Origin of the sequence: Streptomyces sp. 891-h (genome assembly GCF_022760275.1) — a bacterium.
GTDB classification, from domain to species: Bacteria; Actinomycetota; Actinomycetes; order Streptomycetales; family Streptomycetaceae; genus Streptomyces; species Streptomyces spirodelae.
Genome location: NZ_CP050693.1, coordinates 1,142,874 through 1,604,246, shown reverse-complemented (window position 1 = coordinate 1,604,246; position 461,373 = coordinate 1,142,874). Strand labels below are relative to the sequence as shown.

At 71.3% G+C, this 461,373-nt stretch carries 322 protein-coding genes, 1 tRNA gene and 6 pseudogenes (2 of these 329 running past the window's edge); 195 read left to right on the top strand and 134 right to left on the bottom strand.

Annotated elements, in window-relative coordinates; genetic code table 11:
* A protein-coding gene (locus tag HC362_RS06745) for a TIM barrel protein (protein ID WP_243083014.1) crosses the window boundary here: on the bottom strand, positions 1-351 show its beginning. Its footprint begins 465 nt before the window's first position; 351 of the gene's 816 nt are visible here — the first part of the coding sequence; the start codon lies at positions 349-351; its stop codon lies beyond the left edge, outside the window.
* Positions 352-949: 598 nt separating this feature from the next.
* Between HC362_RS06745 and HC362_RS06740 the strand changes: the two genes are divergently transcribed.
* The 9 genes from HC362_RS06740 to HC362_RS06700 all read left to right on the top strand — a co-directional run bounded on the left by HC362_RS06740 (position 950) and on the right by HC362_RS06700 (position 8,694).
* Positions 950-1,855 carry a helix-turn-helix transcriptional regulator gene (locus tag HC362_RS06740; RefSeq protein WP_243083013.1) on the top strand — a complete coding sequence of 302 codons (906 nt, stop codon included), beginning with the start codon at positions 950-952 and terminating at the stop codon, positions 1,853-1,855.
* 59 nt (positions 1,856-1,914) lie between these two features.
* Positions 1,915-2,169: a hypothetical protein gene (locus HC362_RS06735; RefSeq protein ID WP_243083012.1), complete on the top strand. Its 255-nt coding sequence runs from the start codon at positions 1,915-1,917 to the stop codon at positions 2,167-2,169.
* Positions 2,170-2,216: 47 nt separating this feature from the next.
* A complete protein-coding gene (locus tag HC362_RS06730; protein WP_243088397.1) occupies positions 2,217-2,615 on the top strand; it encodes a helix-turn-helix domain-containing protein in 399 nt (132 codons plus the stop codon).
* A gap of 199 nt (positions 2,616-2,814) precedes the next feature.
* The gene (gene uraD, locus HC362_RS06725; RefSeq protein ID WP_243083011.1) at positions 2,815-3,330 is read left to right on the top strand and encodes a 2-oxo-4-hydroxy-4-carboxy-5-ureidoimidazoline decarboxylase; all 516 of its coding nucleotides are present in this window, start codon (positions 2,815-2,817) and stop codon (positions 3,328-3,330) included.
* Entirely contained in the window at positions 3,327-3,770 is a 444-nt protein-coding gene (gene uraH / locus HC362_RS06720; RefSeq protein WP_243083010.1) for a hydroxyisourate hydrolase, read from the top strand. Before uraD ends, uraH begins: the two co-directional genes overlap by 4 nt.
* A gap of 4 nt (positions 3,771-3,774) precedes the next feature.
* Positions 3,775-4,710 (top strand): factor-independent urate hydroxylase, encoded by a 936-nt coding sequence (gene pucL / locus HC362_RS06715; RefSeq protein ID WP_243083009.1) that lies wholly within the window; start codon positions 3,775-3,777, stop codon positions 4,708-4,710.
* Positions 4,711-4,800: 90 nt separating this feature from the next.
* On the top strand, positions 4,801-6,195 hold the full coding sequence (locus HC362_RS06710; RefSeq protein WP_243083008.1) for an 8-oxoguanine deaminase: 1,395 nt from the start codon (positions 4,801-4,803) through the stop codon (positions 6,193-6,195).
* 365 nt (positions 6,196-6,560) lie between these two features.
* Positions 6,561-7,916, top strand: a complete 1,356-nt coding sequence (locus tag HC362_RS06705) for a nucleobase:cation symporter-2 family protein (protein ID WP_243088396.1) — start codon at positions 6,561-6,563, stop codon at positions 7,914-7,916.
* A 238-nt stretch (positions 7,917-8,154) separates the two neighbouring features.
* Entirely contained in the window at positions 8,155-8,694 is a 540-nt protein-coding gene (locus HC362_RS06700; RefSeq protein ID WP_243083007.1) for an RICIN domain-containing protein, read from the top strand.
* 44 nt (positions 8,695-8,738) lie between these two features.
* Here the strand turns inward: HC362_RS06700 and HC362_RS06695 are convergent, their stop codons facing one another.
* The 3 genes from HC362_RS06695 to HC362_RS06685 form a co-directional block, all read right to left on the bottom strand.
* Positions 8,739-10,040 (bottom strand): hydroxymethylglutaryl-CoA reductase, encoded by a 1,302-nt coding sequence (locus tag HC362_RS06695; protein WP_243083006.1) that lies wholly within the window; start codon positions 10,038-10,040, stop codon positions 8,739-8,741.
* Between the two features lie 179 nt (positions 10,041-10,219).
* A complete protein-coding gene (locus HC362_RS06690; RefSeq protein WP_243083005.1) occupies positions 10,220-10,915 on the bottom strand; it encodes a helix-turn-helix transcriptional regulator in 696 nt (231 codons plus the stop codon).
* Positions 10,916-11,005: 90 nt separating this feature from the next.
* Complete coding sequence (locus HC362_RS06685; RefSeq protein ID WP_243083004.1) at positions 11,006-11,893, bottom strand: NAD(P)-binding domain-containing protein; 888 nt, start codon at positions 11,891-11,893, stop codon at positions 11,006-11,008.
* 104 nt (positions 11,894-11,997) lie between these two features.
* On the opposite strand from HC362_RS06685, the gene HC362_RS06680 reads away from it, so the two are divergent.
* On the top strand, positions 11,998-12,330 hold the full coding sequence (locus HC362_RS06680) for a helix-turn-helix domain-containing protein (protein WP_243083003.1): 333 nt from the start codon (positions 11,998-12,000) through the stop codon (positions 12,328-12,330).
* Between the two features lie 98 nt (positions 12,331-12,428).
* Here HC362_RS06680 and HC362_RS06675 read toward each other — a convergent pair whose 3' ends face one another.
* Positions 12,429-12,899, bottom strand: coding sequence for a GNAT family N-acetyltransferase (locus HC362_RS06675; RefSeq protein WP_243083002.1), 471 nt, complete (start codon positions 12,897-12,899; stop codon positions 12,429-12,431).
* Between the two features lie 119 nt (positions 12,900-13,018).
* Here HC362_RS06675 and HC362_RS06670 point away from each other — a divergent pair, with 119 nt between their 5' ends.
* Together HC362_RS06670 and HC362_RS06665 are read left to right on the top strand one after the other, a co-directional pair.
* Entirely contained in the window at positions 13,019-14,542 is a 1,524-nt protein-coding gene (locus tag HC362_RS06670; protein ID WP_243088395.1) for a Na+/H+ antiporter NhaC family protein, read from the top strand.
* Positions 14,543-14,628: 86 nt separating this feature from the next.
* Positions 14,629-15,300 (top strand): GPP34 family phosphoprotein, encoded by a 672-nt coding sequence (locus HC362_RS06665; RefSeq protein WP_243083001.1) that lies wholly within the window; start codon positions 14,629-14,631, stop codon positions 15,298-15,300.
* A 123-nt stretch (positions 15,301-15,423) separates the two neighbouring features.
* Here HC362_RS06665 and aceB read toward each other — a convergent pair whose 3' ends face one another.
* Complete coding sequence (aceB, locus tag HC362_RS06660; protein WP_243083000.1) at positions 15,424-17,052, bottom strand: malate synthase A; 1,629 nt, start codon at positions 17,050-17,052, stop codon at positions 15,424-15,426.
* A 208-nt stretch (positions 17,053-17,260) separates the two neighbouring features.
* Positions 17,261-17,944 carry a nucleotidyltransferase family protein gene (locus tag HC362_RS06655; protein ID WP_243082999.1) on the bottom strand — a complete coding sequence of 228 codons (684 nt, stop codon included), beginning with the start codon at positions 17,942-17,944 and terminating at the stop codon, positions 17,261-17,263.
* A gap of 196 nt (positions 17,945-18,140) precedes the next feature.
* Here HC362_RS06655 and HC362_RS06650 point away from each other — a divergent pair, with 196 nt between their 5' ends.
* Entirely contained in the window at positions 18,141-18,497 is a 357-nt protein-coding gene (locus HC362_RS06650) for a DUF5955 family protein (RefSeq protein WP_243082998.1), read from the top strand.
* 67 nt (positions 18,498-18,564) lie between these two features.
* Here HC362_RS06650 and HC362_RS06645 read toward each other — a convergent pair whose 3' ends face one another.
* Positions 18,565-19,374, bottom strand: coding sequence for an IclR family transcriptional regulator (locus HC362_RS06645; RefSeq protein WP_209264177.1), 810 nt, complete (start codon positions 19,372-19,374; stop codon positions 18,565-18,567).
* Positions 19,375-19,655: 281 nt separating this feature from the next.
* Here HC362_RS06645 and allB point away from each other — a divergent pair, with 281 nt between their 5' ends.
* From allB to HC362_RS06610, 7 genes are all read left to right on the top strand, one after another.
* Positions 19,656-20,999: an allantoinase AllB gene (allB, locus tag HC362_RS06640; RefSeq protein WP_243082997.1), complete on the top strand. Its 1,344-nt coding sequence runs from the start codon at positions 19,656-19,658 to the stop codon at positions 20,997-20,999.
* Positions 20,996-22,129: an allantoicase gene (gene alc, locus HC362_RS06635; RefSeq protein ID WP_243082996.1), complete on the top strand. Its 1,134-nt coding sequence runs from the start codon at positions 20,996-20,998 to the stop codon at positions 22,127-22,129. Before allB ends, alc begins: the two co-directional genes overlap by 4 nt.
* 153 nt (positions 22,130-22,282) lie before the next feature.
* Complete coding sequence (locus HC362_RS06630) at positions 22,283-22,714, top strand: ribonuclease (RefSeq protein ID WP_243082995.1); 432 nt, start codon at positions 22,283-22,285, stop codon at positions 22,712-22,714.
* A 389-nt stretch (positions 22,715-23,103) separates the two neighbouring features.
* On the top strand, positions 23,104-24,033 hold the full coding sequence (locus HC362_RS06625; protein WP_209264347.1) for a sugar kinase: 930 nt from the start codon (positions 23,104-23,106) through the stop codon (positions 24,031-24,033).
* Between the two features lie 180 nt (positions 24,034-24,213).
* On the top strand, positions 24,214-24,867 hold the full coding sequence (gene eda / locus HC362_RS06620; protein WP_243082994.1) for a bifunctional 4-hydroxy-2-oxoglutarate aldolase/2-dehydro-3-deoxy-phosphogluconate aldolase: 654 nt from the start codon (positions 24,214-24,216) through the stop codon (positions 24,865-24,867).
* Positions 24,868-24,927: 60 nt separating this feature from the next.
* Positions 24,928-26,157, top strand: a complete 1,230-nt coding sequence (locus HC362_RS06615) for a cytochrome P450 (protein ID WP_243082993.1) — start codon at positions 24,928-24,930, stop codon at positions 26,155-26,157.
* Between the two features lie 114 nt (positions 26,158-26,271).
* Positions 26,272-26,766 carry a GNAT family N-acetyltransferase gene (locus HC362_RS06610; RefSeq protein ID WP_243082992.1) on the top strand — a complete coding sequence of 165 codons (495 nt, stop codon included), beginning with the start codon at positions 26,272-26,274 and terminating at the stop codon, positions 26,764-26,766.
* Positions 26,767-26,857: 91 nt separating this feature from the next.
* Here the strand turns inward: HC362_RS06610 and HC362_RS06605 are convergent, their stop codons facing one another.
* Entirely contained in the window at positions 26,858-27,883 is a 1,026-nt protein-coding gene (locus tag HC362_RS06605; protein ID WP_243082991.1) for a Gfo/Idh/MocA family oxidoreductase, read from the bottom strand.
* Positions 27,884-28,026: 143 nt separating this feature from the next.
* Between HC362_RS06605 and HC362_RS06600 the strand changes: the two genes are divergently transcribed.
* The 9 genes from HC362_RS06600 (at position 28,027) to HC362_RS06560 (ending at position 37,343) form a co-directional block, all read left to right on the top strand.
* Positions 28,027-28,746: a GntR family transcriptional regulator gene (locus HC362_RS06600; RefSeq protein ID WP_279240175.1), complete on the top strand. Its 720-nt coding sequence runs from the start codon at positions 28,027-28,029 to the stop codon at positions 28,744-28,746.
* 259 nt (positions 28,747-29,005) lie between these two features.
* Positions 29,006-29,992, top strand: a complete 987-nt coding sequence (locus HC362_RS06595) for a sugar ABC transporter substrate-binding protein (RefSeq protein ID WP_243088393.1) — start codon at positions 29,006-29,008, stop codon at positions 29,990-29,992.
* The gene (locus tag HC362_RS06590) at positions 29,989-31,080 is read left to right on the top strand and encodes an ABC transporter permease (RefSeq protein WP_243082990.1); all 1,092 of its coding nucleotides are present in this window, start codon (positions 29,989-29,991) and stop codon (positions 31,078-31,080) included. The genes HC362_RS06595 and HC362_RS06590 overlap by 4 nt, the downstream gene beginning before the upstream one ends.
* On the top strand, positions 31,077-31,901 hold the full coding sequence (locus tag HC362_RS06585; protein ID WP_243082989.1) for an ATP-binding cassette domain-containing protein: 825 nt from the start codon (positions 31,077-31,079) through the stop codon (positions 31,899-31,901). The genes HC362_RS06590 and HC362_RS06585 overlap by 4 nt, the downstream gene beginning before the upstream one ends.
* A gap of 702 nt (positions 31,902-32,603) precedes the next feature.
* Entirely contained in the window at positions 32,604-33,695 is a 1,092-nt protein-coding gene (locus HC362_RS06580; protein ID WP_209264344.1) for an ROK family glucokinase, read from the top strand.
* A 57-nt stretch (positions 33,696-33,752) separates the two neighbouring features.
* Positions 33,753-34,355 carry a hypothetical protein gene (locus HC362_RS06575; protein WP_243082988.1) on the top strand — a complete coding sequence of 201 codons (603 nt, stop codon included), beginning with the start codon at positions 33,753-33,755 and terminating at the stop codon, positions 34,353-34,355.
* Positions 34,356-34,549: 194 nt separating this feature from the next.
* Positions 34,550-35,848, top strand: coding sequence for a 3-oxoadipate enol-lactonase (gene pcaD, locus HC362_RS06570; protein WP_243082987.1), 1,299 nt, complete (start codon positions 34,550-34,552; stop codon positions 35,846-35,848).
* Positions 35,838-36,515: an MBL fold metallo-hydrolase gene (locus HC362_RS06565; RefSeq protein ID WP_243082986.1), complete on the top strand. Its 678-nt coding sequence runs from the start codon at positions 35,838-35,840 to the stop codon at positions 36,513-36,515. Before pcaD ends, HC362_RS06565 begins: the two co-directional genes overlap by 11 nt.
* Positions 36,516-36,563: 48 nt before the next feature.
* On the top strand, positions 36,564-37,343 hold the full coding sequence (locus HC362_RS06560; protein ID WP_243082985.1) for an exodeoxyribonuclease III: 780 nt from the start codon (positions 36,564-36,566) through the stop codon (positions 37,341-37,343).
* 65 nt (positions 37,344-37,408) lie between these two features.
* Here the strand turns inward: HC362_RS06560 and HC362_RS06555 are convergent, their stop codons facing one another.
* Positions 37,409-39,280, bottom strand: coding sequence for an SGNH/GDSL hydrolase family protein (locus tag HC362_RS06555; protein WP_243082984.1), 1,872 nt, complete (start codon positions 39,278-39,280; stop codon positions 37,409-37,411).
* Between the two features lie 177 nt (positions 39,281-39,457).
* Here HC362_RS06555 and HC362_RS06550 point away from each other — a divergent pair, with 177 nt between their 5' ends.
* The 5 genes from HC362_RS06550 to HC362_RS06530 all read left to right on the top strand — a co-directional run bounded on the left by HC362_RS06550 (position 39,458) and on the right by HC362_RS06530 (position 43,300).
* Positions 39,458-39,901 carry a DUF6278 family protein gene (locus tag HC362_RS06550; RefSeq protein ID WP_243082983.1) on the top strand — a complete coding sequence of 148 codons (444 nt, stop codon included), beginning with the start codon at positions 39,458-39,460 and terminating at the stop codon, positions 39,899-39,901.
* A 77-nt stretch (positions 39,902-39,978) separates the two neighbouring features.
* Positions 39,979-40,761, top strand: coding sequence for an amino acid ABC transporter ATP-binding protein (locus tag HC362_RS06545; RefSeq protein ID WP_243082982.1), 783 nt, complete (start codon positions 39,979-39,981; stop codon positions 40,759-40,761).
* A gap of 13 nt (positions 40,762-40,774) precedes the next feature.
* A complete protein-coding gene (locus HC362_RS06540) occupies positions 40,775-41,710 on the top strand; it encodes a glutamate ABC transporter substrate-binding protein (protein WP_243082981.1) in 936 nt (311 codons plus the stop codon).
* A gap of 43 nt (positions 41,711-41,753) precedes the next feature.
* The gene (locus tag HC362_RS06535; RefSeq protein WP_243082980.1) at positions 41,754-42,398 is read left to right on the top strand and encodes an amino acid ABC transporter permease; all 645 of its coding nucleotides are present in this window, start codon (positions 41,754-41,756) and stop codon (positions 42,396-42,398) included.
* A complete protein-coding gene (locus tag HC362_RS06530) occupies positions 42,395-43,300 on the top strand; it encodes an amino acid ABC transporter permease (protein ID WP_243082979.1) in 906 nt (301 codons plus the stop codon). The genes HC362_RS06535 and HC362_RS06530 overlap by 4 nt, the downstream gene beginning before the upstream one ends.
* A gap of 22 nt (positions 43,301-43,322) precedes the next feature.
* Here the strand turns inward: HC362_RS06530 and HC362_RS06525 are convergent, their stop codons facing one another.
* Positions 43,323-44,045: a hypothetical protein gene (locus tag HC362_RS06525; protein WP_243082978.1), complete on the bottom strand. Its 723-nt coding sequence runs from the start codon at positions 44,043-44,045 to the stop codon at positions 43,323-43,325.
* Positions 44,046-44,155: 110 nt separating this feature from the next.
* Between HC362_RS06525 and ggt the strand changes: the two genes are divergently transcribed.
* Both ggt and HC362_RS06515 read left to right on the top strand, forming a co-directional pair.
* Complete coding sequence (gene ggt / locus HC362_RS06520) at positions 44,156-46,144, top strand: gamma-glutamyltransferase (protein ID WP_243082977.1); 1,989 nt, start codon at positions 44,156-44,158, stop codon at positions 46,142-46,144.
* Between the two features lie 289 nt (positions 46,145-46,433).
* Positions 46,434-48,794, top strand: a complete 2,361-nt coding sequence (locus tag HC362_RS06515; protein WP_243082976.1) for a serine/threonine-protein kinase — start codon at positions 46,434-46,436, stop codon at positions 48,792-48,794.
* A 127-nt stretch (positions 48,795-48,921) separates the two neighbouring features.
* Here HC362_RS06515 and HC362_RS06510 read toward each other — a convergent pair whose 3' ends face one another.
* A complete protein-coding gene (locus HC362_RS06510) occupies positions 48,922-50,517 on the bottom strand; it encodes an alpha/beta fold hydrolase (protein ID WP_243082975.1) in 1,596 nt (531 codons plus the stop codon).
* A 245-nt stretch (positions 50,518-50,762) separates the two neighbouring features.
* On the opposite strand from HC362_RS06510, the gene HC362_RS06505 reads away from it, so the two are divergent.
* From HC362_RS06505 to HC362_RS06490, 4 genes are all read left to right on the top strand, one after another.
* Entirely contained in the window at positions 50,763-51,605 is an 843-nt protein-coding gene (locus tag HC362_RS06505; RefSeq protein ID WP_243082974.1) for a nitrilase-related carbon-nitrogen hydrolase, read from the top strand.
* On the top strand, positions 51,602-52,936 hold the full coding sequence (locus HC362_RS06500; protein ID WP_243082973.1) for an aspartate aminotransferase family protein: 1,335 nt from the start codon (positions 51,602-51,604) through the stop codon (positions 52,934-52,936). The genes HC362_RS06505 and HC362_RS06500 overlap by 4 nt, the downstream gene beginning before the upstream one ends.
* A gap of 123 nt (positions 52,937-53,059) precedes the next feature.
* Positions 53,060-54,463, top strand: a complete 1,404-nt coding sequence (gene hydA, locus HC362_RS06495) for a dihydropyrimidinase (RefSeq protein WP_243082972.1) — start codon at positions 53,060-53,062, stop codon at positions 54,461-54,463.
* A 30-nt stretch (positions 54,464-54,493) separates the two neighbouring features.
* Entirely contained in the window at positions 54,494-55,513 is a 1,020-nt protein-coding gene (locus HC362_RS06490) for a TIGR03842 family LLM class F420-dependent oxidoreductase (RefSeq protein WP_243082971.1), read from the top strand.
* 20 nt (positions 55,514-55,533) lie between these two features.
* Here the strand turns inward: HC362_RS06490 and HC362_RS06485 are convergent, their stop codons facing one another.
* The gene (locus tag HC362_RS06485; protein WP_243082970.1) at positions 55,534-55,839 is read right to left on the bottom strand and encodes a GNAT family N-acetyltransferase; all 306 of its coding nucleotides are present in this window, start codon (positions 55,837-55,839) and stop codon (positions 55,534-55,536) included.
* Between the two features lie 308 nt (positions 55,840-56,147).
* Here HC362_RS06485 and HC362_RS06480 point away from each other — a divergent pair, with 308 nt between their 5' ends.
* Complete coding sequence (locus tag HC362_RS06480; protein ID WP_243082969.1) at positions 56,148-57,002, top strand: NAD(P)H-binding protein; 855 nt, start codon at positions 56,148-56,150, stop codon at positions 57,000-57,002.
* A gap of 28 nt (positions 57,003-57,030) precedes the next feature.
* On the opposite strand, the gene HC362_RS06475 is transcribed toward HC362_RS06480, so the two are convergent.
* The 4 genes from HC362_RS06475 to HC362_RS06460 all read right to left on the bottom strand — a co-directional run bounded on the left by HC362_RS06475 (position 57,031) and on the right by HC362_RS06460 (position 60,143).
* On the bottom strand, positions 57,031-58,086 hold the full coding sequence (locus tag HC362_RS06475) for a biotin/lipoate A/B protein ligase family protein (RefSeq protein WP_243082968.1): 1,056 nt from the start codon (positions 58,084-58,086) through the stop codon (positions 57,031-57,033).
* 64 nt (positions 58,087-58,150) lie between these two features.
* On the bottom strand, positions 58,151-58,627 hold the full coding sequence (locus HC362_RS06470; protein ID WP_243082967.1) for a hypothetical protein: 477 nt from the start codon (positions 58,625-58,627) through the stop codon (positions 58,151-58,153).
* Positions 58,628-58,668: 41 nt separating this feature from the next.
* A complete protein-coding gene (locus tag HC362_RS06465; protein WP_243082966.1) occupies positions 58,669-59,235 on the bottom strand; it encodes a hypothetical protein in 567 nt (188 codons plus the stop codon).
* A gap of 143 nt (positions 59,236-59,378) precedes the next feature.
* Positions 59,379-60,143, bottom strand: coding sequence for a 3-oxoacyl-ACP reductase family protein (locus HC362_RS06460; RefSeq protein WP_243082965.1), 765 nt, complete (start codon positions 60,141-60,143; stop codon positions 59,379-59,381).
* Between the two features lie 184 nt (positions 60,144-60,327).
* Here HC362_RS06460 and HC362_RS06455 point away from each other — a divergent pair, with 184 nt between their 5' ends.
* The 4 genes from HC362_RS06455 to HC362_RS06440 all read left to right on the top strand — a co-directional run bounded on the left by HC362_RS06455 (position 60,328) and on the right by HC362_RS06440 (position 64,655).
* On the top strand, positions 60,328-61,017 hold the full coding sequence (locus tag HC362_RS06455; RefSeq protein WP_243082964.1) for a phenylalanine--tRNA ligase beta subunit-related protein: 690 nt from the start codon (positions 60,328-60,330) through the stop codon (positions 61,015-61,017).
* A 59-nt stretch (positions 61,018-61,076) separates the two neighbouring features.
* Positions 61,077-61,946: an inositol monophosphatase gene (locus HC362_RS06450; RefSeq protein ID WP_243082963.1), complete on the top strand. Its 870-nt coding sequence runs from the start codon at positions 61,077-61,079 to the stop codon at positions 61,944-61,946.
* Positions 61,947-61,980: 34 nt separating this feature from the next.
* Entirely contained in the window at positions 61,981-63,411 is a 1,431-nt protein-coding gene (locus HC362_RS06445; RefSeq protein WP_243082962.1) for an NAD(P)/FAD-dependent oxidoreductase, read from the top strand.
* 110 nt (positions 63,412-63,521) lie between these two features.
* The gene (locus HC362_RS06440) at positions 63,522-64,655 is read left to right on the top strand and encodes a glycerate kinase (protein ID WP_243082961.1); all 1,134 of its coding nucleotides are present in this window, start codon (positions 63,522-63,524) and stop codon (positions 64,653-64,655) included.
* A 620-nt stretch (positions 64,656-65,275) separates the two neighbouring features.
* On the opposite strand, the gene HC362_RS06435 is transcribed toward HC362_RS06440, so the two are convergent.
* From HC362_RS06435 to HC362_RS06390, 10 genes are all read right to left on the bottom strand, one after another.
* Positions 65,276-66,193 carry a CDP-alcohol phosphatidyltransferase family protein gene (locus HC362_RS06435; RefSeq protein WP_243082960.1) on the bottom strand — a complete coding sequence of 306 codons (918 nt, stop codon included), beginning with the start codon at positions 66,191-66,193 and terminating at the stop codon, positions 65,276-65,278.
* The gene (locus tag HC362_RS06430) at positions 66,180-66,878 is read right to left on the bottom strand and encodes a phosphatidylserine decarboxylase (RefSeq protein ID WP_243082959.1); all 699 of its coding nucleotides are present in this window, start codon (positions 66,876-66,878) and stop codon (positions 66,180-66,182) included. The genes HC362_RS06435 and HC362_RS06430 overlap by 14 nt, the downstream gene beginning before the upstream one ends.
* 170 nt (positions 66,879-67,048) lie before the next feature.
* Positions 67,049-68,263: an acyl-CoA dehydrogenase family protein gene (locus HC362_RS06425; protein ID WP_243082958.1), complete on the bottom strand. Its 1,215-nt coding sequence runs from the start codon at positions 68,261-68,263 to the stop codon at positions 67,049-67,051.
* Between the two features lies 1 nt (position 68,264).
* Positions 68,265-68,789 carry a MaoC family dehydratase gene (locus HC362_RS06420; protein ID WP_243082957.1) on the bottom strand — a complete coding sequence of 175 codons (525 nt, stop codon included), beginning with the start codon at positions 68,787-68,789 and terminating at the stop codon, positions 68,265-68,267.
* Positions 68,790-68,926: 137 nt separating this feature from the next.
* Positions 68,927-69,898 (bottom strand): CoA ester lyase, encoded by a 972-nt coding sequence (locus HC362_RS06415; protein WP_243082956.1) that lies wholly within the window; start codon positions 69,896-69,898, stop codon positions 68,927-68,929.
* Entirely contained in the window at positions 69,895-71,982 is a 2,088-nt protein-coding gene (locus tag HC362_RS06410) for a protein meaA (RefSeq protein WP_243082955.1), read from the bottom strand. Before HC362_RS06410 ends, HC362_RS06415 begins: the two co-directional genes overlap by 4 nt.
* A gap of 9 nt (positions 71,983-71,991) precedes the next feature.
* Complete coding sequence (gene ccrA, locus HC362_RS06405) at positions 71,992-73,365, bottom strand: crotonyl-CoA carboxylase/reductase (protein ID WP_243082954.1); 1,374 nt, start codon at positions 73,363-73,365, stop codon at positions 71,992-71,994.
* A gap of 550 nt (positions 73,366-73,915) precedes the next feature.
* The gene (locus HC362_RS06400) at positions 73,916-75,403 is read right to left on the bottom strand and encodes an amino acid permease (RefSeq protein ID WP_243082953.1); all 1,488 of its coding nucleotides are present in this window, start codon (positions 75,401-75,403) and stop codon (positions 73,916-73,918) included.
* A gap of 175 nt (positions 75,404-75,578) precedes the next feature.
* On the bottom strand, positions 75,579-76,370 hold the full coding sequence (locus tag HC362_RS06395; RefSeq protein WP_209265841.1) for a TetR family transcriptional regulator: 792 nt from the start codon (positions 76,368-76,370) through the stop codon (positions 75,579-75,581).
* A 101-nt stretch (positions 76,371-76,471) separates the two neighbouring features.
* A complete protein-coding gene (locus HC362_RS06390) occupies positions 76,472-78,256 on the bottom strand; it encodes a 3-hydroxybutyryl-CoA dehydrogenase (protein WP_243082952.1) in 1,785 nt (594 codons plus the stop codon).
* 361 nt (positions 78,257-78,617) lie between these two features.
* Here HC362_RS06390 and HC362_RS06385 point away from each other — a divergent pair, with 361 nt between their 5' ends.
* Positions 78,618-79,265 (top strand): HEAT repeat domain-containing protein, encoded by a 648-nt coding sequence (locus HC362_RS06385; RefSeq protein WP_243082951.1) that lies wholly within the window; start codon positions 78,618-78,620, stop codon positions 79,263-79,265.
* A 17-nt stretch (positions 79,266-79,282) separates the two neighbouring features.
* The gene (locus HC362_RS06380) at positions 79,283-79,825 is read left to right on the top strand and encodes a pyridoxamine 5'-phosphate oxidase family protein (protein WP_243082950.1); all 543 of its coding nucleotides are present in this window, start codon (positions 79,283-79,285) and stop codon (positions 79,823-79,825) included.
* A 3-nt stretch (positions 79,826-79,828) separates the two neighbouring features.
* Here HC362_RS06380 and hpnR read toward each other — a convergent pair whose 3' ends face one another.
* The 3 genes from hpnR to HC362_RS06365 all read right to left on the bottom strand — a co-directional run bounded on the left by hpnR (position 79,829) and on the right by HC362_RS06365 (position 83,131).
* Positions 79,829-81,379 (bottom strand): hopanoid C-3 methylase HpnR, encoded by a 1,551-nt coding sequence (hpnR, locus tag HC362_RS06375; protein ID WP_243088392.1) that lies wholly within the window; start codon positions 81,377-81,379, stop codon positions 79,829-79,831.
* A 146-nt stretch (positions 81,380-81,525) separates the two neighbouring features.
* Positions 81,526-81,945 carry a RidA family protein gene (locus HC362_RS06370; RefSeq protein ID WP_243082949.1) on the bottom strand — a complete coding sequence of 140 codons (420 nt, stop codon included), beginning with the start codon at positions 81,943-81,945 and terminating at the stop codon, positions 81,526-81,528.
* Positions 81,946-81,958: 13 nt separating this feature from the next.
* Positions 81,959-83,131 (bottom strand): Rv2578c family radical SAM protein, encoded by a 1,173-nt coding sequence (locus tag HC362_RS06365; protein ID WP_243082948.1) that lies wholly within the window; start codon positions 83,129-83,131, stop codon positions 81,959-81,961.
* A gap of 172 nt (positions 83,132-83,303) precedes the next feature.
* Here HC362_RS06365 and HC362_RS06360 point away from each other — a divergent pair, with 172 nt between their 5' ends.
* The 8 genes from HC362_RS06360 (at position 83,304) to HC362_RS06325 (ending at position 93,647) form a co-directional block, all read left to right on the top strand.
* Positions 83,304-83,756 carry an SRPBCC family protein gene (locus tag HC362_RS06360; RefSeq protein WP_243082947.1) on the top strand — a complete coding sequence of 151 codons (453 nt, stop codon included), beginning with the start codon at positions 83,304-83,306 and terminating at the stop codon, positions 83,754-83,756.
* Between the two features lie 812 nt (positions 83,757-84,568).
* Entirely contained in the window at positions 84,569-86,935 is a 2,367-nt protein-coding gene (locus HC362_RS06355) for an MFS transporter (RefSeq protein ID WP_243088391.1), read from the top strand.
* A gap of 304 nt (positions 86,936-87,239) precedes the next feature.
* The gene (locus HC362_RS06350; RefSeq protein WP_243082946.1) at positions 87,240-88,001 is read left to right on the top strand and encodes a PAS domain-containing protein; all 762 of its coding nucleotides are present in this window, start codon (positions 87,240-87,242) and stop codon (positions 87,999-88,001) included.
* A 74-nt stretch (positions 88,002-88,075) separates the two neighbouring features.
* Positions 88,076-88,909: a M55 family metallopeptidase gene (locus HC362_RS06345; RefSeq protein WP_243082945.1), complete on the top strand. Its 834-nt coding sequence runs from the start codon at positions 88,076-88,078 to the stop codon at positions 88,907-88,909.
* A gap of 61 nt (positions 88,910-88,970) precedes the next feature.
* Positions 88,971-90,368 carry a M20/M25/M40 family metallo-hydrolase gene (locus HC362_RS06340; RefSeq protein WP_243082944.1) on the top strand — a complete coding sequence of 466 codons (1,398 nt, stop codon included), beginning with the start codon at positions 88,971-88,973 and terminating at the stop codon, positions 90,366-90,368.
* 6 nt (positions 90,369-90,374) lie between these two features.
* Positions 90,375-92,420 carry a prolyl oligopeptidase family serine peptidase gene (locus tag HC362_RS06335; protein WP_243082943.1) on the top strand — a complete coding sequence of 682 codons (2,046 nt, stop codon included), beginning with the start codon at positions 90,375-90,377 and terminating at the stop codon, positions 92,418-92,420.
* Positions 92,417-92,950, top strand: a complete 534-nt coding sequence (locus HC362_RS06330; protein ID WP_243082942.1) for a DinB family protein — start codon at positions 92,417-92,419, stop codon at positions 92,948-92,950. The genes HC362_RS06335 and HC362_RS06330 overlap by 4 nt, the downstream gene beginning before the upstream one ends.
* Positions 92,951-93,113: 163 nt before the next feature.
* Positions 93,114-93,647: a hypothetical protein gene (locus tag HC362_RS06325; RefSeq protein ID WP_243082941.1), complete on the top strand. Its 534-nt coding sequence runs from the start codon at positions 93,114-93,116 to the stop codon at positions 93,645-93,647.
* A gap of 116 nt (positions 93,648-93,763) precedes the next feature.
* On the opposite strand, the gene HC362_RS06320 is transcribed toward HC362_RS06325, so the two are convergent.
* The gene (locus HC362_RS06320) at positions 93,764-94,753 is read right to left on the bottom strand and encodes an aminoglycoside phosphotransferase family protein (RefSeq protein ID WP_243082940.1); all 990 of its coding nucleotides are present in this window, start codon (positions 94,751-94,753) and stop codon (positions 93,764-93,766) included.
* A gap of 248 nt (positions 94,754-95,001) precedes the next feature.
* Here HC362_RS06320 and HC362_RS06315 point away from each other — a divergent pair, with 248 nt between their 5' ends.
* The 4 genes from HC362_RS06315 to HC362_RS06300 all read left to right on the top strand — a co-directional run bounded on the left by HC362_RS06315 (position 95,002) and on the right by HC362_RS06300 (position 98,495).
* Positions 95,002-95,700 (top strand): 4'-phosphopantetheinyl transferase superfamily protein, encoded by a 699-nt coding sequence (locus tag HC362_RS06315; protein WP_243082939.1) that lies wholly within the window; start codon positions 95,002-95,004, stop codon positions 95,698-95,700.
* A 184-nt stretch (positions 95,701-95,884) separates the two neighbouring features.
* Complete coding sequence (locus HC362_RS06310) at positions 95,885-96,565, top strand: DedA family protein (RefSeq protein WP_243082938.1); 681 nt, start codon at positions 95,885-95,887, stop codon at positions 96,563-96,565.
* 122 nt (positions 96,566-96,687) lie between these two features.
* Complete coding sequence (locus HC362_RS06305) at positions 96,688-97,863, top strand: sensor histidine kinase (RefSeq protein ID WP_243088390.1); 1,176 nt, start codon at positions 96,688-96,690, stop codon at positions 97,861-97,863.
* Complete coding sequence (locus HC362_RS06300; RefSeq protein WP_243082937.1) at positions 97,851-98,495, top strand: response regulator transcription factor; 645 nt, start codon at positions 97,851-97,853, stop codon at positions 98,493-98,495. The genes HC362_RS06305 and HC362_RS06300 overlap by 13 nt, the downstream gene beginning before the upstream one ends.
* A 69-nt stretch (positions 98,496-98,564) precedes the next feature.
* Here HC362_RS06300 and HC362_RS06295 read toward each other — a convergent pair whose 3' ends face one another.
* From HC362_RS06295 to HC362_RS06285, 3 genes are all read right to left on the bottom strand, one after another.
* The gene (locus HC362_RS06295) at positions 98,565-98,930 is read right to left on the bottom strand and encodes a VOC family protein (RefSeq protein ID WP_243082936.1); all 366 of its coding nucleotides are present in this window, start codon (positions 98,928-98,930) and stop codon (positions 98,565-98,567) included.
* A gap of 107 nt (positions 98,931-99,037) precedes the next feature.
* A complete protein-coding gene (locus tag HC362_RS06290; protein ID WP_243082935.1) occupies positions 99,038-99,847 on the bottom strand; it encodes a methyltransferase domain-containing protein in 810 nt (269 codons plus the stop codon).
* Positions 99,848-99,974: 127 nt separating this feature from the next.
* The gene (locus tag HC362_RS06285; protein ID WP_243082934.1) at positions 99,975-100,424 is read right to left on the bottom strand and encodes a CBS domain-containing protein; all 450 of its coding nucleotides are present in this window, start codon (positions 100,422-100,424) and stop codon (positions 99,975-99,977) included.
* Between the two features lie 351 nt (positions 100,425-100,775).
* On the opposite strand from HC362_RS06285, the gene HC362_RS06280 reads away from it, so the two are divergent.
* The 3 genes from HC362_RS06280 (at position 100,776) to HC362_RS06270 (ending at position 104,432) form a co-directional block, all read left to right on the top strand.
* Entirely contained in the window at positions 100,776-101,729 is a 954-nt protein-coding gene (locus tag HC362_RS06280) for a SigB/SigF/SigG family RNA polymerase sigma factor (protein WP_243082933.1), read from the top strand.
* A gap of 144 nt (positions 101,730-101,873) precedes the next feature.
* Complete coding sequence (locus HC362_RS06275) at positions 101,874-103,142, top strand: aminotransferase class I/II-fold pyridoxal phosphate-dependent enzyme (protein ID WP_243082932.1); 1,269 nt, start codon at positions 101,874-101,876, stop codon at positions 103,140-103,142.
* Entirely contained in the window at positions 103,143-104,432 is a 1,290-nt protein-coding gene (locus tag HC362_RS06270) for an MBL fold metallo-hydrolase (protein WP_243082931.1), read from the top strand.
* A gap of 6 nt (positions 104,433-104,438) precedes the next feature.
* Here the strand turns inward: HC362_RS06270 and HC362_RS06265 are convergent, their stop codons facing one another.
* Positions 104,439-105,083 (bottom strand): VTT domain-containing protein, encoded by a 645-nt coding sequence (locus HC362_RS06265; protein ID WP_243088389.1) that lies wholly within the window; start codon positions 105,081-105,083, stop codon positions 104,439-104,441.
* 20 nt (positions 105,084-105,103) lie between these two features.
* The gene (locus tag HC362_RS06260; protein WP_243082930.1) at positions 105,104-105,880 is read right to left on the bottom strand and encodes an MBL fold metallo-hydrolase; all 777 of its coding nucleotides are present in this window, start codon (positions 105,878-105,880) and stop codon (positions 105,104-105,106) included.
* Positions 105,881-106,116: 236 nt separating this feature from the next.
* Between HC362_RS06260 and HC362_RS06255 the strand changes: the two genes are divergently transcribed.
* The gene (locus HC362_RS06255; protein ID WP_243088388.1) at positions 106,117-108,288 is read left to right on the top strand and encodes a phage holin family protein; all 2,172 of its coding nucleotides are present in this window, start codon (positions 106,117-106,119) and stop codon (positions 108,286-108,288) included.
* 8 nt (positions 108,289-108,296) lie between these two features.
* On the opposite strand, the gene HC362_RS06250 is transcribed toward HC362_RS06255, so the two are convergent.
* From HC362_RS06250 to HC362_RS06240, 3 genes are all read right to left on the bottom strand, one after another.
* Positions 108,297-109,373: an acyl-CoA desaturase gene (locus HC362_RS06250; RefSeq protein ID WP_243082929.1), complete on the bottom strand. Its 1,077-nt coding sequence runs from the start codon at positions 109,371-109,373 to the stop codon at positions 108,297-108,299.
* Positions 109,374-109,525: 152 nt separating this feature from the next.
* On the bottom strand, positions 109,526-109,837 hold the full coding sequence (locus HC362_RS06245; protein WP_243082928.1) for a YrhK family protein: 312 nt from the start codon (positions 109,835-109,837) through the stop codon (positions 109,526-109,528).
* A gap of 19 nt (positions 109,838-109,856) precedes the next feature.
* Positions 109,857-110,666, bottom strand: a complete 810-nt coding sequence (locus HC362_RS06240; protein ID WP_243082927.1) for a helix-turn-helix transcriptional regulator — start codon at positions 110,664-110,666, stop codon at positions 109,857-109,859.
* A gap of 68 nt (positions 110,667-110,734) precedes the next feature.
* Between HC362_RS06240 and HC362_RS06235 the strand changes: the two genes are divergently transcribed.
* Positions 110,735-111,040 (top strand): 4a-hydroxytetrahydrobiopterin dehydratase, encoded by a 306-nt coding sequence (locus HC362_RS06235; protein WP_243082926.1) that lies wholly within the window; start codon positions 110,735-110,737, stop codon positions 111,038-111,040.
* A 61-nt stretch (positions 111,041-111,101) separates the two neighbouring features.
* Here HC362_RS06235 and HC362_RS06230 read toward each other — a convergent pair whose 3' ends face one another.
* The 3 genes from HC362_RS06230 to fdhD form a co-directional block, all read right to left on the bottom strand.
* Complete coding sequence (locus HC362_RS06230; RefSeq protein ID WP_279240071.1) at positions 111,102-111,941, bottom strand: aldo/keto reductase; 840 nt, start codon at positions 111,939-111,941, stop codon at positions 111,102-111,104.
* Positions 111,942-112,095: 154 nt separating this feature from the next.
* Positions 112,096-113,922 (bottom strand): AMP-dependent synthetase/ligase, encoded by a 1,827-nt coding sequence (locus HC362_RS06225; RefSeq protein WP_243082925.1) that lies wholly within the window; start codon positions 113,920-113,922, stop codon positions 112,096-112,098.
* A 273-nt stretch (positions 113,923-114,195) separates the two neighbouring features.
* A complete protein-coding gene (gene fdhD, locus HC362_RS06220) occupies positions 114,196-115,038 on the bottom strand; it encodes a formate dehydrogenase accessory sulfurtransferase FdhD (protein ID WP_243082924.1) in 843 nt (280 codons plus the stop codon).
* 196 nt (positions 115,039-115,234) lie between these two features.
* On the opposite strand from fdhD, the gene HC362_RS06215 reads away from it, so the two are divergent.
* From HC362_RS06215 to eccCa, 23 genes are all read left to right on the top strand, one after another.
* The gene (locus HC362_RS06215; RefSeq protein WP_243082923.1) at positions 115,235-116,416 is read left to right on the top strand and encodes an ROK family transcriptional regulator; all 1,182 of its coding nucleotides are present in this window, start codon (positions 115,235-115,237) and stop codon (positions 116,414-116,416) included.
* 184 nt (positions 116,417-116,600) lie between these two features.
* A complete protein-coding gene (locus tag HC362_RS06210; RefSeq protein WP_243088386.1) occupies positions 116,601-118,085 on the top strand; it encodes a sugar ABC transporter ATP-binding protein in 1,485 nt (494 codons plus the stop codon).
* Positions 118,086-118,135: 50 nt separating this feature from the next.
* Positions 118,136-119,140, top strand: a complete 1,005-nt coding sequence (locus tag HC362_RS06205) for an ABC transporter permease (protein ID WP_243082922.1) — start codon at positions 118,136-118,138, stop codon at positions 119,138-119,140.
* Positions 119,137-120,201: a substrate-binding domain-containing protein gene (locus tag HC362_RS06200; protein ID WP_243082921.1), complete on the top strand. Its 1,065-nt coding sequence runs from the start codon at positions 119,137-119,139 to the stop codon at positions 120,199-120,201. The genes HC362_RS06205 and HC362_RS06200 overlap by 4 nt, the downstream gene beginning before the upstream one ends.
* An 83-nt stretch (positions 120,202-120,284) precedes the next feature.
* Positions 120,285-121,475 carry a Gfo/Idh/MocA family oxidoreductase gene (locus HC362_RS06195; protein ID WP_243082920.1) on the top strand — a complete coding sequence of 397 codons (1,191 nt, stop codon included), beginning with the start codon at positions 120,285-120,287 and terminating at the stop codon, positions 121,473-121,475.
* Between the two features lie 99 nt (positions 121,476-121,574).
* Positions 121,575-122,573: a sugar phosphate isomerase/epimerase family protein gene (locus HC362_RS06190; protein WP_243082919.1), complete on the top strand. Its 999-nt coding sequence runs from the start codon at positions 121,575-121,577 to the stop codon at positions 122,571-122,573.
* A 250-nt stretch (positions 122,574-122,823) separates the two neighbouring features.
* Positions 122,824-125,274 (top strand): PQQ-dependent sugar dehydrogenase, encoded by a 2,451-nt coding sequence (locus tag HC362_RS06185; RefSeq protein ID WP_243082918.1) that lies wholly within the window; start codon positions 122,824-122,826, stop codon positions 125,272-125,274.
* Positions 125,275-125,285: 11 nt separating this feature from the next.
* Positions 125,286-126,647 carry a ThuA domain-containing protein gene (locus HC362_RS06180; RefSeq protein ID WP_243082917.1) on the top strand — a complete coding sequence of 454 codons (1,362 nt, stop codon included), beginning with the start codon at positions 125,286-125,288 and terminating at the stop codon, positions 126,645-126,647.
* Between the two features lie 226 nt (positions 126,648-126,873).
* Positions 126,874-128,028 (top strand): inositol-3-phosphate synthase, encoded by a 1,155-nt coding sequence (locus tag HC362_RS06175; RefSeq protein WP_243082916.1) that lies wholly within the window; start codon positions 126,874-126,876, stop codon positions 128,026-128,028.
* A complete protein-coding gene (locus HC362_RS06170) occupies positions 128,025-128,993 on the top strand; it encodes an SCO3242 family prenyltransferase (RefSeq protein ID WP_243082915.1) in 969 nt (322 codons plus the stop codon). Before HC362_RS06175 ends, HC362_RS06170 begins: the two co-directional genes overlap by 4 nt.
* Positions 128,990-129,886, top strand: a complete 897-nt coding sequence (locus HC362_RS06165) for a sugar phosphate isomerase/epimerase family protein (protein WP_243082914.1) — start codon at positions 128,990-128,992, stop codon at positions 129,884-129,886. The genes HC362_RS06170 and HC362_RS06165 overlap by 4 nt, the downstream gene beginning before the upstream one ends.
* The gene (locus HC362_RS06160; RefSeq protein ID WP_243082913.1) at positions 129,880-130,593 is read left to right on the top strand and encodes an EboA domain-containing protein; all 714 of its coding nucleotides are present in this window, start codon (positions 129,880-129,882) and stop codon (positions 130,591-130,593) included. Before HC362_RS06165 ends, HC362_RS06160 begins: the two co-directional genes overlap by 7 nt.
* Positions 130,590-131,483, top strand: a complete 894-nt coding sequence (locus HC362_RS06155; RefSeq protein ID WP_243082912.1) for a TatD family hydrolase — start codon at positions 130,590-130,592, stop codon at positions 131,481-131,483. Before HC362_RS06160 ends, HC362_RS06155 begins: the two co-directional genes overlap by 4 nt.
* A gap of 13 nt (positions 131,484-131,496) precedes the next feature.
* Positions 131,497-132,678: a metabolite traffic protein EboE gene (gene eboE, locus HC362_RS06150; protein ID WP_243082911.1), complete on the top strand. Its 1,182-nt coding sequence runs from the start codon at positions 131,497-131,499 to the stop codon at positions 132,676-132,678.
* On the top strand, positions 132,675-134,078 hold the full coding sequence (locus HC362_RS06145) for a nucleotide pyrophosphatase/phosphodiesterase family protein (protein WP_279240070.1): 1,404 nt from the start codon (positions 132,675-132,677) through the stop codon (positions 134,076-134,078). Before eboE ends, HC362_RS06145 begins: the two co-directional genes overlap by 4 nt.
* A complete protein-coding gene (locus tag HC362_RS06140) occupies positions 134,075-135,139 on the top strand; it encodes a sugar phosphate isomerase/epimerase (protein WP_243082910.1) in 1,065 nt (354 codons plus the stop codon). The genes HC362_RS06145 and HC362_RS06140 overlap by 4 nt, the downstream gene beginning before the upstream one ends.
* Positions 135,140-135,274: 135 nt before the next feature.
* A tRNA-Leu gene (locus HC362_RS06135) sits at positions 135,275-135,359 on the top strand.
* A 256-nt stretch (positions 135,360-135,615) separates the two neighbouring features.
* Positions 135,616-135,876 (top strand): hypothetical protein, encoded by a 261-nt coding sequence (locus HC362_RS06130; RefSeq protein WP_243082909.1) that lies wholly within the window; start codon positions 135,616-135,618, stop codon positions 135,874-135,876.
* Between the two features lie 759 nt (positions 135,877-136,635).
* Positions 136,636-136,998: a WXG100 family type VII secretion target gene (locus HC362_RS06125; protein WP_243082908.1), complete on the top strand. Its 363-nt coding sequence runs from the start codon at positions 136,636-136,638 to the stop codon at positions 136,996-136,998.
* A gap of 33 nt (positions 136,999-137,031) precedes the next feature.
* Complete coding sequence (locus HC362_RS06120; protein ID WP_243082907.1) at positions 137,032-137,346, top strand: WXG100 family type VII secretion target; 315 nt, start codon at positions 137,032-137,034, stop codon at positions 137,344-137,346.
* Positions 137,347-137,455: 109 nt separating this feature from the next.
* Positions 137,456-138,802: an EsaB/YukD family protein gene (locus HC362_RS06115; protein ID WP_243082906.1), complete on the top strand. Its 1,347-nt coding sequence runs from the start codon at positions 137,456-137,458 to the stop codon at positions 138,800-138,802.
* Positions 138,803-138,857: 55 nt separating this feature from the next.
* Positions 138,858-141,647 (top strand): right-handed parallel beta-helix repeat-containing protein, encoded by a 2,790-nt coding sequence (locus tag HC362_RS06110; protein WP_243082905.1) that lies wholly within the window; start codon positions 138,858-138,860, stop codon positions 141,645-141,647.
* A gap of 84 nt (positions 141,648-141,731) precedes the next feature.
* Complete coding sequence (eccCa, locus tag HC362_RS06105) at positions 141,732-145,841, top strand: type VII secretion protein EccCa (RefSeq protein WP_243082904.1); 4,110 nt, start codon at positions 141,732-141,734, stop codon at positions 145,839-145,841.
* A gap of 43 nt (positions 145,842-145,884) precedes the next feature.
* Here the strand turns inward: eccCa and HC362_RS06100 are convergent, their stop codons facing one another.
* A complete protein-coding gene (locus HC362_RS06100) occupies positions 145,885-146,130 on the bottom strand; it encodes a Smr/MutS family protein (protein ID WP_243082903.1) in 246 nt (81 codons plus the stop codon).
* Positions 146,131-146,762: 632 nt separating this feature from the next.
* Between HC362_RS06100 and HC362_RS06095 the strand changes: the two genes are divergently transcribed.
* Both HC362_RS06095 and HC362_RS06090 read left to right on the top strand, forming a co-directional pair.
* Positions 146,763-147,683: an RICIN domain-containing protein gene (locus tag HC362_RS06095; protein WP_243082902.1), complete on the top strand. Its 921-nt coding sequence runs from the start codon at positions 146,763-146,765 to the stop codon at positions 147,681-147,683.
* Positions 147,684-148,501: 818 nt separating this feature from the next.
* Entirely contained in the window at positions 148,502-149,545 is a 1,044-nt protein-coding gene (locus HC362_RS06090; protein WP_243082901.1) for a WXG100 family type VII secretion target, read from the top strand.
* A 137-nt stretch (positions 149,546-149,682) separates the two neighbouring features.
* On the opposite strand, the gene HC362_RS06085 is transcribed toward HC362_RS06090, so the two are convergent.
* A complete protein-coding gene (locus HC362_RS06085) occupies positions 149,683-150,321 on the bottom strand; it encodes a hypothetical protein (protein ID WP_243082900.1) in 639 nt (212 codons plus the stop codon).
* 252 nt (positions 150,322-150,573) lie between these two features.
* Between HC362_RS06085 and HC362_RS06080 the strand changes: the two genes are divergently transcribed.
* The 5 genes from HC362_RS06080 (at position 150,574) to HC362_RS34885 (ending at position 232,744) form a co-directional block, all read left to right on the top strand.
* Positions 150,574-151,188 carry a hypothetical protein gene (locus HC362_RS06080; RefSeq protein ID WP_243082898.1) on the top strand — a complete coding sequence of 205 codons (615 nt, stop codon included), beginning with the start codon at positions 150,574-150,576 and terminating at the stop codon, positions 151,186-151,188.
* 385 nt (positions 151,189-151,573) lie between these two features.
* Entirely contained in the window at positions 151,574-229,834 is a 78,261-nt protein-coding gene (locus HC362_RS06075; RefSeq protein ID WP_243082897.1) for a hypothetical protein, read from the top strand.
* Positions 229,835-230,187: 353 nt separating this feature from the next.
* Positions 230,188-231,129: a type VII secretion system-associated protein gene (locus HC362_RS35035; protein ID WP_347568422.1), complete on the top strand. Its 942-nt coding sequence runs from the start codon at positions 230,188-230,190 to the stop codon at positions 231,127-231,129.
* A 223-nt stretch (positions 231,130-231,352) separates the two neighbouring features.
* Positions 231,353-232,381, top strand: a complete 1,029-nt coding sequence (locus HC362_RS06065) for a type VII secretion system-associated protein (protein ID WP_243082895.1) — start codon at positions 231,353-231,355, stop codon at positions 232,379-232,381.
* Between the two features lie 240 nt (positions 232,382-232,621).
* Positions 232,622-232,744: a hypothetical protein gene (locus HC362_RS34885; protein ID WP_279240069.1), complete on the top strand. Its 123-nt coding sequence runs from the start codon at positions 232,622-232,624 to the stop codon at positions 232,742-232,744.
* Positions 232,745-232,812: 68 nt separating this feature from the next.
* Here the strand turns inward: HC362_RS34885 and HC362_RS06060 are convergent, their stop codons facing one another.
* A complete protein-coding gene (locus HC362_RS06060; RefSeq protein WP_243082893.1) occupies positions 232,813-233,424 on the bottom strand; it encodes a SigE family RNA polymerase sigma factor in 612 nt (203 codons plus the stop codon).
* A 339-nt stretch (positions 233,425-233,763) separates the two neighbouring features.
* Here HC362_RS06060 and HC362_RS06055 point away from each other — a divergent pair, with 339 nt between their 5' ends.
* Both HC362_RS06055 and HC362_RS06050 read left to right on the top strand, forming a co-directional pair.
* Positions 233,764-234,675 carry an alpha/beta fold hydrolase gene (locus HC362_RS06055; protein ID WP_243082892.1) on the top strand — a complete coding sequence of 304 codons (912 nt, stop codon included), beginning with the start codon at positions 233,764-233,766 and terminating at the stop codon, positions 234,673-234,675.
* 62 nt (positions 234,676-234,737) lie between these two features.
* Positions 234,738-235,961 (top strand): alpha/beta hydrolase, encoded by a 1,224-nt coding sequence (locus HC362_RS06050; RefSeq protein ID WP_347568421.1) that lies wholly within the window; start codon positions 234,738-234,740, stop codon positions 235,959-235,961.
* A gap of 127 nt (positions 235,962-236,088) precedes the next feature.
* Here the strand turns inward: HC362_RS06050 and HC362_RS06045 are convergent.
* A pseudogene (locus HC362_RS06045) lies at positions 236,089-238,080 on the bottom strand (collagenase); the annotation flags it as partial.
* Between the two features lie 174 nt (positions 238,081-238,254).
* On the opposite strand from HC362_RS06045, the gene HC362_RS06040 reads away from it, so the two are divergent.
* From HC362_RS06040 to HC362_RS05990, 11 genes are all read left to right on the top strand, one after another.
* Entirely contained in the window at positions 238,255-238,938 is a 684-nt protein-coding gene (locus tag HC362_RS06040) for a GntR family transcriptional regulator (protein ID WP_243082890.1), read from the top strand.
* 50 nt (positions 238,939-238,988) lie between these two features.
* The gene (locus HC362_RS06035) at positions 238,989-239,183 is read left to right on the top strand and encodes a hypothetical protein (RefSeq protein WP_243082888.1); all 195 of its coding nucleotides are present in this window, start codon (positions 238,989-238,991) and stop codon (positions 239,181-239,183) included.
* Between the two features lie 81 nt (positions 239,184-239,264).
* On the top strand, positions 239,265-240,527 hold the full coding sequence (locus HC362_RS06030) for a DUF5933 domain-containing protein (RefSeq protein ID WP_243082887.1): 1,263 nt from the start codon (positions 239,265-239,267) through the stop codon (positions 240,525-240,527).
* 92 nt (positions 240,528-240,619) lie between these two features.
* Complete coding sequence (locus HC362_RS06025) at positions 240,620-241,198, top strand: GNAT family N-acetyltransferase (protein WP_347568420.1); 579 nt, start codon at positions 240,620-240,622, stop codon at positions 241,196-241,198.
* A 250-nt stretch (positions 241,199-241,448) separates the two neighbouring features.
* Positions 241,449-241,853, top strand: coding sequence for a hypothetical protein (locus tag HC362_RS06020; protein WP_243082885.1), 405 nt, complete (start codon positions 241,449-241,451; stop codon positions 241,851-241,853).
* 343 nt (positions 241,854-242,196) lie between these two features.
* Positions 242,197-242,346, top strand: coding sequence for a hypothetical protein (locus HC362_RS06015; RefSeq protein WP_243082883.1), 150 nt, complete (start codon positions 242,197-242,199; stop codon positions 242,344-242,346).
* 126 nt (positions 242,347-242,472) lie between these two features.
* Positions 242,473-243,948: a lanthionine synthetase C family protein gene (locus HC362_RS06010; RefSeq protein WP_243082882.1), complete on the top strand. Its 1,476-nt coding sequence runs from the start codon at positions 242,473-242,475 to the stop codon at positions 243,946-243,948.
* Entirely contained in the window at positions 243,945-247,289 is a 3,345-nt protein-coding gene (locus tag HC362_RS06005) for a lantibiotic dehydratase (protein ID WP_243082880.1), read from the top strand. Before HC362_RS06010 ends, HC362_RS06005 begins: the two co-directional genes overlap by 4 nt.
* A 481-nt stretch (positions 247,290-247,770) precedes the next feature.
* Positions 247,771-252,030, top strand: coding sequence for a LamG domain-containing protein (locus tag HC362_RS06000; RefSeq protein WP_243082878.1), 4,260 nt, complete (start codon positions 247,771-247,773; stop codon positions 252,028-252,030).
* 399 nt (positions 252,031-252,429) lie between these two features.
* A complete protein-coding gene (locus HC362_RS05995; protein ID WP_347568419.1) occupies positions 252,430-259,113 on the top strand; it encodes an RHS repeat-associated core domain-containing protein in 6,684 nt (2,227 codons plus the stop codon).
* Complete coding sequence (locus tag HC362_RS05990; RefSeq protein ID WP_243082876.1) at positions 259,085-259,627, top strand: DUF4265 domain-containing protein; 543 nt, start codon at positions 259,085-259,087, stop codon at positions 259,625-259,627. Before HC362_RS05995 ends, HC362_RS05990 begins: the two co-directional genes overlap by 29 nt.
* A 78-nt stretch (positions 259,628-259,705) precedes the next feature.
* Here the strand turns inward: HC362_RS05990 and HC362_RS05985 are convergent, their stop codons facing one another.
* From HC362_RS05985 to HC362_RS05970, 4 genes are all read right to left on the bottom strand, one after another.
* A complete protein-coding gene (locus HC362_RS05985; protein ID WP_243082874.1) occupies positions 259,706-260,974 on the bottom strand; it encodes a site-specific integrase in 1,269 nt (422 codons plus the stop codon).
* Positions 260,971-261,156, bottom strand: coding sequence for a helix-turn-helix domain-containing protein (locus tag HC362_RS05980; protein ID WP_243082873.1), 186 nt, complete (start codon positions 261,154-261,156; stop codon positions 260,971-260,973). The genes HC362_RS05985 and HC362_RS05980 overlap by 4 nt, the downstream gene beginning before the upstream one ends.
* Positions 261,149-262,489, bottom strand: a complete 1,341-nt coding sequence (locus tag HC362_RS05975) for a replication initiator (protein ID WP_243082870.1) — start codon at positions 262,487-262,489, stop codon at positions 261,149-261,151. Before HC362_RS05975 ends, HC362_RS05980 begins: the two co-directional genes overlap by 8 nt.
* Before the next feature lie 136 nt (positions 262,490-262,625).
* Positions 262,626-262,826, bottom strand: coding sequence for a hypothetical protein (locus tag HC362_RS05970; protein WP_243082869.1), 201 nt, complete (start codon positions 262,824-262,826; stop codon positions 262,626-262,628).
* A 1,051-nt stretch (positions 262,827-263,877) separates the two neighbouring features.
* Between HC362_RS05970 and HC362_RS05965 the strand changes: the two genes are divergently transcribed.
* Positions 263,878-264,552 (top strand): hypothetical protein, encoded by a 675-nt coding sequence (locus HC362_RS05965; protein ID WP_243082867.1) that lies wholly within the window; start codon positions 263,878-263,880, stop codon positions 264,550-264,552.
* 102 nt (positions 264,553-264,654) lie between these two features.
* Here the strand turns inward: HC362_RS05965 and HC362_RS05960 are convergent.
* Positions 264,655-264,949: pseudogene (locus HC362_RS05960) on the bottom strand (tyrosine-type recombinase/integrase); the annotation flags it as partial.
* Positions 264,950-264,956: 7 nt separating this feature from the next.
* Between HC362_RS05960 and HC362_RS05955 the strand changes: the two are divergent.
* The 3 pseudogenes from HC362_RS05955 to HC362_RS05945 form a co-directional block, all read left to right on the top strand.
* Positions 264,957-265,255: pseudogene (locus HC362_RS05955) on the top strand (winged helix-turn-helix domain-containing protein); the annotation flags it as partial.
* Positions 265,252-265,434, top strand: a pseudogene (locus HC362_RS05950) (DDE endonuclease); the annotation flags it as partial. The pseudogenes HC362_RS05955 and HC362_RS05950, both read left to right, overlap by 4 nt.
* Positions 265,435-265,533: 99 nt before the next feature.
* Positions 265,534-265,798: pseudogene (locus tag HC362_RS05945) on the top strand (IS5/IS1182 family transposase); the annotation flags it as partial.
* On the opposite strand, the gene HC362_RS05940 reads toward HC362_RS05945, so the two are convergent.
* From HC362_RS05940 to HC362_RS05925, 4 genes are all read right to left on the bottom strand, one after another.
* Positions 265,795-266,475: a DUF899 family protein gene (locus HC362_RS05940; RefSeq protein ID WP_243082865.1), complete on the bottom strand. Its 681-nt coding sequence runs from the start codon at positions 266,473-266,475 to the stop codon at positions 265,795-265,797. The pseudogene HC362_RS05945 and the gene HC362_RS05940 overlap by 4 nt on opposite strands.
* A gap of 112 nt (positions 266,476-266,587) precedes the next feature.
* The gene (locus tag HC362_RS05935) at positions 266,588-267,505 is read right to left on the bottom strand and encodes a DUF5996 family protein (protein ID WP_243088381.1); all 918 of its coding nucleotides are present in this window, start codon (positions 267,503-267,505) and stop codon (positions 266,588-266,590) included.
* Positions 267,506-267,629: 124 nt separating this feature from the next.
* On the bottom strand, positions 267,630-268,292 hold the full coding sequence (locus tag HC362_RS05930) for an NAD(P)H-binding protein (RefSeq protein WP_243082864.1): 663 nt from the start codon (positions 268,290-268,292) through the stop codon (positions 267,630-267,632).
* Between the two features lie 8 nt (positions 268,293-268,300).
* On the bottom strand, positions 268,301-269,314 hold the full coding sequence (locus HC362_RS05925) for an EamA family transporter (protein ID WP_243082862.1): 1,014 nt from the start codon (positions 269,312-269,314) through the stop codon (positions 268,301-268,303).
* Between the two features lie 77 nt (positions 269,315-269,391).
* Between HC362_RS05925 and HC362_RS05920 the strand changes: the two genes are divergently transcribed.
* A complete protein-coding gene (locus HC362_RS05920; RefSeq protein WP_243088380.1) occupies positions 269,392-270,300 on the top strand; it encodes a LysR family transcriptional regulator in 909 nt (302 codons plus the stop codon).
* 6 nt (positions 270,301-270,306) lie between these two features.
* On the opposite strand, the gene HC362_RS05915 is transcribed toward HC362_RS05920, so the two are convergent.
* A complete protein-coding gene (locus HC362_RS05915; RefSeq protein ID WP_279240068.1) occupies positions 270,307-270,945 on the bottom strand; it encodes a response regulator in 639 nt (212 codons plus the stop codon).
* A complete protein-coding gene (locus HC362_RS05910) occupies positions 270,942-275,228 on the bottom strand; it encodes a HAMP domain-containing protein (protein WP_243082861.1) in 4,287 nt (1,428 codons plus the stop codon). Before HC362_RS05910 ends, HC362_RS05915 begins: the two co-directional genes overlap by 4 nt.
* Positions 275,229-275,396: 168 nt before the next feature.
* Here HC362_RS05910 and HC362_RS05905 point away from each other — a divergent pair, with 168 nt between their 5' ends.
* The gene (locus HC362_RS05905; protein WP_243082859.1) at positions 275,397-277,463 is read left to right on the top strand and encodes a PP2C family protein-serine/threonine phosphatase; all 2,067 of its coding nucleotides are present in this window, start codon (positions 275,397-275,399) and stop codon (positions 277,461-277,463) included.
* Positions 277,464-277,596: 133 nt separating this feature from the next.
* Here the strand turns inward: HC362_RS05905 and HC362_RS05900 are convergent, their stop codons facing one another.
* The 4 genes from HC362_RS05900 to HC362_RS05885 all read right to left on the bottom strand — a co-directional run bounded on the left by HC362_RS05900 (position 277,597) and on the right by HC362_RS05885 (position 282,143).
* Entirely contained in the window at positions 277,597-279,030 is a 1,434-nt protein-coding gene (locus HC362_RS05900) for an FG-GAP-like repeat-containing protein (protein ID WP_243082857.1), read from the bottom strand.
* A 68-nt stretch (positions 279,031-279,098) separates the two neighbouring features.
* Positions 279,099-279,860 (bottom strand): CPBP family intramembrane glutamic endopeptidase, encoded by a 762-nt coding sequence (locus HC362_RS05895; protein WP_243082856.1) that lies wholly within the window; start codon positions 279,858-279,860, stop codon positions 279,099-279,101.
* 226 nt (positions 279,861-280,086) lie between these two features.
* Positions 280,087-281,673, bottom strand: a complete 1,587-nt coding sequence (locus HC362_RS05890) for a hypothetical protein (RefSeq protein ID WP_243082855.1) — start codon at positions 281,671-281,673, stop codon at positions 280,087-280,089.
* Positions 281,670-282,143, bottom strand: a complete 474-nt coding sequence (locus HC362_RS05885; protein WP_243082853.1) for a hypothetical protein — start codon at positions 282,141-282,143, stop codon at positions 281,670-281,672. The genes HC362_RS05890 and HC362_RS05885 overlap by 4 nt, the downstream gene beginning before the upstream one ends.
* Before the next feature lie 101 nt (positions 282,144-282,244).
* On the opposite strand from HC362_RS05885, the gene HC362_RS05880 reads away from it, so the two are divergent.
* Together HC362_RS05880 and HC362_RS05875 are read left to right on the top strand one after the other, a co-directional pair.
* Positions 282,245-283,483 (top strand): histidine kinase, encoded by a 1,239-nt coding sequence (locus HC362_RS05880; RefSeq protein WP_243082851.1) that lies wholly within the window; start codon positions 282,245-282,247, stop codon positions 283,481-283,483.
* A complete protein-coding gene (locus HC362_RS05875) occupies positions 283,480-284,184 on the top strand; it encodes a response regulator transcription factor (RefSeq protein ID WP_243082850.1) in 705 nt (234 codons plus the stop codon). Before HC362_RS05880 ends, HC362_RS05875 begins: the two co-directional genes overlap by 4 nt.
* A gap of 144 nt (positions 284,185-284,328) precedes the next feature.
* Here the strand turns inward: HC362_RS05875 and HC362_RS05870 are convergent, their stop codons facing one another.
* From HC362_RS05870 to HC362_RS05855, 4 genes are all read right to left on the bottom strand, one after another.
* On the bottom strand, positions 284,329-285,300 hold the full coding sequence (locus HC362_RS05870; protein WP_243082848.1) for an MBL fold metallo-hydrolase: 972 nt from the start codon (positions 285,298-285,300) through the stop codon (positions 284,329-284,331).
* 120 nt (positions 285,301-285,420) lie between these two features.
* Positions 285,421-286,323, bottom strand: coding sequence for a LysR family transcriptional regulator (locus tag HC362_RS05865; protein ID WP_243082847.1), 903 nt, complete (start codon positions 286,321-286,323; stop codon positions 285,421-285,423).
* Between the two features lie 83 nt (positions 286,324-286,406).
* Positions 286,407-287,096: a response regulator gene (locus HC362_RS05860; RefSeq protein ID WP_243082845.1), complete on the bottom strand. Its 690-nt coding sequence runs from the start codon at positions 287,094-287,096 to the stop codon at positions 286,407-286,409.
* Positions 287,093-288,790: a sensor histidine kinase gene (locus HC362_RS05855; protein WP_243082844.1), complete on the bottom strand. Its 1,698-nt coding sequence runs from the start codon at positions 288,788-288,790 to the stop codon at positions 287,093-287,095. Before HC362_RS05855 ends, HC362_RS05860 begins: the two co-directional genes overlap by 4 nt.
* Positions 288,791-289,093: 303 nt before the next feature.
* On the opposite strand from HC362_RS05855, the gene HC362_RS05850 reads away from it, so the two are divergent.
* The 3 genes from HC362_RS05850 to HC362_RS05840 all read left to right on the top strand — a co-directional run bounded on the left by HC362_RS05850 (position 289,094) and on the right by HC362_RS05840 (position 291,887).
* Entirely contained in the window at positions 289,094-289,909 is an 816-nt protein-coding gene (locus HC362_RS05850) for an ABC transporter ATP-binding protein (protein ID WP_243082842.1), read from the top strand.
* Complete coding sequence (locus HC362_RS05845) at positions 289,899-290,777, top strand: ABC transporter permease (RefSeq protein ID WP_243082840.1); 879 nt, start codon at positions 289,899-289,901, stop codon at positions 290,775-290,777. Before HC362_RS05850 ends, HC362_RS05845 begins: the two co-directional genes overlap by 11 nt.
* A 72-nt stretch (positions 290,778-290,849) precedes the next feature.
* A complete protein-coding gene (locus tag HC362_RS05840) occupies positions 290,850-291,887 on the top strand; it encodes an ABC transporter substrate-binding protein (RefSeq protein ID WP_243082838.1) in 1,038 nt (345 codons plus the stop codon).
* A 70-nt stretch (positions 291,888-291,957) separates the two neighbouring features.
* Here HC362_RS05840 and HC362_RS05835 read toward each other — a convergent pair whose 3' ends face one another.
* The gene (locus HC362_RS05835; RefSeq protein ID WP_243082837.1) at positions 291,958-293,469 is read right to left on the bottom strand and encodes a hypothetical protein; all 1,512 of its coding nucleotides are present in this window, start codon (positions 293,467-293,469) and stop codon (positions 291,958-291,960) included.
* An 890-nt stretch (positions 293,470-294,359) separates the two neighbouring features.
* Here HC362_RS05835 and HC362_RS05830 point away from each other — a divergent pair.
* From HC362_RS05830 to HC362_RS05810, 5 genes are all read left to right on the top strand, one after another.
* Complete coding sequence (locus HC362_RS05830) at positions 294,360-296,171, top strand: ATP-binding protein (RefSeq protein ID WP_243082835.1); 1,812 nt, start codon at positions 294,360-294,362, stop codon at positions 296,169-296,171.
* Between the two features lie 4 nt (positions 296,172-296,175).
* On the top strand, positions 296,176-296,580 hold the full coding sequence (locus HC362_RS05825) for a roadblock/LC7 domain-containing protein (RefSeq protein ID WP_243082833.1): 405 nt from the start codon (positions 296,176-296,178) through the stop codon (positions 296,578-296,580).
* Positions 296,577-296,945: a DUF742 domain-containing protein gene (locus HC362_RS05820; RefSeq protein ID WP_243082831.1), complete on the top strand. Its 369-nt coding sequence runs from the start codon at positions 296,577-296,579 to the stop codon at positions 296,943-296,945. Before HC362_RS05825 ends, HC362_RS05820 begins: the two co-directional genes overlap by 4 nt.
* A 61-nt stretch (positions 296,946-297,006) precedes the next feature.
* Entirely contained in the window at positions 297,007-297,546 is a 540-nt protein-coding gene (locus tag HC362_RS05815; protein WP_209265986.1) for an ATP/GTP-binding protein, read from the top strand.
* Complete coding sequence (locus HC362_RS05810) at positions 297,543-298,805, top strand: cytochrome P450 (RefSeq protein WP_243082829.1); 1,263 nt, start codon at positions 297,543-297,545, stop codon at positions 298,803-298,805. The genes HC362_RS05815 and HC362_RS05810 overlap by 4 nt, the downstream gene beginning before the upstream one ends.
* A gap of 50 nt (positions 298,806-298,855) precedes the next feature.
* Here the strand turns inward: HC362_RS05810 and HC362_RS05805 are convergent, their stop codons facing one another.
* Positions 298,856-299,440 carry a DUF4232 domain-containing protein gene (locus HC362_RS05805; RefSeq protein WP_347568418.1) on the bottom strand — a complete coding sequence of 195 codons (585 nt, stop codon included), beginning with the start codon at positions 299,438-299,440 and terminating at the stop codon, positions 298,856-298,858.
* Positions 299,441-300,373: 933 nt separating this feature from the next.
* Between HC362_RS05805 and HC362_RS05800 the strand changes: the two genes are divergently transcribed.
* Both HC362_RS05800 and HC362_RS05795 read left to right on the top strand, forming a co-directional pair.
* The gene (locus tag HC362_RS05800) at positions 300,374-301,249 is read left to right on the top strand and encodes a hypothetical protein (protein WP_243082827.1); all 876 of its coding nucleotides are present in this window, start codon (positions 300,374-300,376) and stop codon (positions 301,247-301,249) included.
* Between the two features lie 87 nt (positions 301,250-301,336).
* On the top strand, positions 301,337-302,035 hold the full coding sequence (locus tag HC362_RS05795; RefSeq protein ID WP_243082825.1) for a Clp protease N-terminal domain-containing protein: 699 nt from the start codon (positions 301,337-301,339) through the stop codon (positions 302,033-302,035).
* Between the two features lie 8 nt (positions 302,036-302,043).
* Here the strand turns inward: HC362_RS05795 and HC362_RS05790 are convergent, their stop codons facing one another.
* Together HC362_RS05790 and HC362_RS05785 are read right to left on the bottom strand one after the other, a co-directional pair.
* On the bottom strand, positions 302,044-302,211 hold the full coding sequence (locus tag HC362_RS05790; RefSeq protein WP_243082824.1) for a hypothetical protein: 168 nt from the start codon (positions 302,209-302,211) through the stop codon (positions 302,044-302,046).
* Positions 302,212-302,359: 148 nt separating this feature from the next.
* The gene (locus HC362_RS05785; RefSeq protein ID WP_243082822.1) at positions 302,360-304,939 is read right to left on the bottom strand and encodes a polysaccharide lyase family 8 super-sandwich domain-containing protein; all 2,580 of its coding nucleotides are present in this window, start codon (positions 304,937-304,939) and stop codon (positions 302,360-302,362) included.
* A 292-nt stretch (positions 304,940-305,231) separates the two neighbouring features.
* On the opposite strand from HC362_RS05785, the gene HC362_RS05780 reads away from it, so the two are divergent.
* From HC362_RS05780 to HC362_RS05745, 8 genes are all read left to right on the top strand, one after another.
* Positions 305,232-305,582 carry an NADH-quinone oxidoreductase subunit A gene (locus tag HC362_RS05780; RefSeq protein ID WP_243082820.1) on the top strand — a complete coding sequence of 117 codons (351 nt, stop codon included), beginning with the start codon at positions 305,232-305,234 and terminating at the stop codon, positions 305,580-305,582.
* Positions 305,573-306,814, top strand: a complete 1,242-nt coding sequence (locus tag HC362_RS05775) for a hypothetical protein (protein ID WP_243082819.1) — start codon at positions 305,573-305,575, stop codon at positions 306,812-306,814. The genes HC362_RS05780 and HC362_RS05775 overlap by 10 nt, the downstream gene beginning before the upstream one ends.
* A complete protein-coding gene (locus HC362_RS05770) occupies positions 306,807-307,736 on the top strand; it encodes a complex I subunit 1 family protein (RefSeq protein ID WP_243082817.1) in 930 nt (309 codons plus the stop codon). Before HC362_RS05775 ends, HC362_RS05770 begins: the two co-directional genes overlap by 8 nt.
* Before the next feature lie 90 nt (positions 307,737-307,826).
* Complete coding sequence (locus HC362_RS05765) at positions 307,827-308,387, top strand: NADH-quinone oxidoreductase subunit J (RefSeq protein ID WP_243088377.1); 561 nt, start codon at positions 307,827-307,829, stop codon at positions 308,385-308,387.
* Positions 308,384-308,689 carry an NADH-quinone oxidoreductase subunit K gene (locus HC362_RS05760; RefSeq protein ID WP_243082815.1) on the top strand — a complete coding sequence of 102 codons (306 nt, stop codon included), beginning with the start codon at positions 308,384-308,386 and terminating at the stop codon, positions 308,687-308,689. Before HC362_RS05765 ends, HC362_RS05760 begins: the two co-directional genes overlap by 4 nt.
* Positions 308,686-310,563: a proton-conducting transporter membrane subunit gene (locus tag HC362_RS05755; RefSeq protein WP_243082814.1), complete on the top strand. Its 1,878-nt coding sequence runs from the start codon at positions 308,686-308,688 to the stop codon at positions 310,561-310,563. The genes HC362_RS05760 and HC362_RS05755 overlap by 4 nt, the downstream gene beginning before the upstream one ends.
* Positions 310,564-310,570: 7 nt before the next feature.
* Positions 310,571-312,076 carry an NADH-quinone oxidoreductase subunit M gene (locus HC362_RS05750; protein ID WP_243082812.1) on the top strand — a complete coding sequence of 502 codons (1,506 nt, stop codon included), beginning with the start codon at positions 310,571-310,573 and terminating at the stop codon, positions 312,074-312,076.
* The gene (locus HC362_RS05745) at positions 312,073-313,485 is read left to right on the top strand and encodes an NADH-quinone oxidoreductase subunit N (protein WP_243082811.1); all 1,413 of its coding nucleotides are present in this window, start codon (positions 312,073-312,075) and stop codon (positions 313,483-313,485) included. The genes HC362_RS05750 and HC362_RS05745 overlap by 4 nt, the downstream gene beginning before the upstream one ends.
* 1 nt (position 313,486) lies before the next feature.
* Here the strand turns inward: HC362_RS05745 and HC362_RS05740 are convergent, their stop codons facing one another.
* Together HC362_RS05740 and HC362_RS05735 are read right to left on the bottom strand one after the other, a co-directional pair.
* Positions 313,487-313,705, bottom strand: coding sequence for a DUF397 domain-containing protein (locus tag HC362_RS05740; RefSeq protein WP_243082809.1), 219 nt, complete (start codon positions 313,703-313,705; stop codon positions 313,487-313,489).
* On the bottom strand, positions 313,702-314,535 hold the full coding sequence (locus tag HC362_RS05735) for a helix-turn-helix transcriptional regulator (RefSeq protein ID WP_243082808.1): 834 nt from the start codon (positions 314,533-314,535) through the stop codon (positions 313,702-313,704). The genes HC362_RS05740 and HC362_RS05735 overlap by 4 nt, the downstream gene beginning before the upstream one ends.
* A 118-nt stretch (positions 314,536-314,653) precedes the next feature.
* On the opposite strand from HC362_RS05735, the gene HC362_RS05730 reads away from it, so the two are divergent.
* A complete protein-coding gene (locus HC362_RS05730; RefSeq protein WP_243082806.1) occupies positions 314,654-314,872 on the top strand; it encodes a hypothetical protein in 219 nt (72 codons plus the stop codon).
* Positions 314,869-315,087, top strand: a complete 219-nt coding sequence (locus tag HC362_RS05725; protein ID WP_243082804.1) for a hypothetical protein — start codon at positions 314,869-314,871, stop codon at positions 315,085-315,087. The genes HC362_RS05730 and HC362_RS05725 overlap by 4 nt, the downstream gene beginning before the upstream one ends.
* Before the next feature lie 19 nt (positions 315,088-315,106).
* Here HC362_RS05725 and HC362_RS34880 read toward each other — a convergent pair whose 3' ends face one another.
* The gene (locus tag HC362_RS34880; RefSeq protein WP_267878024.1) at positions 315,107-315,238 is read right to left on the bottom strand and encodes a hypothetical protein; all 132 of its coding nucleotides are present in this window, start codon (positions 315,236-315,238) and stop codon (positions 315,107-315,109) included.
* Positions 315,239-315,394: 156 nt separating this feature from the next.
* Between HC362_RS34880 and HC362_RS05720 the strand changes: the two genes are divergently transcribed.
* Positions 315,395-315,631 carry a hypothetical protein gene (locus tag HC362_RS05720; protein ID WP_243082803.1) on the top strand — a complete coding sequence of 79 codons (237 nt, stop codon included), beginning with the start codon at positions 315,395-315,397 and terminating at the stop codon, positions 315,629-315,631.
* A 43-nt stretch (positions 315,632-315,674) separates the two neighbouring features.
* Here the strand turns inward: HC362_RS05720 and efeU are convergent, their stop codons facing one another.
* From efeU to HC362_RS05700, 4 genes are all read right to left on the bottom strand, one after another.
* The gene (gene efeU / locus HC362_RS05715) at positions 315,675-316,511 is read right to left on the bottom strand and encodes an iron uptake transporter permease EfeU (protein WP_243082801.1); all 837 of its coding nucleotides are present in this window, start codon (positions 316,509-316,511) and stop codon (positions 315,675-315,677) included.
* A gap of 48 nt (positions 316,512-316,559) precedes the next feature.
* A complete protein-coding gene (gene efeB, locus HC362_RS05710; protein WP_243088376.1) occupies positions 316,560-317,777 on the bottom strand; it encodes an iron uptake transporter deferrochelatase/peroxidase subunit in 1,218 nt (405 codons plus the stop codon).
* 224 nt (positions 317,778-318,001) lie between these two features.
* Entirely contained in the window at positions 318,002-319,165 is a 1,164-nt protein-coding gene (gene efeO, locus HC362_RS05705) for an iron uptake system protein EfeO (RefSeq protein ID WP_243082800.1), read from the bottom strand.
* A 178-nt stretch (positions 319,166-319,343) separates the two neighbouring features.
* Positions 319,344-320,516: an aldose epimerase family protein gene (locus HC362_RS05700; RefSeq protein WP_243082798.1), complete on the bottom strand. Its 1,173-nt coding sequence runs from the start codon at positions 320,514-320,516 to the stop codon at positions 319,344-319,346.
* 296 nt (positions 320,517-320,812) lie between these two features.
* Here HC362_RS05700 and HC362_RS05695 point away from each other — a divergent pair, with 296 nt between their 5' ends.
* Positions 320,813-321,646: an SAM-dependent methyltransferase gene (locus HC362_RS05695; protein ID WP_243082797.1), complete on the top strand. Its 834-nt coding sequence runs from the start codon at positions 320,813-320,815 to the stop codon at positions 321,644-321,646.
* A 40-nt stretch (positions 321,647-321,686) separates the two neighbouring features.
* Here HC362_RS05695 and HC362_RS05690 read toward each other — a convergent pair whose 3' ends face one another.
* On the bottom strand, positions 321,687-322,043 hold the full coding sequence (locus HC362_RS05690) for a hypothetical protein (RefSeq protein WP_243082795.1): 357 nt from the start codon (positions 322,041-322,043) through the stop codon (positions 321,687-321,689).
* Positions 322,044-322,143: 100 nt separating this feature from the next.
* A complete protein-coding gene (locus tag HC362_RS05685) occupies positions 322,144-323,949 on the bottom strand; it encodes a thiamine pyrophosphate-requiring protein (protein ID WP_243082794.1) in 1,806 nt (601 codons plus the stop codon).
* A gap of 237 nt (positions 323,950-324,186) precedes the next feature.
* Here HC362_RS05685 and HC362_RS05680 point away from each other — a divergent pair, with 237 nt between their 5' ends.
* The 4 genes from HC362_RS05680 (at position 324,187) to HC362_RS05665 (ending at position 330,800) form a co-directional block, all read left to right on the top strand.
* Positions 324,187-325,338 carry an enolase C-terminal domain-like protein gene (locus HC362_RS05680; RefSeq protein ID WP_243088375.1) on the top strand — a complete coding sequence of 384 codons (1,152 nt, stop codon included), beginning with the start codon at positions 324,187-324,189 and terminating at the stop codon, positions 325,336-325,338.
* A gap of 80 nt (positions 325,339-325,418) precedes the next feature.
* Positions 325,419-328,604, top strand: a complete 3,186-nt coding sequence (locus tag HC362_RS05675) for an FAD-binding and (Fe-S)-binding domain-containing protein (protein WP_243082793.1) — start codon at positions 325,419-325,421, stop codon at positions 328,602-328,604.
* 91 nt (positions 328,605-328,695) lie between these two features.
* Complete coding sequence (gene ctaD, locus HC362_RS05670) at positions 328,696-330,411, top strand: cytochrome c oxidase subunit I (protein WP_243082791.1); 1,716 nt, start codon at positions 328,696-328,698, stop codon at positions 330,409-330,411.
* Positions 330,411-330,800: a cytochrome c oxidase subunit 4 gene (locus tag HC362_RS05665; protein ID WP_243082789.1), complete on the top strand. Its 390-nt coding sequence runs from the start codon at positions 330,411-330,413 to the stop codon at positions 330,798-330,800. Before ctaD ends, HC362_RS05665 begins: the two co-directional genes overlap by 1 nt.
* Here the strand turns inward: HC362_RS05665 and HC362_RS05660 are convergent.
* Both HC362_RS05660 and HC362_RS05655 read right to left on the bottom strand, forming a co-directional pair.
* Complete coding sequence (locus tag HC362_RS05660) at positions 330,745-332,442, bottom strand: ubiquinol-cytochrome c reductase cytochrome b subunit (protein ID WP_243082787.1); 1,698 nt, start codon at positions 332,440-332,442, stop codon at positions 330,745-330,747. The genes HC362_RS05665 and HC362_RS05660 overlap by 56 nt on opposite strands.
* Positions 332,443-332,634: 192 nt before the next feature.
* Positions 332,635-333,051 carry a CBS domain-containing protein gene (locus tag HC362_RS05655; RefSeq protein ID WP_243082786.1) on the bottom strand — a complete coding sequence of 139 codons (417 nt, stop codon included), beginning with the start codon at positions 333,049-333,051 and terminating at the stop codon, positions 332,635-332,637.
* 166 nt (positions 333,052-333,217) lie between these two features.
* Here HC362_RS05655 and HC362_RS05650 point away from each other — a divergent pair, with 166 nt between their 5' ends.
* The 3 genes from HC362_RS05650 to HC362_RS05640 all read left to right on the top strand — a co-directional run bounded on the left by HC362_RS05650 (position 333,218) and on the right by HC362_RS05640 (position 337,502).
* Positions 333,218-334,153, top strand: coding sequence for a Rieske 2Fe-2S domain-containing protein (locus tag HC362_RS05650; RefSeq protein ID WP_243082784.1), 936 nt, complete (start codon positions 333,218-333,220; stop codon positions 334,151-334,153).
* A gap of 123 nt (positions 334,154-334,276) precedes the next feature.
* Complete coding sequence (locus HC362_RS05645; RefSeq protein WP_243082782.1) at positions 334,277-336,526, top strand: catalase; 2,250 nt, start codon at positions 334,277-334,279, stop codon at positions 336,524-336,526.
* A 61-nt stretch (positions 336,527-336,587) separates the two neighbouring features.
* Complete coding sequence (locus tag HC362_RS05640) at positions 336,588-337,502, top strand: SDR family oxidoreductase (RefSeq protein ID WP_243082781.1); 915 nt, start codon at positions 336,588-336,590, stop codon at positions 337,500-337,502.
* Between the two features lie 31 nt (positions 337,503-337,533).
* On the opposite strand, the gene HC362_RS05635 is transcribed toward HC362_RS05640, so the two are convergent.
* Both HC362_RS05635 and HC362_RS05630 read right to left on the bottom strand, forming a co-directional pair.
* Positions 337,534-337,761, bottom strand: a complete 228-nt coding sequence (locus HC362_RS05635; RefSeq protein WP_243088374.1) for a CDGSH iron-sulfur domain-containing protein — start codon at positions 337,759-337,761, stop codon at positions 337,534-337,536.
* 70 nt (positions 337,762-337,831) lie between these two features.
* Positions 337,832-338,461, bottom strand: coding sequence for a HemK2/MTQ2 family protein methyltransferase (locus HC362_RS05630; RefSeq protein ID WP_243082780.1), 630 nt, complete (start codon positions 338,459-338,461; stop codon positions 337,832-337,834).
* 212 nt (positions 338,462-338,673) lie between these two features.
* On the opposite strand from HC362_RS05630, the gene HC362_RS05625 reads away from it, so the two are divergent.
* From HC362_RS05625 to HC362_RS05585, 9 genes are all read left to right on the top strand, one after another.
* Positions 338,674-339,240 (top strand): hemerythrin domain-containing protein, encoded by a 567-nt coding sequence (locus HC362_RS05625; protein ID WP_243082778.1) that lies wholly within the window; start codon positions 338,674-338,676, stop codon positions 339,238-339,240.
* Between the two features lie 173 nt (positions 339,241-339,413).
* Positions 339,414-340,922 (top strand): hypothetical protein, encoded by a 1,509-nt coding sequence (locus HC362_RS05620; RefSeq protein ID WP_243082776.1) that lies wholly within the window; start codon positions 339,414-339,416, stop codon positions 340,920-340,922.
* The gene (locus HC362_RS05615) at positions 340,894-341,499 is read left to right on the top strand and encodes a hemerythrin domain-containing protein (protein ID WP_243082774.1); all 606 of its coding nucleotides are present in this window, start codon (positions 340,894-340,896) and stop codon (positions 341,497-341,499) included. The genes HC362_RS05620 and HC362_RS05615 overlap by 29 nt, the downstream gene beginning before the upstream one ends.
* Positions 341,496-342,587, top strand: a complete 1,092-nt coding sequence (locus tag HC362_RS05610; RefSeq protein WP_243082772.1) for a hydrogenase expression protein HypE — start codon at positions 341,496-341,498, stop codon at positions 342,585-342,587. Before HC362_RS05615 ends, HC362_RS05610 begins: the two co-directional genes overlap by 4 nt.
* An 85-nt stretch (positions 342,588-342,672) precedes the next feature.
* The gene (locus HC362_RS05605) at positions 342,673-344,499 is read left to right on the top strand and encodes a nickel-dependent hydrogenase large subunit (protein ID WP_243082770.1); all 1,827 of its coding nucleotides are present in this window, start codon (positions 342,673-342,675) and stop codon (positions 344,497-344,499) included.
* The gene (locus HC362_RS05600; RefSeq protein ID WP_243082769.1) at positions 344,492-345,037 is read left to right on the top strand and encodes a NifU family protein; all 546 of its coding nucleotides are present in this window, start codon (positions 344,492-344,494) and stop codon (positions 345,035-345,037) included. The genes HC362_RS05605 and HC362_RS05600 overlap by 8 nt, the downstream gene beginning before the upstream one ends.
* A complete protein-coding gene (locus HC362_RS05595) occupies positions 345,034-345,636 on the top strand; it encodes a DUF5947 family protein (protein WP_243082767.1) in 603 nt (200 codons plus the stop codon). Before HC362_RS05600 ends, HC362_RS05595 begins: the two co-directional genes overlap by 4 nt.
* A gap of 26 nt (positions 345,637-345,662) precedes the next feature.
* On the top strand, positions 345,663-345,869 hold the full coding sequence (locus HC362_RS05590; protein WP_243082765.1) for a hypothetical protein: 207 nt from the start codon (positions 345,663-345,665) through the stop codon (positions 345,867-345,869).
* Positions 345,870-346,170: 301 nt separating this feature from the next.
* A complete protein-coding gene (locus tag HC362_RS05585) occupies positions 346,171-346,605 on the top strand; it encodes a hypothetical protein (RefSeq protein ID WP_243082763.1) in 435 nt (144 codons plus the stop codon).
* Positions 346,606-346,621: 16 nt separating this feature from the next.
* Here the strand turns inward: HC362_RS05585 and HC362_RS05580 are convergent, their stop codons facing one another.
* Positions 346,622-347,725 (bottom strand): YihY/virulence factor BrkB family protein, encoded by a 1,104-nt coding sequence (locus tag HC362_RS05580; protein WP_243082761.1) that lies wholly within the window; start codon positions 347,723-347,725, stop codon positions 346,622-346,624.
* A gap of 271 nt (positions 347,726-347,996) precedes the next feature.
* Positions 347,997-348,434 carry an SPW repeat protein gene (locus HC362_RS05575; protein ID WP_243082759.1) on the bottom strand — a complete coding sequence of 146 codons (438 nt, stop codon included), beginning with the start codon at positions 348,432-348,434 and terminating at the stop codon, positions 347,997-347,999.
* Positions 348,435-348,638: 204 nt separating this feature from the next.
* On the opposite strand from HC362_RS05575, the gene HC362_RS34875 reads away from it, so the two are divergent.
* The 5 genes from HC362_RS34875 to HC362_RS05550 all read left to right on the top strand — a co-directional run bounded on the left by HC362_RS34875 (position 348,639) and on the right by HC362_RS05550 (position 358,148).
* Complete coding sequence (locus HC362_RS34875; protein ID WP_279240067.1) at positions 348,639-351,161, top strand: PQQ-binding-like beta-propeller repeat protein; 2,523 nt, start codon at positions 348,639-348,641, stop codon at positions 351,159-351,161.
* A gap of 62 nt (positions 351,162-351,223) precedes the next feature.
* On the top strand, positions 351,224-353,419 hold the full coding sequence (locus HC362_RS05565; RefSeq protein WP_243082758.1) for a PQQ-binding-like beta-propeller repeat protein: 2,196 nt from the start codon (positions 351,224-351,226) through the stop codon (positions 353,417-353,419).
* 4 nt (positions 353,420-353,423) lie between these two features.
* Positions 353,424-355,601 carry a serine/threonine-protein kinase gene (locus HC362_RS05560; protein ID WP_243082756.1) on the top strand — a complete coding sequence of 726 codons (2,178 nt, stop codon included), beginning with the start codon at positions 353,424-353,426 and terminating at the stop codon, positions 355,599-355,601.
* 33 nt (positions 355,602-355,634) lie between these two features.
* Entirely contained in the window at positions 355,635-357,716 is a 2,082-nt protein-coding gene (locus HC362_RS05555) for a PQQ-binding-like beta-propeller repeat protein (RefSeq protein ID WP_243082755.1), read from the top strand.
* Between the two features lie 165 nt (positions 357,717-357,881).
* A complete protein-coding gene (locus HC362_RS05550) occupies positions 357,882-358,148 on the top strand; it encodes a WXG100 family type VII secretion target (RefSeq protein ID WP_209265974.1) in 267 nt (88 codons plus the stop codon).
* Positions 358,149-358,258: 110 nt separating this feature from the next.
* Here HC362_RS05550 and HC362_RS05545 read toward each other — a convergent pair whose 3' ends face one another.
* The 8 genes from HC362_RS05545 to HC362_RS05510 all read right to left on the bottom strand — a co-directional run bounded on the left by HC362_RS05545 (position 358,259) and on the right by HC362_RS05510 (position 374,007).
* The gene (locus HC362_RS05545; protein WP_243082754.1) at positions 358,259-362,659 is read right to left on the bottom strand and encodes an FtsK/SpoIIIE domain-containing protein; all 4,401 of its coding nucleotides are present in this window, start codon (positions 362,657-362,659) and stop codon (positions 358,259-358,261) included.
* Positions 362,660-362,735: 76 nt separating this feature from the next.
* Entirely contained in the window at positions 362,736-362,978 is a 243-nt protein-coding gene (locus tag HC362_RS05540; protein ID WP_209267429.1) for a hypothetical protein, read from the bottom strand.
* Between the two features lie 67 nt (positions 362,979-363,045).
* Entirely contained in the window at positions 363,046-365,061 is a 2,016-nt protein-coding gene (locus HC362_RS05535) for a hypothetical protein (RefSeq protein ID WP_243082753.1), read from the bottom strand.
* A 199-nt stretch (positions 365,062-365,260) separates the two neighbouring features.
* Positions 365,261-366,799, bottom strand: coding sequence for a serine/threonine-protein kinase (locus HC362_RS05530; protein ID WP_243082751.1), 1,539 nt, complete (start codon positions 366,797-366,799; stop codon positions 365,261-365,263).
* The gene (locus HC362_RS05525) at positions 366,796-369,435 is read right to left on the bottom strand and encodes a transglutaminase domain-containing protein (protein WP_243082750.1); all 2,640 of its coding nucleotides are present in this window, start codon (positions 369,433-369,435) and stop codon (positions 366,796-366,798) included. Before HC362_RS05525 ends, HC362_RS05530 begins: the two co-directional genes overlap by 4 nt.
* Positions 369,432-370,610 (bottom strand): DUF58 domain-containing protein, encoded by a 1,179-nt coding sequence (locus HC362_RS05520; protein WP_243082749.1) that lies wholly within the window; start codon positions 370,608-370,610, stop codon positions 369,432-369,434. The genes HC362_RS05525 and HC362_RS05520 overlap by 4 nt, the downstream gene beginning before the upstream one ends.
* On the bottom strand, positions 370,610-371,626 hold the full coding sequence (locus HC362_RS05515) for a MoxR family ATPase (RefSeq protein ID WP_243082748.1): 1,017 nt from the start codon (positions 371,624-371,626) through the stop codon (positions 370,610-370,612). The genes HC362_RS05520 and HC362_RS05515 overlap by 1 nt, the downstream gene beginning before the upstream one ends.
* Positions 371,617-374,007 carry a hypothetical protein gene (locus HC362_RS05510; protein ID WP_243082746.1) on the bottom strand — a complete coding sequence of 797 codons (2,391 nt, stop codon included), beginning with the start codon at positions 374,005-374,007 and terminating at the stop codon, positions 371,617-371,619. The genes HC362_RS05515 and HC362_RS05510 overlap by 10 nt, the downstream gene beginning before the upstream one ends.
* Positions 374,008-374,293: 286 nt before the next feature.
* On the opposite strand from HC362_RS05510, the gene HC362_RS05505 reads away from it, so the two are divergent.
* Genes HC362_RS05505 through HC362_RS05495 form a run of 3 tightly spaced genes read left to right on the top strand, consistent with a single transcriptional unit; the run spans position 374,294 to position 377,297 of the window.
* The gene (locus tag HC362_RS05505; protein ID WP_243082744.1) at positions 374,294-374,863 is read left to right on the top strand and encodes a GNAT family N-acetyltransferase; all 570 of its coding nucleotides are present in this window, start codon (positions 374,294-374,296) and stop codon (positions 374,861-374,863) included.
* A complete protein-coding gene (locus HC362_RS05500; RefSeq protein ID WP_243082743.1) occupies positions 374,860-375,579 on the top strand; it encodes an ABC transporter ATP-binding protein in 720 nt (239 codons plus the stop codon). The genes HC362_RS05505 and HC362_RS05500 overlap by 4 nt, the downstream gene beginning before the upstream one ends.
* Positions 375,576-377,297: a hypothetical protein gene (locus HC362_RS05495; RefSeq protein WP_243082741.1), complete on the top strand. Its 1,722-nt coding sequence runs from the start codon at positions 375,576-375,578 to the stop codon at positions 377,295-377,297. Before HC362_RS05500 ends, HC362_RS05495 begins: the two co-directional genes overlap by 4 nt.
* A gap of 32 nt (positions 377,298-377,329) precedes the next feature.
* Here the strand turns inward: HC362_RS05495 and HC362_RS05490 are convergent, their stop codons facing one another.
* The 3 genes from HC362_RS05490 to HC362_RS05480 all read right to left on the bottom strand — a co-directional run bounded on the left by HC362_RS05490 (position 377,330) and on the right by HC362_RS05480 (position 380,176).
* Positions 377,330-378,178, bottom strand: coding sequence for a metallophosphoesterase (locus tag HC362_RS05490; protein WP_243082739.1), 849 nt, complete (start codon positions 378,176-378,178; stop codon positions 377,330-377,332).
* A 121-nt stretch (positions 378,179-378,299) separates the two neighbouring features.
* Positions 378,300-379,520 (bottom strand): PP2C family protein-serine/threonine phosphatase, encoded by a 1,221-nt coding sequence (locus HC362_RS05485; protein ID WP_243082738.1) that lies wholly within the window; start codon positions 379,518-379,520, stop codon positions 378,300-378,302.
* A gap of 155 nt (positions 379,521-379,675) precedes the next feature.
* Complete coding sequence (locus HC362_RS05480) at positions 379,676-380,176, bottom strand: STAS domain-containing protein (protein WP_243082736.1); 501 nt, start codon at positions 380,174-380,176, stop codon at positions 379,676-379,678.
* Between the two features lie 467 nt (positions 380,177-380,643).
* On the opposite strand from HC362_RS05480, the gene HC362_RS05475 reads away from it, so the two are divergent.
* Both HC362_RS05475 and HC362_RS05470 read left to right on the top strand, forming a co-directional pair.
* Positions 380,644-381,066 (top strand): ATP-binding protein, encoded by a 423-nt coding sequence (locus tag HC362_RS05475; protein ID WP_243082734.1) that lies wholly within the window; start codon positions 380,644-380,646, stop codon positions 381,064-381,066.
* Positions 381,067-381,165: 99 nt separating this feature from the next.
* On the top strand, positions 381,166-381,681 hold the full coding sequence (locus HC362_RS05470; RefSeq protein ID WP_243088372.1) for a VOC family protein: 516 nt from the start codon (positions 381,166-381,168) through the stop codon (positions 381,679-381,681).
* A gap of 60 nt (positions 381,682-381,741) precedes the next feature.
* On the opposite strand, the gene HC362_RS05465 is transcribed toward HC362_RS05470, so the two are convergent.
* A complete protein-coding gene (locus HC362_RS05465; RefSeq protein ID WP_243082733.1) occupies positions 381,742-382,758 on the bottom strand; it encodes a Ku protein in 1,017 nt (338 codons plus the stop codon).
* A 442-nt stretch (positions 382,759-383,200) separates the two neighbouring features.
* Here HC362_RS05465 and HC362_RS05460 point away from each other — a divergent pair, with 442 nt between their 5' ends.
* The gene (locus HC362_RS05460; protein ID WP_243082731.1) at positions 383,201-384,322 is read left to right on the top strand and encodes a polyprenyl synthetase family protein; all 1,122 of its coding nucleotides are present in this window, start codon (positions 383,201-383,203) and stop codon (positions 384,320-384,322) included.
* A gap of 210 nt (positions 384,323-384,532) precedes the next feature.
* Positions 384,533-385,852 (top strand): CapA family protein, encoded by a 1,320-nt coding sequence (locus tag HC362_RS05455; protein ID WP_243082729.1) that lies wholly within the window; start codon positions 384,533-384,535, stop codon positions 385,850-385,852.
* 40 nt (positions 385,853-385,892) lie between these two features.
* Here HC362_RS05455 and HC362_RS05450 read toward each other — a convergent pair whose 3' ends face one another.
* The 9 genes from HC362_RS05450 to HC362_RS05410 form a co-directional block, all read right to left on the bottom strand.
* The gene (locus HC362_RS05450; RefSeq protein WP_243082727.1) at positions 385,893-387,059 is read right to left on the bottom strand and encodes a S8 family serine peptidase; all 1,167 of its coding nucleotides are present in this window, start codon (positions 387,057-387,059) and stop codon (positions 385,893-385,895) included.
* A complete protein-coding gene (locus HC362_RS05445) occupies positions 387,056-387,925 on the bottom strand; it encodes a hypothetical protein (RefSeq protein WP_243082725.1) in 870 nt (289 codons plus the stop codon). The genes HC362_RS05450 and HC362_RS05445 overlap by 4 nt, the downstream gene beginning before the upstream one ends.
* Before the next feature lie 455 nt (positions 387,926-388,380).
* Positions 388,381-389,790 (bottom strand): APC family permease, encoded by a 1,410-nt coding sequence (locus HC362_RS05440; protein ID WP_243082723.1) that lies wholly within the window; start codon positions 389,788-389,790, stop codon positions 388,381-388,383.
* A 283-nt stretch (positions 389,791-390,073) separates the two neighbouring features.
* Positions 390,074-391,486: an SLC13 family permease gene (locus HC362_RS05435; RefSeq protein ID WP_243082721.1), complete on the bottom strand. Its 1,413-nt coding sequence runs from the start codon at positions 391,484-391,486 to the stop codon at positions 390,074-390,076.
* Between the two features lie 274 nt (positions 391,487-391,760).
* On the bottom strand, positions 391,761-392,747 hold the full coding sequence (meaB, locus tag HC362_RS05430; protein ID WP_243088371.1) for a methylmalonyl Co-A mutase-associated GTPase MeaB: 987 nt from the start codon (positions 392,745-392,747) through the stop codon (positions 391,761-391,763).
* Between the two features lie 4 nt (positions 392,748-392,751).
* Positions 392,752-394,992 (bottom strand): methylmalonyl-CoA mutase, encoded by a 2,241-nt coding sequence (scpA, locus tag HC362_RS05425; protein WP_243082720.1) that lies wholly within the window; start codon positions 394,990-394,992, stop codon positions 392,752-392,754.
* Positions 394,989-396,890 (bottom strand): methylmalonyl-CoA mutase family protein, encoded by a 1,902-nt coding sequence (locus HC362_RS05420; protein WP_243082718.1) that lies wholly within the window; start codon positions 396,888-396,890, stop codon positions 394,989-394,991. The genes scpA and HC362_RS05420 overlap by 4 nt, the downstream gene beginning before the upstream one ends.
* Positions 396,891-396,925: 35 nt before the next feature.
* Positions 396,926-397,678 (bottom strand): endonuclease V, encoded by a 753-nt coding sequence (locus tag HC362_RS05415; RefSeq protein WP_243082716.1) that lies wholly within the window; start codon positions 397,676-397,678, stop codon positions 396,926-396,928.
* Positions 397,679-397,700: 22 nt separating this feature from the next.
* Positions 397,701-398,222 carry a hypothetical protein gene (locus HC362_RS05410; RefSeq protein ID WP_243082715.1) on the bottom strand — a complete coding sequence of 174 codons (522 nt, stop codon included), beginning with the start codon at positions 398,220-398,222 and terminating at the stop codon, positions 397,701-397,703.
* Positions 398,223-398,466: 244 nt separating this feature from the next.
* Between HC362_RS05410 and HC362_RS05405 the strand changes: the two genes are divergently transcribed.
* The 4 genes from HC362_RS05405 to HC362_RS05390 are packed head-to-tail and all read left to right on the top strand — an operon-like array spanning position 398,467 to position 402,096.
* A complete protein-coding gene (locus HC362_RS05405; RefSeq protein WP_243082714.1) occupies positions 398,467-399,237 on the top strand; it encodes a MerR family transcriptional regulator in 771 nt (256 codons plus the stop codon).
* 45 nt (positions 399,238-399,282) lie between these two features.
* Complete coding sequence (locus HC362_RS05400) at positions 399,283-399,987, top strand: hypothetical protein (RefSeq protein ID WP_243082713.1); 705 nt, start codon at positions 399,283-399,285, stop codon at positions 399,985-399,987.
* The gene (locus HC362_RS05395; protein ID WP_243082711.1) at positions 399,984-401,333 is read left to right on the top strand and encodes a nucleotidyl transferase AbiEii/AbiGii toxin family protein; all 1,350 of its coding nucleotides are present in this window, start codon (positions 399,984-399,986) and stop codon (positions 401,331-401,333) included. The genes HC362_RS05400 and HC362_RS05395 overlap by 4 nt, the downstream gene beginning before the upstream one ends.
* A 43-nt stretch (positions 401,334-401,376) precedes the next feature.
* Positions 401,377-402,096, top strand: a complete 720-nt coding sequence (locus tag HC362_RS05390) for a hypothetical protein (RefSeq protein ID WP_243082709.1) — start codon at positions 401,377-401,379, stop codon at positions 402,094-402,096.
* A gap of 40 nt (positions 402,097-402,136) precedes the next feature.
* On the opposite strand, the gene HC362_RS05385 is transcribed toward HC362_RS05390, so the two are convergent.
* A complete protein-coding gene (locus HC362_RS05385; protein ID WP_243082708.1) occupies positions 402,137-402,664 on the bottom strand; it encodes a copper chaperone PCu(A)C in 528 nt (175 codons plus the stop codon).
* Positions 402,665-402,888: 224 nt separating this feature from the next.
* Positions 402,889-403,290, bottom strand: coding sequence for an ATP-binding protein (locus HC362_RS05380; RefSeq protein ID WP_243082706.1), 402 nt, complete (start codon positions 403,288-403,290; stop codon positions 402,889-402,891).
* 204 nt (positions 403,291-403,494) lie between these two features.
* Here HC362_RS05380 and HC362_RS05375 point away from each other — a divergent pair, with 204 nt between their 5' ends.
* Positions 403,495-404,355, top strand: coding sequence for a helix-turn-helix transcriptional regulator (locus HC362_RS05375; protein WP_243082704.1), 861 nt, complete (start codon positions 403,495-403,497; stop codon positions 404,353-404,355).
* Positions 404,352-404,621 (top strand): DUF397 domain-containing protein, encoded by a 270-nt coding sequence (locus tag HC362_RS05370; protein ID WP_243082703.1) that lies wholly within the window; start codon positions 404,352-404,354, stop codon positions 404,619-404,621. The genes HC362_RS05375 and HC362_RS05370 overlap by 4 nt, the downstream gene beginning before the upstream one ends.
* A gap of 13 nt (positions 404,622-404,634) precedes the next feature.
* Here HC362_RS05370 and HC362_RS05365 read toward each other — a convergent pair whose 3' ends face one another.
* Entirely contained in the window at positions 404,635-404,946 is a 312-nt protein-coding gene (locus HC362_RS05365) for a hypothetical protein (protein ID WP_243082701.1), read from the bottom strand.
* Positions 404,947-405,134: 188 nt separating this feature from the next.
* Between HC362_RS05365 and paaI the strand changes: the two genes are divergently transcribed.
* Together paaI and paaK are read left to right on the top strand one after the other, a co-directional pair.
* Positions 405,135-405,509 (top strand): hydroxyphenylacetyl-CoA thioesterase PaaI, encoded by a 375-nt coding sequence (gene paaI / locus HC362_RS05360; protein WP_243088370.1) that lies wholly within the window; start codon positions 405,135-405,137, stop codon positions 405,507-405,509.
* A gap of 13 nt (positions 405,510-405,522) precedes the next feature.
* Positions 405,523-406,806: a phenylacetate--CoA ligase PaaK gene (gene paaK, locus HC362_RS05355; RefSeq protein WP_243082699.1), complete on the top strand. Its 1,284-nt coding sequence runs from the start codon at positions 405,523-405,525 to the stop codon at positions 406,804-406,806.
* Positions 406,807-406,935: 129 nt separating this feature from the next.
* On the opposite strand, the gene HC362_RS05350 is transcribed toward paaK, so the two are convergent.
* A complete protein-coding gene (locus HC362_RS05350; protein ID WP_243082697.1) occupies positions 406,936-408,126 on the bottom strand; it encodes a zinc-dependent alcohol dehydrogenase in 1,191 nt (396 codons plus the stop codon).
* 29 nt (positions 408,127-408,155) lie between these two features.
* Entirely contained in the window at positions 408,156-409,082 is a 927-nt protein-coding gene (locus tag HC362_RS05345) for an SDR family NAD(P)-dependent oxidoreductase (protein WP_243082696.1), read from the bottom strand.
* Between the two features lie 146 nt (positions 409,083-409,228).
* Here HC362_RS05345 and HC362_RS05340 point away from each other — a divergent pair, with 146 nt between their 5' ends.
* Both HC362_RS05340 and HC362_RS05335 read left to right on the top strand, forming a co-directional pair.
* Positions 409,229-410,194: a TIGR03557 family F420-dependent LLM class oxidoreductase gene (locus HC362_RS05340; RefSeq protein ID WP_243082695.1), complete on the top strand. Its 966-nt coding sequence runs from the start codon at positions 409,229-409,231 to the stop codon at positions 410,192-410,194.
* Between the two features lie 94 nt (positions 410,195-410,288).
* Positions 410,289-410,696: a RidA family protein gene (locus HC362_RS05335; protein ID WP_243082694.1), complete on the top strand. Its 408-nt coding sequence runs from the start codon at positions 410,289-410,291 to the stop codon at positions 410,694-410,696.
* A 51-nt stretch (positions 410,697-410,747) separates the two neighbouring features.
* On the opposite strand, the gene HC362_RS05330 is transcribed toward HC362_RS05335, so the two are convergent.
* Positions 410,748-411,176: a hypothetical protein gene (locus tag HC362_RS05330; RefSeq protein ID WP_243082693.1), complete on the bottom strand. Its 429-nt coding sequence runs from the start codon at positions 411,174-411,176 to the stop codon at positions 410,748-410,750.
* 176 nt (positions 411,177-411,352) lie between these two features.
* On the opposite strand from HC362_RS05330, the gene HC362_RS05325 reads away from it, so the two are divergent.
* The 4 genes from HC362_RS05325 (at position 411,353) to HC362_RS05310 (ending at position 415,802) form a co-directional block, all read left to right on the top strand.
* On the top strand, positions 411,353-412,519 hold the full coding sequence (locus tag HC362_RS05325; protein ID WP_243082692.1) for a histidine kinase: 1,167 nt from the start codon (positions 411,353-411,355) through the stop codon (positions 412,517-412,519).
* Between the two features lie 48 nt (positions 412,520-412,567).
* On the top strand, positions 412,568-413,236 hold the full coding sequence (locus HC362_RS05320) for a response regulator (RefSeq protein ID WP_243082690.1): 669 nt from the start codon (positions 412,568-412,570) through the stop codon (positions 413,234-413,236).
* Between the two features lie 131 nt (positions 413,237-413,367).
* Positions 413,368-413,622: a hypothetical protein gene (locus HC362_RS05315; protein ID WP_243082688.1), complete on the top strand. Its 255-nt coding sequence runs from the start codon at positions 413,368-413,370 to the stop codon at positions 413,620-413,622.
* Positions 413,623-413,624: 2 nt separating this feature from the next.
* On the top strand, positions 413,625-415,802 hold the full coding sequence (locus tag HC362_RS05310) for an MMPL family transporter (RefSeq protein WP_243082686.1): 2,178 nt from the start codon (positions 413,625-413,627) through the stop codon (positions 415,800-415,802).
* 51 nt (positions 415,803-415,853) lie between these two features.
* On the opposite strand, the gene HC362_RS05305 is transcribed toward HC362_RS05310, so the two are convergent.
* Positions 415,854-417,122: a DUF1266 domain-containing protein gene (locus HC362_RS05305; RefSeq protein WP_243082684.1), complete on the bottom strand. Its 1,269-nt coding sequence runs from the start codon at positions 417,120-417,122 to the stop codon at positions 415,854-415,856.
* Positions 417,123-417,299: 177 nt separating this feature from the next.
* Here HC362_RS05305 and HC362_RS05300 point away from each other — a divergent pair, with 177 nt between their 5' ends.
* Complete coding sequence (locus tag HC362_RS05300; protein ID WP_243082683.1) at positions 417,300-417,839, top strand: TerD family protein; 540 nt, start codon at positions 417,300-417,302, stop codon at positions 417,837-417,839.
* Between the two features lie 122 nt (positions 417,840-417,961).
* Here the strand turns inward: HC362_RS05300 and HC362_RS05295 are convergent, their stop codons facing one another.
* Both HC362_RS05295 and HC362_RS05290 read right to left on the bottom strand, forming a co-directional pair.
* The gene (locus tag HC362_RS05295) at positions 417,962-419,938 is read right to left on the bottom strand and encodes a family 16 glycoside hydrolase (protein WP_243082681.1); all 1,977 of its coding nucleotides are present in this window, start codon (positions 419,936-419,938) and stop codon (positions 417,962-417,964) included.
* Complete coding sequence (locus HC362_RS05290) at positions 419,935-422,433, bottom strand: ThuA domain-containing protein (protein WP_243082679.1); 2,499 nt, start codon at positions 422,431-422,433, stop codon at positions 419,935-419,937. The genes HC362_RS05295 and HC362_RS05290 overlap by 4 nt, the downstream gene beginning before the upstream one ends.
* A 251-nt stretch (positions 422,434-422,684) precedes the next feature.
* Here HC362_RS05290 and HC362_RS05285 point away from each other — a divergent pair, with 251 nt between their 5' ends.
* The 3 genes from HC362_RS05285 to HC362_RS05275 all read left to right on the top strand — a co-directional run bounded on the left by HC362_RS05285 (position 422,685) and on the right by HC362_RS05275 (position 424,625).
* Complete coding sequence (locus HC362_RS05285; RefSeq protein WP_243082678.1) at positions 422,685-423,668, top strand: multicopper oxidase domain-containing protein; 984 nt, start codon at positions 422,685-422,687, stop codon at positions 423,666-423,668.
* A 186-nt stretch (positions 423,669-423,854) separates the two neighbouring features.
* A complete protein-coding gene (locus HC362_RS05280; RefSeq protein WP_030405997.1) occupies positions 423,855-424,058 on the top strand; it encodes a cold-shock protein in 204 nt (67 codons plus the stop codon).
* 117 nt (positions 424,059-424,175) lie between these two features.
* Entirely contained in the window at positions 424,176-424,625 is a 450-nt protein-coding gene (locus HC362_RS05275) for a YchJ family metal-binding protein (RefSeq protein ID WP_243082676.1), read from the top strand.
* Positions 424,626-424,673: 48 nt separating this feature from the next.
* Here HC362_RS05275 and HC362_RS05270 read toward each other — a convergent pair whose 3' ends face one another.
* From HC362_RS05270 to HC362_RS05255, 4 genes are all read right to left on the bottom strand, one after another.
* Entirely contained in the window at positions 424,674-425,063 is a 390-nt protein-coding gene (locus HC362_RS05270) for a VOC family protein (protein ID WP_243082675.1), read from the bottom strand.
* A gap of 73 nt (positions 425,064-425,136) precedes the next feature.
* Positions 425,137-426,354, bottom strand: a complete 1,218-nt coding sequence (locus tag HC362_RS05265) for a saccharopine dehydrogenase NADP-binding domain-containing protein (RefSeq protein ID WP_243082673.1) — start codon at positions 426,352-426,354, stop codon at positions 425,137-425,139.
* A gap of 55 nt (positions 426,355-426,409) precedes the next feature.
* Positions 426,410-427,318 carry a DNA-formamidopyrimidine glycosylase family protein gene (locus HC362_RS05260; RefSeq protein WP_243082671.1) on the bottom strand — a complete coding sequence of 303 codons (909 nt, stop codon included), beginning with the start codon at positions 427,316-427,318 and terminating at the stop codon, positions 426,410-426,412.
* Positions 427,319-427,472: 154 nt separating this feature from the next.
* Positions 427,473-427,898, bottom strand: a complete 426-nt coding sequence (locus HC362_RS05255) for an OsmC family protein (protein WP_243082669.1) — start codon at positions 427,896-427,898, stop codon at positions 427,473-427,475.
* Positions 427,899-428,179: 281 nt separating this feature from the next.
* On the opposite strand from HC362_RS05255, the gene HC362_RS05250 reads away from it, so the two are divergent.
* On the top strand, positions 428,180-428,749 hold the full coding sequence (locus tag HC362_RS05250) for a glycoside hydrolase family 25 protein (protein WP_243082668.1): 570 nt from the start codon (positions 428,180-428,182) through the stop codon (positions 428,747-428,749).
* A 95-nt stretch (positions 428,750-428,844) separates the two neighbouring features.
* Positions 428,845-429,423, top strand: coding sequence for a hypothetical protein (locus HC362_RS05245; protein ID WP_243082667.1), 579 nt, complete (start codon positions 428,845-428,847; stop codon positions 429,421-429,423).
* 33 nt (positions 429,424-429,456) lie between these two features.
* Here HC362_RS05245 and HC362_RS05240 read toward each other — a convergent pair whose 3' ends face one another.
* Both HC362_RS05240 and HC362_RS05235 read right to left on the bottom strand, forming a co-directional pair.
* Complete coding sequence (locus HC362_RS05240; protein ID WP_243082666.1) at positions 429,457-431,220, bottom strand: CoA transferase; 1,764 nt, start codon at positions 431,218-431,220, stop codon at positions 429,457-429,459.
* Positions 431,221-431,267: 47 nt separating this feature from the next.
* Positions 431,268-432,833, bottom strand: coding sequence for an acyl-CoA synthetase (locus HC362_RS05235; protein ID WP_243082665.1), 1,566 nt, complete (start codon positions 432,831-432,833; stop codon positions 431,268-431,270).
* A gap of 159 nt (positions 432,834-432,992) precedes the next feature.
* Here HC362_RS05235 and HC362_RS05230 point away from each other — a divergent pair, with 159 nt between their 5' ends.
* The 3 genes and pseudogenes from HC362_RS05230 to HC362_RS35030 form a co-directional block, all read left to right on the top strand.
* Entirely contained in the window at positions 432,993-433,361 is a 369-nt protein-coding gene (locus HC362_RS05230; RefSeq protein WP_243082664.1) for a VOC family protein, read from the top strand.
* Between the two features lie 329 nt (positions 433,362-433,690).
* Positions 433,691-433,897 carry a hypothetical protein gene (locus HC362_RS05225; RefSeq protein ID WP_209267484.1) on the top strand — a complete coding sequence of 69 codons (207 nt, stop codon included), beginning with the start codon at positions 433,691-433,693 and terminating at the stop codon, positions 433,895-433,897.
* A 1,921-nt stretch (positions 433,898-435,818) separates the two neighbouring features.
* Positions 435,819-437,522 (top strand): annotated as a pseudogene (locus HC362_RS35030) (ATP-binding SpoIIE family protein phosphatase); the annotation flags it as partial.
* Positions 437,523-437,753: 231 nt separating this feature from the next.
* Here the strand turns inward: HC362_RS35030 and HC362_RS05215 are convergent.
* The 4 genes from HC362_RS05215 to HC362_RS05200 all read right to left on the bottom strand — a co-directional run bounded on the left by HC362_RS05215 (position 437,754) and on the right by HC362_RS05200 (position 441,092).
* Complete coding sequence (locus HC362_RS05215) at positions 437,754-438,557, bottom strand: DeoR/GlpR family DNA-binding transcription regulator (protein WP_243082660.1); 804 nt, start codon at positions 438,555-438,557, stop codon at positions 437,754-437,756.
* Positions 438,544-439,416, bottom strand: a complete 873-nt coding sequence (locus HC362_RS05210; protein WP_243082659.1) for a class II fructose-bisphosphate aldolase — start codon at positions 439,414-439,416, stop codon at positions 438,544-438,546. The genes HC362_RS05215 and HC362_RS05210 overlap by 14 nt, the downstream gene beginning before the upstream one ends.
* Positions 439,417-439,544: 128 nt before the next feature.
* Positions 439,545-440,438 (bottom strand): SIS domain-containing protein, encoded by an 894-nt coding sequence (locus HC362_RS05205; RefSeq protein ID WP_243082657.1) that lies wholly within the window; start codon positions 440,436-440,438, stop codon positions 439,545-439,547.
* Between the two features lie 138 nt (positions 440,439-440,576).
* Positions 440,577-441,092 (bottom strand): DUF1203 domain-containing protein, encoded by a 516-nt coding sequence (locus HC362_RS05200; RefSeq protein ID WP_243082655.1) that lies wholly within the window; start codon positions 441,090-441,092, stop codon positions 440,577-440,579.
* Between the two features lie 248 nt (positions 441,093-441,340).
* Here HC362_RS05200 and HC362_RS05195 point away from each other — a divergent pair, with 248 nt between their 5' ends.
* The 4 genes from HC362_RS05195 (at position 441,341) to HC362_RS05180 (ending at position 447,287) form a co-directional block, all read left to right on the top strand.
* Positions 441,341-442,570: a CaiB/BaiF CoA-transferase family protein gene (locus HC362_RS05195; RefSeq protein ID WP_243082653.1), complete on the top strand. Its 1,230-nt coding sequence runs from the start codon at positions 441,341-441,343 to the stop codon at positions 442,568-442,570.
* 8 nt (positions 442,571-442,578) lie between these two features.
* Complete coding sequence (locus HC362_RS05190; RefSeq protein ID WP_243088369.1) at positions 442,579-443,721, top strand: acyl-CoA dehydrogenase family protein; 1,143 nt, start codon at positions 442,579-442,581, stop codon at positions 443,719-443,721.
* 74 nt (positions 443,722-443,795) lie between these two features.
* The gene (locus HC362_RS05185; protein ID WP_243082652.1) at positions 443,796-445,010 is read left to right on the top strand and encodes an acetyl-CoA C-acetyltransferase; all 1,215 of its coding nucleotides are present in this window, start codon (positions 443,796-443,798) and stop codon (positions 445,008-445,010) included.
* A 72-nt stretch (positions 445,011-445,082) separates the two neighbouring features.
* Positions 445,083-447,287, top strand: coding sequence for a 3-hydroxyacyl-CoA dehydrogenase NAD-binding domain-containing protein (locus tag HC362_RS05180; protein WP_243082650.1), 2,205 nt, complete (start codon positions 445,083-445,085; stop codon positions 447,285-447,287).
* Here HC362_RS05180 and HC362_RS05175 read toward each other — a convergent pair whose 3' ends face one another.
* Positions 447,288-448,178, bottom strand: coding sequence for a MerR family transcriptional regulator (locus HC362_RS05175; protein WP_243082648.1), 891 nt, complete (start codon positions 448,176-448,178; stop codon positions 447,288-447,290).
* 121 nt (positions 448,179-448,299) lie between these two features.
* Between HC362_RS05175 and HC362_RS05170 the strand changes: the two genes are divergently transcribed.
* Positions 448,300-450,159 carry an AMP-dependent synthetase/ligase gene (locus HC362_RS05170; RefSeq protein WP_243082646.1) on the top strand — a complete coding sequence of 620 codons (1,860 nt, stop codon included), beginning with the start codon at positions 448,300-448,302 and terminating at the stop codon, positions 450,157-450,159.
* 47 nt (positions 450,160-450,206) lie between these two features.
* Here the strand turns inward: HC362_RS05170 and HC362_RS05165 are convergent, their stop codons facing one another.
* From HC362_RS05165 to HC362_RS05140, 6 genes are all read right to left on the bottom strand, one after another.
* Positions 450,207-451,469, bottom strand: coding sequence for a cytochrome P450 (locus HC362_RS05165; protein WP_243082644.1), 1,263 nt, complete (start codon positions 451,467-451,469; stop codon positions 450,207-450,209).
* Positions 451,466-452,674, bottom strand: a complete 1,209-nt coding sequence (locus HC362_RS05160; RefSeq protein ID WP_243088368.1) for a cytochrome P450 — start codon at positions 452,672-452,674, stop codon at positions 451,466-451,468. The genes HC362_RS05165 and HC362_RS05160 overlap by 4 nt, the downstream gene beginning before the upstream one ends.
* Before the next feature lie 80 nt (positions 452,675-452,754).
* Positions 452,755-453,366: an ATP/GTP-binding protein gene (locus HC362_RS05155; protein ID WP_243082642.1), complete on the bottom strand. Its 612-nt coding sequence runs from the start codon at positions 453,364-453,366 to the stop codon at positions 452,755-452,757.
* A 10-nt stretch (positions 453,367-453,376) separates the two neighbouring features.
* A complete protein-coding gene (locus tag HC362_RS05150; protein WP_209267495.1) occupies positions 453,377-453,739 on the bottom strand; it encodes a DUF742 domain-containing protein in 363 nt (120 codons plus the stop codon).
* Positions 453,736-454,179, bottom strand: coding sequence for a roadblock/LC7 domain-containing protein (locus tag HC362_RS05145; protein WP_209267496.1), 444 nt, complete (start codon positions 454,177-454,179; stop codon positions 453,736-453,738). The genes HC362_RS05150 and HC362_RS05145 overlap by 4 nt, the downstream gene beginning before the upstream one ends.
* Entirely contained in the window at positions 454,176-456,092 is a 1,917-nt protein-coding gene (locus tag HC362_RS05140) for an ATP-binding protein (RefSeq protein ID WP_243082641.1), read from the bottom strand. Before HC362_RS05140 ends, HC362_RS05145 begins: the two co-directional genes overlap by 4 nt.
* A 210-nt stretch (positions 456,093-456,302) precedes the next feature.
* On the opposite strand from HC362_RS05140, the gene HC362_RS05135 reads away from it, so the two are divergent.
* Complete coding sequence (locus HC362_RS05135; RefSeq protein WP_243082639.1) at positions 456,303-457,181, top strand: oxygenase MpaB family protein; 879 nt, start codon at positions 456,303-456,305, stop codon at positions 457,179-457,181.
* A gap of 55 nt (positions 457,182-457,236) precedes the next feature.
* Here the strand turns inward: HC362_RS05135 and HC362_RS05130 are convergent, their stop codons facing one another.
* Complete coding sequence (locus HC362_RS05130; protein ID WP_243082637.1) at positions 457,237-458,727, bottom strand: M1 family metallopeptidase; 1,491 nt, start codon at positions 458,725-458,727, stop codon at positions 457,237-457,239.
* Between the two features lie 157 nt (positions 458,728-458,884).
* On the opposite strand from HC362_RS05130, the gene HC362_RS05125 reads away from it, so the two are divergent.
* Positions 458,885-460,255, top strand: coding sequence for a M14 family metallocarboxypeptidase (locus HC362_RS05125; RefSeq protein WP_243082635.1), 1,371 nt, complete (start codon positions 458,885-458,887; stop codon positions 460,253-460,255).
* A gap of 51 nt (positions 460,256-460,306) precedes the next feature.
* Here the strand turns inward: HC362_RS05125 and HC362_RS05120 are convergent, their stop codons facing one another.
* Positions 460,307-461,239, bottom strand: coding sequence for an FAD-dependent oxidoreductase (locus HC362_RS05120; protein WP_243082633.1), 933 nt, complete (start codon positions 461,237-461,239; stop codon positions 460,307-460,309).
* Positions 461,240-461,293: 54 nt separating this feature from the next.
* On the bottom strand, positions 461,294-461,373 hold the final stretch of the coding sequence (locus tag HC362_RS05115) for a hypothetical protein (RefSeq protein WP_243088367.1). Its footprint extends 1,363 nt past the window's final position; only the last 80 of its 1,443 coding nucleotides appear in the window; its start codon lies beyond the right edge, outside the window; it ends in the stop codon at positions 461,294-461,296.

The window sequence follows — 461,373 nt, the reverse complement described above, 5'->3', positions numbered from 1 at the left end:
GTAGAGGGCGTTGAGCGCCTTGCACCCCACGGAGCGGGCGAATTCGGCGGTGACCTCGAGGTTGGCGCGGAACTTCTCCGACTCCCCGCCGGGTACGGACAGGGCGCCGCGGTCGGGACCCGGCAGCTGCCCGGCGTAGAAGTTCAGCCCGGTGAGCTGGACCTGAGCGTCCTCCAGCGCGCTGCGCAGCGCGTCGAGCTCGGCGCGCGCGGGCACGGGTGCGTCGACCCAGGGCCACCACAGTTCGATCTTGTCGAAGCCCGCGGCGGCGGCGGCCGCCGGGCGCTCCAGCAGAGGCAGCTCGGTGAAGAGGATCGAGGCGTTGACGGTGAACCGGTCCGAGGAGACCACAGCGACCGCCCTCCCTTCCTTCGGAGATCCGTAAGCCAGAAGCTTTAATTTTCGTATCGTGAAACTCGTATTCTGCTCACTGGAAGATTGCTCTGTAGTCGGCAGTCCTGTCAAGGGCCGACTTCCGGGCCCCGGCGCGCCAGCGCCGCCCGCGGGTAGGCAGGCAGAAGCCCCGGGTCCCGTCTCGGCGACGGGACCCGGGGCGGGGTGTCCGAAATGGCCGATGCTGTGCCGGGCGAGCCGGGCGAGCGGAAGCGGAAAGGAGCCAAGGCGCCCCTCAGTGCTTCAATCCGACCCCTGCGCCCCGATCAGCGGGGCGTGGGGGTGGGCAGGTGCAATTGCAAGGGCACGGGCATCCGCACAGGCAGGTGCAAGGGCAAGTGCAGGCGCCCGTAGTTGCCCTCCGGGGCCGGGGCGCCTACATTCTCGTCTTCAACTACTGTGCCCGGGAGGCTGGTTGCCGGGTTGGCGTTGGGGGAGTATGGGAAGCTCCGCGCGGAACGGCCGTGCGGTGCCCGCGTATTCTCCCGGTACCTGTACCGGACCGGTACACCGGTGCCACACTGTTGTGACCGCCCAATAACCCTTGGGAGTCGGAATGCCCGCCATGATGCAGCCGTCCGGTGAACCGTCGCTCCGCTCCGCCCAGGAGCAGTCGAACGGGCCAACCGCGCTGCGGATCATCCTGGGCGTCAAGCTGCGCAGGCTGCGCCAGTCACTCGACATCTCCCGGGAGGCAGCGGGCCGGGCCATCCGCGGCTCGCACGCGAAGATCACCCGGCTGGAGCGCGGACAGGTCGGCGCCAAGGAGCACGATCTGCGGGACCTGCTGACGCTCTACGGCGTCCACGGCACGGACGAGCGCGAGGAATTCTTCGATCTGGCCCGGCAGGCCAACTCGCCCGGCTGGTGGTGCCAGTACTCGGACGTACTGGAGGACTGGTTCGAGCTGCATCTCGGACTGGAGGACGCGGCTTCGCTGATCAGGACGTACGAGGTCCAGTTCCTGCCCGGCCTGCTCCAGACCGAGGACTACGCGTTCGCCGTCAGCCGGCTCGGCTACCCGACCACCGAACCGCGCAAGGTCGCCCGGATCGTCGAACTGCGCATGGCCAGGCAGAAGCTGCTGGAACGGGCCGATCCGCCGCGCCTGTGGGCCGTCGTGGACGAGGCGGTGCTGCGGCGTCCCTTCGGCGGCCCCGAGGTGATGCGCGAGCAGCTCGAACATCTGCTGAAGGTGATCAAGCTGCCGCATGTGACGCTGCAGGTCGCGCCGTTCGAGGTGACGGCGGCCGCTGCCGGCACGCCCGTGACCCTGCTCCGCTTCGCCGACCCCGACCTGGGCGACAAGGTGTATCTGGAGCATCTGACCAACGCGGTCTACCTCGACAAGCCCTCCGAGGTCGACCAGTACACGCTGATCATGGACCGGCTGTGCGCCGAGGCCCGGCAGCCCGCGGAGACCGCCGCCTTCATCGAGGGCATCCTCGACGGGCTGGGCTGACCCCCGAGCCGCCCGCGCTGACCTGCGGCGCAAGGCGGCGTTCTCGGTACTGTGGCTCCATGAGGCGATTGCGAGTGGAGTTCACGACGGAGCCCTTCGATCTGGACGAGGCCCCCAGGCACGCGGTCGTGGCCCGCGAGGTCGTCCAGTCGGCGGCACTGGATGCCGTGGATGTCGGTCCGTTCGGCAACACCGCCGAGGGCTCGGCCGACGAGGTGCTGGACGCCGTGGCCGCGCTGCTGCGCAGTTCGCTGGAGGCCGGGGCGACCCGGGTCTCCCTCCAGGTGAATGTGATCGGGGAGGGCGAGGGCTGATGGGCCAGGACGAACACGCCTCGGGGCCCACGGCAGGCGGCGGATCCATGGCAGACGGCGGACCCGTAGCGGGCGGGGCCGCGTCCGGGCATCCGTTCGTCGTCGCGATCAAGCCGCTGGTGGACGCCATGGGCGGCGCGATGGTGGCCCCGCAGGAGGCGCAGGGCGACGATGTGGTGCTCGCCTGGGAGGGCGAGGACGTGGTGGCCGTACAGCTGCCGCACCTGTCCGACTCCCTCGACCACATCCTCGCGGAGCTGGAGCGGCGGCACGGGGTGCCGCTCGCGGAGCTCGACCGTAAGACGAAGCAGTCGGTGGTGCGGATCCTGGAGACGCGGGGCGCCTTCTCGGTGCGGCACGGCGTGGAGACGGTGGCCAGCGCGCTGGGCGTCTCCCGCTTCACGGTCTACAACTACCTCAACAGGGAGAACGGCCGGACAAGCTGAGCGCTCCCGCCCTTGGAGGGCGCCTCCGGGGGCACGCTGAAGGCGTCTCCGGGGCGCCCCGAAGGCGCCCTCGGACGGCTTCCGCATCGCGGGCTTCGTTTTCCGGAAAGTCGAAAGACCTTCAACAAACTGTTGACGTGCTGTGCGCTGAGGACTTAGCTGTTCCCAGCCCGAACAGCACCACGGCCACGGAGGTCCCGTGACTTCGCGCTCGACGCCAGGCCTCGCCTGGTTCAACTCCGCAGCGGACGCCGAGGCGCGCGCCGCGCTCCACGAGGTGTGCGCCGCCCGGGACTGGGGGAGCGCGCTGCTCGCCCAGCGTCCCTACGACAGTGCCGATGCCCTCTTCGCCGCGAGTGACGAGGCCACCGCAGCCCTCACCGACGAGGGGCTGGACGAGGCCATGGCCGGGCACCCACCCATCGGCCGCCCGAAGCCCGGCGACCCGACCTCGTCCCGCGAGCAGCGGGGCATGGCCGGCGCCTCCGAGGAGCTGAAGGCCGAAATGCTCGAACTGAACCTGGCATACCAGGACAAATTCGGGCATGTGTTTCTCATCTGTGCCACCGGCAGAAGTGCCGAGGAGATGAGGGACGCCGTTCGTCACCGGATCGACAACACACCGCAACAGGAGCGGGAGATCGTGCGGCGGGAGCTGGCGAAGATCAACCGCCTTCGGCTCACCCGGCTCGCGGAGGAAGGACCCACGGCATGAGCGACGGGACGAGCACCTCGGTGTCGACGAGCACTTCGGTGTCCACGCACATCCTGGACACCAGCCGCGGCCGCCCGGCCGCCGGGGTCGGCGTACGGCTGTCCGTACGCCAGGGAGACGAGCAGGCCGCATGGGTCGCGCACGGGGCGTCGAAGACCGACGCCGACGGGCGCTGCAAGGACTTTCCGGCGCTGCCGGAAGGCGCCACCCACGTACGGTTCGAATTCGAGACCGAGCCGTACTTCGTGGAAGAGCACAGTTCGAATCCGCGCAGCCAGCGCGAAGCCGCGGAACAGCAGGACGCCCCCCGCGTAAGGGACAGCGCACCAGGCAGCTTCTTTCCCGAGGTCACCATCGTCTTCGCGGTGAACCCGGGTGAGCACTACCACGTGCCGCTGCTGCTCAACCCGTTCGGCTACTCCGTGTACCGAGGGAGCTGACACCATGCCCACGATTCTCGGCCAGAACCAGTACGGCAAGGCAGAGAACCGCGTCGTCAAGATCACGCGGGACGGCGACACCCACCACATCAAGGATCTGAACGTCTCCGTCGCCCTCAGCGGCGACCTGGACGACGTCCACTACTCCGGCTCCAACGCCCATGTGCTGCCGACCGACACCACGAAGAACACCGTCTTCGCCTTCGCCAAGGAGCACGGCATCGAGTCGGCCGAGGCGTTCGGTGTCCTGCTCGCCCGGCACTTCGTGGAGAACACCGGGCCGATCCACCAGGCGCGCATCCGCATCGAGGAGTACGACTGGGAGCGCATCGAGACCTCCGACGCCAACTCCAGGTTCATCGGCGCCGACGAGGTCAAGCACTCCTTCGTACGCAAGGGCCAGGAGATACGCACCGCGCAGATCACCTTCGACGGTGCGAGCGTCGAGGTGCTGTCCGGACTCAAGGGGCTGACGGTCCTCAACTCCACGAACTCGGAGTTCTGGGGCTACATCAAGGACCGCTACACCACCCTCAAGGAGGACTACGACCGCATCCTCGCCACCGAGGTGGCCGCCGTATGGCGGCACAACTGGACCGGCGCGGAGGGGGAGCGGACGCCCAACTGGGACAAGTCCTACGCCCAGACGAAGAAGCACATGCTGCACGCCTTCGCCGAGACGTACTCGCTCTCGCTCCAGCAGACGCTGTACCAGATGGGTTCGCGCGTCATCAACAGCCGGCCCGAGATCGACGAGATCCGGTTCTCGATGCCGAACAAGCACCACTTCAAGGTCGACCTGTCGCCGTTCGACATCAAGAACGAGGCAGCCGACGGTGCCGTCTACTACGCGGCTGACCGGCCGTACGGCCTCATCGAGGCCACCGTCCTGCGCGATGGGGCGACCCCTCGCATACCCGTGGACATGACGAACCTGTAGTTCCTTCTCTCCTCACCCCGCCCCCACCGGGACAGACTTGAGCCCCGGTGGGGGCGGGGGAGGGGGCACACCCCCAAGCGAGGACACCCCATGGCCTATCCGGAACAGACCACAGGCCGCATCGTCATCGAGAAGTGCGCCATCGCGACCGTCGACGCTCACGACACCGAGTACGCGACCGGCCACCTGGTCATCAACGGCAACCGGATCGAGTCCCTCGGTCCTGGCGACGCGCCCGAGGCCCTGGGGAACGTCACGCGCCGTATCGACGGCACGGGCCACCTGTTGACCCCGGGCCTGATCAACACCCACCACCACTTCTACCAGTGGATCACCCGCGGCCTGGCCCAGGACGCCAACCTCTTCAACTGGCTCGTCGCCCTCTATCCGACCTGGGCGCGGATCGACGAGGAGATGGTCTACGCGGCGGCCCGGGGCTCCCTCGGGATGATGGCGCGCGGCGGGGTGACCACCGCGATGGACCACCACTACGTCTTCCCGCGCGGGGCCGGCGACCTGCTCGGCGCCGAGATCCGCGCCGCAGCCGAGCTGGGGGTCAGGTTCACCGCGGCGCGGGGCTCCATGGACCGCGGGGAGTCGGACGGCGGCCTCCCGCCGGACTTCGCCGTCGAGACTCTCGACGGCGCCCTCACCGAGACCGAGCGGGCCATCGACACCTACCACGACGCCTCGTTCGGCTCGATGCTGCACATCGCCGCCGCACCCTGTTCGCCGTTCTCCGTCTCGACCGAACTGATGCGCGAAGCAGCCGAGTTGGCCCGTCGCAAGGGCGTGCGGCTGCACACGCACGGCTCGGAGACGGCGGAGGAGGAGAAGTTCTGTCACGAGCTGTTCGGCATGGGCCCGACCGACTACTTCGAGTCCGTCGGCTGGCTCGGCGAGGACGTGTGGATGGCGCACTGCGTCCATATGACCGATGAGGACATCGCCGCCTTCGCCCGCACCAGGACGGGCGCCGCGCACTGCCCCTCGTCCAATGCCAGGCTCGGGGCGGGCATCGCCCGGGTACCCGACATGCTCGCCGCGGGCGTACCTGTCGGCCTCGGTGTGGACGGCACGGCGTCCAACGAGTCGGGCGAGCTGCACACCGAACTGCGGAACGCGCTGCTCGTCAACCGCCTCGGCCCGCACAGGCAGGACGCGCTGACCGTGCGCCAGGCCCTGCGGCTCGGCACCTACGGCGGCGCCCAGGTGCTGGGCCGTGCCCAGGAGACGGGCTCGCTGGAGGCGGGGAAGCTCGCCGACGCCGTGCTGTGGAAGCTGGACGGCATCGGACACTCCTCCATCGCCGACCCGGTCGCCGCGCTGGTCCTGGGCGCCGCGGCGCCGGTCACCCTCTCCCTGGTGGGCGGCAGGCCGATCGTCGAGGACGGTCATCTGCTGCGGGCCGACGAGGAGGAGATCGCCCGCGACGCACGGGACGAGGCACGTCGTCTCGCCCGGATCGCGGCGGACGCGGGCTGACCGCCGGCACCGCCTGCACCGCCGGCTGAGGCGCCGCCGCGCAGCGCGGCGCGGCTTCGGCCGGCCCCTTGGACACCGGCCGGGAGGGACGGCTCCCGGCCGGTTCGCCCCACCTCCATCCGGACTCCTGTCATGTTCCGGACATTCGTGGGCGCACTCGCACCACAAATTCATCACCAGTACCACCTTGCACACCGCACCACCTCCGGAAACCGTGTGCCGCACGGCGCCGAAAACGACAGGAGGACCCCGTGGCCAAGACGCCCAGGTTCACCAAGCAAGGAAAGACGGCAGACGGCAGTGGGGGCGAACGGGGCCGGGAGCCGCGCGGGACCGCGCAGCCCAAGCACCCGGTCGACCAGGGCATGCCACCGCTGAAACTGTTCACCACCGGCCTCCAGCACGTCGCCGCGATGTACGCGGGGGTGGTCGCACCGCCGCTCGTCATCGGCGCAGCCGTGGGCCTCTCGCCGACCGAACTGACGTTCCTGACCGGCGCCAGCCTCTTCATGGCCGGTATCGCCACCCTGCTGCAGACCCTCGGGGTCTGGAGGATCGGCGCCCGGCTGCCGTTCGTCAACGGGGTCACCTTCGCCACCGTCGCGCCCATGCTGGCCATCAACAAGGCCGAGGGGCCCGCCGACGCACTGCCCGTCATCTTCGGCGCCACGATGGTCGCCGCCGCGCTCGGCTTCCTCATCGCCCCGTTCTTCAGCAAGCTCGTCCGCTTCTTCCCGCCGGTCGTCACCGGCAGCGTCATCACCCTCATCGGTGTCTCGCTGATGCCCGTCGCCTTCAACTGGGCGCAGGGCGGCAACGCCGAGGACCCGCACTACGGGGACTTCTCCAACATCGGCATGGCCGGCGCCACCCTGCTGATCGTGCTGCTGCTGCGCCGTTTCACCAGCGGGTTCCTCAAGCAGATAGCCGTGCTGATCGGGCTCGTCGTCGGCACCCTGATAGCGATACCCGTCGGCATCACGGACTTCACCGCGATCAGGGAAGCCGACATCGTCGGCTTCCCCACCCCCTTCCACTTCGGCGCTCCGCAGTTCGCCCTCGCCGCGATCATCTCCATGTGCGTGGTGATGCTCGTCTCGATGACCGAGTCCACCGCCGACATGCTGGCGCTGGGCGAGGTCGTGGAGCGCCCCTCCGACGAGAAGACCATCGCGGCCGGGCTGCGCGCCGATACGCTCGGCTCCTTCGTCAGTCCCTTCTTCAACGGCTTCATGTGCAGCGCGTTCGCACAGAACATCGGCCTGGTGGCGATGACGCGCATCCGCAGCCGGTTCGTGGTCGCCACCGGAGGCGGCATCCTCATCCTCATGGGCCTGTGCCCGCTCGCCGCCGGCCTGGTGGCGGCCGTACCGCAGCCGGTCCTCGGCGGGGCCGGAGTGGTGCTGTTCGGCTCCGTCGCCGCGAGCGGCATCCAGACCCTGCTCAAGGCGGACCTCGGCAAGGACAACAACGTACTGATCGTCGGCACCGCGCTGGCCGTCGGCATCATCCCCATCGCGGCGCCGGACTTCTACCACGCGTTCCCCGAGAGCGCGAAGATCATCCTCGACTCCGGGATCTCCACCGGGTGTCTCACCGCCGTCGTCCTCAACCTGGTCTTCAACCACCTCGGCCGCTCCCGCCGCGACGAGGAAGTGGTCGCCCACCCGATGGAACCGGGCGAAGGCATCCCGCACCCCCGTGAGACCACCCCGGCCTGAGCGCAGCTCTCCACCGCTTCGCCGCCGCGCCGCCATGACCCATGACGGCGCGGCGGCTCGATGACGACGCGCGCGACGGCGCGCGGGGAGCATGGCCGCTCGCGATGGATGTTCGAGCAACCAAATCACTCTTACGGTCAGTTCAGCGGAGAAGAAGGCTAAATGGTGTAAACACGGGCCAGTTATGCAGGTGTCTCGGCCAGGCGGAAGTTCTGGCCCACCTGAAAGGGTTGGTGAAGTGCCCAAGAAGCGACGCGTACTGCTCAGCGCCACCGCACTGCTCGGCCTCGCCGCGACGGGACTGGCCACGTCGGTGCCCGGCGCCTCCGCTGACGACCGGGCGGCGGCTGCGGACACAGTGATCGTCCACTCGGCGAAGAACTCCCGCCTCGTCATGGATGTCCAGGGTGCATCCAAGGCGAACGGCGCCCGGATCATCCTCTATCCGCGGCACGGCGCCGCCAACCAGCGCTGGCAGATCGTCCCCGGCCAGGGCGACTGGTTCCAGCTGCGCAGCGTCAACAGCGGCAGGTGCCTGGTCAACGCCTACCACAGTGTGCAGAACGGTCATGGCCTGACGCAGATGGGCTGCAACTCCAGCTATGAGGACCAGTTCTGGGCCCGGGTCCCGGTCGGCAACGGTGACAAGTTCACCCTCGTCAACAAGTACAGCGGCAAGTGTGCCGACCAGACGCTCGATGGCAGGCCGCGCACGCAGGTGATCCAGTGGACCTGCCACGGCCTCTCGCACCAGCTCTGGACGGCAGAGAAGGCGTAGCTCCACTGAAGGGTCCGCGGCGCCCCCGGTCGTCCGGCGGTGCCCTATCCGCCCCGGAACCGCCCAGGCCCCGTCGGGGCGGCGGTGCCGGGGCGTCCGCCTGGACCGGGCACAGGAGTCTCCGTGCGGGCGGGGGCCGATGCCGGTGGGCGATTGCGGCCCAGGCGTTCATGCGCGGCCACGAACTCGTCGGCGCTGACGGCGGACAGCGTGGACAGGTCGAGCGCCAGCGCGAACCCGGCGATGATCTCGGCGAGGCGGGGTGCTCCTCCGGGCCCGGCGCAGCCGAGCATGTCCAGGAGGGCGTGCTGTGCGGGAAGCCGGGTACCGCCGCCGACCGTGCCCACGATGAGGGCTGGGAGCACCATCGTCGCCCGTACGCCGTCGCCTGCGGCCTCCAACTCCAGGTGGCCCAGGCTGGATTCGTGCACCGAAGCGATGTCCTGGCCCAGGGCCGTGAACATCCCGCCGATGACATTGGCGATGCAGATGTCGTTGCCGACCATCCCGCCGTGCACAGCGCCGCCGCGCTGGAAGCGGTGCGTCTCCAGCAGCCTGTCCCGGGTGGTCTTGAGTACGCCGCCGAGGACGTCGGCGGACACCTCGGCCTCCGCGACCACGCGGGTGCCGCGGCCGTTGAGGAAGCTGTGGTACGTGACCTTCTTGTCGCCGCTCAGGTTCCCCTCCACCCGGAACCGGACGATGTCCGTCGCCGTTTCCGCCGGGAAACGGGTGAGAATCCACTGACAGGCGTGCCAGGTGCACGCCGAGGTCATGTTCTGCCCGGCTGCATCGCCGGTCTCATAGGAGAAGACCACGTGCACGGTGCGGCCCGTCATGACCGGACGGATGTTCACGAGCACGGCATGCCCGGAGATCTGGGCCGCCTGGGCACGCAGCTGAGCGACGCGTTCGCTGATCCACTCCGCGAACGCGGCGGCCCGGTCGAGTGAGCCGAGTTGGAAGACAGGGGCCCGGGTCATGACCTGGGCGACCGCGTGCGTACGCACACCACCGGACTGCGAGAGGGCGGTGGCCCCACGGGAGGCCGACGCGACAAGCGCGCCCTCAGTGGTGGCCAGCGGGGCGTACAGACAGCCGGAGACGTGCGTCCCCGAGAAGGCCAGCGGCCCGGCCAGGCCGACCGGGACCTCCACCGCCCCGATGAGGTTCTCCACGTTGCCGACCAGGTCTTCCGCGCGTGTCCGCATGTACTGCACAGGCGTCAGCGGCGCTCCCGCCTGGGTGCGCAGCCAGTCCAGCCGCCGTCGCCGTGCGGCCTCTGTGTGGCTGTCGCGCTCGGGGATGGCGGACATGTCGCCGGGATCGGGCTCGGTGGGGCACATGGGGACTCCACGTCCTGTCACTCGCTCTGCTCTGCAACAGCCCCTCGCCGAACGGAAACGGGGAGCGGCCTGTTCCCACCGCTCTCATATGCGGAAGCCCCAACGGGAGTCTTTCCGGGCGTCAGTGCGTGAACGCGTTGAACGCGCCCGTTGAGAACTGCAGGAGGGCTCCTCCGCCCTCAGCCCTCGACGGCCTGCCAGAAGTGGGTGAGGATCTCCTCCAGGAAGGCCCGCCCCGCGTCCCGGGACGAGGCCGAGGCGGGCTGTCCCCAGCCCAGCGAGGCGGCGGTCGTGGAGTGGTAGGCGCCGTGCAGGCCACGCAGCCCCTCCTCGACGTACTCGCGCGGCAGCGGAACCAGTTCACGGACGGCACCGACATACGCCTGCCACCGGGTGGTGGCGGCCTTGCGCAGGAGCTGCGCCAGTTCCTCGTCCCGTCCGGTGAACTCGATCAGCGCGGGTACCGGCAGCCGCAGCACCTCGGCCAGTGCTTCGGCCTGCCGCGCGCTGCCGGTCCACGCACCGGTTTCCTCGACCTGTGCGTACTCCTGAGGTGCCATACCGATCTCACGGGCGACGTCGGTGGCCGAGGCGCCGCGTGCCAGCCGGTACTCCCGCAGGGTTCCGGGCCGGCCCATCAGGTCGGCCGCCGAGCACCACAGGGCACCGGCGAGCGCGGTCAGCTGCCCTTCGTCGGGTGCGGCGTCGCCCGCCTCCCACGCCGCGACCGTCCGCGCGTCGATCTCCAAGCCGTACGCGGCACGCATCCCGTACGCGACATCCTCCGGTGACAGTCGCAGCCCTTCGCGCAGTCGCCGCGCGGCCGAGCCGTCGAACGAACTGCCTGCCTGCCCCCGTGACGTGCCGTAGTGCATCGGCACACCGTAGGGAGCGGGGCGACCGGCTGCCTACCGTGCGTTCAGCCGAAGCCCGAGATCGTAGGAACCTCCGTCGCCGGGGCCACCTCAGCGCTGTCGCAACATGTCCACCAGCCCGGCCAGTCCCTCGTCGCCGTAGCCCCTCGCGTCCCGCTCCCGCATGGACGCCATGAAGGGGCCCAGCAGTTCCCGGCTCACACCCTGTTCCTCCGCGGTGGCCTCGAGGGTGGCGTTGCCGGCGGCCATCATGGCCAGGTTGGAGGTGACCCCCTCGGTGTAGTCGCCGCTCTCCAGCTGCTGGGCCATGGACTCGGCCATCCCGAGCATGGCGCGCAGCCACTCCGTCAGCAGTGGGGCGAAAGCCGTCGGCTTCACCTCCTGCTCGGGCCGCATCAGGGCGAAGGCGTGGGTGATGCCCGCGAACATGCCTGTCATCGCGCTCAGCAGCGCCACATCGTGGAGCGCGGCGTGCCCGGGGTCGGAGCCGACGTAGCGGGTGGCCGCCGGAACGGCCAGCGTGTCGCGGTGCTGCTCGAACAGCGCGTGGTCGCCGCTGTAGAAGATGTAGCCGCCCGCCTGCGGTGTGCCGATCATCGGGGGTACGGCCATGATGCCGCCGTCCAGGAAGCGGGCTCCGCGCTGCCGGGCCCACGAAGCACGCTCCCTGGCCTGCGCCGGGGTGCCGGTGGTGAGGTTGACGATGTCCTTGCCGGTCAGCTCGGCCGCCGCGAGGGCCTCGCCGACGGAGGCGTCGTCCAGCAGGCAGACGACGACGAGGTCGGCTGCCGACACCGCGTCGGCGGCGCTCGCCGCGACCCGAGCGCCCTCCGCGGCCAGGGGTTCGGCCTTGGCGGCTGTGCGGTTCCAGACGGTGAGGGAGTGGCCGGCGGCGAGCCAGGTGTGGGCCAGTGCGGTGCCCATGTCGCCGAGTCCGAGCAGGGCGAGCGGGGTTGCGGGGGTGTTGTCCGTCGTCATGCTCTACAGGCTCGTGCCGGCTCGGACCATGATCAAGTACGCACTTCTCAGTGCGTGGTTACCGTAAAGTGAGTGCCCGGCGAGGACCGGGGGAGGCAGCAGCCATGACCAGGCGCGGCACATATGTGTGCGGCATCGACGCCGCGATCGATGTGGTCGGCGGCAAGTGGAAGGTCCTCATCCTCTGGGCGCTGGCCCAGCAGCCGTGCCGCTTCGGCGAGCTGCGGCGGGGCATCCCCGGGGTCACCGAGAAGGTCCTCGCCTCGCATCTGCGCGAGTTGGAGGCGGACGGGATCGTCTGTCGCGAGGAGTCCTACGAGGGGGCGGTGCGCAGGGTGACATACGAGCTGACCGAGCTGGGGACCTCCCTCAACGAGGCGCTGGCACCCCTTGGCGCGTGGGGGAGAGAACATTTGCTGAGTGAGGGCGCCTTGTAAGGGGCGCGGGAACGGCGCGCGCGACCACCACCGGAGCCGCAGCCCGCATGCCTCGGACAGGGGCACCCCCTCGCCGGCCCGAGAGCGCCGGGCAAGCGCTACGCGCCCAGCGCTTTCAGCGCGTCGTCCGTCAGCCGGTAGACCGTCCACTCGCTCTGCGGCCGCGCGCCCAGCGCCTCGTAGAAGGCGATGGAGGGGGCGTTCCAGTTGAGGACCGACCATTCCAGGCGCTCGTAGCCGCGCTCGACGCACAACCGCGCGAGCTCGGTCAGCAGCGCCTTGCCGTGGCCGCCGCCGCGCGCCGCGGGGCGGACGTACAGGTCCTCCAGATAGATGCCGTGCACGCCGCGCCAGGTGGAGAAGTTGAGGAACCACAGGGCGAAGCCCACGGGGTTGCCCTCCGCGTCCTCGGCCAGATGCGCGTACGCGGCCGGGTGCTCGCCGAACAGCGCCTCGCGCAGCTGCTCCTCGCTCGCCCTCGCCTCCTCCAGCGCCCGCTCGTACTCGGCGAGCTCGCGGATCATGGTGTGGATGGCGGGGACGTCGGCGGGGACTGCGCTGCGAATCATGCCCACAGCGTATGCGGCGCGGCCGACGGGGGCGCGGGCATTATGCATGCCCGGCATGCAGCGCATTGCCCGTTATGCTGCGGTTTGCCCTGCAGGTGACCGAGGAAGGGGCGCGCGGCATGCCGACCGAGGCCGAGTCCCGAGAGGCTGAGCAGCAGCGCGGGTTCACCTTCCCGAGCGCGCTCACGGTGCTGGCGATCGTCACGCTGGCCGTCTGGGTGCTGGCGTTCTTCGTGCCCTCCGGCAGCTATGAGCGCGGGCCCGACGGCGCGCCCAAGCAGGGCACCTACCATCGCGAGCCGGCCGGACTCGGTGTGCTGGGCCGGTTCGACGAGCTGTTCCTCTCCCCGGTCAATGGCCTCTACGGCGTACAGGACCAGCGGACCGGGCAGGTGGGCCCGGACCTCACCGGCGAACTCTACGGAGCCGCCGGGGTGTTCTTCTTCGTACTGGCCATCGGCGCCTTCATCACCGTCGTCTTCGCGACCGGCGCCATGGACCGGGGCATCGGCCGCCTCGCGCACCGGCTGCGGAACCGGGGCGCGCTGCTGATCGTCGCCGTGATGCTGGTCTTCTCGCTGCTGGGCACCGTGGAGGGGTTCGCCGAGGAGACCTTGGGCTTCTACGGGCTGCTCGTCCCGCTGGTGCTCGCGCTGGGATACGACCGGATGGTGGCGACCGGCACCATCATCCTCGGCGCCGGGATCGGCGTGCTGTGCTCGACCGTCAACCCCTTCGCGACGGGGGTGGCCTCCTCGGCGGCGGACATCTCGCTCGGCGACGGAATCGCACTGCGGGCGCTGATGTGGCTGGTGCTGACGGCGGTCACCATCGGCTATGTCGTCCGGTACGCACGCCGGGTGCGCGACCACCCCGAACGCTCGCTGTCCGGCCACCGCCCCGGTGACCTGGACCTGTCCGCTGTACGCGACGACACCCACGAACCGCCGCCGCTCACCGGGCTGCACAAGGTCGTCCTGGTGACGGTCGCGCTGGTGTTCGCCTTCATGATCTTCTCGGTGATCCCCTGGGCGAGCGCGCTCAGCGGGGAGGCGGACGCGGCACCGTACAGCTGGGAACTGGGCTGGTCCTTCCCGCGGTTGGCGGCGCTGTTCATCTGCGCGGCGATCCTGGTGGGCCTGCTGACCCGGATGGGAGAGCAGCGCTTCACCAGTACCTTTGTGCGGGGGGTCGGCGAGTTCGCCTCACCCGCGCTGGTGATCGTCCTGGCCCGGGGGGTGACGACGATCATGAACAACGCGAAGATCACCGACACCCTGCTGCACTCCATCGAGGGGGCGGTCACCGGAGTACCCTCCGCGCTTTTCACCGTCATGATCTTCATCGTCAACCTCCCCCTCGCCTTCCTCATCCCCTCCACCTCCGGCCACGCCACGCTGGCCATGCCGATCCTGGCGCCGCTCGCCGACTTCGCCGGCGTCTCCCGCGCGGTCGTCGTCACGGCCTGGCAGGCGGCCAGCGGCTGGATGAACCTGTGGGTGCCCACCACCGCCGTCATCATGGGCGGCATCTCCCTCGCCAAGGTCCGCTACGACCGGTACCTGCGCTTCGCCGCTCCGCTGCTGGGTCTCCTCGCCCTGCTGATCACGGGCTTCGTCGCGCTGGGCGCGGTGCTGACGTAAGGGCGAGGGCCGAACGGCCACGTTTGCCCCGCCCGAACGTGGGCAGCGGAATCCGGATGAGTACGGGGACGGGCGAAGGGGGACTCATGACGGTCACACTCGGTGAGGAAGTCACGCTGCTGGCGCTGGAGGACGACACCGGCGCCGCGAAGAGCCGTTCCGCCGCCGGGTGGGCCGTCGCCGGCGGCATCCTGCTGGACCTGAGACTGGCCGGGCGGCTGGCCGTCACCGACGGGCGGCTCACCGTGAGCGACCACACGCCGACGGGCGACGACCTGCTGGACGGCCGCCTGGAGAAGATCGCCGAATGGACCGCGCGTGACGCCAAGGGCGCGGTCGGCGACTGGCTCGCCAAGGACCAGCCCAAGGCGCTCGACGCCGCCGTGGAACGGCTCTGCGCCCGGGGCATCGTCACCGAGCACAAGCGCCGCACGCTGGGAATCTTCACCACTCGCCGCTATCCGGAGGTGGACGGCTCGGCCGAACGCGAGCTGCGCCACCGGCTGGAGGACGTGGTGCGCTACGGCGCGGAGCCCGACGAGCGCACCACCGGGCTGATCGCCCTGCTGCACGCGGCGCGGCTGTACGAGGTGGCCTTCCCCGGCGTCCCCCGCAAACAGGTGGCCCCGCGGATGGAGGCCATCGCCGAGGGGCAGTGGGTCACCGAGGACATCCGCGAGGCCATCAAGGAGATGGAAGGGGTCCTGGTGGCCGTCATGGTGGCCACCACGGCCGCGACGACCGTGGCAGTGATGTAGGAAGCGTCCACAAGACGCAGTTCCCCGCGCCCCCCGGAAGGGGCGCGGGGAACTGCGCGACCCGCCACGACGCACGCGCAGCCTGCGACGGCGGAACAGGGGCAACCCTTCAGCAGCCCTGGTTCAGCCCCGCAGCATCTGGTACGCGGGAGTGGTCAGGAAGTCCTCGTACTGCTCGTCGAGGGCGACCCGCAGCAGCAGGTCGTGGGCCTCCTGCCAGCGGCCCGTGGCGAAGGACTCCTCGCCGATCTCCGCCCGGATGGCGGCGAGTTCGTCCGCGGCGACCTGCCGCGCCAGCTCGGCGGTGACTTCCTGGCCGGTGTCCAGAACGACCCCCGCGTTGATCCACTGCCAGATCTGGGAGCGGGAGATCTCCGCCGTCGCCGCGTCCTCCATCAGATTGAAGATGGCCACCGCGCCCAGTCCGCGCAGCCACGCCTCGATGTAGCGGATGCCCACCTGCACGGCGTTGCGCAGCCCCTCGGACGTCGGGCGGGCCTCCAGCGAGTCGACGGCGATCAGGTCGGCGGCCTTGACGTCGACGTCCTCACGCAGCCGGTCCTTCTGGTGCGGCCGCTCTCCCAGCACGGCGTCGAACGACGCCTTGGCCACCGGCACCAGGTCGGGGTGCGCCACCCAGGAGCCGTCGAAGCCGTCGCCGGCCTCCCGGTCCTTGTCGGCCCGGACCTTCTCGAAGGCGACCTCGTTGACCTCGGCGTCCTTGCGGGAGGGGATGAAAGCGGCCATGCCGCCGATGGCGTGCGCGCCGCGCTTGTGGCAGGTGCGCACCAGCAGTTCGGTGTACGCGCGCATGAACGGCGCCGTCATCGTCACCGCGTTGCGGTCGGGCAGCACGAAGCGCGAGCCCGCGTCCCGGAAGTTCTTGACGATGGAGAAGAGGTAGTCCCAGCGGCCCGCGTTCAGCCCGGCGGCGTGGTCGCGCAGCTCGTAGAGGATCTCCTCCATTTCGTAGGCCGCGGTGATCGTCTCGATCAGGACCGTGGCGCGGATGGTGCCCTGCGGGATGCCGCAGTAGTCCTGCGCGAAGACGAAGACCTCGTTCCACAGCCGCGCTTCGAGGTGCGACTCGGTCTTGGGCAGGTAGAAGTAGGGGCCCTTGCCCAGGTCGAGCAGCCGCTGCGCGTTGTGGAAGAAGTAGAGCCCGAAGTCGACCAGTGCGCCGGGCACCGGCTTCCCGTCGCAGACCAGGTGCCGCTCGTCCATGTGCCAGCCGCGCGGCCGCACCACGACCGTGGCCAGTTCCTCGGCGGGGCGCAGCGCGTAGCTCTTGCCGGTGCGCTCGTCGGTGAAGTCGATGCGCCGCTCGTAGGCGTCGGTCAGATTGAGCTGGCCGCCGATCACGTTCTCCCAGGTGGGTGCCGAGGCGTCCTCGAAGTCGGCGAGCCACACCCGCGCGCCGGAGTTGAGCGCGTTGATCGTCATCTTGCGGTCGGTGGGGCCGGTGATCTCGACCCTGCGGTCCAGGAGCGCGGGCGGGCAGTCGGCCACCTGCCAGTCGCCCTCGCGCACATGCGCGGTCTCCGGGAGGAAGTCCAGGGTGCTCGTACGTGCGATCTCGGCGCGCTTCTCGGCGCGGCGCGTGAGCAGTTCGTCGCGGCGCCCGGCGAACTTGCGGTGCAGCGCTGCCACGAACTCCAGCGCGGCGCCGGTCAGAACCTCGTCCTGCCTGGCGGGCCGCTGCCCGGGGTCGACGCCGACGATTTCCAGCGGGGAGGGCGCTGGTGCGGACATGGTGGGTCACTCCTTCGACGAGCGGTGAACTGCGGCCGCCGGGCGATGTGCGGCGCGAGGCGGCGCGGTGTGGCACGGGGTGTCGCGCCCCGCGCCGGGCACGCGGGACACGTTCAGGGCACCTTCGGGACAGGAAGGTGCTTCTGATCAGTGGAGATTAGTTTCCTCATAGTGGAACTTCAAGAGTTTGTTGACGTCGAGATATCCCTCACGCCGATTCGCCCCCGGAACCGGCCCCTCCCTGGCCCCGGGTGCCACCCCCCGGCCCGCGCAGTCGGTGCAGGTCCTGCGGGGTGTCGATATCGGCGGGGTCGGCGATGTCGGCGCACTCGACCAGCGTCAACTCGCTCTCCCGCGCGCGCAGATAGCCGCGTGCCCCCGCGTCCGCCGACGCGCCGCGGGCGATCCCGTCCCAGTGCGCGGCGCCCAGCAGCACGGGGTGGCCGCGGCGGCCGTCGTACGCGGCCGAGGCGAGAGTGGCCGGGGAGCGGTAGGCGGCCCGCACCCGTGCCACCGCTCGGGCACCGATACCGGGCTGGTCCACCAGCAGGACCAGCACCGCGTCCGCTCCGGAGACCGCCGTCAGCCCGGCCCGCAGCGAGCCGCCCATCCCCTCCGCCCACCCCGGGTTGTCGACCAGGACGCAGCCGGACAGCTCCGCCGTCTCCCGCACCTGCTCGGCGGCCGCGCCCACCACCACGTACACCGGAGCGCAGCCGCCCTCCCGCAGTACCCGCACCGCGTGCTCCACCAGCGGCCGGCCGCCGTGCCGCAGCAGCGCCTTCGGGCGGCCGCCCAGCCGCCGCCCGCCACCGGCGGCCAGCAGCAGCCCGGCCACGCGCGGCTGTGCACCGACCCCCCGGTCATCCGATGTCTGTTCCCGCTGCGTCATGTGTTCATGGATATCGCACGTGAGGGGGACCTCGGCCGTCATCCTTGGGGACGATCATCCGAAAAGGCACCCTGAAATCTCGCGTTCCGTGTGGCGCCACACGCGTAGAGTGGCGTTTACTGTCGGAATCTCCGGCAGGAGGGGCCAACTCCTTGGAGGAAAGCGGTACTCGCGCTTCACGGGCGCGGGACATCCCATGTGGGGGGAGAACGTGCGAAGCGAGACTGTGGGGAAACGGCGGGTGGTGGCCGCCGGGCACGACGCCGGCGCCGACCCGCGTATCGAGGCGCTGAGCCGGGCCGTGCACCGGATGCGGCGCGCGTTGGACGGGCATCCCGCTGAGCTGCGTGACCGTCGGGAGGCCGAACGGGAGCTGGAGGCCCTCGCCGCAGCGGTCCGTTCCGGAGCACCGGTCGCGGAGGAGCTGAGGCACTCGCTGCTGCTGCTCGCGGCCGCTGTCGGCTCGGTGAGCGCCCTCGCGCGCCCGCTGGTCGCGGTCCGTGAGGCCGTCGAACTCTTCGGCACCGGCCGACGCCCGACGGGCACCGGCTGACCGCCCGACGGGCACCGGCTGACGGAGCCGGCGGGCGCCGGGCACGAAGGCCGAGGGCCCCTGTTGGTTATTGGCTCCCCGCGGAGCTGGCCAGCGCGGCCGAGAGGTCGGCGGCGACCTCGTGCAGCAGAGGGACGAACTTGTCGGTGGCCGCCTCGGTGACGCGGCCGGCCGGGCCCGAGATGGAGATGGCCGCCGAGGTGGGGGAGTCGGGCACGGAGACGGCGATGCAGCGCACGCCGATCTCCTGCTCGTTGTCGTCGGTGGCGTACCCGGCCTCGCGGACGTGTGCGAGCGCCTCCAGGAAGCCCTCCGGGGTGGTGATCGTCTTCTCGGTGGCCGCGGGCATGCCGGTACGGCTGAGCAGGGCGCGGACCTGGTCGTCCGGGGTGTGCGCGAGCAGCACCTTGCCCACCCCGGTGGAGTGCGGCAGCACCCGGCGGCCGACCTCGGTGAACATCCGCATCGAGTGCCTGGAGGGCACCTGCGCGACGTAGACGACCTCGTCGCCGTCGAGCAGTGCCATGTTCGCCGTCTCGCCCGTCTCCTCCACCAGCCGGGCCAGATAGGGACGGGCCCAGGTGCCCAGCAGCCGTGCCGCGCTCTCCCCGAGCCGGATCAGCCGGGGGCCGAGCGCGTAGCGCCGGTTGGGCTGCTGGCGGACGTAGCCGCAGGAGACGAGGGTGCGCATCAGCCGGTGGATGGTGGGCAGCGGCAGCCCGCTGGCGGCCGAGAGCTCGCTGAGCCCGACCTCGCCCCCGGCGTCGGCCATCCGCTCCAGCAGGTCGAAGGCCCGCTCGAGGGACTGCACCCCGCCGGAGTTGGCGGGTGCCGTGGCAGCCTGGGGGGTGGTTGTGTGCTCTGCGGACGGCGGCACGTCGCGTTCCTTTCCTGGCCTGCGGTCAGGCGCATGGTATCGAGGGCGGGAGCCCCGGGGGCTTTCCCCGGGAAGTTCGCCCTCCTTGTACACGCCCGGGCGCGGGCGCCGGTTTCCGTATGACGGCAGCCCTTCCTTCTGCATGACGAAATTCTAGTTCCATTTTGCGGACTTCTCCAGAGGGAACCCCTTGACGGGCCCACCCGGCCGCATGAAGATTCGTACGACCGAACCTTTCAACAGAACGTTGAAAGTGCTGCTGGATCTGGAGGAGGTCGGCCTTGTCCGACGTGCGGCTCGCCCTGCGCTCACGGCGCGTTCTCACCCCGGAGGGAGAGCGTCCGGCAACCGTGACGGTGAACGGCGAGGGCCGGATCGCCGCTGTGCTGCCGTACGACGCCGAGGTGCCCCCCGGGGCGGCCCTGGAGGACATCGGCGAGGACGCGCTGCTGCCCGGCCTGGTCGACACCCACGTCCATGTCAACGATCCCGGGCGCGCCGAGTGGGAGGGCTTCTGGACGGCCACCCGCGCCGCCGCGGCAGGCGGCATCACCACGATCATCGACATGCCGCTCAACTCGCTGCCGCCGACCACCACGGCCGAGAACCTGCGGATCAAGCGCGCGGTCGCCGAACCCAAGGCCCACGTCGACGTCGGCTTCTGGGGCGGAGCCGTCCCCGGGAACGTCGCCGAGCTGCGACCGCTGCACGAGGCGGGGGTCTTCGGCTTCAAGTGCTTCCTCTCCCCCTCAGGGGTGGAGGAGTTCCCCGAACTCGACCGCCCGCGACTGGCCGCCGCCATGGCCGAGATCGCCTCCTTCGACGGGCTGCTGATCGTGCACGCCGAGGACCCCGGCAGGCTGGCCGCAGCACCGCAGAAGGGCGGCCCCGCCTACGCCGACTTCCTCGCCTCCCGTCCCCGGTCGGCCGAGAACGACGCCATCGCGCTGCTCCTCGGACTCGCCGCCGAGCACGGCACCCGGGTGCACGTACTGCACCTCTCCTCCGCCGACGCGCTGCCGCTGCTGGCCAAGGCCAGGGCCGAGGGGCTGCCCGTCACCGCCGAGACCTGCCCGCACTTCCTCACCCTCACGGCCGAGGAGGTCCCCGACGGCGCCACCGAGTTCAAGTGCTGCCCGCCCATCCGGGAGAAGGAGAACCAGGACGCGCTGTGGCAGGGCCTGGCCGACGGCACCCTCGACTGCGTCGTCTCCGACCACTCGCCCTGCACCACCGACCTGAAGACCGGCGACTTCGGCACCGCCTGGGGCGGTATCTCCTCCCTCCAGCTCGGCCTGCCCGCTGTCTGGACCGAGGCACGCCGCCGCGGGCTCGCCCTGACCGACGTCGCCCGCTGGATGTCCGAGGCGCCGGCCGGGCTGGCCGGCCTGCGGAGCAAGGGCGCCATCGCACCGGGCCTGGACGCCGACTTCGCGGTCCTCGCCCCCGAGGACACCTTCACCGTGGACCCGGCCCGCCTCCACCACCGCAACCAGGTGACCGCCTACGCCGGCAGGACACTGCACGGCGTCGTCCGCTCCGCATGGCTGCGCGGCGAACGCGTCGCCGACCACGGAGTGCCCACCGGCAAGACCGGACGACTCATCGAAAGGAAGACCGCATGACAGCGGCGCAGACCGCAGGCATACCCGCCTACACCGGCGACGCGGAGCCCTACCAGGGCGGCGACACCTACGCCGACTACCGCGCGCCACAGGGCGGGTTCCCCTTCGCACACCTCCCCGATCTGGCCGACCGCAGGCTGGGCGCCACTGTCATCGCCGCCAACGACGAGTTCTTCGCCGAGCGGGAGAATCTGCTCAACCCCGAGCGCGCCGAGTTCGACCCGCACGCCTTCCAGCACAAGGGCAAGGTCATGGACGGCTGGGAGACCCGCCGCCGCCGCGGGGCCTCGGCCGAGATCCCGCACCCGGCCGACGACGAGCACGACTGGGCGCTGGTCAAGCTCGGCGCGCCCGGTGTCGTCCGCGGCCTGGTGGTGGACACCGCGCACTTCCGCGGCAACTACCCGCCGGCCGTCTCCGTCGAGGCCACCTGCGTACCCGGCGCTCCCTCGCCCGAGGAGCTGCTGGCCGACGACGTGAAGTGGACGACGCTCGTCCCGCGTACCCCCGTCGGCGGCCACGCGGCCAACGGCTTCCTGGTCACCGAGGAGCGCCGCTTCACCCACCTGCGGCTGCGCCAGTACCCCGACGGCGGCATCGCCCGGCTGCGGGTGCACGGCGAAGTGGTCGCCGACCCCGAGTGGCTGGCGGCGCTGGGCACCTTCGACCTGGTGGCGCTGGAGAACGGCGGACTGGCCGAGGACGCCTCCGACCGCTTCTTCTCCTCGCCGGTCAACAGCATCCTGCCGGGCCGTTCGCAGAAGATGGACGAGGGCTGGGAGACCCGGCGGCGCCGCGACACGGGCCACGACTGGGTCAGCTATGCCCTGGCCGGACAGGGCCGGATCCGCGCCGTCGAGGTCGACACCGCCTGCTACCGGGGCAACGCCGCCGGGTGGGTGAGCCTGGTGGGCAAGGACGGCGAGACGGGGGAGTGGACCGAACTCCTGCCCCGCACCCGGCTCCAGCCCGACACCATCCACCGCTTCCTGCCGGCCGACGCACCGCCGGTCACCCATGTGCGGATGGACATCTTCCCGGACGGTGCGATTGCCCGGCTCCGTCTGCACGGCTCGCTGACGGAGGAGGGCGCGAGCCGACTGCGCGCCCGCCACGCCGAGCTGAGCTGACGCTGCGTCGTGCTGACGTCAGCGGTTCCCGAGGGGGCGGGCGGCGCACACGCCGCCCGCCCCCTCCGTCTCGGCTCACTTACGTGTGAACGAGCGGCAAAATTCCGCGAGTTGGCATTGACATGCCATCTACGCGCGTCACCATAGGGTGACATGAGATTCCCCCCACGCCTCAGCCGTATCGGTGCCGTCTCAGCACTCGCCGCCGCCGTGTTCGTCGGCGGCCCGGCCCTCACCACTGCGCCCGCGTCCGCGGCGCCGGTGGCGCACTCCGCGGTCGCGGCACCGCAGATCACCGCCGTCGGCGACATCTGTCAGTCCAAGCTCCCGCCCGAGGCCCACGACACCCTCGATCTCATCGAGCAGGGCGGCCCCTACCCCTACCCCCAGGACGGCACCGTCTTCGAGAACCGCGAAGGCATCCTGCCGGACCAGGACCAGGGCTACTACCACGAGTACACCGTCAAGACGCCGGGCTCCGACGACCGTGGCGCGCGCCGCATCGTCACCGGCGAGAAGGACCAGGAGGACTACTACACCGCCGACCACTACGAGTCCTTCGATCTGGTCGACTACACCTGTTGATCCCGGCGACGTTGTGCTCCGCGGCTCTGCTGCGGAGCACACACGTGTGTGGGGCGGAGATGTGCCCCGTCAGGGGCGCGGGGAACTGCGCGAGCAACCGCAGCGCACCCGCAGTCCGCGACGGCGCGCAGGGGCACCCCCTCCCCGGAGCCGGAGGAGGCGCATCCCCTCCCGGCGGCGCGAGGGCGTCACTCGGCGGTTGTCCTGAATGGGACAACCGCCGCCACTTTGCGGGTAACGTACGGTCCTTACCCAGTGTCCCGCCCCCCGGGGGGGTGGCTTACCCGGCGTAAACGGGTAACGTTCCCCACAGAGAGTGATGCGTGGGCGGTAGATATGGGGAGTTACCGGTGAGAAACGGCCCGGAGGCGGTCACCTGCGGTGAGGCCATGCTGCTGATGCTCGCCGAGCCCGGCCTCCCATTGGAACGCGCGGCACACTTCCGGCGTTCCGTGGCGGGTGCCGAGTCCAACGTGGCGGCAGGACTCGCCCGGCTGGGCCACTGGGCCCGCTGGATCGGCCGCGTCGGGGACGACCCGGCCGGCGAGGCCGTGCTGCGGGAACTGCGCGCCGACGGCGTGGACGTCTCCTGCGCCGAGATGGACCCCGAATCACCGACCGGCCTCCTGCTGCGCGACAGCCATCCGCATCGCGCCATCGACGTGCAGTACTACCGCACCGGTTCGGCCGCTTCCCTGCTCAGCCCCGCCCAGATCACCCCCGAAGCCCTCGCCGGAGTGCGGCTCGTCCACGTCACCGGCATCACCCCGATGCTCTCCGAGGACGCCGAGCAGGCCACCTACGCGCTCATCGAAGGGGCCCGGCAGACCGGCGCCACCGTCTCCTTCGACCCCAACGTCCGCCGGAAGCTGGGCAGCGACCACGAGTGGATACGGCGCGTCGGCCCGCTGCTGCGCGAGGCCGACCTGGTCCTCGCGGGGGAGGACGAGATCGAACTGCTGCTGGGCGCGGGTCCCGAGGAGGGCGCCAAGGCCCTGCTGACCCTCGGCCGCGCCGGCACGGTCGTCATCAAGCACCGCGACCACACCGCCGTCGCGCACACCGCCGAAGGCCAGTGGCGTCAGCCGCCGTTCGAGGTTCCGGTGGTGGACCCGGTGGGAGCCGGTGACGCGTTCGCGGCCGGCTGGCTCTCGGCCCGGCTGCGCGGACTCGACCACCAGCGGGCGCTCGCCGAAGCGGCCTGCGTGGCGGCGCTCGTCGTCCAGGCGCCCGGCGACACCGACGGGCTGCCCACGGCCGCCGCGCGTGACCGCGCCCTCGAGGCATTTACCCGGGGCACCGACCCGGTGCACCGCTGACCGCACCCCAGGGACACCACGCACCCCACACCTCAAGCGCTCCAGGCACCTCAAGCACCCCAGACATCTCAAGCACTCCAGGCACCCCGAGCACACCAGGGACCCGAGGCACACCCCAGTAGGCCCGGTACGGCGAGGGCCGGCCCCCATCCGACAGATCAAGAGAGGCGGCGAACTGCCGTGTACCGCTGGGAGATCACCAGAGCGGCGCTGGAACAGCGCGTCATCGCCATCGTCCGCGCGGACAGCTACGAGAAGGCCACCGCGACAGCAGACACCCTGCTCGGCGCGGGGCTGACCAGCCTGGAGATCTCACTGACCACTCCCTACGCGCTGGACGCGATCAGCACCCTGCGCCGCGAGACCGGCGACGACTCGGTGATCGGCGCCGGCACCGTCCTCGACAGCGCCTCGGCCCGCCTCGCCATCGACGCCGGCGCCCGCTATCTGGTCTCGCCCAGCCTCGACGAGGAGGTCATACGCACCGGACACCGCTACGGCGTACCGGTCTTCCCCGGCGTCTCCACCCCCACCGAGATGGTCAGGGCACTGGAGATGGGCGCCGACGGGCTGAAACTCTTCCCCGCCTCGCTGCACGGGCCCGGCTGGCTGCGGGACGTCACAGCCGCGCTGCCGCAGGCACCCGTGGTGCCGACCGGCGGGGTCACCCTGGAGTCGGCGCCCGAGTGGATCGCGGCGGGCGCCGTCGCCTGCGGAATGGGCTCGGCCCTCACCGCGGGGGACGAGTGGGAGCCGGTCGCCAAGCGGGTGACCGAACTCCTCCAGCGCCTGGAGGACGCCGCACCGGGTGACCGGGGAGCGGGCGCTCGCTGACGACGGCCTGGCCGAAAACGCCCCGGTGAAGTTCCGGAAGACCGCTCCTACGCTCACCGTATGGCCGACCGGAGCGTGCTGGAAAAGATCCCGGAAACCGACGGCGTCGTCGATCTCGCCGCGCTGGGGGACGACTACGTCCGCGACCCCTACCCCGTATACGCCGCACTGCGCCGACGCGGGCCCGTCCACCATGTCCGCACCCCGGAAGGGGTGCTCGCCTGGCTGGTGGTCGGCCACGACGCGGCGCGGGCGGCCCTCACCGACGAACGGCTCTCCAAGAACTGGGTCAACGCCTCGCCCGAGGCCGGCTCGCTGACGGTCTCGCCCGGCCGCCACATGCTGATCAGCGACCCGCCCGACCACACCCGGCTGCGCAAGCTGATCGCCAGGGAGTTCACCCCGCGCCGTATCGCCGCGCTGGAGCCGCGTATCCGGGAGCTGACAGCCGGGCTGCTGGACACGATGCTGGCGCACCCCGAGGGACGGGCCGATCTGGTCGCCTCGCTGGCTTTCCCGCTCCCGATCGCGGTGATCTGCGAACTGCTGGGCGTGCCCGACCTGGACCGGGAGGCCTTCAAGAAGTGGTCCGACCACGTACTGAGCTACGCGCCCGAGGAGGAGAAGCGCGGCTCGGTGCAGGCGCTGGCCGGCTATCTGACGCAGCTGCTGGACCACCAGCGCGCCCACCCGGGCGACGACCTGCTGAGCACGCTGATCCGCACCAGCGACGAGGACGGCGACCGGCTCTCCACGAACGAACTCCTCGGTATGGCCTGGCTGTTGCTGATCGCCGGATACGAGACGACCGTGGGGCTGATCGCCAACGGCACCCTGGCGCTGCTGTGCCACCCCGACCAGCTCGCCGCGCTGCGCGCCGACCCCGCGCTGCTGCCGGACGCCGTCGAGGAGATGCTCCGCTACGACGGGCCCGTCGAGGTGTCCACCTACCGCTTCACCCTGGAACCGATCGAGATCGGCGGCACGCTGATCCCCGGGGACGGCCAGCTCGTCCTGCCGGTGCTGGCCGACGCGGACCGCGACCCGGACCGCTTCCCCGACAGCGACAGCTTCGACATCCGCCGCCGGACGCGCGGCCACCTCGCTTTCGGCCACGGCATCCACTTCTGTCTGGGCGCCCCGCTGGCCCGCCTGGAGGCGCGGGTCGCCTTCGAGCTGCTGCTGAGCCGCACGGCCCGGCTGGAGCTCGACGCCCACCCCGCCGCGCTGGAGTGGCGGAGGGGTACGGTGCTGCGCGGGGTGAAGAGCCTGCCCGTGCGTTTCGGGTGAGTACGCGCCGCTTGTCCCGGCGGGGTACGGGTGAGGTGCGTCGGTGGAGTGTCGGCCGGGGAACGTGTTGTGAAGCCTGGACCACTGCTCGGACCTGGCTCGTAGGCTACCGGCATGCGGATCAGTCAGTGCCGGCAAGAAGACCTCGAGCTGCTCGACCAGCACATGCCGTTCCGTGTGGCGTCCGCGCAGTACGAGGCACGCTACGCGCGGCAGCGGGAGGGCCGCGCCACCGTTCTCGTCGCCTGGCGGGAGCGGCGGCCGGTCGGCAGCTGCGAGGTCCGCTGGGAGGGGTGCGAGGCGCCCGAGGTACGCGCGGCACACCCCGGCTGCCCCGAGGTGAACGGGCTCAGCGTATGGCCCGAGGCGCTGCGCTCGCTGGGCGTCGGCACGGCCCTCATCCGTGAGGCGGAGCGGCTGGCCACCGGGCGGGGCTGTCGCGCCATCGGACTCGGCGTCGAGAAGAACAACCCGCGCGCCAGCGCGCTCTACGGCCGCCTCGGCTACCGCGCCTCCGTGCCGTATCTGGACTGCTGGAGCTACCAGGACGGCGCCGGGGTCGCGCACCGGGTGGCCGACGCGTGCGTCTTCATGGTGAAGCCGCTGTAGCCACCTCCTGCTGCGGCGCGCCCCCCCGGGCCGGGTCGAGCCGGGCCGGGTCGAGCCGGGCCAGGCCGGGCCGGGGCGCGCCGGAGGAGGTTCAGTCGGCAGGAGCCGGCTCGGGCGCGTTCGCCAGGGTGGCGACCTCCACCGGCGTGCCCGTCGCGCGTGACACCTCGCAGGCTTCAGCGGTCAGGAGGGCGGCGAGGGCTTCCCGCCCGTCGCAGGGATTGGGTACCTCGCCGCGTACGGCCCGGATGAAGGTGGCGATCTCCGCCTCGTACGCGGGGCCGAAGCGGTCGAGGAAGCCGGGCCAGGGCTTGTCGGGCGCCCAGGGCGCTGTCGGCTCCAGCGAGGTGAGCGGCGTACGCGCGTCCAGGCCGACGGCGAACTGGTCCAGCTCGCCCGCGAGTTCCATGCGTACGTCGTACCCGGCGCCGTTCACCCGGGTTGCGGTGGCCGTGCACAGGGTGCCGTCGTCCAGGGTGAGGAGCGCGGCGGCGGTGTCGACGTCGCCCGCTTCGCGGAACATCGCGGGTCCCGCATCGGAGCCCGCCGCGTAGACGGAGACGATCTCGCGTCCGGTCACCCAGCGGACGGCGTCGAAGTCGTGGACGAGGCAGTCCCGGTAGAGCCCTCCCGAGTGCGGCAGGTACTCGGCGGGCGGCGGCGCCGGGTCCGAGGTGAGGGCCCGCACGGTGTGCAGCCGTCCGAGCCTGCCGTTGCGCACGGCCTCCCGCGCCGCCGAGTAGCCGGCGTCGAAGCGCCGCATGAAGCCGATCTGCAACAGGGTGCCCGCCGTCTCGACTTCCGCCAGCGCCTCCCGGGTGCCCGCCAGGTCCAGGGCGATCGGCTTCTCGCAGAAGACGGGGAGTCCGCGCCTGGCCGCCGTGCGGATGAGTTCGGCGTGGGAGGCGGTGGCCGAGGCGATGACCACGGCGTGGATGTCGAGGGAGAACAGCTCGGCGACGTTGGGTACCGAGGTGGCGTCGAGTGCGGCGGCGACCTCGACGGCGCGCATCGCGTCCGCGTCCGTGACCACCAGCTCGGTCACCTCGGGATGCGCGCTGAGCGTGCGGGCGTGAAGGGTTCCGATCCGGCCGGTGCCGATGAGTCCGATGCGCATGGCCCTACGCTGGCGCGGATCACTCAGCCCTGTCAACGTTTTGTCTTTTCGTCCTGACAATCGAATGTACGGTTCCCGAGCGAACGGAAGAGCACTACGCTCCTCCCGTGGCCAAGAATGATCCGGTGGACCTGCAGCTCAGTGTGGACCGCGCCAGCCCCGTCCCGCTCTACTTCCAGCTCTCCCAGCAACTGGAGAGCGCCATCGAGCGCGGGAAGCTCGCGCCGGGGAGCCTGCTGGGCAACGAGATCGAGCTCGCCGGCCGCCTCGGACTGTCCCGGCCCACCGTCCGGCAGGCCATCCAGTCCCTCGTCGACAAGGGACTGCTCGTGCGCCGCCGCGGGATCGGCACCCAGGTCGTGCACAGCCAGGTCAAGCGGCCCATGGAGCTGAGCAGCCTCTACGACGACCTGGAGGCGGCGGGCCAGCGCCCCGCGACCCAGGTGCTGCGGCAGTGCGTCGAGGAGGCCACGGCCCAGGTCGCCGCAGCGCTGGCGGTGCCGGAGGGCGCCGAGGTGCTGCTGGTCGAACGGCTGCGGCTGGCACACGGCGAGCCCATGGCCCATATGCGCAACCATCTGCCGGCCGGTCTGCTCACCCCGCGGGAGGGCGAGCTGGAGAGCACGGGGCTGTACCGGCTGATGCGCGGAGCGGGGGTGACGCTGCACTCGGCGCGGCAGACCGTGGGCGCCCGGGTCGCCGACGCGGCCGAGGCGAAGCTGCTGGGGGAGACAGAGGGGGCCCCGCTGCTGACGATGGAGCGCACGACGTACGACGACACGGGGCGGGCCGTCGAGTACGGCTCTCATCTCTACCGCGCTTCCCGCTACTCCTTCGACTTCCAGTTGTTGGTGCGTTCCTGAGGTCCCTGAGAGGTGTCATGTGAGTGTGAGAGAGCCTGGCGCCGGTCCCCTTGACGGTCACCCCCCGCGCGGCTACGCATCCGGGGCAGGCCGGGCGCCGGCGGACCCGTCGGACGGTTTCCGGCCACCGTGGCGGATACTTGTGCGAAGATCCGCGGCGGTCCCCGGCCGCGGCCGTACCGACCGTGTCCCTACCCAGAGAGCAGAACAGGTGGCCAGCGTGCAAAGGTCCCGTACGTCCCGCAGATCCATACGCGCGATGGGGGCCGCGGTGGCGGCGACGCTGGTCGCTGTGGTCGCGCTCGCCGGGTGCAGCAGCACCGGCGGCAAGCGGGCCGAGGAGGCGCGCGAGAAGGCGGCCTCCGGCAAGGCCAATGTCACCACCCCGCGCTGGAAGTTCGCGATGGTCACCCACTCCGGTGACGGCGACACCTACTGGGACATCGTGCAGAGCGGTGCCAAGCAGGCCGCGGCCAAGGACAACATCGAGTTCCTCTACTCGCACGACGAGGAGGCCGGCCGCCAGGCCCAGCTCGTCCAGACGGCGATCGACAAGAAGGTGGACGGCCTGATCGTCACCCTCGCCAAGCCCGACGCCATGAAGCGCGTCGTGAAGAAGGCCGTCAAGGCAGGCATTCCGGTCATCACCATCAACTCCGGTCAGGAGGTCTCGCAGAAGTTCGGCGCCTTGACCCATATCGGCCAGGACGAGGTGCTGGCCGGCGAGGCCATCGGCCGGGAGCTGAACAAGCGGGGCAAGAAGAAGGTCCTTTGCGTCATCCACGAGCAGGGCAACGTCGGCCACGAGCAGCGCTGCGACGGCATCGACAAGACCTTCGACGGCAAGGTGAAGAACCAGTACGTGGACGGCACCAACATGCCGGGCGTGCAGTCGTCGGTGGAGGCCAAGCTCCAGTCCGACAAGAAGATCGACGCCGTTGTGACCCTGGGCGCGCCCTTCGCGGCCACCGCGGTGAAGGCCAAGGAGAACGCCGACAGCGACGCCGAGATCGACACCTTCGACCTCAACGACAAGGTCGTCGCCGGGCTCAAGGACGGCACGGTCGGCTTCGCCGTCGACCAGCAGCCCTATATGCAGGGCTACGAGGCCGTCGACCTGCTGTGGCTCTACCGCTACAACGCCGACATGCTCGGCGGCGGCAAGCCGGTGCTCACAGGCCCGCAGATCCTCACCAAGAAGGACGCCGGCAAGCTGGAGGAGCTGACGAAGCGGGGGACCCGATGACGGTCACGACCCAGCCCGGCAACCCCGAGGGCTCCACCGAGCCGCAGGAAGCGGCCCCGGGCCCCGCCGCCATCGACGACCGCCTGGTGCACCGCCCCCTGCCGGTGCGCCTCCTGCGCCGCCCCGAGCTGGGCGCCGTGGTGGGCGCCGTCGCGCTGTTCGTCTTCTTCGCCCTGATCGCCGACAGCTTCCTGCGCCCCTCCAGCCTCTCCACCGTCCTCTACTTCTCCTCCACCCTGGGGATCATGGCGGTGCCGGTCGCGCTGCTGATGATCGGCGGCGAGTTCGATCTGTCGACCGGCGTGATGGTGACGTCCTCGGCGCTGGCCTCCTCGATGTTCAGCTACCAGATGACCGCCAACACCTGGGTGGGTGTCGGTGTCTCGCTGCTGGTCACGCTGGCGATCGGGTTCTTCAACGGCTTCATGCTCACCCGCACCAAGCTGCCCAGCTTCATCATCACGCTGGGCACCTTCCTGATGCTGACGGGCCTCAATCTCGGCCTCACCAAGCTGATCAGCGGCACCGTCACCACCAAGAGCATCAGCGACATGGAGGGCTTCGAATCGGCCAGGGCCGTCTTCGCCTCCACGCTGACCATCGGTGGCGTCGACCTGCAGATCACCATCCTGTGGTGGCTGGCCCTGGTGGCGCTGGCCACCTGGATTCTGCTCCGTACCAACGTCGGCAACTGGATCTTCGCCGTCGGCGGCGGAGTCGACGCGGCCCGCGCGGTCGGTGTCCCCGTCGCCCGCACCAAGATCGGCCTCTATCTGGGCGTCGCCTTCGCCGCCTGGATCTCCGGCCAGCACCTGCTGTTCAACTACGACACCGTCCAGTCGGGCGAGGGCGTCGGCAACGAGCTGATCTACATCGCCGCTGCCGTCATCGGCGGCTGTCTGCTGACCGGCGGCTACGGCTCGGCGGTGGGCGCCGCCATCGGCGCCCTGATCTTCGGCATGGCCAACAAGGGCATCATCTACGCGCAGTGGGACCCCGACTGGTTCAAGTTCTTCCTCGGCGCGATGCTGCTGCTCGCCACGCTGCTGAACGCGTGGATCCGGAAGCGGGCGGAGGCGACCCGATGACTGAGAACGAGAACCTGCCCACGCAGGACCCCGGCGCCGATGCGGCGACCCCCCTTGTGGAGCTGGCCGGGGTCGGCAAGTTCTACGGCAACATCCGCGCCCTCGCGGGCGTCTCCCTGCGGGTGCAGGCGGGCGAGATCACCTGTGTGCTCGGCGACAACGGGGCCGGCAAGTCCACCCTCATCAAGATCATCTCCGGGCTGCACCAGCACGACGGCGGCACCTTCCGCATCCAGGGCGTGGAGACGCGCCTCGCCTCCCCGCGCGAGGCGCTGGAGCGCGGCATCGCCACCGTCTACCAGGACCTCGCGGTGGTCCCGCTCATGCCCGTCTGGCGCAACTTCTTCCTCGGCTCCGAGCCGACCGTGGGCCGGGGGCCCCTGCGCCGCCTCGACGTGCAGTACATGCGGCGCACCACACACAGTGAGCTGCTGCGCATGGGTATCGACCTGCGCGACGTCGACCAGCCCATCGGCACGCTGTCGGGCGGTGAGCGGCAATCGGTGGCCATCGCCCGCGCGGTCCATTTCGGGGCGAAGGTCCTGGTGCTGGACGAGCCGACCGCGGCGCTCGGTGTGAAGCAGAGCGGCGTCGTACTGAAGTACGTGGCCGCTGCGCGGGATGCCGGGTTGGGGGTGGTGCTGATTACGCACAATCCGCACCATGCGTATCTGGTCGGGGACCGTTTCGTGCTGCTCAAGCGCGGGGCGATGGCCGGCGCCTACGAAAAGGAAGAGCTGGAGCTGGAAGAACTGGTCCGCCAGATGGCAGGCGGCAGCGAACTGGAAGAGCTCACCCACGAACTCCGCTCCGCGGGGTAACTCCGTCGGTACCCCCGCCCTTGGTGCCCCCTCTCTTCGGGGTGCCGTGGGTTGTGGACGCACGCCCCGTTCGTGTCCCGGCTCGCCGCCGAGTGGTCGTGTCGGGGGGCGAACCCCTCACGGGTGGCCCGCCGCGTTGTGGACGCACGCCCCGTTTGTGTCCCGGCTTGCCGCCGAGTGGTCGTGTCGGGGGGCTCCGCCCCCCAACGGCCCCCCGCCAGGTGGGCTTCGCCCCCCCTAGAACCCCCCTGCCGCGTGGGACTACCCCATTGCCGTAAAGAGCGTCCCCTCAGTGGTGCGGGTCCGTGGACCGGCCGGTGACGACCCTGCGGGAGTCACCGGCCGGTCCAAGGGCCTCAGGCATGAGCCGGGATGAGTGAACGTCTACCGGGTTGTGCTGTTGCGGAAGGGGGCTCCTAGGGGGGCGAAGCCCCCGTAGCGGGGGGTGGTTGGGGGGCGGAGCCCCCCAGCGCCCGTCCGGCGAGGACCCGGGGGTTTGGGGGCGGAGCCCCCATAAACGACAGACGGTCAGAGGGCTGAGCCCTCAGCCAATGGAGGCGGCACCATCCCCGAAGGGGCATGGCAGAATCGGGCAGGCGGCCCATAAGACCCCTCCCAGAGAGACGACCACTCTTGAACGCGGACAGCTTTCAGCGAGCAGACAGGGTCTACCGACGGCGGACGGGCCCCAGCCCCAGCGTCCTGCGCACGGTCAGCACCCGCGAGCGCCGCTCGCACCTGTCCGCTCCCCGCGTTCCCACCGTCGGCATCGACATCGGCGGCACCAAGGTGATGGCGGGCGTGGTCGACGCCGACGGGACGATCCTGGAGAAGGTCCGCGCCGAGACGCCGGAGAAGTCCAAGAGCCCGAAGGTGGTCGAGGACACCATCGCCGAGCTGGTCCTGGATCTCTCGGACCGGCACGATGTGCACGCCGTCGGCATCGGCGCGGCGGGCTGGATCGACGCCGACCGCTCACGGGTGCTGTTCGCCCCGCATCTGGCCTGGCGTGACGAACCCCTCAAGGACGCGCTCACGGCCCGCCTCGCCGTGCCGGTGATGGTCGACAACGACGCGAACAGCGCGGCCTGGGGCGAGTGGCGGTTCGGCGCCGGGCGCGGCGAGGACCATCTGGTGATGATCACGCTGGGCACCGGGATCGGCGGGGCGATCCTGGAGGACGGCCGGGTCAAGCGGGGCAAGTACGGGGTGGCCGGCGAGTTCGGTCATATGCAGGTGGTTCCCGGCGGCCACCGGTGCCCCTGTGGCAACAGAGGGTGCTGGGAGCAGTACAGCTCGGGGAACGCGCTGGTGCGGGAGGCCCGCGAGCTGGCGGCCGCCGAGTCGCCGGTCGCTTACGGGATCATCGACCGCGTCGGGGGCCAGGTCGGCGATATCACCGGGCCGCTCATCACGGAGCTGGCCCGCTCCGGTGACGCCATGTGCACGGAGCTCTTCCACGAGGTGGGCTCCTGGCTGGGCGTGGGTCTCGCCAACCTCGCGGCGGCCCTGGACCCGTCGTGCTTCGTGATCGGCGGCGGGGTCAGCGCGGCCGACGAACTGCTGATCGAGCCCGCGAGGGAAGCGTTCCGGCGGCAGCTGACCGGGCGCGGCTACCGCCCCGAGGCCCGTATCGTGAAGGCGCAGCTGGGTCCCGAGGCCGGTATGGTCGGTGCGGCGGACCTCGCCCGCCTGGTGGCGCGCCGCTTCCGGCGCGCCAACCGCCGCAGGCTGGAGCGCTACGAGCGCTACGAGCGCGCGGCGGACAACCTGCGCCGGGCCGTCGGCCAGTGACCAGGGCCGACAGCCGCTTCGACGACATCCACCCCACCTCCCGAGACGCCTAGCGCCATGCCGCACACGGACGACAGTTCCCCGCCCCGCGATCCCGAGCGCCCGGACAGCTCCTGGCCGGTCACCGCCGGCGAGCGCCCTCCGCACAAGCCACGTCACCGGGTCTTCGTGCTGCTGATCGTGGTACTGCTGATCGCGCTGCCCGCTGGTTACCTGGTGCAGTCCGCCTTCCAGAGCCGCGCCAGCGGCAAGGACAAGGAGCGGGCCGCCGCGGCGACGAGCCTGGTCTACGGGTATCCCCCCAGAGTCAGCCAGCGCATCTACCACGTCCCGGTGCCGGTCTCGGCGACCCGGGTGGCCTTCTACGAGGCGAACGCATGGCAGAAGAGCACGATGTGGGTCCAGTTCCGCACCAGCCCCAAGCGGCTCACGGAGTTCCTCGGCGACCTCGGCAGCAGCCCCTCCGAGCTGACGAAGGGGGAGGTCGCCATCAGCGACAAGTACGCCAGGAAGGTCGGCTGGCTCTTCGACGAGCCGAAGAGCCACTACCGGAGCCTGCGCATCGAGCAGCCGAAGAGCAAGCCCGATCTGTCGGTCACGGTGGATATGACGTACCCGAGCAGACCACGTGTCTACGTCGTCTCCACCGCCGAATTCTGAGCTCTCACGCCATCTCCACGGCCTGCCCACGCCCCTCGCACGCCCCGCGCACACCGTCTGTACGGCCGCTTCCTGCGGCACCGCGCGGGCGCCCCCGCGCGGTGCGGCCCGGACGCCGCTCGATAGCGTGAACGGGTGAGTAACGGCCGCCCTTCCCCCACCCTGTCCCGAACGCCTGCCCGAGGTGAATCACGGTGACCCCCGCCCAGACGCTTCAGCACCGGACCGACGGACCCGACAACGCGCCCGTACTCGTTCTCGGCCCCTCCCTCGGTACCACCTGGCACATGTGGGACCGGCAGATCCCCGAGCTGACCCGCAACTGGCGGGTGCTCAGGTTCGACCTGCCGGGACACGGCGGCTCCCCCGCCTACTCCGCCGACTCGGTCGACGCCTTCGCCGAGCGGCTGCTGGCCACGCTCGACCGGCTGGGCATCGAGCGGTTCGGCTACGCGGGCTGCTCCCTCGGCGGCGCCATCGGCGTCCAGCTGGCGCTGCGGGCCCCGCAGCGCGTCACCTCGCTGGCGCTGATCTCCTCCTCGCCGCGGTTCGCCACCCCCGACAGCTGGCGGCAGCGCGGGGTCGTCATCCGTACCAACGGGCTCGACCCGATCGCCCGCACCACCCCGGAGCGCTGGTTCACGCCCGGCTTCGCCGCGGCGCAGCCCGCCATCGTCGAGTGGGCCGTGCAGATGGTGCGCACCACGGACCCGGGCTGCTACATCGCGGCCTGTGAGGCGCTGGCCTCCTTCGACGTACGCGAGTCGCTGGACCGGATAGGAGTGGGAACGCTGGTCGTCGCCGGTGCCGAGGACGAGACGACGCCGCCCGCCGAGGCCCGCGCCCTCGTCGCCGGTATCCCGGATGCCCGGCTGGCCATCGTGCCCGGCGCCTCGCATCTGACGCCCGTCGAGCAGCCCGGTGCCGTCACCGACCTGCTCATCCGGCACTTCACCACCACCTGGCAGGAGTCGGCCGCCGGGCCGCCGGCGCCGGCCCCGGTCATCAGCCCCGTACCGCAGCAGGCGTCAGCGGTGGCCGAGCTGGAGTCGGGGGAGCGGGCCGCGCTGCGCACGGACGCGTACGACGCGGGGATGAAGGTGCGCCGCGAGGTGCTCGGGGACGCCCATGTGGACCGCTCCGTGGAGGGGACGGACGACTTCACCGAGGACTTCCAGAACTTCATCACCCGCTACGCCTGGGGCGAGGTGTGGACCCGCACCGGCGTCGACCGGCGCACCCGCTCGGTGATCAGCCTGACCGCGCTGGTGGCCCGCGGCCACTACGACGAGCTGGCCTCCCACGTCCGCGCCGCGCTGCGCAACGGACTGACCCCCGAGGAGATCAAGGAAGTGCTGCTGCAGACGGCGGTCTACTGCGGGGTGCCGGCGGCCAACTCGGCCTTCGCCGTCGCCCAGCGCGTGATCCGCGAGGAGACCACTCCGGAGGACCGCAGAGGGGCCCGGGAGGATAATGAGCCGCATGGGAACTGACGCCACCGAAGCGCCTGCGAAGCTGACGAAGCAAGGCCACGCCTGCGTCCGCCTGGAGAAGGGCGGCCGCAGCCTCGTCATCGATCCCGGGGGCTTCAGCGAGCAGGAGGCCGCGCTGGGCGCGGACGCGCTGCTGGTCACCCACGAGCACCCGGACCACTTCGACGAGCTGCGGCTGCGCGCCGCCATGGAGGCCAATCCGGAAGCGCGGATCTGGACGCTGCGCAGCGTCGCCGACCGGATCTCGGGTGCCTTCCCCGGCCGTGTCCACACCGTCGGCAACGGCGACACCTTCGAGGCGGCGGGCTTCGAGATCGAGGTGCACGGCGAGCTGCACGCCGTCATCCACCCCGACATCCCGCGTATCACCAACATCGGCTTCGTGGTCGACGGCCTGGTCTTCCACCCCGGCGACGCGCTCACCGTGCCCGAGCGGCCCGTCAAGACGCTGCTGCTCCCGGTGCACGCCCCGTGGAACAAGTTCTCCGAGGTCCTCGACTACGTGCGTGCCGTCAGCCCCGCGCAGGTCTACGACATCCACGACGGTCTGCTCAACGACAACGGCCTCGGCGTCCTCGGCCGGATGCTGGGCGAGGGCGGTCCTGGAACGGGTGGCGCGGCTCACCACCACCTCCACCCTGGCGAGGCTGTCCGACTGGCGCGGTAGCCTGCATGCTCCCGGGGGACGACCCCCGTGACCCCCGACGGAGTCTGCATGCGTATTGCCACCTGGAACGTCAACTCGATAACGGCCCGGCTGCCCCGCCTGACCCAGTGGCTGGAGTCGGCCCAGCCCGACGTGCTCTGTCTGCAGGAGCTGAAGGTGTCCGACGACGCCTTCCCGCAGCAGGAGCTGCGCGCGCTCGGCTATGAGTCGGTCGTCAGCGCGCAGGGCCGCTGGAACGGTGTCGCCGTCCTCTCCCGCGTGGGCATCGAGGACCCGGCGCTGAGCCTGCCGGGCGCGCCCGCGTGGGAGGGCGTCGTCGAGGCCCGCGCCGCGGCCGCCACCTGCGGCGGGGTACGGGTGTGGTCCCTGTACGTGCCCAACGGGCGCGAGGTGGGGCACCCGCACTACGAGTACAAGCTGCAGTGGCTGGCAGCCCTGCGGGACGCGGCGGAGAAGTTCGCCTCGGCCGCGACGCCGTTCGCGGCGCTGGGTGACTTCAACATCGCCCCGACCGACCGCGACGTCCACGACATCGCGGAGTTCGAGGGGTCCACCCATGTGACCTCGCGGGAGCGGGAGGCGCTGGCGGCGCTCGAGGCGGCGGGCGTCTCGGACGTGTACCCGCGCCCGCTCAAGTACGACGTGCCGTTCACCTACTGGGACTACCGGCAGCTGTGCTTCCCCAAGAACCGCGGTATGCGCATCGATCTCGTCTACGGGAACGAGGCCTTCACCACCGCGGTCCAGGACGCCTATGTCGACCGGGAGGCCAGGAAGGGCAAGGGCGCCTCGGACCACGCCCCGGTCGTCGTCGACCTGGAGCTGTGACGGCTCCACCGGCGCGCCCACCCGCCCCTGAGGGGACGGGTGGGCGCACCGTGCTCCCGTAGTGCTCAGCCCGCGAGCAGCCGCAGGTCCACCGACTCGCCGATGGCCCGCAGCCCCGCGTCGCCGGGGTGCAGATGGTCGCCCGAGTCGTACTTCGGCAGCATCCGCGCGGGGTGCGAGGGGGCGCGCACGACAGCGTCGAAGTCGAGAACGGCGTCGAAGCGACCGCCGTTCTCGCGGACGAAGGCGTTCACCTTCGTCCGCTTGGCGTCCACCTCGGCCGTGCAGTCGTGGTACCCCTCACACGGAGTGATCGTCGCCACGACGACCCGCAGCCCGCGCTCCTTCGCCCGCGCGGCGATGGCCCTCATACCGGCGATGACCTCCTCGGCCGAGGCGCCCCACCGCACGTCGTTGATGCCCTCGAACAGCACCACGGTGCGGGCACTGGTCTGGGCGAGCACGTCCCGCTCCAGGCGGTGCTGGGCGCTCACCCCCGCCGTGTCGGTGCTGACGCCGTCGCCGGGGTAGCGGTCGGTGACGATGCGGTTGGCGGAGATGCCGTGGTTGAGGACGCCGAACCGCGGTACGTCGCTCTGCGCCAGCAGCCGGCTCGCCAGCACGTTCGGCCAGCGCCGGTTGGCGCCCTCGGTGGAGCGGACGCCGTCGGTGATGGAGTCGCCCAGGGTGACCACGGAGCCGGGGCCGCCCCGGACATCGACGCCGGTCAGGAACGGCCACATGGTCAGCGAGCGGGTGAAGGCGCCGCCGCCGGCCTCACCGGTGCGGTCGCCGCTGCCGCCCTCGCTCAGATACGAGCGTTGCAGCGCCTTGCTGTGCACGGGCGCGGCGGGGACGGGATCGGGCAGATGGATGCTCACCAGCAGATTGGTGTCGGAGGGCACGTCGAAGCCCACGGGATCGCTGACGGCCCGGGCGCCCGCGGGGATACGGGTTCCCGCGTGCCCCCCGTCGAAGGTGACCGGGGTGGGGCGCCGGTGCGCCGCGGCGCCCTCCTTCTGCACGGCGATGGAGGCGTGGCCGATGCGGACGGGCTCGGCCGCGAAGGTGTTCTCCAGCCGGATCCGGGCCCGCGGGCCGCCCGCCGAGGTGTGGACGACCAGCCGCAGCGTCTGGTCGCGCCACTGCCCGGTCCCGGTGTAGCCGCCGGTGCTCGCTGACCAGCTCCCGGTCCAGCCGGTGGCTTCCGGGCGTACGGCGATGTCGAAGATGTGGAGGTCGGAGTCGGGGCCCGGGTCCTTCGGGAGGGTGACGGAGTGGACGTCGCGACCGCGTTCGAGCGGCACGGTGACCGCGTAGAGCTTCGCCTTCTCGGTCAGCTGGTCGCCCTGCCGGGTGTTGAGGTGGGGGAGCGCGACGGCCTTGGTGGCGAGCGGGCCGCCGCGCCAGTCGCCTGCCGTGAGGGTGTAGGAGCTGTGGGAGCCGTCCCGGTAGCGCACGGTTCCCTTGCCGCTCGCGGCCTCGGCCGGCCCGTGCGGTGAGGTGGCGGCGACCAGGAAGGAGAGGGCGTTGCCGTGGCCGCCGACGCGTACCCGCTGTCCGTCGGCGACGACGTTGTCGGGGCGGCCGGGGGCCCGGTCGGGCAGGCGCAGCGGGGCCGCGTCCAGATCGAGGCGGGTGCCGGGTGCCCAGCCGGCGGCCCTGAGGTCCTGCGCGGACAGGGAGCGGCCCGCGCCGTCGAAGTCGGCGGCTGAGGGGTCGGCGTCGTCGCTGACGGCGCGGTTGTCGTAGAGGCGTTCCAGGGGGAGTGCGTGATCGGTGGGGGCGGTCGGCTGTGCTGTCCGTGTTGCCTGCGCTGTCTGTGCCGGGTGCCGCGTGCGGTCCTGCGCGGTGGCGGTCGCCACCAGGGTCGGTGCCGTCGCGGATACGGCGGCCACCAGGACGGTGAGGGATCTGATCCAGATACGTCTGCGCACGTGATGCCCTCTCGTGGGACTCCAACGGCCTTGTGTGCACCCCGGATTCCACCGAGGCGGGGTGAAATTAGGGAGGCGCTGACGCGGCGTCAAGATGTCCTGCGGCCCAAACCGGGCAGGCTCTTCACACAGCGCGCCTATGGTGCCCAGTGGCGTGAGAATGCCACGCTGATGCTCATGCACTTCCCCTTTCTGGACAACTGGCGCAAGCCCCACCCGGATGCCGAAGGGGCGGCCGCATCGACCGACCAGCTTTCGGAGGATCCGGAGAGCGCGGCGCAGCTCTTGTCCGAATGTGAACTGCTGCGCGAGCAGGCCCGGGGGGCCGGTGTCGAACTGGACGACTCCGTCGAGTCCTTGAGAGCGCTGGACCAACTGCTGCCGCACTGGCGCGAGGACCCGGAGGTCACGCCGTGGCTCGGCGCCGACGCAGGGCTCTACCTGGGGACCGTGGTGGTGCGCACGGTGCCCGGCGCCCGGTGGGTGCTGTGGCCGGACGGACAGCCGGTGGTGCGGCTGCCGTCCGGGCGGGAGGTGGATGTGCTGGAGGAGGGCGGGGCCTGGGCCGAGACGGGGTCGCCCGAGCTGTCCCAGGCGTACGCGGAGGTCAGCGAGGGCTGACGTACTCCACCGGGTGTACCGTCTTGTCGCGTGTCATCCCGGTGATGACCCATTCGGCTCGATAGCTTCCCTTTCTTATGGGATCGCTGCCTACCGACTCACCGCCCACGCACTCGCCACCGGGCGAACCGCTCATCGAGCTGCGGGGAGTCAACAAGCACTACGGCGCACTGCATGTGCTCAGGGACATCGATCTGACCGTGGGCCGCGGTGAGGTCGTCGTCGTCATCGGTCCCTCCGGCTCCGGCAAGTCGACGCTGTGCCGCACCATCAACCGGCTGGAGACGATCGGGTCCGGCACCATCACCCTGGCGGGGCGGGCCCTCCCCGCCGAGGGACGGGAGCTGGCCCGGCTGCGCACCGAGGTGGGCATGGTCTTCCAGTCCTTCAACCTGTTCGCGCACAAGACCGTGCTGGCCAATGTGGCGCTGGCGCCCATGAAGGTGCGCGGCAAGAAGAAGAACGAGGCGTATAGGAGGGCCGGCGAACTGCTGCGCAGGGTCGGCCTTGCCGAGCACGCGAACAAGTACCCGGCGCAGCTGTCGGGCGGTCAGCAGCAGCGGGTGGCGATCGCCCGTGCGCTGGCCATGGATCCGCAGGCGCTGCTGTTCGACGAGCCGACCTCCGCACTCGACCCGGAGATGATCAGCGAGGTGCTGGAGGTCATGCAGCAGCTGGCCCGGGACGGGATGACGATGGTCGTCGTCACCCACGAGATGGGCTTCGCCCGCTCGGCTGCCAACCGTGTGGTGTTCATGGCCGACGGCAGGATCGTCGAGGACCGCTCCCCGGAGGAGTTCTTCACGGCGCCGCGCAGCGAGCGGGCCAAGGACTTCCTCTCCAAGATCCTCAAGCACTGAGAGGGGCCCGGTCGTGCGCACGCCCACTCCGCCCAGCGGCACCACGGCTGCCTGCGGTGCGCTGCTCGTCGCGCTCCTGCTGACCGCCGCCACCGCCTGCGGCGCCGCAGGCAGCCCGCCGGCGCGCGGCCCGCAGCCGGGCGAGCTGCCGCACTACGCCGTCGCCGAGGACTTCTCCCTCCCCTCCTCGCCCACCTGGCGGAGCGCCCACCGGAAGGGGAAGCTCACGGTCGGTGTCAAGGAGGACCAGCCCGGCATGGGCGAGAAGAATCCGGCCACCGGCGAGTACACCGGCTTCGATGTGGAGATCGCCAAGATGATGGCCGCCTCGCTCGGCTTCGACCCGGACGAGCAGATCACGTACAAGGCCATCGCCTCGGCCAACCGGGAGACGGCCCTGCAGAACGGGCAGATCGACTACTACGTCGGCACCTACACCATCAACGAGGGCCGCAAGAAGCTGGTCGGCTTCGCAGGGCCCTACTACATCGCCGGGCAGCGGCTGCTGGTGCGCCAGGACGAGAAGCACCTCAAGGGGCCGCAGGACATGGCGGGCAGGAAGATCTGCTCCGCCGTCGGCTCCACCCCGCTGCAGCGCATCGAGTCGGACTACCCGCGCGCCGTCGCCGTCGCCTACGACAGCTACGCCATCTGCGTCGACAACCTCCTCAACCACCAGGTCGACGCGGTCACCACGGACGACACCATCCTGCTCGGCTACGCGGCCAAGGACCCCGAGCAGCTGAAGGTGGTGGGCAGGGCGTTCTCCGAGGAGCCGTACGGCATCGGCGTTCCGCACCAGGACCGGGCCCTGGCCAGGGCGCTGGACAAGGCGTTGACCGCCCGCGAGCGCGACGGCGACTGGAAGCGGGCCTATGAGGCCACCCTCGGCCTCTCCGGCCGGCCGGCGCCGAAGCCGCCACGCATCGACCCCTCGCTGACGCGCTGACGCGCAGACGGGCTGACGTGCTGAGAGGAACACGAACGGCTCCATGGACGTACTGACAGAGAACTTCTCCCTCTACGGCGAGGGCTTCTGGGGGACGGTGAAGCTGACCGTCTACTCCTCGCTGCTGGCGCTGGGCGTGGGGGTGGTGATGGCGGGGTTCCGGGTGGCACCGGTGCGTGCCCTGCGCGTGGTGGGCACCACCTGGGTGACGGTGCTGCGCAACACCCCGCTGACGCTGCTGTTCTTCGCGATGCTGCTGGGGCTGCCCCGCTTCGGGGTGGCGCTGCCCTTCGAGCTGTTCGCGGTGCTGGCGCTGGGCTGCTACACCTCCTCGTTCATCTGCGAGGCGGTGCGCTCGGGCATCAACACCGTGCCGGTCGGGCAGGGCGAGGCGGCCCGCAGCCTGGGGATGACCTTCGGCCAGACGCTGGGCACCGTGGTGCTGCCGCAGGCGTTCCGCAGCGTCATCGCGCCGATCGGCTCCACCCTGATCGCGCTCGCCAAGAACTCCGCGATCGCCGGCTCCTTCAGCGTCGTCGAGCTGCTGAGCACCTACAAGACGCTCAGCGAGAACGGCTACAGCGTGGTGTGGAGCTTTGTGTGGATCGCGCTGGGCTATCTGATCCTGACCCTGGCGATCAGCGCCCTCTTCCATCTGCTGGAGCGGCGCTGGGGGGTGCCCCGATGAGCCTGAGCGTCCTCAGCCCGAAGCGTGCGCCGACCACCGGACAGGCGGCACCCTCGGCGCTCTACGACGTCCCCGGACCCAAGGCGCGGGCCCGCCATCTGGTGTACGGCGTCGTCGCGAGCCTCGCCCTGCTCGCCCTGGCGGCGTGGGTGATTCATCTCCTTGTCGACACCGGCCAGTTCGCGTACGTCAAATGGCGGCCGTTCGGCTACGTGGGCGTTCAGGAGCTCCTGCTGCGCGGCCTGGGCAACACCCTCAAGGCGTTCGCGCTCGCCGCCGTCCTCGCGCTCGCGCTGGGCGCTGTGCTGGCCGCCGGACGGCTGTCCGAGCACCGGCTGCTGCGCTGGGGCAGCACGCTGCTGGTGGAGTTCTTCCGGGCCATGCCCGTACTCGTGATGATCTTCTTCGTGTTCGTGGCCCTTCAGGTGCAGGCGCTGCCCGCGCTGGTGACCGGGCTGACCCTCTACAACGGCTCCGTCCTCGCCGAGGTCTTCCGCTCCGGAGTCAACTCCGTCGACCGGGGCCAGCGGGAGGCCGCCTACGCGCTGGGCATGCGCAAGACCCAGGTCATGGTCCATGTGCTGGTGCCCCAGGCGGTGCGGGCCATGCTGCCCACGATCATCAGCCAGCTGGTCGTCGCGCTGAAGGACACCTCGCTGGGCTTCCTGATCACCTACGAGGAGTTCCTGCACGCCGGGCGGCTGATCGCCATCAACATGGACTACACCATGCCGTTCATCCCCGTGGTGATGGTGGTCTCGGCGATCTACATCGGGTTGTGCATGCTGCTGTCCTGGTTCGCCAACCGGGTCGCCCGCCGCGAGCGCGGCAACGTCAAGAACGAGGCCGTCCCGGTCGGCCCGGCCGAGGCAGCGCCCACCATGCCGGGCACCCGTATGTGAGCGGCTTCCCGGTCCGCCCCGATCACTCCCGGGCCGTCGTCGCGGCGCGGGTCACATCGGCGACCAGCTCCACCACGTCGGGGCCGTACGCCTCTGAGTTGACGACCCTCAGCATCAGGCAGAAATCACCGCCCCGCCCGTACTTCCTGGCCAACCGCACATGATGCCGCACCAGGTACCGCGCCGCCGCCTGGTTGGTGATGGACCGCTGGCCGCAGATCAGAAAGACCGGTCGCGGGTCCTCCCGGTCCTGACTGCCGGTCAGCCGCGCGAGCAGCACGTACTCGACGGCGCCCTTCCGCGCCCGGTACCGCTCCTCGCCGACGACGAAGACGCCCGGCTTCTGCTCCACCTCCAGCTCCATGGAGAATCCCGGCAGCAGCGAGCCGAGATGCGCCGCCGTGCGCCGGTTGGAGGCAGGCCCGCCCAGACAGATCTCCGTACGCTCCCCGAACCCCTGCCGAGCCGCGTCGTGGCCGACGACCTCCGCCCTCGCGCCGCAGTCCTTGATGAGCGCGGACAGCTCCAGCAGCGCGAAGACGTCGTTGGGCGCCACCGTCCACTCGTCGACGCCGGGGTCCCGGTTGATCACGAGCAGACACGTCGAGTTCGCCGGCATCCCGAAGAAGCGCTGCTTGCGGCGGAGTTGGCGGCGCCACAGCGAAGTGCGGGCCAGCCAGCCCGCCGATGCCGTGATCGCGGCGGCGACCAGACCGAGCACGATCTCCCGCAGGTTCTCGTCCATGACCGGGCAGCGTAGGCCCTCCCGGGCGGCGCGGACCGACCGGGTGACCGATGGCCGCCACCCGCCGCGCGGTACTGACGCATTCGCGTCAACCGCATTACGCTGCGCGGATGATGTCCAACGAGAGGGCCACGTCCCACCAGGAGCGCGGGGAACTGCTCCCCTGGGGGCACCTCCCGGCCGGAGGCTGGGGGACTCCGGCCGGGAGGTACCCCCACGAACCACAGAACACCGGCAGTCCGCGGGCGTCGGGCAGGGGTAGCCCCTCTCGGTGTTCCCGCGCGGTACGCCGTGTCATCGCCGTACTCGGCACGGGGGCCGTGGTCGCCGGAGTCATCGGCGCCGCACCCGCACACACGGCGGCGGAGCGCGGCGCGGGAAGCGGGACCTCGCCCGCCAAGACCCCGGTCGCCACCGGCTACGGCGGCGCCGTCTCCAGCGTCGACGCCGACGCGTCGGCCGCCGGCCTCCAGGTGCTCAAGCGGGGCGGCAACGCCGCGGACGCGGCCGTGGCGACGGCCGCTGCCCTCGGCGTGACCGAGCCGTACTCGGCGGGCATCGGCGGCGGCGGATACTTCGTGTACTACGACGCCTCGGACCGCCAGGTGCACACCATCGACGGCCGTGAGACGGCGCCGCTGAGCGCGGACAAGCACCTGTTCACCGAGGACGGCAAGCCGATCCCGTTCGACGAGGCGGTCACCAGCGGCCTCGGCGTGGGCACCCCGGGCACCCCCGCCACCTGGGAGAAGGCGCTGCGGACCTACGGCACCACATCGCTCGCGAAGGCCCTGCGGCCCGCCACCAAGCTGGCCAGGCGCGGCTTCACCGTCGATGAGACCTTCCGCGAGCAGACCGCGCAGAACGAGGACCGCTTCCGCGACTTCCCCGCGACAGCCGACCTGTTCCTGCCGGGCGGCAAGCTCCCCGAGGTGGGCTCCACGCTCAAGAACCCCGACCTGGCCCGCACCTACCAGGAGCTGTCCCGCAAGGGCACCAAGGCCCTCTACCGGGGCGAGTTGGGCCGCGACATCGTACGGACGGTACGCAAGCCCCCCGTGGCCGAGGGCGCCGGGCGCACGGTGCGGCCCGGCGACATGACGGCGAAGGACCTGCGGGCCTACCGGGCACTGTCCCAGCAGCCGACCCGTACCGCCTACCGCGGCCTGGACGTGTACGGCATGGCGCCCTCCTCCTCCGGCGGTACCACCGTCGCCGAGGCGCTCAACATCCTCGAACGCGGCGATCTGGGCTCCCTCAGCGAGAAGCAGTACCTGCACCGCTATCTGGAGGCGAGCCGTATCGCGTTCGCCGACCGGGGGCGCTGGGTGGGCGACCCGGCACAGGAGGACGTGCCGACCAAGGGACTGACCTCGCAGCGGTTCGCGGACTCACGGGCCTGCCTGATCGACGATCAGAAGGCCCTGCAGAGCCCCGTCGCACCGGGCGACCCGCGCGACCCGGAGGAGTGCGAGCGCGGCGACGCCGACCAGGCGGCACCCACCACGTACGAGGGGCAGAACACCACGCACCTCACCGTCGCCGACAAGTGGGGCAACGTCGCCGCCTACACGCTCACCATCGAGCAGACGGGCGGCAGCGGCATCACCGTGCCCGGCCGCGGATTCCTGCTCAACAACGAGCTGACCGACTTCTCCTTCGCGCCCGTCAGCCCCGGCGTCCACGACCCGAACCTGCCAGGACCGGGAAAGCGCCCTCGCTCCTCGATGTCGCCGACCATCGTCCTGCGGCACGGCGAGCCGGTGCTCGCGCTGGGCTCACCGGGCGGCTCCACCATCATCACCACAGTGCTGCAGACCCTCACCAACCACCTCGACCGCGGGATGCCGCTCCTCGACGCCATCGCCGCGCCACGCGCCAGCCAGCGCAACGCCGCACAGACCACCGTCGAACCGGAACTGATGAACAGCCGGGTGCGGAAACAGCTGGAGGCGCTGGGCCACTCCTTCAAACAGACCCCGGAAATCGGCGCGGCCACCGCGGTGCAACGGCTGTCCGGAGACCGCTGGCGCGCGGCGGCTGAACCGGAGAGGCGCGGCGGCGGCTCGGCGATGGTCGTCAGGCCGACGGGAGGCTGACGGGCCCGGCGCACGCGGGCCCACGCACCGGGCCGTGCGCCCCCTGACGAGGTCACCAAGTGCCGGGCGGCTCCGACGTATTACGTACCACGGAGTCGCCCGGCATACTTCGACCGTACGATTTCGACAGGAGACTCCGCGAGCCTGCCCGCCGCACAGGCCGAGGAAGGGCGAACGCGCCCTTCTCCGTACGCACCGCGCGTGGTTGCCACCTGATCACAGGCCGTACGATCGCTCTCCATCAGCTGTGTGACGGCCCGAGGCGGCCGAACGGACCGGGGGAGAGGCCATGAGGTCGCTGCGCGCGGACGACCCTGAACGCATCGGTGACTACCGGCTGTTGGGGCGGCTCGGTGAGGGCGGGATGGGCAGCGTCTACCTCGCGCAGTCCCCGCGCGGCCGCACCGTCGCCGTCAAGCTCGTACGGCGGGAGCTGTCCGAGCACGAGGAGTTCCGGCACCGCTTCGAGCAGGAGGTCGGCGCGGCGCGCCGGGTCGGCGGCGAGTGGACGGCACCGGTTCTGGACGCGGACACCGAGGCCGATCCGCCGTGGGTGGCCACCGGCTACATACCGGGCATCACCCTGTACGAGGCCGTCGCGGGCCGGAAGTCGCCGCTGCCCGTGCGGACGCTGCGTATCCTCGCCAACCGGCTGGCCCGGGCCCTGGGCGCCATCCATGAGGCGGGGCTGATCCACCGCGATGTGAAGCCCTCGAACATCCTGGTCACCATCGACGGGCCGCGCGTCATCGACTTCGGGATCGCCCGCGCGCTGGAGACCGTCGCCGACGCCCATCTGACGCGGACCGGTGCCGTCGTCGGCTCGCCGGGCTTCATGTCGCCCGAACAGGTACGCGGCGACCGGCTGACCGAGGCCAGCGACATCTTCTCCCTCGGCTCCGTGCTGACCTTCGCCGCGACCGGGCGCGCCCCCTTCGAACGCACCGGGGTCGCCGGGCATGTGCAGATGTACCGCATCACCCAGGAGGAGCCCGATCTGGAGGGCGTTCCCGAGGAACTGCGGGAACTGGTCGCCGCCTGCCTGGCCAAGGACGTGGCACAGCGGCCGGGGCTGCCGGAGATCCTGGAGCGCACGGCGGACCCGGACGACGAGCCCGGCCCTGGCGCGTCCGGCTCCGACGGTTCCGAAGCGGCGGAACCCTGGCTGCCCGGCGGCCTGGTGGCCCAGCTCGGGCGGCACGCGGCACGGCTGCTGGACGCCGAGGTTCCCGGGGCGCAGGCGGCCGCCGAGCGCGCGGCCGAGGCCCCCGCCGTGCCGCCGCGCCCCGGGGCTGAGCCCTCGCTGACGACGGTGGAACCCCTCTCCGGAGGCTCCTCAGCGGCGGAAGCGGCCCAGGACGCTTCGCACACCGGCGCGCAGCCGGAGCAGGACGGCTCCTCGGACGGGCCGGAGCGGGAGCAGGACGGCTCACCGGACGGGCCGGAGCCGGAGCAGGACGGCGCCGAGCCCGGTGAGCATGCCTCCGGCGACCACCCTGCGGGGCAGGGCGCCGCACCCGACCAGACGGGCACCGGGCAGGCAGGACGGGTGCCGCCTCCGCCGCCGGCCCTGGGCGAAGCCGAGATGCACGGCATGGCGACCGTCACCGGGGCCGCGGCGCACAGCACCCCGCCGTCCGGCCAGTGGCCGCCGCACACCGACCCGTACGGACCACAGGGCGGCTCAGGTCCGCAGCCGGCGTACGCGCTGCACGGTCCGGCGGCACCGCAGCCGTACGCGCCCGAACGCCGGCACGGGCGCGCGGTGCTGCTCGGAGCGCTCGGGGTGGTGCTGGCGCTGGTGTCCGGCGTCGGCACGTTCGTCGCGCTGCGCGTGTACGACAAGGGCGACGACGGCAAGTCCGGCTCCGCGGCGAAGCAGACACCGGGCCAGGAGCGTGAAGCGTCCCGTAAGCCCTCTCCCAAGGACATCAGCAGCCCGGCACCCGGCGGCGCGCTGCCCAAGGGCTATCTGGGCGCCTGGCAGGGCAGCGTCCAGGACTCCGACGGTTCCACCCTCACCCGGCGGTTCGAGATCCGGCAGGGCGAGGAGGGCGAGGTCGTCGCCAAGACCGTCAACATCCGGGCCGGCATGATGTGCGAGGGGGAGGCCGTCCTGGTGGCCTTCGACGGGGGCTCCGTCGGGCTGCGGGTCACCAGCCGGATCACCGACAGCCATCCCGCGTCCAAGCCCTGCTCCCCGTACAAGGAGCAGAGGTTGAGACTCCGCACCGACGGCACCCTCTCCTGGGTCTACCCGTCCGGCTCCCTCTCGGCCAGGCTCCGCAAGGTGGGCGATCCGGCGGCTCCGGTGCCCGCCCGGATGGCGGGCGAGTGGCGCGGCCGCAACCAGCGGGGCGAGGAGCGGACCCTGACCCTGGAGCGGGGCCGGGTCGGCACCGCCACCCTGCGGGTGTCCGGCGAGTACGCGGGCGTCAACTGCGTGTGGCAGCACACGCTCGGCGGCGCGGACGGGGACACCCTGGTGTACGGGCCCGACAGGGTCGTCGAGGCCATCTCAGGTCAGGGCTGCACCTCGTCCGCCAGCTCGCTGACGATCACCGCGGCCGGTGACGGTGAGATCCGCGTCTCGGCCGTACGCGAATCGGACGGCGCCCCGCGCACTTACCGCCGGGCCGCCGCTGATTAGGGCTTGCCCCTCCCCCGGATCCGGGGAGGGGCTGCCCCTTGTCGTCCGTTGCGGACTGCGGCGCCGTTGTGCCTGCTCGCGCAGTTCCCCGCGCCCCTGAACGGCTGCCCGGCGAAGCTTGGGCAGCTCAGTCCCGTGTCGGCACCGTGACCTGCGACGGGTCCCCCTTCGGCGAGGAGAACGTCAGGTGCGCGCCGTCCGGGTTGTACTCGGCGTAGAGCGGGTCGACGGTGTCGATGACGACGGCGAGCCGGTGGCCCTTGGGCACGTCGTACGCGGTCGAGAACAGCTCCAGGTCCACGGCGAACGGCTTGCCGGGGGTGCGGCCGTGGAAGGTCTGCGGCGCGTGGCTGATCAGCTTGCCGGTGCCCAGCGGGCCGACGTCGTAGAGGTAGGCGTAGTAGGTGCCGCTCTCCTTGTCGCTGGTCACCGTCGTGTGCAGCTTCGGCGTGCCGCGCACCGGGGTCTTGTGCGCATAGCGCTCGGACTGCCATACGGCGGCACGTGAGCGCGGCAGCAGCGGTACGGAGACCAGCGGCGGCAGTTCGAGGAACTGGTCGAGGATGCCGGTCAGGAAGATGGTGCCGCCGTTGGCCCCGGAGTCCTTGCCGGTGGCCAGCTCCTTGGTGCCGTCCAGGGAGACGGTGCGGTTCCCGGAGGGGACGTCCCGCCAGCTCCGGTACCCCTCGTAGTCCCCGTTGGAGCGGGACTTGAGCTGGACGGGCGCCTCGGTGTCGATGCCGTTGTGCTCGCCCTTGAGGTAGCGGTCGAACCAGCGGCGGGCGTGGGACCAGGTGTCGTTGGGCAGTCCGAGCAGCCCGGTCGCCTCGGCGGTCGCGTGGTCGCCGGGGCGGAACTCCAGCCGCTTGGGGCCGCGCAGTTTCTCGTAGAAGTCGGCGTACTGGTTGGGCGGGAAGATCGAGTCGTTCCAGGCGTTGCCGAGCATGATCGCGGCGCCGTTGTCGTTGATCTGGTCGAGGTAGGTCGCGGGGGAGCGCTTCTTGCCCCACGCGAGCATCTCGTCCTCCTTGTCCAGGTTGGACGAGAGGAAGTTCTTCATGATCTCCCGCAGTTCAGGGCTGGGCCGGCCGGTGAGTTCACCGGAGGCGCCGAGCATCCCGGCTGCCTGAAGGTGCTGGGTACGGCCGCTGTAGATGGCGCCGATCAGGTCGGCCCAGCCGCTGAGCGCGGTGACGGCCTTGATCCGCGGATCGTGCCCGGCCGCCAGCAGGCTGATGCCGGCGCCGTAGGAGACGCCGCCCATGCCGATCCGGTCCTTGTCGGCGGGCGTGTGGGCCAGGGCCCAGTCGATGACGCGGGAGGCGTCGGCCACGTCCTTGGGGCCCGCTGTCTCGATCCGGCCGCCGGACTGCCAGAAGCCGCGGGAGTTGTAACCGACCACCACATAGCCGGAGTCGGCGAGCTTCTTGGCCTGGGCGAGGTATTCGATCTGCGGGCTGGCCCAGCTGGTGGGCAGCACGATCAGCGGATAGCGGCGGGCGGAGTCCATGGTGGCGCCCTCGGGCAGGAACACATTGCCCTTGAGGGTGATTCCGCCGTCACCCTTGATGTCGACGAAGTCCACGCCTGAGGCGGCGGAAGCCGCTGCGGCGGCCGGCTGCGCCGTCGCGGCCGGTGCGGCGGCGAGACCTGTGGCGGCGAGCGTCCCGGAGAGGAGGACGGCGGCCGTACGAATGTGCCCTGAGGTGGGGGAGGGGCGCATGCACTGCTCCAGTTGTTCGAGGGTGTCCCAGGGGTGGGGGAGAGAAAGTGACTGGAGAGTAAGCGCGTTGGGCTACCGGGGGTAACCCGTCGGTAGGTTACGGACCGGTAAAGAGGCGGGCCGCTCGCCGCTCCGCACGGGTTCTTGTCAGGCGGGCAGAGGGGACTTACGGTCTCAACCTCACGTATATCTACGCGTGTCGAACAGGCTGCCGTATCCGAGAACCCCTCGCGAAGGAGCCGCTCATGCCCGACCTTGTACGTGCCGCGCTGGTTCAGGCGACCTGGACAGGCGACACCGAGTCGATGATCGCCAAACATGAGGAGCACGCCCGCGAGGCCGCTCGCCAGGGCGCGAAGATCATCGGATTCCAGGAGGTCTTCAACGCCCCCTACTTCTGCCAGGTCCAGGACCCGGAGCACTACCGCTGGGCCGAGCCGGTCCCGGACGGGCCCACCACCCGGCGGATGCGGGAGCTGGCGAGGGAGACCGGGATGGTCATCGTCTCCCCGGTCTTCGAGATCGACGGCTCCGGCTTCTACTACAACACCGCGGCCGTCATCGACGCGGACGGCACCGTGCTGGGCACCTACCGCAAGCACCACATCCCGCAGGTCAAGGGGTTCTGGGAGAAGTTCTACTTCCGACCGGGCAACCTCGGCTGGCCGGTGTTCGACACGGCCGTGGGCAAGGTCGGCGTCTACATCTGCTACGACCGCCACTTCCCCGAGGGCTGGCGCGCGCTGGGCCTGGCCGGAGCGCAGCTCGTCTACAACCCCTCCGCCACCTCGCGCGGCCTCTCCGCCTATCTGTGGCAGCTCGAACAGCCCGCGGCCGCCGTCGCCAACGAGTACTTCGTCGCCGCCATCAACCGTGTCGGCACCGAGGAGCTGGGCGACAACGACTTCTACGGGACGAGTTACTTCGTGGACCCGCGCGGCCAGTTCGTCGGGGACGTCGCCTCGGACAAGGAGGAGGAACTGCTGGTGCGGGACCTCGACATGGGGTTGATCGACGAGGTCCGGCAGCAGTGGGCCTTCTACCGGGACCGACGTCCTGACGCCTACGAAGGGCTGGTGCGGCCGTGAGCGGCGGCAGCCAGGGCGAACGCCCCGGCGTCCACCGCGCACTGCACGCCCGCCACCGCGCCGTACTCCCCGACTGGCTGGCGCTCTACTACGACGAGCCGCTGGAGCTCACACACGGCGAGGGCCGGTACGTGTGGGACGCCGAAGGACGCCGCTATCTGGACTTCTTCGGCGGCATCCTCACCACCATGACGGCCCACGCGCTGCCCGAGGTCACCAAGGCCGTCGCCGAGCAGGCCGGCCGGGTCCTGCACACCTCCACCCTCTACCTCAACCGCCCCATGGTGGAGCTCGCCGAACGCGTCGCCGCGCTCTCCGGTATCCCCGACGCGCGGGTCTTCTTCACCACTTCGGGTACCGAGGCCAACGACGCCGCGCTGCTGCTGGCCACCACCTACCGCAGGTCCAACCAGGTCCTGGCGATGCGCAACAGCTACCACGGACGGTCCTTCTCCACCGTGGGCATCACCGGCAACCGCACCTGGTCGCCCACCTCCCTCTCGCCCCTGCAGACCCTCTATGTACACGGCGGAGTGCGCAGCCGGGGTCCGTTCGCACACCTGGACGACGCGGAGTTCATCGAAGCCTGCGTCGCCGACCTGACGGACGTGCGCGGCCAGACGGGTGGGGAGGTCGCCGCGCTGATCGCCGAACCCGTCCAGGGCGTCGGCGGATTCACCTCGCCGCCCGACGGGCTCTACGCCGCCTTCCGCGAAGTCCTCCAGCGCCACGGCATCCTGTGGATCAGCGACGAGGTGCAGACCGGCTGGGGCAGGACCGGCGACCACTTCTGGGGCTGGCAGGCCCACGGCGCCGCAGGGCCGCCCGACATGCTCACCTTCGCCAAGGGCATCGGCAACGGCATGTCCGTCGGCGGTGTCGTGGCGCGCGCCGAGATCATGAACTGTCTGGACGCCAACTCCATCTCCACCTTCGGCGGCAGCCCGGTCACCATGGCGGCGGCCAACGCCAACCTCGGCTACCTCCTCGAACACGACCTCCAGAGCAACGCGCGCCGCGTCGGCGGTCTGCTGCTGGAGCGGCTGCGCGCCGCTTCCGCCGGACTCGGCGTCGTCCGTGAGGTCCGCGGGCGCGGGCTGATGGCCGGGATCGAACTGGTGGTGCCCGGTACGGATACGCCTTCGGCCGAGGCCGCGTCATATGTGCTGGAGGCGGCACGTGAGGGCGGCGTCCTCATCGGCAAGGGAGGCGGCCACTCCACCTGCAGCGTGCTGCGGATCGCGCCGCCGCTCACGTTGACTGTCGCCGAGGCCGAGGAGGGTGCCGCCGTGCTGGGGCGCGCGTTGCGCGCCGCCGACAGTGCGATGTGAGGGCCTGCTGCTGACTGTTGAGGGGCTGCCCCTTGCTGCCGCGTGCAGTCTGCCGGTGCGTTGTGGCCGCTCGCGCAGTTCCCCGCGCCCCTTCGGGCGCTGAGCTTTCAGGAGGGCAACCGTATGACCCGGACGACCCTGATCAAAGGCGGCCTCGTCATCACCGCCGCTGAGGAAATGCCCGCGGACGTCCTCATCGAGGACGGCCGCATCGCCGCGATCGCCGCCCAGAACAGCGCCCTCGCGGCATCGTTCAGCGCCGACCGCACCCTGGACGCCACCGGCCGCTATGTCGTCCCGGGCGGCGTGGACGCGCACACCCATATGGACTTCCCCTTCGGCGGCACCTTCTCCAGCGACGACTTCGAGACCGGCACCCGTGCCGCGGCCTGGGGCGGCACCACGACCATCGTCGACTTCGCCGTCCAGACCAAGGGCCATGCCCTGCGTGAGGGGCTGGACCAGTGGCACGCCAAGGCGGACGGCCGGTGCGCCGTGGACTACGCCTTCCACATGATCCTCTCGGACGTGCACGAGGACACGCTCAAGGAGATGGACGCCCTGGTCGAGGAGGGCGTGACCTCCTTCAAGATGTTCATGGCGTACCCGGGTGTCTTCTACAGCGACGACGGCCAGATCCTGCGTGCCATGCAGCGCACCGCCGCCAACGGCGGGCTGACGATGATGCACGCCGAGAACGGCATCGCCATCGACGTCCTGGTCGAACAGGCCCTCGCCGCCGGCCGCACCGACCCGCGCCACCACGGTGAGGTCCGCAAGGCGCTGTTGGAGGCCGAGGCCACCCACCGTGCCATCCAGCTCGCCCGGGTCGCGGGTTCACCGCTGTACGTCGTACACGTCTCCGCGAGCGAAGCCGTCGAACAGCTCGCCGCCGCACGGGGTATGGACCTGCCCGTCTTCGGCGAGACCTGCCCCCAGTACCTCTATCTGAGCGCCGACAACCTCGCCGAGCCCGACTTCGGCGGCGCCAAGTACGTGTGCAGCACACCGCTGCGGCCCCGCGAGCACCAGGCAGCGCTGTGGCGGGCGCTGCGCACCAACGACCTTCAGGTCGTCTCCACCGATCACTGCCCCTTCTGCTTCACCGGTCAGAAGGAGCTGGGCCGGGGTGACTTCTCCAAGATCCCCAACGGGATGCCCGGCGTCGAACACCGGATGGACCTGCTCCACCAGGCCGTCGTGGAGGGGAACCTGACCCGGCGCCGCTGGATCGACCTGGCCTGCGCGACCCCCGCGCGGATGTTCGGGCTCTATCCGAAGAAGGGCACGCTGGCGCCGGGCGCGGACGCGGACATCGTCATCTACGACCCGCACGCCCAGCAGACCCTCTCGGCCGAGACCCACCATATGAACGTCGACTACTCCGCCTACGAGGGCAAACGCGTCACCGGCCGCGTCGAGACCGTGCTCTCCCGGGGCGAGCCGGTCGTGGAACGGGGCGACTACACCGGCCGGGCCGGGCACGGGAGTTACGTCCCGCGCGGGATCTGTCAGCTGCTCGGCTGAACACGGAAACGGACTCAAAGGGGCATGCCCATGGACTTCGGACTCGTCCTCCAGACGGACCCTCCCGGCTCCGCGACCGTCGCGCTGATGCGGCATGCCGAGCGCAACGGCTTCCGGTACGGCTGGACGTTCGACTCGCCGGTGCTCTGGCAGGAGCCGTACGTCATCCACAGCCGCATCCTCGCCGAGACGGAACGGCTGGTCGTCGGGCCCATGGTCACCAACCCCGGCACCCGCTCCTGGGAGGTCACCGCCTCCACGTTCGCCACTCTCAACGAGATGTACGGCAACCGCACGGTGTGCGGTATCGGGCGCGGCGACTCGGCGATGCGGGTCGCCGGGCGCCCGCCCACCACCCTGGCCAGGGTGGGCGAGGCCATGCGGGTCGTCCGTGATCTGGCCGAGGGGCGCGAGGCCGTGGTGGACGGCACCGCGCTGCGGCTGCCCTGGGTCCGCGACGGGCGGCTGCCGGTGTGGATGGCCGCCTACGGGCCCAAGGCACTGGCGCTGGCCGGGCGGGAGGCGGACGGCTTCATCCTGCAGCTCGCCGACCCGCTGCTGACGGCCTGGATGGTCGGCGCCGTACGCGAGGCCGCCGCGCGCGCTGGACGGGACCCGGGCGCCGTCACCATCTGCGTGGCCGCACCCGCCTATCTGTGCGAGGACACCCCCGAGGCGCTCGCGCACGCCCGGGAGCAGTGCCGCTGGTTCGGCGGCATGGTCGGCAACCACGTCGCCGACCTCGTCGCGCGCTACGGCGAGCACTCCGACGCCGTGCCCGCCGCGCTCACCTCCTACATCAAGGAGCGCGCCGGGTACGACTACGCGCACCACGGGCGGGCCGGCAACCCCGACACCGCGTTCGTGCCGGACGACATCGTGGACCGGTTCTGCCTGCTGGGCCCCGCGCAGGCGCATCTCGCCCGACTGCGGGAGCTCGCGGAGCTGGGCGTGGACCAGTTCGCCCTGTACGCGATGCACGATGCCAAGGAGGACGTCGTGGACGGCTACGGCACCCGGATCATCCCGGAGCTGGCCCAGGTGTGTTGACGGAGCGCGGCCCCGACGGGTCAGCCGTTCTGCTTCTCGATGACCAGCGGCTGGTAATCCGGGTGCTTGCGGATGTAGTTCGCGAAGAACGGGCAGATCGGTGCCACCTTCTCGCCCGCCTCCTGCGCCGTCTCCAGGATGTGGTGCGAGAGGGCGCCGCCCACCCCCCGGCCCTCGTACTCGGGCTCGACCTCCGTATGGGTCACCGCGATCACGCCGGGCGCCCTGAGGTACTGCGCGATCCCCGCGAGGGAGCCGCCGATCCGGGCCTCGTAGCGGCTCTCGGCGGGGTTGTCGGAGATCTCCGGCTGCTGCTCCCCGGCCATGCTGCTCCTCGCTGTCGTCGGCTGCCGGCTGTCACTCGGCGGCGTCATGGATCCGTCCCGTGAACTGCTCGGGCGGCACGGGCTCCGACTCGCTGTCGCCCAGCCTCGCGCCGCCGGTGCCGCGCGGCAACGGGGGAGCGCCCAACGGGGTGGCCGCCCGTCCGCCGAGGCACCCGGCCCACGAGAAGTTGACTTGAACCTCGCTTCAACTTGCAGGGTGTGAGGACACGGCGGCGCCCGGCCCCCCGGCCGGCAGCCGCCGGCCCAACCACCCCGGCACAGCCCGGACGTAGGCAAGGAGCGCGGTCATGATTCTGGTAACCGGAGCGACAGGCAAGGTCGGCGGACAGGTGGCAGCTCAGCTCGCGGCGGCGGGAGCGCCCGTACGCGCACTCGTCCGCGACCCGGCGGCCGCCGTGCTGCCCGACGGCGTCGAGGCCGTGCGCGGTGACCTCGCGGACCCCGCGAGCCTGACCGCGGCCGTGGCCGGGGACGTGCGGGCCGTCTTCCTCGTGTGGCCGCTGGCCGACCGGCAGGGTGCGGCCGAGGTCGTCGCGACGCTCGCGGAGCACAACCGCCGCATCGTCTACCTGTCGGCCCGGGGGGTGACGGACGACGAGCAGGCCGAGCCAGGCCACGACATCCTCGGCAACCACACGGCGCTGGAGCGGCTCGTCCGCGCCTCCGCCGCCGAGTGGACCCTGCTGCGGCCCGGCGGATTCGCCACCAACACCCTGCGGTGGGCCCCGCAGGTGAGCACGGGCGGTCCCGTCCGCACGGCGTACCCCAAGGCGGCACGCACCCTGGTGCACGAGGCCGACACCGCGACAGCGGCCGTACGCGCGCTGCTGACCGACGACCTGGTGGACACGGCCCCCGAACTCACCGGGCCCGAACTGCTCACCCAGGCCGAGCAGATAGCCACCATCGGCGAGGTCGTCCTCGGCCGCCCCCTCGAGGTCGAGGAGCTCTCCCGGGACGAGGCCCGCGCCGAGTTCCTCTCCTCCGGCCTGCCGCCCGCCTACGTCGACGCCATCCTCGACGCGCACGCCGAGATGGAGACCGACCCCGAGACCGTCGCGCCCGGGGCCGCTGAACTGCTGGGGCGCCGGCCGCACACCTACCGCGAGTGGGTCGCCGACCACATCGCCGACTTCCGGTGACCGGCGGTCGTCGCGCCGGGGAGCGGGGTCACGGTACTCGCGCGGTCCACTCCTCGCTGCTGTACTTGGTCAGAGCCAGCTCCTCGGCGCGTGCCAGCTCCTCGGGCGTCACACGGCCCTCGGTGAGGCCGTAGCGGGCGCGGAAGGAGCCGATCATCCGTTCGATGACCTCACCGCGCGGAAGTCCGGTCTGCCGACGCAGGGGATCGACGCGCTTCTTGGCGCTCCTGGTGCCCTTGTCGGACATCTTCTCCTTGCCGATGCGCAGCACGTCGAGCATCTTCTCGGCGTCGATGTTGTACGACATGGTCACGTGGTGCAGGACGGCTCCCGCTCCGGCCGTGAGCCGCTTCTGCGCCGCCCCGGCGATCTTGCCCTCCTTGGAGGCGATGTCGTTGAGCGGCATGTACCAGGCCTTGATGCCCATGTCGCCGAGGGCGCCCAGCACCCAGTCGTCGAGATAGGCGTAGGAGTCGGCGAACGAGAGGCCGGAGACGAGCGAGGCGGGCACCGAGAGGGAGTAGGTGATGGTGTTCTCGGCCTCCACGAACATGGCACCGCCGCCCGAGATCCGGCGGACGACGGTGACGCCGTGCCGGGCGGCGCCCTCGGGGTCCACCTCGTTGCGGAGCGACTGGAAGCTGCCGATGATCACGGCGGGGGAGTCCCACTCCCAGACCCGGAGCGTGGGCGCCCGTCGCCCGGCGGCGACCTCGGCTGTGAGGACCTCGTCCAGCGCCATGTGCAGCGGCGGGGACTGGGGCGGCTCGTGGACGAGCTGCCAGTCGTAGTCGGTCCAGTCGGTGGCCCGGGTCAGCGCACGGCGGACGGCGACCGCCACCCCCTCGGCGGTGAGGCCGTACATGGCGGTGCCCGCGGGGAGCGCCGCCTCGATCCGGGCGGTCAGTCCGGCGGCGTCGGTGTCGGAGGGAGCGCCTTCGAGGGCCTGGTCGATGGCGGCGAGCGCCTCGTCGGGTTCCAGGAAGAAGTCACCGGCGACCCGGACGTCTCGCAGCACCCCGTCCTGGTCGTCCAGATCGACCACCACCAGCTTGCCGCCGGGGATCTTGTACTCGCCGTGCATGGCTGACCGCCTGTCCTCCTCGCCGCGGCCGGGTCCGCGCTGTCCGTCCCGGCCGCCGATCAGCCTACGACGGTGTGGACACCTCGGTGACGAGTCGTCGGGACCGCCGGGTATGGCTGATCAGCAGGAAGGTGGACATCACCAGCGTGACCGCCTCGGCGACGACGGCGAGCCGTTTGTCGTCGTACCAGACCGGCTCGTACATGTCGGGGAACGGCCCGAGCTTCCCCACGTCGATGTAGGCGTAGATCAGCAGCAGTGCCAGCCCGCCCGCCGAGACCAGCCAGGCGAAGGCGTCCGAGGCGGTGCGCCACCACACGGCCACCAGCAGCGCAGCCAGCGCCGACACCCCCGCCTCGATCCGGAAGAGGTCACCCTGGCTGATGCCTGCGCTCACCGCGTCGTACTGGTCGGCGAGGGTGGCGTGCAGATAGGCGTTCACGCCGAGCCCGCCGGCGGCGAGCGCGCGGGCACCGCCCTGGATGATGCGGTACGCCTGCCCGTGTGGTGCGGGTGGTGGCGCGGAGGTGTTCGCGCTCATCGCCTCTCCTGCCGTGCGGGTGTGCGGGGCACCGGCCGTGCTCAGTAGCCGCCGTCGGTGTTCTTCGGCTTCTCGGAGGGCTTCTCCTTCCGCTCCTTCTCCCCTTTCTCCTTCTCACCCTTGGTGATCTTCTTGCCGGACGGCGCGAGGACGAACCACTCGGCGCCGAACTGGTCGAGCGCCTGGCCATTGGTGTCCCCGGGCTTGTCGTCGCCCGCGTAGAGGTAGAGCGGGTGACCCTTGTAGGTGACCTGCCGGTCGCCGTCGTCCCGCTTGCTGGTCCCCAGCAGCCCGCTCTTGACGCCTGAACCCGCCTTGGGCTTGGCCTTGCCCTTGACGAGGACGGGCGGCCAAGCCTGCGCACAGCCCCCGTCGCACGTCGACTTGCTCGACTTGTCCGCCTCGAAGAGGTAGATCGTGCGGCCCGAGCCGTCGACCAGGATCTTGCCCAGATCGGTGGAGCGCAGCTGCACCGTCCCCGCGTTCTTCGAGGGCGAGGGGGAGGGGGACGAGCCGCCCCCGCCGTCGCCGTCCGAGCAGCCGCCCAGAGCGGTGGCCCCCAGCAGGGCTGTCACGGTGAACACGGCTGTCCTGGCGGTCGTTCTCATGAGGTCCTCCGGCTCGGCTGTCCCGCAGCCTGGAGAGGGCTGCGGGACCAGAGCACCATGCGCCCGGACCGGCGGCCACTGGGCGGGGTCCGTTCCGGGTAACCGGGCCTGCTGCCGCGGTAACCGGGCCTGCTGCCGCCGCGTCAGGCGGCGAAGCCGCCGTCCACCGCGAGCACGGCGCCGGTGACGTACCGGGCGCCGTCGCCGACGAGGTGGGCCACCGAATGGGCGACCTCCTCGGCCGTTCCGTACCGGCCCAGCATCGTGAGCGCTGCCTGTGCCGAGGCGCCCTCGGCGTCGGCGGGGTTCATATCGGTGTCGATGGGGCCGGGCGAGACCTGGTTGACGGTGATGCCGCGCGGCGCCAACTCCCGTGCCAGCCCCTTGGTGAGGCCGGTGACGGCCGACTTGCTCATGGCGTACAGCGTCATCCCGGGGAAGGGCACGCGCGCTGACACACAGCTGCCCACGTTGACGATCCGGCCGCCCTCGGCCAGCCGGGAGGCCGCCGCCTGTGCGACGAGGTAGGCACCGCGCACATTGACCGTCAGTACCCGGTCCAGCTCAGCCGGCCGCACCGTCTCCAGCTCCCCGAAGGCGCCGGTACCGGCGTTGTTGACCAGGATGTCCAGCCGTCCGAACTCCTCGGCCGCGCCGTCGACGGCGGCCCGTACGGAGCCCTCGTCGGCCAGTGCGGCGCGTACCGTCCACGCCCGGCCGCCGCGCTCCTTGATCCGCTCGGCCACCTCGCGGGCCGACTCGGCACCGGACTCGTACGTCAGCGCCACATCCGCGCCGTCCGCCGCCAGCCGCAGCGCCACGGCGGCGCCGATGCCCCGGCTGCCGCCGGTCACCAGAGCGGCCTTTCCGCTGAGGGGTCTGTCGTGGGAGCCGCTGCCGTCGCGCATGATTTCCGCCTGCCTGTTCGAAGTCGTCTCTGTTGTCGTGTCACTCGTCGTTCCGGTTGACATGACTCGATCCTCGGGCGGCGGGTGAGGGCGTGCTGGCGCTATTCGGACCGCGCATTCCTGGTCTCGTACGCTGCACCTGCTGGTACGGTGGAGTGAACCGACCCAGGAGTGACACACCCCCATGCACACCACCGAGGAATGGCTGGCCGCCGCCTCCATCGACCCGTCGGTCGGCGCCCTGCGCCCCGACTACCGCGCGCTGCTGATCGTCACCGAAGGGCTGCACCCCGGACCGAGCGACGCCTTCAGCGAGAAACTGCTCGCCGAGGCCGAGGCGAAGGCGTGCGACCCCGACCAGCACCCGCACATCGCCGCCTGGCACGAGGCGTTCCGGGCGTTCGGCGCCAAGCCCAAGCGCACCCGCCCCAGCGCCGACGCGCTGCTGCGCCGCGCCCCCGAGGGGCTGCCGCGGATCGACCGGCTGACAGACCTCTACAACGCGGTCTCCGTCGCCCACGCCGTACCGCTCGGCGGCGAGGACCTGGACCGCTACACCGGACCGCTCCGGCTCACCCGCGCCGAGGGAACAGAGCCCTTCGTACTCATGTCGGGCGGCGAGCCGGTGACGGAGAACCCGCGCCCGGGCGAGGTGATCTGGCGCGACGACGAAGGCGTCACCTGCCGCCGCTGGAACTGGCGCCAGTGCGTACGGACCAGGCTGACGACCCGGACCACCCGCGCCGTCTTCATCCTCGACGCGCTCGGCGCCATGGACGACTCGGCACTGGAGGCGGCCGGCCACGCCCTGACCGACGCGCTGCGGGCCGGCAGCCCGGGGGCGGTCACGCTCTCCCGCCTCCTGAGCGCCTGAAGCACACCCGCGCCGTCCCGGCCGAGCGCCGGGGCGCGGCTCCGTGCTTCCATGGGGACGTGATCGACGACGAGCTGATGGCAGCGGTGGAGCAGGCGGTCCTGGAGACCGTGGAGGATCAGGTCATGCCGCGCTGGCGGCAGCTCGCCGAGCACGAGGTCGAGACCAAGACCGGCAGCCACGACCTGGTCACCGTCGCCGACCAGCGGGCCGAACAGCAACTGTCCGAGGCGCTGCGCCGGTTGCTGCCCGGTTCCGCCGTCGTCGGCGAGGAGACCGTGCACGCGCACCCGGCCACCTACGCCGCGCTCGAAGGACCCGACCCGGTCTGGATCATCGACCCCATCGACGGCACCCGCCAGTTCGTCGCGGGCGACGAGGGCTTCTGCACCATGGTCGCGCTCGCCCACGACGGCGAGACCCTGGCCGGCTGGATCGTGGCGCCCGCGCTGCGGATGACGGCCACCGCGCGGCGAGGCGGCGGAGCGTTCCTCAACGGCACGCCGCTGCGGGCCGGTTCACCCGAAGCGGGCGCCCCGCTGCGCGTCGCCGTCTCGCACCCGGACTACACCGACGACTTCCAGGAGCGCGCGCTGCGCAGCCTGCGCACGGTCGGCGTGGACGTACGGCCCACCGGCTCCGCGGGGCTCGAATACGTCGCGATCGCCCACGGGCGGCTGGACGCCGTCGCCTACACCTGGGAGTCCGCCTGGGACCACGCCGCCGGACTGCTGACGGTGGCCGAGGCGGGGGGCGCCAGCAGCACCGTCGCCGGCGCACCGTTCCGCCTCGCGGGCGGCAACGCGCTGCCGTTCACCGCGGCGCGTGACGCGGACACGACGCGGCGTATGGTGGGGCTGCTGCGCGACGAGAGCGACGATCCGCCGCACACCGACAGCGACGACAGCCACCGGGGCCGACCCGCCTGACCGGGCGGGGCGAGCCGGGCGAGGGGAGCCGCAAGTGCCATCGATCCGGGACGCGGTGGTCGTGGGAGCCGGCCCCAATGGACTGACGGCGGCCGTGGAGCTGGCCCGGCGCGGCTTCGAGGTCGAGCTGTTCGAGGCCCGTGACACCGTGGGTGGCGGCGCACGCACCGAGGAGCTGACGCTGCCGGGCTTCCGGCACGACCCCTGCTCCGCCGTCCACCCCACCGGAGCCGTCTCACCCGCCTTCCGCGCCATGCCGCTGGAGCGTTACGGACTTCAGTGGCTGCACCCCGAACTCCCCATGGCACACCCGTTCCCGGACGGCAGCGCCGCCGTACTGGCCCGCTCGGTCGGTGAGACGGCCGCCTCCCTGGGCCCGCGCGACGCGGGCGCCTACCGCCGCCTGATCGGCCCGTACATCCGGCGCTGGGAGACGCTCGCAGAGGACTTCTTCGGCTACGGCTCCGCGCTCAACGGCCGCTTCCCCACCGACCCCGTACAGCTCGTGCGCTTCGGCCTCGCCGGGCTCCAGCCCGTCACCTGGTCCCGAATCCGCTTCCGCGACGAGAAGGCCAGGGCGCTGCTCGCCGGAATGGCGGGACACGTCATCGCACCCATGAACAACCCGTTCATGACGGCTCCCGCTCTCGTCTTCGCGCTCGCCGGCCACGTGGTCGGCTGGCCGGTGGCGCGCGGCGGCTCGCAGTCCATCTCCGACGCGCTGGCCGGATATCTGCGGGCGCTCGGCGGCACGATCCACACCGGCACCGAGGTCAAACGCCTGGACGAGCTCCCGCCCGCCCGCGCCTACATCTTCGACACCTCGCCGACCGCGCTCGCCCGGATCGCGGGACTGGGCAGCACCTACGACAACGTCCGCTACGGCGCCGGCCTCTTCAAGATCGACTACGCGCTGGACGGTCCCGTCCCCTGGACCTCCCCCGACGCAGCACGCGCCGGAACGGTGCACGTCGGCCCCACACTGGACGACATCGACACTGCGATGCGCGACGCCGTCGTACGCGGCCGGGCCCCCGAGCGGCCCTTCCTCATCACCTCCCAGCCCAGCCTCGTCGACCCCACCCGCGCCCCCGAGGGCAAGCAGGTCTTCTGGGCGTACGGCCATCTGCCGAACGGCTGGGAGGGCGACGCCACCGAAGCCGTCGAGCGGCAGCTCGAACGGTTCGCGCCCGGCTTCCGTGACCGCGTACTGGCCAGGGCCACCGCCGGGCCGCCCCAGCTCGCGGCCCGCAACGCCAACTACGTGGGCGGCGACATCGCCTGCGGCTCGGCCGCCGGACTGCGGCTGCTGATCCGGCCCAAGCTCAAGCGCGTCCCGTACGAGACCGCACACCCGTCCGTCTACCTGTGCTCCTCCGCGGCTCCGCCGGGACCCGGCGTCCACGGCATGGCGGGCCACCACGCGGCCCGGGCCGTCTGGCGCCGCCTCCGTCACGTACGGTGAGCAACGCCTCCCCTCGACAGGTGGCCCATGGTCGAGGAAGGCGTCGGAAAGATAGGGTCCCCAAGGCGCGACTGCCTGTTCGACCAACAGAGAGACCCAGGGGCAGAACAATGACAACGACGGCCCGGACCACACCGGCGCGCGTGCTGATCGCCGCGGACAAGTTCAAGGGATCGCTGACGGCCGTCGAGGTCGCAGAGCATCTCACGGCCGGAATCCGCAAAGCGCGCCCCGAGGTGGAGGTCGAGGCCCTGCCGGTGGCCGACGGCGGGGACGGCACCGTCGCGGCAGCCGTCGCCAATGGCTTCACCCGCCACGAGGTCGAGGTGACCGGCCCCCTCGGCGCCACCGTCACCGCCGCGTTCGCGCTGCGCGAGGGCACCGCCGTGGTGGAGATGGCCGAAGCCTCCGGCCTCCAGCACCTGCCGCCCGGGGTCTTCGTGCCGCTGACTGCCACCACCTACGGCGCCGGCGAGCTGCTGCTGGCCGCCGTCGAGGCCGGAGCGCACACCATCATCTTCGGCGTCGGCGGCTCGGCCACCACCGACGGCGGCGCCGGCATGCTCGACGCGCTCGGCGCCCGGCTGCTGGACCAGGACGGCGACTCCATCCCATGGGGCGGCGGCGGGCTGCGCGAGCTGGCCTCAGCGGACCTCTCCGAGATGGACCCGCGGCTGAAGAACGTCGAGGTCATCCTGGCGAGCGACGTCGACAACCCGCTCACCGGGCCCAAGGGCGCCGCCGCCGTCTACGGCCCCCAGAAGGGGGCCGCCGAGGAGGACGTCAAGCTCCTGGACGCCGCACTCGCCCACTTCGCCGAGGTCCTCGGCGAGCAGGAGGCCGCGGCCTCGCCCGGCGCCGGTGCCGCGGGCGGCATCGGCTTCGGTGCCCTCGTCGGGCTCCGCGCCCGGTTCCGGCCCGGCATCGAGATTCTGATGGAAGAGCTCGGTGTCGAACCCGCGATCGGGCGGGCTTCGCTCGTGATCACGGGAGAGGGCTCCCTGGACGAGCAGACGCTTCATGGGAAGGCCCCTGCGGGTGTCGCGGCTGCTGCGCGCCGCGACGGTAAGCCTGTGGTTGCCGTTTGCGGGCGGCTCGCCATCGGTGCCCGCGAGTTGCGGGCCGCCGGTATCGAGAGGGCGTACGCCCTCACGGAGATCGAGCCCGATGTGGAGCGTTGCATCGCCAATGCGGGGGCTCTCTTGGAAACCGTCGGCCAAACCCTTGCCGCCAACCATTTGTGACCGCCGCCAATGGCTGAGGGCCCGGCCCTCTGGCTCCCTCTCGTTTATGGGGGCTCCGCCCCCAAACCCCCGGGTCCTCGCCGGACGGGCGTTGGGGCGGCTCCGCCCCCCAACAGCCCCCCGCTACGGGGGCTTCGCCCCCCTAGGAGCCCCCTTCCGCAAAAGGGCACCCCTGTTCACATTCGCTCCTCCCGGTTGATGGCGGATGCCCTTGATTCGGCTGGTGACTCCCGCAGGGTCGTCACCGGCCGGTCCAAGGAGCCGCACCACTGAGGGTGGGCTTGAAAGGCAATGGGGTTCGGGATTGCGGCAGGGGGGTTCTAGGGGGGCGAAGCCCACCTAGCGGGGGGCTGTTGGGGGGCGGAGCCCCCCGACACGACCTGTCGGCGTAAGCCGAAGCAACAAACGGGGCGTGCGTCCACAAGCGGGGGGCCACCCCGTGAGGGGTTCGCCCCCCGACACGACCACTCGGCGGCGAGCCGGGACAGAAACGGGGCGTGCGTCCACAAGCGGCGGGCCACCCCGTGAGGGGCCCGCGTGCGTCCACAACCGGGGGCACCAAGGGGAGGGGCCGCAACGCAAAGGGGCCCGCCCCGAGGGCGGGCCCCAATGGGAGGGTCTCAGCTTTGGGCGGCGGCCCTCGCCTCGCGGCGGTTGTCCCGAAACGCGTTCACCCTCCGCGCGGTAGCGAACAACGGAATGACCGCCCCGAGAACAACCTGCAACGCACACCCGGTCTGCAGCAGCAGCTCACCCCCAGGGGCGTCGAACGCCCAGGAGGCCAGCATCCCCATGCTGAGCACGATCCAGCACAGCATGGCCACCGCCAGCCTTCCCCGCGGCTTCGGGTACTCCACGCGGCTGACCATCAGCCACGCGACCCCGAGAATGCCCAGCGCGGTCGGCACGAAGGGCAGCCCCAGCAGCACGATGGAGATGACGGTCAAGGCGCCAAAAGGCCCTGGCATGCCCTGGAACATCCCGTTCCGCATGGGCACGCAGGAGAACCGCGCAAGCCGCAGCACCACCGCCAGCAGCACCACGACCGCGGCGACCACGGAGATCCGCTGGTGCGCGTCGTCGGCGACCATTCCCCAGACCGCGACGAAGTAGGCCGGCGCCAGCCCGAAGCTGATCAGGTCGGAGAGATTGTCCAGCTCGGCCCCCATGGCCGAGCTGCGCAGCTTCCGTGCGACCAGCCCGTCGAAGAGATCGAAGACCGCGGCCATCAGCATCAGCACCACGGCGGTGGCGGCGCTGTGCCGGGCCATGCCGCCGTCCTCGCTGCCGGTCAGATGCGGGATGAGGACGCCGGTGGTGGTGAAGTACACCGCCATGAAGCCGCAGGTCGCGTTGCCGAGCGTCAGGGTGTCCGCGATCGACAGCCGGGTCGACAGCGGCATCTCGTCGTCGGCGTCGTCGTCGGCGTACTCGGCGTAGTCCCCGTCCGCGTACTCAGCGTACTCCGCGTAGTCACCCTTGCGGTCCTTGGCCGGGGCCCAGGCCGCCGCCTTCGCATCGGGATCAATCACGGTCAAGGCGAGTCACCCCCGCTGTCGTGGTCTGACCGACCTCCACGGCCGTCTCGACGCCCTCGGGGAGGTAGATGTCCACCCGGGAGCCGAACCTGATCAGCCCGAGGCGCTCACCCTGCTCGACCTTGGCACCACTGGGCACATACGGCACGATCCGCCGGGCCACCGCACCGGCGATCTGGACCATCTCGATATCGCCCAGCTCGGTGTCGAAGTGCCAGACGACGCGCTCGTTGTTCTCGCTCTCCTTGTTGAACGCGGGAACGTAGCCGCCGGGGATGTGCTCGACGGACGTCACCGTGCCCGCCAGCGGAGCGCGGTTGACGTGGACGTTCAGCGGGCTCATGAAGATGGCGACGCGGGTGCGGCCGTCCTGCCACGGCATGATGCTCTGCACCACGCCGTCGGCCGGGGAGATCACCCGGCCCTGGCCGATTTCCCGCTCCGGGTCCCGGAAGAACCACAGCATCCCGGCGGCGAGCGCCGTCGCGGGTACGGCGACCAGCGCGGCGCGCTTCGACTTGCGGGCGCGGGCCAGGCTGAGCGCTGCCGTCGCGACGGTCGGTGCGAGCCACGGCGAGGCTCCGCGTGCGAGGCGCACGCGAGGGGCGCGGGGTGCGCCGGAGCCGGGGCCGTCAGCGCCGGACGAGGGAGAGCCGCTGGGTGCTGTGGATGGGCTGTGGGGCATGAATGACCTTCGTAGCGGAGGGAGCCGCGTAGGTGACAGGGGGACGGCGGCTTTCCCGGGATGCTATCGGTTTCTGATGGCAACTGGGCAAGCCAGCGGGCCAGTCAGTGGCCGAAGTCCCGGTTCGGGGTGTGATCTTGAATCCCAAGAAAACACCCCGAAAGGGACATTCAGCCCTGGCTGCGGTACTCCTCCAGGAGCCGCCGGCCCACGATCATTTTCTGGATCTCTGCGGTTCCTTCGCCGATCAGCAGCATCGGCGCCTCCCGGTAGAGCCGCTCGATCTCGTACTCCTTGCTGAAACCGTACCCGCCGTGGATGCGGAAGGAGTCCTCCACGACCTCCTTGCAGTACTCGGAAGCGAGATATTTCGCCATTCCCGCCTCAAGGTCGTTGCGCTGGCCGGAGTCCTTCTTGCGGGCCGCGCCCACCATCAGGGCGTGCGCCGCCTCGACCTTCGTGGCCATTTCAGCCAGCTTGAACTGAATGGCCTGATGCCCCGAGATGGGCTTGCCAAACGTGTGACGCTGCTGGGCGTAGTCGATACCGAGCTCGAAAGCACGCTGTGCGACGCCGCAGCCACGCGCTGCGACATTCACCCGGCCGACCTCGACCCCGTCCATCATTTGGTAAAAACCGCGGCCCGTCGCGCCGCCGAGTACGCGGTCGGCCGGAATCCGCAGATCGTCCATGATCAGCTCGGTGGTGTCGACCCCCTTGTAGCCCATTTTGTCGATCTTCCCGGGGATCGTGAGCCCCGGCCTGACCTGGCCGAAACCGGGCTCCTTCTCCACCAGGAACGTCGTCATCGACTTGTGCGGAGCCGTGCCCTCCGGGTGCCCCTCGTCCGTGCGGCACAGCACCGCCACGAGCGTGGAGGAACCTCCATTGGTCAGCCACATCTTCTGCCCGTTGAGCAGGAAGTCGCCGGAACCGTCGGCGGCACGCACGCCCTTGGAGGTGATGGCCGACACATCGGAGCCCAGCCCCGGCTCCGACATCGAGAACGCGCCACGGATCTCGCCCGCGGCCATCTTGGGCAGGAAGTAGTCCTTCTGCTCCTGCGTGCCGTGCTGCTTGAGCATGTACGCCACGATGAAGTGGGTGTTGATGATGCCGGAGACACTCATCCAGCCGCGGGCGATCTCCTCCACGCACAGCGCGTAGGTGAGCAGCGACTCACCCAGACCGCCGTACTCCTCCGGGATCATCAGCCCGAAGATCCCCAGTTCCTTGAGGCCCTCGACGATCTCGGTGGGGTACTCGTCCTTGTGCTCCAGCTCCGTGGCGACCGGGAGTATCTCCTTGTCGACGAAGTTCCGCACCGTGGTGAGGATTTCCCGCTGTATCTCCGTCAGGCCCTCGGTCTGTGCCAGCCGGCCCATCTCACTTACCGCCCTTCGGTGCCGGCTCGCGCAGTTCGGGCCGGCCCGGCTGTTCCCCGCCGCGCTCCTTGACGTAGGTCTCGGTCGGCACCATCACCTTGCGCCGGAAGACGCACACCAGGGTGCCGTCCTGCTTGTAGCCCTTGGTCTCGACGTGCACGATCCCGCGGTCGCTCTTCGACTTGGAGGGAACCTTGTCCAGCACCGTCGTCTCGCCGTAGACGGTGTCGCCGTGGAAGGTCGGCGCCACGTGCTTGAGCGACTCGATCTCCAGGTTGGCGATGGCCTTCCCCGAGACATCCGGGACCGACATCCCCAGCAGCAGCGAGTAGATGTAGTTGCCCACCACCACGTTCCTGCCGAAGTCGGTCGTCGACTCGGCGTAGTTGCTGTCCATGTGCAGCGGGTGGTGGTTCATGGTCAGCAGGCAGAACAGGTGGTCGTCGTACTCGGTGACGGTCTTGCCTGGCCAGTGCTTGTATGTCTCGCCGACGGTGAACTCTTCATAGGTACGTCCGAACTGCATGGCTCAGTCCTCCGGAGGGGTGCTGTTGTCTTCCGGGGAGCGACCCCCCGGACCCCCACGAACCGCCCCGGCGACGGGCTTGTGCCCGAACGCTCTCGTGAGGTGAATGTCGGTCGAGGTGTCGAAGCGCCGCATGCTCAGTCCTCCGGAGGGGTGAAGGAGGTGGTGCGCTGCATACCGGCGGCGCGGCCCTTGCCGGAGATGACCAGCGCCATCTTGCGGCTGGCCTCGTCGATCATCTCGTCGCCGAGCATCGCCGAGCCCTTCTTGCCGCCCGCCTCGGAGGTGTAGTACTCGTACGCGTCCAGGATCAGCTCTGCGTGGTCGTAGTCCTCCTGGGAGGGCGAGAAGACCTCGTTGGAGACCTCGACCTGGCCCGGGTGCAACACCCACTTGCCGTCGAAGCCGAGCGCGGCGGCCCGCTGGGCCACCTTCCGGTAGCCCTCCACATCGCGGATCTGCAGATAGGGCCCGTCGATCGCCTGGAGGTCGTGGGTACGCGCCGCCATCAGAATCCGCATCAGGATGTAGTGGTAGGCGTCGGCCGGGTAGCCGGGCGGCTGTTCGCCGACCACCAGCGACTTCATGTTGATGGACGCCATGAAGTCGGCCGGGCCGAAGACGATGGTCTCCATCCGGGGCGAGGCGGCGGCGATCTCGTCGACGTTCACCAGGCCCTTGGCGTTCTCGATCTGGGCCTCGATGCCGATCCGGCCGACGTCGAGGCCCATCGTCTTCTCGATCTGGGTCAGCAGCATGTCCAGCGCCCGCACCTGCGCCGCGTCCTGCACCTTCGGCAGCATGACGCAGTCCAGGTTGGCCCCGGCGCCCTCCACGACGGTGACCACGTCGCGGTAGGTCCACTCGGTGGTCCAGTCGTTGACCCGTACGACGCGGGTCTTGCCACTCCAGTCGCCCTCGTTGAGGAACTTCACGATGGTGTGCCGCGCCTCCGGCTTGGCCAGCGGGGCGCAGGCGTCCTCCAGGTCGAGGAAGACCTGGTCGGCGGGGAGGCCCTGCGCCTTCTCCAGAAACCGCGGGTTGCTGCCCGGCACGGCCAGGCAGGAACGGCGCGGGCGGAGCGCACGCTGCCGGTTGTCGCTGTTCACGAGGTGACCTCCAGTGGTTCTCGCTGATCGCGCTCGCTGTGCTCATCGCGTGTGGCGAGCTTGTGCTGTGTCCGGATCTCGTCGACGATACGGCCGATGATCCGGGTGATCCCGAAGTCCTTCGGGGTGAATACGGCGGCGACCCCCGCCTCGCGCAGCGCCCGCGCGTCCGCCGACGGAATGATCCCGCCCACGATCACGGGGACGTCGCTCGCGCCCGCCTCCCGCATCCGCTCCAGCACGTCGGGCACCAGTTCGGCGTGCGAGCCGGAGAGGATGGACAGGCCCACGCAGTGCACGTCCTCGGCGAGCGCCGCCGAGACGATCTCCTCCGGGGTGAGCCTGATGCCCTGATAGACCACCTCGAAGCCCGCGTCCCGGGCCCGGACGGCGATCTGTTCGGCGCCGTTGCTGTGCCCGTCGAGACCCGGCTTGCCCACCAGCAGCCGCAGCTTCCCGACGCCCAGTTCGTCGGCGGTGCGCTCCACGTGCCGCCGCACCTCGGCCAGCTCCGAGCTCGCCTCGGCGCTCACCGCCACCGGGGCCGAACTCACCCCGGTCGGCGCGCGGAACTCGCCGAAGACCTCGCGCAGCGCGCCCGCCCACTCCCCGGTGGTGACCCCGGCGCGGGCGCACTCCAGCGTGGCCTCCATCAGATTGGCGTTGCCCGCCGCCGCCTCGCGCAGCGCGGCGAGAGCCTGCTCGGCGCTCGGGTGCAGCCCCGGCTCCCGGGTGCCCTCCCGCCAGAACGGCTCGTCGCGCGTCTCCCGCCAGCGCTTGACGGCCTCCACGGTCGCCGCCTCGCCGGCCGGGTCGACCGTCAGGATCGCGGTGTCCAGATCAGCGGTGAGCGGGCTCGGCTCGGTCCCCTCGAAGCAGTTGACGCCGACGATCTTCTCCTCGCCCGACTCGATCCGGGCGCGCCGCTCCGCGTGGGAGGCGACGAGCTGGGACTTCAGATAGCCGGACTCGACGGCCGCCATCACCCCGCCCATCTCCTCGATCCGCGCCATCTCCGCCAGCGACTCGGTCACCAGCGCGTCCACCTTGGCCTCGATGACGTGCGAGCCGGCGAAGATGTCCGCGTACTCCAGCAGGTCGCTCTCGTACGCCAGCACCTGCTGGATACGCAGCGACCACTGCTGGTCCCAGGGGCGGGGCAGGCCCAGCGCCTCGTTCCAGGCGGGAAGCTGTACGGCGCGGGCCCGCGCGTCCTTGGAGAGGGTGACCGCCAGCATCTCCAGCACGATGCGCTGCACGTTGTTCTCCGGCTGCGCCTCGGTCAGCCCGAGCGAGTTGACCTGCACCCCGTAGCGGAAGCGGCGCTGCTTGGCGTCGGTGATGCCGTAGCGCTCACTGGTGATCCGGTCCCAGATGCGGGTGAAGGCCCGCATCTTGCACATCTCCTCGACGAAGCGGACCCCGGCGTTGACGAAGAACGAGATCCGCGCAACCACCCGGCCGAACTCCTCGGGCGGCACCTGCCCGCTGTCCCGTACGGCATCCAGCACCGCGACCGCCGTCGCCATCGCGTAGGAGATCTCCTGTACCGGTGTGGCCCCGGCCTCCTGCAGGTGGTAGCTGCAGATGTTGACCGGGTTCCACTTGGGCAGCTGGGCGACCGTGTAGGCGATCATGTCGGTGGTCAGCCGCAGCGAGGGCCCCGGCGGGAAGACGTGCGTCCCGCGCGAGAGGTACTCCTTGACGATGTCGTTCTGGGTGGTGCCCGACAGCTGGGATATGTCGGCGCCCTGCTCCTCCGCGACCACCTGGTAGAGCGCCAGCAGCCACATGGCGGTGGCGTTGATGGTCATGGAGGTGTTCATCTTCTCCAGCGGGATGCCGTCGAAGAGCCTGCGCATGTCACCCAGGTGGGAGACGGGGACCCCGACCCGGCCCACCTCGCCGCGGGCGAGGACGTGGTCGGGGTCGTAGCCGGTCTGGGTGGGCAGATCGAAGGCGACCGACAGCCCGGTCTGGCCCTTGGCGAGGTTGCGCCGGTACAGCTCGTTGGACGCCTCGGCCGTGGAGTGGCCCGCGTATGTCCGCATGAGCCACGGCCGGTCCTTCTGACGCTCAGTCATCGGGCCGTCTCACACGTTCCCGCTGTGCTTGCTGGTCCGCTCGCCTTCGGCTTCGCGGAACAGATTGATGGCGTCGATGTGCCGGGCCCGCTTCTCCGTGTCGCGCACGCCCAGGCCCTCCTCGGGGGCCAGGCACAGCACGCCGACCTTGCCCTGGTGGACGTTGCGGTGCACGTCGTGCGCTGCCTGGCCGGTCTCCTCCAGCGGGTACGACTTGGAGAGCGTCGGGTGGATCTTGCCCTTGGCTATCAGCCGGTTGGCCTCCCAGGCCTCGCGGTAGTTGGCGAAGTGCGAGCCGACGATCCGCTTCAGCGACATCCACAGGTAGCGGTTGTCGTAGCTGTGCTCGTAGCCGGAGGTGGAGGCGCAGGTGACGATGGTGCCGCCCTTGCGGGTGACGTAGACGCTCGCGCCGAACGTCTCGCGCCCCGGGTGCTCGAAGACGATGTCGACGTCCTCGCCGCCGGTCAGCTCGCGGATGCGCTTGCCGAAGCGCTTCCACTCCTTGGGGTCCTGGTTGTGCTCGTCCTTCCAGAACCGGTAGCCCTCGGCCCTGCGGTCGATGATGGCCTCGGCGCCCATCCGGCGGCAGATCTCGGCCTTCTCCTCGCTGGAGACGACACAGATCGGGTTGGCGCCGCCGGCCAGCGCGAACTGCGTGGCGTAGGAGCCCAGCCCGCCGCTGGCGCCCCAGATGAGCACGTTGTCGCCCTGCTTCATCCCGGCGCCGTTCTGTGAGACCAGCTGCCGGTAGGCGGTGGAGTTGACCAGCCCGGGGGCCGCCGCCTCCTCCCAGCTGAGGTGGTCCGGCTTGGGCATCAGCTGGTTGGACTTGACCAGTGCGATCTCGGCGAGTCCGCCGAAGTTGGTCTCGAAGCCCCAGATCCGCTGCTCCGGGTCGAGCATGGTGTCGTTGTGTCCGTCGGCGGACTCCAGTTCGACGGAGAGGCAGTGCGCGACCACCTCGTCGCCCGGCTTCCAGGAGTTGACGCCCACGCCGGTGCGCAGCACGACGCCCGCCAGGTCCGACCCGATGACGTGGTACGGCAGGTCGTGCCGCTTGGCCAGCGGCGAGAGGCGGCCGTAGCGCTCCAGGAAGCCGAAGGTGGACAGCGGCTCGAAGATCGAGGTCCACACGGAGTTGTAGTTGACCGAGGAGGCCATCACGGCCACCAGGGCCTCGCCCGGGCCGAGTTCGGGCAGCGGCACCTCGTCGAGGTGCAGGGACTTGCGCGGATCCTTGTCCCGGGTCTCCAGCCCTTCGAACATGTCCACCTCGTCCTTGTGCACCGTCACGGCGCGGTAGGACTCGGGCAGCGGGAGGGCGGCGAAGTCCTCCGGCGAGGTGTCGGACGCGAGGATCGCGTCGAGGATCTGGTTCACGGTATGCCTCCGGCGGAGCGCGAAGTTACAAGATCGCTTGAGGGACGTCGGTGGTGAGGCAGTGCCGTCGGTTCGGCTCGTGCGGTGTTCGCGCGGGTGTGCGCGGCTCGCTTGTGACGCCAAGCGTTCCGGGGCACACGGGTTTCGCCGTGGGGACAGCGCCCGGACTGATGCCAAGCTATGACACCCAGTGCCAGAGCACAAGACACTGCGTGCCGCGAAATCTCACATGGCGCGATCTCTACTCATCTGAGCGATGATCGATCACCGAGCCGCGCCCCCCAAGCGCAAGAGTCGGCCCCTCAGGGGCGCGGGGCTGTGTTGATATGCGGCTCCGCCGCCGGGGCGCGACCGGCCAAGAGCTCACCCGCAGCCTGCGACGGCGAAAATAGGGCAGTCCCTCCCCAGCCAGGCGCGTCGCCTACGTACCCCCGCATGGGGGGCTGCGCTTGCCCACCCTGCTCCCCCGGACTCCGTCCGGGAGGTACCCCCATGGCGCAGACTGCCCAAGCTGCGCGGGCAGCCATTCAGGGAGCAGCGCGGCAAGCCCTCACGGCACGTGATGCGGCAACGGCTCCTCACCCCTCCGCAGCCGGCTCTTCCGCCGCCCGTACCCCGCATACAGCACCGCCCCCACCGCCATCCACGCCGCGAACCGTGCCCATGTCTCACTCGGCAGATTCAGCATCAGCCACAGCGACGCCAGCACCGAGGCGATCGGCAGTGCCGGCACCAGCGGCGTACGAAAGGCCCGCGGCAGATCCGGCCGTGTCCGCCGCAGAATGATCACGCCAAGCGCGACCACCGCGAAAGCGAACAGCGTGCCGATGTTGACCAGCTCGGCCAGCTCGGAGAGGCTCACGAACCCCGCGATGACGGAGACCAGCACGCCGAGCAGGATGGTCGAGCGGTACGGCGTGCCGAACCGCGGATGCACCTGGGCGAACAGCCGCGGCAGCAGCCCGTCCCGGCTCATCGCGAAGAACACCCGGGACTGTCCCAGCAGCAGGATCATGCACACGGTCGTCAGCCCGACCGCGGCGCCGAAGCTGATCAGCCCGGCCCAGAACGGCTCGTCGACGGCCTTGAAGGCGTCCGCCAGCGGGGCGTCCACGGTCAGCTCCGTGTACTTGCGCATCCCGGTGACCACGATCGAGACCGCGACGTACAGCACCGTGCAGATGATCAGGGAGCCGAGAATGCCCCGGGGCATGTCGCGCTGCGGATTGTGGGTCTCCTCGGCGGCCGTTGCCACCACGTCGAAGCCGATGAACGCGAAGAAGACGATGGCGGCGCCGGTGAAGATGCCCATGACGCCGAACGTGGTCGGTTCGTATCCGGACAGCAGTTGGATCAGCGGTGCCGCGAACCCGGAGCTGGAGTCCACGGTGCCCTGCGCGGGCGGGATGAACGGGTCGTAGTTGTCGGCCGTGATGAAGAACGCCCCCGCGACGATCACCAGCAGCACCACGCCCACCTTGATCGCCACGACGACCGAAGTGACCCGGGCCGACAGCTTCATACCGACCACCAGAATGGCCGTCAGCAGCAGGACGAGGGCGCAGGCCAGCACGTCGAAGCCGAACCCGTTGGCGTCGCTGGTGCCCGAGAGCCAGTCCGGCAGGTTCCAGCCGATGCTGTCCAGCAGCGAACGTACGTACCCCGACCAGCCGACGGCAACCACCGCGCAGCCCAGCGCCAGCTCCAGCACCAGGTCCCAGCCGATGATCCAGGCGGGCAGCTCACCGAGCGAGGCGTACGCGAAGGTGTAGGCGGAGCCGGCCACCGGGACGGTCGAGGCGAACTCCGCGTAGCACAGTGCGGCCAGCGTGCACACCACGCCCGCGGCCGCGAACGAGATGGCCACCGCCGGGCCCGCCGTCGACTTGGCGACCTGGCCGGTCAGGACGAAGATCCCGGTGCCGATGATCACACCGACGCCGAAGACCGTCAGATCGAGCGCCGAGAGCGATTTGCGCAGCCCGCCCTCGGGGTCGTCGGTGTCGAGGATCGACTCCTCCACCGACTTGGTACGCAACCACGGCCTCGATCTCCTGGCCTTGTGCCTGGGGCCCTTCGCCCCGCCCGGCGCAACCGACACTGCCGCACCTCCACGTCGCCTTCGCGCCATGGTTTCCGCTCGCCGGGCCGGAAGCGGGTACGCGGGGCGGGGCCCGGGCGCAATTCACCCGACTCCCTCGCCGTGGGAGGGCTCAGTCCTTGGACAGGGCCCGTTCGATGGTGGACATGATCTCGCCCAGCGGGGCGTCGGTACGGGCGACGGTCACCAGCACCTCGTCCCGGCGGGCCACCGAGGCCGCGGGCTGCTCGGCGCTGGGGCGGTGCGCGCCGAAGCCGGTGCCGAACGTACGCCGCACGATCGCGAAGGCGTGGTCGAGCTGCGCCATCACATCGCCCGCGGCACCCGAGCGCAGCCAGCGCCGCAGCACATGGTTGTGCGCCGTCACCACAGCCGAGGCGGCGACCTCGGCCAGCAGCGGCTCGTCGTAGCCGCTGACACCGTCGCGGTGTGCCTCCTCGTCGAAGTGGCCCAGCAGATAGCGGGTGAACAGCCGCTCGTAGCGGGCCACCGAGGCGATCTCCCGCTCCCGGAGCGCCGGCACCTCGCGGGTGAGCTTGTACCGCTCCACGCTGCCCTTGGGGGAGGCGGCGTACATCTTCATGACTTCCTTGATGCCCCGGCACACGGTGTCCAGCGGGTGCTCGTGCGCGGGCGCTGCCTCCAGCACGGCCTGGGCGCGGACGAGGGTGTCGTCGTGGTCGGGGAAAATCGCTTCTTCCTTGGAGCGGAAGTGCCGGAAGAAGGTGCGCCGCGCGACTCCCGCGGCGGCGGCGATCTCATCCACCGTCGTCGCTTCGTAACCCTTCGTGGCGAAGAGCTCCATGGCAGCTGCGGCCAACTCACGGCGCACCCTGAGTCGCTGGGTGGCGGCACCGTTCGCACGCTGGCTGGTCGTACGGGAGTTCTTCTCGGGCTCTGGCATGTGGTGAACGTTACACGCCGTGACGGGGTCGGGGGACGGGCCGTGTGCCGGGCTGCCTGCCGCCGGCTCCAACAGCCCGCCCCACCCGGCGGTGCCGCCGGTCACCGGCGTGCGTACTCACGGAAGCCGCGCCCCGTCTTCCTGCCCAGACAGCCCGCGGCCACCAGGTGTTCCAGCAGCGGGGCCGGTGCCAGTCCCGGGTCGCGGAACTCCTCGTGCAGCACCCGCTCGATGGCGAGCGAGACGTCCAGGCCCACCACGTCCAGCAGTTCGAAGGGGCCCATCGGATAGCCGCCGCCGAGCCGCATCGCGGCGTCGATGTCGTCCAGCGAGGCGTAGTGCTCCTGGACCATCTTCACGGCGTTGTTCAGGTACGGGAAGAGCAGCGCGTTGACGATGAAGCCCGCCCGGTCGCCGCAGTCCACCGGGTGCTTGCGGATCTTCGCGCAGATCTCGCGGATGGTGGCATGCGCCTCCCGGTCGGTCAGCACCGTGGTCACCACCTCCACCAGTTTCATGGCGGGCGCCGGGTTGAAGAAGTGCATGCCGATCACGTCCTGCGGCCGGGAGGTGGCACGCGCGCAGGCGACCACCGGCAGCGAGGAGGTGGTGGTGGCCAGCACGGCACCCTGCTTGCAGACCGCGTCCAGGCGCTGGAACAACTCCCGCTTGACGTCGAGGTCCTCGGCCACCGCCTCGACCACCAGATCCACCTCGCGCAGCGCGTCCAGCGACCCGGCGGGGCTGATCCGGGCCAGTGCCGCCTCCCGGTCCTCGGCCGTCATCCGGCCCTTGTCCACCGAGCGGTCCAGCGACCGCGCGACGCGCTCCTTGGCCGTGACCGCCTTCTGCTCGCTCCGGGCTGCCAGCACCGTCGGGTAGCCGGCCTTCGCGAAGACCTCCGCGATACCGCCGGCCATCGTCCCCGAGCCCACGACACCCACCGCGGTCACCGGGCGGCCGGTCGTGCGGGAGGCGGCCGGGTCGGGGGTGAGCGCGTCGGGCACCACTTCACAGCTGCCGGGCGCCGCGTAGGTGTAGAAGCCGCGGCCCGACTTGCGGCCCGTCAGCCCCGCCTCGCTCAACTGCCGCAGGATCGGCGCGGGCGCGTGCAGCCGGTCGTGCGACTGCTCGTACATCGCGTCGAGTACGGTGCGTGCCGTGTCGATTCCGATCAGATCGAGGAGGGCCAGCGGGCCCATCGGCAGACCGCACCCCAGTTTCATTGCGGAGTCGATGTCCTCGCGAGTGGCGTAGCGGGACTCGTACATCGCGGCCGCCTGGTTCAGATATCCGAACAGCAGTCCGTCCGCGACGAACCCCGGACGGTCACCGACCGCGATCGGATCCTTGCCCAGCTCCCGGGCCAGCTCGGTGACGGCGGCCACCGCCTGCGGCGAGGTGAGCACCGAGGAGACGATCTCCACCAGCTTCATGGCGGGCGCCGGGTTGAAGAAGTGCAGCCCCAGCACGCGCTCGGGCCGGTCGGAGTCGGCGGCCAGCCGGGTCACGGACAGCGCGTTGGTACCGGTGGCCAGGATGGTGTCGGGCTTGACGACGGTGTCCAGCTCGGCGAAGACCCGGCACTTGGTGTCGTAGTCCTCGGGCACCACCTCGATGACCAGATCGGCCTCGGCCGCGGCGTCCAGACCGGTGAAGGTGCGCAGCCGCGCCAGCACGTCCTGGCGCTCGCTCTGTGTCATCCGCTCGCGCTCGACCGAGCGCGCGGTGGAGGACTCCAGTGCGGCAACGGCCTGCCGCGCGGCTGCTTCGTTCGTGTCGATGCCGATGACCTCACGCCCGGCGCGGGCGAGAATATCGGCGATGCCGGTACCCATCGTGCCGAGGCCGACGACGGCGATCGTGCGCAGGGGAGGACGGTCCATCAGGGGACTCCAGAGGGTGTGACACAGGCCCCCGGCCAGGGGGCGCGATTGATGAGGGTGAGGGTTTCGTGCACTACCGGGCGCGCGGGCGTACGCACGCGCAGGGCAGGGGAGTTACCGGTCACGCCCCGCTGCGCGGCCCTGTCCCGGGGCCCGGTCGCGAGGCGGTCCATACGGGTCCGACGCGCCTGGGCGCGTATCGGGCCCGCTGCCGAACCGACGTCACTCTCGGCGGCTGCGTCACCAAACCGCCTGAGCGGGGATGCCGCTCTGATGAGCACCTTAACTCGTGGGTAACCATAAAGCCAGGGGTAGGAAGACTTCCACCGCTGTGGAACTCAGCACGTGAGGGGGAGCCGGAGTGGGCGACGCGTTCCGAGCGCTGATCGACCGAGTGCGGCCCGAGGCCGAGCCCGTCGAGTACGCACGGCTGGTCACGCTGGCCAGGCAGCGCAGCACGGAGGCGCGCGACCAGCTCGCCGCCGTGCTCGTGGAGACCGAACGGCCGCTGTGGGCTCGGGAGATCGCGGCTTTCGCACTGGGCAGCGCCGGGGACAGGAGGGCCTTCGAGACCCTCATCTTCATGCTGAACTACCGCGATCCGGTCTGCTGCGCCAGCGCGGCGCAGGCCCTGGAGCGGCTGCGCGACCCCCGGACGGCCAAGGCGGCAGCGGCCCTGGCCACCAACGAACTGCGCACCGCCTACGCGCTCTACCCCGTCCGGCTCCTGACGGCCCTCCGCGCCCCGGAATCGGTACCCACCCTCATCAACGTCCTCCAGCGTCTGCTGATCGGGCCGCTGCACTACTGGCCCATCGCCGAGGCGTGCGTCGTCGGCCTCGGCGCCCTCGGCGACAAACGCGCCATCCCCGTCCTCGACGCGGCAGCCGAACACCACCGGCTCTCCCCTTCGGCCAAGGCCGCACTGGCCCGCATCCCCCATCAGCCCCGGCGCGGCGAAACCGAGGAGACCGGTCGCCGGGATACCGGACAGAAGATGTCGGGTTAGCGCCGCACGCTGTCCGTATGACGACGGAGAACGTGACTGTGCCGAACGCTGTCGGCTGGGGTGGGTTCCGGGAGGCGGAGCCGGGGTTCGCCGAGGTGGTCGAGCAGCGGTTCGCGAAGTACACCCACCATGTGCTGGCCACGCTGCGCAAGGACGGGTCGCCGCGGCTGACCGGTCTCGAGGCGGACTTCCGGGCCGGGCAGCTGTGGCTGGGGATGATGCCGAACTCGCTCAAGGCACTCGACCTGCGCCGGGACAACCGGTTCGCGCTGTACGCCAACCCGGGTCCCGGCAGCGAGATGGACGGGGGAGACGTACGGGTCTCGGGCCGCGCGCTGGAGGTGACGGACCCCGCTCAGATCGAGGAGTGGGCGGCCGGCACGCCGGACGGCGGGCTTCCCGAGGTCTTCCACCTCTTCCGGGTGGCCGTGGAGGAGGTGGTGCGGGTCACCATCGAGGGCGAGGAGATCGTCTTCCGCACATGGCGGCCCGGCGGACCGCCGCGCACCATCCGGCGCGGCAACGACGACGCGCCGCCGCGCGAGGACCCGCTGGACTGACGGCTACTGCGCGGGGTCCGCCTGCTGCCCCGCCTGCTGCCCCGCCTGCTGCCCTGTCTGCTGTCCCGTCTGGCCTGCGCGGGCGCCGGAGCGGCCGATCGTGTGGACGAACAGCTCCTTGCGGCCGGGCGCTCCGCGCCGCTCGGGCACGGGAAGCTCGTACTCGACCGGGCGCGCGTGGTCGGCGAACTGCCGGTCCGCGTTGTAGACGCGGCCGAACTTCCACAGCATGCGGGCGAAGTTCGTCTGGCCGTGTGCCAGATTGCGGCCGAGCACCCGCATGGCGCCGATGGCCGTGCGCAGCCCCAGGTGCTTCCGGTTGATGACGGCCTGGGTGCGCACCAGCTCCCGGTAGAACTGCTCCAGCGGCAGCCGGGTGGGCACCACGGCGTGCTGGATGTCGAAGAGCCGGTAGTCGCGTGTGGTCAGCTGGCGGGCCTCGGTGTGCCAGACCTCCGTACCGGGGTAGGGCGTCATCACGGTCAGGTGGACGATCTCCGGCACGGCCAGGGCGAACTCGCGTACCAGGCGGAACTGTTCCTCGTCCCACCCCGGGTCGACGATGAGGTTGATCGCCACGCTGATGCCCATCCGCCGCGCGGTCTCCAGCGCCTTGAAGTTCTCGTCCGGGCTGATGCGCTTGCGGAACTGGTCGAGCCCGTCGGCGTCCAGCGCTTCCATGCCGAGGAACATGTATTTCAGTCCCAGCCGGGTCCAGCGTTCGAAGACCTCCTCGTTGCGCAGCAGTACGTCCGCGCGGGTCTCCAGGTAGTACCGCTTGCGGATGTCGCGGCGTTCCAGCTCGGCCGCGATTCCGTGCCCGTGGTCGGGTTTGATGAAGGCGACGTCGTCGACGATGAAGACGTTGGGCTCCCGGATGGACGCCATCTCCTCGGCTGCCGCCTCCGGCGCTGCCCGCCGGTAGCTGCGGCCGTAGAAGGTCCACGCGGAGCAGAAGGAGCAGTCCCACGGGCAGCCCCGGGTGAACTCGATGGAGGCGCAGGGGTCGAGCTCGCCGATGAAGTAGCGGTTGCGGCGGCGCATCAGGTCCCGCGCAGGGCGCGGCCGGTCGATGCTCTCCAGCATCTTGGGCGCCGGGCCGCGCCCGTCGGCCGTCACCACACCCGGCACTGTGTGCGCGGCCCTGTCCCGTACGGCGTCCAGCAGCGGGACGATCACGGTCTCGCCCTCTCCCCGGGCGATGGCGTCCACCGCGCCCTCGGCCTGCTCCAGCACGTGGTCGCCGATGAAGGAGACGCTGTGACCGCCGAAGAAGACGAAGCACCCTGGGGCCGCCGCCTTGGCGCTGTGGGCGATCTCCAGGGCCTCGGGGATGTTGGCCAGGTAGTTGAGTGAGATGCCCAGCGCCTCCGGCTGGTAGGAGCGCAGCTCCCGGTCCAGCAGCTTCCGGTCGAGCACCTGGAGGTCCACCACGCGCACCTGGTGGCCCGCTTCCCTGGCGGCGGCGGCCACACGTTCGAGTCCGAGCGGCTCCAGACGGAGGAAGATCTCGGAGTACATCAGCGCACTCGGGTGGACCAGCATCAGGCGCATACGGGCGCTCCACATCTCCAGGGCAAGGCGGTCGGCGTGCGGACGTGGCCAGGGAGCGATGGCCAGGGACATGCCCCTTCGACGCAAATTATCCGTTAACCGCTCTTACGTCCCGGGACACGCCGGTCAGTACGCGTATGCCCGAGTCACCCGGTCGTCGGCCGGTCCGGGGCTGTCACGGCGAATGCCTCGACCTCGATGAGCAGTTCCGGCCGTACGAGCCCCGCCACCTGAACGGCGCTGCACGCGGGGAGCCGTCCGGGGTCGAGATACCGGTCGCGGACGGCCCTGAGTGCGGGCATCACGGATAGATCGGTCACGAAGAAGGTGAACTTCACGACGTCGGCGAAGCCCGCCCCGGCCTCCTCCAGACAGCGCCGGAGGTTGCTGAACACCTGCTCGGCCTGCGCCTCGGGGTCCCCCTCGCCGACGACCTCGCCGTGCGCGTCGAGCGCGACCTGTCCGGATATCGCGACCAGCCTGCCCTCCCCGATGACGAGATGGCTGTAGCCGTTGCCGGGCGCGAGGCCTTCGGGTGCTGCGATGTGGGTGAGTGGCGATGACATGCGGCGCATGCTCTCAGAGCAGGGTGAGCTGTGTGCAGTGGTTTTCCGGTGCGTCGTCGAGCTCCGCGCGGCTGGGCTCCGCGTCCCCGGGCCCGCCGCTTTCGGGTCCGTCGTTCTCGGGTCCGCCGCTTTCGGACCGGCGGTTTCCGGACCGGTCGTCGTCGGGCTCGGCCGCGCCGGTCGGTGTGGCCGGTGCGGGCGGATCGATCCGCCGGGCCTGTGCGGACGTCGAGGGGCCCACGCCGTACTCGGCGGCCAGCTCGTGCACCTGACGGGTGATGCGCCGCTGGTACCACTTGGGCGCGTAGGCGCCGGCCGCGTAGAGCGCCTCGTAGTGCCGCACCAGCCGCGGGTGGTGCTGGTGCAGCCAGCGGAAGTACCACTCGCGTGCGCCGGGCCGCAGATGCAGCGCCAGCGGTGTGACGGACGTGGCCCCGGCCGCGGCGATGGCCCGGACAGTGGCGCGCAGCTGCGCGGGCGAGTCCCCCAGGAAGGGGATCACCGGGGCCATCAGCACCCCGCACGGGATGCCGTGCGCCGTGAGCGTTCGTACGACATCCAGTCGCCGCTGCGGCGCGGGGGTGCCCGGCTCGACCGTGCGCCACAGCTCCTCGTCGGTGAAGCCGACGGACACCGAGACCCCGACGTCGGTGATGGCCGCGGCCGAGCGCAGCAGATCGAGGTCACGGAGGATGAGTGTGCCCTTGGTGAGGAGGGAGAACGGGTTCGCGTAGTCGCGCAGGGCGGTCAGGATCCCCGGCATCAACCGGTACCGCCCTTCCGCCCGCTGGTAGCAGTCGACGTTCGTCCCCATGGCGATGTGCTGACCGCGCCAGCGCGGGCTGCTCAGCTCCTTGCGCAGCAGCTCGGGCGCGTTCACCTTGACGACGATCTGGGTGTCGAAGCCCGCCCCGGTGTCCAGGTCCAGATAGCTGTGCGTTCTGCGCGCGAAGCAGTACACGCACGCGTGGGAGCAGCCCCGGTAGGGGTTCACCGTCCATTCGAACGGCATCCGGGACGCGCCCGGCACCCTGTTCACCAGCGAGCGGGCGCGCACCTCGTGGAAGGTCATGCCACGGAACTCAGGGGTGTCGAACGTCCGCGTGGTGACCGCCGAGGTGGCGAAGAGGGCGGGTGTCGAGGCCCGGCTGTGCTCGTCGGCGTCCCTGAGCTCGTCCCAGCGCATCCTCGGCCTCCTCGGTAGTGGTGTCGCGTCCCTCTGGCGGCACTGTCGCGTTCCGATGCCAGAATAGAACACTCGTTCGCATCGAACGTGTCAAGGCGGATTTGGGGAGCCGACCGGAGGGTGATTGGCTGGCCACCCCGTCAACACAGGCCGTCCAATCACAGGAGGAGTCATGGCGCAGGTCGAGGCGACCACGCAGCGGGAGATCGCCGCCGGGCCCGATGAGGTGTTCGACGCGCTGGCCGACTACAGCGGGACCCGGGCCGAGCTGCTCCCCGCGCACTTCAGCGAGTACGAGGTCAGGGAGGGCGGCGACGGCGAGGGCACCGTCGTGCACTGGAGGCTCCAGGCGACCAGCAAGCGCGTCCGTGACTGCCTGCTGGATGTCACCGAACCCGCCGACGGCGAACTGGTCGAGAAGGACCGCAACTCCTCCATGGTCACCACCTGGCGGGTGACCCCCGGCAGCGAGGAGAAGATGGCCCGGGTCACCGTGACGTCGGTCTGGAACGGCGCCGGCGGCATCGGCGGCTTCTTCGAGCGCACCTTCGCGCCCAAGGGCCTCGCACGGATCTACGACGAGGTCCTCGAGCGGCTGGCCGCCAAGATGGAACAGGGCGGCTGACCGGTTCCGCTTCCCCGGCGCGGCGCGCCCTCACCGGATCGGGTGGTTTCCCCCGCAGGGTGCTGCCGCGCCGCTGATCCCGCTCCTTGGCGAAAACCCCTGTTCGCCAGGGTGACAGGCGCCTCGGGCAACCGAATCGCGCCCCATCGGCCCCACGCCGCGCACACGAATCGTGCTTGAACGCTCTTGTCGTGCAATGCGAGAAATACTCCCCCACGAGCAGCGGCAAGGGGAGTGCGATGGGCGGGACCGGCGGGACGATCCTCCACGGCAGGGACGATGGGAATCCCGTACCGGGAGCGGGACTTCGCACATCCGTGACCGAAGAACCGGCGGCGACCGCGGCCGGGCGGAGCCCGGCCGCGGTCGAGGTCACCGTGGAACTCCCCGGCCAGCGCGAGGTTCCGCTCACGGAGGCGAGGGCGGGGGAGTACGCCCCGGCATCCCCCGCCCCGGGCGTGACCGCCCGGCCCTCCACGGCACGGCCGTCACCCGGACCCGGGCCCGACCACGAACCGCCGTCCCAGCGCGGATGGGAGCCGGGGGACGGACAAGGCCCGGCGTACGGCCAGGGGCTGACGCTCGGTCAGGAACCGGCGGACGGCTTCCTCCCGGCACCCGGTTCCGGGCCGGTGCCCGGCTCGGCTGCCGATGGGGCTGTGGGCGGGGGCGGCCAGAGGTCGGCGCCCGGCGCCGTATCGGCCTCCGGACGGGAACCGGCGGGCGGCTTCCCCCCGGCACCGGGTTCCGGATCGGCGTCCGGCCCCGCAGCCGGTGGGGCCGCGAGTGGGGGCGGTCAGGGTGGGTCGGCGGTGGAGACCGCGGCGCAGCCGCAGGTCTCCCTCTCGCCGCGTCGCCTCAGGCTGGTGTTCGGGGCGCTGTTGCTGTCCCTGCTGCTGGCCGCGCTCGAACAGACCATCGTCGCCACGGCGCTTCCCAAGATCGTCGGCGAACTCGACGGCCTGCGGCAGATGTCCTGGGCCGTCACCGCCTACCTGCTCGCGGCGACCATCGGACTGCCCGTCTACGGCAAGCTCGGTGACCTGTTCGGCCGCAAGGGGGTCTTCCTGTTCGCCATCGCGGTCTTCACCGTCGGCTCGGCCCTCGCGGGATGGGCCGGATCGATGGAGGAGCTGATCGTCTACCGCGCGGTGCAGGGCACGGGCGCGGGCGGCCTCATGATCGGCGTACAGGCGATCATCGCGGACGTCGTACCGGCGCGCGAGCGCGGGCGCTACATGGGGTTGATCGGGGCCGCCTTCGGGCTGGCCTCCGTCGCAGGGCCGCTGCTGGGCGGCTGGTTCACCGACGATCTGTCCTGGCGCTGGTGCTTCTGGTTCAACGTGCCGGTCGGCCTGCTCGCGCTGCTGGTCACCTCCTTCGCGTTGAAGCTCCCGCGCCCCCGCGTACGCCCCCGGCTCGACCTCCTCGGCGCGCTGCTGATCGCGGCGTTCTCCACCTGCCTCGTCCTGCTCACCAGCTGGGGCGGTACGACATACCAGTGGGGCGACCGCGTCATCCTCGGCCTGGCCGCCGGGGCGCTGGTCAGCGGAGTGCTCTTCCTTGTCGCCGAGCGCTTCGCGCCCGAACCCGTGCTGCCGCTGCGGCTGTTCCGGGACTCCGTCTTCAACGTGACCGGAATGGTGGGCGCGGCCATCGGCATCGCGCTGTTCGGCGCCGCCAGCTATCTGCCGAGCTTCCTGCAGATGGTCGAGGGCGTCAGCGCCACCTCCTCCGGGCTGCTGATGCTGCCGCTGATGTGCGGGGTCGTCGTCTCCTCGCTCCTGTCCGGTCAGCTCATCTCCCGTACCGGGCACTACAAGATCTACCCCGTCCTCGGCTGCGCCCTGTCGGCCGAAGGCATGTGGCTGCTCTCCAAACTGGAGGCGGACACCTCGCGCGTGGTCTTCGGCGTCTGGTCGGGCATCCTCGGCCTGGGTATCGGATTCGTGCTGCCGGTGCTGATCCTGGCGGTGCAGAACTCCGTACGGCCCGCCGATCTGGGGGCCGCCACCAGCGCCCACAACTACTTCCGGCAGATCGGCGGCAGCGTCGGTGCCGCGCTCTTCGGCACTCTTCTCGCCCACCGGCTCGCGGATGCCCTCGCCCGTGAACTGCCCCGTGGCCGGGGCGACGTGCCCGACCCCGACTCCCTCACCCCGCAGCTCGTACGCGCACTGCCGGCGCCGCTGCGCGACGGCTATGTCAGCGCGTACGCGGACGCGATGCCGCGGATCTTCCTCTACCTCGTTCCCGTGCTCGTCCTCGGGCTGGCACTTTCCCTCTTCCTCAAGGAGAAACCCCTGGTGTCCCAGCACACGCCCGTGCCCCCGGCCCGTATCGCCGAAGCCTCCACAGCGTCCGCCACCGAGGCCGACGGCGCGGCACCGCACACCCAGGCGCAGTACGCGCCCTGCGCCGCGGGTGTTCCGGTCTGCGGCGCCGTGCGGCACCACGACGGCAGTTCCGTCCCGCGCGCGGCGCTCACCCTCGTCGACACGGCCGGGCGGCAGATCGGGCGCGGCGCCACCGGGGACGACGGACGGTATGCGCTCAGCACACCGGGGGAGGGCTCGTATGTGCTGATCGCGGCCGCGTCCGGACACCAGCCGCGCGCGGTCAGCGTCACCGTGGGCGAACGTCCGGTCGACCTCGACGTGGTGCTCGGCGGTGCGGGACGGCTGGCGGGCAGCGTGCTGACGGCCGACGGCAACCCGGTCAAGGACGCCATCGTCACGCTCACGGATGTGCGTGGTGAGGTCGTGGCCACCACCCGCAGCGGCCGCGAGGGCAACTACGTCATCACCGAACTGGTCGCGGGCGAGTACACGCTGGCCGCCAGCGCCCCCGTCTACCGTCCGGCGGCTCTCCCCGTCTCCGTACAGGCCTCTCGCGAGACCCGGCAGGACATCGAGCTTGCCGGCGGCGCGGTGCTGCGCGGCACCGTACGCGCCACCGGCGGGCGGCCCGTCGAGGACGCGAGGGTCACGCTGCTGGACGCGGCGGGCAACGTCGTCGACACGGCGACGACCGCGGCCGACGGTGTCTTCCGGTTCGTCGACCTGGCCTCGGGCGAGTACACGGTGGTCGCCGCGGGATATCCGCCGGTCGCCACCGTCCTGCAGATCGCCGGGGGCGGGCGCACGGAGCGCGATCTGCAACTGGGGCACGAGGACTGAGCGCGGCCCCCGGTGCTCGGACGGCGTACGAGCCGGGCGCTTCCCGCGCCGGGGGAGCGCCGGACACCACCCCCGGCGCATCCCCCGTTCGGGCGTAACTTCCCTCTTCGTCCGCCTTCGGCTCTACGGTGATGAGTGGCCGTGCCACCTGCGCGGCGGGGCCGGCCGTCGCCGGAAGAGAGGACTCGAGGCGATGGGAAGCGAGCCGGACGCCGACCGCGGGGCATGTGCCGCCCCTGGAGGGGCCTATGCCACCGACCAAGGGACCTGTGCCGTCGGCCGGGCGGCCTGCGCCGTCGGCCGAGTGACTTGTGCCGACGAGCGTGCGGCCCGGACGGCTGACACCCTGGGGAGGGCCGAGACGCTGGTCGCCGTGCGCGGCTGTCTCCCGGCCGTCGCCGTGGCCATCGACGCGCGCGGCACCGTTGTGCACTGGGGCCCAGGGGCACGGGCGCTGTTCGGACACCGCCGCAGAGACGCCCTGGGAGCACCGGCGAGTGAACTCCTGCCAGTGGTCGGCGCGCTGAACGCCTCCGCACACCCCGGCGACCACCACTGGCTGCACGGCATCGAGGACATCGAACGACTCGACGGGCTCGACCGTCTCGACGGGCTCGGTGGCTTCGGCGGCCCGGCGGGTTCGGGTGAGGCCATCGCCGGGCGGGCCCGGGTACCGGTTCCCGGGGGCGGGAGGAACGACGTGCTGTGGTGGGGCTACCCGCTCACGGCTCCCGCGCCCTTCCGGCTGCTGGTGCTCGCCACCAGCACCGCTCGGCTCCAGCGGCAACGAGCCCTGCGGGGCGCCCGTGTCGCGCCCGGCTTCGGGCGGCACGGCTGCTTTCCCGAGGCGGCGGAACCGGGCGGGCGGCTGCCGCGGCTGCTGGTGCCGCGGCTGCTGGGCCGACGGCAGTGGCGGGCGGTGGAACCGGTGGCCGCGCGGGTACGGGAACTGGGCTGCCCGATCGTGGAGGTGCACCGTCCCCTCGTCCCGCACGATCCCGCGCTCACGGCGCTGAACGTGCAGGTCAGCGACGGGTGCGCAGAAGTTCCTCACCCGCCGGGGTGAAAACGAATGGTGTGGACCAGTGGAGTTATCCACAGGGGTGTCCTGGCGGTTGGCTACCGCGTAACGTGCCGGGCATGAAGATCCTCATCAGCGCCGACATGGAGGGCGCAACGGGAGTCACCTGGCCGGCGGACGTCCTGCCGGGCACGCCGCAATGGGAGCGCTGCCGGTCGCTGTTCACCTCCGACGTGGACGCCGCCGTCCGGGGCTTCTTCGAAGCGGGCGCTGACGAGGTCCTCATCAACGAGGCGCACTGGACGATGCGCAACCTCCTGCTGGAGAAGCTGGACGAGCGGGCCGAGATGATCACCGGCAGGCACAAGTCCCTCTCCATGGTCGAGGGCATCCAGCACGGCGACGTGGACGGCATCGCCTTTATCGGCTACCACACCGGCGCGGGCAGCGAAGGCGTCCTCGCGCACACCTACCTCGCCAACTCCCTGACCGGCGTGTGGGCCGACGGCGTGCGGGCCAGTGAAGGATGCCTCAACACGCTGGTGGCCGCCGAGTTCGGGGTCCCCGTCGTGCTGGTGACCGGCGACGACCGCACCGTCGAGGACGCCAAGGGCTACGCGCCCGACGCCGTGGGCGTCGCCGTCAAGGACTATGTGTCGCGGTACGCCGCGGTCTGCCGGCCCCCGGCCCGCACCGCGGCCGACATCCGGGACGCAGCGCGCCGCGCCGCCCCGCTGGCCGAGCGCCGTACCCCGCCCGAGCCCGAACCCCACACCATCGAGATCGAGTTCGACGCCGAACACCTGGTGGGTGCCGCCACCGTGGTGCCCGGCGTGGAGCGGACGGGCGAGCGCCGCGTGGCCTACACCTCGCCCAGCGCCTATGAGGCGATCCGCTGCTTCAAGGCCGTCACGACCGTCGTCTCCTCCGCGGTGGAGGAGCAGTATGGCTGAGCTGACAGGACACGCTGTGCGTACTGGAGAGGCCGTGCCTACAGGAGAGAAAGGGAGCACGATGACGCCTCCGCCACGGCAGGGCCACCTCGACGCGCAGGTCTTCGACGAAGTGGTGCGGGCGACCTCCGAGCTGATCCGTCTGGACACCACCAATCGGGGCGGCGGCGAGGGCAACGAGCGCCCGGCCGCCGAGTACGTGGCCGCCGGGCTCGCCGACGTGGGCATCGAGCCTCGGCTGTTGGAGAAGAAGGCCGGCCGAACCAACGTGGTCGCCAGGATCGAGGGCACCGACCCCGGCGCGGGGGCGCTGCTGCTCCACGGCCACCTCGACGTCGTCCCGGCCGAGGCGGCCGACTGGACCGTGCACCCCTTCTCCGGCGAGGTGCGGGACGGCGTGGTGTGGGGCCGCGGCGCCATCGACATGAAGAACGCCGACGCCATGGCCCTGTCGCTGGCCCGCGCCTGGGCACGCGCCGGGGTGCGCCCGCCGCGCGACATCGTCCTCGCCTTCACCGCGGACGAGGAGGACAGCGCCGAGTTCGGCTCCGACTTCCTGGTGCGGGAGCACCCGGAGCTGTTCGAGGGCTGCACCGAGGGCATCAGCGAGTCCGGGGCCTTCACCTTCCACGCCGGGCCCGACCGTCGGCTCTACCCCGTGGGGGCAGGGGAGCGCGGTACGGCCTGGCTGAAGCTGACCGCGCACGGCAGGGCGGGTCACGGCTCCAAGGTCAACCACTCCAACGCCGTCAGCCGCCTCGCCGCCGCCGTCCACCGCATCGGGGAGTACGAGTGGCCGGTGCGGCTCACCCCCACCGTGCGGGCGGCGCTGGCCCGCCTCGCCGAGCTGCACGGGTTGCGGCCGCTCGGTCCTGACGCGCAGGACGCCGAGGTGGACGCGCTGCTCGCCCAACTCGGCCCGGCCGCCGCACTGGTCGAGGCGACCGTGCGCAACAGCGCCAACCCGACCGTGCTGGAGGCCGGTTACAAGGTCAATGTGATCCCGGGAACGGCCACGGCCCGGGTCGACGGCCGGATGCTGCCCGGCGCCGAGGAGGAGTTCCACGCCACCCTCGACGCCCTGACCGGCCCCGATGTGCGCTGGGAGTTCCAGCACCGCGAGGTCCCGCTCCAGGCGCCGGTGGACTCCCCGCTGTTCGCCGCCATGAGCGAGGCGCTCGAACACTTCGACCCGGGTGCGCACGCGGTTCCCTACTGCATGTCGGGCGGCACCGACGCCAAGCAGTTCTCCCGGCTCGGCATCATGGGCTACGGCTTCACACCGCTCAAGCTGCCCGAGGGCTTCGACTACCAGGCGCTGTTCCACGGCGTGGACGAGCGCGTGCCCGTCGAAGCACTGCACTTCGGCATCCGCGTGCTGGACCGCACCCTCCTCGGCGGTGCCACCACCCCCTCCGCTTCCACCACCCGCGACGCGACCGTCCCGTCAGGAGGCTGACCCCTCATGTCCGTCCAGGCCCCCTACGGCACCTGGCCCTCACCGATCGACGCCGGCATGGTCGCCGCGCACGACGGACGGCCCGAGTTCCTCGGCTCCGTCGGCGAGGAGCTGTGGTGGACCGAACCCCGCCCCGAGGAGGGCGGACGCCGCGCCCTGCTGCGGCTCGCGGCCGACGGGCAGCGCCCCCCGGTCAGCGTGCTGCCCCCGCCGTGGAACGTACGCAACCGCGTCATCGAATACGGCGGACTGCCCTGGGCCGGCGCGCCCCGCGCCGAGGGTGGACCGCTGATCGTCTTCACCCACTTCGCCGACCAGCGGCTCTACGCGCTGGAGCCCGACGCGGCGGACGCCGCGCCCCGGCCACTGACACCGCTCTCCGAGCTCACCGAGGCCGGGCTGCGCTGGTGCGATCCGGTGGTGCTGCCCGAGCGCGGAGAAGCGTGGTGCGTGCTGGAGGAGTTCACCGGCGAGGGGCCCACCGACGTGCGCCGGGTGCTCGCCGCCGTCCCGCTGGACGGCTCGGCCGCCGAGGACCGGGGGCGGGTGCGGGAACTGACCGGAGACGGCGACCGGTTCCTGACCGGCCCGCGGCTCTCCCCTGACGGCCGGCGCCTGGCCTGGCTGGCCTGGGACCACCCGGCCATGCCCTGGGACGGCACCCGCGTCATGACGGCGCCGATCGCCGGGGACGGGACGCTGGGCACGCCTCGCGCGGTCGCGGGCGGACCCGAAGAGTCCGTCGCCCAGGCCGAGTTCGGGTCAGATGGCACGCTGCTGATCGCCTCGGACGCGAGCGGCTGGTGGAACCTCCAGCGGGTGGACGTCGAAGCAGCCGAGACCGCCGAGGCGGCCGAGCCGGGACGTGGCCCCACCGTGCCCAGGGTGCCGCTGTGCCCGCGCGAGGAGGAGTTCGCCGGCGCCGCATGGAAGATCGGCCAACGCTGGTTCGCCCCGCTGCCCGGCGGGCTGGTGGCCACTCTCCACGGCCGCGGCGCCCAGCGACTGGGCGTGCTCGACCCGGAGACCGGCGAATTGGTCGACGCGGCCGGCCCCTGGACCGAGTGGGCGGCCTCGCTCGCGGTCATCGACTCCCGCGTCACCGGTATCGCGGCCAGCCCCCGCACCTCGTTCGAGATCGTCGAGCTGGACACCCGCACCGGCCACACGGTGGTGCTGGCCTCGCACCACGAGGACCATGTGGACCCGGCCTACTACCCGGAACCGCAGATCCGCACCTTCACCGGACCCGACGGGCGCGACATCCACGCCCACATCTACCCGCCGCACCACCCCGACCACGCCGCTCCGGCCGGCGAGCTGCCGCCGTACGTGGTGTGGGTGCACGGCGGGCCGACCAGCCGCGCGCCTCTGGTGCTCGACCTGGAGATCGCCTACTTCACCTCGCGGGGCATCGGCGTGGCGGAGGTCAACTACGGCGGCTCGACAGGTTACGGAAGGGAGTACCGCAACCGGCTGCGGCAGCAGTGGGGCGTGGTGGACGTGGAGGACTGCGCCGCGGTGGCCCGCACCCTCGCCCGGGAGGGCACAGCCGACCCGGCGCGGCTGGCCATCCGGGGCGGCAGCGCGGGCGGCTGGACCAGCGCTGCCTCGCTCACCTCCACCCTGACCGAGGGCCTCTACGCCTGCGGCACCGTGACATACCCCATCCTCGATCTGACGGGCTGGGCCACCGGTGAGACCCACGACTTCGAATCGCAGTATCTGGAATCCCTGGTCGGCCCCCTCTCCGAGGTTCCGGGCAGGTACCGCGAGCGCTCCCCGCTGCACCGGGCCCAACGGATCTCCGTGCCCTTCCTGCTGCTCCAGGGGCTGGACGACGTGATCTGCCCGCCCATCCAGTGCGAGCGCTTCCTGGAACAGGTCAAGGGCAGGGGCATCCCGCACGCCTACCTCGCCTTCGAGGGAGAGGGACACGGCTTCCGGAGGGCCGACACCATGGTGCGCGCGGTGGAGGCCGAACTGTCGCTGTACTCCCAGGCGTTCGGGCTCGGGCGCGCGGACATCCCCCCGCTGGAGCTGCGCACATGAGCATCCCGCCGCTCCCGGAGGGAGAGCCCGAACCGACTCTGGCCGACCCGCACCACCTGCTGGAGGGCTATCTCGACTATTACCGCAACACCCTGCTCCGGAAGGCTTCGGCACTCCCCGAGGAAGAGCTGAGGGCGGCCAGGCTGCCCTCGGGCTGGACCCCGCTGGAGCTGATCCGCCACCTGCAGTACGTCGAACAGCGCTGGCTGTGCTGGGGCTTCGCTGCCGAGCAGGTGCCCGACCCATGGGGCGACCGAGGCTCAGGGCGCGCGGAGGACCGCTGGCAGGTCCCGGCGGGGATGAGTACCCAGCAGGTGCTGGACGCCTTCGCCGGGCAGTGCGAACGTTCGCGGCGGGTCACGGCCGCCGCGCAGCTCGGCCAACGGGCAGCGACAGGCGGCCGGTTCGGCACCGAGGAAGAGGCGCCGACCCTGGCCTGGATCCTCTTCCACCTGCTCCAGGAGTACGCGCGCCATGTCGGGCAGCTCGATGTGGTGGTGGAGCTGTCGGGGTACGGAACGGGGGAGTAGGCGACACAGCGCGGAGCGGGAGCCATCAGAGAGCGGGGGACGAGTGGAACCAGTGGGCCCAGTGGTGGCGGCAACCGGCCGGGAAGGACAGGGCGAAAGCGGGGAGGACGGGAGAGCGCGCGCTGTGACGGGTGTGGCCTGCAGGATTATGGTCGGCCCAGCCGTGACAGGACGGCGGCGCCGTGGGCGCGTATGCCTCGCCCTGCTGGGAACCTCCCTCGTGCTGGCAGCCGTCGCCGGATGCGGCGGTTCCGACAGCGGCGCAGACGGCAAGGACAGCGCGAAGCCCGCGGCTTCCCGGCCCGGGGAGGGCCGGTCCTCGGCTGCGGCCGGCCCCACCCCGAAGGTGACGGCGGCCGATGGGAGCGACCCCGCGGCGTGCACCGACGGGAACTGCGAGATCGCGGTCTCCGATCCGGTGACGGTCCGGTTCAAGGTGGCGGGTAAACCGGCGAAGCTGTCCCTGACACAGGTCGGCGAGAACGAGGTCGGCTACAAGGTCACCTCGGGCAGCAGCAGAACCAGCGGCGAGGCGAGCGGCAAGGGCAGCGGCTGCACGGCCGTCTTCCGCAGCGGGGGCAGCAACAGCGTGTGCGGTCCCGCGGGGAAGCCGCCCGACAAGGTGGACGGCGCGGTGGTGGTCCAAGTGGCGTCGGGAGCGGACGGCACCGCGATCCTGCGACTCGTCTCGGACTGACCAGGCCAGCCCTACCGGCCAGCCCTACCGGCCGCCGGACGGACCAGCGGCCTCCGGATCCGACCCGGGGCCTGCAGCGGACCGACCCGGGGCCTGCAGCGGACCCGGCCCGGGGCCTACAGCCCGGCGATGTCCGCGAGGATGCGGGCCTGCCGCAGCAGGGTGATGCTGTCCTCCAGATCGTCGTCCTCGTCCACCGACCACAGCGCGTACTCCACATGACGCGCCATCGACCAGGCCCGAATCCGGTCGACATCGGCGTCGAGTGCTTCGGCGAGCAGCGCCGTGCGGTGCCGGAGAACGCGGTGCGGATCGGAGTGCTCGAACGGGTCGTCGACCTGTTCGAGCAGCGGCCATGGGTCGAAGGCGGGATCGCCGGTCATCGGCTTGGCGTCGATGGCCAGCCATGGGGCGCGCCGCGCCGACAGCAGGTTGCCGGGGTTGAAGTCGCCGTGCAGCAGGACTTCACGGCCCGCGGAGCGCGGGAGTTCGCGGAAGAGCTCAGCGGCCAGGCGGTACAGCCCTGCGTCGAGCTGCGGCGGCCACTCCCGCGCGGCTTGCTTCTCCGCGATGTCGGCCCACTCGGCGGTCGTCTGCGCCAACCGGACAACGCCGAGTGCCGACGCCTCGCCCGGGTCGGCCGCCCACAGCCGGCGCAGTACGTCGGCCGCCGCCAGCAGCCGCTCGTCGGCGGGGATGTGGTCGGCGTCGCCCAATTCCCCGCCCGGCTCCACCCGCTCCAGCAGCAGCGCGAAGTGCGCGGGGTCCTGATCCAGCACCCGGACGGCGCCGTGCCCGTCCCACAGGCGGAGGGCGGCTCCCTCGGTGCGGGCTTCCGGGTGGGGCCAGGTCAGCTTGAGCACGGCCCGGGTGCCGTCCGGCTGTTCGGCGGGCGCCACCCAGGAGCAGCTCCCTCCGTGAAAGGGCCTGCCCAGGCGCAGCTTCCAGCGCTCGCGCGTCTGCTCCACCAGCGCCGGCAGCCCGGCCAGCCACTCGCGCCCTTCGGCCGTTCCACTCATCTCGGTGAGCACGGGAAGGTCGTCAGGAAAGAGCGCGTCAGCACACTGGCCGTCAGGAAGCAGCCCGTCACGAAGGCGGTCGGTCACGTCACCGTCCCAGGCGGTCGTACGCGGCGATGGCCGCGGGCAGGGGTCTGTCCCGCCCCTGGGCGGGCAGGCCGCACCACGGCGAGGGCAGAACGTCACGGAGGGCGGAACGTCCCCACGGTACGGCGCCGAGCCACGATTCCCGAGCGGTTTTCCCGCCCCCTCCCCGGTACGGCCAAGGGGCGTCGGGCCCATGGGCACAGGACGCACCCAAGTGTTGCCCTCGCTCGTTCGGGTACGGTCGCGGCATGACGAGCGCCGCACTTGATATCGGTGATCCAGCCCGCTCTCCGGCCGTCCAGGTGGTCCGCGTCTCCGAGCACGCGGCCGCTACCAGGGTTTCCGGAGCCCTCGCGCCGCTCTCGGCACACGAGCAGGAGCGTGCGGCGGCGTTCGTGCGCCAGGCCGACCGTGACCGCTATGTGGTGGCGCATCTGGCGCTGCGCAGGGAACTGGGGGCGCTGCTGCGACTGGATCCGGCCGAGGTGCGGTTGACCCGGGCCGACTGTCCCGTGTGCGGGGGCCCGCACGGCAGGCCCACCGTGCCCGGCGACCCGGTGCACTTCTCGCTCTCGCACGCGGGGGACGTGGTGATGATGGCTTTCGCGGCCGTGCCGGTGGGGGTCGACGTCGAGGAGTACCCCCGTGTCGCCTCGGCGCGCGAGACGATGAGCGCGCTGCACCCGCGCGAGCAGGCCGAGTTGGCGGCCGTCGAGGACGCCGAGGCGCTGCCTGCCGTCTTCGCCCGCTGCTGGACGCGCAAGGAAGCCTATTTGAAGGGGACGGGCTCCGGGCTCGGCGAGGACCTGTCCGTCACCTACGTCAGCGCGCTCGACGAGCCGGCGCCGGTCCCCGGCTGGCAGCTCACCGACCTTCCCGCTCCGTCCGGTTACGCCGCCGCCTGGGCGCTGCGGCAGCCCACCGCGCACGAGGTCCGGGAGGCCTGAGCGCCGACCGCGCGGGGTGGCCGGTCGTCGGCGGCCGGGGGTGAGGTTTTCCGCAGGGTGCCGGCTGCGGAAAGCCGCACAGGCTCGGACGGCAACCCTCATACCGGCGCTGAGCTGCGGTTTCTAGCGTTGAGGGCGATCGGGGGAGCAGCCCCGACGACCGACAGACAGCGTGGAGACCCCTATGCATCTCTCGTCCCCAGGACCCCTCACGTCCTTGGCCCTGCCGCAGGAGCCCACCGGCGGCGTCGCGGGCTGGGCAGCCGACCTCGTGGACACCATGGGCGGTCCGGGAGCCGGGCTGGCCATCGCGCTGGAGAACCTCTTCCCGCCGCTGCCGAGCGAGGTGATCCTGCCGCTGACCGGTTTCGCCGCAGGACAGGGCGTTCTCTCGCTCGCCTCGGCGCTGTTGTGGACCACGCTCGGCTCGGTGGCGGGCGCCGTCGTCCTCTACTGGATCGGCAGGCTCTTCGGCCGGGAGCGGATGCACGCGATCTGGGCGCGGCTGCCGCTGGTGAAGGCGGGCGATCTGCTGCGTACGGAGGAGTGGTTCGCCAAGCACGGCACCAAGGCGGTGTTCTTCGGCCGTATGGTGCCGATCTTCCGCAGCCTCGTCTCCGTACCGGCCGGGGTGGAGCGGATGCCGCTCCCGGCGTTCGTGGCGCTGACCACGCTGGGCAGTCTGGTCTGGAACTCCGCGCTGGTGCTGGCCGGTTACTGGCTGGGCGACAGGTGGGAGTCGGTCGGGGCGTACGTCGGGCTGCTCTCCAAGGCGGTGCTGGTCCTGGTGGTGCTCGCGCTCGCCGGGTACGTCGCGGTTCGGCTGCGCGGCAATGGCCGGGCCAAGCACCGTCGCGCCGGATGACCGGCCCCGCGCATGAGCGATCTTGTTCCGGCCGTGGGCCCGTACTAGGCTCCGACGCCGTGCGAGGTGCCCGTGGCGGCGGCGAGAGCGGCGCAGCGAGAGCCGGAGACGAGAACGCCGACGTGGCATCCTGGCCGCCGCCTGCTCGGCCCGTACGCGGCCTCGGTGTGCTCCTCGGCTGCGCCACGGCGCTGCTCGGCCTCCTCTACTTCGTCCTCGCGGGCGTCGCCCTGGGTCCGTTTCTGCTGTGGCCGCTGACCCGCGGCGGTGCGCTGCGCCTTCTCATGGCGGGAGTGCGCGTGCTGACGGCGCTGGAACGCAGGCGCCGGTCCGTCTTCTTCGGCGACCGCTTCCCCGAGCACTACAAGGCATCCGACCAGAAGCTGCTGCGCTATCTGGCGGTCCGCTGCTGGACCGGGCTGCTGACCCTCGTGGTGCTGGGGCTGCTGGGCTTCGGCGCCATCCTGGCCGGGCTGGTTGCGGTGAGAACCGTGCAGGCGGCCTTCACCTGGGACGACTGGCTGGCGCAGCTGCTGCTCGGCGGGGTGCTGCTCTTCCTCGACCTCCAGGGGCTGCACTCGCTCGCCGGGCTGGACGAGCGCAGCGCACGGGAGTGCTTCGGCCTCTCCGAGCGGGAGCTGCTCCAGCGGCGTATCGACGAACTCTCCACCAGCCGGGCGGCGGTCGTGCACGCGGTGGATGCCGAGCGCCGGCGGATCGAACGGGATCTGCACGACGGGATGCAGCAGCGTCTGGTGGCGCTCGCGATGGTACTCGGCAGGGTCCGCAGGGGGCGCGATCCCGGCCGGGCGGAGGCGCTGCTGCGCCAGGCGCACCAGGAGGCCCAGGACATCGTCACCGAACTGCGCGAGGTGGCCTGGCGGATCTACCCCTCCGCGCTGGACAGCCTGGGGCTGCGGGAGGCGCTGGGCGGGGTGGCCGAGCGCAGTGCCGTTCCGGTGCGTACCGAGTTCGAGGTCGCCGAACCGCTGCCGCAGCCCGTCGAGACGGCGGCGTACTTCGTGGTGTCGGAGTCGGTGACCAACGCGGCCAAGCACTCCGGCGCCACCGCCGTCTCCGTACGGGTGACACTCCGCGCGGTCGGCGGCGCTCCCGGCGGCCCGGGGAAGGTGCTCGTGGTGCGTGTGCGGGACGACGGGAAGGGCGGTGCCGATCCGGCGGGCAGCGGGCTGAGCGGGCTGCGCGGCCGGGTGGCGGCGCTGGACGGCACACTGCGTATCGACAGCCCCCCTGGGGGACCGACCACCATCACAGCGGAGCTGCCGTGCGGGTACTGATCGCCGAGGACTCGACCCTGTTGCGGGAGGGGCTGGTGCGGCTGCTGGCCGAGGAGGGGCACGAGGTGCCCGCCTCGTTCGGGGACGCGGTCTCCCTGCTGAAGGAGATGGCCGAGCGGCAGCCGGATGTCGTCGTCCTCGACATCCGGATGCCCCCCACCCATACCGACGAGGGGCTGCGGGCCGCGCTGGAGATCCGCGAACGCTGGCCACATATCGGTGTCCTGGTGCTGTCCCAGCACATCGAGCGCAACTACGCGGCCCAGTTGCTGGCCTCCGACGCGCGAGGGGTGGGATACCTCCTCAAGGACCGCGTCGCGCAGGTCGAGGAGTTCCTGGAAGCCCTGGAGCGCGTCCGTGCCGGTGGCGCCGTCATCGACCCGGAGGTGGTACGGCAGTTGGTCTTCCGTACCACCCACGCGGACCCGCTGGCCCGCCTCACGCCCCGGGAGCGCAGCGTCCTGGAGGCCCTGGCGCAGGGGCACACCAACACGGCCATCGGGCAGAAGCTGCACATCTCGCTGAGCGCGGTGGAGAAGAACCTGGCCGCCGTCTTCGACAAGCTCGATCTGTCGCACACCACCGGCTACAACCGGCGCATCCTGGCCGTCCTGAGGTACCTGGAGTCCTAGCCGTCCAACCGCGCGAGCGGTCACGACGGCGCCGCGGTTCGCGGTGGACAGGGGGCAGGGGCGAGCAGGTCAGCCCTGCTCGGTGGTCCCCTGCTTCCGGTCCACGTACTCGAAGACGCTGCCGTCCGGGTGGCGGGCGACCAGGTTGCGGCCGATCGGGGTGGGCTTGGGGCCCGCGATGACCTGCGCTCCCACGGTGTGCAGGTCGGCCAGCGCGTCGTCCACGTCCTGCACCGCGAGGGTCGCCTTGACCTTGCTGAGCACGTTGAGGTGTTCCTCGGGGCCGCTCATCAGGAAGAACGGGCCGACGGCGGCGACCTCGACCGGACCGTTCTGGAAGCGCATCGCCTCCGCGCTGGCCAGCCGTTCGTACACCGGCACGGCGGCGTCCAGATCGTCGACACAGATACGCAGCGAGGTCCCCAGAATATCCATGGCACCACCCTAGAGGGGGCCGCGCGCTGTGCCGAACCACGGTGGCGGGGTGCGCAGTTGCGCCCGTGCGCGACGTGGTGTCCGAGGGCACCGCGGGGTGCACCCGGTCAGACGTGGCAGAGGAGCTCGCCGTGTACGACGGTGAACCAGCCGTCCTCCTGTTCGCCCCAGGCCCGCCACGCCTCGGAGATCCGGCGCAGGTCGTCGTGGGTTGCCAGGCCGCCGTCGACAGCGACCGCGGCGAAGTGGGAGGCCATGGTGCGCTCCGCCCACAGCCCGCTCCACCAGGCGCGCTCCTCGGGAGTGCTGAAGCACCAGGTGCCCGTGGAGACCGTGACATCCGTGAAGCCGGCCTGGCGTGCCCACGCGTGCAGCCGCCGTCCGGCGTCCGGAACGCCCCCGTTGGCCTCGGCGACCCTTCGGTAGAGGTCCAGCCAGTCGTCCATGCCGGGCACTTCCGGGTACCAGAACATGCCGCCGTAGTCCGCGTCCCGGACAGCCGCCACCCCGCCGGGTGCGCACACCCGCCGCATCTCGCGCAGCGCGCCCACCGGGTCGCCCACATGCTGGAGGGTCTGGTGCGCGTGTACGACGTCGAATGAGCCGTCCGCGAAGCGGAGGGCGTGCACGTCGCCGGTCGTGAACTCCGCGTTCGTCACGCCGCGTTCCGCCGCGGTCGCCCGTGCCTGCTCCAGCACCCCGGCCGCCGCGTCCAGCCCGGTGACCGAGCCCTGGGGCACCAGTGCCGCGAGGTCGGCCGTGATGGTGCCGGGGCCGCAGCCGATGTCCAGGACGCGGTGGTCCGGGCGCAGCCGGTCGAGCAGGTACCCGGCCGAGTTGACGGCGGTGCGCCAGCGGTGCGAGCGCAGGACCGAGTCGTGGTGGCCGTGGGTGTACACGGCGGTCTCGTGTGCCATTCGCGTACTGTAGCGGTGTGTCTTGCTATGCGAGCAAGAATGTTCCGCAATATGGACACTGCGCGTTGCGCACGGGAGAAGGGGGGAGGCAGCAGCGGGCAGCGGACGATCGACACGTTCGGGCCGGTCACCGCCGTTCGGTCGGGCCCTCCTCGGACCAGGTGTCCGGCGCCGCCCTGCTGATATGGGCCAGCGCCGAGTCGGGGTCGCTCTCCTGCACCAGGTCGCCGATACTCACCATCCCCGCCAGCCGGCCGCCCTCCAGCACCGGCAGCCGGCGCACCGTGTGTGCCCGCATCAGCTCGATCGCGGCCCCGACCTCCGTGTCGGGGGAGACGGTCACGGGGTCGGGCGTACAGGCGGACCCGCAGTTCGCACTCAACGGGTCGACCCCGTCCGCGACCGCGCGCAGGGTGATGTCCCGGTCGGTGAGCAGTCCGAGCAGCTTGCCGTCCTTGACGACCAGTACGTCGCCGATCTCCTGGGCTCGCATCAGTTGCGCGGCCTCCACCAGCGACGCCTCGGGGCGTACGGTCGTCGCCGCCGGTGTCATGACGTCTCTGACCGGCCGCGTCATTTTCCTCGCCGCTTCTCCCGGCATCATCGTCCTCGTCTCATCGTCTCCGGCTCGTCGTCTCCGGCCCGGTCGGACAGCACGGCGTACCCGCTGTGCGGCCCCCGACACCCTTGCGCCGCAAGGGAGTTGGCCCAACAGGCACGGGTGGGACGCCGCTGCGAAGGTCCGGTGGAGTTCGCGTGGACGGTCGGTCGCGGTCCGGTTTGCCGACCGGCACGTCGGGCACCCGCACTCCTGTGCTTCGGAAAGAAGGCACGTCCGCGGGAGCGACCTGTGCGCTTCGGTCCCCGGCCCATGCCTTCGCTGCCGCGGTGACCGTCTGACGACGCGACCGTTACGGGAGCACAGCCGATGACCGTCCGTATGACACGCTCCAGGCACCCGCACGACGACGCCCCCGACACCACCGCCGAGTTCCGCCGCATCGCCGAACTGCCCGAAGGACCCGAGAAGGAAGAGCTCCGCCAGCGCGTGGTGCGGGCCTGGATGCCCATGGCAGGGCGGCTGGCCAGGCACTTCCGCAACCGCGGCGAGGCCCTGGAGGACCTCGAACAAGTGGCCGCGCTCGGCCTGGTGAAAGCCGTCGCACGCTACGACATCTCGCGGGGCTGCGCCTTCGAGAGCTTCGCCGTGCCGACCATCGTCGGCGAGGTGAAACGGCACTTCCGCGACCACATGTGGGGCCTGCACGTGCCACGGCGCGTCCAGGAACTCCGCAACCGGGTGCGCAGCAGCCAGCGGGAACTCAGCCACACCCTGGACGGGCGCAGCCCGTCGGTCCGGCGGATCGCCGAGCACTGCGGCCTCAGCGAGGAGGACGTACTGCTGGGCCTGGAGGCACTGGAGAGCTACAGCACGCTGTCCCTGGACGCGGAGTTCCCCGGCGCTGACGACGGCTACTCCCTGGCCGACACCCTCGGCGACTCCGAGCCCGGCTTCGACAAGGTCGTCTACCGCGAGGCCGTCAAGCCGCGGCTGGCCCGGCTGCCCGAGCGGGAACGGCGCATCCTCTACATGCGGTTCTTCTGCGACATGACCCAGAGCCGGATCGCCGAGCAGCTGGGCATCTCCCAGATGCACGTCTCCCGGCTCATCAGCCGGACGTGCCGCCGCATCCACCACGAGGTCGAAGCCGACCGGCGCCTCGACCGCGACACCTCCCCCGGCGAGCGTGCGCCCGCACGGCACGAGGCGGCACGGCGCGAGCCGGCGCGGCCGGGTGCCGTACGGCGCGGAGCGTACCGCCGCGAGGCCACCCGGGCGCACCGCGCACACCGTGCGCACACCGGCCGCGCCGCTGCCTGAACAGCGGCCCGTGCCGGTGCGCGGACCGGCACGGGGACGAGCGCGGTGAGCGCCGAACCGCACGTGTCGCCGCTGCCGGTGTCACCCCCGTCTGCCAAGGTGTACGCAAGAAAGGTTGTCCGATAAGCGGCGGAGGCGGGAACGATGCGGCGCACGGACCAGGGTGACGGAGGGCACGCGAGCCCGCTCGCGGACCGGTCCGCGGCCGCCGTGCGCGAGGCGGCGTGCGGCTACTGGCACCGGCGCGGCCTGTCGGCCGAACCGGCGCGGGTCGCCGTCGCGCCCGGTGTTCCCCTGCTGCTGCTCGCCGTGCTCGCGGCCGCGGGCGCGGGAGAGTCAGGGCGCGGCAGCGTACTGCTCCCGCACCCGTGTCCCCCCTGGTACGCGCAGCAGGCGCGGCTGCTCGGCCGGGCGGTGCACACGGTGCCGGTCCCGGCGGAGAGCGGCGGCATCCCTGACCCGTTCGCGCTGCTGGAGGCCGTGCGCAGGACGCGTGGCGCGGGCGAGGTGCCGCAGGCCCTGGTGGTCTCCGTGGCCGACGACGTCACCGGGACGGCCCCGCCGCCCGAACTGCTGCACGAGGTGTGCGAGGCCGCCGTTGCCGAGGGCTTGCTGATCGTCAGTGACGAGACGTGGCGCGACACCTCGCACGACCCGCACGACACCGTCATCGTCAGCCCGGCCGAGATCCTCGCCGAGGCGGGCCGGGACGACCAGGTCGTGGTACTGGCCGGTCTCGACGCAGCGTTCGAGGCGGAGTCCGGGGCGCCGTCCGGCGGCGCCCGCGGCGCCGCGCCGCACCGGCCGGGACCCGCTCCCGGTATCGCCCGGTTCCCCGCCACGGGCCGCGGCGGGCTGCTGTGCGAACGGGCGCACGAGGTGCTGGACACGCTCCGTGCCGATCTGCCAGACCCGCTCGCGCAGGCGGCCGCCGAGGCGCTGCGGGAGCCCGCCGAACTGCTCTCCCGCCGCGCCACCGCGGCCCGGTGGTACGGCGGCCTGGCCCGTGCCCTGCACCGGGCGGTCACCGACGCCGGCGCCCTGTGCCGGCCCCCGCATCTGGGGTGGCACCTGTACGCCGACCTCGACCCGTTCCGGCCCCGTCTGGCCGCGCGCGGCATCACCGACGCGCCGGGACTGGAGGCCGAGCTGGTGCGTCGGCTCGGCCCCTACGCGCTGGGCGGGCACCGCTTCGGTGACGATCCGAGCGAGCTGCGGGTCCAGCTGACCACGGAGCTGCCCGCCGCCGCCCTCCCGCGCTCCGGACGGGGCCGGAGCGCAGGTCAGGCGGTCGATGAGGGAGGCACGGAGGCGACTGCCGCGACGGCCCCGGGGGAATTGCCGGGCGTGGCCGAGACGTTGGCACAGGTGCAGTCGGTGCTGGTCGACCTCACGGATGGGAGTCCTCAGTAGATGACCGAACGGACCGGGCAGCCCTCCGAGCGCTCACCCCTGCCCGAGGGAGCCGCCGCCTCGGAAACCCCCGAGACGGCCGAGACCCCGTCGGCCGGTACGAGCCCTGACGGCGCGAGCCCCGACAGCGCGGGCTCCAACGGCGCGAGCCCCAACGGCGCAGGCTCCACCGGGACGAGCCCCACCGGGACGAGCCGCAACGGGCCGGCAGCGGCGCCCCACGGCGCGGGTGCTTCCTGCTGTGCCGGGGGCGGCGGCCCGACCGGTCCCACCGACGTGCTCCTCCAGCCCCCGCCGCCCGCGCTCTCCCCGCCCCGTCCGGTCGGTGCCCGCCGGATCTGGCCCCGCTCGTTCGCCGACCGGCTCACCTCACCCCTGCCCGGGGTCCGTGCGATGGCCCGGCTCGCCCGCGAGGGCGCCATGCGGCCGATCGGCACCGCGCTCGCCGAGGAGATCCCCAAGCTCCCCTTCGAGCCCGGCCCCATCCCCGAGCCGGGGCCCGACGCCGTCTCCGTCACCTGGGCGGGGCACGCGAGCTGGGTGGTACGGATCGGCGGTCTGACGGTGCTGACCGACCCCGTCTGGTCGCGGAAGATCCTCGGCACCCCGGCGCGCATCACCCCCGTCGGGGTGGCCTGGCAGGATCTGCCGAAGATCGACGCCGTCGTCATCTCGCACAACCACTACGACCATCTCGACGTCCCCACCCTGCGCAGACTCCCGCGCTCCACCCCGCTGTTCGTACCGGCAGGGCTCGGCGCCTGGTGCCGCAAGCGCGGCTTCACCACCGTCACCGAGCTCGACTGGTGGGAGGGCGCCCAGCTGCCGACGCCCGAGGGGGAGCGGGTCCGCTTCGACTTCGTGCCCGCACACCACTGGTCCAAGCGCACCCTCACCGACACCTGCCGCTCCCTGTGGGGCGGCTGGGTGCTGACGGACCGGCACGGGCAGCGCGTCTACTTCGCGGGCGACACCGGGTACGGGCACTGGTTCGGCGAGATCGGCCGCCGCTACCCCGGCATCGACCTGGCGCTGCTGCCCATCGGCGCCTACGACCCGCGCTGGATGCTGCGCCCCGTGCACACCGACCCGGAGGAGGCCGTCCTCGCCTGTCAGGACCTGGGCGCGCGCCGGATGGCGCCGATGCACTGGTCCACGTTCCTGCTCTCGGCCGAACCGCCGCTGGAGCCGCTCACCAGGGTGCGGGCCGCGTGGCGCAAGGCCGAACGTCCCCGCGAGGACCTGTGGGACCTCCCGGTGGGCGCCTCCCGCGTGCTGGAGCCGGCGTAACGCCCCTCACGCCGTGTCAGGCCGCGATCCGCGCACCCGGCGCCACACCGCCGGAGCGGCGCTCACCGCCAGCGTCAGCGCGACGGCGGCGGCGATGCCCTCCCATGGCCGTGGGAAGAGCGAGCCGCCCGCGACGCCGATGAGCTGGTAGACGGCGGCCCACGCGAGGCAGGCCAGCACATCGCCGCGCGCGAACTCCCGCATCCGCATACGGGCCAGCAGGCAGGCGAGCATCACCGGGATGCGCCCGGCCGGGATCAGCCGGGACACCACCAGCACCGCCACCCCGTGCTCGCGCAGCCGTGCGTCGGCCTGCGCGAGCCGCTCCGGCGCCGCCCGTTCGCGCAGCGCCGTCAGCCAGCGCGAGCCGTTCTTGGAGCCGACCCCGCGCCTGCCCAGCCAGTACAGGCCCAGGTCGCCGAGGAAGGCGGCCAGCGAGGCGATACCGAAGACGGAGAGCAGGGCGAACACCGGCAGGCTCTGGTGCAGCGCCACCACGGCGGCGCCGCTGACCAGCGCTCCGGTCGGAACGACGGGCACCAGCGAACCGAGCACCACCAGCAGGAACAGCGAGGGGTAGCCCAGCGCCTGCTGGGTGGACTCCGGTGGGGGCACCACCGTCTCGGAGACGGTGCGGGCGACCGCGCCCAGACCGGCCGAGAGCGCACCGCTCACCTGTTCGCCTCCAGCCGCACGCTCTGACCGTGCTCCAGCAGATGCACGGTGACCTCGGGGGCCGGCCGCGCCGCCAGCCGCTTGAACTCGGCGCCGGGGGAGTGGAACTCGTGCGGCCTGACCGCGTCGAGGCCGACCGGCCAGTAGGTGCCGAAGTGCACCGGTACCGCACTGCGCGGCCGCAGCCGGGCCAGCGCCTCGGCGGCCCGCCGCGCGTCCAGATGGCCCTCGCCGAGGAAGGGGCCCCAGCCGCCGACCGGGAGCAGCGCGGTGTCCACCTCGCCGACCGCCTCCGCCATCCCGTCGAACAGCCCGGTGTCACCGGCGAAGTAGGTGCGCTCCTCACCCGTCACGACGAAGCCCAGCGCGGGCGCTATGTGCGGCCCCACGGGCAGCCGCCGCCCGTCGTGCGCGGCGGGCACGGCGCGTACGGTCACCGGCCCCGCGGCGATCTCGTCGCCGGGGGCCGCCTCGATCAGCTCCAGCGGTGGCGCCAGCCGCCGCAGCCCCGGGACCGCGCGCGGCGCGCCGCGCGGTACGACGACGCGGGTGCCGGGCGCCAGTTTGGCCAGCGACCCCAGGTGCAGGTGGTCGGCGTGCAGATGCGAGACGAGCACCAGGTCGGCGCCGGCGACCTCGGGCGGCGGCAGCGCACCGCGACGGCGCCGCAGGTGGGCGAGGCGGCGCACCAGCAGCGGGTCGGTCAGCACCGTGACCCCCGAGTCCCGCACGGTGGCAGTGGCATGCCCCCACCACGTGACCTCGACCGGCACGTGCTCTCCTTCCCGGGTCGGCTGCACTGGTTCCACGAGCCTATGCCGTCGCCTGCCGACATGGAGGGCCCCGCCCCGTCAGGGGCGCGGGGAACGGCGCGAGCAGCCACAAACAACCCGCAGTCCGCAACGAACGGACAGGGGCACCCCCTTTCCGGAATCGACCCCGGACGAGACTGTGCAAAAGTGGAGGATGCCCCATCAGCCGTGCGGGAGGAGACCTGACGGACGTGCACATGCCTCGCATCCAGTGGCGCAGGCTGGGCGCAGCCCTCCTGCGCGTCGGCACCGTCTGGCTGGTCAGCACCCTCACGATGCTCGTACTCGCCGGGGTGCTGCCGGATTTCAGGCTCCAGGCCGCCGGCGGCGACAGCGCCACCGTCATCGGCATCACCGCGGCAGCCGGCGCCGGCGCCTTCGGGCTGCTGAGCGCCCTGGTATGGCCGCTGCTGGTGCGCGCCTTCCTGCTGGTGCCGGCGCTGGTCCTCGGGCTGCTCGTCTTCTTCCTCAACGGGTCCCTGCTGTGGCTCGCCCTCTCCCTGATCCCCTACGGCCGGGGCAGCGCGGATCCGACGATGGCCGTCGTGGTGGCCGCAGCCATGTCCGCGGCCTCCTCGGCGACCAACGCGTTCCTGGCCGTACGGGACGACCGCGCCTACCGCCACCGGCTCGCCCGGATAGCGGGCCGCAGAAGGCGCAGGGAGGGCCAGGGTGCACCGCCCACCACGCCGGGCACCGTCTTCCTCCAGCTCGACGGGCTCGGGTACGGGGTGCTCAAGGAGGCGCTGGCGGCGCCGGAGGGCGGGGAGCCGCTGATGCCCGCCGTCGCCGCGCTGTGCGGGCGCACCCACCGGCTCACCCGCTGGCGCACCGACTGGTCCAGCCAGACCGGCGCCAGCCAGCTCGGCATCCTGCACGGCAGCAACGAGGACGTGCCCGCCTTCCGCTGGTACGAGAAGGAGACCGGCGAGGTCGTCGTCAGCAACCGGCCCACCAGCGCCGTCGAGCTCCAGCGCCGCGCCGTCGAGCGCACCGGCGATCTCGGGCTGCTGGCGCGGGACGGCGCCAGCCGCGGCAATCTGTTCACCGGCGGTGCCCGGCAGAACGCGCTGGTCCTCTCCGTCTCGGCACGCCGCGGCAAGGAGACCCGCTCGCGCGCCGGGTACTTCGCGTACTTCTCCGACCCCGCCAATGCCACCAGGACGGTCGTCTCCTTCGTCGCGGAGGCGGTCCGCGAGATCGTCCAGTCCACCCGGGCGCTGCTGCGCCGCGAACGGCCGCGGGTGGGCCGGGGCGGGCTGTACCCGTTCGTCCGCGCTTTCGCCACCGTCGTCGAACGGGACGTGGTGGTGGCCGCCGTCCTCGGCGACATGCTCAGCTGCCGTACCGCCGTCTACGCCGACCTGGTCGGCTACGACGAGGTGGCGCACCACTCGGGGCCGCGCGGCCGGGACACCCGGCAGGTGCTGCGCCGTCTCGACCGGTCGGTGCAGTTGATCGCCAAGGTCGCCGAGCGCGCCCCGCGCCCGTACCGGCTCGTGCTCCTGTCCGATCACGGCCAGAGCCCCGGCGAGAGCTTCGAGGAGGCGTACGGGCTGACGCTGGAGGACCTGGTGCGCGCCGGAAGCGGCCTCCAGGTGCCGCGCCGCGCCGGGCGCACCGTCAGCGGCTCGGAGGCGCGCACGGCGGCGCGCGCCGCGCTGCGCCGCCCCGAGGACTCGGGCCAGGAGGGGCCGCGTACGCCACGGCGCGACACCGGCCCCGTCGTACTGGCCTCCGGCAACCTGGGCCTGATCTCCTTCCCCGACCAGCCAGGGCGGCTGACCCGCGAACGCATCGACGAGCTGCGCCCTGCGCTGCTGCCCACGCTCGCCGAGCACCCGGGCATCGGCTTCGTACTGGTGCACAGCGCCGAGCACGGGCCCGTGGTGCTGGGCGCGGGCGGCTGCGAGCACCGGCTGGAGACCGGGGAGGTGGTCGGACCACGGGACCCGCTGGCCGTGTTCGGCCCGGGTGCGGCCGAGGCGGTGCTGCGTACGGCGCGGTTCCCGCACGCGGCGGACATCATGGTCAACTCCGCGTTCGATCCGCTCACCGGTGCCGTGCACGCCTTCGAGGAGCAGATCGGCTCGCACGGCGGGCTGGGCGGCGAACAGAGCGAGGCGTTCCTGCTGTCGCCGCTGGAGCTGTCGCCGCCGGTGGAGCCGGGCCGGGAGCTGGTCGGCGCGGAGGCCGTGCACCGGGTGCTGCGGCGCTGGCTCGCCGAGTCGGCCGAGCCCGGCCTGCCGGAAGGAGTGGAAGGGCCGGAGGGACCGGAGGAGACCGCCCGCGTCCCGGCTCCGCACACCCCGCAGACCCCGAGCACTCCGCACGCTCCGGACTCGCTGCCGGTGGTCCCCCGCGCCTGAGGTGCCCCTCAGGCGGACCGGGAGCCCTCGCGGATCGGGGCGCCCACCTCGCGCAGGTGGGTCAGGGCTTCGCGCCACGAGGTGATCAGCCCCGTCTCGTGGTACGGGACGCCGATCTCCGCGCAGTAGTCGCGCACCAGCGGCCGCGCCTTGCGCAGATGCGGGGTCGGCATACTGGGGAAGAGATGGTGCTCGATCTGGTAGTTGAGGCCGCCGAGGGCCAGGTCGGTGAGGAGTCCGCCGCGTACATTGCGCGAGGTGAGGACCTGGCGGCGCAGGAAGTCGGGCCGCTCGTCGCCCTTGAGGGTGGGCATGCCCTTGTGGTTGGGCGCGAAGATGCTACCCAGGTAGACGCCGAAGACCGCGTGGTGGACGAAGAGCACCGCGAAGGCCGTACCGACCGGCAGCGCCCAGAACAGCGCACCCAGATAGGCGGCGGTGTGCACCAGCAGCAGCCCGCCCTCCAGCCACCTGCGCTTCATGTGCGGCCGGCCCAGCGCGCGGAAGCTGGAGACGTGCAGGTTGAAGCCTTCCAGCGTCAGCAGCGGGAAGAACAGCGCGGCCTGGTGGCGTCCGATGAACCGGGGCAGCCCGCGTGCCTCGGCCGCCTGTTCCCGCGACCAGACCAGGATGTCGGGCGCGACGTCCGGGTCGAGGTCCTCGTGGTTGGGGTTGGCGTGGTGGCGGGTGTGCTTGTTCATCCACCAGCCGTACGACATCCCTATGCACAGGTTGCCGACCGCGCGGCCGAACACCTCGCCGGCCCGGCGGCCGCGGAAGACCTGGCGGTGCGCCAGATCGTGGGCGACCAGCGCGAGCTGGCCGTAGACCACGCCCAGGTACGCGGCGACGGCGAGCTGCCACCAGGAGGTGCCCACGGTGAACAGGGCCACCCATCCGGCGGCGAACGCCAGCCCGACGAGGGTGAGGCGTACGGCGTAGTAGAGGGGCCTGCGGTTCATCAGCCCGGCCGCCGAGATCCGGGCGGAGAGCCGCGAGAAGTCGCTGCCCTGCCGCCGGGCGTCCGGTGTGCGGCCGTGGCCGGGCGCTGTCCGCGACTGCGGTGCGTCGATGGCTGTCGTCATGCCCCCGAGCCTTCCGGCTGCGGGCTGCGGCCGACATCCGCGCAGCACGCCTATCGGGGCGGGTGGCTGCCCTCCTGTCCGGGGTGTAGCCAGCTACACCAGGTCTCCGGGACATCCCTGAGGGCCGCCTGGGGGAACGGCCCTTAAGGGGGTCAGTAGTCCTGGTCGGAGGCGCTCTCGCCGAGGGAGGAGCCCCGCACCTTCTGCAGGTGGAGATGGCGGCCGAGCCGGATCACGGGACGGATCATCAGCTCGACGCTGCCGAAGACGAAGCACCAGGTGCCGGTGCGGGTCCACTCCGGCGAGAAGAACATGACGCTGCCGATGAGGAACCAGACGGCGATCAGTATGTCGTTGGCGATGCTGAACGCCTCGTAGCGCTGCCGTACGACAAGTTCCTCCTTGCCGATGTGCAGTGTGATGCTGTCGGTATCGCGGTGGGGGCGCGGCGCTTTGTCGGACACGGGGCAGGACGCTAGTGGATCAGCCGGTCCGGTGCAGCGCCTTGGCGGTCGCCGGGTCGGCCGGGAGGAAGGTCTCCACGGCGAGCTCGGAGACGGTCACATCCAGGGGTGTGTTGAACGTGGCGATGGTGGACAGGAACGAGAGGGTCTGCCCGCCCTGCTCGATGACCATCGGGAGGGCGAAGCGCGTCTCGTCGGTGGTGACCTGCGCCGGGGCCCCGCCCCCGGGCACCGGATAGGCGGCGACCTCGTCGTGCAGGGCGCGCAGCGCGGGCGAACGGTGCAGCGCCAGCTGCCGGCTCATCTGGTCCAGCAGATGGCCCCGCCACTCGGCGAGGTTGCGGATACGGGGCGCCAGGCCCTCGGGGTGCAGGGTGATGCGCATGGCGTTCAGCGGCGGCTCCAGCAGGTGCGGGGCCACCCCGTCCAGCAGCGCCGCGATGCCCTGGTTGGCGGCCACCACCGTGTAGCAGCCGTCCAGTACCAGCGCGGGGTAGGGATCGTAGGCGGCGACCATCCGTTCGAGCGCCCCGCGTACCTGGTCGAGGGCCGGGTCGTCCAGCGGGGTCGCGGCGAAGGCCGGCGCGTAGCCCGCTGCCAGCAGCAGGGTGTTGCGTTCCCGCACCGGGACATCCAGCGTGGCCGCCAGCTTGAGCACCATCTCGCGGCTGGGCGCGGTGCGTCCCGTCTCGATGAAGCTGATGTGGCGCGCGGAGGAGTCGGCGCGCAGCGCCAGTTCCAGCTGGCTGAGCCCGGCGCGTTCGCGCCACTCGCGCAGCAGCATTCCTATGGCGGGCGCCCCCGTGGGCCCTTCGGTGACAGCGGTCATGGACCAGACGGTAACCGAACCCGCGTGGCAGGCTGGCTGCAGAATCAGCATCCGAGGAAGGGAACCCCATGGCGCCCCAGCCGCTGACCCCCGAGGAGACCGAGCAGGCGCTGGCCGGTCTTCCGCACTGGACGACCGACGGCGAGAGCGTCTCGCGCTCCTACTCGCTGGCCGGTCACCTTCCGGCGGCGGCGATGGCCCTGCACATCGCCGCGATCCAGGAGGAGCTGAACCACCATTCCGAGCTGACGCTGGGCTACAACTCCCTCTCGGTCACCGTCAACACGCACAGTGTCGGCGGCCGGATCACCGAGCTCGACATCGCCCTGGCCCGGCGGATCGAGGAGATCGCGCCGGGCCACGGCGCGAGCTGACCGGGAGCTGCGTGCGGGTGGGGGGCTGGTCGCGCAGTTCCCCGCGCCCCTTCGGGGCGCGTCAGTCGCCCAGCCAGTTCATGGTGTCCGGGTCGGGGCCGATCCGGGTGTCGGTGTTCAGCTCGGCGATCCGGGCCATGTCCTCGCCGCTCAGCTCGAAGTCGAAGACATCGATGTTCTCCCGGACCCGGGACGGGGTGACCGACTTGGGGATCACCACGTTGCCCAGCTGGAGGTGCCAGCGCAGCACCACCTGGGCGACGGTCTTGCCGTGCCTGCCGGCGATCTCGCCCAGCGTCGGGTCGTCGAGCAGGTCGCCGCCCTGGCCGAGCGGCGACCATGCCTCGGTGGCGATGCCGTGGTCGGCGTGGAAGGCGCGCGGCACGGACTGCTGGAGCCGGGGGTGCAGCTCGATCTGGTTGACGGCGGGCACGGTGCCCCCGAGCTGGATGAGCCGGTTGAGGTGCGTCGGCTGGAAGTTGGAGACGCCGATGGCGCGGGCGCGCCCGTCGGCGTAGATCTTCTCGAACGCGCGCCAGCTGTCCTCGTACTTGTCGACGTCCGGCATGGGCCAGTGGATCAGGTACAGGTCCACGTGGTCGAGGCCGAGGCGTTCCAGGGAGGTGTCGAAGGCGCGCAGGGCCGTGTCGTACCCCTGGTCGGCGTTCCACAGCTTGGTGGTGACGAACAGCTCGTCGCGGGGCAGCCCGGATGCGGCGATGGCGCGGCCGACGCCCTCCTCGTTCGCGTACGCCGCAGCCGTGTCGATGCTGCGGTAGCCGGACTCCAGCGCCGTGGTCACCGCCGTCGCCGCCTCGTCGGCCGGCACCTGCCAGACGCCGAAGCCGAGCTGCGGCATCGTGACGCCGTTGTTGAGCGTGATGGTGGGAACGTTGCTCACGCGATGGGTCCTTACGTTCGGTGTTGTGCGTTGCCGGCGTTTGTTCCGCCCCAGAGGGAACGATCAGCGCCGGATTTCTGTTCCTTGCCGAATGCGCGTTCGGGGTGTGCGCGTCGCCGCCCCGCCTGGCCTCGGACCCCGGCGCCGCGTGGCCTCAGCTCCGGTAGAGGGCCTCGATCTCGGAGGCGTAGGCCGCCTCGATCGCCCCCCTGCGCAGCTTCAGCGACGGGGTCAGCAGCCCGTCCTCCTCGGTGAACGGCGTCGCCAGGATACGGAAGGTGCGGATGGACTCGGCCTGGGAGACCTGCGTGTTGGCGGCGACGACCGCTCTGCGCATCTCCGTCTCCAGATCCTCGTCCCGCAGCAGCTCGGCGGGGTCCAGCTCCGGTTTGTCCCGCATGCTGAGCCAGTGCTGCACGGCGTCCTGGTCGAGAGTCAGCAGCGCGGAGATGTAGGGTCGGTCGTTGCCCAGCACGATGCACTGGCCGACGAGCGGATGCTCGCGGACCCGCTCCTCCAACGGGCCGGGGGAGACGCTCTTGCCGCTGGAGGTGACCAGGATCTCCTTCTTGCGGCCGGTGATCGTCAGATATCCGTCGTCGTCCAGGGCGCCGAGGTCACCGCTGGCGAGCCAGCCGTCCCGCAGCGCGGCCTGGGTGGCGCGCGCGTTGTTCAGATAGCCGCCGAAGATCTGCCCGCCGCTCAGCAGGACCTCCCCGTCCTCGGCGATCCGCACGGTGGTGCCGGGGACCGGCTGGCCGACCGTGCCGAAGCGGGGCCGCTCGGGCGGGTTGGCGACGGCGGCCGCCGTCGTCTCCGTCAGCCCGTACCCCTCGAAGATCCGCATTCCGGCGCCGTCGAAGAACAGCCCCAGGCGCCGCTCCATGGCCGAACCGCCCGACATCGCGTACCGGCACCGGCCGCCCATGGCGTCGCGCAGCTTTGCGTAGACCAGCTTCTCGTAGAGCTGGTGCTGCATACGCAGCGAGGCGCCGGGCCCCGGACCGGTGCCGAACGCCTTGTGCTCGACCGCCTCGGCGTACCGGACCGCCACGTCGACGGCCTTCTCGAACGGGCCCAGCCTGCCCTGGGACTCGGCCTTGCGGCGCGCGCTCTGGAAGATCTTCTCGAACAGATGCGGCACCGCCTGGACGAAGGTGGGCCGGAACGCCGCCAGGTCGGGCAGCAGCGCGCGCGCCGTCATCTGCGGCTGGTGCCCCAGCTTGAGCCCGGCCCGTACCGCGGCCACCTCCACCATCCGGCCGAAGACGTGGGCCAGCGGCAGGAACAGCAGCAGCGAGCCCTGCTCCCCGGCCTTGGCGCTGAAGACCCGGTCGTAGCGGGCGATGATGTTGTCGGTCTCGGCCATGAAGTTGGCGTGCGTGATCACGCACCCCTTGGGGCGCCCCGTGGTGCCCGAGGTGTAGATGACGGTGGCGACCGTGTCCGGGGTGAGCGCCAGCCGGTGCCGGTGTACGACCTCGTCCTCCAGATGCGCGCCCGCGGCCATCAGCTCGTGGACGGCGCCCGCGTCCAGCTGCCACAGCTTCTTCAGCCGCGGCAGCTGGCCGACCACCGAGCCGACGGTCATCGCGTGGTCCTCGTGCTCGACCACCGCGGCCGTCACCTCGGCGTCGTACAGCATCCAGGCGACCTGCTCGGCCGAGGAGGTCGGATAGACAGGGACGCTCTGGGCGCCCACCGACCACAGCGCGAAGTCCAGCAGCGTCCACTCGTAGCGCGTACGCGACATCAGGGCCACCCGGTCGCCGAACCGGACCCCCTGCGCCAGCAGCCCCTTCGCGACCGCCACGACCTCATCCCGGAACCGCGCCGCCGGGACGTCCTGCCAGGTGCCGTCGGCCTCCTTGCGGGCCAGCAACGGCAGCTTCGGGGTCTGCTCGGCGTGCGCGAAGACGGCATCTGCCACTCCGCCGACCTGAGGTGCCGTCGCCAGGGCCGGAACGGTGAACTCGCGCAAAGACTCTGCTCCTCGACTGCACAGTGACATGCGACACTGCGCGAGTGACCGTATCCGATCGGGCAGGTTGATCGGGAGGGGTGTCGGCGCAGGTCAGTCGGTCAATTGGGACAGTTCGCCGAGGTGTCGGCAGGTGCTCGCGAGGCCGTTTCCCGACCCGCCGGGTTTCTGCACCGAACCTTCGCAACCTGAATCGGACTGTTTGCGAGGCAGGCGAGTTACTGGGGGTAGATGTGACAGAAGGGGTACCGCGCCCGCCGCCTCGCGGGCTCCTTACCGCGGGAGGGACAGGCGGTGCGGGGCCGTGTAGATGTTCATCGAGGTGCCGCGCAGGAAGCCCACCAGGGTCAGGCCCGTGTCCTCCGCCAGGTCGACGGCGAGTGACGAGGGTGCCGAGACGGCGGCCAGCAGCGGAATGCCCGCCATCACCGCCTTCTGCACCAGTTCGAACGAGGCGCGGCCCGAGACCATCAGCAGCGCGTCGCGCAGCGGCAGCGCGCCCTGCTGTGCGGCCCGGCCCACCAGCTTGTCCACGGCGTTGTGCCGCCCCACGTCCTCGCACACGTCCAGAAGTTCTCCGGTGGGGGAGAACAGCGCGGCCGCGTGGAGTCCGCCCGTGCGCTCGAACACCCGCTGGGCGGCGCGCAGCCGGTCCGGCAGCCCGGCCAGCAGCTCGGTGCTGATGCCACGCGGCCGGTCGCCGTCCAGCTCCCAGCGCGCCGTGGTGCGGACCGCCTCCAGGCTGGCCTTGCCGCACAGCCCGCACGAGGACGTGGTGTAGACGTTGCGCTCCAGCGTGGGCAGGTCGGGCAGCGGCACGTGCGGGGCCAGGCGCACGTCCACCGTGTTGTAGGTGCTGGCACCGTCCTCGTCGCGGGCGCTGCCGCAGTAGACGATGGAGGCGAGGTCGTCCGCCGCCGAGGCGATGACGCCCTCGCTGACGAGGAAGCCGGCCGCGAGGGCGAAGTCGTCGCCCGGGGTGCGCATGGTGACCGCCAGCGGCTTCCCGTCGAGGCGGATCTCCAGCGGCTCCTCGGCCACGAGGGTGTCAGGCCGTGTGCTGACGGCTCCGTCGCGGATGCGGACGACGGGGCGTCGCGCCGTGACCCTGCCCATGTGCCCTCACCTCCCGTTCGCTCCGACCCTAAGGGAACCGGTCGCGCGCTGTGAGCCCGGCTTTGTCCACTCGCGGGAAGAAGTCGAACCAGTTCGTGCAGAACTTCTTCCCAACCCGGGTCGCCACTGCTACGTTCCCCGTGCATTCCCGGACGCGACGCCGACACATACGGCTGGAGGGGTAGCGGTGAGGCGCATGACTGCACGGCCCGCGAACGCGCACCAGGCGCGCCTGCTCCGCCTGCTGCGTGACGGCGGCCCTCGGTCGCGCGCCGAACTCGGGGACCGCGTCGACCTGTCCCGCTCCAAACTGGCCGTCGAGGTCGACCGGCTGCTGGAGACGGGGCTGGTTGTCGCGGACGGCCTCGCCGCCTCGCGCGGCGGGCGCCGCTCGCACAACATCCGGCTCGCACCCGGGCTCCGCTTCCTGGGCGTCGACATCGGTGCCACCTCCATCGACGTCGCCGTCACCAACCCCGAGCTGGAGATCCTCGGCCACCTCAACCAGCCGATGGACGTGCGCGAGGGCCCGGTCGCGGTCTTCGACCAGGTGCTGGCGATGGTGGCGAAGCTGCGGGACAGCGGGGTCGCCGAAGGGTTCGACGGCGCCGGCATCGGGGTGCCAGGACCCGTACGCTTCCCGGAGGGCGTGCCGGTCGCGCCGCCGATCATGCCCGGCTGGGACGGCTTCCCGGTACGGGAGGCGCTCAGCCAGGAGCTGGGCTGCCCGGTGATGGTCGACAACGACGTGAACCTGATGGCCATGGGCGAGATGCAGGCCGGGGTCGCGCGCTCGGTGCGGGACTTCTTCTGCGTCAAGATCGGCACCGGCATCGGCTGCGGCATCGTGGCGGGCGGCGAGGTGCACCGGGGCACCACCGGCAGCGCGGGCGACATCGGGCACATCCAGGTCGAGCCCGACGGCCGCCAGTGCGCCTGCGGCAACCGGGGCTGTCTGGAGGCCTACTTCGGCGGTGCCGCGCTGGCCAGGGACGCCGAGGAGGCGGCCCGCGACGGCCGCTCGGCCGAGCTGGCCCGGCTGCTGGAGGAGAACGGCCGCCTCAGCGCGGCCGACGTCGCCACCGCCGCTTCAGCGGGGGACGGCACCTGTCTCGACCTCATCCGCGACGGCGGGGCCCGGGTGGGCCAGGTCATCGCGGGCCTCGTCAGCTTCTTCAACCCCGGTCTAGTGGTCATCGGCGGCGGGGTCACCGGCCTCGGCCACACCCTGCTGGCCAGTATCCGCACGCAGGTCTACCGCCAGTCGCTGCCCTTGGCGACCGGCAACCTTCCCATCGTCCTCGGCGAGCTGGGACAGGTCGCGGGGGTGACGGGCGCGGCCCGCCTCACCAGCGACCACCTGTTCTCGCCCGCGTAGTACAGCCGCGCCCGCACCAGCACGACGGCACCCCCGCGCCAGGCACGACCGCACCACGGCACGGCACAACCGCACGGCACAGCACAACCGCACGGCACAGCAGTTCGCGCAGTACAGCAATCCGCACAGCACGGCGAAACCCGTACGGCCACTGGGTCGGAGGTCCCGCATGCCCCTGCTGACGATGTCCGGAATAACCAAATCCTTCCCAGGTGTCCGTGCGCTCGACGGTGTCGACCTCGATGTCGAGGAAGGCGAGGTGCACTGCCTGCTGGGTCAGAACGGGGCGGGCAAGTCCACCCTCATCAAGGTGCTCGCCGGCGCACACCAGCCCGACAGCGGCCACATCACCTGGCGGGACAAGCGGGTGCGGCTGCCCACCCCCGTCTCCGCGATGCGGCTGGGCATCGCCACCATCTACCAGGAACTCGACCTGGTGGAGCACGTGTCCGTGGCCGAGAACGTCTTCCTCGGCCACGAGATCGCCACCCGCGGCATCGTCCGGCCCCGCGAGGCACGGGCGCGGACGGCGCAGCTGCTGGCCAGGCTCGGGCACCCCGAGATCGACCCCGCGGCTCCGGTGAGCTCCCTGTCCGCAGCCGGGGCGCAGATCGTGTCCATGGCGCGGGCCCTCTCGCACGACGTACGGCTGATCATCATGGACGAGCCGTCGGCGGCGCTCGACCCCGACGAGGTCGACAACCTCTTCCGTATCGTCGGGGACCTGACCGAGCAGGGCGTCGCCGTCGTCTACATCTCGCACCGGCTGGAGGAGATCCGCCGTATCGGTGACCGCGTCTCCGTCCTCAAGGACGGCCGGGTCGCAGCGCGCGACCTGCCCGCGCGCACCACACCGACCGACGAGCTCGTCGCCCGGATGACGGGCCGCAATGTGCAGTACGCCTTCCCCGGGAAAACGGTTGCCGACGCGCCGCGCGCCGAGCCGGTGCTGGTCGCCGAAGGACTGGCGCGTCAGGGCGAGTTCGAGCCGGTCGACCTGGAGCTGCGGCCAGGCGAGATCGTCGGCCTGGCGGGCTTGGTGGGGTCAGGGCGCTCGGAGCTGCTGGAGACGCTGTACGGCGCGCGCCGCCCCACCGCCGGGCGCATCCTGGTGGACGGCAAGCCGCTGCGGCCCGGCAGTATCGTCGCCGCCGTACGCGCCGGCATCGGGCTGGCACCCGAGGAGCGCAAGTCGCAGGCGCTGCTGATGCTGGAGTCGGTCACCCGTAACGTCTCCGTCTCCGCACTGCCCCGCTTCTCGCGCGGCGGCTGGCTCGACCGGGCGCGGGAGAGGGCCGAGGCCCGCCGCCACACCCGCGAGTTGGGCCTCAGCCCCGACGAACCCGACCGCCCGGTACGCACCTTCTCCGGCGGCAACCAGCAAAAGGCCGTCCTCGCCCGCTGGCTGCTGCGCGGCTGCCGCGTGCTGCTGCTGGACGAGCCGACGCGCGGCGTCGACGTCGGTGCGCGCGCCGAGCTGTACGCCGTCATCCGGCGGCTCGCCGATACGGGGGTGTGCGTGCTGCTCGTCTCCAGCGAGCTGCCGGAGGTTCTCGGGCTCGCCGACCGGGTGCTGGTCCTCCGTGAGGGCCGTGTCGTGCACACGGCTCCCTCCCATGAGCTGGACGAGCACCGGGTGCTCGACCTCGTGATGCGGAGTCCCGCATGAGCGCTTCCGCACCCGTCCACCGGACTCCCTCCCGTCGAAGGTGACCTCTCATGAACTCACCAGCAAGCGTGGCCAGCAAGCCGGTGCCGCCCCCGGCGAAGGAGGGCTCGGCGAGCCGCCGACTGCCGTTCGACGTACGGCAGCTCTCCCTCGTCGGCGTGCTGCTCGCGCTGGCCGTGGTCGGCGCGATCACCAAGCCCGACGAATTCCTCGCGGCGGAGAACCTCCGCCTCATCCTCACCCAGGCCTCCGTGATCGGGGTCGTGACCGTCGGCGTCACGTTCGTCATCATCGGCGGCGGTATCGATCTGTCCGTGGGCGCGATCGTCGCGCTGGCCTCCGTATGGGCGACAACGGTGGCCACCCAGGATTTCGGCCTCGGCGGCATGCTGCTGTGCAGCGTGCTGGTCGGCGTCGGCTGCGGACTGGTCAACGGGGTGCTGGTCGCCTACGGGCCGATGGTGCCGTTCATCGCCACGCTGGCCATGCTGGCCTCGGCACGCGGTCTGGCGCTGCAGATCAGTGACGGCAAGACGCAGGTCGTCACCGTCGACGCCGTCCTCGACCTGGGCATCAAGGACTCCTACGTACTGGGCGTGCCACCCATCGTGATCGTCTTCGCCGTCGTCGGTGTCCTCGGCTGGCTGCTGCTCAACCGGACGACGTTCGGGCGGCGCACGGTGGCCGTCGGCGGCAATCCGGAGGCCTCCCGGCTGGCCGGTATCGCCGTCAAGCGGCAGCGGCTGCTGCTCTATCTGCTCTCCGGGCTGTGCTGCGGCATCGCCGCGTTCATGCTGATCGTCCTCACCGGCTCGGGCCAGAACACCAACGGCAACCTCTACGAACTCGACGCCATCGCCGCGGCGATCATCGGCGGCACCCTGCTCAGCGGGGGCCGCGGCACCATCCTCGGCTCGGTGCTCGGCGTCCTGGTCTTCACCACCATCACCAATCTGTTCGCCCTCAACAACCTCCAGACGGACATTCAGCAGATCGCCAAGGGCGCGATCATCGTCGCGGCCGTCCTGGTCCAGAAGGGTCGTTCCACGTCATGACCGACATCCCACGCGCACCTCGTATCCCGACCAGCCGCAGAAGCATGCTCTTCGGCACCGCGGCAGCGGGCGCCGCCCTGCTGGCGGCGGGCTGCACCAGCAACGAGAACAACGACGGCGAAGGCAAGGAGTCGGCCGGCGCCGAAGTGGCCGACTCCAAGCCGGGCAAGAAGGTCACCATCGGCTTCGCGGGCCCGCAGGCCGACCACGGCTGGCTGAACGCCATCACCACCCAGGCCAAGAACCGCGCCAAGAAATACCAGGACGTCACCCTGGAGGCCACCGAGGGCTCCAACGACAACGCCACCCAGGTCGGCCAGGTCGAGACGCTCATCAACAAGAAGGTCGACGTGCTGGTCGTACTGCCGGCCGACGGCAAGGCACTCACCCAGGTCGGCCTCAAGGCGATGCGCGCCGGGATACCAGTCGTCAACCTCGACCGGATCTTCTCCTCGCAGCAGGCCTACCGCTGCTGGATCGGCGGCGACAACTACGGCATGGGCCTCAACGCGGGGCACTACATCGGCGAACAGCTCAAGGACAAGAAGAACGCCAAGGTCGTCGAACTGGCCGGGATCGACAGCCTGGAGCTGACCCGCGAACGCACCAAGGGGTTCGACGACGCGCTCAAGAACTACCCCAACATCAAGAAGGTCGCCCGGCAGGCCGCCGAGTTCACCGTCGAGTCCGGGCAGCAGAAGATGTCCCAACTCCTCCAGGCGCAAAAGGACTTCGACGCGCTGTGGAACCACGACGACGACCAGGGCGTCGGCGCCGAACGCGCCATCAAGCAGGCCGGACGGGACGAGTTCCTGATGGTCGGCGGTGCCGGGTCCAAGCGCGTCATGCAGGCCATCAAGGACGACGACAGCGTCATCAAGGCGACCGTCCTCTACCCGCCCACCATGGCGGCCTCCGCCATCGACCTGGCCCGTGCGCTCGGCCAGGGCAAGGGCATCGCCGGGATGGCCGAGTACGAGATTCCGGCCCACGTCACCCTCTACTCCGCGGTGGTGACCAAGAAGAACGTCGACGAGTACCTCCCGATCGGTTTCACCTGACAGGCCCGCCCGTCCGCTGCAGCAGATCTGGAGAACCTCCCGGCCGGACGCCGCCGGAGGAATCCCCGAGAGGGAGGACCGCAATGCCGTACGACAGCACCGCGCCCGCCGCCGCGCCGCCCCTGGGGGTGGGCATGGTCGGGTACGCCTTCATGGGCCAGGCGCACTCGCAGGGCTGGCGCACCGTGGGACGGGTCTTCGACCTGCCGCTGAGCCCGGCGCTGGCCGCCGTGTGCGGGCGTGACCCGGCGGCCGTGCGCGCCGCGGCCGGACGGCTGGGCTGGGCCGCGGCCGAGACCGACTGGCGGGCCCTGATCGCGCGCGCGGACGTCCAGCTGGTCGACATCTGCACACCCGGCGACAGCCACGCCGAGATCGCCGTCGCCGCGCTGGAGGCCGGCAAGCATGTGCTGTGCGAGAAGCCGCTGGCCAACACCGTCGAGGAGGCCGAGGCCATGGCGGAGGCGGCACGTGTGGCGCGGGGGCGCGGCCAGGTCGCCATGGTCGGCTTCAACTACCGCCGCACGCCCGCGCTGGCGCTGGCCCGCCGCATGGTCGCGGACGGCAGACTGGGCGAGCTGCGGCACGTACGGGTCAGCTACCTGCAGGACTGGCTGGTGGACCCCGCCTTCCCGCTCGCCTGGCGGCTCCGCAAGGAGGCCGCGGGCTCCGGAGCCCTCGGCGACCTGGGGGCGCACGCCGTCGACCTCGCCCAGCACCTGGCGGGGTCCCCGCTGGCGGGTGTCTCCGCGCAGACCGAGACGTTCGTGAGGGAGCGTCCGCTGCGCGAGGGCGAGCCGGACGGCGAGCTGGGTGAGGTCACCGTGGACGACGCGGCGGTCTTCACCGGGCGGTTCGGCTCGGGAGCGCTCGCCTCGTTCGAGGTCACCCGGGTCGCGGCGGGCCGCAAGAACGCGCTGCGGGTGGAGCTGAACGGCACGCTCGGGTCGCTGGCCTTCGATCTGGAGCGGCTCAACGAGCTGCAGTTCCACGACCACACGCAGGCCGCGGATGAGGCCGGGTTCCGCCGCATCCTCGTCACCGAGCAGGACCACCCCTACCTCGAGGCGTGGTGGCCGCCGGGCCACGGGCTGGGCTACGAGCACACCTTCACGCACCAGGCCCGCGACCTGGTGCGGGCCATCGCCGCCGGCACGCAGCCGGAGCCCTCGTTCGATGACGGGTTGCAGGTGCAGCGGGTGCTGGCCGCGGTCGAGGAGAGCGCGTCGCGCGACTGCGTGTACACGGCGGTGCCATCGGGCGCTTCGGGGTGAGTGCCCCTGACTGCCGTTCGCGGGCTGCGGCTGGTCTCTGGCTGGTCGCGCAGTTCCCCGCGCCCCTTCGTGGCGCCCCGGACAACGTAGGAGGTCACCATGCCACGTAAGTTCACGCTGTTCACCGGTCAGTGGGCGGACCTTCCGCTGGAAGAGGTCTGCCGACTGGCCCGCGAGTTCGGTTACGACGGACTGGAACTCGCCTGCTGGGGCGACCACTTCGAGGTCGACAAGGCCCTGCACGAGCCCGGCTACGTGGACGGCAGGCGGCAACTGCTGGACAAGTACGGGCTGGAGTGCTGGGCCATCTCCAACCACCTGACCGGCCAGGCCGTCTGCGACAGCCCCATCGACGAGCGCCACAAGGCCATCGTCGCGCCGCGCATCTGGGGCGACGGCGACCCCGAGGGCGTACGCCGCAGGGCCGCCGAGGAGATGAAGGACACCGCGCGGGCAGCGGCCGCACTCGGCGTTCGGACCGTCATCGGCTTCACCGGCTCCTCCATCTGGCACCTGGTGGCCATGTTCCCGCCCACTCCGCCGGAGATGGTCGAGCGCGGCTACACGGACTTCGCCGAGCGGTGGAACCCCATCCTCGACGTCTTCGACGCGGAGGGCGTCCGCTTCGCGCACGAGGTGCACCCCAGCGAGATCGCCTACGACTACTGGACCACCCAGCGCGCCCTGGAGGCGGTCGAGCACCGGCCCGCCTTCGGCCTCAACTTCGACCCCTCGCACTTCGTGTGGCAGGACCTCGACCCGGTCGGTTTCCTCTACGACTACCGGGAGAGGATCTACCACGTCGACTGCAAGGAGGCACGACGGCGGCTGGACGGCCGCAACGGCAGGCTGGGCTCCCACCTGCCGTGGGGCGACCCGCGCCGGGGCTGGGACTTCGTCTCGGCCGGGCACGGCGACGTCGCCTGGGAGGACGTCTTCCGCATGCTGCGGGCCATCGGTTACGACGGCCCCGTCTCCGTCGAGTGGGAGGACGCCGGGATGGACCGGCTCGCCGGAGCGCCGGAGGCGCTGGCGCGGCTGCGGGCCTACGACTACGACCCGCCGAGCGCCTCCTTCGACGCGGCCTTCGGCAACTGAGCCCGGTGCCAGGCCCGTTGGCCCTGACTTTGTCCTGACTGAGGACAAAATCCAACCGAGGAACGTCAAAGGGGTTCACGCCCCAAACAAACGCCGCTACCGTCCTTGAGGCGTAAGGGACAACAGCGCGGCCCCTCCCCAGAGCGCAGCCGCAGCGCCCCCCCAGCCCAGCGCAGCACAAGCACAGCCCGGCATCGGCACGGCACCGCAGACGACGGCATCCACCCGTTACCTCCCAGGAGGAACCGCTGTGCACAAAAGACACCGCAGACTCCGAACCCGCGTCACAGCCCTGGCGAGCGCCCTCCTCTTCAGCGGCGCCACCATCGCGGTGGCCCAGGCGGCGCCCGGCCCCTCAGCCGCCGACAGCCCCGGCAAGCAGCCGGCGGCAGCCGAGTTCCAGCAGGTCACCCTCGCCAAGGGGGTGGCGGAGACCGGCGAGCCGATGACGATGGCGATCCTCCCCGACCGCTCCGTACTGCACACCTCGCGCGAGGGCACCCTCCGGCTGACCGACGCCAAGGGGAACACCAAGGTCGCCGGACAACTCGACGTCTACAGCCACGACGAGGAGGGCCTGCAGGGCGTCGGCGTCGACCCGCGCTTCACCAAGAACCGCTTCGTCTACCTCTACTACGCGCCGCCGCTCGACACCCCCGAGGGTGACGCCCCGGACACCGGAACCGAGGCCGACTTCAAGAAGTTCGAGGGCGTCAACCGGCTCGCCCGCTTCGTACTCAAGAAGGACGGCACGCTCGACAAGAGCAGCGAGAAGAAGATCCTCGACGTGCCGGCCAACCGGGGGACCTGCTGCCACGTGGGCGGTGACATCGCCTTCGACTCCAAGGGCAACCTCCTGCTGTCCACTGGGGATGACTCCAACCCGTTCCAGTCGGACGGCTTCACCCCCATCGACGAGCGCGCGAACCGCAACCCGGCCTTCGACGCCCAGCGTTCGGCGGGCAACACCAACGACCTGCGCGGCAAGATCCTGCGGATCAAGGTGAAGAAGGACGGCTCGTACAAGATCCCGCGCGGAAACCTCTTCCGGCCGGGGACGAAGAAGACCCGGCCCGAGATCTACGCCATGGGCTTCCGCAACCCGTTCCGGATGAACGTCGACAAGAAGACCGACACCGTCTACGTGGGCGACTACGGGCCCGACGCGGGCGCCGCCGACCCCAAGCGCGGTCCTTCAGGACAGGTCGAGTTCGCCCGGGTGACCGAGCCGGGCAACTACGGCTGGCCGTACTGCACCGGCAAGAACGACGCCTATGTCGACTACGACTTCGCCACCGGAGAATCCGGGGAGAAGTTCGACTGCGCCGCACCGCGGAACACCTCGCCGCGCAACACCGGCCTGACGAAGCTGCCCGCAGCGAAGCCCGCGTGGATTCCCTACGACGGCGCCTCCGTACCCGAGTTCGGCGACGGCTCGGAGTCCCCGATGGGCGGCCCCGTCTACCGCTACGACAGGAAGTCCGACTCGCCGGTGGCGTTCCCCAAGAGCTACGACGGCGACTTCTTCGCCGGTGAGTTCGGCCGCCGCTGGATCAAGCGCATCGAGCAGGACCGCGACGGCGGCAATCTGAAGATCCACGACTTCCCGTGGTCCGGCACCCAGGTCATGGACATGGACTTCGGCCCCGACGGCGCCCTGTACGTCCTCGATTACGGCCTCAACTGGTTCGGCGGCGACGAGAACTCGGCGCTCTACCGCATCGAGAACGCCACCGACGGCCACAGCCCCGTCGTCGAGGCGAGCAGCGACGTGAGCGACGGACAGGCACCGCTGAAGATCGCCTTCTCCTCGGAGGCGACCGACGAGGACGGCGACGAGCTCGAGCTGAGCTGGGACTTCGGCGACGGCGCGACCTCCACCGAGGCGAACCCGACCCACACCTACCAGGCGAACGGCACCTACACGGCCACCGTCACCGCCGAGGACCCCTCCGGGCGTACCGGATCGGCGAGCGTGCACGTCACTGTCGGCAACACCGCACCCAAGGTCCAGCTGAAGCTGCCGGCGGATGGCCAGCCGTTCTCCTTCGGCGACGAGATCCCCTTCGAGGTGCAGGTCACCGACCCCGAGGAGCCGCAGATCGACTGCTCCAGGGTCGAGGTCGCCTACATCCTCGGCCACGACAGCCACGGCCACCCGCTGACCTCCGCCAAGGGGTGCAAGGGCACCATCAAGACGCAGGCCGACGGTGAACACGACCCGAACGCCGACATCTTCGGTGTCTTCGATGCCTCCTACACCGACAGCGGCGCCAATGGCCAGCCCCCGCTGACCAGCCACGGACAGAGCATCCTCCAGCCCAAGCACCGCCAGGCCGAGCACTACTCGACCGCCGCGGACGGAGTGACCAAGGGCGAGGCGGCCGGAGCCGAGGGCGGCAAGGCCGTCACCGGCGCCGAGAACGGGCAGTGGATCTCCTACGACCCCTACCGGACCGGCAGCGTCACCAAGCTCACCGCCAGGGTCGCCGGAAAGGCGCAGGGCGCCATCGAGGTCCGCGCGGACGCTCCGGACGGACCGCTCCTGGGCACCGCACAGGTCACAGCGACGGACGGCTGGAGCGAGGTGAGCACCGGCATCGCGGGCGCGCCCGACGGCGCGGACAAGCTCTACCTCGTCTTCACGGGCGGTGACGGAGCCCTCTGCGACCTGGACAGCTTCACGGTGACGACCGGATGAGGGGAGGAGCCATGACCTCGGCACACCGCCGCCGCACCGCGCTCACCGCGGCAGCCGCCGCCCTGCTGGCGGGAGCGTTCGCGCTGCCGAGCCAGGCGGCGGAGCCCCAGCCGCCAGAGCGCGCGGACAGCAAGGTACTGGTCTTCTCCAAGACCGCCGGATTCCGGCACGACTCCATCCCCGACGGAATCGAAGCCATTCGGCAACTCGGCGCCGAGCACGGCTTCGCCGTCGACGCGACGGAGGACGCCGCCACTTTCACGCCGAAGAAGCTGGCCCGGTACGACGCGGTCGTCTTCCTGTCCACCACCGGCGATGTGCTCGACCAGCGCGGGCAGCGCGCCTTCGAGAGGTACATCCGCAAGGGCGGCGGCTACGTGGGCGTGCACGCCGCCGCCGACACCGAGTACGACTGGAAGTGGTACGGCGGACTCGCCGGTGCCTACTTCCAGTCGCACCCCGCGATCCAGCCCGCGCGGATGGAGATCGAGGACCGCGGCCACCCGGCCACCGCCCACCTGGGCGAGAGCTGGAACCGCACCGACGAGTGGTACAACTACCGCTCCAACCCGCGCGAGCGGGCCCACATCCTGGCCACCCTGGACGAGGGCTCCTACAGCGGCGGCACCATGGGCGACGACCACCCGCTGGCCTGGTGCCAGGAGTACGCGGGCGGCCGCGCCTTCTACACCGGCGCGGGCCACACCAAGGAGTCCTACGCCGACCCGGCCTTCCGCAAGCACCTGCTGGGCGGCATCCGGTACGCGACGGGTGCCGCGCAGGCCGACTGCCGCCCGGAGAACGGGTACACACCGCTGTACGACGGAACCGCCGACGGACCCGGCCTCGAAGGCTGGAGACAGGCCGGCCCCGGCTCGTTCGAGGAGAGCCCGGACGGCACGCTCACCACCCGCGGCGGCATGGGGCTGCTGTGGTACGCGGCGCGCGAGTTCACCTCCTCGTACTCGCTCAAGCTCGACTGGAAGATGGCGAGTGCCGACGGCGACGACAACTCCGGTGTCTTCGTCGGCTTCCCCGCCTCCGACGATCCCTGGTCGGCGGTCGAGAAGGGGTACGAGATCCAGATCGACGCCACCGATGTGGACGAGAAGACCACGGGCGCCGTCTACGGCTTCCAGTCGGCTGACCTCGCGGCGCGGGACGCGGCACTGAACCCGCCGGGGGAGTGGAACACCTATGAGATCCGGGTCGAGGGCGAACGGCTCCGGGTCCACCTCAACGGCGTACTGATCAACGACTACACCAACACCGACCCCGCCAGAAGCCTCACCGACGGCTACCTGGGCCTCCAGAACCACGGAGAGGAGGACAAGGTCGCCTTCCGCAACGTCCGCATCCGCGAGCTGCGCTGACTCCGCCACCCGGATCAGCCCGGTTGTGGGCAATCGTCCCGCGGGGCGGGACGGGTGGGCACAACCGGGCCCGCAGACGGCATCCGGCCGCAACCACCAGCCCGGCGCAGCCGCCCCCCCGGGAGGGGGTCGCACAGGGGCGCCCTCCTGTGAGAAACGGGAAGGGGCGGGGACGGGGAGCAGCCCGCCGCAGGCGCCCACTTGGCACCGCAAGAGGGAGGAAACCGTGACCCACCACAACCCGAGCCCCGCCGGCCAGGCGCCCCGCACCGGGGTGTGGCTCATCGGCGCCCGCGGCTCCGTAGCGACGACCACCATCACCGGCGCTGCGGCCCTCGCCGCCGGCCTGCACCCACCCACCGGAATGGTCACCGAGACCGCCCCGTTCGCCCACTCCTCCCTCCCACCCCTCGACTCGCTCGTCTTCGGCGGTCACGACACCGCCTCGTGCCCCCTCCCCAAGCGGGCCGAGGCCCTCGCGGAGGCGGGTGTCGTCCCGCACGGCCTGCCCGGCGCGCTCCGCGCCGAGCTCGCGGCGGCCGACGCGGAGATCCGCCCCGGCGCCCCCGCCGTGGAGGACGACTCCGCGGCGGAGGAACTGGTCGCCCGATACGCGGTGGACATCACGGAGTTCACACGCGCCCACGGGCTCGCCCGCACCGTCGTCGTCAACGTGGCCAGCACGGAACCCGACGTGCCCGAGGCGCCGGAGACGGCGCGACGCCCCCTTCCGCCGAGTTCCCTCTACGCGGCTGCGGCGCTGCGCGCGGGTTGCCCGTATGTGAACTTCACACCGTCGGCGGGGCTGCACCACCCCCGGCTGGCCGACGCGGCACGAAGCGCCGCCGTGCCCCACGCGGGCCGCGACGGTAAGACAGGTCAGACCCTCCTCCGCTCCGTGCTGGCACCGATGTTCGCGCAGCGCGCGCTGACCGTACGGGCCTGGTCGGGCACCAACCTGCTGGGCGGCGGGGACGGCGCGGCCCTCGCCGACCCGGCAGCGGCCGCGGCCAAGAACGCGGGCAAGGCCCGGGTGCTCGCCGACAACCTCGGGGAACTCCCCGAGGGCGAGGTGCACATCGACGACGTACCGGCGATGGGGGACTGGAAGACCGCCTGGGACCACATCGCCTTCGACGGCTTCCTCGGCTCCCGCATGGTCCTGCAGACCACCTGGCAGGGCTGCGACTCGGCCCTCGCGGCGCCTCTCGTGCTCGACCTGGCCCGCCTTCTGGCCCGCGCCGCCGAACTGGGCCTCACGGGCCCGCTGGCGGGGCTCGGCTTCTACTTCAAGGACCCCGACAACGGCCCCGCCGACCTGCCGGGCCAGTGGCGTGCCCTGCTGGACCTCGCCACCCGTCTCGCCGGGTCCCCCCGATGACGGGCGGTCCGATGGCGGGCGGTCCGAAGACGGGCGGTGGCCTCGCGGCCTGGGCGCAGCTGCTGCGGGTCTCGGCACTGTCGAGCGTGCCAGGTGACGCGCTGGTGGGGGCCGCGGCGACCGGCCGTGCCCCTGCGCGGGGAACGGCGCTTGCCGCGGGCGCTTCCCTGTGCCTGTACGAGGCGGGCATGGCGCTCAACGACTGGGCGGACCGGGAGGAGGACGCCCGCGAGCGCCCTGAACGGCCGCTGCCCTCGGGCCGTATCAGCGCCACGGCCGCGCTGGCGGCGGCCACCGGGCTGACGGCGGCGGGGCTGGCGTGCGCGGCCCGCGCCGGACGGCTGCCGCTGGCCACGGCCACCGCGCTGGCCGCCACCGTCTGGGCGTACGACCTGCGGCTCAAGCACACCCCCGCGGGGCCGGTGGCCATGGCGGCCGCCCGCTCGCTCGACGTACTGCTGGGCGCGACGGCGACGACCGCGAACGACGACGGACCGCCCGCACGCGCCCACGGACCCGCACGCGCGCTCGGCGCTGCCGCGGTCATGGGCGCGCACACCCTCGCCGTGACCGCCGTCTCACGGCGGGAGGCGGAGGGCGGGGCACCGGCCGTGCCGCTGGCCGCACTGGGTGCCGTCGGCACGATCGCCGGGCTGCTGGCGCGGCAGCGTACGCCGCTGACGCTGGCCGCGAGCGCCACGTACGCCGGGACGGCGGGTCGGCCGCTGGCGCACGCCGCGCTCAACCCCTCACCGCCGCTGCTCCAGCGCGCGGTGGGCGGCGGCATCCGCGCCATGCTCCCGCTCCAGGCCGCACTCGCCGCCCGCGCCACCACCACCGCCGCAGCCGGTGCGGACGCCCCTCGCAACGGACGGAGCCGGGCCGCAGGATCCACCTCGGCGCTCGTGCTGCTCGGTCTGCTGCCCGTCGCCCGGCGCCTCTCCCGGAAGGTCAGCCCCACATGACCCGGACCCGGCACGACTCGCCGCTCCGCTACGCCTACGGCACCAACGGTCTGGCCGACCTCCGGCTCGACGACGCCCTCGCGCTGCTCGCCGACCTCGGTTACGCGGGCGTCGGGCTGACGCTCGACCATATGCACCTCGACCCGCTCGCCCCCGGCCTGGCGGCCCGCACCGCGAACGTGGGCCGCGCGCTGGAGCGGTACGGGCTGACGGTCACCGTCGAGACGGGGGCGCGCTATGTGCTCGACGCTCGCCGCAAGCACCATCCCACGCTGCTCGACCCGGACGCGGAGGCCCGGGCCGCTCGTACGGACCTGCTGCTGAGAGCCGTACGGGTGGCCGCCGACCTGGGCGCGCACGCCGTGCACTGCTTCAGCGGGCAACTCCCGCCCGGCACCGCCCCGGAGGCGGGCTGGACGCGGCTGGCCGACGGCATCGGCTCGGTACTGGAGAGCGCCACAGCGGCCGGTGTACCGCTGGCGGTCGAGCCGGAGCCGGGCCATCTGCTGGCGGACCTCGCCGGCTTCCACCGGCTGCGTACCGCACTCGGCAGCCCCGCGCAGCTCGGGCTCACCCTCGACATCGGGCACTGCCAGTGCCTGGAGCCACGGGCACCGGCCGACTGCGTACGGGAGTCCGCGCCCTGGCTGCGGCACGTACAGATCGAGGACATGCGGCGCGGCGCCCATACCCATCTGCCGTTCGGCGAAGGGGAGATCGACTTCCCGCCCGTGCTGGCCGCCCTGCGCGAGGCCGGCTACGACGGGCTGGTCACGGTGGAGCTGCCCCGCGATTCGCACGCCGGTCCCGAGCGCGCCGTCGCCTCCCTCGACTTCCTGACCACCGCCGAGGCCAAGGCCGCCGCAATGCCGCAGGAGGACGCCCCATGCTGACCCCGCTCGCCTCCCTCCGCACCGGTCTGGAGCTGTGCCTGAGCGCCGAGTCCCGCGCCTGGCTGCACCGGGCACTGGCCGAGGCGGCGGACCCGCGTGGGCATGGCGCGTACACGGAGACGAGTGGGCACGTCGCGCACGGCGCGCCCCGGCTCCCGCGCTGGGAGCTGCACTTCGTCACCGCGGGCCGCACATGCCGCCCGGCGCCCAGGGACGGCGCATCCACCGCGGCCGTGCCCGACCCGGTCGACGCCGCCCGCGTGCTCATCCTGCACGCCGCAGCGCCCGGTACCGGCACCCTCGCCCGGCTCTACACCCGCGGCACCGCGGACGAGCGGCGCGCCGTGCTGCTGGCGCTGCCGCATCTGGACCCGCCGCCGGACACGGCAGGCGGCCTCGCTCTCGTCGAGGACGCGTTGCGGGCCAACGACACCCGGCTGATCGCCGCCGCGCTCGGCCCGTACGCCGCCGCTCATCTGGACGCGCACCAGTGGCGGCAGGGCGTGCTCAAGTGCCTGTTCACCGGAGTGCCGTTGGCCGTCGTGGCGGGGCTGGAACACCGTGCGGCGGGGGACGACGAGCTCGTCCGGATGCTGGAGGACTACGCGCGCGAGCGCACCGCCGCGGGCCGCGCCGTGCCCGAGGACCTCGGACACCTGCTGAAACTGGCCCGGTTCACGGATACCGAGGAGCGTGAAGCTCGATGACGAGGCAGCAGCCGACGCCGACCCGCCGCATCTTCGACCCGCACATCCATATGACGTCCCGCACCACCGACGACTACGCCGCGATGCACGCGGCCGGGGTACGCGCGCTGGTCGAGCCGTCCTTCTGGCTCGGCCAGCCCCGCACCTCGCCCGAGACGTTCTTCGACTACTTCGATTCGCTGCTGGGCTGGGAGCCCTACCGCGCGGCCCAGTACGGCATCGCCCACCACTGCACCCTGGCGCTCAACCCGAAAGAGGCCAACGACCCGCGCTGCACCCCCGTGCTGGACGAGCTGCCGCGCTACCTGATCAAGGACGGGGTCGTGGCGGTCGGCGAGGTCGGCTACGACTCGATGACACCGGCCGAGGACACCGCGCTCGCAGCGCAGCTCCAGCTCGCCCTCGACCATGACCTGCCCGCTCTCGTCCACACCCCGCACCGCGACAAGGCGGCCGGGCTGGCCCGCACACTCGACGTGCTCCGGGAGTCGGGGCTGCCGCCCGAGCGAGTGGTGCTCGACCACCTGAACGAGACCACGGTCGGCGCGGCGGCCGACAGCGGCTGCTGGCTCGGCTTCTCCATCTACCCCGACACCAAGATGGACCCCGACCGGATGGTCCGCATCCTGCGGGTGCACGGCACCGAGCGGGTGCTGGTCAACTCCGCCGCCGACTGGGGGCACAGCGACCCGCTCAAGACCAGCCACGTCGCCGACGCGATGCTCGCCGCCGGCTTCGACGAGGACGACATCGAGAAGGTGCTGTGGCACAACCCCGTCGCCTTCTACGGCCAGAGCGGACGGCTCGATCTCGACCTCGACCGCGTATCGCCGGGCGAGCGCCAGCAGCAGCTGTACCAGGGCAACTCCATTCTGCGCGGCGGAGAGTGAGGAGAGCGCGGCCATGCGATTCCGGCACCCCGACGGCACCACGGTCCACCTCGCCTACTGCACCAACGTCCACGCCGCCGAGCAGCTCGACGGCGTACTGCGGCAGCTGACCGAGTACGCGGAGCCGGTACGCCGCAGGCTGCACCGGGACCGGCTCGGCATCGGCCTGTGGCTGGCCCGCGACGCGGCCCGTACCCTCACCGACGACCCGGCGGCCGTCCGCCGGCTGCGCTCGGGGCTCGACCAGGCGGGCCTCGAAGTCGTCACGCTGAACGGCTTCCCCTACCAGGGCTTCGGCGACGAGCACGTCAAGTACCGCGTCTACCGGCCCGACTGGACCGACGACGCGCGCCTGGACCACACCACCGACCTCGCCCGGCTGCTGGCCGCGCTGCTGCCCGACGACGTACGAGAGGGCAGCATCTCCACGCTGCCGCTCGCCTGGCGCACCGGCTTCGACGCCGAGGCCCGGCACCGTGCGCTGACCCGGCTGCACACCCTGGCGGCACGGCTGGACGCGCTGGAGGAGCTGACCGGCCGCTCCATCCGCGTCGGTCTCGAACCCGAGCCCGGCTGCACCGTGGAGACCACGGCCGACGCCGTCGAGGCGCTCAGCGGCGAGGACGGCCCGCCCGCACACCGGATCGGCGTCTGCGTGGACACCTGCCATCTGGCCACCGCCTTCGAGAACCCGGCCAAGGCGCTGGCCGCGCTCAGCGAGGCGGGCCTGCCGGTGGTCAAGTCCCAGCTGTCCGCCGCGCTGCACGCCGCGCACCCCGAAGACCCCCGAGTGCGCGCGGCGCTGGCCGAGTTCGCCGAGCCGCGCTTCCTGCACCAGACCCGCGTCCGCACCCCGGAAGGCCCCCTGCGCGCCACCGACGACCTCGACCGCGCGCTGGCACCCGGAGCACTGCCCACCACCGGGCCGTGGCGCTCCCACTTCCACGTCCCGCTGCACGCGCCGCTCAGCCCACCGCTGACGGCCACCACCGATGTGCTCGGCGAGACGCTCACCCACCTGGTCGGCGGCCCGGCCCCGCTGACCAGGCACCTGGAGGTGGAGACCTACACCTGGCAGGCCCTCCCGCCCGCGCTGCGCCCCACCACCCGCGCACAGCTCGCTGACGGCCTGGCCGCCGAACTGTCCACCGCGCGCGACCTGCTCACCGACCTCGGCCTCAAGGAGCTGCCGTGAGCGCCCCCTTGCTGGTCATCGACGTGGTGGGGCTGACCCCCGCCCTGCTGACCCGTATGCCGAACCTGCGTGCCCTGGCCGACAGCGGCTCCCAGGCCCCTCTCCGCACCGTCCTCCCCGCCGTCACCTGCGCGGCCCAGTCCACCTTCCTCACCGGCGAACTCCCCTCCGGGCACGGCATCGTCGGCAACGGCTGGTACTTCCGCGAACTCGGCGACGTCCTGCTGTGGCGCCAGCACAACGCGCTGGTCGGCGGCGAGAAGCTGTGGCACGCGGCGCGTGCCCGGCAGCCGGGCTACACGGTGGCGAACATCTGCTGGTGGTACGCGATGGGCGCGGACACCGACTGGACGGTCACCCCGCGCCCCGTGTACTACGCGGACGGCCGCAAGGAGCCGGACTGCTACACCCGGCCGCCGTCCCTCCACGACGAACTGGTCGCCGAACTGGGCGACTTTCCCCTCTTCACCTTCTGGGGCCCCGGCGCGGACCTCACCTCCTCGCAGTGGATCATCGACGCCACCCGCCACATCCTGCGCACCCGCCACCCCGACCTCGCCCTGTGCTACGTCCCCCACCTCGACTACGACCTCCAGCGCTACGGCCCCGACGACCCCCGGGCCCACCGCGCCGCCGCCGACGTGGACGCCGCCCTCGCCCCGCTGCTGGCCGACGCGCGCGCCGAGGGCCGCACCGTCGTCGCCCTCTCCGAGTACGGCATCACCCGCGTACGGCGCCACATCGACATCAACCGCGCGCTGCGCCGCGCCGGACTGCTGGAGGTCCACACCCAGGACGGCATGGAGTACCTGGACCCCTGGGCCTCCCGCGCCTTCGCCGTCGCCGACCACCAGCTCGCCCACGTCTACGTGCGCGACCCCGCCGACCTGCCCGCCACCCGCGAGGCGCTGGCCGGCCTCCCCGGCCTGGACCGGCTGCTGGACGAGCCGGGCAAGAAGGAGGCGGGCCTGGACCATCCGCGCTCCGGCGAACTGGTCGCCGTCGCCGAACCCGACGCCTGGTTCACCTACTACTACTGGCTCGACGACCACCGCGCCCCCGACTTCGCGCAGCTCGTGGAGATCCACCGGAAGCCCGGCTACGACCCGGTCGAGCTGTTCATGGACCCGAACGACCCCTACGTCAAGCTGCGCGCCGCCGCGGCCCTGGCCCGCAAGAAGGCCGGTATGCGCTACCGGATGGCCGTCGTCCCCCTCGACCCCACCCCGATCCGCGGCAGCCACGGACGGCTGCCCGACCGGCCCGAGGACGGCCCGGTGCTCCTGTGCTCCCGCGCCGGGGCCCTCGGCGAACACGGACCGGCAGCCGCCGGCCGGCCCTTCCCCGCCACCGAAGTGAAACGCCTGCTTCTCGACCTCGCACTGGGAGACCCCGCATGACCAGCAGACACTCCACCGAGCACACCGACGAGCACACCGAACTGCACCGCAAGCTGCGCCGCCGCGGCTTCCTGGGCGTGGCGGCGGGCGCCACGGCGGCCACCCTCCTGAGCAGCCGGCCGGCCGCGGCGGCCACCCCGGGGACCGACCGGCACGGCTGCCGCCCGATCGTCCCGCGCGGCAAGCTCGGCATCCAGCTGTACACCGTCCGTGACCAGATACAGACGCTCGGCTTCAGCACCGTCTTCAAGGAGCTGGAACGCTACGGCTACGACTCCGTCGAGTTCGCCGGCTACACGCAGGGCACCGGCGAGATCACTCTCCGCCGGCTCAAGCGCCTGCTGCGCGACCACGGGCTGCGCGGCATCGGCAGCCACGTCGGCTACTACTCCCACGATCCCGCCGCCTACACCTTCGCCACCCAGCTGGAGAAGGTCGTCGACGACGCGGCGGCCCTCGGCCTCCCCCATGTGGGAACGGCCTCGAGCCCCGACCGCTACGGCCGGACCGTCGACGGCTGGAAGCGCGCGGCGGAGGACTTCAACACCTACGGCGCGGCGGCGCGCGCCCGCGGCCTGAAGTTCTACCAGCACAACCACCAGATGGAGTTCGGCTTCGCCGAGGACAAGCCGAACGTGCGCCTCTACGACGTGCTGCTCGCCGAGACCGACCCCGAGCTGGTCTACCTGGAGATGGACATCTACTGGGCCTTCGCCGGCAAGCACCGCTTCAGCGTTCGCCCCGACGGCAGCCCGGCCCCCTTCGACCCGGTCGACTACGTCCTGGCGGCCCCGCACCGCTACCCGCTCTTCCACGTCAAGGACGGCGAACACGACGAGGCCTCCCCGGACGGCTACCACATGGTCGACGTCGGCGACGGCGACATCGACTACGAGCAGTTCATCGGCACCGTCCTCAAGCGCGGCCGCCACCGCGGCCGCCCCGCCGACCACAACTGGCTCATGGAACGGGACGACGCCGTCGACCCCGACGCCAACCCCGCCGGCTCCCTCACCTCGGCCCGCCGCTCCGCCGCCTACCTCCGCGGCAAGCGCCGCTAGCACTCCACTCGAAGGGAAGATGGTCGGGCAAACTTCACAAATAGGGCAATCCGCCAGGAAACCCAGGTGAGAAGCACTCCCAACCCTTGGTATCGTTACGGCCGTCGCCACGGCACACCACCGTGGCACGGCCCAGTCCGGGTGGCGGAATGGTAGACGCGCTAGCTTGAGGTGCTAGTGCCCTTTATCGGGCGTGGGGGTTCGAGTCCCCCCTCGGACACTCACCGGATCCCCACGGCTTCCTGTAAGCCGTGGGGATCTGCTGTTTCCGGCGCCGGGCGATCTCGTGGCCAGGACGGTCGCCGTGGCGGAGCGCGCTGGTGGCGATGTCGCAGTCCCGATCCGGCGTTGTCGCGCTTCGCGGCCCGCACAGCTGCGCACGGGTCGAAAAAAGTGTCCGCGAGGCGTGAACTTTTGTCCCCGATCCGCCATCGAACCCCTCGTACGGCCAGGCACTACCACCTGTCGAGGAGATCATGCGCAAGAAGTTCACCAAGGCGGCCCTCGTCGTTGTCGGCGTCGCCGCCTTCTCCGGCGTGGCCGCCGGACCCGCTCTCGCGGCCGACGGCCCCGGCAAGCCCGGGGACGGCATCGCCGACGCGACCTACAAGGTGGGAAGCATCGACGAGTGCAGGTCCTGGGGCGAGAACATGGTCCGGTGGGACTCGAACGACTACGTCGGCTACGCCTGCTGGCAGGACGAGCACGGGCAGTGGTACTTGGACCTGATGCTGTGATCCCTGCGGCCGGCGCCCAGGACGCGCTTCCGGCGCTCTCCGAAGACCCGGGGGTGCCGATCGGTGCCTGCGGCGACCCGAAACGGGCGGGAAACGGGCACCGGAACGCCGACTTCGGTTCCGATTTCTCTCTCCGAGCGCCCGGTCGGGTTCCGTATGCAATTCCTCGCGTACACGCCCGCGCCCACAGTGGGCCGACCGGTCTGTTCCCACCCTGGGGGAAGGAACCCCTGGGAACTCGGCGACTACTCGTCACAGAATTGCGTCTGAACAGGGTGAGTTGGCTCTTGGCCCCGACCTTTCTTTTGGTCTAGCGTCAGGTACGCTTCGACCGGAGCTGTGGACCGGTCATGGCAATGCGCTCGATGTGCGACCGGGGAGGAGGTGTGCCCACGGTGGGAACTGTGCAGCCCACACGGGGTGTTGGCACTGCCCAGCTGGTCACGCCGGGGGAACCCGCGCCGCTTGCACCGCGTACGATGCGCTTTCCGGGCGTCGTCGCGTTCGCGTTCAAGGGAAATGCACGGCCGTGTGCGCGGCCCCGTGAACAGTTCGGAAGGGCGTCACCGGAAACACATTGTTGATGCCGGCGGCACCGCGCGGCACCGGCGCCCTCTTTTTCAAAGACGTCCACACGGAAGTGGGCGGGCTCCCTGTCGTATTCGACAGGGAGAGGTCCCCAGGAAATACCTGACTGCTGGTCAGGCTAAGGGAGGCGAATCCGCAATGGCGGAACAGGGCCATGCCACCGTTGGTGGTGTGCACTACCGAGTAACTCCCGAGCGGGTGCACCAGGCGTCGCAGGACACCGCTCTCACCGCCGGCCGGGTGGCGGAGGACATCCAGAGCCTGCGGGCGTACGCGGAGCAGCTGGGCCAGGCGTGGCAGGGTCCCGCGCACGCCCAGTTCGAGTTGCTCATGCAGGAGTTCGACACCTATGCCCGCATGCTGAACGACGCCCTCATGGGCATCTCAAAGGGGCTTGAGGGCAACTACGTCAACTACCGGGAGTCCGAATCGCAGAACCTGGCGAACCTCACGGCACTCGGCGTGGACATCCCCACACCGAACAAGGGCACCCAGTTCGCCGCGATGAGCGACCACGGCGCCAACTTCTCCTGAAGCCCTCTTCTCACCCCCCGACGAGGAGTACCCATGACCAACATCGACGGCGCCAACATTCTCGTCCGCGCCGAACTCGGGGACGCGCCGGCGCGCATCAGGACGCTCTCGGACAAGACGACCGATGAGTTGCGGAACCTGAAGATCCGGCTGAGCGACGTCGCCGCCTCCTGGAACGAGAGCCAGGCCGCGACCTACTACCAGGACATGCAGAACGAGTGGGACCTCGCGGCCGAGGGTCTGTTCGGTTACGACGGGGTGCTCGGCCGCATCGCCCACGCGATGCACCTGAACTGGAACAACTACAGCGACGCCGAGTGGTCCAACGTCTCCACCTGGAAGCACTGACCACACACACGCGGTTCCTCAAGGGGCCCGGAGGCCGGGCCGTCCGCCATCCCCGGGGCGCGGGGTCGGCAGGGCCCCCTGAGGGAGCCGGGAGAAGGAAGACGACCAAGTGCCCGATGAACGCTGCCGCGTCACCGTGGTCGGTGAGCGCAAGAGCGTGGATCTCGCGCTGCCCGTGCGCACCCCGATAGCCGAGTACGTTCCCCGGCTCGCCGGGCTGTGCGGTCAGGACGAGTCGGAGGCCATGCCCCCGGTGTGGTCGCTGGCCCCCGCCGGAGCCCCGCCGTTTCCTCCCGGCGACTCCCTGGAGAACGCCGGGATCCTGGACGGCGCGGTGCTGTATCTGCGCGACTGCCGTGCGGACGAGGACCTCGACCTCTCCGTCACCGACCTCGACGACCAGATCGCCGCGGCGAACGAGGACGCTCAGCGGTGGAACGCCCGCAACCGGGCGCTGTCCGTCGTCGTCGCGGGCCTGTTCGGCAGTGTGCTGGCCGCCGTCCCGCTCAGCCTCCGCCACGAGGCGGGCCCCGCCGTGGTGATGTTCTTCCTGGTCGGGCTGGCCTCGGCGCTGACGTCCTGGTACGCGACGCGCAAGAGCTGGCCCGTGTCCGCGGGGGTGCGGCAGGCGATGGCGCTGGCAGCCGTCCCGCTGACCCTCGCCGTCGGACTCGGTCTGCCGCTGCACGGACCGGTGGCCGTCCCCGCGGTGGTCACCATGTCCGGCGTTCTGGGCGCGGTCGCCGCACTGCTGGCCCTGCCCTCGGTGCCCACGGTGGTCGCGCTGCTGGTCGCCGCCGTCGTCGCGCTCCTCACGATCCCGCTGGCGGTGCTGGGCGCCGGCCCCACGTCGTCGGCCGCGGTGGTGGCAGTCGTCATGCTGCTGCTGTTCCGGGTGCTGCCGCGGATCGCCAGCCAGATCGCCGTGCTGGTGCCCGGCGAGGCGCCGGAGCGCCGGGGCCGGGAGAGCGACGAGGTGGCCGCCGCCGTCCGCCGCCGCAACCGGCTGCTCACCTTCCTCACCGTCCTCCTCGCGATCGGCCTCGGCTGGGCGCTGGTGACGCTGGCCGCCTCCGAGAACCCTTACGCCTTCGCCCTGTTGGGCTGTGCCGGCGTTGCGGTGCTGCTGGACGCCGGCTCGTCCCGGCTGGTCCCGGTCGTCGCCCCGCAACTGGCCGTCGGCACCCTGGGCCTGGTGGCCCTCGTCACCCGGTTGCCGGAGGTTCTGCTCGACAACGTGCAGCTCGGCGCCCTGGTGGCCTTCGGGGCCGGCATCGTGCTGACCGGGTGCGGCCTGGGCATGGCGTTCCGGGCCGCGGTGCGCCCGGTGGACCTGACGGAGCGGGCCAAATGGCTGACCGGGCTGGCGAGTTTCCTGGCCATCGTGTGCGTGCCGCTCGCCGTCGGCGTGTTCGGTGTCTACGAGGGCTTGGCGAACCTCGGGAGCTCGATGTGAGCGCGGCGGCTGGACACCGCGCCCACCCGCGGGCGAGGGCCCGGAGGGCCGTGCGATGAGGGGCGGGAAGCAGCAGCGGGTGGCGCCCGGCAGCTGGGGCGCGCACAGGACGATCAGCGCCGCGGTGCGCGGCGCCGGCCCCGGCGCCGTCGTCTCCATCCGCCCGGGCACGTACAACGAGAGCGTCGTGCTGGACAAGGACGTGACGCTGGTGGCGGAGAAGGGCGCGGGCACCGTGCGCGTGGTCGCCGCCCGCGGCCCCGCCCTCACCACGCACGGCGGCGCGTCGCAGCTGAGCGGCCTCACCTTCGAGGCGTCCTCGCCGCGCGAGCCCGCGGTGCTGGTGCGGGCCGGCGAGCCGGTCCTGCGGGACTGCGAGATCGACGGCGGCCGGATCGAGGTGTCCGAGACGGCGACGCCCACCTTCACCGGCTGCACCGTGCGCGGCGCCGCACTGGCCGCCGTCCGGCTGACCGGCACCAGCCGCACCACGATGGAGGGCTGCGGCATCAACGCCTGCGAGGGCGACGGCGTCGTCGCCGACGACGAGGCGCGGCTGGAGGCCACCGAGACGGTGATCGACGAGGTGGCCGCACGCGGTGTCCACCTCGGCGGGGCGGCGCACGCAACACTGAACCGCTGCGAGATCAAGCACAGCGCCGGCGCCGGGCTGCTCGCCGAGAGCCGCGCCGGGGCTGTGCTGCGCGAGTGCCGGCTGTACGAGACCGGCGCCCAGGGCGTCCGGCTGGCCGGTTCCGCCGGGCGCCGCTCGGGCCGGCCGGGGTCCGCGAGTCAGCCGGGCCGCTCGCCGGGCGAGGTGTCGGGCGCGGCCTCCGCCGAGGAGCCGTCGGACGGCGACTCGTTCGGTGTGCGGCTGCGCGGCTGCGAGATCTTCCGCACCGCCGGCGCGGGCGTGCTGGCGGAAGGAGAGAGCGCGGCGCTGCTCGACGACTGCCACATCCACCACACCAGCGGCGCCGCGCTGATCGCCACCGGCTCCGGCAAGTTGGGCATGCAGCGGGTGCGGGCCGTGGACAGCGAGGACAGCGCGCTGGTGGTGACCGGCCGGGCCGGCGCCACCGCCGACGAGAGCACCTTCGCCCGCACCGCCGCGAACGGCGTCTACGCGGTGGGGGACGCCGAGGTGACCTTCACCGGCTGCACGGTCAAGGACACCACCTACACCGCGGTGCACCTCGGCGGCGGCGCCCGCGGCCGGCTGTCGGGCTGCACCGTCAGCGGCACCCCCGAGTACGGGCTGCGCGCCACCGACCGCGCCGAACTCCTGGCCGCCGACTGCGAGACGGCGGACACCGAACTCGTCGGCGTCAGCGTGGACGGCGGCGACGCCGTGCTGCGCGACTGCCGCATCAGCGGTGCCCGGCTCGGCGTCCGGCTGCGCACCACGCACCGGCCGCTGCTGGTGGGCTGCGAGATCAGCGACACCACCGGGGTGGGCGTCGAGGTCGGCCCCGGCACCGGTGGCCTGCTGGAGAACGTCACCGTGTCGCGCAGCGGCTCCTCCGGGGTGGTGCTGGGGACGGACTCCACCGTCGTGATGGACGGTGGCGCGGTGCGCGAGGCGTCCGGCAGCGGGATCGTCGTGCGCGCGGGCGCCCGGCCCCGGATACGCGGCACCGCCGTGCGGGAGGCGGCGAAGAACGGACTGTTCGTCGAGGAGCGCGGCGAGGGCCTCTACGAGGACTGCGAGATCACCGACTGCCGCTTCCCCGCCGTCTACGCCGGCGCCAAGTCCAGCCCCACGCTGCGCCGCTGCGCCGTCTCCGGCAGCGAACAGGACCTGCTGCGGGACGAGGAGGCCGATGTCCGGGCCGAGGGCTGCGTCGTCGAGGGCGTCGAGGAGCCGCTGCTGCCCACGCTGGACGGCGCCGACGGCGACGGCCTCGGACGGCGCGTCGCCGTCGCGGGCGCCTCCTCCGGCGTCGCCGCCAGGACCGGCGCGGGCGCCGCCGTCAAGAAGGAGGAGGGCGATGACCAGTCCGCCGAGGAGCGGCTCCAGCAGCTGCGCGACGAACTCGACCGGCTCGTGGGCCTGGAGAGCGTCAAGCGCGATGTGCGGACGATGACCAAGCTGATGCAGATGGTCAAGGTCCGCCAGGACGCGGGACTCTCCCCGCCGCCGCTCAGCCGCCACCTCGTCTTCGCGGGCAACCCCGGCACCGGCAAGACCACCGTCGCCCGCCTCTACGGCGGCTTCCTCGCCGCCCTGGGCCTGCTGGAGCGCGGACATCTGGTGGAGACGGACCGCGGCGACCTGGTCGGCGAGTACGTGGGCCATACGGCGCCGAAGACGACGGCGGTGTTCCGGCGCGCGCTGGGCGGCGTGCTGTTCATCGACGAGGCGTACTCGCTGACCCCGGGCGGCATCGGCAACGACTTCGGCTCCGAGGCGATCTCCACCCTTGTGAAGCTGATGGAGGACCACCGCGACGAGGTCGTCGTCATCGTCGCCGGCTACCCGGGGGACATGAACCGCTTCCTGGATTCCAACCCCGGCCTCGCGTCCCGCTTCACCCGCACCCTCACCTTCGACGACTACTCGTCGCAGGACCTGGTGCGGATCGTCCAGCACCAGGCGGAGAACCACCAGTACACCTGCGCCCCCGAGACGCTGGAGGCCCTGCACGGGTACTTCGCGGCGATGACGCGCGGCGACGGCTTCGGCAACGGCCGCACCGCCCGCCAGGCGTTCCAGCTGATGACGGAACGGCACGCGCAGCGGCTGGCCGACGGCGACCTGGCCACTGTGGACCTGGCCGACACGGACTCCGGCGTCCTCACGACCCTGCTGCCGCAGGACCTGCCCCCCGAGGGGGCGCTGTGAGCCGAGCCCGTCCTCCGCTCCCGGGCGGCTCCCTTCCGACCGGCCCGCTCGCCGACGCGACATCCCATTGAGGCAGCAACATCCATGAGCCGAATCCCCTTCCACCGCCCGGTGCGGATCGCCCCTCCCCCCATGCCGGAGGGGAAGACGACGCTGGCCACGATTCCGCAGAAGCCGGAGCCTCCCGGCGCGGCGCAGTGGGTGATGCTGCTGCTGCCCCTGCTGAGCAGCTTCTCCATGGCCGCGTACATGATCGCCAACGGCCGCCCCTGGATGATCCTCCTCGGGATCGCCTTCGTGGTGCTGTCCATCGGCGTCACCATCGGCGTCCGGATGCAGCTGCGCGCCGGACGGCGGCGCAACCAGGAGCGGCAGCGCGAGAAGTACATCGAGTACCTCGGCGACGTCCGGAAGCAGGCGATGCGGGTCGCCGCCGAGCAGCGGCTGGCCGCCGTGTGGCGGTACCCGCACCCGGACCGGCTGTGGGCGATAGCCACCCGGCGGCGGCGGGTTTGGGAACGCCGCCCCGGTGACTCGGACTTCCTGCACCTGCGCGTCGGCACCGGCACCACGCCGCTGGCCACCCCGCTGTCCATGCCGCAGCAGAACGACCCGACCGTCGAGCTCGACCCGCACGCCCGGCACGCCGCCGCCGAGCTGGTGGAGACGCAGAACACCGTCGCCGGGCAGCCCGCCTGGCTCGACCTGGGCTCCTCCGGCGTCGTCACCCTGCTCGGCCCGCGCGAGCACACCCGCGCGCTCGCGCAGACCATGCTGCTGCAGCTGGCGGTGCTGCACGCCCCGGACGATGTGCGGCTGGCCGTGGTGACCGGCGGGAGCCCGGTGTGGGACTGGACCAAGTGGCTGCCGCACACCCAGGACCCCGGCTCCGCGGCCCGGTTCCGCGACCAGGAGGTCGTGCCCCTGGTGGCGGCGGACATCTCCGGCCTCCAGGAGCACCTCCAGGAGGTGCTGGAGCGGATCGCGACCCTCCGCACGGAACGCGCCAACCGGCTGCTGCCAACCGGCTCCGACTCACCGCGGCAGCGCGTCGTGGTGGTGCTCGACGATTTCGACCCGGCCGCCTCCTGGGTTCGCTCGCCGCTGGTCTCCCAGCTGCTGGCCGAGGCCGGCCCCGATGTGGCGCTGCACATCGTCTGCCTGGTGGCTCAGGAGCGGGACGAGCCGGGACGCGTGGACGTGCGGGCCCGGGTGGACGAGACAGGCGCGGTGTCCCTGGAGGGCCGCGACAGCCGGCTGTACAGCGCCGTCAAGGATGCCGTGGCCGACGAGACGCAGCCGGCCGGGCGGGAGCACGCAGCCCGCGCGCTGGCACCGCTGCGGCTCACCGGCGAACGCGACCAGGTGCTGTCCCAGAGCGTGTCGCTGGCCTCCATGCTGGGCATCCCCGACCTCAACCGCCTCGACCCGGCACAGAACCGGCGCAGCCCCGAGGACCCGGACCTGCTCCGCGTCCCCATCGGGGTCGACGGCACCGGCGAACCGCTGGAGCTGGACCTCAAGGAGTCGGCGCAGGGCGGCATCGGCCCGCACGGCCTGGTGGTCGGCGCCACCGGCTCCGGCAAGAGCGAGCTGCTGCGGACACTGGTCATCGGCCTGTCGACGGTGCACTCGCCCGACCACCTCTCCTACGTGCTGGTCGACTTCAAGGGCGGTGCCACCTTCGCGGGCGTCACCGAGCTGCCGCACGTCTCCGGCCTGATCACCAACCTCGCCGACGACCTGGCCCTCGTGGACCGGATGCGCGCAGCGCTGGAGGGCGAGCAGCAGCGCCGGCAGCGGATGCTGCGGGATGCCGGCAACGTCGACTCGGTGCGCGAGTACCAGCTCAAGCAGGCCGCAGGGGGCACCGATGTGCACGGAAACCCGCTGGAGCCGCTGCCGTACCTGCTGATCGTCGTCGACGAGTTCGGCGAACTGCTCTCGCAGCGGCAGGACTTCATCGACCTGTTCGTGCAGATCGGCCGCGTCGGACGGTCGCTGGGCATGCATCTGCTGCTGGCCACCCAGCGGCTGGAGGAGGGGCGGCTGCGCGGCCTGGAGTCGCACCTGTCGTACCGGATCTGCCTGCGCACCTTCAGCTCCGCCGAGTCCCGTGCCGTCATCGGCACCTCCGACGCGTACATGCTGCCCGCCATCCCGGGCTCCGCCTACCTGAAGGTGGACGAGTCGGTGTACGAGCGCTTCCGCGTCGCCCATGTCTCCGCCCCGTACGAGCCGCCGCACCAGGGCGAGGACGAGGAGGAGCACCTCGAACCGGTCCCGTACGCCGTGCAGGGCGATCTGCCGCCGCTGCCGGCCGACGTCACCCACGAGAACCGCACCTGGGAGTGGTCGGAGGACGACGAGACCGAACTCCAGGTCGCGGTGCGCCACCTGATAAGCGAGGACACACCGGGACACCAGGTGTGGCTGCCGCCGCTGCCGCCCGTCTTCACACTCGCCCCGCTGCTGGGCGAGCCCCAGGCGGACGCGGACCGCGGGCTGTGCTCGCCGCACTGGCCGCTGCCGGGCTCGCTGAAGTTCCCCGTCGGCGTGGTCGATCTGCCGGAGCGCCAGGAGCAGCAGCCGCTCGTGCTCGACGTGGCCGAGGGCGAGGGGCACGTCGCGCTCGTCGGTGCGCCGCAGTCCGGCAAGAGCATGTTCCTGCGCACGGCGATGCTCAGCGCGATGCTCACCCACACTCCGGACGAGATGCAGTTCTACGCCATCGATATGAGCGGTGGCGCACTGCACGAACTGGAGGACACCCCGCACGTGGTGGGCGTCGCCGGACGCCGGGACGGCGCCCGTGTGCGGCGGGTGCTGGCAGAGGTCGAGAACCTCATCACCTCGCGTGAGCGGATGTTCCGGGACCTGCGGCTGCAGTCCGCCGACGATCTGCGTGCCCGGCGCGAGTCCGGTGATCTCCCGGAAGGCACCGGGGCGGCCGACGTGGTTCTGGTCATCGACAACTGGTCGGCACTGACCGCCGTCGACGAATCGTTCGCCCCGACCGTCGCGGAGATCGCCAACCGAGGTCTGGGCGTCGGCGTCCACCTGTGGCTGACGGCGAACCGCTGGGTGGAGATCCGCCCCAACCTGCGCGACGCCATCCCGGGTCGGCTGGAGCTGCGGCTCAACGACCCGTCCGAGTCGGAGGTCAGCCGGTCGGTGGCCCGTCGGCTGGGCCACACCGTGCCGGGCCGCGGCCTGGTCGGCAAGGGGCTCATCCACCACATCGCACTGCCCCGCGTCGACGGCGAGGACAGCGTGGAGCGGCTCACCGACGCCCAGTCCCGGCTGGTGTCCCGGATCGCCGAGTCGTGGAAGCGGCCGGCGCCGCCGGCGCTGCGGGTGCTGCCGGAGCTGGTCACCGCCGCCGACCTGGCCGCCGCCGTCTCCGCCGGTCCGGCCGACGGGCAGCGGTGGGCGGGCCACGGCCCGGCGCTGGAGAAGGGCGAGGTGCCCATCGGCCTCCGCGAGGCCGACCTGAGGCCCGTCGGCCTCGATATGACGCGCGGTCAGTCGCACTTCGTGGTCTTCGGGGACTCCGGCTCCGGCAAGACCGCGTTCCTGCGCAGCTGGATGCGCGGGCTGGCCGCCCGGCACACGGCGCGCGAGGTGCGGTTCATGGTCGTCGACTACCGTCGCGGTCTGCTCGACTCGGTGCCGGAGGAGTACATCGGCGCCCAGGGCGGCGACGCGGACCTCGTCGGCCGCCAGGCGGCTGTGCTGCTGGACACCCTGCGCAAGCGGATGCCGCCGCCGGACATCACCGCCCGCCAGCTCAGGGAGCGCGACTGGTGGCAGGGCCCGGAGCTGTATGTCGTCGCCGACGACTACGACCTCGCCAGCGGCGGCCCCATGAACCGCGGGCCGCTGGCCGGGCTGGCCGAGTTCATCACCCAGGCCGGCGAGATCGGCCTCCACCTGGTGCTGGCCCGCCGGGTCGGTGGCGCCAGCCGCGCGCTGATGTCCGACCCGCTGCTGAGCCGGCTGAAGGAGCTGGACACGGACGGGCTGCTGCTGTCAGGGGATCACCGCGAGGGTGCGCTGATCGGGAACCAGCGGGCGTACCCGCGTCCCGCCGGACGCGGCGTCCTCATCCGCAGGCGGCGGCAACCCACGGTGGTGCAACTGGCGTTGGACGAGGAGAGGAGTGATGCCGCGGCCCAGGGCGCCGGCCGCTGATCGGCCGGTGCCCGGCGGGAAGCGGTGGGTGGCGCGGCGCCGACTAGGCGAGGTGGACGATGATCCGCCCGCTGTTGGAGCGGTCGGTCTCCACACGCTTGGCGAAGCGCCGCATGTGCCGCTGGTTCAGGTGGGCGAGTACATGCTCGCGGAGTCGGCCGCGCCCCTTCCCCGTAATGATTTCTACCTTAGTTTCGCCGGAGCTGTACGCCTTGAAGAGGAAAGTGCGCACGCTCTGATCGATGTCGCGGTTGTTGCGGAAGATGGGGTGCAGGTCGAGTGACAGCACGGATAACTCCTCGGCGGAAGGCGGAATTGTGCGGTGCACACGCGCACCATGGTGGCACAGTCGGGTCCGGCCGCAAACGCCGGGAATCGATCTGTCGACGGATGCCCCGGGGTGCCGGCGCCGTTCCCTTTCCGTTTCCAGGATTGTGGTGACCGTTTTATGACCGCTTCTCTCGACGTCCTGCAGTCTCATCCGGGGGCGGGGCTCCGTATTGCGGGCCCGGTTGCCGCCTTTCCGGGGTCCGCTGTTGATTCCCGGCCACGCCGGGGTAGAGTGCGAAAGTGTTTCCGAACCGCGGCCGTTGACCGGGAATTCCGTACCCGGTTTCCTGTCCAGGCCCGCCCGAGCCGGTCGCCCGCATACGGGCAGCGCTTCCTCATACGGGCAGCGGCTTCCGGCGCAGCCTGCCCGCCCCCGCCCCGCCGCATGGCCGGGTACGCCGCCCTCGGCCGCAGCGGCGATCGGGGGACGGCGCCGGGCGCATCCGAAGGGCGCGGCCGTGAACTATTCGGGTCCGGGCGGCATCCAACTGTTCGGGTCCGGGCGGCATCCGGTGACGCGGGGGCGGTCGGCGGCGCGGAACCACCGCCGCCCGGGGCAGAGGAGGAGCAGATGAGGGGTTGGGAAGACCAGTGAGCGAGTCGCAGAGCGAAGACGCCAAGCGGCGCGAGCGGGCCCGCCGGGTCGACGCGTTGACGGATGCGGCCCGGCAGCCCGGTGAGGGGCCCCGGCTCGGCACCCGGATAGCCGGCGCCATCGCCGTGCTGGCGCTGGTCGCGGGCGCCACCCTGGGTATCGGCGCCTGGAACTCGTACAAGACGGAGCAGGCCGCCAAGGAGAAGAAGGCCGCCGCCGCGTGGAAGAAGCGGAAGGCCGCCGCCCGGAAGTCGGCGCTGAAGTCGCCTTCGGCTTCGCCCTCGCCGAGCGGGTCGAAGAAGAGCAAGAAGAGCGAACGGCTCACGACCGCGAAGCAGCACGCCGACGACGGGGGCAGCACCGCCAAGGCCACAAAGGTCGAGAAGCCGGACACGACGGTGAAGAAGCGGAAGCCGAAGGTGCAGCTGAACAGCAAGCTGCGGATATCGGGCGCCGGCTACTCCCGCGTGGTGCTGGTCAACCAGGACAGCAAGCAGTGCGCCGACATCCCCAACTTCGGCCCGCAGCGCGACGGCGTCCCCATCAACCAGTACCCGTGCAACGCGAGCGACGGCGACAACCAGCAGTGGAACATCACCGTCTCGCACCCGCACGCCGGTGCCGAGGGCGGCGACCTGGTGATGCTGGCCAACGCCAAGGACGGGCACTGCTTCGACCTGCCGGACGGTGACGGCAAGCCGGCCGGAACGCGGCTCCACACGGCCAACTGCAACGGCCGGATGGACGACAACCAGCAGTGGCGGATCGAGACGCTGCCGAACGGCCAGAAGAAGATCCACAACTTCGCGAGCAGGGGGAAGTGCCTCCAGGTGGAAGGCAACTCCCACACCAACGACGCCCCGCTGATCATCGGCAGCTGCCAGGCCCCCTCGTCCAACTGGCTGCTGCGGAAGTGACGGGCGGCCAGGGACCGGAACGAGTGACCAACCGCGAGTGGCGGACGGCCCGGCCGGACGGGCCGATGCCAAAGCGGCAACCCCGTAGGCATTGCGCGGAGCCACTTCCGAAAACGGGCGACAAACAGACTCCACGAGAGCTGAAACAGAACTGTGCGAACGGTGAGAGCGTGGAAACGGAGGCAGCGTGTACCGAACGTGACCGCGTCGCGCCGCAGCACGCTCCAACCGACCTTTTATGGCTGAGGCTGGGGTTTCGGCGGTGGCGCGGATCGGCCAATTGACTCCGAAACTTGACGGCCTATAGAGTCATTTCAACCTGGCGGTGCGGCGCCGTGGAGAAGCGCGATGGAGAATTCCCATCATCGAGGCATGGAATGGCAGCCATTCCGAGGTGTCGCAATCGCTGTGGACTTCCTGAGAACCGCTCACAAGGAAGACGAGGTGCGGGCTCGCCTTTGCACCGCGAATCTCACCGGACTTCGCGGCGCAACATCGTGGTGCTCCCGGCCGGGGCTTCCCTACCTGGAACTCCGAAGCCGTCACCGAACGCCCCCGCTGCGCCATCCGCTTGCACGCATGCGCTTGCGGGCCGGCCCGCCACGCCTCCACCGGCCGAGGAACGCAGGTGCGCCGCGAGGCGGGCCGGACCGGACCGTCGAGGTGCGGTACTCGGCATCCGGCGATCGAAGCAGCCACCGGGGAGGGCCACCACATGGAGAACGGGCAGCCCGGAGCGGTCACGAAGAGAGGGGTGCTGAAGGATGAGCGACCAGGGCAGCAACACGGCGGCGGGGGGCGGCACGCAGCCTCCACCCATGCCGGGTCTTGGCCCGCCCGCGGGCAGCACCGACGGCAGCGCCCCGCCGGTGCCCGAGTCGTGGCAGCGGCAGGCGAACGCCGACCAGATCGGTGACTACGCCCGCACGCCCACGCCTTCACCCGCTTCGTCGCAGCAATCCTCCGGCGGCGGCGACGCCGGCTCCGGTGGACAAGGGCCCTCCCAGGGGACGGATGGCGCCGGCGGCGGTGATGGCGGCACCAGCGCCCCCTCGGATTACACGCTGGCGCAGTTCCATGTCGACCTTCAGGCGCTGTCCGACGCGACGCGAGAAGTGCGGTACGCCTCCACCGAGATCGCGGGCTACATGAGATCGGTCGGCACCCTCGCCAGCCAGCTCCAGGACCACTGGCAGGGACCAGCGCACTCCTCCTTCGACGCGGTCCAGATGTGGTTCCAGCGCACCGAGAGGGAACTGCACGACCTCTTGGACGACATCGTCCGCCGGATGAAGGTCTCCTACGACAACTTCCACCAGGCCGAGTTGGTCAACCTCGCCAACATGGAGACACGAACCCAAGACCTCGCACACGTGCCGCAGCCGGCTCAGCCGGGCCATGTGAGGGTGGTCGAGCATGCGGGTGCTGGCGGTGCGGTGTCGTCGAAGGCGCGTACGGAGTTGGCGGCTGAGCATGTGCAGGGGGAGGGGTTGCGGTATTTGTTGCCGGCGGAGGGTGAGACGGGTGCGTTCAGGCCGGAGACGGCGCCGGTGGAGGAGTTCGGGGGTGGTGGTGGTCCGGTGCCGTCCGAGCCGCGTACGGAGTTGGCGGTTCAGTATGTGAGTGCGGATGGTTCGCCTGTGGATGGTGGTGTTGGTCAGGGTGGTGGTGGTCCGGTGCCGTCCGAGCCGCGTACGGAGTTGGCGGTTCAGTATGTGAGTGCGGATGGTTCGCCTGTGGATGGTGGTGCTGGTCAGGGTGGTGGTGGTCCGGTGCCGTCCCAGCCGCGTACGGAGCTTGCGGTGGTGCACGAGCCCGCGGCAGACGGGACCCAGGACGGCGACGGCGGGCAGGGTCGGTGAGCGTCCGAGAAGCGGGGTGCGTCGGCACCTCGGTCCGCCGCCGCTGCCGCGGCCAAGGCCCCGTATCGGCGCCGGACATGCGAGGAGCCGGGCACCGTGGTGCCCGGCTCCGTCCCCGGGGCCGTCCCGGCGGCGCGTCAGCTTCCCGGCGGCTGGGGGAAGCGGGATTCCCGGTCGGCCTGGCTGTACATCTGGCCGGCTATGTTGATCATGGCGATGTACTCGCCAGTGGCCGCCAGGACACTGCCGATCTGCGCCAGGGCCTTCTCCATCATCGGCACCATGGTGGCGCCGAACTCGTCACCGTTGAAGTCGGCCGGCTCGTTGTGGTGCGTGCGCTCGCTGCCGTTGCCGTTGCCCATGGAGACCGGGACGGCGGACATGGTGTCGTACTCGTGCCGCAGCCCCTGGCCGAAGACGTGGTCCTTCTCCGCGAGGAACTTCGTGCGGAGTTCCTCGTAGCCGTCCACCGCGGTGCGGGTGCTGCTGAGCATCCTCTGCTCCGACTCCCGGACCTCGCCGGCCTTGAAGACGAAGTCGCTGTCGGGCGGGATCGGCGGCAGGGTGCCCTTGCCCTCCTGCTTCTCCATCGGAGGGGCGTCGTTGTAGGAGGGCAGTTTGTTCCAGGCGGTGTTGAGGACCGGGATGTCGCCGCTGTGGTCCTCCGCCTTCCGTGTGGTCGGGGAGAGCTCCCCTTCGGTGTCTTTGGATTCCTCGTCGTCGGACGGGGGCTGGAGCGGGTCCGTGTCGTACTGCGAGTTGATCGGGTCGGTCATCGTCTGCCGTCTCTCGTCGGGAAGGCCGATCTGGCACTGCGGTCGCCGGGGAGGCCGAAGGGCCTGCGTCCGGGATGCCAACGTCTACCAGACATACACCGAAAATCTCAGAGATTCCAGACAGTGAATGTCCGTACATAGCATGAAATGCTCCGCGCCGACCGGGCGTTGTGGTCGTCCGGTGCTTGGCGTGGTCGCGAAGAGCGCCGACCAGGCGGACAGCCCGATTCGGGAAGGAAGGGGAGAGGCAGCATGAGTGAAGGCGAAGGGATGGACCCTGGACCGGTACTTTTTGCCGCCGCGGTCGCCCACAAGGCTCGGACGGACTACGACTGGACCACCCTGCGCGCGCAGCCGAGCGAGATGGACCTGCTGGCCACGAAGCTGGAGTGGCTGGCGGACCAGATCGCCGGGCGCATCCGCCACATCAACGAGATCCTCAACAACCTCCAGCTCCAATGGCAGGGCGAGTCCGCTACGGAGCAGAAGGACATCAGCGACAGGTGGTCGCGCGTCTACAGCAACCTGTTCGGAACCGAGGAGAGCCCGGAGACGGGAGTGCTGAACGCGATCACCGGTGGTGTGAAGAAGGCGGCGAGCAACTTCGGGCAGGCCGAGAACGAGGCATGGAAGATGTTCAACAAGTACCACACGTCGCTGACGGCGCCGTCGCCCATGGACCAGATCGTCGCGGGGGCGATGGTGCTGTCGGCCCCCGACCCGGAGGTCTACAAGGACCTGCTCGACCAGATGAACAGCTCGCCGCAGGACCGGATGGACACCGACCACACCGCGGTCACCGCCGACTACCCGGGCGACGACGGGATATCCCTGCGGCCCACCGAGCACGCCGAGGGGGGCGGGTGACGCCCGGCTCGCGAGTGGGCTGAGCCGATCACCCGGCCGTGCCGGACCCAGCTCCCGCACGGCTCCGCCTCAACCGCACGAGCCTGCACCAGCCGCAGTCGCCCTACCCGCACCCGCAGCCACCCCTCATCGCAGCCAGACAGCTAGGCAGTACACCCCATGAGTCGAAGCCCGCATCACCGCCTGATCCGCAGCGTCGCGCCGGTCGCGCCGGACGGGACGTCCCCGGCTACGTCCGGGCGGCAGCCGAAGTCCCTCGGCGCCGTGCGGCATATGGGCAGGCGGGCACGCTCCGCGTCGGAGCCGGAACTCCACGCGCACTTCGGGACCGTTCACCAGGCGGCGGGCGCCGCCGCACAGCAGGACGTCTGAGAGGAGCCCGGCGGTGAAGAGCTGGCGTGATGAGCTGCAGGGTCTGGACATCGACAAGATCTGGGAGATGGGCAACGCCTGGATCCGGCTCGGCGACATGCTGCACGAGCGGAAGTACGACCTCGATGACCGAGTGCTGTTCTTCGACGACAAGTGGTCGAGCAGGGCCGCCGAGATGATGCAGGCATGCTGGCGTGACGGCCTGAGCGATCGGTGGAACTCGGCCATCGACGCCGCCTGGAAGATCGGCCAGGCGATCAACGCCTACGCCAACAAGATCAAGGAGCTGGCGGAGGAGAAGGCGAAGGCGGAGAACGCCAGTGTCTGGTCGCTGATCTTCGGGACGATCCTCGGCCTCGCGACGTTCGGCGTGGGCTCGTTCCTCAGCGCGGCGATAGCGCTGTCAGCAAGGCTCGCGACCTTGCTGACGAACATCGGCAGGACGCTGTCGCAGGTGCTCAACAGCTTCACCCGCGGCGCGCTGGAGATGCTCGGCGGCGCGGGACTCGGCGCGGCGCTGACCGCCGGCATCGACCGTGCCGCGGGCGAGGCCGGAGCCGCGGCGGCGGGGACCGAGTTCCACGAAGACCCGGAGATGGCGGGCCTCAGCATGGGCATCGGCGCCCTCCTGGGGCTCTTCCCCGGGGCCGGCCGGCTGGGCCAGGGGGGCGGCCGAGGGGTCCAGGAGACCGTGCGGGGCGTGGTCCAGAACTGGTGGAAGGCGACGGGCGGCGGCAGGGGCCCGGCGACGTCCGCCTGGAACCAGGCATTCGGCGACCGTACGGCGTTCCCGCCCAAGTGGCAGGGCAGCGGGGACGCGCGCACCAACACCAACACCAACTTCGGCGCCGGGAATCTGAACGTCGGCGGGCTCCACACCTCCCCGCCCTGGAAGGGCTCCACCGACGGCACTGTCGGGACGGGCGGCGACCGCGGCGGGGCGTCCGTCTTCTCCCCGGGGGGTACTCCGCCTCCGCCGCTGCGCGGCACCGTGGGCAGTGGCGATCACGGCATGCCCGGTTCACCGGGCGCTCCCGGCGCCCTTGACGGGACGGGTTCGCGGGGCGGCGTGGCCGTTCGGCCGGAGGGCACACCTCCCGAGGGGCCGGGCGGCACGCCGGTGGCTCCTGACGGCCCGCCCACGCCCGGGACCTCGCACGGTGCGGAGGGGGCGCAGTCCGGCGGCGTGCCGCCCGTCCCGCACTCGGGTGTGCCGCAGGGTCCGGTGGCGCCCGAAGGGCGCAGCGGCACCGTCGCGCCTCCGCAGGGCCCGCCCCGCCGCGAGGGCGGCCCCGGGGGGTCCGCCGGCACGGACGGGTGGACACCCCCTACGGACGGAACCCCGCAACCCCCGCTCCCGCAGCAGGGCACCTCGGCGACGGGTGCCGGGCACCAGTCGTCCGGTCCGCCGTCCTCCGAGGCCGGCCGGTCGGTGTCGCCGCAGGAGCAGGCGGGTACGTCGGGTCCTGGCGGGACCGCATCCGGTGGCGAGCCGCTGGTCCCCGTCGGGACCGGTGGCCGTGGGACGCCGCCGGTCGGCAGCGAATACGGCACGCCGCCGCCCGCGCAGCAGCGCGGCAACCCCGGTGCGGGGGACGCCAGGAACGACGGCGGCAACAATGCCGCACCCCCGAGCGGCGACGGGCTGACCCGCCGCGGCGACGACCTGACGGCGCCGCCGGCCCAGGGCGACCGTGGCGGCCAGAGCGGCGGCTCGCCGCAGGTACCGGCCCAGACGCCGCCCAGGGGCGCGGAGCAGCAGGGCACCGCACCGCAGGGTCCCACCAACGCGCCGCACGAGGGCGGTTCGTCCGGCCCCGTGGAGGCGAACCCCGGAACGGACCCCGCCGCGCGGCCGGGGAACGAGAGCGGCGCGGGTGCGCCCGAGGGGCAGGTCCGGCAGCCCGCGGGGCCCGAAGAGCCCGGTTCCCACGGTCCGGGGCAGCAGGTGGCTCCCGGCGGCGGAGTGGAAGGCCCCACCCCGCCGGCGGCGACGGGTGCGGGTGGAGGTGAAGCGGCAGCACTGGTGCCCCCCGTACCGCGGGGCGGCGCGGGTGCACCGCACGAGCAGGCGCCGCCGCCGGCGAGGACGACCCAGCCCGGGGACCGTACCGTCGAGCAGCGGCCCGGCGAACAGCGGTCCGACGGCACCACGATCGACCGCCCCGGGCAGGAGCAGACGGGGACGCGCGGGCACGAGGACGGCACCGTCGCCGCCGGCGGTACGTCGACGCGCCCGTCCGACGCCTCCTCGACGCGCCCGTCCGACGCTTCCGGGGAGAACTCTGCCCGCTCGCAGGGCCAGGAGCACGAGGCGGGTCCGGACAAGGTCCAGGGCCAGGGTCAGCGAGGCGCCGAGGAGTCCGCGCTGGTGGCCGGGCAGCGGCCCGACAGCACGCCGGGCGGGACGGCGCGGGGCGAGACCGTGCGGACCGGGGACGGCCAGGTGCCGTCGCGCGGCTTGCAGCAGCAGCGGACCGGCGAGTCCGGTCCTCCCGCGGCGAACAAGACGTCTGCCACGGGTGGTTCCGTGCCCGGTCGTTCGGTGTCCGGTACGGCGGAGCGGGACGGGGCGCGGGGCGAGACCTCGCGGGCCGGGGACGGCCAGGTTCCCGGCGACGAGACGGCGCCCGTGGTCGAGAGGCAGGCGCAGCAGCCCGGCTCGACGGCGGGGCCGAAGGGCGAGACCGCGGTGTCGGACCGCGGGTCGTCCGGCCCGGTGGACGCGGGCCGGACGGGGACGCCGGGGCGGAACGACGGGTCGTCGGGCGACCTCGGTGCCCCGGCGGGTCGGCGCTCCGTGTCCGGGGAGTTGGCCCCTGAGGGGTCGGGGAGTGGCCGGCCCGGCAGCGTCACCCACGAGGGAGACGGCCGCATCGCGGTCGCCCCGGAGGGTTCCCATGGCGAGGTGGCCGGCGGCGAAACCCACGGTTCCCCGGCGGCCCCCGATGCGGACGGCGCGGTCGGACACCCGGCAGGCCAGGGCGAGCACCACGCGGCGGGAGGGGGCGAGCAGGGCGCGGTCGCCCCGAACGACGGGGAGCCCGCCCCCTACACCTTTGACCAGCACGACCCGGCCCGGCACGCGATGCTGGAGGAGCTGAACAAGGCTCGGGACGAGGACTTCCTCCAGAGGCGGTTCCCCCAGGCCGAGCGGGAGAACCACGAAGTGGCCGCGGCGAACTCCGCGGCGACAAAGGCTGTTCAGGATTACAAGGACAATCCCACGCTCGGTATCCCGAAGGAAGAGTCGATACCCCCGGAGATCCGGGCGAGGAAGGCGGGACTGAACGAAGATCTCGTGCCGGAGGTGGCCGACGCGGTCCGGGAGGCGGTGAAGAAGCTCCGCTATGACCGCGGCCGGATGACCCCGGACGGCATGGTCGAGATGCCGGACTTTCCCACGCTTGTGCGCAACGAGATCATTACCTCGCTCGGCTCCCGGGTGTCCGAGGTGGACCTGGACACCGCGGTGCCGGCCATGCTGAGTGAGGAAGCGGACTACGGGCCCAAGCAGTGGTTGGTTGAGGCGGGTGTGCCGGAGGACATGGTGCCCCGGTTCGTCGACGCCTACAGGATCGCCCTGTACGAGCGCTTCCGGAGCCCGGTCACCGCCGAGCGTGCAGCCGAACTGCGTGACTGGCCGCACGCGGCGCCCGACGACGCGCTCTTCGCCCAACTGCTCACCGAGCAATTCGGTGCGGCGATCGCCTGGTCCGGCCGCGGTCTCCCCCTCGACGCCATCGTGGACCACGTCCTCAGCAAGAACGCGTACCTGGCTCACCGGCAGACGCCGCATTGGGAGCAGGCGGTCAGGCAAGAGCACGTGAGCGCCGTGCGGGAATTGCTCAATCTGCTGCACAAGGGGGAGATCTCCGAGGCGGGCTACCGCAGCCGCGTCGAGGCTCTGGAAGCCGGCCTGCCCGACAAAATCTTTGAGCACGTCGCCGCCAGGCAGGGCGCGCAGAGCCTGCTGGAGAATTACGACCGCTTTGTGTCCGAGCGGTCCGGCAAGTCCGGTCCTCCGGCGACGGACAGGACGTCCGGCACGGGCAGTTCCGCGTCCGGCCTGGCGGAGCGGAACGGGGCGCGGGGCGAGACCGCGCGGGACGAGACCACGCGGACCGGGGACGGCCAGGCTCCGGGCGACGAGAAGGCGTCCGTGGCCGGGGGGCAGGCGCAGCAGCCCGGCACGGTGGCGCGGCCGGAGGACGACGCGGTGTCGGACCGTGGGTCGTCCGGTTCGGTGGGCGAGAGCGACGGCCGTGTCGCGGTCGCCGGGGAGGGTTCTGGCGGCGAGGTGGCCGGCGAACCCCACGGTTCCCCGGCGGGGTCCCCCGCCGCGGACGGCGCGGTCGGACACCCGGCGGGCCCGGGCGAGCACCCGGCGGGAGGGAGCGAGCAGGGTGCGGTCGGGCACGAACGCGAAGTCGCCCCGAACGATGGGGAGCCGTCCTCCCACACCTCCGAGCCGGGCGACCTGGGCGGTCAGAACGCGATACTGAAGGCCCGGAACGACACGGAGTTCAGCCAGAAGCAGCTCTCCGAGGCCGAGCGGGACGCCTCCGTCACAGCGGGGGACACAGCACCGGCCGACGCGCCCTCGGACGTCCCTCAGGGCGGTGCCTCCTCGGTGCGGGAGGAGCCCGAGGGCCGCCACGCCATGGAGCTGGACGACAGCGCGAGAGGTGCGTGGGCAGCCGAGGGGGCCGCTGCCGACATGTACAAGGAAAAGTTGGCCGGGGGTGGACGGACAGCGGCCGAGAAGGGTCCGGACCGGCCGTCCGCGAACAAGCTGACGAAGACGAGCACGGGCGACAAGGTCGTCAAGGCGGCACACGACTTCACCAAACACCGCGACCAGAAGCAGTTCGCGCGGGACGTCCTGGATTCCATGGGCCCGCGCCCGGACGGACTGAAGGCGCGCCCTGTCCAGCACCCGGACCGGCCGTCCGCGAACAAGCTGACGAAGTCGGGCACGGGCGCCAAGGACGCCGCGGCGGTACGGGACGTCGCCGGCAAGCCGGCGGCACAGCACCAGGCCGTGCGGGACGAGGTGGCCCGGGCGACCCGTGCCTGGCTGGACGAGGGCAGGACCGGCACGGACAAGAAGGGGAACGTCCACCCCACGTCCGACGAGCACTATGCCGTGTTCGAGCAGCAGGTCGGCCGCCTGATGTCCGAGGAGAACCGGGCGTTCGTGGCGCCCGCCGCCCGGGACTTCCTCAACGGGAAGCTCACTCGTGAGCAGTTCGACCAGAGGCTGACCGACCTGGCGACCGGAGATATCGAGTCCGGCTCGACGCCGGGCGGGCAGGGTTCCCGGCCGGCCGGCTCGGAGCCGGGTGGCGGCCGGGGTTCCGGGTCGGCCGTCGACTCCAGGGACGTCCCGGCGAAGCCGGTGCGCTTCGAGCCGTCCCAGGACAGTGCAACGCTGCTCTACGAGCAGGCACAGGAGCTGGTGGGGACGACGGCCAGCCGGTTCCTCAGCGGACATATCACGTACGGACAGTTCGCACAGCGGGTCTCCAACCTGGCGTCCGAGCTGGGCGCGCATCCGTGGAACACGCAGTCGCTCGTGGAGAGCGGCCCGGCCGACTCGGCGGGTGTGGCCCACACCGGCTCGGCGGATGGGTCCCACTCCGTCACGGAGCGCCCGTCCGCCGACTGGAGCCCCGCCCCCGACGCGCCGAAGGGGCCCGTGTTCCGCAACGCCGTGGAAGAGGGCATAGCGCGCGCCAGGCTCGCCGACGATCTCGCCAAAGACATCCTCCGACTCGCCCCCGAGTACCGCCTCGGCAGGGACGGGAGCGACGAAGCCGGGTTCATCAAGGCCGTTGACGAGTTGGTCGACGGACGGATCAAGGGCCTGGACAGCTCGCTGGCGCTGCTGCAGGACGAGGACCGCGCCTGGGGGCAGCTCGTCCGGGAGACGGACGCCGCCCGCACCATGTCGCCGGAGGCTCTGAAGGATCTGAGGCACAAGTTCCACGACGCTTATCGTGCCGCCACCAACAAGCTGGTGACCGGGGACGGCACCAGGATCGAGGTATGGGACAAGCCGCTGGCGGAATGGCTGGGCCACGGCTCGTTCCCCGGCTTGGAACCGACGCTGGCGCTCTGGAAGGTCCGGCTGGAAAACGAGAGCCTGGTGCGCAAGCTCGAAAGTGACCTGCAGGACGCCGTGCCGACACATCTCAGCCTGCGGAACGCCGACCGTGGCTACGCCCCCGGGACTGATGCGGCCGTTTTCGACGCCAACGAGGTGGTCGAACCGGCGATCTCCGAGGTGCAGGCCGCCGGCGTCCGGATCGTTGGAGGGAGCGACCCGGAGAAGCTGTCCATGGAGGTCTTGCTGCGTCAGCGAGCGGCGATGCTCCAGGAGTACGACTTCCAGGCCAAGAACATGCCCGCCCGTATCGACGCTCTGGTCGGCGCGAAACAGGCGAAGGAACTCGTCGAGCAGGAGACCCCCAAGTGGATCGGTGAGCCCGACACGCCGGCGGAGAAGCAGGTGTCGGAGCACGCCCCCAAGCAGGCGCACGAAAGCTACATCGAGCGGATCGGTCACCCCCGGGAGACACTGCGGGCGCTGACCGAGCGGGCGGAAAAGCTCCGCGCACAGGCCGACAGCCGCCAGCAGGAGGTGTATTTCGCCCTTGCCGAGGCCAGCCGGTTCCGTACGAACATGGGACTCTGGCAGAAGGTGGATGCCCTCCAGGCGCGGGCCGACGAGGCGTACGCACGGGCGGCGGAAGCCGATCGGGCGGCGGACGAGTTCGCTGAGAACATCACCCCGAACGGCTTGTGGAAGCCGAAGGTACTCCAGGCCCGGCAGGACGCGTACTACTACCAGGACCTTGTACCGCTTGTCCTGTCCCTGCCCGAGCGCGTCAAGTACGAGGCGGACTTCCACGCGACGCTGTCCGATGCCGCCCTCCAGTTCCACGGCCTGATGAGGGACGGGCGGTATCTGAGCCCCGAGGAGCTGGCCTCCCCGGACACCGTGAAGGGCGCCCTGCTCGGTCGGGACGTGAACTCCGGACGTGCCTGGCAGCACTTCGATATCCGCCCGCGGCAGGAGGGCAAGCTGGCCGACGACTACCGCCAGAAGACTGCCGAGAACCACAGCAAGGCCTTCGCCCCCCGCGACCGCGATGTGGACGCCGCGCTCGCCTATGAAAAGCAGCACGGCGACGCCTTCGGGACGCAACTGAACAGCCTCAGGGACAAGTATGTGAAGTGGGCCGAGGGGCTGGGGCAGAGAGAGCAGCAGGCGAAGGAGGCCGCCGAGCACGAGGCGTGGCGCGAGCGGATGCAGAAGTTCCACGCCGCCTCTCTGGTCAGGGACGAGATCCGTGCGCAGGCGCTCGGCGAGAAGCGGCTGCCGGACGGGTCCTTCTCCCAGGAGCACCGGCTGCCTGCCACCTCGCTCTCCGACGGGCGCGTGAGGGCCTACTACCAGGCGCAGGCCAAGAACATCGAGGCCCGCTTCGACAAGGACTGGCAGTCCTACGAGAAGGTGTCGGGCACGCCTGCCGCTCAGCAGGCCTTCGACGACCTGATGGACCAGACGCGGCAGCGTTGGTCCGAACTCAACCAGCGAGTCCAGGACCGGGACGCCGTCTACCGGGAGTGGCGGGACAACCCCGAGTGGCACATGGACCTGAAGACCTTCAGGTCCGAGCGCACGCCCGCGCCCCAGGTGCCCACTGCGAGGGATGTCGGCCGGTACCGTACGCCCGCCGTCGAGGAGGTCCCCGACGAGCAGGCCGGCGTCATCGGCCGCAGTGCCGGTGACGAGCTGCTCGTCGAGGACCCGCTGCCCCAGCCGTCGGCCCACGAGTCGGCTGCCGCCCATGAGGCGCTGTGGGGGCAGGAGGGCAGCTCCGGGGCGCAGAACGCCGGCCGGCACTCGTCTCCGGCCGCAGAGACGGAGCTGGGCCGGGAGTCCGGCGGTGCGCGTGCCGGTCTGGACGAGGGTGCCCAGGGCACCGTGGGCTCCGAGAGCGTCACGTCCTTCGAGGGTGTCGCGGGGCGGGCGGATGCCGGCGCGGCGGTGCGGGCGTCCGCCTTGGCGGCGGGTTCCTCGGGCATGGCGTCCCAGGTGTCGTCGCAGACGCAACAGGAGTTGCAGCAGGAGTTCCAGTCGCCGCCGAGCACCGTGCCGGACGCCGCCGAGGACGCGCTGGCGAAGCTGGCCTCGGTACGGGACACCCTCGGGGACCGGGCGACGGCCTACCAGGTGTTCGACGAGGAGCTGGGCGGCTACGCCGGAGTGTCGCTGTCGAGCACCCCCCAGCTGCGGCCGGTCCGCGAGTGGTTCGCCGATGCCTGGACGCAGGCCCCGCGGGGCGAGGAACAGGCGGCGGTCACCACCGAGCTGCACGAGCGGATGGACGGCATCGTGCGCCACCGGGCGGCCGACAGCTGGTTCGACGAACACGTCGCGTCCACCGTCACCGCCGATGCGCCCGCGCCTCGCTTCACCTTCCAGTCCGAGGAGCCCAGCGAGAGGAGCTTCCACCACTCCCCGGCCGCGAAGGACGTGCGGACCGCCTTCCACGCGGCCGCGGCCGACGCGGGAGTGGTCTTCCAGGAGGACACCGACCACAGCGCGCCCGCCGTCACCGACCTGGGTGAACGGTTCGTGCAGCGTTACGCCCAGGCGCACGAGCAGTGGCGGGACGCCCAGAAGGCCGGCCGCATCGTGGACGGGATCATGAATGAACCCGTCGGCGACCACGGGCTCACCCCGCGGTTCTTCAGCCCCCAGCTGCCGGCTGAGACCCGCCATGCCTACGAGGAACAGATCCACCGTCTCCAGGACCAGTTCCGGCACGACTGGAACGCGGTGGCGCAGGCTCCCCCCGAGGATCTGCAAGCCCAGCGGCAGGAACTGACGGACAACCTCCGGCAGGCGGTGCGGGACCTTTCCACCCGCGCCGAGACGGCGGGGCTGTACGCCCTCGACCTGAAGGAACTGGCCGAGCTGCGCACCGCCGAGCGGCACTGGGACACGGAGACGCAAGGCTGGTTCCAGGAGCGCAAGCAGGAGCTTGTCAGCCAGTACGGCGAGGAGCTGGGCTTCGGCGCCCGCGGCCTCCTCTCGGAGAACGAGCGGCGCGCCGCGGAGCGGGACTTCACCCGCCGGCTCGACGCGCTCGCCGAGGTGGCCCGGATGCGGCACCGGGCGAACGTCGAGTTCGACGGGCTCCTGTCCCGGCAGGAGACCGAGCAGGACACGGCCGCCGTCCACGACTACCGGGTCGTCCGCTGGGCCGAGGAGCGGGCGCACGAGGCGCGCACGGCGTACATCGACGCCTACCTGGCCCACCAGGCGTCCCCGGCCGCCGCCGAGGAGCAGACCGGCCAGTCGCAGGCCGGACAGCAGTCGCAGTCCGGACAGCGTGCCGAGCAGCAGTCCGGGCAGCAGTCCGCGCAGCAGGACAGCGCCGCCGAGGGGCAGTCGGGTGCGACAGCGCAGGTGTCCGTGCCCTCCGTGCCGTCGTGGGTGGCGGACGGCGACTGGCGGCGCGCCGCGTGGCCCACCCTGCTGACCGGGCTGTTCGACGCCGAACTCGCCACGCAGCGGCAAGCGGAGCAGGGCCAAGCGACACAGGGACAAGCGGCGCAGGGGCAGACGCAGGCGCCGCCCGGGTCGCAGGCGGTGCCGGCCGGGGGCGCCCAGGGCGCGTCGGAGGAGGACCGGCAGCTCTTCGACCGGTTGTTCGGCGTCTGGGAGTCGCTGCACCAGGGGCAGTTGCGGGACCGCGGCGTCGATGCCGACCGGGTGTACGAGGAGGTGTGGCGGGCCCACGAGAGCCGGCTGCGCTCCCGGGACGACGCCGACGAGGCGTGGGACCGGCTGTCCGGGCAGTTCGATCTCGTCCTGGCCCAGCAGACCACCGTGGCACGGGGTGGCCGGCTGTTCGACCGGTCCTTCACCGCCTGGTCGCGCTCGGAGGAGGCGGTCAAGCTCCCGGCCCCGGCCGTCGAGGCCGTGCGGAAGGAGGTGCGTGACACCTTCCTGCGGGACCTGACGAAGGCGGCGGGCGAGGTGTTCGACAGCCCCGCCGCCGTGCGCGAAGGGCTGCGGGACGCCGTGCAGCAGGTCCGCGAGCGGGCGCACGCGCTGGCCGAGGGAGTGGGGAACCAGGCCGACCGCGCGGCGGGCTTCCACGTCGAACGGCAGCGGCTGAGTGACGCTCTCAAGGACGCCCTGGGGGCGCTGCCCACCCACCTCGGCCCGCTGCTGAAGGTGCTGGCACCAGGTGTGCCGGTGGAGGCGGCGCTGTCGCGGGCCGACGTCCTCTCCGTGTTCACGCAGGCGGACAGCGAACTGCGGACCGCGTTCGACCGGACTTTCCAGGACGCACCGCCGCAGCACGCCACCAGCGACGACAAGGCCGCCTGGAAGCAGCGGTACACCGAGGTCGCCGCCTCTCTCCCGGGCCGGCTGCTGCACCACGCCGCCCGCCGCGCCGTCGAGCAGGACGCCGTACGGCAGGTGGACAACGCCATCCGGTCCTGGGAGGAGGACAAGGGGCTGGTCGGCGGGGCGTTCCAGCGCCGTTTCGGTGTCACCTCCGGTACCGGGCTGGACGCCTCCGTCCGGCTGCCGCTGGAGGCCGGCACGGCACGGGCGGCAGCCGCCGCGTTCGACCGGTTCTTCGCCGAGGACAGCTTCGTGCCGGCACCGGCCGACCGGAGGACCGGCGCCACGTCCACGCTCTGGGAGCGCTGGCGGCACGACATCGGGCAGGACCGCCGGACGTCCCAGTGGCGTGAGCTGCACTCCCGGGTCACCGGTGCGCCCGCGCTGCACACGAAGTTCGCCGAGGAGCTGGGCCGCCGGGTCGCGCACGAGGAGGCCGGGCGCAGCTTCGACGAGCAGCTCGCGGCCTGGGAGGAGCAGCACCCCGGCCGGACGTTGGCACCGGAGGCGGTGCGGCGCGTACGGGAGGACTACGTACGCCAGACCGACGCCGCGTTCCGCGACACCTTCGGTACGCGCGTCGGCGAGCCGGGCGCTCTGAACAGCCGGGTGTCGACATGGAACCGGCGTGCCGGCGCCCTGGGCGGTGTCCTGCCGGCGCACTTCGACTTCGAGGCGTGGGCCGAGCCCGCACTGCACCGGACAGGCGCGGCGGCGGACGAGTTCGCGCGGCGGCACGGGCTGGACGAGGACCGGCTGGCCAAGCTGGGCGACGACGCCCGCGACCTGTTCCGCTGGCTGTGGGCACCGGTGTCGCTGGCGTCCTCCTGGGCGGCGGCGGAGGCGGCGACCGGCGACCGGTTCGCCGCCGGGGTGGCCGACCACCGGGAGCGGACGGCCCAGGCGGCGGACGACTCCGACGCGTGGACGGACATCGACGACACCGCGACCGACACCGCCAGCGAGACCGCGACGGAGGCCACCGAGGAGACCGCCGGCGAGGCCGTCACCGAGGCCCACGCCGGGGCCTCGGTCGGTGACGCCGAGAAGGACTTGGGCGGTCCCCGCGGGCGTGCCGAGGACGAGTCCTCCGTCACCCCGGAGGAACAGGACGGCTCCGCGGCGGCCACCACTTCCGACCAGCAGGCGCCCACAGCGCAATCGGCGCAGCGAGAGCCGGCGCAGGAGGGGCAGCGGCAGGAGACAGGGACGACGTCGGAGTACGCCGTGTCCGGCGACGGGGCGGCGGAGCCGGTCCGGCAGGAGAACTCTGCCCGTTTCCCCGCCGCTGCCGAGGACCTCGACGACGGCCGGTCCGACCAGGGCACCGAGGGCGCCGGTGACAGCGACGGAAGCGCGTCGGACTCCGCGAGCACCGCGGACGCCACGGACAGCGACTCGGCGAGCAGCCACTCCACCGAAGCGTCGGCTTCCGACACCGACACCGACACCGAGTCCGAACTCGGCGCCGGCTACAGCGAGGAGCTGCGCAACCTGCGCCGCACGGTCCAGAACCTGGAGAACCGGCGCACCTGGTGGCGCATGCGGCACGGCATGCGGCCGCCGCAGCAGGAGGACAGGGGCTACGGCTACCCGGCCGTGCCGACCACCGTTCCCGAGAGGCTGCCCACCAGGGACCCGCGCCCGATGACGGAATCGGAGCAGCGGTCCTGGGCGCAGTTCGTCGTGGACCGCCGTCACGAGGTGTGGGAGGACCCCCTCGGACTGCCGCCGCGTCCGGTGGAGAACAGGGCCTACGAGGACGGCCCGGCGTACCGGGACGCGCTGGACTACCTGCGCGAGCTGCACCGCGAAGTGTTCGTCGGACAGGGGCAGGGGCAGGTGCAGGCGGCCGGCATCGGTGCGTCCTCGACGGCCCGTTCCGCCACCACGGCCACGGCCACGGCCACCGACTCCGCCGCCGCCACGGTCACCACGGGCGGCTCCGCCGACCGCATCGAGGACGTGGTGGCGGGCCGGGTGCCGCTGCCCGCCTGGGCCGCCGCCTTCGACACGGTCCGGGCCATGTACATGGTGCTGCCCGGCGGCCCGGGCGACCCGAAGTTCAGCGAGGAGAACGTACAGACCTTCGCAGACGGCAGCAGTCTGCCCGAGCACGCCGTGAGGGAAAGCGGCACACGGATCAGCCTCCACGAGCCGGAGACGGTGGCGGAGAAGATCGTCGATGCCCTCCGGCCGCACCCCGAGGACCGGCAGCGGCTGCACGACGATCTGCTGCGCGACATGAGGTCCCGGCCGCACAACCTGCTCGGCGACATCCCCGGGAGGCCGGGCGAGCGGCAGCACGCGGCCGAGCCCGGCCGGGCGGGCGACGGCAAGACCGTCACGTTCCGGGGCGCGGACGGCGTGTGGCGGCTGGCCAAGATCCGGATGCACAACTTCGGCGACTACTCGGTCTACGAGGGCCCCCAGAGTGCCGAAGCCACGAAGAGCGCCGAAGCCACGAAGGGCACCAAGGACACCGCGGCCGGCCCCAAGGTGCACCAGCGGCAGCGCACCCACGACAAGAACGTCCGGGCGGCCCAGAAGGACTCCCCGGGTGCCGTCTCCCTCGGTGGTGGCTTCTGGCCGCCGATGGGCGATCCGAGCGGCCTGTTCCGCGTCGACGTCAACTTCTCCCACAACCGGGAGCAGTACAAGAGCACTTTCCAGCACGCCGCCCAGGAGACCCGTCAGGTGCGGGACCAGAAGGGCGGCAAGGCGTACACCAACAAAGCGCTGTACGACGTCGAGTTGTACGACCAGCGCTCCGTGGACGGCACGCTGGTGCCGTCCACGGTCGCCGGGACGGACACGCCGCATGTCCTGCGGTTCGTGGTCCGCGACGGCTTCGAGTGGCTGGTGCCGGACGGCATGACCAAGAAGGTGCCGGCCAAGCCCCAGGGGCTGCCCCGCGAGATCGGGTTCGCCGACGCGAAGCTGCCGGGCCAGGCCACGGGCCAGCTCGTCGTGGCCCCGGAGATGCTGCAGTGGCTGGTGCCGACCCTGCAGAAGTACACCGGCCTCACTCTGGACGACAACGGCGTCGACCAGGTGCTGAGGAGCTTCCAGGAGTCCCGGCTCAGCGAGGACATGTTCCTGGCCAACCAGAGCGGGTACGCCGAGGTGCTGCTTCGGACGGGCTCGGGCCAGGTCGCCGGCTCCGTGGAGTGGACGGTGCGGCCGGCTCCGGGGAAGCAGGCGGACCTCGTCCGTCCGGTCTACGACTCCGCGCTGCGGAGCGAGAAGGAGTTCATGCCCGCCGTCGCCCAGGAGCGGTCGCTGAACAAGAGCCTGGCGGTCACGGTCGGCGGAGGCGTCGGGGCCAACACCCCGGTCTTCCGGGCGCTGGGGGGCGTGGGATTCACGCTCGGCACGAGCAGAACCGACACCAACACGATCACGCACACCGGCGGCGTGTACACGGGGCGGGAGGACAAGGGCACCAAGGGCCTCTACCAGGGCCCCGTCGAGGTCCGCCTGAGGGTGAACGCGCCGCACCAGTTGGCCGGTTTCGACCTGCCCCCGCACTTGAAGAGGACGCGCCCGGACCCGGAGGAGCTGACGGCGTCCTTCGTCGGCAAGGTCCGGCTCCAGACGCCCCGGACCGAGGCGCGGAAGCTGGGCGGCTGGGACCCCGCCCGGAAGGTCAAGGGCGCGGACGGCGAGCCGCTGCATGTGCCCGAGATGCCGCCCGCGCTGCGTGGACACCATCCGCTGGCGCTTCCGGCCTTCGGCGTCGAGATGCTGGTGAGCCGCGCCGAACTGCTCAATGAGCCGAGGACGCAGCCACGGCCGCCCCGCTCACCCCTGCTGGGCCTCGCCCCCCGGTTCCGGGCCAACTCCTCGCGCAGCGGCACCAGTTCACCGTCCAGTGACGCCACACGCATGTCGTCCCCGCTGCATCGGCGTGTCAGGTCCGCACAGCACGCGGTGGGTGACCGGGAGCTGCTGGCGGTGCCGGACACCGACGGGCGCGGTGCGCTGCTCGGCGTCCCCCGGGGCCGCAGGTCGCGGGCCGGGTCGATGGTGGAGGGCCGGCAGGAGCTCCCGCTCCAGTTCCGCGACCGGCGCCGGGGAAGTTCGGCCCCCCCTGTGCCGGAACGGCTCCAGGTGCCCCGTTCGCCGCTCGCCGGTCCGGCGGCGGAACCGTTCCCGCTGGTGGAGGAGCCGGCACTGCTCGGTCCCGCGGAGCTGAAGGACATCGTCAAACGGGTTCTGAAGGCCGACCGCCACCTTCGGAAGTGGGTGGATCCGGCCCCGTCCCAGCTCCGGCGCGGGGTGAGGAACGTCAAGCACGTGGTGGGCCCGCCGGCGAGGAAGGCGGGGACGCGCTTGGGCGACGCCCGGCGGGCCGTGTGGGCCGCCCTGCGCGGCCGTCCGATACCGCACCGGCGCGCGGTCAAGCCCCAGTTCGACACCCTGCACCGGAGGGCGATCAACGCGCTCCGCAACAAGCAGCTGATCGACCAGGGGTTCTCGCCGTTGACGTTGAACACCTGGATGCGCACGACGTTCGACACGGAGAGCGCCGCCTACACCGTCCAGCTCAGGCGCCCCGGCCTGCTGTCCCAGCGCACGCTCACTCTCACGTTCTCCGGCGACAGCTGGGAGCAGTTCAAGTGGAAGGGCTACGAACCGTACGAAAGCGAACGTGGGGGCCCCCGCGGGGGCACGGACAGGAGTAGCTCCTCCAACGCCGTTCAGGTCTCCGGTATGACGGTGGGCTTCGACGGCGGGCCGTCGTTCGCCGGAGGCCGGTTCACGCCCGGCGTGGGGCTGGCCGGTACGTCGTCCGCGTCCCGCCGGGGCGACCTCGGGTACGGGGCCACGTTCGACGGCACGGTCGTCTCGGACTCCGGCGTGCACCTCTTCGCCACGGAGTTCCGCCTGAAGGTCACGGCGGAAGAGCACATCGCGCCGCGTGGTCCGGTGCGCGCGATCTCCGGGAACGCGCTGGGCAAGCGCCCCACGCACAGGCCCCTCGCCGACGGGCCGTGGGAGGACGTCGAGCCGCGGAACGCGACGCCGGGCCAGCGGTCCCGCACCGTACCCGTCCGGCTCGGCGGTCAGCAGGACGGGGCGCTGTGGTACCGGGTCGGAGCGGTGGCCCACGTCCCCGACGCCCTGATGCCGCACAGCCTGACCGGCGTCCGCAAGCAGTCACCGGCCGACGAGTCGCTTGCCGTCCCGGGCCAGGAAGGGACCCGGCACAGCACGCTGCCCGCCTCCCGGGTGCTTCCCGAGCCGCAGGCACGGGCGCTGCGGGACTTCCTCGCCCACCGGCCGTTCCGGCCGGAGGAGCACACCCACCACGTTCCGCAGTGGGTCGGGCACGCGGAGCCGCTGGCGGACCTGATCGCGGACATGCTCGCTCGGATGTCCCCGGAGGGGACCCGGTGGATGTTCTCGGCCGCCGGCACCACGGAGCGGCAGACCATCGACCACTCCCTCGCCCCCGGACAGCTGGAGTCGCACCTGCCCGCGGTGCTCGCCGGCCAGTGGCCCGGGATGCGGACCAAGGTCACGGGCAGGTTCTTCGATCTGGAGGCCGAGATCGAGATCTCCGCCCTCCAGCACGGGCACCGTGTCAAGGACATCGTGGGGGACCGCCTGCGCAGTGACGGCGGCTACTCGGGCTCCTTCTCCGTGGGCAGCGGTATCACCAGCAAGCGTGGCTGGGAGGCCAGCGTCCGGGCGTCCGGCGCCGGCACCGTCAACAACGGCACGGCGGACGTGTTGCCCGCCACCATCGTCCCGAGCCCCACCTGGACGCTGTGGCAGCGTATGAAGAGCCAAGGGGTGTCGAAGGCGCTCACCTTCACTCTCCAGGCCGGCCAGACCCGCACGGGACGGCAGGCGCTGATCGAGCACGACAGCACGGTCTATGTGGTCACCGCCAGGGTCAGGTCCAGCAGGCCGCTGGCCACGGAGCACGAGAAGGTCGGCGCCGTGCTCGTCCAGAAGAGGTCGATGACCCAGCAGGACCTGCCGACCGCCATGGACCTGGGGCTGGTCAGCAACGGCCTGGACAGGCCGAAGCCGCTGCCGGCCGTCCGGCCGCTGCTGGCGGCGCCGATCCTGGCGACGGCCGAGGGATCGCTCGATTCCCGCGAGGTACTGGCCGCCTTCCGGCGGGCCCTCACGTCGGAGAAGCTGGGCAAGGTGCTGCCCGCCAGCGGTATCCGCGACCTCGGCGGGCTCTACGACAGCCTCGCCGTCCTGTTGCGCGACCCGCAAGAAGTCAGGGGCTTGTACGACCAGCTCAGCGCCCCGGAGGGGCTGTCGAAGCGGCACTACCACAACCAGTTCTTCGACCGGCATCTCCACTTCGGGTCGCTGCAAGGCACCGTACGGGTGCGGGTTCTTCGCGGTCAGCCGCAGTACCGGGGCGCACACCACCACATCGACGTGGAGCAGGAACTCAGCCTCAACGAGAAGAAGACGCAGACCCGCGGCATCTCCCGGCCGAAAAAGGTGGCGTTGCCCCTCACGGGGGTCATCGGCACCGAGAAGAACGACGCCTCCGGTGGTGCCCAGGGCCACAACGCGGTCATCGCCCCCGGATTCACGGCGGCCTCGTCCAACGCGCAGAGCACCGGCGTCGTCGATGAGATGAGCCGCAACCCGGCGCTGGCCATGCCGGGCGACTGGGAGTTCGACGTCCCGGTCTGGGTGGAACTGACCTACACCCGGGACAACGGCACCCAGGTCGTGGTGCGGGAGCCCGCCGGCCGGCTCGGTGAGCTGTACCCGGACCTGCTGGTGCGGCCCGTCCGTCCGGGCGCCGCGGGCACCGAGGACGGCACCGCGGAGGCTGTCCGGACGGACGGCGAGGGCGTGACGGTTCCGGCGCGGGCGGACACGGCACCCGTCGTCGTCCCGGTCCGCGCCGGCGACCGGTTGGCCGCACCGCAGGACCATCCGCTGGTCCGGCTCCTCCAGCACAAGGAGGTCAGCCTGCTCAACGGACCGGGTGGTCTCCAGCGGGAGAAGCACGTCCAGGCCGTTCTGAACCGTGCGATGAACTGGTACCGCGAGCGGCAGCCGGCCCAGGGCGGCGACGCGGTCACGACGCGGCCCGCCTCCGCCACGTCCTCGGCGTCCTTCGTCCCGGCGACCTTCCGCAACTCCTCGGACATCCCGCTCGACACCCTCGTCCGCACCCCCGGACCGGGAGCCCTCACCACGCTCGCAGACCCCGGCCCCGCACACCCCATCACCGTGACCATGGAGGTCTCCGTGACGGGCGAGTCCCGTCAGGCGGAGGCGGCCGGGAACGACACGTCCGTGCCCCGTCTCTCCAGGGATCCGGGTGCCTTCATCCACGCCGGCACCTCCGACGCCTACACCGTCACCACCGTCGTGGCGGAGCAGGCGCACGGGCCGTCGGGGAGGGGTGTGTCCGACGGCCGACAGGCTCTGCGCCTCACCCCGGAGCCGTGGCGCGGCCTGCGGGACTGGGCCGCCCGGAGCCCGCTGCTGCACGGCCGGGACCACACGTCCCTGACGCGGCCTGGCACCCAGGCCCAGGTCGCGCTGAGCCTGCTGGTCAGCTCCCGCGCGATGCAGCTCTTCGGGCAGGACGCCCTGGGGCCGCGGGGCTACCAGCTGCAGAGGGTGTACGACGGCAGCGCTCTGGGAGACGCGTACGCGGACGTGCGGGTGCATTGGAGGTTCCTCGAAGGAGCCGGCACGAAGGTGCTCGGTGCGACCCGCACCATCGAGAAGTACACCGACAGGCAGGCGGCGTACAGCGACCAGTTCGAGCAGGGTGCGTCCGGCTTCGAGGCGGCGTTCACGTTCAGCGGGCACCCCGCCTTCAACGAGGGCACCACGACCGGCAACAGCTTCCCCAGCGACAACCTGCCGATGCTCGGCGCCGGCGATTCCGGGGCCAACCAGCACGTGGACAAGTCCGTCTACCAGGTGCGGGGAGTCCCGTCCGCCGAGCCGCAGCTGCTGGTCGAGGTGGCCGGCTTGGAGCAGCGGGTGGCGGGCGAGGCCCACAAGAACTGGTCGAAGGAGGCGAAGGACTGGATTCACCGGGGCGTCCGCGGGCGGACGTACTTCGGGCGGGAGCGGACCGGAACCTACACGTCGTCGTTCGTCACCGAAGAACCGCTGTACGTGCTGGTGCCTGAGCGGCTGGCGCGGGAGTCCGGGCTGATCGACGACAGCACCTACCCGAAGGTGGTCAGCACCGCCTGGGACCATGTCGACTCGCTCCACGAGCAGATCCGCGCCACCTACAAGCAGCGGGAGCTGGCCGAGCACCGTGTGGAAAAGCTCTACAGGGAGCTGTACGACCTGCTGAGCGGGCCGGAGCGGACCGAGGCGCACGCCGTAGCCGTACCGCTGCACGAGCGGTACCGGGACCTGGTCCGGCGGCTGGGCGAACAGCTGGTGACGCGGGCCGGACTGCAGGACGCCTACGAGCGGCTGGGGATCGATCACGCCGAGGCGAAGCAGTCGGCGCTCGACCTGACGGAGTGGTACCAGCAGGACCCGGCGACCCGCACCGGGGAGCCGCCGGCCGCCTGGGAGCCCAACGCCCTGGACGAGGAGTTGAAGGCCGCCCAGCACCCCCTCGCCCCGGTCGGGGAGGGCGATGTGGCCGCACCGTCGCCCCACGAGGCGCCGGCGGAGATCCCTCTCTACCGCCGACGGGACGTGAAGGACCTGATCAGGCGTGCCGGCTCACCCGGTGGCGAGTGGGACGGCCCGCATGTGCCGCCCCAGCACCTGGAGCTGCGTGAGTGGCTGAAGGCGGACGCCCTGCGCGACCTGGTCCGGGACAAGCGGGCGGAGTTGCATGCGGCGCGGACCGCGGGGGACGAGCATGCGGAGACGGTTCGCAGCGGCGAACTGGCCTACCTCAAGAACGCGTTGAGTGGCGCCGTCCTCACCGGCGAGAGGATGCGCCAGGCCCTCGACCGGGAGCTGGACCGGCTGGACCGCGAGGCGCGCGAGTCCGACCACGAGGAGGCCGACGGCCGCGGGCAGCCGCAGGCCCAGGCCCAGGCCCGCCGGCCGATGGCACAGGAGGTCCGTACCCACCTGTCCATGGGCAGCCCGATCGCCACACCGCCGCGCGAGATCGAGGCCCTTGAGGCGATGCTCGACTCGGCCTGGAAGGGCGTTCCGGCGACGCATGCCGGCAGCGGCGGCACAGCGCACGACGGGGCCACCGTCACCGACGAGCAGCGGGCCTCGGTGGCATCGCTGGAAAGCGAGTTGCACCGGGCGAAGGTGGACCGGGCCGTACTGGACTTCGCCACACAGCGGTTCCCGCGGCCGTCGGCGATGCCCACCACGAGGGCGACCCGGGACCTGTCCGAGGCCGAACGGGAAGCGCTCCGGTGGACGGAGGCCCTGGACAAGCCGGTGCGCCCCGGGCAGGTGCGGGAGGCCGACGACGACGCGGTGACCCACTACACCGGCCCGGACGGAACGCTCTACAACGTCGTCGACCCGCACGACCCGCTCGTACCGGAGAGCACCAAGGGCGAGGGCCTGGTGCTGTCCCTGTACGCGACGCTGTACGTGCTGGCCCACCAGGGCCTGGCGGACAACCCCTACCAGGGCATCTCCACCGTGGAGCTGGCCGGGCAGGTCCGCAAGGACCTGGCCGACTGGGTGCGGGAACACCCCGACCTGGTCGCCGACTGGGCCGACCGGCAGTCGGACGACGTCTTCACTCCGGACGACCTGGCCGCAGCCGGACTCGACACGCTGGACCCCTCCGGCAAGGGCGCGCACCAGAAGGAGTTCGACGAAGAAGGCGTGCTGCACTTCAACGTGCCGACGACGCCCGAGCAGCGCGCCGAACTGCTGGCACGCCAGTTGGAACGCCCGGGCGGCACCGAGGTGACGACGGCCGGGAAGCTGACCGTGCCGACGGCCGGCTACGACAACTCCGCCATGGACCTCGCACCGCAGCTGTTCGCCTACCGGCACAACGTGGCGGTGCATGTGGTCGTGGCCGACCAGGGCGTGTTCGTCTTCCACCCGGGCGTCACCGGCGCGGTCACCGAGGACGAGGCGCCGGGCGACCTGCCGTCGGTGCACGTGCTGCTGGACGGCGACACCTACAAGGCACTGGTGCCGCGCCGCCTGGTGGACGAACTCGACCTGCCGCCCCGCCTCACGGTGACCGACCCGGACGGCGGCGTGCAGTCGGTCTCCGACTCCTGGCCGGTTGCCGTCCTCCGGACGGGCCGGGCCACGGAGCCGGCCGCCGGGCCGGTCACGGAGCCGGTGGTGGGCTCGGCCACGCGGCCGGGCGGCGAGTCGGTGACGGAGCCGGTGGCCGCGCCGGGCAGCGAGTTGGTCACGGAGCCGGTGGCCGCGCCGGCCAGCGAGTCGGCCATGGAGCCGGTGGCGCAGGGTGGTGCCATGGGGGACGTCGATGTGTCCCCCGAGGCCCCCGCCGAGCTGAACGAGGTCACCGCGTCCGCCGCCCAGGACTCCCTGTCCCCCGTCGAGGGGACAGGTGTGTCCACCTCCGGGGAGACAGCAGCGGCTACCGATGCGGTGGCCCAAACGCAGGGGGCCGGGCAGGCCGGACGGCCGGCCCTCACCGCCTCGCAGGTCGCCGTGCTCAGCAGCCGGCACCACGTCATGCTGCCCGGCTCCGACGCCACCGGCGGCCTGGTGAACGCGCTGAACTCGGTGGAGGCGGCGGCACTGAAGACGGCCGCGCTGGGCGGGCACGTTTGGGCCTCCGGCCCCAACGAGCTGCCCGGCCTGGTGGCCGACGCACTGGAAGCGGACCTGCGCCAGCCGTCCGCGAATCGCCGGTTCTGGCCGTCGATCGACGGTCTGCGCGCGCCCGGTTCGGACAGGTCGCTCATCGGCGAGCGCACGGACGAGCACCGCTTCGCCTTCGCCGCGTCACTGCGGTCCGGTGATGGAGCCGTCGCCGTCACCGGCCAGGAGGCGACCGGCGCGCCGCGACGGGCCTCCGACTGGGACCTGCTGGCGGCGACCGCTTCCGTGCTCGGCCTCCGGACGACAGTGGTGCTGTCCAACGGAGGCCTCTGGACGGTCGGCCCGGCCGCCGGCGACGAGATCACGCTGCTCCGTCTGGAGTCCGGCGACACCGGCAGGGCCGCGTGGGCCGCGGCGGTCCCGGTGCGGGGCGTGGTGGCGACCGCGTCCGCCCCCGCGCCGCGCACCGCCGAGCCTGTCGGGATCGGACAGGAGACGGCGAGCGCCCCGGCCACGCCCGCCACCACGGGCGCGGCGCAGTCGCCCACCAGCGTGGAAGCGCCGCAGTCGCAGCCCGTGACGTTCTTCGGAACCGATCCGCGCGCTGTCGAGGGTGTGCAGCAGGCCCGCGAGGAGCAGGACGGCTCCGGCACGGAGCAGGCCGACCAGGTGGCCCGGCGCATCGAGGACCTGGCCCTGGACCCGACGGACCTCCTCACCGACCCCGTCACCGAGGCGCCGACCTACGGGCCGTTCGCGGAGGACACGGATGTCGCCTCGGACGAGGAGTACGCCGGCCCGGACACGCCCATGGTCGGGGATCAGCGTGCCGGCTCCTCCCAGCAGCACGCCACGCACAGCGGCACCGCGCCGCAGGGCGGGACGTCGTTGACCGACGAGGAGCTGCTGAACGCCGTCCTGCGCGACGAGAACCTCATCGCAGGAGGCGAGCACTCGGCGGCCGATGTGGCGACGCAGTCGGTGGGCCGCAACCTGACGGGCAGGCATCTGGGGCCGGTGGTCGCGGACCAGGTGCGGCTGCTGCGTGCCTGGCCGGGGCAGAAGGAGCGGCTCAGCAGGGCGCAGCAGGCGCCCTGGCAGAAGGCGTACTTCCTGTGGGCGCAGGGCGATCGCAGTCGCGGTATCCACTACCAGGGCGAGTGGATCGACGGGAAGAGGCTCGGGCGCATCCTCGGGCGTGACCCGGTGTTGCAGCGGATGGGCGAGGACACCTCCGTGGTGGTGGTGCTCTCGGAGGTCTCGTCGCTCGACACGGCGTTCCAACGCGACCTCGGCAATACCCTGCGCGGTAACCCGGTGCGCACGCCGTCCGGGGTCGCCACGTTCACCGAGGGGCCCGACGGCCGCTGGTACCCCACGATCGTCGACAGCCACCCGCGCGAGCCGTACGGCGGCTGGGCGTCGTACCACTGGAACGGTGTGGAGCGGTCGCTGGAGGACCGGCAATGGCGCGGACTGTCACTGAGCCCGGAGGGGCGGATGGTCCCCGTCAGCTTCCTCACCAGCGAGCTGACTCTGCGTCCCGTGCCGCGCAGCGAAGGCGGCCTCGACGACGGCGACCCGGACGCGTTCATGAGTATGGCCGGCGATGACCCTCACCGTCGCCGGTTCGAGAGGGCGCAGCGGCACGGCAGCGCGCTTGAAATCTTCCACGGGACGCCACGCGCCCAAGGCACCGGCCACTGGAAGCTGACCCCCACGAGCATGGTCAAGAAGCCGGCCGGAGACGAGCTGAAAGCGCTCCATCGGGGCCTCCATGGCCAGAGCCACGGCGCCTTCGGTGCTCTGTGGTGGTCCCTCAAGGACGGCCGGATGGTCTTCTTGGACCACGAGCAGAGCGCGCAGTTGCATCTCGACCTGGAGGGTGTGTCCGACCTTCAGCCGGGCGACTGGATCTACGCGGACCACTGCCTGGCGGGGGTCCCCTGGCGGGACACCCCGATGCCTCCGCAGTCCGTCACCCGGCCGATTCCCCCGGTGGAGGACGAACTGCGCACGGAGTCCTTCATCCAGAAACTGACTCGCAGTGGTCGCTATGCGGCGGGCTACGACGGTTACATCGGCATCGGGGAGATGTACGGCGCCGACGGCAAGTCGACGCCGTACCGCTTCTTGCAGTCCGACGCCCGGACCGGTGACAAGCGACTTGTGGTCGCACGCCCCTATCTCCCCGAGCACCACTTGGAGGAGGTGGCGCGGCTCACCGTGCCGAAGTGGGCCGAAGGCGACGGCCTGGATGATGCTCTGGTCGTGACGCGGGCGCTGCGGAAGATGTTCGGGCTCGATGTGGAGGACCGGTCGGACTACTGGAAGCGGCTGGTCCCCGTGATCGGCCATCTGGAGCGCTCCCGCGCCCGCGATCCCCTGCTGGGGCGTTTCACCGAGTTCAACATGGACATGTTGCGCACGCTCGCGGGACGCTTCGGCTCTCTCGCACATGAACGCAACGCCGCCTTCGCCTACGAGGGCCTGCTGGACTGGCTGGAAGAGAAGGTCGAAGACGGCTTCGCCGAGATGCCCCTGTCGTCGCTGGACGACGAGGGCCACCTGCGAGCCGCGTTGCGGATCCTCTTCCCCAAGGACGGTACGGCCGGTGTCAACGAGGAGGACGTGCGATGGCTGCTGCTGAAGGGTGAGCACACGCCGCTGGCCGAAAAGGACGTCGGCCGCGCGATCTGGGCTCTGACCCGCGCCCACCGCCATCTGGCACAGGTGCCGAACCCGCGGGCCCTGGCGGGCAAGGTTCTGCACCTTCCCAAGGACGCGCCCTGGGGCGACTTCTGGGAGCAGAACTGGGAAAGCAAGCTGCTGCGGATGGTGGCCCAGGCGACGGCGGTCGGCGTCGACATCACCCACCAGGACCAGCTCGCCGCCCACCACCTCGACATGCTCGGCGCCCTGTCGCCGGAGACGGAGCTGCCGGGAGGGCAGGGCCGGAACTTCACCCGTGCGCGGGTGAGCAATCAGGTAAGCCCCGACCATCTCTTGGTGGTTCAGCCGGACCAGACCACGCGGTGGGCTGTGCCGTCTTGGAAGGGTCTCGGTACCGGCAACCCGCACTTCATCTGGTTGGAGCCCGAGCAGAACGGTGAGAGACCACTGGTTCTGCCCCGCGATGTCGTGGTGGTGGTACCGCACGGCGAATTGGTGGCGCTGCTCGACATGGACCCGCATCTGACGGAGCGGGACCTCAACGATCCGGTGGTGTTCCTCGGCGGGGGAGACCTGTACGAAGACTTCCAGAAGCCGTTCTCCCATTGGACCGGCCGCTTCGCCCAAGCGAACCCGAACCCTGCGGCCATCCATGCCTACGCCCCGGACCAGCCGTCCTGGGTCGTGCTGCATGCCAACGCGGACGGCACCGTGCCGGACTGGACGTTCAGCGAGCGCGAGGCCCCGGTCACGATCGGCGCACCGGTGGACTCCGGCGAGATGGCGGTCAGCGCGGTGACGGACACCGCGCCGCAACAGCCCACCGAGCCCCTCGCGCAGGACGCCGCCCAGGCCGCGCCGGAGGCCGCTTCGGCGCCGACGTCGAAGCTGGTCGATCCGCCGCCGCACAGGATTCTGGATACGTACCCGCTGCGGGGGTGGCTCGCCGACCTGGCGCGTGATCTGCCTTCCATGACGCAGGCCGAACGGTCCGCCGCGCTGGATCCACTGTCCGGCAAGGACCTGGACATGCTGGCGGACCATCTGGAGCTGTTCGAGCAGATGAAGAGCGCCCTGTCGGCTGAGGACTATGCCGAAACCGCGGCACGGTTGATGTTGCGAGTCCAGCCGGGTGTGCACGAACCCGTCGCCGCGCGGCGCGAAGGTATCCGGTTGCTCGTCCGCATGCTGCGTAACAAGGCGGTCGCGGAGGGGCTGGTCGGCTCGCGCTACACCGTCAACGTGGTGCCACGGGAGAAGGGCATCCTGCTGGAAGGCAGGCAGTGGGCCGCTGGAATGGCTTTCGACAGGTCGATATACGTCGGGGTGGAGAACCTGGTGGGCGACAGAGCCCTCGTGTCCGAGGAGGTCACTGCGCCCGATGGCAACTCCACGTTCATTCACGAGGTTGCCCACGGAATTCACTTTGTGATTGGCAAGGCAGCGAGCAAGCTCATATCCGACGTCTTCGAGGCTCAGAAAGCAAAGAAGTGGGATGGGGCGTGGCCGAACGGCCCATGGGCGGACCCTTCCGGAGAGCACAAGAATTACTCGACCCGAAATGATCGCGAGTTTTTCGCGGAGCTCAGCAACGCCTGGTTGGGTGTGAACTCGGGAACCGATTCCTACAGCGGGCAGCCGAGGAACAACGGTGCGTCGTGGGTACGGGCGAACCTTCCGGAGATGGTGCCGCTGCTGGAGGAGCTGTACGGGCCGGGTGCGGAGCCTGGAGAGATCGTGGTCAACCCGATCAACGCGCGTCGGGCCGAAAATGAGGTCTGGGAATCCTTCCGCGAGTTGTGGCATCTGGCCGACGATGAGTTGGAGGCGGCTCGACCGTCGGTCTCGGCTTGGTCGCCTTCCCACCCGGCAGTGACGGTCCCCCTGAGCGGCATCCTGGCGTTCCTGGACCAGGCCACCGCACCGTTGCAGGAGGGCTCGTCCCAGGAAAAGGCCGTTTACGAGGATGCCCAGGGAGCGAAGGAATTCGCCGAGAACGGCAAAAACTCGTTCTCCGAGTGGCTTGAAGTGAATTCCGAGCAGGCTGCCAAGGCGGAGCAGTGGGACAAGGACGAGTTGGCCGGTGCTCTGGCCCTCGGATACACCCAGATCGCGGCAGTGGTGCGTGAGTGGAACGAGCAGCCGCCATCCCCGAGGGACTACGCGGCCTTCGTGTCCCAAGCGTCCCTCGGTGCGGTCCGGCAAAGCCTGGGACCGGCGCCGCGTGCCTTCCTGGAGGCGGAAGCATGGTCGCTCGCCTTTGTACTGCAGTACATACTCGAAAATTCCGGCTCGTTCCGCCCGGATCCGCTGCGCTATCCTCTGCCGGAGGAGCGGAGCCAGCCCCCTGCAATAGTCGGCGAATATCTGGAGAACCTGCTGCTCAGCAATCCGGAGCGGTCCGTCGGGCAGGACGAGGCGCTGGGGCTGAGCACGCCGGGCGATGAGGCTGCCGGCGATGCTTCGGGAACCGCCGTGCCGGTTGTTGCGTTGGCGATCCGCCAGATGAAGGCCGACCGGCCCACCGATGTCACGCCGGCGCAGCGGGCCCTCGATCTCTACGACGAGGCCCTGCGGCAGCGCGGGCTGCCCCCGCTGGACCGGTCGGCGATGCACGAGCAGCGCGGACAGGACGGGCAGGCGCCGTCCACCACGGATGAGACGACGAGTGGCACCGTCGAGTCCGGCGCCGGGACGACGCAGGCCGAGTCGGCCGACGTCGAACAGGTGCCGGACGTTCTTCCGGCACCCCCGTCGCGGCGCCAGGTCCTCGACCCCATCAGCGACTGGCGGCGGATCTCCGACGTACCTGGGCATCGGCGTACGAGTACGTTGCGCGCCATCGACGAGGCGGTGGCCGGTCTGCCACGCCGCCCCGACGCCCAGGATCTGGCGGGCGTGCTCCACGCGGTGCGCAACTGGCAGCAGTCCGCGAGCCGGGACAGAAGGCGCTGGGACGCGGTGACGCGGCTGGAGGAAGCGGTCCGGGACCGGATGCAGCGGCTCCAGGAGTCGCACCGTGCCCCCCACGCGACGTCCCGCCACGGGCACCGGAGCGGTGCCCCCGCACAGGGAGCGGCGGCGCATGGCCCGGCCCAGTCGCTCATTCCGGTGGGCCCGCGCCCGGTCGAGGTGGAGGGCTTCGCCCCGGCCAGCGGCTTCGAGGTCGAACTGGTCGCCTGGCAACTGAGGTTGCCGCCCGGGCAGGACCACAGGACGTTCGGCGACTACGACGGCCGGGTGGTGAGGCTTCCCGGGCTGCTGGGCATCATCCTGACCACTGGGCAGGGCGGCGGCCCGGTCCTGGAGGTCGTCACCGAACCGGCCCGTGGCCTGCGGCGGGGCGCTGACGACGGGCGCGCCGAGATGTCGGACGTGCTGGCCGCCTTCCGAGACGTGGTGGGCCGGTTGGAGAACGCGGTGCCGGGCACCCTGTTGAAGAACGTCGTCCCCCCGTCGGCCGGCTATGAGGTCGACCCGCTGGTGGGGAACATGCCGGTGCTACGGCGCGATGCCGGCCAGGGCCAGATGATGGTCCACCACACGGCGACCGCACCGCTGACCGGAATCCCGCGCTTCCTGGACCACGTGACCGCACACATGCGGCGGGGAGCGCCGCTGTTCGAGACGGCGTACCAGGACGCGCGAACGGCATTGGCCTACGCCGAGCAGGGGCGGGACATGTTCACGCGGTGGCTGGGTCACCATCCCAGGCGTGCTGCCGAGGTGCGGCCGTGGGACGTGGACGAGTTGCGTGGTGCCCTCGCTCTAGGCTTCGTCCAAGTCGCCGCCGCGGTGCGCGGTAGCAGGGGCGGTCAGGTGGTGCCGAAGGACTACGCGGCCGTCATCTCCCGCGAGTCCCTCGCTGCGGTCCGGCGAGGGCTGGGCCCGGTGCCGCATGCCTTCCTGGAGAACGCGGCGGGCCCACTCACCGACACCTTCGTGGCCGCAGTCCAGCAGACCAGCAGGCATCCGCTCCCCGCTGACGTGCTGGACCGTCCGGTGCCGGGGCGCTGGAGCTACTACAGCCAGGAGCCTCCGACGATCCGCGCGTACCTGGACAACCTGCTTCTCGCGCACCCGTCGCGCATCGTCGGGCAGGACGAGGCGCTGAAGGTCAGCACCAACTTCACGGAGATGGAACGCAACGCCGCGAACGGGGTGGCCCGGATCACGCCGCCCGTGGTCCGGCTGGAGGCCCGTCCGCTGGAGGCGGTCCAGACCGATCCGCGACGCATCGAGCGCACGCACGGCGCGTTGGCGAAGCTGTCCCTCGACCTCTACAACGACGCCCGGCGGCAGCACGGGCTGCCCCCGGTGGGCCGGCCGGTGGCGCACGGGCAGCGCGGGCAGACCGGGTACGCGCCGCCCACCCGGGAACAGGTGACGGGCGGGGCGGTCGGGGCCCAGGCGGAGCCGGCCCAGGCGGACGCGACGCAGGCGGGCGCGCCCCAGGCTGCCGGCACGCGACCGCAGTCGCAGGCTCAGCCGCCTGTGGGCCGGTCCGCGTCGGCCGGGCTCACCCCGGCCCTCGCCGAGCTGGCCGGGCGGCTGCCCGGCATGGAGCAGGGCGAGCGGGCCGAGGAGCTGGCGCTGCTGCCGGCCGGGGACCTGGAGGCGCTGGCCTCGCACCGTCCGCTGGTACAGGAGCTGCGCACCACCCTGTCCGCCGAGGACTTCGCGGACACCGCGGCGCGGCTGCTGCTGCGGAACTCCGAGGGCGTGCACGAGCCGATGTCGGTGCGGCGCGAGGCCGTTCGGCGCATCGCGCCCATGCTGGGTGACGCGGACGTGGCGGTGCGGCTCCTGAACGGGGGCCACCGGGTCCACGTGGTGCCGCGGGACGTGGCGCTGACGGCTGACGGCCCGTTCCGTGCCCCGCAGGGCGACCGTGTGCAGGACGGCCGCGTCTACGAGTCCCTGCGTGGCATCTACACCCGTCCTGGCACGGGTGTCGGCGAGGAGACCCTGCTGGGCGAGATCGCCGGTGTGCCCGGCGCCACCGCCTACGCGGACGGGTACTCCACCGTCACCCACGAGTTCGCCCACGCCGTGCACGCCGCCGGGCTGAACGCCGCGGACCGGAGGCTCGTCAAGGACGTCTTCGACGCGCAACAGGCGAAGGGGTGGGCCGGGAAGTTCCCGGACGGCCACTGGTACGACCCGGTCGGGGAGAACCCCGACCCCAACTACTCCTCCCGCAACGAGTACGAGTTCTTCGCCCAGCTCAGCAACGCCTGGCTGGGCGTGAACGCGGGCACCGACCCGTACACCGAGGCGCCCCGGAACAACGGCGCGTCCTGGGTGCGGGCGAACCTTCCGGAGCTGGCGCCGCTGCTGGAGCGGCTCTACGGGTCGGGTGCGGAGCCGGGACAGACCGGTGCCAACCCGCTGGACGCGGTGCGGTCCGAGAACCAGACGTGGATGGGCTTCCGCGCCTTCTGGGACCGGGCCGACCGTGAGCTGTATCTGCACCACCACCCGCTGATGCACCCCGCCCCGGCCACCTCCCGGGGCCACGCCGCGCCCGGTGTGGTGTTCGCCGCCCTGACACCGGGTGGGCCGGTCCCGCAGACGGCGGAATCGGTGTCGATGGAGGAGGTCCTCCCGGCCCCGCCACCGCAGTTGGTGGCCGCGCCGCATACGCACTTCTCGCAGAACACGCCGCACCCGGTCGTGGACCCTGCGACCAATCCCCTGCTGAGCCCGATCACCCTTGCCTTCGGCCCGGGCGGGCTTCCGCAGGCCCGGGTGTTCGTTCCCCAGGCTGTGCGACAGGTAGCGCCACACCGTTCCGTGGTGTACGACGTGCGGATCGGGAGCGACGGGCAGGAGGTGTGGTTCCGGGTGGGCGAGACGCCGTCGCCTGCCACCGCGTCCTCGTACGTGGTCATCGCGAACACGGCGACCGGCGGTGGCCTGCGGATCGGCGGCACGGTCCTCAACGGGGTGCAGTTGGGAGCGCCGCTGCAGGACCACCCGGGCTTCGCCCACCTGCCGGTCGACTCGGACGGCTACCGGATCCTGGACGGTGAGGCACTCGCGGAGTTGCTGGCTGCCGACCCGGTGCTGGCCGCCCGCCGTGTGAGGACCGACTCCATCGTGCTCGCGGCCGACTCCGCGGTGCGCACCGACATGGACCTGGCCGCGCGGCCGGCTCTCCGCACCGGACTGACCGTGGTGGCGCCGACCGGCGAGGGCACAGTGCGTCAGGACCCTGCCTCGGGCGTTCACCACTTGGCGATCGCCTACCGACACTTCCATCTTCCGTTGGAGCAGCAGCCTCCAGTGGGCGACTGGGCCCGCATCGGGCCCGACACCCGGTACGTGCCCCGCACCGACCGGCCTTGGCTGGGGCAGGTCGGGAACATGGTCTCGATCGATCAAGCGACACGTAGGCTGCAACCCGGCCCGGACGGCCGCCTTACCAGCATCAGCTTCCTGAAGGACGACGACAGGGGACTGGTGCGGGAGGGCAGCAACGCCGCAGCACAACTGGACGCCCTGGAGCATTACCTGGTGTCCGCCTCCGGCAGGAGTCTCATTTTCACCGAAAGCGTCCCGCACGCTTCTGCTCTGGGCAGCGTCAGGGCGCACGGCTTGGCCGAGGGCCTGATCATCGAAGTGAATGGCCAGAAAGGGCTTCTGGCACCGGGACCGGGGGGCCAGTTCCTCGGCGAGGCCATCGAGTCGCTCGACCTGCAGGACGGCGACTGGGTCTTCGCGGAGGTCTGCTACAGCGCGGGCCGGTACGACGAGTTCGCGCTGTACCGCCGGGCCACGTCAGCCTTGGTGGACGACCCGCTGCGGACGAAGCCGATGGTGCAGGGCGCGGCCACCCGCTCGCGCCGGTACGTACTGGCCGGAACGCACAGCGTGACCTCCGAGATGAGGGGCCGTGGCACCCCAAACCTTCGGTTCGGCCAGGGTATCGACGCACTGCCCACCGGAGAGTGGGGACGGATCAAGCTCTTCAAGCCGGAGCCGACCCTTGACCAGCTAGAGCGACTCACCCGCGAATTGGGACTGAACGGCGCCGATGACACGTTGGCGCTGGTGAACGCGCTGCGCTCGGTCTTCGGCGAGGCTGTGGAGGACGCCGCGGAGTACTGGCAGTTGCTGGAGGGCGCCGCAGCCGTGCAGCGCATGCTGGACAACGACCCGGGGCTGCGCGCACGGACCCCGTTCCGCCTGGAACTGTGGCAGTTGCTTGCCCGCAAGCTGGAGACCGAGCAGACAGGTCGCCAGCACGCCGCCCAACTGCGGCGCCTGCCTGAGAAGCTGTCGGAGTCGGAGCGCCACTTTTTCCGAGCGGCGTTGCAAGCCGCGCGGAACACCTTCAGGCAGAACGACAAGCAACCGCTGTCCTCGCTGCTGCACGAGCCGAACGTTCCGCAGGACCGGGCACCGCTGCTGGAAGCCGCGGTCGGGCACATGCAAAGGCCCGACGCCCCGGCACTGCTCGGACTGCCCCCCGGCACCGTCCTCGGTCCCGAAGAGCGGGCCCGGCTCTTCTGGGCCTTCGTACGGGCCGAGGGCAGGATCCGCGACCTGGGTCCGGGCTGGCACGAACTGGCACGAGAGGTCGTGCACGCGGATGGGGCCGTGTCTCCGCGAGAGCTGCACACCGGTCTGCTGAACGCGGCCGCGATGGGCGAGGCGCGGCTTCGGGGCACAGGTCGGCAGACGCTGGCCGCCATGGACCTGGTGTACCGCGGCGCATACACCAGGACGTGGCCGCGGCCGCAGGGCCAGGAGCGACCGATGTCGAGCGGCTACAACTGGGGACGCATCTCCACGGGAGCCGCGACGCCGGATCCGGACCAACTGCTGCTCGACGACGGCCGTCGGGAGCCGGCCCCTTGGCTTAGGCGCGACGGCGCCGGGCGCCCGGTGCCCGGGGAGGTGTCTCTCTTCCGCGCGGACATCCGTCCTGACGGCGGGCTCGACCTGTGGCTGCCCGGCCGCAGCACCGCCGTTCCGGTGTCCTGGGCGGTCGCTCTGGAACTCGTCTACCACGCTCCGCAGCAGCCGCGATTCCAGGACGTCACAACGCCGGTCGTGCTGCTGTTCAACGGGGCGCAGTGGGTACTGGGCGAGCTCGACGCGTTCGCCCAAGCACACGCCAATCTGACCGGCCAGGACACGTGGTACTACGTCGGCGACGTGCTGCAGGAGAACGTCGGCACCGGTGCCGACGTGCGGACCGCGCTGCGACCGCGTCCGGCACCGTCGGGCGTGGACAGCGCCGGGCAGTGGATACGCAAGAGCTGGCAGGCGCCGAAGCTGTCGCTCCCGCAGCGTCTCGCGGCCCGGCCGGTACCGAAGCCGGCGATCACCCCGAACTGGCTGCTGCTCTCGGACGCCGGCTCCCGCGTGACAAGCGGCTCCTCGGCACCCCTGACCAGCGGCTACGGCAGCAGTGCCCTCACGCCCACCGCCGCCTCCCTCCTGCTGTCCCGCCCCGAAGCGGCGGGACAGCAGGGGAACACCGGGGTGGTGACCTTCGGCCCGGGCACCCTGGCGGGCGCCGCCGAGTCCGCCACGTCCGCCGAGTCGGCCGCGCAGGCGCAGCCCCCGTCGCAGTCCCAGCCCTGGTCGGTGTCCTCGTGGCGGGCGTACGACCCGGAGGCCGTGCGGTTCGCGGCGTACTACCGGGGCGAGCGGGCGAAGACGTACGCGGCCTACAGCGCCGAGTACGAGCACGCCGTGGCCGAGGCGCTGGCCGGTCCGGCGGTGGAGGCCGCGAAGGACGCGGTGCGCCGTACGGCAGGACGCATCGGCCGGGCCGACGAGTTCGCCGGCCTGCTGGCGCTTCCGGCCGACGCGGACTCGCTGGACCAGCTCATGCGGGCGTTCTCGCGACTGGTGGGCGCCGATGTGCTGCCCGGGACGGCCGTGGACGGGCCCGGGGCGGTGACCGCGAGGGGCTTCCGTGTCGTGGGAGGCGCCAACCGCCCGGCGTCGCGGTTGTTCGCGGCGTACCGGGACGCGGGTGCCTCGGCCGAGGAGGTGGCGGCCGTCCGCGACGCGGTGGCGGCCTGGCTGGTCGGCCGCGGCGTGCAGTCGCTGCCGGAGGTGCTGCGGGACGCGCGGCCGTTCGTCGCTCAGGACGCGGAGGAGAAGTCTGCCCTGACGCGGGACGGCGCGCGCTTCCACATGTGGGTGGACACGCACTTCGGCCCGCGCGACGTACTGCGTGGGGCGGGCCTGCTGACCCCGCAGAGGGAGCAGCGTCTCGTCCCGCCGCATCAGCGGCTCTACGACGAGCAGTTCAGCTACGGCAACACGATGCTGGCGGAGCTGATCAAGGCCCGACAGCGTCTCCTCGACGCTGTCGAGGGCAAACCCACCGAGTCGGAGCTGACACCGCTGGCCGTCAAGCGCACCCAGATGCTCGATGACTGGCTCAGCAGGTACGGCGACCTCGGCCTCGACGCCCTGCGCCGGTTGCACCCGTCCCACCTGAAGGTGCTCTTCAGCCTCACCGGCAACGACTACCGGCTGTACAAGTCGTGGACCACCGCTCGTCGGTTCGGCGAGGGGGTGGCGCGTTGGGCACTGCGCAACCGGATCTGGGACATGGCGCGCGAATTCGCCAAGGACGGCTACGAGTGGTCGTTCGTCCCCGTCGTTCTCGAACGCATACCCGCCTTCCGTGAGATCGTCGACGGCCTTGAGCAGGCGTGGCGTCAGGCCCAACCGGCCCGGGGCAGCGGGATGCCGCGGCCCGCTCTCAGGACGGCGCTGAGGCGTGAGCACTTCCCGAAGCTGAACGAACTGCTGGACCTTGTCACCCACCAGATGCATCACGAGATGCCCCTGCACATCGCCATGGGTGTCGAGGCGCTGAAGATCCTTCCGCCGTTCGGCGGGACCGTGTACTTCGGGGACCGCGCCGTGCCCGGGAAGCTGGACGGCCCCTTGGCCGACGGGCCGAACTACACGTCCACGGCGGTCTCCTTCCCCTTCTTCCGCAGCACGAGTGTTCTCTGGGAGGAGGCGTTCCACTTCGCCTCGCGCGGCCAGGAAGCGGCCCGGCCGAAGATGGGCCTGGACACGACTCACCGCGCCGTGACAACCGTCCACCGGTCCACCGGGAGCGAGGTCCAGCCGTTCTCCCGGCAACCCGGTGAGGAGGAAGTGATGTATCCGCCGGGGGCGGAGTTCAGCCCGCTCGCGAGCCGGGTGCGCGAGGAACCGCTCGGTCCCACCCGCCAGGTCCGGTTCCGGGACACCGTGGCCCGCGAGTCGTCCCCGCGTCCGCTGCCCGCCGAGCGGTTCTCCGTGCCCGCGTACGAGGCGGACGCTTCGGACACATCTGCGGGTCAGTGGCTCGTCCAGCAGGGCCGGCCGGACCCGGCGCCGAAGGCGTCCTCGGAAGCGGAGGGACAGGGGCTGCTGGTCCCGGCACCCCGGTCGCCGCTGTCCGACGGCTGGACGTTCCCCTCGAACCTGCTCGTGCAGCCGGTGGTCGTGAGGGGGCTGCTGCTGGGCCTGGCGTCCTTCGACCCCGCCGAGTTCGCTCGCCGTGCGCCGGTGTTCGAGCAGCTGGCCGGCCAGCAGTACTTCCAGTCCTGGAGGGGCACCGGGGAAGCGGCGCACGCGAAGCGCTACCGGTTGCCCGGCTCCGGGCACCTCTTCTGGTTCTCGCACGGCTCGCGGAACGGCATCGTGTTCGCTCAGCGGGACGGCGGCACGTACCTCGACGACGGCCGGACGGTCGGCGGCCTCCTTCGCAAGATGTGGCTGCGCCTTCCGCCTGAGCAGCGGAAGCGCTCCCTCCTGCCGCTGCCCTGCGGGCCGGGCGAGGGGGAGCAGGAGCTGGCGGTCCTCGCTGCCCGGGTGCGCGCCCTTGCCCGGGCCACGGGGTGGGCGACCTATGCCGTGACGGGAGACTCGGCCGTCCAACTGGGGGAACGAGGTCCGTCCAGGTCCCTGATCAACCTTCTGGAACGCGAGGACGGCCAGCCCACGCACTGGTACGTCGTCGACCCGGCTTCGGACGACGAGGGCCTGCTGCCCCTCTCGGAATACGACGGCCGGGAGGTGTCCGACGCCGTCTACCCGAGCCCCGAGGAGAAACTCGGTGCCGAAAGCATCGCCGGCCTCCAGGGCGAGGACAACGACCCTCCCGCCGACGCGCTCACCCTGCCGCCCACCGGCACCACCGCGGAGAACGTGCGGGCCGCGCTGGCGTCCGCGCCACCGTCCGTGCTGCGCCGGCTCCACGAACTGGTGACGGAGGAGCCCCACCGCACGGAGGACGGCGCTCTGCCCGTGTCCACCTGGGACCGCGCCCGGATCGCCTACCTGGAGGCGGCCGAGGAGTTCGAAAGCCGCCTCTCCACCTACCTCAACGGCCTCCCGGAGCCTGCGCGGCACATCGCCCTGCTCGCGGAGGCGGTGTGGCAGCACGCGGTGGAGGCGGGACGCTGGCAGGAGTTGGCGTCCTCGGACGCCGGCATCGACGGTGCGGTCGGCACCGACCGGGAGACGCTGGAGCACATGGTGCGGCACGGCAACGTGCGCGAGCACCTGGGCATGCTGTGGATCGGCGGCAAGACCGTCATCTCGGACCTGCTGAACGTCACCCCGGAGCCGGACTGGCTGGTGGTGGAGCAGCGGCAGCGGTTCCCCTCCGACGCGCTCCTCCGCTACGAGGAGCTGGCGGCTCAGGCGGGCACACGGGAGGCGACGGACCCGCGGCTCGCGGACCGGATCGCCGAGGCGCTTTCGCAGGTCCGCGTGCCGTTCGAGGCCGACTCCGTCGTCCCGCCGCTCAGCTCCGCCGAACGCGCGCTCCTCCCGGACGGCAAGCCTGCGTGGTCCACGGGCCGCCGGCGCTGGCACATCGGCATGGACAGCGATTTCCAGCAGCATGCCGAGCGCGCCGGTGGCCTGGTGGCCGCCGGCACCTCCGGTTCGCTGTGGCGGCTGATGCTCCAGGCCGTGCGGATGAGGGACGTATGGGGAGTGGACGCCGACCTGGGTTGGGTGCAGCTCGGCTACACGGGCCAGATGCTGTTCGTACAGCATCACAGCCTCCACGAGACGATGCTCGCCGCACACAAGATCGCCGAGCTGCTGGCAGAACGCGGTGACAGCGACGCTCACGAGTTCGCCTATCGGGACAACTGGACGCGCTACCGGCGCATCCCGCGGCTGAGCGAGGCGGAACTGCGCGAGCATGTCGCGCCCGAGGGACTGTTCCCCGACGAGCACGCCCTCGCAGTCATGGACTGGCCACAGGACACCCGGGCCGCACGATGGCTGGACGACCACCGGGACGTGCTCGGTGACGTGCTCGATCACCTCGCCACCGCGGAGCGGAGCCACACGGCACAGGTGTCGGAATCGGCCGAGTACCGGTCCTCCCAGGGTGAGGCGTCGTCCGCGGTGGCGTACCGGCGTGCGGCGGCGGTGCCTTCACTGCCGCGTGAGGTGAGGGAGCGGTGGTTCCCTGCCGGTGGTTTCCGGGAGGGGCGTGCGGCGGTTGGCCGGTTCTGGGTGGGGCAGCACTCGTCGGAGGGCTGGGCGGTTCGGGAGCCGTTGTTGGAGCGGCTGGCATCGGTGGACACGTTGTTCCAGCCGGTCGGGCAGGGTGCCCAGGGGTATGGCCTGGCGTTGGGTGACGGCGTGCTGTTCTTCTTCGGGCACGGTGTCTTGGGAGGTGGTGCCGGGCGTGCGGGTGGTGTGTCGCCGGAGCAGGTGGCGCGGTTCGTGCACTGGTGGCTGTCGCGGCCGGGTGCTCCGGGGCTGACGGATGTGGTGGCTCTGCCGTGCGGGGACGGGAGCGGGCTGCCGTCGGAGGCGTATGCGGGTCTGTCCCGGCGTGGTGTGAGGGTGTGGGACTTCTCGGGTGCGGGTGCGCTGAGTTGGTCGGACGGTTCCCGTCGTGGGGTCGGCCTGTTCGCGTTGCCCGACGCTGCGGGCCGGGCGTCGTACATGCGGGTGTATGAGGGCGGGCGGCAGGTGTCGCGGGTGCCGGAGCGGGGTGAGGCCGGGATCGGCTGGCGGTCGGATGTGCCGTATCCGCCCGAGGAACTGGTCAACCGTGCCTGGGGCACCGGCCCGACGGGCCCGCATGCCGGAGGGCGAGCGGGAATCCCGTCCCTCGGTGACCGGGTCACGCCGGCCCTGGACCTGGACTGGGCCGACAACGACGTCGTCGACCCGGACAGCTTGGAGGACACCCAGCCGGACACCGATGAGCTGATTGCCGAGACACTGGAGCGGAGGGCCAGGTTCCTCTTCGAGGCACCGGACGCCGAGATGACGGGCGTCGGCCTGCCGGACGACACGTCGTCGTACCTCAGCTCCTCCTCGGACGACACCGATTTGGTGGAGGAACCGGCGGTCGACAGGGAGGCGCCGCATGTCAGCCGCACCCTGCACCGCCGCTACCGGGTCTTCGAGGGCGCCCTGGGCCGCGCGCTGTCCGTCTCGCCCGGCGAGGCGACCCGCGCGGCGGTGGACCGGGCGCTGGACCGGCTCCACACCCGGCTGCCGCACCCGCACGGTGCGGAGCGCGACGCGGCGCTGTTCGGTCCTGGCGGGCGGCACGCGGATGCCGGGTTCGCGGCGGCCCTGCTGCACCGTGTCGGGGACCTGCCGGAGCTGGTGGACACCGCTGCGGTGAGGCAGTGGCCGCTGGAGCCCGACGCGGCCCAACTGGCGGACCGGGGCCATCTGCTGGGGTCCGACGACGTGGCCCGGTTCCTGTACGCCGCCTTCCAGGCGCACGCCGCGCTGGGGCTGCCGCAGGAGGACCGGGTTCCGTTCCGGGACGGCGTCATCGGGGAGGTTCTCGGCAGGCAGCGGTGGGACGTCTCCCTCGCCCAGATCGTGCAGGCGGCGCACACCGCCGGCTACCACGGCGAGGGCGAGGAGGACCTGTTGCACCGGGGGCCCGAGGCGCTATACGAGTGGGCCTCCGCACGGTTCGGCGGCGAGGGGGCCGCGCTGTCGGACGCCGCTCTCCGGCGTGCGTTGGTGCCGCCGCACAGCCAGGTCGTGGACCCGGCTCCGGGCCACTACGCGGTGGACACGTTCGAGTACACCGACGAGGCCGGCCGGCTCCGGGTGACCGGATACTTCCACGCCACCGACATGGCGGTGCGCGGGCACTACCGGTACCTGCCGGACTTCGAGGAAGTCGTCTTCTGGAGCCGGAACTCGCGGGGCATGCTTGTCGGCACCCGTTCTGCGGTGCCGTGGAAGAAGGCGGAGGCGGAGGCGGAGGCGGAGGCGAAGGTGGCCTTCGCTTCGGCCCGCGGCGGGTCGGTGCAGGAACGCCTGGAGCGGGTCCGCATGGCTGTGGGCCGGGCACACCAGGACGGCTTGGACGATGTCGTCGTTCTGATGGGCGGCCAGGACGGTGCCCAGGCGCTGCGGCCGTTGCAAGGCGTCATCGACGCAACGGGCGTGCAGGTGTGGACGCTGCGAGTGCCGGACGCGGTGACCCCGTCGCAGGGCCCCGTGCCCGCGCGACTGCACGTGCTCGCCCACCTGGGTGAGGGGGGACCGGGCTGGGAGCTCTACCGGCCCGGTGGTGACGGGCCGCAGCACGTCGCGCCGGCCGATCCCGAACCGGCGGTCACGGACGCCTTTCCCGACCCGGTGTACTGGAACGCCGAGCCGGAGGTGGCCTACCAGCCGCAGTTCCCCAGCCTGTACCGCTCCGAGGAACGGATGCGGGAGGTGGCGTTGCACGAGCTGCACCTCGGCAGAGCTGTCCGTCGTGGCGACGAGAGCACGCACGAGACGGTCAGCCTGGCCGTGCTCGGGGTGTGGGAGATCCTGTCCCGGCATCACGGCCGTGACGTGGCGGCCACCGCCTTCTTTCCCGGAAGTGCGGCGGGCGCTACGGAAACGCTGGTGCCGTTGCTGGGGGCGACGCCCGATCCGGACCATGTGGGCTTCCTTCTCGACGCACTGCACGCAGCCGTGGGCGGGAACGGCAGGTCTCCTTACACCCTGACGAAGCTGCTCCGGAACCGGCCCGAGCTGAACACCCACGCATTCCCGGCCGAGGGCTGGGAGAAGCTGCCGGCCACGTCCGCCTTCGAGGAGGAGCGGCTGGCGAGCCGCGGGCTGCGGACGTCCGTGGACAGCGTGGTGACTCTCCAGCGGATGTTCCACGCCGCTGCGATGGCGGGCCTCGACGAGAAGCAGCTCCTGGCGCTGCGTACAGCACTGATCGGCTGGTCGCTGGACAACAACGGCACCCTGTTCGATGTCATGCGGGCCGCGCATGACGCGGGCGTGGTGCACCGCACCGACCCGGATCTGTCCGTGGCCGACGCCGCGGCGCTGCTGAACTGGGCGCACGAGAAGCTGCTTCCCGAGGACGTCTACGAGCGGTTCCACATGGGCGACCGTCTGAGTCGGCTGCTGCGTCCGCAGCAGCCCGTGGATGCCTGGCACTCCCTCGGGGAGTACGACCAGCGGGTCGCGAAGTGGGCCGGGAAACGCATGACCGTGGAGTCCTTGCTGGGGATGCCGCTCGGTATGCGGGAGACGTACGCCGAGTCGCTGCCCACCCTCGCCGACCGGATCTCCCTCCCCCAGTTCCTGATGCTGCGCCTGGCGCTCGACGACCGTGAACGCTTCGACGCCGATCCGTCGAACGCCGCGGTGGCGCGGACCGGCCTGGCCCGGATGCCCCGACTGCGGGAGGGACAGCCGGTGTGGCTGGTCCTCTCCGAGGACGAGCTGCCGGGCGGGCCGGGCCTGGAAAAGCTGCCCGACGGCTGGAAGATGCCGGTGCGTTCGTTCACGGCGGGGGCGCTGTCGGAGAGGAAGCTGACAGAGCTGGTGCGTGAGCGGCACGCCCAGCTACGTGAGGCCGCCGGGCCGAAGGGGCGTGCCCCACGGCTGGTGGCGGTACGGGTGGAGAACCCGCTCTCCTTCCGTGACCCGGCCCTGGTCGCCCCGGGGTCCGGAGTCGCGCTCACGGGCGAGGACATCGTCCTGGAGGGGGCCGCGGGCTCGCTGCAGCGCGCCGGGGATGACGTCGAGTACGTCGAAGTCCCCGCTCGGCAGGTGTGGGCGTCGGCCCGGAGCACCAGCCTGTCCGACCGCACCGCCCCCGGACAGGTGGGCGGAACGGTGGCGCCGACGGTGCGGAGGCCTGCCGCCTGGGAGCACGCGACAGCCGCGCATGAGGAGTGGTTCCTGCTCGCCTGGGAGTACGAGTCGGCGCTGCGCGAGGCGGTGGCGAACCGGCCGAAGACCGGTGACGTCGCTGTCAAGGCCGCCCGCACGCTCTTCGAACGGCATGCCGCCGACATCGACGTGCGGAAAGCGGTGGCGCTGGCGCTGGACTTGCCGCGGGGGACGGCATACGTCCGCAGCCAGTCTCTCGACCAGGAGGTGCACCGGCTCTCCTCCGGAAGCCCGACGCAACTTGAGCGCGCGCTGGACGTCTTCAGCCGGATCGCCCAGGCGACCGGGGCCGACTGGCCGGTCGCGGGCCAGCCGGCGCGGCTGCCCGAGGCCGGGGTCATCACCAGCGGGACCGCACCGAAGGTGCACGCGCTGATGAACACGTTCGTGCGACAGGTGAGCAGCAGCCCCGACGACGCGCTGGCGTTCCAGCAGGTGCTGCTGGCAGGAAGGGCCGGTTACCTCGCGGACGTGCTCGTGGGCAGCCAGGCCGCGTTGCAGAGGATCGGCGCACCACAGCCCCAGGCGCTCGCGTTCGACGGCGGTCCGGGCCTCTACCGGACGGCGGACGAACTGCTGCGCCCGCGTGATCTGACGAGGGACGAGAGGCTGCGCGCCGCGCTGCGGGCTCCGCAGGACGTGCTGTCCCAGATGCTCGCGGACGACCAGCCCGATGTGCCGGGCTGGGACGGACTGAGCGCGGAGCACCGGAACGCCCTGGTGCGCCTGGAGCTGACGGGCAACGCCACGCGGCTCGGTCCTCAGGACCGGCGGACCGCCGACGCGGCGTTGCGCGAGCTGTCGGCCAGGCAGCAGAGCCAGTCCGGGCAGCCGAGGGTGGGGCTGTGGACGGGATACGTACCGAAGCAGTCCGTTCCGCAGGTGGGGCAACAGCACGTGCTGTCGTCCTTCCAGCGGGCGGACACGGACCAGCACCGGGTGAGGGAGACACTCCGCGGCGACCTGCAGGCCCGCCCGGAACACGTGCGTGCACTGTTCGCAATCACCGTCGAGACGGCACCCATGACGCTGTTCCGGCGGTTCCGCTACCCGGAGGGTCCGACCCCGGTGCGGGTGGTCTCCGCCGAATGGACCGAGCCGGGTGGGGGCCTGGAACCGTATCTGTACGTGCGGTACGAGGAGGACCGCCCCGCCGCGTCCGAGTCCGCGCTCGCGCCCGTCGGCACGTCCTCGTCGCAGGTTTCCGCGATTCCGCAGGAGATGTCCCAGTGGCACTGGGGCGAGGGCGAGCTGCGGGTGGGCTTCGGCCAGGACGGCGCGCTGGTGGCGGGCTGGTTCCGGCCGGGCGAGTGGGACCGGCGGATGCCGTTCATGTCGCGGCTGTCGCCGACCACGCCGCTGCACGTGTGGCACGGTCCGGCCGACGCCCGTGTGAGCACCGAGTTCCCGACTCGTTTCCGCCAGGACCAGCGGGTGCTGTACTTCCAGGCCCACGGCCTGAGCCGCCCCGGTGCCGAGGGACTTGGCCCGGACCAGGTGGTGTACCTCGTCAACTGGGTCGCTTCCCAGCCCGGTTGGGACATCGACGCGGTGATGGCGGTCCGCTGCGGTGACGGCGGAGAGCGCCCGCCGGAGGTGTACGGCCGCTGGGCCGCAAGCCGTGAGAAGACGTTCGTCTCCTTCAAGGGAGCAGTGTCGGTGGCCGCCGGCCGCGATGGCGAGGGGGTGGGCCTCCATGTGCTGCCCGATGGCGAACTGCCGTCGTTCGCGTGGGTCCAGCGGGCCGACGGCAGGCTACTGACGTACCCGCACCGCGCCTCGTCCTGGCGGGCCGAGACGGATGTGCCGTATCCGCCCGAGGAGCTGGTCAACCACGCACGGGGCGCCGGTGAGCGGGACCACACGTCGAGGTCCCTGGTCCAGAACCTCGCAGGTGGCATGGGGGACCGGGAACTGTCCCGACTGCTGGATGACCCCCAGGAGACCGGCCAGCTTCCGGGCCGGCCCACGGCGCAGGACCCCGCGCTCAGGGACTTCGTCAACGAAGAAGAACTGGAGAGGCTGCTCTGGGAGGCTGTCCCGCCCGAGTACGCCAGGCTTTACGGCAGGGCCGACCAGTGGGTCGAGCGATCCCATTGGTTCGAGCGGGCGCTGGGTTCCTTGTTCGCGCGGGATGCGGAGGCTCGAGCGGCGGAGGAGCGTGCGCGGAATGCGCTTGCGCAGATGTTGACAGACAGGGGCTACAACATCTCGGAGCTGAACCTGCTCGGTGGTGAGGGGCAGATGGAAGAGGCTGCCTTTGTCGAAGCCGTGCTGGCCACCGAGCCGCTGAACCAGGACATGGAGGCCGCACTGCCGCAGGTGCCGGCCAGCCTTGTCGAGCGTGTGGGGGTCCTGGCAGAAATAGGGCATTTCGCGTCGGTCATGGAGTCCTTTGAGGGTAATGTTCGGCGATTCAGCTGGGTGTTCGCGGCGCATGGGCGTTTGGGGTTGCCGGAGGAGGACCGGCTGCCGTTCATGCGTGCGGTGATGGCCGGTGTGCTGGATCACGACGCGGTGTCGCTGCTGATGGTGGTGCTCGGGGCCGCGCGGGCGGGTTATGTGTTGCCGGGGTTGGGGGATCCGCTGGGGTTGGAGGCGGCGGTCTTCTATGACCGGGTGGTGGGGGCGCTTGTCCCGCCCGGGACGCTGGGTGCGCCGGTGTGGGAGCGGGGGTTGGTGCCTCCGCATCGGCAGGTGGTGGATCCGGGGCCGGGGTATTTCTCGGTGGATCTGGTGGAGCATCTGGACGATGAGGGCCGGTTGCGGGTTGCGGGGTTCTTCAACGGTCCGGATGCGTCGGTGCGTGGGTTCTACGGTGATGTGCTGCGGCAGATCACGCAGGCGGTGTTCTGGTCGCGTGATGCGGGCGGGTCGTTGGTGGGTGTTGCGGGGGCGGTGCCGTGGCGTGGGAAGCGTGAGCGTACGGCGTTTGTGGCGGCGCGTGAGGGTGCTTGGGCGGACCGGTGGGCGCGGGTGCGGTGGGTTGCCGGGCGTGTGGCGCGGGACGGGTTGTCGCATCTGGTGGTGCTGGTGGGTGCCGGTGTGCGGGACGCGGATGCGCTGGGGGAGTTCACGCGGCTGCGGGCCGAGGTGAGGGACACGTGGGGTGTGGAGCTGCATGGCGTGTTCGCCCGGGTGCGGGATGACTCGGGTGAGGTGGTGTCGGGGTTCGGGGTGCCGGTGGCGGTGACCCCTGCGCGGGATGGTGTGCCGGCGCGGATTCATGTGCTGGGTGATGTGGTGCCGGGTGAGGCCGGTTGGGTGTCGGGTGAGCGGGGTGAGGTATCGGCTCCGGAGCCGTCGGCGGAGGGGTCCGTGTGGGTGGGGGCGGAGGAGTACCCGGAGCGGGTGTACTGGAACGCGCCCATCGAGGTGACCCACCCCGCCCAATACCCCAACCTCTACACCGATAACAGGTGGGACTCGCGCCTGCGGGAACACGAGGAGGCCCTCGGCAAGGCCATCGAGGCGGTGGGGACGTCCTTCGGCCGACTCGCCGCGCTGATGGGCGACCTGCGGAACCTGCTGCTCACGCATCGCGACGCGGTGGAAGCCGCAACGGGACTTTCGCTGGAGGATCCCGACTTCCGTGGCCTGATGGACTGGTCGGTCTCGGAGGGGCCGACATCGCAACGGCCGCGGGACTGGGCCCTGCGGTCAGTGATCGAGGAGCCGCTCTACAGCCTGGGGGCACTCCTGCGGGATCGGCCGGAGCTGAATACCACGGAAATCGTGCTCGATGGGCCCAGGCAGTGGTGGCTGCACGATGCCAACCGATCCAGTCGCGGGCTCCCGCGCGGTGAAGCCGTCGGGAAGCTGTACCGGCTGTTCCTGGCCGCGAAATTCTTCGGGCGCAGTGCGGAGGAACTGCTGGAACTGCGCGCCGAAATACTCGCCTCCGTTGCCGGTTCCGCTACCTACCTCACCTCGTTCGGCGTCCTGCAGGCCGCGCACGCGGCCGGGGTGCGCGCTGAGACGGACCCGGACCCGGCGGTCGTCGACGGCGCGGCGCTGGCCGACTGGGTGCACGCGGAGTTGATGCCTCTGCTCGACCTGTCGAGACTCCCGGACACGCTGCGCGCGGACCTGGAGCGCCCGCATCACCGCCTCCACCGTGAGCTGCGCGGGACGGCCCTGTCCGCAACGGGCAGTCGCTTCGAGGACCTGGTGGCCCTCGACGACCCGACGAGTCCCCAGCTCGCGCACGCGTACACACAGGCGGCTCCGCCGACGCGGCGCGCCTATGCGGACTTCCTCGCGGAGCACGGCGCACCAGGCATGCTGACGGCCCAGGTGGACGCCGATCTGCACTGGGCGCTGACCCGGGCGGTGTCGGACGCCGAGCTGCTCGACGAGCGGCTCCTCACCGGCGGCGGTGCCTTCGACAAGGTCCTGCTCGGCCGGGTCGAGCGAAGCCTGGCCGCCTCCACTGTCCCGCAGATGCTGCTGGACGACCCGGACGTGGCGGGAACAGACGGTGAGCCCTCGACCGCCGCCCTCCGGGAGCGGGCCGCGGCACTCATCGAAAAGGGCACGCTCCAGGCGAGGCTCCGGGGACTGATCGCGATGACGCGGTCGGGACTGGCCACGTTGCCGGCGATGCCGCCGCACCGCCCGGTGTGGCTGGTGCTGCCCGAGGACGCACTGCCGGGCGGAGTCTCACTGGAGGAGCTGCTGGCGGGTCGCTCGGTGTGGTTCCCCGCCTTCCAGCGGTGGGCCGTCTCCGAGGGCCGGGCGGACGAGCAGGCGCGGGGGCTCGCGCAGGAGCTGGGGGCCCGTGCGGATGCGCCGAGGGTGCTGGCGCTGCGGCTGTTCGGCAGCCCCGCCCGCGATCTCACGCTGATCGATCCCACTGCCGGTGTGGCCATGACGGGTGAGGACACGGTGGCGAGGGCGGCCGTGGCCGAGACCGCGCCCGCCCACAGTGACGCCCCTTACACGGTCGTCGATCTGCACGCGATACGTCGGCCGTCGCAGTCGTCCGGCCCGGTGTCGCTGGGTGCCGGCGTAGAGAACGTGTCCGAGGCCGAGCGGACCGGGGCGCGGGCGGCGACCCCGACGGCCCGGCCCGCGCCCGTTGCGGCTTCCACGGCCGTGGACCGGTTCTGGGACGACTTCGCGGTGACACGGCCCGACCAGTGGGAACACCACGTCAAGCGGTACGAGAAGCGCCTGGTCGAAGAGCTGACGTCCTCCGTCGACATGTGGCGCACGGCGGTGCGGATCGCCGTCACCGCATACCGCCACAGCGCGGACGCCCGCACCGTGCAGGCCAGGGCGAAGCAGATCCTGTCCGCTCTGGAAGAGCCGGGCACGCACCACGACTGGTCCGCGGACCAGTGGGTCGGCGAACTGGAGGCGCGGGCCGAGGATCCGGGCCTCGGCGAACGGGCTCTGCACAGTCTGGCCGGTGAATACGCGCGAAAGCTCTTCCTGGCCGTCACCAGCCGGGTCGCCCCCGCGTCCGGCGCGACGACCTCCGCGGAGCCGAAGACGGTGGAGACGCTGGGCGGGGTCCGGACGATGGGCAGGGATGCCGCGGACCTCGTCCACCGGATGACGCGTACCTACCTGGAGTCGACGCCCTCGGAAAGCGTGGATCTGCGCAGCTTCCTCGAAGTGGCTGTCGCTTGGGGGATCACGGGGCGCATGGCTCAGCCGGTCGACGTCGTCAGCGGGATGCTCCCGCTGTGGGAGCGGACGACAGGGACGTACGACCTTCGTCACGCACTCATCAGCGGCCCCGGCGGGTTCTACCGCGCGCTTGACGCGCTTCTGCAGCCGAGCGAGCGGCGGGCGGAAGAGGATTCGTGGGACGCGCCGCAACTTCCGCAGGACCGTGTCCTCCAGCACTCCCTGCCCGACGCGAACAACGCGGGCGTCAGGGCGCTGGGTCACGAGCACCGCATGGCATTGGGCCTCCTGTACATGCTCGGCGGCAGGGGGAACTTGCCGCGGCAGCTCCGGGCAACGGTGATCGAGGCGCTGCGCGAGGTGGCGGCCCGGACGGATGAGCGTCCCGACAGGCTCTTCTGGCTCGACTCGGTGCAACAGGACAAGGTGCCGCGTAAGGGACAGAGCTTCACGGTGGAAGAGCTCACCTCGGCCTCCCCGGATCTGGACCCCGACTTCTACCTCGAGGCCGAGGAGAAGCAGGCCGAGGATCATCCGGACGGTGACTGGACCCTCGTCCTGTTCGAGGACGTGGCGCCCGCCATCCCCATGGTGTGGTCCGAGGTGACGGCCCGGGCCGAACCGACGACGATGCACGTCGCGGACGTGCGGTGGGTCGAGGGCTCGGAGCAGTCCGCCGGGGTGTCGTACTGGCACGTCACGCTGGCGCCCGAGGAGGGCACCGCACCGTCGGCCGGGGAGATGGACGCACCGGGCGGCGACGGCGGGTCCCAGGGGACGGTGTCGTCCCGGGACGGCGGGGTGGACGAGAGCGCGGCGTCCGACCGCGCGGCACTGGTGGCGCCTCGGCTGTCGCGTGGGATGAGCGAGCGGTGGTTCGGTGCCGGGGAGTTCCGGGAGGGCCGTGTGAGCGCCTCCGGACGTTTCTGGGCGGGGCAGCATTCGCCGCGGGGCTGGGCGGTTCGGGAGCCGTTGCTGGAGCGGCTGGAGTCGGTGGACACGTTGTTCCAGCCGGCCGGGCAGGGCGCCCAGGGGTATCGCCTGGTGCTCGGTGGGGGTGTGCTGTTCTTCTCCGGGCACGGTGTCTCCGGGCGCGGTGTCCGGCGTGCGGGCGGTGTGTCGCCGGAGCAGGTGGCGCGGTATGCCGATTGGTGGCTGTCGCAGCCGGGTGCTCCGGAGCTGACGGATGTGGTGGCGCTGCCGTGCGGGGACGGGAGCGAGGTGGCCTCGGAGGCGTACGCGGGTCTGTCCCGGCGTGGCGTGAGGGTGTGGGACTTCTCTGGTGCGAGTGCGCTGAGCTGGGCGGACGATGCCCAGCGCGGGGCGGGCCTGTTCGCGTTGCCGGATGAGGCGGGCCGTGCGTCGTACATGCGGGTGTACGAGGGTGGGCGGCAGGTGTCGCGGGTGCCGGAGCCGGGTGCGGCCGGGCTCGGCCGGCGGTCGGAGGTGCCGTATCCGCCCGAGGAGCTGTTCAACCGGGCGCGGGGCGCGGGCGAGCGGGACCACACGTCGAGGTCCCTGGTCCAGAACGTCGCCACCGGCTGGGACCAGGGCGCGGTGCTGCGGATCCTGGACGAGGAAGTGGAGCCGGAAGCACGGCTCGGAGAGCCTGTCCAGCCCCCGGACCTCGACACGGCACAGGATTCCGAGACCGAGGGATCCGTCACCGAGTACGACGAGATCACGGCGTGGCTGCTCCAGGAGGCGCCCCTGCTCGGTCGGCGGGCGCGGGAAGAGGCAGGCACGCCGGGCCTGCTGCTCACTCTTGAGGAGTCGGATTCGCTCCGGTTCGGTGAGTTTTACAGCGGACTGGAGTGGCGCCGGCGGGCCGCTTTGTTCGAGCGGTTGCTGGGGTCGGCGTCGGGGCAGGACGAGGAGGCTCGTGCGGCGGAGGAACGTGCGCTGGAGGCGCTTCCGCGGCTGCTGACGGAGCGGGGCCACGACGGCCCGGTCGCGGACTTGTTCGCTGGTCGTGGACGGCCGGAGCGGGGTGCTTTCGTCGAGGCGGTGCTGGAGCACATCCGGCTGCTCCAGCAGGTGGCGGACGAACTGCCGCCGGTGCCGAAGCTGTCCCTGGAGAGCAGGCGGGTGTTGTCGGAGCACGGATACTTCCGGCTCAGCGACGAAGAGCTGCTTTCGTTCTTCGGTGTGGTGTTTGCGGTGCATGGGCGTTTGCGGCTGCCGGAGGAGGACCGGCTGCCGTTCATCCGTGCGGTGATGGCCGGTGTGCTGGGCTCGGACCGCTGGAATGCGTCGCTGCTGACGGTGGTGCGTGCCGCGGCGTCGGCGGGTCATGTGTTGCCGGGGTTGGGGGATCCGCTGGGGTTGGAGGCGGCGGTCTTCTATGACCGGGTGCTTGGGGCGCTTGTCCCGCCCGGGACGCTGGGTGCGCCGGTGTGGGAGCGGGGGTTGGTGCCTCCGCATCGGCAGGTGGTGGATCCGGGGCCGGGGTATTTCTCGGTGGATCTGGTGGAGCATCTGGACGATGAGGGCCGGTTGCGGGTTGCGGGGTTCTTCAACGGTCCGGATGCGTCGGTGCGTGGGTTCTACGGTGATGTGCTGCGGCAGATCACGCAGGCGGTGTTCTGGTCGCGTGATGCGGGCGGGTCGTTGGTGGGTGTTGCGGGGGCGGTGCCGTGGCGTGGGAAGCGTGAGCGTACGGCGTTTGTGGCGGCGCGTGAGGGTGCTTGGGCGGACCGGTGGGCGCGGGTGCGGTGGGTTGCCGGGCGTGTGGCGCGGGACGGGTTGTCGCATCTGGTGGTGCTGGTGGGTGCCGGTGTGCGGGACGCGGATGCGCTGGGGGAGTTCACGCGGCTGCGGGCCGAGGTGAGGGACACGTGGGGTGTGGAGCTGCATGGCGTGTTCGCCCGGGTGCGGGATGACTCGGGTGAGGTGGTGTCGGGGTTCGGGGTGCCGGTGGCGGTGACCCCTGCGCGGGATGGTGTGCCGGCGCGGATTCATGTGCTGGGTGATGTGGTGCCGGGTGAGGCCGGTTGGGTGTCGGGTGAGCGGGGTGAGGTATCGGCTCCGGAGCCGTCGGCGGAGGGGTCCGTGTGGGTGGGGGCGGAGGAGTATCCCGAGCGGGCGCTTTGGAACGCGCCGGTCGAGGTGACCCACCCCGCCCAATACCCACACCTCTACGCCGGTTTCCCATGGATCGCGGGCCAGAGGGAGTACGACAGGGACCTGGGCACAGCCCTGTCCTCGGTGCGACCTCACACCAGGTACCTGACGGCGCTGGTCGGCCGGCTGTGGGAACGGCTGGCCGAGCACCACGGTCGGGAGGCGGCGGCGAGGGCGTTCCTCCCCGGCGCGGAGTCCGATGAGGCCGCTGCGGACGGCCTGCGCGACCTGCTGGCCGAGGCCTCCACCGCCGAGAGCCGGCGGCAGTTGTACGTGGCCCTCAAGTCGGCGATCGGCGGTGCCGAGGCGTCGCCGTACACCTTGGCGAGGCTGTTGCGGGACCGGCCGCAGCTCAACACCCATGGGCTGCGCACCGGCGCGGTGGGCGAGCTGCCGTCATCCTTCGTGCTCGGCGACCCACAAGACCGCCGCGGGCTCGTGTCCTACGGGAAAGTCGAAGAGATCGAGCAGGTCTTCCGGGCCGCCCGGATGCTCGGGCTCGCCCCCGGGGAACTGCTGGAGCTGCGCGACGAGATGTTCGCCACGATTCTTCCCCTCCACGAGGAAGGAACTCTCTTCGACATCCTGCGGGCCGCGCACGCGGCGGGGGTGCGGACCGGGACGGACCCGGACCTGACGGTTGTGGACGGCGCCGCCCTGGACGACTGGGCGCACGCCGAGGTGCTGCCCCAGCTCGACATGTCACGGGGCACGCAGGCGCAGCCGGCGGTCCCGGAGCGCCCGCATCACCGGTTGTTCGCGCAGAGGGCGGGCGCATGGCCGCTCCTTCCGTCCGTGAGCCATGACAGTCTGATGGTGCTGGACGGCCAGGAGATGACCCATGCTGTCCGCCTCGTCGACCCGCGGCTGAGGGACGCCTACACGCAGTTCCTCGGACAGTACGGTGAGCCCGGCCTGCTCAGGGCGAACGTGGACACCGCTCGGCAATGGGCGCTGAGCCGTGCGGTGTCGGACGCGGGGCTGTTCGGCGAGTGGTCCGGGTACGACCGCGCATCGGCGGAGGAGGCTTTCCTCCACCGGCTGGAGCGGGAACTGAGTGCTGCGTATGCCCGGCTTCGCCCGTACCCGGAAGTGCTGTGGCAGAGCCGCGAATTCTGGGAGCCGTGGAGGCAAGGAGCCTCGCTCGAAGAGTTGACGGACGTGGCACGGCAGTTGGTCACGGTCCTGCCGGTGAGCGGGGTGCGGATCGAGGAAGAACTGGCGGAGCTGGCGGCGATGACGCGGTCGGGGCTGGCCGCGTTGCCGGCGATGCCGCCGCACCAGCCGGTGTGGCTGGTGCTGCCCGAGGACGAACTGCCCGGCGGCGTCTCGCTGGAGGAGCTGCTGGCGGGCCGCCCGGTGTCGTTCCCTGCTTTCCAACGGTGGGCCGTCCTCAGCAGCCAGCTCTCCGGTCGGGCACGCCTCCTGCACGAGAGGGCGCAGCGTGAGGGCTCCGCGGACACGCCGCGGGTGCTGGCGCTGGCGGTCTACGGGACCCCGGCCCGTGACCTGTCCCTGTTCAGCCCTGGTGACCCGGTGGCCATGACGGCCGAGGACACGGTGGCGAGGACGACCGGGGCCGAGCCTCTCCCCTTCGGTGGCGACGCGCCCTACACCCTCGTCGATCTGCGCGCGGAGCAGCGGCCGTTGCCGCCCATGTGGGAGCGGGAGGTGTACACCCACACCGTCACGGACAGCGACGGCAAGCCGCGCGGGGCGAGCTTCGCCCCGCCGGCGGTGGCGCGGGCCCGGGAGGCCGCGAGCACTGACGTGCGCCTGCTGAACGCGTCCGAGTACGTAGGCGTGGGCGCCGACGGCCGGAGCGCCGGACCGCGCCCGGTGCCGGGACGCGACGCCGAGGAGCGGTATGTCTTCTCCGGGCACGGGGAGAGGCCGCTTCACCACGTCGGCGGCCGGTACGGTGCGCTGGTGAGGAGCGCCGACAGTCTTCTCACCCATGCGCGGCGGCTGCTGGATGACTGGGGGGCTTCCGGGGAGGCGTCGGTGCTCGTGGCGTTCGACAACGCCGGTATCGACAACATCAGGTCGCGGGCCGACCTTCTGGGCCACCGCCGATCCCTCGTCCTTCCCCTGGGCGCGGTGTCCTCCGTGCCGGAGTCGGGGCCGATGGTGCTCACCGGGGTCCTCGGCGGGGCCTGGCCCGAGTGGGCCGAGATCGTGGCCGGTGAGCGGCTTCAGGGGCCGGCCCCCATGCAGGGGGAGCGGTCGGCGGCGTGGGAGTACAACGCCGAGCGGCAACACGCGAAGTGGCAGGCGGCGGCCGAGTCGTACGAGTCGGGGCTGGGTGAGAGGCTGGCGTCGCAGGACAAGCTGAAGGACCTGGCCGTGCGGGTCGCCGCCCGGGCTTTCCGGGCGCTGGGCTGGAGCGAGGACGTGCGGGCGGCGGTGGCCCGGATCGACGGCCTGCCGGCGGCTGAGGGCCGGTCGGTCGAGGACCGCGTGGAACTGCTCGCCCGGCACCCGCAGCAGGAGGGGGCCTTCCTCACCGCGTGGGAAGTCTTCCGCGCCGTGACCGACTTGTACGCCCCCGGCCCCCGCACCGCCGGCGGCGCAGAGTCCCGCATGGTGGCGGGGTTGCTGACACGGGACGCCGCGTCGCTGGTGCACCGGATGACGTACACCTATGCGTCCCTGGTCCCGGCGGGGGAGGTGAACCTTACGGAATTCCTCGACGCGCTGGTGGCATGGCTGGAACTCTCCGGCTCCGGCCACCTGTTCGACGCCGTGGTGGGCAGCATCCCCGTGTGGGACCGGTTGATGGGCGGGCACGGCCTCCGTCAGATCGCCGTCCTCCAGGCCGCGGACTTCTATCGTCGTAGTGACCAGGCGTTCCGAGTTGCCGCGCAGGCGGCCGGTCAGGCACTGGGGGACTGGCCGCGGCTGCCGCAGGACCTCGTCGCCGAGCAACACCTGCCCGACGCGGACACGCCGGGCGTCGCCGCTCTCGGCGCCGAGCAGCGCACCGCGCTCGCGCACCTGCGTCTGCTGTATATGAACCCGACCCTGCTGTCCACCAGTGAGCAGCAGAACGCTCGCGACGCGCTGGCCGAGCTGGCCTCCGAGGCCCCGCAGGAGAGCGTCCTGTGGACCTACTTGACGGACCCCGGCGAAGTGGACGGGATACGGCGGCACGGGTACGTGGTGGGCCCGTACTGGCACGGTCACTCGGGCGAAGGGGCGACCCCCGCGCACGTCTTCCCGACCGGCGGTACCGGAGTCGCGGGTCGGTGGGAACCTGCCGGGGGGAACCCGGTACGGCTCGTCTTCGAGGCCGTCTCGTCGCGCGCGCCCCAGGTGTGGAAGGGCGTGAGCGTCTTCGCCGACCGGACGGAGTTGCGGCTGGCCTCCGCGCGGTGGTCCGAGGGCTCGGAGCTGTCCGGCGGGCAGCCGTACTGGCACCTCAGGCTGGTGCCGGGGATTCCCGCGCTGGTGCCGCGTGGGTTCTCGGGGGTGTTGTCGGGTTGGGGTGAGCCGAGGGTCGGCTACTCCGGGGACGGCACATGGTGGGCCGGGGTGTTCCCGTCCGGTCGGTGGGGTGAGCGGCAGCGGTGGCTGGAGCGTGTGTCGGGGTCCGTGACGTTCCAGTCGTGGCGGGTGGGTGCTGATGGTGTGCCGGTGGGCACGGAGTACGGGCTGCTGCCGGGTGGGACGACCCAGGTGTCGGGGGGGTCCGGGGGTCCGGTGGAGGGCGGAGCGTTGGTCTTCGCGGCGTTCGGTGGTCCTGATGCCGAGGTGGTGGCGACGTGGGCTGTGCGGGTCATCGATGGGCTGGCGGAGCGGGGTGTGCGGATCACGTATCTGCTGGCGGCGCCGTGTGGTGACGGCAGCGGCCTGATGCCGGGCGCTTACCGGGAGTGGGCCGTGCGGCATCGGGGTGTGGTGTTCGCGGCGCCGGAGGACTCCGCGCTGGCGCAGGGTGTGTCGGCGGGGCAGGCGGGGTGGCACAACCGGCCGGGTGGTCCCGAGTACTTGTTGACGGTGGGTCCGGACGGTCGGGTGCTGCGCTTCCCGAGGGAGGGAGACCTGGGCCGGGAGGCGAGCGAGGTGCCGCTGCCCGCCGACGACCTGTACAACGACCGGCCCGCCGGGGGCCATCCGCAAGACGTCGGCTTCTGGTCCAACCAGCGCAACCTGCTCCAGGGAGGGGACGACGCGAACGCGCCGGATGGAGCGGCGAACCCGCTCCCCGGCCTCGACCTGACCCAGGCCCAGCCCGATCCGACCCTGGCCGCCGCGAGGCGCCAGGACCTCGTCGCCGAGCAGATCGAGGCGGAACAGGAGGCACAGGCCCGGGCGGAGCAGGCGAGCAGTGCGCCCCGGCCGTCCGTGGCCGATACGCTGTCGGCGGTGGCGCCGTGGCTCCTCACGTTGCCGGACCAGGCGGAACCGGAGGCCCTCGACACGGTGGAGGCCCCGCTGTCCCGGCCGCGGTACGGCCCGGAGTGGCCGGAGCGCACCGCCTCGTTCGAGCGGCTGCTGGGGGCGGTGCTGTCCCAGGACACCGCAGCGCACGCGGCCGAGGAACGGGCACTCGACGCGCTGCACCAGCTGTGGTACCCGGAGGACGCCGGGGAGCAGCGGGACGATGCGCTGTTCGGTGCGCAGGAGCGGCCCGCCCGCGGCGCGTTCCTGGAGGCGGTGCTGCGCCACGCGGCGCGGCTGGAGTCCATGAAACTGCCGGAGGCCCCGCTGATGGCGACGCCGCCGTCGCGGACCACGGAGCTGTCCGAGCGCGGCTACCTCGTCGGCCCCGAGGACCTCACACCGTTCCTGCACGCCGCCTTCGAGACGCACAAGAGCTTGGGGCTGCGGCTGGAGGACCGTCCGGAGATCCTGCGTTCCGTCCTCGGCGTGCTGGGCACCGAGCGCTGGGACACGACGCTCTTCCAGGTCCTCCGTGCCGCGGACGCAGCAGGTTACGCCCCCGAGGGGGCGGCCGCGATGCTGCGCGGGGAGGCCGCCGGGCTGTACGAGGGAGCACGCCTGCTCGTGCGCGCGGGCCACGGGACGGAGCCGGAGCTGCTGCGAGCACTGGTGCCCCCGCACCGCCGGCTCACCGACGGCACGCGCGGCCGGTACGCGGTCGAGGAGTGGCACGTCCGCGACGAGAAGGGCCGCGTGAGGACCACCATGTTCCTCAACGAGCCCGACAGGCGGGCCCGGACCCACTACCGCGACCTGCACCGGGCCACCGTGGGTGTGCGCTGGCGGTACGACACCCGGGGCGAGCGCGTCGGCGACCGCTTCACCCTGCCGTTCGACCCGGAGCGCACCGCGTTCGTGACCGGGCGCGACGGCACCCGGGGCGACCTGCTGGGGAATGTCCGGTCGGCAGCCGAGCAGGCGGCCGGGGACGGCATGAGCGACCTCGCCGTGCTGATGGACGTCACCGTGCTCGCCGACGACGTGGAGGCGGTGCGTGCGGAGTTCCGGTTGACGGCCGCCGCCACGCGTGTCCGGCTGCACCTGGTGTGGGTGCTGACCGCGTTCACCCCCGGCCAGGACGGTGCCCCGCCGATGCTGCACGTGCTGGCGGACACCGCCGCGGGGCCCGATGTCTGGGAGGTCTACCCCGTCAGCGGCGAGGAGCCCGAGCAGTTCCAGCCGGAGCTTTCCGGGCGGGTCGGCGCCGACGCCTACCCGGGCGCGGTGCACTGGAACACGGCACCGGAGACCGCCTACCCGCCCAGGTTCCCGCACCTGTACGGCACCGAGGCATGGGCGAACGCCGAACAGGCGCATATGGAGTTCCTCAAGGGCGCCCTGGTGAAGAGCGGCCACGCCCCGATGCAGGAGGCGGTGCGGCGGCTGTGGGAGCGGCTCGCCCAGTCGCACGGCTCCCGCGCGCTCGCAGCCCGTGCGTTCTTCACGGACGGCCACCCGCACGACGGCTATGCCGTGCGTCTGCGCCGCCTGCTCCGTGGCAAGGCCACAGGCGCCGCGACGGTCCGCCTGATGGATGCGTTCGACACCGCCGTGCACGCCAACACCGGCCCCCGGCAACGGCTCACGCTGGCCGCGCAACTGCGGCAGCCCGGGGCGGACGCCGGGGAGGCGGGCCACGGCGTCCTCCCCGTCGAGGAGTGGCACGAGGCGCCGGCCGCGCCCCGCCACGAAGCGGAGCGGCTCGGCCGCCGGGGCCTGCTCACGAGCGGAGCCTCCACCACCCCCGTGGAGCGGTTCATGCGGGCCGCCCGGATGGTCGGGCTCACCGAGGAGGAACTGCTGGACCTGCGTCCTGCCGTGTTCGGCTGGGCGCTGGGCAAGGGGCTGACGCTGCTGGAGGCGTGGCAGGGGGCGCACGACGCGGAAGTACGGGATCCGGGCGATCCGGAGCTGCACCTGACCGACGGCGCCCGCCTCTACGACGCGCTGCACGCCCACACGGAGGTGGCCGGCCTCGACCGGTCCTCGCTCTCCGCGGAGCAGCGGGCCGGAGAGCGGTGCCCGCACCACGCCGCGTACCTGGCCGAGACGGCGAGGACCACGCGCGTGCCCGGCCTCCGGTACGACGACTTCATCCAGATGGCCGGCGAAGCGACGCTGGAGAACCCGGTCGACCAACTGCGGATACCCCGCGAGGCCCGGGTGGCGTTCGCCGACTGGGCGGAGCGGCACGCCGCGTGGGCCACGTTCCGCGACAGCGTCGACGAGGCGCAGTACACGGCGCTGCGTCTGGCGACCACCGACGCCTGGCTTTTCGGCCTGCCGTGGGCGGACGCCGGGCGGGGCCTGGACGGCGAGGCACTGCTGGCACGGATCGAGCGGGAGCTGCGTGCGGTGCGGCTCGACGGCCTTCCGTACCCGTCGCTGCTCATGGCCGACAAGGAGTTCGCCGCCAAGGCGAAGTCGCGCGTGTCGACGCGTGAACTCGCCGAGCACGTCGTCGGTATGGCACGGGCCGGGGCGTTCGAGTCGTTGCCGGACCATGCGGCGATGACGATCTCGGGGCTGGCCTCCCTGCCGCTGCTTCCGGTGGGCCGACCGGCCTGGCTGGTGTTCGGTGAGGACGAACTGCCCGGCGGGCTCGGTCTGGACGCGCTGCTGTCGGGACGGCCACTGCCCGTGGGCGGCTTCCAGCGCTGGCTGGTCGCGCCGGAGCGGGTCTCCGAGCGGCTGGACCACAGGCACCGGGCCGCGAAGGCGGGCGGCGGCAGCGAGCACACGCCGCGGTCGGTGGTGCTGGAGGTGCAGGACGTGCCGGTGCGCGATCTGTCGCTGCTCAACCCGGCGGCGGCCATGGCGCTGACCGGCGAGGAGGTGCTGCTGCGGCACACGGGCGGGCACGCCGGCCCGTCCGTCCGTACCGAACAGGGCCCGAACGGCGCGGTGTACACCGTGGTCACCATGCGTGTCGCCGACCAGCCGGCGCGTCCGGTCTGGGACCGCGACCTGTTCACCCGCGAGATCGCCGCCACCGGCGGCGGCCGGTCCGCCGTCAGTTTCCACCTGCTGGGCGGCGGGCACGGCACGGCGGCGATGGTGCACCGGCTGCTCACCGACGCGCCGCGCTACGTGTCCGTCCACCGCGGGCAGCACTCCCCGCCGCGGACGGCACCGTGGGCCCGGCAGTCCGAGGCGCCGCTGTGGCTGCTCGGCTTCGGCACCGGGCCGTACTACTACGCGCCGGGACGGTACGGCGGCCGGTGGCTCGACACCCGGACCCTCGGACACGAGCTGCGGCCCGCCCTGCACGAGGCGGGTGCCACCGCGCGGACGCAACTGGGAGTGGCGCTGCACAACGCCGCACGGCGCGCTGCGGAGTCGACGTCCTCGCCGGCCGAGCGGATGGCCGGTGCCCTCGGCCGGCCCCTCTTCGCCCCCGGCGGAGCCATCGACGAGCCCCTGGACTCCGCCGGCCACCTTCTCGTTTCGGCCGAGGAGGGGGAGCCGCCCCAGTGGACCGAGGCGGCGGCCCCGGACACGTCAGCGGCGGAACACCGTGCCGTGCGCAGGGCAGCCCCCTGGGAGTACGAGGTACTGCACACCGAGTCCGGACTGCACCGCGCCGACGTGTACGACGCCGCGCTCCGCGAGGTGCTGAGGCAGGACTTTCAGGTGCGGGCCGAGCTGCGGCGGGCGGCCGTCGCGGCGTTCCAGGCCAAGAAGGACGATGCCGATACCCGCAACCGGGTCGCACCGCTGTTGGGCCAGCCCCAGGAGACACCGGAGCAGCAGCAGTCGTCCGGCGTCCGTCCGCTCGACACGGCGGTCCAGCGGCTGGAGAACGACGACTCCGATGTCGCCCTGGCCACTGCCTGGGCGGTCTTCCGCGCTGTGGCGTCGGGCGAGCCTCTGGACCCGGACGAGGTCGAGAGGGAAGCCGGCGTCCGGCCGGGCATCGCCACGGGTATGCGCACCTTCGGCACGGCCCCGGTCGTGTCAGCGCTGACCTCCGCCTACACGAATCTGGTGTCCTCGGCCCCCGAGCGGATGCGGCAGTTCCAGAAGGTCCTGCTGGCCATGCTGCCGCCGACGTCCTCCAGCCTGCTGGATGTCGTCCTGGGAAGCGCGTCCGACTGGGAGAGCCTGGTCGGTGCGTTCGACCCGGCGCGGCTGGCCGCCCTGCGCGGCGCACCCGACTTCCTCCGGGCGGTGGACGCGTGGCTGCGACCGCGTCAGTCGACCGACGACCCCGCGCTGCGTGCCCGCCTGCACGTCCCGCAGGATGTGCTCGCAGCCGGCCAGTTGGCGGACCGGGCCCGCACCCAGGTGCCGGGCTTCGCGGGGCTGAGCGGCGGGCGTCAGAGCGCCCTGGCCCTGCTCGATGTGGAAGGCGACCCGCAGGAGCTGGGGGCGGCCGACCGGTCCTCGGCGTCCGACGCGGTGCGCGAGCTGGCTTCCGGTCAGCAGCAGCCGGCACGGCGCTGGTGGCGGGAGCCGATACCGCAGGCGGCGGCCGTCCCGCAGCCCGGTCGCGTGTTCGAGAGGGACCTGTCCACGGTCCTCTTCGACGCCCCCGGGCAGGCGGGCGAATCCGCCGCCTCGCAAAACCGGCAGGCGCCCGGCACCGTGCAGGCCCTCTACGAGTACGTGGGATCGGCGTCGGCGACGACACCGCGCGGCTGGGCACGGTTCGCGGACGGGACACGGCTGCGGGAGGTGCGCGCCCGGTGGGCCGAGCCGGAGGACGAGTTCGGCGTCCCGTACTGGCACATCCAGGTGACGGACGCGGACCACCAGCCCCCGGCCGGCGACGACCAGCTCCCGCCCGGCCCCGGTACCGCCTCCCCCGACGACACCGACATGGAGTCGGGAACCGACTCGGACACCGGCAACGAACAGGTCCACGGCGGGTTCGCGGAGGCGGCGGCCCGGCGCACGGCGCCGACGGCGTCCGCCCACTCCCCCTGGATGCCGCGTGGAATGCGGCAGGTGATACCGGCCGGGACCGAGTTCCGGGAGGGCGCCGCAGGGGTCGGCCGCTTCTTCGCCGGGTTCCACTCCCCGCGGGGCTGGGCGGCCCGGGAGCCGTTCCTGCCGCTGCTGCCGACGGTGGACACGCTGATCGAGTGGCCCGGCGCCCATGGGCACCGGCTGCGGTTCGGCCCGGGTGTGCTGTTCTTCTTCGGGCACGGCGGCGTCGTGCCTCCGGAGCAGGTGGCGGGGTACATGGCCTGGCGGGTGTCCCAGCCGGGTGGCGAGGGGCTGTCCGACCTGTGGGTGCTGTTCTGCGGCGACGGCGGTGAGCAGCCGACCGCGACGTACGAGGAGCTGACGTCGCGGTGGGGCGGCACCGTGTGGGAGTTCGCGGCGCCGGGTGCGCTGGGCTGGGCGGACGGCTCGGGCCTCCGGGCGGCGCTGCACATGCTGCCGGACGGACGGGGACGCTCGTCGTACGTGCGCGCCTACCGGGGCGGGCGCACGACGCGGGTGCCGGAGCCGGGCGCCGTCGGAACCGGCCCGCGCACGGACGCGCCGTTCCCGCACGAGGAACTGGTCAACCGAGGCCCCAGCACCTACCGCGTCGGCCCCCGCACGCGGTGGGAGGAGACCCTGCTGACCTACCACGAGAGGGGAGACGCGAACGCCACCCGTCGCATGATCGAAATGGCCGACCTCACCGACGGCGCCACCATGGTCGAGCGGCCCGAACACCAGTTGATCCCGCCGATGAACACCTTCACGGCGCTGCACCACGGCGGTCAGGTGCCGCCGGGTGACCAGGACGTGGTACCGGGAACGACGCTGGATCTGGCCTCACTGCTGACGCCGGCGGATCCGCAGCCGGAGTCGGAGGCGATCGGCCTCTACGCGGTGGAGCGCGTGGAGTTCGCCGGTCGGCAGGACGGCCGGGGCGCGGTGGCCGGGTACTTCAACGGCCCGGACACCGAGGCGCGTTGGTTCTACGACAGGCTGCCGGAGGCCACCGAGATCATTTTCCGGGAGTGGGACGACGGCGCGTGGCTCGCGTGGGGGCGGCTGCGGATACCGCTGTCGGCCGAGGACCGTGCGGTGACGGACTGGGTGGCGGCGCGCAGCGCCTCCCGCGAGGAGAACCTCGACCGGATCCGGTCGGCAGCCCGGCAGGCGGGTGAGGACGGGCAGCGCAAACTGGTCGTGGTGTTCGGCGTCACCGGGCCGGACGGCAGCACGGCCGAACGGGAAGCCGTCGAGCGCGGACTGCGCGATCTGGCCCATGAGCACAAGCTGTACCTGCACGCCGTCTCGGGGGCGCCGATGGCTGTCACGCCGGGGCGGGGAAGCGCGCCTCCTCAGCTGCACGTGCTGGCGCACCTGGCCGTCCAGGGCAGAGCGAGCTGGGACGTGTACGGGCCCGACGGCGGCGAGCCGGTACGGCACCGGCCGGTCACCTGGCACCGGCGGCAGGGCGCGGCCACTCCCGAGCCGCTGTACTGGAACACCGCGCCACAGGTGGCGCACCCGCCGCGCATGCCGGCCGTGTACCAGCACACTCTTTACCGCGGTGCTGTCGCGGACCTTGAGGACCGCGGTGTCACCGGTCACTCCGAGGACAGCGGTGGCGCCGGGGGCTCGGCGGGCGGCGATGACTTCGTGGTCTTGGTGAACGGCGGTGCCGCCGACGACTCCGAGCACCGCGGCGTCGCCGAGAACTACGAGAAGTTCATGGAACAGGCCATGCTGCAGCCGGAGAGCCGCGCGGCAGTGAAGACCGTGATCGAGGACCTGCGGGCTCTGCTCTCCGAGCACTACGGCCGGGTGGCGGCGGCGAGCGCGTTCTTCCCCGACCGGGGGGCGGGCGCGAACCCCGTCGTACTGCTGGACACTCTGTTGAACTCGTCCGGCACGTGGGTCGGTGACCTGTTCCGGGCGCTGGCCTCGGCCGTCCACGGCACCGAAGGGTCGCGGTACGGGCTCGTGGCGTTGCTGCGGGAGCGACCCGAGCTGAACACGACCGGCATCCCGACGGGCGGACCGGACGAGCCGCTGCCCCAGCACATCTTCGGAGGGGAGGAGTTCAGCCGGCGGGGACTGCGGGTGACCGGGAAGACCATCGCCCGCCTCCGGCTGCTCTTCCAGGCAGCCGCGATGCTGCCGCTGGACCGCAGGCAACGGCTGCTCTTCCGCAACGCCGTGCTGGGCCTGGACACCGGACACTCTCTGTGGGAGAAGCTGCGGGCCGCTCACGACGCCGGTATACGGGACGAGACCGACCCGGACCTGTCCGTCGTCGACGGTGCGGGCCTTTACGACTGGGTGCACGCCGTACTGACGCCTCAGTTCTCCGAGCACCTGGTCAGCGACCGGCACCGCCAGTGGCAACACCGGCCGCACCACTACGTGATACGACGGGCCATGCGGGAGGCCACGCTTCCTACGGCAGGGATCGCCGCGGCAAACTGGGACCGGGACCTGCGCGCGCTCGACGGCGCCGACGGCACCGAGGTCGAAGGGCTCCAGTCCGTCCGCGCCGAGACGCGCGAGGCCTATGCCCGGTCGCCCCTGCGGCGGCACAGCGCCATGCTGGGCCGCAACCTGACCAGAGAGCACGTGTGGGCACTGAACCTGGCGTCCACCGATGCCGCACTGTTCGACCCGCTGATCGAGTACGGCACCGAGGACATAGCCCGGCGCCTGCTGTATGCCCGTATCGGGTCGGCGATCCGATCGGCGCGGGCGGGCAACGAGGCGATGCCGCAACTGCTGGCGGCCGACCCGCGCTTCACGGTCCTGATGGATCTCGGGAAACCGGATGAGCAGCTGCTGCGACGCGCATGGGACCTGATCGAAAAGCATGGGCTCCGGGAAAAGGTGGTCACCAGCATGGCCATGGCACGCTCGGGCCTCGCCATGCTCCCGCCCACGCCGCCCGGCGTCCGGGCGTACCGGGTCGTGGAACTGGCCCCGAACGACCGGGTAGTCGGTGGAAAGCTGCTGACCGGCGGCTTCGACGAATGGACGCTCAGGCCCGAACGGGTGCCGTCCATGCTGGTTTCGCGGATCGGGGAGCCGCGGGGCGACGGGCGGGCGCCGGAGGCCCGGCCGCTGGTGGTGCTCGAATGGGCGGACACCTCCGCGCACGACATCTCACCGCTGGCTGCCGACCCCGCCAAGGGGCAGGCGTTCCCCGGGCACGACATGACACTGGAGATCACCGGGGTCCGGACCGGGAGCGTCCGTGCGGGCCGGGACGGGCAGGGCGGCGCGTTCCACGTCGTCACCGTGCGCCGGGTCGAACAGCCCCTGCCCCCGGCGCGGGAGCGGGAGATCCTCGCCCACGTGACCGGAGGGCCGGGCAAGGGACTCGACATCAGCATGTACCCGCACTCGCTGCTCGCCCGGGAGGCCGAGCAGCGAGTGGTCGCGGGAATGGAACGGTACGCGACCAACCGGGACGGGCAGATCTCCGAGCCGCGGCCCACCCCGTGGGCGGGGCGCGAGGCGGAGACGGCGCGGCTCTACCTCAACAGTTCGAAGACCCTCCACTGGGCCCCGGGCCCGCACGGCGGGCGCTGGCTCTCCGGTTTCGACATCGGGAACCTCGTGGGCCGGCTGCTGTCGGGGCTGAGGGCGCCCGGTGACATGCCGGTGGTCCTCCCGCAGAGCGACGCGGGCCTCACCTGGTCGAACGGGCGGCACGAACCGGCCTCGCAGGCACAGCTCATGGCCGACTCCTCGCGGCACCCCGCCGTCGGGCCCGCGGGTACCGTGCGGATGGGCAGGTCCCACCACGACGTCCACGACCTCCAGTGGGTGGTCGCACACCGGGGCGGACCGGACCCCGAGTGGCTCGTGGTGCGGCCCCGGGCCAGGGAACAGGTGAGCGCGGCCCACCAGCCGTTCCCGAAGGACGCGCCCTGGGAGCAGGGGGCCGTCACGTCGGACCACTGGGACGAGGCGGCCCGTGCCTACACGGAGGCCGTGCGGGCGGCGCTCCTGGAGGATCCCGAGGTGCGCGCCGCGGCCGGCCGGGCCGCCGCGGATGCCTTCCGCAGCCAGGCCCACCGCACCGCACTCCGGGCGCGGGTGGCGGAGATCCTCGGACTGCCGGCGGAGCCCCCGGAGCAGCAGGACCCGGTGGGCAACCGTCCGCTCGACCAGGCGGTGAAGCGACTGGCACCGGCGGACACAAGGGAGGACTTCGACCAGGCGGCGGAGCGAGCGGCACCGGCGGACCCCAGGGAGGACTTCGACCGCGCGCTGCGCGTCTTCCACGCCGTGGCCGACGAGTTCGTCCCGCAGAAGCCGGACCAGACGGTGCACGCGGAGCGCTTCGCGAACGGCCTCGCCACCCGCTCGGGCGCGTGGGCCGTGGGCCGCCTCATGCACACCTTCCACCGGCTGGTGAGCACGCGTTCCGCGGACGTCCTCACCTTCCGCGACGCGCTGGCCGCGTGGCACGGCCACAGCCTGCCGGACGTGGTGCTCGGCAGCAGGTGGGTGGTGCAGGACGTGACCGGGGAAGGCGACGCCCTCTCCCTGTCCCTCGCCCTCGGCGGTGCCGGCTTCTACCGGGCCGTGGACACGCTGCTGAGGCCGTGGGAGCGGACGGCCGACCGGGGCGCACAGGAACGAGCCCGGTTGCCGCAGGACGTGGTCTTCGACCGATTGTCGGAGATAGGCGTGCTCGTCCTTCCCGGCTTCGACGCGTTGGACGCGGCGCAGCGCAGGGCGTTGACGCACCTGGAGCTGGCGCGCGACCCCGGTCGGCTCGCGAAGGAGGAGCGTGAGCAGGCCGTCGCAGCCGTACGGGCGTTGGCGTCCCGGACCAGCCGACGTGCGAAGGTCTGGATGACGGCAGAGCTGCCGCAGACGACGGTCTCCCAGCCGACCCTCTGGGTGGGCCGGCTCCAGGGCGCGTATCGGGAGCGCCCCTCGATGGACGAGGGCCTGGAGGCATCCTTCAACCAACTGCCGCCCGGGCAGGCGAGGGTGCTGTTCGAGTACACAGGTCGGGCCGCGGTAGTGACGCACGAGCACGGGGCACGCTTCGCGGAGGAGACCACGCTGCGGATCACCGATAGGCGTGTGATCCGTCCCCGCACCGGCGAGGACCGCCGCCCCTACTGGCACGTCACGCTGGCCGACCTCGACGCGGACGCCCCCGGGCAGAGCACCGGCCCGGCGCCCGCGCCCCCGGGCCCCGGCCACGCCGGCACCGCCTCCACCGGGGTGCCCGGCTCGGCACAGGGCCAGGAGCACGGCCCGGACCGCAGTTCCGGAAACGCGGACGACGGCAAGCAGAAGCGCCCCGACACCGAGGAGTCCCACGGCGCCCGGCAGCGCCACGGCCAGGCCCCGTCCTTCTCCCTCAGCATGCGGGGCGCACCGCAAGGATGGTCCCGCGGAGAGTTGCAGTGGCGGCAGGTGACCGGCCACGACGGGCGGCCCGTCGGCGACGGCTTCTTCTCACCCCGCGACTGGGCGGATCGCTCCTTCTGGGGCCAGGTGCCCGAAGTACGCGAGGTGCAGTCGTGGCGGCTCACCGAAGCCGGCCGGTTGCAGAAGGCATGGACGACGGCGCCGCGCGGCACCGACCCGTCCCGGGTCTACTTCTACGGCTCCCACGCCGACCCGCACGCCCTCTCGTACGGTCAGGGCGTGGCAGTGCGCGCCCTGACCGCGCGCGCCGAGACGCAGGAGCTGTGGGCGCTTCCCTGCGCCCCGGTCGGCAACGCGCCCGCCGCGGCAGAGCTGTCGCGGATGCTGCACGAGGCGCACGCCGCGGGCCTGCGCACCCGTGACTTCACCGGGCCCTCGGCTCTCACACCCCCGGCGGTCCAGGGCCAGGCCCCGGTCCTCCACCTCCTGCTGGACGCGTCGGGCGGCCAGTCGTTCTGGCGCCTGACGCACCCCGACGGCCGCGTCGAGCTGCACCCGCGCCCGGGCGAGGAGTTGGCCTGGCAGGACGCGGACGAGTCCGAGTACCCGGACCGCCGCTACTGGAACGCGCCCACACAGAAGCAGCCCGCCCCGCCGAAGCCTCTCGTCCCGCTGTACCCGGCGCTGTACGAGACACCCGAGTACGCGGCACAGACGGAGCGGCACGAGGCGGCGCTGGGCAAGCTGGCGGAGGTCTACCCGGCATGGCACGGGCTGACGACGGTCCGTGGACTGTGGGACTACCTGGCCCAGCACTACGGCGACCGGGACAAAACCGCGCGGGCCTTCCTGGGCAACGGTGCGCAGTCCGCCGCCCCCGCACAGGAGCTGGAGGACCTGCTGGGCCGGACTCCGGAGCGCAAGGAAGCCTTCACGGAGTTGTTCGTGCGTGCCGTCGGATTCGCGGACGACCCCGAGCCGTTCACCCTGAGCAGGCTGTGGCGCGACCGGCCGCACCTCAACACGTCCAGGATGCCCACAGGCACACCGCGGGCCATCCCCTACAGCGCCGCCGAGCGGGCGGAGCTCACCCGGCGCGGGCTGCGGCTGCGCAAGGGGCGTGCGGAGGCGACGCGCCGGTATTTCCAGGTGCTGCGCTTCCTCGGGACATCCTGGGCCGACCTGTCGGTGCTGCTGAACATCTGGCTGCTCGACAACCTGGCGCGTCCCGACGGTCATTCGGCCTGGGAGATCGCGCGGGAGGGGCAGGACCTCGGCATACTCGACGAGTTCACGACCGACACGAGGGTGGTCGATGGTGCGTCCTTCTACGGATGGCTGGAGACCGCCGTGAACTCGCGGAGCCACGCCGGCGCGCTGCCCGGCGCGATCCTCGGAAATCTGCGGCTGCCGCACCGGGTGGTGTACCTCACCGGATTGGGCAAGGAGGTGCTGGACGCCCCGGGACTGGCGCGGATCACTCCGCTCTACCGCTACGCCGCCGCACTCACGGCCGCGCTCGACATCGAACCGGAACGCCGGGCCGCCTACCGCCGCTGGCTGCGGCAGCACTTCGAACAGGGCCCCGTGCCGATGCTGCGCGCGAACCTCAACGACTCCCATGTGCAGGCCCTGTACCTGGGCAGTACGGATGGTGCGCTGCTGGACGCGCGGCTGCTGGAGACCGACGGCGTACCGCCGGGACTGGTGGAGCGGGCCCTGCGGAAGGTGGAGCGGGTCTTCCACGGCCAGGGCCGGTATCCGCGGGTACTGCTCGGCGACGGGCGTTTCACCGCTCTGGTCGGCCAGGGCGCTGGCCTGCCGGAACTGCACGCGCGGACCCGGGAGCTGTTCACCGACCGCGGGTGGCTGGACAGGCTGCGCTCGCACACCGCGATGTGGCGGGAGGCGCTGTGGCGGCTGCCGGTGCTGCCCCACGGCAGGCCGAGCTACTGGCTCGTGCCGGTGGAGGAGCTGCCGGCGAAGGGAGGCGTGCTGGAGCTGCCGGCGGAGGGCACGGTGCTCCGTGACGTCGCCCTGCGCCAGGCCGCTGCCGCGGGGCGCCGTATGGCGGTGGTGCCGCTGGTGAACTCCACCGGCGTGGACATCTCACCCTTCGCGGCGGACCCCGCCTCGGGGCAGCTCGTCAACTCCGCTCCGACCAGGGCGAAGCTGATGGAGACGCCCGTCCTCGGCGTGATCGACGGCGTGGAGTACCTCTGGGCGGCGGCCCGGGAGGTGGAGAAGCCGCTGCCGAAGAACGCGTGGCAGCGGGAGATCGTCTTCCGTCCGCTCTCCGACGCCCAGGGGAGGCCGCGACACCTCGCCGGTTTCGACACGCTCGACTGGTATGTGCTTTCCGGTGCCATGGGGAAAATCCCTTCGGCGACCGCGTACACGGTGGTCGACTGGAGCCGCACCCCGGTGGGCAGCACGCCGACGACCTGGGCCGGTGTCGCCTCCCAAGTAGTCTCCTACGGCGCTCACGGCACCGGTTGGGCCACGGAGGGCAACAGTCCCTTCGGGCGGCAGACCTTCGACAACCGGCGGTGGGGCCTCTTCCTCGGTCGTCAGATGACGGGTCCGCGCATCGTGGCCCAGTCCTGCTACACGGCGGCCGACGGGGGCGGACTCGTCAAGCCGTCCGCCGCCACGCAGGTGGCCGACGCGATGCGGCGCGGTGTCGACGCCCCGACGGTCAGGGTCAGAGGAGGTGGCAGCACGAACGCTCTCCAGTTGGTGCGGGAGCCGGGCCAAGCGGCGGCGGAGTGGAAGCACCACGAGCCGCGCACCGGGCAGGAGGTGGCGCGGCAGTCGCGGGACGTGGCGCGCAGTGCGGCCGGGCGGCCGGAGCTGCCGCAGGAGCTGTACCGGCTGCCCGGCTGGATGGAGGCGGCCGAGCGGTACGAGGCCGCCGTCGTCGAGGTGTGGACGCGTGACCCCGAGGTGCTGGCGGTGGCGAAGCGCGGACTGGGCACCGTGTGGGACAAGAGCAGGCGCGACGACGAGCTGCACAGGAGGGTCGCGCGGGCACTGTCGCTGCCGGAGAGCACCGACCCGCAGCGGCTCGATACGGAGGTGCGGCGGCTGGCCGACCCCGCGTCGCGGGCCGACCTGCACCAGGTGATGGCTCTCTTCGTGGTGATCTCGGTCTATCCCGCGGCGATTCCAGCGCCGAGACCGGCGGACGCGGCGGAGCAGGCCGCGGTCGACAGATGGCGCGCGGAGCGAGGCGTTCCCATGGTGACCGGCAGGCGCACGCCGGCACTCCCCCCCATCGAGCAGTTCAGGGAGACCGTCACTCATGCGGAAGGTGACGTGTCGCTGTTCCGTGAGGCGGTACTGGCGCACATGCGGCACCGGAACTCGCTCTACGAGATGCTCCACTTGGCGACCGAGTACATGGGGGGCCGCTTCAACGGCGACAACGACGCGCGGGAGGCCGCCGCGCTGTTCGGCGGTGGCGCGGAGCTGTACCGGGGGCTGGACGAGCTGTCCCGCCCGCGGGAGCGGACGACGGACCCGGCCCTGTTGGAGCGCCTGCGGCTGCCGCACGAGGTGGTGTACGAGCAGACGGCCACGCCGCAGGAGCGGCAGCTGCCCGAGTTCGAGGGGCTGAGCCTGGCGTACCGGATCGCGCTGGCGCGGTTGGAGTCGGCGGGCGACGCCGGCCGGCTGTCGCCGCTGGACCGGGCGATGGCGGGTGAGGCGCTGGTGGAGCTGGCGTCGCGGCCGGACCGGCAGCCGGTACGGGTGCGGATGCTGGGCCAGCTGCCCGCGAAGTCGTGGGAGCGCGTGCGCGTCGTCGAGGCGCGGCCCTTCGACGCCGGGCACACCGACGAGCAGACGGCGCTGGACGCGGCGAGCGACCCGCGCAACGCCGCCGGGCCTGGCAGTGTGCGGGCCGTGTTCGACGTGCTGGAGTCGCAGGCGCCGCAGGTGCCCGGCGGCATGGTGCGGTACGCGGGGCACACCGAGCTGCGGGTGGTCTTCGCGCGGATGATCGAGCCGGCCGCCGGCTCGGGCCGCAGCCCGTACGTCCACGTGATCGTGGAGGAGATCGACCCGTACCTCCCGCTCCCCGGCGCCCTCGAACCGCCGCTGCCGGACGACAGCGGACCGTCCCAGGGCAGCAGCGGCCCGGTCCAGAAGGACGCTTCCGGCGGCGGCAAGAAGTCGTCCGGCGGCTCCAAGTCCTCACTGGGCAGGTGGAAGCTTCCCTTCGGGAAGAAGAAGGGCGGCAGCGGTCAGCAGAAGAGCGGCATGAGCGAGGCGGCCGGCACCGGGCAGGGTGCGACCCTGTCCGCGGCCGGGCCGGGGGGTACGGCAGCGGAGCTGGGAAGGGACGGCAGCGGGCGCGGCCTCTTGACGGGCGCCGACCCGTGGACGGAACTGTCACAGCCCGCCCCCATCCCCACCCCCGCTTCCGGCGGGGCACCCGTGCGGTACCCCGCCTTCTACCGGCCGGCCCCGGTCGGCACCACGCACGGCTCGTCGTCGGCGCACGACGACTACGTGCGGGCTCGGCGCCGGTACGAGCCCGGCCTCGGGGAGGCCCTGCTGCCGGAGCTGAACCTCGGCCTGGCGGTGCGGGACTTCGCCGAGCGGCTGTGGGACCGCCTGGCGCGGGACCGCGGCGTCTCCCGCGAGAAGGCCGCGGAGGCGTTCGTCGTGGACGGCCGCCAGGAGGTGTTCCGGGCGGCGCTCAAGGAGTGGGAATTCCGGCCCACGGCGCTGAAGGTGATGGTGTCGATGGTGGCGTTGGCCGCCTACGGCAATCCGGACGAGTCGTTGACGCTGGACGGGCTGTGGCGGGAGCGGCCGGACCTGAACACCACGGGCGTGCCCACGGGAGTTCCGGAGACCGAGCCCTACACCGCGCAGGAGCGCGCCCGGCTGGAGAGCCTCGGGCACCTGCTGTCCGAGGGCCCGGCCGCGGAGGTGCGGCGCCTGCTCCAGGTGGCACGGGCGCTGGGCTTCGGCCACGGCGATCTGGTACTGATCCGGCAGGCACTGGTGGCCGTGGGCGTGGCCCAGGGCGATCACACGCTGGTGGACGGGCTGGTGGCGTCCCAGCAGGTGTTGCGGGACGAGAACGAGCCCGATCCGTACGCGGTGGACGCGGCCAGTCTGCACGGCTGGGCGGACGGGGCGTTCGCCCCACGGCGGGCGCTGCGGCTGCCGCACGAGGAGACGTACTGGCGGCAGGTGACCCGGCGCGGGCTGGTGCCCGCCGAGGCCGTGGAGACGGTGCGGCGGCTGACGGGCGCGGCGTCGGGCGTTCACCACTGGACGCTGGGCGACGGGGAGCGCCGCGCCGCGTGGCAGGAGTGGGTGCTGGCGCACCGCAAGCCGTCGCTGGTGCGCGCCAACCTCAAGCCGGGGCATCTGGCGGCGCTGTATCTGGCGCCCGGGAACCGGGTGCTGTTCGGGGACGGGGACGATGCGGCGGCCCTGGACCGGCGGCGGGAGCGCACCCTGGACGCGGTACGGCGGGAGTTCGTCACCGGCCGGCACCGCTATCCGTCGCTGCTGGAGGAGGACCGGGCGTTCCACGGCGCGGCCGAGCGGGTCCGGCGGCAGCCGACTGCGGCCGTCACCGACACCGCGACCGACCCGCTGCTGGGCGAACTCCTGGCCGTCGCCGACCGGTTGCTGGACGACCCAGCATGGCGGGCGGACATCGCGGCGCACGCCGCGATGACGGCGGAGGCGCTCGCACTGCTGCCCGTCCACGGACGGCCCGCCCACCTCGCCGAGACGGTGCCCGCGACGGACGTCCCCGTGGTGGGTGACGATGTCGTACTCGACGCGTTCTCCGCACTGTCCACCGGACCGGAGAGCGCCCTGGCCGACCTGTTCGACGCGGACCCGGCCGCGGGCACGGGGGAGAGCGTGGTGCTGCTGCGGGAGGTGCGCGGCACCACAGGCGGCGCGCCCGGCTCCTCCGGCGTCAACATCGGTCCGTTCGCCCAGGACCCGGCGGGCGGTGTGGTCCTCTACCCGGCGCGGACCCGGTTCACCGTCGTCGCCGTCGAACCGTTCCTCGACCTCAGCACCGGCCGGACCGGCTACCGGGTGATCGAGGAGGAGGTGCCCTCGTCGGCGCCGGAGCAGCGGGGCGACTTGCCGCTCGTCACGCGCCGCGTGGCCGCGCCGGGCCGTCCGGACGGCACGAGCCGCGTCGCTGGCGGCCTCGCCCTCTACAGCGAACGCGACTGGTACGGCCGCTATTGGCGGCTTGAGAACCAGTCGTGGGCGGACACCGTGCCACGGCTGCTGGACACCCGGCGCTTCCGGATCACCACCGAGGACGATGGGGTGCTGTCCGTCGCGGAGGGCGAGTGGCCGGTCGACAGCGCGGTGGCGGTGCTGCACGGTTCCGCCCAGTACGGGTTCCAGGCTGTCACCCGGTTCGGCCGTGCCGTCCTCGACTCCTCCACCGTGGGTCGGTATCTGGGACCGCTGCTCGACGGGCCCGTTCGCATCTGGGCGTGCGAGGCGGACGCGGAGCAGCCCGGCACCAGCAGCCAGGGCCAGGGGTTCGCCGACCAGGGGCGCACGGTGGTCTACACGGCGAACGTGCCGATGCGGCTCGATTCCCCGGGAAAGAACGAGACCGAGACCGGCGTGTCGCTCGTCGACGCGCCCGGTGGGCCCGAGCCGCGTTGGGCGCGGCACGCCCCGAGGGAGCGTGCCACCGTCGAGGAGGAGCAGGTCCGGCTGGTCCGCCCGTTCTGGCGGCGGGGGTCCCAGGGAGACCTCACGGCCGTGTACCGCGACGCGGCCTACGATCCGTTCGCGTTCGAGCGGGAGGCGGGCCGGACGCTCGCGCGTAGTGAGCACGTGCTGCGGGCGGTGCGCCAGGTGGGGCTCCGGGTCGGCGGACACCTGCCGCACTCCGGCCCGTCCGAGGCGGTGGAAGCGGTGGAAGGCGCCGCCTCGACACTGCTGGACGACGAGACGGCCGTGCACCAGGCCGCGGTGCCGGAACTGGTGGAGGCGCTGGTGGCCGTACTGCTGCCGGAGCCGGCCCCCGTGCACCCTCCGCTGTCGGTACGGGACGCGGGCGACGCCGAGTTGTTCGCCGAACGCGGCATCCCCTACGGGCGGGGCGGCTGGGTGCCGTTCCACGTGCTGGAGGCGTACCGGAACATCCCCGGCGTCGACGCCGCCGAACTGCGCGGGCTCCTCGTGGGGTTGGCCGCAGCGCTGCTGCCCGAGGGCAGGGCGTCGCTGGCGGAGATCGTCTTCGCCTGGCACCGCGTGGACGTGCCGGGGCGTACGGACACCGAGGAGAGCGCCGAGCGTGCGGCGCTGGCCGGTGACGCGGGCGAGTTCTACGGCTGGGTCCGGGAGGAGCTGACCCCCTGGGCGGAGGCGGTGGGCAGCCTGCCGCTGCCGCACGAGACGGCGTTCCTGCACCGGCTGCGGGAGCGCGGCCTGACACCGGCGTGGCGGGTGACGGGGCTGCGTACCGACGCCGTTCTCGGTGACGCGCACGTGGCGGCGCTGCACCTGGCCGAGGAGTGGCACGAGGCCGGGCTGCCCCTCACGGACGAGGGTGCGGCGTGGGGCGAGCCGCTGCGGCACAGCGTGCGCGACTGGCTGGACGGCGGGCGGCCGCGTACGGCGCTGCCGAAGCTGCTGCGTGAGCGGCAGGACTTCCGGCGGCTCGCCGACGCCGTCGAGGCGGCGCGCACGTCGTGGGCGCCGGGGCGCTCCGGGCGTCGGAAGACCGCACAGAGCGCCGTGCTGCGCTGGCTGGACGACTCCCTCGCCGAACTGCGCGCGGTGCGCCCCGAGGTGGCCGCGATGCGGCAGGCGGCGTTGGAGATGCTGCCTCCGGTGAAGACCACGGTGTGGTGGGCCGGCCGGGTCCCGGTCGGCCCGGACGGAGACGTCGCGGCGCGGACCGTCCGGATCACTCAGGACCGCCTGCACCTGGACGAGCGCCAGGCACGGCGGGCGCTGCGTGCCGAGCAGGCGAGGCAGAAGCCGGGGACGCTCCTCGCGCTGGTGGCCGTCGAGGGGTCCGGGGCCCGCCGGGTCCTGGCCGGCACGGCCCGCTACGCCCGCCCGGCCTGGCTGGACGTGGAGAAGCTGTCGGTACGTGGCGGGATCGTCCGCGGCCGACTGAGGGAGACCATCCCGCTGCCGGCGGTGCGCCCGGCCGCGGTCGAGGCGGCGGAACGCGCCGCCAGGGCCGGTGTCCAGCGCAGGAGCTGGGGCGCGCCGCGGCCGGTGGAGCGGGACATCCGCGGCGTCGGCGGCGGCTGGATCGGGGTGGACCGGGACCTGCCGCGCCGGCAGGCGCTGCGGATGCGGGCGGTGCCCCTGCTGCCCGACTTCGACCGGTACGTCACGTGGGAGGAGGACCCGGACGGTGTTCCGGTCGGGTTCGAACGGAGGATGCCCGACCTGGGCGGGCTGCGTGCCGCCTACTTCGTCGGGGAGGAGGCCACCTCCGACGACGTGGTGGCGCTGGGCCGCCGGGCCGTCGCCGAGGGGTACGGCGCGGTGGCGCTGATGTCCTGCCACCCCGGCGACAGCCTGGAGAAGACCGAGCAGCGCGTGCGGGAGGTGGTCCGGCAGGTGCCCCTGCTGGAGGGCATGCTGCTGCCCGAGGGACGTGTCTCCGTCGTACCGGACGAGGCGGACGGGCGCGCCGCGGCACTGCACCTGGACTTCGACGAGCACGGACGAGCCACGTCCTTGCTGTTCTACGACCGGAGCACGGACCAGTTGCGGCGCGTCGTCGGCGCACGTCTGCCGGGCCTGCCGCGCCGCGGCTATCCCGGCCCTGAGCTGTGGAACGGCCCGCGTGCGGCGGCTTCCCCGCAACCGGAGCGCTTCCCCTCCCTCTACGTGCGGGAGGACTACCAGAAGCTGGTCCGGGACTGGCAGAAAGCCGTGGCCCGGGTGCTCGCACACGACCAGGCGGTGCTGGGATCGGTCCGGGCCGTGCTGACAGACCTGAGCGCGATCTACCAGCACGCCGCCCGGTCACCGTGGTGGGCACAGCAGTTCGCCACCCCCGCGCACCTGTTCGCCGACCCCGAACGCCGCACACCGCCGGAGGCGCACCGCGACTGGCTCTTGGACGCAAGGTCTTCAGCGTCGCTCCCTGAGCTGATGGGCGCGCTGCTCCGTGCGACCTACGCGCATCCGCACTATCCGGATGCGCTGGAGAGGGTGTGGAAGGCGGACCGCGACCAGCGGCCGGCGAAGGCCAAGGACTTCTCCGGCCGGCCCGCGGACGACCCGGCCCGGATCGCCGAGTGGCTGCTCCGCCTCTACCGGGTGCTCGACGTGCGGGGCGGGAACCTCCAGAGGTTCTCCGAGGCTGTGCTGGCGTTCTGGATCGCTCCGGCCAGCTCGGAGGTGATCGGACCGCGCCCGGTTACGGACGTCCTCCGGGCAGCCCGCCGCGCCGGACTGCCGGGCATACCCGAGCAGCCGATGGATCCGGCGCGGATGCACGCGTGGCTGGACTCCGAGCTGGCCCTGCGGGACCGCATCACCGACGGCCGCGTCCCCGCGGAGCAGTTCGGCCCCGGCACCGGCACCTGGCGGGCCCTGCGGCTGCCGCACGAGGCGTTCCACCTCACCGACCCGCGCCTCAGCGTGGGGGTTCTGGAGCGGATGGGCGACATCGCGACCGTGGTCGGGCTCGCCGACGGGCCCGCCCACGTCAGCGCCGAGGGCGACCCGGACGAGGAGGGCCGTCGCCTCGCCCTCCTCGACTGGAGCCTGCGCCACGAGTCGGTGGAACTGCTCGACAACGTACGCGCCGGGCACGTCCACGCCTTCTACATGGCGGGCAATGCCTCAGACCGGGCGCTGATGCGGCAGGCTCTGGTGGACCGCGACCGGCTGCCGGAGACGGCCGAGACCGTGGTGCGGGAGGCCTTCGCGGCGCAGGAGGAACAGCCCGGCATCTTCGAAGGGGAGAAGAAGTTCGCACGTCGCCTCGACGCCGCCCGGAATCTGGTCGCAGCGGGTGCTGCCGCGGATCACCCCGGACTCCGGCGGGCCGTGGACAAGCTGGCGTCCCGTGCGGCGCGACTCGCCGAGGAGTGGGCGGACGACTTCCTCGGGTACGCGGAACTGGCGCGCGAGGCCGAGCTGCTGCCGCCGCTGCGGGGCACCGAGCGGTGGTTCAGCTGGGAGCCGGGCACCGTGGACGCCCCGACGTCCTACGCCCTCGGCGGGCCCCGCAGCATCGTCGAAAGGTCCCCGCTGGAGGCGGGGACGGTGCTGGGCGAGGACGCCGTACTGGGGAGCAACCTGTCCGGCCGCGCCCAACCCAGGGGGCACCACCCGGTGGTATGGCAGGTGCTGGACGAGCGGGAGAGCGACGGGACCGCCTTCGCCTCCTCGTCCTCCGCGCGGCTGATCGCACCGTTCGTGGCGGAACCGGGCGAGGGTACGACGATCACCGTCGACTGGACGCGGTACGACGTGCACTCCATCGAGGTGCGCCACCACGAGCGCAGCGGCGTGCGGTACGCGGTGGTCACCCTCCGCGAACGCCCGAAGCCTCCGTCCGGCCGGCCCTGGGACGAGGAACTGGCCCTGTACCCGGTGCGGCACGCGGGCGCCCCCGTCGGACTGAGCGCTCTCCCCGTCGGCGAGCACCTGACCGTCGCCGGTGAACTGGCCGGGCTCGCCGAGGTGAGCAGCTACCGGCTCCTCGACCCGAACACCGGGCTTCCCGACGTTCCCGGCCCGGCCACCGCCCTCCCGGCGGGCGGGTCCCGACGCGTCCCCGTGCATCTGGAGGTCACAGGGAACACGGCGTGGGCCGGCTCCCGCTACGGGCGCAAGCGCGTCGGCGGCCTCGAACTCGGCCGCGGCGTCGACCGGATACTCCACGCGTACGGCGTGCCGGACAACGCCGCCGTCCTCCTCTTCCGCGGCGGGCCCGCGACGGCCGGGCTCGAACACGGTGCTGCCGGGTTCGCACAGCGGTTCGCCGATGGCAGCACCCGCCCCACAGCGGCCCCGACGGCGACATCCCGACTGCTGCGCCCCGACAACGAGCTGGACGCCTCGGCCGTCGCCCGCCTGGGCGACCAGCTGTCCCGCCCCCAGCTCGGCCTCGTCCCCGACGCGGTCAACCCGTCACCCTCCGTCCGGGAGTTCCTGCCGGGCACCGTCCCGCCCACGGACGGCTTCGCCCTGGGGCGTGGCACCGAACTCCCGAGGTGGATCAGAAGTGGGGTGAAGCCCAGAACCCGGGCGGCGTGGGACAAGGAATTCGAGACCGCACTGGGCGCCGCCATGTGGCAGAACCCGTGGGCAGCCGCCGTGGCCCGCGAGGCGGCCAGAGCAGTCGTCGGTGCCGGAGCCGTCCGCGACGACGCGGAACTGGACACGAGCCTCAACCTTTTCGCCAACGCCGCGGTGCCGCACTTTGCCGAGTACCTCCACCTGGACAGGCAGCCGGTGCCACCCGTCGTCAAGGAGGAGGCCGCTCGGCGCCGTCTGCGCGTGGTCAGCGGGGCACGCCACCTGCCCAGGGCGCTGATGACGCAGTACCGGCTCCGGATCCGCCCCGACCACGAAGCTCTGCTGCGCTTCCGCAACGCGGTGCTGGCATGGCTGCTTTCCGCAGGCACCTACTCGCTGTACGACGTGCTCAAGGCATCCCACGAGGCCGGAGTCTGGTCCGGGCCGGCGGAACGGACGCTGGTCGAGTTCGGCACCGGACCGCAACTGCACCACTGGGCGCGCCCGCTCTTCTCCCCGGGAAAGAACACCCCCGATGCGCCCGTCCCGCACACGGCACGGGACCGGGCCTATCTACAGCGCAACGGAAGGTTCGCCCCCGACGCGCAGGACGATCCCGGTGCGGTCGCGGTGCACCTGTTGAGCGGACCCCATCGGCTCCTGCTGCGGAGCGACGAGGGGCAACTGACCGCTGAAGGGCTGGTCCGGGCGTACCTCGACGACCACGAGGACCACGGTGGACAGCTGCCCGGGATGCTGATGGCCGACAAGGAGGTTCGGGAGGCACTCGACGCACTGGAAGAGATGCGCCGCACCTACGGCCCCCGCAGCGCTCAGGCTTCGACGTGCTGGGACGACGTGCTGGCGGCAGTGGAAGAGCTGCTGCCGGCACTGCGGGCGGAGATCCCCGAGCACCAGGAGAGGGCAGGCCGGGAGTTGGCGTCCCGCCGGCCGATCGCGGCCACGACATGGTGGGTCTCCGCCCAGGAGGGCAGGCTGCGGGGCAACCCCGGCGAGCCGCCGCCAGGCAGGATCGACTCGGTACGCGTCCCTCGGGCCCACCAGGTGTGGACCCAACGGGACGAGGCGGAACGCAAGCCCGAGCGGCGCCTCCGCGAAGGCGCGCACCGCGTGGTGTACGAGGTGCTGCCCAGCGAGCACTCCTCCGCCCGCCCCGGCGCACTCGGAGCCCGGCAGGGTCTCTACTACCGGGACACCACTCTCGCGGTGCTGAGCCGGACCATCGAGATCGACGCCCATGGTCAGCTCTACGAACACGTACAGGTCCGGGAGGGCGCCGTCGAACCCTCGCCGGCACCGGAGTGGGAGTCCGAGAGCAACCCCGAGGCGCCGGCCGAGCCGGAGCCGGTGACGGAGCCGAGTCCGGTCGCGGAGCCGGTGACGGTGCCGCATCCGGCTGCGGGGTCGGCGCCGGTGCCTGGACGGGCGGCGGAGTCGGTACCGACTCCGGTGGTGGAGCCCGAGCTGGTGGTCAAGCCCGAGCCGACGCCGGTGACGGAGCCCGAGCCGACGCCCGTGGCCGGGCCCGAGCCGGTGGCCGAGCGTGCGCCCGTGCAGGAACCGGAGTCGGTCTCCGGGCCGGAGACCGACCGGAGCTGGGAAGAGACGCTGTTGAAGCGGGCTGAGGCACGCGCCGCTTTGCGGGCTCGGAAGCAGTCGGCGTATGAGCAGGAGCCCACGGGACCGGAGAAGGAACGGATGGCCGAGGCCGAGCGCACGTCCGGCAAGGCGGACGAGCCGGAGACCGGGTCGGCGGCGCCACCGGTGGTTGAGCCCGAGCCGGTGGTCGGGCCCGAGCACTCGGCCCAGCCGGAGCGCGGGTCGGAGCGTGAGCCGGCGGCTGAGCCGGAGCCGCGGCGGGAGCTGGAGCAGAAGGAGCCGGCGGCGACCGTACCGGAGCCGGTCTCGGACACGCAGCCGGTCTCGGACTCGGATTCCGGCTCGGACTCGGAGCCCGGACAGGCGTCAGAGCCCGCCGACGTGGTGGAAGCCGGTATGTCGTGGGAGCTCAAACGCGCACAGGCACGCGAAGAAGCGCGGTCCCGGAAGACGGGCGGCGAGACGGAGCCGACATCGGTGACCGACGCCGTCACGTCGGGGACGTCTGCGACGGAGGCGGTCTCCACAGGCGCCCAGGACCAGGTGCGGCCGCAGGACCCGGAGCCGGTGCCAGTGCCGGTGCCGGTGCCGGTGCCCGAATCGTCAGGCGAGTCGGATTCCGGCGCGGAGTCGGAGTCCTCTTCGGGGGAGGAGGGCGCCGCCGAGGTGCCGGTCCGGGCGCCGACGACCGAGCCGGCGCCGGTTCGGCGGCCGGAAGCCGTCCAGCACTCTGGTCCTGCCGAGACGCAGGTGACCGACGCCGTCGCCGGACACGCCCGCGAACCGGAACCGGTGCCCGAGCCCGGGCGGACGGCAGGCACCGAGCCGGAGTCCGCGTCCCCGTCCGCGTCCGAGTCCGAGTCGGGCTCGGAGTCCGTGACAGAGCCGACTCGGAAACAGACGCAGGCTCAGGCGCGGACGCAAGCGCAGGCGCAGCCGCAGAAACCAACACAAACCCCAACACAAACCCCGACACAAACCCCGACACAGACACCGACACAGACACCGACACAGACACCGGCATCGGCACCGGCACCGGCACCGGCGCCGACCGGTCGGCAGGGAGTCGGCCGTGTTCCCGCACCCCCCGGGGTGCAAGGAGCCGTCGCAGCGGTGGACGAGGCACAAAGGCCGAAGGGCGGGCCGAAGGCGAGCGGGGAGCCGGCTTCCGACGGGTCTCGGAGGGAGACGGAGCAGGCCCGCGCGGTGCGACCGGAGTCGCGGCGGAGCCGTGGGCACGGTCACGTGGGCGAGATGACGCGGGGACCCGTGGAGGGACGTCGGGCGTCGGACAGGTCATGGCATCGGATCGCGGTCGAAGAGCGAGACGTCGGCAAGCGAGGCCTGGTGATGAGCGAGGCCGAGGCCGATGTGTGGCTGCGGACCCGTCCGTTGCTCAGGGAGCTGTTCAAGGTGAAGGCGGCCGTCATCTGGAAGGGCGACCGGGGCAGCAGGTCCGCGGTCCGGCGGTCGTTGCGTCCCTTCTTCGGACGCTTTCCGGTGTTCTTCGTCTCTCAGCATGGTGACGCCGAGACTGCTGAGGTGGCGAGGAATGCTGGCAAGCTGCTCGATATGGCCTACGCGAACACCTTGGTCATCCTGGAGCCGCCGGCCGTGACCGAGGCGGAGACGGCTCGCGCGCGGCAGATGGACGCGACACTCGCCGAGCGGTACGAGGTGGACGTGCTGCGGGTGACCGCCGAGTGGGCTCTCGCGCAGAGCCCCGACGGGGCGCCGTTGCTGCACGTCCGTCAGGAGGGCGGGGCGCGGTGGTGGAGGGTCACCCCATGGAGCGGGAGTGAGAGGCACCGCGTCCCTGGCAGTCCCTCGACCGTACGCGGCCTGCGCTACCCGGAGGCCGCTGAGTGGGCCATGTGGAGCGGCCGTGACGAACGTTGATAACCCAGCCCCAGTCCCAGCCGGCCCGAGCGTTTGCCCGGTCGCCGGGCGAGATGACCGCGATCCGTCCGGTGGCAGCGGACGGAGAGCAGCCTGAGCAGAGAGCGAGGAGAAAGCGAGGGGAAGGCGAGGCGAGTGGGAGGAAGCCGATCCGGCGGGATTCCCTTGAGGAGGCGGGCGCGGGAGGGCGCCCGCCCGCGCCCGCCCCCAGACCGCGGAACCAACAGAGCAGCGGAACCAACAGAGCAGCAGAAGCAACAGAATCCACGGAAACCAGTAGGCGCGTGCACGCGACGCCCCGCACTTCGCGGGATTCCGCACCATCGTCGGCACGATCGGACAGAGGAAGAACAGTGAGCGAGACGCAGGAGACCACCGAAGCCCCCGAGCAGGCGGTGGAGGCCGGTGAGGGTTCCCCGGCGGAGACGGCGGGCGCGTCCCAGGACATGCCGCCGGTCCCGGAGGAGATCCGCGAGGCGGGCCGGCTGGCCCCGGACCACTGGTTGGGGATGGTCGATCCGACGTGGCAGGGCGAGGGGACACCGCCGGCGTGGGCACTGGTGGGGCAGTGGCGCTCCAGCCCGGAGGGGGAGATCGTCGAGTGGCAGGACAACGAGGAGTATCAGCCCTCCCCGAAGGCCCTGGGGTGGCCGGAGCCCGCTGACGAGGTGGACGCGGCGGTGCAGTTGGCGGCGACCGGTTACGGGCCGGGTGAGGACGTGACCACGGCGCTGGCCGCGTCGGAGGAAGTGGCGGTGTTCGTCACCCCGGACGGCGACCCGTTGCCCGCCACCGCTCCGGATGGGGAGACGGCGGTGGTGCCGGTGTTCACGTCGCCGGTGTATCTGCACACCTCCGGCCGGCTCGCGTTCGCGCTGCACCCGGTGCGGAAGGTCCTGGAGCAGTTGCCGGAGGGGCATCTGATCTACCTCAACCCGTCGGCACCGGTGAGCATGACGGTGGAGACGGACGCCTTGCGCGAGGCGCTCGACACCCTTGGGCAGCCCGGGAGCGGGGGCGATGCGGCCGAGGAGGGCGCCCGCAAGATACCGGACGTGGTCGGCCGGGGGATTCCGGTGCTGGGCGAGGCCGGAGCCGGGAAGTCCGAGGCGGCAGGGGGGACCAAGGCGTCGAAGTCCTCCGAGAAGGCGAAGCCGGCCGGCAAGGCGAAACCGGTAGGCAAGGCAAAGGCGTCCGGGAAGGCGCAGGCGTCCGGGAAGGGCCGGGCGTCGGAGGACGACGGGAAGGACGGCGGCGCTGCGTCCGGTTCCGGCGGCGACACGTCGGAGGGCTGACACCCCGCCGTCTCCCACCGGTGGTGCGGCCGTTCTGCTCCGGCTCCCGGCCCGGCCCGGCCCGGTGAGAGCCCGGCCGCCGACACGAACGTCCGCACCACCGCCCGTCCCGCCGTGCCACCGCGTGTTCCCTCGCGGAAGCGCCCGGCCGACGGACAGCCGACGGGCCCCTCGGGCGCCCCCGGCTCATACACACGCATCCGCACCAGTGGAGACCCCCACCATGGCAACGTCCCCCAATGACCGCGATTCCATCCTGGGCGCAGGCTTCGACGCCCTCCCGGAGGATGTACCGGAGCGCACGTCCGACGAGCCGACCCATTCCGCCCCCGTCACTCCGCCCGCCCCGTCCGAGGAGCCGCCGGAGGCCGCGGCGCAGCCCGCCGGGTCCGATGACGCGGACGCTTCGGAGAGCGTCGATCCGCCCCCCGCGTCCACGGAGGAGCCGCCTGGTCCTGCCGAGGCCACCGGCCCCGCGGAATTCTCACGCCCCGTCACCCCCACCGAACCGGCCGGAACATCCGAACCAACCGAACCAACCGCCGAACCAACTGCCGAACCAACCGAACCAACCGAACCAGCCGAACCGGCCGGTCCGACGGAGCAGGAGCCGCCCCAACTCCTCGTGCGGCGGGGTGAGGAGGGGTTTCCGGAACCGCCGGAGGACATCGTGGAGGCCGCCAAGGTCGCCCCTGACCACTGGCTGAACGTGGTGGACCAGCACTGGAAGCCTCAGGATGGCCAAGCGCCGCCGATGTGGGCGCGATTGGGGCGCTGGCGCAGCAACGAGCACGGCGAGATCGTCGAGTGGGAGCACAATCCCGAGTACCGGCCCTCGCCGGAGCGGCTGGGGTGGCCGGAGCCGCACGGCGATGTGGACGCCGCCGTGCAGCGCGCGGCGACCGGGTACGGGCCGGAGATCGCGGTGGCCGAGGCGCTCGCCGGCACCGAAGTGGCGGTGTGCGTGGACGAGGCCGGGAAGCCCGCCCGCTCCGAAGCGCCGAACGGCACGGTCGCGGTAGCGGTGTTCACACCGGGCGCCGAGCTGCCCGAGGGACAGGAGACGCCGGCGCACAAGGTCATGCACGTGAACCGGCTGCTGGACCAGCTGGAAGACCGCGAGGAAGTGCTGTTCCTCAGCTCCACAGCCCCGGTCGCGCAGTTGGTCGACCCGGCGGAACTGCGCCGCGTGGCACAGCGGAAGCAACCGACGGCGACGGAGCCCGAAGGGGTCGCCGACCCAGCCCGGTGACCGGGAGACAGCTCCGGAGGGCCTGACCTGCGTGTGTTCGCGCCGTGGCGGCGATGGAGGGGCGGACGGGGCTCGTCGTGCCGCTCGCCTACTGTGCGCTTTCAGAATGCTGGGAGTCCCCGCGGACTACTCTCTCCGCGGGGCGACCGGTGCCGGGGACTCGGCCGTCGGAGGAGCGGGGGAGGTGCTGACGCTCGGGGGTGACGCCGGTGGTGTGTTCGCCGGGCGCGGCGGATCGTCGTGGGAGAGAAGGTGCGGCAGGGCGAGTACGACGGCTGCCACCACCGCGACCAGGGCGACCACCGCGGCCTTGCGCAGCGCAGGGCGCACGCCCGTCCGGTGCCCGGCCGGTGGACGAAGTGACGGCCCGACTCCTGTGACCTGGTCGGCCCGGGCACTGAGTGCGGCACGGAGGCGATCCTCGACGGCTGTCACGGTGTCTGCTCCAGTCTTCTGGCCAGAGCGGCAAGCGCTCGGCTCGCTGTGGACTTCACCGCACCGCGGGACAGCCCCAGCGTTGCGGCGATCTCTGCTTCCGACATGTTCGACCAGTACCTGAGTACGAGGACCTCCCGCTGCCGCACGGTGAGCAGTCTCAGCGCCCTCAGCACTTCCTGGTGCTCTTCCTTGAGGAAGACTTCTTCTTCCGGCGGCGGCGCGGGCAGCACACGCGGGGGCACGTACGCGCGCACCGTGCGGCGCCTGCGCAGCACGGACCGGGAGGCGTTGACCACGCTGCGCCGTACGTATGCCTCGGGATCGGCGATGCTGTCCAGTCCGCCGCCGTGGCGGCGGTAGAGGGCGGCGAATGCCTCCTGGACCACGTCCTCGGCCGTGGGGACGTCGTCGACCAGGAGTACCGCCAGGCGCACGAGGTCGAGCCTGCGGTGGTGGTACAGCGTGACGATCTCGTCCGAAGCCGCGCTGAGAGGCCGGCCCCGGGACGCGGGCCTGCTGCGGCCCTGGGAGAGGCGGGACAGCAGCCACCGCCACCCGCCGCGGGGGAGACCGTCGCTGTGAACGGCGCCGTCGGCGGTCAGCACCCGACCCCCACAGCCGGGAAACGGTGGACGTGTGCTGGCGGGATGCGGCCGTAGCGCGCCTTCCCGCAGATCATTTCTGGCATCGGGGAAAACCTGTTCGGATGGAGCGTGCGGTTCAGGGCCTTCGGAAACGGGCCCTCTTGTGGTGAAAGACGTGCAAGGGCGCCGCAGGTTGCAGGTGCGTCGCGTACCGGTCGCCCAGTCCTCGTCGGCAGCCGCCTGCAACCTCGCGCGGAGCCGCACGTCTGTCAGGGCGTAAAGGGAAAACGGAGGCCGGTCTGTGATGTGGAACGCCCTGCCCGCAGGGCGTCCACGCACCCGCGAGATCTGAGGAAGACCGTGAGGAAACCAGGAGTCGTCGCCGTGGCGGCGTTGGCGTGTCTGAGCGTGGTGACCGGATGTTCCGGCCCGGCCGCCGAACCCGGCGGCAACAAGGCGTCACAAGGGGGAGGAAGCTCCCCCGCCCGGACGGAGGATGGGGCCCACAGTCGGCCTCCCGCGTCGCCGCCGGACCACGATCCGGTCCGGTACACGCCCAGCTGGCCCGACCGAACGGTCCGCACGGCCCGTGGTCACCTCGCCAACAGCTGTGTGCCCGAGGAGCTGAGGGACAGGGCCACGACTCTCACGACCAGCGACGGGGTCCATCTGTCCGCCCTGGTGCTCGGGAGCGGCCCGGACGGCGTGCTCCTCGACCATGAGCAGGGGTACAGCGTGTGCTCGTTCCTCGACATCGGGAAGAAGCTGGCGGCCGAGGGCTATCACGTCGTGATTCCTGAGTACCGCAACCACGGCGCCTCCCAGAAGAGCGCGGACAACGAGCACATCGACCGGGACGCCCGCGCGGCCCTGGCGGAACTGCGGCGCGTGGGCGCAGAACGCGTCTTCCTCGGCGGCGCCTCGTGCGGCGGTACCACTGCCGCCGTCGCCGGCGTCGACACGCCGCTGCGTGTGACGGGCCTGTTGATGATGTCCTCGCCGGCCCGGTGCGGCGGCGTCGATGGCATGGCGGCGGTGAAGAAGATCAAGGCGCCGACCCTCCTGGTGGCTTCCCCCGGCGACATGAACGGCAATATCGCCAAGGACGCCCGGAAGGTGTACGCGGCTTCCGCCGCGAAGGACAAGAAGCTGGTGATCGATCCCAGCGGATATCACGGCACGGACATGATCCGGCGCGCGGGGACCTCCGGGGCGAAGCTGCGCACCCGTGTCGAGAAGTTCGTCGTCGCCTCCTTCTCCCGGTCCCGCTGACCCCCACACTCGCCTCCGGCCACGCCCCCGGCGTGGCGCGTCCCCTTCCACCGGAGAACATCGTGAAGCTTTCACCGGAGAACTTCGTGAAACACCGTCCGCACACCCCGGTCAACCGCAGATCCGCTCGCTTTCGGACCTGGCTGTCCGCGCTCGTCCTGGCGGCTGCCGCGGTCGGCAGCACGGGGACGGCGAACGCAGTGCCGAAGACGGCACCCGGCACGACGACAGGCGCCGCTGCCCAGCCCACCGCGTCGGTCACCTACGACCTGGGAGACGTGGCCTACCGCCTCCCGGGAACCGGCGAGCCGGTCGAAATGGCGGGAGTGGTGCGCTACCCCGCCGACCTGGCACATGGCCGTCACCCCCTGGTCGTCCTGCTCCATGGATGGCACGAGACGTGCGCCGACCCCGAGGCGGAAGCGGCGCGCACGGCCGCGGAGCAAGCAGATGACCTCGACGCCTACACGGCAGCGAGCAAGAAACTGTTCAGCTGGCCCTGCGCGGCCGGAACTCCCGCGCTGCCCAGCTTCCGGGGATACGACTACCTGAGCCGGCGCCTGGCGAGCCGGGGATTCGTGGTGGTGTCCCTCAGCGCCAACGGCATCAACGCGTCCTCGGTTTCGGGCGATGACAACGCGGCTGCCCGAGCCGCTCTCATCAATCGGCACCTGAAGCTGTGGGAGCGACTCGACCGTACCGGAACCGGAGCTCTGGCCGGCGCGTTCCGGCATGCGACGACCGGCCAGCGGGAGAACGTCCCGTTCGCCCACCACCTGGACATGAAGAACGTCGGCGTCGTCGGGCATTCGAGGGCCGGAGCGGGGGTCACCTGGCAGGCAGCCGACAGACACCGCAGCCAGTGGCCCGCCGGTGTCCGCGTCACAGCGGCGGTGGCGGTGGCGCCCGCCTACAACGTGATGACCGAGAACATGGCCGAGTACACCGTCACCCGCCTTCCGCTGGCCGTACTGCGTGGTACCTGCGACGGGCAGGTCGGCGAAGAGGCCCTGTCCTTCGCAGCCGAAGCCGCAGCCGGGAACCGGTACGGCTTCCGCCGGCTCCGCGTCCAGGGTGCGAACCACAACTTCTTCAACACACAGTGGTCCCCTCACAGCGGTCAGGTCGCCGCCTTCGACGACGCCGTGCAGGTCGGCGAGCAGCCCGGCTGGTGTACCGACCGCGACGGCGCTCCTGCCGCGCGCCGGCTGACCGAGGTGCAGCAGCGCCGCGTCGCCATCAGCTACATCGACGCGTTCATGCGCCGCGGCCTTGGGATGGGGTAGTCACGCAACGGTTCCGAGATGTCGGAAGCCCCGGCCAGGGTGTCCTGGCCGAGAAGGCAGCTGGTTCGTCGGGGCGCATGGCGTGGTCCCCGGCCGGGGGCCGGGGACCACGGGCGGTGGGCGGTCAGCAGGAGCCGCTCGCACAGGCGTCGAGCCAGGCGTACCAGTCCTGGTCGTAGCGTGTGCCGATGTTCTGTGTCAGGTGCCTGCGTGCCGCGTTCCAGTCGCCGGTGCGGTAGGAGGCGAGCACGGTGGCCACGTCGTCAGGGTGCTTTTCCAGCATGTACCGGACGGCGAGGTAGCCCCACTGGTAGGTGCGGGCCGTATTGGAGTTCTCGTACGTCGTGTTGAACAACTCGCTCAGCGGATAGGTCTTCTTTCCTGCCGTCTTGATCGCCGCGTCGTAGGGGAGCCCGCGGTACGAGTACGAGATGTACTCCGCGAAGCCCTCGATCCACCACACCGTGGGGGTCGAGACCCCGGCTTCGAAGTCGCCGTACATGTCGAAGCGGCCGTCGAGGTAGTGGGTGTACTCGTGGTTGAGGTTCCAGATCCGGAACTTGTCGCCGTCCGGCCGCTCGAAAGCGATGAAGCGGGGGAGGTTGCCCTCGGCCGACGGGTCGCCCTCCAGGTACATGCCGCCGTTGTTCGTGTCGATGTCGTAGATCACTCCGGCGTACGTCCGGTAGGCGACGTCGGAGTCGAAGACGACGACCTCGAGCTGGGTGTTCCTGTCGTCCTTCACCGGGCCGTCGTCCTTGGCGACCTTGTGGAAGAACGCGTCCTGGCCGTTGAGGCTGGTGCAGGTGTCGGCGAAGTTGCCCGCGTCCATGTCCTGGGCGACGACCGAAATGCTGTCACTGCACGGCTCCTTGACCTTGAGGACGGCCTTCTTCAGCCGCTCCTCGAGGTCACAGACGCCGTAGTAGTAGCAGTTGTAGTCGTCGAACTCGTCGGCCATCTCCGCGACTCCGACCCACAGCGGGGCCGTCCTCCCGGTCATCGAGCTCATTTTGAGCAGCGCCTTCATCCGCGGGCGCACCTTCGAGTGCAGTCGGGGATGCTGGACGAAGCGGCCCATCTCCCGCCCCGCGTTGGAGGTGAGGTAGGAGTGCTGCCCGCCGAGCAGATCGAGGTGGTCCTTCGCGAAGGTGTACAGCGTGCGCAGGACGCTGGGATCGGCCGCCACCGCCTTGACGAAGTCCGGCATCTGATGCCCGCGCCACAGCACCGTGTAGACGTTGTTGACCGCGTTGACCATCCACCACTTGTCGTCGTACGAGCTGTCGTAGTCCTCCAGCATCCGCTTGACGATGCCGAGGTAGCGGGCGTTCTCCCCGGCGCTGTCGATGAGGGTGACGGCCTCGGACAGGGTCTCGCCGTTGGCGTCGGTGACATCGTGCGAGTGCTCGGAGCCGAAGAACGCGTCCAGGCCGCGCTGGATCGCCGCCTTGAGTTTCGGCCCGTACTGGCCCACGTCCTGCTCGTGGTTGTACTGCACGTAGTAGCCGGCCCGCAGGAACAGCACGATCTGCGGCATGCCGGTGCCGGCGTCGCCGGGGTAGGTGGCGGAGCCGTCGCGCAGTGCGTCGGCGACGGTGATCATCTGCTCCTCGCGGAACGCGCCCTTGGCGTCCCCGCCGGTGAGGCTGAAGAGGGTGTTGATGCACTCTGTGGTGGACGAGGTGATCTGCTCGACGAGCGCCTTGCCGGTCTGCGCGAAGTCGCCGGGTGAGCAGGCGGCCTTCCCCGTTCCCTGGCCCACACCCTTCATGGAGGGCCGTTTCTCGGACGGTGACGCCGTCGGGTCGTTGTGGTCGTACTGGAGTGTGTGCTTGGAGGCGGAGGCCGGCGGGCGGTCCTCGGCCTGTAGCTGTTTGCCGGGTAGGCGCCCCGGTATGTGCTCCGCCCCGGTGGGGAAGGCCGAACTGTGGGGCCCCGATCCCTTGTCGAGGTCGAGGTCGAGGCCGTGGCCGCGGTCGCGCGGCGCCGCATGCGCCGCCGCTCCGCCGTCGCCGAACTGGACCGCGCCCATGGCCAGGGAGACCGCCAGGGTACCGGCGCACAGAGCGCGGGTGACACGTGCGCGTAACGAGCTTCTTCGATCGTTCCGGCTCATCTGGACTCCAGATGTCGTGGAGGGGTGCTCGTGTGGCAGTACAATTTCACACATCACATGTCATGCGAGAGACATGAACCGGCCGAACTGCTGCTCCAGCAGTTGGCCAGCAGTTGGCGAGCGGTCACCCGGCATACACTCGGTGTGGATCACACCCGAGGAGCCGCTGCGCGCATGACCGCTGAACGCCCGCTGAAGCTGCCTGCTGTGCCGGACCGGCTCAGCATCCGCGACCACGTCGTGCACGCCCTGCGCGCCGCACTGATCGCGGGAGAACTGCGCCCCGGCGCCGTGTACTCAGCGCCGCATCTCGCCGCGCAGTTCGGCGTTTCGGCCACGCCCGTGCGCGAGGCCATGCTCGACCTCACTCGCGAGGGCATGGTGGAGCCCGTACGGAACAAGGGCTTCCGCGTCACCGAACTCTCCGAGCGTGACCTCGCCGAGTACGTGGAGATCCGCGAGCTGATCGAGGTGCCCACCGTGGGTCGGGTGGCCCGGTCCGGCGACCCGGCCCAGCTGGAGGAGCTCCGCCCCGTCGCCCGCGAGATAGTCGCCGCAGCCCGTACGGGCGACCTGATCGGTTTCCTGGAGGCGGACCGCCGCTTCCACCTCGCACTGCTCGAACTCGCGGGAAACCACCGCCTGGTGGAGGTCGTCGGACAACTGCGCGGCCATGCCCGGCTCTACGGGCTGGCCGGGCTCGCGGCCAGCGGTCAGCTCATGGAGTCGGCCGAGGAGCACGAGGTGCTGCTCGACCTGGTGCTGGCTCGGGACGCGGAGGGAGCCGAGCGGCGGATGCGCATCCACCTGGGCCGTCTGCGTTCTCAGGGGGAGAGCGCCGACGAGGCCGAGAGCTAGAGCTGTGCTTGAGAGCTGAGGCCGAGAGCTGGGCTTGACAGCAGAGGTGAGTGCGGCAGTTCCAGCGCGTCAACGGCCACGGGGAAAAGAGCGCACTGGTTTTGGCACCACCAGTGACCAGCGCAACCTGCTCCGGTAACTTGATCGGATTCACGACGATCTCCCTGATCGCCTGCCTTCCCCGGAAGGCCATGCCATCCAGCATGAAAACCCAAGCAATCAATCAAATCGAACAAATCGGCTGAAAATTGATATCTGGACTGCCGGGGATATCCTCGCGCCCCGACCATGGAAAAGAGAGCGCCGCGTGGCGTCGACCAGCGGTCATGCTGGGGGCCGTTGCGGCCCTCGGATTGATCGCCGCCCTGGAGGTCGCCGCGCGTCACTACGGTGCGCCGGGGCCGGTCGTCACCCAGGCGCGCGAGGTGATACTCACCCCGAAATCGGGGCCGCTGCTGTACGCCTGTCTGGCGCTGATGATGGTGGTGCTCAGCTGGCGGCAGCGCTTTGTCGCTGCTGCTGTCGCAATCGGCATCGACGTCGCGTACCTGCCGGTGCGGTGGGCGTTCGACGCGAAGATGTACTTCGGCAACGGTGCGTTGTGGGTGCTGCTGGGATACGCGGTCATCGCTGTCACGCGTCGCACCGGACGGGAACGCGTCCTGCTGCTGAAGGGCGTCGGGCTGGGCCTGCTGCTGTTGGCCGGCCGCAAGACGGGCGACACCTGGCTGCTCATTACATCGAAGACCCGGCACACAGTGCTCGACCCGTATGTGGCAACCGCGGACCACGCGCTGGGCAATCCCTCATGGCTGGTGGGCCGGATCGTCGAGGCCACCGGTCCGATCGGCACCAGCGTTCTCGACTGGGTCTACGCGCAGCTTGCGCTGGGGGCGGTCGTCATCGCGGTGTACCAGCTGCGGAACGTGGCGGTCGAACGGCGATTTCCCAGCCATCATCTGGTGCGCACATTCCTGGTGATCGGTCTTCTCGGGCCGGGCATCTACATGATCTTCCCGGTGGTCGGACCGATTTTCACCTACGGTGCCGACGGCGGGCAGTGGGCACTGGCCAACCTGTGGCCGGACACCCCGCCCCCGCTGCTCAACGCACCGCACCCCATACCACACGACGAGATCACCCCGCGCAACTGCATGCCCAGCCTGCACACGGCGTGGGCCACCGTGATCTTCATCCACTCCCGCAACGGCCCACGCCTTCTGCGACTCCTGGGAACGCTCTGGCTGATCACCACGCTCGGCGCCACGCTGGGATTCGGCTACCACTATGGCGTCGACATAGTCGCCGGAGTCGTCTTCGCGGTCACGATCGAGGCAGCGATGCGCTGGCTGGCCCGAGGCTGGGACCGGCAAGCAACCCAGATGGTCGCCTACGGCGCAACGGTCTTCGTCGCGCTCTTGGTGTCGTACCGCTATCTGCCGACCACGATGGCCACATACCCGTGGGTGTTCGGACCGCTGCTCATCCTGGCGATGACCTCAGTGGTGCACCTCTACATCCGGGCCACCAAACGGTGTGAACCAAGAGGTGCGCCGACGCAGCAACCGGCAGCGGTAGCCACTGGGTGACGCGCCCGCTCGAGCGGCTTCGGTGACGGGGGAGGGAGCCTCGGTGGGTGCGTCTCACGCCGGGGACGGACCTGAGCGATTACTGAGGAGGCATGGTGCTCACCTGGCGGCGGGTGTCCGAAAGCGACTTCGGGCTGCTGCGGGCATGGCTCGCACAGCCGCACGTGGCCCGGTGGTGGCACCACGACACGTCCGCGGAGGCTGTCGCGCGGGACTTCGGGCCGGCTGTGCGCGGCGAGGAGCCGTCCGAAGACCTGCTGGTCATGGAGGACAGCACACCGGTTGCCCTGGTCCAGCGGTGCCGGTTCGCCGACTATCCCGACTACCACGCGGAGATAGCCGATCAGATCGAACTCCCCGACACGGCGATCACGGTCGACTACCTGCTCGGTGACCCCGCCCGGGTGGGCCAGGGGCTGGGCCCGCGCATCGTCCGGGCGATCGTGGCCGCCACCTGGACCGACCATCCGGACGCCTCCGCCGTCGTCGTCCCGGTCCACGCGGCCAACCGGGCCTCGTGGCGGGCCCTGGAGAAGGCGGGGCTGCACAGACTCGGTACCGCCGAGCTGACCCCGGACAACCCGGACGACGACCGCACCCACTACGTCTACCGCATCGACAGACCCGCCGGTCGTCCACCACCCCCTCCGCCCGTGACCGACCACGGCTGACGTCCCACAGCCAAGCCAACGACGGGCCCACGGAGACCCAGGCGGCGGGTCCGCGACTGCGGCAGTACCTGACGATGTCGCACGCCGCCGGGGAGATCCGGGCGCACTCGGCGGGGATCGCTGCTGCTGCGCGGGTACGAGGAGATGTCAGGGCTGATGGAGACCGAGCAGCGGCGCCTGGCCCGCGCAGGCCGGGACCGACCTGGTTGCGGCGGCGCTCTCCGGTCTGGCGTCCCTGGCCTGTTAGGGCGTGCCGTGGTGGCTGCTGACCAGCGGTGGCCTCCCGATGGCCGTGGGCGGCACCGCGGTGGTCGCCATCCGCACCTCCACGGCGCGGCTCGCGTCGCTGGTGCAGCAGATGAACCGCATGCACGAGGAGATGCTCCGGCTCAGCGACACCGAGGAGGCCATCAGGCCGGCGTCCGGGCAGGCTGTCCCCCGTACCGGCAGACAGCTGCCCTCGCCGGTACGGGAGATCCAGGTACGGGACGTCTCCTTCACCTACCCCGGGGCCGCGGTGCCCGCGCTGCACCGCGTGGAGGTGTCCGTACGGCGGGGCGAGGTGACCGCGCTCGTGGGGGCGAGCCCTCCGCGCCGAGGTCTTCCGGTCCGTCGGGATGCTGACGCAGGGCTTCCCCCCCCAGCCGGCAGATGACGGCCGCGGCGAACATCGCCGTCGGCGGCGCACATCCCTTCGCCCCGCAGTGGAACCGCCGCCGCTCAACAATATGGCCTCGGAAAGTCGGATTGGGGCCGTTGTATCCGAAGATCGGCTCTCCAATCCGTGCAATCCCGGATAGTCCTGACAGGAGACCGGACGGATTTCCGCTACCGCCCCCTAAACGTCGGAAGTTTCCCAAGTGGCCGCTGTGGCAAGTGTGTTGACGCTTCTCGCGGTGCTCGACTACGTTCCACAAGTCCGGAAAAACCGGCGTTCACACGCGTCGATGCCACAGCGAAGCTCGTGCGGACGCGGACCTCTACACGGAGGGAACAAAATGAACGAAGAACTGCTCGAGGACGAATTCTCTCTCGACCTGCGTGTCAGCCACTCGGACGTATCGTCCAGCTCCGCAGCCTCCACCGATTTCGGTTGCGGGACATCGCGCACATCGGCCTGCACCGACACGCTCAGCGGGTGCTGCTGACACGCCTCGTATGAGGTGACGCACACCTATGGCGAACCACGCGGAGGGATTTGCGGTCCGTGCACAGGGACTCCCTGAGCCTCCGCGTGGTCGCTTTCCCGGGCAGCCGAGAAGAGGAAGGGCGCCATGGAGCCGCGTTCCGCGGGGACAGTGACCGACGACGAGGTCCTGCGTCTGGCTCGCGAGGTGGCTGACCGGCTCACGGCAGCGGCCGGTGAAGCCGGATCGACCGGCGGGGCCGGATCGTCCAGTGGAGCCGAATCGTCCGGTGGAGCCGAGCGGAAGGCGGACCTCGCCGACGGCGCCCCCGGCATCGCGCTCGCCCTCCGCTACGCCGCCCAAGTCTTCGGCGAGGAACGCTACTTCAAAGCCGGACAGCTCCAACTGCGGCGTACGGCCGAGGCGAGTGCCGCCACGCCCGTGCACACGCCCGGGCTCTACCTCGGTACCGCGGGAGTCGTCTGGGCGGTGACCGAGTACGCCCGACTGGAGCCGCGCTACCTCCCGACGCTCGCCACGCTGTCCGACCAGCTCGCCCGGCAGACGCTGGCCATCAAGCTCCCCACCGCCCCTGGAAGCGTCGCCTCGCACGACTACGACGCCATCGGGGGCGCGGCCGGCTGGCTCGCCGCGCTCCGCAAGGCCGCGGATGTCCTCGGCGGACCCGCGACGGACGCGGCCGGGGAAGCCGCGGAGCGCTTGGTCGCCTACCTGGTGGAGCTGACCCAGGACGACGGCGGCAAGCTCAGATGGTTCTGCGCCCCCTCCCATTTCCCCAGCATTCCGGGCCCCGACGGAGAGCCCACGCCCCTTCCGGGATACCTGAAGCAGTTTCCCGACGGCGTCTACAACCTGGGATTCGCCCACGGGCCACCAGGTGTCCTCGCGGCCCTCTGCCGCCCCGACACCGCCCACGCGGTCGGCTCAGGGGGAGCGGACGCACGGTCACGCCGGGTACGTAAGGCGATCAGCGCCCTCGCCCGGACGCTCGACGAGCTGCGCATCGACGGCCTCGACCACCCCGCGTGGGCCAACACTCTGCTGCCACACCCGGACACCGGACGTCCCGACACCACCACTCCCCAGATACCGGCCAGGAGCGCGTGGTGCTATGGCCCACCGGGCATCGCCGCGTCCCTGCTGCCGGCCTCAGCGGCCTGCGGCGATCCGGAGCCGACCGAGCTCGCGGTGGCCACGCTGCTGGGTATCGAACGCACCCCGGCCGAGGACCAGCGGCTCAACTCGCCCACGCTGTGTCACGGACTGGCGGGGCTGGTGACCATCTACGACCGTGCCGCCGCCCAGACCGGCCTACCGGACCTGTGGCGCCTGCGCGACGACCTCCGGTCGCGACTGTGCGCGCACGCGGACCCGGACAACCCCTACCTCTTCCCGAACTACACCCCGTGGGGCGACCAGGAGCACAACGCCGGTCTGCTGACCGGTGCGGCCGGAGTCCTGCTCGCCCTGCTCGGCACCGTGTCCGACGAGGCGGCCGAGTGGGACGAGTTGCTGTTCCTGACCCCCAGGCCCCCGCGCGGGAACGGACGAGGCGGCAGCGAGACGGCATCGGGCGCGACGCGAGGAGCGGGGGACAAGTGAGCGGAAGAGCCGACGACACGTACCGGGCCTGCGGGTTCTTCATGCTGAGGGCGCCCGTCCTGCCCGCACGTCCGATGCTCGAACTGCTCGCATCGCTGCCCGTGGCGGACGGCGAAGCGCTGCGCGCGGACGCCTGGCAGGACAGCTACACGGACCAGCTGCGCAAACTGTGGTGCACCCCGGGTGTGCCGGAGGCCGTACGGGCCGCCTCGCCCCATCTGGCGAACGCCGTCGAGCGGTTCGACAGCCTCACCGGAAAGAGCCGGCGCAAGGCCGTCCGCGGCCTCAGCCGCTATCTGAACCGGATGAGCTTCCGCTCGACGCCGTTCGGCCTCTTCGCGGGCGTGACCACCGGCGTGTTCGGCGCCGAGCAACGCACCCGGCTCGGACACGGCGCCATCGGTACGGCCCGCGCCCGCGCGGACTCCGGATGGGTCATGCACCTGGTCAAGCGTCTCGCCTTCGGCACGGAGCGCCCCCACGACCTGCGGGTGCGGCGCAACGACCTGCTCCACGTGTCCCGCGGCCGGGTGTGGCTGTCCACCGCCGAGGGGTACGGACGCGTCGACGGCGCCGAGATCGCCCACCCTGCCGCGCACGACGACGAGGGGCACACCAGGCCGACCAGCCCCAAGGGCCGACGCTCCGTCAGCGTACGGCTCACCGCGCCGATACGGTCCGTGCTCGACCTCACCCGTACGCCGACGACGCTCGGCGACCTCACCGCTGCGCTCACCGAGACCTATCCGGACGCCGGTGCCGAGCGGATCGCAGCCCTGCTCGACGGTCTCTTCGACAGTGACATCCTCATCACCGCCGAGCGTCCCCGGCTGCTGGTCCCGCCGACCGGTCCGGCCACCGGCGACGACTCACTGCTGCGCTCGATCCTGCCGCCCGTCACCGACCCCGCCGTCGCGCGGACGATCGACGGCGTGGAGGCCGCGATCAGCGCCTTCAACCAAGGCGGGCTCTCGGCACCGGAACTGCTCGAGGCGGCGAGCGCGCCGTTGCCCGATGCCGTCGGCGGTCACTCGGGGCCCACTCTGCAGATCGATGCGGCGCTGAACACCGACGCGCCCGTGGTCCTTCCCCGGCCCGTTGCCGACCTGGCCGAAGAGGCCGCCCACGTGCTGATGCGCGTGGGCGCGGAGAACCGCTACCCGCCGCATCTCGAGGAGTACGCCGACGCGTTCTCCGAACGGTACGGCCACCGCTCCGAGATCCCCCTGCTGGAGGCGCTGACACCGGAGACCGGGCTCGGCCCGCCGCGCGGATACCGCTCCCCGGGACGGACGTACCCGCTGCCCGGCGGCGTACAGGAGCCCGAGGACCGGTCGGACCAGCCGGGCGAGAAGTCACGGAAGGCCGTACTGAACCGGATGGTCACCGGGGCCCTGGCCCGCCGGGAGCTGACCGTCCAGCTCGACGACCGGCTGCTCGACGAACTCGCCGAGGTCTCGGCAGCGCAGGACGACCACCGGCCGCCGATGCCCGTCCTCGATCTCTACCTCGCCCTCCAGGCACCGGGCCCCGGCCGTGAGCACTGGCGCGCAATCTGCGGAACCGCCGGAGTGGTGCCGGGCGGCCGGACCTTCGCCCGCTTCCACGATCTCCTGGACGAGAGGACTCGCGCGTCGCTGCGGGAGCTGGCCGCCGCCGAGGAGCAGCGCCAGGGCGACGCGGTCTTCGCCGAGCTGTCCTCCCTTCCCCAGGAGGCCCGGTCCATCAACGTCACGATCCGCCCCACCGCACACGCGTGGGAGCTGCCGGTCAACGTCACGCCCGGCCAGGACGAGGAGCACGTGATCCGGCTGGACGATGTCCTGGTCGGTGTGGCCGACGGAAAGCTCTATCTGCGCAGCCGCTCGCTGGGCCGTCGGCTGCACGTCACCGATCGCACGATGCTCAACTGGACCGGCGCTCCGGACCCTTGCCGGTTCCTGCTGGAGGTCTCCCTCGCCCTCTCGAGCACGGTCTCGTGGTTCAGCTGGGAAGGGCTGAACTGGACCATGCCCTTCCTGCCCCGCGTCGAGCGGGGCAACCTGGTACTGCGCCGGGCACGGTGGCGGCTGCGGCTTGGCGACCTCACACCGTCCGGCAGCCCGTCCGACGGCCACGGCCACGGCAACGGCCACGGCACCGGCACCGGACTGGCCGCGTTCGCCGACGCCGTCACCGCCTGGGCCGAGACGTGGATGGTGCCCCGCCTGGTCAACATCGTCAACAACGACAACACCCTGCTGCTGGACCTCACCAGCGCCGCTTCCCTGCGCGAGTTGCGCGACAGCCTGCAACGGGCCCCGGAGGACGGCATCGCCCTGGAGGAGGTCCTGCCCGCACCCGACGAGGGCTTTCTGCGGGATGCCCCCGGGGAACCGTACGCCTCCGAGATCGTGGTGCCCCTGGTACGGACGAGCAAGGACCCGGGACGTGTGGCCCGGCACGTGCGGCCCCGCCCGGTGCGCGACACCGCCGGGGAGTCCGAACGGATCAAGCGGGTCGGCAGCGACTGGCTGACCGTGAAGCTCTACGCCGAGCCGGACGCGCACGACACCCTGCTGGGCGTGGGCCTGGCCGGCCTCACCGGGCGGCTGTCCGAACAGTACGGCGCGGCCGCCCCGTTCTTCCTGCGCTACGGCGATCCGGCTCCCCACCTGCGGGTGCGGTTCTTCGTGCCCGACCAGGCCGTGCGAGGGGACGTCCTGCGCGAGGTGACCGCTTGGGCGTACGACCTCGCCCGGGGCGGGCACATCGCGGACCACACCTTCGTCAGCTATCCGCGCGAGGTCGAGCGGTACGGCGGCCCCGAACTGATCGCCGACGCCGAGGAATGGTTCCGGCAGGACAGTGCGGTCGTGGTCCAACTCCTCCGGCAACTGCGCGCCTCCGGAACCGGTCTGCCGGGTCTGCCGGACCTCGGCCTGGACGCGTCCCAGGAACGAGCCGCGCTGGTCGCCCTCACCCTCGACCGGCTGTGCGCCTCCCTGACCCCCGAGCCCGACGCGCGCCACGCCCTCGCCCGTATCGCGGCGGCGAGCAACGCCGGAGGCGACCTGTACCGGACGGCCGGGCGCGACCTGTGGACCGCCCGCTCGGAAACCGGCCCGACCCGCGAACTGCTCGACCGCGCCGCCGCCATCTGGCGCCCGGCCGCGGAGCGGCTCACCCGCCGGATGAACGATCTGGAGCGGAGCGGCGAACTCCAAGCGGACCGCGGAGACATCGTCCTGGCCCTGCTCCACATGCACTGCAACCGCATGGGACTACGCCCCACAGACGAGGCGACCTCCTACGGCGTCTGGCGCCGCCTCCTCGACCGCGCCGCCCACACCTCCCGCTGACTCACGCCCCGGTCACCACACCACGTCTCTCACCTGATGCGACGGCTGCCCGCCCGGCCCGTACGGCGCGCGCCTTCTTCCATCTCCTCCGGGTTGGGCCCAAGAGGCGGCTACTCCAGTCACCCGGTCGGTGTATCACCTGCGTTCTCATCGGCCATGGCCGGCCAGACCACATCCGCCGTTCAGTAGGGCGAGGAACGCGCCGGGCCGCGTCTCTCTCGTGTACAAGTTGTGATGAATAAGTGTCAAGTCTTGCACATGTGTTACACATGTCACCGTCCGTTGTGATCGTTTGGTGGCGCGATGTCCGGTTGAGCGCCCTGGACGAGACTCTCTGTGTACGTAAAGTTGACGTTCGGTCACACGTACGTGATCTCGATTTCCATCGGCAAGAGGGGCGGACGTGTGGGGTCTGGGGCTCAGACGATTGAGGGGCTCGATTGCTGCGGGCGCGCTAGGAGTCGCACTCATCGCAGGCCTCGTGTCAGCAACGCCGGAAGCCCAGGCCGCCGCGTCCATGGACAGCGGGCCTGAGCAGGCCGCAACGCCGGCGGCCGACTACGACACCGGCAGGGACCCCCAGAGCAAAGCGCTTGCCCAGGCGAAACGCACCGGCAAGAAGGTGGAGGTGACTTCGCTGCGCGGAGAAAGCAGCGAGGTGTTCGCCACACCGGAAGGGGTGTTCGAGGCCCGGGAATACCTGCGTCCGGTGCGCACCCGGGTATCCGGCAAGTGGCGGCAGGTCGATACGCAGCTTGTCCGGACGAAGAGCGGTGTCGTGGTGCCCAAGTCCGCGACCGTCGGGCTGAAGTTCTCCGGCGGTGGTGACGGGCCGTTGGTTCGCATGGAGCGTACGGGGCGAGAGCTGCTGATGTCCTGGCCGCTGGGGAAGCTCCCCCGGCCGGAGCTCGAGGAAGACACCGCCGTGTACCGCGACATCCTGCCCGCGGTGGACCTCCGGCTGACTGCGCAGCCGGACGGGTTCTCCCAACTCCTGGTGGTGAAGTCGGCGGAGGCTGCGGCCAGCGAAGAATTGTCCCGCCTCGAACTGGACCTCGATACACAGGGCATGAAAGTGCGGGAGCGGAAGGAAGGCGGCTTGGAGGCTGTCGACAACGGCGCCGGCACGCCGGTCTTCACCGCCTCGGAACCGTTGATGTGGGACTCCAGCCCAGGCGGCAGCCCTGGCGGGCCGACGCCGATGTCCGCGTCGGTGCCTGCGACGGAAGCCGACCGTGGCGGGGACGGGGACAACAGGGAACCCGGACCCGCCGAATCGGGCAAGCTCGCGCCCGTCGGCGTGGAGGTGTCCGAGCAGGGCCGGCAACTCGTATTGAAGCCGGAAGCAGATGTGCTGCGGGGCAAGGACACGCAGTACCCGGTCTTCATCGACCCGCAGTGGCATTCTCCGCGGGCATCAGCGTGGACCATGGTGTCCAAGTACTGGTCCTCGTCGCCTCAGTGGAAGTTCAACGGCAAGCCTGATGCCGGAATGGGGTACTGCGGCTGGGCCTACTGCAAGCCTCATGACACAAAGCGGCTCTTCTACCGCATCCCCGTCTCACGGTTCGCCGGCAAGTCCATTCTCTCCGCGGAGTTCGTGGTCCGGAACGTGCACTCGGCCTCCTGTAAGAAGCGGGGTGTGCAACTGTGGCGTACCAAGGGCATCAGTTCCGGCACCACGTGGAATTCACAGCAGTCGTCCGGATTCTGGAAGGAGAAGCTGTCGTCGCGGTCCTTCGCATATGGCTATGAGGGCTGCGCACGCAAGGACGCCGAGTTCTCGGTCAAGGCAGCGGTGCAGAAGGCGGCCGATGCCAGGTCGTCGACCATGACCTTCGGTCTGCGTGCGTCCGACGAGTCCGACCGCTACGGCTGGAAGCGATTCTCCGACAAGGCTCACCTTCGGGTTGAGTACAACCGGCCTCCGGCACAAGTGCGGATGTCCCAGTTGGCGATGGAGTACGGCGGGGTGTGCAAGCGCCCGGGCGAGAAGGCACGGGTGCGCAGTCTCGGCAAGCTGTACGCACGGGGAATCAAGGACCCCGATGAGGACCACGTCTCCGTGCAGTTCCAGGCGAAGTGGGACTCCGGGGACGGCAAGGGCCTGATCGCGCGCTGGAAGCCGGCCAGGACGTCGTACAAGAAATCCGGTTCGGACTTCGCTGTTTCGCTGCCGTCCTCGGTCCCCAAGAACACGACGGTGCACTGGTACGTGCGGGTGTACGACGGCGCACAGTACTCGTCGTGGTCCTGGGCGGGCTCCCCGACGGGTTGCTACTTCGTCTACGACACCAAGGTTCCTGAGGCGCCGACCATAAACTCCGGTGAGTACCCCCGGTCCGACCCGTCGGATCCGAAAGACCCTTGGTACGACGGGGTGGGCCGGTACGGGTATTTCCAACTCGACTCCCGATCCGGAGACGTGACGAGTTACCGCTGGGGCCTCAACAGTGATCCGCGCAAGAGCAACGCGCTGTCGACCTCTGGAGGCGAGGGGAGGAAGGCCAGTGTTCTGCCGGGCCGGCCTGGGCTCAACTTTGTCACCGCGCAGGCATTCGACGGGGCGGGGAACGCCTCGGAGATCCGCACCTACCCTTTCCGCGTGAAGGCGGGGCAGCCGGAACGCGCAACCTGGCAGTTCGATGAGAAGGCCGGTTCCCAGTCGGCGAAGGGTTCGACCCCGCCTCGTACCGCGGAGCTCCACGGTGGAGTAACCCCTGGCGCAGATGGGGCGAAGGGAACTGCCGTGTCCTTCAACGGTACCGATGGCTATGCCGCTACTGATCTGCCGGTGGTGAACACCAGGCGCGGCTTCACCGTCTCGACATGGGTGAAGCTCGATGAGCTTCCGGGGCATGCGGCTGTGGTGGCAGCACAACCTGGCAATCACTCACCCGGGTTCGAGCTCTACTACTCCGCTGCTTACGACCGTTGGGTATTCAACCAGTACGCCTCGGACGAGCCCGACGCGAAGATCGTGCGGGCCATGGCAGACGTTCCGGGAGACGCGGAGGCTGGCGCTTGGACGCACCTGGTGGGCTCCTATGACGGTGTGGAGAAGCAACTCCAACTCTTCGTGAACGGCAAGCTCGTCGGAAAGACCGACCATCCTTCCGCATGGGAGGCGCGCCGGGGACTGACGATCGGTGCCGGTTCGTACGACGGCTCGCCGGACTCGTTCTTCCCCGGCACGATCGACGACCTGCAAATCCTGGACAAGCGCATCGCCCAGGACGAGGTCGACAAGCTCTACACCAAGGAGCCTGTAGGCGACCCGGGCCGCCCTGCCATCGCAGTCTTCCCGATGGATGAGGAGGCGGGTGCGACCGAGCTCGTGGCACACGGTGATGTGCTGCCGGCTGTGTTCCACGGAGGAGTGACCTCTGGGCAGGCCGGTGTCGCCGGGAAGGCAGCCGAGTTCGATGGAAAGAGCGGCTATGCGCGGATCGGTGAGGCCAGTGGCCCTCATGTCAACTCCTTCCGTAGCTTCACGGTTTCCGCCTGGGCCCGACTGGACAAAAAGCCCGATCACGCCGCCATCATCACGGCCCAGGCCGGCCGGAACCGCCCGGGCTTTGAGCTGTACTACTCGTCGCATTACGGCCGATGGGCGTTCAACCAGTACGAGGCCGACTCTGTCGAGGCTTCACCCGTCCGTGCCATGCAGCCCGACGGGAGCACGGCCAGGGCAGGCGAGTGGGTGCATTTGATCGGTGTCCATGACACGGTCGCGGATCTGCTGACGCTCTATGTGAACGGCGAGAAGGTGGGTGAGACCCGACTGGGCGGGGCCTTCTACGCCGACCAGTCGATGCTCATCGGAGCCGGTTCGTACTCGGGTGGCTCGGTCACCAACCACTTTCCGGGCCGGATCGATGACGTCCGGCTTTTCGACCGGCCGGTCTCAGCGAGTGAGGCACAGCAGCTTTTCCAGCAGCGCCCTGTCCTGGCGGGACGCTGGCAGCTGGACGAGTCGAGCGCGCCGGAGCAACCGGCGGACACGGTAACCGGCAGGACACCGGATTCGGGACCCTCTGGGATGGAGGCGCTCCTGCATTCCGGGGCGCAGCTCGATCCGGCGGCGGCCTTCATGGGAGAGCAGGGCCTGCTGCTGGACGGCGAGGACGACCACGTCACCACGACTGGCATGCCGGTCAATACGGACGAAAGCTTCACGGTGACGGCATGGGTGCAAGCAGCTGCACCGGCCGACAGGACCAGTGTGGCGATGAGCGCGCCGGGCCGGAACCAATCGGCTTTTGCAGTGGGGTTTGTGCCCGACGGCAACGATCCCGGGGGCCCTGGCAGGTGGCAGCTCGTGGTTCCGGACGCGGATTCCTCCACACCTTCGCTTGCGCGGGCCGACAACGCCCTCGGCTTCTACGACGCACGAGAGTGGAACCACTTGGCTGTCGTGTACGACGGTTTCGCCAAGCGGGCCAAGCTCTATGTCAACGGCACCCTGCAGGACATTGCTTGCGCCGATGGTGACGGAGACGGGGGAGCAGACGACTCCGCCTGTCAGGACGCGATCCCTTGGGCAGACGACGCATTGTCCTTCCACTCCGACGGGCCGCTGGAGATCGGTCGGGGCAAGGGCAGCGGCGAGTGGAGGCAGTACTGGCCCGGTGCCATCGATGACGTCTGGGCCTTCCGCGGTGCCTTGAGCGACGAACAGGTCGCCTACCTGGCTCAGCAGTGGTTCGACGTGCCGACCGAGGTACCGGACACCGCCTGACGCCATGCCGCGTGTGCCGCCGTCACACCGCAGCACACATCTTTTCGAAGTGTTCGAGGTCACCAGTTGCATCGAGGCGTGCATGCGCTGGGCGATGAGTGAGGGAACAGGGGCGGGACAGTGAACAGCACAGCCACGGCCCGTATGCACCGCGGACTACGGCGCAAGGTGGCGCTCGGTCTGTCGGCGCTGATGGTGGCCACCGTATTGGACGCAGCGGGGATGCAGGCTGCCGCAGCGGACGGGGGTACAGGGCGCCCAGGTATCCAGAAGGCGGACAAGCCCGTTCCGGGGTCGAACAGGACGAAGGTCGAAGCGAGAAAGCGGTCCCAAGGACCTCGCACTCCTGGGCGCGCCCCCAAGGCGGCATGGCCGAAACCTCGAACCAGCGAGGTGACCGTGTCGCACAAGGCGAAGGTCCTCAACCGCTCGGTCGCGCGGAGCCGTACCGCGTCCGCAACCCGCGATCGAACGATACCCACGAAGGAGGTCGAGGGCACGCCGCTGTCCCTCGGACCGCCGCGAAGCACCCGGGCCGACGCCCGCACGACCCCGGCCGGCACGGTCACGGCACGCATCCTCAGCAGAAAGCAGGCGGAGCGCGTCGGTGTCGACGGACTGCTGTTCACGCTCACGCCCAAGGACAAGAGATCATCAGGCGAAGCGAGCGTCGCTGTCGACTACCGTCACTTCGCCGAGGCCCACGGTGGCGGGTACGGCTCCCGTCTGCGTCTCGTCCGGCTTCCGGGCTGTGCGATCAGCACGCCCCGGAAGGAGAAGTGTCGCGAGGCCGAGCAGATACCGAGCGAGAACGACGCGGAGAAGCAGCGGCTCACCGCGAGTTCAGTCCCTCTTCTCTCCGGCACTCGCACTGTTCTTGCCGCTGTTGCGGCTGGCGACGGTGGGGGAGAAGGCGGCAGCAAGAGCGACTTCACCGCGACGAAACTGTCACCGTCCTCCAGCTGGCAGACAGACCTCAACACCGGCACCTTCACCTGGTCCTACGAGATGCCCCTGCCCGATGTACCTGGCGGACTGAAGCCGGAGATCGGCCTGGCCTATTCCTCCGGGCAGCTCGACGGGCGCACGGGCAACACGAACAATCAGGCGTCCTGGGTCGGTGATGGCTTCGAGCTGTGGCCCGGGTACATCGAGCGGAAGTACAAGCCCTGCGCGAAGGACGGAGTCAAGGGCGGCGACGCGGGCAAGCCAGGGGATCAGTGCTGGGCCTACGACAACGCGTTTGTCTCCTTCAACGGCAAGGCGGGCGAGCTCGTACCCGCTGGAGGAGGGGAGTGGAAGCTCAAGAGCGACGACGGTACGCGCATCAAGCACCTGTCCTCCGACAAGCGCAAGAACGGCGACAACGACGGTGAGTACTGGCGCCTGACCGACCCGGCCGGTACCCGTTACTACTTCGGCTACCACCGGCTTCCCGGATGGGAGTCAGGAAAGAAGACCACCGGATCCACCTGGACCGCACCGGTGTTCGGAAACGATTCCGGTGAGCCCTGCCACGCCTCGGCCTTCAAGGACTCGTGGTGTCAGCAGGCATGGCGCTGGAATCTCGACTACGTCGTCGACACTCACGGCAACGCCGTCTCCTACTACTACGACCAGGAGAAGAACTCCTACGGCCGCAACCTCAAGAAAGAGGACAACACCCGCTACGTTCGGGGAGGCTCGCTCAGTCGTATCGAGTACGGGCTCAGTTCGGACGCCGTCTACAGTGATCGTCCCCTGGCCAAGGTCGACTTCAACAGTGCTGAGCGCTGTCTGCCGAAGGAAGGGGTCAGCTGCGCGGCGGACACGATCAATGACAAGTCGCAGTACTGGTACGACACGCCCTGGGACCTGAATTGCAAGTCCGGTGAGGACTGCGATCGGGGGCGATTCTCCCCGACATTCTGGACGCGTAAGCGCCTCACCGGGGTGACGACGTCAGTACTCGACGGCGACTCGTACCACAAGATCGACACCTGGAAGCTCGGCCACCGCTGGGGCACTGCCGACGTCGACTACCAACTTCTGTTGGACTCGGTGCAGCGCACCGGGCACAGCAGCAGCCCTGAGATCACCCTGCCGAAGACCACCTTCGCCTATACCCAGCTGGCCAACCGCCTCGACGAAACAGGCGACGGGTACGCCCCGTTCATCAAGGCGAGGCTCTCCACGGTGGCCGACGAGTACGGCGGCCAGGTCGACGTCAACTACTCCGCGTCCGCATGCAAAAAGGGTGAGCTGCCAACCCCTGAGACGAACACCACGCGCTGCTTTCCGCAGTACATCGGGGGCTCCACATCCCAGGACCCCGAGAAGGAGTGGTTCAACAAGTACGTCGTCGACTCCGTCACCACCACGGACCGTACCGGCGGATCGCCCGACCAGGTCACCCGTTACGCCTACCAAGGTGGAGCGGCCTGGCACTACGACGAGAACGGCCTGGTGGACAGTGACCATCGGACATGGTCCGAGTGGCGTGGTTACGGTCATGTGCGAGTACAGACCGGCGGTCAAGGCGGCCCAGGTGCCATGCGCTCCCAGCAGGACTCCTACTTCCTGCGGGGCATGGACGGAGACCGGCAGGACAAAACGGGAGGGACGAAGAAGGTATCGGTCCCCCTGGGTGAGGGAGAGGGTGACCCGCTCACCGACGACGAAGCAGCAGCGGGACTCCTGTACAAGACAGCCACCTACTCGGGCCCAGGGGGGAAAATACTGGGCAAAGAGGTGAAGCGTCCCTGGTTGCACCAGACAGCCAGCAAAAAACATGACTGGGGAACTCTCCGTTCCCATTTCGCCGGTATCTCCCACGAAAAATCGTGGACCTCTTTGGACAGAGGGGCTGGAAAGAAATGGCGAATCACATCGGCCGCCTCGAAGTACGACACGGTGGCCGGTCGCGCCACTCAGATCGACGACTTCGGTGACAACACCACAGCTGCCGACAACCGCTGCACACGGCTCAGCTATGCCACCAACGCTGACAAGAACATCCTCGGTCTGACAAAGCGCGAGGAGACGGTCGCCGTCAGCTGTTCATCAGCTCCGGACCGGGCCAAGGACGTCATATCCGACGCTCGCACCGCCTACGACTCGAAGGACTACGACACCGCTCCTACCCGGGGTGATGCGACGGCGACCGCCGTACTGAAGAAGCACGATGGCAAGACAGCCACGTATCTCGAATCCAAGGCGACCTACGACCGGTACGGTCGGCAACTGACCTCCACCGACCTCGCGGGTGACCTCACTGCTACCGAGGGCGGTGACGTCAAGCGGACCGACCGCCCGGATGGACGGAAGGCGACCACGGTCTACAGCCCGGCGGCGGGTTTCGCCAAGAAGGTCACCGAGACGACGCCGCCGGCCGTCGAGGGCAACGACGCCACCGCCCAGACCACGGTCACCGAGCTCGATCCGTTCCGTGGCCTTCCTTCGGCGAAGGTGGACCCCAACGGCAAACGGACCGTGTTCGCATACGACGCCCTCGGCCGCTCATCCAAGGTGTGGCTGCCCAACGTCCGTGTCGGGCAGCACCCCAGCTACCAGTTCTCGTATCTCATCAAGGAGGGCAAGCCCACCGCTGTCCTCACCCGTACCCTCGACTCCGCCGGAGGCGCGACCGCGCCCTCGTACACGCTCTACGACGGGCTACTGCGACAGCGTCAGACCCAGACACCGGGGCCCGACGGCGGGCGCGTGCTGACCGACACCTTTTACGATGAGCGAGGCCTGGCCGCCAAAAGCTTCGCCTCCTACTTCGCCGAGGGCGAGCCCTCGCCCACTCTTTTCCAACCCGAGGACGCGGATTCCGTCGAGTCACAGACCCGACGTACCTACGACGGCCTGGGGCGGGAGACCGCAGCGAAACAGATAGCAGGCAACGGCGACGGCGGCACCGTGCTCAGCACGACGACCACCACATACAGCGGAGACCGCACCACCGTGGTTCCCCCACAGGGCGGGACCACAACCACCACCCTCACTGACGCCCGGGGACGCACCACAGAGCTGCGCCAGCATCACTCCCGCTCTCCGGAATCGGCTTTCGACGCCACGCGCTACGCGTATACCCCGCGCGGTGAACTCGCCAAGGTGACCGGCCCCGCAGGAAACACCTGGAGCTACACCTACGACCAACTCGGCCGCAGGGTTCAGGCGAGCGACCCGGACAAGGGGACCAGTAACTCGACGTACGACGATCGTGGCAACAAGATCACTACGACCGATGCCCGTGGCAAGAAACTGGTCAGCGTCTACGACGGCCTCGACAGGCGAACCGAACTGCGCAACGAGTCCAGCACAGGGACGCTGCGCGCCAAGTGGACGTACGACGGGGTCAGCGGGGCCAAGGGGCAACTCAGCTCCTCCACCCGCTATGTGGACGGGGAGCCCTACACCTACAAGGTGACCAAGTACGACCGGCTCTACAACGTGGAACGCGCCGCCACCGTGCTCCCGAAATCCGAGGGAGCCCTGGCCGGCACCTATCAGGAGGCAACGGCACACGGGCCCAACGGCTCCGTGAAGGCACGCAGCTTCTCCTCTGTGGGGGACATCGCGGGGAAGGGCTGGAATTACACCTACGACAAGCGCACCCTGCGCCCGACGGCTGTCTTCACCAGCGGCGCACGCACCGATGTCACCTACTCCCTCACCGGAAAGCCGCTCCAGTACGAACTGGGCCGCACCGTCGACGGTGCCAAGAAGGCATGGGTCACCAACACCTACGAGTGGGGCACACGGCGGCTGGCGACCTCCCGAGTGGACCGCCAGGATGTGCCAGGCGTCGACCAGCACAACACCTACTCCTATGACCAGGCAGGCAACGTCCTGTCCATATCGGACGTCTCGCGGGACGGCACCGACACCCAGTGCTTCGCTTACGACCACCTGCGTCAGTTGACCGAAGCATGGACCCAGGCCACGAAGACCTGCGCGGACGCCCCGGGCAAGGAAAAGACCGGGGGAGTGGCTCCGTACTGGAATTCCTACACCTACGACAAGGCAGGCAACCGGCTCACGGAGACGCAACACGACACAACCGGTGACACCGGTAAGGATGTCAAGCGCACCTACGAGTACCCCGAGCCGGGCGGTCCCCAGCCGCACACTCTCACTTCCGTGACCAGAACCGGCCCGACCGGCACGGCCAAGGAGAGCTTCACCTACGACAAGGCAGGCAATACCACTGACCGCATACAGGGCGGCGACACTCAAAAACTCTCGTGGGATGCCGAAGGCCTGCTGACAAAGGCATCCGGAAAGCCAGGGGCCGACGGCACCACCGAATACCTCTACGACGCCGACGGCAACCGCCTGTTGGCCCGCACCAAGGACCGCACCACCTTCTACTGGGGTGGCCATACCGAAGTCACCCTCAAGAAGGGCGAGACGACGCCGAAGGCCAAGCGGTACATCCCGCTGGGCGGGGGACAACAAGCGGTGGTGGACAGCGACGGCACGTGGGCCTTCACCGTCGCCGACCACCACGGCACCGGCCAACTCGCCGTCGCCGGCCAGTCGCTGGAGCTCACCCAGCGCCGCACGCTGCCGTTCGGCGGGGTGCGGGGCGAGAAACCCGAGGACTGGCCCACCTCCCGCGGATTTGTCGGGGGAGTCGACGAAACAGAAACCACCGGCCTCACCCACCTCGGGGCACGCGAATACGACCCGGAAACCGGCCGCTTCCTCAGTGTCGACCCGCTGATGGACCCGGGCGACCCGCAACAGATCCACGGCTACGGGTACGGCAAGAACAATCCCCTGGTCTACAGCGACCCGGACGGTTTGATGCCCAATTGGGGCGCCATCGGCCTGGGCGCTTTGGCGGGTGCTGTCGGGATTGGCACCGCCGCTGTCGCCGTGACCTGGAACCCCGCCACGACCTGGCCGATATGTGACGCCGGCTGCCAGGCCAGGAAGCAATACCGCGGTCCGAGCGGCCATCTCTCGACCGGCTATCCGGCACTGGACAGGCTTGTCGAACGGAAGAACGCCGAGGCGGCAGCGAAACCGGACCCATGGTGGGTAAACGCGATCTTCAAGATCAACGACGCGGTTCTCCCCCTCAAGCCCGCGATGGACTGTATCTACGAGGGCTCTCTTTCGGACTGCCTTGATCTGGCTGCTGCTGCAGCGGGCAGCATGAAGGCGATCAGCGTAACCGCCAGGGCGGCGGTTGCCGCGGCCAAGGAGGCGCGGGCCGCGACTCCCAAGTCTTCTGGAGGCGGCAAGTCCGCAGCGGCTCCGAAAGAAGCGCCCACAGCCCCGCGCAGATCGGCTCCCGAAGCACCGGCCGCCAAGCCTTCGGGTAAGTCGGCGGCACCCTGCCACAGCTTCGTGCCCGACACGGAGGTGCTGCTTGCCGACGGCACCCGAAAGGACATCGAAGAGGTCGAGGTCGGGGACAAGCTCACCGTCACCGACCCGAAGACCGGCAAGACCAGCAATCGAGAAGTGGTCGGCACGATCCACACCGAGGACGACAAGGACTTCGTCGACCTCACCGTGACCACCGAGAAGGGTGACACCTCCGTCGTCGCCACGACCACTCACCCCTTCTGGTCCCCCTCCAAGGACGCTTGGGTCGACGCGGGCGACCTGACCCCCGGCACCACGCTGCGCACCGCCGACGGCAGCGACGCGAAGGTCACGAAGACCCACCGCTTCACCAAGCAGCAACGCACACACGACCTCACGGTCGCGGGGGTGCACACGTACTATGTGCTGGCGGGGGCCACGCCGGTCCTGGTCCACAACTGCAATAGAGCCGGTTTGGATTTCACCGATGCTGAGCGGCAGAAGGTTTACGACGCCAACGCCGCGAAGAATGGTGGCGAGTACAGGTGCGATTACTGTGGGCAGAAGGTGGAGCGGCGGGGATCGCGAGATGCCAATGGGAACCCTGTCCCGGGAAGGCCTGACGATGCCCAGATCGATCACATAGAGCCGAGGGCCGGTGGCGGTCATGGTGGCGCGCATAATGGTGCCGTTGCCTGCCGTCGATGCAACAGAGATAAGTCCACGAAGACCATGGAAGAGTGGGACGATGAGCTCAGAGACTTCCTCGGCCCCTAACTGCGCTGAGTCGGTGCCGGCAGGTAAGCCCGAGAGGCTGTACAAGGTGGCCTTCGACCTCCCTGACGAGATTGCCGATTGGGCCAACGCCTCTTCGGAGCGACTCTGGACTGGGAAGACCTCCGTACAGATGGAAGTCCAGGTTCGGAACACTCCCTTCTATGTTAAGGGAATCGCCTTTGGTGACATTGTGCGAGTCAGAGCTGATCACGAGCGTAGAGAGCTCGTGTTCGAGGAGTTCGTATCGGAGGCCGGGCATTCGACGGTCCGAATCATCATCAAAGAGGACGATGCGAGGGGCATAGTTGACGACATGCTCCGCAGCTTTAAAGTCTCCTGGGAGATTGATGCGTCGGGGTTCTTGTGGGCAATCGATGTGCCGCCGCACGTTGATTATTCATCCATGAGGGCTGCTCTCCTTCGTGTTGCCGGTGAAGGGAAAATCGGCATCGAAGAAGGTGCTCTTGCGAGGGCTCGACGCGATGAGCTCGGATTGTCAGAGTCCGATCGTTAGTCGGGTTCGCGAGAAGCCCCGCCGGATTTCATTCCGGCGGGGCTTCTGGGGTGTTTGACGGCAACGCTGACGGCAACGTCAGCGGACGACGGCTGCGACGGGTGGGTCGTCAGGGTCGTCGTCCTGGGCAGCGAAGGCGTTGCCGAGGGTGTCGATGGCTTGGCGTTGCAGGCGGAGTCGGACGTGGGCGTAGACGCCGGCGGTGACGCCGATGTGAGCGTGGCCCAACAACTCCTTGATGACGACGAGGTCGACGCCTTGTTCCAGGAGCAGGGTGGCGGTCGAGTGTCGGAGGTCGTGGAAGCGGATGCGTCGGAGTCCGGCCCGGTTGAGGAAGGTGCGGAAGCGGCGGGTGAGGTTGGCGGGGTCGAGGGGCCGGCCCATCGGCGTGGTGAAGACGAGGCTGCTGTCCTGCCAGGCTGACGATGCGGTCTCGCGCTCCTTGTCCTGTCGTTCCTGGTGCTTCTTGAGGGAGTGGAGGCATTCGGTGGGGAGGGCGATTCGGCGCTCGGACGCTCGGGTCTTGGTGGGCAGATGCGTGAGACCTCCGGTGCGAGTGCGCTGGAGCGAGCGCCGGATGCTGGCTGTTCCGGTGGTGAGGTCGAGGTCTTCCCAGCGGAGGCCGAGGAGTTCGCCCTTGCGGAGGCCAGTGCGGAGGGCGAGTTCATACAGCGCGTGGAGCCGGTCGGCGCGGGCCGCGTCGAGGAACCGGCGAGCCTCTGCCGCAGTGAGCGGACGGAAGCGCCTGGGCTGGTGCGTGGTGGTCTTGACGTTGCGGGCGACGTTGCGGGGCAGCTCGTCTTCGCGGACGGCGTGTTCCAGTGCCGACTTGAGCACCGAGTGCACGTAGGTCACGGTCGCAGCGGACAGCTGCTTCTGGCAGCACTCGCCGACGGCGCAGCACTTCTTCCGCATAGCGTCGAGTCCCTGGGCGCAGCACTGGCAGGTGGTGCGGAGGCGGTCGAGGAAGGTGCGGACGTCCTTGGCGGTCAGTCGTGCGACCTTCTTGGTGCCGAGTCCGGGGATGAGGTGGAGGCGGACGCAGGCTGCGTATCGGGTGTGGGTGTTCTCGCGGAGCCGGTGGACGGCGACGCTGCCGAGCCAGTAGGTGAGGTAGTCGCCGACGGTGCTGTCTGCGGTGGCGACAGGGAGCCCGCGGTTGCTGTCGGCGATCTTCTCGGCGAGTTTGTCGGCGGCTTCTCTCCGGGTTGTGCCGTAGACGCGGACGCGTTTGCGGCTGCCGTCGGCGGCGAGGACGTAGCCTGCGGCTTCCCAGCGGCCGTCCTTGCGCTGGTAGATGGTGCCTTCGCCGTTGGCGCGGGCCTTCTTGCGCTTGGGGGCGGTCATCGGGAGACCTCTTCCAGGTGGCGCTGGACGTAGTCGTCCAGCGCGTGGGCGGGAATACGGCGGGCGCGGCCGATGGTCAGCGAGGCCAGGCGGCGGGTGCGCAGCAGGTCGTACAGGGCGGAGCGGCCGATCTTGAGACGGGCCATCGCCTCGGGGACGGTGAGGAGTTCGTCATCACGCACTGGCTGTCACTACCTGTTCGCGGGTCGGGCTTCCGCCGATGAGTGCGGCGAGGCGTTCGAGGTCGGGCGTGAGGCCGGTGCCGTCGTAGGCCCAGTGGGCGAGGACGAGGGTGGTCGGGGAGGCCGGAGGGGTGTGGCGACGTTGCCAGGCGGCAGCGCGGAGGGCGCCGAGGGTGGTGGAGTAGGTGCGGGTCTTGGTAGAGAAGTGGCCGCGGAAGCCGAGCATGTGGGCCCACTTGCGCAGGTTCAGGTGCTTGAGGTCGTCGCGGGCGCCGAGGGCCCAGGCGGTGCGGATCATGCGGGCGGCGTGCTCGGGCACGGATTCGAACCAGAGATCTGTGATCCTCTTCAGCCGGTGGTCGAGGGTGCCGGTCGCGGCTTCGGTGCCCTTGGTGGCGTACTTGGCGACGTACCCGGCGACCTTGCCCTCGGTGATCGTGGTCCCGCCCTGGAAGGCCGAGGACCGGATGATCCTGGTGTCGATCTGCTCCCCGAAGGCGAAGGAGCGGGCGCGGCCGTTGATTTCGGGCCCGTCGATGTGGGCACGGGTGGCCGCGATCCGAATGACGTCGGCGAGGAGTTCGGGTGTGGCCCATGCGGGCGGCGGGGTGTAGGGGCCGGCGGGGCCGTCGAGGCGGATCACGGCGTGGAAGTGGATCAGGCCGCGCTGCTGGTACTCGGCGACCTTGGCGTACGAGACTCGGACGACCTTGGAGAGCTGGCGCTGCGGGAGTCCAGCTGCGGCGGCGATGGTGCGGCGCAGGTGGAGCATGAAGCGGGCCCACAGGGCGGGGGCGTGGGCGTTCCACAGCACGGCGCCGGTGTAGTCGTACCGCTCCGGGTCGAGCGGGGTGCCGAGGAGCGGGTCGTCCTTGGTGTGGGTGCGTCCGCAGCGGCAGCGGGCGGAGCCGCCCACGCGTCGCCCGTGGACGGGGCCGTACGAGGGTGCGGTGAGGGTGGCGAATACGCGGGAGTGGGTGGCGACCTGTTCGGGGATGTTCTTGCCGCCGCGCAGGCCGGCGGCGATGAGGTGATAGGTGTCCTGGCGGTAGAGCTCGGCGCAGGAGGGGCAGCGGGTGGTGCGGCGGTTGCCGCAGCGGACCAGGAGGTGCCCGGCGGGAAGTTCCTTGGACTTCAGTTCGCGCAGGATCTCGCCGGTGAAGGCGTCGATCTCGGTGCGCTGGCCTTCAAGCCGGATCGGCTGGGCGCAGCCACCCAGGGAGGAGAGTTGCCGTACCAGGCCGAGCAGGTTCCGGTATCCGGTGAACGTGGGTAGCGCGGCCGTGGCGGGTTCGGGGCGGGGGATTGTGGTGGTCGGGGTGTGCGGTGGCATGCTGGCGGGACCTCTCTGCACTGCGGCACACGCGTGCGCCGTGGGTGGATGGGAGGGAGGCCCCGGCAGGGGCGAGGGTTTGGCGACTACACGCCCTTGCCGGGGATCACTGCGAAGCGGGACCAGGAGGCGGCGGTCACGCGGCCTTGTCCAGGTCGACGCGGTCGGGCAGGTCGCGGATCTTGAGCCCTTCGGCGCACATGAGGTCGTTGATCTGCCAGCAGGCTTCGGTGGGCAGGTAGGCCGAGCGCAGCCGGACGGGGGTGCGCATGTCGCCGACGGAGGCGATCGAGACGCCCTGGGGCATGGTGCGGTCGGCGGCGCGGGATGCGTCCAAACTTTCTCTACGTCTTCAAGGCGACCCGCTGACGCGGGTCGCGCGCGGCGCGGTCGCCCACCCGGCCCGCTCTCGGCTCCGCCACCGCGGGCCGGCCAGCGACCAGGCCGCGCAGAGACAGCACAGCGGACGACCGGAAGCGCAGGGGGAGCCGGACGCGCCCGCACAGCGAACGCCAGGCCGACGGCGAGGCGACGGCAGGGAGTTGGTCGGGGCGTAGGCCCGGGGGCGGGGCCGGGGGCGGGGCCGGTCGGTTCCGTGGGCTTTACCCACCTCCCCGGGCCGGGGCCCGCGTCGGGCAAGGCCAGGGGGCCACTCGTTCAAATTCCGGGCAGGATCACAACCTGCCCGAGTTGCCGGGCCAGCGTACGGCCCCCTGACCATGCCCGACCCCAACCCGGGCAGGACACCGGCCAAAGCCCACTCCACCGCCCTCACGCGCGTAGCCGTCTGACGGCAACGCCGACGGCAACAGAGGCGCACAGCACGGCACTTCCATGCACACCTACGGACCGGCCGGAATTCGCTGACCAGCGAAAATGCAGGTGACGGCCGCCCGGCGAGCACACGTACTATGTGCTCGCGGGCTCGACGCCGGTCCTTGTCCACAATTCGAACTGCCCGACTGGGAAAGCGCCGCGCACACCTGACGGGAAATTTGCAAAGCGGAATGGCGAGCCGGGAACGGACGGCTCTCTCGATGAGCGAACCGTCATGGATCAGCTCGAATTGGATGGTGCTCCAATCATCCGAGGTCAGGTCTATGCGCGGGTTCCCGGCTTTCCGCTGCGGAAATATGACGGAGGGGTTCAGATCGACGGCCGCTGGCTCGGAGTGGAGACAAAGGGGGGATCTTCACCCCTGACCCCTCCGCAGAGGAGATTTGACGACTGGCTCAATACACCGGGGAACTCGGTCACAACCGGCGGAGGTATCACCCTGGAGGGGACCTTCAACGCTTGGGTTCCTCGCTGATTGGCCGGGGACAGGCTGTCTCTGTAGGCTGCCCCCGACAGCGTTGGCAGGGTGTTCCCCCTACAGGAGTGATCTCATGAGCTTTGATCTTGGATTTTGGTGGGAGGAGCAGTCTATTTCCCCCGCCGAAGCGGCCCGAAAGTACGGAGCCATGATTGAGGGTGGCGCTGGTATCGCGGATGAGCACCCCGCGTTGGAGACGTTCTATGCTGAGCTGACCAGTCGGTTTCCGGACTTGACGGAGGAGAACTTCGAAGTCTCTCCGTGGGCGGCACCCCTGTACCGGACTAGCGAATGCCTGATCGTCTCGATCTCGTATCCGCAGCAGTCGGAAACTTCCGAGTACTTGCTAGGGCTAGCCAGTAGGAGTGGGGTAACTTGCTACGATCCGCAGTCCGGGAAGGTTTATGTCCCGAAAGGTGAAAGCTCCGCAACGCTGGAACTTGCCGACGGGTCTGTCATCGACGGTCCGAGTCAAGGTGACGTGATCCAGGCGTTGGGTGAACTTTCACCGGAAGACTGGTATGCCATCCTTGAAACCCGGCCAGGCTGGTTCATTCAAGTGGGGTTTGGCGTCGCTGCGGGAGTGCCTGCTGGGGCATATGTCCTGGAGTTCAAAGAAGGGGCCGAGGATAAGCATTTCCGGGCCGTAGTTGGAGAGCTTCCAAGAATCATTGATGCATTTCAGAAATTCTTGTCCGGGGATACGTCCTGGCGTGCTGGATTCCATTTCTCCCGCGTTTCCTACTGAGAAAAGCCTGGTTGAGAAGGGCATTCCGCAGAGTAGATAGAGATGGGCCCCTTCCGAAGATCGGAAGGGGCCCATCAGCTTGACGGCACGGTGACGGCAACGTCAGCGGACGACGGCTGCGGCGGGTGGATCGTCGGGGTCGTCGGCCTGGCCGCCGAGGGCGTGGCCCAGGGTGCCGATGGCGTCACGTTGGAGTCGGAGTCGGACGTGGGCGTAGACGCCGGCGGTGACGCCGATGTGGGAGTGACCGAGGAGTTCCTTGATCACGATGAGTTCGGCTCCCTTGTTCCAGGAGCAGGGTGGCGGTCGAGTGTCGGAGGTCGTGGAAGCGGATGCGGCGGAGGCCGTCCTTGCGGAGGAGCGTGATGAAGGTGCGGGTGAGGTCGGTCGGGTCGATCGTCCTGCTCCTCGAGCAAGAGCTGGCCAAGGGGCCGGTGGCGCACGGCTGGCCGGACCAGACCTGGACCCTGGCGCGGATCAAGATCCTGATCGGGCGCCGGTTCCACAAGAGCTACACCGTGCAAAGCGTGGCCGCCCTGCTCAAGCGGCACGGCTGGAGCTGCCAGGTCCCGCCCGTCGCGTGATCGAGCGCGACGAGGCGACGGTGGCCGGCTGGGTGAAGGAGACCTGGCCGAGCGTGGAAGGACCGTGGCGGCGCTCGACGCCTGGCTCGTCTTCGAGGACGAAGCCGGATTCTCGATGACGCCGCCGACCACCCGCACCTGGTCCCACCGCGGTCACACCCCGGTGGCTCGCGTCCGGGGCCACTCCCGCCGCCGCTTATCGGTCGCCGCCATGGCCTGCTACAAAGCAGGCGAACGCTCGCGGCTGATCTACCGGCCCTGCCCGGACGCCCGGCCCGACGGGGGCAAAAGCTTCTCCCGGCCATGCTGGTCCCGCCAGGACAGTGGGATGACACACGACAGATGATCGGGGTTCTCGAAGCATCCGGCCGGGTCACCTGGCCGCAGGGCGGTCACCCCGCGCACAATGCCTGGCCACCTCGGCGGTGACAAGGCCTACAGCTGACGCCGCAACCAGCCGCTGCCTGCGAAGACGCCGGATCAATCACACCATCCCCGAGCCGCGAGACCAGCAGGCCAACCGCAAACGCCCCGGGACCAAGGGCGGCCGATCCACGGGTTTCGACCGCGAGACCTGCAAACGCCGCAACGAGGACGAGCGGACGGTCAACCGGCTCGAGAACTCCCGGGCCGTTGCCACCCATTACGACAAGAGGTCCTAGTAGTCGAGAGCGGCGAACCAGTCGTCGCGGCCCTGGCGGGTGAGGTCCAGGACGTGCCAGACAGGGGTGAGCAGATCGATGCCGCGCTGGTCGATGTCGTCGGACATCCTCGGGTGCACCGAGTAGAAGTGGCGTACCGATCCGCCGCCGTCGCGGGTGAACACCGACACGGTCGAGTCCTGTGCGCCATCGGCGTCCTCGCTGCCCAGATCGTATTTGAAGGTGTTCCCCGCGGCGCTGAGCAGGCGCAGGCCGTGCCATCCGCGGTCCCGGGCGTGCGCGCGCAGGGCGGGCAGGTCTGCCGCGGCGACGACCACGAAATCGACGTTCTGCGCGAGGTGGCGCGCGACGCCGTTGAACCCGTCGATCCACATCGTGCACATCGGGCAGGGCTCGGTCTGCCCCTTGCCGTACATCAGGTGGTAGACGACCAGGTCGCGGTCGGGCCCGGTGAACAGCTCGCTCAGCCGGACGGTCCGGGCCGGCACGTCACCGGCGTGCAGATCCGCGGGGCCCTCCTCGAATTCGTAGTCGTCGACGACGGGGCCAGGCGGCAGCCGACGGCGCAGGTCGGCGACCTGTTCGCGATGGCGCATCAGCTCGATCTCGGCCTGACGCAGTTCCTCCCGGGCACCGACGTAGTCGGCCGACTCCCCGGCCAGATTCGTCTGGCGCATGACCACTTCCGGACCACCTCCTGGGAGCTGCCGTCTTGTGTCGGCAATTGTCCGCCCGCGGGCCGGTGCCCGCCAGGCGAGCCCGGACGGCCGAGGCGACGGCGGGGGAGGGTCAGCTCCGCAGGACCGGGTCCGTGACGCCTCCGGGGCACGCCAGCGCCGCGACGTCCCATCCGGCGCGTTCAGCGCCGGTGCGGTAGGCGCTGTCGTAGAAGGCCAGGACGGCGGCGCGGGGGTCGCTCTCGGCGCGGGCGTCGTCGTAGCGCAGCAGCGCCAGGTGGCTGCCGCCGTGGGCCACCCACCGCGCGGGCGCGGGACTGAGCGGCTCCTGGTCCAGGCCGGGCGGCTCGGGAGCGGTGTACGAGTAGAACGCGGGCTCGGCGAAGGTGTCGTCGCCGAACCAGAAGCCGAAGCTGATCACTTCCCGGGAGTACGCCTCACGGGTGACGGGGTCGGTCTGCGGCGGCTGGTCGACAGGGCGCCCGGAGAACCGGCTGTGCGCGATGTCGAAGGTGTGCCAGAAGTGGTGCACCGGGCTGGCCTTCCCCCAGTAGTCGGCCGCGAACTCCTCCAGCACGGAAGCCACCTGGCTCAGCACGCGCCAGTAGCGGCCCGCGGCCTCCGGGTCGTAGGACGCGTGTTCGGTGTCCTCGGCGAACGGCCGGTCGGCGTCGGGCAGGTCGAACGGGTGCGGAACGGCGAGCTCCACCCGGATTCCCAGCTCGTCCAGAGCTGCCATGGTCGCGTCGTGGAAGGAAGCCACGGACTGCCCCTGAAGCGGGATGGAGCGCCGCTCCCCGTCCAGAGCCGTGATCACGAGGCGGTGGTCGACGAAATCGAAGTCGATGGTGAAGATCGGATTCCCGTCGACCTGGCCCATCGGACGCGTCGTGATGCCACGCCCGGTCACATGGAATGGGACGTTCCACCAGTGGTTGCGCCGGGGGCTCGCCGCCAGGCGGATCTTGCCGACGATCTGCGCGAACCGGTGCAGCGTCTCCTTGGTGGGCCGCCACCAGTCCAGTGGCATCGGCGGGAAGAATTCCGTCACGCCTCCACGATGCCCCGCAACCCGGCATCCGGCACCCGGAGGGAGAGGGCCAGGGGCCGAAGGGGCGAACCAGCTCGGGTTCGCCCCTTGGGCGCGAGGGTGCTCACCGCTCATCCCCCTGGTGGACGACCGTGAAGTGGGGGTCGGAGCCAGGGGCTTCCAGCTCGTCGATCACGGCGACGGCCAGGTCCTCGGCGCTGATCCAGGAGCGCCCGTCGGTGCTGGTGAGCAAGGTGTCGGTGCCGCGCCGATAGCGGCCGGTGCGGGCGCCGGGCTCCAGCAGGGCCGGTGGGCTCAGATAGGCCCAGTCGCCGTCGGTACGGTCCTGGCAGGCCCGCAGCTGTGCGACACCCGCGGCGGCGATGCTTTTCAGCTCGGCCGGCACATACACGGGGTTGTCGGCCACCAGCAGTCCGGGCTCTTCCGGGCTGCGCAGCGCGCCCGCGCCACCGACCACGAGGACGCGGGCCCCGAGCCGCGCCGCGGCGTCCAGCACCGTGCGGGTGGCGCCGACCAGGAAGTCCTGGTCGACGGGCAGGGTCCGCACGGCCAGTACGACGGCGTCCGCTGCGCCGGGGGAGCCCGGACCCGCGAGCGCCTCGCGTACCGAGTGCGGGTCATTCACATCGACCGCGACCGGCGTCACGTCCGGGTCCTCGTGCGCGGGCTTCCGCGAGAGGGCGAGCACCCGGTGGCCGCGTGCGCGGGCCTCCGTGGTGACCCGGCTGCCGACCATCCCGGTGGCGCCGAACACAGCGATCGTCATGTTTGCCTTCATCGGATCGGTCCTTCTGCTTTGGGTGCGGGTGCGGGTGCGGGTGCGGGTGCGGGTGCGGGTGCGGGCGTGGGCGTGGGCGCGGGTACGGGCCTCCCGCCGAACAGACGGCCCGGCAAGCGTGGCGCCGAGAGCTGCGCGGCGAGCATCGCCGCGAGGGCGAGGACGAACCCCAGGGTCTGCAGGGGGCTCAGCGACTCGCCCAGCGCGAGCCCGATGACCGTCGCGACCAGCGGCGACAGCAGCACCAGCGGGGCTGAGGCGCCGACCGGCAGCTTTCCGACGCCGCGGAACCACAGCGCGTACGCGATCAGTCCGCCCATGCTGCCCAGCCACAGATAGCCGCCGACTGCCGCGGCGTCGATCCGCTGCGGTACCCCTTCGACAGTCAGGGCCAGGGGGAGCAACAGCAGCCCGCCGACCGTCAGTTGCCAGCCGGCCAGCGTCATCGGGCCGACCCCGGCCGGGCGGCCCCAGCGCTTGGTGAGGACGACTCCGCCTGCCATCAGGGAGGTGTGGCCGAGACCGGCGAGCACTCCTACGGCGTCCAGCCGGGCCTCGGGGCCGAGGACGACGAGGCCGACGCCGAGCACGCCGAGCACGCCCCAGGCCAGTCGCCAGGCGGTCGGCCGGTCGTGGAGTACGGCGATGGCCAGGCCCGCGACGAGCAGCGGCTGTGCGGCGCCGAGGGTGGCGGCGACGCCGCCGGGGAGCCGTTCGGCGGCCAGGAACAGCAGGGGAAGCCCGCCGATGTTGAGTACGCCGAGGACGATGGCCTTCCACCACCAGTCGCCGCGCGGGAGCACCCGGGTGAGGGCCAGCGCGAGCAGCCCGGCGGGCAGTGCGCGCATCAGCCCGGCGAACAACGGGTGCCCGGGCGGGAGCAGTTCTGTGGTGACGACATAGGTGGTGCCCCAGGACGCGGGGGCGAGCGCGGTCAGCGCGACGGTCGCAGCGCGCTGCGCGTTCGAGGGTGGCGGCGGGTCGGGCGACCGCTCGGTCAGGGTGTTCATGTGAGGAGTCTCGGGGCACCGCAGCATCTATCCAAAGCATGGTTGCGATAGCAGCTATGAAGGAGAACGATGGTCGCGTGGACCTGCAGCAGCTCAGATACGTCGTCGCCGTCGCCGAGACCCGCAACTTCACCCGTGCCGCCGAGCGCTGCCGCGTGGTGCAGTCGTCGCTCAGCCACCGGATCGCCGGTCTCGAACGCGAGCTGGGGGTCAAGCTCTTCGAACGGTCCAGCCGCCGTACGGAGCTGACCGGCGCCGGAGAGGCGTTTCTGGTCGGCGCGCGCGAGTGTCTGGCCGCCGCCGACCGCGCGGTCGCCGACGCCGCCGCGGCGGCCGGTGTGGTGCGCGGCCGGCTCGCCGTCGGCATGATCAGGACCACGGCCGCCATCGACGTCCCCGAGCTGCTGCAGCGGTACCGCGCCCGGTACCCGGACGTCCGGGTGGGCCTCCGCGCCGGGAGCAGCGACGAACTGGCCGCGGCGATCCGGAACGGCGAACTCGACATCGCCTTTCTCGGCCTGCCGGAGAACGAACGGCCGACCGGTGTGGAGGCCCTCGTCCTCGACCGGGACGCACATGTGCTGGTGGTCGCGGCCGGCCACCGGCTCGCCGGGGCCTCCCGGGTCACGCTGCACGACGTCGCCGAGGAGACGTTCGTCGACTTCAGGGACGGGTCACCCGGCCGGGCCCAGTCCGATCAGGCGTTCGCCGCCGCCGGCCTGGTCCGCGATGTCGCGTACGAGGCGGGGGTGGCCGAGCTGATCACCCAGCTCGTCGCGCGAGGGCTCGGCGTCGCGCTGCTGCCGTCGGCTTTCGTCCAGCCGCTGGCCGCCGCCGACCCGCAGCTGGCGCTGGTCCCGGTGGCCGACGGGCCGCGGCGCGTGGAGTACCTGGCGTGGAGCAGCTTCAACCCCAGCCCGGCCACCCGGGCGCTGCTCGACGTCCTCGGGGTCAGAGCGGGAGCGAAGGAGCCGGGCCCGGGGTGAGGGCGGTCAGCCGGTGCCGTTGCCGTCGGCCGTCTCCAGCCGACGGACCGAACGTTCCAACTCGGCGATACGGTCGGCCAGCGTGCTGCTGTCGGCGGTGTCGCGGCCGCGCAGCAGCACTTCGATACGGACCAGCCGCTCGGTGATCCGGTCCAGTTGCCCGGCGCCGCCTTGGCCCGTCGCCGGTGGCCCGCCGTCCGCGTCCAGCAGCCGTCGGAGCTGTTCGGCCTGGACGGCGAGCTGCCGGTTCTTGCGGTCCAGGTCGAGGAACACATTGACCTTCGTCCGCAGCACCCAGGGGTCGATGGGCTTCGCGAGGAAGTCGGCGGCTCCCAGGGCGTAGCCGCGGTAGGCGTAGTCGCGGTCCACCTCGTTGCCGGTCAGCAGGATGATGGGGACATCCTTGGTCTGGTCGAGACGCTTGATGTTGCTCGCCGTCTCGAAGCCGTCCATCCCGGGCATCAGCACATCGAGCAGTACGAGCGCGAAGTCCTGACGGAGCATCGCCTTGAGGGCCTCCTCGCCCGAGCGCGCTGTCACCAGGTGCTGCTCCAGTGGGCCGAGCACCGCCTGGAGAGCGACGAGGTTCTCCTCCATGTCGTCGACGATCAGAATGCTCGACCTGTCAGGGACCGGCGCTGTCACGGCGTCCGCCCCCGTGATCCGCCGCCGCTGTCGTCTGCCGGCCCCCCGCCGTCCTGGCCCGCACCGTCTGGCGTGTTGAGCAGGTCGTACATGGCCTGCAACAGCTCTTCGAGGTTCACGGGCTTGGAGATGTACCGGTCCGCGCCGCTGTCCAGCGCCTTCTGGCTGTCGCCGGACATCGCCTTGGCGGTCAGCGCGATGACGGGCAGCCCCGCGAGGCGCTGTGTGCGCCGGATGGTCGCGATCGCCTCGTAGCCGTTCATCTCGGGCATCATGATGTCCATCAGGACCAGCGACACCTCGGGCGAACGGTCCAGCATCTCGAGTCCCTCGCGGCCGTTCTCCGCGTACTTCACCGTGATGCCGACGCGGCCCAGCACATGGGTGAGCGCGAAGACGTTGCGGATGTCGTCGTCCACGATGAGTACCGTCTTGCCCGACAGGACGTCGCTCCGCGGTCCGCCGAGCCACTGCTTGAGCTTCGTCGTCTCCGGCCAGGCGTGCTCGTGCGTCTCCTCCTCGGCGGGCGGCCCGGCACGCGGACGTTCCTCGACCTCGACAGCCTCGGCGGCTCGGGCAGCCTCGGCGGCTCGGGTCGCCTCGGCAGTCCCGGCAGCCCCAGCATCCTCGACGGCTCCAACGGTCCCGGCAGGCTCGGCCGGCTCCTCGGGCTCGGGCCGGGGTGCGGGCGAAGGCGCTACGGCGGCGGGCCGGGCGGGCTTCGGGCTCTTCGGCTCGGGCACCTCCGCGCCGGGCCGCGCCGCTGCAGGCGTCGGCGCGGGGGAGGGAGGCGTGCTGCCCGGGTAGACCGACGGGATGGAGAGCGTGAACCGCGAGCCCTCGCCCACCGTGCTCTCGACGTCGATACGGCCGCCGAGCAGGCCGGCGATCTCACGGCTGATGGACAGGCCGAGGCCGGTGCCGCCGTACCTGCGGCTGGTCGTGCCGTCGGACTGCTGGAACGCCTCGAAGATCACCGACAGTTTCTCCGGCGGGATGCCGGTGCCGGTGTCCTTCACGGAGAAGGCGACGACGGCCTCGGCGTCGCGCAGCGTCGGCTCGCTGAACTCCGTGCCGGCGGCGCGCTCCACCCGCAGCTCGACCCCGCCCGAGGAGGTGAACTTCACGGCGTTGGACAGCAGATTGCGCAGCACCTGCTGGATGCGCTGCTCGTCGGAGTACAGCTCCCGCGGCACGTTCTCGCCCACCACGACGTCGAAGGCCAGACCGCGGTCCGCGGTCACGGGCCGGAACGTCGCCTGCACATAGTCCAGCAGCTTCTTCAGCGGCAGCCGCCTGGCCCGTACGTCCATCCGCCCTGCCTCGACCTTGGAGAGGTCGAGAATGTCGTTGATCAGCTGGAGCAGGTCCGAGCCGGAGCGGTGGATGGTGGTCGCGAAGTCGACCTCCTGCTCGGAGAGCCGTCCGTCGGGGTTGTCGGCCAGCAGCCGCGCCAGGATCAGCAGCGAGTTGAGCGGGGTGCGCAGCTCGTGCGACATGTTCGCCAGGAACTCCGACTTGTACTGGGACGACGTCGCCAGCAGCGCGGCCTTCTCCTCCAGTTCGGCGTTGGTGCGCTGCAGCTCGTCGGAGCGCTGGCGCAGTTCGGAGGTGAGCCGCTGGGATTCCGAGAGCAGCTCCTCGGTGCGGGCGTTGGCCAGGATGGTGTTGATCGAGACACCGATGGTGTGCACGAACTGGTCGATGAACGTCAGATAGACATCGTTGAACTTGCTGAACGACGCCACCTCGATCACACCGAGCGCCCTGTCCTCGAAGAGGATCGGGAGGATCAGAATGTGTGCGGCGGGTGCGGAGCCGAGCCCGGATTCCACTTGTACGTAGTCCGGCGGCGCGTCCTCGATGAGGATGCGCTTCTTCTCGGCGACCGCCTGCGCCAGCAGCCCGCGCACCGGGCAGTCGGCATGCGCGCCGGTGTCCTCGCGTCCGCTGGTGCCGTAGCCGGCGATGAACTCCAGTTCCTCTCCCGGCTGTCCGCTCTCGCCGGAGCCGACCAGGAAGAACGCTCCGGCCTGCGCGTTCACCAGCGGCGTCAGCTCGCGCAGGATCAGATCGGCGACCTCCACCAGATCCCGCTGGCCCTGCATCAGCCCGGCGATACGCGTCAGATTGGACTCCAGCCAGTCCTTGGTGCGGGTGGTCTCGCGCAGGTTGGCCACCATCACATTGATGTTGTCCTTCAGCTCGGCGACCTCGCCGCGCGCGTCCACCTGGATCGAACGGGACATGTCGCCCTGGGTGACCGCGTCGGCGACCTCGGCGATCGCGCGGACCTGTGTGGTGAGGTTCGAGGCGAGCTCGTTGACGCTGGTCGTGAGGCCCTTCCAGGTGCCGAAGACGCCCTCGACCCGCGCCTGTCCGCCGAGTTGCCCCTCGCTGCCGACCTCCCGGGCCACACGGGTGACCTCGGCGGAGAACGAGGAGAGGGTGTCGACCATGGTGTTGAGGGTGGTCTTCAGCTCCAGGAACTCGCCGCGTGCGTCGACGTCGATCTTCTTGGAGAGGTCACCGCCCGCGACCGCCGTGGCGACCTGGGCGATGTTGCGGACCTGCGAGGTGAGGTTCATCGTCATGAAGTTGACGTTGTCCGTGAGGTCCTTCCACAGCCCCGAGACCCCGTGCACCTCGGCCCGGCGGCCGCCCAGGTTGCCCTCCGTGCCGACCTCGCGCGCGACGCGGGTGACCTCGTCGGAGAAGGATCGCAGCTGGCGGACCATGGTGTTGACGGTGTCCTTCAGTTCGAGGATCTCACCGCGTGCGTCGACGTCGATCTTCTTGGAGAGGTCACCGTTGGCGACCGCCGTGGTCACCTGGGCGATGCTGCGGACCTGCGAGGTCAGATTCAGCGCCATGGAGTTGACGCTGTCGGTGAGGTCCTTCCACACCCCCGACACGTCCCGGACCTGCGCCTGTCCGCCGAGGTTGCCCTCGGTGCCGACCTCGCGCGCTACGCGGGTGACCTCGTCGGCGAAGCCCGAGAGCTGGTCCACCATCGTGTTGAGGGTGGTCTTCAGCTGGAGGATCTCGCCCTTGGCGTCGACATCGATCTTCTTGGACAGGTCCCCCTCGGCGACGGCGGTGGCGACCTGGGCGATGTTGCGTACCTGCGCCGTCAGGTTGGACGCCATGAGGTTGACGTTGTCGGTCAGGTCGCGCCACACGCCGGACACGCCCCGGACGTGTGCCTGTCCGCCGAGGTTGCCCTCGGTGCCGACCTCGCGTGCGACGCGGGTGACCTCGTCGGCGAACGCGGACAGTTGGTCGACCGTCGCGTTGACCGCGCTCATCAGCTGGAGGATCTCGCCCTTCGCCTCGACGGTGATCTTCTGGCTGAGGTCGCCCTGGGCGACGGCCGTGGAGACCTGGGCGATGTTGCGTACCTGCGAGGTCAGATTGGAGGCCATCAGGTTGACGTTGTCGGTCAGGTCCCGCCATACGCCCGAGAGCCCCCGCACCTCTGCCTGTCCGCCGAGGTTGCCCTCGGTGCCGACCTCGCGTGCGACGCGGGTGACCTCGTCCGCGAACGCCGACAGCTGGTCGACCATGGTGTTCACGGTGCGCTTCAGTTGCAGCAGCTCACCGGAGGTCTCGGCCGTCACCTTCTGGGTCAGGTCTCCGTTGGCGACCGCTGTCGTCACCCCGGCGATGTCACGGACCTGGCCGGTGAGCCGTTCCGCCATGGTGTTGATGGCCTCGGTCACCCGCCGCCAGTCGCCGGAGAGCTCCCCCACGGCCGCGCGGCCGCCCAGGTTGCCCTCGGTGCCTACCTCGCGTGCGACGCGTACGACTTCCCCGGTGAACATGGACAGCTGGTCCACCAGGCGGTTGACGCCGCTCTCCAGGCGTCCGAGATCGCCGTGGCGCCACTGCTGGGACCCCGAGCGCTCCAGGTGGTGTGCCAGGTCCCCGTCCGCGATGGACTCCAGCACATGGGTCGCCCTGGTCACCGGGGTGGCCAGAGCCTCGATCAGCCGGTTGGCCTCGTCGACGCTGGTGGACCACTCGCCCTGGCCCGGGCTGGCCCTGACCCGCTCGTCGAGCCGCCCGCCCTGGGCCACCTCCCGGCGAACCCGACCCAGCTCCGAGGTCAGGTGTGCGTTCCGGGCGGCGATCTGGTTGAACGTCCCGGCCAGCTCGCCCAGGACGCCTTCGCTCTCGTTCCCGACGCGTACCGAGAAATCCCCGTCGCTCAGCGCTCTCATCGCTCCGAGCAGCGGACGGAGGTCCCTCTCCCGCACACATATGCCCTGAGGGTCGTCCATGGAGCCCTCCATGGCATCACGTTCCCAGCCTCCGATATATACACTCATATCCTAATATAAGGAGTTCGGCGCTGGACGGTCGCGAGGGCGTCAGCGCTGGTCAGCCGAGTAGGAGAGCTTGTGCGACTGCCGTCCGCCGGTCCCAGCGGCTCCGTGTCGCGGAGGGCCTTGCCCGCGAGTCAGCTCGCGCCCTCCGCGGCCCGTGCGCTCGTAAGCGCCCAGATCGGCAAGCACGGCCGCGCCGGCGCGACGCCCCAGCCGCAGCTCGCACGGCTGACCGAGGACGCCGAACTGCTCGTCAGCGAACTGGTCACCAACGCGCTCGTGCACGCCGGGACGCGGATCGAGGTCGCCTGCGAGGTGGAGACCTTCGAGCCGGAGACGCACCCCGGCGCCCCGCGCGGCGCCGCCCCGTCCGACGCCGCGTCGTCGGGCCCCGCCTCGCCGGGTGCCGCCCCGTCGGGCGCCGCTTCGGTCGACGCCGCTCCGTCGGACGCCGTGTCGTCGGGCGCCGCCGCCCCGGCCGGAAGCGGGGGCGCCGGAAGCGGGGGCGCCACGGGCGGGGGCGACACGGACGCCGCATCCACGGACGCATCCGCCACCGACGCACCCGTCACAGGCGCCGCTGCCACGGGCGCCGCCGACACGGGCGCCGCCGACACGGGCGGGGCCGCCACAGGCGCGGACGCCGCCGGGCGTCCGGTGGGGATCGAGGCCGTCCGGGTCGAGGTGACCGACGCGCAGCCCGCGGGGCGCATCAGCAGCGACCCGGTCGGCCGCCGGGGCGCCGGGCGGGGCCTGGGCCTCCAGCTGGTCGGCGCGCTGGCCGAGTCCTGGGGCGTGACCTACCGGCGCACCGAGAAGGCCGTCTGGTTCCGCGTCGCCGTCTCCGAGCTGGAGCCCAGGCCCTCAGGGTCGCTCAACGAGGCCATGCACCGGGAGCTGGTCGCCGCCGAGATCTTCTCCGCCTCCCGGCAGGCGGACGAGCGCCGTACGGCCGGATGGACCGACCCGGGAGGGGCCTTCCTGGCCGAGGCCGGGGAGCTCCTCGCCGGGCAGCTGGACGCGGACATGGTCGCGGCCCTGGTGGGGCAGCTGCTGGTGCCACGGCTGGCCGACTGGTGCGCCGTCTGGCTGACCGAGGACACCGGAGGGATGCGGCTCTCCCGCGTCTGGCACTCCGACGAGCGGAAGGTCCGGGCGCTGCGGCTCGCCCTGGAGCCGGACCCGCCCCCGGTGGGCCTGCGGACCGTCGGCATCCCCTGGCCCTGGCCCGGCGAGGCCTCAGGCCCTGGGCGAACCGGCTCGGCGCTGGCCTTCTCCCTGGTCGCGGGCGGTACCTGTCTGGGCTCGCTGGTGATCGGCAGATCCGGTGCGACGGAGATGACCAGCTCCGTCGCACGGACCGTCGAGGACGTCGCGCGCCGGGTGGCACAGGCCGTCTTCACCGCCCGCCAGTACACCCGGCAGACCAGCATCAGCCACGCGTTGCAGCGCAAACAGCTCCCGCGGTCGCTGGCCGACATCCCGGGGGTGGAGACGGCGATCGTCTACGAGCCGCACGCGGTGGGCCAGACCGTCGGCGGCGACTTCTACGACCTGTTCCCGCTGGGCGGCAACCGCTGGTCCTTCATGCTCGGCGACGTCCAGGGCAAGGACCCCGAGGCGATGTCCGTCACCGGGCTCACCCGGCACCTGGTGCGGCTGCTCGCCCGCGAGGGGCACGGCGTCGCCTCCGTGCTCGGCAAGCTGAACGCCACCATGGCCGAGGAGAGCGCGGAGGCCGTGGCCGTGGCCGGAGAGGGCGCCAGGCCGCGCTTCCTGAGCGTGGTGTACGGGGAGCTGGAGGCCGACGGGCGGGCGGGAGGAGCCCGCTGCACCGTCGCCAGCGCCGGACACCCGCCTCCGCTGAAGCTCTCCCCGGACGGCGGGGTGGTCCCCGTGGTGGAGCCACAACTGCTGCTCGGCATCGACGAGTCAGCCGACTTCGTGGCCTACCCCTTCGACCTCGCCCCGGGCCAGTCGCTGCTGTGCGTGACCGACGGGGTGACGGAACGCCGCAGCGGCCCCCGGCAGCTGGACGACGACGACGGACTGGCCCGGATCTTCGCCGGCTGCGCCGGTATGGGCGCCGCGGCGGTCGCGGAACGGGTGCGTCAGGCCACCCACGACTTCGGCCCGGAGCCGCTCGACGACGACCTGGCGATCCTCGTCCTGCACGCGACAGCCGACTGAGCCCGCCCCCCACCGCCCCCGCCGTCCGCGACAGCGCCCGCCACCGACCGGCCCGACCCTGCCCGGTGCCCCGCGAAGTGGCAGCGCGAAGTGGCAGCGCGACCGCCCGGCAAGTGCCGGCGTGCAGCACCGGTCAATGGTCGAAGACCTCGCCGAAGTTGAGTCCGGTGTTCCGGGTGAAGCCGAAGTCGGCCCCGTTGAACGAGGTGATCTTGCTGGTCGTCAGGCCGGACGAGGTGCCGCGCAGCACCCAGACCGCACCGGCGTCCGCGACGGTGCCGATGTCCTCGCTGTCGGCGGCGGTGAACAGGTCAGCCCTGCCGTTGCCGTCGATGTCCGCCAGATGCACGCCGGAGCCGAAGCGGTCGCCGTCCTCGCCGATACCCGGGACGCCGGTGGTCTCCTGGTGGAAGGTCTGCGCACCGGTGCTGCTGACCCCGTCGGCCGAGCCCTTGAGCAGGACGACCACACCGGCCCTGGTGCCGCGTACGACCTCGGTGGGTACGCCCACGGCGATGTCCGCGTAGCCGTCGCCGGTCACATCGCCCACCGAGACGTCGGCGCCGAAGCTGTCGCCCGTCTCGCCCGTGCCGGGGACGCCGGGGCTGTTCTGGTCGTAGCTGACGGGCTTCCGCCCGGTGCCCAGGCCGCCCTCGGCGCCCCACCAGACGGTGACCGCGCCCGCCTCCCGGCCGCCCACCGGCTCGCCGGTCACCAGGTCCGTCCGGCCGTCGTTGTCGATGTCGCCGGTGGCGACCGAGCGGGTCTCCGTGCCGCCGTCGGACAGGACGGTGTGGTCGTAGCCGATGTCGCCCGGGCCGCCCCGGAACGTCGCCAGATAGTCGCCGTCGCCGTCCCCGCGCTTCCCGTACAGCACATAGTCGTTGACTCCGGTGCCCGCGAAACGACCGGCGGCCACACCGTCCAGCTGGACGTCGTCGGGGAGGAAGTCGTCCTCCAGTCCCAGGGCCACATCGCTGCCGTCGCCCTTGGGTGTCGACTCCGAGTACCACCAGAAGTGGCGCCCGCTGACGACCTGGAGCTGCCCGGTCCCGTCCCCGTCCAGGTCGCTGAAGGAGGCGCCCTGACCGAAGTTGCGGTCGTCGGAGGTGGGCGCTTGGAGGGAGATGCCGCCCCTGGTGAAGCCCTTCGAGCCGCCCCAGACGACCGACAGGCTGCCGTCGGGTGCGCCGTCGTTCTTCTCGTAGGGAGCGCCGACTATCAAGTCGGCGTAGCCGTCGTGGTCGACGTCGCCGTGGGTGACGTTCTCACCGAACTGGTCACCCGCCTCGGCCGCCCCCGGCACGCCCGCCGTGTCCTGGGTGATGCGTACCGAACGGGACGGCGAGACGCCGGAAGCGGAACCGAACGTCACCACAACGGCGCCTGCCTGGCCGTTGGCCTTGGGCACTCCGACCGCCACGTCGGTGTAGCCGTCGCCGTTGAAGTCCGCCCGCTGCCCGGCGGGCGCGGCGGCGGCCGGCGCCGCCGTCGCGAGGGGGACCACAAGGCTGCCGGCGGTGAGGGCGGTCAGGGTCGCGGCGGTGACGAGTGTCCGGTTGCGCATACGTGTCCTCTTCTCCTCTTCGCTCTCTGTTCGCTGCTCTCTGCGGCAGGTTCGGGGACTCAGACCGCCTACCCGGCCGAATGGTTGTGTCTGGTGGGGGAGTTGAGCCTGCGGTGGGCGAGCAGTACAAGTGCGCTCAGGGCGGCCAGCGGAAGGATGGGGAGCCAGGTGAGCGTGGTCGCGTCGCTGTTCTCGAGCACCGTGCCGACCACGAGCGCGAGCACCATGTTGTTCCCGGCGTGCGCCAGGCTCGCGGTCCAGATGGTGCCGCTGCGTAGATACAGGAACGCGAGCAAGGTTTCCTGGAAGAGGAAGGAGCATGTCCACAGGGCCAGGCCGAGCAGCGGGTCGGGGAACTCGATATAGCCGAGAAAGGCGAGGGGATAGTGCCAGGCTGCCCATATCAGGCCGGTGGCGAGGATGGAGCGGCCGAGCCTGTCCGGGTACAGACGGGGACGCAGATAGCTGGTCCAGCCGAACTCCTCGCCCCAGTAGACCGGCGTCAGCAGCGGCACCACGGCCATCAGCACCGCCACCCCGGCCCAGCCGGGCAGGCCGGGCACCAGGCCGTCCAGCGCTGACAGTCGTACGCCGGTCACGCCGAGCGCAGCAGCCAGGCCGATCGTGGCGAAGGCCAGCAGTAGCGGGCACATCCAGGCGGCCAGATAGGAGCGCCACTGTTCGCGCAGCCGCAGGGCCAGCCCCGCGTCGCCGAAACCCTCGCCATTGACCCGGCGGGCCACCAGGGCGCCGACGGCGGGAAGGAAAGCGAACGAGAGCTGGGCGAGCGGGTTGACCAGCGACCAGCCCGCCAGACGCATACCGAACATGCACAACCAGCTCCCGCCGAAGGCGAGGGCGAAGAAGGCCCCCATGCCCCGGCCGCGGGCGGCTCGGGTTGGTGACGAAGGGCGCTGTAGCGGCGTCGCGGACACGATGACGGAACTCCTCACGTAACGAAGCTTGAGATGGAAGGACTTGCGGAAGCGGAGATGTGTCCTGCGGCGAGGGGAAGTGCAAGGGGGCTTGTGCCAAGGGGGGGAGGGATGCGGCACGTCAGGCCCTCGCGCGGCGGGCGGTGCCCGTCAGCAGCGCCGCGCCCAGCAGCAGCGCAGCCAGGGCGAGGAAGAGGAGCGGGCCGGGGCCCGCCAGGTGGCCTTCGGTGCGGTTGGCTCCCATGAAGTCGAGCAGCGGGAGGCCGTTGGCCGTCGTGTACCAGAGGGGCAGGTACACCGCCTGGAACAGCCGCCCGGTACGGCTCAGGGTGCCGAGCGCCAGAGCCAGTGCCGGGACGAACAGCGCGCCGCCGCACCAGGCGGTGACCCCCGGAAGGTCGGCTGCGAACAGCATGCGGATGAGCGGGACGGCACCGGCCAGCGCTGCCACGGCCACTCCGGCGAGCCACTCCGCGAGCGCTCTGCGGTGCGGCCCGGGATAGGCGCCGAGCAGGGCCGTGACACCGTTGGTATGGCGCTGGGCACCGAGCCGGGACCACAGCAGCGCAGGCCACAGCCAGGCCGCGGGCAGGACGATACGGCTGACGGCGGGCAGCGGCGCGAGCGCTCCGGCGACCGTGATCGCCGCGATCCCCGCCCACCACCACACGCTGTTTCCGCGCAGCAGGATGCGCAGTTCGCCCGCCGGGAGCCGACGGCCGGTGCGTCCTGTGCGGACCGGTGTGCGGGGTACGCCGTGGAAGCCCGCGGGCCGGACGGCGACGCCGTGCGGTGTGCCGGCGGGGTCCTGCGCACGGGGACGCACCCGGCCGCCGTCCGCCGCCGGGGCGAACCTGGGGTACCACCCGGCGGGCAGCACGGCCAGGGCGACCGCGAGCAGCAGCAGCCCCGCCCTGCCGAGCAGATAGCCGGCACTGGGTGTGAAGCCGTCCCAGTCGAAGACGCGCAGCGGGGTGTGCTCGTAGGTGAAGCCGAGGCTGAAGTCCTGGGCGGGGGCGCGGCCGCCCTGGGCGAGCAGCGCGTCCCTCATGGAGGCGACAGGCTCGTGCACGCCCAGGCCGCCGAGCGGCGCGGCCGCACCCATGCCGCCCACGCCGCCGATGAGCCATACGAAGAACCAGGCAACGTTTCCGGCGCCGCCACGCAACAGCGGGACTGTTTCCGTCAGCAGCGCCGCGGCGGCGGTCAGCACCACGACCGGCAGCGTGACGACGAGGAACGGGAGGAGCACCGCTACCGGGTCGACAGCTGTCGACTCGCCTCTGGCCAGCTGCATCACCACCGCCGTGACGGCCAGCACGCCGACCATGGAGGCGAGCACCAGGGCGCCGGCGAGGAACTTCGCCACCAAGTGGCCCGCCGTGCGCAGCGGGGTGGCGGCCAGCAGCTCGCCGACCCCGCTTCTGTGGTCCCGGCCGAGAGCGTCGCGTACCACGTAGAAGCCGCCGAGCGGCAGCCAGAGCGCGGCGGCCAGCGCGACGACCGTGCTCGTGTAGGCGCTGTCGTAGCGGCCCCGGTAGTCGCCCACCCGCATGACGACCCAATGCGAGCCGGTCTCGGGCACGGCGAGGTAGCCGAGGGCGACTGCTGCCGCCAGCACGGCGACGTAGGCCGGACGGCGGGCCCGGTCCAGGAAGTCGCCGAGCGCCAGCCGTACCAGCCTTTCCGGCAGCGGCGCGGCCTTCATCGGGCGCCCGCCCGGTCGAGGCCCGCCTGCTCGACGACGGCGAGGTAGACGTCCTCCAGGTCGGGTCGGACGGGCCGGGCCTCGGCGGTGGGCGGCTCGGGTGCCAGCAGCCGCAGCCGTACGCCCTCCTGCGTGCGCGCGGTGCGGCCCACCAGATGGCGGGCCTGGAGCGCGGCGGCGCGCTCGGGCGGCACCGTGGCCTCCCACACCCTGCCGTTCACCGTCCGCAGCAGCTCCCCGGCCGTGCCGTGGGCCCGCAGCCGCCCGCCCGCCAGTACGGCGATGCGCATCAGAGACGACTTCCCGGCGCCGTTCGGTCCGAGCAGCCCCAGCAGGCCGGTCTCCAGACGCAGGGTGACGGTGTCCACGGACCGATTGCCGCCTCGGTGGACCTTGCTGATGTCGATCAGTTCGAGCATGACGCCAGCCTTGTCACCGAAGCCGGCCGCCGCCTCACGGCCGCGAGCCATCCGCCTCCCCCGCGGGAGGGAGGCCCGGCCGGCTCGTACGGGGGAGGAGACGAGATGCGCGTTCAGTGATACTGAGGGATGTGTGGCTGCTGATACGACCGTTGACCAGGGCTGACGGCTACCGGGGCGCTGTCTTCGCGCTGGCCGGTTTCACCTTCGGCTGCCTGCTGACGCCGGTGGTGCTCCTGCCGACCGTCCCCGGCCTCCGCTTCGCCGGTCGGGAGTGGCAACTGGCTGCCGCTGCCTCGGCACTCGCTCTGCTGGTGGCTGCCTGTGGCGCTCCCGCCGCGTCCCGTACGGTTTGCATCCGTCTCGCCAACCGGCTGCTGCGCACCCGGATGCCCGTCCCCTCGCCGGACGCGCCGCGCCCCGACCGCAGGGCCCGAGCCCGGTCCGCCGGCTGGCTGCTGGCGCACGTGGCGGCCGGCTGGGTGGTGACGGTGACCGTGCTGCTGCTCACGCTCACCGGGCTGCTGATGGTGGGCAGTTGGCTGCACGGGGGCGACCGGGTGCAGGTCTTCGGTCTGTCGGTGACGGTGGCTGCGGGCCCGCGCGGCGCCTGGACCCCACTGGCAGCGCTCGTCGCCCTGCTGGGTGCCGCCTGGTGCTGCTCAGGGCTGACCGCCGCCTTCCGGGCGCTGGGTCCGCTGCTGCTGGGGCCCGGCAGCCAGGAACAGGTCGCGGCGCTGGAGGCCCGGGTGCGCGGCCTGGAACAGCGCACCGAACTGGCACGGGAACTCCACGACTCGATCGGGCACACACTCACCGCCGCCACCATCCAGGCCCAGGTCGCCGCCGAGTTGATCGATGCCGACCCCGGCGGCGCACGCCAGGCGCTGGCCCATATCGAGCAGTCGTCCCGCAGCGCCCTGGACGACCTCGACCACGTCCTCGGCGTGCTGCGCACCGGCGCCGCGAGCACCGTGCCCCGGCGCACCCTCGCCGACCTGCCCGGCCTGCTGGACGGGGTACGCAGCACCGGCACCGAAGTGTGCGCCGATCTGGCAGGGGACTGGTCCCAGGTCCCCGCCGCCGTTTCCCGCGAGGCCTACCGGCTGGTTCAGGAAGGCCTGACGAACGCCCTCCGCCACGCCCACCAGGCGCCGGTCACCGTCCGCGTCGCCGTCGAGGACGGCCCGAACAGCGGCCTGCTCGCTGTGGAACTGAGCAACCCCGTCACCCGCGGCCTCGGCCTGACGCGGCGGCGGTCCCGGCCCGGCCAGGGTCTGACCGGGCTGGCCGAGCGGGTCCGGCTGCTGCACGGGGAGCTGTCGGCGGGCCCCGCGGCGGACGGCCGATGGCGGCTGGCCGCCCGGATACCGCTGTGGGCCGGGGCATGACGGGGCCGACCGGCGCGGGAGCGCCGCCTGCCACCGGCGAGAGGCTCGTGACAGTGCTGATCGCGGACGACGAGGAACTCACCCGGGCCGGACTGCGGGTGCTGCTGTCGGCCCAGCCGGACCTCTCGGTGGTGGGCGAGGCCGCCACCGGCGCCGAGGTGCTCCCGCTGGTGCGGCAACTGCGGCCCGATGTCGTCCTGATGGATGTACGCATGCCGGAACTCGACGGTATCGAGGCGACCCGGCGGCTGCGGGCCGACCTCGCGACACCGTCGAAGGTTCTGGTCATCACCACGTTCGAGAGCGACGACTACGTCTACGACGCGCTGCGCGCCGGTGCGGACGGCTTTGTGCTCAAACGGTCCCCGACCCGGCAACTGGCCCACGCCGTCCGGCTGGTGGCAGCCGGTGACTGTCTGCTGTTCCCGGACGCCGTGCGGCGGCTGGTCGCCGCACGGGAGCGGCCCGGGACCGGGCACCGCCGCCCGGCGCTCACCGACCGGGAGACGGAGATCCTGCGCCTGATGGCCGCCGGGCTGTCCAACACGCAGATCGCCGACCGCCTCACCGTGAGCCTGGAGACGGTCAAGACCCATGTGAGCAACGTCCTCACCAAGCTGTCAGCGCAGAACCGCACCCAGGCGGTGATCCACGCCTACGAGACGGGCATCGTCGTCCCCGGCGCGGGGCGCGGCGGCTAGCACTTGACGGCTTTTCCGGTGAGGGTGCCCGCCCCCGTTCGCCGGTTGCGGGCTGCGGGCGCGTGGTCGGTTGCTTGCGCAGTTCCCCGCGCCCCTGAATGCGAGGCCCCCGTGCGGGGCACTCCTTGGCCCGATCGCTCTTCCTCAGTCGAGGGGGCGCCAGGCGGTGCCGCAGCCGTCCAGGCGCACCCGGCCGAAGACCACGTCGGCGAAGTGGACGCCGAAACCGATCGCCCCCGTCCTGGCGAGCTCCGCCACCAGCAGGCGGCGCTCCAGCGCGGCCTGCCCGGCGTCCAGGTCGACGGCGGCCGCCCACTCCGGACGGTCCACCTGGAGCGGCGAGTGCATCGCGTCCCCGAACGCGATCAGCCGCTCGCTCCCCGCTGTGATGTCGTACCGCGCGTGCCCGGCGGTGTGGCCGCTGCCCAGCACCATGCGCACCCCGGGGAAGATCTCCTCACCGTCGCTCACCGTACGCACCCTGGGCGCCATCGTCTGGAGGATCTCCTCGGTGACGCCGAACCTTCCGAGCCGGCGCCGGTGTTTCCATTCGGGTTCGGCGACCAGGTACGGGCAGTCACCGAACGGCAGCACGTCGCTGCCGGGCACCGGACTCCAGGCCCAGCCGATGTGGTCCCGGTGGAGATGGGTGAAGGCCACTGCCTCGATCTCGGCGGGCGAGCGGCCGGCCGCGGCCAGGCTGTCCAGCAGCGCGCCCCCGTGCATGGCTCCCCTGGGGTAGCCGGGTCGGGCGGGTTCCGCGTGCGGGCCGAAGCCCGCGTCGATCAGCAGTGCGCGGCCCTCCCGTTCCACCAGCAGACCGCCGACGCCGCCGATCAACCTTCCGGAGTCGTCCAGATTGGCGGCGTGCGCGGCCCAGTAATCCTCGGTGCTCTCGGGCAGCCAGGCCCGCGGGTCGAAGTCGACCGCCCCGTCAGGCAGGTAGGTGACCTTGACGTCGCCGAGCCGGAGCGACCGCAGCCGGCCGGGCCGCCGCAGCCGCTCCCCGGGAGAAGCCGCTGGGGACGTCTCCGGGGTTCGCGCGGGGTTCGTTCCGCGGTGCGTCTCCGGGTGCGACAGGTCGCGCGGACCCTGCTGGGCGTTGACGATGGGCATGGGTGTGCTCCTGGTCGAAGACTGGTGGGACAGTGGCTCCAGCCACGGCGGTGGGGCCTGCCGCATCCAGTTCACCGCTGCGCGGGGCCGCGAACCAGCGGCACTCGGAGAACGCGACGATCACGAATCGTGATGGCCGCCGCCTGCCGCCCGGCACGCCTCGATCAGGGGACGCAGCCGCTCGGAGGCCGCCGCTTTGTGCACCGCCAGCGCCGTCGGCAACGAGAGCCCGGGTGAGCGCACCGGGAAGAAGGAGACCCGCCCCCCGAGCAGCTGCCGGGCGTGTGCCGCGTACACCACCGACCAGCCGGTGGCTCCCGCCCCCAGCGCCGCCAGGGTGTCCTGCAAAGAGCTGTGCGGCGGCCCGGGCACCGGCTCGAAACCCGCGTCCCGGCAGGCCCGCATCACCAGGTCGACCAGCGGCGGGTTGTTCCGTCGAGCCGTCAGATACAGCGGCATCCCGGCGAGCTGCGCGAGGTCCACCTGGTCGTCCGCTGCCAGCGGGAGCCGGGCCGGGACCGCCACCCTCAGTTCGTCCTGCCATACCGGGATCTGCCGCACCTGCCCAGGTGCCTGCATCTCCCCCCGGACGAACGCCGCGTCCCACTCCCGCTCGGCGACCCGCCGCAGCCGCTCCCTGGTCTCCTGTGATCTCAGCTCCACCCGGGTCTGCGGAGCTCGCACCTCCAGCTCCTCCAGGACCCGCTCCAGCCGCTCGCCCATACCCTGGCTCGTCCCCACCCGCAGCACCGTTCCGCGCCCGGCGGTGAAGTTCCGGGCCACGGCGAGCGCTTGCTGTTCGGCCGCAAGCACGGCACGCGCTTCCGGCAGAAAGGCCGCACCGGCGTCGGTCAGCCGCACCCGCCGCGGCGACCGGTCGAACAGCTCGACCCCGAGCTCGCGCTCCAGGCGGCCGATCTGCTGGCTCACGGCGGACTGCACGATCATCAGCCGCTCGGCCGCCCGCCCGAAGTGCGACTCCTCGGCCACCGCGACGAAGTATCTGAGCTGACGAAGTTCCATGGCACCAACGGTTCCGGGCGGATCATCTGTGGGTGCCGTGGCACCGGGTCCAGATGTGCTGACCTTGGTGATTATGCCGCCGGCTACGTCGCCGTCGCCCAGGAGTAGCGGTGTTCGGGCCGGCCGGTGTCGCCGTACTTGAGGGTGAGGCTGATGCGGCCCTCGCCTTCGAGGTATTTGAGGTACCGCTGCGCGGTGGAGCGGCTGATACCGGTGCGGGCTGCGATCTCGTGTGCGGACAGCGGGTGCGGGGCGTCGCCCAGGGCGCGGCGGATGAGGTCGACCGTCGGCGCGGAGTGGCCCTTGGGCAGCTCGGTGTGTGCGGGGCCGGTCCTGAAGGCGCTGAAGATGCGGTCGACCTGTTCCTGGCCTGCTTCGCCGCGCCCGCCCACGCCCTCCAGGGTGCGGCGCAGTTCGGCGTAGCGCTCCAGCTTCGACTGCAGGCCCGCGAAGTTGAACGGCTTGACCAGGTACTGGAGCGCACCGCAGCGCATGGCCGCCTGCACCGTGGCGACATCCCGGGCGGCCGTCACCATGATCACGTCCATGAAGTGGCCGAGCTGCCGCATCCGCCGCACCAGGGTCACACCGGTCTCGTCGGGCAGGTAGTGGTCGAGGAGGACGAGGTCGATGTGGGTGCGCTCCAGCGTCGCCAGGGCCTGCGCCGCGGTGTGGGCGCGGGCCGCGACCCGGAAGCCGGGCACCCGCGCCACATAGGCGGCGTTGATCTCGGCGACATGGAAGTCGTCGTCGACGACGAGGACGTCGATCATCGGGACTCTCCTTCGGCGGTCAGCAGGCGGTCGGGGGCGCGTTCCACACTCAGCGCCTCGGGCAGTACGACCGTGAAAACGGCTCCGCCGCCCGCACGCGCGGTGACGCGGGCCATGCCGCCGTACCGCTCGGCGAGCCGCCGGATCATGGCCAGGCCCAGCCCACGGCCGCGCGGCACGGCGACGGGCCGGGCGCTGCCGGGCGCGGACGCCGGGGCGGCAGCCGGCGTGGACGGGCCGCCGGGCGGTTCCTTGGTGGACCACCCCTCCTCGAAGACGCGCTCGCGCAGCTCGGGCGGGACTCCAGGGCCGGTGTCGGAGACCTGGAGCACGACGGTGGTGTGCTCGGACCGCAGCTCGATCTCGATGAAGGCGTCGGCGCGGCGATGGGCCGTGACGGCTTCCAGCGCGTTGTCGATGAGGTTGCCCAGTACGGTGACCAGATCGCGCGGATCGACCACCCGGTCGGGCAGCAGCGTGTCGGTGGACAGGCGCAGGGCGACGCCGCGTTCGGCGGCGATGGTCGTCTTGCCGACGATCAGCGCCGCGAGCAGCGGATCGTGCACCCGCTCGGCGATCTGGTCGACGGATGCGCTGTGCGCGTCGGTGACCTCGGCGACGAACTCCATCGCCCGGTCGTGCCGGCCCAGTTCGAGCAGCCCGAGCACCGTGTGCAGGCGGTTGGCGTGCTCATGATCCTTGGCGCGCAGTACGTCCAGCAGCCCATGGGTGCTGTCCAGCTCGCGGCCGAGCAGCTCCAGCTCGGTCCGGTCGCGCAATGTCGCCACCGCTCCGCCGTCCCTGGTCGGCATCCGGTTGACGACCAGCACCCGGCCGCTGCTGATGGTCAGCAGATCGGCCCCGGCCACCCGGCCCGTCAGCACGTCGGCCGTACGCCCCGGTGGCAGCAGCTCGTCCAGCGGCGTCCCCGCGTCCTGCGGGCCCAGGCCCAGCAGCCGCTGCGCCTCGTCGTTGACCATCCGCACCCTGCCGTGCCGGTCCACGGCGACCACGCCCTCCCGGATGCCGTGCAGCATCGCCTCGCGCTCGTCCAGCAGCGCCGAGATGTCGGCGAACGCGACCCCGTGCGTACGGCGGCGCAGCCTGCGGGCGACCACCAGCGCGGCCAGCACGCCCACGCCGAGCGCGATCCCCGCGTAACTCAGCAGCCGCGGCACCTCGGCGAACAGCTTCTCCCGCACGCTGCCGTAGGAGATGCCGACCGAGACCGCGCCGACGATCTTCCCCGAGCTGTCGCGCAGCGGCGCCTTGGCGCGCGCTGAACGGCCCAGGGTGCCGGTGTCGATCTGCCTGACCTCCTCACCGGCGAGGGCGCGGCTGGGGTCGGTGGAGACGTGCCGGCCGATACGCGCCGGGTTGGTGTGCGACCAGCGCACCCCGCGGGTGTCCATCACCACGATGTACAGCGCGCCCGTGGCCTTGCGTATCCGCTCGGCGTCGCGCTGCACAGGACCGGTCGGGCTCGGCGCCGTGGTGAGCAGGTCACGCGTGAGCTGCGGGTCGGCGGTGGTGGTCCGCGCGATGGCCAGCGCCCTGCTGGTGGCCTGGTCGTCGATCTCCGAGCTGAACGGGGCCAGGAACAAGCCCGTAGCCAGTGCCGTCACCCCGGTGGTGAGGACCAGCTGGACGACCAGGACCTGGGCGGAGACACGTGTGGGCCAGCGGATACGCATCGCACTCCCTGTCTTCCGACCCTTCCGCCTTCACCCTCACGGGTTGCGGGCGCGTACGCCCCGCACGAAGCGGCTGCCCCCGGCGGAGCGGACGCTGTTGCGAAGCGAAACTTTCACGCCACGCGCGGCCTGAACGTGGTGTGTGAACGCAACGTAAGAGGCGGCAGGCCCGGTGGCCAGCCTTGTGCGCGGTTTTGTTGTCCAGCCGTGAGCAGAACGAGCAAAAGAACGCTTAGGGGCAGAAGCGCGAGGAGTGCTCACAAGACTGCCGAGGGTGCCCACGGCGCTCCTAACCTCCCCGCCATGAACAGCCAGACGACCCCAGCCATCGAGCTACGGGCGACGAGCAAAGCGTTCCGCACACCGTCGGGCCGGCTGCACACCGCTGTCCGTGACCTGGACCTGACCGTTCGGCGAGGCGAGTTCGTCGCTGTGGTCGGCCCGACCGGATGCGGCAAGTCGACGACCCTGACCCTGGTCAGCGGTCTGGAAGAGCCCACGGAGGGCGAGGTGCTGGTGTCCGGGGAGCCGGTACGCGGCATCGGCGACAAGGTCGGCTTCGTCTTCCAGCAGGACGCCGTCTTCCCCTGGCGCACCGTGCTGTCGAACGTGATGGCGGGCCCCAGGTTCCGTGGCGTACCCAAGGCCGAGGCGAAGGAGCGGGCCCGCCAGTGGCTCGACAAGGTGGGCCTCGGCAGCTTCGAGGACCGCTATCCGCACCAGCTCTCCGGCGGCCAGCGCAAGCGGGTGGCGCTCGCGGCGACCTTCGTCAACGACCCCGAGCTGCTGCTGATGGACGAACCCTTCTCGGCGCTGGACGTACAGACCCGCGCGCTGATGTCGGACCAGCTGCTGGAGCTGTGGGCCGGGACCGGCGCCTCGGTCGTCTTCGTCACCCACGACCTGGAGGAGTCCATCGCACTGGCCGACAAGGTCGTGGTCATGACCGCGGGACCGGCCACCGTCAAGGAGGTCTTCGCCATCGATCTTCCCCGGCCGCGCAAGGTCGAGGAGGTACGGCTGGAGCCGCGGTTCGTCGAGATCTACCGGGAACTGTGGTCCTCGCTCGGCGAAGAGGTCCGCATCACCCGTGAGAGGGGTGCCGCAGATGTCGCCTGAGACCATCGCAGCGCCGGCCGCCGCCGAGGAGAAGAAGGGCCCCGGCACCGAGCGCACCCAGGCCAGGGAACGGGCGGCGCGCAACCGCAGGCTCCTGGTGTACAGCACCCGGGTGGTGCTGTTCGTCGCCGTGTTCGGCCTGTGGGAGGTGCTCGCCAGGACCGCCGTCATCGACCCGTTCAACTTCTCCATGCCGTCCAAGATCTGGGACCAGATCCAGCAGTGGGCGCTGAACGGCACTCCGCAGGGCCCCCTGTGGGAGCAGATCTGGTACACGCTCTACGAGGCGCTGCTGGGCTGGGTCCTCGGCGTCTTCGGCGGTGTGGTGCTGGGCATCGCGCTCGGCAGGATCCGCTTCCTGGCCGATGTGGTGGGCCCGTACATCAAGGTGCTCAACGCGCTGCCGCGGATCGTCCTCGCGCCGATCTTCCTGATCTGGTTCGGCCTCGGCCCCGCCTCGAAGGTCGCCTCCGCCGTGGTGCTGGTCTTCTTCCCCGTCTTCTTCAACGCCTTCCAGGGCGCGCGGGAGGTCGACCGCAACCTGGTCGACAACTCGCGGATTCTCGGCGCGAGCAACCGGCAGGTCACCCTGCACGTGGTGATCCCCTCCGCCACGTCGTGGATCTTCACCAGCCTGCATGTCAGCTTCGGCTTCGCGCTGATCGGCGCGATCGTCGGCGAGTACATCGGCGCGACCAAGGGCCTCGGCCTGCTGGTCTCCGCCTCGCAGGGCACTTTCAACGCCGCCGGGGTGTACGCGGCGATGGTGATCCTCGCCGTGGTGGCGCTGCTGGCCGAAGGGCTGCTGGCCTTCCTGGAGAAACGGCTCTTCCGCTGGAAGCCGGTCGAGTCCGGCACCGCCCGCTGACCGTCCGACGCTCCCTCCCTTCCATCCCGCCCTCTTCTCCCCTTCCCTTCTCCCGCTCCCGAAGGACTCGTCATGCGCAAAAATGCCAGGCTCGCCGCCGTGTCGGTCGCCGCGACGCTCGCCCTCACCTCCCTCAGCGCCTGCGGAGGCGGCTCCGCCGCCTCCGACGAGGCGAAGAGCGGCGGCAAGGTGAAGATCATGGTGGGCGGCCTCGACAAGGTGATCTACCTGCCCGCGATGCTCACCAAGCGGCTCGGCTACTTCAAGGACGAGGGCGTCGACGTCGAACTGCTCACCGAGCCGGCCGGTGTACAGGCCACCACCTCGCTCGTCTCCGGCGACGTTCAGGGCGTCGTCGGCTTCTACGACCACACCCTCGACCTCCAGGCCAAGGGCAAGCAGGTGGAATCGGTCGTCCAGCTCTCCCACGCGCCCGGAGAGGTGGAGATGGTCTCCACGAAGGCCGCCGGGGACATCACCTCGCCCAAGGACTTCAAGGGCAAGAAGCTCGGTGTCACCGGCCTGGGGTCCTCGACCGACTTCCTCACCAAATACCTCGCCGTCCACAACGGGGTGCCGACCAACCAGATCACCCCGGTCGCCGTCGGCGCGGGACAGACCTTCATCTCCGCGCTGAAGAAGGGCTCGATCCAGGGCGGGATGACCACGGAACCCACCGTCAGCCAGGTGCTCGACAAGAAGCTCGGCAAGGTCCTGGTCGACATGCGCACCCCGGAGGGCTCCAAGAAGGCGCTCGGCGGCACCTACCCCTCCTCCAGCCTGTACATGAACACCGAGTGGGCCAACAGCCACAAGGAGACGGTGCAGAAGCTGGCCAACGCCTTCGTCAAGACCCTCAAGTGGATGTCGAAGCACACCCCCGAGGAGATCGCCGCGAAGATGCCGTCCGACTACGCGCAGGGCGGCAAGGAGCTGTACGCGCAGTCGATCAAGAACACGCTGCCGATGTTCACCACGGACGGAGTCATGCCGGCGGACGGGCCCAAGACCGTCGAGCGCGTGCTGAAGGCGTTCAACCCGAACCTGAAGAACACCACCATCGACCTGAAGAAGACCTACACCACCGAGTTCGTCGAGAAGGCCAAGTGACGGCGGCCGCACCCCGGCCCGGGCCGGGGTGCGGCCCCGCTCGGCCGTCCAGCGCTCGGCCGTCCAGCGCTCAGCCGTCCAGCCAGTCACCGCCGACCGCGGTCGGTGCGAAACCCTGCGCGTTCCACAGGAAGTGGGGGTGCGCGCAGCCGAACATATAGGCCAGCAGCGCCGTGTCCTCCTTCCAGGTGGGGGGCCTGTGCAGCGTGTGGAACAGCTCGGCTCCCACGCGGCCGGAGTCGATCTGGACCTCGCGTGCCCCCTCACCGCCCGCCAGCGCCGCCGCGACAGCGGCTATATAGGTGCGGCGCAATATCTCCCAGACGGTGCCGACGTCACCGTGCCACTCCCCGTGCAGGGCCTCGAACACGGCCAGCTCACGCTCGAACAGCCGCCACACTTGAGGGTGTTGGTCGCGGCAGCGCGCCGCGAGCGCCGCCGCGCCTTCACCGAGCCGGTCCACAGCGGGGGAGCAGCCGGCGCGCAGCGTGACGCCCGCGGTCAGCAGCCCCGTGCAGGCGTTGGGCTCGATGCCGCACAGCAGACAGCCCTCCGCGGGAGGCAGGCCGCTGGTGATCCCGTCGAACCACAGCGCGTGCCGCCCGGTCAGCCCCTCCCACACCACCGTGGTGCCCATCAGCCAGGTGTTCCACAGCAGGCCGTGCGCCTCCGGCATGCACCCGTACTTGATCAGCGCGACGACGCAGGCCCCGTACAGGGCCTTCTCGTGCGTGGACATGGCGCTCAGCCAGAAGTTGCTGGCCTCCCCGGTGACCGCGTCGGCACGTGCGTCGGTCATGTCGTTGAGCACCCGGCACAGCACCAGTGCGGCGAGGTGCTCCTCCTGCCAGAGCTCCGCGTCCGGGGAGACGTGCCAGAACAGGCAGTCCATGAGCTGGAGCAGGGTGTAGGCCGCCTTGTCCAGCGGTGTCTCCTGTGGGAGCGCGACAGCGCCCGCCACGTGCCGCTTGAGCCAGTGCTCGTCGACCGACCGCTTGTAGGCGGCGTAGAGGCCGCAGATCAGGGCGCGCGCCCCGTTGGTCGTACGGTCCTCGGCGAGGCGCTGCCGGACGGCCCGCGCGGTCTCGGAGACCTCGATCGCCGCCTCGACGCGCTTGTACTCGTGGAGCACCAGGATGTCGTCCTGGTGCCGGAATCGGAGGCCCAGGTCCCGGTCCGAGTCGTTCATCTTCCGGGTCCACACCCAGCCGCCGGTCAGCACGCTGTCCAGTTCTTTCCGGAAGGGCCAGGTCTTGACCGACAGTGGCTGCCCGTCGCTGCGGCGCCAGTCGTAGTCGGCGAGGCTGCGGGTGAGCGGTTTGGGTAAGTGGGCGCAGAGCGTACAGGTGCACGAATCGTCGTAGGCGGTGGTATCCGTGCCCAGGGCCCGCTCGCGCCAGGCGCCTTCCAGCAGTTCGCACGAGAGCCGGCACAGCCGAACACCGGTCTCGACGCCGGGGAATGCGCGCTGAATGACGGCGAGGCATTCGTCCAGCCTGCGCAGGCGTTCTCTACCGTGCTCATCGGGTTCGGGGAATTGCCGGGGTGCGCGGGCCAGCGCTCCTTCCAGCGGGAATGCCACTGCGGCGCGGTGCCGTTCGTCCCGGCAGGCCGACCGGTCCCGGCGGGCGACGCCTGATTCCTCCCGGCGTTTGTACTCTTCCCCGCAACTCCTCACGGCACTTCTGACCATGTCTGCCAGTTCGCCGCTTGTTCCGCTTCGTCCCATCGGTGAGTCCTCCTGCTCTCGTGGGAACGCTCACGTCGGCACTGCGTGCTGGACTGTCATACGCGGTGCGGTGGTGCCTGCGGTGCAGCAGCGCTTCTGTGTGCACGGTCGAAGCGCTGGGTGAACGTGTCTGCTCGAACTCCCGGTGCAGGTCGAGCAGTAGGCGGCGGCTTTCCGGCCCGCCGGCCGCGAGGTCCGCGGTGCGGTGGGCCGACGGGCTCGCGAGGGGGGTGCCGCCGGTTGCTAGGGCCAGTCTCCCCACAATCGGCGCATGCATCCGGGGAGGGGCGCACAACCGGCGCCGACCGCCCCCATTCGATCAGAAATTTGCTGAGCCGGTCATAAAAATATCATCGACCAAGAAGAAAACAGTCGGAAAGCGCTGACCTGGCGGTCATGACGGATCACCGACCGATCCCGGCGGCCGAGGTGCTCCGCGCGGTTCTCCAGGAGTACCGAGGCCGGGAATCCCGCACGGCATTCGAACGGAAATCCGGAGATGTTTGGCAGAACACGGCATCTCCTGCGAGGCGCCGCCAGTTGTCGCTAAGCTCCCGCACTCCCGGCGAGTTGACGCACTCGCAGGGAGCCGTGGCCTGTCGTCGACAACTCCGCGCCTCCGGTGAAAAGGAGCCGGACCTGCAGCAGGCCAGATCGGTGAGTGCCGCCTCCCGTAGGGCACCGGCTGTACGGCGAGTGCGTTTCCGACCCGCCCCGCGCAAGCAAATTGGTTGAGGACCCACATGGAACTTGCCACGAATCCACCCGCGGCCCGGCTGCCCGCCGCCTGGTACGCGTGGTGGTCACTGCCCGCAGCGATATGCATGGCCATGGCCGTGGTGATGGCCGTGGGACCGGCCGGCGGGCGGCCGGCCGTGCTCCTCGTCGGAGTGGCGGTCACAGCGGCCGCGGCCGTCTGTGTCGAGCGCCTGCTCAACTGCGAACTCCGCGCCCGCCGGGCCGCCCTCGAACACCAGGCGCAGACCGCGGGCGAACGGGAGGAGGCCAGGCAGCGGCTGGTGACCATGGAAGCCCGGCACGCCACCGAGGTCGCCTCGCTGCGGGAGCAGCTCTCCGGGCTGACCGAACTGCACAAGGCCCAACTGGTCCGCATCGCGGAGGAGTTCCTGCCCAGGGCGGTCGACGACCTGCGCGCCGGTCAGGCCATGGACGACCTGCTGCGTCCACTGGCCAAGGACCCCGACATCCCCGACGACTTCCGCCCCACGCTCAGGAAGCTGCTGCGGTTCGCCATGCTGGCCATCGAGGAGGAGTTCGACCGCAGCTCCTCCGCGCGGCACTCCGTGGTGAGCATCGGCAGCCGGATGCAGGTGTACACGAGCAAGCTCCGTGCTCAACTGCACGAGATGCAGGGCGTGCACGGCAACCTGCCGGCCGTCGCCCAGGACCTGATGGAGCTGGACCAGGAGCTCGGCCCGGCCGACTGTCTGGCGGCCAGCATCGTCGTACTGGGCGGCGCCTCCCGGCCGGGCCGCACATGGCAGACCCCCCAGCCGCTGATCAGCGTGGTCCGCGGCGGCATGGGGCGGATCAAGGAGTACAGGCGCGTCAAGCTGCGGCGCCTTCCCGAACTGGCGGTGGACGGCGGTCTGGTCGACCACCTCACGCTGATCCTCGCCCATCTGATGGACAACGGGACGCGGTACTCGCCCCCGGCGGAGACGGTGTTCGTCTCCGCGCGCGAGGTGCCCAACGGGCTGGGTATCGAGGTGCAGGACGCCGGCACGGGGCTCCGGGCGGAGAAGCGGCGCCAGGCCCTGCGGCTGCTGAACGGTGTGGCCGTCGGCGCCGGACCCGGCGACCTGGCGGAGGACGCGCAGCTCGGCCTGCGCGTGGTGGGCAACCTCGCCCGCAAGTACGGGATCACGGTGACGTTCGACGACTCGCCCTGGCTCGGCACAGCCGCGGTCGTGGTGGTTCCCAACAAGTACATCAAGCCCCTCGACGGGCCCCGGTACCCCGATCCGCCGTCGGTGCGCGCCGCCATGGCCAGGCGGCGGGCCCAGGCGGTCAAGCCGGCTCCGTCTCCCACGCAGATTCCGTCCCCGTCCCCGGCTACCTCTCCGGCTCCCTCCACCTCTCCCTCTCCTGCTCCCGCTCCGTCTCCGGCGCCGGAGCCCGCCATCCCGGCACCGCCCGTCGGCCGGGAGAACCGGCCCGTCTTCGACGACGATGACGACGCGCTGGTCTCGGGTACCACGCCGGGCGGGCTGCCCAAGCGGAGCAAGAGCGCCACGGGTTCACGGGGTCCGGGCAACGGCCTGCACACCGGATTGGCCGACACCTCCAGCGTGCCGCCGGAGGAGTCCTTCACCGGGCTGGCCGCCTTCGTCTCCGGCTGCAGCCCGACGAAGGCGCACGACTCGGCGAACACCCCCGGATCGGTGAACACCTCCCGCTCCGGCTCCGTGGACGTTTCCGGCAACGGTTCGCAGAGCGCCTCCGGCAACGGTTCGCAGAGCGCTGCCGGCCGCTGCCCGGCAGGCCCGTCCGACCCGCACGACCGCCCTGACGAGCAAGCAGAGAGTGACTAGCCACATGACGCAGTATCAGACCGACCTGAGCTGGGCGCTCCGCGACCTGGCGGAGAGCATCCAGGAGATCCGCTTCGCGCTGGTGGCCTCCTCGGACGGAAAGGCCATCACCTCCTTCGGCGCCGACCCCGACGACACCGACAGGTTCGCCGCCATCGTCGCGGGCCTCCAGTCGCTGGCCCAGCCGGTCGCCGAGAAGTTCCCCAACCACAAGGGCCAGTTGCGGCTGGCCGGGATCGAGGTCGACGGCGGACACCTCTTCGTCGTACGCGCAGGCAACGAGACCTACCTGGGCGTGCTGGCCAGGACGGGTATCGACCAGGGGGTGCTCGGACACCAGATGAGGGACTGCGCCCGCAGGATGGGCGACCTCCTCGGCACCGTTCCCCGCCAGGAGCAGCCTGGATGACAGAGCCGCAAGTGCGCTCGGGACGGCCAGGACTGGAGCGCTACTACATACTCACCGAGGGGCGCGCCGCACCCGTCGGGGACGCGTCGAGCCTGGATGTGGCCACGCTCGTCGTCGCGTGCTCCGTGCCCGAACCGGGGATCGAGCCCGAGCAGGACGCCGTCCTGCGCTGGTGTCGCGACCCGTTGTCGGTGGCCGAACTGGGCGCGCATCTCGAGCTGCCCTTCAACATTCTCTCGGTGCTGCTGGCCGACCTGCTGAACAGAGGTCTGGTGCAGGCCCGTGACCCGCTCGCGGGCACGGGCGACCGCGGGCCCGACCTCACGCTCCTCGAGGAGGTACTCAGTGGACTACAACGGCTTTGACCGGCCGGCGCCTCCGCAACGGGCGGAGGCGCTGCACGCGGAGAGCCGGTCGGTCAAAGTGATGGTCGCGGGCGGCTTCGGCACCGGGAAGACGACCATGGTCGGCTCGGTCAGCGAGATCGTGCCGCTCACCACCGAGGAGACCCTCACCCAGGCCAGCGCCGGCGTCGACGACCTGGTCGGCGTCGCGGACAAGAAGAGCACCACCGTCAGCCTCGACTTCGGCCGGATCAGCCTCAACGAGCAGCTGGTGCTCTATCTGTTCGGCACGCCGGGCCAGGAGCGGTTCTGGTTCCTGTGGAACGGTCTGTTCAAGGGCGCTCTCGGCGCGGTCGTCCTGGTGGACACCCGGCGGTTGCAGTCCAGCTTCCGGGCCATCGAGGAGATGGAGAGGCTGGATGTGCCGTTCGTCATCGCCCTCAACATCTTCCCCGACGCCCGCGATCACCCCGTCGAGGAGGTGCGCGAGGCGCTGGCCGTCTCGCCGCACACCCCGATCATCAGCTGTGACGCGCGCGACCGGGCGTCGAGCCGCGATGTGCTGATCGCGCTCGTCCGCCATATCAAGGAACGGTCTGCTGCCGCATTGGAGCCCCGATGAACGCCCAGCCTTCCGACGGCCCGCACCTTGCTGAGCCGGACGTGCCGGCGGCCTGCCCTGTGCGGCACGCCGGCGCCACGACGAGGCTGTACGCGGCGGAGACCACGAGCGATCCGTACGGAACCTACTCCCGGCTGCGCAAGCAGTACGGGCCGGTGGCCCCCGTCCTGCTGGAAGGCGATGTGCCCGCCTGGCTGGTGCTCGGCTACCGGGAGAACCGGCGGGTGCTGGACAACCCCGGCCAGTTCAGCCGGGACTCGCGCAGATGGCGGGATTGGAAGGAGGGGCGGATCGCGGAGAACTCGCCGCTCATCCCGATGCTGGGCTGGCGCCCCGACTGCCTCTCGCAGGACGGGGAACCCCACCAGCGGCTGCGCCGCGCTGTCACCGACAGCATGGAGACCGTCACGAACCGCGGGATACGCCGTCACGTCGTCCACGTCGCCGACCAGCAGATCGACGCCTTCGCCGACACCGGCCGCGCCGACCTGGTGCTGCAGTACTCCGAGTATCTGCCGATGCTCGTCCTCACCCGGCTCTTCGGGCTGCCGGAGACCGAGGGGGAGAGCCTGGTGACCTCGTGCGCCGGGATGATGCGGGGCGGCGAGGACGCCATCGCCCACAACGACCGGATCGGCCGCGTGCTGGCCGAGCTGACCGCGCACAAACGCGCCGAACCCGGCCCGGACTTCGCCACCGGGCTGATCCACCACCCGGCAGGACTGGACGACGACGAGGTGCAGAACCACCTGCGTCTGGTGCTCATCGCGGCCCACACCACCACCAGCAACCTGCTGGCGCGTGTGCTCCAGTCGATCCTCGGCAACGAGTCCCGGCTCGGCGAACTGATCAGCGGAGAGATGACCACGACGGCGATCGTCGAGGAGATGATGTGGAACTCGCCGCCGCTCGCGGTGCTCCCGGGCCGGTTCGCCAACGCCGACTGCGAACTCGGCGGGCAGCGCCTCAGAACCGGGGACCTGCTCATCCTCGGACTGGCCGCGGGCAACCTGGACCCGGAGGTACGCCCGCACACCGGTACCGCGGTCAGCGGCAACCAGGCCCATCTGGCCTTCAGCAGCGGCCCGCACCAGTGCCCGGGGCAGGCCCTGGGCCAGGCCATCATCGAGACGGCCGTGGAGGTGCTGATCCAGCGCCTTCCCGGCCTCCGCCTGAACGCCGACCCCGGCCGGCTGACGGACACGGCCTCCACCTGGGAGACCCGTCTCGACCACCTCCCGGTCACCTTCCCGGCCTAGGAGCGCGGCCCGAGGCTGGACCCGGCGCCCGGGGCCGGCCCGGGGCCGGGTCAGCCTATGTGGATGTTCGGGGCCAGGGCTGTGACGCTCAGGCGGCCGTGGTCGACCCAGGTGGGCAGCTTCAGCGTCTTGTGGGCGGTGTTGGCGGGCGGGGTCACCTGGAGGTAGGTGGCGTGGCGGGCACCGGAGGTGCCGGCGTTGGCGTGGGTCCAGGCGATGACGGCCTCGGCGCTCTGGTTCTTCTTGAGCGTGAGCGTCTTCTTGCCGGGGTCCTTCGCGTACCAGGTGTCGCCCCAGTGGACGGAGGAGCCCAGTGTGCGGTGCTTGGAGTCCTCGAGACCGAGGCCCGGGTAGCCGCGCAGGGCGCAGCTGTGGCCGCTGGTGTTCTTCAGCTTGAGGACGACGCCCTCATGGCTCATCCCGCCGCCGAGCTTCTGCCCGAACGAGGCGGTCAGCCCGGAGGTGGTGCAGGTGGGCGTCGAGGCCTGGCTTTCGCCGAGCGCCTGTGCCGCACCGGCCCCGGCGAGGCCGAGCCCCGCAGCGGTGGCCACGGCCAGAGCCGCACAGGCGGCACGCTGGACCGCGTGTCCCGGCGCCGTGCTGGTGTTGCGGTGCTGCTCGGTCATCTCGGTCATTCCCCTCTCGAACGGGCGCTTGCGCGCTTTCACGGAAGGATTGATGCGCCGACAGCACGGAAAGTTCACCGCGGAACCCAGCGCAGGCTGTGACGCCGGTCACTCCCGTCCCCCTCGGGAGCCGCCGCCTGCCGCGTGAACCGCCGCACGGGCCGGCTCCTGGAGGACGAGTGTCCTCCAGGAGCCGGTGTAGTCCCCATGGGCCATCCGGACCTCCTGAGGCGGCGGGATCCGGACACTGTGCCGAGTTCGGCGCCGGGGACCGGAGATGTGGTGAGTTGAGCCCGTCCGTCCGACGGGCGTGCCCCTGACCGTCCGGTGCAAGCGGTCAGGGGCACGGTGCCTCGAAGGGTCCCGGCCTGGCCACGGCCGGGTTCGTACTCTCCGCTGAATCCTCGCCTTTCCGTGAGTTCCTTGTTTTTCTTCGCTTTCCTTTCTCGACGACACATGCGGAGCGCGTATATGGAGAACACGTCGGAGGACACGGCACCGAAGAGCCCGCCCGCCGGGCGTCCTTCAGTGGAATTCCATTCAGGGGCGGTGCGGCGGCGAAAGCAAGCGAGTGCGCTGCTAACCCCCCGAGGGGGCGGCGCGGGAGCGTCGGGGGCGCATGACCTGGGCAGGGGGCGCATCGCCCCAAGCGCATTCTCCGGAAACACACTGCACATTCCGTATCCCGCGGAAGGCGTGAAATGTGAACAAGGGTGGAATGCGAACAGCGGATAATCGACCGCTCGAACAGTGCGCCCGCACCGGAAAGCGGACTTCCATGGGAGCGGAACTTCCGTAGGACCGGTACCGGCGCGGTCGCCGCTGTCGCATCCGGAGCAACCGGTGGTGCCGCCGGGTGCTTCTCGGCGGGTTCGGCTGTGCCGGGACGGCGCCGGTGGTACGCCTTCGGGGCGGATGTGCCAGGGCTGCGCGGGAGGACGGTTGGATCTGGACGCTGTCGCCGACGAGCTGTACGGGGTGCCGCCCGGCGACTTCACCGCCACCCGCGACGCGCGGGCCCAGGAGGCCCGGGAAGCGGGGGAGCGGGAGCTGGCCGAGCGCATCCGCCGGCTGCGCCGCCCCACCATGGCCGCCTGGGCCGGCAACCTGCTCGTGCGCGAGGAGCCCGAGGAGGTGCGGCTGCTGCTGGAGCTCGGCGAGGAGCTGCGCCGGGCCCACCGGGATCTGGACGGCCGACAGTTGCGCGAGCTGTCAGCGCGACAGCGGCAGATCACCGCAGCCCTCGCCCGGCAGGCCCGCGAGCTGACGGAGCGGCAGGGCCGGGGGATCAGCGACGAAGCGCAGCGCGAGCTGACCGAGACGCTGCACGCCGCGCTGGCCGATCCGGAGGCGGGACGCGAGTTGGCCGCCGGGCGCCTGTCCAGACCCTTGACCGCGCCGGTCGGCTTCGTGGGCGAGGCGGTGCCCGCGGAGGGCGGTCGGGGGAGCGAGCGGAAGGAACTGAAGGAGCGGAAGGAGCTCAAGGAGCGGAAGGAGCGACAGGGCGAGCGTGAGAAGGCCGAGCGGCGGAAGGCGGCCGAGCGTGAGGAGGCGAAGCGGCAAGAGGCGGTGGAGCGGCGGAAGGCGGCCGAGCGGGAATCGCGTGCCCGCGAGGAGGAGCTGACCGCGGCTCAGGGCGAGGCCGAGCGTGCCGACGAGCGGTACCGGCAGGCCGAGCAGCGCGTCTCCCGGGCCCGCGAGGAGCTGCGGGAGGCCGAGGAGAGCCAGCGGGCCGCCCGCGCGGAGAGCCGGGCCGCCCGGGACCGGGTACGGCGGGCCGACCGTGAGGCGGAGAAGGCGCGGCGGCGGGCTGGATGAGCGGCTCGGACAGTGCCGCGGCCCCGACGGCCGACGAATGCGCAAAAACAGGTTGACAATCCGGCTTTGTCAAGGCGTACTTGACGCATGGCTCTTCCTGATCTGGACACGCTCATCGCGGAGGTCGACCGCACCTGCGAGGTCGCCCACCGGCCCGGCGGAGGCGAGCAGCCGGACTGGCTGGCTCTGCTGAGCTCCGCGGCCCAGGTGGCATCCCGGCTCCAAGTTCTCGCGGACGATCTGGTCGAGGACTATGTGGAGCACTGCCGGCTGCACGGCATCTCCTGGACCGAGATCGGCTCCGCACTCGGTGTCACCCGGCAAGCGGTGCAACAGCGCTTCCACGCACCGCACAAGAGGTACCCGCCGGAGGTCCTCACCCCGGAACTCCAGCAGGCGATGGCGCATATGAAGCAGGCTGCCGTACAGCACCGCAACAACTACCTCGGTACCGAACACCTGTTGTGGGGTCTGACGGCGGAGGGCAACAGCGCCACGGCACTGCTCGCGGCGGCGGGGGCCGACCCGGAGGAGATCCACAGCGCGGTGGGGGGCCGGATCGGTATGGGTGCCTCCCAGGCGGCCGAGCGCATCGCCTGGACGCCGTACTCACGCAAGGCCATCGCACTCGCGGAGGAGCGGGCCGAGGAGTCCGGTGCCCGCCTCATCGGCTGCGACCACCTGCTCATCGGCGTCGCCGAGATCGGCCGCGGCGCGGGCGGTACCGTGCTGGCGGAGGCCGGCCTGAGCGCCGGCCGGCTGCGTGAGGCGTACGCCGAACTCTGAGTCGTCAGCTACCCGGAGTTCTCCTCGCGCTCTCCCTCGGCCTGCGAGGGTGTGGTGCGCGGGCAGTCCGGGTGCTCCGCCTTGCGGCGCTCCTCGGGCGGGAGGGAACGGGTCTCCGCGAAGCCGTTGTCGCGCTCGCCCTCAGCCTGGGACGGCATGGGTGTCTGGTCACTCATCGTGCTCACTCCTCTCTGACCCCCTTTGCGGGTACCCCGCGCCCGCCGCCGTTTAGCGGAGGGGGTGCCCCTGCCCGCCGTCGGCAGCCGCGGGCGCGTACTGGTCGCTCGCGCAGTTCCCCGCGGCCCCGGGGCGAGCACCCCGGGTTCAACGGAGAGTGACGGTTACGGTGCGCCCGTATGCATGTCGCGTGCTCACTCTGAGCAAGGTGCCGCCCGGCACATGGCTGACCCGCACATCGGGGTCCGACGAGACGGGCCGCAGTCTGCGGCCGTGCAGCAGCAGGGTGAGCCGGTCCCGCCGCATGGTGGGGTCGGAGGCGGCGACAACAACCCGCCCCTCGCGCTCGCGCCGTACGAGGACCGACGCCGGACCGTCGAGACGGAGCCCCGCGACGGTGCGCCGGCCGCGCCCGAAGGAGTTCACGGCCAGCAGGCCGAGACCGGCGTGCCGCACCGCCTGGAGACGGGTGCTGTTGGCGAGGACGGCGAGCGGCCCGCCGTCGGCGCCGTAGCCGCGCAGCTCCCGCTCACCGACGCCCGGCACCAGCGCGTACGCGTAGGCCCGCGGCGCCGCGCCCGCGTCCTGCCGGAAGGCGGCGTGGAAGACCCGCCGGGTGACGGCGGTGTCCGGGTTCGCGGTGCGCACAGCACGCCGGCTGCGTGTGACGGTCCTCAGGCCGACGGCCACCGGCTGCCGCCGCTCGCCGGGGGAGTCGAGGAAGAGGTAGCCGACGGCCGTCCGCCGCGTCTCGTTGGCGTACCGCAGCCAGCGCAGCCGCCCGGTGCCGTCGCCGGACCAGACGCCGCCGCCGTCCCGCTCCCCGCTGACCCGCACGGTGTCGTCCGGGTCCGCGATCCGGGCGTCCACGGTGCTGGTCACCGCCCGCCCTGCGGGGTCCCCGACGCCTGCCGCCAGCACCACGATCTCCTCGTCCAGCAGGAACCACGACTTGGTGGCCCTCGCGTTCCGGTAAACGGTGAAGTCGTCGGGCAGCCGGTCGCGTTCGGCGTAGGCGACGTCGTCGGACTGCACCATCGCGGCGGCGCCGTACGCGTCCAGCACCGCGCCGCCCGAGTGGCGGCCCGTGCCGCGCGGGAAGTAGACGTAGGTGTTCTGCGACTCCGAAGAGGCCGTGAAGTGCAGCGGATGCTCGGGGTTGTCGTAGTAGGGCTTCCCGTACAGCTCGGGAACGGTCTGCCGCCGCTCGTCGGGTGCCGTGACCCCGGCGAGCTCGTAGGGGGAGACGGTGGTGAAGTAGTCGACGCCGAAGGCCTGCCGCTGGTCCTCCCCTGCGAGGTAGAGGTAGTGGGCGCCGTCGCCCTGGAACCAGGGCATCAGGTTCTCGCCGTTCATGTACTCGTACTTGCTGATCCGCTCCGAACTGCGGGCGAGTGCGAAGGCGTGCCCCGGGCGCCGGTGCACCGTACGGTCCATGGCGTTGAAGGCGGCGCAGCGGGCCGCGGGGTTGAGGTCGGCCGCCGGTACCGAATCGTCCGCCAGGATCGCGGCGTGCCGCACCACGGTGAGCGGGGAGGCGAAGCGGGCCGGGTCGGGCGGGGCGGCCGAGGCCGTGTGCAGATGCTTGACATAGCTCTTGAGCGCCGCGGCCCGCTCCCCGTCCGCGTACGCCGACAGGTCGGTGACGGCCTCGGCGACCGCCGCGCTGTCCGCGTAGCCGCCGCCCGTACGCGAGACTGCACGGCCCTTGACGATCTCCATCATCCAGCCTTCGAAGATGACGGGCGCGAAACCGTCCGTCACCCACCGATGCACCACCGGCACCAGCGCACCGGTGTTGGCGTACCCCGTGCCGTCCAGGTAGGTCAGCGTCTGGACGACGCGGCTCAGCAGGCCCTTTCCGTACGAACCGGTGTAGGCGACGGAGCCGTGCTGGATGAACGACCCGTCCGCGTAGTGGCCGTCGGTGACGCCGTGTTCCAGGTGGTAGGGGTCGATCGTCGCGTAGACGGTGAGTTGGTCCTCCAGCGCCTTGCGGATACGGCCCTCGTCGGCCAGCAGGGCACCCTGGAGGATGCGGTTGGTGGTGATGTCGGCCAGATTGGCGCCGGTGTGGAAGCGGGAGTCCAGATCGACGTCCCCGTTCTTGCCGTTGCGCAGATACGCGTCCATGGAGGCGATATAACGGCGGGTCAGCTCGGATTGCTGTTCTGCGATCTCCTCGGCGAGCAGTACGAGTGTGGCGGTGACGCTGGTGGAGATGCCGATCTCCCAGTGGTGCCAGTTGCCGTAGTAGCCCTGTGACTGGTCGCCGTAGTAGCGCTCGTGGAGCGTGACGAGCCCGTCGACGACCCGGCGCCGGGTGGCGTCGTCGTGGGGCGGGGCGCCGGGCGGCAGCCCCGGGGTACGGGAGGCGAGGGCGATCTCGTACAGCCGGCGGAAGGACGTGTTGAGGTTGCTGTCGCTGGTGCCCAGCGGCAGCCCGCGGAACAGCTCGTTCCCACCCGCCGCCGCCATGTCCGCCAGGTGGCCGCGGGCCGTCGCGGCGACGGCCGCCAGCTTCGCCGCCGTCTCGGCGCGTGAGTTGGACTCGGCGGTTCCGGCGAGCACGGCCCGGGCGTTGCCGAGCAGCCGTTCGATCCCGGCGTCGCCGGCACGGGCCCCGTCCGGTGCCGTCGGCGCCGCGGACGCGCCGGAGGCGGGAATCACCGCCGCCAGCCCGGTGGCGGACAGCAGGGACAGTACATGTCTACGCGTGATCTCCATGGGGCCTCCCCGGGGGAGCCGGACCGACGTGGCGCAGCCAACCACGCAGTGAAACAGCAGCCGGTGACCCCGACAAGCGTTCGCGCACAACAGACCGCCGTCCGAACGGTGCTGGCGTGGCATACGGGATGCCGGACCGGCAGCAGGCACCCTCAAGGGGACCCGGATGGGAATCGGGGCGATTGAGTATGCCCCCTAGGGGTACGCCGGGCCAGCAGCGGCACGGACGGTGAAGGGAGCAGACCGGCATGGCGGTACGGCACGAACGGCGCTCGTACACGGCGAGGGGCCGATGAACGGCTTCACCGCGTCGCTGGCGCTGCTGGGTGTCGCCCTGCTCGGCGTCGGCGGCGTCTACGGCGCGGCCCGGGCACTGCGGAGCCCGACGGAGCCGCTGCCCGCTGGGCCGTTCGAGTCAGGGCTGGAGCCGAGCCAGCACGCGGTCAGCCGCTTCCACGTCCGCTGGTACACGGTCTCCATGCTCTTTCTCGCCTTCGACATGGAGATGGTCTTCATGTACCCGTGGACACGGGTCATCTCCGCGGTGGGCGCCTCCGCCGTGATCGAGATGTTCGTCTTCCTCGCGGTCCTGGTCGCCGGTGTACTGCACGCCTGGCGGGAAGGCGCGCTGCGATGGACGTGAGGGCCCGACTGCTGAGGGCCACGGCGGCCAGGCCCCACGTGCTGCCGGTGAGCACTCCGGGCGGTACGGCGGCGCGGCTGGCCGCCGAGCGGTATCTCCGGGTACACGACCTGCCGCTCGCCCTCACCCCGGCCGACGCCGACATCCTGCTCGTCACCGGTCCCGACCGACCGGAGCTGCGGCCCGCCGTCGACCGGCTGTGGCAGCACCTCCCGGCCCCGCGCGCCCGCGCGCACGCCCCCACGGCGGACGCGGTCCCCGGCGCACTGGCGGGCTGCCGCGCCGACCTGGCCGATGACGCCCACAACGGCGGCCTTGAGGGCGGCGGCCATGAAGGCGGCAGCGGCCATGAGAGCGGCAGGGACCATGAGGGCCACGGCGATGACGGTCACCAAGACCACAGCAGCCACCACGACCACGGCGGTGGCATGGAGATGCCCGCCGGGTTGCCGATGGCCGGGACGGGGGAGGACCGCGACGGGCTGTCGCTCGATCAACTCCACGTTTCACTCGGCCCGTTGCTCGCCGACTGGCCGAGCGGCCTGACCGTCCGCGTGACACTCCAGGGAGATGTCATCCAGGAGGCCGAGCCGGCCCACCAGCAGCTCGGCGGCGACGACGGCGGACCGGCGCCGTTCTGGCCGGAGCCGTGGGCGCGGGCTGCCGGTGGGGAGCCGGTGGCCGTCGGCGAGGCGGCCCGGCGGCGGGCGGCGGCTCATCTCGACAGTCTGGGACGGCTGCTGGCCGTTGCGGGGTGGGCCGATGCGGCGGTCACGGCCCGGCGGCTGCGGGACGAGCTGCTCGACGGCGCCCCCGGTGCCGCGCTCCGGCCAGGGGTGCGGCGGTTCGCGCGCCGGGTCGGACGGTCCCGGACGCTGTACTGGCTGACGCGCGGGATGGGGGTACTGGACGAGGAACGGGCGCGCGCCGCCGGGGTGAGCGGCCCCGCGGCGCGGGCCGGCGGGGATGTGCCCGCGCGCTACCGGACCTGGCTGGAGGACATCGTGGGCGATGTGGACCGGCTGGGGGAGACGGCGCCACTCGACCCGACCGAGGAGGGCCCGCGCGGCGGAGGGGCCGGGGAGCGGTGGCCGTCCGCCGCGCTGGTGCGGGTGCTGCCCGAGCTGCTGGAGGGCGCCGAGCTGGCGGCGGCCCGGTTGATCGTGGCCAGCCTCGATCCGGACCCGGACGAACTGGCCGCTGGCCGGCGGGAGGTGGGAATCCATGGTTGAGGCGGCGGGTTGGTGGTCGCTGCTGGTGGCGCCCGCGCTGCTGCTGGCCGGTGCGGTGCTGGCGGTCGCCGGGGACGCGCTGCTGGCGGCGCGGGACGCCGGGCGGCCTCGCAGTGCCCTGGCCGCGGCGCGTCCGCTGCTGGAGGTGCCGCGGCTGCTGGCGGCGCAGCCCCGCCGGATGCCGGCCCCGGATCGGCTGCTGTGGCGGCTGGGTGTGGTGACCGTCCCGGTCTCGGCGGTGCTGTCGGTACTGGTGATCCCGTTCGGGCACCGGACCGTCGCCGATCTGTCGGTCGGTGTCGTCTGGTTCAACGCCATGGAGGTGCTCACCTGGGCGGGGCTGTGGCTGGCCGGCTGGGGCCCGAACGCGGTCTTCTCCCTGGTCGGCGGCTACCGTTTCGTCGCCCAAGCACTCGCCTACGAGCTGCCGTTGATGTTCGCCCTCATCACGGCGGCCACCGGCGCCGAGTCGCTGCGGGTGGGGGACATCGTGGCGGCGCAGCAGGGGCTGTGGTTCGCGGTGTGGATGCCGGTCGCCTTCGTCGTGCATCTGGCGGGGGTCTCGGCGCTCTGCTTCCTGGGGCCGTTCGGCTATCCGGTGGGCCGGGACATCGCCTCCGGCGTGCTCGGCGAGACCACGGGCGCCGACCGGCTGCTGCTGCGCGCCGGCCGGTGGCTGTGGCTCGTCTCGGGCGCCGCGATGGCGGTCCCGCTGTTCCTGGGCGGCGGAGCCGGACCCTGGCTGCCCGCCTGGGTCTGGTCGTCGCTGAAGACGCTGCTGGTGCTCGCCGTACTGGTGTGGGCGCTGCGACGGCTGCCGGTGCTGCGTGCCGACCGGTACGTGGAGTTCGCCTGGGTCGTCCTCATCCCGCTGGCCATCGTGCAGGCGCTGGTGCCCGCTCTGGTGGTGCTGAACCGCTGACGAGCCGGGCGCGCCGAACCGCTGACGGACATCCGCGGAAACGGACAACCGCTGACGGACAACCGAGGGAGGAGACACGACGTGGACACCCTGGAGTCGGCCCTGCTGGCGGCGTTGGGGGTGGTCGCCCTGGTCACCGCTGTGCTGGTCTTCACCTGCGACTCGATGGCCCGGGTCACCTTCGCGCTGCTGGCCTCCCTGTGCTGCGTCGGCGGCGTGGTGACGGTGCTCGGCCTGCCGTATCTGGGCGTGGTGACCGTGCTGATGATGGTGATGGAGATGGTCGTGATGGCCGTCTTCATGATCGCCTACATGATGAACCCGGCCGGTCTGATGCCGATGTCGATGCTGCACAACAAGCGCGGCTCGCTCGCCGTCAGCGGTACGGTCTTCGCCGCACTGGTGGCGGCCGTCTTCCTGACGCCCTGGCCCGCCAAGGTGGGCGAGCCGCCGCCGGACACCACCTTCCAGGTCGGCAAGGCGCTGATGGGCGAGCAGATGCTGACGATGGTCGTGCTGGGCTTCGTGCTGCTGGCCACCATGGTCGGGGCGACGGTGCTGGCCACCCGCCGCGGGCGCTACGACCGCTTCGGCGACGACCTCGACCGGCGACCTGCCCGGGACCCCGTCGGGGGAGGGGTGGGACGGTGACCTTCGAACTCGTCCTCGTGCTCGCCGCCGGGCTGTTCTGCGTCGGGCTGTTCGGCGCGCTCTCCCAGCAGTCCATCGTCATGATCATGATGGGGATCGAGCTGATGATCGGCGGGATCATCGTCGCCGCCGCCGCGTTCTGGCACTTCCTCGCCCCGGTCGCGGCCAGTGGACAGGTCGTCGTCGTGGCCGCCGTGGTGGCCATGGCGGTGGAGATGGCCATGGGCTTCGCGGTCACCACCGCGATCTACCGCGCCCGCCAGGTCGACATGACCGACATGGCGGAGGACCTGAAGGGATGAGCGCACTGCTGTGGGCGCTGATCGCTCTCCCGCTGGGCGCCGGGACCGTGCTCGGCCTCAGCGGGCGGCGCTGGAACAGGTACGTACCCGCCGCCGCACTCGCCACCGCGCTGGCGGCCCTCGGGCTCGCCGTGGCGGTCGCGTTCGCCCGGCCCCAGGTGAGTGCCCCGCTGTTCACCGGCGTACGGGCAGGGCTGCGGGTGGACGGCCTGTCGGCCGTCATGGTGGTCACCGTCGCGGCCGTCACCGCCGCCGTCCTCGCGTTCTCGGCAGGGGAGATGGGCCCCGGGGAGAACCGGGGCCGGTTCTTCGGGGTGATGCTGCTGTTCGCCGGCGCGATGCTGGTCACCGTCACGGCGACCACGCTGGCGCTGCTGCTGATGGCCTGGGAGCTGATGGGCGCCACCAGTTGGGCCCTGATCGGCTACTGGTGGCGGCAGCCCCACCGGGCGCAGGCGGCCGACACCGCGTTCCTGACCACCCGCGCCGCTGACCTGGGGCTGTATCTCGCGGCGGGCGCCGCCATGGCGGGCGGCGTCGGCTCCCTGCGGCTGGACGCGCTGTCGTTCGCGGCGGGTGGCTGGCTGCACGTGGTGAGCGCGGGTGTCGTGGTGGCGGCGCTGGGCAAGTCGGCGCAACTGCCCTTCTCCTTCTGGCTGTCGCGGGCCATGGAGGGCCCCAGCCCGGTCTCGGCGCTGCTGCACTCGGCCGCCATGGTCGCCGCGGGCGCCTATCTGCTGCTGCGGCTGCACCCGCTGCTGGCCGCGACCGGCTGGGCCGGGCCGCTGGTCGCCTGGACGGGTGCCGTCAGCGCGCTGGCGCTGGGCGTGGTCGCCGCCGCCCAGCGCGACCTCAAGCAGCTGCTGGCCGCCTCGACCTGTGCGCAGCTGGGCTTCATGGTGCTCGCCGCCGGCGGCCGGGGAGTCGCGGCCGGGACCGTGCAACTGGTCGCGCACGCCGCCGTGAAAGCCGGCCTCTTCCTGGCCGCGGGCGCCTGGCTGACCGCGCTGGGAACCCAGCAGCTTCCCGCACTGAAGGGCGCGGCCCGCCGCCTCCCGTCGGTCGGCGCCGCGTTCACGGTGGGGGCGCTGGCGCTGGCGGGGCTCGCACCGCTGTCCCTGTGGGCCGCCAAGGACGAGGTGCTCGCCGCGGCGCTCGCCGAGAGCCCCGGTCTGTACGCGGTGGGACTGGCGGCAGGCGCCGTCTCGGCGGTCTACAGCGTCAAGGCGCTGTGGTACGTCACCCGGCCGCAGCCCGCCGGGAACGGTGCCGGACGAAGCCCCGTGGGCGCGCAGCCCGGCACCGGGCACCTGGACCGTTACGCGGTGCTGCCGCTGTGGGTGCTCGCCGCTGCCGCCGCCGTTCTGGGCGTCCTGGCTCTGCCCGGCCCGGCCCACTGGCTGCGCACTCTCCTCGGTGCGCGCGGCGAGCCGTCGCCGCACCCGTGGGAGGTGGGGGTCTCCGCAGCGGTCGCCCTCATCGTCGCAGCCGTCACGTGGTGGTGGCTGCCGCGCCTGTCGCACTCCGCGCGGGCCGCGGCCCCGTGGGCGGCGGGCTGGCTGCACCTCGAACGGGCCACGCACGCGCTGCTCGTACGGCCCGTCCTGGCGCTGTCCCGTGCGCTGGCCGTCTTCGACGACCGGGTCGTGGACGGCGCGGTGCGGCAGCTCGCGCGGGGCGGTCTGGCCCTGGCCGGTCTGGCGGGCCGTGCCGACGACCGCGGACTGGACGCCGCTGTGGGCGCCGTGGCCACGGGCGCCCGCCGTCTCGGTTCCTGGGCGCGGCGCCCGCAGACCGGACTGCTGCACCAGTACTACGCCCAAGCCGTCGTCGGCTTCGCGGTGCTGACCCTGATCGTGCTGTTGGTGAGGTAACCCACTCGTGCTGACCGTCGTCACTTTTCTGCCCCTGCTGGCCTGCGCCGTGCTCGCCCTGGCGCCGCGTACGGTCCCGGACCGCGCCTGTGTGTGGGCGTGGATCGGTACGGCCGCCGCCGACCTGGTGCTCGTCGTCGCGCTGTGGGCGGGGTTCGACACGCGCGGCGGAATGCAGTACGAGCAGCGGGTGCGGTGGATGCCCAGCGCGGGCGTCGGCTACCACGTCGGCGTGGACGGCCTGTCGCTGCCGCTGGTGGCGATGGTCTGCGTGCTGTTCCTGGCCACCGCCGTCTACGCGCTGCGCGAGACCCGCCGGGTGCGGGCCTTCGTGTGCCTCTTCCTGTTTCTGCAGACGGTCAGCATCGGTCTGTTCGTCGCGCTCGATCTGATCCTCTTCTTCGTCTTCTTCGACCTGTCCATCGTCGTCATGTACTTCGTCATCACCGGCTGGGGCCATGGCGAACGCGCCCGTGCGGCAGCGCTGAAGTTCTTCCTCTACACCTTCATCGGCTCGCTCGCCCTGCTGCTCGGCTTCATCGGCCTCTATCTGGCGGCGGACCCGCACACCTTCGACCTGGTGGAGCTGACCCGCAGCAACCCGCTGGCCGGGCAGGGCCTCTACGCCGGGCTCGTGCTGCTGGCCATCGGCGCGGGACTGGCCGTCAAGACCCCGACCGTGCCCGTCCACACCTGGCTGCCCCCGGCGCACACCGACGCGCCCGCCGCGGGCTCCGCCATCCTGGCCGGCGTCCTGCTGAAGATGGGCACCTACGGGTTCGTCCGCATCGCCATGCCGCTGCTGCCCGGGAGTTGGCGCCAGTACGCGCTGGTGTTCGTCGTCGTGGGCGTGGTCTCCGTGGTGTACGGGGCGCTGGTGGCGCTGGCCCAGACCGACTTCAAACGCATGGTCGCCTACACCTCGGTCAACCACATGGGGTACGTGGTGCTGGCCGTCGGCGCCGCCGGAACCCTCGCGGGCAGCGACGTGCAGGCGCGCTCCCTCGCGGTCACCGGAGCTGTCGTGCAGATGGTCAGCCACGGCCTGCTGACCGGTGCGCTGTTCCTGCTCACCGGAGTGCTCTACGACCGGGGCCGTACGTACCGGATGGACGCGTACTCCGGCCTGGCCGCGCACACTCCACGATTCGCGGCCGCCACCGGCGTCGCCGCGTTCGCCGGACTCGGCCTGCCCGGCTTCTCCGGATTCATCGCCGAGTTCCAGATCTTCACCGGCAGCCTCGCCTCCCAGGCCACCGCGACCGCCGTGGCCGTGCTGGGCATCCTCATCACCGCCGCGCTGTTCCTGCGCGCCCTGCGGACCCTCTTCCTCGGGCCGCCCCGCCTGCCCGCCGGGATTCCGGCGACCGGCCTCGTCGACCTGCGCCCCAGCGAGGCGGTCGCCACCGTGCCGCTGCTGGCGCTGGCCCTGATCATCGGCGTCGCCCCCCGGTTCCTGCTGGACGTGGTCGAACCAGCCGGCCGTGCCGTGACGGAGCTGGTGGCCCGGTGAACGAGAACGTCGCAGCACTCCTGCCCGAGACGGCGCTGGTCGCCGCAGCCGTCTGCGGCCTGCTCGCCGGGAGCTGGCTGCCCCGCCGCCGCCAGTGGGCGGTCGCGGTGCTCGCCGCCGCGGCGTGTGTGACCGGGCTGATCGCCACCTCGGTCACCATGGCGACCGGCAGTCAACAGCTGGTCTTCTCGCGCACCTTCGCCGTCGACACCGTCACCGACGCCGGACGGCTGACCGTGCTGGCCGCGCTGCTGCTGATCGTGGCGCTGTCCGCCGAGTCGGTACGCGGCCACAAACGCGAGACCGAGTTCTACGTCCTGCTGCTGCTGACCAGTGCCGGCACGCTGGTCCTGGCCGGCGCGAACGACCTGCTGACGCTGTTCGCCGGCTATCTGCTGGCCAGCCTCCCCGGCTACGTCCTGGCCGCGTTCGCCAAGGACGCGCCGGGCACCGAAGCGGCCCTGAAGTACTACCTGTTCGGCGCGCTGCTGGGCACCACCATGCTCGCCGGTGTCGCGCTGCTGTACGGCGCCGGGGGCGCGACCCTCTACCGGCACCTGCGCATCGGGCTGCCCACCGCCGGCTACGGACTGGTGGCCGTCGGACTCGTCGCCGTACTCGCGGGACTGCTCTTCAAGGCCGGCGCCGTGCCCGCGCACTTCTGGGTGCCCGACGTCACCGAGGGCGCCACCGCGCCGGTCGCCGCCTACGTCACCACCCTGCCCAAGATCGGCGGACTGATCGCCGGGTACCGGCTGCTGCACCAGGCGCTGCCGCTCAGCGACGTCAACTGGCCCCTGCTGCTCGCCGTTCTGGCGGCGGTCTCCATGACGTGGGGCAACCTCGCGGCGTTCTTCCAGACCAGCGTCAAGCGGCTGCTCGCCTACTCCACCATCAGCCAGGTCGGCTATCTGCTGATGGCCCTCGCGGTCGCAACCCGCAGCGACCTCGCCCAGCGGGGCCTGCTGTTCTACCTGGCCGCCTACGCGCTGACCAACATCGGAGCGTTCGCCGTCGTCACAGCGCTGCCCGCCGCGCGCACCCTGGCCGACTACCGCGGCCTGGCCCGGCACCGCCCAGGACTCGCCGCCGTCCTCCTCGTCTGCCTGCTGGGCCTGGTCGGCACCCCGCCCACCGGTGTCTTCCTCGGCAAACTCGAAGTGTTCACCGCCGCCGTCGACGGCGGCTACACCTGGCTGGCCGCCGTGGCCGTCGCCAACACCGTCGCCTCCCTCTTCTACTACCTGCGCTGGCTGGCCCCGGTCGTCCGCCCCGGCGAGGCCCACCACCCGGCTGCGACGGGCCGCTTGACGACCGGTACGGCCTACACGGCTGGTGCGGCGTCCCTGGCCCTCGGCCTCGCGGGCGGCGCGGTCCTGCCGCTGGCTGAAGGCCCGCTGCTGCTGTGACTCAGGCCCGGTCGAAGCCGCCCTGTTGCAGGTGGTCGAGGAACGCCCGCCAGGCGGGGGAGGGGATGAGGAGGGCGGGGCCGGTGGGGTGCTTGGAGTCCCGGACGGGGAGGGCGGAGCCGGGGTAGTCGGTGGCGACTTCGAGGCAGTTCCCGCCGTTCTGGCCGCTGTAGCTGCTCTTGCGCCACGCTGTGGCGGGCAGGTCGGTGGGGTCGATCATGAAAGTTCCTTCACTCTGGCCGCGATCATGTCCACCGACGCCTTTGGGGAGAGGGCATCGGCTCGCAGCAGATCATAGGCATGGTGGTAACCGGCGACTTCGTCCGGCGCCGCGCTGATGTGGCCGCGAGCACGGCCGTCGATGTACACGACGTCGGCCCCCTCGTCCATTGTCAGCCCCGCGAACGGCCCGTCCATACTGGCGTGTTCCCCCGCGTCGAACGGAATGACTTGGACGATGGTCCGGGAGTCTTCCGCTGCCTCCAGAACGGCGTTCAATTGCCGGGCCATGACTGCTGGCCCGCCGACAGCTCGGCGCAGAACGCTCTCATCGAGGACAACCCACAGCTGGGCGCGGTTGTCACGCTCCAAGATGTGCTGCCGGGTCATTCTGGCCGCGACCAGCTCATCGGCGTTCGGTAGGCGGGCTGCGGCGAAGAGCGCCTGTGCGTACTCCTCCGTCTGCAACAGCCCCGGCACCACTTGGCTCTCGAAGTCCCAAATCGCAACAGCGTCCTTCTCCAGCTCCACGAATGGCCGGAACCAGTCCGGATATGCATGCTCAATGACGATGGGCCACAGGCGGGCGAACATCCCGCCTGTGCCCAGCACGTCGTCACAGCGCTGGGCGAACTCCTCGCTCGGGACACGGCTCGCGGTCTCGATCCGAGAGATGTACGAGTGGGTGCAGAAGGTGCGCCCGGCCAGAACAGTCTGGCTCAGCCCGGCCTCCTCCCTCCTGATTCGCAACTCAGTCCCGAAGTAGGCCAGGGTCGAGACCTTGGGGTCGGCCTTCGGGTCGCCGTTGACCCGAGGGTTTTCTGCCGTCATCTTGCTTCTCCGCCTCTTGACAAGCGCAGGTGCACAGCGATTGCTCTCCACAAGGCTATGTCCGGAGCGCCACGCTGGGAGCACAGAACGTGAAACTCCCCCAAGAAAGGCGCCGTTCATGGAGAACCCCACCCTGATCAAGCTCCGCGACGCGGAGGAGGCGTGCGAACGGCTCCGTATCGCACTCGCGGAGGCGGAGATCGTGCTGCCGTCCCTCCGGGTGGATCTCGGCTCTTGCGCGAGCAGCACACTGCGCAGTCCGCTCCTGGAGCTGGGCGGTTGCAATCTGGTGACCGCCGAAAAGCTGACGGAGGCGCTGGGCAGGAAGGCGCGTTGAGCCGTAGCACGTGGCGTCCGGGCGAGGTCGTCACCGACCTCGCCCGGCGTACGGCGGGAGTGGTCAGCGGCGTCACCGAGGAGGGGCGGGTGCGGCTCGTACGCCCTGGCGGACCGGCGTGGACGGCTGCTCCGAAGGACCTGCGGGTGGCCACCCGCGCGGAGGTGATGTCGGTGAAGGTGGCGATGGCCAACCACCGCTGGGGGCTCCAGTGAGCGACCCCTGGGTACCATCTCAGCGGCGGCGTTTGCCCCGTCTGATGCTCTCCCAGGCGATCCAGACGGAGGTGATGGTCCCGACAGCGATGATCACGCTGGAGAACGCGGAGACGGCCGACAGGATGAGGGTCACGTCGTCTTTGTTCACGTGGGCCCCCTCTGTCGGTGCAACTCCCATTTTTTAGAGGGGGACTAGAAGGAAATCAAGAGGGGGTAGAAGGGGCCTCTTGGGGCGTCGTAGGCTTACCGTATGACCGACACGCCCGCTCCTTCTCCGCAAGTTTCTCCCGGAGTGCGCGCGGCCATGGCTGCACATATCGAAGCCGCACTGGCCTGTCTGGACTCCATCCCCGATCCGGTGGACCGCGAGGTGACGGCCAGGGCTCTGGCCGACGACCTGCTGCCCGAAGCCGCCCGGCGGGTGAAATCAGTGCGGGGTGAGGCGGTGGTGGAGTTGCGCGAGAGCATGAAGTTGCGGGAAGTCGCGGAGCTGCTCGGCCTGTCGGTGCCCCGGGTGGATCAGCTCGCCAAGGGCAAGTGAACGCACCCCGGAAGCACCCTTTGGAGTGAGCCGTTCAGGCCGTTCAGGCCGCCGTGGTCGTCGGCTTGCGCGTGGAGGCGCTGCGTTGCGGGGCCAGGAAGAAGGCCATCGTCACGCCCAGGTAGAGGAGCCAGACGATCAGCTGGACCACCGTGGGGTCGGGCTGGAAGTTGAAGACGCCCTTCAGCACCGTGCCGTACCAGCTGTCCGGGGGGATGGTGGCGCTGATGTCGAACGCCTTGGTGCTCAGACCGCCGAGGAAGCGGGCCTCCTGGAGGTCGTGGACGCCGTAGGCGAGGACGCCCGCGGCGACGACGACCAGCATGGCGCCCGTCCAGGTGAAGAAGCGGGCGAGGTTGATCCGCAGGGCGCCGCGGTAGAAGAGCCAGCCGAGGACGACGGCGGTGGCCAGCCCCAGCAGCACGCCGATCAGCGGCGCCGAACTGCCCTCGCCGCTGGCCCGTACCGACGCCCAGACGAACAGCGCGGTCTCCAGGCCCTCGCGGCCCACGGCCAGCAGCGCCGTGGCGACCAGGGCCCCCGTTCCCATCTGGAGGGCGGCGTCCAGTTTGCCGTGCAGCTCGCTCTTGAGATGCCGGGCCGTGCGGCGCATCCAGAAGACCATCCAGGTGACCAGGCCGACGGCGAGGATCGACAGCGAGCCGCCCAGCGCCTCCTGGGCCTCGAACGTCAGCTCCTTGGAGCCGAATTCGAGGGAGGCGCCGAAGGCGAGGGAGATGGCGCAGGCCGCGGCTATGCCCAGCCAGACGGGGCGCAGCGCGTCCCGCCGCTGCGTCTTGACCAGGTAGGCGACAAGGATGCAGACGACCAGGCTGGCCTCAAGACCCTCGCGCAGGCCGATCAGATAGTTGCCGAACATGCCGGTCCTTTCTTCACCTTCGCTGATCGGATTGATCGAGTTGCGTGATCACGAGAACAGCTCGCGGCCCCACCAGTCGTCCTCGTCGCGGACGCCCGGCGGGATGGCGAAGACAGCTGAGCCGACGTGCTGGATGTACTCGTTGAGCGCGTCGTTGCGCGCCAGCTTGCGCTGGATGGGGATGAAGCCGCGGCGTACGTCGCGCTGGTAGGCCAGGAAGAACAGTCCGGCGTCCAGGCGGCCGAGCCCGTCGGTGCCGTCGGTGAACGAATAGCCCCTGCGCAGAATGCGGGCGCCGTTGTTGGCGTCGGGGTGGGCGAGGCGGACGTGCGAGGTGGGCAGCATCGCCTTGAGGAACGGCTCGTCGTGCTCCTTGGCCTTGCCGACGGGCGCGCCGACACGCTTGTCCCGGCCGAAGATGTCCTCCTGCTCCTTGAGCGAGGTGCGGTCCCAGGTCTCGATGTGCATCCGGATACGCCGGGCCACCAGGTAGGAGCCGCCTGCCAGCCACCGCGGGCCGTCCTTCTCGGCCACCCACACGTGCTCGTCCAGCGCCTTGGTGTCGGTCCCCGAGATGTTCCGGGTGCCGTCCTTGAAGCCGAACATGTTGCGCGGGGTCTGCGCGTCGGGCGTGGTGGAGGAGGTCTTGCCGAAGCCGAGCTGCGACCAGCGGATGGCGGCCTTGCCGAAGCCGATACGGGCCAGATTGCGGATCGCGTGCACGGCCACCTGCGGGTCGTCGGCACACGCCTGGACGCACAGGTCGCCGCCGCTGCGGGCCTTCTCCAGCTTGTCGCCCGGGAAGGAGGGCAGGTCGACCAGCGCCTCGGGCCGTCGCTCGTGCAGTCCGAAGCGGTCCTTGTCGAAGAGGGAGGGGCCGAAGCCGATGGTGAGGGTGAGGCGGGAGGGTTTGAGCCCCGCCGCCTCGCCCGTGTCGTCCGGCGGCGACTCGGGAATCGGCCCGAACGCACCCTCGCCGACGGCGTGACCGGCCGTCATCCGGGCCGCGGCGGCCGTCCAGTCCTTGAGGAGCTGGATCAGCTCGGCGCGGTCCTCGGTCGTCACGTCGAACGCCGCGAAGTGCAGCCGGTCGGGCACCGCTGTGGCGATGCCGGCCTGGTGTGCTCCGTGGAAGGGCACCGCCCGCCCGGCGTCGGTGGCGGCGTCGGCGCTGTCGTTGTGCAGCGCGGTGGCCGTACCGCCGGCCGCGACGGCGCCCAGCGCCAGCCCGGCCCCGCCCCAGCCGAGCAGCGACCTCCGCGCCACGGCGGGCCGCTCGCCGGCGGCCGGGGCCGGTTCGCGCTGCTCCTGTTCCGGTGCCTGTTCCGGTGCCTGTTCCTGGCTTTGGTGCTGCTCTGTGCCGCTGCTCTGGCTCGTGCTGTCTTCCGCTGTCACGAACGCGCTCCTCGTGCTCGACCGTCAGGTGGCCGTCGCCGCCGCCCGGTGACCGTACAAGTGGCGTACGGCCGGCCTGGCGGCGGTTGCCGCGGTTACTTCGCGACGGCGGCCGCCAGCTTGGACAGCGGCTCCGCCAGCGCGTTCACCGCGTCGGAGAGCTCCTTGCGCTCACTCTTGCCGACCTTGTCGTAGGACTTGAAGGAGTAGTCGTCCTTGTCCTTGCCGTCGTCCTCGCGGTACTTGTCCAGCAGCTTGTTCAGCGCCGAGAACTGCTTGTCCAGCTCCTTGACCAGGGCCGCGTCGTTCTTCTTCGCGACCGGCTTCAGCAGGCTGTACGACTTCTGGGCACCCTCGACATTGGCCTTGAAGTCGACCAGGTCGGTGTGGCTGTAGCGCTCCTCCTCACCGGTGACCTTGCCGGTGGCGACCTCGTCGAGGAGTTCCTTGGCGCCGTTGGCCATGGAGGTCGGGGTGATCTCGGCCTTGCCGACCCTTTCCTTCCAGTCGGTGAGGTCCTTGATCAGCTTGTCCGCGAGCTTCTTGTCGGCTGCGGTGATCTTCTCCGTCTTCCACAGCGACTTCTCCAGCCGGTGCCAGCCCGTCCAGTCCTTCTTCGGGTCCTGGCCGTCCTCCAGACCGTCCTCGCGCAGGTCGACCTTGGGGTCGATGTCGCCGAAGGACTCCGCGACCGGCTCGGTGCGCTCCCAACCGATACGGGAGGGCGCGTACAGCTTCTTCGCCTTGTCCAGGTCGCCCGCCTTGACGGCCTCTGCGAACTTCTTGGCCTTCGGCAGAGTCTGTTCGGCCTGCTCGAGGGTGTAGTCGCGGTAGGCGGAGACGGCGGCATCCAGCTTCGGGTCGCGCTCGGCGGTCTTGCCGCCGCCGGTCGCCTTGACCTTCTGCCGGATGCCGTGGCCCTTCATGCCGGGCTTGCAGGCGATCTCGTACTCGCCGGCCTTGATCTCGGCGGTGACCTTCGCCTTCGTACCGGCGCCGATGTTCTCGCGCTCGGTGACGATCCGGCCGTCCGGGTAGAGGATGTAGACCTCGTTGACCTTGGAGCCCTTGTTCTCCACCGCGAGCTGGACATGGCCGGCGGGGAACTCCTTCTTGGAAACCTCGCAGGAGTCGTCGGTGGCGGTCACCTTGATCGCCCCCTCCCCACCGGCGTCGGCCTTCTCGGCGCAGCCGCTGACGGCGACGAGTGATATCGCGGCCAGGGTGGCGCTGACGGCACAGAGGCGGACGGGACGCATACGGACTCCAGCGGGGACGTGTGGTGCGAGCGGGCCTCCAAAGTGAGGCGAGCCTAACTTAGCCGGACCTTATCTCAGGGTCCAGCCACCCCGTGCCCCCGGTGACGACCGTCACCGTCCCGGTCCCTCACCTCCGCGCGGCTGTCACCTCCGCGCGACTGTCACCTCCGCGCGGCTGTCACCTGTCGGTGCCGAAGGAGTACACCGTCGAGGACCGGTAGGTCTGTCCGGGGCGCAGCACGGTCGAGGGGAAGCCGGGCTGGTTCGGCGAGTCCGGGAAGTGCTGCGTCTCCAGGCAGAAGCCGTCGCCCGCCCGGTAGACCCGGCCGGAGCTGCCCTCGAGGGTGCCGTCCAGGAAGTTGCCGCTGTAGAACTGCAGCCCCGGCTCGGTCGTGGCGACCCGCATGATGCGGCCCGACCCGGGCTCGCTCACCGTTGCCACGTGCCGTGGCTTGCCGGTGATGCCCTTGTCGAGGACGAAGTTGTGGTCGTATCCCTGGCCGCGCAGGATCTGCTGGTGGCCCTCGCGCAGGTCCTTGCCGATCGGCTTGCCGTGCCGGAAGTCGAACGGCGTCCCGGCGACCCGCGCCAGAGTGCCCGTCGGAATGAGGGTGGTGTCGACGGGGGTGTAACGGGAGGCGGCGATGCGGAGCGTGTGGTCCTCGATGCTGCCGCTGCCCTCGCCGGCGAGGTTGAAGTAGGTGTGATTGGTGAGGTTGACGACGGTGGCCTTGTCCGTCGTCGCCTCGTAGTCGATGCGCAGTTCACCGCGCGGCGTGAGGACGTAGCGGACCCGGGTGCGCAGCGTGCCGGGGTAGCCCATCTCGCCGTCCTTGCTGACGTACCGCAGCGTGAGGCCGACGTCGCGGCCGCTGCGGTAGGGCTGGACGTCCCACACCCGCTTGTCGAAGCCCTTGGTGCCGCCGTGCAGGCTGTTGGGTCCGTCGTTGGCCGGCAGCTGGTACTCCGTGCCGTCCAGCGTGAACTTCGCGCCCGCTATGCGGTTTCCGTAGCGGCCGATCAGGGCTCCGAAGTAGGGGCTGTCGGCCACGTAGTCGTCGAGCGAGTCGAAGCCGAGCGACACGTTCGCGGCCCGGCCCCGCCGGTCGGGGACCTCCAGGGACTGGACGATCCCGCCGTAGGAGAGCACGCGCAGCCGGATACCGCCGCCCGACAGCGTCCACCGGTCGACACGGTCGCCGTTGTCCAGGGTGCCGAAGTGCTCCCGCCGCGGGGAGTGGTGGCCGTTGTTCCGGTCGGTGCGGGGGGCGGCCGTTGCCGCCGTGGTGGTGGCGGCCGCGGCCGCGATACCGGTGGTGGCTGCCAGGACGGTGCGTCTGCTCGTGGTCATCGGTACGGTGTCTCCTCGGCCTGGGTGTTCGATATTTCGTTCACCGTTCGATTAGGCGGCACCAGTGAAAGGGCCCGCATGCGGGCTGTCAACACCCCCGACCGCCTCGATCCGCACCGCGCGCACGCTCATCGACCCCGCTCGCGCCGATCCTCGGCCGCCGCGCCCCCGACCCGCGCTTCCGGGGGGCTCTGGATTTCAAACACCGTGTGTACGAAAGTAGTTGTCCGCAGCAGGCCGCATATGACAGGCCAGGACACGTTCGTGCCCACACCGTTGACCAGGAGCCGCCGCAAATGAGCCACCAGATGCCCGAGTCGACCGGAGCCAAGGCGCACTCGGCCCGGATGTACGACTACTTCCTCGGGGGCAAGACCAACTACGGTCCGGACCGCCAGGCCGCGGCGCAGGCGATGGCCGTCTTCCCCAATGTGCTGACCGCGGCACGGGAGAACCGCGAGTTCATGCACCGCGCCGTCCGCTACCTCGCCCGCCAGCAGGGCATCCGGCAGTTCCTGGACATCGGCACCGGCATTCCCAGCGCTCCCAACCTGCACCAGGTCGCCCAGCGTGAGGACCCCACCTGCCGGGTCGTCTACGCCGACAACGACCCCATCGTGCTCTCCTACGCGCGGGCCTTGATGAGCGGTAGCCCCGAGGGTGCCACCGACTACATCGAGGCCGACGCCCGCGACCCCAAGCGCATCCTCGACCACGCGCGCCACACCCTCGACTTCGACCGGCCCGTCGGGGTCTCCCTCGTCGCGCTGCTGCACTTCATCGCCGACGCCGACGATCCGCAGGGCATCGTCCGCACCCTGGTGGACGCGCTCGCGCCGGGCAGCGCCCTGGTGGTCTCCCACGGCACCGACGAGCTGGACACCACCCTCCGCAAGGTCGTGGAGATCTACGCCTCGCAGGGCATCCCCCTTCAGCTGCGCGGCACCGAGGACGTCCGCGAGCTGTTCGACGCCACCGGCCTCACCCTGATCGAGCCGGGCATCGTGGCCACCTGCGACTGGCACCCGGAGATGGCCGACAGCCAGGACGGCATGCGCCGCCCGTCGGGCTCGATCACTCCCGAGGAGGTCGGCTGCTGGGCGGCGGTGGGCCTCAAGCCCCAGGCGTAGCCGAACACGCCGTAGCCGAACACGCGTCAGGCGGGGCCGCTCACAGCAGGTCGACGACGCTGGGCGGGGCGAAGAGATGGCGGGCGCGGTGCTCCAGGACGAACCGCTCGGGCAGGTGGATCATCTCCGGCGAGGTGCACTTGGCGCACGTCGGGTCCTGGGCGGGGATGTCCTCCGTGTGCTCGGTGGCCAGGTGCTCGGCGAGCCGGATCTGGCTGGTGAGGACCGTGTCGAACGGGTCGCAGTCGAACGACGGCCCGTACTCCTCGCGCGCGGCGTTGGTCACCTCGCAGGCGTGCTTCATCGCCTTGTACAGCTCGATGCACTTCTCGCACCCCCACATCCACACGGGAGGGAGCGGCCAGGCGTCGGCGGGGTCGGCGTCCCTGTCGTCCATGCCGTTCACGCTAGCGACCTGACGGCAACCCGTCAGGAAGAACGCCGAATTGGCCGGGGGCCGGGGCAGCGCCCCGGCCCCCGGCCCTCGCGTCTCCCGCTCAGTCGTGCTTGCGGCCGGGCAGGTTCTCATAGACCTCCGTCAGCTTCTGGCGGAAGCCCCGGGTCGCGATCCCGGTCCGTTCGGGATCGCGAATACCCGCCTTGACGGCCTTCTTGCCCTGCTCCTTCATGATGTGCGGCGGGATCGGGGCGATCTCGTTGTCGACGACGAACTCCAGGACGACCGGGCGGTCGGAGGCCAGCGCCTCCTGCCAGGCGGAGGTGACCTTCTTCGGCTCGTCGCAGCGGATGCCGCGCAGCCCGGCCAGCTCCGCGTACTCGGCGTAGGGGAAGTCCGGGATGAACTGGGAGCCCGGATACTTGGGATCGCCGCCCATGGCGCGCTGCTCCCAGGTGACCTGGTTGAGGTCCTGGTTGTTGAGCACGCAGAAGATCAACGGCGGCGAGCCGGCCATCCGCTCGGCGTAGCGCTTGACGGTGATCATCTCGTTCATGCCGTTCATCTGGAACGCGCCGTCCCCGACGAAGGCGATCACCGGCCGGTCCGGGTAGGCGAACCGCGCCGCGATGGCGTACGGCACACCGGGACCCATGGTGGCCAGCGTGCCGGACAGCGACGCCTGCATACCCTTGCGCAGCTTGATGTGGCGGGCCCACCAGTTGGTGGCCGAGCCGGAGTCCGCGGTGAGGATGGCGCCGTCCGGCAGCAGCGAGGAGACCTCGTGCGCCACGGCCTGCGGGTTGATCTTGCCGTCGAAGGACTGCGCGGCGCGTTTGTCCAGGACGGTGTTCCAGGCGCGGACGTTCTCCTCGATCTTCTCCCGCCAGGAGCGGTCCTCCTTGCGGTTGAGCAGCGGGATCAGCTCCTTGAGCGTCTCCTTGGCGTCGCCGACCACATGGGCGTCCATGGGGTAGCGGATGCCGATCATCCGGCCGTCGATATCGATCTCGACGCCCTTGCAACTGCCCTCGTCCGGCAGCCATTCGGCGTACGGGAAGCTGGTCCCGATCATGAACAGCGTGTCACAGTTCATGATCATCTCGTCGCTGGCCTTGCTGCCCAGCAGCCCGACCGGACCGGTGACGAACGGCAGCTCGTCCGGGACGGCCTCCCGGCCCAGCAGCGCCTTGGCGATCCCGGCACCCAGCAGCTCGGCGGCCTCCACCACCTCGGCCTCGGCGTGCGCCGCACCCTGGCCGATCATGATGGCGACCTTCTGCCCCTCGTTGAGGATGTCGGCCGCCTTGCGCAGCTCGTCCTTGTTGGGCAGGATCCGCGGCTGGCTCCAGCCGACGCTGGAGTAGACGGAGCCGTGGGTCTTGGGCGGCGAGGGCTGGGCCTCCGCCTCCTGGATGTCCTCCGGAATGATGATCGTGGCGACCGAGCGCGTCGTCAGCGCCGTCTTGAACGCGCGGTCGATCACGTGCCGTACCTGCCCCGGGTGCATACAGACCTGGCAGAACTCCGACACATCGGCGAAGAGCTGTTCCAGGGCGACTTCCTGCTGGTAGTGGGTGCCCTGCGCGAGCCGCTTCTGCTGCCCGACGACCGCCACGACCGGCTGGTGGTCCAGCTTCGCGTCGTAGAGGCCGTTGAGCAGGTGGATCGCGCCGGGCCCCGAGGTGGCGGCGCAGACCCCGACATCCCCGGTGAACTTGGCGTGCCCGCACGCCATGAACGCGGCCATCTCCTCGTGCCGGGTCTGGACGAACTCCGGATCACCCTTGGCGCGGTCGAAGGCGCCCAGCATGCCGTTGATGCCGTCGCCGGGGTACCCATAGACCCGGTGCACGCCCCACTCGCGGAGGCGTGAGAGAACGAAGTCGGCTACTTGCTGCGCCATTGGTACTCCCATTCACATGGTCGACGCGACGGTCCCGGCCCGGGTCCCACGGCCCGGGCACTCGCAAACGCTCCGCAGCTCAGAAGTGCCCACCCGTTTCACCGACCCCGCGCGAGGTACCCATGACCGCGCGCGAGGCACACGGCTGACCGCGCGCGACACACACGGCGCCAGGCGAGCGGAAGGGGACGGCGGACGGTGACCTCCTCAGGGGCAGCACACCGGGCAGCGCAGCAGCTGGCCGCACCCGGCCGGCACGTGGCCGCATCCGGCCGGGTGACGGTGGACGAGCTGACCGTCCACGCCTTCCAGGTGCCCACCGACGGCCCCGACGGCGCCGAGGAGGACGGCACCCTGCGCTGGGAGGCCACCACGGCCGTCGTCGTGGAGGCGCACGCCGGACCGTTCACCGGAACGGGCTACACCTATGGCGACGAGTCACTCGCGGGGTTCATCGCCTCCAAGCTCGCCCCGGTGGTGCGGGGCGGCGATGTGTTCGCACCGGCGGCCCTGTGGCACCGGATGTTCGCCGCCATCCGCAACGCGGGCCGGCCGGGGCCCGGCGCCATGGCCGTCTCCGCCGTCGACATCGCACTGTGGGACCTCAAGGCGCGGCTGCTGGGACTGCCGCTGTACCAGCTCCTGCCCGCCCTCCACGACGAGGTGCCCGTCTACGGCAGCGGCGGCTTCACCAACTACCCCGTCGGCCGGCTCACCGAACAGCTCTCCGGGTGGGTGGGGGAGGGCATTCCCCGGGTCAAGCTGAAGATCTCCCGCCACCCCGACCAGGACCCGGCACGCCTGGCCGCGGTGCGCGAGGCCATCGGCCCCGGAACGGAGCTGTACACCGACGCCAACGGGGCCCTGAACCGCAAGGAAGCCCTCTACTGGGCGCGGCGGCTGGCCGAGGAGTGGGACGTGCGGTGGCTGGAGGAGCCGGTCAGCTCCGACGACACCCCGGGCCTGCGGCTGCTGCGCGACCAGGGCCCCGGGCGGCTGGAGATCGCGGCGGGGGAGTACGGCTTCGTACTGGGCGACTTCACGGCGCTGCTGGAGGCGGGGGCCGTGGACTGCCTGCAGGCGGACGTCACGCGCTGTGGCGGCATCACGGGGCTGCTCCAGGTCGCCGGTCTGACCGCGGCCCACCGGGTGGATCTTTCGGCGCACTGCGCCCCGGCGGTCTCGGCCCACGCCTTCTGCGCCGTCGAACGGCTCCGTCACCTGGAGTACTTCCACGACCACGTCCGGGTCGAGGAACTGCTGTTCGACGGTGTCCAGCGGCCGGTCGACGGCGTGCTGCGGCCCGCGCGGGACCGGCCGGGGCTCGGCCTGGAGGTGCGGTGGACGGACGCCGAACCGTACCGCGTCCACGGCCACCGCCCCGGCTGAGCGCGCCATCGACCGCCCAGCCCGCCCCGAGCCAGCCATCCCGACCGAACGTGTCCGAACGCGACCGAAGGCGACCCGCAATGGCCAACACCCACCGCACCCGCACCGCCACCGGCTCCCCGGCCTCCCGCACCTCCCGCGGCTCCCGTACGGAGGAGGTCCCCGCCAAGACCACGCCCGAGGTGGCGGGGCCGCCCCGCGCCCGCCGAGTGATCGCCGCCGGAAAGCTGGCCAGGGCACTGGGCAAGGCGATCGAGGGCGAGGTCCGCTTCGACACCACCGCGAAGGGGCTGTACGCCCACGACGCCTCCAACTTCCGCCAGGTGCCCATCGGCGTCGTGGTGCCCAAAACCCTCGACGACGTGGTCGCCACCCACCGGATCTGCCACGAGTACGGCGCGCCCATCCTCAACCGGGGCGGTGGCACCAGCCTGTCGGGCGAGACCGTCAACTACGCCGTGGTCATCGACCACTCCAAGTACCTCACCGGCATCGGCGAGGTGGATGCCGCGCGGCGCCTCGTCACCGTGGAGCCCGGGGTCATCAACGAGGAGCTCAACCGGCACACCGGCGCCTGGAACCTGGTCTTCGGGCCCGACCCCTCCACGCACTCCCGCTGCGTCATCGGCGGGAACATCGGCAACAACTCCTGCGGCATCCACTCCGTGCAGTCCCAGCTGTACGGGCCGGGACCGCGCACCTCCGACAACGTGGAAGCGCTGGAGATCGTCACCTACGCCGGCGACCGCTTCTGGGTGGGCGTCGACGAGGAGAAGGACCTGGAGTCGATCACCGCCGCCGGGGGGCCCAAGGGCGAGATCTACGCCAAGCTGCGGGACCTGCGCGACCGGTACGCCGACGCCATCCGTGCGGGCTTCCCCTCGGTGGCCGAGATGCCCCGCCGGGTCTCCGGCTACAACCTGGACGAACTGCTGCCCGAGAACGGCTTCAACGTGGCCCGCGCCCTGGTCGGCACCGAGTCCACCTGCGCCACCGTCCTCCAGGCCCAGATGAAGCTCACCCCGGCGCTGCTGGAGCGGTCACTCGTCGTCGTCGAGTACGACCAGATCGCCGCCGCGGCCGAGGACGCCGACATCTGCACCCGCACCTTCCGCCCGATCGGTCTGGAAGCCCTGGACGAACAGCTCATCCAGGACCAGAAGCTCCAGCACATGAACCTCGCCTCCCTCCAACAGCTCCCCAGGCAGGGCGGCGCCGCCTGGCTGCTCGTCGAGTTCGGCGCCGACACCAAGCAGGAGGCGCGCGCACAGGCCGAACGGTTCGCCACCTGGCTGACCAAGGAGCGCGGCTACGCACCCGACCGGATCACCACCAGCGACGAGGACGAGGAGAAGGCGCAGAACCTGTGGAAGGTCCGCGAGAGCGGGCTGGGCGCAACCGCCTTCCCGCCCGACGGCGACCACTGGCCGGGCTGGGAGGACTCCGCCGTACCGCCGGCCAGGCTCGGCGAATACGTCAAGGCCCTGCGCTCCCTGCTCGACAAGCACGGCCTGCGCGGCGCCATGTACGGGCACTTCGCACAGGGCTGCGTCCACTCCAGGATCAGCTTCGACCTGCTCACCGCCGAGGGCGTGGCCGGCTACCGCGCCTTCATGGAGGAGGCCGCCGACCTCGTCACCTCCATGGGAGGCTCGCTCTCCGGCGAACACGGCGACGGGCAGCAGCGCGGCGAGTTGCTGGAGCGGCAGTACGGCAGCGAACTGGTGCAGGCCATGCGCGAGTTCAAGCAGATCTGGGACCCCGAGGCCAGGATGAACCCGGGCAAGGTCGTGGACGCCTACCGGCTGGACGAGGACCTGCGGCTGGGCTCCGGCTTCAACCCTCCGCGGCCCGACGTCAAGTTCGCCTACGCCGAGGACAACGGCGACTTCGCCCACGCCGGCCTGCGCTGTGTGGGCATCGGCGCCTGCCGCGTCCCGGACGCCTCCCAGGGCCAGACGATGTGCCCCAGCTACCAGGTCACCCGCGAGGAGGAGCACACCACCCGCGGCCGGGCCCGGCTGCTGCACGAGATGCTGCGCGGCGAGACCGTCGAGGACGGCTGGCAGTCCAAGGAGGTCTACGACGCGCTCGACCTGTGCCTGGCCTGCAAGGGCTGCACCAACGACTGCCCGGTCAACGTCGACATGCCCACCTACAAGGCCGAGTTCCTGCACCACCACTTCAAATCGGCCCGCAGGTGGCGCCCGCGCTACGCCTACGCGTTCGGCTTCATCGACCAGGCGTCCCGCCTCGCCTCCCGGCTGCCGGAGGCCGCCAACCTGGTCACCCACGCCCCCCTCCTGGGCCGGATCGCCAAGCTCGCAGCCGGCATCGACCGGCGCAGGCCCCTGCCGAAATTCGCGCCGATGACACTCCAGCGGTGGTTCCGGCAGCGCGGCGGCACCGCCAACCCCGGCGGCCGCCCCGTCGTCCTCTTCCCCGACACCTTCAACAACTACTTCGACACGGACGTCGGCGTCGCCTGCGTCGAGGCCATCGAAGCCGCCGGATGGCGGGTCGTCATGCCCGAGCAGCACGTGTGCTGCGGGCGGCCGCTCTACGACTACGGCTTCCTGGACGCCGCCGAACGCTATCTGCGCTCCGTCCTGGACACGCTCCGCCCGCACCTGCGCGCCGACACCCCCGTCGTCGGCATGGAACCCAGCTGCCTGGCCGTCTTCAAGGACGAGCTGACCAAGCTGCTCCCGCACGACAACGACGCCAGGAGGCTGGCGGCCAACGCCCACCACTTCGCCGAGTTCTTCGACACCTACGGCATCACACCGCCCCGGCTGGACGGCGCCGGGCCCGCCCTGCTGTGGGGCCACTGCCACCAGCGCGCCACCGGTGGGACGGCAGCCGACCACAAGCTGCTGGACCAACTCGGCGTCCAGGCCGAGGACCTGGCGGGCGGCTGCTGCGGACTCGCCGGGTCCTGGGGATTCGAACAGGGCAAGTACGGCATCTCGATGGACTGCGGCGAACAGGCGCTGCTGCCCGCCGTCCGCGACGCGGCCCCCGGCACCACGGTGGTGGCCAACGGGTTCTCCTGCAAGACCCAGATGGGCGCAGCGGGCCTGGACACCGAGCCGGTACACCTCGCCGAACTGGTCCGCCGCGCCTATCGCGCTGACGCGGAGCCCACGTCGAAACCCGCACCGCCCTGGTACCGGCGCGCCGCCCGCCTCGCGGCCCCGGCCGCGGCGGCCGTCGGCGCGGCAGCGCTCGTCGCGGGTGCCGGCCGAACGCGGGGGCCGCGGTGAGCCCTTTTGCGGCCAACCACGACGAAACAGGGTCCGGCGGAAAACACGGCGGGCCCAGCAACAACGTTCGGCCGACCCAAGCGGAGGCGCCATGGTGCTGCGATGGTTGACGACGACCGACCACAAGGTGATCGGCAACCTCTACCTCGTCACATCCTTCTGTTTCTTCCTCGCCGCCGGCGCCATGGCCCTGGTGATGCGGACCGAGCTGGCACACCCCGGTATGCAGGTCGTCTCCAAGGGGGAGTACAACCAGCTGTTCACCGTGCACGGCACCATCATGATGCTGCTGTTCGCCACCCCGCTGTTCGCGGGGTTCGCCAACGCCATCATGCCGCTGCAGATCGGCGCGCCCGATGTGGCCTTTCCCCGGCTGAACGCCTTCACCTACTGGGTGTACCTCTTCGGCGGGCTGATGGTGCTCGCCGGCTTTCTGACCCCCAGCGGCGCCGCGGACTTCGGCTGGTTCGCGTACGCGCCGCTGAACGGGCCCAAGTACACCCCCGGTACGGGCGGCGATCTGTGGACCATGGGGCTGTCCGTTGCCGGGCTGAGCACCATCCTGGGCGCCGTCAACTTCATCACCACCATCATCTGTCTGCGCGCCCCGGGCATGACGATGTTCCGGATGCCGCTGTTCACCTGGAACGTGCTGTTCACCTCGATCCTTGCGCTGTTCGCGTTCCCCGTGCTGTCGGCCGCGCTGCTGGCGCTGGAGGCTGACCGCAAGTTCGGCAGCCATATCTACGACCCGTCCAACGGCGGCGCCATCCTGTGGCAGCACCTGTTCTGGTTCTTCGGCCACCCGGAGGTCTACATCGTGGCGCTGCCGTTCTTCGGCGTCGTCAGCGAGATCTTTCCGGTCTTCAGCAGAAAGCCGCTGTTCGGCTACATCGGGCTGGTCGGCGCCACGGCGACCATCACCATGCTCTCCGCCGTCGTCTGGGCGCACCACATGTTCGCGACGGGCGCCGTACTGCTGCCGTTCTTCTCGCTGATGTCCTTCCTGATCGCCGTGCCCACCGGGGTGAAGTTCTTCAACTGGATCGGCACCATGTGGAAGGGCTCGCTGAGTTTCGAGACGCCGATGCTGTGGGCCATCGGCTTCCTGGTCACCTTCCTGCTCGGCGGCCTCAGCGGCGTGCTGATCGCCTCCCCGCCGCTGGACTTCCACGCGACGGACAGCTATTTCATCGTCGCCCACCTGCACTACGTGCTCTTCGGCACCGTGGTCTTCGCCATGTTCGGCGGCTTCTACTTCTGGTGGCCGAAGCTGACCGGGCGGATGTTGGGCGAACGCCTCGGCAAGGTGCACTTCTGGCTGACGCTGATCGGCTTCCAGGTCACGTTCCTGGTGCAGCACTGGCTCGGCGCCGAGGGCATGCCGCGCCGGTACGCCGACTATCTGCCGGCGGACGGTTTCACGGCGCTCAACATGGTCTCCACGATCGGCGCGTTCACCCTCGGGGTCTCCACTCTGGTCTTCCTCTACAACGTGTGGTGGACGACCACGCACACCGAGAAGGTCACCGAGAACGACCCCTGGGGCTTCGGACGCTCCCTGGAGTGGGCGACCTCCTGCCCGCCGCCCCGCCACAACTTCACCGCCCTGCCCACCATCCGCTCCGACTCGCCCGCCTTCTGGCTGCACCACCCCGAGGCCGAGGAGGAGGTGGCGATCGTGGCACCCGGTGCCCCGGAGAGCACCGGGGTGCGCCCCGGGCCTCCTGACTCGTCGGTGGACCTCGCGGCGCCGCCCACGAAGGACACCGACCCCCGGCATCCGTCCGACAAGGGGAGTGCCTGATGAAGCTCGAAGCCATGCTCTTCGCGGGCGTCTCGCTCTTCTTCGCCTGCGTCACCATTCCGTACGCGCTCTACGGCGACGACCCGGCCGGGACTGCCGCGGTGCTGATCGCGTGTCTGATGGCCGCGCTGGTCTCGTTCTTCCTCACGGTGCAGTACAAGCGCCGGGGCAGCCGGCCGGAGGACCGCCTGACCGGGGAGATCCACGAACGGGGCGGCCCGCTGGGCTTCTTCCCGGCCGGCAGCCCCTACCCGGTGCTGACCGCGCTGGGCGTGGCGGTGACCGGCACCGGCACCGTCTTCGGGCTGTGGCTGGCCCTGATCGGTGCAGGACTCACCGGCGCCGGAGTGTTCGGCTTCGTTTTCCAGTACGCGCGGGCCGATCACTGACCGTACGGCTTTCGCGCTGTTCGGCCCGCAGTCCCGAGACGGCGGTCTGTGCGCGCCGGCGGTGGTGGGGGACGGCGCGCCACTGCCGGGCCGGTGAGTCCTGGTAGTACCAGCGGCTGAGCGCGGCGCGCAGCCGGGCGGAGCGACCGGCCGACGGGTCCGTCTCGACCGGGTGCGGGAAGCGCTGGGCGGTCAGCCGGAACGTCTCCGTCTGCGGCAGCGGTTCGTGGTCGGCGCTGAAGGTGCCTTCCACGGACTGCCGCACATGGCTGGTCTCCTCGCCCTCGGTCACGCGCTGGGCGTCCCGGTTCTGCAGAGCCAGGCACAGCCGTTTCGTCAGCACGAACGCCAGCGGCGGGCCCACCACCAGTGCGACGCGGAACGCCCAGGTCAGCCTGTTCAGCGAGATGTCGAAGGTGAACGCCAGGACGTCGTTGCCGCCCGCCAGCAGCAGCACGCCGTAGAAGGTGATCCCGGCGACGCCCAGCGCGGTGCGCACAGGCCGGTTCCGGGGCCGGTCGCACACGTGCGGCGTCTCCTCGCCGCCGGTGATCCACTGCTCGAAGAGCGGGTACGCGTACAGCACCAGGAACAGCAGCGCCGGCAGGATGACGGCCGGCACCAGCACGTTCCACATCAGCGTGTGGCCGAACAGGGTTGTCTCGAACGGCGGCATCAGCCGCAGCGAGCCCTCCAGGAAGCCGACGTACCAGTCCGGCTGGGCGGCCGTGGAGACCTGGCTGGGGTTGTAGGGGCCGTAGTTCCAGACGGGGTTGATCTGCGCGACGGCGCCCAGAATCCCCAGCACCCCCGCGACCATGAAGAACAGTCCGCTGGAGCGGGCGGCGAACTGGGGCATCAGCGCGTGCCCCACCACGTTCTTGTTGGTCCTGCCGGGTCCGCTCCAGTGCGTGTGCTGGAGGACGACCACCAGCAGGAGGTGGAGCACCACCAGCGCGAGCAGCAGCCCGGGGATGAGCAGGATGTGCAGCGGATAGAGCCGGTCGATGATCTCGTGGCCCGGATACTGGCCGCCGAAGACGAACATCACGATGTACGTGCCGACCACCGGGATCGAGAGCATGATGCCCTCGGCGATCCGCAGCCCGGTGCCCGAGAGCAGGTCGTCGGGGAGCGAGTACCCCGAGAAGCCCTCGGCGAGCGCCAGCACGAACAGCGTCAGCCCGACGATCCAGTTGATGTCCCGGGGCTTGCGGAAGGCGCCGGTGAAGAAGATCCGCAGCATGTGCAGCCCGATGGCGCTCACGAAGACCAGCGCGGCCCAGTGGTGGACCTGACGGACCAGCAGGCCGCCCCGTACCTCGAAGCTGATCTTCAGTGTCGAGGCGTACGCCGCCGACATCGGCTGGCCGCGCAGCGGCCGGTAGGCGCCGTCGTAGCGGATCTGCGTCATGTCCGCGTCGAAGAACAGGGTGAGGTAGACCCCTGTCAGCAACAGCACCAGAAAGCTGTACAGAGCCAGTTCCCCGAGCAGGAAGGACCAGTGCTCGGGGAACACCTTACGGATGAGTGCCTTGCCGCCCGCCGCCACGGGGAGTCTCTGGTCCGCGGCCTTGAAGCCGCGCTCGGCGGCCTTGCGCAGCGCGGCCCGCCGGGTGGCGCGGGCCCGTGAGTGTGTCATGCGGTCGCCCTCCTCGATGACCGCATACCGCAGTGCCCCCGTCACCCGTGAAACAAACTCCCCGGGTCAGACGGCTGCCCCCCGGCCGCGCGCACTGACACCACTGCACACGTACGGGGGGGCTGGGAGGGGGAGGAGGGCACACCGAGCCGGCGCGTAGGGCCGGCCCCGGGCCGCCGGGGTCAGTCGGGGTCAGTCGGCCGAGAGGGCTTCCACCAGCCGCCCCGTCTCCGGGTGGGGGAGGGAGCTGGCGACGTCCGCGAGCGCGACCATCCCGACGAGCTGGTCACCGTCGATCACCGGCAGGCGCCGCACCTGGTGCCGCGACATGGTCTCCAGCACCTCCTCGGCGCTGTCGTCGGCGCCGATGGTGACTGCCTCGGCCTGATTGAGGCTGCCCGCCGGGAAGCTCGCCGGGTCACGTCCTGGCCCCAGCACCTTGACCACCAGGTCGCGGTCGGTGACGACGCCCTTGAGCTTGTTGTCCTTCCCGCAGATGGGCAGAGCGCCCACCCCCAGCTCGGTCATCAGCTCCGCCGCGTCCGCCGCCGTCTGGTCCGTCTGCACACAGTCGGCGCCCGGGGACATGATGTCGCGTGCCGTAGTCATCTCGGCTCCTCTCTGCTCGGTGGACCTCAGCCGGGTCCCCTCGGCGGCAGCTGCCGAAACCGGGACGGAAGGCGCGCGAGGGGCTGCGTCCGGCAGGGCTACGCCTGACGGAGTGGTGCGCCGCGCTGACCGTTTGTCGGCGGCCAGGTGTGGCAACCGGAGCGATATGTCCTCCGAAACCTCGTCCAAAACCGCCCAGGTGTCCCAGGCGTTCAAGGCGCGGGCCGCGCAGCCATCCGCGGCCTCCTCGCTCCCCGCGTGGCTCGACAGGCTGGGCAGCCTCAGCGCCCTCGACCCCGCGATCGGCCCCCTGCGCAGCGCCGTCCACAAGTCCCCGCTGAAGGGCATCCGGGACGCGCTGCACGGCACCTGGCTGGGACATCCGCTGCACCCCGCACTGGTGCAGCTGCCCCTCGGGGCCTGGTACTCGGCGGGGCTGCTCGACCTGCTGCCCGGCACCCGCCGCGCCAGCCGGGTGCTGATCGGCACCGGCATCCTGGCCGCGCTCCCCGCGGCCGTCACGGGCGCCACCGACTGGGCACAGCTGCACAAGCCGCAGCTGCGTACCGGACTGGTCCACGCGGCGGCCAACGTGGCGGCCCTGGGGCTGTACACCGCCTCGCTCGGGGCCCGGGTGCGCGGCCGCGAGTGCCGCGGGCGGATGCTCGGTTTCGGCGGTCTGGCCATGGCCGGACTGGGCGGGCTGATCGGCGGTCACCTCGCCTACCGGCAGTCCGCCGGCCCCAACCAGTCCGAACCCGTGCCGTACCTGGTCGGACCCGGCTGGCACCCGGTGGGCAAGGCGGACAGCTTCCCCGTCGGGCAGGCCGCGAGCGCCTCGCTGGGCGAGGTGAGGCTGCTGGTCTTCCGGGAGCCCTCCGGCACTGTACGGGTGCTCGCCGACCGGTGTGCACACCAGTCGGGCCCGCTGTCCGAGGGCACGGTCTCCGACGGCTGTGTGACCTGCCCCTGGCACGGCAGCACCTTCCGGCTCTCGGACGGCTGGAACGTCAGCGGCCCGGCAACGGCGCCCCAGCCCAGCTTCCGCACCCGGGTGACGGACGACGGGGTGCTGGAGGTGTGCCTCCCGGAGGCGAACTGAGCGGGTATCACCTTCCCGGCCTGCCCCTGCGGCATCAGCGGTTACTTCCCAGATCTCCCGTTTCGGGGAGGGACGGTCCGGTTACCCCTGCGGTGGTCCGTCTCTCTCGCTCTTGGAGGTTCCATGGCCGGCCCGACCCACGAGAACAGCAACGAAGGGGAGCCGTTCATCCCCGGCCGTCCGGCACCCGAACCGCCCCCCGTCGAGGAGCCGACCACCCCGCGCGAGCCGCTGCCGCCCAAGCAGGACCAGTCGGGCCCGGAGATCTACTCCGCAACAGGGGAGCATGCCGAGGGAGTCGACCCGGCCGTGTTCGCCCAGACGGGCGGCAGACTCACCACGGCGCAGGGGCTGCGGCTGTACGACACCGACCACTCCCTCAAGGCCGGTGAACGCGGGCCCGTACTGCTCCAGGACCACCATCTGCGGGAGAAGATCACCCACTTCGACCACGAACGCATCCCGGAGCGGGTGGTGCACGCCCGGGGCGCGGCGGCCCACGGTGTCTTCCGCGGCTACGGCACCGCCTCGAAGATCTGCAAGGCGGCCTTCCTCGGCAAGGACGTCGAGACGCCCGTCTTCGTGCGGTTCTCCACCGTGCTCGGCTCGCGCGGCTCCGCCGACACGGTGCGAGACACCCGCGGCTTCGCGACGAAGTTCTACACCCCGCAGGGCGTATTCGACCTGGTCGGCAACAACATCCCGGTCTTCTTCATCCAGGACGCCATCAAGTTCCCCGACGTCATCCACGCCGGCAAGCCGCACCCGGACCGGGAGATCCCGCAGGCGCAGAGCGCCCACGACACCTTCTGGGACTTCGTCTCCCTGCACACCGAGGCCACCCACCACACCATCTGGAACATGTCCGACCGCGCCATTCCGCGCTCCTTCCGGATGATGGAGGGCTTCGGTGTCCACACCTTCCGGCTGGTCGACGAGCAGGGCGACACCACCCTGGTGAAGTTCCACTGGAAGCCCAAGCTCGGCGTCCACTCGATGACCTGGGAAGAAGCCCAGATCACCAACGGCGTCGACCCCGACTTCCACCGCCGTGACCTGGCCGACGCCATCGAGGCCGGTGCCTTCCCCGAGTGGGAGCTGGGCATCCAGACCTTCCCCGACACTCCCGAACAGACCTTCGAGGGCATCGATCTGCTCGACCCGACGAAGATCGTGCCCGAGGAGTGGGCGCCGGTACAGCCCATCGGGCTGCTGACGCTCACCGCCAACCCCTCCAACTTCTTCGCCGAGACCGAACAGGTCGCCTTCCACCCCGGCCACCTGGTGCCCGGCATCGACATCACGGACGACCCGCTGCTGGCCGGGCGGCTGTTCTCCTACATCGACACCCAGATCACCCGGCTCGGCGGCCCCAACTTCGCGCAGCTGCCCATCAACCGGCCGCACGCGCCGATCAACGACATGACGCGGGACGGTATGCACCAGACGGCGGTGCACAGCGGTGTGGCGCCCTACCGCCCCAACTCGCTCGACGGCGGCTGCCCCTTCCTGGCGGGCGCGGACGAGGGCGCCTATGTGGAGACGCCGGTCACCGTTCCGCAGGGGTCCAAGGTACGTGCGGCGCCCGCGTCCTTCAGCGACCACACCAGCCACCCGCGGCGCTTCTACCTCAGCCTCAGCCCGGTCGAGCGGGAGCACGTCATCGCCGCCTACACCTTCGAGCTGAGCAAGTGCTACGAGCAGGCCATCAAGGAGCGCCAGCTGCGCGTGCTCGCCGACATCGACCCGGAGCTGTGCGCCGGGGTGGCGGCCGGGCTCGGGCTGCCGGCCCCCGAGCCCTCGGGCCCGCTCCCCGAGGTGGCTCCCAGCCCGGCCCTCTCCCAGCTCGGCCGCACCTGGCCGACCGACGGCCGGGTCATCGGCATCGTCGCGGACGAGAACAGCGATCTGGCGGCGCTCTCCTCGCTGCGCGCCACCATCCACGGCGAGGGCATGGTCCCGCTCGTCATCGCCCCGCACGGAGGAGAACTGGCGGGCGCCGGCGGGCCCGTCGTCGTCCAGCGGACCTTCGCCAACGCACGCTCCGTCGAGTTCGACGCCGTACTGCTCGCCGCAGCACCCGGCACCGGGAAGGACGCCTACGGGGCCCGCGACGCCAAGGCGGGGCTGCACACCGGCAGCGGCGGGATCGACCCGCGCGTCCTGCTGCTGGTCTCCGAGGCGTTCCGGCACGCCAAGGCGCTGGGCGCGTGGGGTGACGGCGCCGACGTGCTCGCCGCCGCGGGTTGCCCGCAGGACGCGGCCGGTGTGGTGGTGGCCGACGACCCGCGGTCCGTCTTCGGCCAGATCGCCCAGGCGCTCTCCGAGCACCGCGCCTGGGACCGCTTCCCCGCGGGCGCGTCCGTGAGCTGACCCGGCAGCCGGGCCCGCACCGCGGGCCCGGCACCGTCGCGAACCCGGAACCGGAGGAGACATGAGCGCAGACGGCAACGGCAACCGCACCGGCAACGAGCCGACCGGCGGCCACCCCGCGGACAAGCACCCCAAGCCGGAGTTCCCGCAGCAGGAGCAGACCCATCCGGGTGACACCGAGGCCATGGAGCCGCGTCCCGACCACGGGGAGCGCACCTACCGGGGCAGCGGACGGCTGGCCGACCGGCGCACTCTGATCACCGGCGGGGACTCGGGCATCGGACGAGCCGTCGCTCTCGCCTACGCCCGCGAGGGCGCCGACGTCGCCTTCAGCCATCTGCCCGAGGAGGAGAACGAGGCGCGGGAAACCACCCGGCTGGTGGAGGACGCGGGCCGCCGCGCGGTCGCCGTACCCTGCGACATCCGCGAGGAGGCCGAGTGCCGCCGCCTGGTGGAGCGCACCGTGGGCGAGTTCGGCCGGATCGACGTACTGGTCAACAACGCGGCCTTCCAGATGGCGCAGTCCGGCGGCATCGACGAGATCAGCACCGAGCAGTTCGACCGGGTGGTGCGCACCAACCTCTACGGCATGTTCTGGGTCACCAAGCTGGCGCTCGCCCACATCCCGCAGGGCGGCTGCATCATCAACAGCACCTCCGTACAGGCGTACCAGCCCAAGCCGTATCTGCTGGACTACGCCATGACCAAGGGCGGCATCGTCACCTTCACCCAGGGCCTCGCGCAGAACCTGGCCGAGCGCGGAATCCGCGTCAACGCCGTGGCGCCGGGCCCCGTCTGGACGCCGCTGATCCCCTCGACGCTGCCCGACACCTCCGAGTTCGGCGCCAAGAGCCTGCTGCAACGCCCCGCGCAGCCAGCCGAGATGGCACCGGGCTATGTCTTCCTCGCCTCCGAGGACGCCAACTACGTGACCGCGGAGATCCTCAACGCGACCGGCGGCACCCCGCTGCCCTGAGAGGTTCCGCTGCAAGCGGCGGTCATACGGGTCATGCGGGGCGGGAGCGGCGGCGGTGACTGGTGTCGCACCAGGGGTAGGTGCGGCTGCGGCGGCAGGTGCACAGCGCCGTCATGAAACGGTCGGAGACGACCGTGCGCCCGTCGTCGAGACGGACCTCCACGGGGCCTTCCACCAGCACGGGTCCGCCCTGCTCCAGGGTCACCCGGCGCCGGTCGCGGCGTGGTTCGTGGCACGGCTCGCGGCGGGGTTCGCGCACGCGCACGCGCACGCGCTCGCGCTCCCGCGGGTCGCCGGGCCCGGCCGCGGCGCGGGGAGGCGGCTGCTCATCAGGTGAGGTCGGCACGGATGACCACCAGTTCCTCGTGTCGCTGTCCAGGGGCGATCAGTCGCTGCTGCTCCAGCCAGTGCGCACGCTCCCGCAGTACGGGGCCGAACGGCTGGGTACGGCGCGCCGTCACCGCCGCCTTCAGGCCCGCCTCGGTCAGCATGTCCAGGGTCCGCTGTGGTCCGCTCAGCGCGGAGTGCACCACCAGCAGGACACCGTTCTCGGCAAGCAGGCGGGGTGCGGCCTCGCACAGCCGGTCCAGCACGCCGCGTCCGTCCCGGCCGGCGTTCCAGGCGCGGGCCCGGCGTGGGCCGGAGCGCCCGCACGGTCCCGCGTGCGGCACATACGGGGGGTTGGCCGTCACGATGTCGTAGCGGCCCGTGGCACGTGCCAGGAAGTCTCCGCGGTGCACCCGGACGGGCAGTCCCCGCAGCCGGGCGTTCCAGTCGGCGGCCAGCGCCGCCCGCGCCGAGACGTCCACGGCGTGCACCTCGGCGGCGCCCAGCCGGGCGCCGGCCAGCGCGACGATGCCGGTACCCGTGCACACGTCCAGCATCCGCGCGCCGCGCGGTACGGCCGCGTCGGCCAGCGCTTCGAGCAGCAGGTCGGAATCGCCTTGCGGTGGGTACACACCCGGCGGTCTCAGGAGCCACACACGTCACGGAGTTCCAGGTCCGGCACCGGCTAAACGCTCGCCCACGCCGGTCCGGGCCCTCGGCCCGGCCCTGATCCCGGCTGGTGCGGCCGGTGCGGTCGGGTGGCGGGAGGTTAGCCCGCCGTGCCGCGCGGGGACCCGGTGTCCTCGAAGCGAGCCTTGGAGACAGCGCACTGGGAGGAGACACCATGGGACATGGTGGAACGGTCATCGAAGAACTCACCACCGACCACCGCGAGGTGGAGGAGCTCTTCGCCAAGATCGAGGCACTGCCGCCCGGGGACGAGAAGCGCAAGCGGTACGCGGACCAGGCCACGATCGAACTGGTGCGCCACTCCATCGCGGAGGAGGAGTACCTGTACCCGGCGGTACGCGCCCACGTGCCCGGCGGGGACGAGCTCGCGGACAAGGAGCTGGAGGACCACAAGGGCGCCGAACGGCTGATGAAGGACCTCGAGGGCCTGCACGTCGGCGACCCGGCCTTCGACCACATCCTGACCAGCCTGATCCAGGAGGTCCGCTCCCATGTGAGTGACGAGGAGGGCAACCTCTTCCCGCGGCTCAAGGAAGTGCTGCCGCGACTGGAGCTCACCGAACTGGGCGACAAGGTCCGGCATGCCAAGAAGACCGCACCCACCCGCCCGCACCCCACCAGCCCTCACCAGCCGCCCGCCCTCAAGGCCGTGGCCCCGGGGGTCGGCCTCGTCGACCGCGCCCGCGACGCGCTCAGCGGCCGGGGCAAGCAGCGGGACTGAGTCGACGGCCGGGCCGGGACCGGCCGCCGGGACCGGCCCGCGTCCCCCACCGCCACCTGGGCGTACCGCGCGACACCGGCAGCGTCATAATGGGCAAAGCCTAAAAAATGGTGCAAATATGGACGCCGGTGTGTGCGGAGGCGCCATGAGCGCCGTGGACCGGGAGGCGCGAGGTGGACGATCCGGTGCGTACGGAGCGCGGTGCCTCCTGCACGGCTGACGCGTTCGCACAGGTGCGCGCTGTCGCCGACGCCATCTGCTACGAGGGATACCTGCTCTACCCGTACCGCCGCAGCTCCCCGAAGAACCGGGTGCGCTGGCAGTTCGGCGTCCTCGCGCCGCGCGAGTGGGTGGCGGCCGACGGCACCGAACAGCCCGGCGTCTCCGGCGCGGCCGAGTCCTGGTACCAGCAGACCGGGTGCCTGTTCGAGGCCGATCCCGGCGCCGTGCTGCGTCTCCGGGTGCGCTACCTCCAGGCCCAGCGCAAGACGGTGGAGCGGCGCGGCGGCACCGAGGGCCGGTGGGAGGCCGTGGAAGCCCTGGACGTGGCCGGTGAGCTGCACCTGTCCTTCGACGAGGCGGTACCGCGTGAGACCGATATCGAGGTGCCGCTGACTGATCTGCTGACGGGTGAGGAGCTGACGTATCCGGTCGGGGCGCCCGGCGGCACCGAGGTCCAGCTGCTGGAGACCCAGGGGGCCGAGCAAGCCCGCGTCGTCCGCCACCGGCACCCGCTGCGGGCCCGTACCACCCTGTACGCCGAACGGGTCGACGGCCTGTACCGCCTCACCGTACGAACGGAGAACACCGACACCGCCCTTCCGCCCGGCACCGCGCGGGAGGAGGCGCTGCGTCACGCGCTGCTGGCCACCCACACCCTGCTCGGCGGCGACGGCCTGCGCTTCCTCTCGCTGATCGACCCGCCCGCCGAGGCCGCGACGCACGCGCGGGCCTGCCGGAATGTCCGCACCTTCCCGGTCCTGGCCGGTCCGGAAGGCAGTCCGCGGATGATGTTCTCCTCGCCCATCCTGCTGGGCGACCATCCGCAGATCGCCCCCGAGAGTCCGGGCGATCTGCACGACGCGGCCGAGATCGACGAGATCCTCTCGCTGCGCACCCTGCTGCTGACCGACGAGGAGAAGCGCGAGGCCCGCGCCACCGACCCGCGTGCCGCCGCGATCCTCGACCGCGTCGAGAGCATGCCGCAGGAGGTCCTCGCCCGGCTGCACGGCGTCCTGCGCCCCACCGAGCCGTCCGGCCCTGCCAGACCCACCCACCCGGACCCGCCGGCACCCCGGGCCGAGCCCGGTGCCGGGCCCGTCCCCTGGTGGCAGGAGGGCGGGGACGAGGGACTGAGCCCGATGACCGACTGCGTCCCGGTGGACGGCGTCGCGGTACGGCGCGGTCACCGGGTGCGGCTGCGGCCCCGCGGCCGGGGCGCGGACGCGCAGGACATGTTCCTGACCGGGCGCACCGCACAGGTCGAGGGCGTCTTCCACGACGTGGACGGCAGCGTGCATCTCGCCGTCTCGGTGGAGGACGATCCCGCCGCCGAACTGAACGCCTGGTACGGCAGGTTCTTCTACTTCCGCCCCGATGAGGTCCAACCCTTGGACGGCGCCGGTTGCGCTTCCGCTGACGAAGAGAGGCCCGATGGATGCCATCGAACTGTTGAAGCATGACCATCGAATGGTCGAGCAACTCTTCCGCGACTACCGCGCAGCCGCCTCCGCACGTCAGCGTCGCGCCGTGGTGGAGACCGTGGTCCGCGAGCTGTCCAAACACGCCGCGGTCGAGGAGCTGTTGGTCTACCCGCTGGCCAGGAAGGTCCTCCCGGACGGGCAGCAGGAGATCGACGAACACCTCTCCGAACACATGGGTGTGAAGCAGACGCTCCTCGCGCTGGACAAGCTCCCCACGGCCGACTGGCACAGCGAGACCTATCCCGACGGACACCGGGGCGGCGAGGGCGACGAGCAGGTCTTCGAGGAGACCGACCGGCTGATGGACGAGCTGCGGCTGGAGATCGAGGTGCACGTGGCCGAGGAAGAGGGCGGGCTGATGCCCAAGCTGCGCGAGGCCGTCGACCAGCAGACCCTGGACGAGCTGGGCCGGGAACTGGAGAAGGCCAAACGCGCCGCGCCGAGCCGGCCCCACCCCAACGCCCCCGACCAGCCACCGGCCCTCGCCATGGCGGCACCCGTCGCCGGTGTCTACGACCGACTGCGCGACCGGCTGCAAGGGAGGCCGAGGACATGACCGTCGAGAGCGGCACCACCCGTACGAGTGAACACCCGTCCCACGATGACAAGCGGCAAGGACTCGAAGAGATCGACATCCTGTGGATCTCCGAGGGGATGAGCTGCGACGGCGACACCGTCTCGATGACGGCCGCCGGCCAGCCCTCCATCGAGGACCTCGTACTGGGCCTCGTGCCCGGCCTGCCGAAGGTCAACGTGCACAACAAAGTGCTCTCGCCCACCTCCGGCGGCGAGGAGTTCCTCGCTCCGTTCCGGGCAGCGGCCCGCGGCGAGGCCGAGCGGCCCTTCATCCTCGTCATCGAGGGCTCGATCCCCAACCAGAACATCATCGAGGGCGACGGCTTCTGGACGTCCTTCGGCAACGACGAGGAGACCGGCGAACCCCTCACCCTCAACTGGTGGCTCGACAACCTCGCGCACCGGGCGTGGGCGGTCGTCGCCGCCGGGACCTGCGCCACGTACGGCGGTATCCACGCCATGGCGGGGAACCCGACCGGCTCCATGGGGCTCGCGGACTACCTCGGCTGGGACTTCAAGTCGCAGGGAGCGCTGCCGATCGTCAATGTGCCCGGCTGCCCGATCCAGCCGGAGAACTTCATGGAGACCCTGGTCTGGGTGCTCTACCACGCGGCCGGGGCCGCGCCGCCCCCGCCGCTGGACCACATGCTGCGGCCGCAGTGGCTGTTCGGCAAGACCGTGCACGAGGGCTGCGACCGTGCCGCCTACTACGAACAGGCCGACTTCGCCAAGGACTACAACTCGCCCAAGTGCCAGGTGAAGGTGGGCTGCTGGGGGCCGGTGGTCAACTGCAACGTGCCCAAGCGCGGCTGGATGTCGGGCGTGGGCGGCTGCCCCAACGTGGGCGGCATCTGCATCGGCTGCACGATGCCCGGCTTCCCCGACGCGTTCATGCCGTTCATGGACGAACCCACCGGCGGCAGCCTCTCCTCCATGCTGATCCGGCCGTACGGCGCTTTCATCCGGCGGATGCGCGGCATCACCAACATCGCCGTGAACCAGGAGCCCAAGTGGCACCACAACGGGCCCGAACTCACCAGCGGCTACACCCCGCGCTGGCGCGCCTGACCCGCGCGACCGAGACAGCGTGACCGGCACAGCGTGACCCACCAAGAGCGACCGACGAGGCGCGACCGACGAGGTAAGGACTGAGATGACGGCAACGGCGGCCCGGCCCGAGGCAGGGCGCAAGACCCCGCAAGTGGTCGACATGTCCTGGGACCCGATCACCCGGATCATCGGCAATCTCGGCATCTATACGAAGGTCGACTTCGCCAACCGCGAGGTGACCGAGTGCCGCAGCACCTCGTCGCTCTTCCGGGGCTACTCGGTGTTCATGAGGGGGAAGGACCCGCGGGACGCCGGCTTCATCACCAGCCGTATCTGCGGCATCTGCGGTGACAACCACACCACCTGCTCCAACTACGCACAGCAGATGGCCTACGGGGTCAAGCCGCCGCCGCTCGCCGAGCACATCACCAACCTCGGCGAGGCCGCCGAGTACATGTTCGACCACACCATCTTCCAGGACAACTTGGTCTTCGTCGACTTCTGCGAGGCCATGGTCAAGGCCACCAACCCCGGCGTCCTGGCCAAGGCGGAGAAGACCCCGGCGCCTCACGGGAACATCCACGGCTTCCGCACCATCGCTGACATCATGCGCGCCTTCAACCCGTTCGAGGGGGCGGTCTACAAGGAGGCGCTGCAGGTCAGCCGCATCACGCGCGAGATGTTCTGCAAGATGGAGGGCCGCCACGTCCACCCCTCGACCATGTATCCGGGCGGCGTGGGCACCATGCCCGAGCCCACCACCTTCACCGACTACCTCAGCCGGCTGATGAAGGTCCTCGACTTCGTCAAGAAGTCCGTCGTCATGAACGACGACGTCTTCGACTTCTTCTACGAGGCGCTGCCCGGCTACGAGGAGGTGGGCCGCCGCCGGATCATGCTCGGCTGCTGGGGCGCCTGGCAGGACTACGCCAGCTGCGACTACCGCTACGAGAACATGGGCACCTGGGGCAAGGCGATGTACGTCACCCCGGGCATCATCGTCGACGGCGAACTGGTCACCAACAACCTGGTCGACATCAACCTCGGTATGCGCATTCTGCTGGGCAGCTCCTACTACGAGGACTGGGTGAACGAGGAGCCGTTCGTCACCCACGACCCGCTGGGCAACCCCGTGGACATGCGCCACCCCTGGAACCAGACCACCGTCCCCGCTCCGCAGAAGCGGAACTTCGACGACAAGTACAGCTGGGTCATGAGCCCCCGCTGGTTCGACAAGCGCACCGGCGACCACCTCGCGCTGGACACCGGCGGTGGCCCGCTGGCCCGGCTGTGGTCGACGGCGCTCAACGGGCTGGTGGAGACCGACTACGTCAAGGCCACCGGGCACAGCGTGCGGATCACCCTCCCGAAGAGCGCGCAGCTGCCGGAGACGACCCTGGAGTGGAAGATCCCCAAGTGGTCGAACACGCTGGAGCGCGACCGGGCCCGGCCCTACTTCATCGCCTACTCCGCCGCCATGGCCTTCGACTTCGTGGAGCGGGCACTGAACCTGGTGCGCGCGGGCGACACCAAGATCTTCAACGACTTCGAGCTGCCCGACGAGGCGATCGGCTGCGGCTTCCACGAGGCGGTGCGCGGCGTCCTGTCGCACCATCTGGTGATCAAGGACAAGAAGATCGCCAACTACCACCCGTACCCGCCCACCCCCTGGAACGCCAGCCCCCAGGACAACTTCGGCAACCTGGGACCGTACGAGGACGCCGTACAGGGCCAGCCGATCTTCGAGGAGAACGGCCCGGACGACTTCAAGGGCGTCGACATCATGCGCACCGTCCGCAGCTTCGACCCCTGCCTGCCCTGCGGCGTGCATATGTACCTCGGCAAAGGCAAGGAGTTGCAGCAGACGCACTCGCCGATGTTCGGCGCGGGCGCGGGCGCGGGCGCCGGTACGGGAGCGGGCCATGGGTGAACCGTCCCGGCTGGCGGACGCGGAGGTCGAAGCGCGCCTGGTCCGTCTCGACTCACTCCTCGAACGCGTCGAGCAGGTGGCAGGACCGACCGCCGACGCGGCCCGTGAGGCCGTACGCGGGCTGACGGAGCTCTACGGCGAGGCGCTGGCGCGGGTTCGCGACCTCGCCGGTCCCGACGTGACAGCCCGGCTGACCGGCGACCAACTGCTCGACCACCTTCTCGTCCTGCACGGACTGCACCCGGAGCCGGTCGAGCGCCGCGTCGCCGCCGCCGTCGACCGGATCGCCGAGGTCCTCCGCCGCCGCGGCGCCACCGTCGAACTCGTCGGCATCGAAGGTTCGGTGGCCTCCGTCCGGCTCACCACCAAGGGCTGCGGCGGCTCCTCGTCCGGCTTGGAGGAGGCCGTGCGCGAGGCCGTGCTGGCAGCGGCGCCCGAACTCTCCGACGTGCGCCGGGTGGCGGAACGGGCGGCCTCCGCCTTCGTACCGCTGGAGTCGCTGCTGCCCGCCGCCGCACCGGCCGCGAGGCCGGCATGACCTCCGGCGCTCTCGCCCGCGTCATCCGCGAGGCCGCCGACCGGACCGGGGACCACGCTCTGCCCCAGGACGCCGAACGCTGCGAGCTGTGCGCCGACCTGGTGCCCGAGGAGCACCGCCATCTGCTGGACACCACGGCCGACCAGGTGCTGTGTGCCTGCCGGGCGTGCTCGCTGCTGTTCACACGGGACGCCGCCAGCGAGGGCCACTATCTGCTGATCCCGCGGCGGCGCCGACGCCTGGACCCGGTCCCGACCGCGCCGCTGGGGGTCCCGGTCGGGCTCGCCTTCTTCGTACCGCGCGCCGACGGCGGCGTCCGCGCCCACTACCCCAGCCCCGCGGGGCCGACCCGCTGGGAGATCGAGCCCGCGGCGTGGCGGGAGACCGTCGCGCAGTGCCCCGAACTGGCCACCCTGGCGGCCGACGTCGAGGCGCTGCTCGTCAACACGGTCCGGGGCCGCGAACAGCACTGGATCGTTCCGGTCGACGACTGCTTCCGCATGGTGGCCGTCGTACGGCGGGAGTGGCGTGGCCTCTCCGGCGGCAGCCGGGTGTGGCCCGAACTCGACCGCTTCTTCGCCGAACTGGCCGAACAGTGAAGGACGCTGACGAACAGGAGGACACCATGGGCCGAATCCGCATCGGAAAGCCCCAGGTGAAGCCGGACACCCCCACCCATGTCCGGGGGCTGCACCAGGGCAACAAGGGCCTCTACAACCGCCAGCCGGGCCACCACAAGGACGGCACGGCGGATGCCCGGCGCTCGACCGGCATCCACTGGAAGAAGCACAACTCCATCATGAAGATCATGCCCAACATCTCGCCCGGCTGAGGAGCGCACCATGCAGCGACGCCTCCCGTTCCGACGTCCCAGTACGCCGTCCTGGCGTCTCCCGATGCCGTCCGGGCACCGCCGTACGGCGCTGCCCGGAGGCCTGTCTGTGCTGGCCCGGCGCCTTCCCGCGCCGCCTGGGGGCCTGTCGGCGTTGTCCGGACGCCGCTCGGCGCCGCCCAGCGGCCTCCCGGCGCTGTCCGGGGGCCTGTCTGCGCTGGCCCGTCGTCTCCCGGCGACGCCGGGGGGCTTGTCTGTGTTGTCCCGACGCCGCTCGGCGGTGCCGAGGGGCCTGCCGGCGTTGTCCCGACGCCTTCCGGTGCCGTCCAAGGGTCTGTCCACGCTGACGCGGGGCTTGCCGGCGTCGGCGCGGGGCCTGCCCGCGTCGGCACAGCGGCTCACCGCGTCGGCGCAGGAGCTGTCCGCATCGGCGCGGCGTCTGCCCGCGTCGGCACAGCGGCTTACCGCTTCGGCGCGGCGGTTCACCGCGCCGGTACGGCGTCCCGTCATGCCGGTGTCGCGTCCGTCGCTGCCGATCCGTGGCGCGACCTCGAAGTCGGCCCGGCATGCCGCAAGCGGGGGCTCGTGCCGGGCCAGGCGCGTACTCGTCGGCCAGCTCGCCGTGTTCGCCACCCTCGGCCTGGCCATCCTCCTGCGGGAACTGCCCGGCCTGGCACGCGAGATCCGGATCTGGCGGATGGTCGGCTTCGGCTCCGGGTCCCGCCATCCCAGGTAGGGCTCAGCGGTAGGGCTCAACCCCCGGGCGGCGGCTCCTTCCACGGCCCGCCCGGGGGCTTTCGCGGGGGTGCGCCGTCCCCGTCGTCCGCCCTGGACGGGTCGTCGGGCGGATCCTCAGGGGGTGGGGCGCCCGCGGGCGGCCGCTGGTGGAACTCCACCGAGACGGTCTCGAACCCCTTGAACGTCTCCGTGGTGGCGTACGAGGTGTAGGCCTTCCGGTCGGCCCAGCTCAGCCACACCCGGTCGGTGAACGGCGTCAGCAGACTGCGGGGCCACAGCCGGTGCGCCCGTACCACGCTCACCTCGGCCGCCACCACGAAGATCAACGCGCCCAGGTAGATCCAGCCGAGCAGCCCCAGCACGATGCCGAACATCCCGTACGTCGAGCTCGCCCCGCGCAGCACATTGGTGGCGTAGTACCCACCGGCCCACTGCAGGACCTGCCACGCGCAGGCGCCGCCCAGCGATTCCGCCCACAGCCGCCGCAGCGCCACCTGATGGTGGGTGAGGAAGCTGTAGGTGGCCAGCAGCAGCCCGGCATTGACGGCCACGGCCACCACTGTGATCGTCGCGCGGAGTCCGGTGCCCAGGTCGGCGCCGAACGCCCTGGACTCCGAGGTCGCCACCGACAGCAGCAGCGTCACGGTCAGCCCGCACGCCACCGTCATCAGGAACAGCATCCCCTTCAGCCGCGACTTGAAGGGGTCGTGCCGCTTGTACCTGGGCACCGCCCACACCTTGTTGAGCGTGTACTGCGCGGCCTGCGCGGCCCCCAGGCTGCCGTAGAGGCTTCCCATGACACCGACCGCGAGGGCGATGCCGTTGCTGCGGAACGCGTGGATACGGCCCCGGAGCTGGTCCCCGAGCACCGGGAACTCACCGAGCACCGAGTCCAGCAACCGCTGCTGGAGGCCCGGGTTGTCCTCCAGGAAGAAGCCGAGCCCCGAGACGAACAGCAGCAGCACGGGGAAGATCGACAGGAAGGTGTAGTACGTGAGCAGCGCGACGAGGTAGAGGGCCTGGTCGTCGAAGATCTTGTAGACGACGGCGAGGGGCAGACCCGCCCAGCGGTGCCGCTGCTGAAAGGCGTCCATCCGCCGCGCCGTGCTCGTGCCCATGGCCCGTCGGATGCCTCCTCGACTGTCCGTGCCCCGGCCCGTGCCCCGTCCGGCCCCTGTCCGAGCCGTCACCCCCAGCCAACCGCAGCACGCACCGGCCCGCACCCGCTGAAGGCCATCCGGCGGCCGCCGGGACTCATGGGCTCAGCGGGCGGGGCTCGGCCCAGACATACGAAACGGGCGGTGCGGTCTCTCGCAGGCCGCCCGCCCGTCGGTACGCGCGGCAGGTTCCGCGCGCGCTGTCTTCCGTTCGCGTGTCAGGCGCTGGGTGTCATGTCTTCCGTTTGCCCATGACCGCCAGCCCCATGACCGCGAGTCCGCAAAGTGCTGCCACACCTCCCGCGGCCACATTGTTGGCGATGATCTCGCCCGAGGTCGAAGCGCCGTCGATCACCCACTGGGAGATGATGACCCAGACTCCGAGCAGCGGCGCGGTCCAACCCAGCAGGTGCGTCCGCTCGTAAGCCGAACCGAAGCCCAGAGCGAGCACGGCGAAGGCGAGCCCCACGATGAGGTTGCTCACCGTCAGGCGGGTCGCCGAGTCGAAGCCGGCTACCCACGGGGAGATCGCGATGTAGAGACCGGTGAGGAAGCTCAGCCCCTCCACGAGCTGAGCGGTCGGCGTGGACCCTGCCCTCTCGTACCGGGCACGCATCTCCACCAGGTCGGGGTGGTGCTCGATGGTGCTGCCGGTGGTAGGCACTGCCATGGTCGTCCTCCTTCCTTGGGAGCGCCTGCGGCGAACGGGGGACCGTCCACCACCTACCCCGAGTGACCAGAGGAACGGATAAATCACCTCATCTCATGTGATTTATACCACACGCCCCTGTAGTGGTCATAGCCGAGTACTCTCTGTGGCCGACAGAACGCGGTTGGCGTAGGCTCCCTCCCTGCGTCATCCATAGGGGAGGGAATGGAACCGCTACGCCAGGACGATCCGCGGCGGCTCGGTCCGTATGCACTGGTCGGTCGACTGGACCCCGCGGGGGCCGAGATCCGCCCCGCCGGCCGCAGGTTCCTCGGCCTCACACCTGGCGGGGACCGGACAGCTCTCGTCAGCACAGTGCCGGCACAGTACGCGGACGACTCCGTCTACCAGCACCGCTTCAGGACCGAGGCCCTGGCCGCTCAGCGGCTCACGGCCGGCCACCCCTGGCTGCTGCCGGTCACCGAGGTCGGCGGAAGCGAGGCGGCGCCGGTCTGGTGCGCGTCGCCGTACCGCCCCGCACTGCCGCTGCCCACGGTCGTCGAGACCCATGGGCCGCTGCCGCCCCGCACCGTGCTCGCCATCGGTACCGCGCTCGGGGAAGCGCTGGCCCAACTGCACGCGGGCGGAACCGCCCACGCGGGCGTCACGGCCGACGCGGTCCTGCTGACCGCCGACGGCCCCCGCCTCACCGGCTACGGCACCGCCCGCGTCACAGCGCCGGACGGCGAACCCCGTACGCCGCACCCCTTCCTGGCCCCCGAGCAGACCACCGGCGGCCGCCCCCGCCCACTGGGGGACCTCTACGCGCTCGCGGCGGTGCTCCACTACGCCCTGTTGGGACGCCCACAGGGGAGCGCACCGGCCGAGGCTGCCGGCTCCCTCCCCGTCCAGCTGACGGAACTCCTCGACGCGTGCCTGGCCGCCGACCCGTCGGACCGCCCGTCGGCAGAGGAGTTCCTGCGCCGGCTGCCGCACCGCGTCACGGACGCGAGCGGAGCGGACGGACCGGCGGGAGCGACGCGACAGACGGGTCCGACGGGAGCGACGGGACAGACGGGTCCGACGGGACCACCCCTGCCGGACCCCGGCCCCGACCCCGGCCTCGGCCCGGGCCCCGGCCCGGGCGCCACGGTGCTGGACGGGGGCGCGGCGCCGAGTGGCGCGGTGCCGAGTGGCGGGGCGGGCCCGAACGGCGGCACGGTGCTGGACAGCGGCACCGGCCGTGCCGCGGGTCTGCTGATACCGGGGTGGCTGCCCAGGAGAGTGAGCGCGGCCCTCGCCGTACAGGCTGCGGCCGTCCTCGCGGCCGAGACCGAAGAGGACCTGGCCCCCGCCCTGGGCACCACCCCCGCCCCTGCCGCAACCCCCACCCCCGCGCCGGTGCCGACCCAACTCGACGGCGGCGCGTCCCTCGACGGCGTACAGGCCACTCCCGCTGACAGGGCCGCCGCGCCGCGATCCCGGTCCGGCCGCGCGAGTGCCCTCTCCCGCCGCTCCCTGCTCACCGCCGTGGGCTCCGGCGCCGCCGGTGTCGCCGTCGGCGGCTCGGTCGCCTGGACGGCGACCACCGAGGAGCCGCCCACCCTCTCCACGGCGGAGCGACTGGCGAGCAAGCGCAAGTCCGACAAACGTCTCAAGGGCGCGCCACCGACCCCGAAGTGGCGGTACGACTTCTCCGAGCCCGCGAAGAAGTTCCTCCCGCTCCTGTGGCAGGACAAGGTCGCCCTCCTCGCCGACGGAACCGCAGCGACCGGCATCGACATACGCACCGGCGAGGAACTGTGGCGCCGCGCGAAGACCTCACCCTCCGGCCAGGCCTGGCCCCTCGGCAACGGCCTGGTCCTCCTCGCCGGCTCCGACGATCTGCTGGCGCTCGACCCCCGCGACGGCGAGGTCAAGTGGCGCTCCAAGCGCTACCGCAAGAGCGGCCGACGCCCCTACGTGAGGGTCCTCGCCGCCCATGGGAACGTCATCTGGCTCGTCGTCGGCGACGGCCACTCCTCCGCCACCCCCGACGACCGCACCGTCGCCGCCTACGACCTGGCCAAGGACCGCGAACTGTGGAGCGCCCCCCTCCCCACCGACTACGAGGAGAGTCACCTGCTCCCCGACGCCCTCGTGGTGGTGACGGCGAAGAAGGGCGAGCCCAAACGCTTCACCGCGTTCAACCGCAGGACCGGTGACAAGACCTGGGCGCGCACCTACAAGTCCGTGCGAGCGGGCCAGTTCACCACGGTGGCTGCCCCGGCCACGCTCGTGGCGGCGGACAAGGGCAGGTTGCACGGGTACGAGTTGGGGGAGTCCGACGGCAAGGAGCAGTGGAAGGTCAAGGCGGCTGACACCAACGACCAGGCCGCTGATTTCTTCGGCGTTCCCACCTCCCACAAGGGCGCGGTCTACGTCGCCGACAGCGCCTACGGGGCCTACCGGATCGATGCGCGGACGGGCAAGGTCACCTGGCGATCCGAGGCCGAGTTCGACCTGGAACAAGCCGACCGCGACAGCACTCCGGACACGGCCGTCACCCCGGACGGGAAGGTGCTGGTCTCCGCGGGGGACGTGGAGGTCGACGCGTACGAAACCCGTAACGGCACCTTGCTCTGGCGCTTCACGGACCTCCCGGGCGGCAAGTCGGGCAGCGTGCTGCAGCGGCGCCGAGTCGTGCTCAGCGACCAGTACGCGCTGGTCGTCAGCGGTCGTAGCGCCTACGCCCTGCCGCTCGACTGAGGTTGCTCTGCCAGGACATGCCGAACCCGACCGCACCGACGCCGGCCTCCGGAGAAAGCCAGATGGAGACGTCCCGCCAGCCGACCCTCGACGTGGGCGAGTACCGCGTTGTCGAATGCCTCGACCCGGGGAGCAGCGGGGTGAACCGCTGGCTGGCAGTGGGGCCCGACGGCGCGCCGTCCGTCGTGATGGCGCCGGACAAGACGTGGGCCGACGACCCCGGCTACCGGCTGCGTTTCTGGTCCGAGGCCAACAACTCGCGGCGGCTCACCGGCCGGGGTACGGCTCCGGTCCGGCAGGTCTCGTCGGCGCGAGCGAGTGTCCCGTGGGTCGCTTACGACTGCTTCCCCGCCCTTCCCCTGACCGCCGCGCTGGCCGCTCACGGAGATCCGCTTCCGGCACCGGTGGTGTGGAACTTCGGCGTGCTGCTGGCCGAGGCCGTACTGCGCGCCCACACGCAGGGCCTGGTCCACGCGGGCATCTCGCCCCAGTCGGTCCTCGTCACCCACCAGGGAGCCCTCCTCACCGGCTACGGCCTGGTGCGGGCGGCAGCGGTCGAGGGGACCGAGCGGCCGGTCGTCCCCGGCGTCGACGAACCGAGCCTCCCGCCCGAACAGCGCCCAGGCACCCGCCCGCAACCCCCCGGTGACATCTACGCACTGGCCTCCGTCCTGACCTTCGCCACCCAGGCGGGCCCCTCCGGTAACGGCACCTCGCCGGATCCCGACGGCGTACTGGCCCGCTGCCTGGCAGCGGATCCGGCTCAACGGCCACGAGCGGAGGAGTTGTTGCAGGTGCTGCGCGGGGCGGCGCCGGGCAGCGGGGGTGAGCTTCCCCCGCGAGTCGTCGCCGCTCTCGATGCGCAGGCCTCCCGGCTGCCCGCCCCGCCGACATCCGCACCACCGGCACAAGCTCCAGTGGGGGAGCGGGTAGTTGGCCGAGCGGGCGACCAGGACGCAACGGAGACGGCTGCGGCAGCACCCTCTCGGCCCTCATCCGGCGCCCGGTTCTCGGCGTCCACCCCGTCGCGCCGCGCGCTGCTGGTGACCGCGGCTTCGGCGACCGCCGGGCTGGCGGTCGGTACGGGCGGGGTGGCCGCCTGGCGGCTGTTCGCCCCGGAGCGCCGCGAGCGCGTGCCCGGGCCACCCCGTGGCGTGGCACCCGCTCCGCTGTGGCGCTTCCCTCTTCCCGAACGCGACCCCACCGGCCAGCTTCCCCTGCTCAGTGGACGGACCCTGATCACAAGTCACAAGAAGGGAATCCTCGGGATCGACGTCCACCGGGGGAAGAAGCTCTGGTCACGCGACGATGTGCTGCCGTCCCGGCTGCTGGACGCCGGAGGCGGGAACATTGTGGTGGCCGGAGGCCCAGACGGCGAGTTCCTCCTGCTCTCCGCACGCACAGGGCGGATCAAGTGGCGTGAGAAGAAGTACTCAGCGGTCGAGTCGTCCAACCAGATGTCCCTCCTGCTTGCCGGGGCAGATGAGGTGGTGTGGTTCCTCACGGAGGATTACGGCGCGGACGACGGGGTGAAGATGGCCGTCGTTGCTTACAGCCTTCGAAAGCGAAAGAAGCTATGGCATGCACCGTTGCCGTCGGACTACGTCGAGACCGCGACACAACCTGCGGAAGGGGCCGCCGGGCCGGCGTTGCTGCGTTCTGAACTGCTGATAGCCAACACAGGCCTCGGTGCGGCGGAAGAGCATTTCACCTACATCGCCCTGGACCGGAAAAGCGGCCGACGGAAGTGGAAGAGGGAGTATCAGGATCTCGGCATCGAGACTGCCGATCTTGTGATTCCCCGAGAAGACAACACCCTCATTGCCGGAATCGTGAACGGTCTCAGGTCGATGAGTCTGACCAGCGGAAAGGAACGTTGGACGGTCCCGGTCGAGGGAGGAGTGGACGACTCGTCGGCTGTGCGGAACGGTGTTCTCTATGCTGCCGACAGGAAGTTGACGACCTACGCGGTGGATATCCGGACCGGCAAGGTAAAATGGAAACGGCCGCGCGAGAATCCCGAAGTCGAGGGCCGCGCCCTCGGCGGAATGACACTCACCGCCTCCGGCCGCACCCTGCTGCGGACCGGTCCGGCTGAGATCGACGCTCTCGACCCCCAGGACGGCTCACTTCGGTGGCGGCTTGCCACGGCCGGTACCCGGGAGTTGTCCGGTCTTCCGGGCAACGCGGTGGTCAGTGCCGAAGGTGTTGCGATCATCGATAACCACGACAGCATCTACGCGCTCCCGGTGGACTGATCGCGTGCTCTCTCCTCTCGTACACGACGACCCGCAAGCCCTTGGCCGCTACCGGCTGATCGCCAGGCTGGGCAGTGGCGGCATGGGAACCGTCTATCTCGGCAGGTCCCCGCGTGGGCGCACCGTGGCCCTCAAGACGATGCACCGCGAATTCGCCGCCCAGCGGGAGTTCCGCGCCCGGTTCCAACTGGAAGTCGACGCTGCCCGGGTCATCGGGGGGCACCATGGAGCCGAGGTCGTCGATGCGGACGCTCTGGCCGAGACGCCGTGGATGGCGACCGAATACGTGCTCGGGCTTCCGCTGGACGACCTCGTGACCGTGTGCGGACCGCTGCCGGAAGCGGCCACCCGGGCGATCGGCGCCCGGTTGTGCGGCGCGCTTGCCCAACTGCACGGTTCGCACGTCGTCCACCGTGACCTGAAGCCTTCCAACATTCTCATCACGGCGCAGGGCCCCAAGGTCATCGACTTCGGCATTGCGCGGGCTGCCGGTGACGACCGGCTCACCAGGACCGGAGCGGCAGCGGGCACGCCCGCCTTCATGTCGCCGGAACAGGCCACCGGCCAGGAACACACCCCAGCCGGTGACGTCTTCGCCCTCGCCGGCGTTCTGGTCTTCGCCTCCAGCGGCCACGGCCCGTTCGGGACCGGCCAGACCGCCGACCTGCTCTACCGGGTCAGGTACAGCCAGCCGGATCTCTCCCAAGTGCCCGACGAACTGGTGGGTGTGCTGGAGCGTTGCCTGGCCAAGGACCCGCTGGAGCGGCCGACTGTTCAAGAATTCGGCCGACAACTGGGTGGCGGCGCCGGGAAATTCGAGGACTCCCTCCCCGACCCGGTGCTCGCGGAGATTCTGCGGCGCTGCGGCGTGGCGTGGGAGGTTCCCCCGCCCCGCCTGCCCGCCCCGTCGTTCGGGGACGCCGCGCCCGCGCGGCCGGAAGCGGTGCGGAGCGCCGGCCGCCTCCACCTGACACGGCGGCGGGCGCTGATTCTGGGCGGTGGCGCGACGCTCGCCGCTGCGGCAGCGACCGGCGGTGCGTGGGCGCTCTTCCGGCCCGACGACGCTCCCGCAGCCAAGAAAGCCCCCTCGCCTCCTTCTGGGAAGGGGCCCGCAACCGCGCCCAAGCCCAACTGGCAGCGTCGATTCGACGGGGAGTCCCCATCTCTGCAGTCGGTGCTGACGGGGAACTACGTAGCCGTTGTCATGGACGGCCGCCTCACCACCGTCGATATGGAGGGGGAGGACGCAGGCACCAACAGGAACGTACAGGACGAACCCCTCGTCACCGACCGCGGACGTTTCTACGGCGTGAGCAACAAGCTCATCCTCCACCGTGTGGACGCAAAAACTGCCGCATTCGGCGAGCGGGTCGCCGATTTGAACGACCTTGAACTGCGGGATCTCAATGTTCACGGTCCGATCCTGATTGGTGCATACAAGGGAACCGTCGTCGTACAGGGCAAGCCGAAACACGGTCCCGACGACACGCTGAAGAGGCATCTCGTCGCCCTGGACGCGGAGACCGGAAAGGTCCGGTGGCGCGACAAGACGGAGATGGGAGCGAAAGTCGCGGCAGCGGTGCGGGACACGCTGATCCTGGTCGACGACATCGGAAGAATCTGGGCAATCGACATGGGGAAAGGGAAGGTGACCTGGTCGAGAAAATTCGATTCGCTGATGGACGCGGGCTCGTCCGTCGGCGTTGACCCTGAGGGCCACATCTATCTCGGCCTGGACGAGATCTTCGCGCTCCGGGTCTCGGACGGAAAGACGCTATGGCGCTTCGGTGAAGGGCGGTCACTGCAGGCCCCACCGGGCCAGAAGAGCAAGCCGTACTACGGCACGCCCCTTTACAAGAAGGGCATCGTCTACACCTTGGAGCCGGGAACCGGTGTAGTCGCCTTGGACGCACGCACGGGAAAGCTGCGCTGGGAGGCCGAAGCCGGCTGGGCCGTGGAAGTTCCGCCCGATGCCGTACCTGTCTCCGGGGACCAGTATCTGTACTTCCCCTCCAGGGGTTCTCGACTGGTCACCGCCTTCGATCTGAAGACGCGCGCGGTGAAATGGGTCTACATCGACCCGGACAAGGCGTTGGACCCTCCGAACCTGCTGACACACCCCGACTCCCACCAACTCGTGGTCGCCACCGACAAGCGGGTCTTCGCCCTCCCCCTCAAGTGATCCCAAGTGACAGAAACTTCCGTGGAGTACGCAATGAACCCCCTTGGCACCGGTGATCCTCTTCGTCTTGGGCCGTATCGGCTGGTCGGGGTTCTTGGGGTCGGGGGGATGGGGAAGGTGTATCTGGGGCGGGACGGTGGGGGGAGGGCGGCGGCGCTGAAGGTGTTGCGGCCCGAGTTGGCGTACGACGCGGGGATGGCGCAGCGGTTCGTGCGGGAGGCGCAGGCGGCGAGTGCCGTGCGGAGCAAGGGCGTGGCGCGGGTGCTGGGGGCGCAGACCGAGGGCGGGCGGCCGTGGATCGCCACCGAGTTCCTGGCCGGGCCCACCCTGGAGGAAGCCGTGGAGCGGCACGGCCGGCTGGCGGAGGCGGCGGTGCGGGCGCTCGGCGCTGTGCTGGCGCGGACGCTGTACGACATCCACGCGGCGGGCCTGGTGCACCGGGATCTGAAGCCGTCGAACATCGTGCTGACGTCCGGCGGGCCCCGCGTGATCGACTTCGGTATCGCCCGGCCGGAGCACGGGCTGACGCTGACCACCACCGGGCAGGTGCCGGTCACGCCCGGGTACGGGCCGCCCGAGCAGGTGCTGGGGCAGCGTGTGGGGCCGGCGGCCGACGTGTTCGCGCTCGGCGCCGTGCTCGCCTTCGCGGCGACGGGCGAGCGGGCCTTCACCGGGGAGCATGTGGCGGCCGCGCAGTACGAGGTCGTGCACGGGCAGCCCCGGTTGGGCGGGCTGCCGCCGGGTCTGCTGCCGCTGGTGGCGTCCTGTCTGGACAAGGAGGCCGGACGGCGGCCGGTGCCGGACAGGCTGGGGCAGGAGCTCGCGCCGCCCCGAGGCGCGGAGCGGGTGTGGCGCAAGGGCCCGCTCGCCGAGGACATCGCCGAACGGGAGCGTGCCGCCAAGCGGTTGACGGCGCTGCCCACCGATGGGGCCGGGACCAACCCGGGGGAGGCGCGGGGCGGCCCCTCGCGGCGGCGGCTGCTCACCGCTCTCGCGGGCGGCGGCGCGCTGCTGGCAGCCGGTGGCGGCGGTGCCTGGTACTGGCTCGGCGGCGAGGAGAGCGGCGGGCGGAACGGGGCGCACGAGTGGGACGCCGAGCCGCTGTCCGACTACAAGAGCGGCAAGCCGCCGAACCCGTTGTGGGGTCCTCGCACGGTGGCCCGCGACGGGGGTCCGGTGCCGCTGCCGGTGCGCGATGTGGTGGTCGTCGCGGCGAAGGGCGGGGGACTGCACGCGTACGACGTGCGCGACGGCCGGCGCCGTTGGAAGGACGACGTCTCCGTGGCGGACGACGGAGGGCTGCTCGCCGCGCCCGGGGAGCGGCCCACCGTACTCGTCACCACGTCGACCGGTGATGTTTTCGGGATCGGTGCGGACGGCAAGGACCGCTGGACGGCGCCCGCCGAGGCGGTGACCCTGCTGGCGGCCGACACGGACGCGGTCTACCTCGTCACCAAGGGCGGCAAGCTGCGCGCAGTCGGCCTCACCTCGCACCGGCCCACCTGGACGGTGCGGCTCCCGGTCCGCTCCACGGCCGAGCACCCCGCGCGCGCTGCGGTGGCGAAGGGGCGGCTGGTGATCCACGGCTCGGACGGCAAGGTCGTCGGCGTCGACACGGCGAACGGCCGTACGGTGTGGGGGCCGCGTCGGCAGAGCGCCGAGGGCTCGGCCCTGGTTCCCGCGATCGCCAAGGGCGTCGTCCACCTCGGCGGCCGCAGCCTCACCGCACTCGACCTCGCCGACGGCTCCGAGAAGTGGACCGAACCGGCTCCAGGGGACACGGGATGGGGTGCACCCGCCCTCGACGGCGAGGTGCTCTACGCGGCGAGCGGGGCCGATGTGGAGGCCCGTGCCACGTCGGACGGCGCGAGCAAGTGGACGGTGACGCTCAACACCACGACGCTCCCCAAGGACCCGCCGACCGTCCAGCGTGGCACGGCGTGGGTGGCCATGCACGAGGACGGCACCGACGGCATCGTCGCCGTGGACACGCGCAAGGGCGCCCAGGCGTGGACCTTTGTGCAGGGCGCGGCCGGTCCCTGGCGGTCGGCCGCGGCGGGCAACCGCGTCTTCCTCCTCCAGGGCGAGACCCTCACCGCCATGCCGGTGGTCTGACCGCACATCGGTGATCAGAACCGCACTCGGCGGGCGCCGAGATCTGCTCCGTACGGCGATACAGGGCTGTTGACGCCCTGTGACACGAATGGGCCCAGCGCAGCGAGGACTTGGGCTACCGTGCTGCAAGACGTGCCAAAGCCGGATAACGGGGAGGGTTTCCTGATGGGAATGAACGGTGCCGACCTTGAGCGCCTGCGGGAGCTCGCGGGGAAGTTCGACGGTGACGCGAACACGCTCCAGGGGCTGATCACCAGCCTGCAGAGCGCCTGCAACGACAGCGGAGGGTACTGGACCGGTGGTAAGGCGCAGCAGTTCCGCAGCGAGTGGGAGGGCCTGAAGCCGACGTTCGACAAGTTCGTGGAGACGCTGCGGGAGGCGGGCACCGCCGCGCGGACCAACGCGGACAACATCGACCACGCCACCAACTGAACCCACCGCGAGACTGGTTCAGCACCGGCGGGCCGCAGCCGACCAGGCTGCGGCCCGCCGCCGTGTGTACGGCGCCGGCCGTGCCGCTCAGACCTCGGCCGCCGCCTCCCTCACTCCTCCGTGACCGCCTGTACCGGCATCATCTCCCCGTTGAGCACCAGCAGTCCGCGCCCCGCGACGCGGGACGCGGTGGCCCGCGGCAGCCGGATGTTGAACAGCTCGCCCTCCGAGTTGTTCTGCGGCGAGAGCAGCAGCCCGCTGCGGGCGCGGCGGGCCTCCTTGACGAAGCCCCGGTACTGCGAGGTCAGCGTGTCGGTGGTGCCGGCCGCCACCAGGCCGTGGCCGCCGTCCACCCCGCTGCGCACCACCGACTCCAGCACGGAGTCCAGCGGTGTGTCGTACACCAGCTCGGCGTCGTCCACGACCACCGCGTACCGCCCGCCGTCCGCCGCCGCCCGCTCCAGCAGCTCCTTCAGCGGCGCCGCGTCCTTGGTGTCCTGCACCACGCCCAGCACTCCCGCCTCGCCCTCCAGCTCGCGCAGCGGCGAGCGCTTCGGTGTGACGGCGACGACGGGCAGGCCCGCGCGCAGCAGCGAACGCGCCGCCGTGCACACCGTGGTGGAGCGGCCCGACTTGGGCGGACCCGCGACGACGAAGCCGGGGCCGTGCTGGGACAGGTCGACGCCCAGCGGTCCGAGCTCGTCGCCGCCCACGCCCACCATCGCCCACAGCGGAGAGGGCGGGGTGAACTCCGGGTCGAGCGCCAGCGCCTCGCGCGTGGTGACCCGCCCCGGGAGGGCGTCCACCCGCATCGGACGCAGGCCGCGCGGCGGGCGGCCGTGCGCGGTGGCGGCGCGCTCGGCGATCCGCCGGATGGCACGCACCTGCGCCTGGCCCGAGGGGTCGGGGTCGAGCAGCGCGATCTGGCTCTCCAGCACTCCGTCGTCACCGGGCTGCAAGGCGCGGCCCGGCGGGAGGTGCGAGGGGATGTCCCGGGGGGTCATACCGGCGGTGGTGTAGTCGTTGGGGTCGGCCAGCCGCAGGACGAGCCGCTCGCCGAAGGACGAGGAGACGACGCCCGACAGGCCGCTGCGCCCCGCGGACATCACCACCCGCAGGCCCACGGACGGGCCTTCGCGGAACAGCTGCGTCATGGCGTCGATGAGCTTGCCGTAGTCGTACGACTCGAACGCGGCTGTGTAGCTCTCCCAGCCGTCCAGCAGCAGCACCAGCCAGGGCAGCCGCTCCTCGGGTGAGGCGGCGGAGGCGCGCTGTTCGGCGACGTTCGCCGCACCGGCCAGGGCGAGCAGCTGCTGGCGGCGGGCCACCTCCGCCTGGAGCCTGGCCAGCAGCCGGGTCAGCCGGTCGGTCTGGTCGCGGGTCACCACGGCGCCGCAGTGCGGGAGAGCTGAGAGCGGGACCAGCGCGTTGGAGCCGCAGTCCACGCCGTACAGATGGATGTCGGCGGGGGAGGCCAGGTCGGCCAGGGAGGCGGCGATGGTGCGCAGCGCTGTCGAGCGGCCCGAGCGCGGCCCGCCGACCAGCAGCAGGTGGTCGCCGTCCACCAGGTCGAGGGTCAGCGGCTCGCGGGCCTGCCGTGCCGGTACGTCGGTGACGCCGAACACCGCCGGCGGGACCTCCGCTCGGCGTGCGGCTGCCGGCCGGGGTGCCTCGTCGACGGTCACCAGGTCGGACAGCGGCTCCAGCCAGGGCCGGTACGGCTCCTCGCACTTGAGCGCGGCAGCGCCCTCGCGGACGGCGTCGACCAGCAGCGCCAGGTCCGTCAGCGGATCGTCGTCCTCCCGGCCCGGCGGTTTGGGCCGGGTCGGCGCGGGGTTGCCCAGGCCGGCCCACTCCACCGGCGCCGCCCACGGCTCGACGGTGCGCTCGGCGGCCGTCTGCGGACGGCGCCCGCCCACGCGTCCGGACTGGAACGGCAGCAGCGATGAGGCGCCCAGCCGTACCAGGGCGCGGCCGGGGGTGTTCTTGGAGATGGAGGCGGAGTCGGGCGCGTCGATGACGTCCTGACTCTCGGCGTTGTCGGTGACCCGCAGCGCGATCCGCAGGTTGGTGTTGGCGCGGATCTCCGGCGAGACCACACCGCTGGGCCGCTGGGTGGCGAGGATGAGGTGGATGCCCAGGGAGCGGCCCCGCTGGGCGATGTTGACCAGACCTGTGACGAAGTCGGGCAGCTCGCGGGCCATCGAGGCGAACTCGTCGACGACGATCAGCAGCCGCGGCAGCGGCGCCAGCCCAGGGTCGCGGCGCATGGCCAGGATGTACGCCTCCAGGTCCTTGGCGCCGACCGCTTCCAGAATCCGCTCGCGGCGCCGCAGCTCGGCGCCGAGCGAGACCAGCGCCCGCTCGACCAGGTGGGAGTCGAGGTCGGTGACCATGCCGACGGTGTGCGGCAATTGCTCGCAGCCCTTGAAAGCGGCGCCGCCCTTGTAGTCGACCAGTACGAAGTTCATGGCGTCCGGCCTGTTGGCCACCGCCAGCGACGCCACCAGGGTCTGCAGCAGCTCCGACTTGCCGGACCCGGTGGTGCCCGCGACCAGCCCGTGCGGCCCGTCCCGCACGAGGTCGATGGTGAACGGGCCGTCGAACGAGGCACCGACCACCGCGCCGGTCGAGCGGCCGCCGGCCGCCCAGCGCGCCGTGATCGCGGCGGCCGACGGCGGCTCCAGGTCCAGCAGGTCCAGCAGCCGGCAGGAGTCGGGCAGGGCCCCGGACTCCTTCTCGCTCACATCGCGGACCGGCGCCACGGCGCGGGCCACGTCCTGGCACCAGACGGGCGGCACACAGTCCGGCCGCACGGACTGCACCGGGTCCTGACCGAACTGCGAGACCTGCAGCAGCCCGAAGTGGTCCTCCTCCACCAGCGCCCGGCACTCCTCGGGCAGCAGTCCTCGGTCGGCGTCCAGGCACACCAGGTGGATTCCGAAGCGCGGCCCCTCGCGCAGCAGCTGCGTCAGCCCCGGCAGGGCACGCAGCCTGCGGGACCCGTCGAGGACGACGAGCACACACGGACCCCGCCACCGGTCGTCGGCGCCCGGCGGGCGCTCCCCGGCGGCCTCCTGGCGGGCGCCCAGCAGCGCCAGCAGTTCGCTGATCCGGCGGGCCACGCTCTCGGTCTCGGTGCCCAGCAGCGCCACCGCGCTGTGGCCCTCACGGCCGCGCGCGTGCGGCAGCCACCGCACCCACTCCCAGCACTCGCGCCCCGAGGGGTCGGTCAGCACGCACACGCTCAGGTCGGCCGGGCTGTGCAGTACCGACGCCTGCGCCACGAGCCAGCGGCCGATGGCGCGGGGCAGCTCCCCGCGGCCCGCCACACCGAGGATGCCGTGGGTGCGCAGCGGCACCCCGACGGGTACGTCGGCCAGCATCCGCCGCTCGGTACGGCGGTGCTCCTGCTGGTTGGGGTCGTTCACCTCCACCTCGGAGGGCAGCGCGCCGGTCCCGACCCGGAGCACTCCGAAGTCGTCGTCCTCCAGCCGCCGCTCCCACAGCCGCTGTCCGGGCCCGGTGGCCACCACGTACAGCTCGGCCGGGTCCGGGCAGGCCAGGCGGCGCGCCGCGGTCTCCTCGGCCGTCGCCTTGAGCGCCTGGTACTCGATGGAGATCTTGTGCTGCTCGTACTCGCGGCGTTTGCGGCGGTGGGAGGTGCGGCCGTTCCTGCGGTCGTAGAAGTGGTTGGCGACGAGCGTGACCGGGGTCAGCACCGCCATGATCATGTAGATGGCGCTGCCCAGTATCACCACCATGGCGATGGCGGCCAGCAGCGGCGCCAGCGCCACCGCCCACGGCAGCGGCCGGGTCTCGGACGGCTTGGGCTTGGAGGGCAGATGGAACTGCGTCTTGCGTGCCGACGGCTGGATGCGCGGCGGCCGGTTGTAGTCCAGGCCCGTGCCGTCCTGCGAGGGCTTGAGCGCGGCGTCCGGGAAGGCGGGCTCACGCAGCTCGAACAGCGAGTGCCCGGCGGCGACCACGCCGCGCCGCCGCCAGACGGTGGGCTGCTCCAGTTGCCGGCCGTCCAGCGTGACGCCGCTGCCGAAGGCCGGGGCGAGGGTCACGGTCCCGTCCACGGCCACATCGATCTCGTAGGCGGAGCTGGGCAGTGTGCTGTCCGCCAGGCGCACCCATGCCTCGGGGCCGCTGCCGACCACGGCCACGCCGGGCCCCAGCCGGTACACCCGCCCGGCGTCGGGGCCGCCCACGACCCGCACCTCCACGGTGCCCTGCGCCTGCGGCCGAGGGCAGGCGCCGGGCGCTCCGACGGAGACCGTCGCGCCGTCCCGTACGGGGGAGTCGGCCACCGGGACGGCCGGGTCGAGCCGGTAGCCGTTGACGTACAGCGCGGGCGCCGCACCGTCGCCGCCCTGGGCGCCGACGTTCAACTGCCGGGCGATCTCCTGTGCGACGGACCCGACGGCGGCGTCGGGTTCGGTGTCCACCAGCAGATCGGCACGCCGCCCGCCCGCACCGTCGACGGCGGTAAGCCGCAGTTCCATATGAGCCCCCCGAATCGGCCGGTGGCCGCCTCGCGTGTTCCCGTCCGTTCCGGCCTCGTCGCCGGAGCGGTCCCGCCTACTTCGGTTCCTCCTCCTCGGCCTTGGCGATGAGCCGGGACTCCTCCGCCGGGTAGGAGTCGAAGAGGTAGTTGAGTGAACTGAGGCGTCCGTTGAAGTCCCCGGCCCAGTTGTCAGCGGCTGTGCCCGCCCAGGTGTCGGAGCCCATCAGGTCGGTCACCTTCTGCGCGGCAGCGCGGATGCTCTCCACCGCGGTCCCGATCCTGGCCATGTCCTGTTTGCAGAGGTCGGCCTGCGACATTCCGTTGTCTCCCTCATCCCCTCGTCGGCCGGCGTGGGCGGCACTGTCATCGGTGTGGACGGCACTGTCAGTTGGCGCTGTTGCCGCGTTCGAAGGCGTCCCGCATGTCGTCGTCGAACCCGTCCAACTTGCCGCCCTGCTGCCGCGCCACCTGCTGCCACCAGCTGTTGAAGTCCGTCAGGTCGCCCGCGTCCTCCAGCTTGATCTGCCCGTTCGCCCACTCCGGGTGTCCCTCGGGCGGCTCGATCTGGCCGCTGATGACCAGTCCCTGCATCAGGGGCAGCCGCATCGAGGACTGGTCGTCGTAGAACTTCGTCCCGGCCTCCTCCGCGTACTTCTGGGCGTTGTCCGTGGAGAAGCTCTCCTTCACTGCGGGCAGCCCGGCCGTGATGGCTGTCTGGACCCACTCGGCTCCGACCGGCAGCCCGGGGATGGAGGTGACGGCGCCGCCGACCGAGTCGATCCACAGCTGCGCCTTCTTGTTGGCCTCGTCCTGCAGCTTCTTGGAGTCGAGCCCGGTCTGGTAGGCGCCGGCGGTCACCACGCCCTGGAGCTCGGCCAAGTTGGTGAGGTAGGTGGTCGCGTCCGGCGAGTCCATGCCCTTCGCGGAGGTCAGGGAGATCTGCGCGTTGACGGAGTTGACCAGGTGACCGGCGTCGCCGCTGTTCTGCGCGATCATGCTGATGAAATTCAGCGCCGTCTGGTGGCCGACGATCAGCATGCCGTTGCTGTCCGTCCCGGTCGCGGGCGCCGCTGCCTGGTCCTTGGGCATGCCGTGGGACTGGGCGAAGTCGGGCACGTACGTCGCGAACACCTGAGCCAGCGCGTGGGTGATCTGACTCGGTACCGGATACTGCGACTTGTCGTAGTCGCTCTTCTTCTTCTCGTCGCCGTACTCCGCCGCGCCCGCGTTGATGACGTTGGCGGCGGCCTCCACCGACTCCTTCGGGTGCCCGGCGCGGTCGGTGGTGGCGGCGGTGATCACGGCGGCCGGCCACTGGGCCTCGTTGAACGACTGGGGGCCGGGCGTGTGCCACTTGTCGTCGACCAGCACCTTGGCGTGCTTGGCGCCGTCGGGGCCGGTCAGCAGCAGGCGGGAGGCGTCCGCGTTCTCGCTGACACGCTGCATGAGGATGACCGACGGGTCGTTGGCGGCGATGGCCTGGATACGGGCGGCGGCGTCGTCGGCGCCCGCCGTGATGTACGAGACGTCCAGGCCGAGGTTGTCGTACCAGGGGTTGTCGGACTCGACATAGCCGCCGGGGACATAGCCGGCGATGTTGGTGCTCGGCGCCGAGTAGTTCGGGCGCATCTGCTGCTTGGAGCGCCAGTCCAGCATCGCGCCGCCGACCGACGAGAGCACCTTCGGGTCCCACTTGTCGCCCTTGGGCCCGTACTGGAAGAGCATGCCGACCGACCACATGTCCCCGTTGGGCGGACTCGTCAGCTTGTCCAGGTAGTTGGCCGGGAGCTGGATCTTCCCGTCCTCGGCGAGGCTGGTCGCGGACTGCACGGCCAGCCCGAACCTGGCGAGGATCTCCTGCGAGTCCTTGGAGAGCACGGTGCTGCCGTGGGTGCCGTCCTGCTCGTGCAGGAACCGTGCCGCACGCACCGAGGCGTCCAGACCGCCGAACTTCATGAACGCCTCGAGGTAAGCGGGGTCGTCCGCGTGGTCCTCGAGCGACTGGGACAGCATCCGGATCGTCGTACGCGACTGCGGGTTGTCCGGGTCGTTCAGCGCCTGCAGCAGCTCCATGGCCTCCTGCTGGCCCTCTGTGGCGGTATCGATCTTCGAGACGTCCCACTCGATGTTGACCCAGTTCGAGTGCGGGCTGTTCGCCGAGGTGAACCGGGGCTGCAGAAAGAGGTTGTAGGCGAGGGAGGCGCGCAGCGCCATGTCGTGCGCGTCGTCGGCGACCTGGCTGGTCTGCTGCGTCAGCACGGACTGGCTGAGCGCCCCGCCCCACTTCGAGAACAGATCACGGATGGTGGCGCCGTCCGACTCCAGCCTGTCCGCCAGACCTTGCAGCGCGTTGGCCAGCTCGCGCAGCCGCAGTGGATCGACGCCGGTGAACTCACCCATCGTGCTTGCTCCCCCCGATGCCGCACAGTCGCTCAGTGCAGTTGTGCAGTTGTCGCAGTTGTCGCAGGTATTCAGTGCAGTTGCTCAGTACAGGATCTTCCCCGCTCAACGCCGCGGCGCGTAAGCCGTGTTCCGACATTGTGACGCGTCGGTGTGACAGCTGTGGCTGCCGTCAGCCGTCAGCCGTCAGCCGTCAGCCTCAGTCGCGTCGCTCACCCCGGTCGCACACCGACTCGGCCGAGGCCAGACCCACGCTGCCGTCGGCGGTCTGCACCAAAGAGGTGACCACGTAGCAGGAGCCGGGCTTCACGGGCGGGGAGGAGAAGACGACGCTCGGCTCGTCGGCGCTGGTGTTCTTCACCTTCACCGTCTCGCCGTCGGCCGACTGTGCCGTGATGGCGTAGCCGTAGACGGGCTGCGGCTTCTTCGGTTTGCTCCAGACCACCTGCACCTGCCGGCCGACCCTGGTGACCTTCACATCCTGCGCCTGGAAGTCGGGGACCTGGCCCTTGGGCAGCGGATGGGCCGACTTGGCGGACTTCTTCGGCGGCTTCTTCGCGCTCTGCGGCCCGGGGTCGTTGGCGGCACGCACCACGAACAGGGTCAGCACGGCGCCGCCCACCAGCAGCAGCGCTCCGCACACGGCCAGGATGCGGTTGCGGGTGCGGCGGCGCTGGGCGACGGCCTCGGCGGAGTCCGGGTCGTCGTCCGTCTCGGGCGGCGGCTGGGTGAGTGCGTCGTCGGCCGGGTTCCAGCCGGGCAGCGGGGGCTCGGGCTCGGCCTCCGGCTGCAGGTCCGGCACCCGCGAAGCACAGGAGACGGGCAGCAGCATCCGCAGCACGCGGTGCACCTCCGTCAGCGGCGGCCGCCCCTCGGCGTGCGGTGCCGTCATCCGGTGCAGCAGCGCGTACAGCGGCTCGGGCACATCGCCGCGCCGCGGCCGGGGCAGCCCACCCGTCAGCACCGCCCGGTACGCGGCCGAACCGCCCGCGCGTACCGCCTCGGCCTGTGCGGGCTCCCCGGCCAGCAGCGCGTACAGCGTCGCGCCCAGCGCGTACACATCGGCGGCGGGCCCGGGGGCCTCCCAGCCGAACAGCTCCCGAGCCGAGAACGCCGGGTCGAAGACGGCGCCGACGGAGGGTACGGCCCGCTGGAGCACCCTGCCGAGCGCGTGCCCGGACAGCAGCGCGCCGCCCTGCGCGTCGAAGAGGATGTTCGCCGGACGCACATCCAGGTGCAGCACGCCCCGGCGGTGCGAGGAGTGCAGCGCGAGGGCCAGCCGTACCCCGATCACCAGTACGTCCTCGACCGGGAAGGGCCCCGACGCGGTCAGCCGGTCCTGCGCCGAGCCGCCCGGGCAGAACTCCTCCACCACATAGAGCTGTTCGGCACCGGTGGACCCGGCGTCCATGACCGTGACCGCGCACGGGTGCCGGGCGGCCGCGCCGGCCGCCAGCAGCTCGGAGTGGGCGGCGAGCCGGCGCGCCGGGTCGGCCACCGTCGGCAGCAGCACCGTGACGGCCACCTCCCGGCCGCTGGACGCCTCCCGGCACAGCGCGACCGTGCTGTACGCCCCCGAGGCCAGCGTGCGCTGCGGCTGGTAGCCGTCGGGCAGCGGGGGCGGCACGGCGGGCGCGGCGACGGACGTTGCCACGGCCGGGGTGGTGGATGGCGGCGGGGCCGCGGGGCCTTCCGTGCCGACCGCCTTGGCCGGGCCCGGGCTCTGGTTGGCGTTCACCGGTGTGCTCCTGATCGGCTGTGACGTAGCAACGTGCGGGGACGCAGCGCCCGCTTGACCCGCTCACGGCGCGGTACCGTTCGCGCGACGACCTCCTCGATCGCGTCGCAGTGCCGCCAGGCGGCGTCCGCTGTGGCCTCGTCCGGCGTCCGGCCCCCGTAGCCGACCTCGTTCACCAGCCGGGCCAGCGCAGGCAGTTGCTCACTGCTGCTGCCGCCGATCCGCCCGACGCCGAAGGCCGCCACCTCCGTCGCGGTATGTGCCGAGGTGGCGGGCAGCCCGATCTCGGTGAGCCGGTCGACGATCTGCTGCCAGGCGCCCAGCACCCGCTGCCCCGGATCGCGGGCACGGCGGCGCCGTCTGCGGGTGCGGTACGGGGCCCAGGCCGCCCAACCGCCGTACGCGAGGAGCAGCAGCACCGCCGCCGACGGCGCGTACACCCACGCGGGCAGCCCCTCGCCGCCGTCTGCCGCCTGGTCACCGCGGCTCTTGTCGTCGTCCTGTTGCGCGGGAGGCACGGAGGGGCGCGGCTGCTCGGCGATGTCGCGGTCGGCCTTCTCCCGCTCCTTGGGCTGCCCGGCGGGCGGCACGGAGGAACCGTCCCGCGACGCCTGCCCCGGTGTCGGATAGAACGGCACCCAGCCGACGCCCTTGAACCGCACCTCGGGCCAGGCCAGCGCGTCCCGTCCGGTGAACTGCTCGGTGCCCTTCCCGCTGCCGCTCTCACGGTCGGCGCCCCGCGTCCCGCTGCCGTCCGCGCGGAAGCCGACCGCGACCCGCGTCGGCAGCCCCAGTGTCCGTGCCAGCACGGCGAAGGAGGCCGCGAACTGCTCCGAGGTGCCGTGCTTTCCCGTGGTGAGGAAGAACTCCAGGTTGCGGTAGCCGTGGCCGGGCACAGCCTTGGGGTCGAAGCGGTAGTGCTCGCGCAGCCAGGCGGCCAGCTTGTGCGCCTGTTCGTACGGGTAGCTGCTGCCCGCGGTCGCGGTGGCCGCCAGCTTCGAGAACGTCTCGACGGCCTCGATCGGCTCGCCTTCCGCGTCGGTACGGGGCAGCGAGGTGTAGGCGGTCCCGTCCGGTACGGGCGCGTACTTGAGCCGTTCCGCGTCGAACACCGGCGCCTGCGAGACGGTGGTGTAGGACAGCCCGCTGTTGACCCGGGTGCCGGTGGGGCCGCCCTCGCCGAGGGCCAGCACACCGCTGGCGGGATCGACGGCGAGCTCGCGGGCCTCCCCGTCGTCGCCCTCGCCCCCGGAACTGCCGTGCCCGTCGTCGCTGTTGTCGCCCCGGCTGGTGATCTTCAGCGAGGAGGGCCGGTCGACGGCGGGCAGCCAGATGCCCGGCAGATTCTGGATGTGCACCCGCTGCTCCACCCGTTCCCGGCGCCCGGGGTCGGTGCCCCGCGAGGGAGGCACCCGGCCGCCGGAGCGGGCCAGTTCGGCGCCGGACGTCCACTTCACACCGTCGTAGCGGTCCAGTACGGCCAGCCGCCAGTTGCGGTCGGCGGCCGTGCTCCGCGCCGTGAACAGCCGCGTCTGCGGGTGCTGGCTCCAGGCGGCCACCTGGTCGAGGGGGCTGGTGGACTGCGGGTGGACGGTGGGCGGGTGCACATCCTGGCGCGGGTCCCACGGCTCGCGGGAGGCCAGTCCGGGCAGCCGCGGCCCGAGCAGCGCGGCGGCCAGCGCCAGCACGGCGACCAGGGGCAGCCCCGCGCTCAGCGTGCGTACGGTGCCGCGCCGGGCCGCCCGCGACCGGAGCAGCACCAGCAGCGCGCCGCAGGCCACCAGGCCGGCCGCCGGGAGGGTGTTCGAGCCGGGCCCGGACACGCCCAGCACCAGCGGGAAGCCGAACGCCAGCACGGGCGGCAGCGCGGGCAGCAGCGGTGAACGGGTCCGCAGCGCCAGCTCGGTGGCGGCGAGCGCGGCCGGCCACAGCACCGCGTGCGGCAGCACGAGGAAGTCCGGGTCCGGTGGCGCGGGCAGGATGGTGGTGAGGATCGCGTGCGGCGAGTCGAGCAGCGCCGACCAGATCTCGGGGACGGCACCGCCCGAGGTGAGCCCGCCGGCCGCGGCGCGGAACAGCATCACCCGTACCGCGACCAGCCACACCACGACGCCCAGCACCAGCGATGGCCACAGCGGAGCCGAGCGCTCCCTGCGGCTCTGGACCAGGAACAGCCCCGCAGCCAGCGCCATCGGCACCGGCACGGCGACCGCGAGCACGGGAAGGAGCGGCCCAGGCCCGAACACCCGGTGGAAGCCCAGCCCGGCGCAGGCCAGCAGTCCGGCGACGGGCAGCAGCGACCACAGGCGGCGCGGCAGCGGGAGCCGGTGCGGCGCGGCCGGTGCGCTCGTCGGTCGGCGGCCGTCACGCCCGCCGCCTCCGCCGGCTTCTCCGCCGCTGTTTCCGTCGGCAGCGGAGACGGCTGTCGGCAGGGGAGGGGCCTCGGGCGCCGCCGGACGCGGAGGCGCCCAGGACGGCCCGTCATGGCCGGTGAGTCCGGCCGGGCCGACGGGACCGACGCCGCGCAGAGCGGTGCCCCGCGGCGCGTTGCCCCGCGGCGCGTTGCCCCGCGGCGCGTTGCCGCTCGGGGCGGCCCCGTAGGGCGCGGACCCGTGCGGGGTGGACGGCGAGTTCATCGCACCGCCTCCCGACGCCAGGCGGCCAGCAGCGAGTCGAGCCCGGTCACCCGGAGCTGAGGCACGTCGCTGCCCAGCCCCGCGGGTTCGTGCGGCTCTTCGGCCGAGGCGACGGTGCCGGTGCGCAGCACCACCGCACGGTCGAAGCGGCGGCGCACCCGCTCCAGGGCGCTCAGCCCGCTGGCGTCACCCGTACCGGTGATGACGGTGAGTGAACCTCGGCGGCGCGCACGTTCCAGTTCGTCGAAAGCGCCCGCCGCCGAGGCCGCCTGCGAACGGCGCACGAGCGCGAGCCGGTCCAGCAGCGCCTCGGCGTCGTTGCCGCCCGCGCCCTCGGTGCGCAGGACGGGGCCGGTCTCGCTGAGCACCTCGACGGGGAAGTTGGAGCGCGCGGCGGCGAACGCGACGGACGCGGCGGTGTCCACGGCCAGTTCGAAGTCGTCCTCGCTGCGGTAGGCGGCGGCCCGGGTGTCCAGTACGACCGTGCTGTGCGGCAGCGAGACGTCCACCAACTGCTTGACCATCAGCGTTCCGGTGCGCGCCGAGGACCGCCAGTGCACCCGCCGCAGATCATCGCCCAGCACGTACTCGCGCAGCGCGTGGAAGGTCAGCGACCCCTCGTCCGCCGTGTCGGTCGTCGGCCCCTCCACATGGTGCGCCGTACCCGAGGGAAGGACGGGCAGCAGACACACCCGGGGCCGTACCAGCAGGGTGTCCGTGCCGCCCTCTCCGGGGCCGAAGACGCGCACCCGGCGGGCCAGTCCGAGCGGGTCCGTACGCTCGATCCGCAGCGGTCCCAGCGCGATCCGGCCGCGCCGCTCGGTGGGCAGCGCGTACCGCACCGTGTGCCCGGCTCCGGCGGCCAGTGGCGGCACTCGGAGGGTGAGCGGCAGCGCGCCGCAGCTGTCGGTGACATCCAGCCCGCGCCGGGTGCGGCGGCCGGTGTTGGTGAGGGTGACCGAGCCCTCGGCCCGGTCCCCGCGCGCCACTTTCCGCGGCGTCACCTGGCGGCGCGCCGACAGCCGCGGTGAGCGCCCCGTCCAGATGAGCGCCACGCACACCGCGAGCAGACAGCCCACCCCCAGAACCACAGCCTCGGAGTAGCCGAGCGCATAGCCGGCCCCCGTGAGTGCCGCGCCGCCGACCAGTGCCCCCCAACCCGTCGGCGACAGCATCAGCCCTGCGCCCCCGCCTGCGGTACGGGAACCGTGGCCAGGGCCTCGGCGACGACGTCGGCGCCGCTGCTGCCACTCAGCTCCGCCTCGGGCGTGAGGATCAGCCGGTGCGCCAGGACAGGACCCGCCAGCGCCTTGACGTCCTCCGGCAGCGCGTACGTACGCCCCTGCGAAGCGGCGCGCACCCGTACCGCACGCAGCAGCGCGACCGAGCCGCGCGGGCTGGCGCCCAGCCGCACCTCGGGCAGCTGACGGGTGGCCGCCACCACCCGCACCAGGTAGTCGTACAGCTGCGGCGCCACCTGGATCTGCCGGGCGACCTGGATGAACTCCGCGATGTGCCGGCCCGTCGCGATCGTCGGCAACTGCTCGATGCCCGGCTGCGATCCGGCGCCCGAGAGCACGGCCACCTCCGAGGCGTGGTCCGGGTATCCGAGGGTGACCTGCATCAGGAACCTGTCGAGCTGTGCCTCGGGCAGCGGATAGGTGCCGCCCATGTCCACCGAGTTCTGCGTGGCGATCACCATGAAGGGGCGGGGCACCGGGTGGGTGCTGCCGTCCGCGGTGACCTGCCGCTCCTCCATGACCTCCAGCATCGCGGACTGCGTCTTGGGCGAGGCCCGGTTGATCTCGTCGCCGAGCACGATGTTGGCGAACACCGGCCCTGGCAGGAACTCGAAGCTGCCGGTGTTCTGCCGGTAGATGGTCACCCCTGTGATGTCCGACGGCAGCAGGTCGGGGGTGAACTGCACCCGGTGCCAGCTCGCTTCGAGCGAGGCGGCCAGGCAGCGGGCCAGCGTCGTCTTGCCGGTTCCGGGCACGTCCTCGATGAGCAGGTGCCCTTCCGAGAAAAGGCACACCAGCGCCAGTTCGACGGTGTCACGCTTGCCCTTGACGACCCGTTCGATGTTGTCACCGAGCGCGTGGAAGCACTGGGCGAGCAGCGAGACGGACTCCGGGGAGGCCGGTGCGGCGGCCGGTGCTGACGCTGCTGCCTTCTGGTGTTCTAGTTGCATGGCCAGACCTCCGGGGAGTAGTCGCCCTTCTTGTGGTTGCTGGTGCCGACCCAGAGGTCACTGATGTAGGCCGTACCGCCCTCCCACTCGATGCGGTCCCAGACGTTGCTCTTCCACCCGTAGGTGTCGTGCGTCTCCATCGTGCCCCGGACCTGGCAGACCACCTTCAGCTGAGGAGTCTGCCCGGCGGGGATCCTGCCCCTGCGCGTGCCGGTCTTGGTGCTGGGCTCGCTGCGGACACCCACGTCGTCCCCGTCGTCCACGTTGTCCGCGACGCGGATGGTCTTCGTGTTGGACAGGTTCACCCGCTGCACCACGCTTCCGCCCGAGCCGGCCGCGTTCTTGGCGGCGATGGTGAGCGTGTAGGTCCTGAAGTTCTCCAGGCCGCGCAGCGAAGCCTTGGTGCCGGTGAGGTTCCGCTTGTCGTTGCCGGCCCCGGCGCCGGTGACGTCGTACGTGGTGCCCTTCCCCGCGTTGGCGGGCGCCTGCCAGGTCAGGTCGATGCCCTTGCCGCCCTGCGGGATGGCGGACTTGACGTTCTGCGGCTGGCCGGGCGCCACACACGGCCGGGCGGGCCCGGAGCGGCCGGAGGTGGCCTTCTGCCCGTCCGAGAACTCCGCCTCGACGGTGAAGCTGTACTGCCGGTCGCAGGAGCCGCCCTCGACCTCGAAGGTGAACGGCCCGCCGGGGCCGATCCGCGCCGGCTTCACCTCAGCGCCGGGCGGTGCGCCCTTGAGCCGGTATCCGGTCGGCTTCACACCTGAGGAGGGCGCGAAGGAGACCCGGATGGTGCCGGGGCCCGACTCCGCCTGCGGGACGCCGGGCGGCTGCGGCTTCGCGGGCTCCTCCTCGTCCGGCCCGGTGGGGTCGGGCTTCTTCGGATCGGGCTTCCCGGGGCCCGGTTCCGGGTCCTGTGCGGGCTTGTCGGGGCCGTCGCCGTCCCGGTCCGGCTTGCCCGCCGGAGCGTCGGGACGCGAGGGCCTGTCGTTGCGGCCCGGACCCGAGGGGCCTTCGGGCAGCGGGTCCGGCGCGTCCGGTCCCGGCGCGGGGTCGCGCTTGCCGTTGTCGCCGGTGCGGTCCTTCTGGCGGGGCTTGCGGCCCGAGGGCGCGTCGGTGTCGTACTTGTGCACGCGGTTGACGTGCCCGGCGGAGTTGATGACCACAGCGGTGGCATTGTCCGCGTCGTTGACCCACAGCAGGCCGTCCCGGACGAACAGGCTCAGCTTGCCGGGATCGCCGGTCACCTTCACCGGTTTGGTGATCGCTGCCGCCTCGGTGTCGTACACCTTCAGAGTGCCGTTGCTCTGGTCGGGTACGTACACCTTCGAGCCCAGCACCTGCGGAGTGCCGTACTGGTGGTCCGAGGCCCCCAGGGACGCGGTCAGCAGTGAACCGGTGCGGGTGTTGACGAGCGCCATCCGCCCCGACTTCCGCGCCAGCACCGGCACCACGTCCCCCGCGGTCGCCGCCGGGACCAGCACCGAACCTGTCGGCGCCTTGGCGATGTTGCTCGGCAGCTTGAAGCGCATGCCGCGGCCCGTGCGCTTGAGCAGCGTCACCGTGCCGCCCTTGGTGTCGGTCACCACCGGGCGGCCGTCGGCGAGGGTCATCAGCAGCGTGGCCGGCTTGCTGCTCCCGGCCGCCACCTTGATGCCCGCCGCCTTCTTGCCGCGCGGGAACGGTACGACCTTGCCCTTGCCGGGCACCGGAACCCACAGCGTGCCCTTGGGGTCCGCCACCGCCTTGCCCAGCGGCCCTGAACCCAGGTCGACCGGGGCCCCGATCGGTGTCGTGCGCACCGGATCGATGCGCTGCACCCGCGCCTTGACCGGGTCGACCAGATACGCGTACTTCCCGCCGGAGACCAACTGGAGCCCGGCGCCGTAGCGCGATGAGCCCTCGACGGTCAGCTGCGAGGGGTCGATCCGCACCAGCTTGCCGGTCTTCTCGTCCAGGACCAGCACCGTCTTGCCGTCCTGCGAGATGGAGACCGGATGGCCGTCCATTCCGGGCAGCTTGACCTTGCCGTCCACGTCCCCGGTCAGCCCGTTGGCGTGCGCGGCCTCACCGGTGCGCGAACTGGTCAGCCAGGCACCGATGTCGGCAAGATCGGGCACCGCGCCCGCCTTGCCCGACCCCACGACGACGGACGTAGCGACCAGCGCGCTCACCGAGCACAGCGCGATATAGCCCGTAGCCCGGCGCCGGTTGGGCCGTACGGTCGCCCACGCGGCACGCGCCAGCCTCGCGCAGCGCGCCCTCAGCGCCGCCGCACCGCTCCGGCCGGGCTCCCGGCCGGTCTCCTCCGTCTCGTCGACCAGCCGCCGCGGACGCAGCCCCGGCGTCCGGCCCTCTTCGGAGCTCCCCCGAGCATCCGGCATCGACAGTCCCTCCCCGTCACCCGCATCCTCGTCTCGACCGAGACGCGCGGCACTTGCAGATTAACCAACCAACTGCCCCGCCGGTCAGCGCCCGACCCCTGGCTGTGACAGGAGTATGACGTCCCGGCCACGCGGTCATTGCCTTGCGCGCTTCTCGCCCCCGTGCGGCGGCGAGAAGCGGCCCAGCGGTGCCGAACTCCACGTGCTCAGCACGTTATCGGGGCGGTCCGACAGGATCGGCCGCTCGCCGAGAGCAGGACCGGGGCCCGGTGAGAGCATGACCGTCATGAGATCGACCGAAAGTGTTGTCACTCCGGGCGAGAGCGGCGGCGACGTCGTCATCGAGACGGAGCGGCTGTGGCTGCGGCCGCTGACGCCGCGCGACCTGGACTTCTTCGTCGAGCTGCACAGCGACCCCGAGATCACCCGCTTCGTGCCCACGTTCACCAGGGAACAGGCCCGCGAACGGCTCGCGGAGATCGGGCGCCAGTGGAGCGAGCGGGGACACGGGCTGTGCGCCGTCCAGTCGAAGGAGACGGGGGAGCTGATCGGACGGTGCGGCCTCAACCACTGGGAGCTCTTCGACGAGGTGGAGGCGGGCTGGACGTTCCGGCGTGACTGCTGGGGGCGCGGATACGCGACCGAGGCGGCCAGGGCCGTGGTCGAGTGGGGCTTCGACCGGCTGGACGTGGACTACTTCACCGCCATGATCGTGCACGGCAACTCCGCCTCCGTCCGGGTCGCCGAGCGGCTGGGCTTCGAGCCGGGGCGCCAGGACACCTTTCTGGGCAAGCCCGTCACCGTCCACATGCTCCACCGGCCGGGCCGCCACCGTGCCCGCGACGCGGACCGGTGACGCCGCCCCGCACGGCGCGGACGCCGAGCGGCGGGGAGCCGCTGCTGCGGCTGTCGGGGGTGAGCCGGCGCTACGGTGAGCGGCAGGCCCTCCACCCGCTCGACCTCGAGCTGTTCCCCGGCGCCTGCACAGCGCTGTTCGGCCACAACGGTTCCGGCAAGTCCACGCTGCTGCGCCTGGCGTGCGGACGGGACCGGCCGACGACGGGAACCGCCCTGTTCGACGGCCGACCGGTCGATGAGGACGACCCGCAGGTGCGCGCCCGCGTGGCGGTCACGGGGGACACCGTCGCGTTCTATCCGGATCTGACCGTACGCGAACACCTTGAACTGATCACCGTGGCACACGGAGTCGCCGGCGCCGACGGGTGGATCGGCCAGGTGCTGGCCGACCGGCGGCTGACCGACCACGCCGACCAGCCGCCCTCCGCTCTCTCCTCCGGCCAGACCCAGGCGCTGCAACTGGCCGCAGCGCTGGTCAGGCCGCGCGATCTGCTGGTGCTGGACGAGCCCGAACAGCGGCTCGACCCGTCGGCCCGCACCCGCCTCGCCGAGCTGCTGCGCGGGGAGAAGGCGGACGGTGTCGCGGTGCTCCTCGCCACCCACCAGGCGGAGCTCGTCCACGCTGTCGCCGACCATGTGGTCGTACTGGAGGACGGCAAGGTCGTCCGTGAGGGCGGGCCGGAGGTGCTGGACGGGCTGGACGGTGCGCCGTGAGCGGGACGAGCCTTCCGGACGAGGACGAACTGGCCGACGTGGCCCCGGTGGAGCCCGGCGGCGCCGAGTGGACGGACGAGGACGACCGCACCCCCGAGACCCTGCGCTGGCTGCGTGAGAGGCGTCAGGCGTACCGCAGACAGCGCAACCGCGACCTGGCCGTCACCGGCTACACGCTGCTGCTGTTCGCCGTCGGCTACGGCAGCACCCTGGGGTACCGCTTCGTCCAGCGGCTCGGGCACCTCACCGCGCGGGAGGAGACCGCGGAGGCCGTACGTCGCGCCTTTCCCGCAGCGCTGGTCCTGCTGGCCTGCGCTCTCGCGGTGTTCGCCGCGCGGGACGCACTGTGGCGCGGCCCCGTGCTGGTCCCGCGCCACGAGGTGTCCTGGCTGCTGTCCCAGCCCGTGCGGCGGGAGCGGGTGCTGCGGCCCGCTTTCCGGCTGACGGCGGCGCTGATGACGGCCTGTGGTGTGCTGGGCGCCGTCGGCTGCGGTGTGCTGCTGCGGCTGACGGGTCTGGCCGAGCTGGGGCCCGCACTGGGGTCGTCCCTGCCGGCCGGGGTCTGTCTGCCGCTGCTGGCCGCCGCGCTCGGCCTCCAGGTGGAACGCAGCGGCCGGTGGGCGTGGTGGGTACGGGCACTGACGCCGTACGCGGTGCTGGTGCTGCTCCTGCTGGCCGGACAGGCGGCCTTGGCTGCGACAGGGCTGCGGTCGGCACTCCTGGAGACGGTCGAGCTGTGGTCGGGACCGTGGGGCTGGGCGGCGCAGCCGGTGCTGCACGCCACCGGCGGGCGGGCCGAAGGCTGGCCGTGGGCGGTGCTCCTGCTGTGCGCCGGTACGGCGGCCGCTGTCGTGCACGCCTTCGCGGTGGCCGGCACCATCCCCACCCGACGGCTGCGCGCGCGTGCCGCCACGGCGGCGACCGTGGCCTCCGTACTGTGGTCGGCCGAACTGCGCGCGGCCAAGCTGGCGATCGGCGAAGCCCTCGCGGACGGCGCGGCCCGACCCCGGCGGCGGCTGCCGATGCCCCGCTCACGGCGGCTCGTCGTCGTATGGCGGGACACTGTCGCGCTGCTGCGTGCTCCGGGAAGCGTGCTGAGCGCCGCGCTGTGGACCGCGGCGGCAGCCGGCACGGTGGGACTCGCCGCCGCGCTGGACGGGGTGGCCCGTATCGCCGTACTCGCCGGGGCGCTGACCCTCGGCTGGTTCGCGGTCGGCAGGCTGGCGGAGACGGCGCGCCTGGAGGCGGACGATGTACGGCGCTCCTCCTGGTCGCCGTACCGCCTCGGCGCGCTGATGGTGCGGCACACCCTCGTACCGGCGCTGGTGGGTGGCGTCTTCGCGCTGCTGGCGGCGGTCCCGTTCGCGCTGCAGGGCGGCGAGCGGGCGCTGCTGCTGATGCCCCTGTGCGCGCCGCCGTTCGCCGCTGCCGCGGTAGTGGCGGCGGTGCGGGGCCCGGTGCGGACGGACCTGCTGTCCCTGGGCCTGGTGACCCCGGCGGGCGACGCCAGCGTCTTCGTCTTCCTCGCCTGGTACGCCACGCCGTTCCTGACGACGGTCGGCTCGCTGACGGCCGCTGTGGGGCTGAGCGGTGTGCTGGATTCCGGGGCGCCCGCGGGGGCCGTGCTGCGGCCGGTGTCCGCGGCTGTCGGGCTCACCTCGGCGCTGCTGTTCGCCGCCGCCCGCCGGGCGCGGAAGCTGCACCGGCAGGGCGGTTGAGTGGCTGTCTCGGCTCCCGGGCGTACGTGCCGTCAGCTCTCGTGAGGCGTGGGCAGGATCTGCCGCAGCAGACCGCGCGGATGGCCCCGGCGCCGCCACTCCCGGGGATAGCCGATGGAGACCTCCTCGAATCGGACCCCGTCGTGGTGTGTCGTGCGGGGGATGTGCAGATGGCCGTAGACGGCGACGGCCACGTTGTACCTGGTGTGCCAGTCCGCCGTCAGCTCCGTGCCGCACCACTGCGCGAACTGCGGATACCACATCACATCCGTCGGCTCCCGCAGCAGCGGCCAGTGGCTGACCAGCACCAGCGGGGTGTCCGGGTCGAGCGCTTCCAGCCGCTTCTCCGTCGCGGCCACCCGCTCCCGGCACCAGTCGTCGACGGCCGGGTAGGGGTCGGGGTGCAGCAGGTACTCGTCCGTGCAGACGACGCCGGAGGCGCGGGCCCGTGCCAGCGACTCCTCCTTGGTGTGCGTCCCGGGCGCCCGGAAGGTGTAGTCGTACAGCTGGAAGACCGGCGCGATCAGCACCTCGCCCTCAGGTCCCGCCCAGTGCTGGTAGGGGTCCTCCGGTGTCAGCACGCCCAACGAGCGGCACAGCTCCACGAGTTGCGCGTATCGCTCGGCCCCGCGCAGCTGCACCGGGTCGCCGCGCGGTGTCCACAGCTCGTGGTTGCCCGGCGTCCAGATCACCCGGGCGAACCGGTCGGCCAGCAGCCGCAGGGCCCAGGCCACCTCTTCGAAGTGCTCGGCCACATCCCCCGCGACGATCAGCCAGTCGTCGTCGGTGTGCGGGCGCAGTGACTCGGTGACCGGCTTGTTGGCCGCCATTCCCACATGCAGATCGCTGACCGCGAGCAGCCGGCCCTGGCCGGACGTCATGCGGCTCCCCCCTCCGTCGCCCTTCGGCATCCCCCTCGGTGCAGCGCCCCCAGCGCTTCCACCGCCCCCGTCCGCACCGACGATAACCGCAGCCGCCGACGGTCGCCGCCGATCCTCGGCGTCACTGGGGACGGGACCGGTCGTCCTCCTCGGGCCGTTCGGCGGCCGGGAGGCGTCGGAGGGTGAGGATGGCCAGGTCGTCCTGCTGGTAGGGGTGGGTGAAGGCGCGGACGTCGTCGCGCAGTGCGCGGGCCAGCTCCGTGCGTGCGCCCTCACCGTCCGGCGCGGTCCTGGCCGCCCGTACCAGCTCGGTGAGGCGTCCGGCGAGCGGGTAGAAGGCACCGTCACCGTCCCGGGCCTCGGAGAGGCCGTCGGTGTACAGCAGCAGCGTCGAGTCGGGCGGGAAGTCGAACCCGGCCGCCGAACGCTCCTCGCCCACCAGTGACGCCAGCCCCAGCGGTACCCCCGTCTCCCCGAGCCGCACCTCGCACGGCTGTTCCGCCGCACGCACCAGGAAGGGCGTCAGATGGCCGCAGTTGACGACCTGGGCGGCGTCCCGGTCGAGGGGGCCGACCGAGAGGACGAGAGCCGTGATGAACCGCTCCGGCTCACCCGAGTGGCGGGCGTACGCGTTGTGGCGCACCACCGAGGTCTCCAGCGCGTCCACCAGACCCGTGAGCGTCGGCTCCCGGTGCGCTGCCTCGCGGAACGCGCCCAGTACGGCGAAGGCCGCGCCGACCGCCGACAGCCCCTTGCCCTGCACATCCCCGATCAGCACCCGGGTGCCGTAGGGGGTGGCGGCCACGTCGTAGATGTCACCGCCGAACAGCTTGTCCTCCTGCAGCGGTTCGAAGACCCCGTCCACCCGTACCTGGTCGGTCACCTCCGGCAGCGGGTGCAGGATGTGCTGCTGGATGACGGCCGCGGTCGAGCGCAGCCGCAGCAGCTCGGTGTCCCGCGCGATGCGCCAGCGTGCCCCGAACACGGCGAGCCCGGCGAACAGCAAGGTGAGCACCAGGGTGATCGCGTCGTCCAGGTGGTAGCCGGGCCTGCGCGCGATGGAGATGGCGGCGCCGGCTGTCGCCCAGACGGATGCGGCCTGTGTCTGCCGTTCGGTGCCCACGCTCGCCGCGATGGCGGGGAGGAAGATCAGCAGACCGACCAGCCGCACCTCGGACCCGGCCACCAGGCTCAGTCCGACGACCAGCAGGGTGAGGCCGAGGCCCCACAGCAGGAAGGCGCGGGTGGACAGCGCTTTGGGCCGCGGGTGTTCCACGATCTGCTGGGCCTGGTCGAAGGACTGCTGCGGCGGCTGCCTCACGGCCTGGTTCTGCTGCTCCATGGACGGTTCCTAGGGTGCGGTGCTCCGAGGTGCGCTGTGCGGCCCTCCATCCTCACCCGCCGGGGCCCGCCGCCCGCCGCGACACCGCCGTACGCCGCCGCGCGGGCGCTCAGGAGTCCCTGCCCTCGGGCCTCAGGAGTCCTTGCCCTCGGGCCTCAGGAGTCCTTGCCCTCCGGGTCCCGGGGGAAGTGCGGGTTGGCGTCCTTCTGCCAGGAGGTCTCCAGCGGCTCCGGACTGTGCAGCGGAATGTTCGGGTCCGCGCTCTCGGTGGGAGGCCAGTCGGGACGCTGGTCGGCGGGCAGGGAGCGGAGCGCCTCACTGACGCTGGAGAAGACGGGCAGCATCTCCGTGCTCCCGGTCAGGGCGAGCACCGCGGCCAGCCGCCGCCCCACGCAGGCGAGCAGCAGGCTGCCCTCCCGGCGCTGCAGCAGCCACCGCAGGGCGAGCAGGCAGTTGAGGCCCCGCGAGTCGCAGAAGACCAGAGCCGTCACATCCAGCACCAGGTGCCGGTATCCGGTGGCGACCACGGCGCCGATGCGGTCCAGGTAGAACTCCTCGGAGCCGCGGTCCAGTTCCCCACTGAAGCGGATCACCGCGCACTCGTCCCTGACGGTGAGCGGCGTGATGGCCAGACGGTCGTTCTCCCGCGACCTCACTCCGCCTCCGTCCCCCGGCACGGAGCCGGTGCTCTGCGCGTCCCGCCCGATGCGGATCTGCGGTCTTCCGAGTATCCCAAATCCTGTGTCCTCACAGGGGCGCGCCGCTCGCCTCCCCGGTGCCCCCTTCGCACAGTGATCGTACGTCCTGCCGCCCGGCACGGCGCCCTCTTCCCCCGGCCGTGGCGGTGCGTCGTCCCGGTGGACCCGGTTCCCACGGTGATCATCCATGGGCGACCAAATGATCTGACCTTTCCTTGTCCGTACCATCCGGGCCGAACCATGCATGAAGACGAAAGGCCCGGGTAACTGACCCTGCAGCCGTTCGAGCGTTCACACGGGGCACCGTTCAGCGGCCGGCGAGGTATTCGCACAGGGGCGAGACCTCGACGGAAGAGGAAAGACCCCCACATTCGTGGGTCTGGCCGCTTTCGGCGGCAACAGCCCTGCGGAGACGGGAGACAAGCATGGAACAGGTAGCGGCCCTCCGTGGTGAGGAGAGTGTTACAGCGGACACCGCGCGCACGCGTTATGTGCGCAGCAGTTTTCAGGCCCGCAGACTCACTCGGCACTTTCTGGCCACGGTCTCGCCGCCGCCCTCGTCCGAAGCCGCCGAAACCGTGCTGCTGGTCGTGTCCGAGCTGGTGACCAATGCCCTACGGCACGGTGACGGGGTCCGGGACTTCCGGTTGAGCGCCGGGCACGGCACCGTCACAGTCGAGGTGGCGGATTCCAGTTCGGTGCTTCCCCGTGACCGCAGTCCGCGGGATTTCGCCGAGGGGGAAGGCGGCGGCTTCGGCTGGCCCATCGTCTGCCATCTGGCGCGGGATGTCACCATTCGGCTGCACCCCGACGCCGGAAAGATCATCTGCGCTGATATTCCGCTGTAACGGCCCGGTGAGCGCCGCCCTCGCGCGGTGAACTCCCGTATGCGGTCCTGCTGTTCTCGCGTCATCATCGAGAACGAAAGGAGCGCGTGTATGCGTCATATGCATGAGCCCCGGGGAATCGACCATGTCGGTGTGACCGTCCCCGATATCGAGGCGGCGAGCGAGTTCTTCGCCCGGGTGCTCGGAGCCGAAGTGCTCTATGACACGCTTCCCTGTGCGGAAGGTCCCAGAGGAGGCCGGGAGACCACCCGGCGGCTCGGGGTCCCGCCCGGCACCGAGCAGGTCGCCGTGCGCATGCTGCGTCTGCCGCACGGTCCCGGTATCGAACTGTTCGAATTTCACGGTCCCCGGCAGCGTGCGGCCGCCGTACCCAGCGATCTGGGCTGGCAGCATCTGGCCTGCTATGTGACGGACCTGCCCGCCGCCTGTGAGACCGTCCGAGAGGCGGGCGGCACCGTACTCGACCAGCCGCACGGGCTGCCGGGCCCCGAGTCCGGTCCCCGCAACCGGTTCGTCTACTGCCGCACCCCCTGGGGCAGCACGCTGGAACTGCTCACCTACCCGGACCCGATGCCGTACGAGCACCGGACGCCGCTGCGCCGCTGGACGCCGTGATCCGCCGACCGGCCGAGCGGTCGCAGGCCGCGGCCGGATCGGAGTGGCGGACTCACGGGCTCAGGCGGCCTTGCCGGAACCGCCCAGTGCTTCGAGCAGCTGCTCCCGGTTCATCTTCGAGCGCCCCTTGACGCCCTGCTTCCCGGCGCGCTGGTAGAGCTCGTCCTTGCTGAGCTCTTCCAGCGCGGGGCCCTTGCGGGAGGAGCCCTTGCCCTCGCCCTGGACCTTGCTCCCGGCCCGGGCCTGGGTCTTGCCCTTGCTCTGGGCCTTGCTCGCGCCCCGGGATGCCGCCTTTCCGGAGCGGGCCCGCTCGATGCTGCGGTTGAGGGCTTCGCTGAGGTCCACCACGTTGGTGGCCTCGGGCGGGCCCTCCTCCGGGGTGATCTCCTCGCCCTTGGCCTTGGCCTCGACCAGCGCGCGCACCCGTTCCTCGTAGGTGTCGCTGTAGTCCTGCGGCCGGAAGGGGGTGCTCATGCTGTCGATCAACTGCTGTGCCGTCTTCAGCTCCTTGCTGCCGGAGCGCTCGTGGCCCGGCAGCGCGGGCAGCTCCTCGCGCGGGTCGCGCACCTCGTCCGCCCAGTGCAGCGTGTGCAGCGTGAGGGCGTCCTCGGCTGCCCGCAGGGCGACCAGGTACTCCTTGCTGTGCATCACGAATGTGGCGACGCCCGTCTTCCCGGACTCGGCGAGCGCTGCCCGCAGCAGCTCATACGGCTTCTCGTACTGGTCGCCGCTCGGGGCCAGATAGTAGGCGCGCACGTAGTAGACCGGATCGATCTCCGTGGCCTCCACGAATCCGCTGACGTCGATCACCTGGGACTTTCCGGGCGCGATCTCGGCCAGTTCCTCCCGCTCGACGGTGACGTACTCGCCGTCGGCGACCTCGTACCCCTTGACGATGTCGTCGTACTCGACGCGCTTGCCGGTGCGCTCGTTGACGCGCTTGTTCCGGACCCGGTCGTCTGTGCCCCGCTGCAGCTGGTGGAAGTGGGTGGTGTGGTCCTCGGTCGCGGAGTACATCCGCACCGGAACCGTGACCAGCCCGAAGGTGATCACTCCGCTCCAGACCGGACGCGCCATCGCTTCTCCCGCCCTTCCTGCGCCCTGCTGCTCCTCAGTACCGCGAAGCCGCCACTCTGTGCGGAAGCGGCCACTCTGTGCTGCGGACACGTCGTGCGCCCCCGCGGTCCCGCAGGGCGCCGGCGCGTGCGCTCTCACTCTGGCCCCTGGCGTACTCACCCGCATCCGGGGGCAACGCGCTCGGGTTCCGGGTTGCACTCCTCGGGCGCCTCACACCTGCGATTTCCCCCGCTCGGCTGTAGCTCTGCTGCCCCTTGCAGCGCCGTGCCGCCCCCTGCCGCGCCGTGCCGCCCCCTGCGCCCCCGCGTGCTTCGCACTGGCCCCACCGAGAGGGAGTCACCGGGCACGGTGAGGGGAAAGCCGATTACTGAGAGCGCACCATTCCCACACGCTTCGCGCTGCTTGGCGCGCCTGGGCCGGAGAAAGGAGACGCCGCTCCGGTATGACGACTCACGACCTCACCGACGTCCCCGCCGCACCTTCCCTGCTGGCGTACGCGCACGAGCGGACCGAACCCGTACTGAGGGAGGCCGTCGGGGCGCTGCAGCCAGAGCTGCGGCGGGTCTGCGGCTACCACTTCGGCTGGACCCGGCCGGACGGCAGCCCCACCTACGGCGTCACCCCGGGCCCGTACCCGCACGCGGCGCTCGCCCTGCACGCGGCGGGCGCCGGCGAGGCCGAGCGGGACGGCGGGCTTCCCGAGGCCTCCACGGCCGCGGCACTGCCGGGGGCCGCGGCCGTGGAGCTCGTACACAACTGGGCCGCGTTGCACGACGACGTCATGGACGGTGAAGCGCTGCGACGGGGCCGCTCCGCGGTATGGGCCGTCTACGGCACCGGCTGGGCTGTGCTGGCAGGGGACGCGCTGCTGGGCGCCGCCACCCGCTGTCTGCTGCTGTCCGGGGACCCCGCCGGTACGCGGGGAGAGTACGCGGGAGATACGGGGGAGGAGGGCGCGGGAGGGGCGCGCGCCACCGTGCTGCGGCTGCTGACCCGTACGACCTCCCGGCTGATCAGCGGCCGCTCGGCAGAACTGGCACTGCGCCGCCGGGCGCCCGAGGGGATCAGCGTGGAGGAGTACGCGGCGGTCGCGGCGGCCCGCACCAGCTCGCTGCTGGAGTGTGCGCTGGCGGGCGGGGCGCTGCTGGGCGGCGCCGACGAGCGGGTCGTCGAGGCGCTGACGCGGGCCGGTCACCATCTGGGCATAGCCGTGCAGGCCGCCCGCGACATCGAGGACCTCTGGTCCGGTACGGGGCTGAGCGGCCGGCCCGTCATGAGCGGATTACGGGAGGGCGGGCCGAGCCTGCCGCTGATCGCGGCGCTGCGCGCGGGCAACCCCGCGGCGCGCACTCTCGCCGAGTCACTGGGTGGCGGCCCCGCCTGTCCGCCGCCCCCCGACGAGCTGGCCGACCTCATCGAGAACGCGGGCGGGCGCGCCGCGGCGCACGAGATCTCCTCCTGGCAACTGTCCGAGGCGTTCACCCAGTTGGACAAGGCCGAGCTGCCGTCCGCGTCGCACGCCGCCCTTCGCACGCTCTTCCGGCACACCGTCACCCGCGCGTGAGCGCGAGCGCCCGGGCCTGAGCCGGGCGGGGCTGAGACGGCGCGAGCTGTGCGCGTGTCGGACGATCTTCCGGGTGCACCTTGTAGGCCGTTCGGCGGTAGCCGCGGTGTGGCTGCGGGACAGAGGGGACGAGTCATTAACCAGTCCGTTAATCGGACTTATATGACTTTCCCTCACTCTCCCGGCCTGTCCCACCTCGGAGGAGCTCAGATGAGCAGCAGTCACCCCGCCCCCGGCCCCGCTCCCCACCGCACCGGTATCCGCACCTGCACCGGTGCCCCCGCTGGCGTCCGCCCCCGAGGCCGTACCCGGGCCGGTGTCCGGCAAGCGGCGGCCGCTGTCGCACTCGCCGCGCTGCTCGGCGGCGTCACCGGATGCGGTGACGATTCCCGTTCCGGGCGGGACGGCGGCCGGGCCGGACACGGCAGCGGGGAACAGGCCGCGCAGGCGCAGGGGGAGCGTGGCGAGCACTCGCGGCGCGGGTTCTCGCTGTTCGCCACGGGTGACCTGCTGGTGCACGACTCGATCATCCGGCAGGCGCGCGCGGACGCGGGCGGCTCCGGCTACGACTTCGGCCGTATGATCGCAGCGGCCAAGCCGCTGGCGCAGAAGGCCGACCTGGCGATCTGCCATATGGAGACCATCTACGGCCCCGACGGCGGGCCGTTCACCGGCTATCCGCTCTTCCAGACGCCTCCGCAGCTCGCCCGCTCCGTCAAGGAGGCGGGCTACGACTCGTGTTCGACCGGCTCCAACCACACCCTGGACGACAGCGCCGACGGGGTGGGCCGCACCCTCAAGGCGATGGACGGCGCGGGTCTCAAACATGTGGGGTCGGCCCGGTCGGAACAGGAGCGCGGCCGTCCGGCCCTGCTGCGGGCGGGTGACGCCAAGGTGGCGCAGCTCTCCTACACCTACGGCACCAACGGCATCTCCCTGCCCGAGAACAAGCCGTGGCTCGTCAACCTCATCGAGCCCGAGCGCATCATCCGGGATGCCCGGGCCGCGCGCCGGGCCGGGGCCGACGTGGTGGTGGCCAGCCTGCACTGGGGCACCGAGTGGCAGGAGAGCCCGGATGAACTGCAGCGCTCCGTGGCCAAGAAGCTGACCGCCTCGCGCTCCCATGGGCGCCGGGACATCGATCTGATCCTCGGCACCCACGCGCACGTGCCCCAGGCGTACGAGAAGGTCAACGGGACCTGGGTCGTCTACGGGATGGGCGACCAGATCGCCGGGAAGATGAACGACCCGCGCGGCAGCATGGGCAGCGCGGCCCGCTTCCACTTCGTGCCGCCGAAGGCGCGGCCCGGTGCGGAGGACAGTAAGGGCGCCGGTGGGCAGTGGACCGTCGACAAGGCGGGGTTCACCCCGTTCATGATGAAGACCTCGCCCCGGCATACGCTGATCAATCTCGCGTCCGAGAAGAGCAGGAGTGCGGGTGACCCCGCGCAGGACGAGGCGTACGAGACCATCCGCGAGGCCGTCTTCAGCCGAGGAGCCAAGAAGGACGGCCTGCGCATGCTCCCATGATTGCTCGGCCCCGCCACAGCGGGAGGGACGGGGCGCCACCTCAGAGAGGGGCACCGCCATGGCCGGCCGCTCCAGTGGCGGTGGGGCGGCGGCCGGTGCGGTTCACGATGATGGCGCCGACGACCATCAGCAGGCCCACGCCAGCCGCCGAGAGGCCGATCGTCAACAGCGCCGTGTCCATCGGCGGGTGCTGGGTGGGCTTGACGTCCGTCGGGGACGCCAGGAACTCCTTGCCCTTGTACTCGGTGGGAGAGGCATCGTGAGCCGGAGGCTTCGCCGTGGCGCGTACGGCGGCCGCCGCGTTGATCACCCCGTGGCCGACCAGCGGACTGTAGCCCCCCGGCGGGTGCTCCGCGGTCTCGGTGAGGATGGCCCGGATCTGGGAGGGCTTCAGCTTGTGGTTCTTGGCCAGCATCAGCGCCACCACACCGGAGGTGAGCGCCGCGGCGGGCGAGGTGCCGTTGACGGCTTCGTAGCCGCCGGTGTTCTTCGCGCTGACGATGCCGACGCCGGGCGCCGCCACCGTGTTGTACGTCCGCACGGTGGAGAACTCGGCCCGGTCGCCGCCCTGTTCGACGGCGGCGACGGCGATGACGCCGGGGTAGCCGGCCGGGTAGGACGAGTCGTTGAGGACGTCGCCGTCGTTGCCCGCCGAGGCCACGACGGTCACGCCCTTGTACGCGGCGTGGGCCAGGGCCTTGGTCTCGTCCTCGTTGAAGCTGGACCCGAAGGAGTCGCCGCCCAGCGACATGGAGATGACGTCCGCGCCGTGGTCGACCGCGTAGTTGATGCCTTGGGCGACGGGGCTGGGCCCGGTCTTCCAGTCGTCGGCGTCGTGCTCCTTTTTGTCGTCGATCACCCGTACCGACAGGATGTGGGCCTTCGGGGCGACCTTGAGCACGTCGGAGGCCATGGCCGTGCCGTGGCCTCCCCAGCGCGGATCTCCCGGCTCCAGGCCGTCCTTGAGGAAGTCGGGCCCGGTGGTCACCTTGCCGGCGAGCGCCGGGTGGTTCTTCTCCACGCCGCTGTCCAGCACGGCGACCTTGATGCCCTCGCCCTTGGAGGTGCGCTGAGCGGCGGACAGACCGAGGGCCCGAGCTTCCCAACTGGTGGGCGTGTCGGCCCGGGCGGGGGTCACGGTGGTCGCGCACAGCAGGGAGCTCAGCCCGGCCGCGGCGATCAGCGTGCCGAGGCGCCGGCGGTTCATGAGGTCTCCTCGTTCAGCAGGTCGCCCAGATGCATGTTCAGGTCCTCGGCGAGGGTGCCGGCCGCCTCCCGCCAGGGCATACGGTCCGACTTGGCGTCGAGCTCCGTCCTGCCCCAGTCGCCGGGCAGGCGGCCCGCCTTGCGGCCGTCGGTGGAACCGGCGGAGACGGCGATGGCGTAGGGGAGGCCGGGCCCGGTGGTCTGCGTCCCGTCCGAGCCGTTGCGGTCGGCGTCCTTCCAGTCGGCGGCGACGGTGTCCGGTACCGGGAAGGCCTTGACGCCGTGGCTCGCGGTGTCCTTGTCCTTCTCCGCGTCGAAGAAGGAGCTCATGCCCGCCTCGGGATCGTCCGTCTTCGGCAGGACGATGAGCGCCACGGTGGCGACCAGGTTGCCCGTCGGGTCGGTGTAGGTGGCGCGCAGCACCGCCTTGCAGCCGTGCTTGTCCGCCTCGGCGGCCAGCGTTCCGGTCAGCGCCTCGGAGCAGCCCGTCTTCTCGGATATGCCCAGGCGGTGCCACTCGGCGCTCTTCGGGTCGTCGGCGTCGGACTGGCCGGTCCGGGGCCCCAGCGTCTTGGGGAAGAGCTTGTCGACCGGCTCGTTGCGCCACATCACGGGGCCGTAGCCGGTGCGGTTGGGGATGTCCTGGTTGGCGTTGGAGAAGGTGTGCGCGGTCAGGGCACCGCCCGCGAGGAGGGCCAGCGCGCCGACGATGCTCAGGAAGGCGGTGAGGCAGTTGCGGCCGGTGTTCTTCTTCGGCCGGGGCGGGAAGGGCGCCGCACCACCGCCCGGCATCCCGCCACCGCCCGGCATCCCGCCGGGGAAGCCGCCGTTGGGATAGCCACCGCCTGGCGCACCCGCAGGGGGCATCCCCGGCTGGAAACCGGGCGCGGCGCCGGGCGCGGCGCCGTGTGGCGGTCCGGGCGGGGCTCCGATTGGACCAGGCGCCGCTCCGGGCGGACCAGGCGTGGCTCCGTACGGACCAGGTGCGGCGCCTGGTGGCATGGGTGGGGGCGCCGAAGGAGGTGGGCCGGGATGCCGCCCGGAGTTCCCGGCGTTCCCGGGACTTTCGGGCGGGCTCGGATAGGACATGGCTCCCCTCCTCGGTGTTCGGCGCCCCTGCGTACGGGCACGGAGCAGCGGGGGGAGACGTCAGCGCTCACGCGTTTCGACGCGCGTGCCCCCGCGTTCGCGTACGGAACACTATCGGCCACGTTTGGCGACAGGACGATCGATCCCCGGTCTCGCCTGTGTCACAGAACCGCAGGTCAGAACAGTTCCGGACATTCGAGACGGTTGTCCGCGCGCGGGGGCGCCGTCTCCGTTCAGACGGGCTGGAGGGTTTCCGGCTGCGCGGCCGGCGGGGCCTGCTCGTCCTCGGGGACGGAGATGACCCAGTGCGTCCGGTGCCGCGGGCGCAGATACAGCGCCCAGTAGGCGACGGCGAGGGCGACGATGGTGCCGGTGACGGCGAGGCTCTCGGCGCTCTGCTGCCACAGCACCCACAGCAGGGCCGTCATCAGCAGTGCGGGGAGCGCAGGCCACAGCGGCATGCGCCAGGCCGCCCGGTGCTTGTACGCCGCCCGGCGCGCGGCGAGGGCGCCGAGCGCGACGAAGACGTACATCCCGGCCACGGCCACCCCGGTGACCTCGCTCAGCATGTCCAGGTCGACGAAGCACAGCAGCGCGCCGGGTACGCCGACCACCAGTGTGGCCACCCAGGGGGAGCCGAAGCGCTTGCCGAGCCGGGTCAGGGCGCGGTTGACCGGGGTGGGCCAGGCGGAGTCGCGTGCCGAGGCGAAGACGACCCGGGAGTTCTGGATGACCATCACGATCGCGGCGTTGATGATCGCCAGCGCGATGCACAGGCTGATGAACGTTCCGACGGCCGAGTTGCTCCACTGCTGCACCATGGCCGCGATGTCGCCGCCGGCCAGTGCGTGCAGATCCGGAGCGCCCAGGGTGATGGCGACCACCGGGACGATGACGACCGCGAACCCGATGCCGAGGGTCCACAGCACGGTGCGGGCCACGGTGCGCCGGGGGTTCTCCATCTCCTCGGCCAGATATACGGCGGTGGAGAAGCCCTGCAGGATGAACAGCGCGGTGGCGAGCCCGGCGACGATCAGCCCGGCCGTGACCGGTGAGGTGTGGCCGTGGCCGCCGTCCATGACCGGGTGGAGGAGCACCGAGGCGGGGCGCTGGGCGTGGGTGAAGCCCAGGAAGGCGACGATGGCGGCGCCGACGACCTCCAGGGCGAGGAAGACACCGGTGATCCACGCGTTGGCCCGCAGGTCCAGCAGGCCCATGGCGGTGGAGAGCAGCATCACGGCGGCGGCCGCGAAGCGTGGATCGAGGTCGATGACCGGGGCGAGGTAGTCGGCGGTGCCCAGCGCGATGATCGGCGGCACGATCATGACGACGATCAGTGACAGGATGAAGACCAGCCATCCCGCCAGCCTGCCCATCAGGGTGCCGACCATGGCGTACTCACCGCCCGAGCTCGGGATGAGAGTGCCCAGCTCGGAGTAGGTGAACGCGACGCCGATGCACAGCAGCGCGGCGACGGTGATGGTGAGCGCGGTCCCGGTGCCCAGGGTGCTGAACGAGTCCGGCACGATCACGAAAAGTGACGACGCCGGGGTCAGACAGGACAGGGTGAGCAGCGTGCCGCCCACCACGCCGATGGAGCGGGTGAGCTTGGGCTTGCCGGGGTCTTCGAGCGTGTCGGTCATGCGGGTCCGTTCGTACTGTGCGTGCTGGGCGGGGGAGCGGTATCGCCTCCGGTGGCGCACCGAGCGGTCGGTGCGGAAGGTGTGGACGCCGGAATCGCGTTCCGGTGAGCGCATACAAGCTGTTGCAGCGAAGCGGAGTCAAGACCTCCATTCAACGGAATCCGTCGCAACAAAGGCTGTCCTCAACCGTTATAGGCGGTACAGGTGGCATACGAAGCTGATTCCGCGGCCCAAGGAAATCGCAGCCACGATCTCAGGGTTTTGCCGACCTCTCACAGCCCGCTCACAACACCAGGCTCATCGTCTGGATCAGGCTCAGCGCGATCACCGAGGCGGTCGAGACGGTCACCGTCACCGTCTTCAGCGCGCCCCGCGTCGTCTGGCCGAGCAGGCTCTGCAGCAGCCAGAAGGTGTTGCTGGTGGCGTGGACGGCGAACAGCGAGCCCGCGCCGGCGGCGAGGGCGACCAGGACCGGCTCCACGTCCAGCTCCGGCACCACCGGGACCAGGACGCTCGCCGCTGTGATGGCCGCGGTGACGACGGAGCCGATGGCCATGTGCAGGAGCGCTGCGATCAGCCAGACGAGCGCGAGCGGCGCCCAGGTGCTGGTCGAGACGTGGTCCTCGACCAGGTTCCCGAGCCCCACCGCGCCCACCACGGCGGCCAGCGACCCGCCCACGCCCCGCAGCACCAGGATCTGGCCGGTCTTCCGGTAGCCCCGCCCGAACAGCTCACTGACGGCGCCCCGGGGCAGCTGGCGCCGTGCGATCCAGCAGGCGCAGGTCAGCCCGGCGAGCAGGCCGACCACCGGGTCGCCGAGGAAGCCGAGGACGGGCGAACGCCACCCGGCGACCTCGGCGACGGCGCCGGTCGCGGTCAACACCAGCGCGAGGAGCAGCGGGGAGAGCAGCAGTGGCAACGGCCGCGCCGGGGCGGCGTCCTGCGCTGCGGCCGCGTCCTGCGCTGCGGCCGCATCCGGCGCACCGGCCGTGTCCCGCACCGTGTTCGCCGACGCCTCGCTCGGCTTGGCCGGGGGGTCCATGGGCACCGCCGCGCTCTCGTCCCGTTCGGGGTTCCAGAAGCCGTGCTTGACCAGCGTGTCGAACAGCAGCAGCGTCAGCACGATCGTCACGGACGCCAGCGGCAGGCCGTACAGCAGTATGTGGCCCAGCGAGACGCCCAGCAGCCCGGCCAGCGCGAGGGCGCCGACGCCCGGCACCGAGAGCGCGACACCCACCTCCAGGCCCAGGGCCAGCGCCGCGGCCATCCGCGCCGGCCCTCCCCGGCCGATTCGCCCGCCAAGCGCTCTGGCCAGTGGCGCGGTCACCACCAGCAGCACATCGGTGAAGATGAATTGGAGGAAGGTGCCGATCAGTACGGCGAAGGCGTAGGGCAGCGCCCGCCTGCCGAGTCTGCGCAGCAGCACGGCCATCAGCCGCTCGAAGGCGCCGAACGAGGCGAGCAGCGTGCCCAGCAGGACACCGAGCACGATCAGCAGCCCGACCTTGGCCATCAGGTCGCCGAAGCCCTTGTGGACGGTCTCCAGGGTCTCTTCGGGGCCCAGCCCGCAGACGATGCCGAGGTAGATGGCGCTGAGCACCAGCGCGAGCGCTGGGTTGAGCTTCGCCTTGAGAATGAGCAGGACCATCACGGCGACGGTGGTAGCCGTATGGACCAGGGGTGCCGCTTCTCCCATCCGGTACCTCTCTCGTCCGGGTGGCGGAAATGCGTACGAGTCCTTCGGGCCCCGTCCGCCGGCAGCCAGGGGCCCGTCAACGCGGCACTCGTGACCGAGTCCGTGACTGCCGTTGTGCATGCCCATTGGAGGGGCGGCACGTGCCTGTGCTCCTGCCGCCCCCTCGGACGGGGGATGGGATCGACGGCCAGGTCCGCGCGCAACGGCGGCACTCACCACACCGCGTGCGGCAGTGCGATCTCCCGGGCGTACAACCAAGCGCCCGGTACAGGCGTCAGCGGAGGCCGAAGGCCTCCACGATGCGCTGGGCCGCCAGCGTCGCCGTCAACGAGCCCTCGCGGACCCGCTCTTCCAGCAGCGGCGCCAACCGCCGCACCTCCTGGTGCTGTTCCAGCCGGCTCAGCAGATCGTCGCGCACCATCGACCACACCCACTCGACCTGCTGGTCGCGCCGTCTGGCCGCCAGCTCCCCGGTCGACTCCAGCACCGTGCGGTGCCGCTCCAGCCGCTCCCACACCTCGTCGAGCCCTGAGCCCTCCCGGCCGCTGCAGGTGAGCACGGGCGGGGTCCAAGCGGTGTCGGTACCGCGCATGAGTCGGAGTGCGCCCGCCAACTCGCGGGCGGCCGAGCGGGCGTCGCGCTCGTGCGGACCGTCGGCCTTGTTGACGGCCAGTACGTCCGCGATCTCCAGCACGCCCTTCTTGATGCCCTGGAGCTGGTCGCCGGTGCGGGCCAGGGTCAGCAGCAGGAAGGAGTCGACCATCTGCGCGACGGTCGCCTCCGACTGCCCCACGCCGACCGTCTCCACCAGGACGACGTCATAGCCGGCGGCCTCCATCACGATCATCGTCTCGCGGGTGGCCTTGGCGACGCCGCCCAGCGTCCCGGCGGTGGGGGAGGGGCGGACAAAGGCGGCCGGGTTGACCGCCAGGCGCTCCATCCGGGTCTTGTCGCCCAGGATGGAGCCGCCCGTACGGCTGGAGGAGGGGTCGACCGCCAGTACGGCGACCCGGTGTCCCCGCTCGGTCAGCAGGGTGCCCAGCGCGTCGATGAACGTCGACTTGCCGACTCCCGGCACCCCGCTGATTCCCACCCGCCGGGCGCCGCCCGAGTGCGGCAGCAGCGTCGTCAGCAACTGCTGGGCCAGCTCGCGGTGGTCGGCCCTGCGGGACTCGACCAGCGTGATGGCGCGGGCGATGTGCGCGCGGGAGCCCTCCAGCACGCCCTTGGCATAGCTGTCGAGGTCGATCGTCCGGGGCACCCGCTCAGCCCTCACGGCCTTCGGGTGCGTCCTGGCCGAGGTCGTGGTGGCCCAGCTCGTCGGCCAGCTTCCGCACCAGGTCGTACGCCGCGTCCGGGATCACCGTCCCCGGCGGGAAGACGGCCGTCGCACCGGCCTCGTGCAGCGGTTCGACATCGGCGGGCGGGATCACCCCGCCGACGACGATCATGATGTCGTCCCGCCCGGTCGCCGCCAGTTCGTCCCGCAGCGCCGGTACGAGCGTGAGGTGTCCGGCCGCCAGCGAGGAGACACCCACGATGTGCGCGTCCGCCTCCACGGCCTGCCGTGCCACCTCGGCCGGGGTCTGGAACAGCGGGCCGACATCGACGTCGAAGCCCAGGTCGGCGAAGGCGGTGGCGATCACCTTCTGGCCCCGGTCGTGCCCGTCCTGCCCCATCTTGGCCACCAGCAGCCGGGGCCTGCGCCCCTCCGCCTCCTCGAAGGCGTCCACCAGCTGACGGGTGCGGGCCAGGGACGACGACACTCCTGCCTCCTCGCGGTACACACCGGAGATCGTACGGATCTGACCCGCGTGCCGCCCGTACACCTTCTCGAGCGCATCGGAGATCTCCCCGACGGTGGCCATGGCGCGCGCCGCGTCCACCGCGAGCGCCAGCAGGTTGTTCTCCAGGCCCGGCCCCGAGCCCGCCTCCGCTGCCCGGGTGAGCGCGTCCAGCGCGGCCCGGCAGGCGCCCTCGTCGCGCTCGGCACGCAGCCTGCGCAGCTTCTCGATCTGCTGGGCACGCACCGCGGAGTTGTCGACCTTGAGCACGTCGATCTGCTCGTCACTGGCCGCCCGGTACTTGTTGACGCCGATCACCGGCTGCCTGCCGGAGTCGATCCGGGCCTGGGTGCGGGCAGCGGCCTCCTCGACGCGGAGCTTGGGAATGCCCGCGTCGATGGCCTTGGCCATGCCGCCCGCCGCCTCCACCTCCTCGATGTGCTGCCAGGCGCGGCGCGCCAGATCGTGGGTGAGCCGCTCGACGTACGCGCTGCCGCCCCACGGGTCGATCACCCGGCAGGTGCCCGACTCCTGCTGGAGGAGGAGCTGGGTGTTGCGCGCGATCCGCGCCGAGAAGTCGGTGGGCAGGGCCAGCGCCTCGTCCAGCGCGTTGGTGTGCAGCGACTGGGTGTGCCCCTGGGTCGCGGCCATCGCCTCGACACACGTACGGGTGACGTTGTTGAACACGTCCTGCGCCGTCAGCGACCAGCCGGAGGTCTGCGAATGGGTGCGCAGCGACAGCGACTTGGGGTTCTGCGGGTCGAACTGCCGTACCAGCTTCGCCCACAGCAGCCGCGCCGCGCGGAGCTTGGCGACCTCCATGAAGAAGTTCATGCCGATCGCCCAGAAGAACGACAGCCGCGGTGCGAACGCGTCCACGTCCATCCCCGCGTCCAGCCCGGCGCGCAGGTACTCCACCCCGTCCGCCAGGGTGTACGCCAGCTCCAGGTCGGCGGTGGCCCCGGCCTCCTGGATGTGGTAGCCGGAGATGGAGATGGAGTTGTAGCGCGGCATCTTCTGCGAGGTGTACGCGAAGATGTCGGAGATGATCCGCATCGAGGGCTGCGGCGGATAGATGTAGGTGTTGCGGACCATGAACTCCTTGAGGATGTCGTTCTGGATGGTCCCCGCCAGCTTCTCCGGCGGCACACCCTGTTCCTCGGCGGCGACGATGTAGAGCGCCAGTACCGGCAGGACAGCGCCGTTCATCGTCATCGAGACGGTCATCTTGTCCAGCGGGATGCCGTCGAACAGCTGCCGCATGTCGTACAGCGAGTCGATCGCCACGCCCGCCATGCCCACGTCGCCCGTCACCCGCGGGTGGTCGCTGTCGTAGCCGCGGTGGGTGGGCAGGTCGAAGGCGACCGACAGGCCCTTCTGACCGGCCGCCAGGTTGCGCCGGTAGAAGGCGTTGGACTCCTCGGCGGTGGAGAAGCCCGCGTACTGCCGGATCGTCCACGGCTGGTTGACGTACATCGTCGGGTACGGGCCGCGCAGATACGGGGCGATGCCCGGGTACGTCTCCAGGAAGTCCAGGCCGCGCAGATCCTCGTCCGTGTACAGCGGCTTGACCGCGATGCCCTCGGGTGTGTGCCACTCCAGGTCCGGAACACCGCGCCCGACGCGCTCCTTGACGGCCGCGCCCCACTGCTCGCTGGTGCCGGCCGCCTCTTCGGGCTCTTCGGGGTCCAGGCCGACGGCTGTGAAGTCCGGGATGCTCATGCGTCGACCCCCATGCGGTCGAGGAGAGAGGTGAGGAGGGCGACGGCGTCGACGCCCGCGTGGACGAACTCGTCGACTCCCGCGCCGGTGAACTCCGTGCGCAGCTCGGGGTCCTTGGGCTTCCCCGCCAGCAGCACGCGGGCCGCACCCGCCGCCTTGAGCGCGGCGGCCACCCCGGCGGCCTGCTCGGCGTACAGGGTGTCGCTGGAGCACAGACAGGCGACGGAGGCGCCGCTGCGGCGGAAGGCATCCGCCGCGTCGGATGCGTCCACCGTCACCGGATCGTGTACGGGCTCGATGCCCCCGGCCCGCGCGAGGTTGGCCACGAACGAGACCCGCGCGGTGTGCGCGGCAGCCGGGCCCAGCGCCGCCAGGAACAGCTTCGGGCGCCGACCGGTCGCCGCCAGCTGTGCGTCCGAGCGGGCGCGCAGCGCCTCGTACGCGTCGTCCCGCCGTACCCTCGGCAGCCCGCCGCTGGGCCTGACGGGTGCCGGCTCGCGCTCGACGGGGCGCTCGTCCAGCAGCGGGAACTCGCTGACGCCGGTGATCGGTTCGCTGCGGCGTGCCAGCTTCCCGCAGCGCTCGGCCCAGCCGGCGCGCAGCCGCTCGGCCACCAGCCCGTCGCGCAGCGCCTCGGCCATACCGCCAGCGCCCTCGATCTCCTGGAAGTGCTCCCAGGCGGTACGGGCCAGCTCGTCGGTGAGGGCCTCCACGTACCAGGAGCCGCCCGCCGGGTCGATCACCCCGGCCAGGTGCGACTCCTCCAGCAGGATGGTGGAGGTGTTGCGGGCGATACGCCGGGCGAACGCGTCCGGCAGTCCGAGTGCCTCGTCGAAGGGCAGCACCGTCACCGCGTCGGCGCCGCCGACTCCGGCGGCCAGCGTGGCGACCGTGGTGCGCAGCATGTTCACCCACGGGTCGCGGCGGGTCATCATCACCGGAGAGGTCACCGCGTGCTGCCGCTGTGCACCGGCGTGCGCGGGGCCGCCGCACGCCTGTACCACCCGGGACCACAGCCTGCGCGCGGCGCGCAGTGCCGCGATGGTGGCGAACTGGTCGGCGGTGGCCGCGTACCGGAACTCCAGCTGTCCGCAGGCCGCTTCGAGGGAGAGCCCAGCCTCGGTCATGTCCCGCAGGTAGGCCACCCCGGTCGCCAGCGCGCACCCCAGCTCCCGCGCCGGTGTGCCGCCCGCCTCGTGGTACGGCAGCGTGTCGACCACATACGTACGCAGGCCCGGGTGCCGGTTCGCGCACCGCGCCGCCAGCTGTGCTGCCTCCTGCCGCAGTCCGGGTGCCGTCTCGTGCGTGCCGGTACGGGCCGCGTGGCCCAGCGGGTCGGCGCCCAGCAGACTGTCCGGCGCCGGCTCTGTGCCGTCCTTCTCCAGCCGCTCCCGCAGCCGCAGCAGTTCGGCCGCCGCCGGGCCGAACTCTTGGCCCGCGTCCAGCGCGACGGGTGCCAGGTCGAGGTAGACGCCCTCCAGCGCGCGCTCCAGCTCGGCGACGGGCAGTCCGCCCGTGCCCACGGTCAGCCAGAGCGAGGTGACACCGTTCTCCAGGTCCGCGAGCACGGCCTCGCGGGTGCCCTCGGCGTCGGCACGCGTGTGCCGCTGCCGTATGTCCCAGCCCCGCGCGGCGTTCCCCTCCGCGCGGCCGCCCCGGGTGAACGGCGCGAACCCGGGGAAGCCGCGCGCGCCACCGCCGTCCCTCCTCGTGTACAGGGGGCGTACTTCGATGCCGTCGGCGAGCGTCGTGGTGAGGGCGGACTCGGGCACGGATGCGTCCGGGACCGTCGCTCCCGTCTTGCGCAGGACACCGGAGACGAGCTGCTGCCACTGGTCGTACGTGGCCTCCGGAAAGTCCTCCGCGAGGGAGAGCTCTTCTTCAGGCGGGACCGTCATGGCCGCAGATTAGGGGAGGCAACCCGCGAGTAGCATCAGCTCACGGGTGTGACCTTGCCCTCTCCCGAGTCCTCCCGGCCCCCGGACCCGCCGCGATGTTCGGCGAGGCCGCGCCGGGCGAGGCGGTCGGCGCGGCGGGTGGTCTCGGGCTGCCGGTAGGTGCGGGCAAGCCGCAGGGTCAGGGCGCAGGCGTTGTCGAGGCCGATGCCGCTGCCGACCGAGACGAACACCGGTTTGACCCCCGCCCGGGTGCGCAGCGCGCGGCCGACCTGCTCGCCGTCGATGGTCAGCGGCGTCCACGCGCCCCGCTCGGGCCCTGGCTGCGTGTACTCGAAGAGGAACGGCGTCTTGGCCACCCCGAAGCAGGGCAGTCCGGTCAACACGCCCAGATGCACGGCGAGTCCCGCGCGCCGGGGGTGTGCGACCCCGTAGCCGTCGCACACCACCACGTCCGGCCGCGGATGCCGGGACAGTCCCCGCAGCGCGGCCATGACGGACGGCAGTTCGCGGAACGCCAACAGCCCGGGTACGTACGGAAAGTCCGTACGGCCCACATGGACGGCCTCGTCCAGCACGGTCAGCGTCGCCGCGTCGAGCACGACGGCGGCGGCCACCAGGCCGCCGTCGTCCGCGTACGCGACATCCACCCCGGCCACGGTCCGCACCTGCTCGGGGCCCGGCCCCGGTCCCACCAGGTCGGCGGCCTCGCGCAGCCGCTCCTGCGCCGCGACCGCCTCCGCCTCGGTCCGGGGCCAGTCCCGCAGCTCGGCGCTTGTCGACTCGCCCATCTCACTCCGCTGTCGTCGGCCGTCATTGAGCGCACACCACCTCGTGCAGCTCGATCGGGTGGGAGTCTAGAGCGACGTACGCGGTGAAGGTGCTGGTGGTGCCGTCGGCCCAGTACGCCGTGACGGTCGCCCAGCCGACCCCGGCGGACTGTGCGACGGTCACCGGACCGACCTCGATGTTCTGCGGCGTGTTCTGGGCGCACAGGATGACGTCGTGGTCGGGGTTCTGCGCCTGCTTCTCCTGGAGGAAGTCGGAGACGAAGCGCTCCCGCTGGGATTCGGTCGGCCCGTGCGTGCCGTAGAACCAGGTCAGGAAGCGGTGGATGTCGTCGGCGGTGTGCCGGTGGCGGACGACCGGCCGCTTCGACGGCGTGTCGGCCGGTCCGTCCGCCCGCGCGGCGGACGCCCAGGGAGCTGCCTGCGGTGCCGGTGCCGGTGCCGCTTGCGCGGCCGGCACGGACAGCGCCAGCGCCGTCACCCCGGCGGCGCACAGCGTGAGGGCACTGCGGGTGTGGACGGAACGGAGCACAGCGGTGCGGAGCATAGGAACACCTCATTTGTCGGACGCTGTCCCGGATGGGGACTGATGACCGCATAGTCCGCCTTCCGGGGAGCCCGGGGGAACGGGAGCGCCACAGCGGACCCCCACAAATCCCCCACTTGGATGACGTCGCTCACTGCCCTCGTCGCAGGCGCACCCACAGGTACCGGGGCGCGGGCGCCGGAGTAGGTTTCCGTCCGGTGGACCGGCGGACCGGCGGACCGGCGGAGAGAGGAGCGTGCTTGCCATGGGGACGGCAGCCTCGCCGCAAGGGCGGCGGACCCTGCGCTCCGTGGACCTCGCGCGCGCCGCCGGGATCTCCACGCAGCAGGTGCGCAACTACGAGGAGGACGGCATCCTCCCACCCGCCGACCGCACCCCCTCCGGCTACCGCCTCTTCACCGAACGGCACCGCGCGGCGCTGCTCACCTACCGCGCACTGGTCAAGGGCTACGGCCTCGATCCGGCCCGGCGGATGCTGCACGCCGTACACGCCGGCGACGTGGCGGCCGCGCTTGCCCTGGTGAACGAGGGCCACGCGATCCTGCACGAGCAGCGCCGCTCCCTGCGGATGGCGAGCGAGGCGCTGACGGCGACGGCGGAGCAAGCCCCTGAGGAGGCGGCACAAACGCGCGCCGTCCTGCGCATCGGGGAGCTGGCACACCAGCTCGGCGTACGGCGCTCGGCGCTGCGCGTATGGGAGTCGGCAGGGCTGCTGACCCCGCGCCGGGAACCGGTCACCGGCTACCGCAGCTTCGGCCCGGCCGAGATCCGCGACGCCCGCCTGATCGCGCTGCTCAGGCAGAGCCGCTACCCGCTGCCCCAGATCCGTACCGTCCTGGACGGCCTGCGGGAGACCGGCAGCACGGCCGAGTTGCGCGCCGCGCTCGCCCGCCGCGCGCAGGAGCTGACAACGCGCACGACGGCCATGCTGGAGGGCTCCGGACTCCTGCACGCCTACCTGCGCGACCACGGCCACGACCGCCCAGGCCGTACGACGAACAAGCCTGACTCATGAGGCAGGGGCAGGAGCTCCGCTGCCCGTGCGCGGCAGGGGATTGAGATGATCGGACGCGTGTACGCCTCCTCTTCCTCCCCTCCGTCCCGCGCGCTCATGGACGCGTTCGCGGGCGAGTTCGAGATCCATCTGACCGTCGACTGCTCCAGCCCGGCCGTACGCACCGACACGCTTGCCGCCCTCGTGGCCGAACGGGGTTGGAAATACGCGTACATCGTGCTGGCCCGTGGCCGCACCCCGGTGCAGCCCATGGTGACCTTCACCGTCGACAGCGGGCAGCTCGGTGCGGCGTGGTCGGCAGCGCAGGCTGCGGCTGCCGAACTGGCCGCCGTCGGTTGCCCGGTCGTCCGCGTCAAGGTGGAGTCGGCGCCGTGGGCCCACGGCGTACCGGCCACCGACGCCGAGGGGCTGGCGCTCGGCCCCGCGTACTACTTCGAGCACCACGTGAAGCTGCTGCTGCCGACCGATACGGACACGGCAGAGCTCGCCCAGCTCGCCGTCCGGAATGCCGCGCACCTGTCCCGCAACGCCCGCCGCGTCCGCGACGACGGGCAGCGCGAGCAGTTCGTGACGCAGCGCTGTCACGAGGTCGGCAGCGCGACAGCGGGACGCCGCCTGGACGCGCTGCTCGCCGCACTGACCTCCCTGCCCTACGAAACTCTCGCGGTCGAACGGGAGTTCGTGGTGTACGACAGTGCGGAGGCGCTGGATACCGGGTGGCTGACCGAAGTGGAAGATGCGAGGCCATGAGCGAGTCAGCATGGAAGAAGCTCGGCCACGGCCCCTGGGCCGCAGAGAAGGCCGTGCCGCACCAGGAGCCGGACGAGGCGACCCGGAACGGCCTCGAACTGCCGCCCACCCTGCGACCCGTCAAGGGCGAAGCTGTGGTGCAGCGCGCCGTCTTCGACCCGTCGGTGGTCCACTACGCCAACGCGATGCGGCTGGGAAATCCGGAGTTCGCCGACCTGGCGACCGGCGAGCTCTGGTACGCGGCACGTCGCCGGGCGTTGGACCTCGTACTGGCGACCGTCGCGGACTCGCCGTGGGCCGAGCACCTGGTGCTGCGCGGCAGCGTGCTGCTGCGTGCCTGGTACGGGGAGGCCGCGCGCGAGCCCGGCGACCTCGACTTCGTGGTGGAGCCGACGACCTGGCAGCTCTCGGACGAGCGCACCGAGCGGATGCTGGACGGCCTCGCCCACCGCGCCGACCTCCGCTCTCGCAGCGCACACGGCGACGTCCGGCTTGACTCACAGGGCGCGACGTGCGACGAGATCTGGACGTACGACCGCGTACCGGGCCGTCGGCTGGTCATCCCCTGGACGGCCGAGGGCGTGCCCGGCGGCGCGGTCCAGCTCGACTTCGTCTTCAACGAACCCCTGCCGACACCGGCCGAGACCACCCGCATACCCCGCCCAGCAGGCGCCGTCGGCGGCGACACCCCGCTGCTCGTGCGCGCCGCCACCCGTGAACTCTCCCTGGCGTGGAAGATCCTGTGGCTGGCGAGCGACATGCACCCCGAGGCCAAAGACCTCTACGACGCCGTACTGCTCGCCGAGGACGAGCAGGTCTCGCTCCCGTACGAGCTGCTGCGCGCGGTCTTCCGAGGGGTGGACCACGGCTACTTCGACCGCAATCCGCTGCTGCTGGACTGGTTCGGATCGCAGGTGGGTGGGGACACCGAATGGTCGGAATGGGAGAAGGAGTATCCGGGGTGGGGAGTTCCGGGGCAGGACTGGGCGCAGCGTCTCGTCCGCGCTCTGCGTCCCACCTTCTCGCTGGACGACGGCAGCGGGGAGCCCGCCCGCTACCAGGAGTTCGCCCGCTGGCTCGCCCCGCTGACCGCGCAGTGCCGTACGGCGTTCGCCCACGGCGGGCTGCCCGCCGTGCTGGAGCTGCTGTTCCGTGAGCGGGTGTCGGCGGAGTCGGCACTGGTCGTCACCCGGGAGGCGCTGGGGCGCGGCGAGCACACCGTCGCCGGGGTGCTGCCGCTGCTGGCCGCCTTCCGGTCACGCCGGCGGGAGGACCGCCCGCGCGACCGGTGGGAGGAGGATGGGCTGGCTGAGGCCGCCAAAAGACTGGCCAGCACTGGCGGTTGAGGCCCGGACGGGGGTAAATCCTCTGTCACAGGGGGTGGTTGCTGTGTACGTCTACGAATCAGGGCGGCGGACAGGCGTGGTGCTCTTCCACGCGACGGGGGCTGTCGGAGCCCCGCTCCTCGTCCTCGCACTCGCGTACTGGGGCGCTTCGTACGCCGTCAACGGGGGACCGGAGCACAGCGTGTTCCTCGGCAACGCCCTGATCATCGTGGCGTTTCTCGGGGCCTTCGGCTCCGGCTTCCTCTCCGACTCCTCCCACCCCTTCCAGCCGTTGGTCGCGATCGTGACCAGCCTGCTGCTGGCCGCGAGCGTGGTCGGGGTGGCGGAGGTCGTGGACGGCGAGACGCTGCGCAGCCGGGGCAAGCCGACCCACTGCACGGTGCTGGACGTCGACCGGCAGGTGCACACCAGCACCTACACCGACAGCAACGGCGTGACCCACACGACCACCAGCGTCGACTACAAGCACAAGCTCGACTGCGCCGCCGGGCGGCCCGACTCGATGACGCTCGACGAGAAGCAGGCCGACAAGGGCGAGCACATTCAGGTGACCTACGACCCCCGCGAGCGGCTGGACCCCCGGCCGACCAAGTCGCTCGAAAAACACGGCAAGTGGTACACACTGGCCTACACGCTGCCGCCCGTGGCGATCGGCCTGCGCCTTCTGGTGCTGCTCGGCGCCGCCGTGCAACGGCGCCGCTACCACCGGTATTTGGCGCGGCAGGGTTACGTGGTGATCCGGCGGGAGCCCGGGAAGAGGTGAGCCGCGCGGGAGTGACGAAACCGGGCCGTTCTCCCGGGTCTCACTCGCTGGGCGACGGGCTCTCGTCGCGCTGCGGCCGCTGGGCGGCGATGTTGAAAGTGGTCGACCCGGCGTCCCGGAACCGCAGGGTGATCTTGACGTACTCGCCGCCCCTGATCTGCTTGCGCAGGCCACGCAGGAGCAGATGAGGCTTTCCGGACTCCAATTCGACCAGCTTCTGCGCGGGGAGGCGCACCTCTTCCCGCGGCTTGTCGTCCGCCCCCACGATCTGCACGGAGGAAGCCACCGGCGAGCTGGCGCCGATCAGCTTGTCGTCCTTCTGACTCTTGTTGTAGACCCACACATAGCCGGGCACGTCGTCTCCCGGCTTCCACGGTTCGCCGCCGCGCGGCTCGGCCAGGTGCGCGTATCTGAGCATCAGGTCACCGACGCGGGAGTTCTGGCCCGGCGCGTCCCAGTCCGGCAGGTCGAAGTCCTCGTCCCCGCCGCATCCGCTCGCGGAGGCGACCAGGATCAACGCGGCCGCTGCCCAACCGGCACGGCGACGCAGTTCGCACAGGTGTGCCATGGTCGTTCCTCTCGCAGGGGCGGTCGCTCCCCACCCTGCGTACGCCCGCGATCCCCGGCAACCGGGACGGGCCGTGCGAGGGACGGCGTCACTCCTGGACCGGGGCCGGTGGCAGTCCCCAGGGCGCCTCCAGCGCCGCCGGCAGCTGCCCCTGCGGGGTTTGGCGGCTGCGGCTGGGTTCGTGGCTGAGCGCGCCGTTCCCCGCGCCCCTGCGGGGCGCGGTCTCATGCCCGGCAGCGCGCCCAGACCGTCTTTCCGGGAGCGGCCGGTGTGCGGGCGCGTACGCCCCACTCCGTTGCCAGCGCCGCGACGAGGAGCAGACCCCGGCCGGACTCCTCGTCGGGCCGGGGGCACGCCGGTGCCGCCACCGGGGGCGCCGCCTCGCCCAGGGTGTCCGTCACCTCGATGAGCACGGAGCCCTGCGGGCGGCTGAGCGCCAGTTCGAAGTCCCGCCCCGGTACGCGGCCGTGCAGTACCGCGTTCGCGGCGAGCTCCGCGACGACCGCCGCCGCGTTGTCGCTGCGCTCGCTGCCGTAGGGGATGCCCCACGCGTCGAACTGGTGCAGCGCGAGAAGTCGCGCCAGGCGGGCGCCGCGCCGGGTGGCGGAGAAGCGCTGTACGAACATACGCTCGGTAGCGGCCGAGCGAGCCGGAGAGAGTGACTGACGCTGAGACATGGCCGTCACGCTGGCCCCTGGCGCCCGTCTTTACCAGATCAGCAACCCCTACGCTGCGCAAGCGTAGGGGTGCGGAGTGTGGACGGTACCGGCAATGACCCGTAACCCTGGGTGAGTTGGGGATGTTCCCCCGCCACAGGGAGGTGGCTGGAAGTGGCCGACTACGAGGACGACTACGACGACGAGGAGCGCGGCTGCGGCGGCAAGGAGCCGGAACGCTCGGACAGTCTCCGGACCTTCGGCGCGTTTGTGAAGGGCCTGCGCCAGCGTGCGGGGTTAACGCAGGAGGCGTGGGCCGAGCGCTCGGGCTACTCGCTGAGTACGTGCGCGGGCGTCGAACAGGGCCGCCGCTTTCCGCCCCCTCGGTTCATCGAGCGGGCGGAGAGGGAGTTGGACGCTGGCGGCGCGCTGAGGGAAGCCGCGAAGCATTTGTCGCGGGGCAACGGCATCGCCGCCTGGTTCCGTCAGTGGGCCAAGATGGAGCTCACGGCGCTCAGTCTGTACACCTACGAGTGCCGAGTGGTCCCGGGTCTGTTGCAGACCGAGGCGTACGCCCGCGCGGTCATGCGACAGGTGCCGCCAATGCCCACCGACGAGCAACTCGATGAGCGGCTGGCACTCAGGCTGGACCGGCAGGAGTTGCTGCACCGGAAGAAGCCGGTGATGTTCAGCTTCATCTTCGAGCAGGCGCTTCTGGAGCGGCGAACGGGAGGGGAGGAGGTCACGAGGGAGCTCTTGGACCATCTCATTGCCTGCGCCCAGCTGCCCAACGTGGAGTTGCAGATCATGCCACTCGTCCAGCCTGAGCATGCGGGGCTGGACGGGGCGTTGCAGCTCTTGGAGACGCCCGAGCATCGATGGTTCGCCTATTCCGAGGGCCAGGAGACGGGGCAACTGATCTCGGAACCGACATCGCTCAGCCGCTTGCATATGGTCTATGCAAAACTGCGCTCACAGGCTCTGACCCCGGCAGATTCCCTGAGCCTGCTGAAGCGAATGCGAGGAGCGCTATGAGCAACCCGACCGAGCTGAACTGGTTCAAGAGCAGCTACAGCGGCTCTCAGGGGGATAGTTGCGTCGAGGTCGCCATGGACTTCAGAAAGAGCAGCTACAGCACCGCACAAGGGGACAACTGCGTCGAGGTGGCAACCCTCCCCGGAGCGGTCCACGTCCGGGACTCCAAGGACACGACCATCCCCTCCCTCTGCATCACGCCGACCGCCTGGTCGGCGTTCATCGCATACGCGCCCCGTCAGGGGCGCGGGGAACTGGGCGACTAGCCACAACCAACCCTCACCCTGGGTACCGCTCCAGCACGCGGGCCTCATCGAAGTCGGCCTCCGAGAGAAAGACCGGCAGCACCTCGGCGGGGTCACCGTCGGAGACCAGGAAGTAGCCCGGCTTCGGCGCGTTCTCGACCTCGCGCACCAGCCCCGCCAGGGTCCCGTCCGCGAGGCGGAAGACAAAGGTGTTCCACGGCCCGAGGTCATCCCAGGTGACCTCGGGCTCGCCCCAGCGCCGTACGGCCTCCTCCGTGCTCAGGTCCAGATACGCGACCTGCGCGTTACGGCGCAGCAGCGCAGCGTCGACGCGCTCCACCCTCATCACACCTCCGTGACGAAGACCGGGACGCAAGATACGGGATGCGGCCGAGGAGGTGGCCGCAGCCGTCTTGACAGCCCGGACCCCGCGCTGGATTACTGGGCACACCGAATGGTCGGTCGGTATCTGCCGGAGGCGGGAGGTCGCAGGTGGGGAACGGTACGGGAACCGGGTCCCGGTCCGTGGCCGCGATGCTCGGCGGCGACCGGGCCTCCGCGGCCCTGGGCATCGCTCTCGTCGAGGCCGGCGAGGGATTTGCGACCGTGCGGATGCGGGTCACGGCCGACATGGTCAACGGCCACGGGACGGCCCACGGCGGCTATCTCTTCCTCCTCGCGGACACCGCGTTCGCCTGCGCCTGCAACAGCCATGGCCCGGTGACGGTGGCGGCAGGGGCGGACATCACCTTTGTGGCGCCCGCCTGGGAGGGCGACGAGTTGCTGGCCGTCGCGCAGGAGCGCACGCGGTACGGCCGCAGCGGGATCTACGACGTCACCGTGTTGCGCGGCGAGCAGGTGATCGCGGAGTTCCGGGGCCGCAGTCGTACGGCGACGCCGGGGAAGTGAACGGGGACGCGAGATGGACGAGCTGCTGGACGACGGCGAGCGGCTGAGCACGGACGAGCTGCGCCAGCTGCAACTGGAGCGGCTCCGCAGCACACTGCGGCACGCGTACGAGGACGTGGAGCTGTACCGCAAGAAGTTCGACGAGGCAGGAGTGCGGCCAGAGGACTGCCGCACCCTTGACGACCTGGCGAAGTTCCCGTTCACCACCAAGGCCGACCTGCGCGACACCTACCCGTTCGGGATGTTCGGCGTGCCCATGGAGGACGTACGCCGCATCCACGCCTCCAGCGGCTCGACCGGGCGCCCGACCGTCGTCGGGTACACCCAGCGCGACCTGGACACCTGGGCGGATCTGGTGGCGCGGTGCATCCGCGCCGCAGGTGGACGGCCGGGCCACAAGGTGCACATCTCGTACGGGTACGGGCTGTTCACGGGTGGGCTGGGAGCGCACTACGGCGCCGAGCGCGCCGGCTGCACCGTCATTCCGGCCTCCGGCGGGATGACGGGGAGACAGGTGCAGCTCATCCAGGACTTCCGGCCCGAGATCATCATGGTGACCCCCACGTACATGCTCACGCTGCTGGACGAGTTCGAGCGGCAGGGCATCGACCCGCGCACCACGTCGCTACGGGTCGGCATCTTCGGGGCCGAACCGTGGACGGAAGCGATGCGGCGCGAGATCGAGGAACGCTTCGACCTGCACGCCGTGGACATCTACGGGCTCTCGGAGGTGATGGGTCCGGGCGTCGCCCAGGAGTGCGTGGAGACCAAGGACGGACTCCAGCTGTGGGAAGACCACTTCTACCCGGAGATCGTCGACCCGCTGGGGGAGCAGCCGCAGGCCCAGGGTGAGCGCGGCGAGTTGGTGCTGACGACGCTCACCAAGGAGGCGCTGCCCGTCATCCGGTACCGCAGCCGGGATCTGACCCGGCTGCTGCCGGGGACGGCTCGGGCCGCCTTCCGCCGTATCGAGAAGATCACCGGTCGCAGCGACGACATGATCATCCTGCGCGGGGTGAATGTCTTTCCCAGTCAGATCGAGGAGATCGTGCTGGCCACACCGGCTGTGGCTCCGCATTTTCAGCTCCAACTCACCCGGCGGGGCCGGATGGACCACCTCACCGTGGTGGTGGAGGCGCGGGCGGCGGCCACTGGTGCCCAGCGGGCGGATGCGGCGGAAACCATTGTCCACCGCGTCAAGGAGGGCATCGGTGTGACGGTTGAGGCCCAGGTCGTCGACCCGGAAACCATTGAGCGCTCGGTCGGCAAGTTCCGCCGCCTCCGCGATATGCGGTAGCACCATGGCTCGCGTACCCCGCATGGGGCGCTGCGCTTGCGCCCCATGCGGGGCGCGGGGAACTGCGCGAACAACCACAACCAACCCGCAGACTGCAGCGGCCGGGCAGGGGCAGCCCCTCCCCAGCCGTCACGTCGCCGAGGGCTTCAGCAAGACCTTCACCATGCCGTCCTCCTTGCGCTGAAACGTGCCGTAGGCACTCGGCGCCTGCTCCAGCGAGAGCGAATGCGTGGCGAAATGGTCGACGCCCAGCGGGTCCTCATCGGTGAGCAGCGGCAAGATGTCGTCCACCCAGTTGCGGACGTTCGCCTGGCCCATCCGCAATTGGATCTGCTTGTCGAACAGCTTTAGCATCGGCAGCGGATCGGTGGCGCCCCCGTAGACGCCCGAGACGGACACGGTGCCGCCGCGCCGTACGACGTCGAACGCCGCGTTGAGCGCGGCCAGCCGGTCGACGCCGGCCCGCTGCATCATCTTGGCGCCCAGCGCGTCCGGCAGCAGGCCGACCGCCTGGTGCGCGGCCTTGGCGACGGGCGCGCCGTGCGCCTCCATACCGACCGCGTCGATGGCCGCGTCCGTACCCCGGCCCTGCGTCAGCTCCCGTACGGCGGCGCCCAGATCGTGATGCTCGCGCAGGTCGAGGGTGTGCACACCGTGCGCGCGGGCCCGCTCCAGCCGCTCGGGCACCAGGTCGACGCCGATCACCAGCTCCGCGCCCTGGTGCTGCGCGATCCGGGTCGCCATGTCGCCGATGGGTCCAAGTCCTAGCACGGTGACGCTGCCGCCCTTGGGGATGTCGGCGTAGGCCACGGCCTGCCAGGCCGTCGGCAGGACGTCGGACAGATAGACGAACCGCTCGTCCGGCGGCCCGTCCGGCACCTTGATCGGCAGGTGGTTCCCGAACGGGACCCGCATGAACTCCGCCTGGCCGCCCGGCACCTGACCGTACATCTTGCTGTAGCCGAACAGCGCGGCGCCGCTGCCGTACTCGTGCACCTGGGTGGTCTCACACTGCGACTGGAGCCCCTGGCGGCACATCCAGCAGGTGCCGCAGCTCACGTTGAACGGCACCACGACCCGGTCCCCGGGGGAGAGCGCCGCCACTTCCGGACCCACGTCCTCCACCACGCCCATCGGTTCGTGGCCGAGGATGTCGCCCTCGTCGAGGAACGGCCCGAGCACCTCGTACAGATGGAGGTCGGAGCCGCAGATCCCGCTGGTGGTGACCCGGACCAGAATGTCGTCCGGCTCGGTGATCTCCGGGTCGGGCACCGTCTCCACGCTGACGTTGCGCTTGCCTTGATAGGTGAGAGCCCTCATGTGTCCCTCCAGATCCCTTCGGGGCGCAATCAGGCACCCATTTGATTCAGCCGCTTCGCCGCGCGGTCGTTCAGCGCGCTGACCGCCGACTGCCAGCGCGAGCGCCCCTCGCGGCCGGATGCCTCCGGCCCCGGCATCATCCGCGCCACCAGCTCATTGGTGCGGGTGACCAGCGTCGGCGCCACCCCGTACGCCTTCGCGCCGAGCTGCGCCGCCGGTGTGAGGACCACCCGGGTCCGGCGGTGTTCGAGCGCTCGGATGATGCGTTCGGCGGCCTCCAGCGCGTCCATGGACAGGCCCGGCAGTCCCGCCAGCGTGGCGAACCAGGCGAACTCCTTGCCCTCGTCGCCGGACAGCTCCACCTGGCGGTGCGAGCCGGTCCGCATCAGTCCGGGATGGACGGCGGTGACGCTGACCCCGTGCTCGGCCTGCTCGGCGCGCAGCCCCTCCGCCAGCGCCGCGACGGCGGACTTCGCACACGAGTACGGCACCAGATGGGGCACAGGGAGCAGCCCGCCGACCGAACCGATCAGTCCCAGCCGGCCGCCCGCCGGGCTCTCGCGCAGCTGCGGCAACGACTCCATCGCGGTGTGCAGCGCGCCGAAGAACATCGTCTCCATCGCGCTCCGGAACGCCTCGGTGCCCGACTCCTCCGCGGGCCCCACCTGGATGTTCCCGGCATTGGCGATCACCACATCCAGCCCACGCTGCGCTGCCGCGGTGTTCTCCACCAGCTCGTGGACGGCGGCCCGGTCGGTCACATCGCACACCCGCCCGGTCACCTCGGTGTCCCGGGCCCTGCGGCGCAGCAGTCCGACAGCGCGGTCGAGCTCCTCCTCGTCACGCGCGGCGATGGTCACGTCGCAGCGCCGTTCCACACACTGGCGGGCCAGCAGCAGTCCCAGCCCGCGGGAACCGCCTGTCACCAGCACCGACAGGTCCGAGAGTGCGTCCATGCCCGGTCTCCTTCGCACGGAGGTTTCGGTACCCGGCGGTTCCCAGCATCGGCCGTGTCACACCCTTCGCCGGCGGCGGAACGGTGCGAGTGTGCGAGAGGACGTGGAGGTACCCGAGGGGGGAGAGCGACCAAGGAGCAGTACACATGCAGATCGGTTACAAGCTCGCCACCGAGCAGTACGGCCCCCAGGAACTGATCCGCCAGGCCATCGCCGCCGAGGCCGCCGGATTCGACTTCGTCGAGATGAGCGACCACTACCACCCGTGGCTGGACGACCAGGGCCACTCCGCCTTCACCTGGAGTGTGCTCGGCGCCATCGCGGCCAGGACGGAGCGCATCCAGCTGGTCACCGGCGTCACCTGCCCCAGCATGCGGTACCACCCGGCCGTCGTCGCGCAGGCCGCCGCGACGATGGCGCTCGTCTCCGAGGGCCGCTTCGTGCTGGGCGTGGGCTCCGGCGAACGTTTGAACGAGCATGTGATCGGCACCGGCTGGCCCGCCGTCGCCGAGCGGCACGCGAGGTTCCGTGAGGCGCTGGAGATCATCCGCCTGCTGTGGCAGGGCGGCTACCGCTCCTACGAGGGGAAGTACCTGCGTCTGGAGGACGCCCGCGTCTTCGACCTGCCGCCCGAGCCGCCGCTGCTGGCCGTCGCCGCCAGCGGACCCGCCTCCTCCCGGATCGCCGCCGAACTCGGCGACGGCATCTTCGCCACCGAGGAGAAACCCGAGATCGTACGCGGCTACCGGGAGGCCGGCGGCACCGGCCCCGGTTACGCCGAGGTGCCGATGGCATGGGCGGAGAGCGAGAGCGAGGCCGCCCAGTCCGCACTCAAATACTTCCGGTGGGCGCTGACCGGCTGGAAGGTGATGAGCGAGCTTCCCAACCCGGTCAACTTCGAGGCCGCCACCGCGCACGTGCGCGAGGAGGACATCAGGCAGCGCTTCGCCTGCGGCAACGACCCCGAGCGGTGCCTGGAGGTGGCCAAGCCGTTCGCCGACGCCGGCTTCGACCGGCTGGTCCTGATGAACGCGGGCCCCGACCCGCGGGGTTTCCTGGACTTCTGCGACGCGGACCTGATCGGGCGCCTCAAGCGGGAGCTGGGCGGCTGAGGCGCCTTCGGCCGGTGCGAATAACCGGTTGCGCGGGCCACGGCCGCTGCGTTGAGGTGCGGGGGACCCACCCGGACCTCCCGAAGGGAACCCCGTGCCCCGAGCCGTCACTCTGGTCCGCTCCAACACCCTCTCCGACGTGGCCGAATACGCCTACGCGGCCACGGCACCGGCCGATGCCCGCCTGATCTTCCTCGCGGGGGCCTGCCCGCTGGACGCCGACGGCACCGTCACCCCCGTCGGCGACTACGCGGGCCAGGCCGCCCAGGCGGTCGCCAACCTGCGTACCGCGCTCGGCGAGGCGGGCGCCGACCTCATGGACCTGATCAGCACCAGGGTCCTGGTCGCCTCCAACCGGCAGGAGGACCTGGGCGCTGCCTGGGAGGTCTACCGCGACGCGATGGGCGACCACGCCGTCCCCAGCACACTGCTGGGCGTAACCGTGCTCGGCTACACCGACCAGCTGGTCGAGATCGAGGCGGTCGCCGCGGTACGGGACTGACGCGGACGCCGGGCGGCCGACGGGCACCTGAGCAGCGATGGGCACTGGCTCTCAACAGCCGCGTGTGCGGGCTCTGCGCAGGCCCACGGCACAGACTCCGCACAGGGCACCCCACGCGGCATTGACGGCGAAGAGCGGCACGATCGACTGCGGACGGGCCAGTGGGCCGGCCAACTCGCCGTCGAGGAGCGGCGAGAGCACCCCGCTGAGCACGAGGGTGCCGAGCGCGTAGGCGAGACCGGCGGCGACGAGGGTCGGCAGCGGCTCGCGCACTCGGCTCAGGACACCGGCGCCGACCCACACCACAAAGATGGCGGCCGTGAGAATCAGCGGGGTGGCGGGTCTGCCGAGGCTGTCGCTCAGCCCTGTGATCGAGAACAGCGGCCTGACCAGCGCGACAACTGCCAGCCCGATCACCACCGGCCAGTCCGGGCGCCGCAGCAGAGGCGGGGCCGAGTGCGTGTGCTCGTACGTGTTCATGCCGTCGAGAGTGGATGCCCGGCTCGGCCCGGGGCGTCGCCCCCGGGCGGGCAACTGCTCTACCGCTGGGGTTGTGGCGGTGCCGGGCGGCCGTACCTCCGTGGTTGCGGACTCCCCCCGCGCGGTTCGGCCGTCCGGCCGACTCCGCCGGCACCGCGGCTGCTTAGGCTGGCCGCATGGCACGTGAGACCACGCATCGGCTGCGGCTGCCGGACGGCCGCGCAGCGGATGTGGTGCCGGCTTGCGGTGTTCTGCTGCTGGGCGCCGTCTGGGGTTCGGCGCCACTGATACGCGAACCGGCGGAGCCCTGGGCCGTGACCGTGCTGGGCTGGCTGCTGACCGGAGCCGTGTGCGGGGCACTGTACGTGCGGCGCCGGTATCCGGTGGCCGTGGGGGTGTTCGTCCTGGCTGCCACCGCCTTGTACTACGTCACCAGCACGTACGACGGTCCGCTGGTGGTCGCCGTGATCATCGCGCTCTATTCCGTCGCCGCCGAGGGCAGGTTGCAGGCGGCCCTCGCGCTCGCGGCCGTTGTCGTCATCGGGGTGGGCATCGGGGCACTTGCCGGGAACAACGACATCAACAGTGTCGCCGTCTTCATGCTCACCGGCTGGCTGGTTGCTGTGGTGGCGCTCGGAACGATGCGGCACAGGCGCTTCGCCTATGCGGAGGAGGCGGCGCGACGCCGGGCCACCGAGGAACGGCTGCGGATTGCACGCGAGTTGCACGACGTCATCGGGCACCGGATCTCCCTCATCAACGTGCAGGCGGGCGCCTCCCTGCACCGGCTCGCGAAGCACCCGGGGGAGGCCGAGGAAGCCCTGGCCGCGATCAAGGAGAGCAGCCGGGAGGCGCTGCGGGAGCTGCGCGCCACGCTGGGGGTGATGCGCCAAGTCGACGAGGCGGCGCCGACGCAGCCGGCGCCGGGCCTCGCCCGCCTGGACGAGCTGGTGGCCTCGGCCAAGCCGACGGGGCTCGTTGTGCGGGTGCACAGCCGGGGCCCGGCGCGGCACCTTCCCGCCGCGGTCGATCTCGCGGCGTTCCGGATCGTGCAGGAGGCGCTGACCAATGTGACCCGGCATGCGGCCGGGGCCACCTCGGTGGACGTACGCCTTGATTTCGGGGAGCGGGAGCTTGCACTGGCCGTCGAGGACGACGGGAAGGTGACGGGTGCGCTGGACCGAAGGGCCGCGGGTCACGGCAGCACCGGCGGCGGCGGCACCGGAGGCAGCGGCATCGCCGGGATGCGGGAGCGGGCGGCTATGCTCGGCGGTGAACTTGCCGCGGGACCGGGGCCGAACGGCGGATTCGCTGTCACCGCCCGTATCCCGTACGCGAATTGATGATCGGGCCCGGCGGTCCGGTCACCTGACGATCGGAGCCGGCTTCTCGTGATCGAAGTCCTGCTGGCCGACGACCAACGGCTGGTCCGTGCCGGATTCCGTTCGATCCTGGAGGACGAGGACGACATCACCGTGGTCGGAGAGGCGGGCGACGGCGAGTCTGCCGTGACCGCCTGCCGTCAACTGAGGCCCGACGTCGTCCTGATGGACATCCGGATGCCGGAGGTGGACGGCCTCGAGGCATCCCGCCGTATCGCCGCCGACCCCCGGCTCGACGAGGTGCGGGTGGTCGTTCTGACCACCTTCGATCTGGACGATTACATCTACGGAGCCCTGCGGGCGGGCGTCACCGGCTTCCTCGTGAAGGACACCGAACCCGAGGAACTGGTGCAGGCGGTACGGGTCGCTGCCCGCGGTGATGCGCTGATCAGCCCTTCCGTCACCCGTCGCCTGATCGCCGAGTTCGCCCGCCGGGGCAGGGCGCCCGAGGGCAGCCCGCGGCTGAACGCGCTGACGGAGCGGGAGCGCGAGGTGATGGAGCTGGTCGCGTCCGGGCTGAGCAACGACGAGATCGCCGGGCGGCTGGTGCTGAGCCCGGCCACCGCCAAGACCCACGTCAGCCGCATCATGTCGAAGCTGGACGTACGTGACCGTTCCCAACTGGTCGTCATGGCCTACGAGTCCGGGATGGTCAGCCCTGGCTGGCTTGCGGGGTGACCTCGCCGGGCCCGCCACCGGAGCCGCAACCCTCGGGGTAGCCGGCCTCGCCCGGCCGCAACCACTGGCGTAGCGCGGATGCCCGCTGGAGGCCGATGCCCGCGGGCGCACCGGCCCCGCACGCTCCAGCCATGAGAATTCCGTTCCTGTACGCCAAGGCCCCGGCCGCCCTGCTGGGGTTTCTGCTCGGCGGAGCCGCGGGCTTTCTGCTGACCGAGACGGTGGGCGCGTTCTTCACCTTCGTCCTCGACCGGACCCTCGATGTGGACAGCAGCGGCACGCTGCTTGCCGCCTTCATCGGCGTACCGATCCTGAGTGCGCTCGCCGGCGCCGTGATCGGTGCGCGCTGGGCCGGTCGTCCGCCGCGTCGGAACGGGGGCCGGTGACCATGTCCCCCTTGCGCGGCACACCCGCGACCGGACCCTCCGACCGCTCCGCCGTTGCTTCTCAACGCGGCGCCTTCGGTCGGCTCGCCGGCTGGTCCCAGCGCCATCGCTGGGGCGCCGTGCTGCTGTGGGTGGTCGTGCTGGTCGCGATCACACTCGGCTCGCAGGCAGCAGGCAGCGACTACCGCAACGACTTCACACTGCCCGGCACCGAGTCACAGGCCGCGACCGACCTGCTCGAACAGCACGGTTCGACACAGGCCGGGGACAGCATCCAGATCGTCCTCAAAGACCGTGCCGGCATTGATGAGCGTAAGCCGGCTGTGCGGCAGATGCTCGGCCGGGTACGCGACCTGTCCGGCGTCGCCGAGGTGCGCAGCCCCTACGCCGACGCCTCGGCCGTCTCCGAGGACGGCACGATCGGCTACGCGACGGTGACGCTGGAGGGCAAGGCGCAGCACGTTCCCAAGTCCGACATCACAAGAATCATCGACACCGCCAGGGCCGCCGCCGGAGACGGCCTCCAGGTCGAACTCGGCGGCGAGGCCGTGCGCGGCGCCGAGGAGGAAGGGGGCGGCTCGGCGGAAGGGGCTGGCCTGCTCGCCGCACTCGTGATCCTCGTCCTGCTCTTCGGCTCACTGATCGCGGCCGCACTGCCGCTGCTGACCGCGCTGTTCGCGGTGGGCGGTGCGGTCGGGCTGGTCGCTCTGGCCTCCCATGTGTTCACCGTCGCCGACTTCACCCCGCCGATCATGATGTTGATCGGACTCGGCGTGGGTGTCGACTACGCCCTCTTGATCTTCTACCGCTACCGGCACGAACTCACCCGTGGCGCGGACTCCGAGAGCGCGGCCGTGCTCGCGGTGGACTCCGCGGGCCGGACGGTCTTTTTCGCCGGCTGCACAGTGATCACCGCAATGCTCGGCCTGATAGCGCTCGGCCTCGGCTCACTGCAGGGCGTCGCCCTGGCGGTGGCGCTGACAGTGCTGGCCACCATGGCGGCCTCGCTGATCCTGCTGCCCGCACTGCTCGCGCTGTTCGGGCGGCGGATCCAGCGCCATGTGCGCCGGCACGCCGAGAAGTCCGCGGCCAAGGGAAAGGAAGAAGGGGCCCGATGGCGGCAGTTGGCGGCCGCGGTACAGCGCCGCCCGCTGCCGGCGCTGCTCGCCGCGCTCATCGCCCTCCTCGCGCTGTCAGCGCCCGCACTCGGCATCCGGCTCGGCTTCTCGGACGCGGGCAACGACGCGCGCACCACGACCAGCAGACAGGCGTACGACCTGCTGGCGGAGGGCTTCGGCCCCGGCTTCAACGGCCCGCTGATCGTCGTCGTGGACGGTGACAGGGCGGACGGCCAGGCGGTCCGCACCGCCGTCGCCGAGGCCGACGGGGTCGCCGCGACCACTCCCGCACTGCCCTCGAAGAACGGAGGACCCGCCACGGTCGTCGTCTTCCCCGAGACCGCGCCGCAGGACGAGGGCACCACCGAGCTCGTGCACCGGCTCCGGGACGACGTACTGCCACCGCTGGAGCGGCAGACAGGTGCCGAGGCGCTGGTCGGCGGACCGACCGCCGCCACGCAGGACTTCGCCGACAGCGTCGCCGCACGGATGCCGCTGTTCGTGGCGATCGTCGTCGGGATGTCGTCACTGCTGCTGGTGGCGGTCTTCCGCTCGGTCCTGATCCCGCTCAAGGCGGCCGTGCTGAACCTGCTGAGCATCTCCGCCGCGCTGGGCGTGGTCACGCCGGTCTTCCAGGAAGGCTGGTTCGGGGTGCAGCCCGGGCCCGTCGAGGCGTTCATCCCGGTGATGATCTTCGCCATCGTCTTCGGGCTGTCGATGGACTACGAAGTCTTTCTGATCTCCCGAATCCACGAGGAGTGGACGCGCACGAAGGAGCACGACCACGCCGTTCGCGAGGGCCTGGCCGCCACCGGCAAAGTGATCACCGCGGCCGCGGCCATCATGATCGTGGTCTTCGCCGCCTTCGTGCTCAGCCCGAGCCGCATGCTGCAGCAGTTCGGGCTGGGCCTCGCGGTGGCGATTCTGGTGGACGCACTGGTCATCCGCTGCTTGATCGTGCCCGCCGCGATGCAACTGCTCGGCCATCGCGCCTGGTGGCTTCCGGCACCGCTCGCCGCACGGCTGCCGAAGGTGGCGCTGGAACGGCCGGAGGGCCGCTGACCCGCCGGCGCGCACGGGGCCGGTCGCCTGTGCGACCGGCCCGGACCGCGATCAGCCCGGCAACTGGAACGGCACCGTGTTCCACGGGCTCGCAGGCGCCCGCAGCAGCGCGTGGTGTGCCTCCAGCACCTCGGTGTACCACTCGCCGAACCGCTCCTCGTCGAAGTGCAGACAGCGGCCCATCACATACGCCGCCGAGAACTCCGCCCAGGAGCGGTAGTTGCTCCGTACGCCCGCGCTCACCCGCTCGACCGCGTCGTACATCTCCGCCCGGGTCGCATAGCGGGCACCCCGGCCCCAGCGTGCCATCTTTGAGGCGCGTCCCAGGTCCCAGGCCGCGACCGTACGGACCACCTCGTCGGAGCCGAGCAGCCCGTCCGCGCGGAACCGCGCCTCGTACCGCAGGATCTTGCCGACCATCCCGCGCATCTCCGCGAGGAACTGCTCGAACTGAGGCCCCTCGGGCGCCTCGACGGCGCGCCGCAGGGTTGACTCCACACAGTCCCGCCACAGCCCGGCGTCCACCGGTCCACGGCCGCCGCTCACGCCCCGCTCCCTGTCCAGCGCCTGCCGCGCGCCCAGCACGAAGTCCCAGAACCAGGGGCTGACCTCGCACTCCAGCAGCCGCTGCTGGGTCTCCAGCCAGTCCTCCCGGCTGGAGATCCCCCAGCTCTCCTCCAGCCGCTCGACCTCGGCGCTGTAGCCGGCGCCGTGCCAGTCCAGGGTGTTCCAGGGGTCGCCGTTGCCGTAGCACAGGTGTGCTCCGCAGGCGAGACCGTGCAGCAGCGGACCGGGCTCCGGGGCGCCGGTGCGGCGGGTGACGAGCCGGTCGGTGAGCGCCTGCGGGTCGAACAGCTCCTCGTGCAGCTCCTCCCACACCTCCCGCTCCTCGTCGTCCACCTGGAACATCTCCTGGCAGGGCGTCGCCGCGTTGACGACCAGCACATCCACCTCGGGCGGCAGGATGTGGGCGAGGGTGCCCAGGGTGATGAACTCGAAGACGACATACGGGTGCGGGCGCGGCAGCAGACCGTCGGTGTAGACCTGCGTGATGGTGCGGGGGACGCCGTCGGAGCCGGTGATCCGGCTGGTGAGCGGCTGCCGTTCGGCGGGGTTGCGGTTGGCATGCTCGATCGGCACCGGGTGGTAGACACCGTGCTCGGCGAGGGTGCGCAGGTAGGTGTAGCTCTCCTCGACCTGGGCCAGCTTGTACAGCCGCCGCTCCAGATCGGCGGGGGCCTCCCAGCAGCCTTCGGCGCCCTCGTACTCGATGACCGGGAAGATGTCGTCGTGATCGTCCTGCTCGCCTACCGCGTACACCCTCGTGCCCCGTTCCCGGCCCCGCCGCTACCGTGCCGAGGCCCCCTGCCCATGATCGAACGGCCACGCTACCGCTCCTGGCGGGGCGAGTGGAGAGGGGAGGGGCCCTTCCGCCTGATCCCGGCCCGGTTGACGTGGCACGATGGTCCCGTAGGCGGTCCGAGGAGGAGGGGCAGGATGAGCAGTCTCAACAAAGGGCTCGGCAAGGTGGAGGTCACCCTCAAGTGGGACCCCAGCCCCATGGGGGAGCCGCCGCACGACCTGGACATAGTGGCCGCCACCTACACCGCGGACGCCCCCTACGGCGAGCCCGCCTACCTCGTCCACTTCGACAGCCGCGCCCCCGACGGCACCATCACCCTCAACCGGGACAGCAAGACCGGACAGGGCTTCGGTTCCGACGAGGTGATGACCCTCGAACTGGAGCGGCTGGCCGAGCGGTATGTGCGGGTTGTCGTCGGTGTCGCCATCCAACAGGGAGAGGGCCGCAAGACGTTCGCGCATGTTCCCAACACGGGTGTGCGTATCCGTGAGGGCTACGAGGAGCTGTACGACGACGACTTCTCCGGGGTCGCGGGGGCCACCGCGGCGACGGTCGCCGAGTTCGTCCGGGGTGAGACGGGGAAGTGGCATCACCGCGCCGCGCTCCGCGGCTATGAGGGAGCCCCCGAAGATTTCGCCTCCCACATGGGCATCCCTGAACAGCGCTCCAGCTAGCAAGCTGCGCTTGGGCAGTCTGTGCCTGGGGGTACCTCCCGGACGTAGTCTGGGGGAGCAGACCTCCCAAGCACAGCGAAGTGCTGCCCAAGCGCAGCAATTCGCAGCGCAAGGTGGGGCTCTTACAGGTCCTTGATGCGGATGTTGCGGTAGGACACCACGTCAGTGGTGCTGTGGACCTGGAGGCCCACATAGCCGGAGGCGTACCGGCGGCCGTCGGTGCCGGGGTCCCCCGCACGCGGGGGCTCGAAGACCTGGCCCCGCGCGTTGTCGAACTCGTTGATCAGCGTGCCGTTCCGGTAGACCTCGTAGTGCTGGCCGATCACCCGGATCTCGTAGTCGTTCCAGGTGCCCTTCGGGGTGACGCCCGCGCCCGCGAGGCCGACGCGGTCGAACCCGTAGACGGAGCCGGTCTTGTACATGTCCCCGTCCGGGCGGTCCAGGATCTGCAGCTCGTGGCCGTACTTGATGGCCACCCACTCCGGACGTGACTCCTCCGGATGGTCGTGGACATCGGGGAACCGCACGAAGACGCCGCTGTTGGTCCGGCCGTCACCCGGCGCGTCGTCGCGGAACTGGAGCTTCAGCGAGAAGTCCCCGTACTTCCGCTTCGGGTACCACAGCATGCCCATGCCCTCGACCTTGTCGTCGCTGGTCATGCTGGCGTCGTCGTTCAGCCCGAATCGGCCGCCGCCGACCTGCTCCCAGTTGGCGAAGGACTCGCGGCTGCCGTCGAACAGGTCGCGGTAGCCGGTGTTCTGTCCCGGGGTGCCGATCCCGGAGCTCCTGGCCGCCCGCTTGATGAGCCGCTGTTCCCTGGGGACGAGCACACCCTCCTTGACGAGCTGGTCTGTGACGCTGTCCACGTGCTTGAGGAACAGCGCCTGTGACGTCCACTCCTTCTCGTCCTCGATCAGCTCGTTGATGGTGCAGCGGCGCTTCGTCATCCGGTTGGGCACCCCGGTGTCGACGGTCCCGACGATCACCGTCTCCCGCTCGTCGTACTCCGGGCAGTCCGGTGCGGGCACTCCGCCGCCGGCCACGACGCGGAAGGAGACCTTCCGCGGTTCGGAGGTGTTGCCGGCCTTGTCGGTGGCCCGGTACGTCACCGCGTGGTATCCGGCCCGGTCGACGACCAGCGGCCCGGAGTAGGTGACGTAGGGCGCGCCGTCCAGCGAGTATTCGATCTTGTCGACGCCGGACTTGTCGTCCGTCGCGGTCACCGTGACGGTGGCCTTGCCGAGGTAGTCGCCGTCGGAGTTCCTGCTGCCCTCCGTCCTGGCCTCGGTCGTCGGCGCGGTGGTGTCCACATCGGGCGGCCGGACGACGGTGAAGCTCACCGACTTCTCCTCCGCCGCGTTGCCCGCCTTGTCCTTCGCCCGGTAGCGGACGGTGTGCTCGCCCGGGTCCGTGACCGTCACCGGTGCGGTGTAGGGCTCGAACTCGCCGCCGTCGAGCGCGTATTCGATGGAATCGACGCCCGAGTCCGCGTCCGAGGCCGTCACGGTGACCGTCGCGCTGCCCAGGTAGTTGCCGTCCTCGTCCTTGTCGCCCGCCACCGTGGCGGAGGTCTGCGGCGGTGTGGTGTCGTCACCCGGATCGTCCCCGGTCACCACCAAGGTGCCCTGCATCTGCTGATGGCCCGGGATGGTGCAGTGGTACTTGTAGGTTCCGGGGGTCAGGGTGACCTCCGCGGTGTGCTTGCCGCCCTGCGCGTCGTTGGGCGAGGCCAGGATGTTCAGGTCGACGTCCTGGTTGTAGTCGGGGTCGGAGGTGACGAAGGTCAGGGTGTGCGACATCCCGGTGGTGTTGCCGGTCGCCTTGCTGTTCTCGAAGACGATGGTCGCCTTGCCCGCCACCGCGGTCGTCGGCACCGAGGCGTACTTGGTCATGTCGTCGTCCGCCGTCCAGGTCAGCACCTGATCGGCCGCCGTGTCCCCGCCGCCTCGCGCGGCGGACTGTGCGGCGGGCGCCGGGCTGCGCCCCCACGCCGTCGCCGAGGAGAGCCCCAGCACCATCAACAGCGCGGCCAGCAGCGCTGTCAGCACTCTGCGCCGCTCCCTTCCGCGCCGGCGCCTCACTCGTGCGCTCGCCCTCATCGGCCCGTCCCCCTCCGCAGTGCCGGCTCGGCCATGTCGGCGGCGCTCGGCGTGGGCTCGCCGCCCTTGTACGTCACCCGCCACAGCGCCGACTTGTCGTCGGAGGTGAAGAAGCCGCGCCCGTAGTCGAGGACGTAGAGCGCTCCGTCGGGGCCGAACTTCCAGTCCATGAGGTTGCGGATGCCGCCCTCGCCGACGGGGACGATCGCATCCAGGCTCTCCGCGTGGGCCGGCTGTGCGCCGACGGTGTCGCCGTCGGGCATCACCAACGCGTGCCGCGGCTGGCCGCCGTCGTAGAAGTCGCCCACGAACCACTTGCCGTCCCAGTAGGAGGGCCACTTGGTCTGCGAAGCGCTGCCGGCGTCGTAGCGGTAGACCGGTCCGTTCATCGCGGCCTGGCCACCGCCCTTGAGCCAGGGAAGGGTGAGCTTCTGCTCGTCCAGCTTGTAGCTCGGGACGCCGTTCCCGTCGCGGGGGAAGTCGGGACCTCCGCCCTGCGGGGAGTACCAGATGTTGTTGTTCCGGGCCGGCGGGATGTTGACCAGGCCGTCGTTGTTGGGCGACTCGTTCTTCAGGTGATCACAGTCGTACCAGCCCAGCGGCTTGCTCGGGTCGGGCAGATTGCGGTCACGGTACGGCTGCTTGTTGCCCATGCAGTACGGCCAGCCCTGGTTGCCCGCGCTGGTGATCCTGGCGAAGGTGTCGTACTTCGCCGGGCCCCAGGTCGGGCTGGGGTTCTGCGCGTCGGGCCCGACCCAGCCCGCGTACAGCGTGTCGGTCTTCTTGTCGACGGCGATCCGCGCCGGGTTACGGACGCCCATCACGTAGATCTCCCCCCGGGTCTTGCCGCCGCCCTCGGCGGTCTCCTTGCCGGTGAAGAGATTGCCCTCGGGCAGGGTGTAGGTGCCGTCGTCCTCGGGGTGGATGCGCAGGATCTTGCCGTTGAGGTTGTTGGTGTTGCCCGCCGTGCGCCGCGCGTCGGCGAAGGAGACGCCCTTGAAGTTCGGTTCGGGGTTGTTGCCCGAGTAACCGTCGCTGAACCGCGAGGAGTTGTTGTCACCCGTGGCGATGTAGAGGTTGCCCTTGGAGTCCCAGGCCATCCCGCCGCCCGCGTGGCAGCAGCTGTGGATCTGGACCGGCCATTTGAGCAGCACCTTCTCGGAGGCCAGGTCCAGCTTGTCGGTCTCCTTGTCCAGGGTGAAGCGGGAGACCCGCCGCTCGGCCATATGGGTCTCGCGGTTGATCTCGCTGTGCGGCGTGTAGTGCAGATAGACCCAGCCGTTCTCGGCGAAGTCAGGGTCCAGCTCGATACCGAGCAGCCCCTCCTCGTTCTTGACCAGCTCGTCGCCGCCGCCCTTGTTGCCGAAGACCGTCAGCTCCCCGGCCAGGGTGACCTTCTCCGTCTTCGGATTCCAGATGTGGACCTGGCCCTTGCCCTTGCCGATGTCCGGGTCGCTCCAGTCGGTGACCACGGGCTGGGACGCGTCCCCGCCGCCGCGGCCGATGTAGAAGACCCGGCCGTCCTTCGCCGTCACCAGTCCGTGCGGCTCACCGATCTGGTCGGACTTGCCGGGCTGGTTGGGCTCGGTGAGGCGCTTCGCCTCGTAGTTCGAGGCGATCGCGGCCTGGCAGTCGGCACGCGCCAGCCGTGTGGTCCACATCAGCGCGCCGCGCAGGTGGGTGCGGAAGTCGGTCTCCGCGAAGCTCGACCTGGTGCCGCCCATGGCGGTGTAGAACGAGCGGCCGCCGTCGTAGTCGCGGCACCAGGAGACCGGGTGGTCCCAGCTGCCCGCGTCGGTGCCCGGGTCATAGCTGTTGGTGCGCACCCGCGCGACGGTGTGCACCTTTCCGGAGGGGTTCTCCTTCCAGTTGAGCCACTTGTCGGGGCGCTTCCACGCGGCGGGCAGGTCCCTGGTCGCCGGGTGCTGCCGGTCGCCGACCTCCACGACGGCGCGCTGCACCTTCTGGGGGCTGTGCTCGGCGGGCCGGGCGCCGATCAGCCCGGTGAACCAGTCCGAGTACGGCTCGGCGCGGGCCGCGTCGTGGATGCCGAGGAAGCCGCCGCCCGCCTCCATGAAGCTCTCCAGACCGGCCTCCTGCTCCGGGTCGAGCACATCGCCGTCGCCGGTGAGGAAGACGACGGCGTTGAAGCGGCCGAGCCGGGGCTTGGTGAAGATCGCCGGGTCGTCGGTGGCCCGGATGGTGAAACGCTCCTGGGCCGGGCCCTGTTGGCCGATCTTCTCGATGGCCTCGATCGCGGCGTTGACGGTGGGTGACTCCTCGCCCGTCGCACCGTGGAAGACCAGGACACGGACGTCCTCACTGCCCGGCGGGCTCGGCAGCGCCAGCTTGGGCGCCGGCGCCCCCGGCGGTGGGGCCGCGAGCGCCGGGGCGCTCAGCAGACCGGCGGTGAGGGCACCGGCCAGCAGAGCGGCGATCCTGCTGCGTCGGGGTCGTCGGGGTCTGGTCCGTTTCGGGTGCGGTTGGAACCGCATGCGTGATCCACCCCTCTTCGGTCACAGAAACGTGGCAGAAGCTAGACCTCTTTCGGCGGTTCGCCAAGGTCTATGACCACAACTCGACGAACTTTGTCCTGACTGTGGATAAACGGCGCGGTGAGCGCTACCGTCCCCTCAACTCGGCCCAACTCAACTGGGCCCAACTCGACTCGACTCGACTCAACTCGACACGCACGGCGCGCCGTTCAGCCCTCCGCCCGCTCACATCCGAGGGGAGAACGAGAACGATGACCGTAAACCCCAGCACCCCCAGCCGCCGTTCCTTCAGCAGGGGCCTGCTGGCCTCGGGTGCCGTCGCGGCGGTCGGCGGCAGCGCCCTGACAGCCGCTGCCGCGCCCGCCTCCGCTTCACCGGCCCGCACCGATGCGCTGCGCCGCGCGGGCAAGGGTGGCGAGACCCGGCGGATCAAGATGTACGCGGAGAAGCTCCCGGACGGCCAGATGGGATACGGCCTCGAGAAGGGCAAGGCCACCATCCCCGGCCCGCTGATCGAACTGACCGAGGGCGACACCCTGCACATCGAGTTCGAGAACACCATGGACGTCGCCGCCAGCCTCCATCCGCACGGCGTGGACTACGACATCGCCAACGACGGCACCAAGATGAACAAGAGCCACGTCGAGCCCGGCGGCAAGCGCACCTACACCTGGCGCACCCACCGGCCAGGGCGCCGCAAGGACGGCACCTGGCGCCCCGGCAGCGCCGGCTACTGGCACTACCACGACCACGTCGTCGGCACCGAGCACGGCACCGGAGGCATCCGCAACGGGCTCTACGGCCCGGTCATCGTGCGCCGCGAGGGCGACATCCTGCCCGACCCCGAGCGGCAGTTCACCATCGTCTTCAACGACATGACCACCAACAACCTCAAGAAGGGGCCTGACTTCAAGGCCACGGTGGGCGACCGGGTCGAGATCATCATGATCACGCACGGTGAGTACTACCACACGTTCCACATGCACGGTCACCGCTGGGCCGACAACCGCACCGGCCTGCTGGAAGGCCCCGAGGACACCAGCCGGATCATCGACAACAAGATCACCGGCCCCGCGGACTCCTTCGGATTCCAGGTCATCGCCGGGGAGGGGGTGGGAGCGGGCGCGTGGATGTACCACTGCCACGTCCAGAGCCACTCCGACATGGGTATGGCGGGGCTGTTGCTGATCGCCAAGCCGGACGGCACCGTGCCGGGACACGAAGATCACCACTGACGGCACGCCGCCGAGCCGGGCGTGGTAACGTTGAAGACGTTGCAGTTTTGGTACCCATACTTATGCGCGCCTGAGCTTTGTGGCTCGGGCGCGTTTTGTCTTCCGGAGCTTTTCTGGATGGGGGTCATGACGGCGACGCGGAGCCCACGAGGTGTGCGGCTCCCAGCCACCCTGAAGGAGAAGAAGATGGCATCCGGCACTGTGAAGTGGTTCAACTCGGAAAAGGGCTTCGGGTTCATCGAGCAGGACGGCGGCGGCGCCGACGTCTTCGCCCACTACTCGAACATCGCGGCCCAGGGCTTCCGTGAGCTCCACGAAGGCCAGAAGGTCAACTTCGACGTCACGCAGGGCCAGAAGGGCCCGCAGGCGGAGAACATCACTCCTGCCTGACGCAAGGCTTGACGCGTAGTACCCCGCTGGGGCCCCACCACTGAGGTGCGGGCCCCAGCGCCTTTCCGTGGCGCCTCGCCGGGGCGCCCGTTCAGGCGCGTCCGGCATCATGAACGCATGTCCCGACGCAAGACCGCCCGTCCCGCTCGCCGCTCCGCCGCGCCCACGGTCTGCCCCTGTGGGGCCGCCGCACAGGGCGCCGCGCCCGGAGTCGCCCGTTACGCGGAGTGCTGTGGTCGTTACCACCGTGGCGAGGCGGTGCCTGCGACCCCCGAGGAACTGATGCGTTCCCGGTACGCCGCCTTCGCGTTGGGGGAGACGGCGTACCTGCTGCGCACCTGGCATCCGGACACCCGCCCGGCCACCCTCGACCTGGGCGGCGGGCCCCGCTGGACGGGGCTGGAGATCCTCGAGACGTCCGGCGGCAGCGCCTTCCACGACGAGGGGACCGTCACCTTCCGTGCCCACTACGCGGGGGCCGACGGCGAGCCCGGAGTACAGGAGGAGCGCAGCCGTTTCACGCGGCTGGACGGCGCCTGGGTGTATGTGGACGGCAAGGTGGCCTGAGACCGGCCCCAGGCCCCGCCTCCGTCCCCGTACCCGGCTCCCGCCTCCTCAGGCTCCTGCGGCGTCCTGGGGGTACCAGCGCAGTTCGACGGTGTTGCCGTCCGGGTCCCGTACATAGATCGACTCGGCCGTGCCCCGGGCCCCGAAGCGGCTGACCGGGCCCTCGATCACGTCGAAGTCGCCGGAGTCGATGACCGTCTGCCAGTCGAGCGGCTCGACGACCAGGCAGATGTGGTCGACGTTCGACTCCCCGCGCGGCCGGTCCAGCAGATCGATGATCATGCTTGGGCTGACCCGCACCGAGGGGAACGGGACCTGGCCGGCCCGCCACTCCTCGACCCGGACCGGCTCCAGGCCCAGCGGTCCGCAGTAGAACTCCAACGCGCGCTCGACGTCCCCCACATTGAGCACGAGGTGGTCGAAATCCGTCACTCTCATGTGCAGCCTTTCATCAGCTCAGCGCAACTCGGTTCAGCGCAACTCGGTTCAGTTCAGGGCAGCTCGGTTCGGTTCAGACTTCGGAGTCTTCCAGGACGCGGAACTCCAGGCCGGCGCGGATCAGCCGGTCTGTCAGCGCCTCGCCCATCGCGACCGCGGTCGTCACCTGGCCCGAGGTGGGCGGCAGGTCGTCGTGAGTGAGGCACAGCGCCGCCTCCGCGAGGATCTTGGCCGTCTCGTCGTATCCGGGATCGCCGCCCGCCACCTCGGTCACCACGCGGCGCCCGCCGCCGCGGCCGATGAAGCGCACCGAGAACCAGCTGCGTGCCCGCCGCCGTTCGTCCGGTCCCTCGCCGGAGGCCAGCCGGGAGGTCAGGAAGCGCCGCAGCGGCGGCAGCTGCGCGGCGGCGAACAGACCGCCCGCGCCCGCGATTCCGCCGACGGCCGTCGGCAGCCGCCGGACGGCCGCGTAGTGGCGGTAGGTGAAGGCCGGGCCGTACCGCTCCAGTGCGGCTGCCGAACGCCCCACGATCTGCGGGTCGATCGTCGGAAGCGGCACCGCCCAGACGCCCAGCTCCTCCTCGCGCCGTACCCCGCCGGTCGGCGTTCTGACAGAGCGGTCGGCGGGGCGCGGGTCGGCCGCGTGCCTGGCCTTGGCGGTGCGGACCATCCGGTCGGCGCGGGAGAAGGCGAGCAGCGCGCTGGCGAACGTACCGCCGGAGACGGCCGCGTTGGAGCGGACGAAGCCGTCGACGCTCAGCGGTACGCCCTCCGGCAGCTGCCGCACGGTGAAGTGGGCGCCCAGGTCGTGCGGTACCGAGTCGAAGCCGCAGGCGTGCACGAGCCGCGCGCCGGTCTCCCGGGCGCGGGAGTGGTGCCGCAGGTACATCAGGTCCACGAACTCCGGCTCGCCCGACAGATCGAGGTAGTCCGTACCGGCCTCGGCACACGCGGCCACCAGCCGGGTGCCGTAGCGCAGATAGGGACCGACGGTGCTCGCCACCACCCGTGAGCGTGCGGCCAGTTCGGCCGTCGCCCGCGCGTCTGCGGCGTCGGCGGTCACCAGCGGGACATCGGCGGCGTCCGGGTGCGCCTCGGCCAGCCGGTCGCGTACGGCCTTCAGCTTCTGCTCGCTGCGCCCGGCCAGCGCCCAGCGGCAGGTGCGGGGCGCGTGTGCGGCCAGATACCGCGCTGTCAGTTCACCGACGAATCCGCTCGCCCCGAACAGGACGACATCGAACTCCCGCGAGCCCTGCTTCGGCCCGTTCCCGCTCTCCTCGGCGTCAACCACGGCAACCTCTCCGGACCGAAGGGCCCTTACCGACGGGTAGCTACATGTGCGGCCCTCATTTCAGCAGACGCGACAGCCGCCGGTCCGCGAGGGGCTTCCCACCGGTCTGGCAGGTGGGGCAGTACTCCAGCGACGAGTCCCGGAAGGAGACGGAGCGGACGGTGTCCCCGCACACCGGGCACGGCTCCCCGGCGCGGCCGTGCACCCGCAGCCCGAGCCGCTTGCCGGACTTCAACTCGGCGGCGGACAGCCCCCGCGCCCGCTCGACGGCGGAGGCCAGGACCTCCCGCAGCGCCGTGAACAGCGTGGTGATCTCGGCGTCGGACAAGTCGGCCGCGAGCCGGAACGGCGACATCCGGGCCGCGTGCAGGATTTCGTCGGAGTAGGCGTTGCCGATCCCGGAGACGACCGACTGGTCCCGCAGCAGACCCTTGATCTGGTGCCGTTGGCCCGCAAGCAGTGCGGCCAGAGCCGCCCGGTCGAACGCGGGGGAGAGGGGGTCGGGACCCAGCCGCGCGATCCCCGGCACCTCCCGCGGCTCCCGTACGACGTGGACGGCGAGCCGCTTCTGGGTGCCGGCCTCGGTCAGGTCGAAGCCCTCGGCCGGCTCGCCCGCCAGCGCCAGGCGGAGAGCGAGCGGGCCCTTGCCGGGGCGGGGCGGTGCGGCGGGCAGCGTGTCCTGCCACCGCAGCCAGCCGGCGCGCGCCAGATGGACGACCAGATGGAGCGCGCCGTCCGCCTCGGGGCCGCTGCCGGGCCCGCCCTCGGCCGGGGCCGTCTCCAGGTCGAGGAACTTGCCGTGCCGCGTCACACCGGTGAAGGCCCGGCCTTCGAGAGTGTCCGGCGGCGGGTCGTACGTCTTGAGCACGCTGACCGCGACCGGCAGCACGCGCCGGACCGTGCGCCCGGTCAGCCGTTCGGCCAGGAAGCCCCGCAGCGCCTCGACTTCGGGAAGCTCCGGCATCGTTTCTCCTCCCGCCACGCGGCCCGCCCGGCGGAGCGGGCCGGAGGCCCGGCGCCACCCGAGGCCGAACCGGGCCTCGGGCCGGTTCCGCCTCAAGCCGGTTCGGCTTCGGGTCGGTCCGCCTCGGACCCGCTCGGCCGCAGACCAGGCGGCCTCAGACCAGCTTGGCCTCGTGGGTGATCTTGGTGGCCTTCAGTGCCTGGCTGACCGGGCAGTTCTGGGCGGCTTCAGCCGCCGCGGCTGCGAACGCGTCCTGGTCGATACCCGGCACCTCGCCCTCCACGGTCAGATGGATACCGGTGATGCCGGTGCCCGGCTGGAAGTCGACGGCCGCCTTGGTGGTCAGCTTGGTGGGCGGGGTGCCCGCGCTGTTGAGGCCGTTGGAGAGCGCCATCGAGAAGCAGCTCGAGTGCGCGGCGGCGATCAGCTCCTCGGGGCTGGTGCGGCCGCCCGGCTCCTCGGCGCGCGACGCCCATGTGACCGGGTACTGGCCGATGCCCGAGGAATCCAGGCTGACGGTCCCCGACCCTTCCGTCAGATTGCCGTTCCAGACGGTGTGGGCGGTGCGTGTGGTCGCCATGGTGACCTCTCTCGTAACGTCGGCGTCAACGGTGTCTTCAGTGTCGCAGTACCCGATCCTGCGCTCCCACCACACCTGCCGCACTCCGTGACGCGCCGGTACCGGCGATCCCGTGCGGCGGCGCGAAGATCCCGTGCGGCGCCGCCGCGACCCCGTTCAACGCGTTCGACGGTTTCCGGCCGGACGAGTGCCCGCGCGGGGGTACGGTGTCACATCCGCCGGGTATCAAAGAGTAATCAACCTCGTGCGGAGAGTGAAAAGAAAGTGGGTGGCGCACAGTTATGATCAAGGGGATCGACGTCTCCTCGTACCAGCCCGAGGACTACAGCACCCGGGGCATCGAGTTCGTCTTCATCAAGCTCACCGAGGGCAAGTCCTACACCAACCCCAAGTGGGTCGAGCAGCGCAAGACGGGCCGCGACGCGGGCCTGGTCACCGGCTTCTACCACTTCGTCAGGCCGGGCAGCATGAAGGCGCAGGCCGACTACTTCCTCTCGAAGATCGACCTCGTCGCGGGCGACATGCTCGCGCTGGACTGGGAGGACCCCAAGGTCAGCAACGACGAGAAGGACGAGTGGATCAAGTACGTGCAGGAGAAGGCCGAAGGCCACAAGGTCCTGCTGTACTGCAACCGCGACTTCTGGCTGAACCGCGACAAGACCTCGTTCGCCGGCGACGGTCTGTGGATCGCGCACTACAACGGCAAGCCCGGTGAGCCCGGCGTCAAGCACCGCTGGCGCTTCCACCAGTACACCAGCGACCCGATCGACACCAACCTGGGCGAGTTCGACAGCCGCGAGGCGCTGCGGTCCTGGGCGGGCGGCAAGAAGGACGACTCCGGCGAGAAGTGAGGGCCGTGTTCCGATGAGGGCCGGTGAGAGGGGGCTCCTGCCCGGAGCAAACCCTAGGGTCCCGTCGGAAACCGGGGAGGGATACGCTCCGGTGCATGCCGGAAGCCAACTCCCCCTCCCCCTCCTCGTCAGCCCGCGTCCGCACTGACGGGAGCGTTCCCGCGGACGAAGTTCCCGCCGACGGGACCGAGCCGGCCCCCGGCCGGAAGCCGGAGGCGTCGAACGCGGCGCACGAGCCGAATCCGGCGGCCGGACAGAGCGAGTCGGCCGGGGGAAGTGAGGCGGCCGGGCAGGCCGAGTCGGCGGGGCAGAGCCAGACGGCCGGGCACGGCGAGACGGCCGGGCAGGGTGACGGGCCTCACGAGGACGCGCACCGGGACGAGTTCGAGGACGAGGACGAGCGGCCGGCGCTGACGCCACGGCAGGCGCGGCGCATACGCATAGTCCTCTCCGCCGTCGTCATGCTCGCCGTGGCCGTCGCGCTGGTCATCCGGCTGGGTTCGGCACCCTCGGTGCTGACCGTGGGCTTCTACGGCCTCGCGCTGATCCTCTCGGGCACGGCCATCGCGCTCAGCCGCCTGGGCCGTACCCGCGTGGCGACGGCGGTGCTGGCGCTGGGATTCGCTCTGGTCGTGTTCGGCGAGTGGCTGCTGGGGTTCTCGGGCGGCCCCTGACCCGGGCCCCGCGCCGGGCCCGGCCCTCGGGACTCAGATCCACTCGGCGGCGTCGCCGCCCACCTGTCCCGGTGGCCGGAGCCAGTCGTGTGGGCAGCGGGCGGTACCAGGGGCGCCGCCCGTGTCACCGCCGGTGGCCGTCGGCCCGAAAGCGACCGGGGGCAGGGCATGGCGCAGCCGTCCCAGCGGGCTGTCGGTCTCGACCAGCCACGGGGCCGGGTCGAAGGAGGCGGCCGGGTCGAGCGAGGCGGCAGAGCCGGACGCCGACGGTAGCTCGTACTGGAGCCAGTGCGCGGTGCGGGCCAGCGAGAGCCGCACCAGCCGGGACCCGGCGGTGCCGGTGCGCTGCTCGGTGAGGGCCCGGAGCAGTCCGGCGGCCAGCAGATAGCCGGTGCCGTGGTCGAGGGCCTGGGCCGGCAGCGCGCCGGGCGCCAGATCGGGCGAGCTGGTCACCTTGTCGGCCGCTCCCGCCGCTCCCGCCGCGCCGGCTGCCTCGACGCAGGCGATGCCGGTCGCGGCCTGCACCAGGCTGTCGAAGCCGCGCCGGCGCTGCCACGGCCCCGCGGCACCCCAGGCGCTGAGCTGGCCCACCACAAGGCCGGGCCGACGGTCCATCAACGACTCGGGAGCCAGCCCGAACCGGTCCAGGGCACCGGGCCGGTAGCCGGTCACCACCACATGAGCTGAGGCCAGCAACTCCTCGAAGGTGGCCTGCCCGGCGCGCGTCGACAGGTCCAGCAGCGTCGAACGTTTGCCCAGGTTCGTATCGGCGTGGGTGTCGAGGAACTCCGGCCGTTCGGGCGCGTCGATCCGTAGTACGTCGGCGCCGAGCAGCGCGAGCGTACGGGTGGCGACCGGGCCCGCCAGCACCCGCGTGAGGTCGAGAACGCGCAGGCCGCGCAGCCCGCCAGGACCGTGCGGCCCCTCCAGCGGCAGCGTCGGCGCGCCGTCCAGCCTGCTGAGGGCCACCAGCGGGGTGGGTACCACGGCCGCACGCTGCGGGTGCGCGGCCCATTCGTCGGGGGTCCGCACGGCGACGGCCACGCCGCCTTCCGCGTAGACGGCGTCCTCGACGTCCCGCGCCTGACGGCCCGCGAGCTCGGTGGCCATCCGGCCGGCCGCCGCCTCGTCCTCGGCCGGGCCGTGGTCGGGCATACCGAGCGCGGACAGCAGCCGCGCCCGGTGGTGCGGGTAGTTGGCGTGGGTACGCACCCAGCCGTCGGCCGTGCGCCAGAACCGGGACAGCGGTGCGAACGTCACCGGGGCGCGGCCGTCCAGGCGTAGCAGCCGGTCGCTGTGGAAGGCGGTGGCCACGGCGCCGTCGTCCACTCGTACGGGCGGCAGCAGCGCGCTGCGGGCCCGTACGCAGGAGAACTCGGCGGCCGCCAGCGAGCAGGCCGCCACCGTCGCGGAGGCGAGTTCCAGCACCGGCAGCGCCGACGGGAGCAGGCCCGGCCGGTGCTCGCGTGAGACGCGGGCCAGCAGCGCGGGGTCCCCGCCGAGCGCCGCCCACGCCTGTGCCGTCCCCGGCTGCGGTGCGTCCCGTCCCCCGGCGGCGGCGCCCCCGGCGCCCGAGGGGGCGCGCGTTTCGGCCGCGGACGCAGCACCCCGGGCGGGCGCGGTCGTGGCCGCCGGGCCTGCCGCCGGGGCGGGTCCGCCGGACTCGCCGCCTGCGGGCTCGAACTCACCCGGCACGAACTCGGTCTCGACCCTCCTGCCGCTCGTGGCGTCGCGCGCCGCGAAGTCCCGGGCCTCCGTCGGCTTCCCAGCCGCAGAAAACTCATCCATACCGCGCATTTTGGCACCCTGGGGCGCGGGACCGGGTGACGGCGGGGCGGTGGGGCTCAGGTTGCGGCAGCGATCCGGCGCTTCAGGGCGCCCTTGGCGAGCTTGCCCGTCGGGGTGCGGGGCAGCCGCTCGGTGAACTCCACACTGCGCGGCACCTTGTATCCGGCGAGGCGCTCCCTCAGGTACGCCAGCAGCTCGCGCTCCAGTTCGACGCCTGCGGTGCCCGCCCCTGGCGCGGCCTCCGGTTCGGGCTGGACGACGGCGTGCACCGACTCGCCCATCTCGGCGTCCGGCACCCCGATCACCGCGACATCGGCGACCTTCGGATGCAGCGTCAGGCAGTCCTCGATCTCCTGCGGGTAGATGTTCACGCCGCCGGAGATGACGGTGAACGCCTTGCGGTCGGTGAGAAACAAATAGCCGTCCTCGTCCAAGTGGCCGATGTCGCCCGTGGTCGTCCACGTCGGATGGCGGGGGTGCTGTGCCTCGGCGGTACGCGCCGGGTCGTTGTGGTAGGTGAAGGGCAGCTCGTCGCGGGCGAAGTAGACGGTGCCGGTCGTCCCGGCCGGTACCTCGGCTCCGTCGTCCGCGCAGATCCGGACCTCGCCCAGCGGCCCCGACCTGCCGACCGAGCCCGGTTTGCGCTGCCACTCCTGCGGGGTGATGGCGGTCAGTCCGTTGCCCTCCGTCGCGGCGTAGTACTCGTACAGCACCGGCCCCCACCACTCCATCATCCGCCGCTTCACCTCGACCGGGCAGGGCGCGGCGGCGTGGATCGCCACCCGCAGCGAGGAGAGGTCGTACCGGTTCCGGGTCTGCTCGGGCAGCTTCAGCATCCGGACGAACATCGTCGGTACCCACTGGCTGTGTGTCACCCGATGGCGCTCGACCAGCTCCAGAGCCGCTGCCGGATCGAAGGAGTCCATCAGCACGACCGTGCCGCCGGTGGCGGTGACCACGGAGCAGAAGCGCAGCGGCGCCGCGTGGTAGAGGGGCGCGGGGGAGAGGTAGACGGTCGAGGTGTCGAAGCCGTAGAGCGCTGAGAACAGGGTGACGAGCGGGGAGGCGGACTCGGTGAGCTCCTCGCCGGACAGCGGGGGCTGGACGCCCTTGGGCCGGCCCGTGGTGCCAGAGGAGTAGAGCATGTCCGCGCCCCGGGGCTGACGGCCGGGCGGCCGGGGCGAGGAGCGGGCGAGCGCCGCCTCGTAGTCGTCGTACCCGTCGAGACCCGCCGTCGGGCCGCCGTACGCCAGCCGCAGGGTGACCCGGGGAGCACCCGGTAGCAGCGCGGTCGCCAGGCCGGGGAGTGCCGCCGAGACGATCAGCGCCCGCGCCTCGCAGTCCCGGACGATGTAGGCGGCCTCGTCGGGGGTCAGATGGCTGTTGACGGCGGTGATGTAGAGGCCGGAGCGCAGTGCGGCCCAGTACACCTCCAGGCAGCGCGGGTCGTTGTCGGACAGCAGCGCCAGATGGTCACCGGGCCGCAGACCTGCCGCGCGCAGCCGGTTCGCCAGCCGTACGGAGCGCTCCTCCAGCTGTCCGTAGGTGAGCACCCGCCCGGTGCGGGCGGTGAGGACGGCGGGCTTGTCGGGGTCTGCGGACGCGTGGACTCCGGGGTACATGGCTGATGTCCCTCCACGGTTCTGCTGACGGCACGTCAGTACAATGTCGCTCCCCAGTCTCCCCCGGTCCGCCCGTCACGTATACGGCTGCGATCTGTGCTCACCGCTCATCGAACGGGAGCTGGAAAGCCAGGCCGGATTCCTGTCTCTGGAGTCGCGATGACCATTCGCCGAGTCGTCCCCGACATCACCTCCGCCGACCTCGACAAGAGCCGGGAGTTCTACCAGCGGCTGGGTTTCGAGGAGGTGATGAACCTGGGCTGGGTCGTCACCCTGGCCTCCCCCGGTAACCCGACGGCGCAGGTCATCCTGATGACGGCCGACCGCACGGCGGATGTGCAGCCTGACCTCAGCATCGAGGTGGAGGACGTCGACGGCGCCTACGCCGTGATGGTCGAGAGCGGCGCGGAGATCGTGCACGACATCCGTGACGAGCCATGGGGAGTACGCCGCTTCTTCGCCGTCGATCCCGATGGGCGGGTCGTCAACGTCGTCAGCCACCGCAGCCAAGGTGCCCCGAGGGCCTAGCACATCGGCACACGTCGGCAGCCTCCTGGACGCTGGCGCTTCGTGTTGAGCGGTCGTACGGCGGCGCCGGGTTCCACCCTCGGCGCCCGCGGCGTCGAGCCCACGGGCCCGGAGGCGTACACGGAGCGAGACGGAGTCGGTCCGAGCCGCCAGGGCCTGCGGGCGCTGCGGGAGGGCGTGTCGGTCCGCGCCCACGTCGCGGCTCTGGATACCGTGCCGAGGTGGGCGATGTCCCGGGCATGACGGTGTCGGTGGCCGTGGTGCGGCACTGAACAGGTACCGGCACCTAGCGTGTGCTGAGGCGTGACATTGGGGTTGTGGAGGCAGCCGTGGCGGAGTCACGGGACAACGGACAGCTCGCCGGGCGCCTGGCGGCCGTGGCCGCGCTGGGGTTCCTGTTGGCCATTCCGCCGCTGTTGACGCAGTTCGACCGCAGGGACCGGATCTTCGGCCTCCCGGTCCTGTACGTGTACCTCTATCTCGTCTGGGCGGTCCTGATCGGCCTGATCGCCGTCATCGTCTCCAGATCGCGGTAGTGCAGTGCTGCTCCGGACCGGAGTCATCGTCGGTGTTTCGGTGGGGTACTTGGGCCTGCTCTTCGCCGTGGCCTACTACGCCGAGCGGCGGGCGGACGCCGGCCGAAGCCTGATCAACAACGCCACGGTCTACGCCCTGTCCCTCACCGTGTATGAAACCGCCTGGGCGCTCTACGGCAACGTGGGGGATGCCGCCACGACCGGCATCGGTTTCCTCGGCATCTACCTGGGGCCGACGCTCATGTTCGCGCTCGGCTGGCTGGTGCTGCGCAGAATCATCCGGATCAGCCGCCGGAACCGGGTCACTTCGCTGGCCGACTTCGTCTCCGCCCGCTACGGCAAGAGCGCGCTGCTGGGCGGTCTGGTCACGGTCATCGCCGTGGTCGGGATCGTTCCCTATATCTCGCTGCAGCTCAAAGCGGTCTCCAACACCTTCGAGATCCTTCGGCGGTACCCCGAGATCACCTCTCCCGCGCAGTTGGGTCGTGCCCCGCTGTTCGAGGACACCGGGCTGTACGTGGCGCTGCTGCTCGCCGCGTTCACCATCCTCTTCGGCACCCGCCATCTCGACACCGCTGAACGCCACGAAGGCATGGTCGCCGCAGTCGCGTTCGAGTCCGTGGTCAAACTCGCGGCGCTGTTCGCGGTCGGGGTCTCCGTGACCTTCTGGATGTTCCACGGGTTCGATGATGTGTTCACCCAGGCGACGGACGCCGGCCTCAGCCGGCTGTTCACCCTGCAGGGGAACCTCAGCTACGGCACCTGGGTCTGGCTGGTGGTGCTGGCCATGCTGTCCATCGTGCTGCTGCCCCGGCAATGGCAGGTCACCATTGTCGAAAACGTCGACGAGCGACACCTCAAGCGGGGCATGTGGCTGTTCCCGCTGTACCAGCTCACGAACACCGTCTTCGTGCTTCCGATCGCGGTAGGGGGGCTTCTGCTGCTGGGGAAGGCCGCAGACCCCGACACCTATGTACTGACCCTGCCGATGGCCGAAGGCCAGCAGGCACTGGCACTGTTCATCTTCATCGGCGGCCTCAGCGCGGGTACCGCCATGATCACCGTCGAGACGATCGCGCTCAGCACCATGGTCTCGAACTCACTGGTGATGCCGCTGCTGCTGCGCGGCAAGTCGCGGCTGACGCAACGGGACGACGCCGCCGGACTGGTGCTGGGCATCCGCCGCGCGGCCATCGTGCTGATCCTGCTGCTCGGGTACGCGTATTTCCGGCTCACGGGGGGAGGACGGGGGCTGGCGTCCATCGGCCTGGTGTCGTTCGCGGCCGTGGCGCAGTTCGCGCCCGCGATCCTCGGCGGCCTGTTCTGGAAGAACGGTACCCGCCGGGGCGTGCTGGTGGGCCTTGTGGCGGGGTTCGTCATGTGGGCGTACACGCTGCTGCTGCCGAGCTTCGCCGAATCCGGGCTGCTGCCTGTCTCGTTCTTGGACGAAGGCCCGTTCGGCATCGGGCTGCTCCGGCCGCAGCAGCTGTTCGGCCTGACAGGACTCGACCCGGTCAGCCACGCGATGTTCTGGAGCGCGCTGGTGAACATCGGCGGATATGTCACTGTCTCGCTCGTCGCCCGGCCGAGTGCCGTCGAACGGGCGCAGGCGGTGCAGTTCGTCGACATCCTCACGGAGCCCGCCGGAGAACGACGCTGGCAGGCCCGTACCACGGTAGGCGCGGTGCGGGCGATGCTGGAGCGCTTCCTCGGGCTCGAGGGCGCCGAGCGGGTGGTGCGTTCCTATCCCGGAACGATGCCCGAGTCCCCGGAAGCCGCAGCGAGCCCGGAGCTGATCCATCATGCGGAAGCCCAGCTCTCCGGCTCTGTCGGCGCGGCGTCGGCGCGGCTTGTGGTCGACGCTCTGGTCGGAGAGGAGCAGATCCGCACCGATGAGGTGATGGAGATGATCGGCGAGGCGTCGCATCGGGTCGAGCTGATCCGGCAGCGACTGGAGTTTCTCTACGACGCGACCAGCGCCATCGGCACCACCCTCGATGTCACTCATACGGCCGAGGAGCTGACACAGGCAGCGGTTCCGCGTTTCGCCGACTACGTCACCGTCGACTTGGCCGAGCCCGTACTGCGTGGTGACGAACCGGGGGCGAACGGCGGCGACTCCGGCGGCGGTCCGCGAATGCGGCGCGCTGCCGCCGACGGCCTCCGCGAAGACGTGCCCTTCTTTCCCCTCGGGGAACTGATCACCTTCGCGCCTGCCTCGCCCACCGCCCGCACCGTCGAGAGCGGGCAGGCGATTTTGGTGCCCAGGCTGCGTGACTCCCCTGGGTGGCAGGAGGTGGATCAGGCGCGGGCCCAGCGCATCCTCGACTTCGGGCTCCACTCACTGATCACGGCGCCGCTGCCCGCACGCGGCGTGCTGCTGGGAGTGGTCAACTTCTGGCGCGCGGACGGCTCCGACCCCTTCGAGCAGGACGATCTCTCCCTGGCAGCGGAACTGGCCGCCCACGCCGCCGTGTCCCTCGACAACGCACGCCGCTACACCCGCGAGCACGGCATGGCCGTGGCACTTCAGCGCAGCCTGCTGCCCCGTGCCCTGCCGGAACAGAACGCCGTGGACGTCGCCTACCGCTACCTTCCCGCGCAGGAGGGAGTCGGCGGCGACTGGTTCGATGTCATCCCGCTGCCGGGCGCCCGCGTCGCCCTGGTGATGGGCGACGTGGTCGGGCACGGGCTGCACGCCGCCGCCACCATGGGCCGGCTGCGCACCGCAGTGCACAACTTCTCCTCCCTCGACCCGCCGCCCGACGAGCTCCTGGGCCACCTCGACGAGTTGGTCACCCTGACCGACCAGGACGCCGCCGCGGCCGGCGACGAGACCACCATCACCGGCGCCACCTGCCTGTACGCGATCTACGACTCCGTCTCGCGCAGCTGCGCCATCGCCAGGGCCGGCCATCCGGCACCCGCCCTCGCACACCCCGACGGCACAGTGGAGTTCCTGGATGTGCCCTCGGGTCTTCCGCTCGGTATCGGCGGGCTGCCCTTCGAATCCATCGAGTTGCACCTGCCCGAGGGCAGCAGGCTCGTCCTGTTCACCGACGGCCTCATCGAGCGCCGCGGGCAGGACATCGATATCGGGCTCCGACTGCTCCGCGAGACCCTCTCGGGAGCGGACCAGTCACCCGAGCAGACGTGTGACGCCGTGCTCGACGCTCTCCTTCCGGAGGTCCAGAGCGACGACATCGCGCTGCTCGTCGCCCGAACCCGCGTGCTGGGGGCCGGACAGATCGCGGAGTGGGACGTGGAGTCGGACCCCGCGGCCGTTCACCGTGTCCGCGCCGCCGTCTCGGCGCGGCTGGTGGAGTGGGGACTGGAGAGCCTCGCTGACACCACGGAGCTGATCCTCAGCGAGCTGATCACCAACGCCATGCGCTACGGCGTCGGGCCCATCAAGGTGCGGTTGCTGCACGACCGCATGCTCACCTGCGAGGTCTACGACCGCAGCCTGACATCGCCGCACCTGCGCTACGCGGCCACAATGGACGAGGGTGGACGGGGTCTCTTCCTCGTTGCCCAGCTCACCGCACGCTGGGGCACCCGCTACACCGAGGACGGGAAAGTGATCTGGGCCGAGCAGGCCGTGCCGGGGACACCCGGTGGTTGACCTGAACGCAGGCGAGCCGGCCGGTCGCGCCGGACGGGGCTCGGGCGCCGGCTCGGTCGGGCCGACACGTCATCGTCCGCCGGGCCGGGCAGCGCCGGAAGTTCCGCGCGGCCACGCCCGTCGAGCCGGGTCGGTGACTCCCCGGGCGACACGGCTGCTGTCCGGTGCGCCGACGGGGCCGGGACGGATCATCGGAGCGTACCGGGAGGCCGACGCGGCGTCCCGTAGCGCTCAGTCGTCCGGGTCCGGCTCCGCCAGCACCGTGGTCAGCCCACGCTCCTCGAACCGGCGGCGGGCGGCATCCGGAATGCCGCTGTCCGTGAGGAAGGTGTCGAACAGCTCAGGGCCGCCGATCCGGGCGAAGCAGCGGACGCCGACCTTCGAGGAGTCGGTGACCACCACGGCCCGTTCAGCGCGCTGCGCCATCAGTCCGTTGATCCGCCCCTCCGACTCGTCGTGCACCGTTGCGCCCTCCTCGGGGTCCATCCCGTTGGCGCCGATGAAGGCGATGTCCACGGTGATCTCGCCCAGCACCAGCTCGCTGTACGGGCCCGTCAGCTCGAACGTCCGGGAGTGCGCCACCCCGCCCGTCAGCACCGTCTTGACCTGCGGCCGTACCGCCAGCTCGTAGGCGATGTTCAGCGCGTTGGTGACGATCGTCAGCTGCGGCTGCGCGCCGGGCTCGGCCAGATCGGGGCGGGTGGTCAGCGCCCGGGCGATCTCCGTGGTCGTCGTCCCGCCGCTGAGCCCCACCACGCTGCCGCGCTCCACCATCGCGGCGGCGGCCCGGGCCAGCGACTGCTTCGCGCCCGCGTGGTGCCCGCGCTTGTAGCGGATCGGCAGGTCGTAGGTCACGGCGCTGAGGACCGCGCCGCCCCGGGTGCGGGTGAGCAGCTGCTGCTCGGCCAGGGCGTCCATATCGCGCCGCATCGTCGCCGCCGAGACCTCCAGCGCGGTGGCGGCCTCCTCCACCTCCACGCTGCCGCGCTCACCCAGAAGTTCGAGCAGAGCGTTCATCCGCTCATGGCGCTTCACCTGACGTCGTCTCCTTCTTCCGCCCCTCGTCCCCGAGCACGTGCAGCAGCCGCGCCGCCTCGCCGCGGACCGCGTCCCGCGCCGGGGCGACGTACTTGCGCGAGTCGATGAGCGCGGGGTCGGCCTCCAGTACCTTACGCACGCCCTGGGTGAAGACCGAGACGAGATGCGTCGATATATTGATCTTGGTCATCCCCGCCGCGATGGCCACTCTCAGCTCCTCGTCGGGCACCCCCGAGGAGCCGTGCAGCACCAGCGGCACCGGGAGCTTTTCGCGCAGCCGCCCGATCAGCTCCAGGTCGAGCTTCGCGGTGCGCTCCCGCATCGCGTGCGAGGACCCCACCGCGACGGCCAGCGCGTCCACGCCCGTGGCCGTGACGAACGCCAGCGCCTCGTCGGGGTCGGTCCGCACCCCGGGGGCGTGCACCCCGTCCTTCCCGCCGACCTCGCCCAGCTCCGCCTCGACGAACACCCCCCGGTCGTGGCACCAGGAGGTCAGCCGTGCGGTGGTCGCGACATTCTGGGCGAAGGGCAGCGTGGAGGCGTCGATCATCACCGAGCCGACACCGGCCGCGACCCCTTGCCGGATCAGGTCGGCATCGGTGATGTGGTCCAGATGCACCGAGACATCGGTCCGCGCGGCTTCCGCCAGCGCCAGGGCGGCACGGGTGAGCGGCAGCAGACTGCCGTGGTAGCGCACGCAGTTCTCACTGATCTGCAAAATCAGCGGAAGGCCGGTCTGGTCGGCGGCCGCGACCAGTGCCTCGGCGGTCTCCAGATGGATGACGTTGAACGCGGCTGCGCCGATGCCCGCCGCACGGGCGTCGGCGAGGATCGAGGAGGTGGGAACCAGGGGCATCGAGGGGCTCCTTGGGCGGGCGGGACCGGCGGACCGGACGGGGAGGACCGGCAGACCGGACCGGACGGGCGGGGCGGGGCCGGCCGACCGCGGTCGGCGCGGGGGTGTACGGGCTGAGCGGGCGGGAGTCAGCCGTCCAGCATCACCGAACGGGTGAGGCTGCGGGGGTTGTCCGGGTCCAGCCCCCGCACCCGGGCCCGCTCCAGCGCCACCCGGTGGACCAGCACCAGATCGGCGAGCGGATCACGGGCGTGGCACACGAACCGGCCACCGGTCGCCGTCACCTCGCCCTCCAGCCCCTCCGGTGCCTCACCGAACAGCCAGGTGACCCGCCCGGGCGCGGCGATGGCTATGGGCCCGTGCCGGTACTCCATGGCGGGGTAGGACTCCGTCCAGCTCTGGGACGCCTCCCGCATCTTCAGCGCGGCCTCGTTGGCCAGTCCGAAGGTCCACCCCGTGCCGAGGAAGGTGAACTGTTCGGCCTCCAGCCACTCCTGCTCCAGCGGTACGGTCAGCGCCTCCTCCGCTTCGCCCACCGGGCCCGCAAGGTCCTCGCCCAGATGTGCCCGCAGCAGTGCCAGGGCCGAGGTGGCGAAGCGGGTCTGCACCACGGACTTCTCGTCGGCGAAGGGAAGCGCCACCGTCTCGTCCGACAGCGGGGTCGCCGGAGTGTCCGGATCGCCCAGCACCGTGACCGTGGGGATGCGGCCGCGTACCGCCTCCAGTACGCGCAGCACCTCTGTCGTGGTGCCGGAGCGGGTGATCGCCACCACCGCGTCGTACCCCCGGGCCTCGCCGAGGAAGGCTTCCGAGGCGGCGAACGCGTCCGTGACGCCCAGCCCGGCCCTCTCGCGCAGCGCCGCGTACGACTGGGCCATGAACCACGAGGTGCCGCAGCCGACCACGGCCACCCGGGCGCCCGCCGCGGGAAGAGGGGTGTCACCGGAGCCGATCCCGGCCGCCGCCCGCCAGGTCTCCGGCTGGCTGCGCAACTCCTGCTCCATGTACGCCGTCTCGCTCATACCTGGGACCCCCTCCTGAACCGGAGCCCCTCGGCCCGGTGCGTAAAGCTGCGTGAAATCTCTGACTTTCACGCAACTTTACGCAGCCCTTCCATGAGCTGTCCATCCCACTTCCGGGGGATGCGCCCTCCCGGCGGCTCAGCGCGCCCCGGCCCTCCGGGTCTCCAGCTGGAAGCAGCCGAACTCGACCGCCCGCACGTGCACGGCCGCCACCCGGGGGTCCTCGTACACCCGGGCCAGTCCCTCTTCCAGTGACGGAGTCCCCTCCTGTTCCTGGTCCAGCAGCAGCCCGCCCAGGATGTGGCCCTGCGCCGAGTAGGCGCGCAGGGTGCGCCGTTCGCCGCGCAGCGCTTCCGGGTAGCCGCCGTCCGGGGCGCCCGCCCAGCCGCCGCAGTCGTGCGGGTGGATGAAGACGGGCCCCACCTCGTCGTAGGGGCCGGGGTCCGCTCCCGTCTCCTGTGCCCAGCGGCGCAGCGGGGCGTAGGAGACAAGGGCGAGGGTCTCGCCCGGTTTGCTCCGCTCCAGGCAGCAGCGCAGCGGGTTGCCGCCTTCCTCGTCCACCACCCGGCGTGGCGGGGCGCCCGCGTCGTCGCGTGTGCGCAGTTCGGCCAGTGCGCCGGGCGCGATCGCCCGGATCTCGTAGCTGGTGTCCATGCGCCCAGGCTGCTCCGCCGCCCGCAGGGGCGCTGGCGGGTATCGGCCGTGGCGTTCGGCCGGTGACCGAGCATGTGGCCGCGCTGGTGGCAGAGCCGGTGGCCGTGCCGGCGGTCGTGCCTGTGGCCGAGCCGGTGTCCCACCGGGTGCGGTCGCCCTCCGGCGCCCCCACGGGGGGTTGTGGATTGCCGGGGCTGTTCATAGCATCACCGGTGTTACATCAGTTGTGTCACAGTGCTGGGGGCCCGATGGCAGCAGCGGAAGAAGACGCCGGAGCCCCCGCCGGGGGCCCACTGGCCGGGGTGCGCGTACTGGAGCTGGCCGGGATCGGACCGGGCCCCTTCGCCGCCATGACGCTGGCCGATCTGGGCGCCGACGTCGTCCGCGTCGACCGCCCAGGGGGCGGTGCGCTCGCCGTCGCGCCGGAGTACGACGTCACCAACCGCAACAAGCGCTCGGTCGTCCTCGACCTCAAACAGCGGGCGGGAGTCGACGCAGCCCTCTCCCTCGCCGAGCGCGCCGACGTCCTGATCGAGGGGTTCAGGCCCGGCGTCGCCGAACGGCTCGGCGTCGGTCCCGAGGTCTGTCTGGCCCGCAACCCGCGCCTGGTCTACGGCCGGATGACCGGCTGGGGCCAGGACGGCCCACTGGCGCAGCGGGCCGGGCACGACATCGGCTACATCGCCGTCACCGGAGCGCTCGGCATGACAGGCCCCGCCGAAGGGCCGCCCGTCGCACCCGCCAACCTGCTGGGCGACTACGCGGGCGGCTCCCTCTACCTCGTCATCGGCATCCTGGCCGCACTGCACCACGCGCGCGGACCGCAGGGCGCGGGCCAGGTCGTGGACGCGGCGATCGTGGACGGTACGAGCCATCTGACGGCGATGATCCAGGGGCTGCGCGCCGCGGGCAGCTGGCGCGACCGCCGCGCCGCCAACCTGCTGGACGGCGGCTGCCCCTTCTACGGCACCTACGCCACCTCCGACGGCGGTCATATGGCCGTCGGCGCTCTGGAGCCCGCGTTCTACGCGGAGTTCGTCCGCCTGCTGGGCATCGCCGACGAGGCCCCGCCCCGCGAGGACCTCGCCGCCTGGGAGGAGCTGCGGGAGCTGATCGCCGCCCGGTTCGCCTCCCGTACCCGCGCGGAGTGGACGGAGGTCTTCCAGGACACCGACGCCTGCGTCGCGCCGGTGCTCTCGCCGGCCGAGGCGCCGTCCCATCCGCATCTGGCGGCGCGCGGCACCTACGTCGAGCACAGCGGCATCACCCAGCCGGCCCCGGCGCCCCGGTTCTCCGCCACGCCCACCCGTATCGCCTCGGGTCCGGCCGAGCCGGGCGCGCACACGGCCGAGGTCGCCCGCGACTGGGACGTCCCTGCCCTGACGGCGTACGCACCCACCGCCTCCGCCGCACCCACCGCGTCTTCCGCCCCCACCGCGTCCGCCGCGTCCCGCGAAGGAGACCACCCCACCCCATGAAGCATCAGATGAAGCGGCAGATCTTCACCGAGGACCACGAGGCGTTCCGGCAGACCGTGCGGACCTTCCTGGCCAAGGAGGTGGAGCCCCACTACGCGCAGTGGGAGCAGGACGGGGTCGTCTCCCGCGACGTGTGGCGGGCGGCGGGCCGCCAGGGACTGCTCGGGCTCGCCGTCCCCGAGGAGTACGGCGGCGGGGGAGAGCCGGACTTCCGCTACGCCGCCGTCCTCGCCGAGGAGTTCACCCGTGCGGGTGCTCCGGGCCTGGCGATCGGGCTGCACAACGACATCGTCGGCCCCTACCTGATCTCCTTGGCGACCGACGAGCAGAAACAGCGCTGGCTGCCCGGGTTCTGCACGGGCGAGACCATCACCGCCATCGCCATGACCGAACCGGGCGCGGGCTCCGACCTCCAGGCCATCCGTACGACGGCCGAGGACAGGGGCGACCACTGGCTGCTGAACGGCTCGAAGACGTTCATCTCCAACGGCATCCTCGCCGACCTGGTGGTGGTCGTGGCCAGGACGACGCCCGAGGGCGGGGCGCACGGGATGAGCCTGCTCGTGGTGGAGCGCGGTATGGCGGGCTTCGAGCGCGGCCGCAACCTCGACAAGATCGGCCAGAAGGCGCAGGACACCGCCGAGCTGTTCTTCACCGACGTCCGCGTGCCCAAGGAGAACCTGCTCGGGGAACTCAACGGCGCCTTCACGCATTTGATGACCAACCTCGCCCAGGAGCGGATGGCCATCGCCGTCTCCGGCATCGCCGCCGCCGAGCATCTGCTGGAGCTGACCACCGCGTACGTCAAGGAGCGCACCGCGTTCGGGCGGCCGCTCGCCAAGCTCCAGCACATCCGCTTCGAGATCGCCGAACTGGCCACCGAGTGCGCCGTCACCCGCTCCTTCCTGGACCGCTGCATCGCCGACCACGCAGAGGGGGAACTGGACGCGGTGCACGCCTCCATGGCCAAGTGGTGGGCGACCGAACTGCAGAAGCGCGCCGCCGACCGCTGCCTCCAGCTGCACGGCGGCTACGGCTACATGAACGAGTACCGGGTCGCCAAGGCGTTCACCGACGGCCGGATCCAGACCATCTACGGCGGGACCACCGAGATCATGAAGGAGATCATCGGCCGGTCCCTGCTCAACTGAACCGCTCAGCTCCGGCCGCGCCCCCGCGCCCCCTGGAAACCGCACCCTCCGCCCCGTACGAAAGGCACCCCCTCGTGAGCTCAGAAGCGTATCTGTACGAGGCCATCCGCACCCCGCGCGGGCGCGGCAAGGCCAACGGCGCGCTGCACGGCACCAAGCCCGTCGACCTCGTCGTCGGCCTCATCCACGAGCTGCGCCGCCGGATGCCCGAGCTGGACCCGGGAGCCATCGACGACATCGTGCTGGGTGTCGTCAGCCCGCTGGGCGACCAGGGCTCCGACATCGCCAAGATCGCGGCCCTGGCCGCAGGACTCCCGGACACCGTCGCGGGCGTCCAGGAGAACCGCTTCTGCGCCTCCGGTCTCGAAGCCGTCAACATGGCTGCGGCCAAGGTCCGTTCCGGCTGGGAGGATCTGGTGCTGGCGGGCGGTGTGGAGTCCATGTCGCGGGTGAAGATGGGCTCGGACGGCGGCGCCTGGTTCAACGACCCGATGACCAGCTTCGAGACCGGCTTCGTCCCGCAGGGCATCGGTGCCGACCTGATCGCCACCCTGGAGGGCTTCAGCCGCCGCGACGTGGACGAGTACGCGGCACGCTCCCAGGAACTGGCAACCGAGGCGTGGAAGGAGGGCCGGTTCGAGCGCTCCGTGGTCCCGGTGCGGGACCGCAACGGGCTCACCGTCCTCGACCACGACGAGCACATGCGCCCCGGCACCACCGCCGACACCCTGGCGGGCCTCAAGCCGTCGTTCGCCGCCATCGGGGAGATGGGCGGCTTCGACGCCGTCGCACTGCAGAAGTACCACTGGGTCGAGAAGATCGACCACGTGCACCACGCGGGCAACTCCTCGGGCATCGTGGACGGTTCGGCGCTGGTCGCCGTCGGCAGCGAGGAGGTCGGCAAGCGGTACGGGCTGCGCCCCCGGGCACGTATCGTCTCCGCCGCCGTCTCCGGTGCGGACCCGACCATCATGCTCACGGGGCCGGCTCCGGCCTGCCGCAAAGCACTGGCCAAGGCCGGGCTGACGGTGGACGACATCGCCATCGCGGAGATGAACGAGGCGTTCGCGGCCGTTGTCCTCCGGTTCGTCAAGGACATGGGGTTGCCCCTGGAGAAGCTCAACGTCAACGGCGGCGCCATCGCCATGGGGCATCCGCTGGGCGCCACGGGCGCGATGCTGCTCGGTACGTGCATCGATGAACTGGAGCGTACGGAGCAGCGGTACGGGCTGGTCACGCTGTGCGTGGGAGGTGGCATGGGCGTCGCCACCGTGATCGAGAGGGTCTAGCCGGAGCAGCTCCCGACACCGCCCTCTCCCGCACCTGAAGAAGACCTGCCCTCACCTGGAGACGAGACACCCATGCCTGAATCCACCGCGACATCGACCATCCGCTGGGACATGGACAGCGACGGGATCGTCACCCTCACCCTCGACGACCCCGACCAGTCCGCCAACACCATGAACACGGCCTTCCGGGCCTCCCTCACCGCCGTCGCCGACCGGCTGGAGGCCGAGAAGGACGACCTGCGGGGCGTCATCGTGACCTCCGCGAAGAAGTCCTTCTTCGCGGGCGGCGATCTGCGACTGCTCATCGCGGCGCGCCCCGAGACCGCCCAGGAGGTCTTCGACTACGGCATGCAGGTCAAGCGGGACCTGCGCCGGATCGAGACCCTCGGCGTACCGGTCGTGGCGGCGATCAACGGCACCGCCCTGGGCGGCGGCCTGGAGATCGCGCTCGCCTGCCACCACCGGGTCGCGCTCGACACCGAAGGCGCGAAGATCGGCTGCCCCGAGGCCACCCTGGGCCTGCTCCCAGCGGGCGGCGGCGTCACCCGTACGGTGCGGCTGCTGGGCATCACGGACGCGCTGCTGAACGTGCTGCTCCAGGGCCAGCAGTACCGCCCGGGCAGGGCCAAGGAGGTCGGCCTGGTCCACGAGGTCGTCGCCACGCCCGAGGAGTTGACGGCCGCTGCCCGCGCCTTCATCGAGGCCAACCCCACGGCGCAGCAGCCGTGGGATGTCAAGGGCTACAAGATCCCGGGCGGGACACCGGCGCACCCGAAGTTCGCGGAGAACCTGCCCGCCTTCCCCGCCAACCTCAAGAAGCAGACGGGCGGCGCGCCCTACCCCGCGCAGCGCAACATCCTCGCGGCGGCGGTCGAGGGCGCCCAGGTGGACTTCGAGACGGCGCAGGTGATCGAGGCCCGCTACTTCGTGGAGCTGGCCTGCGGACAGATCTCCACCAATATGATCCAGGCGTTCTTCTTCGACCTCCAGGCCGTCAACGCCGGGCGCAGCAGGCCGCAGGGGATCGCCGAGCGCAAGGTCGCCAAGGTCGCCGTGCTGGGCGCGGGCATGATGGGCGCCGGAATCGCCTACTCCTGTGCGAAGGCGGGCATCGAGGTGGTGCTCAAGGACGTCTCACAGGAGGCGGCCGAGAAGGGCAAGGCGTACTCCGCCGGGCTGCTGGAGAAGGCGCTCTCGCGCGGGAGGACCACCGAGGCGAAGCGGGACGCCCTGCTGGCCCGGATCACGCCCACCGCCGACCCGCAGGGCGTGGCCGGGTGTGACGCGGTGATCGAGGCGGTGTTCGAGGACCCCGCGCTCAAGCACAAGGTGTTCCAGGAGATCCAGCACCTCGTGGCGCCCGAGGCCCTGCTGTGCTCGAACACCTCCACCCTGCCGATCACCTCGCTCGCCGAAGGCGTGGAGCGCCGGGGCGACTTCATCGGACTGCACTTCTTCTCGCCCGTCGACAAGATGCCGCTGGTCGAGATCATCAAGGGTGAGGAGACCGGGGACGAGGCGCTGGCCCGCGCCTTCGACCTGGTGCGGCAGATCGGCAAGACGCCGATCGTCGTCAACGACTCGCGGGGCTTCTTCACCTCCCGGGTCATCGGTCACTTCATCAACGAAGGCGTCGCGCTGCTGGCCGAGGGCGTGGACCCGGCCACCGTCGAGCAGGCCGCGGCACAGGCCGGCTACCCGGCCAAGGTGCTCTCGCTGATGGACGACCTCACCCTCACCCTGCCGCGCAAGATCCGTGACGAGACCCGGCAGGCGCTGCGCGCCGAAGGCAAGGACCTGCCCGCACACCCGGCCGACACCGTCCTGGACCGGATGGTGGACGAGTTCGGCCGGACCGGACGCAGCGGCGGCGCTGGCTTCTACGACTACGACGAGAGCGGCAAGCGCCTCGGTCTGTGGCCGGGGCTGCGCGAGCACTTCGCCAGGGAGAGCGGCACCGATATCCCGTTCGAGGACATGAAGGAGCGGATGCTCTTCTCCGAGGCGCTGGATACTGTGCGGCTGTTCGAGGAGGGCGTGCTCACCACCGTCGCCGACGCCAATATCGGCTCCATCATGGGCATCGGCTTCCCCGCCTGGACCGGCGGTGTGATCCAGTACATCAACGGTTACCCGGGTGGGCTGCGCGGATTCGTGGCCCGCGCCCGTGAGCTGGGTGAGCGCTACGGAGAGCGGTTCGCGGTGCCGTCGCTCCTCGCGGAGAAGGCCGCCAAGGGTGCGACCTTCAGCGACCGAGGGTCCGCGGCTCGCTTCTGATCAGGAGGTGCCCCTTTCGGTCGGTCGCGGGCTGCGGCTCGTTCGTGGTCGCTCGTGCGGTTCCCCGCGGCCCTGGGGGTACCTCCCGGCCGGAGGCTGGGGGAGGGGCGCGGGGTCCAGCGGGAAGACCTCGCGCAGCTCCTCCTTCATCGAGCGCTGGAAGGCCGTCACCAGGGCCTGCACCACCATCGGCTGCATATGCGCGGAGAGCGACTTCATCCGCTCCAGCCGCTGCGGGTCCGACTCCACGCCCCGGTACGGGTCCCACACCTCCCGTTTGAAGAGCCGGCTCAGCTCCCGCGCGGCCGAGCGGGTGTGCTCCATCATCACCTCGCGCGCCGCCAGGATCGCCTCCTGCGAGATCGGCACGTCCAGCAGCCGCACCCCCAGCTGCACCAGTGCCGGATCGACACGGAAGACCTCAGGGTCGTGTGTACGGGCCAGGACGCTCATCGCCTCCAGCCGCTTCAGGTCGTCGTCGGTCAGCTCCCGGCCGACGCGGCCCTCCAGTTGCGCGCGGGTCGTCTCATCGACCGTGTCCGGCATCCAGGAGGCGACCACCGCGCGGTGGATCGCCAGATCGTGGGCGCTGATGTCGTCCGGGAGCCGCTGCAGATAGCGCTCGATGGCGGCCAGCGTCATGCCCTGGTTCTGCAACTCCTCGATGAGTGCCAGCCGGGAGAGGTGCTCGGGGCCGTACCGGCCGACACGGCGGGGGCCGATCGTGGGCGGCGGCAGCAGGCCCCGCGTGCTGTAGAAACGGACTGTACGCACGGTCACACCCGCGCGGGCCGCGAGCTGGTCGACGGTGAGCTGGTCGGTGGACCCGTCCGCCGGTCCGTCCGCCGGTCCTTCCCCAGGTCCGGCCACCGGCCCGTCCTGTCGCTCCATTGGCCGCGCCTCTCTCACCGCGGCACCACGGGGGTGCCGACCGTACCGATCATGTTCAACAGTATTGCTGTCTCACCACTCTTGTGAAACCTTCGGCCCACCTTCACGCGCGGAGGTGTCATTGACGACGATCCTGCGACTCCCCGGCGACCCGTCCGAGCTGACCATCCCCGACCTGCTGCTGCGCAACGTCCACGACCACGGCGACCTGCCGGCCCTGACCTGGTACCGCGACGGGCAGTACACGGCCGACGCGCGCACCACACTCACCTGGGCCGAGGCCCGGCACCGGATCGCCGAAGTGGCCGCCGGACTCGCCGCGCTGGGCGTCACCCGGGGCGAACACGTGCTGCTGATGATGGGCAACCGGCCCGAGCACTGGCTGACCGACCTCGCCCTCGTCCACCTGGGGGCCGTCCCCGTCACCGTCTACAGCACGGCGGCACCCGAGCAGATCGCCCATATCGCCCGGCACTCCCGCGCCCGCCTCGCCGTCGTCGGGGGCGCCGAGGAACGGGCCGGCTGGGAGCCGCTGCTGGCACCCGAAGGGGAGGACGAGAAGGCTCCAGGACACCTCCGGCGGCTCGTGGTGGCCGACGCGGACGCCGTGGGCCCGCACACCCCATGGCGCTCCCTGCCGCGCCCGTACGCGCCCGCCGCTTTCGAGGAGACCTGGCGCCGGGTGCGGGCCGAGGACCCGGTGACCGTCGTCTACACCTCCGGCACCACAGGAGACCCCAAAGGCGTGGTCATCAGCCACCGCAACGTCGTCCTCAACGGCATCGCGCTGGACGGCATCGCCGAGCTGCCCGACCACGCCGATCACATCTGCTACCTGCCCTTCGCCCATATCGCCGAGCGGATGCTGGGCATCTACCTGCCGGTCCTCCGCGCCTCGCACGTCCATCTGTGCCCCGACCCCGCCCAGGTGGCCGCCCTGGTGCGGGAGCTGCGCCCGGCGGAGTTCTTCGGGGTGCCGCGCGTATGGGAGAAGCTGGCCGCCGCCCTCCGTGCCCGGCTGGAGGCGCTGCCCGAGTCGCGCAGGGCCGCCGTGGCGGAGGCTGCGGAAGCGGCCCGCGCCCAGGTGCGCCGCCGGGAGCGCGGCCTCCCGCCGGCGCCCGGGCCGGCAGCCGCGTACGAGGAGGCCCGCCGCGAGGTGCTCCAGCCGCTGCTGGCGCCCTTCGGCTTCGACCGGCTGGTCTGGTCCGCCAGCGCCTCGGCGCCGATGCCACCCGATGTGCTCGACTTCTGGGCCGGCCTCGGTGTCCCGATCATGGACGCCTGGGGGCTGACGGAGACGACCGGCGCGCTCACCCTCAACGGCCCCGCAGCCTTCCGGCTCGGCTCGGTCGGACGCCCGCTGGAGGGCACCGAGATCCGTACCGCCGAGGACGGCGAGATCCTGGTGCGCGGCTCCACCCTCTTCACCGGCTATCTGCGGCCCGACGGTTCGGTCGAGCCCGGCACCGACGCGGACGGCTGGTTCGCCACCGGCGACATCGGCCGGATCGACGAGGACGGCTTCCTGTGGCTGACCGACCGCAAGAAGGAGATGATCGTCACCTCGACCGGGAAGAACATCTCCCCGGCGCTGGTGGAGAACACCCTCAAGGAGCACCCGCTCATCGGCCAGGCCATGGTGCACGGCGACGGCCGCTCCTACCTGGTCGCCCTCCTCGTCCTCGACGGCGAGTCGGCGCGGGGCTGGGCGGCCCGCAACGGGATCGACGTACCGCCCGGGCCGGCGCCGGAGGCGACCGCCGGTGCGCTGGCCGGGCACCCGGCCGTACGCGCCGAGGTGGACCGTGCCGTGGCCGCCGCCAACGCCCGCCTCAGCCGCCCCGAACAGGTCAGGCGCTACCACCTGCTGGAGCGCGAGTGGACCGAGCGGACCGGGGAGCTGACCCCGTCACTCAAGCTGCGCAGGAGAGTCGTCCGGTCCCGTTACCGACAGGTCATCGAGCGGCTGTACGAAGGCTGAGGAGGGGGTGCCCACCTGCTCCTGGTCGGGCACCCTCCCGCGAATCGCTATCGCAGCCGCACCGGAAGCTCGTAGAGCTCGTTCTGGGTGATGGCGGGCTTGTTGCGGAGGTCAGCCGGGTCCACCGCGAGGTCAAGACCCGGGAAGCGGTCGAAAAGCGCCGGGAGAGCGACCAGCGCCTCCAGGCGGGACAGCGGAGCGCCGGGGCACACATGGGGGCCGTGGCCGAAGGACAGATGCCGCGTGGGCTCGCGGGTCACATCGAAGCGCTCGGCGTCGGCGCCGTGCCGGCGCTCGTCCCGTCCGATCGCGCCATAGGCGATGATCACCGCGTCGCCCTGCTTCATCACGGTGCCGCCGACCTCCACATCCTCCGTCGCGAAGCGGATCAGCACATGCGTGGTGGGCGCGTCCCAGCGCAGCGTCTCCTCGATGACCGCCTCCCAGCTCACCTCGCCGGAGCGGACCAGCGCGAGCTGGTCGGGGTGGGTGAGCAGCGCCCGCACCGCGCTGACGATCAGGCTGATCGTCGTCTCGTGCCCTGCGGTGATCAGCACCTGGACGGTGGCGACGATCTCCTCGTCGCTGAGCGAGTCGCCCTCCTCGGCGGCCGCCAGCAGCGCGCTCGTCAGGTCGTCGCCGGGGGCCTGCTTCTTCTGGGCGACCACGGCGGTGAACAGCGCCCCCAGCTCCGCGATGATGCCCTGCACCTCCTCGGGCGGGGTGACGCTGGAGAAGAAGCCGTCGTAGAGCGTGCGCAGCCGTGGGATCTGGCCGGTGTCGATCCCCAGCAGTTCGCCGATGACGGCCATCGGCAGCGGGTAGGCGTAGGCGGCCTTCAGATCGACGCGGCCCGTCGCGTCCGCCGACTCCTCCAGGCCGTCCAGCAGCTGGTGGGTGATCTCCTCGATGCGGGGCCGCATCGCCGCCACCCGGCGCGGGGTGAGAGCCTGCGCTGTCAGGGTGCGCAGCCTGCGGTGTTCGGGGCCGTCGAAGGTGAGCATGCTGGGGCCCGGGTCGGCGAGCCCGATCAGCGGCCAGGTCTGCGGGATCTCCCCGCGCTGGTAGGCGGCCCAGTGGTCGATGTTCTTCACGAGCCTGCTGTCGGTCAGCAGCTTGCGGGCCTCCGCGTGGTGGGTGACCGCCCATACCCGTACCCCGCCCGGCAGTTCGACGGGCGCGAGCGGTCCCGCGGCGCGCAGCCGTGCGCCCTCGCCCGCCAGATCGCGTACCAGCGGGTCGAGCACGATCACCTCGTCCGCGGCGCCCCCGCCGTCCGGGCCGGTTCCGGTGACGGGACACGACGTCATCTGTAGCCTCCTGCGGCGCTCGTGGGGGTCGGGGTGAAGCGGACGGGAAGCGAGGCCAGCCCGCGCAGGAACGGCGAGGGGCGCCAGACCAGGGCGTGCGCGCTGACCGCCAGCTCGACGTCGGGCAGCCGGTCCAGCAGCACCTCGATGCCGGTGCGCGCGATGCCCTCGGCGATGTCCTGCGCGGGGTAGGGGCAGCGGTGGTCGCCGTGCCCGAAGGAGAGGAAGGCGCTGTTGCCGCCGGTGAAGGACGTACGGTCGGGGCGCACCTGGGGGTCGCCGTTGGCGGCGGCGAAGCTGAGCATCAGCAGGTCGCCCGCTGCGATGTGCCGCCCGGCGAGCTGGGTGTCGCGGGTCGCCCAGCGGCCCGCGATGTTCTGGCTGGGCGTGTCCTCCCACAGCACCTCGTTCATGGCCTCGGCGACGCTGTGCCGGCCGCCGGAGAGGGAGGCGGCGAAGCGGTCGTCGGTGAGCATCAGCCGCAGCGAGTTGCCGATCCAGTCGGCCGTCGGCTGGTGGCCCGCGACGAAGTTGACCATCATGTCCTCGAGGATCTCCTGGAAGGAGAAGTCCGAGGAATAGTCGTGGTGCAGCATCCGCGATGCCACCCCGGCGGCCGGGGTTTCGCGCAGGGAGGCGAGCAAGCCGCTCATCGCCGCCTGGACCCGGTCCCGGCCCCGCAGCGCGTCGGGGCCGCCGTCGACCAGCGCGTTGACGCTGGGCACCAGTTCGGCGCCCGCCTGGTCGGAGAAGCCGTAGAGCTGTGCGAGCACCAGCGCGGGCAGCTCCTTGGCGTAGTCGGCGATCAGGTCGGCCGAGCCCCGTCCGCACAGCCGGTCGATCAGCTGGTCGGCGAACCGCTCGGAGCGGTCGCGCAGCTCGAACGGGTCGACGGCGGCGAGCGCGTCACTGACCAGCGCCGAGCGCCGGTGGTGCCGCTCGCCGACCGTGTAGAGGATCGACGGCTGTTTGCCGACCATCGGCAGCAGCGGCCAGTCGGCCGGGATCTTCGGCCACTGGTTCCACAGCCCCGAGTCGCGGCTGAAGAGCGCCGAGTCCGAGGTGATCTGGTGCAGCTCCCGGTAGCCGAGCACCAGCCAGCAGGGCACGTCGCCGGGCAGCACGACCGGGGCGATCGGGCCGTGCTGCTCGTACATCTCCCGGTACAGCCTGGCCCGGTCGTCGCTCTGGAAGCGCGGCCCCATCAGGGGAACGGCGTCGCCGCCCTGGTGCGCGGGGCAGCCGGGCGGCGGTGGCTGGGTGGCGCTGTGCAGCTGAGGGGGTGTCACGTGGGGTCCTTGGGGGCGGAACGCGCGGTGGACAGGGCGTACAGGTGGTGGACGAGGGCCAGCAGTACGTCCTTGCTGGACTCGCGGGAGCGCGCGTCGCACTCGACGAGCGGGATCTCAGCGGGCAGATCGAGCGCCTCGCGCACCTGTTCGGCCGTGTGCCGGGGGCCGCCGAAGTCGTTGCGCGCGACGATGAACGGCGTGCCGTGCGCCTCCAGCCGGTCGATGGCGTACCAGGAGTCCTCCAGCCGCCGGGTGTCCACCAGGACGACGGCACCCAGCGTGCCGGAGAAGAGCCGGTCCCACAGGAACCAGAACCGCTCCTGGCCCGGTGCGCCGAACAGGTACAGCACCGTCTCCTCGTTGAGGCTGATCCGGCCGAAGTCGAAGGCGATGGTGGTGGTCGTCTTGCCCTGCACGGCCGAGAGGTCGTCGACGCCCTCACCGGCACGGGTCATCGTCTCCTCGGTGTTCAGCGGACGGATGTCGCTGACAGCCCGCACCATGGTCGTCTTGCCGACACCGAAGCCGCCGACGACCACGATCTTCAGTCCCTGTGCCGCCGTACTGAGCAGCGGCGGACGGGCCTCGGCGCCTGCGGTCGCCACCGAATTCCATTCAGATGTTGCGGAGTCCAACGAGCACCTGCTTCAGGATGTCGGGATCGGGCAGTGCGTCAGCGGTCTGGGCCCGCCGCGGGTGACGGGCGGTGATCTTCCCCTGGGCGAGCAGGTCGCCCAGCAGGATGCGGACGACGCTCACCGGCAGGCCCAGATCGGCGGCGAGTTCCACCACCGCCGTGGGAAAGCGGCAGATACGGAGGATCGCGGCGTGCTCCGACTGCATGCCGCGCACCGGGGCGCTCTCGCTGACCACGAGCGTCACCAGGTCGAAGGTCTCGGCTCCGACCGTGGAACGGCTGCGCCCACCGGTCACGGTGTACAGCCGGTCCGGGTCCTCGTCCCGGCCCGGCCGGGTCATACTGCTCCGCCTCCGTCTGCCGGTCCGCCGCGGCCGTCGCCCGTGGCGGACTGGCGCGGCGGTGCGCTGAGGTACTCGCTGAGCTGTTCGATCAGCTCGTTCATGTTGTGGCCGATGAGACCCACGTCGGAGTCCTCCTCGGCGACGACGGCCAGATGTGCGCCGTCGCCCGCCTCCACGACGAACAGGATGCCGCCGTAGAACTCCGCCATCGCCTGGCGGACACCGCCGTTGCCGTTGCCGAACTCCACGGAAGCCCCGTGCGACAGGCTCTGGATACCGGCCGAGATGGCCGCGAGCTGGTCGGCCTGGTCGATGGAGAGCTCCGGGGTACGGCACAGTTTGAGGCCGTCCCGGGAGAGCACGAGAGCGTGCCGGGCGCCCGGCGTGCGCTCCAGGAGACTTTCCAGCAACCAGTCGAGCTTGCTGTCAGTGATCATTCGGTGTCGTCCTCCGAGAGGGAAGAGGAGCGGGTGGGGGAGGAGGCGGAAGGCAGCGGGTTCCGGCCGGTTTCTTCCGGGTCGCCGGCGCCCTGTACGGCCCGGCGGAAGTCGCCGAACCGCGCACCGGAGGGGCGCTTCCTGCCGGAGGGTGCCGGGTCGTTCGCGGCCCCTTCTCCGGCGTCCGGTGCGGTCCCGCGCTCGGAGCCGGTGCGCTCCGTCCGGGACGAGGCGGCCGAGGCCCGGGCGACGGCGGCGAGGGTCTGCCCCCGCCGCCGTTTGGGCAGCCCGCTCTCGCCGTACTCCTGGGGTGGCGGTCCCGCGGTCGCATAGGCGCCGCTCTCCCGCTGCTCGTGGCCCTGGGCGCCCGGCTGGTCGGCGTCGGCGGGCTCCGGCTGCCGGGCGTGGTCGGGGGCCGCACGAAGGGGGCCGGTGGGCGCGGCGGCGGGGCCGGGGCCGGGGGCGGTGCGGGCGGCCTGCTCGGTGGTCGCGGCCTGCTCGGCGGCACCGGCCTGCTCGGCGGTCGCGCCGGACCGGTCGGCCGTCGGGCGCTCGGGCTCGGCGCTCCGGGGCCCGCCCAGCGAGGCGCGGGGCGCCTGCGCGGGCCGGACCACCGGGGGAGCCGAGGGAACCCGCTCCTCGCGGCGCGGCTCGGTGACCAGCTCGCGCGGGATGCGGACGAGCACGCCCGTCCCGCCGTGCGCGGAGGGCCGGAAGGAGACGGACAGGCCGTGCTTGCGGGCCAGCCGTCCCACCACGGCGAGACCGAGCCGGGTGCCGGACAGCGTGGCCAGGTCGCCGTGCTCCCCGGCGACGGCCTGCTGGGCGCGGCGCAGCGCGACCTCTCCCATCACCAGGCCGCCGTCCTCGACGGTGATGACCACACCGGCGGCCACCTCCTCGACGTAGACGTGCACCTCGGAGGTGGGCGGGGAGAAGTTCGCGGCGTTGTCCATCACCTCGGCCAGCAGGTGCATCACGCCCTCGGCCGCGTGGCCGGCGACGGCGACCTCGCTCGTCGAGTGCAGCCGCACCCGCTGGTAGCCGCTGATCCGGCCCATGGCGCCGCGCAGGATGGACTCCATCACGATCGGCTTGGCCCAGCGGCGGCCCGAGCGCGCGCCGGTGAGTACGGCGATGGAGTCCGCGATCCGGCCCATCTGTGCGTTCCTGTGGTCCAGCTGCAACAGGTCGGCCAGTACGTCCTCGTCGGCGTGCCGGTGCTCCATCTCGCGCAGGTCGGCGGCCATGCTGGTGGCCAGCGCCTGCACCCGGCCTGCCGCGTTGGCGCAGGCCGACATCGCGGCGGCGCGCATGTTCTCGCCCTTGTGGACCTCGCGCGCCAGGGTGACCAGCACCCGGCGCTGGGTCTCGGAGGTCACCGGGGGAGCGTCGGCCAGCGCGGTCTCGGCCGAGCCGCCGCTCCGCAGCCGGTCCACGACGGCGGGCACGATCGCCTCGGCGAAGTGGCTGTCGGCCGCGTCCCGTTCGGCTTCCCGCGCCTGGGCGGCCGCCAGCGCGGCCCGTAGCGAGCGGCTGGTGAGCCGGGCGTGCGCCGCCACGGTGACCGCGGCGCACAGCGCCACTCCGGCCGCACCGGCGCCCCAGGTGACCTCGGCGCGCGCGGAGGTGTCGCTGAGATAGACGGCGATCAGACACGCGAGACCCGCGACCACGACGGAGACCAGCAGCGCCAGCGCCGTACCTGTGGCGGTCCCGGTCCCGGCGGCGGTCCCAGCGCCTCTGGTGGCCCCCGTGCCCGCGGCGGTCCCGGTGGCGGCTCCGGCACCGGCGGTGGCCGGCCGACCCGGGCCCGTGACCGGCTGAGTGGTGCCCGTGGCCGGCTGCGCGGCGCCGAGAGCCGGTTGACCCGCGCCTGCGGCCGGTGGCGGTGATATCTCGGGGGAGGTCATCAATCAGGTCCTAGGGGACGGAGCCGGGCAGAGGCGAGAGCTGAGCCGCAGCCCTCCGATCAACGTCGCACCAATATAGGCCAGTTAGTGATCACTAAGCGCCAGAGGGGTGTTCCGGTTCAGACATCCACTCGCACCACCCGTCACACCGGCCTCACGCGCCGCGCCGGAACCGCGTACCACAGGCATCATGGGCGCCACGGAGGCATCATGAGAAGAGTGCAGGCAAGTGAACGACGAGGCCCGGCGCGCACCGAGCCGCAGCCCCCGCCCCCGGACGGCATCCTGTGGGACGTCGTCGGGGAAGTGCGGCAGCTGCTCATCCTGCCCGCCGCGCTCACCTTGCAGGTCGCCCACCCCGCCGTCGGGGCCGGAGTGGACGAGCACTCGGTCTTCCGCACCGACCCGTGGGGCCGCGGCGAACGCTCCATGAACAGCTTTCTGACCTGGGTCTACGGTGGCGACGAAGCCCTCGCCGAGGGCCGCAGACTGCGCGCGCTGCACAAGCACATCCAGGGTGTCGACGCCCATGGGCGCCGCTACCACGCGCTCACCCCCGCCTACTACGCGTGGGTGCACGCCACCGGCTTCCCCACCTACCGGCACGCCCAGCGCTACCTCGGCCGCCGCCCCTACACCGACGCCGAGGAGCGGCAACTGTACGCCGAATGGCTCCAGGTCGGTCGCGTGCTGGGCATCGCCGACCGGGACATGCCGTCCTCCAGGGAGGAGTTCTGGCCCTACTGGCGCCGGATGCTGGCCGAGGAGATCGAGCCCACCAAGGTCGTCGGGGAACTCACGGCGCTCAACACCGACATCCCGCCGCCGCCGTACGGGCCGCGTGCCGTGCGGCGGGTGCTCGCCGCGGTCTGGCCGCTGCTGCTTCCCGGATTCGCCCGGTTCCGGCGGTTCATGACCATCGGACTGATGCCCCCCGAAGCGCGTGAGGTCCTGCGGCTGCCGTGGACGCCCCGTCAGGAACGGCGACTGCGCCGCCTCGGCCGCGTCCTCGCCCACACGCTGCCCCTCCTCCCCGAGCGCCTCCGCTACTTGCCCTACGCCCGCAGGGCCCGCGCGGCCCGCCGCTGACCCCGCGCGGGGCGCCCGCGATGAAAGGCGCTCCCGCACGGGCCGTGCGCCGGACTCAGTGGCGAGGGTGGTCGGCGGTGTGGATCTGCTTCCAGGAACGGGGCCGCTCCGGTGTGCCCTTGGCGGCGAACGACGCCGCTCCCGCGTCCGCCCCGGCGGCGGGCTTCGACGGCTGGTACAGCCAGGTGTCGAAGAGCTCGGAGAGCGGCTCGCCGGACACCTTCTCCGCGTACGCGACGAAGTCCCGCACCTCCGCGTTGCCGCCCTGGTACTTCTGCGGCCAGCCCTTCAGCACGGCGAAGAAGTCCTTGTCGCCGATCTCGTTGCGCAGGGCCTGCAGCGCCATGGCGCCACGGTCGTAGACCGCGCGGTGGAACTGGTTCTCCGGCCCCGGGTCGCCCGGCTTCACCTTCCAGAACGGGTCGTCGGCCGGGTGCGAGGCGTAGGCGTAGTCGGCCAGCTCCTGCGCGGTACCCTCGCCCTGGTCCTCGGACCACAGCCACTGCGCGTACCGCGCGAAGCCCTCGTTGATCCAGATATCCTTCCAGCCCTTGACCGAGACGCTGTCCCCGTACCACTGGTGGGCCATCTCGTGGACGACGACGGAGGTGTTGGAGCCGTCGGCGAAGTCGTCGGGGCTGTAGAAGGGCCGGGTCTGGGTCTCCAGCGCGTAGGTGGTGTCGGTGTTGGGGACGTAGCCGCCGAGCGCCTCGAAGGGGTACCGGCCGAAGTAGCCCTCCAGCCAGTCGGTGATCTCGGCGGTGCGCTCGACGCTGGCCCGTGCCGCGCCCTCGTGCTCGCCCAGGTCCTTGCTGTAGGCGTTGATGACGGGCAGGCCCGAGTCGGTCTTCGCCGTCGTGATGTCGAACTTGCCGACTGCCAGGGTGGCCAGATAGGTGGCCTGCGGGGCGCGGGACCGCCAGTTGTAGCGGGTCCAGCCCGCCCGCGAGCGCTGCGACTGGAGGGTGCCGTTGCTGATGGCCTGGGTGCCGTCGGGGACGGCGACGCTGATGTCGTAACTGGCCTTGTCGGTGGGGTGATCGTTGCTGGGGAACCACCACCAGGCGGCCTCGGGCTCGTTGGCGGCCACCCCGCCGTCCTTGGTGCGGTGCCAGGAGGTGTAGTCGTCCACCTTCACCTTGGAGGGCACGCCGTGGTAGCGCACGACGACCGTGGCCTGCCGGCCTTCGGCGAGCGGCTCGGCCGGTGTCACCTCCAGTTCGTGCGCGCCGGAGGTCTTGAACCGGGCCTTCTTGCCGTTCACCCGCACCTCGCTGACGTCCAGCGCGAAGTCCAGGTTGAAGCGGGAGAGGTCCTGCTCGGCGGTGGCCAGCAGGGTGGCGGTGCCCGACAGCTTGTCCGTCTTCGGCTGGTAGGTGAGCCGAAGGTCGTAGTGGGAGACGTCGTAGCCGCCGTTCCCGTAGTCCGGGTAGTAGGGGTCGCCCACGCCCGGGGCTCCCGGGGTCGGCTCGGCCGCCGAGGCCGGGACCGTGAGCAGCAGCGAGGCCGCGGCTATGGCACCCGGGACGATCAGTCTGTGACGCACGAGTCCTCCAACTCTTCCTGCGACAGGAGTCACTTCGTCGAAGCGTATGTACTCATGCGTCACACGGCATGTCCACAGCAACCATCGTCATTCGGCCTTCGTACGGTCGACACAGGCCCCCTTCTGCACAGGGGTACATACGGCTACCGTCCCTCATATGGGGATAAGCCCGCGGCTCGGCCGCTCCCGGTGGAAGACCGCAGCCATGACCTCGGCGGTGCTGCTCGTCCCGCTGCTCGCCACCACGTCCGCACGGGCCACCCCCGGCGGCACGGCCCAGGACCCGGCCGCCTCGTCCCCGCGCACCGGTTTCGAACGCTCGCACGGCGCCCGCTGGACGACGCAGCCCGAGGAGCAGAGGTTCCTGCGCGCCGTGGCCAGAGCCAGTGGCCGCGTCACCCTGGAGACCATCGGCCGCACCGCACAGGGGCGCCCCCTGCACCTCGTCAGCATCGGCGCCCCCGCACCGCCGCGCCCGGAGCAGGTGCGGCGCGGCAACTCCGTGCTGCTGGTCTGCTCCCAGCACGGCGACGAACCCGCGGGCCGCGAGGCGTGCCTGACGACGATCCGGGACCTGGCGTTCGCCAAGGACCACGCCACCCGGCGCTTCCTCAGCCGTACGACGCTGCTGGTCGTCCCCACCGCCAACCCCGACGGCCGGGCAGCCGACACCCGTGGCAACTCCAGCGGCACCGACATCAACCGCGACCACCTCGCCCTCCGGACGGCCGAGGCCCGCGCCCTGGCGGCAGTCCTCCGCGACCGGCGCCCCGACACCGTCCACGACCTGCACGAGTACGGTGCCCACGCGCCGTACTACGTCAAGGACCTGCTCTCCCTGTGGCCCCGCAACCTCAACACCGCACGCCCCGTGCACCGGGAGGCCACGGTGCTGTCCGAGCGCCATGTACGCCCCGCAGCCGAGGACGCGGGCTACAGCACCGGCATCTACGGCATCTGGACCGACCCGGAGACCGGCGAGCCCGTCAAGCAGGTCGCCGGCGACGGGCAGGAGCGCATCCTCCGCAACACCGTGGGCGTCAAACACTCCGTCGGACTGCTGGCCGAGACCCGCACCGATCCTCTCGGCGACGAGGAGGAGTCGGACGACGCCGTCAACAAGCGGCGCCGCGTCCGGTCCCATCTGGCAGCGCTCAAGGGCGCGTTCGACTTCGCGGAGCGCCGTCGCGGCCGGATCGAGGCGGCCACCGAACGGGCCCGTGCGGAGGGGTCGGCCGACCGCGGCCCCGTCTATCTGGGCGGCGCTGACAACGAGGAGCCCGCCGAGGACCAGGTGCTGGCCGATCCCCCCTGCGGGTACGAGCTGACCGCCGCGCAGTGGCGCGAGGTCGGTTCCACGTTGGAGCTGCACGGTGTGCGGGCCGAGGAGCGGCGCGGTGGCGGCGCGTTCGTGCCGCTGCGGCAGTCGCAGCGGGCGCTGGTGCCGTTGCTGCTGGACGGGCGGGCGGAGTTCGAGCTGACGGAGGGGAAGCCGGTGCAGGTGTGTGGTGCGGATTCTGCTGACTAGCCGCAGCCCCGCACCCCTGGAAGAACAGTCTCCCCACGCCGCTACGCCCGCTCACGGCGGGCCGACAAGCCGCGCCGCGTCGACCGCGCAGCCCCAGGAGACGGTGACGCCCGCGCCCCCGTGGCCGTAGTTGTGTACGCACAGCGAGGTGCCGCCCCGCCCGTCGGGCACCCGCTCAGCCTCCAGCCGGACGCTGGGACGGAACGGCCGCAGCCCCACCCGGTGCTGGAGGACCGTGGCCGTGGCCAGCCCGGGGTGGACGGCGGCGCACCGCCGCAGAATCGCAGCGGCGGTCGCGCGGTCGGGCTCGCGCTCCTCGGCGCCGTCCTCCGCCGTACCGCCGAGGACCAGGCCGTAGGGCTGCGGAAGGATGTACGTCGTCTCGGCGGCGCTGTCGCTCGCTGCCACGTACCACTCCTCGACGCCGGGGTTCTCGACGACGACGAGCTGGCCGCGTACGGGCCGCACCGTCGGGTCGGGCACCAGTTCGCGGGCGCCGAGGCCGGTGCAGTTCACCACGGCCGGTGCCGCTGCCGCCGCCTCGGTGAGGGAGCCGGCCGCGCGCTGTTCCCAGCGCCCGCCCGCGGCCTCGAACCGGTCGGCCAGATAACGGAGATAACTCGGCATGTCGACAAGAGGGGCGCGTGGAGGGGACCCGGTCAGCGCGCTCCACTCCGGGGGCGGTGCGCTGCCCGGCATCCGCCCGCGCACCAGCCGCACACCCGTGGCCTCCGGCTGCTCGGCGAGCCAGGAGAAGTGCCGGAAGGAGCGGACCGCCCAGTCGAGGGCCTGCTTCTCGGGCTCGATGCGGTACGGCCAGATCAGTCCGCCCGCGACCGCCGAGGTCGTCGCACCGGCGGGGTCAGGGCTCCAGATCCGTACGTCCATCCCGCGCTCCGCCAGGACAACGGCCGCCGTCAGCCCGATCACCCCGCCGCCGAGGACGACCACCTCCGCGCCGTCCCGGCGCCTCGCCTCACCCATGTGTCACCTCACCCATGCCGCGACACTACGTGCCGACGGCGCGCATGTGCTCCGTCAGGGCGCCACGTATCCGGGCCTGTTCGCGGAGGCGGACACGTACTCGGAGGCGGGCACGCCGGCGGGCGCCGGGACGG

Bases quoted from the DNA above. Each gene is read 5' to 3' on its own strand.
- HC362_RS06710 (WP_243083008.1), top strand. From the start codon at position 4,801: ATGGCCTATCCGGAACAGACCACAGGCCGCATCGTCATCGAGAAGTGC.
- HC362_RS05210 (WP_243082659.1), bottom strand. From the start codon at position 439,416: ATGCCCCTGGTTCCCACCTCCTCGATCCTCGCCGACGCCCGTGCGGCG.
- HC362_RS06550 (WP_243082983.1), top strand. From the start codon at position 39,458: ATGCACTTCCCCTTTCTGGACAACTGGCGCAAGCCCCACCCGGATGCC.
- HC362_RS06270 (WP_243082931.1), top strand. From the start codon at position 103,143: ATGACCGAACGGACCGGGCAGCCCTCCGAGCGCTCACCCCTGCCCGAG.
- HC362_RS05285 (WP_243082678.1), top strand. From the start codon at position 422,685: ATGACCGTAAACCCCAGCACCCCCAGCCGCCGTTCCTTCAGCAGGGGC.
- HC362_RS05140 (WP_243082641.1), bottom strand. From the start codon at position 456,092: ATGACCTCCCCCGAGATATCACCGCCACCGGCCGCAGGCGCGGGTCAA.
- ggt (WP_243082977.1), top strand. From the start codon at position 44,156: ATGATGTCCAACGAGAGGGCCACGTCCCACCAGGAGCGCGGGGAACTG.
- HC362_RS06255 (WP_243088388.1), top strand. From the start codon at position 106,117: ATGCCTCGCATCCAGTGGCGCAGGCTGGGCGCAGCCCTCCTGCGCGTC.
- HC362_RS05415 (WP_243082716.1), bottom strand. From the start codon at position 397,678: ATGGGCGAGTCGACAAGCGCCGAGCTGCGGGACTGGCCCCGGACCGAG.
- HC362_RS05465 (WP_243082733.1), bottom strand. From the start codon at position 382,758: ATGGCGCGTCCGGTCTGGAGCGGAGTGATCACCTTCGGGCTGGTCACG.
- paaI (WP_243088370.1), top strand. From the start codon at position 405,135: ATGCTCGGCGGCGACCGGGCCTCCGCGGCCCTGGGCATCGCTCTCGTC.
- HC362_RS06250 (WP_243082929.1), bottom strand. From the start codon at position 109,373: ATGACGACAGCCATCGACGCACCGCAGTCGCGGACAGCGCCCGGCCAC.
- HC362_RS05255 (WP_243082669.1), bottom strand. From the start codon at position 427,898: ATGGCGACCACACGCACCGCCCACACCGTCTGGAACGGCAATCTGACG.
- HC362_RS05450 (WP_243082727.1), bottom strand. From the start codon at position 387,059: ATGAACCGCCGGCGCCTCGGCACGCTGATCGCCGCGGCCGGGCTGAGC.
- HC362_RS06490 (WP_243082971.1), top strand. From the start codon at position 54,494: ATGGACTTCGGACTCGTCCTCCAGACGGACCCTCCCGGCTCCGCGACC.
- HC362_RS06365 (WP_243082948.1), bottom strand. From the start codon at position 83,131: ATGCGCTGGGACGAGCTCAGGGACGCCGACGAGCACAGCCGGGCCTCG.
- HC362_RS06280 (WP_243082933.1), top strand. From the start codon at position 100,776: ATGACCGTCCGTATGACACGCTCCAGGCACCCGCACGACGACGCCCCC.
- HC362_RS05420 (WP_243082718.1), bottom strand. From the start codon at position 396,890: ATGACGGTCCCGCCTGAAGAAGAGCTCTCCCTCGCGGAGGACTTTCCG.
- HC362_RS06180 (WP_243082917.1), top strand. From the start codon at position 125,286: ATGACCTCGGCACACCGCCGCCGCACCGCGCTCACCGCGGCAGCCGCC.
- HC362_RS05245 (WP_243082667.1), top strand. From the start codon at position 428,845: ATGCCGGAAGCCAACTCCCCCTCCCCCTCCTCGTCAGCCCGCGTCCGC.
- HC362_RS06335 (WP_243082943.1), top strand. From the start codon at position 90,375: ATGTCCGTCCAGGCCCCCTACGGCACCTGGCCCTCACCGATCGACGCC.
- HC362_RS05775 (WP_243082819.1), top strand. From the start codon at position 305,573: ATGGACGTGAGGGCCCGACTGCTGAGGGCCACGGCGGCCAGGCCCCAC.
- aceB (WP_243083000.1), bottom strand. From the start codon at position 17,052: ATGTCCGCACCAGCGCCCTCCCCGCTGGAAATCGTCGGCGTCGACCCC.
- HC362_RS05315 (WP_243082688.1), top strand. From the start codon at position 413,368: ATGAGAATTCCGTTCCTGTACGCCAAGGCCCCGGCCGCCCTGCTGGGG.
- HC362_RS06410 (WP_243082955.1), bottom strand. From the start codon at position 71,982: ATGACTGAGCGTCAGAAGGACCGGCCGTGGCTCATGCGGACATACGCG.
- HC362_RS05370 (WP_243082703.1), top strand. From the start codon at position 404,352: ATGAGCAACCCGACCGAGCTGAACTGGTTCAAGAGCAGCTACAGCGGC.
- HC362_RS05590 (WP_243082765.1), top strand. From the start codon at position 345,663: ATGGGCCGAATCCGCATCGGAAAGCCCCAGGTGAAGCCGGACACCCCC.
- HC362_RS06090 (WP_243082901.1), top strand. From the start codon at position 148,502: ATGCCGGGTCTTGGCCCGCCCGCGGGCAGCACCGACGGCAGCGCCCCG.
- HC362_RS05735 (WP_243082808.1), bottom strand. From the start codon at position 314,535: ATGACGGCAGAAAACCCTCGGGTCAACGGCGACCCGAAGGCCGACCCC.
- HC362_RS06740 (WP_243083013.1), top strand. From the start codon at position 950: ATGCCCGCCATGATGCAGCCGTCCGGTGAACCGTCGCTCCGCTCCGCC.
- HC362_RS06205 (WP_243082922.1), top strand. From the start codon at position 118,136: ATGAACTCACCAGCAAGCGTGGCCAGCAAGCCGGTGCCGCCCCCGGCG.
- HC362_RS05900 (WP_243082857.1), bottom strand. From the start codon at position 279,030: ATGCGCAACCGGACACTCGTCACCGCCGCGACCCTGACCGCCCTCACC.
- HC362_RS05930 (WP_243082864.1), bottom strand. From the start codon at position 268,292: ATGACGATCGCTGTGTTCGGCGCCACCGGGATGGTCGGCAGCCGGGTC.
- HC362_RS06080 (WP_243082898.1), top strand. From the start codon at position 150,574: ATGAGTGAAGGCGAAGGGATGGACCCTGGACCGGTACTTTTTGCCGCC.
- HC362_RS05600 (WP_243082769.1), top strand. From the start codon at position 344,492: ATGGGTGAACCGTCCCGGCTGGCGGACGCGGAGGTCGAAGCGCGCCTG.
- HC362_RS05575 (WP_243082759.1), bottom strand. From the start codon at position 348,434: ATGGCAGTGCCTACCACCGGCAGCACCATCGAGCACCACCCCGACCTG.
- alc (WP_243082996.1), top strand. From the start codon at position 20,996: ATGACAGCGGCGCAGACCGCAGGCATACCCGCCTACACCGGCGACGCG.
- HC362_RS05525 (WP_243082750.1), bottom strand. From the start codon at position 369,435: ATGAACTCGCCGTCCACCCCGCACGGGTCCGCGCCCTACGGGGCCGCC.
- HC362_RS05815 (WP_209265986.1), top strand. From the start codon at position 297,007: ATGGTCGCGGGCGGCTTCGGCACCGGGAAGACGACCATGGTCGGCTCG.
- HC362_RS05615 (WP_243082774.1), top strand. From the start codon at position 340,894: ATGGATGCCATCGAACTGTTGAAGCATGACCATCGAATGGTCGAGCAA.
- HC362_RS05365 (WP_243082701.1), bottom strand. From the start codon at position 404,946: ATGAGGGTGGAGCGCGTCGACGCTGCGCTGCTGCGCCGTAACGCGCAG.
- HC362_RS06390 (WP_243082952.1), bottom strand. From the start codon at position 78,256: ATGGACCGTCCTCCCCTGCGCACGATCGCCGTCGTCGGCCTCGGCACG.
- HC362_RS05805 (WP_347568418.1), bottom strand. From the start codon at position 299,440: ATGACCGAGATGACCGAGCAGCACCGCAACACCAGCACGGCGCCGGGA.
- HC362_RS05180 (WP_243082650.1), top strand. From the start codon at position 445,083: ATGCCTGAATCCACCGCGACATCGACCATCCGCTGGGACATGGACAGC.
- HC362_RS05340 (WP_243082695.1), top strand. From the start codon at position 409,229: ATGCAGATCGGTTACAAGCTCGCCACCGAGCAGTACGGCCCCCAGGAA.
- HC362_RS06545 (WP_243082982.1), top strand. From the start codon at position 39,979: ATGGGATCGCTGCCTACCGACTCACCGCCCACGCACTCGCCACCGGGC.
- HC362_RS05290 (WP_243082679.1), bottom strand. From the start codon at position 422,433: ATGCGGTTCCAACCGCACCCGAAACGGACCAGACCCCGACGACCCCGA.
- HC362_RS05870 (WP_243082848.1), bottom strand. From the start codon at position 285,300: ATGCCCATCGTCAACGCCCAGCAGGGTCCGCGCGACCTGTCGCACCCG.
- HC362_RS06160 (WP_243082913.1), top strand. From the start codon at position 129,880: ATGCTGACCCCGCTCGCCTCCCTCCGCACCGGTCTGGAGCTGTGCCTG.
- HC362_RS05675 (WP_243082793.1), top strand. From the start codon at position 325,419: ATGGCCAACACCCACCGCACCCGCACCGCCACCGGCTCCCCGGCCTCC.
- HC362_RS06295 (WP_243082936.1), bottom strand. From the start codon at position 98,930: ATGGATATTCTGGGGACCTCGCTGCGTATCTGTGTCGACGATCTGGAC.
- HC362_RS05740 (WP_243082809.1), bottom strand. From the start codon at position 313,705: ATGATCGACCCCACCGACCTGCCCGCCACAGCGTGGCGCAAGAGCAGC.
- HC362_RS06455 (WP_243082964.1), top strand. From the start codon at position 60,328: ATGCACACCACCGAGGAATGGCTGGCCGCCGCCTCCATCGACCCGTCG.
- HC362_RS05990 (WP_243082876.1), top strand. From the start codon at position 259,085: ATGAGCTCAGAGACTTCCTCGGCCCCTAACTGCGCTGAGTCGGTGCCG.
- HC362_RS06310 (WP_243082938.1), top strand. From the start codon at position 95,885: ATGCATCTCTCGTCCCCAGGACCCCTCACGTCCTTGGCCCTGCCGCAG.
- HC362_RS06190 (WP_243082919.1), top strand. From the start codon at position 121,575: ATGCCACGTAAGTTCACGCTGTTCACCGGTCAGTGGGCGGACCTTCCG.
- HC362_RS05860 (WP_243082845.1), bottom strand. From the start codon at position 287,096: ATGATCGACGTCCTCGTCGTCGACGACGACTTCCATGTCGCCGAGATC.
- HC362_RS05910 (WP_243082861.1), bottom strand. From the start codon at position 275,228: ATGGACGACCCTCAGGGCATATGTGTGCGGGAGAGGGACCTCCGTCCG.
- HC362_RS05410 (WP_243082715.1), bottom strand. From the start codon at position 398,222: ATGCTCCGCACCGCTGTGCTCCGTTCCGTCCACACCCGCAGTGCCCTC.
- HC362_RS05605 (WP_243082770.1), top strand. From the start codon at position 342,673: ATGACGGCAACGGCGGCCCGGCCCGAGGCAGGGCGCAAGACCCCGCAA.
- HC362_RS06315 (WP_243082939.1), top strand. From the start codon at position 95,002: ATGACGAGCGCCGCACTTGATATCGGTGATCCAGCCCGCTCTCCGGCC.
- HC362_RS06025 (WP_347568420.1), top strand. From the start codon at position 240,620: ATGGTGCTCACCTGGCGGCGGGTGTCCGAAAGCGACTTCGGGCTGCTG.
- HC362_RS05795 (WP_243082825.1), top strand. From the start codon at position 301,337: ATGGCTCTTCCTGATCTGGACACGCTCATCGCGGAGGTCGACCGCACC.
- HC362_RS05200 (WP_243082655.1), bottom strand. From the start codon at position 441,092: ATGGACACCAGCTACGAGATCCGGGCGATCGCGCCCGGCGCACTGGCC.
- HC362_RS05565 (WP_243082758.1), top strand. From the start codon at position 351,224: ATGGAGACGTCCCGCCAGCCGACCCTCGACGTGGGCGAGTACCGCGTT.
- HC362_RS06575 (WP_243082988.1), top strand. From the start codon at position 33,753: ATGCCGCACACGGACGACAGTTCCCCGCCCCGCGATCCCGAGCGCCCG.
- HC362_RS06235 (WP_243082926.1), top strand. From the start codon at position 110,735: ATGGCGCCCCAGCCGCTGACCCCCGAGGAGACCGAGCAGGCGCTGGCC.
- HC362_RS05275 (WP_243082676.1), top strand. From the start codon at position 424,176: ATGTCCCGACGCAAGACCGCCCGTCCCGCTCGCCGCTCCGCCGCGCCC.
- HC362_RS05300 (WP_243082683.1), top strand. From the start codon at position 417,300: ATGAGCAGTCTCAACAAAGGGCTCGGCAAGGTGGAGGTCACCCTCAAG.
- HC362_RS05935 (WP_243088381.1), bottom strand. From the start codon at position 267,505: ATGCCACTGGACTGGTGGCGGCCCACCAAGGAGACGCTGCACCGGTTC.
- HC362_RS05690 (WP_243082795.1), bottom strand. From the start codon at position 322,043: ATGGACGACAGGGACGCCGACCCCGCCGACGCCTGGCCGCTCCCTCCC.
- HC362_RS06330 (WP_243082942.1), top strand. From the start codon at position 92,417: ATGAGCATCCCGCCGCTCCCGGAGGGAGAGCCCGAACCGACTCTGGCC.
- HC362_RS05785 (WP_243082822.1), bottom strand. From the start codon at position 304,939: ATGGAGATCACGCGTAGACATGTACTGTCCCTGCTGTCCGCCACCGGG.
- HC362_RS05865 (WP_243082847.1), bottom strand. From the start codon at position 286,323: ATGGAACTTCGTCAGCTCAGATACTTCGTCGCGGTGGCCGAGGAGTCG.
- HC362_RS05505 (WP_243082744.1), top strand. From the start codon at position 374,294: ATGAGATCGACCGAAAGTGTTGTCACTCCGGGCGAGAGCGGCGGCGAC.
- HC362_RS06200 (WP_243082921.1), top strand. From the start codon at position 119,137: ATGACCGACATCCCACGCGCACCTCGTATCCCGACCAGCCGCAGAAGC.
- HC362_RS06615 (WP_243082993.1), top strand. From the start codon at position 24,928: ATGGCCGACCGGAGCGTGCTGGAAAAGATCCCGGAAACCGACGGCGTC.
- HC362_RS05475 (WP_243082734.1), top strand. From the start codon at position 380,644: ATGGAACAGGTAGCGGCCCTCCGTGGTGAGGAGAGTGTTACAGCGGAC.
- HC362_RS06425 (WP_243082958.1), bottom strand. From the start codon at position 68,263: ATGGGCCGGCTGGCACAGACCGAGGGCCTGACGGAGATACAGCGGGAA.
- HC362_RS05700 (WP_243082798.1), bottom strand. From the start codon at position 320,516: ATGACCACGAGCAGACGCACCGTCCTGGCAGCCACCACCGGTATCGCG.
- HC362_RS05535 (WP_243082753.1), bottom strand. From the start codon at position 365,061: ATGGGTGAGTTCACCGGCGTCGATCCACTGCGGCTGCGCGAGCTGGCC.
- HC362_RS06395 (WP_209265841.1), bottom strand. From the start codon at position 76,370: ATGCCAGAGCCCGAGAAGAACTCCCGTACGACCAGCCAGCGTGCGAAC.
- uraH (WP_243083010.1), top strand. From the start codon at position 3,327: ATGAGCGACGGGACGAGCACCTCGGTGTCGACGAGCACTTCGGTGTCC.
- HC362_RS05485 (WP_243082738.1), bottom strand. From the start codon at position 379,520: ATGGAGCAGCAGAACCAGGCCGTGAGGCAGCCGCCGCAGCAGTCCTTC.
- HC362_RS05295 (WP_243082681.1), bottom strand. From the start codon at position 419,938: ATGAGGGCGAGCGCACGAGTGAGGCGCCGGCGCGGAAGGGAGCGGCGC.
- HC362_RS06465 (WP_243082966.1), bottom strand. From the start codon at position 59,235: ATGAGAACGACCGCCAGGACAGCCGTGTTCACCGTGACAGCCCTGCTG.
- HC362_RS05650 (WP_243082784.1), top strand. From the start codon at position 333,218: ATGTCCTCCGAAACCTCGTCCAAAACCGCCCAGGTGTCCCAGGCGTTC.
- HC362_RS05400 (WP_243082713.1), top strand. From the start codon at position 399,283: ATGATCGGACGCGTGTACGCCTCCTCTTCCTCCCCTCCGTCCCGCGCG.
- HC362_RS06290 (WP_243082935.1), bottom strand. From the start codon at position 99,847: ATGGCACACGAGACCGCCGTGTACACCCACGGCCACCACGACTCGGTC.
- HC362_RS05550 (WP_209265974.1), top strand. From the start codon at position 357,882: ATGGGAATGAACGGTGCCGACCTTGAGCGCCTGCGGGAGCTCGCGGGG.
- HC362_RS05610 (WP_243082772.1), top strand. From the start codon at position 341,496: ATGACCGTCGAGAGCGGCACCACCCGTACGAGTGAACACCCGTCCCAC.
- HC362_RS05875 (WP_243082850.1), top strand. From the start codon at position 283,480: ATGACGGGGCCGACCGGCGCGGGAGCGCCGCCTGCCACCGGCGAGAGG.
- HC362_RS05230 (WP_243082664.1), top strand. From the start codon at position 432,993: ATGACCATTCGCCGAGTCGTCCCCGACATCACCTCCGCCGACCTCGAC.
- HC362_RS06505 (WP_243082974.1), top strand. From the start codon at position 50,763: ATGCCCGACCTTGTACGTGCCGCGCTGGTTCAGGCGACCTGGACAGGC.
- HC362_RS05440 (WP_243082723.1), bottom strand. From the start codon at position 389,790: ATGACCGACACGCTCGAAGACCCCGGCAAGCCCAAGCTCACCCGCTCC.
- HC362_RS05310 (WP_243082686.1), top strand. From the start codon at position 413,625: ATGTCCCCCTTGCGCGGCACACCCGCGACCGGACCCTCCGACCGCTCC.
- HC362_RS06140 (WP_243082910.1), top strand. From the start codon at position 134,075: ATGACCAGCAGACACTCCACCGAGCACACCGACGAGCACACCGAACTG.
- HC362_RS06705 (WP_243088396.1), top strand. From the start codon at position 6,561: ATGCCACCGCTGAAACTGTTCACCACCGGCCTCCAGCACGTCGCCGCG.
- HC362_RS06675 (WP_243083002.1), bottom strand. From the start codon at position 12,899: ATGATTCGCAGCGCAGTCCCCGCCGACGTCCCCGCCATCCACACCATG.
- HC362_RS06665 (WP_243083001.1), top strand. From the start codon at position 14,629: ATGACGGTCACACTCGGTGAGGAAGTCACGCTGCTGGCGCTGGAGGAC.
- HC362_RS05345 (WP_243082696.1), bottom strand. From the start codon at position 409,082: ATGGACGCACTCTCGGACCTGTCGGTGCTGGTGACAGGCGGTTCCCGC.
- HC362_RS05895 (WP_243082856.1), bottom strand. From the start codon at position 279,860: ATGTTCGGTATGCGTCTGGCGGGCTGGTCGCTGGTCAACCCGCTCGCC.
- HC362_RS05840 (WP_243082838.1), top strand. From the start codon at position 290,850: ATGCGCAAAAATGCCAGGCTCGCCGCCGTGTCGGTCGCCGCGACGCTC.
- HC362_RS06655 (WP_243082999.1), bottom strand. From the start codon at position 17,944: ATGACGCAGCGGGAACAGACATCGGATGACCGGGGGGTCGGTGCACAG.
- HC362_RS06065 (WP_243082895.1), top strand. From the start codon at position 231,353: ATGGCAACGTCCCCCAATGACCGCGATTCCATCCTGGGCGCAGGCTTC.
- HC362_RS05350 (WP_243082697.1), bottom strand. From the start codon at position 408,126: ATGAGGGCTCTCACCTATCAAGGCAAGCGCAACGTCAGCGTGGAGACG.
- HC362_RS05540 (WP_209267429.1), bottom strand. From the start codon at position 362,978: ATGTCGCAGGCCGACCTCTGCAAACAGGACATGGCCAGGATCGGGACC.
- HC362_RS05665 (WP_243082789.1), top strand. From the start codon at position 330,411: ATGAAGCTCGAAGCCATGCTCTTCGCGGGCGTCTCGCTCTTCTTCGCC.
- HC362_RS06485 (WP_243082970.1), bottom strand. From the start codon at position 55,839: ATGGCCGGGGAGCAGCAGCCGGAGATCTCCGACAACCCCGCCGAGAGC.
- HC362_RS06585 (WP_243082989.1), top strand. From the start codon at position 31,077: ATGACTGAGAACGAGAACCTGCCCACGCAGGACCCCGGCGCCGATGCG.
- HC362_RS05380 (WP_243082706.1), bottom strand. From the start codon at position 403,290: ATGTTCGTACAGCGCTTCTCCGCCACCCGGCGCGGCGCCCGCCTGGCG.
- HC362_RS06130 (WP_243082909.1), top strand. From the start codon at position 135,616: ATGCGCAAGAAGTTCACCAAGGCGGCCCTCGTCGTTGTCGGCGTCGCC.
- HC362_RS06040 (WP_243082890.1), top strand. From the start codon at position 238,255: ATGACCGCTGAACGCCCGCTGAAGCTGCCTGCTGTGCCGGACCGGCTC.
- HC362_RS05240 (WP_243082666.1), bottom strand. From the start codon at position 431,220: ATGCGCGGTATGGATGAGTTTTCTGCGGCTGGGAAGCCGACGGAGGCC.
- HC362_RS05445 (WP_243082725.1), bottom strand. From the start codon at position 387,925: ATGCCCCCTGCGGGTGCGCCAGGCGGTGGCTATCCCAACGGCGGCTTC.
- HC362_RS06215 (WP_243082923.1), top strand. From the start codon at position 115,235: ATGACTGCACGGCCCGCGAACGCGCACCAGGCGCGCCTGCTCCGCCTG.
- HC362_RS05940 (WP_243082865.1), bottom strand. From the start codon at position 266,475: ATGCGCCAGACGAATCTGGCCGGGGAGTCGGCCGACTACGTCGGTGCC.
- HC362_RS06155 (WP_243082912.1), top strand. From the start codon at position 130,590: ATGACGAGGCAGCAGCCGACGCCGACCCGCCGCATCTTCGACCCGCAC.
- HC362_RS05810 (WP_243082829.1), top strand. From the start codon at position 297,543: ATGAACGCCCAGCCTTCCGACGGCCCGCACCTTGCTGAGCCGGACGTG.
- HC362_RS05435 (WP_243082721.1), bottom strand. From the start codon at position 391,486: ATGGGAGAAGCGGCACCCCTGGTCCATACGGCTACCACCGTCGCCGTG.
- HC362_RS06165 (WP_243082914.1), top strand. From the start codon at position 128,990: ATGACCCGGACCCGGCACGACTCGCCGCTCCGCTACGCCTACGGCACC.
- hydA (WP_243082972.1), top strand. From the start codon at position 53,060: ATGACCCGGACGACCCTGATCAAAGGCGGCCTCGTCATCACCGCCGCT.
- HC362_RS05510 (WP_243082746.1), bottom strand. From the start codon at position 374,007: ATGCCGGATGCTCGGGGGAGCTCCGAAGAGGGCCGGACGCCGGGGCTG.
- HC362_RS06670 (WP_243088395.1), top strand. From the start codon at position 13,019: ATGCCGACCGAGGCCGAGTCCCGAGAGGCTGAGCAGCAGCGCGGGTTC.
- efeU (WP_243082801.1), bottom strand. From the start codon at position 316,511: ATGTTCGGCAACTATCTGATCGGCCTGCGCGAGGGTCTTGAGGCCAGC.
- HC362_RS05190 (WP_243088369.1), top strand. From the start codon at position 442,579: ATGAAGCGGCAGATCTTCACCGAGGACCACGAGGCGTTCCGGCAGACC.
- HC362_RS05855 (WP_243082844.1), bottom strand. From the start codon at position 288,790: ATGCGTATCCGCTGGCCCACACGTGTCTCCGCCCAGGTCCTGGTCGTC.
- HC362_RS06530 (WP_243082979.1), top strand. From the start codon at position 42,395: ATGAGCCTGAGCGTCCTCAGCCCGAAGCGTGCGCCGACCACCGGACAG.
- HC362_RS05460 (WP_243082731.1), top strand. From the start codon at position 383,201: ATGACGACTCACGACCTCACCGACGTCCCCGCCGCACCTTCCCTGCTG.
- HC362_RS05405 (WP_243082714.1), top strand. From the start codon at position 398,467: ATGGGGACGGCAGCCTCGCCGCAAGGGCGGCGGACCCTGCGCTCCGTG.
- HC362_RS05165 (WP_243082644.1), bottom strand. From the start codon at position 451,469: ATGACGTCGTGTCCCGTCACCGGAACCGGCCCGGACGGCGGGGGCGCC.
- HC362_RS06680 (WP_243083003.1), top strand. From the start codon at position 11,998: ATGACCAGGCGCGGCACATATGTGTGCGGCATCGACGCCGCGATCGAT.
- HC362_RS05640 (WP_243082781.1), top strand. From the start codon at position 336,588: ATGAGCGCAGACGGCAACGGCAACCGCACCGGCAACGAGCCGACCGGC.
- pucL (WP_243083009.1), top strand. From the start codon at position 3,775: ATGCCCACGATTCTCGGCCAGAACCAGTACGGCAAGGCAGAGAACCGC.
- HC362_RS05645 (WP_243082782.1), top strand. From the start codon at position 334,277: ATGGCCGGCCCGACCCACGAGAACAGCAACGAAGGGGAGCCGTTCATC.
- HC362_RS05685 (WP_243082794.1), bottom strand. From the start codon at position 323,949: ATGGCGCAGCAAGTAGCCGACTTCGTTCTCTCACGCCTCCGCGAGTGG.
- HC362_RS06345 (WP_243082945.1), top strand. From the start codon at position 88,076: ATGAAGATCCTCATCAGCGCCGACATGGAGGGCGCAACGGGAGTCACC.
- HC362_RS05195 (WP_243082653.1), top strand. From the start codon at position 441,341: ATGGCAGCAGCGGAAGAAGACGCCGGAGCCCCCGCCGGGGGCCCACTG.
- HC362_RS05625 (WP_243082778.1), top strand. From the start codon at position 338,674: ATGGGACATGGTGGAACGGTCATCGAAGAACTCACCACCGACCACCGC.
- HC362_RS05770 (WP_243082817.1), top strand. From the start codon at position 306,807: ATGGTTGAGGCGGCGGGTTGGTGGTCGCTGCTGGTGGCGCCCGCGCTG.
- HC362_RS05470 (WP_243088372.1), top strand. From the start codon at position 381,166: ATGCATGAGCCCCGGGGAATCGACCATGTCGGTGTGACCGTCCCCGAT.
- HC362_RS05175 (WP_243082648.1), bottom strand. From the start codon at position 448,178: ATGGAGCGACAGGACGGGCCGGTGGCCGGACCTGGGGAAGGACCGGCG.
- HC362_RS05825 (WP_243082833.1), top strand. From the start codon at position 296,176: ATGACGCAGTATCAGACCGACCTGAGCTGGGCGCTCCGCGACCTGGCG.
- HC362_RS05925 (WP_243082862.1), bottom strand. From the start codon at position 269,314: ATGAACACCCTGACCGAGCGGTCGCCCGACCCGCCGCCACCCTCGAAC.
- HC362_RS06210 (WP_243088386.1), top strand. From the start codon at position 116,601: ATGTCCGGAATAACCAAATCCTTCCCAGGTGTCCGTGCGCTCGACGGT.
- HC362_RS05260 (WP_243082671.1), bottom strand. From the start codon at position 427,318: ATGCCGGAGCTTCCCGAAGTCGAGGCGCTGCGGGGCTTCCTGGCCGAA.
- HC362_RS05885 (WP_243082853.1), bottom strand. From the start codon at position 282,143: ATGGCTCGCGGCCGTGAGGCGGCGGCCGGCTTCGGTGACAAGGCTGGC.
- HC362_RS06510 (WP_243082975.1), bottom strand. From the start codon at position 50,517: ATGCGCCCCTCCCCCACCTCAGGGCACATTCGTACGGCCGCCGTCCTC.
- HC362_RS05890 (WP_243082855.1), bottom strand. From the start codon at position 281,673: ATGAAGGCCGCGCCGCTGCCGGAAAGGCTGGTACGGCTGGCGCTCGGC.
- HC362_RS05135 (WP_243082639.1), top strand. From the start codon at position 456,303: ATGAGAAGAGTGCAGGCAAGTGAACGACGAGGCCCGGCGCGCACCGAG.
- eboE (WP_243082911.1), top strand. From the start codon at position 131,497: ATGCGATTCCGGCACCCCGACGGCACCACGGTCCACCTCGCCTACTGC.
- HC362_RS05975 (WP_243082870.1), bottom strand. From the start codon at position 262,489: ATGCCACCGCACACCCCGACCACCACAATCCCCCGCCCCGAACCCGCC.
- fdhD (WP_243082924.1), bottom strand. From the start codon at position 115,038: ATGGGCAGGGTCACGGCGCGACGCCCCGTCGTCCGCATCCGCGACGGA.
- HC362_RS05250 (WP_243082668.1), top strand. From the start codon at position 428,180: ATGATCAAGGGGATCGACGTCTCCTCGTACCAGCCCGAGGACTACAGC.
- HC362_RS06610 (WP_243082992.1), top strand. From the start codon at position 26,272: ATGCGGATCAGTCAGTGCCGGCAAGAAGACCTCGAGCTGCTCGACCAG.
- HC362_RS06340 (WP_243082944.1), top strand. From the start codon at position 88,971: ATGACGCCTCCGCCACGGCAGGGCCACCTCGACGCGCAGGTCTTCGAC.
- HC362_RS05160 (WP_243088368.1), bottom strand. From the start codon at position 452,674: ATGGGGCCGCGCTTCCAGAGCGACGACCGGGCCAGGCTGTACCGGGAG.
- HC362_RS05655 (WP_243082786.1), bottom strand. From the start codon at position 333,051: ATGACTACGGCACGCGACATCATGTCCCCGGGCGCCGACTGTGTGCAG.
- HC362_RS05695 (WP_243082797.1), top strand. From the start codon at position 320,813: ATGAGCCACCAGATGCCCGAGTCGACCGGAGCCAAGGCGCACTCGGCC.
- HC362_RS05520 (WP_243082749.1), bottom strand. From the start codon at position 370,610: ATGCTGTCGCCGACGGGTTGGGGGGCACTGGTCGGCGGCGCGGCACTC.
- HC362_RS06625 (WP_209264347.1), top strand. From the start codon at position 23,104: ATGCTGCTGATGCTCGCCGAGCCCGGCCTCCCATTGGAACGCGCGGCA.
- HC362_RS05490 (WP_243082739.1), bottom strand. From the start codon at position 378,178: ATGACGTCCGGCCAGGGCCGGCTGCTCGCGGTCAGCGATCTGCATGTG.
- HC362_RS06120 (WP_243082907.1), top strand. From the start codon at position 137,032: ATGACCAACATCGACGGCGCCAACATTCTCGTCCGCGCCGAACTCGGG.
- HC362_RS06430 (WP_243082959.1), bottom strand. From the start codon at position 66,878: ATGCCCCACAGCCCATCCACAGCACCCAGCGGCTCTCCCTCGTCCGGC.
- efeO (WP_243082800.1), bottom strand. From the start codon at position 319,165: ATGCGTCCCGTCCGCCTCTGTGCCGTCAGCGCCACCCTGGCCGCGATA.
- HC362_RS06595 (WP_243088393.1), top strand. From the start codon at position 29,006: ATGGGGGCCGCGGTGGCGGCGACGCTGGTCGCTGTGGTCGCGCTCGCC.
- HC362_RS06695 (WP_243083006.1), bottom strand. From the start codon at position 10,040: ATGTGCCCCACCGAGCCCGATCCCGGCGACATGTCCGCCATCCCCGAG.
- HC362_RS06475 (WP_243082968.1), bottom strand. From the start codon at position 58,086: ATGCACGGCGAGTACAAGATCCCCGGCGGCAAGCTGGTGGTGGTCGAT.
- HC362_RS06010 (WP_243082882.1), top strand. From the start codon at position 242,473: ATGGAGCCGCGTTCCGCGGGGACAGTGACCGACGACGAGGTCCTGCGT.
- HC362_RS06515 (WP_243082976.1), top strand. From the start codon at position 46,434: ATGAGGTCGCTGCGCGCGGACGACCCTGAACGCATCGGTGACTACCGG.
- HC362_RS05330 (WP_243082693.1), bottom strand. From the start codon at position 411,176: ATGAACACGTACGAGCACACGCACTCGGCCCCGCCTCTGCTGCGGCGC.
- HC362_RS05845 (WP_243082840.1), top strand. From the start codon at position 289,899: ATGTCGCCTGAGACCATCGCAGCGCCGGCCGCCGCCGAGGAGAAGAAG.
- HC362_RS05985 (WP_243082874.1), bottom strand. From the start codon at position 260,974: ATGACCGCCCCCAAGCGCAAGAAGGCCCGCGCCAACGGCGAAGGCACC.
- HC362_RS06470 (WP_243082967.1), bottom strand. From the start codon at position 58,627: ATGAGCGCGAACACCTCCGCGCCACCACCCGCACCACACGGGCAGGCG.
- HC362_RS06690 (WP_243083005.1), bottom strand. From the start codon at position 10,915: ATGCACTACGGCACGTCACGGGGGCAGGCAGGCAGTTCGTTCGACGGC.
- HC362_RS06685 (WP_243083004.1), bottom strand. From the start codon at position 11,893: ATGACGACGGACAACACCCCCGCAACCCCGCTCGCCCTGCTCGGACTC.
- HC362_RS05545 (WP_243082754.1), bottom strand. From the start codon at position 362,659: ATGGAACTGCGGCTTACCGCCGTCGACGGTGCGGGCGGGCGGCGTGCC.
- HC362_RS06630 (WP_243082995.1), top strand. From the start codon at position 22,283: ATGAGATTCCCCCCACGCCTCAGCCGTATCGGTGCCGTCTCAGCACTC.
- HC362_RS05150 (WP_209267495.1), bottom strand. From the start codon at position 453,739: ATGACCCGGCCGGGCCGGGACGAGGACCCGGACCGGCTGTACACCGTG.
- HC362_RS06195 (WP_243082920.1), top strand. From the start codon at position 120,285: ATGCCGTACGACAGCACCGCGCCCGCCGCCGCGCCGCCCCTGGGGGTG.
- HC362_RS06560 (WP_243082985.1), top strand. From the start codon at position 36,564: ATGCGTATTGCCACCTGGAACGTCAACTCGATAACGGCCCGGCTGCCC.
- paaK (WP_243082699.1), top strand. From the start codon at position 405,523: ATGGACGAGCTGCTGGACGACGGCGAGCGGCTGAGCACGGACGAGCTG.
- HC362_RS06085 (WP_243082900.1), bottom strand. From the start codon at position 150,321: ATGACCGACCCGATCAACTCGCAGTACGACACGGACCCGCTCCAGCCC.
- HC362_RS34875 (WP_279240067.1), top strand. From the start codon at position 348,639: ATGGAACCGCTACGCCAGGACGATCCGCGGCGGCTCGGTCCGTATGCA.
- HC362_RS06440 (WP_243082961.1), top strand. From the start codon at position 63,522: ATGACAACGACGGCCCGGACCACACCGGCGCGCGTGCTGATCGCCGCG.
- HC362_RS06370 (WP_243082949.1), bottom strand. From the start codon at position 81,945: ATGTCATCGCCACTCACCCACATCGCAGCACCCGAAGGCCTCGCGCCC.
- HC362_RS06605 (WP_243082991.1), bottom strand. From the start codon at position 27,883: ATGCGCATCGGACTCATCGGCACCGGCCGGATCGGAACCCTTCACGCC.
- HC362_RS05270 (WP_243082675.1), bottom strand. From the start codon at position 425,063: ATGAGAGTGACGGATTTCGACCACCTCGTGCTCAATGTGGGGGACGTC.
- eccCa (WP_243082904.1), top strand. From the start codon at position 141,732: ATGAGCCGAATCCCCTTCCACCGCCCGGTGCGGATCGCCCCTCCCCCC.
- HC362_RS05385 (WP_243082708.1), bottom strand. From the start codon at position 402,664: ATGGCACACCTGTGCGAACTGCGTCGCCGTGCCGGTTGGGCAGCGGCC.
- HC362_RS06170 (WP_243082915.1), top strand. From the start codon at position 128,025: ATGACGGGCGGTCCGATGGCGGGCGGTCCGAAGACGGGCGGTGGCCTC.
- HC362_RS06590 (WP_243082990.1), top strand. From the start codon at position 29,989: ATGACGGTCACGACCCAGCCCGGCAACCCCGAGGGCTCCACCGAGCCG.
- HC362_RS05755 (WP_243082814.1), top strand. From the start codon at position 308,686: ATGAGCGCACTGCTGTGGGCGCTGATCGCTCTCCCGCTGGGCGCCGGG.
- HC362_RS05455 (WP_243082729.1), top strand. From the start codon at position 384,533: ATGAGCAGCAGTCACCCCGCCCCCGGCCCCGCTCCCCACCGCACCGGT.
- ctaD (WP_243082791.1), top strand. From the start codon at position 328,696: ATGGTGCTGCGATGGTTGACGACGACCGACCACAAGGTGATCGGCAAC.
- HC362_RS06360 (WP_243082947.1), top strand. From the start codon at position 83,304: ATGGCGCAGGTCGAGGCGACCACGCAGCGGGAGATCGCCGCCGGGCCC.
- HC362_RS06525 (WP_243082978.1), bottom strand. From the start codon at position 44,045: ATGGACGAGAACCTGCGGGAGATCGTGCTCGGTCTGGTCGCCGCCGCG.
- HC362_RS05235 (WP_243082665.1), bottom strand. From the start codon at position 432,833: ATGTACCCCGGAGTCCACGCGTCCGCAGACCCCGACAAGCCCGCCGTC.
- HC362_RS05850 (WP_243082842.1), top strand. From the start codon at position 289,094: ATGAACAGCCAGACGACCCCAGCCATCGAGCTACGGGCGACGAGCAAA.
- HC362_RS05730 (WP_243082806.1), top strand. From the start codon at position 314,654: ATGGAGAACCCCACCCTGATCAAGCTCCGCGACGCGGAGGAGGCGTGC.
- HC362_RS06030 (WP_243082887.1), top strand. From the start codon at position 239,265: ATGCTGGGGGCCGTTGCGGCCCTCGGATTGATCGCCGCCCTGGAGGTC.
- HC362_RS06565 (WP_243082986.1), top strand. From the start codon at position 35,838: ATGGGAACTGACGCCACCGAAGCGCCTGCGAAGCTGACGAAGCAAGGC.
- HC362_RS06285 (WP_243082934.1), bottom strand. From the start codon at position 100,424: ATGACGCGGCCGGTCAGAGACGTCATGACACCGGCGGCGACGACCGTA.
- HC362_RS05965 (WP_243082867.1), top strand. From the start codon at position 263,878: ATGAGCTTTGATCTTGGATTTTGGTGGGAGGAGCAGTCTATTTCCCCC.
- HC362_RS06650 (WP_243082998.1), top strand. From the start codon at position 18,141: ATGTGGGGGGAGAACGTGCGAAGCGAGACTGTGGGGAAACGGCGGGTG.
- HC362_RS05720 (WP_243082803.1), top strand. From the start codon at position 315,395: ATGGCTGCACATATCGAAGCCGCACTGGCCTGTCTGGACTCCATCCCC.
- HC362_RS05555 (WP_243082755.1), top strand. From the start codon at position 355,635: ATGAACCCCCTTGGCACCGGTGATCCTCTTCGTCTTGGGCCGTATCGG.
- HC362_RS05515 (WP_243082748.1), bottom strand. From the start codon at position 371,626: ATGCAACTAGAACACCAGAAGGCAGCAGCGTCAGCACCGGCCGCCGCA.
- HC362_RS05125 (WP_243082635.1), top strand. From the start codon at position 458,885: ATGGGGATAAGCCCGCGGCTCGGCCGCTCCCGGTGGAAGACCGCAGCC.
- HC362_RS05280 (WP_030405997.1), top strand. From the start codon at position 423,855: ATGGCATCCGGCACTGTGAAGTGGTTCAACTCGGAAAAGGGCTTCGGG.
- HC362_RS05830 (WP_243082835.1), top strand. From the start codon at position 294,360: ATGGAACTTGCCACGAATCCACCCGCGGCCCGGCTGCCCGCCGCCTGG.
- HC362_RS06420 (WP_243082957.1), bottom strand. From the start codon at position 68,789: ATGCAGTTCGGACGTACCTATGAAGAGTTCACCGTCGGCGAGACATAC.
- HC362_RS06015 (WP_243082883.1), top strand. From the start codon at position 242,197: ATGAACGAAGAACTGCTCGAGGACGAATTCTCTCTCGACCTGCGTGTC.
- HC362_RS05660 (WP_243082787.1), bottom strand. From the start codon at position 332,442: ATGACACACTCACGGGCCCGCGCCACCCGGCGGGCCGCGCTGCGCAAG.
- HC362_RS05395 (WP_243082711.1), top strand. From the start codon at position 399,984: ATGAGCGAGTCAGCATGGAAGAAGCTCGGCCACGGCCCCTGGGCCGCA.
- HC362_RS05820 (WP_243082831.1), top strand. From the start codon at position 296,577: ATGACAGAGCCGCAAGTGCGCTCGGGACGGCCAGGACTGGAGCGCTAC.
- HC362_RS06730 (WP_243088397.1), top strand. From the start codon at position 2,217: ATGGCAGACGGCGGACCCGTAGCGGGCGGGGCCGCGTCCGGGCATCCG.
- HC362_RS06380 (WP_243082950.1), top strand. From the start codon at position 79,283: ATGACGACGGAGAACGTGACTGTGCCGAACGCTGTCGGCTGGGGTGGG.
- scpA (WP_243082720.1), bottom strand. From the start codon at position 394,992: ATGAGCATCCCGGACTTCACAGCCGTCGGCCTGGACCCCGAAGAGCCC.
- HC362_RS05580 (WP_243082761.1), bottom strand. From the start codon at position 347,725: ATGGGCACGAGCACGGCGCGGCGGATGGACGCCTTTCAGCAGCGGCAC.
- HC362_RS06110 (WP_243082905.1), top strand. From the start codon at position 138,858: ATGAGGGGCGGGAAGCAGCAGCGGGTGGCGCCCGGCAGCTGGGGCGCG.
- HC362_RS05325 (WP_243082692.1), top strand. From the start codon at position 411,353: ATGGCACGTGAGACCACGCATCGGCTGCGGCTGCCGGACGGCCGCGCA.
- HC362_RS06480 (WP_243082969.1), top strand. From the start codon at position 56,148: ATGATTCTGGTAACCGGAGCGACAGGCAAGGTCGGCGGACAGGTGGCA.
- HC362_RS06735 (WP_243083012.1), top strand. From the start codon at position 1,915: ATGAGGCGATTGCGAGTGGAGTTCACGACGGAGCCCTTCGATCTGGAC.
- hpnR (WP_243088392.1), bottom strand. From the start codon at position 81,379: ATGCGCCTGATGCTGGTCCACCCGAGTGCGCTGATGTACTCCGAGATC.
- HC362_RS05790 (WP_243082824.1), bottom strand. From the start codon at position 302,211: ATGAGTGACCAGACACCCATGCCGTCCCAGGCTGAGGGCGAGCGCGAC.
- HC362_RS05145 (WP_209267496.1), bottom strand. From the start codon at position 454,179: ATGATCACTGACAGCAAGCTCGACTGGTTGCTGGAAAGTCTCCTGGAG.
- HC362_RS05120 (WP_243082633.1), bottom strand. From the start codon at position 461,239: ATGGGTGAGGCGAGGCGCCGGGACGGCGCGGAGGTGGTCGTCCTCGGC.
- HC362_RS06535 (WP_243082980.1), top strand. From the start codon at position 41,754: ATGGACGTACTGACAGAGAACTTCTCCCTCTACGGCGAGGGCTTCTGG.
- HC362_RS05595 (WP_243082767.1), top strand. From the start codon at position 345,034: ATGACCTCCGGCGCTCTCGCCCGCGTCATCCGCGAGGCCGCCGACCGG.
- HC362_RS05205 (WP_243082657.1), bottom strand. From the start codon at position 440,438: ATGAGCGAGACGGCGTACATGGAGCAGGAGTTGCGCAGCCAGCCGGAG.
- HC362_RS06460 (WP_243082965.1), bottom strand. From the start codon at position 60,143: ATGCGCGACGGCAGCGGCTCCCACGACAGACCCCTCAGCGGAAAGGCC.
- HC362_RS06240 (WP_243082927.1), bottom strand. From the start codon at position 110,666: ATGACCGCTGTCACCGAAGGGCCCACGGGGGCGCCCGCCATAGGAATG.
- HC362_RS06275 (WP_243082932.1), top strand. From the start codon at position 101,874: ATGCGGCGCACGGACCAGGGTGACGGAGGGCACGCGAGCCCGCTCGCG.
- HC362_RS05780 (WP_243082820.1), top strand. From the start codon at position 305,232: ATGAACGGCTTCACCGCGTCGCTGGCGCTGCTGGGTGTCGCCCTGCTC.